Origin of the sequence: Pseudomonas sp. A0308 (assembly GCF_044218815.1) — a bacterium.
In the GTDB taxonomy this organism is placed as follows: domain Bacteria; phylum Pseudomonadota; class Gammaproteobacteria; order Pseudomonadales; family Pseudomonadaceae; genus Aquipseudomonas; species Aquipseudomonas iridis.
Genome location: NZ_CP162581.1, coordinates 3776539 through 4235457 on the forward strand (window position 1 = coordinate 3776539; position 458919 = coordinate 4235457).

421 protein-coding genes, 7 tRNA genes, 3 rRNA genes and 1 riboswitch (2 of these 432 cut by a window edge) are annotated in these 458919 nt (G+C 59.1%); of the genes, 242 read left to right on the plus strand and 189 right to left on the minus strand.

The genetic code is table 11. The features are described 5' to 3' along the window. Nucleotides 1-414, plus strand: the final stretch of a protein-coding gene (locus AB4P92_RS17410) for an SdiA-regulated domain-containing protein (RefSeq protein WP_047304021.1). 504 nt of this gene lie to the left of the window's left edge; the window shows 414 of its 918 coding nt (coding positions 505-918); its start codon lies off the left edge, out of view; it ends in the stop codon at nt 412-414. Nucleotides 415-559: 145 nt separating this feature from the next. Here the strand turns inward: AB4P92_RS17410 and rpiA are convergent, their stop codons facing one another. Then, nucleotides 560-1234, minus strand: coding sequence for a ribose-5-phosphate isomerase RpiA (gene rpiA / locus AB4P92_RS17415; protein WP_042561619.1), 675 nt, complete (start codon nt 1232-1234; stop codon nt 560-562). 148 nt (nt 1235-1382) lie between these two features. On the opposite strand from rpiA, the gene ilvA reads away from it, so the two are divergent. Together ilvA and AB4P92_RS17425 are read left to right on the plus strand one after the other, a co-directional pair. Further along, on the plus strand, nt 1383-2897 hold the full coding sequence (gene ilvA, locus AB4P92_RS17420) for a threonine ammonia-lyase, biosynthetic (protein ID WP_042561618.1): 1515 nt from the start codon (nt 1383-1385) through the stop codon (nt 2895-2897). A 40-nt stretch (nt 2898-2937) separates the two neighbouring features. Continuing rightward, complete coding sequence (locus AB4P92_RS17425) at nt 2938-3351, plus strand: DUF2269 family protein (protein WP_395597924.1); 414 nt, start codon at nt 2938-2940, stop codon at nt 3349-3351. Nucleotides 3352-3472: 121 nt separating this feature from the next. Here the strand turns inward: AB4P92_RS17425 and AB4P92_RS17430 are convergent, their stop codons facing one another. Next, complete coding sequence (locus AB4P92_RS17430) at nt 3473-4129, minus strand: HAD family phosphatase (protein ID WP_210623116.1); 657 nt, start codon at nt 4127-4129, stop codon at nt 3473-3475. Nucleotides 4130-4272: 143 nt separating this feature from the next. Between AB4P92_RS17430 and AB4P92_RS17435 the strand changes: the two genes are divergently transcribed. Both AB4P92_RS17435 and ptsP read left to right on the plus strand, forming a co-directional pair. Next, a complete protein-coding gene (locus AB4P92_RS17435) occupies nt 4273-4752 on the plus strand; it encodes an RNA pyrophosphohydrolase (protein ID WP_003229203.1) in 480 nt (159 codons plus the stop codon). A 22-nt stretch (nt 4753-4774) separates the two neighbouring features. Beyond that, nucleotides 4775-7054: a phosphoenolpyruvate--protein phosphotransferase gene (ptsP, locus tag AB4P92_RS17440; RefSeq protein ID WP_042561615.1), complete on the plus strand. Its 2280-nt coding sequence runs from the start codon at nt 4775-4777 to the stop codon at nt 7052-7054. A gap of 126 nt (nt 7055-7180) precedes the next feature. Here the strand turns inward: ptsP and AB4P92_RS17445 are convergent, their stop codons facing one another. Continuing rightward, complete coding sequence (locus AB4P92_RS17445) at nt 7181-7927, minus strand: NRDE family protein (RefSeq protein WP_115147088.1); 747 nt, start codon at nt 7925-7927, stop codon at nt 7181-7183. Between the two features lie 130 nt (nt 7928-8057). Between AB4P92_RS17445 and AB4P92_RS17450 the strand changes: the two genes are divergently transcribed. The 3 genes from AB4P92_RS17450 to AB4P92_RS17460 all read left to right on the plus strand — a co-directional run bounded on the left by AB4P92_RS17450 (nt 8058) and on the right by AB4P92_RS17460 (nt 10757). Further along, complete coding sequence (locus AB4P92_RS17450) at nt 8058-8840, plus strand: sulfite exporter TauE/SafE family protein (protein WP_042561613.1); 783 nt, start codon at nt 8058-8060, stop codon at nt 8838-8840. Between the two features lie 79 nt (nt 8841-8919). Next, nucleotides 8920-9735: a prolipoprotein diacylglyceryl transferase gene (lgt, locus tag AB4P92_RS17455; RefSeq protein WP_042561612.1), complete on the plus strand. Its 816-nt coding sequence runs from the start codon at nt 8920-8922 to the stop codon at nt 9733-9735. A gap of 50 nt (nt 9736-9785) precedes the next feature. Continuing rightward, nucleotides 9786-10757 carry a thymidylate synthase gene (locus AB4P92_RS17460; RefSeq protein WP_034153704.1) on the plus strand — a complete coding sequence of 324 codons (972 nt, stop codon included), beginning with the start codon at nt 9786-9788 and terminating at the stop codon, nt 10755-10757. 122 nt (nt 10758-10879) lie between these two features. Here the strand turns inward: AB4P92_RS17460 and cadR are convergent, their stop codons facing one another. Further along, entirely contained in the window at nt 10880-11329 is a 450-nt protein-coding gene (gene cadR / locus AB4P92_RS17465) for a Cd(II)/Pb(II)-responsive transcriptional regulator (protein WP_395597925.1), read from the minus strand. A gap of 85 nt (nt 11330-11414) precedes the next feature. Here cadR and AB4P92_RS17470 point away from each other — a divergent pair, with 85 nt between their 5' ends. From AB4P92_RS17470 to AB4P92_RS17500, 7 genes are all read left to right on the plus strand, one after another. Continuing rightward, nucleotides 11415-13670 (plus strand): heavy metal translocating P-type ATPase, encoded by a 2256-nt coding sequence (locus tag AB4P92_RS17470; protein ID WP_395597926.1) that lies wholly within the window; start codon nt 11415-11417, stop codon nt 13668-13670. Nucleotides 13671-13686: 16 nt separating this feature from the next. Continuing rightward, nucleotides 13687-14550, plus strand: coding sequence for a LysR family transcriptional regulator (locus tag AB4P92_RS17475; RefSeq protein WP_064116303.1), 864 nt, complete (start codon nt 13687-13689; stop codon nt 14548-14550). Nucleotides 14551-14806: 256 nt separating this feature from the next. Then, complete coding sequence (locus tag AB4P92_RS17480; RefSeq protein ID WP_042561588.1) at nt 14807-15883, plus strand: putative 2-aminoethylphosphonate ABC transporter ATP-binding protein; 1077 nt, start codon at nt 14807-14809, stop codon at nt 15881-15883. After that, a complete protein-coding gene (locus tag AB4P92_RS17485) occupies nt 15883-17607 on the plus strand; it encodes a putative 2-aminoethylphosphonate ABC transporter permease subunit (RefSeq protein WP_395597927.1) in 1725 nt (574 codons plus the stop codon). The genes AB4P92_RS17480 and AB4P92_RS17485 overlap by 1 nt, the downstream gene beginning before the upstream one ends. A gap of 34 nt (nt 17608-17641) precedes the next feature. Further along, entirely contained in the window at nt 17642-18667 is a 1026-nt protein-coding gene (locus AB4P92_RS17490; RefSeq protein WP_042561586.1) for a putative 2-aminoethylphosphonate ABC transporter substrate-binding protein, read from the plus strand. 214 nt (nt 18668-18881) lie between these two features. Next, entirely contained in the window at nt 18882-20015 is a 1134-nt protein-coding gene (locus tag AB4P92_RS17495) for a TIGR03364 family FAD-dependent oxidoreductase (protein ID WP_395597928.1), read from the plus strand. Continuing rightward, nucleotides 20015-20572, plus strand: coding sequence for a phosphonate degradation HD-domain oxygenase (locus tag AB4P92_RS17500; RefSeq protein ID WP_261735582.1), 558 nt, complete (start codon nt 20015-20017; stop codon nt 20570-20572). Before AB4P92_RS17495 ends, AB4P92_RS17500 begins: the two co-directional genes overlap by 1 nt. A gap of 129 nt (nt 20573-20701) precedes the next feature. On the opposite strand, the gene AB4P92_RS17505 is transcribed toward AB4P92_RS17500, so the two are convergent. Together AB4P92_RS17505 and AB4P92_RS17510 are read right to left on the minus strand one after the other, a co-directional pair. After that, nucleotides 20702-22078, minus strand: a complete 1377-nt coding sequence (locus AB4P92_RS17505; protein WP_273877297.1) for a GTPase/DUF3482 domain-containing protein — start codon at nt 22076-22078, stop codon at nt 20702-20704. Further along, the gene (locus AB4P92_RS17510) at nt 22071-23444 is read right to left on the minus strand and encodes a DUF2868 domain-containing protein (protein WP_395597929.1); all 1374 of its coding nucleotides are present in this window, start codon (nt 23442-23444) and stop codon (nt 22071-22073) included. The genes AB4P92_RS17505 and AB4P92_RS17510 overlap by 8 nt, the downstream gene beginning before the upstream one ends. 85 nt (nt 23445-23529) lie before the next feature. Between AB4P92_RS17510 and AB4P92_RS17515 the strand changes: the two genes are divergently transcribed. Continuing rightward, complete coding sequence (locus AB4P92_RS17515) at nt 23530-24048, plus strand: dihydrofolate reductase (protein WP_395597930.1); 519 nt, start codon at nt 23530-23532, stop codon at nt 24046-24048. A 68-nt stretch (nt 24049-24116) separates the two neighbouring features. On the opposite strand, the gene AB4P92_RS17520 is transcribed toward AB4P92_RS17515, so the two are convergent. Further along, the gene (locus AB4P92_RS17520) at nt 24117-25508 is read right to left on the minus strand and encodes an L-cystine transporter (protein WP_395597931.1); all 1392 of its coding nucleotides are present in this window, start codon (nt 25506-25508) and stop codon (nt 24117-24119) included. A gap of 242 nt (nt 25509-25750) precedes the next feature. Here AB4P92_RS17520 and AB4P92_RS17525 point away from each other — a divergent pair, with 242 nt between their 5' ends. Beyond that, the gene (locus tag AB4P92_RS17525) at nt 25751-26812 is read left to right on the plus strand and encodes a phosphorylcholine phosphatase (protein ID WP_042561579.1); all 1062 of its coding nucleotides are present in this window, start codon (nt 25751-25753) and stop codon (nt 26810-26812) included. Between the two features lie 80 nt (nt 26813-26892). Here AB4P92_RS17525 and ilvD read toward each other — a convergent pair whose 3' ends face one another. The 6 genes from ilvD to AB4P92_RS17555 all read right to left on the minus strand — a co-directional run bounded on the left by ilvD (nt 26893) and on the right by AB4P92_RS17555 (nt 34627). Beyond that, nucleotides 26893-28734 carry a dihydroxy-acid dehydratase gene (gene ilvD / locus AB4P92_RS17530; protein WP_047303988.1) on the minus strand — a complete coding sequence of 614 codons (1842 nt, stop codon included), beginning with the start codon at nt 28732-28734 and terminating at the stop codon, nt 26893-26895. Between the two features lie 257 nt (nt 28735-28991). Next, entirely contained in the window at nt 28992-30224 is a 1233-nt protein-coding gene (locus tag AB4P92_RS17535) for an MFS transporter (protein ID WP_395597932.1), read from the minus strand. Beyond that, nucleotides 30217-31194 (minus strand): diiron oxygenase, encoded by a 978-nt coding sequence (locus AB4P92_RS17540; protein ID WP_395597933.1) that lies wholly within the window; start codon nt 31192-31194, stop codon nt 30217-30219. Before AB4P92_RS17540 ends, AB4P92_RS17535 begins: the two co-directional genes overlap by 8 nt. Next, on the minus strand, nt 31191-32264 hold the full coding sequence (locus tag AB4P92_RS17545) for a SagB family peptide dehydrogenase (RefSeq protein ID WP_395597934.1): 1074 nt from the start codon (nt 32262-32264) through the stop codon (nt 31191-31193). The genes AB4P92_RS17540 and AB4P92_RS17545 overlap by 4 nt, the downstream gene beginning before the upstream one ends. Before the next feature lie 453 nt (nt 32265-32717). After that, nucleotides 32718-33914, minus strand: coding sequence for a class I SAM-dependent rRNA methyltransferase (locus AB4P92_RS17550; protein WP_047303980.1), 1197 nt, complete (start codon nt 33912-33914; stop codon nt 32718-32720). Between the two features lie 173 nt (nt 33915-34087). Then, entirely contained in the window at nt 34088-34627 is a 540-nt protein-coding gene (locus AB4P92_RS17555; protein ID WP_042561573.1) for a type 1 glutamine amidotransferase domain-containing protein, read from the minus strand. Nucleotides 34628-34855: 228 nt separating this feature from the next. Between AB4P92_RS17555 and AB4P92_RS17560 the strand changes: the two genes are divergently transcribed. The 3 genes from AB4P92_RS17560 (at nt 34856) to AB4P92_RS17570 (ending at nt 36887) form a co-directional block, all read left to right on the plus strand. Further along, nucleotides 34856-35668 (plus strand): HDOD domain-containing protein, encoded by an 813-nt coding sequence (locus tag AB4P92_RS17560; protein WP_181818492.1) that lies wholly within the window; start codon nt 34856-34858, stop codon nt 35666-35668. 12 nt (nt 35669-35680) lie between these two features. After that, a complete protein-coding gene (mutM, locus tag AB4P92_RS17565; protein ID WP_261735590.1) occupies nt 35681-36493 on the plus strand; it encodes a bifunctional DNA-formamidopyrimidine glycosylase/DNA-(apurinic or apyrimidinic site) lyase in 813 nt (270 codons plus the stop codon). Between the two features lie 70 nt (nt 36494-36563). Next, on the plus strand, nt 36564-36887 hold the full coding sequence (locus AB4P92_RS17570) for a multidrug transporter (RefSeq protein WP_042561570.1): 324 nt from the start codon (nt 36564-36566) through the stop codon (nt 36885-36887). A gap of 149 nt (nt 36888-37036) precedes the next feature. Here the strand turns inward: AB4P92_RS17570 and AB4P92_RS17575 are convergent, their stop codons facing one another. The 5 genes from AB4P92_RS17575 to AB4P92_RS17595 form a co-directional block, all read right to left on the minus strand. Beyond that, nucleotides 37037-37288, minus strand: a complete 252-nt coding sequence (locus AB4P92_RS17575) for a YfhL family 4Fe-4S dicluster ferredoxin (RefSeq protein ID WP_261735591.1) — start codon at nt 37286-37288, stop codon at nt 37037-37039. A 102-nt stretch (nt 37289-37390) separates the two neighbouring features. Then, nucleotides 37391-37870: a pantetheine-phosphate adenylyltransferase gene (coaD, locus tag AB4P92_RS17580; RefSeq protein ID WP_003229157.1), complete on the minus strand. Its 480-nt coding sequence runs from the start codon at nt 37868-37870 to the stop codon at nt 37391-37393. Nucleotides 37871-37985: 115 nt separating this feature from the next. Next, nucleotides 37986-39581 carry a GMC family oxidoreductase N-terminal domain-containing protein gene (locus tag AB4P92_RS17585; RefSeq protein ID WP_395597935.1) on the minus strand — a complete coding sequence of 532 codons (1596 nt, stop codon included), beginning with the start codon at nt 39579-39581 and terminating at the stop codon, nt 37986-37988. Between the two features lie 91 nt (nt 39582-39672). After that, nucleotides 39673-40218, minus strand: coding sequence for a twin-arginine translocation pathway signal protein (locus tag AB4P92_RS17590; protein WP_395597936.1), 546 nt, complete (start codon nt 40216-40218; stop codon nt 39673-39675). Between the two features lie 32 nt (nt 40219-40250). Next, on the minus strand, nt 40251-41681 hold the full coding sequence (locus AB4P92_RS17595; protein WP_042561567.1) for a coniferyl aldehyde dehydrogenase: 1431 nt from the start codon (nt 41679-41681) through the stop codon (nt 40251-40253). A 147-nt stretch (nt 41682-41828) separates the two neighbouring features. Between AB4P92_RS17595 and AB4P92_RS17600 the strand changes: the two genes are divergently transcribed. Further along, the gene (locus AB4P92_RS17600) at nt 41829-42500 is read left to right on the plus strand and encodes a TetR/AcrR family transcriptional regulator (protein ID WP_395597937.1); all 672 of its coding nucleotides are present in this window, start codon (nt 41829-41831) and stop codon (nt 42498-42500) included. Nucleotides 42501-42530: 30 nt separating this feature from the next. After that, nucleotides 42531-43385, plus strand: coding sequence for a sulfurtransferase (locus AB4P92_RS17605; RefSeq protein WP_395597938.1), 855 nt, complete (start codon nt 42531-42533; stop codon nt 43383-43385). Nucleotides 43386-43445: 60 nt separating this feature from the next. Here AB4P92_RS17605 and AB4P92_RS17610 read toward each other — a convergent pair whose 3' ends face one another. From AB4P92_RS17610 to AB4P92_RS17630, 5 genes are all read right to left on the minus strand, one after another. After that, on the minus strand, nt 43446-44444 hold the full coding sequence (locus AB4P92_RS17610) for a hydrolase (protein ID WP_395599679.1): 999 nt from the start codon (nt 44442-44444) through the stop codon (nt 43446-43448). 263 nt (nt 44445-44707) lie between these two features. Then, nucleotides 44708-45958 (minus strand): pitrilysin family protein, encoded by a 1251-nt coding sequence (locus AB4P92_RS17615; protein ID WP_181818489.1) that lies wholly within the window; start codon nt 45956-45958, stop codon nt 44708-44710. Between the two features lie 146 nt (nt 45959-46104). After that, complete coding sequence (gene rsmD, locus AB4P92_RS17620) at nt 46105-46716, minus strand: 16S rRNA (guanine(966)-N(2))-methyltransferase RsmD (protein ID WP_042561563.1); 612 nt, start codon at nt 46714-46716, stop codon at nt 46105-46107. Continuing rightward, on the minus strand, nt 46716-48206 hold the full coding sequence (locus AB4P92_RS17625) for a pitrilysin family protein (protein ID WP_273877284.1): 1491 nt from the start codon (nt 48204-48206) through the stop codon (nt 46716-46718). Before AB4P92_RS17625 ends, rsmD begins: the two co-directional genes overlap by 1 nt. Next, nucleotides 48199-49554: a pitrilysin family protein gene (locus tag AB4P92_RS17630; RefSeq protein WP_115147105.1), complete on the minus strand. Its 1356-nt coding sequence runs from the start codon at nt 49552-49554 to the stop codon at nt 48199-48201. Before AB4P92_RS17630 ends, AB4P92_RS17625 begins: the two co-directional genes overlap by 8 nt. Nucleotides 49555-49898: 344 nt before the next feature. Here AB4P92_RS17630 and ftsY point away from each other — a divergent pair, with 344 nt between their 5' ends. The 4 genes from ftsY (at nt 49899) to rpoH (ending at nt 54065) form a co-directional block, all read left to right on the plus strand. Further along, nucleotides 49899-51407 (plus strand): signal recognition particle-docking protein FtsY, encoded by a 1509-nt coding sequence (gene ftsY, locus AB4P92_RS17635; RefSeq protein WP_395597939.1) that lies wholly within the window; start codon nt 49899-49901, stop codon nt 51405-51407. Then, the gene (gene ftsE / locus AB4P92_RS17640; protein WP_042561559.1) at nt 51404-52075 is read left to right on the plus strand and encodes a cell division ATP-binding protein FtsE; all 672 of its coding nucleotides are present in this window, start codon (nt 51404-51406) and stop codon (nt 52073-52075) included. The genes ftsY and ftsE overlap by 4 nt, the downstream gene beginning before the upstream one ends. After that, nucleotides 52072-53097: a permease-like cell division protein FtsX gene (ftsX, locus tag AB4P92_RS17645; RefSeq protein ID WP_042561558.1), complete on the plus strand. Its 1026-nt coding sequence runs from the start codon at nt 52072-52074 to the stop codon at nt 53095-53097. Before ftsE ends, ftsX begins: the two co-directional genes overlap by 4 nt. A 113-nt stretch (nt 53098-53210) precedes the next feature. Then, on the plus strand, nt 53211-54065 hold the full coding sequence (gene rpoH, locus AB4P92_RS17650; RefSeq protein ID WP_042561557.1) for an RNA polymerase sigma factor RpoH: 855 nt from the start codon (nt 53211-53213) through the stop codon (nt 54063-54065). A 150-nt stretch (nt 54066-54215) separates the two neighbouring features. Here the strand turns inward: rpoH and mtgA are convergent, their stop codons facing one another. Next, on the minus strand, nt 54216-54938 hold the full coding sequence (mtgA, locus tag AB4P92_RS17655) for a monofunctional biosynthetic peptidoglycan transglycosylase (RefSeq protein WP_042561556.1): 723 nt from the start codon (nt 54936-54938) through the stop codon (nt 54216-54218). A gap of 74 nt (nt 54939-55012) precedes the next feature. Between mtgA and AB4P92_RS17660 the strand changes: the two genes are divergently transcribed. The 4 genes from AB4P92_RS17660 (at nt 55013) to trmB (ending at nt 57254) form a co-directional block, all read left to right on the plus strand. Further along, the gene (locus AB4P92_RS17660; RefSeq protein ID WP_042561555.1) at nt 55013-55384 is read left to right on the plus strand and encodes a DUF423 domain-containing protein; all 372 of its coding nucleotides are present in this window, start codon (nt 55013-55015) and stop codon (nt 55382-55384) included. 80 nt (nt 55385-55464) lie between these two features. After that, nucleotides 55465-55665 (plus strand): sulfur carrier protein ThiS, encoded by a 201-nt coding sequence (gene thiS / locus AB4P92_RS17665; protein ID WP_162184594.1) that lies wholly within the window; start codon nt 55465-55467, stop codon nt 55663-55665. Nucleotides 55666-55725: 60 nt separating this feature from the next. After that, nucleotides 55726-56520 carry a thiazole synthase gene (locus AB4P92_RS17670; protein ID WP_395597940.1) on the plus strand — a complete coding sequence of 265 codons (795 nt, stop codon included), beginning with the start codon at nt 55726-55728 and terminating at the stop codon, nt 56518-56520. Between the two features lie 8 nt (nt 56521-56528). Then, nucleotides 56529-57254, plus strand: a complete 726-nt coding sequence (gene trmB, locus AB4P92_RS17675) for a tRNA (guanosine(46)-N7)-methyltransferase TrmB (protein ID WP_042561553.1) — start codon at nt 56529-56531, stop codon at nt 57252-57254. Between the two features lie 130 nt (nt 57255-57384). Here the strand turns inward: trmB and AB4P92_RS17680 are convergent, their stop codons facing one another. From AB4P92_RS17680 to AB4P92_RS17725, 10 genes are all read right to left on the minus strand, one after another. Then, nucleotides 57385-57708, minus strand: coding sequence for a DUF3392 domain-containing protein (locus tag AB4P92_RS17680; protein WP_150593591.1), 324 nt, complete (start codon nt 57706-57708; stop codon nt 57385-57387). 22 nt (nt 57709-57730) lie between these two features. After that, complete coding sequence (gene hemW, locus AB4P92_RS17685; RefSeq protein WP_042561551.1) at nt 57731-58936, minus strand: radical SAM family heme chaperone HemW; 1206 nt, start codon at nt 58934-58936, stop codon at nt 57731-57733. After that, nucleotides 58933-59529: an RdgB/HAM1 family non-canonical purine NTP pyrophosphatase gene (gene rdgB / locus AB4P92_RS17690; RefSeq protein ID WP_261735601.1), complete on the minus strand. Its 597-nt coding sequence runs from the start codon at nt 59527-59529 to the stop codon at nt 58933-58935. The genes hemW and rdgB overlap by 4 nt, the downstream gene beginning before the upstream one ends. Continuing rightward, nucleotides 59526-59960, minus strand: a complete 435-nt coding sequence (locus tag AB4P92_RS17695) for a DUF4426 domain-containing protein (RefSeq protein WP_042561549.1) — start codon at nt 59958-59960, stop codon at nt 59526-59528. The genes rdgB and AB4P92_RS17695 overlap by 4 nt, the downstream gene beginning before the upstream one ends. Nucleotides 59961-59978: 18 nt before the next feature. Beyond that, nucleotides 59979-60599 carry a methionine biosynthesis protein MetW gene (metW, locus tag AB4P92_RS17700; RefSeq protein ID WP_042561548.1) on the minus strand — a complete coding sequence of 207 codons (621 nt, stop codon included), beginning with the start codon at nt 60597-60599 and terminating at the stop codon, nt 59979-59981. 7 nt (nt 60600-60606) lie between these two features. Further along, the gene (locus AB4P92_RS17705) at nt 60607-61746 is read right to left on the minus strand and encodes a homoserine O-acetyltransferase (protein WP_042561547.1); all 1140 of its coding nucleotides are present in this window, start codon (nt 61744-61746) and stop codon (nt 60607-60609) included. 186 nt (nt 61747-61932) lie between these two features. Then, nucleotides 61933-62226 carry a DUF167 domain-containing protein gene (locus tag AB4P92_RS17710; RefSeq protein ID WP_042561546.1) on the minus strand — a complete coding sequence of 98 codons (294 nt, stop codon included), beginning with the start codon at nt 62224-62226 and terminating at the stop codon, nt 61933-61935. Then, nucleotides 62223-62813 (minus strand): YggT family protein, encoded by a 591-nt coding sequence (locus tag AB4P92_RS17715; protein ID WP_042561545.1) that lies wholly within the window; start codon nt 62811-62813, stop codon nt 62223-62225. The genes AB4P92_RS17710 and AB4P92_RS17715 overlap by 4 nt, the downstream gene beginning before the upstream one ends. A 10-nt stretch (nt 62814-62823) precedes the next feature. Then, nucleotides 62824-63642, minus strand: coding sequence for a pyrroline-5-carboxylate reductase (gene proC, locus AB4P92_RS17720; protein WP_042561544.1), 819 nt, complete (start codon nt 63640-63642; stop codon nt 62824-62826). Nucleotides 63643-63665: 23 nt separating this feature from the next. Next, nucleotides 63666-64352, minus strand: coding sequence for a YggS family pyridoxal phosphate-dependent enzyme (locus tag AB4P92_RS17725; protein WP_395597941.1), 687 nt, complete (start codon nt 64350-64352; stop codon nt 63666-63668). Between the two features lie 56 nt (nt 64353-64408). On the opposite strand from AB4P92_RS17725, the gene AB4P92_RS17730 reads away from it, so the two are divergent. After that, nucleotides 64409-65443: a type IV pilus twitching motility protein PilT gene (locus tag AB4P92_RS17730; RefSeq protein WP_007953348.1), complete on the plus strand. Its 1035-nt coding sequence runs from the start codon at nt 64409-64411 to the stop codon at nt 65441-65443. Nucleotides 65444-65550: 107 nt separating this feature from the next. Here the strand turns inward: AB4P92_RS17730 and AB4P92_RS17735 are convergent, their stop codons facing one another. Then, nucleotides 65551-66168, minus strand: a complete 618-nt coding sequence (locus tag AB4P92_RS17735) for a C40 family peptidase (protein WP_042561542.1) — start codon at nt 66166-66168, stop codon at nt 65551-65553. Nucleotides 66169-66416: 248 nt separating this feature from the next. Between AB4P92_RS17735 and AB4P92_RS17740 the strand changes: the two genes are divergently transcribed. Next, nucleotides 66417-66851, plus strand: a complete 435-nt coding sequence (locus AB4P92_RS17740) for a TM2 domain-containing protein (RefSeq protein ID WP_042561541.1) — start codon at nt 66417-66419, stop codon at nt 66849-66851. A 183-nt stretch (nt 66852-67034) separates the two neighbouring features. Here the strand turns inward: AB4P92_RS17740 and AB4P92_RS17745 are convergent, their stop codons facing one another. The 7 genes from AB4P92_RS17745 to gshB form a co-directional block, all read right to left on the minus strand. After that, complete coding sequence (locus AB4P92_RS17745) at nt 67035-68306, minus strand: dihydroorotase (protein ID WP_395597942.1); 1272 nt, start codon at nt 68304-68306, stop codon at nt 67035-67037. Then, nucleotides 68303-69307, minus strand: coding sequence for an aspartate carbamoyltransferase catalytic subunit (locus AB4P92_RS17750; RefSeq protein WP_007913665.1), 1005 nt, complete (start codon nt 69305-69307; stop codon nt 68303-68305). The genes AB4P92_RS17745 and AB4P92_RS17750 overlap by 4 nt, the downstream gene beginning before the upstream one ends. 27 nt (nt 69308-69334) lie before the next feature. Next, nucleotides 69335-69841 (minus strand): bifunctional pyr operon transcriptional regulator/uracil phosphoribosyltransferase PyrR, encoded by a 507-nt coding sequence (gene pyrR / locus AB4P92_RS17755; protein ID WP_042561538.1) that lies wholly within the window; start codon nt 69839-69841, stop codon nt 69335-69337. An 82-nt stretch (nt 69842-69923) separates the two neighbouring features. Next, nucleotides 69924-70361, minus strand: coding sequence for a Holliday junction resolvase RuvX (ruvX, locus tag AB4P92_RS17760; RefSeq protein ID WP_042561537.1), 438 nt, complete (start codon nt 70359-70361; stop codon nt 69924-69926). Continuing rightward, nucleotides 70361-70933: a YqgE/AlgH family protein gene (locus AB4P92_RS17765; RefSeq protein WP_210623090.1), complete on the minus strand. Its 573-nt coding sequence runs from the start codon at nt 70931-70933 to the stop codon at nt 70361-70363. Before AB4P92_RS17765 ends, ruvX begins: the two co-directional genes overlap by 1 nt. Before the next feature lie 193 nt (nt 70934-71126). Further along, on the minus strand, nt 71127-72026 hold the full coding sequence (locus AB4P92_RS17770) for an energy transducer TonB (protein WP_042561535.1): 900 nt from the start codon (nt 72024-72026) through the stop codon (nt 71127-71129). Nucleotides 72027-72179: 153 nt separating this feature from the next. Further along, nucleotides 72180-73151: a glutathione synthase gene (gene gshB / locus AB4P92_RS17775; RefSeq protein WP_395597943.1), complete on the minus strand. Its 972-nt coding sequence runs from the start codon at nt 73149-73151 to the stop codon at nt 72180-72182. Nucleotides 73152-73376: 225 nt separating this feature from the next. Between gshB and pilG the strand changes: the two genes are divergently transcribed. The 16 genes from pilG to madM all read left to right on the plus strand — a co-directional run bounded on the left by pilG (nt 73377) and on the right by madM (nt 91777). After that, complete coding sequence (pilG, locus tag AB4P92_RS17780; protein WP_042561533.1) at nt 73377-73781, plus strand: twitching motility response regulator PilG; 405 nt, start codon at nt 73377-73379, stop codon at nt 73779-73781. A gap of 60 nt (nt 73782-73841) precedes the next feature. Then, nucleotides 73842-74207, plus strand: a complete 366-nt coding sequence (pilH, locus tag AB4P92_RS17785; RefSeq protein WP_042561532.1) for a twitching motility response regulator PilH — start codon at nt 73842-73844, stop codon at nt 74205-74207. Nucleotides 74208-74217: 10 nt separating this feature from the next. Beyond that, nucleotides 74218-74757 carry a chemotaxis protein CheW gene (locus AB4P92_RS17790; protein ID WP_042561531.1) on the plus strand — a complete coding sequence of 180 codons (540 nt, stop codon included), beginning with the start codon at nt 74218-74220 and terminating at the stop codon, nt 74755-74757. 154 nt (nt 74758-74911) lie between these two features. Next, the gene (locus AB4P92_RS17795; RefSeq protein WP_042561530.1) at nt 74912-76972 is read left to right on the plus strand and encodes a methyl-accepting chemotaxis protein; all 2061 of its coding nucleotides are present in this window, start codon (nt 74912-74914) and stop codon (nt 76970-76972) included. Nucleotides 76973-76983: 11 nt separating this feature from the next. Beyond that, nucleotides 76984-82896: an Hpt domain-containing protein gene (locus AB4P92_RS17800; protein ID WP_395597944.1), complete on the plus strand. Its 5913-nt coding sequence runs from the start codon at nt 76984-76986 to the stop codon at nt 82894-82896. Beyond that, complete coding sequence (locus AB4P92_RS17805; protein ID WP_047303928.1) at nt 82889-83359, plus strand: chemotaxis protein CheW; 471 nt, start codon at nt 82889-82891, stop codon at nt 83357-83359. The genes AB4P92_RS17800 and AB4P92_RS17805 overlap by 8 nt, the downstream gene beginning before the upstream one ends. 532 nt (nt 83360-83891) lie before the next feature. Continuing rightward, nucleotides 83892-84257, plus strand: a complete 366-nt coding sequence (locus AB4P92_RS17810; protein WP_210623085.1) for a DUF6124 family protein — start codon at nt 83892-83894, stop codon at nt 84255-84257. 294 nt (nt 84258-84551) lie between these two features. Next, on the plus strand, nt 84552-86222 hold the full coding sequence (gene mdcA, locus AB4P92_RS17815; RefSeq protein ID WP_042561526.1) for a malonate decarboxylase subunit alpha: 1671 nt from the start codon (nt 84552-84554) through the stop codon (nt 86220-86222). Continuing rightward, entirely contained in the window at nt 86222-87094 is an 873-nt protein-coding gene (locus AB4P92_RS17820; protein ID WP_395597945.1) for a triphosphoribosyl-dephospho-CoA synthase, read from the plus strand. Before mdcA ends, AB4P92_RS17820 begins: the two co-directional genes overlap by 1 nt. Continuing rightward, nucleotides 87094-87393 (plus strand): malonate decarboxylase subunit delta, encoded by a 300-nt coding sequence (locus AB4P92_RS17825; RefSeq protein ID WP_003229075.1) that lies wholly within the window; start codon nt 87094-87096, stop codon nt 87391-87393. The genes AB4P92_RS17820 and AB4P92_RS17825 overlap by 1 nt, the downstream gene beginning before the upstream one ends. Beyond that, nucleotides 87386-88237 (plus strand): biotin-independent malonate decarboxylase subunit beta, encoded by an 852-nt coding sequence (locus tag AB4P92_RS17830; protein ID WP_395597946.1) that lies wholly within the window; start codon nt 87386-87388, stop codon nt 88235-88237. The genes AB4P92_RS17825 and AB4P92_RS17830 overlap by 8 nt, the downstream gene beginning before the upstream one ends. Continuing rightward, the gene (gene mdcE, locus AB4P92_RS17835; protein WP_395597947.1) at nt 88234-89019 is read left to right on the plus strand and encodes a biotin-independent malonate decarboxylase subunit gamma; all 786 of its coding nucleotides are present in this window, start codon (nt 88234-88236) and stop codon (nt 89017-89019) included. Before AB4P92_RS17830 ends, mdcE begins: the two co-directional genes overlap by 4 nt. Further along, the gene (locus AB4P92_RS17840; RefSeq protein WP_261735610.1) at nt 89013-89633 is read left to right on the plus strand and encodes a malonate decarboxylase holo-ACP synthase; all 621 of its coding nucleotides are present in this window, start codon (nt 89013-89015) and stop codon (nt 89631-89633) included. The genes mdcE and AB4P92_RS17840 overlap by 7 nt, the downstream gene beginning before the upstream one ends. Then, nucleotides 89630-90550 carry a malonate decarboxylase subunit epsilon gene (gene mdcH / locus AB4P92_RS17845; RefSeq protein ID WP_395597948.1) on the plus strand — a complete coding sequence of 307 codons (921 nt, stop codon included), beginning with the start codon at nt 89630-89632 and terminating at the stop codon, nt 90548-90550. The genes AB4P92_RS17840 and mdcH overlap by 4 nt, the downstream gene beginning before the upstream one ends. A 64-nt stretch (nt 90551-90614) precedes the next feature. Further along, nucleotides 90615-91007, plus strand: a complete 393-nt coding sequence (gene madL, locus AB4P92_RS17850) for a malonate transporter subunit MadL (RefSeq protein ID WP_042561520.1) — start codon at nt 90615-90617, stop codon at nt 91005-91007. A gap of 5 nt (nt 91008-91012) precedes the next feature. Further along, a complete protein-coding gene (madM, locus tag AB4P92_RS17855) occupies nt 91013-91777 on the plus strand; it encodes a malonate transporter subunit MadM (RefSeq protein ID WP_042562233.1) in 765 nt (254 codons plus the stop codon). A 216-nt stretch (nt 91778-91993) separates the two neighbouring features. On the opposite strand, the gene AB4P92_RS17860 is transcribed toward madM, so the two are convergent. After that, complete coding sequence (locus AB4P92_RS17860) at nt 91994-92914, minus strand: LysR substrate-binding domain-containing protein (RefSeq protein WP_115147122.1); 921 nt, start codon at nt 92912-92914, stop codon at nt 91994-91996. A 214-nt stretch (nt 92915-93128) separates the two neighbouring features. Between AB4P92_RS17860 and AB4P92_RS17865 the strand changes: the two genes are divergently transcribed. Then, nucleotides 93129-93746, plus strand: coding sequence for a hemolysin III family protein (locus AB4P92_RS17865; RefSeq protein ID WP_047303910.1), 618 nt, complete (start codon nt 93129-93131; stop codon nt 93744-93746). Nucleotides 93747-93857: 111 nt separating this feature from the next. Here AB4P92_RS17865 and AB4P92_RS17870 read toward each other — a convergent pair whose 3' ends face one another. Together AB4P92_RS17870 and AB4P92_RS17875 are read right to left on the minus strand one after the other, a co-directional pair. Continuing rightward, on the minus strand, nt 93858-94577 hold the full coding sequence (locus AB4P92_RS17870; RefSeq protein WP_210623078.1) for a 16S rRNA (uracil(1498)-N(3))-methyltransferase: 720 nt from the start codon (nt 94575-94577) through the stop codon (nt 93858-93860). Between the two features lie 144 nt (nt 94578-94721). Further along, nucleotides 94722-96128, minus strand: coding sequence for an adenosylmethionine--8-amino-7-oxononanoate transaminase (locus AB4P92_RS17875; RefSeq protein ID WP_042561516.1), 1407 nt, complete (start codon nt 96126-96128; stop codon nt 94722-94724). A gap of 221 nt (nt 96129-96349) precedes the next feature. On the opposite strand from AB4P92_RS17875, the gene AB4P92_RS17880 reads away from it, so the two are divergent. From AB4P92_RS17880 to AB4P92_RS17890, 3 genes are all read left to right on the plus strand, one after another. Next, nucleotides 96350-98113, plus strand: a complete 1764-nt coding sequence (locus tag AB4P92_RS17880; protein ID WP_395597949.1) for a flavin monoamine oxidase family protein — start codon at nt 96350-96352, stop codon at nt 98111-98113. Between the two features lie 337 nt (nt 98114-98450). Next, nucleotides 98451-99002 carry a cytochrome b gene (locus tag AB4P92_RS17885; protein ID WP_042561514.1) on the plus strand — a complete coding sequence of 184 codons (552 nt, stop codon included), beginning with the start codon at nt 98451-98453 and terminating at the stop codon, nt 99000-99002. A gap of 32 nt (nt 99003-99034) precedes the next feature. After that, nucleotides 99035-99613 carry a YceI family protein gene (locus tag AB4P92_RS17890; protein WP_042561513.1) on the plus strand — a complete coding sequence of 193 codons (579 nt, stop codon included), beginning with the start codon at nt 99035-99037 and terminating at the stop codon, nt 99611-99613. 256 nt (nt 99614-99869) lie between these two features. On the opposite strand, the gene AB4P92_RS17895 is transcribed toward AB4P92_RS17890, so the two are convergent. The 4 genes from AB4P92_RS17895 to ahcY form a co-directional block, all read right to left on the minus strand. After that, a complete protein-coding gene (locus AB4P92_RS17895; RefSeq protein ID WP_395597950.1) occupies nt 99870-101750 on the minus strand; it encodes a DEAD/DEAH box helicase in 1881 nt (626 codons plus the stop codon). Between the two features lie 221 nt (nt 101751-101971). After that, nucleotides 101972-102784 carry an ABC transporter substrate-binding protein gene (locus AB4P92_RS17900; RefSeq protein WP_261735614.1) on the minus strand — a complete coding sequence of 271 codons (813 nt, stop codon included), beginning with the start codon at nt 102782-102784 and terminating at the stop codon, nt 101972-101974. 193 nt (nt 102785-102977) lie between these two features. Further along, nucleotides 102978-103823 carry a methylenetetrahydrofolate reductase [NAD(P)H] gene (gene metF / locus AB4P92_RS17905; protein WP_042561510.1) on the minus strand — a complete coding sequence of 282 codons (846 nt, stop codon included), beginning with the start codon at nt 103821-103823 and terminating at the stop codon, nt 102978-102980. A gap of 191 nt (nt 103824-104014) precedes the next feature. Beyond that, the gene (gene ahcY, locus AB4P92_RS17910) at nt 104015-105424 is read right to left on the minus strand and encodes an adenosylhomocysteinase (RefSeq protein WP_047303898.1); all 1410 of its coding nucleotides are present in this window, start codon (nt 105422-105424) and stop codon (nt 104015-104017) included. 23 nt (nt 105425-105447) lie between these two features. After that, a riboswitch (S-adenosyl-L-homocysteine riboswitch) is annotated at nt 105448-105546 on the minus strand. 189 nt (nt 105547-105735) lie between these two features. On the opposite strand from ahcY, the gene AB4P92_RS17915 reads away from it, so the two are divergent. Continuing rightward, on the plus strand, nt 105736-106140 hold the full coding sequence (locus AB4P92_RS17915; RefSeq protein WP_042561508.1) for an acyl-CoA thioesterase: 405 nt from the start codon (nt 105736-105738) through the stop codon (nt 106138-106140). 172 nt (nt 106141-106312) lie between these two features. Then, the gene (locus AB4P92_RS17920; protein WP_200616871.1) at nt 106313-107194 is read left to right on the plus strand and encodes a formate/nitrite transporter family protein; all 882 of its coding nucleotides are present in this window, start codon (nt 106313-106315) and stop codon (nt 107192-107194) included. Between the two features lie 6 nt (nt 107195-107200). Here the strand turns inward: AB4P92_RS17920 and AB4P92_RS17925 are convergent, their stop codons facing one another. Then, entirely contained in the window at nt 107201-108067 is an 867-nt protein-coding gene (locus AB4P92_RS17925; RefSeq protein ID WP_261735615.1) for a LysR family transcriptional regulator, read from the minus strand. Nucleotides 108068-108179: 112 nt separating this feature from the next. Here AB4P92_RS17925 and AB4P92_RS17930 point away from each other — a divergent pair, with 112 nt between their 5' ends. Together AB4P92_RS17930 and AB4P92_RS17935 are read left to right on the plus strand one after the other, a co-directional pair. Continuing rightward, nucleotides 108180-108593, plus strand: a complete 414-nt coding sequence (locus AB4P92_RS17930) for a VOC family protein (protein WP_042561506.1) — start codon at nt 108180-108182, stop codon at nt 108591-108593. Nucleotides 108594-108650: 57 nt separating this feature from the next. After that, entirely contained in the window at nt 108651-109934 is a 1284-nt protein-coding gene (locus tag AB4P92_RS17935) for an amidase (RefSeq protein ID WP_395597951.1), read from the plus strand. Between the two features lie 52 nt (nt 109935-109986). Here AB4P92_RS17935 and AB4P92_RS17940 read toward each other — a convergent pair whose 3' ends face one another. Both AB4P92_RS17940 and AB4P92_RS17945 read right to left on the minus strand, forming a co-directional pair. Then, nucleotides 109987-111249, minus strand: a complete 1263-nt coding sequence (locus AB4P92_RS17940) for a cation:proton antiporter (RefSeq protein ID WP_395597952.1) — start codon at nt 111247-111249, stop codon at nt 109987-109989. A gap of 290 nt (nt 111250-111539) precedes the next feature. Further along, entirely contained in the window at nt 111540-112709 is a 1170-nt protein-coding gene (locus tag AB4P92_RS17945; RefSeq protein WP_042561503.1) for an MFS transporter, read from the minus strand. Nucleotides 112710-113018: 309 nt separating this feature from the next. Here AB4P92_RS17945 and AB4P92_RS17950 point away from each other — a divergent pair, with 309 nt between their 5' ends. Both AB4P92_RS17950 and AB4P92_RS17955 read left to right on the plus strand, forming a co-directional pair. Then, entirely contained in the window at nt 113019-113852 is an 834-nt protein-coding gene (locus AB4P92_RS17950; RefSeq protein WP_047303890.1) for an EamA family transporter, read from the plus strand. A gap of 39 nt (nt 113853-113891) precedes the next feature. Further along, complete coding sequence (locus tag AB4P92_RS17955) at nt 113892-114275, plus strand: MAPEG family protein (RefSeq protein ID WP_042561501.1); 384 nt, start codon at nt 113892-113894, stop codon at nt 114273-114275. Nucleotides 114276-114370: 95 nt separating this feature from the next. On the opposite strand, the gene AB4P92_RS17960 is transcribed toward AB4P92_RS17955, so the two are convergent. Beyond that, nucleotides 114371-115543 carry a murein transglycosylase A gene (locus AB4P92_RS17960; RefSeq protein ID WP_395597953.1) on the minus strand — a complete coding sequence of 391 codons (1173 nt, stop codon included), beginning with the start codon at nt 115541-115543 and terminating at the stop codon, nt 114371-114373. Nucleotides 115544-115671: 128 nt separating this feature from the next. Between AB4P92_RS17960 and AB4P92_RS17965 the strand changes: the two genes are divergently transcribed. Then, the gene (locus AB4P92_RS17965; RefSeq protein ID WP_273877191.1) at nt 115672-116121 is read left to right on the plus strand and encodes a cytochrome c; all 450 of its coding nucleotides are present in this window, start codon (nt 115672-115674) and stop codon (nt 116119-116121) included. 137 nt (nt 116122-116258) lie between these two features. Here AB4P92_RS17965 and AB4P92_RS17970 read toward each other — a convergent pair whose 3' ends face one another. From AB4P92_RS17970 to AB4P92_RS17985, 4 genes are all read right to left on the minus strand, one after another. Continuing rightward, on the minus strand, nt 116259-116654 hold the full coding sequence (locus AB4P92_RS17970) for a DUF1090 domain-containing protein (protein WP_042561498.1): 396 nt from the start codon (nt 116652-116654) through the stop codon (nt 116259-116261). Nucleotides 116655-116750: 96 nt separating this feature from the next. Beyond that, nucleotides 116751-118418 (minus strand): NAD-dependent DNA ligase LigB, encoded by a 1668-nt coding sequence (gene ligB / locus AB4P92_RS17975; RefSeq protein ID WP_395597954.1) that lies wholly within the window; start codon nt 118416-118418, stop codon nt 116751-116753. Between the two features lie 151 nt (nt 118419-118569). Further along, a complete protein-coding gene (metK, locus tag AB4P92_RS17980) occupies nt 118570-119760 on the minus strand; it encodes a methionine adenosyltransferase (RefSeq protein WP_395597955.1) in 1191 nt (396 codons plus the stop codon). Nucleotides 119761-119778: 18 nt separating this feature from the next. Next, nucleotides 119779-120774, minus strand: a complete 996-nt coding sequence (locus AB4P92_RS17985) for a metalloregulator ArsR/SmtB family transcription factor (RefSeq protein ID WP_042561495.1) — start codon at nt 120772-120774, stop codon at nt 119779-119781. A gap of 259 nt (nt 120775-121033) precedes the next feature. Between AB4P92_RS17985 and tkt the strand changes: the two genes are divergently transcribed. From tkt to fba, 6 genes are all read left to right on the plus strand, one after another. Next, a complete protein-coding gene (gene tkt / locus AB4P92_RS17990) occupies nt 121034-123031 on the plus strand; it encodes a transketolase (RefSeq protein WP_042561494.1) in 1998 nt (665 codons plus the stop codon). Nucleotides 123032-123210: 179 nt separating this feature from the next. Next, the gene (gene epd / locus AB4P92_RS17995) at nt 123211-124263 is read left to right on the plus strand and encodes an erythrose-4-phosphate dehydrogenase (RefSeq protein WP_150593634.1); all 1053 of its coding nucleotides are present in this window, start codon (nt 123211-123213) and stop codon (nt 124261-124263) included. 12 nt (nt 124264-124275) lie between these two features. Continuing rightward, nucleotides 124276-125439, plus strand: coding sequence for a phosphoglycerate kinase (locus AB4P92_RS18000; protein ID WP_395597956.1), 1164 nt, complete (start codon nt 124276-124278; stop codon nt 125437-125439). A gap of 34 nt (nt 125440-125473) precedes the next feature. Continuing rightward, complete coding sequence (locus AB4P92_RS18005) at nt 125474-125695, plus strand: hypothetical protein (RefSeq protein WP_042561491.1); 222 nt, start codon at nt 125474-125476, stop codon at nt 125693-125695. 57 nt (nt 125696-125752) lie between these two features. Continuing rightward, complete coding sequence (locus tag AB4P92_RS18010) at nt 125753-126085, plus strand: MliC family protein (protein WP_008081029.1); 333 nt, start codon at nt 125753-125755, stop codon at nt 126083-126085. 262 nt (nt 126086-126347) lie between these two features. After that, nucleotides 126348-127412, plus strand: coding sequence for a class II fructose-bisphosphate aldolase (gene fba / locus AB4P92_RS18015; RefSeq protein ID WP_007913760.1), 1065 nt, complete (start codon nt 126348-126350; stop codon nt 127410-127412). 127 nt (nt 127413-127539) lie between these two features. Here the strand turns inward: fba and AB4P92_RS18020 are convergent, their stop codons facing one another. From AB4P92_RS18020 to AB4P92_RS18030, 3 genes are all read right to left on the minus strand, one after another. Beyond that, nucleotides 127540-127965, minus strand: coding sequence for a hypothetical protein (locus AB4P92_RS18020; RefSeq protein ID WP_042561490.1), 426 nt, complete (start codon nt 127963-127965; stop codon nt 127540-127542). A 206-nt stretch (nt 127966-128171) separates the two neighbouring features. Beyond that, nucleotides 128172-128534 (minus strand): DUF6124 family protein, encoded by a 363-nt coding sequence (locus tag AB4P92_RS18025; protein ID WP_042561489.1) that lies wholly within the window; start codon nt 128532-128534, stop codon nt 128172-128174. A 455-nt stretch (nt 128535-128989) separates the two neighbouring features. Next, nucleotides 128990-129658, minus strand: coding sequence for a polysaccharide lyase family 7 protein (locus AB4P92_RS18030; RefSeq protein WP_047303876.1), 669 nt, complete (start codon nt 129656-129658; stop codon nt 128990-128992). 320 nt (nt 129659-129978) lie between these two features. Between AB4P92_RS18030 and AB4P92_RS18035 the strand changes: the two genes are divergently transcribed. The 3 genes from AB4P92_RS18035 to AB4P92_RS18045 are packed head-to-tail and all read left to right on the plus strand — an operon-like array spanning nt 129979 to nt 132961. Beyond that, nucleotides 129979-132102 (plus strand): bifunctional diguanylate cyclase/phosphodiesterase, encoded by a 2124-nt coding sequence (locus AB4P92_RS18035; RefSeq protein ID WP_115147139.1) that lies wholly within the window; start codon nt 129979-129981, stop codon nt 132100-132102. Between the two features lie 44 nt (nt 132103-132146). Then, nucleotides 132147-132638 carry a M48 family metallopeptidase gene (locus AB4P92_RS18040; protein WP_042561486.1) on the plus strand — a complete coding sequence of 164 codons (492 nt, stop codon included), beginning with the start codon at nt 132147-132149 and terminating at the stop codon, nt 132636-132638. Between the two features lie 26 nt (nt 132639-132664). After that, on the plus strand, nt 132665-132961 hold the full coding sequence (locus AB4P92_RS18045; RefSeq protein ID WP_027610630.1) for a helix-turn-helix domain-containing protein: 297 nt from the start codon (nt 132665-132667) through the stop codon (nt 132959-132961). Nucleotides 132962-133083: 122 nt separating this feature from the next. On the opposite strand, the gene AB4P92_RS18050 is transcribed toward AB4P92_RS18045, so the two are convergent. Next, nucleotides 133084-133536 carry a GNAT family N-acetyltransferase gene (locus tag AB4P92_RS18050; RefSeq protein WP_042561485.1) on the minus strand — a complete coding sequence of 151 codons (453 nt, stop codon included), beginning with the start codon at nt 133534-133536 and terminating at the stop codon, nt 133084-133086. A gap of 254 nt (nt 133537-133790) precedes the next feature. Here AB4P92_RS18050 and AB4P92_RS18055 point away from each other — a divergent pair, with 254 nt between their 5' ends. Next, the gene (locus tag AB4P92_RS18055; RefSeq protein WP_042561484.1) at nt 133791-134528 is read left to right on the plus strand and encodes an ABC transporter substrate-binding protein; all 738 of its coding nucleotides are present in this window, start codon (nt 133791-133793) and stop codon (nt 134526-134528) included. 148 nt (nt 134529-134676) lie between these two features. Here AB4P92_RS18055 and yccS read toward each other — a convergent pair whose 3' ends face one another. The 9 genes from yccS to betI form a co-directional block, all read right to left on the minus strand. Next, entirely contained in the window at nt 134677-136860 is a 2184-nt protein-coding gene (gene yccS / locus AB4P92_RS18060; protein ID WP_047303870.1) for a YccS family putative transporter, read from the minus strand. Nucleotides 136861-137123: 263 nt separating this feature from the next. Then, nucleotides 137124-138302, minus strand: a complete 1179-nt coding sequence (locus tag AB4P92_RS18065; protein WP_261736684.1) for an NAD(P)/FAD-dependent oxidoreductase — start codon at nt 138300-138302, stop codon at nt 137124-137126. A 142-nt stretch (nt 138303-138444) separates the two neighbouring features. After that, nucleotides 138445-139782, minus strand: a complete 1338-nt coding sequence (gene dbpA / locus AB4P92_RS18070) for an ATP-dependent RNA helicase DbpA (RefSeq protein ID WP_230679722.1) — start codon at nt 139780-139782, stop codon at nt 138445-138447. A 128-nt stretch (nt 139783-139910) separates the two neighbouring features. After that, entirely contained in the window at nt 139911-141338 is a 1428-nt protein-coding gene (gene mdtD, locus AB4P92_RS18075; RefSeq protein WP_042561480.1) for a multidrug transporter subunit MdtD, read from the minus strand. 150 nt (nt 141339-141488) lie between these two features. Then, the gene (locus AB4P92_RS18080; RefSeq protein ID WP_395597957.1) at nt 141489-142826 is read right to left on the minus strand and encodes a TldD/PmbA family protein; all 1338 of its coding nucleotides are present in this window, start codon (nt 142824-142826) and stop codon (nt 141489-141491) included. Continuing rightward, a complete protein-coding gene (locus AB4P92_RS18085; RefSeq protein ID WP_042561478.1) occupies nt 142826-144268 on the minus strand; it encodes a TldD/PmbA family protein in 1443 nt (480 codons plus the stop codon). The genes AB4P92_RS18080 and AB4P92_RS18085 overlap by 1 nt, the downstream gene beginning before the upstream one ends. 279 nt (nt 144269-144547) lie before the next feature. Beyond that, nucleotides 144548-146251, minus strand: a complete 1704-nt coding sequence (gene betA / locus AB4P92_RS18090; protein WP_200617174.1) for a choline dehydrogenase — start codon at nt 146249-146251, stop codon at nt 144548-144550. 137 nt (nt 146252-146388) lie between these two features. Continuing rightward, on the minus strand, nt 146389-147861 hold the full coding sequence (betB, locus tag AB4P92_RS18095) for a betaine-aldehyde dehydrogenase (RefSeq protein WP_042561477.1): 1473 nt from the start codon (nt 147859-147861) through the stop codon (nt 146389-146391). 108 nt (nt 147862-147969) lie between these two features. Continuing rightward, on the minus strand, nt 147970-148563 hold the full coding sequence (gene betI, locus AB4P92_RS18100) for a transcriptional regulator BetI (RefSeq protein ID WP_042561476.1): 594 nt from the start codon (nt 148561-148563) through the stop codon (nt 147970-147972). Nucleotides 148564-148992: 429 nt separating this feature from the next. Between betI and betT the strand changes: the two genes are divergently transcribed. Next, nucleotides 148993-150990, plus strand: a complete 1998-nt coding sequence (betT, locus tag AB4P92_RS18105) for a choline BCCT transporter BetT (RefSeq protein ID WP_042561474.1) — start codon at nt 148993-148995, stop codon at nt 150988-150990. A 183-nt stretch (nt 150991-151173) separates the two neighbouring features. Here the strand turns inward: betT and choV are convergent, their stop codons facing one another. The 4 genes from choV to AB4P92_RS18125 all read right to left on the minus strand — a co-directional run bounded on the left by choV (nt 151174) and on the right by AB4P92_RS18125 (nt 154680). Next, complete coding sequence (gene choV, locus AB4P92_RS18110; RefSeq protein WP_200617175.1) at nt 151174-152352, minus strand: choline ABC transporter ATP-binding protein; 1179 nt, start codon at nt 152350-152352, stop codon at nt 151174-151176. Then, nucleotides 152349-153194, minus strand: coding sequence for a choline ABC transporter permease subunit (gene choW / locus AB4P92_RS18115; protein WP_042561472.1), 846 nt, complete (start codon nt 153192-153194; stop codon nt 152349-152351). Before choW ends, choV begins: the two co-directional genes overlap by 4 nt. Before the next feature lie 66 nt (nt 153195-153260). Further along, nucleotides 153261-154208, minus strand: coding sequence for a choline ABC transporter substrate-binding protein (locus tag AB4P92_RS18120; protein WP_042561471.1), 948 nt, complete (start codon nt 154206-154208; stop codon nt 153261-153263). A 205-nt stretch (nt 154209-154413) separates the two neighbouring features. Further along, nucleotides 154414-154680: a hypothetical protein gene (locus AB4P92_RS18125; RefSeq protein ID WP_147282618.1), complete on the minus strand. Its 267-nt coding sequence runs from the start codon at nt 154678-154680 to the stop codon at nt 154414-154416. Here AB4P92_RS18125 and AB4P92_RS18130 point away from each other — a divergent pair. After that, nucleotides 154643-156019 carry an L-serine ammonia-lyase gene (locus AB4P92_RS18130; RefSeq protein ID WP_115147144.1) on the plus strand — a complete coding sequence of 459 codons (1377 nt, stop codon included), beginning with the start codon at nt 154643-154645 and terminating at the stop codon, nt 156017-156019. The two genes, AB4P92_RS18125 and AB4P92_RS18130, sit on opposite strands and share 38 nt — an antisense overlap. Nucleotides 156020-156585: 566 nt before the next feature. Next, nucleotides 156586-157689, plus strand: a complete 1104-nt coding sequence (locus AB4P92_RS18135; RefSeq protein WP_007949927.1) for a GlxA family transcriptional regulator — start codon at nt 156586-156588, stop codon at nt 157687-157689. Between the two features lie 105 nt (nt 157690-157794). Here the strand turns inward: AB4P92_RS18135 and AB4P92_RS18140 are convergent, their stop codons facing one another. From AB4P92_RS18140 to AB4P92_RS18160, 5 genes are all read right to left on the minus strand, one after another. Next, the gene (locus tag AB4P92_RS18140) at nt 157795-158058 is read right to left on the minus strand and encodes a hypothetical protein (protein WP_395597958.1); all 264 of its coding nucleotides are present in this window, start codon (nt 158056-158058) and stop codon (nt 157795-157797) included. A 385-nt stretch (nt 158059-158443) separates the two neighbouring features. Then, nucleotides 158444-158920, minus strand: coding sequence for a thioesterase family protein (locus AB4P92_RS18145; protein ID WP_395597959.1), 477 nt, complete (start codon nt 158918-158920; stop codon nt 158444-158446). A 215-nt stretch (nt 158921-159135) separates the two neighbouring features. After that, entirely contained in the window at nt 159136-160101 is a 966-nt protein-coding gene (locus tag AB4P92_RS18150) for an L-carnitine dehydrogenase (RefSeq protein WP_395597960.1), read from the minus strand. Nucleotides 160102-160242: 141 nt separating this feature from the next. After that, complete coding sequence (locus AB4P92_RS18155) at nt 160243-161130, minus strand: 3-keto-5-aminohexanoate cleavage protein (RefSeq protein WP_395597961.1); 888 nt, start codon at nt 161128-161130, stop codon at nt 160243-160245. A gap of 75 nt (nt 161131-161205) precedes the next feature. Further along, the gene (locus AB4P92_RS18160) at nt 161206-162150 is read right to left on the minus strand and encodes a choline ABC transporter substrate-binding protein (RefSeq protein WP_395597962.1); all 945 of its coding nucleotides are present in this window, start codon (nt 162148-162150) and stop codon (nt 161206-161208) included. Between the two features lie 192 nt (nt 162151-162342). Here AB4P92_RS18160 and AB4P92_RS18165 point away from each other — a divergent pair, with 192 nt between their 5' ends. After that, nucleotides 162343-163287, plus strand: a complete 945-nt coding sequence (locus tag AB4P92_RS18165; RefSeq protein WP_042561464.1) for a GlxA family transcriptional regulator — start codon at nt 162343-162345, stop codon at nt 163285-163287. 90 nt (nt 163288-163377) lie between these two features. On the opposite strand, the gene AB4P92_RS18170 is transcribed toward AB4P92_RS18165, so the two are convergent. Continuing rightward, nucleotides 163378-163794: a DUF3010 family protein gene (locus tag AB4P92_RS18170; RefSeq protein WP_042561463.1), complete on the minus strand. Its 417-nt coding sequence runs from the start codon at nt 163792-163794 to the stop codon at nt 163378-163380. Nucleotides 163795-163841: 47 nt separating this feature from the next. Then, entirely contained in the window at nt 163842-164243 is a 402-nt protein-coding gene (locus tag AB4P92_RS18175; protein WP_042561462.1) for a lysozyme inhibitor LprI family protein, read from the minus strand. A 234-nt stretch (nt 164244-164477) separates the two neighbouring features. Here AB4P92_RS18175 and AB4P92_RS18180 point away from each other — a divergent pair, with 234 nt between their 5' ends. The 6 genes from AB4P92_RS18180 to AB4P92_RS18205 all read left to right on the plus strand — a co-directional run bounded on the left by AB4P92_RS18180 (nt 164478) and on the right by AB4P92_RS18205 (nt 172272). Continuing rightward, complete coding sequence (locus AB4P92_RS18180) at nt 164478-165455, plus strand: dipeptidase (RefSeq protein ID WP_034153590.1); 978 nt, start codon at nt 164478-164480, stop codon at nt 165453-165455. Between the two features lie 105 nt (nt 165456-165560). Then, entirely contained in the window at nt 165561-166091 is a 531-nt protein-coding gene (locus AB4P92_RS18185; RefSeq protein ID WP_047303843.1) for a DUF5943 domain-containing protein, read from the plus strand. A gap of 15 nt (nt 166092-166106) precedes the next feature. Beyond that, a complete protein-coding gene (dgcA, locus tag AB4P92_RS18190; RefSeq protein WP_395597963.1) occupies nt 166107-168167 on the plus strand; it encodes a dimethylglycine demethylation protein DgcA in 2061 nt (686 codons plus the stop codon). A gap of 155 nt (nt 168168-168322) precedes the next feature. Then, on the plus strand, nt 168323-170272 hold the full coding sequence (gene dgcB / locus AB4P92_RS18195; RefSeq protein ID WP_395597964.1) for a dimethylglycine demethylation protein DgcB: 1950 nt from the start codon (nt 168323-168325) through the stop codon (nt 170270-170272). Further along, nucleotides 170272-171492, plus strand: a complete 1221-nt coding sequence (locus AB4P92_RS18200; protein WP_150598113.1) for an electron transfer flavoprotein subunit alpha/FixB family protein — start codon at nt 170272-170274, stop codon at nt 171490-171492. Before dgcB ends, AB4P92_RS18200 begins: the two co-directional genes overlap by 1 nt. Nucleotides 171493-171501: 9 nt before the next feature. After that, nucleotides 171502-172272 (plus strand): electron transfer flavoprotein subunit beta, encoded by a 771-nt coding sequence (locus AB4P92_RS18205; RefSeq protein WP_395597965.1) that lies wholly within the window; start codon nt 171502-171504, stop codon nt 172270-172272. Between the two features lie 207 nt (nt 172273-172479). Here the strand turns inward: AB4P92_RS18205 and AB4P92_RS18210 are convergent, their stop codons facing one another. The 3 genes from AB4P92_RS18210 to gbcA all read right to left on the minus strand — a co-directional run bounded on the left by AB4P92_RS18210 (nt 172480) and on the right by gbcA (nt 176866). Then, nucleotides 172480-174006 (minus strand): lytic polysaccharide monooxygenase, encoded by a 1527-nt coding sequence (locus tag AB4P92_RS18210; protein WP_395597966.1) that lies wholly within the window; start codon nt 174004-174006, stop codon nt 172480-172482. 81 nt (nt 174007-174087) lie between these two features. Further along, the gene (locus AB4P92_RS18215) at nt 174088-174744 is read right to left on the minus strand and encodes a prepilin-type N-terminal cleavage/methylation domain-containing protein (RefSeq protein ID WP_395597967.1); all 657 of its coding nucleotides are present in this window, start codon (nt 174742-174744) and stop codon (nt 174088-174090) included. A gap of 826 nt (nt 174745-175570) precedes the next feature. After that, a complete protein-coding gene (gene gbcA / locus AB4P92_RS18220) occupies nt 175571-176866 on the minus strand; it encodes a glycine-betaine demethylase subunit GbcA (RefSeq protein WP_042561455.1) in 1296 nt (431 codons plus the stop codon). 296 nt (nt 176867-177162) lie between these two features. Between gbcA and gbcB the strand changes: the two genes are divergently transcribed. Further along, nucleotides 177163-178263, plus strand: a complete 1101-nt coding sequence (gene gbcB / locus AB4P92_RS18225; RefSeq protein WP_042561454.1) for a glycine-betaine demethylase subunit GbcB — start codon at nt 177163-177165, stop codon at nt 178261-178263. Between the two features lie 121 nt (nt 178264-178384). Here gbcB and AB4P92_RS18230 read toward each other — a convergent pair whose 3' ends face one another. Together AB4P92_RS18230 and AB4P92_RS18235 are read right to left on the minus strand one after the other, a co-directional pair. Continuing rightward, a complete protein-coding gene (locus AB4P92_RS18230; RefSeq protein WP_395597968.1) occupies nt 178385-179209 on the minus strand; it encodes an SDR family oxidoreductase in 825 nt (274 codons plus the stop codon). A gap of 191 nt (nt 179210-179400) precedes the next feature. Beyond that, nucleotides 179401-180441, minus strand: coding sequence for a low specificity L-threonine aldolase (locus AB4P92_RS18235; RefSeq protein WP_042561452.1), 1041 nt, complete (start codon nt 180439-180441; stop codon nt 179401-179403). Nucleotides 180442-180568: 127 nt separating this feature from the next. Here AB4P92_RS18235 and AB4P92_RS18240 point away from each other — a divergent pair, with 127 nt between their 5' ends. The 9 genes from AB4P92_RS18240 (at nt 180569) to AB4P92_RS18280 (ending at nt 191487) form a co-directional block, all read left to right on the plus strand. Further along, nucleotides 180569-181279 (plus strand): TraX family protein, encoded by a 711-nt coding sequence (locus AB4P92_RS18240; RefSeq protein ID WP_395597969.1) that lies wholly within the window; start codon nt 180569-180571, stop codon nt 181277-181279. Nucleotides 181280-181553: 274 nt separating this feature from the next. Then, nucleotides 181554-182807 (plus strand): serine hydroxymethyltransferase, encoded by a 1254-nt coding sequence (glyA, locus tag AB4P92_RS18245; RefSeq protein WP_042561450.1) that lies wholly within the window; start codon nt 181554-181556, stop codon nt 182805-182807. A gap of 20 nt (nt 182808-182827) precedes the next feature. Beyond that, nucleotides 182828-184078, plus strand: coding sequence for a sarcosine oxidase subunit beta (locus AB4P92_RS18250; RefSeq protein ID WP_047303829.1), 1251 nt, complete (start codon nt 182828-182830; stop codon nt 184076-184078). A gap of 14 nt (nt 184079-184092) precedes the next feature. Then, nucleotides 184093-184422 carry a sarcosine oxidase subunit delta gene (locus AB4P92_RS18255; RefSeq protein WP_042561448.1) on the plus strand — a complete coding sequence of 110 codons (330 nt, stop codon included), beginning with the start codon at nt 184093-184095 and terminating at the stop codon, nt 184420-184422. Continuing rightward, entirely contained in the window at nt 184419-187436 is a 3018-nt protein-coding gene (locus AB4P92_RS18260) for a sarcosine oxidase subunit alpha (RefSeq protein WP_042561447.1), read from the plus strand. Before AB4P92_RS18255 ends, AB4P92_RS18260 begins: the two co-directional genes overlap by 4 nt. Nucleotides 187437-187580: 144 nt before the next feature. Further along, on the plus strand, nt 187581-188213 hold the full coding sequence (locus AB4P92_RS18265) for a sarcosine oxidase subunit gamma (RefSeq protein WP_042561446.1): 633 nt from the start codon (nt 187581-187583) through the stop codon (nt 188211-188213). A 248-nt stretch (nt 188214-188461) separates the two neighbouring features. Beyond that, the gene (gene purU / locus AB4P92_RS18270) at nt 188462-189319 is read left to right on the plus strand and encodes a formyltetrahydrofolate deformylase (protein WP_042561445.1); all 858 of its coding nucleotides are present in this window, start codon (nt 188462-188464) and stop codon (nt 189317-189319) included. Between the two features lie 201 nt (nt 189320-189520). Beyond that, nucleotides 189521-190720 carry a formaldehyde dehydrogenase, glutathione-independent gene (gene fdhA, locus AB4P92_RS18275; RefSeq protein ID WP_042561444.1) on the plus strand — a complete coding sequence of 400 codons (1200 nt, stop codon included), beginning with the start codon at nt 189521-189523 and terminating at the stop codon, nt 190718-190720. 209 nt (nt 190721-190929) lie between these two features. Next, nucleotides 190930-191487 (plus strand): DUF2780 domain-containing protein, encoded by a 558-nt coding sequence (locus AB4P92_RS18280; RefSeq protein ID WP_395597970.1) that lies wholly within the window; start codon nt 190930-190932, stop codon nt 191485-191487. 1 nt (nt 191488) lies between these two features. Here AB4P92_RS18280 and AB4P92_RS18285 read toward each other — a convergent pair whose 3' ends face one another. Then, a complete protein-coding gene (locus AB4P92_RS18285; protein ID WP_042561442.1) occupies nt 191489-192376 on the minus strand; it encodes an acyltransferase in 888 nt (295 codons plus the stop codon). Nucleotides 192377-192622: 246 nt separating this feature from the next. Here AB4P92_RS18285 and AB4P92_RS18290 point away from each other — a divergent pair, with 246 nt between their 5' ends. The 4 genes from AB4P92_RS18290 (at nt 192623) to creD (ending at nt 196836) form a co-directional block, all read left to right on the plus strand. Then, on the plus strand, nt 192623-193129 hold the full coding sequence (locus AB4P92_RS18290) for an ATP-dependent zinc protease (RefSeq protein WP_042561441.1): 507 nt from the start codon (nt 192623-192625) through the stop codon (nt 193127-193129). Between the two features lie 67 nt (nt 193130-193196). Beyond that, the gene (gene creB / locus AB4P92_RS18295; protein ID WP_200616553.1) at nt 193197-193877 is read left to right on the plus strand and encodes a two-component system response regulator CreB; all 681 of its coding nucleotides are present in this window, start codon (nt 193197-193199) and stop codon (nt 193875-193877) included. Further along, nucleotides 193877-195295 carry a two-component system sensor histidine kinase CreC gene (creC, locus tag AB4P92_RS18300; protein WP_395597971.1) on the plus strand — a complete coding sequence of 473 codons (1419 nt, stop codon included), beginning with the start codon at nt 193877-193879 and terminating at the stop codon, nt 195293-195295. The genes creB and creC overlap by 1 nt, the downstream gene beginning before the upstream one ends. A gap of 170 nt (nt 195296-195465) precedes the next feature. Continuing rightward, nucleotides 195466-196836, plus strand: coding sequence for a cell envelope integrity protein CreD (creD, locus tag AB4P92_RS18305; RefSeq protein WP_395597972.1), 1371 nt, complete (start codon nt 195466-195468; stop codon nt 196834-196836). Between the two features lie 244 nt (nt 196837-197080). On the opposite strand, the gene AB4P92_RS18310 is transcribed toward creD, so the two are convergent. The 8 genes from AB4P92_RS18310 to AB4P92_RS18345 all read right to left on the minus strand — a co-directional run bounded on the left by AB4P92_RS18310 (nt 197081) and on the right by AB4P92_RS18345 (nt 206304). After that, nucleotides 197081-197710 (minus strand): glutathione S-transferase, encoded by a 630-nt coding sequence (locus AB4P92_RS18310; protein WP_395597973.1) that lies wholly within the window; start codon nt 197708-197710, stop codon nt 197081-197083. Between the two features lie 172 nt (nt 197711-197882). Next, nucleotides 197883-198062 (minus strand): hypothetical protein, encoded by a 180-nt coding sequence (locus tag AB4P92_RS18315; RefSeq protein WP_042561436.1) that lies wholly within the window; start codon nt 198060-198062, stop codon nt 197883-197885. Further along, nucleotides 198059-199189: a PepSY-associated TM helix domain-containing protein gene (locus AB4P92_RS18320; RefSeq protein ID WP_395597974.1), complete on the minus strand. Its 1131-nt coding sequence runs from the start codon at nt 199187-199189 to the stop codon at nt 198059-198061. Before AB4P92_RS18320 ends, AB4P92_RS18315 begins: the two co-directional genes overlap by 4 nt. Before the next feature lie 74 nt (nt 199190-199263). Beyond that, complete coding sequence (locus tag AB4P92_RS18325) at nt 199264-201702, minus strand: TonB-dependent siderophore receptor (RefSeq protein WP_395597975.1); 2439 nt, start codon at nt 201700-201702, stop codon at nt 199264-199266. 266 nt (nt 201703-201968) lie between these two features. Then, nucleotides 201969-202943: a FecR domain-containing protein gene (locus tag AB4P92_RS18330; protein ID WP_273877167.1), complete on the minus strand. Its 975-nt coding sequence runs from the start codon at nt 202941-202943 to the stop codon at nt 201969-201971. Further along, nucleotides 202940-203416, minus strand: coding sequence for an RNA polymerase sigma factor (locus AB4P92_RS18335; RefSeq protein ID WP_215729662.1), 477 nt, complete (start codon nt 203414-203416; stop codon nt 202940-202942). Before AB4P92_RS18335 ends, AB4P92_RS18330 begins: the two co-directional genes overlap by 4 nt. A gap of 243 nt (nt 203417-203659) precedes the next feature. After that, complete coding sequence (locus tag AB4P92_RS18340) at nt 203660-204367, minus strand: PolC-type DNA polymerase III (protein WP_047303816.1); 708 nt, start codon at nt 204365-204367, stop codon at nt 203660-203662. After that, nucleotides 204364-206304, minus strand: coding sequence for a putative nucleotidyltransferase substrate binding domain-containing protein (locus tag AB4P92_RS18345; protein ID WP_042561430.1), 1941 nt, complete (start codon nt 206302-206304; stop codon nt 204364-204366). The genes AB4P92_RS18340 and AB4P92_RS18345 overlap by 4 nt, the downstream gene beginning before the upstream one ends. A gap of 253 nt (nt 206305-206557) precedes the next feature. Between AB4P92_RS18345 and AB4P92_RS18350 the strand changes: the two genes are divergently transcribed. Further along, nucleotides 206558-207004 (plus strand): response regulator, encoded by a 447-nt coding sequence (locus AB4P92_RS18350; protein WP_042561429.1) that lies wholly within the window; start codon nt 206558-206560, stop codon nt 207002-207004. A 136-nt stretch (nt 207005-207140) separates the two neighbouring features. Next, nucleotides 207141-207560, plus strand: coding sequence for a hypothetical protein (locus tag AB4P92_RS18355; RefSeq protein ID WP_395597976.1), 420 nt, complete (start codon nt 207141-207143; stop codon nt 207558-207560). A gap of 139 nt (nt 207561-207699) precedes the next feature. Here the strand turns inward: AB4P92_RS18355 and AB4P92_RS18360 are convergent, their stop codons facing one another. Further along, nucleotides 207700-209877: a malate synthase G gene (locus AB4P92_RS18360; RefSeq protein WP_042561427.1), complete on the minus strand. Its 2178-nt coding sequence runs from the start codon at nt 209875-209877 to the stop codon at nt 207700-207702. 521 nt (nt 209878-210398) lie between these two features. Between AB4P92_RS18360 and AB4P92_RS18365 the strand changes: the two genes are divergently transcribed. Continuing rightward, nucleotides 210399-210917 (plus strand): glycine cleavage system protein R, encoded by a 519-nt coding sequence (locus AB4P92_RS18365; RefSeq protein WP_042561426.1) that lies wholly within the window; start codon nt 210399-210401, stop codon nt 210915-210917. 220 nt (nt 210918-211137) lie between these two features. Here AB4P92_RS18365 and rarD read toward each other — a convergent pair whose 3' ends face one another. The 5 genes from rarD to AB4P92_RS18390 all read right to left on the minus strand — a co-directional run bounded on the left by rarD (nt 211138) and on the right by AB4P92_RS18390 (nt 217062). Continuing rightward, on the minus strand, nt 211138-212025 hold the full coding sequence (rarD, locus tag AB4P92_RS18370; RefSeq protein WP_042561425.1) for an EamA family transporter RarD: 888 nt from the start codon (nt 212023-212025) through the stop codon (nt 211138-211140). Between the two features lie 206 nt (nt 212026-212231). After that, a complete protein-coding gene (locus AB4P92_RS18375; RefSeq protein WP_042561424.1) occupies nt 212232-213206 on the minus strand; it encodes a serine/threonine protein kinase in 975 nt (324 codons plus the stop codon). 166 nt (nt 213207-213372) lie between these two features. Continuing rightward, on the minus strand, nt 213373-215274 hold the full coding sequence (locus AB4P92_RS18380; RefSeq protein ID WP_200616544.1) for a PhoX family phosphatase: 1902 nt from the start codon (nt 215272-215274) through the stop codon (nt 213373-213375). A gap of 70 nt (nt 215275-215344) precedes the next feature. Further along, on the minus strand, nt 215345-216109 hold the full coding sequence (locus tag AB4P92_RS18385; protein ID WP_395597977.1) for a TOBE domain-containing protein: 765 nt from the start codon (nt 216107-216109) through the stop codon (nt 215345-215347). Nucleotides 216110-216327: 218 nt separating this feature from the next. Further along, on the minus strand, nt 216328-217062 hold the full coding sequence (locus AB4P92_RS18390; RefSeq protein WP_395597978.1) for a phosphoribosyltransferase family protein: 735 nt from the start codon (nt 217060-217062) through the stop codon (nt 216328-216330). 91 nt (nt 217063-217153) lie between these two features. On the opposite strand from AB4P92_RS18390, the gene bioB reads away from it, so the two are divergent. The 10 genes from bioB to AB4P92_RS18440 all read left to right on the plus strand — a co-directional run bounded on the left by bioB (nt 217154) and on the right by AB4P92_RS18440 (nt 229707). Next, nucleotides 217154-218209: a biotin synthase BioB gene (gene bioB / locus AB4P92_RS18395; RefSeq protein ID WP_395597979.1), complete on the plus strand. Its 1056-nt coding sequence runs from the start codon at nt 217154-217156 to the stop codon at nt 218207-218209. A gap of 159 nt (nt 218210-218368) precedes the next feature. After that, complete coding sequence (gene bioF, locus AB4P92_RS18400) at nt 218369-219547, plus strand: 8-amino-7-oxononanoate synthase (protein WP_395597980.1); 1179 nt, start codon at nt 218369-218371, stop codon at nt 219545-219547. Then, a complete protein-coding gene (locus AB4P92_RS18405) occupies nt 219540-220271 on the plus strand; it encodes an alpha/beta fold hydrolase (protein ID WP_395597981.1) in 732 nt (243 codons plus the stop codon). Before bioF ends, AB4P92_RS18405 begins: the two co-directional genes overlap by 8 nt. Further along, nucleotides 220264-221076: a malonyl-ACP O-methyltransferase BioC gene (bioC, locus tag AB4P92_RS18410; RefSeq protein ID WP_273877164.1), complete on the plus strand. Its 813-nt coding sequence runs from the start codon at nt 220264-220266 to the stop codon at nt 221074-221076. Before AB4P92_RS18405 ends, bioC begins: the two co-directional genes overlap by 8 nt. After that, nucleotides 221073-221753 (plus strand): dethiobiotin synthase, encoded by a 681-nt coding sequence (gene bioD / locus AB4P92_RS18415; RefSeq protein WP_042561416.1) that lies wholly within the window; start codon nt 221073-221075, stop codon nt 221751-221753. Before bioC ends, bioD begins: the two co-directional genes overlap by 4 nt. Before the next feature lie 108 nt (nt 221754-221861). Continuing rightward, complete coding sequence (locus AB4P92_RS18420) at nt 221862-222158, plus strand: hypothetical protein (RefSeq protein ID WP_047303795.1); 297 nt, start codon at nt 221862-221864, stop codon at nt 222156-222158. Between the two features lie 277 nt (nt 222159-222435). Then, a complete protein-coding gene (locus AB4P92_RS18425; protein ID WP_042561414.1) occupies nt 222436-224241 on the plus strand; it encodes a phenylacyl-CoA dehydrogenase in 1806 nt (601 codons plus the stop codon). Between the two features lie 299 nt (nt 224242-224540). Next, the gene (locus AB4P92_RS18430) at nt 224541-225830 is read left to right on the plus strand and encodes a GGDEF domain-containing protein (protein ID WP_042561413.1); all 1290 of its coding nucleotides are present in this window, start codon (nt 224541-224543) and stop codon (nt 225828-225830) included. Nucleotides 225831-225921: 91 nt separating this feature from the next. After that, a complete protein-coding gene (locus AB4P92_RS18435) occupies nt 225922-227718 on the plus strand; it encodes an acyl-CoA dehydrogenase C-terminal domain-containing protein (RefSeq protein ID WP_395597982.1) in 1797 nt (598 codons plus the stop codon). A gap of 210 nt (nt 227719-227928) precedes the next feature. After that, a complete protein-coding gene (locus tag AB4P92_RS18440; RefSeq protein ID WP_042561411.1) occupies nt 227929-229707 on the plus strand; it encodes an acyl-CoA dehydrogenase C-terminal domain-containing protein in 1779 nt (592 codons plus the stop codon). A gap of 228 nt (nt 229708-229935) precedes the next feature. Here AB4P92_RS18440 and AB4P92_RS18445 read toward each other — a convergent pair whose 3' ends face one another. Further along, nucleotides 229936-230865: a LysR substrate-binding domain-containing protein gene (locus AB4P92_RS18445; RefSeq protein ID WP_395597983.1), complete on the minus strand. Its 930-nt coding sequence runs from the start codon at nt 230863-230865 to the stop codon at nt 229936-229938. Nucleotides 230866-231034: 169 nt separating this feature from the next. Here AB4P92_RS18445 and AB4P92_RS18450 point away from each other — a divergent pair, with 169 nt between their 5' ends. Together AB4P92_RS18450 and AB4P92_RS18455 are read left to right on the plus strand one after the other, a co-directional pair. Then, a complete protein-coding gene (locus tag AB4P92_RS18450) occupies nt 231035-232318 on the plus strand; it encodes an aspartate aminotransferase family protein (protein ID WP_395597984.1) in 1284 nt (427 codons plus the stop codon). Nucleotides 232319-232514: 196 nt separating this feature from the next. Further along, a complete protein-coding gene (locus tag AB4P92_RS18455) occupies nt 232515-232673 on the plus strand; it encodes a YqaE/Pmp3 family membrane protein (protein ID WP_003228885.1) in 159 nt (52 codons plus the stop codon). 149 nt (nt 232674-232822) lie between these two features. Here the strand turns inward: AB4P92_RS18455 and AB4P92_RS18460 are convergent, their stop codons facing one another. The 16 genes from AB4P92_RS18460 to rpsU all read right to left on the minus strand — a co-directional run bounded on the left by AB4P92_RS18460 (nt 232823) and on the right by rpsU (nt 254978). Then, on the minus strand, nt 232823-234631 hold the full coding sequence (locus AB4P92_RS18460; RefSeq protein WP_395597985.1) for a prolyl oligopeptidase family serine peptidase: 1809 nt from the start codon (nt 234629-234631) through the stop codon (nt 232823-232825). Further along, complete coding sequence (gene pqqE / locus AB4P92_RS18465) at nt 234597-235757, minus strand: pyrroloquinoline quinone biosynthesis protein PqqE (RefSeq protein ID WP_390896394.1); 1161 nt, start codon at nt 235755-235757, stop codon at nt 234597-234599. Before pqqE ends, AB4P92_RS18460 begins: the two co-directional genes overlap by 35 nt. Continuing rightward, nucleotides 235729-236004: a pyrroloquinoline quinone biosynthesis peptide chaperone PqqD gene (gene pqqD, locus AB4P92_RS18470; protein ID WP_042561406.1), complete on the minus strand. Its 276-nt coding sequence runs from the start codon at nt 236002-236004 to the stop codon at nt 235729-235731. Before pqqD ends, pqqE begins: the two co-directional genes overlap by 29 nt. Next, on the minus strand, nt 236001-236753 hold the full coding sequence (gene pqqC, locus AB4P92_RS18475) for a pyrroloquinoline-quinone synthase PqqC (protein WP_042561405.1): 753 nt from the start codon (nt 236751-236753) through the stop codon (nt 236001-236003). The genes pqqD and pqqC overlap by 4 nt, the downstream gene beginning before the upstream one ends. A gap of 134 nt (nt 236754-236887) precedes the next feature. Then, nucleotides 236888-237799: a pyrroloquinoline quinone biosynthesis protein PqqB gene (gene pqqB, locus AB4P92_RS18480; RefSeq protein ID WP_047303785.1), complete on the minus strand. Its 912-nt coding sequence runs from the start codon at nt 237797-237799 to the stop codon at nt 236888-236890. 81 nt (nt 237800-237880) lie between these two features. After that, nucleotides 237881-237955: a pyrroloquinoline quinone precursor peptide PqqA gene (pqqA, locus tag AB4P92_RS18485; protein ID WP_003422658.1), complete on the minus strand. Its 75-nt coding sequence runs from the start codon at nt 237953-237955 to the stop codon at nt 237881-237883. Between the two features lie 158 nt (nt 237956-238113). Beyond that, nucleotides 238114-240519, minus strand: a complete 2406-nt coding sequence (gene pqqF, locus AB4P92_RS18490; protein ID WP_395597986.1) for a pyrroloquinoline quinone biosynthesis protein PqqF — start codon at nt 240517-240519, stop codon at nt 238114-238116. A gap of 38 nt (nt 240520-240557) precedes the next feature. Next, entirely contained in the window at nt 240558-241352 is a 795-nt protein-coding gene (locus AB4P92_RS18495; protein WP_047303781.1) for a carbon-nitrogen hydrolase family protein, read from the minus strand. 12 nt (nt 241353-241364) lie between these two features. After that, nucleotides 241365-243047, minus strand: a complete 1683-nt coding sequence (locus tag AB4P92_RS18500) for an NAD(P)/FAD-dependent oxidoreductase (protein ID WP_115147181.1) — start codon at nt 243045-243047, stop codon at nt 241365-241367. A 221-nt stretch (nt 243048-243268) separates the two neighbouring features. Next, nucleotides 243269-243730, minus strand: a complete 462-nt coding sequence (locus AB4P92_RS18505) for an Lrp/AsnC family transcriptional regulator (protein ID WP_007910086.1) — start codon at nt 243728-243730, stop codon at nt 243269-243271. A gap of 250 nt (nt 243731-243980) precedes the next feature. Next, a complete protein-coding gene (locus AB4P92_RS18510) occupies nt 243981-245831 on the minus strand; it encodes a reverse transcriptase domain-containing protein (protein ID WP_395597987.1) in 1851 nt (616 codons plus the stop codon). A gap of 125 nt (nt 245832-245956) precedes the next feature. Further along, nucleotides 245957-246032 (minus strand) — tRNA-Ile (locus AB4P92_RS18515). Between the two features lie 494 nt (nt 246033-246526). Continuing rightward, nucleotides 246527-250273, minus strand: a complete 3747-nt coding sequence (locus AB4P92_RS18520) for a bifunctional diguanylate cyclase/phosphodiesterase (RefSeq protein WP_261736653.1) — start codon at nt 250271-250273, stop codon at nt 246527-246529. A 126-nt stretch (nt 250274-250399) separates the two neighbouring features. Beyond that, nucleotides 250400-252247 carry an RNA polymerase sigma factor RpoD gene (rpoD, locus tag AB4P92_RS18525; RefSeq protein ID WP_042561397.1) on the minus strand — a complete coding sequence of 616 codons (1848 nt, stop codon included), beginning with the start codon at nt 252245-252247 and terminating at the stop codon, nt 250400-250402. Between the two features lie 67 nt (nt 252248-252314). Further along, entirely contained in the window at nt 252315-254279 is a 1965-nt protein-coding gene (dnaG, locus tag AB4P92_RS18530) for a DNA primase (protein ID WP_395597988.1), read from the minus strand. A gap of 483 nt (nt 254280-254762) precedes the next feature. After that, entirely contained in the window at nt 254763-254978 is a 216-nt protein-coding gene (gene rpsU, locus AB4P92_RS18535) for a 30S ribosomal protein S21 (RefSeq protein WP_002551877.1), read from the minus strand. A gap of 202 nt (nt 254979-255180) precedes the next feature. On the opposite strand from rpsU, the gene tsaD reads away from it, so the two are divergent. Next, a complete protein-coding gene (gene tsaD, locus AB4P92_RS18540; RefSeq protein WP_042561395.1) occupies nt 255181-256206 on the plus strand; it encodes a tRNA (adenosine(37)-N6)-threonylcarbamoyltransferase complex transferase subunit TsaD in 1026 nt (341 codons plus the stop codon). Nucleotides 256207-256229: 23 nt separating this feature from the next. On the opposite strand, the gene plsY is transcribed toward tsaD, so the two are convergent. Then, nucleotides 256230-256799: a glycerol-3-phosphate 1-O-acyltransferase PlsY gene (plsY, locus tag AB4P92_RS18545; protein ID WP_042561394.1), complete on the minus strand. Its 570-nt coding sequence runs from the start codon at nt 256797-256799 to the stop codon at nt 256230-256232. A 74-nt stretch (nt 256800-256873) separates the two neighbouring features. Here plsY and folB point away from each other — a divergent pair, with 74 nt between their 5' ends. Continuing rightward, nucleotides 256874-257230 carry a dihydroneopterin aldolase gene (folB, locus tag AB4P92_RS18550; RefSeq protein ID WP_042561393.1) on the plus strand — a complete coding sequence of 119 codons (357 nt, stop codon included), beginning with the start codon at nt 256874-256876 and terminating at the stop codon, nt 257228-257230. After that, on the plus strand, nt 257221-257736 hold the full coding sequence (gene folK / locus AB4P92_RS18555) for a 2-amino-4-hydroxy-6-hydroxymethyldihydropteridine diphosphokinase (protein ID WP_042561392.1): 516 nt from the start codon (nt 257221-257223) through the stop codon (nt 257734-257736). The genes folB and folK overlap by 10 nt, the downstream gene beginning before the upstream one ends. A 94-nt stretch (nt 257737-257830) precedes the next feature. On the opposite strand, the gene AB4P92_RS18560 is transcribed toward folK, so the two are convergent. The 11 genes from AB4P92_RS18560 to AB4P92_RS18610 form a co-directional block, all read right to left on the minus strand. Next, on the minus strand, nt 257831-259054 hold the full coding sequence (locus tag AB4P92_RS18560; RefSeq protein WP_395597989.1) for a multifunctional CCA addition/repair protein: 1224 nt from the start codon (nt 259052-259054) through the stop codon (nt 257831-257833). A gap of 63 nt (nt 259055-259117) precedes the next feature. Further along, on the minus strand, nt 259118-260680 hold the full coding sequence (locus AB4P92_RS18565; RefSeq protein ID WP_042561390.1) for a SpoVR family protein: 1563 nt from the start codon (nt 260678-260680) through the stop codon (nt 259118-259120). Further along, nucleotides 260677-261948: a YeaH/YhbH family protein gene (locus tag AB4P92_RS18570; RefSeq protein WP_042561389.1), complete on the minus strand. Its 1272-nt coding sequence runs from the start codon at nt 261946-261948 to the stop codon at nt 260677-260679. Before AB4P92_RS18570 ends, AB4P92_RS18565 begins: the two co-directional genes overlap by 4 nt. Nucleotides 261949-262065: 117 nt before the next feature. Further along, nucleotides 262066-263988, minus strand: coding sequence for a PrkA family serine protein kinase (locus tag AB4P92_RS18575; RefSeq protein WP_042561388.1), 1923 nt, complete (start codon nt 263986-263988; stop codon nt 262066-262068). Between the two features lie 294 nt (nt 263989-264282). Beyond that, nucleotides 264283-264612: a thiosulfate sulfurtransferase GlpE gene (gene glpE / locus AB4P92_RS18580; protein WP_042561387.1), complete on the minus strand. Its 330-nt coding sequence runs from the start codon at nt 264610-264612 to the stop codon at nt 264283-264285. Nucleotides 264613-264645: 33 nt separating this feature from the next. Then, entirely contained in the window at nt 264646-265527 is an 882-nt protein-coding gene (locus AB4P92_RS18585) for a symmetrical bis(5'-nucleosyl)-tetraphosphatase (RefSeq protein WP_115147185.1), read from the minus strand. Next, nucleotides 265527-265907 carry a Co2+/Mg2+ efflux protein ApaG gene (gene apaG, locus AB4P92_RS18590; protein WP_042561385.1) on the minus strand — a complete coding sequence of 127 codons (381 nt, stop codon included), beginning with the start codon at nt 265905-265907 and terminating at the stop codon, nt 265527-265529. The genes AB4P92_RS18585 and apaG overlap by 1 nt, the downstream gene beginning before the upstream one ends. A 113-nt stretch (nt 265908-266020) precedes the next feature. Beyond that, a complete protein-coding gene (gene rsmA, locus AB4P92_RS18595) occupies nt 266021-266839 on the minus strand; it encodes a 16S rRNA (adenine(1518)-N(6)/adenine(1519)-N(6))-dimethyltransferase RsmA (protein WP_115147186.1) in 819 nt (272 codons plus the stop codon). Then, nucleotides 266836-267825 (minus strand): 4-hydroxythreonine-4-phosphate dehydrogenase PdxA, encoded by a 990-nt coding sequence (gene pdxA, locus AB4P92_RS18600; protein WP_395597990.1) that lies wholly within the window; start codon nt 267823-267825, stop codon nt 266836-266838. The genes rsmA and pdxA overlap by 4 nt, the downstream gene beginning before the upstream one ends. Next, entirely contained in the window at nt 267822-269138 is a 1317-nt protein-coding gene (gene surA, locus AB4P92_RS18605; protein ID WP_147282620.1) for a peptidylprolyl isomerase SurA, read from the minus strand. The genes pdxA and surA overlap by 4 nt, the downstream gene beginning before the upstream one ends. Continuing rightward, on the minus strand, nt 269119-271917 hold the full coding sequence (locus AB4P92_RS18610) for an LPS-assembly protein LptD (RefSeq protein ID WP_395597991.1): 2799 nt from the start codon (nt 271915-271917) through the stop codon (nt 269119-269121). The genes surA and AB4P92_RS18610 overlap by 20 nt, the downstream gene beginning before the upstream one ends. A 131-nt stretch (nt 271918-272048) precedes the next feature. Here AB4P92_RS18610 and AB4P92_RS18615 point away from each other — a divergent pair, with 131 nt between their 5' ends. Genes AB4P92_RS18615 through AB4P92_RS18625 form a run of 3 tightly spaced genes read left to right on the plus strand, consistent with a single transcriptional unit; the run spans nt 272049 to nt 274505 of the window. Next, nucleotides 272049-273068 (plus strand): aminoglycoside phosphotransferase family protein, encoded by a 1020-nt coding sequence (locus tag AB4P92_RS18615; RefSeq protein ID WP_042561381.1) that lies wholly within the window; start codon nt 272049-272051, stop codon nt 273066-273068. Then, the gene (murU, locus tag AB4P92_RS18620) at nt 273065-273736 is read left to right on the plus strand and encodes an N-acetylmuramate alpha-1-phosphate uridylyltransferase MurU (RefSeq protein WP_042561380.1); all 672 of its coding nucleotides are present in this window, start codon (nt 273065-273067) and stop codon (nt 273734-273736) included. Before AB4P92_RS18615 ends, murU begins: the two co-directional genes overlap by 4 nt. A 1-nt stretch (nt 273737) precedes the next feature. After that, entirely contained in the window at nt 273738-274505 is a 768-nt protein-coding gene (locus AB4P92_RS18625) for a TerB family tellurite resistance protein (protein ID WP_042561379.1), read from the plus strand. 70 nt (nt 274506-274575) lie between these two features. Here the strand turns inward: AB4P92_RS18625 and AB4P92_RS18630 are convergent, their stop codons facing one another. Then, the gene (locus AB4P92_RS18630) at nt 274576-275565 is read right to left on the minus strand and encodes an alpha/beta hydrolase family protein (protein ID WP_042561378.1); all 990 of its coding nucleotides are present in this window, start codon (nt 275563-275565) and stop codon (nt 274576-274578) included. A gap of 73 nt (nt 275566-275638) precedes the next feature. On the opposite strand from AB4P92_RS18630, the gene AB4P92_RS18635 reads away from it, so the two are divergent. From AB4P92_RS18635 to trpE, 10 genes are all read left to right on the plus strand, one after another. Next, nucleotides 275639-278035, plus strand: a complete 2397-nt coding sequence (locus AB4P92_RS18635; RefSeq protein ID WP_395597992.1) for a PAS domain S-box protein — start codon at nt 275639-275641, stop codon at nt 278033-278035. Between the two features lie 110 nt (nt 278036-278145). Beyond that, nucleotides 278146-278775: a response regulator transcription factor gene (locus AB4P92_RS18640; RefSeq protein ID WP_008147212.1), complete on the plus strand. Its 630-nt coding sequence runs from the start codon at nt 278146-278148 to the stop codon at nt 278773-278775. 331 nt (nt 278776-279106) lie between these two features. After that, entirely contained in the window at nt 279107-280231 is a 1125-nt protein-coding gene (locus AB4P92_RS18645) for an ABC transporter ATP-binding protein (protein ID WP_042561376.1), read from the plus strand. 48 nt (nt 280232-280279) lie between these two features. Continuing rightward, nucleotides 280280-281323: an ABC transporter substrate-binding protein gene (locus tag AB4P92_RS18650; protein WP_042561375.1), complete on the plus strand. Its 1044-nt coding sequence runs from the start codon at nt 280280-280282 to the stop codon at nt 281321-281323. Nucleotides 281324-281517: 194 nt separating this feature from the next. Further along, nucleotides 281518-282765, plus strand: a complete 1248-nt coding sequence (locus AB4P92_RS18655; protein ID WP_042561374.1) for an ABC transporter permease — start codon at nt 281518-281520, stop codon at nt 282763-282765. A gap of 12 nt (nt 282766-282777) precedes the next feature. Continuing rightward, complete coding sequence (locus AB4P92_RS18660; RefSeq protein WP_042561373.1) at nt 282778-283602, plus strand: ABC transporter permease; 825 nt, start codon at nt 282778-282780, stop codon at nt 283600-283602. A gap of 224 nt (nt 283603-283826) precedes the next feature. Further along, entirely contained in the window at nt 283827-284975 is a 1149-nt protein-coding gene (locus tag AB4P92_RS18665; RefSeq protein ID WP_395597993.1) for an iron-containing alcohol dehydrogenase, read from the plus strand. A gap of 114 nt (nt 284976-285089) precedes the next feature. Beyond that, nucleotides 285090-285764 carry a ribulose-phosphate 3-epimerase gene (rpe, locus tag AB4P92_RS18670; protein ID WP_042561371.1) on the plus strand — a complete coding sequence of 225 codons (675 nt, stop codon included), beginning with the start codon at nt 285090-285092 and terminating at the stop codon, nt 285762-285764. Next, nucleotides 285761-286579: a phosphoglycolate phosphatase gene (locus AB4P92_RS18675; RefSeq protein ID WP_395597994.1), complete on the plus strand. Its 819-nt coding sequence runs from the start codon at nt 285761-285763 to the stop codon at nt 286577-286579. Before rpe ends, AB4P92_RS18675 begins: the two co-directional genes overlap by 4 nt. Before the next feature lie 70 nt (nt 286580-286649). Beyond that, nucleotides 286650-288131: an anthranilate synthase component I gene (trpE, locus tag AB4P92_RS18680; RefSeq protein ID WP_115147194.1), complete on the plus strand. Its 1482-nt coding sequence runs from the start codon at nt 286650-286652 to the stop codon at nt 288129-288131. A 169-nt stretch (nt 288132-288300) separates the two neighbouring features. On the opposite strand, the gene estP is transcribed toward trpE, so the two are convergent. Beyond that, nucleotides 288301-290211, minus strand: coding sequence for an esterase EstP (gene estP, locus AB4P92_RS18685; protein ID WP_395597995.1), 1911 nt, complete (start codon nt 290209-290211; stop codon nt 288301-288303). A gap of 406 nt (nt 290212-290617) precedes the next feature. On the opposite strand from estP, the gene AB4P92_RS18690 reads away from it, so the two are divergent. The 4 genes from AB4P92_RS18690 to AB4P92_RS18705 all read left to right on the plus strand — a co-directional run bounded on the left by AB4P92_RS18690 (nt 290618) and on the right by AB4P92_RS18705 (nt 293939). Continuing rightward, a complete protein-coding gene (locus tag AB4P92_RS18690) occupies nt 290618-291211 on the plus strand; it encodes an aminodeoxychorismate/anthranilate synthase component II (protein ID WP_025113531.1) in 594 nt (197 codons plus the stop codon). A gap of 9 nt (nt 291212-291220) precedes the next feature. Continuing rightward, the gene (gene trpD / locus AB4P92_RS18695) at nt 291221-292270 is read left to right on the plus strand and encodes an anthranilate phosphoribosyltransferase (protein WP_395597996.1); all 1050 of its coding nucleotides are present in this window, start codon (nt 291221-291223) and stop codon (nt 292268-292270) included. Continuing rightward, complete coding sequence (gene trpC / locus AB4P92_RS18700; protein ID WP_395597997.1) at nt 292267-293103, plus strand: indole-3-glycerol phosphate synthase TrpC; 837 nt, start codon at nt 292267-292269, stop codon at nt 293101-293103. The genes trpD and trpC overlap by 4 nt, the downstream gene beginning before the upstream one ends. Nucleotides 293104-293237: 134 nt before the next feature. Continuing rightward, complete coding sequence (locus AB4P92_RS18705; protein ID WP_200616512.1) at nt 293238-293939, plus strand: lipoate--protein ligase family protein; 702 nt, start codon at nt 293238-293240, stop codon at nt 293937-293939. 9 nt (nt 293940-293948) lie between these two features. On the opposite strand, the gene crp is transcribed toward AB4P92_RS18705, so the two are convergent. Continuing rightward, on the minus strand, nt 293949-294593 hold the full coding sequence (gene crp / locus AB4P92_RS18710; protein ID WP_007966430.1) for a cAMP-activated global transcriptional regulator CRP: 645 nt from the start codon (nt 294591-294593) through the stop codon (nt 293949-293951). Between the two features lie 236 nt (nt 294594-294829). On the opposite strand from crp, the gene AB4P92_RS18715 reads away from it, so the two are divergent. Together AB4P92_RS18715 and speD are read left to right on the plus strand one after the other, a co-directional pair. Further along, complete coding sequence (locus AB4P92_RS18715) at nt 294830-295252, plus strand: OsmC family protein (protein ID WP_003228794.1); 423 nt, start codon at nt 294830-294832, stop codon at nt 295250-295252. A gap of 237 nt (nt 295253-295489) precedes the next feature. Further along, nucleotides 295490-296284, plus strand: a complete 795-nt coding sequence (gene speD, locus AB4P92_RS18720; RefSeq protein ID WP_042561364.1) for an adenosylmethionine decarboxylase — start codon at nt 295490-295492, stop codon at nt 296282-296284. Nucleotides 296285-296395: 111 nt separating this feature from the next. On the opposite strand, the gene coq7 is transcribed toward speD, so the two are convergent. The 6 genes from coq7 to hemJ all read right to left on the minus strand — a co-directional run bounded on the left by coq7 (nt 296396) and on the right by hemJ (nt 300964). Next, a complete protein-coding gene (coq7, locus tag AB4P92_RS18725) occupies nt 296396-297043 on the minus strand; it encodes a 2-polyprenyl-3-methyl-6-methoxy-1,4-benzoquinone monooxygenase (RefSeq protein ID WP_042561363.1) in 648 nt (215 codons plus the stop codon). A gap of 191 nt (nt 297044-297234) precedes the next feature. Then, entirely contained in the window at nt 297235-297573 is a 339-nt protein-coding gene (locus AB4P92_RS18730; protein WP_003228789.1) for a histidine triad nucleotide-binding protein, read from the minus strand. A gap of 80 nt (nt 297574-297653) precedes the next feature. Next, nucleotides 297654-298442: an SDR family oxidoreductase gene (locus AB4P92_RS18735; RefSeq protein ID WP_042561362.1), complete on the minus strand. Its 789-nt coding sequence runs from the start codon at nt 298440-298442 to the stop codon at nt 297654-297656. A 61-nt stretch (nt 298443-298503) separates the two neighbouring features. Next, entirely contained in the window at nt 298504-299454 is a 951-nt protein-coding gene (locus tag AB4P92_RS18740; protein WP_042562228.1) for a DUF805 domain-containing protein, read from the minus strand. A gap of 79 nt (nt 299455-299533) precedes the next feature. Continuing rightward, the gene (locus AB4P92_RS18745; protein ID WP_395597998.1) at nt 299534-300502 is read right to left on the minus strand and encodes an NAD(P)H-dependent flavin oxidoreductase; all 969 of its coding nucleotides are present in this window, start codon (nt 300500-300502) and stop codon (nt 299534-299536) included. Nucleotides 300503-300535: 33 nt separating this feature from the next. Beyond that, nucleotides 300536-300964, minus strand: coding sequence for a protoporphyrinogen oxidase HemJ (gene hemJ, locus AB4P92_RS18750; RefSeq protein WP_042561360.1), 429 nt, complete (start codon nt 300962-300964; stop codon nt 300536-300538). A gap of 135 nt (nt 300965-301099) precedes the next feature. On the opposite strand from hemJ, the gene argC reads away from it, so the two are divergent. Continuing rightward, a complete protein-coding gene (gene argC, locus AB4P92_RS18755; protein ID WP_042561359.1) occupies nt 301100-302134 on the plus strand; it encodes an N-acetyl-gamma-glutamyl-phosphate reductase in 1035 nt (344 codons plus the stop codon). A 168-nt stretch (nt 302135-302302) separates the two neighbouring features. After that, nucleotides 302303-302653 carry an iron-sulfur cluster insertion protein ErpA gene (erpA, locus tag AB4P92_RS18760; RefSeq protein ID WP_042561358.1) on the plus strand — a complete coding sequence of 117 codons (351 nt, stop codon included), beginning with the start codon at nt 302303-302305 and terminating at the stop codon, nt 302651-302653. Nucleotides 302654-302729: 76 nt separating this feature from the next. Here erpA and AB4P92_RS18765 read toward each other — a convergent pair whose 3' ends face one another. Beyond that, nucleotides 302730-303821, minus strand: coding sequence for an anhydro-N-acetylmuramic acid kinase (locus AB4P92_RS18765; protein ID WP_042561357.1), 1092 nt, complete (start codon nt 303819-303821; stop codon nt 302730-302732). 3 nt (nt 303822-303824) lie between these two features. After that, nucleotides 303825-305249, minus strand: a complete 1425-nt coding sequence (locus AB4P92_RS18770) for a peptidoglycan DD-metalloendopeptidase family protein (RefSeq protein WP_047303743.1) — start codon at nt 305247-305249, stop codon at nt 303825-303827. 212 nt (nt 305250-305461) lie between these two features. Between AB4P92_RS18770 and tyrS the strand changes: the two genes are divergently transcribed. The 56 genes from tyrS to bfr all read left to right on the plus strand — a co-directional run bounded on the left by tyrS (nt 305462) and on the right by bfr (nt 349150). After that, complete coding sequence (gene tyrS / locus AB4P92_RS18775; RefSeq protein ID WP_395597999.1) at nt 305462-306661, plus strand: tyrosine--tRNA ligase; 1200 nt, start codon at nt 305462-305464, stop codon at nt 306659-306661. A gap of 553 nt (nt 306662-307214) precedes the next feature. Continuing rightward, nucleotides 307215-308751 (plus strand): 16S ribosomal RNA (locus tag AB4P92_RS18780). A 123-nt stretch (nt 308752-308874) separates the two neighbouring features. Then, nucleotides 308875-308951 (plus strand) — tRNA-Ile (locus AB4P92_RS18785). Nucleotides 308952-308961: 10 nt separating this feature from the next. After that, nucleotides 308962-309037, plus strand: a tRNA-Ala gene (locus AB4P92_RS18790). A gap of 241 nt (nt 309038-309278) precedes the next feature. Further along, a 23S ribosomal RNA gene (locus AB4P92_RS18795) occupies nt 309279-312172 on the plus strand. A gap of 156 nt (nt 312173-312328) precedes the next feature. Next, nucleotides 312329-312444 (plus strand): 5S ribosomal RNA (gene rrf, locus AB4P92_RS18800). Together the 16S, 23S and 5S rRNA genes with 2 tRNA genes alongside form the textbook arrangement of a ribosomal RNA operon. A 132-nt stretch (nt 312445-312576) precedes the next feature. Beyond that, the gene (gene birA / locus AB4P92_RS18805; protein ID WP_115146449.1) at nt 312577-313530 is read left to right on the plus strand and encodes a bifunctional biotin--[acetyl-CoA-carboxylase] ligase/biotin operon repressor BirA; all 954 of its coding nucleotides are present in this window, start codon (nt 312577-312579) and stop codon (nt 313528-313530) included. Beyond that, the gene (locus AB4P92_RS18810; protein ID WP_261736539.1) at nt 313520-314269 is read left to right on the plus strand and encodes a pantothenate kinase; all 750 of its coding nucleotides are present in this window, start codon (nt 313520-313522) and stop codon (nt 314267-314269) included. The genes birA and AB4P92_RS18810 overlap by 11 nt, the downstream gene beginning before the upstream one ends. 7 nt (nt 314270-314276) lie before the next feature. Next, the gene (locus AB4P92_RS18815; protein WP_261736540.1) at nt 314277-314714 is read left to right on the plus strand and encodes a hypothetical protein; all 438 of its coding nucleotides are present in this window, start codon (nt 314277-314279) and stop codon (nt 314712-314714) included. 144 nt (nt 314715-314858) lie between these two features. Further along, nucleotides 314859-314943: transfer RNA gene (locus tag AB4P92_RS18820), tRNA-Tyr, on the plus strand. Nucleotides 314944-314968: 25 nt separating this feature from the next. After that, nucleotides 314969-315042: transfer RNA gene (locus AB4P92_RS18825), tRNA-Gly, on the plus strand. A gap of 26 nt (nt 315043-315068) precedes the next feature. After that, nucleotides 315069-315144 (plus strand) — tRNA-Thr (locus AB4P92_RS18830). Nucleotides 315145-315228: 84 nt separating this feature from the next. After that, nucleotides 315229-316422: an elongation factor Tu gene (gene tuf, locus AB4P92_RS18835; protein ID WP_042561351.1), complete on the plus strand. Its 1194-nt coding sequence runs from the start codon at nt 315229-315231 to the stop codon at nt 316420-316422. A gap of 53 nt (nt 316423-316475) precedes the next feature. Continuing rightward, nucleotides 316476-316551, plus strand: a tRNA-Trp gene (locus AB4P92_RS18840). 45 nt (nt 316552-316596) lie between these two features. Then, a complete protein-coding gene (gene secE / locus AB4P92_RS18845; protein ID WP_395598000.1) occupies nt 316597-316965 on the plus strand; it encodes a preprotein translocase subunit SecE in 369 nt (122 codons plus the stop codon). A gap of 9 nt (nt 316966-316974) precedes the next feature. Further along, nucleotides 316975-317508, plus strand: coding sequence for a transcription termination/antitermination protein NusG (gene nusG / locus AB4P92_RS18850; RefSeq protein ID WP_007916492.1), 534 nt, complete (start codon nt 316975-316977; stop codon nt 317506-317508). Between the two features lie 117 nt (nt 317509-317625). Next, nucleotides 317626-318057: a 50S ribosomal protein L11 gene (rplK, locus tag AB4P92_RS18855; RefSeq protein WP_042561349.1), complete on the plus strand. Its 432-nt coding sequence runs from the start codon at nt 317626-317628 to the stop codon at nt 318055-318057. Then, nucleotides 318057-318752: a 50S ribosomal protein L1 gene (gene rplA, locus AB4P92_RS18860; RefSeq protein WP_042561348.1), complete on the plus strand. Its 696-nt coding sequence runs from the start codon at nt 318057-318059 to the stop codon at nt 318750-318752. The genes rplK and rplA overlap by 1 nt, the downstream gene beginning before the upstream one ends. A gap of 198 nt (nt 318753-318950) precedes the next feature. Next, the gene (gene rplJ / locus AB4P92_RS18865; protein ID WP_007916479.1) at nt 318951-319451 is read left to right on the plus strand and encodes a 50S ribosomal protein L10; all 501 of its coding nucleotides are present in this window, start codon (nt 318951-318953) and stop codon (nt 319449-319451) included. A 78-nt stretch (nt 319452-319529) separates the two neighbouring features. Continuing rightward, nucleotides 319530-319895 (plus strand): 50S ribosomal protein L7/L12, encoded by a 366-nt coding sequence (rplL, locus tag AB4P92_RS18870; RefSeq protein WP_042561347.1) that lies wholly within the window; start codon nt 319530-319532, stop codon nt 319893-319895. A 220-nt stretch (nt 319896-320115) separates the two neighbouring features. Further along, nucleotides 320116-324189, plus strand: a complete 4074-nt coding sequence (gene rpoB / locus AB4P92_RS18875; RefSeq protein ID WP_042561346.1) for a DNA-directed RNA polymerase subunit beta — start codon at nt 320116-320118, stop codon at nt 324187-324189. Nucleotides 324190-324253: 64 nt separating this feature from the next. Next, the gene (rpoC, locus tag AB4P92_RS18880; protein ID WP_042561345.1) at nt 324254-328453 is read left to right on the plus strand and encodes a DNA-directed RNA polymerase subunit beta'; all 4200 of its coding nucleotides are present in this window, start codon (nt 324254-324256) and stop codon (nt 328451-328453) included. A 216-nt stretch (nt 328454-328669) separates the two neighbouring features. Then, the gene (gene rpsL, locus AB4P92_RS18885) at nt 328670-329041 is read left to right on the plus strand and encodes a 30S ribosomal protein S12 (RefSeq protein ID WP_003186084.1); all 372 of its coding nucleotides are present in this window, start codon (nt 328670-328672) and stop codon (nt 329039-329041) included. Nucleotides 329042-329148: 107 nt separating this feature from the next. Then, the gene (gene rpsG / locus AB4P92_RS18890; protein WP_007916467.1) at nt 329149-329622 is read left to right on the plus strand and encodes a 30S ribosomal protein S7; all 474 of its coding nucleotides are present in this window, start codon (nt 329149-329151) and stop codon (nt 329620-329622) included. A 30-nt stretch (nt 329623-329652) separates the two neighbouring features. After that, on the plus strand, nt 329653-331758 hold the full coding sequence (fusA, locus tag AB4P92_RS18895; RefSeq protein ID WP_047303737.1) for an elongation factor G: 2106 nt from the start codon (nt 329653-329655) through the stop codon (nt 331756-331758). 31 nt (nt 331759-331789) lie between these two features. Next, nucleotides 331790-332983 carry an elongation factor Tu gene (gene tuf, locus AB4P92_RS18900; protein WP_042561343.1) on the plus strand — a complete coding sequence of 398 codons (1194 nt, stop codon included), beginning with the start codon at nt 331790-331792 and terminating at the stop codon, nt 332981-332983. Between the two features lie 154 nt (nt 332984-333137). Continuing rightward, nucleotides 333138-333449, plus strand: a complete 312-nt coding sequence (rpsJ, locus tag AB4P92_RS18905) for a 30S ribosomal protein S10 (protein WP_003186070.1) — start codon at nt 333138-333140, stop codon at nt 333447-333449. Between the two features lie 80 nt (nt 333450-333529). Further along, the gene (gene rplC / locus AB4P92_RS18910; protein ID WP_007253310.1) at nt 333530-334165 is read left to right on the plus strand and encodes a 50S ribosomal protein L3; all 636 of its coding nucleotides are present in this window, start codon (nt 333530-333532) and stop codon (nt 334163-334165) included. A gap of 12 nt (nt 334166-334177) precedes the next feature. Further along, nucleotides 334178-334780 (plus strand): 50S ribosomal protein L4, encoded by a 603-nt coding sequence (gene rplD, locus AB4P92_RS18915; RefSeq protein ID WP_150602056.1) that lies wholly within the window; start codon nt 334178-334180, stop codon nt 334778-334780. Next, nucleotides 334777-335076, plus strand: coding sequence for a 50S ribosomal protein L23 (gene rplW / locus AB4P92_RS18920; RefSeq protein WP_002555488.1), 300 nt, complete (start codon nt 334777-334779; stop codon nt 335074-335076). The genes rplD and rplW overlap by 4 nt, the downstream gene beginning before the upstream one ends. A gap of 14 nt (nt 335077-335090) precedes the next feature. Further along, nucleotides 335091-335915: a 50S ribosomal protein L2 gene (rplB, locus tag AB4P92_RS18925; protein WP_042561342.1), complete on the plus strand. Its 825-nt coding sequence runs from the start codon at nt 335091-335093 to the stop codon at nt 335913-335915. Nucleotides 335916-335931: 16 nt separating this feature from the next. Continuing rightward, nucleotides 335932-336207, plus strand: a complete 276-nt coding sequence (gene rpsS / locus AB4P92_RS18930) for a 30S ribosomal protein S19 (RefSeq protein ID WP_003228731.1) — start codon at nt 335932-335934, stop codon at nt 336205-336207. A gap of 11 nt (nt 336208-336218) precedes the next feature. Continuing rightward, nucleotides 336219-336551, plus strand: coding sequence for a 50S ribosomal protein L22 (gene rplV, locus AB4P92_RS18935; protein WP_003103908.1), 333 nt, complete (start codon nt 336219-336221; stop codon nt 336549-336551). Between the two features lie 13 nt (nt 336552-336564). After that, nucleotides 336565-337251, plus strand: coding sequence for a 30S ribosomal protein S3 (gene rpsC, locus AB4P92_RS18940; protein ID WP_003176422.1), 687 nt, complete (start codon nt 336565-336567; stop codon nt 337249-337251). A gap of 12 nt (nt 337252-337263) precedes the next feature. After that, nucleotides 337264-337677 carry a 50S ribosomal protein L16 gene (rplP, locus tag AB4P92_RS18945; RefSeq protein WP_003232424.1) on the plus strand — a complete coding sequence of 138 codons (414 nt, stop codon included), beginning with the start codon at nt 337264-337266 and terminating at the stop codon, nt 337675-337677. Then, nucleotides 337677-337868, plus strand: a complete 192-nt coding sequence (rpmC, locus tag AB4P92_RS18950; protein ID WP_002555481.1) for a 50S ribosomal protein L29 — start codon at nt 337677-337679, stop codon at nt 337866-337868. Before rplP ends, rpmC begins: the two co-directional genes overlap by 1 nt. Nucleotides 337869-337870: 2 nt before the next feature. Next, on the plus strand, nt 337871-338137 hold the full coding sequence (gene rpsQ, locus AB4P92_RS18955; RefSeq protein ID WP_003194644.1) for a 30S ribosomal protein S17: 267 nt from the start codon (nt 337871-337873) through the stop codon (nt 338135-338137). A gap of 23 nt (nt 338138-338160) precedes the next feature. After that, entirely contained in the window at nt 338161-338529 is a 369-nt protein-coding gene (rplN, locus tag AB4P92_RS18960) for a 50S ribosomal protein L14 (RefSeq protein WP_002555479.1), read from the plus strand. Between the two features lie 11 nt (nt 338530-338540). After that, on the plus strand, nt 338541-338855 hold the full coding sequence (gene rplX, locus AB4P92_RS18965; protein WP_042561341.1) for a 50S ribosomal protein L24: 315 nt from the start codon (nt 338541-338543) through the stop codon (nt 338853-338855). A gap of 20 nt (nt 338856-338875) precedes the next feature. Then, a complete protein-coding gene (gene rplE / locus AB4P92_RS18970) occupies nt 338876-339415 on the plus strand; it encodes a 50S ribosomal protein L5 (RefSeq protein ID WP_003210069.1) in 540 nt (179 codons plus the stop codon). Nucleotides 339416-339428: 13 nt separating this feature from the next. Then, nucleotides 339429-339734, plus strand: coding sequence for a 30S ribosomal protein S14 (rpsN, locus tag AB4P92_RS18975; RefSeq protein ID WP_003228726.1), 306 nt, complete (start codon nt 339429-339431; stop codon nt 339732-339734). A gap of 209 nt (nt 339735-339943) precedes the next feature. Then, nucleotides 339944-340336, plus strand: a complete 393-nt coding sequence (rpsH, locus tag AB4P92_RS18980) for a 30S ribosomal protein S8 (RefSeq protein ID WP_007966178.1) — start codon at nt 339944-339946, stop codon at nt 340334-340336. A gap of 12 nt (nt 340337-340348) precedes the next feature. Beyond that, entirely contained in the window at nt 340349-340882 is a 534-nt protein-coding gene (rplF, locus tag AB4P92_RS18985; protein ID WP_003176412.1) for a 50S ribosomal protein L6, read from the plus strand. A gap of 10 nt (nt 340883-340892) precedes the next feature. Next, a complete protein-coding gene (gene rplR / locus AB4P92_RS18990) occupies nt 340893-341243 on the plus strand; it encodes a 50S ribosomal protein L18 (RefSeq protein ID WP_003186037.1) in 351 nt (116 codons plus the stop codon). 3 nt (nt 341244-341246) lie between these two features. Next, nucleotides 341247-341747, plus strand: coding sequence for a 30S ribosomal protein S5 (rpsE, locus tag AB4P92_RS18995; protein WP_003176409.1), 501 nt, complete (start codon nt 341247-341249; stop codon nt 341745-341747). 2 nt (nt 341748-341749) lie between these two features. Continuing rightward, nucleotides 341750-341926 (plus strand): 50S ribosomal protein L30, encoded by a 177-nt coding sequence (gene rpmD, locus AB4P92_RS19000; RefSeq protein ID WP_003176408.1) that lies wholly within the window; start codon nt 341750-341752, stop codon nt 341924-341926. Between the two features lie 3 nt (nt 341927-341929). Further along, entirely contained in the window at nt 341930-342367 is a 438-nt protein-coding gene (rplO, locus tag AB4P92_RS19005; RefSeq protein ID WP_042561340.1) for a 50S ribosomal protein L15, read from the plus strand. Then, nucleotides 342368-343696 (plus strand): preprotein translocase subunit SecY, encoded by a 1329-nt coding sequence (gene secY, locus AB4P92_RS19010; protein ID WP_042561339.1) that lies wholly within the window; start codon nt 342368-342370, stop codon nt 343694-343696. Between the two features lie 27 nt (nt 343697-343723). Then, nucleotides 343724-343840, plus strand: coding sequence for a 50S ribosomal protein L36 (rpmJ, locus tag AB4P92_RS19015; RefSeq protein WP_002555468.1), 117 nt, complete (start codon nt 343724-343726; stop codon nt 343838-343840). A gap of 129 nt (nt 343841-343969) precedes the next feature. Further along, nucleotides 343970-344326, plus strand: a complete 357-nt coding sequence (gene rpsM, locus AB4P92_RS19020; RefSeq protein ID WP_009045849.1) for a 30S ribosomal protein S13 — start codon at nt 343970-343972, stop codon at nt 344324-344326. 30 nt (nt 344327-344356) lie between these two features. Then, nucleotides 344357-344746, plus strand: a complete 390-nt coding sequence (rpsK, locus tag AB4P92_RS19025) for a 30S ribosomal protein S11 (protein ID WP_002555466.1) — start codon at nt 344357-344359, stop codon at nt 344744-344746. An 18-nt stretch (nt 344747-344764) separates the two neighbouring features. Then, on the plus strand, nt 344765-345385 hold the full coding sequence (gene rpsD, locus AB4P92_RS19030) for a 30S ribosomal protein S4 (RefSeq protein ID WP_003176404.1): 621 nt from the start codon (nt 344765-344767) through the stop codon (nt 345383-345385). Between the two features lie 22 nt (nt 345386-345407). Further along, nucleotides 345408-346409 (plus strand): DNA-directed RNA polymerase subunit alpha, encoded by a 1002-nt coding sequence (locus AB4P92_RS19035; protein WP_003186012.1) that lies wholly within the window; start codon nt 345408-345410, stop codon nt 346407-346409. A 42-nt stretch (nt 346410-346451) separates the two neighbouring features. Beyond that, a complete protein-coding gene (rplQ, locus tag AB4P92_RS19040) occupies nt 346452-346838 on the plus strand; it encodes a 50S ribosomal protein L17 (RefSeq protein ID WP_042561338.1) in 387 nt (128 codons plus the stop codon). A 240-nt stretch (nt 346839-347078) separates the two neighbouring features. Then, complete coding sequence (locus tag AB4P92_RS19045) at nt 347079-348533, plus strand: catalase (protein WP_395598001.1); 1455 nt, start codon at nt 347079-347081, stop codon at nt 348531-348533. 149 nt (nt 348534-348682) lie between these two features. Next, nucleotides 348683-349150 (plus strand): bacterioferritin, encoded by a 468-nt coding sequence (gene bfr, locus AB4P92_RS19050; RefSeq protein ID WP_047303712.1) that lies wholly within the window; start codon nt 348683-348685, stop codon nt 349148-349150. A gap of 64 nt (nt 349151-349214) precedes the next feature. On the opposite strand, the gene uvrA is transcribed toward bfr, so the two are convergent. Then, nucleotides 349215-352049, minus strand: a complete 2835-nt coding sequence (gene uvrA / locus AB4P92_RS19055) for an excinuclease ABC subunit UvrA (protein WP_042561335.1) — start codon at nt 352047-352049, stop codon at nt 349215-349217. A 191-nt stretch (nt 352050-352240) separates the two neighbouring features. Here uvrA and AB4P92_RS19060 point away from each other — a divergent pair, with 191 nt between their 5' ends. The 3 genes from AB4P92_RS19060 to AB4P92_RS19070 all read left to right on the plus strand — a co-directional run bounded on the left by AB4P92_RS19060 (nt 352241) and on the right by AB4P92_RS19070 (nt 355640). Then, the gene (locus AB4P92_RS19060; RefSeq protein WP_395598002.1) at nt 352241-353638 is read left to right on the plus strand and encodes an MFS transporter; all 1398 of its coding nucleotides are present in this window, start codon (nt 352241-352243) and stop codon (nt 353636-353638) included. 9 nt (nt 353639-353647) lie between these two features. Beyond that, a complete protein-coding gene (locus AB4P92_RS19065) occupies nt 353648-354172 on the plus strand; it encodes a single-stranded DNA-binding protein (protein WP_042561333.1) in 525 nt (174 codons plus the stop codon). A gap of 262 nt (nt 354173-354434) precedes the next feature. Next, nucleotides 354435-355640: an acyltransferase gene (locus AB4P92_RS19070; RefSeq protein WP_047303710.1), complete on the plus strand. Its 1206-nt coding sequence runs from the start codon at nt 354435-354437 to the stop codon at nt 355638-355640. A gap of 77 nt (nt 355641-355717) precedes the next feature. Here AB4P92_RS19070 and AB4P92_RS19075 read toward each other — a convergent pair whose 3' ends face one another. The 7 genes from AB4P92_RS19075 to AB4P92_RS19105 all read right to left on the minus strand — a co-directional run bounded on the left by AB4P92_RS19075 (nt 355718) and on the right by AB4P92_RS19105 (nt 360987). Further along, entirely contained in the window at nt 355718-356875 is a 1158-nt protein-coding gene (locus tag AB4P92_RS19075; protein ID WP_395598003.1) for a glutathionylspermidine synthase family protein, read from the minus strand. Nucleotides 356876-356877: 2 nt separating this feature from the next. Then, complete coding sequence (locus AB4P92_RS19080) at nt 356878-357573, minus strand: DUF1190 domain-containing protein (protein WP_042561325.1); 696 nt, start codon at nt 357571-357573, stop codon at nt 356878-356880. Nucleotides 357574-357590: 17 nt separating this feature from the next. After that, complete coding sequence (locus tag AB4P92_RS19085; protein WP_042561324.1) at nt 357591-358016, minus strand: DUF350 domain-containing protein; 426 nt, start codon at nt 358014-358016, stop codon at nt 357591-357593. Nucleotides 358017-358031: 15 nt separating this feature from the next. Next, nucleotides 358032-358682, minus strand: coding sequence for a DUF2491 family protein (locus tag AB4P92_RS19090; protein ID WP_042561323.1), 651 nt, complete (start codon nt 358680-358682; stop codon nt 358032-358034). A 210-nt stretch (nt 358683-358892) separates the two neighbouring features. Then, nucleotides 358893-359591 carry a PspA/IM30 family protein gene (locus tag AB4P92_RS19095; protein WP_042561322.1) on the minus strand — a complete coding sequence of 233 codons (699 nt, stop codon included), beginning with the start codon at nt 359589-359591 and terminating at the stop codon, nt 358893-358895. A gap of 17 nt (nt 359592-359608) precedes the next feature. Then, on the minus strand, nt 359609-360190 hold the full coding sequence (locus AB4P92_RS19100) for a YjfI family protein (protein WP_224787147.1): 582 nt from the start codon (nt 360188-360190) through the stop codon (nt 359609-359611). A gap of 242 nt (nt 360191-360432) precedes the next feature. Continuing rightward, nucleotides 360433-360987 carry a cysteine hydrolase family protein gene (locus AB4P92_RS19105; RefSeq protein WP_042561320.1) on the minus strand — a complete coding sequence of 185 codons (555 nt, stop codon included), beginning with the start codon at nt 360985-360987 and terminating at the stop codon, nt 360433-360435. Between the two features lie 101 nt (nt 360988-361088). On the opposite strand from AB4P92_RS19105, the gene AB4P92_RS19110 reads away from it, so the two are divergent. From AB4P92_RS19110 to AB4P92_RS19120, 3 genes are all read left to right on the plus strand, one after another. Further along, nucleotides 361089-362069 carry a GlxA family transcriptional regulator gene (locus AB4P92_RS19110; protein ID WP_047303697.1) on the plus strand — a complete coding sequence of 327 codons (981 nt, stop codon included), beginning with the start codon at nt 361089-361091 and terminating at the stop codon, nt 362067-362069. A gap of 300 nt (nt 362070-362369) precedes the next feature. Next, on the plus strand, nt 362370-363479 hold the full coding sequence (locus AB4P92_RS19115) for a DUF3182 family protein (protein WP_273877722.1): 1110 nt from the start codon (nt 362370-362372) through the stop codon (nt 363477-363479). Continuing rightward, nucleotides 363469-364227, plus strand: a complete 759-nt coding sequence (locus AB4P92_RS19120) for a S9 family peptidase (RefSeq protein ID WP_042561317.1) — start codon at nt 363469-363471, stop codon at nt 364225-364227. Before AB4P92_RS19115 ends, AB4P92_RS19120 begins: the two co-directional genes overlap by 11 nt. A 110-nt stretch (nt 364228-364337) precedes the next feature. Here AB4P92_RS19120 and AB4P92_RS19125 read toward each other — a convergent pair whose 3' ends face one another. Genes AB4P92_RS19125 through AB4P92_RS19140 form a run of 4 tightly spaced genes read right to left on the minus strand, consistent with a single transcriptional unit; the run spans nt 364338 to nt 368312 of the window. Next, nucleotides 364338-365324 (minus strand): lysylphosphatidylglycerol synthase domain-containing protein, encoded by a 987-nt coding sequence (locus AB4P92_RS19125; protein WP_047303693.1) that lies wholly within the window; start codon nt 365322-365324, stop codon nt 364338-364340. Next, nucleotides 365321-366595 carry a cardiolipin synthase ClsB gene (gene clsB, locus AB4P92_RS19130; RefSeq protein ID WP_395598004.1) on the minus strand — a complete coding sequence of 425 codons (1275 nt, stop codon included), beginning with the start codon at nt 366593-366595 and terminating at the stop codon, nt 365321-365323. The genes AB4P92_RS19125 and clsB overlap by 4 nt, the downstream gene beginning before the upstream one ends. After that, nucleotides 366592-367389 carry an endonuclease/exonuclease/phosphatase family protein gene (locus AB4P92_RS19135; RefSeq protein WP_042561314.1) on the minus strand — a complete coding sequence of 266 codons (798 nt, stop codon included), beginning with the start codon at nt 367387-367389 and terminating at the stop codon, nt 366592-366594. Before AB4P92_RS19135 ends, clsB begins: the two co-directional genes overlap by 4 nt. Beyond that, complete coding sequence (locus AB4P92_RS19140; protein ID WP_261736546.1) at nt 367386-368312, minus strand: DUF72 domain-containing protein; 927 nt, start codon at nt 368310-368312, stop codon at nt 367386-367388. The genes AB4P92_RS19135 and AB4P92_RS19140 overlap by 4 nt, the downstream gene beginning before the upstream one ends. Before the next feature lie 369 nt (nt 368313-368681). Between AB4P92_RS19140 and AB4P92_RS19145 the strand changes: the two genes are divergently transcribed. From AB4P92_RS19145 to AB4P92_RS19155, 3 genes are all read left to right on the plus strand, one after another. Beyond that, nucleotides 368682-370793, plus strand: coding sequence for a mechanosensitive ion channel family protein (locus tag AB4P92_RS19145; protein WP_047303689.1), 2112 nt, complete (start codon nt 368682-368684; stop codon nt 370791-370793). Between the two features lie 320 nt (nt 370794-371113). Further along, nucleotides 371114-371998: a sugar nucleotide-binding protein gene (locus AB4P92_RS19150; protein ID WP_042561311.1), complete on the plus strand. Its 885-nt coding sequence runs from the start codon at nt 371114-371116 to the stop codon at nt 371996-371998. Then, entirely contained in the window at nt 371991-372923 is a 933-nt protein-coding gene (locus tag AB4P92_RS19155) for an NAD-dependent epimerase/dehydratase family protein (RefSeq protein WP_395598005.1), read from the plus strand. Before AB4P92_RS19150 ends, AB4P92_RS19155 begins: the two co-directional genes overlap by 8 nt. Before the next feature lie 254 nt (nt 372924-373177). Here AB4P92_RS19155 and AB4P92_RS19160 read toward each other — a convergent pair whose 3' ends face one another. The 5 genes from AB4P92_RS19160 to AB4P92_RS19180 all read right to left on the minus strand — a co-directional run bounded on the left by AB4P92_RS19160 (nt 373178) and on the right by AB4P92_RS19180 (nt 377340). Further along, nucleotides 373178-373876 (minus strand): OmpW family protein, encoded by a 699-nt coding sequence (locus tag AB4P92_RS19160; protein WP_042561309.1) that lies wholly within the window; start codon nt 373874-373876, stop codon nt 373178-373180. Between the two features lie 223 nt (nt 373877-374099). Further along, nucleotides 374100-374618 (minus strand): DUF3299 domain-containing protein, encoded by a 519-nt coding sequence (locus AB4P92_RS19165; RefSeq protein ID WP_042562226.1) that lies wholly within the window; start codon nt 374616-374618, stop codon nt 374100-374102. A gap of 11 nt (nt 374619-374629) precedes the next feature. Further along, a complete protein-coding gene (locus AB4P92_RS19170; RefSeq protein WP_395598006.1) occupies nt 374630-375895 on the minus strand; it encodes an ABC transporter permease in 1266 nt (421 codons plus the stop codon). A 1-nt stretch (nt 375896) separates the two neighbouring features. Then, nucleotides 375897-376607 carry an ABC transporter ATP-binding protein gene (locus AB4P92_RS19175; RefSeq protein WP_395598007.1) on the minus strand — a complete coding sequence of 237 codons (711 nt, stop codon included), beginning with the start codon at nt 376605-376607 and terminating at the stop codon, nt 375897-375899. A 133-nt stretch (nt 376608-376740) separates the two neighbouring features. Beyond that, a complete protein-coding gene (locus AB4P92_RS19180) occupies nt 376741-377340 on the minus strand; it encodes a DUF2796 domain-containing protein (RefSeq protein WP_395598008.1) in 600 nt (199 codons plus the stop codon). Nucleotides 377341-377475: 135 nt separating this feature from the next. Between AB4P92_RS19180 and AB4P92_RS19185 the strand changes: the two genes are divergently transcribed. Continuing rightward, on the plus strand, nt 377476-377835 hold the full coding sequence (locus AB4P92_RS19185; protein ID WP_200613297.1) for a hypothetical protein: 360 nt from the start codon (nt 377476-377478) through the stop codon (nt 377833-377835). A 120-nt stretch (nt 377836-377955) separates the two neighbouring features. Here the strand turns inward: AB4P92_RS19185 and trxA are convergent, their stop codons facing one another. The 3 genes from trxA to AB4P92_RS19200 all read right to left on the minus strand — a co-directional run bounded on the left by trxA (nt 377956) and on the right by AB4P92_RS19200 (nt 380115). Further along, complete coding sequence (trxA, locus tag AB4P92_RS19190) at nt 377956-378828, minus strand: thioredoxin (protein ID WP_042561302.1); 873 nt, start codon at nt 378826-378828, stop codon at nt 377956-377958. A 169-nt stretch (nt 378829-378997) separates the two neighbouring features. Next, the gene (locus tag AB4P92_RS19195; protein WP_395598009.1) at nt 378998-379654 is read right to left on the minus strand and encodes a class I SAM-dependent methyltransferase; all 657 of its coding nucleotides are present in this window, start codon (nt 379652-379654) and stop codon (nt 378998-379000) included. Continuing rightward, a complete protein-coding gene (locus AB4P92_RS19200) occupies nt 379651-380115 on the minus strand; it encodes a YbaY family lipoprotein (RefSeq protein WP_042562223.1) in 465 nt (154 codons plus the stop codon). The genes AB4P92_RS19195 and AB4P92_RS19200 overlap by 4 nt, the downstream gene beginning before the upstream one ends. Before the next feature lie 128 nt (nt 380116-380243). Here AB4P92_RS19200 and nrdR point away from each other — a divergent pair, with 128 nt between their 5' ends. The 12 genes from nrdR to AB4P92_RS19260 all read left to right on the plus strand — a co-directional run bounded on the left by nrdR (nt 380244) and on the right by AB4P92_RS19260 (nt 388967). Further along, entirely contained in the window at nt 380244-380708 is a 465-nt protein-coding gene (nrdR, locus tag AB4P92_RS19205; RefSeq protein ID WP_007910946.1) for a transcriptional regulator NrdR, read from the plus strand. Further along, nucleotides 380705-381838 (plus strand): bifunctional diaminohydroxyphosphoribosylaminopyrimidine deaminase/5-amino-6-(5-phosphoribosylamino)uracil reductase RibD, encoded by a 1134-nt coding sequence (gene ribD, locus AB4P92_RS19210; protein ID WP_042561300.1) that lies wholly within the window; start codon nt 380705-380707, stop codon nt 381836-381838. Before nrdR ends, ribD begins: the two co-directional genes overlap by 4 nt. A 47-nt stretch (nt 381839-381885) precedes the next feature. Beyond that, the gene (locus AB4P92_RS19215) at nt 381886-382551 is read left to right on the plus strand and encodes a riboflavin synthase (protein WP_042561299.1); all 666 of its coding nucleotides are present in this window, start codon (nt 381886-381888) and stop codon (nt 382549-382551) included. A 16-nt stretch (nt 382552-382567) separates the two neighbouring features. Further along, a complete protein-coding gene (ribBA, locus tag AB4P92_RS19220; RefSeq protein ID WP_042561298.1) occupies nt 382568-383659 on the plus strand; it encodes a bifunctional 3,4-dihydroxy-2-butanone-4-phosphate synthase/GTP cyclohydrolase II in 1092 nt (363 codons plus the stop codon). A gap of 91 nt (nt 383660-383750) precedes the next feature. Further along, nucleotides 383751-384227 carry a 6,7-dimethyl-8-ribityllumazine synthase gene (ribE, locus tag AB4P92_RS19225; RefSeq protein ID WP_003228649.1) on the plus strand — a complete coding sequence of 159 codons (477 nt, stop codon included), beginning with the start codon at nt 383751-383753 and terminating at the stop codon, nt 384225-384227. After that, complete coding sequence (nusB, locus tag AB4P92_RS19230; RefSeq protein ID WP_047303669.1) at nt 384224-384724, plus strand: transcription antitermination factor NusB; 501 nt, start codon at nt 384224-384226, stop codon at nt 384722-384724. Before ribE ends, nusB begins: the two co-directional genes overlap by 4 nt. Before the next feature lie 17 nt (nt 384725-384741). Continuing rightward, nucleotides 384742-385707 carry a thiamine-phosphate kinase gene (thiL, locus tag AB4P92_RS19235; protein WP_273877730.1) on the plus strand — a complete coding sequence of 322 codons (966 nt, stop codon included), beginning with the start codon at nt 384742-384744 and terminating at the stop codon, nt 385705-385707. Continuing rightward, complete coding sequence (locus AB4P92_RS19240; RefSeq protein ID WP_011336134.1) at nt 385704-386207, plus strand: phosphatidylglycerophosphatase A; 504 nt, start codon at nt 385704-385706, stop codon at nt 386205-386207. Before thiL ends, AB4P92_RS19240 begins: the two co-directional genes overlap by 4 nt. A gap of 34 nt (nt 386208-386241) precedes the next feature. Further along, nucleotides 386242-386979 carry a substrate-binding periplasmic protein gene (locus tag AB4P92_RS19245; RefSeq protein ID WP_395598010.1) on the plus strand — a complete coding sequence of 246 codons (738 nt, stop codon included), beginning with the start codon at nt 386242-386244 and terminating at the stop codon, nt 386977-386979. Between the two features lie 154 nt (nt 386980-387133). Beyond that, complete coding sequence (gene ribA, locus AB4P92_RS19250) at nt 387134-387751, plus strand: GTP cyclohydrolase II (RefSeq protein WP_042561294.1); 618 nt, start codon at nt 387134-387136, stop codon at nt 387749-387751. Further along, nucleotides 387748-388167, plus strand: a complete 420-nt coding sequence (locus AB4P92_RS19255) for a hypothetical protein (protein WP_042561293.1) — start codon at nt 387748-387750, stop codon at nt 388165-388167. The genes ribA and AB4P92_RS19255 overlap by 4 nt, the downstream gene beginning before the upstream one ends. Further along, complete coding sequence (locus AB4P92_RS19260) at nt 388167-388967, plus strand: cobalamin-binding protein (RefSeq protein ID WP_395598011.1); 801 nt, start codon at nt 388167-388169, stop codon at nt 388965-388967. Before AB4P92_RS19255 ends, AB4P92_RS19260 begins: the two co-directional genes overlap by 1 nt. A gap of 108 nt (nt 388968-389075) precedes the next feature. Here the strand turns inward: AB4P92_RS19260 and AB4P92_RS19265 are convergent, their stop codons facing one another. The 4 genes from AB4P92_RS19265 to AB4P92_RS19280 all read right to left on the minus strand — a co-directional run bounded on the left by AB4P92_RS19265 (nt 389076) and on the right by AB4P92_RS19280 (nt 394218). Continuing rightward, nucleotides 389076-390962: a TonB-dependent receptor domain-containing protein gene (locus AB4P92_RS19265; protein ID WP_395598012.1), complete on the minus strand. Its 1887-nt coding sequence runs from the start codon at nt 390960-390962 to the stop codon at nt 389076-389078. A 139-nt stretch (nt 390963-391101) separates the two neighbouring features. Next, nucleotides 391102-393000, minus strand: coding sequence for a 1-deoxy-D-xylulose-5-phosphate synthase (gene dxs, locus AB4P92_RS19270; protein WP_042561290.1), 1899 nt, complete (start codon nt 392998-393000; stop codon nt 391102-391104). A gap of 91 nt (nt 393001-393091) precedes the next feature. Further along, entirely contained in the window at nt 393092-393979 is an 888-nt protein-coding gene (gene ispA / locus AB4P92_RS19275) for a (2E,6E)-farnesyl diphosphate synthase (protein WP_261736555.1), read from the minus strand. Further along, the gene (locus AB4P92_RS19280; protein WP_003228627.1) at nt 393976-394218 is read right to left on the minus strand and encodes an exodeoxyribonuclease VII small subunit; all 243 of its coding nucleotides are present in this window, start codon (nt 394216-394218) and stop codon (nt 393976-393978) included. Before AB4P92_RS19280 ends, ispA begins: the two co-directional genes overlap by 4 nt. A 380-nt stretch (nt 394219-394598) precedes the next feature. On the opposite strand from AB4P92_RS19280, the gene AB4P92_RS19285 reads away from it, so the two are divergent. From AB4P92_RS19285 to AB4P92_RS19300, 4 genes are read left to right on the plus strand one after another with little or no spacing between them, the layout of a single operon-like run. Beyond that, nucleotides 394599-395390, plus strand: a complete 792-nt coding sequence (locus tag AB4P92_RS19285; RefSeq protein ID WP_395598013.1) for a YfaP family protein — start codon at nt 394599-394601, stop codon at nt 395388-395390. 47 nt (nt 395391-395437) lie between these two features. Then, complete coding sequence (locus tag AB4P92_RS19290; RefSeq protein ID WP_395598014.1) at nt 395438-397150, plus strand: DUF2138 domain-containing protein; 1713 nt, start codon at nt 395438-395440, stop codon at nt 397148-397150. Further along, the gene (locus AB4P92_RS19295; RefSeq protein ID WP_042561286.1) at nt 397147-397785 is read left to right on the plus strand and encodes a DUF1175 domain-containing protein; all 639 of its coding nucleotides are present in this window, start codon (nt 397147-397149) and stop codon (nt 397783-397785) included. The genes AB4P92_RS19290 and AB4P92_RS19295 overlap by 4 nt, the downstream gene beginning before the upstream one ends. Then, nucleotides 397782-402347: an alpha-2-macroglobulin family protein gene (locus AB4P92_RS19300; protein WP_395598015.1), complete on the plus strand. Its 4566-nt coding sequence runs from the start codon at nt 397782-397784 to the stop codon at nt 402345-402347. The genes AB4P92_RS19295 and AB4P92_RS19300 overlap by 4 nt, the downstream gene beginning before the upstream one ends. Here AB4P92_RS19300 and AB4P92_RS19305 read toward each other — a convergent pair. Then, nucleotides 402340-402645, minus strand: coding sequence for a hypothetical protein (locus AB4P92_RS19305; RefSeq protein ID WP_395599680.1), 306 nt, complete (start codon nt 402643-402645; stop codon nt 402340-402342). The two genes, AB4P92_RS19300 and AB4P92_RS19305, sit on opposite strands and share 8 nt — an antisense overlap. Between AB4P92_RS19305 and AB4P92_RS19310 the strand changes: the two genes are divergently transcribed. Both AB4P92_RS19310 and AB4P92_RS19315 read left to right on the plus strand, forming a co-directional pair. Next, nucleotides 402547-403968, plus strand: coding sequence for a DUF2300 domain-containing protein (locus tag AB4P92_RS19310; protein ID WP_390896392.1), 1422 nt, complete (start codon nt 402547-402549; stop codon nt 403966-403968). The genes AB4P92_RS19305 and AB4P92_RS19310 overlap by 99 nt on opposite strands. A 3-nt stretch (nt 403969-403971) precedes the next feature. Further along, nucleotides 403972-404784 (plus strand): YfaP family protein, encoded by an 813-nt coding sequence (locus AB4P92_RS19315; protein ID WP_047303651.1) that lies wholly within the window; start codon nt 403972-403974, stop codon nt 404782-404784. Between the two features lie 46 nt (nt 404785-404830). Here the strand turns inward: AB4P92_RS19315 and AB4P92_RS19320 are convergent, their stop codons facing one another. The 4 genes from AB4P92_RS19320 to AB4P92_RS19335 all read right to left on the minus strand — a co-directional run bounded on the left by AB4P92_RS19320 (nt 404831) and on the right by AB4P92_RS19335 (nt 408239). Then, on the minus strand, nt 404831-405916 hold the full coding sequence (locus tag AB4P92_RS19320) for a macro domain-containing protein (RefSeq protein WP_200613267.1): 1086 nt from the start codon (nt 405914-405916) through the stop codon (nt 404831-404833). Beyond that, nucleotides 405913-406557, minus strand: a complete 645-nt coding sequence (locus AB4P92_RS19325) for a DUF4433 domain-containing protein (RefSeq protein WP_200613264.1) — start codon at nt 406555-406557, stop codon at nt 405913-405915. The genes AB4P92_RS19320 and AB4P92_RS19325 overlap by 4 nt, the downstream gene beginning before the upstream one ends. Next, nucleotides 406558-407133, minus strand: a complete 576-nt coding sequence (locus tag AB4P92_RS19330; protein WP_200613261.1) for a DarT ssDNA thymidine ADP-ribosyltransferase family protein — start codon at nt 407131-407133, stop codon at nt 406558-406560. A 185-nt stretch (nt 407134-407318) separates the two neighbouring features. Beyond that, a complete protein-coding gene (locus AB4P92_RS19335) occupies nt 407319-408239 on the minus strand; it encodes a restriction endonuclease (protein WP_042561281.1) in 921 nt (306 codons plus the stop codon). 288 nt (nt 408240-408527) lie between these two features. Here AB4P92_RS19335 and AB4P92_RS19340 point away from each other — a divergent pair, with 288 nt between their 5' ends. From AB4P92_RS19340 to AB4P92_RS19365, 6 genes are all read left to right on the plus strand, one after another. Further along, on the plus strand, nt 408528-410066 hold the full coding sequence (locus tag AB4P92_RS19340; protein WP_395598016.1) for an N-6 DNA methylase: 1539 nt from the start codon (nt 408528-408530) through the stop codon (nt 410064-410066). A gap of 5 nt (nt 410067-410071) precedes the next feature. Continuing rightward, nucleotides 410072-411256, plus strand: coding sequence for a restriction endonuclease subunit S (locus AB4P92_RS19345; RefSeq protein WP_395598017.1), 1185 nt, complete (start codon nt 410072-410074; stop codon nt 411254-411256). 144 nt (nt 411257-411400) lie between these two features. Continuing rightward, nucleotides 411401-412090 (plus strand): hypothetical protein, encoded by a 690-nt coding sequence (locus AB4P92_RS19350; protein ID WP_395598018.1) that lies wholly within the window; start codon nt 411401-411403, stop codon nt 412088-412090. Between the two features lies 1 nt (nt 412091). After that, nucleotides 412092-415502: a DEAD/DEAH box helicase family protein gene (locus tag AB4P92_RS19355; RefSeq protein WP_395598019.1), complete on the plus strand. Its 3411-nt coding sequence runs from the start codon at nt 412092-412094 to the stop codon at nt 415500-415502. A 54-nt stretch (nt 415503-415556) separates the two neighbouring features. Further along, nucleotides 415557-416321 carry a YaaW family protein gene (locus tag AB4P92_RS19360; RefSeq protein WP_395598020.1) on the plus strand — a complete coding sequence of 255 codons (765 nt, stop codon included), beginning with the start codon at nt 415557-415559 and terminating at the stop codon, nt 416319-416321. Beyond that, a complete protein-coding gene (locus tag AB4P92_RS19365; RefSeq protein WP_395598021.1) occupies nt 416314-417237 on the plus strand; it encodes a hypothetical protein in 924 nt (307 codons plus the stop codon). Before AB4P92_RS19360 ends, AB4P92_RS19365 begins: the two co-directional genes overlap by 8 nt. A 359-nt stretch (nt 417238-417596) precedes the next feature. Here AB4P92_RS19365 and AB4P92_RS19370 read toward each other — a convergent pair whose 3' ends face one another. From AB4P92_RS19370 to AB4P92_RS19410, 9 genes are all read right to left on the minus strand, one after another. Then, entirely contained in the window at nt 417597-418343 is a 747-nt protein-coding gene (locus AB4P92_RS19370) for a helix-turn-helix transcriptional regulator (protein WP_115146495.1), read from the minus strand. Between the two features lie 222 nt (nt 418344-418565). After that, nucleotides 418566-419093 carry an inorganic diphosphatase gene (gene ppa, locus AB4P92_RS19375; protein WP_003205933.1) on the minus strand — a complete coding sequence of 176 codons (528 nt, stop codon included), beginning with the start codon at nt 419091-419093 and terminating at the stop codon, nt 418566-418568. A 112-nt stretch (nt 419094-419205) separates the two neighbouring features. After that, complete coding sequence (locus AB4P92_RS19380; protein WP_042561273.1) at nt 419206-420018, minus strand: zinc-dependent peptidase; 813 nt, start codon at nt 420016-420018, stop codon at nt 419206-419208. 4 nt (nt 420019-420022) lie between these two features. Next, nucleotides 420023-420673 carry a DedA family protein gene (locus tag AB4P92_RS19385; protein WP_042561272.1) on the minus strand — a complete coding sequence of 217 codons (651 nt, stop codon included), beginning with the start codon at nt 420671-420673 and terminating at the stop codon, nt 420023-420025. Between the two features lie 250 nt (nt 420674-420923). Continuing rightward, the gene (locus AB4P92_RS19390) at nt 420924-421385 is read right to left on the minus strand and encodes an N-acetyltransferase (protein WP_016773002.1); all 462 of its coding nucleotides are present in this window, start codon (nt 421383-421385) and stop codon (nt 420924-420926) included. A gap of 115 nt (nt 421386-421500) precedes the next feature. Further along, nucleotides 421501-422328: an ethanolamine ammonia-lyase subunit EutC gene (eutC, locus tag AB4P92_RS19395; RefSeq protein ID WP_395599681.1), complete on the minus strand. Its 828-nt coding sequence runs from the start codon at nt 422326-422328 to the stop codon at nt 421501-421503. Nucleotides 422329-422330: 2 nt separating this feature from the next. After that, the gene (locus AB4P92_RS19400) at nt 422331-423725 is read right to left on the minus strand and encodes an ethanolamine ammonia-lyase subunit EutB (RefSeq protein ID WP_042561271.1); all 1395 of its coding nucleotides are present in this window, start codon (nt 423723-423725) and stop codon (nt 422331-422333) included. Nucleotides 423726-423777: 52 nt separating this feature from the next. Beyond that, nucleotides 423778-425229, minus strand: a complete 1452-nt coding sequence (gene eat, locus AB4P92_RS19405; RefSeq protein ID WP_042561270.1) for an ethanolamine permease — start codon at nt 425227-425229, stop codon at nt 423778-423780. A 210-nt stretch (nt 425230-425439) separates the two neighbouring features. After that, nucleotides 425440-426960 carry an aldehyde dehydrogenase family protein gene (locus AB4P92_RS19410; protein ID WP_042561269.1) on the minus strand — a complete coding sequence of 507 codons (1521 nt, stop codon included), beginning with the start codon at nt 426958-426960 and terminating at the stop codon, nt 425440-425442. A 301-nt stretch (nt 426961-427261) separates the two neighbouring features. On the opposite strand from AB4P92_RS19410, the gene AB4P92_RS19415 reads away from it, so the two are divergent. From AB4P92_RS19415 to AB4P92_RS19430, 4 genes are all read left to right on the plus strand, one after another. Beyond that, a complete protein-coding gene (locus AB4P92_RS19415; protein ID WP_261736576.1) occupies nt 427262-429166 on the plus strand; it encodes a sigma-54-dependent Fis family transcriptional regulator in 1905 nt (634 codons plus the stop codon). Between the two features lie 157 nt (nt 429167-429323). Beyond that, the gene (mpl, locus tag AB4P92_RS19420) at nt 429324-430673 is read left to right on the plus strand and encodes a UDP-N-acetylmuramate:L-alanyl-gamma-D-glutamyl-meso-diaminopimelate ligase (RefSeq protein WP_395598022.1); all 1350 of its coding nucleotides are present in this window, start codon (nt 429324-429326) and stop codon (nt 430671-430673) included. After that, on the plus strand, nt 430670-431317 hold the full coding sequence (gene ubiX, locus AB4P92_RS19425; RefSeq protein WP_042561267.1) for a flavin prenyltransferase UbiX: 648 nt from the start codon (nt 430670-430672) through the stop codon (nt 431315-431317). The genes mpl and ubiX overlap by 4 nt, the downstream gene beginning before the upstream one ends. Continuing rightward, a complete protein-coding gene (locus AB4P92_RS19430) occupies nt 431310-431594 on the plus strand; it encodes a YceK/YidQ family lipoprotein (RefSeq protein WP_047303614.1) in 285 nt (94 codons plus the stop codon). Before ubiX ends, AB4P92_RS19430 begins: the two co-directional genes overlap by 8 nt. Before the next feature lie 139 nt (nt 431595-431733). Here AB4P92_RS19430 and AB4P92_RS19435 read toward each other — a convergent pair whose 3' ends face one another. From AB4P92_RS19435 to AB4P92_RS19445, 3 genes are all read right to left on the minus strand, one after another. Next, entirely contained in the window at nt 431734-432375 is a 642-nt protein-coding gene (locus AB4P92_RS19435) for an oxidoreductase (RefSeq protein WP_042561265.1), read from the minus strand. 27 nt (nt 432376-432402) lie between these two features. Continuing rightward, nucleotides 432403-434130 carry a C13 family peptidase gene (locus AB4P92_RS19440; RefSeq protein ID WP_047303611.1) on the minus strand — a complete coding sequence of 576 codons (1728 nt, stop codon included), beginning with the start codon at nt 434128-434130 and terminating at the stop codon, nt 432403-432405. A 110-nt stretch (nt 434131-434240) separates the two neighbouring features. Further along, nucleotides 434241-434696, minus strand: coding sequence for a MaoC family dehydratase (locus AB4P92_RS19445; RefSeq protein WP_042561263.1), 456 nt, complete (start codon nt 434694-434696; stop codon nt 434241-434243). 180 nt (nt 434697-434876) lie between these two features. Here AB4P92_RS19445 and AB4P92_RS19450 point away from each other — a divergent pair, with 180 nt between their 5' ends. Genes AB4P92_RS19450 through AB4P92_RS19460 form a run of 3 tightly spaced genes read left to right on the plus strand, consistent with a single transcriptional unit; the run spans nt 434877 to nt 436556 of the window. Beyond that, nucleotides 434877-435239, plus strand: coding sequence for a CidA/LrgA family protein (locus tag AB4P92_RS19450; RefSeq protein ID WP_042561262.1), 363 nt, complete (start codon nt 434877-434879; stop codon nt 435237-435239). Beyond that, a complete protein-coding gene (locus AB4P92_RS19455) occupies nt 435239-435955 on the plus strand; it encodes an LrgB family protein (protein WP_042561261.1) in 717 nt (238 codons plus the stop codon). The genes AB4P92_RS19450 and AB4P92_RS19455 overlap by 1 nt, the downstream gene beginning before the upstream one ends. Nucleotides 435956-435965: 10 nt before the next feature. Next, complete coding sequence (locus tag AB4P92_RS19460; RefSeq protein WP_200613249.1) at nt 435966-436556, plus strand: LON peptidase substrate-binding domain-containing protein; 591 nt, start codon at nt 435966-435968, stop codon at nt 436554-436556. A 9-nt stretch (nt 436557-436565) separates the two neighbouring features. Here AB4P92_RS19460 and AB4P92_RS19465 read toward each other — a convergent pair whose 3' ends face one another. The 3 genes from AB4P92_RS19465 to AB4P92_RS19475 all read right to left on the minus strand — a co-directional run bounded on the left by AB4P92_RS19465 (nt 436566) and on the right by AB4P92_RS19475 (nt 442689). Next, nucleotides 436566-440075: a calcium-binding protein gene (locus AB4P92_RS19465; RefSeq protein WP_395598023.1), complete on the minus strand. Its 3510-nt coding sequence runs from the start codon at nt 440073-440075 to the stop codon at nt 436566-436568. 488 nt (nt 440076-440563) lie between these two features. Continuing rightward, the gene (locus tag AB4P92_RS19470) at nt 440564-441880 is read right to left on the minus strand and encodes a bifunctional DedA family/phosphatase PAP2 family protein (protein WP_200613233.1); all 1317 of its coding nucleotides are present in this window, start codon (nt 441878-441880) and stop codon (nt 440564-440566) included. A 113-nt stretch (nt 441881-441993) separates the two neighbouring features. Continuing rightward, entirely contained in the window at nt 441994-442689 is a 696-nt protein-coding gene (locus AB4P92_RS19475) for a DNA-3-methyladenine glycosylase (RefSeq protein ID WP_395598024.1), read from the minus strand. 177 nt (nt 442690-442866) lie between these two features. Between AB4P92_RS19475 and AB4P92_RS19480 the strand changes: the two genes are divergently transcribed. The 13 genes from AB4P92_RS19480 to AB4P92_RS19540 all read left to right on the plus strand — a co-directional run bounded on the left by AB4P92_RS19480 (nt 442867) and on the right by AB4P92_RS19540 (nt 455435). Continuing rightward, entirely contained in the window at nt 442867-444138 is a 1272-nt protein-coding gene (locus AB4P92_RS19480) for a glutamate-5-semialdehyde dehydrogenase (RefSeq protein ID WP_042561256.1), read from the plus strand. Beyond that, nucleotides 444107-444829 carry a nicotinate-nucleotide adenylyltransferase gene (gene nadD, locus AB4P92_RS19485; protein ID WP_115146500.1) on the plus strand — a complete coding sequence of 241 codons (723 nt, stop codon included), beginning with the start codon at nt 444107-444109 and terminating at the stop codon, nt 444827-444829. Before AB4P92_RS19480 ends, nadD begins: the two co-directional genes overlap by 32 nt. Nucleotides 444830-444901: 72 nt before the next feature. Then, nucleotides 444902-445396, plus strand: coding sequence for a ribosome silencing factor (rsfS, locus tag AB4P92_RS19490; RefSeq protein ID WP_395598025.1), 495 nt, complete (start codon nt 444902-444904; stop codon nt 445394-445396). A gap of 9 nt (nt 445397-445405) precedes the next feature. Beyond that, nucleotides 445406-445873, plus strand: a complete 468-nt coding sequence (rlmH, locus tag AB4P92_RS19495) for a 23S rRNA (pseudouridine(1915)-N(3))-methyltransferase RlmH (protein ID WP_007937439.1) — start codon at nt 445406-445408, stop codon at nt 445871-445873. Between the two features lie 10 nt (nt 445874-445883). Continuing rightward, a complete protein-coding gene (mrdA, locus tag AB4P92_RS19500; RefSeq protein WP_042561253.1) occupies nt 445884-447779 on the plus strand; it encodes a penicillin-binding protein 2 in 1896 nt (631 codons plus the stop codon). 31 nt (nt 447780-447810) lie between these two features. Next, complete coding sequence (rodA, locus tag AB4P92_RS19505) at nt 447811-448914, plus strand: rod shape-determining protein RodA (protein WP_042562213.1); 1104 nt, start codon at nt 447811-447813, stop codon at nt 448912-448914. Nucleotides 448915-448931: 17 nt separating this feature from the next. Further along, nucleotides 448932-449942, plus strand: a complete 1011-nt coding sequence (mltB, locus tag AB4P92_RS19510) for a lytic murein transglycosylase B (RefSeq protein WP_042561252.1) — start codon at nt 448932-448934, stop codon at nt 449940-449942. Beyond that, nucleotides 449942-450952, plus strand: coding sequence for a septal ring lytic transglycosylase RlpA family protein (locus AB4P92_RS19515; protein WP_042561251.1), 1011 nt, complete (start codon nt 449942-449944; stop codon nt 450950-450952). Before mltB ends, AB4P92_RS19515 begins: the two co-directional genes overlap by 1 nt. A 170-nt stretch (nt 450953-451122) precedes the next feature. Continuing rightward, the gene (locus AB4P92_RS19520; protein WP_042561250.1) at nt 451123-452280 is read left to right on the plus strand and encodes a D-alanyl-D-alanine carboxypeptidase family protein; all 1158 of its coding nucleotides are present in this window, start codon (nt 451123-451125) and stop codon (nt 452278-452280) included. An 85-nt stretch (nt 452281-452365) separates the two neighbouring features. After that, the gene (locus tag AB4P92_RS19525) at nt 452366-452641 is read left to right on the plus strand and encodes a DUF493 domain-containing protein (protein WP_042561249.1); all 276 of its coding nucleotides are present in this window, start codon (nt 452366-452368) and stop codon (nt 452639-452641) included. Then, nucleotides 452641-453288 carry a lipoyl(octanoyl) transferase LipB gene (gene lipB / locus AB4P92_RS19530; RefSeq protein WP_042561248.1) on the plus strand — a complete coding sequence of 216 codons (648 nt, stop codon included), beginning with the start codon at nt 452641-452643 and terminating at the stop codon, nt 453286-453288. The genes AB4P92_RS19525 and lipB overlap by 1 nt, the downstream gene beginning before the upstream one ends. A gap of 25 nt (nt 453289-453313) precedes the next feature. Then, the gene (lipA, locus tag AB4P92_RS19535) at nt 453314-454312 is read left to right on the plus strand and encodes a lipoyl synthase (protein ID WP_162184605.1); all 999 of its coding nucleotides are present in this window, start codon (nt 453314-453316) and stop codon (nt 454310-454312) included. Nucleotides 454313-454484: 172 nt separating this feature from the next. Next, nucleotides 454485-455435: an LD-carboxypeptidase gene (locus AB4P92_RS19540; protein WP_042561246.1), complete on the plus strand. Its 951-nt coding sequence runs from the start codon at nt 454485-454487 to the stop codon at nt 455433-455435. Between the two features lie 101 nt (nt 455436-455536). On the opposite strand, the gene AB4P92_RS19545 is transcribed toward AB4P92_RS19540, so the two are convergent. From AB4P92_RS19545 to lptE, 4 genes are all read right to left on the minus strand, one after another. After that, nucleotides 455537-456859: a lytic murein transglycosylase gene (locus AB4P92_RS19545; protein ID WP_042561245.1), complete on the minus strand. Its 1323-nt coding sequence runs from the start codon at nt 456857-456859 to the stop codon at nt 455537-455539. A gap of 61 nt (nt 456860-456920) precedes the next feature. After that, nucleotides 456921-457085 carry an alternative ribosome rescue factor ArfA gene (gene arfA / locus AB4P92_RS19550; protein WP_042561244.1) on the minus strand — a complete coding sequence of 55 codons (165 nt, stop codon included), beginning with the start codon at nt 457083-457085 and terminating at the stop codon, nt 456921-456923. A gap of 159 nt (nt 457086-457244) precedes the next feature. Then, nucleotides 457245-458282: a DNA polymerase III subunit delta gene (gene holA / locus AB4P92_RS19555; RefSeq protein WP_042561243.1), complete on the minus strand. Its 1038-nt coding sequence runs from the start codon at nt 458280-458282 to the stop codon at nt 457245-457247. A gap of 39 nt (nt 458283-458321) precedes the next feature. Beyond that, nucleotides 458322-458919, minus strand: partial view of an LPS assembly lipoprotein LptE gene (gene lptE / locus AB4P92_RS19560; RefSeq protein WP_042561242.1) — the 3' portion only. It continues 8 nt past the right edge of the window; 598 of the gene's 606 nt are visible here — the last part of the coding sequence; its start codon lies off the right edge, out of view; the stop codon is at nt 458322-458324.

Consider the following 458919-nt stretch of genomic DNA (forward strand, 5'->3'; position numbering starts at 1 on the left):
GAAGGTCTGGCGTACGACTCGGTGGGCAAGCGCTTGTTCGTCGCCAAGGAGCGCGACCCGATGCTGATCTACGAAGTGCACGGCTTTCCTCACTTCAATTCAGAAAAGTCCTACGCGGTGCACGTGATCAACAACCCGAAACGCGATGCCGGGATGTTCGTGCGCGATCTGTCGAGCCTGCAATACGACGAGCGCAGCGGCCATTTACTGGCGCTGTCGGATGAGTCGCGGCTGATTCTGGAGCTGGATGTCAACGGTCGCCCGCTCAGCACCATGTCGCTGAACAAGGGCCGGCAAGGCTTGCAGAACACCGTGCCGCAGGCGGAAGGCATTGCGATGGATGATGACGGGACGTTGTATCTGGTGAGTGAGCCGAACTTGTTCTATGTCTTTAAAAAACCAGCACAACCGTAACTAGCGCCATAAAACACTGTGGGAGCTGGCTTGCCAGCGATGGCGACCTTTCAGTCAACAATGATGTTGAAAGTGATGGCCTCATCGCTGGCAAACCAGCTCCCACAGGTTTTTTCGTCTGCCCACAAATGTGGGGTGACAGGGCTTACTCAGCCTTCAGCGTCTTCACGCCTTCACTCGTGCCCAGCAACAGCAAATCCGCCGGACGCGCCGCGAACAAGCCGTTGGTGACCACGCCGACAATCGCGTTGATCTGCGCTTCCAGTTCCACCGGGTTGGTGATCTGCAGGTTGAACACATCCAGGATGATGTTGCCGTTGTCGGTCAACACGCCTTCGCGGTACACCGGGTCGCCGCCCAGCTTCACCAGTTGACGAGCGACGTGGCTGCGGGCCATCGGGATCACTTCGACCGGCAGCGGAAACTCGCCCAGCACCGGCACCAGTTTGCTGGCGTCGGCGATGCAGATGAAGGTCTTGGCCACGGCGGCAACGATCTTCTCGCGGGTCAGGGCAGCGCCGCCGCCCTTGATCAGGTTCAGGTGCGCGTCGCTTTCGTCAGCGCCGTCGACGTAGAACTCCAGGTCGCTGACGGTGTTCAGCTCATACACCGGAATCCCGTGGCCCTTCAGGCGCGCGGCGGTGGCTTCGGAGCTGGCGACTGCGCCATCGAACGCGCCCTTGTGCTTTGCCAGCGCATCAATGAAGCAGTTGGCGGTGGAGCCGGTGCCGACACCGACGATGCTTTTGTCGTCGAGTTTCGGAAGGATGAAGTCGACGGCGGCCTGCGCCACTGCCTGTTTGAGTTGATCCTGGGTCATGCGGGCTCCGGAAGCGGGCAAGGGGAGAACGGAAAGGCCGGCATTATAGCCTCAAGACTGTCTAAAACCTCTGGATTCGTGTGGTCGTGTGCCCAAAAGCCGGGTTAGACTCCGTGGTCCCGCCCAACCCGCTCAGTGATGCTTTCCGATGCTCGAACAGTACGTCAAAAAGATCCTCACCTCGCGCGTTTATGACGTTGCCGTAGAAACCCCGCTGCAGAATGCTCGCCAGCTCTCCGAGCGGCTGGGTAATGACATTTGGCTCAAGCGCGAAGACTTGCAGCCCGTGTTCTCCTTCAAGATTCGCGGCGCCTACAACAAGTTGACCCAGTTGACCGACGAGGAGCGCGCCCGTGGCGTGGTCACCGCGTCGGCGGGCAACCATGCGCAAGGTCTGGCCCTGGCGGCGAAAGTGCTGGGCGTGAAAGCCACCATCGTCATGCCCAAGACCACCCCGGAAATCAAGGTCGAGGGCGTGCGTTCGCGTGGCGGCAAAGTGGTGCTGCACGGTGATTCGTTCCCGGAAGCCCTGGCCTACTCGCTGAAACTGGTCGACGAAAAAGGCTACGTCTACATCCACCCGTACGACGATCCGCATACCATTGCCGGGCAGGGCACCGTGGCGATGGAGATTCTGCGCCAGCACCCGCAACCGCTGGACGCGATTTTCGTCCCGGTCGGCGGCGGCGGGTTGATTGCCGGCATCGCGGCTTACGTGAAATACCTGCGTCCGGACATCAAAGTCATCGGCGTCGAGCCGGACGATTCCAACTGCCTGCAAGCGGCGATGGCTGCCGGTGAGCGCGTCGTGCTGCCGACCGTGGGCATCTTCGCCGACGGCGTGGCGGTGGCCCAGATTGGTCAGCACACCTTCGACATCTGCAAAGACCATGTCGATGAAGTGATCACCGTGAGCACCGACGAAATCTGCGCAGCGATCAAGGATATCTACGACGATACCCGCTCGATCACCGAACCTGCCGGCGCCTTGGGTGTGGCCGGAATCAAGAAGTACGTCGAACAGCGCGGCGTCAGCGGCAAGACCTTCGTCGCCATCGACTCGGGTGCCAACGTCAACTTCGATCGCCTGCGCCACGTCGCCGAGCGTGCCGAACTGGGCGAGGGCCGCGAAGCGATCATCGCCGTGACCATCCCCGAGCAGGCCGGCAGCTTCAAGGCGTTTTGCGAGGCCATCGGCAAGCGCCAGATCACTGAATTCAACTACCGCTACAACACCGGCAGCGAAGCACACATCTTCGTTGGCGTGCAGACGCACCCGGAGAACGACCCGCGCAGTGCATTGCTGGCGAGCCTGACCGAGCAGGGTTTCCCGGTGCTGGACCTGACTGACAACGAACTGGCCAAGTTGCACATCCGCCATATGGTCGGTGGGCGCGCGGCGCACGTGGTTGATGAAGTGGTACTGCGCTTCGAATTCCCGGAACGACCGGGCGCGCTGTTCAACTTTCTCAACAAGCTCGGCGGGCGCTGGAATATCTCGATGTTCCACTACCGCAACCACGGCGCGGCGGACGGCCGTGTGGTCGCCGGCCTGCAAGTACCCCACGATGAACGTCATCTGGTGCCGGCGGCGCTGGCGGAAATCGGTTACCCCTACTGGGACGAAAGCGATAACCCGGCCTATAAGCTGTTTCTTGGCTAAGCGGCTACGCTGATGGGCATGACCCAAGGAAGAGAAATACATGGAAATCCTGACAACCCTGAAAGTCCTTCACGTCGCGGCGACCGTGGTCATACTCGCGGGCGGGCTGGTACTTGCCGCTCTGACCTGGCGTAATCGCAGCGAAGGGCCGGCCAGCACGATGCAGCGTCCGTGGCTGTTTATCTGGTGTTTGATGCTGATCGGTATGCTGAGCATGCCTTTCACCGGCTGGTGGCTGGTGCACCTGATCGGCTGGCCGCTGGGGCAGTTCTGGATTCTGGGGTCCAGCGTGATCTATGCCGTGGCCACGTTCAGTGCGGTCTGGTTGCTGGTGCGGCTTAATCGGCTGTGGACAACCGGGGTAGGCAACCGCAAATTCAACCTGGCGCTGGCCATTGTGAGCGGCGTCGGATTTCTCGCCATTGCGGCGTTGATGGGGGCCAAGCCGGTTTAAGGCTTGAGACCGAGTCGACCCAAATCGCTGGCAAGCCAGCTCCCTCAGGTTTTTGAGGTGTCCACAAAATTTGTGTCCACTGATAGTCCCTGTGGGAGCTGGCTTGCCAGCGATGGCGTCATCAGTCGCGCAGAGTCATTACCGGCCAGCCACGCTTCTGGGCTTCGGCGCGCAAATTCGGATCCGGATCAACCGCTACCGGATTCGCTACTTGCTCCAGCAACGGCAAATCATTCATCGAATCGCTGTAGAAATAACTGTCTTCCAGCGAATACCCGGTCTCTTCCAGCCAACGATTCAGGCGCGTTACCTTGCCTTCACGGAAGCACGGAACGTCGGTGCTGCGCCCGGTGTAGCGGCCATCAATCATTTCGCATTCGGTGGCGATCAGGGTTTCAACACCCAAACGCGCAGCGATCGGCGCGGTGACGAAGCGGTTGGTCGCGGTGATGATCACCAGTTTGTCGCCGGCGTCGCGGTGCTTTTTCAGCAGTTCCAGCGCCTTGGGCAGCATGATCGGCTCGATGCAGTCGCGCATGTAGTCGCGGTGCCATTGATCGAGCACGGCCATGTCGGTGCGGCCGAGGATCTCCAGGCAGAAGTTCAGGTACGCGGCGTTATCCAGTTTGCCGGCCAGGTAATCCTGATAGAACTCGTCGTTGCGCGTCTTGTACGCAATCGGGTCGAGGAAGCCGCGCTCGCACAGATAGTCGCCCCAGGCGTGATCGCTGTCGCCGCCCAGAAGGGTGTTGTCCAAATCGAATAGAGCCAGGCGCATTGCAGTTACCCGCTGATAAGTCTGTAAAAAGGCGACAAGAATACGGTCTTTTCACAAGAGTGCACATAAGGTAGGAAGCTTCGTTGCCGCCTTATGAACCTTTGTGGAACAATGCGGCGACATGCGTTTGCGAGGTTGTGCCCGTGATCGACCCCGATGGTTTCCGCCCCAATGTCGGGATCATTCTGACGAATGACGCCGGCCAGGTGCTATGGGCTCGCCGTATCAATCAAGATGCCTGGCAGTTTCCGCAAGGGGGAATCAACCCTGAGGAGACGCCGGAAGACGCCTTGTACCGCGAGCTGAACGAAGAAGTTGGCCTGGAACGTGAAGATGTTGAAATACTGGCCTGTACTCGAGGCTGGTTGCGCTATCGTTTGCCGCAACGTCTGGTGCGTACCCACAGCCAACCGCTGTGCATCGGCCAGAAACAGAAATGGTTTCTCCTGCGCCTGATCTCCAACGAGCAACGGGTGCGGATGGATTTGACCGGTAAACCGGAGTTCGATGGCTGGCGCTGGGTCAGCTATTGGTATCCGTTGGGCCAGGTGGTGACATTCAAGCGCGAGGTGTATCGCCGCGCCCTCAAAGAGCTTGCCCCGCGCCTTTTAGCGCGCGACTGACGACGGAGTTCGACCCCGAGCCATGCTCAATACGCTGCGCAAGATCGTCCAGGAAGTTAACTCCGCCAAGGATCTCAAGGCGGCGTTGGGGATTATTGTGTTGCGCGTCAAAGAGGCCATGGGCAGCCAGGTCTGCTCGGTCTACCTGCTTGATCCCGAGACCAACCGCTTCGTCCTGATGGCCACCGAGGGCTTGAACAAGCGCTCGATCGGCAAGGTCAGCATGGCACCCAACGAAGGTCTGGTCGGTCTGGTCGGCACGCGTGAAGAACCCCTGAACCTCGAAAACGCCGCGGATCACCCGCGCTATCGCTACTTCGCCGAAACCGGCGAGGAGCGTTATGCCTCGTTCCTCGGAGCACCGATCATTCACCACCGCCGCGTCGTCGGCGTGTTGGTTATCCAGCAGAAAGAGCGTCGCCAGTTCGACGAAGGTGAAGAAGCCTTCCTCGTGACCATGAGCGCGCAGCTCGCAGGCGTTATCGCCCACGCCGAGGCTACGGGGTCGATTCGTGGTCTGGGCCGTCAGGGTAAGGGTATTCAGGAAGCCAAGTTCGTCGGCGTGCCGGGCTCGCCGGGTGCGGCGGTCGGTACCGCGGTGGTCATGCTGCCGCCTGCCGACCTGGACGTGGTGCCGGACAAGACCATCACCGACATCAACGCCGAACTTGGCTTGTTCAAGACCGCCATCGAAGGCGTGCGCGCCGACATGCGCGCTCTGTCCGCCAAACTGGCGACCCAATTGCGCCCGGAAGAGCGCGCGCTGTTCGACGTCTACCTGATGATGCTCGACGATGCCTCGCTGGGCAGCGAAATCACCACTGTGATCAAGACCGGTCAGTGGGCGCAGGGCGCACTGCGCCAAGTGGTCACCGAACACGTCAACCGTTTTGAGCTGATGGACGATGCCTACCTGCGCGAGCGGGCATCGGATGTCAAAGACCTCGGTCGCCGTCTGCTTGCCTACCTGCAGGAAGAGCGTCAGCAGAATCTGGTCTACCCGGAAAAAACCATTCTGGTCAGCGAAGAGCTGACCCCGGCGATGCTCGGCGAAGTGCCGGAAGGCACGCTGGTCGGTCTGGTTTCGGTACTCGGTTCGGGCAACTCCCACGTCGCGATCCTGGCCCGGGCCATGGGCATTCCGACGGTAATGGGTCTGGTCGACCTGCCGTACGCCAAGGTCGACGGTATCGAATTGATCGTCGACGGCACACGCGGCGAGGTCTACACCAACCCCAGCGAAGTGCTGCGCAAGCAGTTCGCCGAGGTGGTGGAAGAAGAGAAACAACTGGCGCTGGGTCTCGACACCCTGCGCGACCTGCCCTGCGTGACCCTCGATGGCCACCGCATGCCGCTGTGGGTCAACACCGGGCTGCTGGCGGACGTGGCGCGGGCGCAGAAGCGCGGCGCCGAAGGTGTCGGTCTGTACCGCACCGAAGTGCCGTTCATGATCAACCAGCGCTTCCCGAGCGAAAAAGAACAACTGGCGATCTACCGTGAGCAGCTCGCCGCGTTCCACCCGCAACCGGTGACCATGCGCAGCCTCGACATCGGCGGTGACAAGTCGCTGTCGTACTTCCCGATCAAGGAAGACAACCCGTTCCTCGGCTGGCGCGGGATCCGCGTCACCCTCGACCACCCGGAAATCTTCCTGGTGCAGACACGCGCAATGCTCAAGGCCAGCGAGGGCCTGAACAACCTGCGCATTCTGCTGCCGATGATCTCCGGCACCCACGAACTCGAAGAAGCCCTGCACCTGATCCACCGGGCCTGGGGCGAAGTGCGCGACGAAGGCACCGACGTGCCGATGCCGCCGATTGGCGTGATGATCGAGATTCCGGCAGCGGTGTATCAGACCAAGGAACTGGCGCGGCAAGTGGACTTCCTGTCGGTCGGCTCCAACGACCTGACCCAGTACCTGCTGGCAGTCGACCGCAACAATCCGCGCGTCGCCGACCTCTACGACTACCTGCACCCGGCCGTGCTGCAAGCCCTGCAAAACGTGGTGCGCGACGCCCATGCCGAAGGCAAGCCGGTCAGTATCTGCGGCGAGATGGCCGGTGATCCGGCAGCGGCGGTGCTGTTGATGGCGATGGGTTTCGACAGCCTGTCGATGAACGCCACCAACTTGCCGAAGGTGAAGTGGATGCTGCGTCAGGTGAACCTGAGCAAGGCCAAGGAGTTGCTGGCCGAGCTGATGACTATCGACAATCCGCAAGTTATCCACAGCTCACTGCAATTGGCGCTGAAGAATCTCGGTTTGTCGAAGATGAATCCGCCGGCGGTCAACAAGGCCCTCTAAAAGGCCAATGGCCTCATCGCTGGCAAGCCAGCTCCCACAGGGATCTTCAGTGAACACGACATCTGTGAGCACCCAAGAAACCTGTGGGAGCTGGCTTGCCAGCGATGGCGTCAGTCCAGACGCCGCCTAAATCAAAATCTCCACCTCGCCCAGATGCCCGCCATACGGCCCAAAACTGCGCTCCACCATCCGCCGCGTCCCATCCGCCTGCACAATCAGCGCTGTACTCGCCCGCGTCCCGTAACTCTGGCTGGCAATAAACACACTCGACAGCAGTGATTCAGTCGCAAGCCCCACGCCGGTATCCGGCAACTCGGCAAACGGCGCCGTCTGCGCATCGCCAAGCAGCTCCAGCAACCGCGCAGGCGTCGGATCCTCCAGCACTGCGCTCAACGCTGCCTTGGCCTTGAGCAACTTCGGCCACGGTGTATCCAGCCCGGCATTGGATAGTCCGTAGACCCCGGACTCCAGCATCACCGGCTCGGACATCCGCGCATTGAAGTGCCACAGTTCATGGTGGTTGCCGAGCAGCAGGTTGAAACCCGCGTAGTCCGGCGAGCGGTCGACCACGTCAGCCAGATAATCCTCCAGCGACTGATCCCCCGTGAGAAACCCGGCCACCAACTCGCCCCGCGATTTACGCGCCGGTGGCTGATGCGGGTCACGAATATTGGTCAATGCGGCGAAGCGCCCATTGGCGCCGATCCCCAGCCAGGAGCCCCCGGCCTCGAGATCACGCCCGGCATGCACATGCGGCGCCTCCGGCCATTGCGCCAGCGGCAGGCTCGGGCGGGCGTAGAACTCGTCACGGTTGGCTGCGACGATCAACGGTTGAGCATGGTCCGGGCGCCAGGCGAAAACGATCAGGCACATAAGGTGGTCCTTGTGTGTTTTTTGCTCACTCTACGCATCCGGCGTCCGCGCATCCATCGCAAGTGGAGCCGAAGGGTGTGCATCCGTTACCATGCCGCTCCGGTTTTGCGGATGCGTCAGGGAGACGGTCATGGAATTTCTGCTTTATCTGGCGTTGGGCGCCTGTGCGGGCGTGTTGGCCGGGCTGTTCGGGGTTGGCGGCGGGATCATCATTGTCCCGGTGCTGGTGTTCAGTTTCACCTTGCAAGGCTTTGATCCGTCGATCCTCACGCATCTGGCGGTCGGTACTTCGCTGGCGACGATCATCTTCACCTCGGTCAATGCCGTGCGTGAGCATCATCGACGAGGCGCGGTGCAGTGGCCTATTTTTGTCTGGATGGCGGTCGGGATCCTGATCGGTGCTGGTTTGGGCGCCCTGACTGCCGAAGCCATTTCCGGTCCGAACCTGCAGAAAATCATTGGCGTGTTTGCCTTGGCGATTGCGGTGCAACTCGCGCTGGACGTCAAACCCAAGGCCAGCCGCACGGTGCCTGGCAAGGCTGCGCTGGCGGCGGCCGGCAGCGTGATAGGTTGGGCCTCGGCGATTTTCGGCGTCGGTGGTGGCTCGCTGACCGTGCCGTTTTTGACCTGGCGCAGCGTACCGATGCAACAAGCGGTCGCCACGTCGTCGGCCTGCGGGCTGCCGATTGCGCTGGTCAGTGCTTTAAGTTTCATGATTTTGGGGTGGCACGATGCGCGGTTGCCGGCCCATAGTCTCGGCTTTATCTATTTGCCGGCGCTGCTGGGCATTGCCCTGACCAGCATGGTCTTCGCGCGTTTTGGCGCGCGGCTGGCCCATCGGTTGTCGGCGAAGTTGCTGAAAAGACTGTTCGCCGCTTTGCTGTTCTGCGTGGGATTAAGCTTTCTGCTTTGATCGCGTGGCAATCCTGGCTTAATCCTGAGGTGGCAGCGTCGCCCGGGAATTCTGCTTTCAACTCTAACGAGGAGTCGCAATGCTGCCTTACCCGCAGATCGACCCGGTGGCCCTGGCCATCGGTCCGCTGAAAATCCACTGGTACGGTCTGATGTACCTGATCGGCATTGGCGGTGCGTGGCTGCTGGCGTCGCGCCGGCTCAACCGCTTCGACCCGACCTGGTCCAAAGAGAAGCTCTCCGATCTGATCTTCTGGCTGTCGATGGGCGTCATTGTTGGCGGACGTCTGGGCTATGTGCTGTTCTACGACCTGAGCGCGTACCTCGCCAACCCGATGCTGATTTTCGAAGTGTGGAAGGGCGGCATGTCGTTCCACGGCGGTTTCATCGGCGTAATGCTTGCGGCCTTGTGGTTCGGCAAGCGCAATGGCAAGTCGTTCTTCCAGCTGATGGACTTCGTCGCGCCGATGGTGCCGATCGGTCTTGGCGCCGGGCGTATCGGCAACTTCATCAACGCCGAACTGTGGGGCAAGGCGACCGACGTGCCGTGGGCCATGGTCTTCCCGCCGTTCAGCGACCCGGCACAATTGCCGCGTCACCCGTCGCAGCTGTATCAGTTCGCGCTCGAAGGCGTGGCGCTGTTCCTGATCCTGTGGCTGTTCTCGCGCAAACCGCGTCCGACCATGGCCGTATCGGGTATGTTCGCGCTGTTCTACGGGATCTTCCGGTTCATCGTCGAGTTCGTCCGCGTACCGGACGCCCAGTTGGGCTATCTGGCCTGGAACTGGCTGACCATGGGCCAGGTGCTGTGCGTACCGATGATCGTCGGCGGGTTGTTCCTGATCTGGCTGGCCTATCGTCGCGCGCCGGCAGCACCACTCGCTCCGACGGCTTAAACTACGAACCCCGGCGCGCGACGCCGGGGCTCAAAGGACACAGGTAATTCATGAAGCAATATCTCGAACTGGTCTCGCACGTCATTCAGAACGGCACCAAGCAGGCCAACCGTACCGGCATCAACACCATCAGTTTTCCGGGGGCGATGCTGCGTTTCGATCTGCAGGAAGGTTTCCCGGCGATCACCACGCGCAAGATGGCCTTCAAATCGGCGATCGGCGAGATGTGCGGGTTTCTGCGTGGCGTGAACAACGCGGCTGAATTCCGCGCGCTGGGCTGCAAGGTCTGGGATCAGAACGCCAACGAAAACGCGCAGTGGCTGGCCAACCCGTTCCGTCAGGGCGACGACGACCTCGGCGAAATCTACGGCGTGCAATGGCGCAAATGGCCCGCTTACAAGCAGATTCCGCTGAGCAACACCGCCGCCATCGAACAAACCTTGAGCAACGGCTACAAGCAAATCGCTCAGGGCGAAGAAGACGGTCAGGCCTATGTGGTCCTGTACAAAGCCATCGATCAGGTGCGCCAGTGCGTCGACACGATCATCAACGATCCGGGCAGTCGCCGCATTCTGTTCCACGGCTGGAACGTTGCTCAGCTTGATGAAATGGCCTTGCCGCCGTGCCATCTGCTGTACCAGTTCCACCCGAATGTCGAGACCAAAGAGATTTCTCTGACCCTCTACATCCGCTCCAACGATCTGGGTCTGGGCACACCGTTCAACCTGACCGAAGGTGCCGCGCTGCTGAGCCTGATCGGTCGCCTGACCGGTTACACGCCACGCTGGTTCACCTATTTCATCGGTGATGCGCACGTCTACGAAAACCACCTGGACATGCTCAACGAACAGCTCAAGCGCGAGCCGTTCGCCATGCCGAAGCTGAAAATCTCGGATCGCGTGCCGGAGTTTGCCAAGACCGGTGTGTATCAGCCTGAATGGCTGGAACTGGTTGAGCCCAGCGATTTCTCGCTGGAAGGCTACGAGCACCACGCGCCAATGACCGCGCCGATGGCGGTCTGAAGGTCTGCCATTAAACCTGTGGGAGCTGGCTTGCCAGCGATTGCGGCGGCACATTTAACATTAATGTGGCTGACAGACCGCTATCGCTGGCAAGCCAGCTCCCACAGGGATATTCGGTGTTTTCAATGGCCGTGACTACGGCCCACGTGGGAATGCTCAACCTCCGTCGCCACAACCCCGCCACTCACTTCCAGTCGCTGCAAAATCCCGCACTGATCCGCCATCGGCCCTTCGCCACAACGTTGGCGCAGGTCGAGCAGTTGCGTCTGTAATGCCAGCAATCCATAAATTCGCGCCTTCACGTGCTGGATGTGTTCGTCGATCAGCGCATTGACGCTTTCGCATTGATCCTGCGGGCTGTCGCGTAACGTCAGCAGGCTGCGGATCTCTTCGAGGGTCATGTCGAGGGTGCGGCAGTTGCGGATGAAGGTCAGGCGTTCGGCGTGGGCCTGGGTATAGACGCGGTAGTTGCCGTCGCTGCGGGCCGGCTCCGGCAGCAGGTTTTCGCGTTCGTAGTAGCGGATGGTTTCCACGGCGCAATCGGTCAGTCTGGCCAGCTCTCCGATCTTCATGACGGCAATCTCCAAAAGGGTGCTTGACCCTATAGTGGCTACAGGGTCTTTACTTGGCAACAGGCACCTTCATGGACGCGACCCGATGAGCGATTCCCAGCACACCCACAAGCCCGGCGACGGGCACGATCACAGTCATAAACTGCAGCCTGTGCATAAACATTCCCATGGCGGCGATTCCTGCTGCGGGTCGAAAACGGCTGCGCCTGCGTTGGTGCAGCTCAGCGAAAAGACCAGTGCCGACGCCCGGCTGAGCAGTTTCCGCATCGAGGCGATGGACTGCCCGACCGAACAGACGCTGATCCAGAACAAGCTCGGCAAACTCGCTGGCGTTGAGCAACTGGAATTCAACCTGATCAACCGCGTGCTCGGCGTGACCCACAATCTGCCGGACACCGCGCCGATCATCGATGCGATCAAATCCATCGGCATGCACGCCGAGCCGCTGGAGGCGGGCGTCGAAGCGCCGGCGCCGGCTCCGGTGAAAAAACACTGGTGGCCGCTGGCTCTTTCGGGCGTTGGCGCATTGGCGGCTGAAGTTATCCACTTCACCAACGCCGCACCCAACTGGGTGGTGGCGATCATCGCGTTGATTTCGATCCTCAGCGGTGGCCTGACCACCTACAAAAAGGGCTGGATCGCCCTGAAGAACTTCAACCTCAACATCAATGCGCTGATGAGCATTGCCGTCACCGGTGCGATTCTTATCGGTCAGTGGCCGGAAGCGGCGATGGTGATGTTCCTGTTCACCGTGGCCGAGTTGATTGAGGCCCGCTCGCTGGATCGTGCGCGTAACGCGATCAGCGGCCTGATGCAGATGACCCCGGAACAGGCGACCGTGCAGCAGGCTGACGGCACCTGGCTCGAGCAGGAAGTGAAGAGCGTCGAACTCGGCGCCCGCGTGCGGGTTAAACCCGGTGAGCGTATTGCGCTGGACGGTGAAGTCGTCAGCGGCAGTTCGACCATCGATCAGGCGCCGATCACTGGCGAAAGTCTGCCGGTGGAGAAAACGATCGGCGACAAAGTCTTCGCTGGCACCATCAACCAGGCAGGTTCGCTGGAATACGCCGTGACCGCTGCGGCAAACAACTCGACCCTGGCGCGGATCATTCACGCCGTCGAGCAAGCCCAAGGCGCTCGCGCACCGACTCAGCGCTTCGTCGATCAATTCTCGAAAATCTACACCCCGGTGGTGTTCGTCTTTGCGCTGGCGGTAGCGATCATTCCGCCATTGTTCATGGGCGCTGTGTGGTTCGACTGGATCTACCGCGCGCTGGTGTTGTTGGTGGTGGCGTGCCCATGTGCATTGGTAATTTCCACCCCGGTGACCATCGTCAGCGGCCTCGCGGCAGCGGCGCGCAAAGGCATTCTGGTCAAGGGTGGCGTGTACCTGGAGGGCGGGTTCAAGCTCGACTATCTGGCGCTGGATAAAACCGGGACGATCACCCACGGCAAACCGGTGCAGACCGATTACCTGTCCCTTGAGCCGACGGCCGATGCCACGGCACCGGCGATTGCCGCCGCACTGGCCGGGCGTTCCGATCACCCGGTGTCGCTGGCCATCGCCAATGCCGCTGTGGATAAAAACTTCGCCGTGCTGAATGTGGATAACTTCGAAGCGCTCGGCGGGCGGGGCGTGAAGGGCGATATCAACGGCCAGACCTATCACTTGGGCAACCATCGTCTGGTCGAAGAGCTGGGCCTGTGCTCGCCGCAATTGGAAGAAAAGCTGTTCGCGCTGGAGAAACAGGGCAAGTCCGTGGTGCTGCTGCTCGACACGTCTGGCCCGCTGGCGCTTTTTGCCGTGGCCGATACCGTTAAAGAGACCAGTCGTGAGGCGATCCGTCAGTTGCATGCATTGGGCGTGAAAACCCTGATGCTGACTGGCGACAACGTCCACACCGCGCAGGCGATTGCGGCGCAGGTTGGCATCGATGAAGCGCGCGGTGATTTGCTGCCGACCGACAAACTGCAAGCCATCGAAGACCTGTACAAGCAGAGTCATCGCGTCGGCATGGTTGGCGACGGTATTAACGACGCCCCGGCGCTGGCTCGCGCCGAGATCGGTTTTGCCATGGCCGCTGCGGGCACCGACACGGCGATCGAGACGGCCGATGTCGCCCTGATGGACGATGATCTGCGCAAGATTCCGGCCTTCATCAGCCTGTCGCGCGATACCGCCAGCATCCTGAAACAGAACATTGCGTTGGCCCTGGTGATCAAGGCTATCTTTCTTGGGGTAACCTTCGCCGGGCTCGCCACCATGTGGATGGCAGTGTTTGCCGACATGGGCGTGAGTCTGTTGGTGGTGTTCAATGGTTTGCGCCTGCTGCGCAAATAAACGATGAGGGATGGTTGTGCTGAGTGCCGAGCTGAAGGCGTTTTACATGGTGGCCCGCTTGGGCAGCATCACGCTGGCGGCGAAAAAACTCGGCCTCAGCCAGCCGACCGTGACCACGCAGATCCGCAATCTGGAAAGCCAGTATTCGGTGGAGCTGTTCTACCGTGGCGGTCGGCGTTTGAGCGTCAGCGACGAAGGCGCGCGGTTGCTGCCGATGGTCAAAACGCTGTTGCAGCAAGAGGCGGACATCGAGTTCTTCCTGCGCAACAGCGGCCAGGTGCAGGGCACACTGCGCATCGCGGCGACCGCGCCGTATTACATCCTCGATCTGGTGAAAACCTTTCGTGAGCGCTTGCCGCAGGTGGAGGTGTCGGTGGAAATCGGCAACTCGCAGCAAGTGCTCGAAGCGCTGGAGGATTACCGCGTGGATATCGCGGCGTCCTCGCAGTTGCTCGATGACGCGCGGCTGATTCGCCGGGTGCTGGGCACTGATCCGCTGGTCTTGGCAGTGCATCGCAATCATCCGTTGGCGGCGCAAGAGCATGTGGCGTTGAGTGCGCTGGCCGGACATACGCTATTGATGCGTGAATCGGGCTCGACCACACGGCGGCTGACCGAAGAGTTGCTGGCCAGTGCCGGGGTGAGTTTCGGGCCATTGCTGGAGATAGGCAGCCGTGAGTCGATTCGCGAGGCGGTGCTGCGCAATATCGGCATCAGCATCATTGCCCGGCAGGAAGTACCGCACGATCCGCAGTTGCGCGTGCTGACCATCGAGAACGCGCCGCAGATTCCTGAGTACCTGTATTGCCTGAAGGAGAGGAAGGGCGCGCGGTTGCCGGCGGCGTTTCTCGGGTTGGCGCAAGAGATGTCCCCGGCCTGAAACCTTGCGTGGGCAGCACCGGCCTCATCGCTGGCAAGCCAGCTCCCACAGGGATTTTCAGTGGAATCAGATTTTGTGAACCACAGAAACACCTGTGGGAGCTGGCTTGCCAGCGATGGCGCCAGGTCAGACAACACAGATTCAGACTCTGAACCAAAATCCCTGAATACCACTATCGGCCGTTTTTGCCTCACTGCCACATGACGGACGCATTACAACCCTAGGATTGGCCTCATCTGCTTGATGAGGTCTGTCCATGAATCCTGCCATTGCAACTGCCCTGACCAACCCCGGTGCGCCGATGAAAGTGCGCAGCGTGCAGAAGCGCTTCGGCGCTTTCACCGCTCTGGATAACGTCTCCCTCGACGTCGCCGCCGGTGAACTGGTGTGTCTGCTCGGCCCCTCGGGCTGCGGCAAGACCACGTTGCTGCGCTGCATCGCCGGTCTGGAGAAGCAGGACAGCGGCGAACTCTATCTCGGTGACCGCGACGTCTCGCACCTCGCCCCGCAAGCTCGCGACTACGGGATTCTGTTCCAGTCCTACGCGCTGTTCCCCAATCTGACTGTCGAGGCGAACATTGCCTACGGCCTCGCCGGCAGTGGTCGCGAGGAAGTACGCCGTCGCGTCGCTCAGATGCTGGAACTGGTCGGCCTCATCGGCAGTGAGAAAAAGTACCCCGGCCAATTGTCCGGCGGTCAGCAACAGCGTGTTGCGCTCGCTCGCGCCTTGGCTCCGGCGCCGTCGTTGCTGCTGCTCGATGAACCGATGTCGGCCCTCGATGCCCGGGTGCGCGAGCATCTGTGCACCGAACTGCGCCAACTGCAACGCAACCTAGGCATCACCACCCTGATGGTCACCCACAATCAGGACGAAGCCATGCTGATGGCGGATCGCATCGCGGTGATGAACAACGGCCGTGTCGAGCAATACGCCACCCCGCAGGAAATCTATAACCGCCCGGCCACGCCGTTTGTGGCCGAGTTTGTCGGTCAGGGCAACTGGCTGCCGTTCCAGCGCAGCAGCGAAAGCCACGCCCAGGTCGGCGGGATGAACCTGCGCCTGAGTGACGGCAGCGTCCAGCGTGCGTCGGGCCGTTTGTTCTGCCGCCCGGAAGCGATCAACGTCAATCCGCTGGTGCATGAGGAGAACCTCTTTCCGGCGAAAGTCCGTGAGATCACCTTCCTCGGCAACCGCTGCCGGATGAGTTTCGAACTCGATCAACTGCCGGGCCACGCACTGCTCGCCGAGCTGGCGCCGGAAGCCATGCCGCGCCTCGGCGCCCAGCAGATCATGGTCGCTTTGCCGCCGCGTAGCTTGCAGGTGTTTGCCTGATGAACAGCAACCTCGCGCTGCCGCTACCGCACAAGCAGGTGCGACAGACCTCCCGAGCCGAGATCGGCGACCGTATCTTTGTCGTCGGCGGCAAACTGCTGTTGCTGGTATTGCTCGGCGTTGCGGTGTTGCTGCCGTTGCTGGCGATCTTCTGGCGTGGTTTCAGCAGCGAGGCCGGGCAGGGCGGTGGCTGGGTCGCGGCGAAGGAATTGGTGACCAGCGAGAATTTCCACTGGCTGCTCGGCAACAGCCTGAAAGTTTCCCTCAGTGTTGCGGCCATCGTCGTACCGCTGGCTTATCTGTTTGCCTACGCACTGCAACGCACATTGATACCGGCGAAGGGCATCTGGCGCGGGATTTCCCTGCTGCCGCTGATGGCGCCGTCGATGCTGCCGGGCATTGCGCTGGTCTATCTGTTCGGCAACCAGGGCATGTTGCGCGGACTGCTCTCGGACAACATTTACGGGTTCTGGGGGATTGTGCTGGGTGAGGTGATCTACACCTTTCCCCATGCGCTGATGATTTTGCTCTCGGCTTTGTCGCTCGCCGATGCGCGTCTGTTCGATGCTGCGTCGAGCATGGGTGCCAGTCCCGCCAAGGCCTTTCGCAGCATCACCTGGCCGGCGACGCGTCAGGCTGTGTTCGCCGCGTTCTGTCTGGTGTTCACCCTGACCATCACCGACTTCGGTGTGCCGGTGGTGGTGGGTGGCGACTATCAGGTGCTGGCGCTGGAAGCTTACAAAGCGGTGGTCGGCCAGCAACAATTCGGTCGCGGCGCGTTGATCGGCATGGTGCTGTTGGTGCCGGCGCTGTTCAGCTTCGGGGTCGATGCCTGGCTGCGTCGACGTCACGGCGACTCCATGAGCGGTCGCGCTCAGGTGTTCAAACCGGCACCGTCGAAACTGCGCGACAGCTGCTATCTGGCGATTGTCGTGTTGATCAGCGCCGCGTGGCTGCTGGTGTTCGGCATGGCGGTGTTCTCCTCCTTGGTGAAGTTCTGGCCGTACAACCTGTCGCTGTCGCTCAATCACTACCAGTTCAACGAGACGGCCGGCGGTGGCTGGCTGGCCTACAGCAACAGCTTGAAGATGGCGTTGGGCACGGCGCTGATCGGCAGCGTGCTGATCTTCACCGGCGCTTATCTGATGGAGAAGACCCGCACTCAGCGCGGCCTCAACCTGGCGTTGCGCATGCTGAGTTTCATTCCGATGGCGGTGCCGGGGCTGGTGCTGGGTCTGGGTTACGTCTTTTTCTTCAACCTCACCGGCAATCCGCTGCACGTGTTGTACGGGACGATGACGCTGCTGATCGTCTGCACCATTGCGCACTATCTGACCACTGCACAAATGACCGCGACCACCGCGCTGCGCCAACTCGACGCCGAGTTCGAAGCCGCCGCGCTGTCGCTCAAGGCGCCGCTGTATCGGCATTACCTGCGCGTGACCGTGCCGATCTGCCTGCCGGCGCTGCTGGACATCGTGCGCTACCTGTTCGTCTCGGCGATGACCACTGTGTCCGCCGCGATCTTCCTCTACAGCCCCGACACCATCCTCGCGGCGGTGGCGGTGCTGAACATGGATGACGCCGGCAACGTGGGCGGCGCGGCGGCGATGTCGACCCTGATTCTGTTCACCTCGGCGGGCGTGTCCTTGCTGCTGGCGTGGGCTTCGCGCGGCTTGTTGCGCCGCTCCCAGGCCTGGCGGCAAACCGCGCCCGGTCACTGATTCACACGTTCAACTCACCTACAGGAAATCGATCATGTTCAAGCCTATGGCCCTGGCCGCTGCTGTGCTCGCTACTTTTAGCCTGAATGCCTTCGCGGCAAAAACCGAGTTGACGGTGTACACCGCCCTCGAAGCCGAACAGTTGAAGACCTACAAAGAAGCCTTCGAAAAAGCCAACCCGGACGTGGAGATCAAGTGGGTGCGCGATTCCACCGGGATCATCACCGCCAAACTGCTGGCCGAAAAGGCCCGTCCGCAGGCTGACGCTGTGTGGGGGCTGGCGGCGTCGAGCCTGGCGATCCTCGATCAGCAAGGCATGCTGCAAAGCTACGCGCCAAAGGATCTGGGCAAGATCGGCGCGAACTATCGCGATGCCGCCAACCCGCCAGCCTGGGTCGGCATGGACGTTTGGGCCGCGACCATCTGCTTCAACACGATCGAAGCCGAAAAGCAGGGTCTGACCAAGCCAGTGAGCTGGCAGGATCTGACCAAACCTGAGTACAAAGGCAAGATCGTCATGCCTAACCCTGCCTCGTCCGGCACGGGTTTCCTCGACGTCAGCGCCTGGCTGCAAACCTTCGGCGAGAAACAGGGCTGGGCCTACATGGACGGTCTGCACCAGAACATCGGCCAGTACGTTCACTCCGGTTCCAAGCCATGCAAACTGGCAGCGGCCGGCGAATTCCCGATCGGCATTTCCTTTGAATACCCGGCGGTTCAGTTGAAACGTCAGGGCGCGCCACTGGACATCATCCTGCCGAAGGAAGGTCTGGGCTGGGAGATCGAAGCGACCGCCGTGATCAAAGGCACCCCGCATGAAGACGCGGCCAGGAAACTCGCCGACTTCTCCGCCAGCGCCGAAGCGATGGACTTGTACAAAGAGAACTTCGCCGTCCTCGCGCAGCCGGGCATCGCCAAGCCGCAGACCGAATTGCCGGCCGACTACGAGCAGCGTCTGATCAAGAACGACTTCGCCTGGGCCTCGAAAAATCGCGACGAAATCCTGACCGAATGGCGCAAGCGCTACGACGGCAAGTCCGAGAAAGTCGCCGCCAAGTAAATCTTCGTAAACTGACAGGGCCCCATCGCTGGCAAGCCAGCTCCCACAGGTTTCAAGGTGTTCTCGCAATCGGTGTTCACCACAAATCCCTGTGGGAGCTGGCAGGCTCATTCCCACATTGGATCTCCAGTGAACACACTTCTGTGAACACCCCAATTCCCTGTGGGAGCTGGCTTGCCAGCGATAGCGGTATTGCATTCAGGACATCATCCCCATGACACAACACAAAGACCTGCTGGTCGTCGGCGCCGGCATCCTTGGTCTCTCACACGCTTACGCCGCCGCCAAACGCGGTCTCAAGGTCGCCGTATTCGAACGCAGCGCCACGCCACTCGGCGCTTCGGTGCGTAACTTCGGCCAGGCACTGGTCACCGGTCAACCCCCCGGCCAAATGCTCGAACTGGCCAAGGCAAGCCGTGACATCTGGGGGGACTGGGCGCAACTCGCCGGGCTGCAAATCAAGCGCAACGGCTCGTACCTGTTCGCCCGCAGCGAAGCCGAAGAGCATCTGCTCGAAGCCTTCTGCGCAAGCCGCGCAGTGGAGCACGGTTACAACGTCGACTTGCTGCGCGGCGCTGCATTGCGCGATCTGTACAACGGCCAGTTCAGCCACCACCGCGCCGCGTTACACGGGATGGACGACCAACAGCTTTACTCGCGCGAAGCCATTCCGGCGCTGATCGACTATCTGCGCCGCGACCTCGGTGTCGAATTTCACTTCTCCACGCTGGTGCGCGATGTCGAGTCCGGACGCCTGCAAAGCACGGCCGGCACGTTCACTGCCAAGCAGATCATCGTCTGCTCCGGCCACGATTATCAGACGTTACTGGCCGAACCGATTGCCGCGCTCGACCCGCAAATCTGTCGCCTGCAAATGCTTCGCGCCCGGCCGCAGATCGATCTTGATCTGCAACACGCATTGCTCACGGGTTTGAGTTGCGTGCACTACGGCGCCTTCGCCGATCTGCCGGAAGCGGCGGCGGTACAAGCGCAGATTCTGCGTGAGCAACCGCACCTGCACGAAAACGGCATCCACCTGCTGATCAGCCCGACGCCGTATGGCGAGTTGATCATCGGCGACTCGCACCATTACGGCAGCGATGCTTCACCGTTCAACGCCGAACAAGTCGACACCTGGATGCTTGAACTGGCCGAACAGACCCTGGGCTGCAAGGTGCAAGTGGTCGAACGCTGGCAGGGCGTCTATGGTTCTCGGGGGCCGGGACCGTTTTCGTTCCTGCGCCCGGCACCGGGCTTGAGTGTGGCGTTGATGCACACCGGCGTCGGCATGAGCGTCGGCCCGGCGATGGCCGAGCGCAACGTGGCGCAGTTGCTGGAGGAAGTTTGATGGCAGGTCATGAGCAAATCGTGGCGAGGGTGTTCGGGTTGTATGAGCGCTTCGGCACCCGTGATTACATCGGCGAACCGGTGTCGCAGATCGAGCACATGTCCCAGGCGGCTGAACTGGCTATCGCCGAGGGCTTCGACGACGAAGTGGTGCTGGCGGCGTTCTTTCATGACATCGGCCATTTGTGTGCCGAGGGCGCGGAGAACATGGGCGGCTATGGCGTAGTCAGCCATGAACGGCTCGGGGCGGATTATTTACGTGAGGCCGGATTCAGCGAACGCATGGCGCGGCTGGTGGAATATCACGTGCAGGCCAAGCGTTACCTGACGTTGCGCGAGCCTGGGTATTTCGAGCGGTTGAGTGAGGCGAGTCGCAGGACGCTGGAATATCAGGGCGGGGTGATGACGGAGGTCGAGGCGGATGAGTTTGCGCGCGATCCTTTGTGCGCGGTCAGTCTGCGCATGCGGCAGTGGGATGAGTTGGCGAAGGAGAGGGCGGTGCCGGTGATGGACCTTGGGGTACTGAAGGAGAAAGCGGCGCGTTTACTGGCTGCTTAAAGCTTTGAACAGAGGGGCTGCCATCGCTGGCAAGCCAGCTCCCACAGGTATTTGTGGTGTTCACAGAACCTGTACTCACTGAAGAACCCTGTGAGAGCTGGCTTGCCAGCGATGGTGCCAGATCAAGCACTACAAATCTGTGGCCAGAGACTCAATCTGCTCCTGCCTTTCCCCCTGATTCAACTTCGCGTGCGGATTGAGCGATGACCACTGCGGATGCGCCCGCGCCTTGCTCAGCGCCTCGGGCAACTTGCCCTCACGCCAGGTCTTGTCCTGCGGTGTGGCCACCTGAACCGCGTCCATCGCTGCATGCCCGCGCTGATCAAGTGCCAGCAGCAATTGCCGCTGTCGCAACGCCAACAACCGCAACACCCCATCGTCCACGGTCAACTCCCGTTGCCCTTTGATCTTGCCGAGCAAACGACTGCCATAACTGCGCGCCGTTTGCAGCGCGCCACCCGCAATCGCACCGGCCAGCGCTGCTGCACCGAGGGTAATCCCGCCGACCAGCAAATCCACGCCTGCCCCCGCCGCCGCGCCCGCTGCGATCCCGCCGCCAACCCGTACACCGAGTTGCTTCAGCGTCTCGGGATTGAACAGGTCATCGCCCCAACGCCCGTCCAGCAATGGCAAATCACTGGCCGCCGCATCCTGCGGGCGAAACGCATACAGTTTGAGCAACGCCTCGACGCACTTCTGTTCGCGTTGACGCACAGCCTTGCGCAATTCGCTGATGGCTTGCTGTTCCTGCTCGGCTTCACTGACTACGCTGCGTCGGCACGCGGCGCAGTCGATCAGCAATTCGGCGATCAGTCGCGCTGCACTTTGCTGACGGGCGAGGCGCTGTGCCTGTTGATCAGCAATCAACCGCTCCAGTTGTGGCCGCGCATTTTCCAGCAGCAGCGCGAGGCTTTCATACAGTCGCCGCTCGCCATCCTCCGGCGGCGCGACGCTGTCGAAACGCACCAGCGCATGCAGACCCAGTCGCGCAAGCGCCTCGCGCCAATCCGGCTCGCGATGGTTGGCACTGCTGACGAAATTGAGTACCGGCAGCAGCGGTTTGCCGCAACTGGCCAGCACTTCCAGCTCATCGCGATATTTGGCCAACACCGGTTCACGAGCGTCGATCACATACAAACCGGCATCCGAGGCGAGCAGTTGTCGCAGCACCTTGGCCTCTTGCTCGAAGCGCTGGCGTGCCTCGCTGCCGTCGAGAAACCGCGCCAGCCGCGCCGGGCCATCAAGGCGTTCGCCAGGGCGTTCCAGACGTTCGAGAAAATCCAGCAGGGCGATGGCGTCTTCCAGCCCCGGCGTGTCATAGAGATCGAGCAACGGCTCGCCGTCCACCGACAGCCGCGCGCCCTCGACATGCCGTGTGGTGCTTGGCCGATGGGAGACTTCGCCGAAGCCGACATCGCGGGTCAGCGTGCGCAGCAGCGACGTCTTGCCGACGTTGGTGTGGCCGACCACTGCCAGTTTCAGCGGGGCTTTGCGGGCGTCAGTCATGTCCAGTCTCCAGCCAGTTCAGCGGCGCGCTGTCGGCAAACTCCAGCTCAAGCTGTTGCAGCGCGATGTGCCAGTCGCCGAGACGTTCGGCATCCAGCGGTGCACCGGGCGGCGGTTGTAGTAGCCACACGCGCGTTTCGCCAGCGCTGCGCGCCAGTTCGGCGATCAGCGCAAGGCTGCCGCGATCCGGCGAGCGCTGTGGGTCGCAGGCGATGGCCAGCCGCGCCGGTGGAAAACGGCTGAGTTGTTCGAGGAGCTTATGCCGCGACTCGCGGCTGTCGAGAATGCCGGCGTTGCTGATATTTTTCGGCAGCGCGGGCGGCCATGGGCGTTGTTCGTCGAGTTCGATCGCGACCAGCAACGCACCTTCGCTGGCGTGTTCGCTGACACCGCTTTCGACGCGATGCATCCGTGCGGGCTCCGGATCGTTGACACCGAGGCGCTCACTGCTCGGCATCAGGCGTTCGCGCAGTTGGGCATAGCCGGGCAGGTTCAGGTCCAGGCGCAGTGCCGCTTTGCCGCTGTTCCAGCGCCAGAAGCACAGCAGCGCCAAAATCAGGCGCGGGAGCACGCCATAGACCACCAGCACGCCGACCAGCCATGTCGCCCAGGCCTGACGGGCACTTTCGATATCGAGAGCACCGTCGCCGCTGGCGCGGATCATGTCCACGGTCGGCACGTTGAACCCCAGCAACGATGGCAGATGACCGAGGGCCTGGGTGATGTGAATGAAGGTATCGGCGCTGAGAATGGTTGTTTCCCAGACGAAGCCGTAACGCCGCGTCGCCATCAGCGTCAGCAGCAGAACCAACGCGCTGAGCATTACCAGCAACCAGAGGCCGTTGACTAGCGCACCGAGCGCCCAGCGATTGAGTTTCTTGCGCTGCAGCATCAACAGCAGGGCAGGTGCCAGTTGCGCGGCTTTAGCGTCGCGGGCGAGTTTTTCGCTCAGCCACAACCACAGTCGCCCGAGGGTGGCGCCGTGTTCGCCGGCAAAAATCAGCCCCAGTGCCCAGCTCAGCAGCAGAATCAGATTCAGCCCGAGCAGGCTGCCCAAGGCCCAGAACACATTGACCGGCGTCTGGCCCAGCGCGGCGAACGCCAGACCGGCGCCACTCAACATCGCGAGTATCATCAGCAACACCAGCGCCAGACGTGCGCCTTGCAGCCAGTGTTTGAGTGCGGTCGTCAGCCCGTCACGCTCAGCCAGCCACAAGGCGCGGCGTTGAATGCGGCTCGGCAGATCGCCGCCGGCCGCGCGGGCCAGGCGATTAGCTTCCAGATCATCCAGAGGGCCTGCATGTTCTTCGCGCAGGCGCACGGTTTCGGTCAGCCAGAGGTTTTGCAGTGGAGTCAGTTCAGTCACGCGCCATTCCGTCGCTCAATTGAGTCGAGAGCATAACCGCTGTGGCGCTTATCCGGGTAAGCGAGGCTCTGGTATCCTCGCCGACATGACTAAATCACTCCCCCTCAGCCTGATCGCAGCCCTCGGTGAAAACCGTGTGATCGGCGTCGACAACAGCATGCCCTGGCACCTGCCGGGCGACTTCAAATACTTCAAGGCCACGACCCTTGGCAAGCCGATCATCATGGGTCGCAAGACCTGGGATTCGCTGGGCCGCCCGCTGCCGGGGCGCTTGAACATCGTGGTCAGCCGTCAGGCCGGTCTGGTGCTAGAAGGTGCGGAGGTTTATCCGTCGCTGGAGGCTGCTGTGGTTCGCGCTGAAGAGTGGGCGAAGGAGCAGGGCGTCGATGAGTTGATGCTGATTGGCGGCGCGCAGTTGTATGCGCAAGGGCTGGCGCAGGCGGATCGTCTGTACCTGACCCGTGTGGCGCTGAGCCCGGAAGGCGATGCGTGGTTTCCGGAGTTTGATTTGAGCCAGTGGACACTGGTGTCGAATGTGCCGAACCCGGCAGAGGGCGATAAGCCGGCGTACAACTTCGAGGTCTGGGAGAAAGAGCAGCTTTGAGCTACAAGCTGCAAGTAAAAGCTGATTGGCTCTTGGCTTGCAGCTTGCAGCTTGCAGCTTGCAGCTAGCTAGCTAGCTGCAAGCTGCGCATGCTCATCGGCATCCAGCAGTTCTTTATCCGTCTGCTGCATCACCTGGCTGGTAATCGCACCGGCGGTGATCGCACCACTCACGTTCAACGCCGTACGCCCCATATCAATCAGCGGCTCAACCGAAATCAGCAGCGCCACCAAAGACACCGGCAAGCCCATCGCCGGCAGCACGATCAACGCTGCGAACGTCGCACCGCCACCCACGCCCGCCACACCGGCCGAACTCAGGGTCACAATCGCTACCAGCGTGGCGATCCACAGCGGATCCAGCGGGTTGATGCCCACGGTCGGTGCAACCATCACCGCCAACATCGCCGGGTACAGACCTGCGCAGCCGTTTTGACCGATAGTCGCACCGAACGAAGCGGCGAAACTGGCGATTGACTGCGGAATACCCAAACGACGGGTCTGCGCCTCGATGCTCAGCGGAATGCTCGCTGCACTGGAACGGCTGGTGAACGCGAACGTCAGCACCGGCCAGATCTTGCGGAAGAAACGCAGCGGGTTGATCCCGGCCGCCGACACCAGCAAGCCATGGACGACAAACATCAGGCCCAGACCGAGGTACGACACCACCACAAAACTGCCGAGCTTGATGATGTCTTGCAGGTTGGAACCGGCGACGACTTTGGTCATCAGCGCGAGCACGCCGTACGGGGTCAGCTTCATCACCAGACGCACCAGACGCATCACCCAGGCTTGCAGGGTGTCGATGGCGTTGATCACTTTTTGACCTTTTTCGACGTCATCCTTGAGCAGTTGCAGTGCGGCAACCCCCAGGAACGCCGCGAAAATCACCACACTGATGATCGAGGTCGGCTTGGCCCGGGCCAGGTCGGCGAACGGATTTTGCGGGATGAACGACAGCAACAGTTGCGGCACATTCAGGTCGGCAACCTTGCCGGCGTAGTCAGTCTGAATGGTTTGCAGGCGAGCCATTTCCTGCGTGCCGGCGACCAGACCTTCGGCGGTGAGGCCGAACAGGTTGGTCAGGCCAATACCGATCAGCGCCGCAATCGCGGTGGTGAACAGCAGCGTGCCGATGGTCAGGAAGCTGATCTTGCCCAACGACGACGCGTTGTGCAGCCGGGCCACGGCGCTGAGGATCGAGGCGAACACCAGCGGGATGACGATCATTTGCAGCAACTGCACGTAGCCGTTACCGACCAGATCGAACCAGCCGATCGAAGCTTTCAGCACCGGGTTGCCGGCACCGTAAATACTGTGCAGCGCCACGCCGAATGCCACGCCGAGAGCCAGCGCGAGCAGGACTTTTTTCGCCAGGCTCCACGAAGTGTGGCGGGTCTGCGCCAGACCGAAGAGCAGGGCGAGGAACACCAGCAGGTTGAGAATCAACGGTAGATTCATGAGAACTCCAGGAAAGTCTTTGCCAACAGCCTTCCGGGGCTGCTGCGAACCGGCAAGCCTAACAGCTTGAAAACTAATGATTTAATACCGAAAACGTATGGTGTCCGTCGTTTTTGGAATAAGCGTGTGTCGCTCACAGCAATGCATTTGGCGCAAACAGGGGCGGGGGCGGTCGCTGACAGACGAGGACTGTCACACGTATTTGTTAGCGTCGATGCTTTTAGATCAGGGAGAAAGCGTCGATGAAGTTCGCACCGAAATTTCTGGCTGTCGCACTGACTTTAGGGATGGGCCTGGCCACTCAGGCCTTCGCTACCGACTTGAAACACTGGCCAGCCGATCAGGCCAAGGCGCTGGACGCGATGATTGCGGCCAACGCCAACAAGGGTAACTACGCGGTGTTCGACATGGACAACACCAGTTACCGCTACGACCTCGAAGAGTCCTTGCTGCCGTTCATGGAAAACAAGGGCCTGATCACCCGCGACAAACTCGACCCCTCCCTGAAACTGATGCCGTTCAAGGACACCGCCGACCACAAGGAAAGTCTGTTCAGTTACTACTATCGTCTCTGCGAAGTCGACGACATGGTCTGCTACCCGTGGGTGGCGCAGGTGTTCTCCGGCTTCACCCTCAAGGAGCTCAAAGGCTATGTCGATGAGCTGATGGCCTCGGGCAAACCGGTGCCGGCCACGTATTACGAAGGCGATGTGGTCAAAAAGCTCGACGTCAATCCGCCGAAGATCTTTACCGGCCAGCAAGAGCTGTACAACAAGCTGATGGAGAACGGCATCGAGGTCTACGTGATGACCGCCGCCTCTGAAGAACTGGTGCGCATGGTCGCGGCGGATCCCAAGTACGGCTACAACGTCAAACCGCAAAATGTCATCGGCGTGAGCCTGCTGCTGAAGAACCGCGAGACCAACGAGCTGACCACTGCACGCAAGCAAATCACGGCGGGCAAATACGACGAGAAGGCCAACCTCGGTCTGGAACTGACCCCGTACCTGTGGACGCCAGCGACCTGGATGGCTGGCAAGCATGCAGCGATCCTGACCTACATCGACGAGTGGAAAAAACCGGTACTGGTCGGCGGCGATACGCCCACCAGCGACGGCTACATGCTGTTCCACGATGTCGACGTGGCCAAGGGCGGTATTCACTTGTGGATCAACCGCAAGGACAAGTACATGACGCAAATCAACGGCATGATGGCCAAGCATGCGGCGGCGCAGGCCAAGGAAGGGTTGCCGGTGACGGCGGACAAGAACTGGGTGATCGTCAAGCCTGAAGAGATTCAATAAAAGCAGCTGTTAGCGGCAAGCGGCAAGCAAGAGCCACATTGCTCTTGCTTGCCGCTTGCAGCTCGCAGCTTTGAGCTTTTTTAGATCCCGTCGAGCATCGCCTTGTTACGCACAGCACCCTTGTCGGCACTGGTCGCCAGCAGGGCGTAAGCCTTCAGGGCGGTGGTGACTTTGCGTGGACGGATTTCCACCGGTTTCCAGCCTTTCTTGTCCTGCTCGACCCGGCGTGCGGCCAGTTCTTCGTCGCTGACCAACAGGTTGATCGAGCGATTTGGAATGTCGATCAGCACCTTGTCGCCATCCTGCACCAGACCGATCGCACCGCCGGCTGCTGCTTCTGGCGAAGCGTGGCCGATGGACAGCCCCGAGGTACCGCCGGAGAAACGGCCGTCGGTGAGCAGGGCGCAAGCTTTGCCCAGGCCTTTGGATTTCAGGTACGAGGTCGGGTAGAGCATTTCCTGCATGCCCGGGCCACCTTTCGGGCCTTCGTAGCGAATGATGACGATGTCGCCTTCTTTCACTTCGTCGGCGAGGATGCCGCGTACGGCGCTGTCCTGGCTTTCGAAGATCTTCGCGTTGCCTTCGAACACGTGGATCGACTCGTCGACGCCAGCGGTTTTCACCACGCAGCCATCGAGCGCGATGTTGCCGTAGAGCACGGCCAGGCCACCTTCTTTCGAATAGGCGTGCTCGAAGCTCCGGATGCAGCCGTTTTCACGGTCGTCATCGAGGCTTTCCCAACGTGTCGACTGGCTGAACGCAGTCTGGGTCGGGATGCCCGCCGGACCCGCCTTGAAGAAGTGATGCACGGCTTCATCGTCAGTCTGGGTGATGTCCCACTTGGCGATGGCTTCTTCCATGCTGCGGCTGTGCACGGTCGGCAGGTCGGTGTGCAGCAGGCCGCCACGGGCCAGCGAACCGAGGATGCTGAAGATGCCGCCGGCACGGTGCACATCTTCCATGTGGTACTTCTGGATGTTCGGCGCGACCTTGCACAGCTGCGGCACGACGCGGGAAAGACGGTCGATGTCGCGCAGGTCGAAATCTATCTCGGCTTCCTGGGCAGCAGCCAGCAAATGCAGGATGGTGTTGGTCGAACCGCCCATGGCGATGTCGAGCATCATCGCGTTCTCGAACGCCTTGAAATTGGCGATGTTACGCGGCAATACCGACTCGTCGTCCTCTGTGTAGTAGCGCTTGCACAGCTCGACGATGGTGCGGCCGGCCTGCAGGAACAGTTGTTCGCGGTCGCTGTGGGTAGCGAGGGTCGAACCGTTGCCCGGCAGTGCAAGACCGAGGGCTTCGGTCAGGCAGTTCATCGAGTTGGCGGTGAACATGCCGGAGCACGAGCCGCAGGTAGGGCAGGCGCTGCGCTCGTATTCAGCGACTTTCTCGTCAGAAGCGCTGGCGTCGGCGGCGATGACCATGGCATCGACGAGGTCGAGGCCGTGGGACGCAAGTTTGGTCTTGCCGGCTTCCATCGGCCCGCCGGAAACGAAGATCACCGGAATGTTCAGGCGCAACGCAGCCATCAACATGCCCGGGGTGATCTTGTCGCAGTTGGAGATGCATACAATGGCGTCGGCGCAGTGGGCGTTGACCATGTACTCGACGGAGTCGGCGATGATTTCGCGGCTCGGCAGCGAATAGAGCATGCCGTCGTGGCCCATGGCGATGCCGTCGTCCACGGCGATGGTGTTGAATTCCTTGGCCACGCCACCGGCGCGTTCGATTTCACGGGCGACCAGCTGGCCCAGATCCTTCAGGTGCACATGGCCCGGTACAAACTGGGTGAACGAGTTGGCAATGGCGATGATCGGCTTTTTGAAGTCGTCATCTTTCATCCCGGTGGCGCGCCACAGTGCGCGGGCGCCGGCCATGTTGCGGCCGTGGGTGGATGTTTTCGAACGGTAATCAGGCATGGAGCACTCCGGGCGGCTAATCAGGTATCAAAAGGGGAGAGAGCTTCTATTGACGTCTGGAACACTCAGAAATGGCCGTGTGTCCGGAAGTTGCCGATGACTTTGCGGGATCGCCGCTTGCCTCAGCCTGAGCTCATAAACCCGCCGGGGGATGAATGGCGATGAATGAAGCGATTCTACACCGCTGGCGTCTGGAGGGAATGGCGCAAAGTGTTGTTGCCGTGCCGACGGTGCCTGTTGCGTGACGACCGGCAGGATTAATCGCTCCCCGGCTGCACGATCGCGTCGGTCTGAGTGTTTCTTGCTCGACGGCTGATACCACCGTTCAATGCCAGCGCCACGCAACTGAGCAGCACGAAACTGTAGCCCAGCGTGGATTGCAGATTGGCAGGACTGAGGCTTATCAGCGCGCTGATCAATCCTGCGCAAATGAAGATGATGGTGCTGCCGGCCGAGGCCGAGGTGCCGGCGTTATCGGGAAAAAGACTCATGGCCCGAGAAGTGGCGGCTGGCCGGGAGATGGTCGTGCCAGCGGTACACATCAGCATCGGGATCAGCACCGCAATCGGGGTCAGCGCATGATGGGCCGCCAGATACAGCGTCAGCAGGCCCGACAGCAGGATCAGACTCAGCCCGATAATGATTTGTCGGCCGGGCGTGATGCGTCGATTCAACACCGAAGCGATGATGCCCCCGGCAATGTAGGCGGCACCGTAAATAAGCAGGATCAGCGCAAAGTCGTACGGCGCCAGTTGCAACTGATCCATGAAAATCAGCGGCGAGATCACGATGAACGAGAAGTGGCAGGCAAAGGCGAACGCTGATATCAGCCAATAGCCGACGAACTCGAAACTTCCCAGCACCCGTCGGTAGGACTGAATGAAACCCAAGCGTTCGCCGTTGCTGGCCGGACGACTGTTGTCCAGAAGCAGCCAGGCTTTGATGAATACCACGGCCGCCAGCGCAATGAAGACCCAGAAACTGCCGCGCCAGCCGAGAGTGGCTTGCAGAAAGGTGCCGGCCAGCGGCGACACCGAAATAAAGACCCCGCTCGCCGTGACCATCAGGATGCGCAGACGATCACGTTCTTTACCCTCGAACAAATCCTGCACCAGCGCCTGTGACAGCACAAAACACCCGCAGCCCACGGCCTGCACTACTCGAAACATCAGAAACAGCGAGTAGTCGCTGGTCATCACGCAACCAAGCGCGCCGAGTATCGATACGATCATGCCTGCGAGCAGCAAGCCCTTGCGCCCGATCACGTCGGACAGTGGCCCGATCGAAACCTGAGCAAACGCGATTCCCACGGCGAACAGACTGATCGACAGCGCAATGTCTGTCGGCGTGTTGCGAAAGTGTGCAGCCAGTGCCGGAAATGAAGGCAGCAGAACATCCAGAGGGAACACGCCGAGCAGCACCATCGCCAGCAACAGGCTGACTGCGCCACGGCGTTGGCTGGCGGTTACCACTGATTGCCCCTTATCCATCGATCAATCCTGCCTTGGCGAAGCGTTGCTGGTTGGTGGGCCACGCAAAAAAACCGGCGCTTTTCAGTGCGTCCAGTGTCGCGGTGGCACCTGAGCGTGCGCGCCGTCGAGTGGCTTGCGGCGCCGTTACGCTGGCGATGATGTCGGTCACGGCGCTGTCGGTGATGCCTGCTCCACGCAGGCTCTGTTGCAACCAGCGCTCGTCGGCTTCGAAGAACATCCCGATGATCTCCAATAGCGATCTGGAGGCGAAGGTTCGCTGGCGATTGTTCAAGGCCAGCCACAGGTAATGGAACACTTCGGCGAAGTAGCGGCTGTGGCGGGCTTCGTCGGCCAGATGATCGCGCAGCATGTCGTTCACGCTGGACACCAGACTGTTGCGACAGACCTCCAGCAGCTCCCGGGCAATGATGGTTTCCGAGACGAAGCCGAGAAGAAACCATGCCAAGGGGCGGTTTTTCTCCGAAGTGCGGGCGATCAGGGCGTTCATGCGCACAATCCGCTTTGGCATCGCCGGACGCCCGATGATCCCGTAGAGCCCGGCGATCTGATCGGCGAGACGATTCGAAAACAGTGCGTGATAGCCCTCGTCGGTATAGAGCTGCAGCGCTGCATGCTTCATGGCTTGAGACACATGAATCGGCAGTTCCCGGTGGATGATGACTTCTACCGCGCGATTGACGATGCGGTGTTCCAGCAGGGTGGTGTAGTCGAGAAAGTGCACCAGATGATTGGCCGTCAGCCGATGCAGCACGTCACGCCCTGCTGCTTGAATGGCGGGATGCGACAGGTAGGGCAGGAAGTCCGGTGGAAACCAGTAACGGCTTTCCAGTTGTTGCTGCACATCGTCTGGCAACTGATAGTCATGAGTGCTGGTGCGGACGGAGGCTCGGTTGTCCCAGTCCCCCAAGGTGAATTTGAGCGCCCAGGAGATTGGCGCTTCGCTCGGATCGGCACTGAGGAGAGTCATGCCTGGGCCTCGCGCAACAGTTCGCGCAGTTCCTGGCACATCGCCTGTCCGTCGCTTTCCCCGCAGCCGACAAAGAACAATGGCTGTTCGGCGCTTCCCCCGAGTTCGAGGTGTGTTTCGACGTGCTCGTCGGCAAACGCGCCGGTCAACCAGGTGTTCAAGCCAAGTGCTGTGGCAACCAGTTGAAAGGTTTGTGAGAGGTGACCGGCCTCCACGAACGCCATGCGATAGGCGCGGGAGTGCCCATACTTCCACCAAAGTCGATCGAATCGCGCCGTGATGAACAATCCCAGCGGCAGGTTGTTGATGAAATGCTGACCGCCGAGCAAATGGCCCAGTGCGGATGACGGCAACGGATTGACTCGACTGATGGAGTGTTCGTCGGGGTGATAGGCATAAATGCCGGGGGCAACGTCGTCGACGTTCTGCACCAGCAGAAAACCTTCGCATGCGTTCAGGCCACCGCCGGAGGGACTGCTGCGGCGTGCGCCCAGGCCTTCGGCGATGCTGTCATCCCGAACAGTGTCGCGCTCGCGCAGGTAACCGAGAGTCAGGTAAAGCAAAGTGCTGACGTTATTGAGCGTCATCGCTGCACCCGTAAAGGAGCGACAGGTTTTTCGCTGGAGCAGTGCGTTAACCAGGCTGTCGTCGCTCAATTCGCCAGGGTCGGGCAAGGCGATGCGCTGTGCCGCTTCGTGTTGCGGACGGCTTTTTGCGGGCGGCGGGGTGGCCAGCACTTCGTTGCAGTGCGCCAGGTATTGCCTGGACCACTCTTGAATATTCTGTGGGGTATGTTCGCAGGGAATGTTTTGCGTGCCGATATGATAAATCTTCGACAGCTCATCCCAACCCCAGTGCGGGTTGTCTGGTTTTGAAACGGTTAGAATGCCCGTGTTTAATAGTTGTGTGTCTATGATGTTGTGTGTGTCGAATAAGTCGGGATTATTTATTAGTTGGGTGAGGCGTGACGCATAGTTCAGGTCGAGTTCATATTGGGTGTGATCTTTGTAGTTCCAGACTATTTGTCCGGGCGAGCGCGGCAATATAAATAAATAAGGGTTGATGTACATGTGGTTCATTCACTCTGGAAAAATTCGAAAGGACGCCGAGGGGCCGGCACTCCGCAGCGTCCAGACTTATTTAACGGACTTTAGGCGCAACCAGAAAAGCCAGGTTTGCGATTTTGTTGGTTTCCAGAGAAATGTTTTTCATGATGTGAACTCCTTGTTCATTGATAAGCGAAGTCACCTCGTGGTGACAACTTCATAATAGTTTGTAATGGATTATTGGCAAGTGGATATTAAGTAGGAATATTCCAGTAATTTTGTCGGAGCGATCTTTAGAAAGAGGTGGACTTTGTAGGGCGAGTTTCAATAATTAAAAGGCGTAAGGAAACGTCCTGCACGTCAGTCGGACGCAAGTGTAGGAAGTCGCAATAACGAAGGTAAAAGTAGGTTGATTGGCCGTCAGATTCAGGCGTAAAGCAAACGGGGAGCCTGGTGGCTCCCCGTCATCCGCATTGATCAGCTGTTAGGCAGCAGGCGGCAGGTGATGCTCTTGATGTAGCGGGTTTCGGCGATCGCCGGGTGGACCGGGTGATCCGGGCCCTGACCGCCGCGCTCCAGCAACTGGATGTTGCGATCCAGGTGGCGGGCGCTGGTCAGCAGGATGTTTTGCAGATCGTCTTCCGGCAGGTGCATCGAGCACGAAGCGCTGACCAGAATGCCGTCCTTGTTGAGCAGGCGCATGGCTTGCTCGTTCAGACGACGGTAAGCACCTTCGCCGTTCTTCATGTCTTTCTTGCGTTTGATGAATGCTGGCGGGTCGGCCACGATCACGTCGAAGCGTTCTTCGCTTGCCTTCAATTCTTTCAAGGCTTCGAAGACATCACCTTCGATGCAGGTCATCTTGTCGGCGAAGCCGTTCAACGCAGCGTTGCGCTCGACTCCATCAAGGGCGAAGGCCGAGGCATCGACGCAGAACACTTCGCTGGCGCCGAATGCGGCAGCCTGCACGCCCCAGCCACCGATGTAGCTATAGAGGTCGAGTACACGCTTGCCTTTGGCATACGGCGCCAGGCGTGCGCGATTCATGCGGTGGTCATAGAACCAACCGGTTTTCTGACCCTGAATGACCGGCGCTTCGAACTTCACGCCGTTCTCTTCCAGTGCGACCCATTCCGGTACCAGACCGAATACGGTTTCGACGTAGCGGTTGAGGCCTTCGGCGTCACGCGCAGCGGAATCGTTCTTGAACAGAATGCCGCTTGGCTTGAGCACTTGGGTCAGTGCGGCGATCACGTCATCTTTATGCGCTTCCATGGTCGCCGAGGCGATCTGGACCACGAGGATGTCGCCGAAACGGTCAACGACCAGACCCGGCAGCAGGTCGGAATCACCGTACACCAGACGATAGAACGGCTTGTCGAACAGGCGATCACGCAGCGACAGCGCTACGTTGAGGCGATGCACCAGCAGGGATTTGTCCAGCACCACCTTGGTGTCGCGCGACAGCAGGCGGGCGCAGATCAGGTTGTTCGGGCTCATCGCCACGATGCCCAGCGGCTTGCCGCCGGCAGCTTCGAGGATCGCCTGATCGCCGGCATTGAAGCCGTGCAGTGGCGTGGCGGCTACATCGATTTCGTTGCTGTAGACCCACAGGTGACCGGCGCGCAGGCGACGGTCGGCGTTGGCTTTGAGGCGCAAGCTAGGCAGGGACATGACGTCGCTCCGGAAAAAAGAGCGGGAGTATAGCGTGTTGAGACTTGTGCCGGGTTTAGCGTGCGATGAAACGCTGGTGACGCTTTCGCGAGCAGACTCGCTCTCACATCGGGCTTGTGGTGATCACAAATCCCCTATGGGAGCGAGATTGCTCGCGCAAGCGGTCTGGAATGCTACGCCGACAGGGCGCCGATCAACTCACGACTGAACGCCGGAATATCATCCGGCTGCCGGCTGCTGATCAAGTGGCCGTCTTTGACCACTTCCTGATCGACCCAGTTGGCGCCGGCATTCACCAGATCATCCTTGAGCGTCTTGTAGCTGGTCATGGTTTTGCCATTCACCAGCCCCGCCGAAATCAACAGCCAGCCGCCATGGCAGATCACCGCAATCGGTTTACCGGCCGAGGTGCCTGTCTTGACCAGGTGCTGGGCATCCTGGTCGATGCGGATGGTGTCCGAATTCTGTACGCCACCGGGTAATACGATCGCGTCATATTGCTCGCTGCTGGCGGCCTGGAAGGTCCGGTCGACCTTGAAGTCATCCGCCGGTTTGTCATGGTTCCAGCCTTTGACCGTGCCTTCTTCGGCCGAAAGAATGTCGACCTGAGCGCCGGCCTGTTCGAGTGCTTGCTTGGGACCTGTCAATTCAACCTGTTCGAAACCATCAGTTACCAAAAAAGCGACGCGCTTGCCGTTGAGTTGAGTAGCCATCGATAAGCTCCTGAGTCTGTGGGAATTTACCGCCTCATGGGACCTGAATGATCCGTTGGGCACTAATGAATCCGAAGCCGGCGCTTGAATGAAAGTTCCTGACAATTGCCCACTGGTGTGTCGTCCTGCGGTTTTTAGAGGGTAGAATCGCCGCCTGTCCCAGAGTGTGTACTTATGTCCCAAGAGCTGACCGCCGAACAGATCCAACAATCCCTGCAAGGCATCAGCGTGCCCGCGCAGCCGCAGATCATGGTGGATCTGCAAATGGAGCAGTACATGCCTGACCCGGACCTGGAGGTGATCGCCAAGCTGATCGCCCAGGATCCTGGCCTCTCCGGCTCGCTGCTGAAAATCGTCAACTCGCCGTATTACGGCTTGAGCAACAAGATCACTTCGATCCAGCGCGCGGTGAACCTGTTGGGCAGTCGTTCGATCATCAACCTGATCAACGCGCAGTCGATCAAGGGCGAGATGAACGATGACACCATCGTCACGCTCAACCGTTTCTGGGATACCGCCCAGGACGTGGCGATGACGTGCCTGACGCTGGCCAAGCGCATTGGCACTCAGGCCGGCGACGAAGCCTACGCCTTGGGCCTGTTCCACGATTGCGGGGTGCCGTTGATGTTGCAGCGCTTCCCCAATTACATGTCGATTCTGGAAAAAGCCTACGCCCAGGCCAGTGCCGAATGCCGGGTGGTGGACACCGAAAACAACGCGTTCAACACCAACCACGCCGTGGTCGGCTACTACACGGCCAAGTCCTGGCGCCTGCCGGAACACGTCAGTGCTGCGATCGCCAATCACCACAATGCGCTGGCGATTTTCAGCGACGAGTCGTCCCGCAACAGTCAATTGAAGAACCTGCTGGCGATCCTCAAGATGGCCGAGCACATCTGCGCGTCCTATCGGGTACTGGGCAACCAGACCGAAGATTTCGAATGGAACGCGGTCGGCCCGTTGGTGCTTGATTATGTCGGCCTGTCGGAATACGACTTCGAATCCCTAAAACAAACGATTCGCGACCTCGGCGCGCATTGATTCGAGGACGCCATGCCTGAATTGCCGGAAGTCGAAACCACCCGCCGGGGCATTGCTCCGCATCTGGAAGGCCAGCGCGTCACCCGTGTGATCGTGCGCGACCGCCGTCTTCGCTGGCCGATCCCCGAAGACCTCGATGTGCGCCTGTCTGGCCAGCGCATCGTGCTGGTCGAGCGGCGGGCCAAGTATCTGCTGATCAATGCAGAAGTCGGCACGTTGATCAGCCATCTGGGCATGTCGGGTAATTTGCGCCTGGTCGAGGTCGGGTTGCCGGCGCTCAAGCATGAGCATGTCGATATCGAGCTGGAATCCGGTTTGGCCCTGCGCTACACCGATCCGAGGCGTTTCGGCGCAATGCTTTGGAGTACCGACCCACTCAATCACGAATTGCTGATTCGTCTCGGGCCGGAGCCGTTGACCGATCTGTTCGACGGTGAACGGTTGTTTAAGCTGTCGCGCGGACGCTCCATGGCGGTCAAGCCGTTCATCATGGACAACGCGGTGGTGGTCGGGGTCGGCAATATCTATGCGACCGAAGCGCTGTTCGCTGCCGGGATTGATCCGCGTCGCGAGGCCGGGGGCATTTCCCGGACGCGTTATCTGAAACTGGCGATCGAGATCAAACGCATCCTTGCCGCCGCCATCGAGCGTGGCGGCACCACGTTGCGTGATTTTATCGGCGGCGACGGGCAACCGGGATATTTCCAGCAGGAGCTGTTTGTCTATGGCCGTGGTGGTGAAAACTGCAAGGTCTGCGGCACCGGGCTGCGCGAAGTGAAGCTTGGCCAGCGCGCCAGTGTTTTCTGCCCGCGCTGTCAGAGCTGAGGCAAACCGTTCGAAAAGATCCTACGGTCTATAGTGAGTTGTCTCACTGCCTAGCCCGAAGGATCGTGCCATGAAATCCCTGCAAGTCCTCTGTGCCGCACTGCTGCTGTGTTCCAGCCTGGCTGTCCAGGCCACGGAAACCGGCAGCGGTGATCCGCGTTACACCATCCAGAACCCACCGGCCTACGCCATGCTTGGCGACTTGCTGATCGCCCGACCTTTGCTGGTGGTGGCGACGGTGATTGGTGCGGGGGCGTTTGTGGTGTCGTTGCCGTTTACCGCGCTGGGTGGCGGAATTGGCGATGCAGGGCAGGCGCTGGTGGTTGATCCGGCGAGGGCAGCGTTTGTGCGGTGTCTGGGGTGTGTCGGGGAGGGGTTTGAGCAGCGCGAGTAAGCTGATCCGGGTTTTGCGGTGTTGCGGGTGGCCTCGTCACGGGCAAGCCCGCTCCCACAAGGTTTTGGTGTTCACACAATTTGTGTTCCACCACAGAACCCTGTGGGAGCGGGCTTGCCGCGATGGCGTCGCCAGCGGCGCTGAAGAACTCAGGCCTTGCCGGTGATCTTGCGGTACTTCTCCATCAACTCTTCTTCAGTCTCCGGATGCGCTTCGTCCAGTGGAATGCAATCCACCGGGCAGACCTGCTGGCACTGCGGTTCGTCGTAGTGGCCGACGCACTGGGTGCACAGATTCGGGTCGATCACGTAGATCTCTTCGCCTTGGGAAATGGCGGCGTTCGGGCACTCGGGTTCGCAGACGTCGCAGTTGATGCAATCGTCGGTGATGATCAGGGACATGCTAACTCCAGCCGGGGCGGTAGGCCCGGGCGCTATAAACCAATGCGCGCAATTGTGCCGCATTGGCGCCCGCAGTGCACGCGGGCGCCGTTTGAACGGTCGTTACTTCTTGAAGCGCAGGGTCAGGGCATCGGCCACGGCCGGGTGAACGAACTTGCTGATATCGCCACCCAGCGCGGCGATTTCCCGCACCAGCGTCGAGGAAATGAACGAATAACGCTCGGACGGGGTAAGAAACAGGCTCTCCACATCCGGCGCCAACTGGCGGTTCATGTTGGCCAGCTGGAACTCGTATTCGAAGTCCGACACTGCGCGCAAACCACGCAGGAAGACATTGGCGTTCTGCTCTTTGGCGAAGTGCGCCAGCAGCGTCGAGAAACCGACCACTTCCACGTTCGGCAGGTGTTTGGTGACCTCACGAGCCAGTTCTACTCGTTGTTCCAGCGGGAACAGCGGGTTCTTCTTGGGGCTGGCGGCGACCGCAATGATCACGTGATCGAACAGGCGCGAGGCGCGTTCGACCAGATCGCCATGGCCCTTGGTAATAGGGTCGAAGGTACCTGGGTACAACACTCGGTTCATCGCGTCGTCCTGGCGGGAGTCCGTTGGGGAGTCGGATGGTATCGCAGCCGTCCCGGTCGGCCAAGTCGCCTGTTGGGTAAGAAAGCACTATAGACGATCGGAATATCCTGCTTTTTCACGGATTTTTCAGCCGATCGGCGAGGGAAGTGGCCAATTGTGCAGTCAGACCGTACACCGACAATTGCGGGTTGGCGCCAATGCTGGTGGGGAATAGCGAGCCGTCATGAATCGACAGATTGCTCAATTGATGATGGCGGCCAAGGCTATCGGTGACCGCGGTTTTCGGATCTTCACCCATCGCGCAGCCGCCCATGACGTGGGCGCTGCCCAGCCGTGTGCGATACAACTCAAGGCTCAAACCATCGATCAGGCTGCGCGCCTCGGCCAGCGTCTTCACGTAACGCGCGTCGGCGTGCATTGGCATCACCGCTTTGGCGCCACCGGCGAACTGGATCTCGGCCATGTTGTGGAAAGCGCGGCGCAAGCCTTCCCAGGCGTAAGGCGAAACCTGATAGTCGAGCACCGGCGAGCCGTCGCCGCGCAACTCGACATTGCCGCCCGGGCTGTCCGGGTGAAAACCGTCGCGCAATAACGCCAGCATCGCGTGGGTGTGTGGGAGATCGGCCATGTGCTGCGCGCTCTCCTGACCAAATCCGCCCAGCAGCGTGGCCGCCAGCGCCGGGTGCAGTGGCGGCACTTCCAGTTTGTAGCCTATCGGCCCGGTGACACCGTTCTTCCATTGGAAGTGGTCGGAGTAGATCGATTGCGGCGCACCGTAAAAAGGGTTGATCACCTCGTCGAAGCGTCCGGCGGACATGTTCACCAAGTGCAGAAACGTGCGTTTGCCCACTCGCTGATGCGGATCCGGCGCGTCGGAGCGCAGCAGCAGGGCCGGACTGTTGATACCACCGCCGGCCAATATGTAATGCCGCGCCTTGACGGTGATTTTGCGTCCGGTCGGCTCGACGCAGCGCTCATCCATGGCCACGCAATGCAGGCCGGTCACTTTGTCGCCGTTGATCAGCAGCTTTTCCGCGCGGGCGAGGTACAGCAGTTCGCCGCCCTTTTCCAGGGTGGCCGGAATGGTCGTGACCATCATCGATTGCTTGGCGTTGGTCGGGCAGCCCATACCGCAGTAGCCGAGGTTCCAGCAGCCGCGCACATTGCGCGGAATCACGTGCCAGCTATAGCCGAGTTGCTCGCAGCCTTTGCGGATCACGTCGTTGTTGGGGTTCGGTGGAACCATCCACGGCGCGACGCCGAGGCGCTGCTCCATTTTTTCGAACCATGGCGCCATGTCGGCAGGGCTGTGGCCCTTGACGTTGTGCTCGGTGGCCCAGTGTTGGAGGGTTGGCTCTGGCGTTCGGAAGCTCGATGTCCAGTTGATCAGCGTCGTGCCGCCGACCGCGCGGCCCTGCAGGATGGTGATCGCGCCGTCCTTGCTCATGCGGCCGATGCCTTCCTGATAGAGGCTGCTGTAGGCCTTGTCCTCAAGCATTTTGAAGTCGGAGCTGGTTTTCAGCGGGCCTTCTTCGATCAGCAGCACTTTATAGCCGGCGGCGCTGAGGATTTCCGCGGTGGTACCGCCACCGGCACCGCTGCCGATGATCGCGACATCGGCCTCAAGGGTCAGATCATCGGCCAGTTGCGCGCCATTGTAGGTTTTCCAGCCTCGGGCGAGGCCTTCGCGGAAGGGGTCGGGTACGGGCATCGATCAGGCTCTCTTTATTATTTTTTGATTCGACTGTGCGGCGACTGACGCTATCGCGGACAAGCCCGCTCCCACAGGTCTCGCGTGATGTTCAGACCGTGGGCGGGCCGGGATAACCGCAGTGCGCCCAGGATTCGCCGCGGTTGTACCAGGCCATCAGCACCATCTGCTGCAAAGAGCTGTGGCCCATGCGCAGCAGACTCAACGAGCTGTTTTCCCAGCGATCAAGAAAGCTGCGCATTGCGTCGGGACTGGCGTTTTCCCAACTGCCCCAGATCCCGGTGAGCGGCCCGCGCGTCACGGTCATGCCCAGCACGTCGAACAACTGTCGAGTGAGTTTGAGCATTTCCGGCGACAGGTGATCGAGGCTGTAATCAAGCGACTTGAGAGTGCCAGTAACTGCGTCCGGCATTTTCTCTGGAGCCGCGGCGCCATCGAGCATCACCGGAATCAGTGCGCGCAGAAACAGCAGGTCGCCGTCGCGTAACGAGACGAAGCCATTGGCTGCGACGCTCGACGAGCAGCCGCTGAGGCTGGCGCCGAGTCCGGCGGTGGCGAGAAATGCCGTGGCGCCGAGGCTGAATTTCAGCAGGCCACGGCGCGACAGTGCAGGTGTATCGGTCAGGCTTGGGTGCATTGTTTTTATTACCCGGCGGCGATGACGAATGTTTAGCGGATGAACAGCTTCTGGATCAGCTTCTGAATCGATTTGCCATAAGGCGGGTAAATCAGTCGGGCCGCATTGAAGCGCTGTTTAATCAGCACCCCTTTGGCTTTGCTGAAGGTCAGGAACCCTTCGTGACCATGGTAATGGCCCATCCCCGACGCGCCGATGCCGCCGAAGGGCATGTCGTCCTGCGCCACATGCAGCAACGTGTCGTTCAGGCACACGCCGCCGGAATGGGTTTCGTGCAGCACGCGGTTCTGTTCGCGTTTGTCGTAGCCAAAATAGTAAAGAGCCAGAGGTCGAGGCCGCTGATTGATGTAAGCGAATGCCTGCTCCAGATCTCGATACGGCACGATCGGCAACAGCGGGCCGAAGATTTCATCCTGCATCACCGTCATTTCGTCGCTGACATTCAACAACACACTGTGCGGCATGCGCCGGCCCTGACCCTGATCGAACAGCGGAATCAGCAGCGCGCCCTTGCTGGTGGCATCACTGACGTAACTGTTGAGTCGGGCCAATTGGCGTTCGTTGATGATCGCGGTGTAGTCCGGGTTGTCGGTGAGGGTCGGATAAAAACCCTGCACGGCCTGGCGATAGGCTTCGACGAAGCCGCCGACCCGATCTTCCGGCACCAGCACGTAATCGGGGGCGACGCAGGTCTGCCCGGCGTTGAGGGTTTTACCGAAGGCGATGCGTTCGGCGGCATCCTTGAGCGGCACATCACGGGAGACGATGGCGGGGGATTTGCCGCCCAGTTCCAGCGTCACGGGCGTGAGGTTTTCTGCTGCGGCGCGCATGACGTGCTTGCCGATGCTGGTGGCGCCGGTGAACAGCAGATGATCGAAGCGCAGACGGGAAAACGCCACTCCGATGTCAGCTTCGCCAAGCACCACACAGACCAGATCTTCGGGGAAGATCCGCGCCAGTAGTTCCTTGAGCAACAGGCCAGTGGCCGGGGTCGATTCACTGAGTTTGAGCATCACCCGGTTGCCCGCCGCCAACGCGCCGACAAGTGGGCCGATGGCCAGATACAGCGGGTAATTCCACGGCACGATGACGCCGATCACGCCCAGCGGCTGGTAAACCACTTTCGCCGAGGCTGGCTGGAAAGCCATGCCGACCTTGCGTCGCGAGTCCTTCATCCAGCCTCTGAGATGGCGACTGGCGTAGTGAATGCCATGCAGGCTCGGCATCAATTCGGCAAGCAGCGTTTCATCGGCGCTGCGATGGCTGAAATCGGCACTGATTGCCTCGATCAAGGCCTGACGCTCGTTGCTGAGCAAATCGCGCAGAGCCTTGAGCCATTGCTGACGCTGGGCAGCAGGTGGCATCGGGTTGGCGGCGTACGCGGCCCTTTGCGCATTGAACTGCCGATCAAGTGCTTGCAGTGGCTCTTGTAGCGTTTGCAGGTAGGCAATATCGGCAGTCATGGTCGGCTCCGGATTTATTATAATGAGGCACTTTTTAGAGTCTATGCTCTAGAAAGTCAAATGACTTCCATGCACAGCAGTGTTTTATCCATTTCCGGTTAGGTCGTAAGATGCTCCTCAACGCACTCTGAATTAAAGCTCAAGCCCATGGCCCCACGAATAAAAACCAGCGAGCGTATCGTGCTGAACAGTCTCGAACTGTTCAATCAACAGGGCGAGCGCAGCATCAGCACCAATCACATCGCCGCCCATATGGAGATTTCTCCGGGCAACCTCTACTACCACTTCCCCAACAAGCAGGCGATCATCGCCGTGTTGTTCAGTGAGTACGAGAGCCTTGTCGACAGCTTCCTGCGCCCGCCGCAGGGGCGCGCCGCGACCGTCGAAGACAAGCGTTTCTATCTCAAGGAGCTGCTCTCGGCGATGTGGCGATATCGCTTTCTGCACCGCGACCTCGAGCATCTGCTCGACAGCGATGCGGAGCTGGCCGCGCGCTATCGGCGTTTTTCCCAGCGCTGCTTGATCCAGGGCGGGGCGATCTACGAAGGTTTTGTTGCCGCCGGGATCCTCGACATGGACCGCGTGCAGATCGAATCCCTGACCCTCAATGCCTGGATCATCCTGACGTCCTGGGTGCGCTTTCTGTGCACCACTCGGGAAAACTCCAATCACCTCAGCGAGCAAGCCATCAAGCGTGGCGTGTACCAGGTGCTGGTACTGGAGGCCGGGTTTGTCACCGCGCAGGCGCGTGAAGAGGTCAATGCGCTGTTCGAGGAGTTTTACGTGCCGCTGGCCCAGGCCCTCGACGACGTGAAGTAAACCGTTTCGTTGAATTCACAGGAGCCCGTTATGCCGATTGCGCAACTGATCAGTCCCAACGCACTGGATGCCCGCAAGGAACAGCCGGGGCTGGTGATTCTCGATTGTCGTTTTGCCCTCGATGACCCGGATTACGGTCAGCGCAGTTATGCCGAGGGGCACATTGCCGGGGCGGGCTTTGCCGATCTGGAGCGCGACCTCAGTGGCAAAGTGGTCAAAGGCGTGACCGGGCGTCATCCTTTGCCCGAGCCGACAGCACTGGTCGAGCGCCTGCAAGCCTGGGGCATCAATGCCGACAGCGACGTGGTTTTGTATGACGACGGCCCCGGTGCCTACGCGGCGCGCGCCTGGTGGTTGCTGGCGTGGCTGGGCAAACGCGACGGCGTGTTCATTCTCGATGGCGGGCTCAAGGCCTGGCATGCGGCGGGTTTGCCGCTGAGTCTGGATGCGCCGACTCTCACGCCTGGTCATTTCAGTGGTCAGCCGGACATGAGCCTGCTGCTAAGTGCCGAGCAATTACAGCAACGCCTCGGTCAACCCGCGTTGACCCTGATCGATGCGCGGGCCCTGCCGCGTTTCAAGGGCGAAGTGGAACCGATTGACCCGATCGCCGGGCACATTCCCGGCGCGCAATGCGCGGCGTTCACCGACAACCTGGGCAGTGATGGGCGATTCCTGCCGGCCGATCAGCTCAAACAGCACTTTGCCGCGAAGCTTGGCGAGCGCTCGCCGTCGGAACTGGTCGCCTATTGCGGCTCAGGCGTGACGGCATGTCACAACCTGTTTGCGATGTGTCTGGCCGGGTATCCATTGGCTTCGCTATATGCCGGGTCCTGGAGTGAGTGGATCAACGAGCCTTCGCGCGGCATTGCCACCGGCGAATAAGCTCAAAAGATCACCGTCTGCGGTGCGGTTTGCCAGAAAGGGATCGACTGCCTTGATCGTTCAACACGCAAGGCGCGCCAGCCACTGCGGGATGCGCCGTTCAAGGTAGTAATCCGGTCGGCGAAGCGTGCCATCGACAAAACCGACGTGGCCACCCTTGGGCTGCAATTCGAACTGCGTGCAGGCAGACAACTCTTCAGCGCTCGGCAAGCTGTGAGGGAAGACGAAAGGATCGTCCGCTGCCTGGATAATTAATGTCGGCGTACGAATCTCACCAAGAAAGTAGCGGCTCGATGCACGGCGGTAGTAATCGTGCGCATCGGTAAATCCGTGCAGCGGCGCCGTCACCCGGCCATCGAAATCCCAGAATGTGCGCATGTTTTCCAGTGAGCCGAGCGCGGCCAGCTCCGCCAGGCTGTCTTCGCGGCCATCGTGCTGAAACTGCCGTTGCTTGTTCTTGATGTAGCCGACCATCTCGCGCATGAAATGCGCCTGATAGATCTTCGAAAAGCCTTGTCCGATACGGTCGGCGCATTGGTCGAGCCGAAACGGTACCGACACCGCCACGGCACCGATTACGCCGCTGGCGCTGCCGGTTTCGCCCAAGTGCTTGAGCAGCACGTTGCCCCCCAGTGAATAGCCGACGGCATACAGCGGCGCCAGTGGTCGCTTGGCGCGCAGGTGCCGAATGGCTTCGGCGAGGTCTTCGCTGGCACCGGAGTGATAGCTGCGCGACAACAGATTCGGCTCGCCCGAACAGCCACGCCAGTTGAGCGCGACACTGGCCCAGCCTTGAGCGCCCAGCACTTTTTGCAGGCCGGCGACATAAGGCGAATTGGACGAACCGGTCAGGCCGTGCAACACCAGCACCAATGGCGCATCGGCGCTGTGCGGGCCGTGCCAGTCGAGGTCGAGGAAGTCACCGTCTGCAAGCCACAAGCGTTCACGTTCGCGGTCCAGGTGGGTGGTTTTGCGCCAGAGCGGTCCCCACAAGGTTTGCAAGTGCGGGTTGCCGAGGCCGAAGGCTGGCGTAAAACGGGGGCTTGATGTTGGGTTCAGTGACGGCACGGCAACTCTCGACAGGTCTTGCGCAAAGCGGCGGGCGTATCAGGCGCTGACGCTTTCAATGAAAGAACCTAACTTGCCACAAAGCCTGTTTCGACGCGACATCACCCTGACGGTTACCAGGCGCCACCGATCAGCAGACCGGTGGCGTTTCACTGTTTCATTTATTGCTTGAGCGTCAGGCACTGCGTTGCTTGACGCTGCTAGTGAGCGGTTTAAAAAAACCGAACCGCTACAGTCGCAGACTGTTTAAAGCGTTACTTCGGTTTTGTTCCGATCGGCAATGCACAAACGACGGTGACATTTTCGCGGGTGAGGTAGGCGTTGGCTGCAACATGAACGTCCTCAGGGGTGATGCTGCGCAACAGCCCGACTTTATCGTCAAGCAACTGCAAAGGCTGACCTGATCCATACAAATAGGAGAGCGCTTCTGCCTGGTGCTCTAGTGAGCTGTTCCAGACTTGAGGCAGCGAACAGGCTTTGTTGACGGCGGAGTCGATCTCTTCAGGAGAGAAAGGGGAACGCTTCACTTCATCCAGAAACTTCCAGAAGTTCTCTTCGGCTTCCTGTGGGTCGCCGTGGATATAAAAAGCAAGGCCGAGAATTGTATTGCCTTGATTGTCTCCAATGAACCTCGGTACAACTCCACCACGCTTTTCCTGGAGTGCGGCCAAACGTGGCAGGGTAACGCCTTCAAGCAAGGAGCCTAATACTTCCAGTTCATAAACCAGCGGTGTATTGAATATGAAGATCATCATGGAATACTCGGGGTGTTGAGTATCCAGGTACTGCGTTATCCGGCGATAGCCGGGCGCTGCCGGAACTTGCACCGCAGATCGAAACGAAGGCTCACCTCGTGGGATATCTGCGAAGTGGCGTTCGACCAAGCGCCGGGCTTCTTCAATTCCAATATCGCCAGTGATTGCCAGCTGTGCGTTGTCGGGGCAGTGCCGACTCCGCCGCAAGTTCCGTATGCGATCGGGAGACAGTCTTTCAAGGTTGGCCGAAACCGCCTGATGGGATCTGTAGTGCCTGCTGCCTGCGTACACCAGGCACTCGATTTCTGGGCTGTACCATATCGGTGATAAGAAGAAGGATTCCTTCTTGTTCCTGTCTCTGGTGATATTCAGAGCATTTTGCAGCGATTCGTCCGGCAGATCGGTTGTCATCAGCTTCGACTGGAGCTTGAGCGCGCTTTCCAAGTGTTCTACCGGTACCAATAGCGAGTCAGTCAGTTGGCCAGAGCCAGGGGAATCGCCGTAACGGAACCGAGTACCTCCGCTTTCTGTAATGAAGGCCTCGTAATCGTTTTTTAGATATCGCAGTGCACGCAGTAGCACGTTGCCCGTCCCGAACTCTTCAGGGCGCTCGTCACCGCGGCTGGCGAAAGTCAGTGTTAGTGCAACTTGAGGTGTTCGGTGATCTTCTCGCACTACAACTTTCAAGCCATTGTCGAGCGTGAACTCATGAAGCGGATTAGGGGTGTATTCGAGGGTGTTTGTATTCATTAAAGTTTCATCCATGATGTTTAGGCGACTAATTTCGCTTGCACAAGATGGATGAAACAGAGGTCTCTCGCTATTGCTGAACTATTGCAACTTAATTAAAAGCCGAGCTGGAGGCTCGGGCAATTAAGTTGTCTGCTCAGGCGTGGTCAAGCGATTGTTTCTGCCAGGCGATGCCACAACGCGTAATACACGCGACCGGATTTCTGCTCGCGATGCAGACGCCAGTTTTGCGGCAGGCCGAGGGTCGAGGGGGCGCTTTCGCTTTCGGTGTAAACCCAGGCGTCATCGGCCAGCCACTGGCGCTCTTCGAGCAATGTGCACACGGTGGGCAGCAGGTTCTGGTTGAACGGTGGGTCGAGGAACACCAGGTCATACGCGGTGGCAGTTTGCGTTTCCAGATAGCGCAGGGCGTCGGCAGTTTGTACCTGACCGTTGGTGCAGCGCAGGGTGCCGAGGTGTTCCTTGAGGCTTGAAACGGCGATATTACTGGCGTCCAGCGCCTGGCCCATGGCGGCGCCACGGGACAGTGCTTCGAGAAACAGCGCGCCGCTGCCGGCGAACGGATCGAATACCTTGGCCCCCTCCACGTAAGGTGCGAGCCAGTTGAACAGGGTCTCACGCACGCGGTCCGGCGTTGGGCGCAGACCCGGCGCATCGGGGAAGCTCAGCTTGCGGCTGCCCCATTCACCACCAATGATGCGCAGTTGATTCACGCCGTTGTGCACGTTGTGAACAGGTTTTTTTGGACGAGTAGCCATTAATGCTCCGGAACCCCGAGCGGTTGCTCGGCAGGTTTATCAGATGGGGCCGGTAACGGCTTTTGCGGCACGGTCGGGCCAGCGGTGACGATGACCATTTTGTCCGTGCTCAAGTGTTTGTTCAGTGCGTTGCGGACCTGCTCTACGGTCAGGCTCTGGGACTGACGCATGAAGTCATCCAGGTAGCTCAACGGCAGATTATAGAAGCCCATGGCGCCGAGTTGGCCAACAATGTCGGCGTTGCTCGCAGTGGACAGCGGGAAGCTGCCGGCCAGTTCGCGTTTGGCGTCGTCGAGTTCTTTCTGGGTCGGGCCGGTTTTCAGGTAGTCGGCGAGCACATCCTGCACCAGTTTCAGAGTGCCTTCGCTCATTTCGGCGCGGGTCTGCAGGTTGATCAGGAACGGGCCGCGAACCTGCATCGGGCTAAACCCGGAATACACGCCGTAGGCCAGCCCACGTTTCTCGCGAACTTCGCTCATCAACCGGGTGCCGAAACCACCGCCGCCGAGTATCTGGTTGCCCATCGACAATGCCGCGTAGTCCGGATCATCACGATCGATGCCCAACTGCGCGATCATCAGGTTGGTCTGCTTCGATGGGAATTCGATGTGACCGACGCTGGCTTGCGGATCCTGTGGCTGGGCAATTTTCGCCATTGCCGGGCCTTTCGGCAGGGCCGCGGACACCTGATTGGCAATCGCCTCGGCGTCAGCGCGGGACAGGTCGCCGACCAGCGCGATCACCACGTTGCCGGCAGCGTAGGCTTTGGCGTGGAATTCACGCAGTTGCGCGAGGGTGATCTTCGGCACGCTCTGCTCGTTGCCGTCGCTCGAATGCGCGTACGGGTGATCGCCATACAGGCGCTTCATCAGCTCCAGGCTGGCAAGTTTACCGGGGTTCTGTTTCTGGTATTCGAATCCGGCGAGCATCTGATTCTTGATGCGCGCGAACGAGTCGGCAGGGAAAGTCGGTTTGCCGACGACTTCCGAGAACAGACTCAATGCCGGTTCGCGCTGGTCAGCGGCGCTCAGACTGCGCAGCGAAGCCAGCGCCATGTCCTTGAAAGCACCATTGCCGAAATCCGCCCCGAGGCCTTCGAAACCTTGGGCGATAGCACCGACGTCTTTGCCGGCCACGCCTTCATTGAGCATCGCGTTGGTCAGCACCGCCAGACCCGGCGCGTTGCCGTCCTGACTGCTGCCGGCGGCGAAGATCAGACGCATGTCGAACATCGGCAGTTCGTGGGCTTCGACGAACAGCACCTTGGCGCCTTCGGCGGTGTTCCAGGTTTGCACGTCGAGTTTGCGGCTTGCCGGGGCCTTGCCGTCGAGTTCGGCCAGCGATTGCAGCTTCTGCGCGGACTTGGCGTTGTCCAGTGCTTCGCTCGCCTTGCTGTCAGCGCCTGGCGACAGATAGAAAGCGGTGGCGCCGATCACGGCGACAGCGATCAGACCAAGCAACAACAGGCGTGGGGTTTTGCGCTCACTCATGAGTCGTCTCCAGTGGCAGTACGTGGGCGACGCTGAGACGTTCGCGGGTGAAATACAGCTTGGCGGCGTTCTGGATGTCTTGCGGGGTGACGCTCTCCAGATCGGCCAGTTCGGTGTCCATCAGTTTCCACGACAGGCCGACGGTCTCAAGCTGACCGATGGCCGTAGCCTGGCTGGTGATCGAGTCACGCTCGTAGACCAGACCGGCAATCACTTGCGCACGCACGCGTTCCAGTTCTTCGGCGGACGGCGCGGTGGTTTTCAACTGCTCCAGCAGCTTCCACAAACCGGCCTCGGCTTGCGCCATGGTCTTTTTCTTCTGCGTGTTGGGCGTGGCCGAGAGGGTGAACAGGCTGTCGCCGCGAGTGTAGGCGTCGTAGCTCGAGGAGCCGCCGGACACCAGCTCTTCGCCGCGCTCCAGTTGGGTGGGAATGCGCCCGCTGTAACCGCCATCGAGCAGCGCCGAAATCAACCGCAGCGCGTTAACCGAACGTTTGTCTTCGGCAGTGGCGATGCTCGGCACGTTGAAACCGAGCATCAAGCTAGGCAGTTGTGTCTGCACATGCAGGGTGATCTTGCGCTCGCCGGGCTCGGCCAGTTCCAGCGGTTGTTTCGCCGGTGGTACGTCGCGTTTGGCGATTGGGCCGAAGTAGCGTTGGGCGAGGGTTTTGACTTCGTCCGGGGTGACGTCGCCGACGACCACCAACGTGGCGTTGTTCGGCACGTACCAGGATTGATACCAGTGGCGCAGTTCTTCAACCTTCATCCGGTCAAGGTCAGCCATCCAGCCGATTGTCGGCGTGTGATAACCGCTGGCCGGGTAAGCCATCGCCTTGTAACGCTCGTAAGCCTTGGACATCGGCTTGTCATCGGTGCGCAGACGGCGCTCTTCCTTGATGACTTCGATTTCCTTGGCGAACTCGTCGGCCGGCAGGCGCAGGTTGGCCATGCGATCGGCTTCCAGTTCGAAGGCCACGCCCAGACGGTCGCGCGCCAGCACCTGGTAATAAGCGGTGAAGTCGTCGCTGGTGAACGCGTTCTCTTCAGCACCGAGGTCGCGCAGGATCAGCGAGGCTTCGCCGGGGCCGACTTTCTCGCTGCCCTTGAACATCATGTGCTCAAGCGCATGAGACAGACCGGTCTGGCCCGGGGTTTCGTAGCTGGAACCGACCTTGTACCAGACCTGCGACACCACCACCGGCGCGCGATGGTCTTCGCGCACGACGACCTTCAGGCCGTTGTCGAGGGTGAATTCGTGGGTCGGTTGCGGGTCGGCCGCCAGGGCCGAAAGGGGCAGGCAGACTGTGCTGAACAGCAGGCCTGCAGCGCGGCGGGCTAGAGCATTCATTCGTTTTTTAACCTGTTGAGCTGCCCGCTTGGTCTTAGCGTCGGCGGGCGAGGAGGTGCTAGGATACTGATCCGTTTTACCGGCGACCACGCCTATCAGGTTTTCAGGCCTGATGCGGCTGTATAGGTTGGCGGCAGAAAGCAGCGGTTTATCGACTAGACTTCGCTTTTTCGCCGATTTTTCCGGTTTAGTCCTTCGTTAATACGAATCTTTGGGGTGCCGCTGGCGCCTCGACAAAATGTTGCGCGTGAACAAGCTGGGTGAAACACAGTCTGTTCTGCATCGAATATTTATTTGCCGGGGCGCCCTTATGGCGCGTCGCTACCGTGAGATAGCCGTCCTCCATGTTTGGTTCCAACGACGACAAGAAGACCCCAGCTGCGGCTGGCGAGAAGAAAAGCCTGTTCGGATGGCTGCGTAAGAAACCGCAGGAACCCGTCGTCGAACAGCCGCCCGCGATTCCTGAACCGGCCCCGGCGCCTGCTCCTTTAATAGAAGAAGAGCCGACGCCGATTGTGCTGCCGAATGCCGAACCGGTGTTGCAACCGGTCGAGCCAGAACCGGAGCCTGCAGCGCCTATGGCCGTTGAGCTGCCGCTGACTCCGGCGGCTGAGCCATGGCTGACCTTGCCAGTGGCGGAAGAGCCGGTGGCGCTGGTTGAAGAGGCTGCGCCGCATATCACCCCGCAGATTCCTGCGCCGGCTGCGTTTGTTCCAGAGGTCGCTCCGGCTCCTGTGGTGGCTGCGCCCGTTGTTTCAGAGCCTGTCCCTGAACCTATCGCTTCCGAGCCTGTTGCTCCGGTGGTTGCAGCTCCTGTTGCTCCAATCGTTCAACAGCCCGAGCCAGCACCTGCCCCCGTGGTTGCTGCTCCAGTCTTGCCGGTCGAAGTGGTTGCCGAAGCCCCGCGCACCGAAGAAACCAAGGCCGGTTTCTTCGCCCGCCTCAAGCAAGGTCTGTCGAAAACCAGTGCCAGCATTGGCGAGGGCATGGCCAGCCTGTTCCTGGGCCGCAAAACCATTGACGACGAGCTGCTGGATGACCTCGAAACCCGTCTGCTGACCGCCGACGTTGGCGTCGAAGCCACCACGCAGATCATCCAGCGCCTGACCCAAAAGGTCGCTCGCAAGGAACTTGCCGACGCCGATGCGTTGTACAAATCCCTGCAGGCCGAACTGGCTGCGATGCTCAAACCGGTCGAGCAGCCGCTGAAAATCGTTTCGCAGAACAAACCGTTCGTGATCCTTGTTGTCGGCGTCAACGGCGCCGGCAAAACCACCACCATCGGCAAACTGGCGAAGAAGCTGCAGCTGGAAGGCAAGAAAGTCATGCTGGCCGCCGGTGACACCTTCCGCGCTGCTGCTGTTGAGCAGTTGCAGGTATGGGGCGAGCGCAACAAGATCCCGGTGATCGCCCAGCACACGGGCGCCGACTCCGCTTCGGTGATCTTCGACGCCGTGCAAGCCGCCAAGGCGCGTGGCATCGACGTGTTGATCGCCGACACCGCCGGCCGTCTGCACACCAAAGACAATCTGATGGAAGAACTGAAAAAGGTTCGCCGTGTGATCGGCAAGCTCGACGCCGACGCACCGCACGAAGTGCTGCTGGTACTCGACGCCGGTACCGGCCAGAACGCCATCAACCAGGCCAAGCAATTCAATCAGACTGTCGAACTGACCGGCCTGGCGCTGACCAAACTCGACGGCACCGCAAAAGGTGGGGTGATCTTTGCCCTGGCCAAGCAGTTCGGTCTGCCGATTCGCTATATCGGCGTCGGCGAAGGCATCGACGATTTGCGTACCTTTGAAGCCGAACCCTTTGTCCAGGCACTCTTTGCCGAGCGGGAGCGTTCATGATTCGTTTCGAACAGGTCGGTAAACGCTACCCGAACGGACACGTCGGCTTGCATGAGCTGAGCTTTCGAGTCCGTCGCGGCGAGTTCTTGTTTGTCACCGGCCACTCCGGTGCCGGTAAATCCACGCTATTGCGCCTGTTGCTGGCAATGGAGCGTCCGACCAGCGGCAAGCTGCTGCTCGCCGGGCAAGACCTGAGCACCATCAGCAATGCGCAGATTCCATTCCTGCGCAGGCAGATTGGTGTGGTGTTCCAGAACCACCAATTGCTGTTCGATCGCACGGTGTTTAACAACGTCGCGTTGCCGTTGCAGATTCTCGGGCTGTCCAAGCCCGAAATCGCCAAGCGCGTCGATTCGGCGCTGGAGCGCGTGGCGCTGTCGGATAAAACCGATCTGTACCCGGGCGACTTGTCCACCGGTCAGCAACAGCGCGTCGGCATCGCCCGCGCCATCGTCCATCGTCCGGCCCTGCTGCTGGCGGACGAACCGACCGGTAACCTCGACCCGCGTCTGGCGGCCGAGATCATGGGTGTGTTCGAAGACATCAACCGCTTGGGTACCAGCGTGCTGATCGCCAGTCACGACCTGGCGCTGATCGCCCGTATGCGTCACCGCATGCTGACCTTGCAGCGTGGCCGATTGATCGGCGACGGGGAGGCCGGGGTATGAGTGCCACTCGCAGTCCGAAGGTTTCCGAGCGCGTGGCCCCGAAAGCCGCCGATCCGCAACCGGCCAAAAAGAAAAAACACGACGATGACGACGGCCCTGACTTCGCCACGCTGTTCCGTGCCTGGGTCGAAAGCCATCGCGCCAGCCTGCTCGACAGCCTGCGTCGTCTCGGCAAGCAGCCGATCGGCAGTTTCTTCACCTGCATGGTGATGGCGGTGGCGCTGAGCCTGCCGATGGGTCTTTCGCTGTTGCTCAATAACGTCGAGCGTCTCGGCGGATCGTGGCAGCGTGCGGCGCAGATCTCGCTGTACCTGCAGCTCGACGCCAGCCCGGAGCAGGGCGAGTCGTTGCGCGAACAGATCAAAGGCATGCCCGGCGTAGCTGATGCTGAATATGTCGGCCGCGATCAGGCGCTGGAAGAGTTTCAACAGCAGTCCGGTTTGGGCGAAGCCCTGCGCGAGCTGCCGGAAAACCCGCTACCGGGCGTGGTGCTGGTGACGCCGAACGAGGTCGACAAGACCACCCTGGAAGCATTAAGACAAAAACTTTCCGAGCTGCCGAAGGTACAACAGGCACAACTTGATCTAGTCTGGGTCGAGCGTCTGGCCGCCATCCTCAAGCTCGGCGATCGTTTTGTCTTCGGTCTGACGGTGCTGCTGGTTTCTGCATTACTTTTGGTGATAGGCAATACCATTCGTCTTCATATTGAAAACCGCCGCACAGAGATAGAAGTGATTAAACTCGTCGGCGGCACTGACAGCTATGTGCGGCGCCCCTTCCTTTATATGGGCGCGTTGTATGGCTTCGGTGCGGGGCTGTTGTCCTGGGGCGTATTGGCGTTCGGCCTGGACTGGCTGAACGATGCGGTGGTTGGATTGGCCGGCTTGTACGGCAGTGATTTCGCGCTGGCCGGAGTGCCAGTTGCCGATGGTCTGTCGCTCTTGCTTGGCGCGGTGCTGTTGGGTTATATCGGTGCATGGATTGCAGTCGCACGTCATCTCAGGGAGCTGGCGCCGAAGTAGAATCTTTTTTGCGCGTGATTGGCCTTACGGTTTTTGGGAACTTGTACCTGAGTTCCCGGTCAATTTTTCGCAGTGCTGAGAAGCACGAGTATGTAAGTCGGAGGTTTTTTCGTATGACCAATTCTTTGCAACCTGCGTACGCGTTGGTTCCAGGCGCAAACCTGGAAGCCTATGTGCACACCGTGAACAGCATTCCATTGCTGACGCCGGAGCAGGAGCGTGAACTGGCCGAGAGTCTCTATTATGAGCAGGATTTGGGGGCGGCTCGGCAGATGGTGCTCGCCCACCTGCGTTTTGTCGTACACATTGCCCGTAGCTATAGCGGCTACGGTCTGGCTCAGGCTGACCTGATCCAGGAAGGTAACGTCGGCCTGATGAAGGCCGTAAAGCGCTTCAACCCGGAAATGGGTGTGCGCCTGGTGTCGTTCGCTGTGCACTGGATCAAGGCGGAAATTCACGAGTTCATCCTGCGCAACTGGCGCATTGTGAAAGTCGCGACCACCAAGGCCCAGCGCAAGCTGTTCTTCAACCTGCGCAGCCAGAAGAAACGTCTGGCGTGGCTGAATAACGAGGAAGTCCACCGTGTGGCGGAAAGCCTCGGTGTCGAACCGCGTGAAGTGCGCGAGATGGAAAGTCGCCTGACCGGCCATGACATGGCTTTCGACCCGGCTGCGGAAGCGGACGACGACAGCGCCTTCCAGTCGCCGGCCAACTATCTGGAAGACCACCGGTACGACCCGGCGCGTCAACTGGAAGATGCCGACTGGAGCGACAACTCCAACAACAACCTGCACGAAGCTTTGGAAGTGCTGGACGAACGCAGCCGCGACATCCTCTACCAGCGCTGGCTGGCAGAAGAGAAAGCCACGCTGCACGACCTGGCGCAGAAGTACAACGTGTCGGCCGAGCGAATTCGTCAGCTCGAAAAGAGCGCGATGAACAAGCTCAAATTGTCGATTGCCGCATAACCGGCGCCCGACAACAAAAAATGCCCCGATCAGCGATGATCGGGGCATTTTTGTTTGAAAATCAAAAGATCGCAGCGTGCCGCAGCTCCTACACGGGACCCGCATTCACCTGTAGGAGCTGCCGAAGGCTGCGATCCTTTGATCTTGAAGTCACTGCGCCCACGGTGCACGCCGCGAATCATTCAGACTCAGCAGATAACTCGTCCCACCCAGCTGACTCATTTGCTGTCGAATCCACCCGGCCCGGCGTGCGACATAAGCCGTCGGATGGCTCGCGCTCCACACCCGCGGGTTGGGCAATACCGCCGCCAGATAACTCGCCTGCTGTCGGGACAACGACTTCGCGCTCACGCCGAAATGATGTCGCGCTGCGGCTTCGGCGCCAAACACGCCGTCATCCCACTCGACACTGTTCAGATACACCTCGAGAATCCGCTGTTTGGGCCACAACACTTCGATCAGCGCAGTAAACCAGGCTTCCAGGCCTTTACGCAGATAGCTGCGCCCGGCCCACAGAAACAGGTTTTTCGACACTTGCTGGCTCAACGTACTGGCGCCGCGAATTGAGCCGCCGAGTTCGTTGTGCGCCAGCGCTGCCTGGATTGCGCTGAAATCAAAGCCCCAATGCTCGGGAAATTTCTGGTCTTCGCCAGCCATGACCGCCACTTTGAGATCGTCGGAAATCTCGTCCCACGGCTTCCAGGTGCGCTGCAGGTCGATCGGCTCGCCGTCGATCCAGGATTCGACCTTGCGCTCGACCATCAGCGCGGTGCCCGGCGGCGGTACGAAGCGAAATACCAGAACCAGCAATACGCTGCCCCCCGCGAACCAGAGCAGGGCCTTCGTGAGACGACGGAAAATTGAACGCAACATAGAGATGGCTTGGCCGAACCCGTGGAGCGGGCCATTATACAGACCCTGCCGATCGAGTCTGACTGGAGTTCCCAATGCTGCGTGGCTTTTTAATGCTGGCCGCTTTTTTTGGTTTCACGGGTGTCGCGCTGGGTGCGTTTGCCGCCCACGGCCTCAAAAGCCGTCTGACACCTGAGTATCTGGCGATTTTCCACACGGGCGTCACCTATCAACTGGTGCATACACTGGCGTTATTCGGTGTGGCATTGCTGGCTACGCAGATTCAGGGGCGACTGGTCACTTGGGCCGGTATCTCGTTCACTGTCGGTATCCTGCTGTTTTCCGGCAGCCTGTACCTGCTGACCACCACCGGCATCAGCAAGCTCGGCATCATCACCCCGTTCGGCGGGTTGGCGTTTCTCGTCGGCTGGGTGTGTCTGGGCCTGGCTGCCTGGCGCTTGCAATGAACCGCTTGACGCTTGGTGCTGACCTTTAGGTCATGATCGGGCTAGAATGCCAGCCCCTAAAAATGATGGCGGCATTGCGCATGCGCATTCAGTTGAACGGTGAATCCCTTGAACTGCCCGACGGTGAAACCGTTGCGGCCCTGCTGACCCGTCTGGATCTGACCGGACGCCGGGTGGCGGTCGAACTCAATCTGGATATCGTCCCGCGCAGCCAGCATGCCGACACCGCGCTAAACGACGGCGATAACGTCGAGGTGGTTCACGCCATCGGCGGCGGCTAATCGCGCGGCCCACAAGGGCACAGAATTCTGCAAGACCCTCACCCCTAAAGAGGATTCCCCATGAGCATCGTTCGTAGCGACAAGCCTTTTGTGCTGGCCGGTCGTACTTACCAGTCGCGTTTGCTGGTCGGTACCGGCAAGTACCGTGACATGGAAGAAACCCGCCAGGCCATCGAAGCCTCGGGTGCCGATATCGTCACCTTCGCCGTGCGCCGCACCAACCTCGGCCAGATCGAAGGCGAACCGAACCTGCTCGACGTATTGTCGCCGGATCGCTACACCTTCCTGCCGAACACCGCCGGTTGCTACGACGCCATCGAAGCCGTGCGCACCTGCCGCCTGGCCCGTGAGCTGCTCGACGGCCACAATCTGGTGAAGCTGGAAGTACTCGCCGACCAGAAAACCCTGTTCCCCAACGTGATCGAAACCCTCAAGGCCGCCGAAACACTGGTCAAGGAAGGTTTTGACGTGATGGTTTACACCAGTGATGACCCGATCATCGCCCGTCAACTGGCGGAAATCGGCTGCATCGCCGTCATGCCGCTGGCCGGTCTGATCGGTTCTGGCCTGGGTATCTGCAATCCATACAACCTGCAGATCATCCTTGAAGAAGCAAAGATTCCGGTATTGGTAGACGCCGGTGTCGGCACCGCCTCCGATGCCACCATCGCCATGGAACTGGGCTGTGACGCAGTGCTGATGAACTCGGCCATTGCCCACGCGGGTCAGCCCGTGATGATGGCCCAAGCCATGCAACACGCGATCGTCGCGGGCCGTCTGGCCTACCTCGCCGGCCGCATGCCGAAAAAACTCTATGCCAGCGCCTCTTCGCCGCTGGATGGTCTGATCAAGTAAGAGCCAAGATGACTGAATCGAACGACACGCCTATCCAGCCGGAAGAGGGCGACGAGCGCCAACACCGCCGCATCAAGAGTTTCGTGATGCGCGCCGGGCGCATGACCGAAGGCCAGCAGAAAGGCCTGGATCAAGGCGCACCGCTGTTCGTGCTGCCATTGGCCGATGAGCCGGTCGATTACGATCAGGTTTTCGGCCGTTCGGCACCGCGCTCGCTGGAAATCGGTTTCGGCATGGGCCATTCGCTGCTGGAAATGGCCGCTGCTGCACCGGATCAGGATTTCATCGGCGTTGAAGTTCACCGTCCGGGTGTCGGCGCGCTGCTCAATGGCGTACTGACGCAGGGCCTGACCAACCTGCGGGTCTACGATTGCGACGCGATCGAAGTGCTCAACCGCTGCATCGCCGACAACAGCCTCGACCGCCTGATGCTGTTCTTCCCGGATCCGTGGCACAAAAGCCGTCACCACAAGCGTCGTATCGTCCAGGCGTCGTTCGCTGAACTGGTGCGCAGCAAGTTGAAGGTCGGCGGCATTCTGCACATGGCTACCGACTGGGAGCCGTACGCCGAATACATGCTGGAAGTCATGAACGTTGCCCCGGGCTATCGCAACCTCGCCGAAGACGGCAAGTGCGTACCGCGCCCGGCCGAACGCCCGATCACCAAGTTCGAACGCCGCGGCGAACGTCTTGGCCACGGCGTGTGGGATCTGAAGTTCGAAAAGCAGTCGTAAGCCTTACGCAGTAACAATGTGGGAGCGAGCCTGCTCGCGAAAGCGCTCTGACCGTCAACGATGAAGTTGAATGTCATGACGCCTTCGCGAGCAGGCTCGCTCCCACATTTGCTTTGTGTATGGCTCGAATTCAGCGGCGGTCGGCGACTACGCCGATCAGCACCAGTACCACCAACAACACTGGCGCCAGGCTGTAGTTGTTGAACTGGCTCAGACCTTTGATCACCCATGGTGTGGCGTAAATCAGCGCTGCGCCGCTGCCGACCATGCACAGCAGCGCCATTAGCGGGACGCGCAGGGCGCCGGCAATGCTGCCCAAGCGTTGCTCGACCCAGCCTTTGAAGTCGGCGCCGAACAGCACCAGCAGGCAGCCCACCAGTGCCAGGGCGATTTCCGAGAGGTTGCTGCGGCTCCAGCGGGAGACGGTGGCGAGCAGGTCGAGTATCAAATCCATGCGTTTTCCCTTAGCACTGAAATCAGTTCAGAAATTGTTGCAGCAAGTCATTGAGGAACAGCTGTCCGCGCTCGGTGGCCGCCAGACGTGACGGTTCGACCTGCAACAGACCGCTTTGTTCTGCGGCTGCCCGGCCTTCGGCGAGGCTTTCCAGCGACAGCCCCGTGCGCTGCGGATACAGGCGCGATTCGACGCCAGCGGTCAGGCGCAAAGCATTCATCAGAAACTCGAACGGCATCTCGTCATTGGTCAGGGCTTTTTCGCCAGCCTGGAAGCTTTTTGCCGGGTTGAGATAGTCCTTCGGCAAACGGGTTTTCCAGGTGCGCACGATGCGCCCGTCCGGATGGCTGAGCTTGCCATGCGCACCCGCGCCGATGCCGATGAAGTCGCCGAAACTCCAGTAATTGAGGTTGTGCCGCGCCGGGCGGCCGGTTTGGGCATAGGCCGACACTTCGTATTGCGCGTAGCCGTGCTCGGCCAGCAGCGCTTGCCCGGCTTCTTGAATGTCCCATAGCGTGTCGTCTTCGGGCAGCACAGGCGGCTGATTCCAGAACACGGTGTTCGGCTCCAGCGTCAGTTGGTACCAGGAGATATGCGTGGGATTCAGTTCGATGGCCTGGCGCAGATCGCTCAGCGCATCGTCCAGCGACTGATCGGGCAGGCCGTGCATCAAGTCGAGATTGAAGTTATCGAACCCGGCCTGCCGCGCCATGCCAGCCGCACGTACCGCTTCGTCGCCGTTATGGATACGGCCGAGGGCCTTGAGTTTTTCCTGCTGGAAACTCTGGATACCGATCGACAGGCGATTGATCCCCAGTTTGCGGTACGCAACGAACTTCTCTTGCTCGAAGGTGCCGGGGTTGGCTTCCAGCGTGATTTCGATGTCGTGAGCAAACGGAATGCGCTGCTCTACGCCCTCCAGCAAGCGCCCAAGCGCCTCGGCACTGAACAGGCTCGGCGTACCGCCACCGAAGAAAATCGAGCTGATTTCGCGACCGTAGACCGCATGCAGATCCTGATCGAGATCGGCCAGCAACGCGTCGACGTACTCCTGCTCCGGCAGCACCGGGCTGGCGGTGTGCGAGTTGAAGTCGCAATACGGGCATTTGCGTACACACCACGGGATGTGGATGTACAACGACAGGGGCGGCAACGTCGGCAATGGCGCCCGTGGCGAAGAAGCGGCGCCGCCGACTATCAGCGACGACGCAGAAGAGTCACGGGTCATTTCAAGCCCAGACGCTGGCGCAGCAGATCCATTGCACGGGCGCGGTGGCTGATCTGGTTCTTGTCGGCAGGCGTCAGCTCGGCGCTGGAGCAATCACGCTCCGGCACCCAGAACAGCGGGTCGTAACCAAAACCGTGTTCGCCGCTGGCCGCCGTCAGCATGCGCCCGTGCCACAGGCCTTCGCAGAGGATCGGCAACGGATCGTCGGCGTGACGCACCAGTGCCAGAACACAAACGAACTGCGCGCCGCGCTCGGCATCAGGAACGTCCTTCAAGGCATCGAGCAGTTTGGCGTTGTTTGCCGCATCGCCCTTGCCGTCGGCATAACGCGCCGAGTAGATGCCCGGTGCACCGCCGAGGAAATCCACAGCCAGACCGGAATCGTCGGCCAGCGCCGGCAGCCCGGAAATGCGCGCGGCATTGCGTGCCTTGAGGATCGCGTTCTCGACGAACGACAGACCGGTTTCTTCCGGCTCCACGTTGCTCCACTCACCGATCGAGCGCAGTTGCACCGACTCGCCGAGCATGGCCTGGAGTTCCTTGAGTTTGCCGGCGTTGTGGCTGGCCAGTACGAGCTGCTTGAGGTTCATCATTCGCCGGGGAAAAGTTCTTGGTTGAAATTGATGGTGTTGATCTTGTCGCCATTCTGCACCTTGATTTCAAAGGTGCGGGTTTCCTGCTGTTCCACCGGGTACTGGGCGATGTAATAGATCGCGCCCTGTTCGGTGACCTGGCGGAAGTTCAGCGGCACGCTTTTGCTGGTCAGGTCTTTGACCGTGCCGGTGACATTGGCGACCAGTGGTTTGCCGTCCTTGATCACCGAGACATTGATCACGCCTTGGTTCTTGCTGCGGATCAGTTCGGCAGCCTTGGCGATGTCAGGCGTCAGAAAGGTGGAATTAAAGGTGTTGTAGTGAACGGTGACATCACCAAACACTTCCTTGCGCTCGCCCTTGATCGCGTCGGCGGCGACCGCCGAAAAGCTCAGACATGCTGCCAACAGCGTGCCAATCAAACGTCTCATGCTCGTTCTCCTCGAATGTCAGACCGCGATTTGGTGATCTGCCAGTACCGGGCTGCTGACGCGGTAGATACCAATCTCACCTAACAGATTAGGCCATAGCTTACTGGCCCACCCGTGACGGTGCTGTTGATCCACGGCAAGCCGATCAATGACCTTCGCGTCACGTTCGCGGCAAAGTTCTTCAAAGTCTTCGAAGGTGCAGAAGTGAATGTTCGGCGTGTTGTACCAGGTGTAGGGCAGAAACTCCGACACCGGCATGCGCCCCTTGCTCGCCAGATACCAGCGGCAGCGCCAGTGGCCGAAATTAGGGAAGGTGATGATGCACTGACGACCGACCCGCAGCATTTCGTCGAGGATCTTGTCCGGGTAGTGCACGGCTTGCAGGGCCTGGGTCATGACGACGATGTCGAAACTGTTGCTGGCAAAGTTGCCGAGGCCCTTGTCCAGATCCTGCTCGATGACGTTGACGCCTTTGGCCACGCACTGGGCAATGTTGTCAGCATCGTTTTCCAGGCCATAACCGGTGACCTGCTTGTTGTCGCGCAGCCAGGTCAGAAGTTCGCCGTCACCGCAACCGAGGTCGAGGACGCGGCTGCCGGCGGGGATCCATTCCTGGATGATTTCCAGATCAGCTCTCATGGCTTTCTCACAACGTGATGCGGTTCATGTAATTGCCGAACGCCTGCAAGTAGCGAGGGATCGGAATCAGGAAGGCGTCGTGGCCCTGCGGTGCGTCGATTTCCAGATAGCTGACGTCTTTGCGCGCCGCCATCAGTGCATCCACCAGCTCACGCGAGCGCGCCGGGGAGAAGCGCCAGTCGGTGGTGAAAGACATCACGCAGAACTTGGCCGTGGCGTTCTCGAAGGTTTTCGCCAGGTTATCGTCGAAGTTCGCCGCCGGATCAAAGTAATCCAGCGCCTTGGTCATCAACAGATAGGTGTTGGCGTCGAAGCGTCCGGAGAACTCTTCGCCCTGATAACGCAGGTAGCTTTCGACCTGGAACTCGACACTGTGGAAGTCGTAGTTGAGCTTCTCGCTCTTCAGGCCACGGCCAAATTTCTCGCCCATCGAATCGTCGGACAGGTAGGTGATATGGCCGACCATGCGCGCCAGCATCAGGCCGCGCTTGGGGATTACACCCGCTTCCTGGAACGAACCACCGTGGAATTCCGGGTCAGTGAGAATCGCCTGGCGCGCCACTTCATTGAACGCGATGTTCTGCGCCGACAGCTTGGGCGCCGAGGCGATGGCCAGGCAGTGACGCACGCGATCCGGATAAGTGATGGTCCATTGCAGCGCCTGCATACCACCGAGGCTACCGCCGATCACCGCGGCCCACTGGCCGATGCCGAGCAGGTCAGCGAGACGCGCCTGGCTGTGCACCCAGTCTTCCACGGTGAGCACCGGGAAGTCGGCACCGAACGGTTTGCCGGTCTCAGGGTTGATGCTGCTCGGGCCGGTGGAGCCGTTGCAGCCGCCCAGATTATTCAGGCTGACCACGAAGAACTTGCTGGTGTCGATCGGTTTGCCGGGGCCGATGCAGCTGTCCCACCAACCGGGTTTGCGGTCGTCGACGCTGTGATAACCGGCGGCGTGATGATGGCCGGACAAGGCGTGGCAGATCAGCACGGCGTTGCTCGCCTGTGCGTTCAGCGTGCCGTAGGTTTCGTAGATCAGGTCATAGGCTGGCAGCGAGCGGCCACAGGCCAGGGCCAGAGGTTCGCTGAAGTGCGCCGTTTGCGGCGTCACCAGACCAACAGAATCGGGGGGAAAGGCAGTTGGCATCGACCCTGCTCTCGTTGAAATGAGGCGTAAGTCTAAAGACCGGGGGGGTTAGCGGCAAGCAACCATCTGGCCCTCATGTGTTCGCTCTGGACCGAGGTGCCGCCATTCGCGAGCAGGCTCGCTCCCACAGGGGATTGCGTTTCAATGTGGGAGCGAGCCTGCTCGCGAATGGGACGACTCGGTGGATCAGGTCGGACGCATTAGATCTGGCAAATCCGGCAACTTCTTCGGCGAGCAAATCTTCACCCGTTTCTGCCGGTTCAACTCGCCACTGAGCAAGCTGACCTGGCTCTTGGACACCCCAAAAGCCTTGGCCAGAAAACCCATCAGATACGCATTGGCCTTGCCCTCGACCGGTGGCGCAGTCAGGCGGATTTTCAGGCGATCACCGTGCAGCCCGCAGAAATCATCGCTACGGGCTGCCGGTTGCAGGTGACACTCCAGAATCAGGTCGTCACCGTCCCAACGAAACCAGCTCACATCAGCAGACGGAGGATTTCCGGCATCATCGTCATCGCCGCCAGATTGTTGATCACCAGCATGTCGATCAGCTTCAGCGCGAGGAAGGCGAAGATCGGCGACAGATCCAGACCACCGAGGTTAGGCAGGAACTTGCGGAACGGCGCCAGGGCCGGCTCGCAGATCTGGTTGACCAGCTCAGCGCCCGGGTTGTGGCTGCCCGGAGCGACCCAGGACAGGATCACGCTGATGATCAGGGCAAAGAAGAAGATCTTCAGGAACAGCGCAGTCACGCCGATCAGCGACCAGATAAGCAGTTGCAGCGGGTTGCCGATGGTGCCGTAAGTCAGCAGCAGGGTCAGCGCCATCAGCGCCAGTTGCACCAGAATCGCCAGCACCAGCGACGACATGTCCAGACCGAACATGCTCGGGATGATCCGGCGCAGTGGCTTGAGCAGCGGCTGAGTCGCTTTGACGATGAACTGGCAGAGCGGGTTGTAGAAGTTCGCCCGCACCAGTTGCAGGACGAAGCGCAGCAGCACGATCAGCAGGTACAGGCTGCCGAGGGTTTGCAGCACGTAAACCGCTGCAGTGTTCAATCCAATCATGTAAGGCTCCTTATTTGCCCAGTTGTTCGGCCATTTCGGCCGAGCGGTGCGCGGCGGCGCCGAGTGCTTTTTCCACCAGAGCTTCGAAGCCCCCGGCCTGGAACGATTTGATCGCGGCTTCGGTGGTACCGGCCGGCGAGGTCACGCGACGACGCAGTTCGGCAGCATCGACGTCACTGGCCGCTGCCATGTGCGCGGCGCCCAGTGCGGTTTGCAGGGTCAGTTGTTCAGCGGTTTCTTTCGGCAGCCCGAGTTTGACGCCGGCGGCGGTCATGGCTTCGATCAGCAGGAAGAAGTACGCAGGGCCGGAGCCGGATACAGCGGTCACTGCATCGAGTTGTTGTTCTTCATTCAGCCACAGTGCGATGCCGACGGCGGACAGCAGTTCTTCGGCTTGCTGGCGTTGTTCGGCAGTCACTTCGCTGGTGGCGTACAGACCACTCACGCCCTGACGCAGTAGCGCCGGGGTGTTGGGCATGCAGCGTACGATCGGCTGCTCGCCTAGCCATGCAGTCATGCTCGCGCAGGTGATGCCCGCCGCGATGGAAACCACCAGTTGATCAGGTTTGAGGCTCGGGCGAATCGCTTCGCAAACGGCTTTCATCGCCTGTGGTTTGACCGCCAGCACGACAACGTCGACGCCTTCGATGGCCTGAGCGTTGTCGGCGAAAGTTTCAATGCCGTGTTCGGCGCTGACCTTGGCGCGGGTTTCTTCGCCCGGGTCGCTGGCGCGGATGTGTGCAGCTTCCAGACCCTTGGCCCGCAGGCCGCCGATCAAACTGGCGGCCATGTTGCCGGCACCGATGAAGGCAATACGTGTGTTGCTCATGTCAGGTCCTTATCTGGAAAATTTCAAGATTGGGAATAGTCGCGTGCGCCAAACAGGGCGGTACCAATCCGCACCCAGGTGGCGCCTTGGGCAATAGCCGACTCAAGGTCATGGCTCATGCCCATGGAAAGTGTGTCGAGCGGCAGATTCAGGCTGGCCTGCAAACGTTGCACGGCAGCAAACGCGGCGTCCTGCTCGGCGCGATCTTCAGTCGGCTCGGGAATCGCCATCAAGCCGCGCAGCTTAAGGCGTGGCAGGGCGCTGATGGCATTCGCCAGCGCCGGCAGGTCGGCCGGGGTGCACCCGGACTTGCTGGCTTCACCGCTGACGTTGACCTGAATGCAGATGTTCAGCGGCGGCAGTTCGGCCGGGCGCTGTTCGGACAGGCGCTGGGCAATTTTCAGACGATCCACGGAGTGCACCCATTCGAAATGCTCGGCAATCGCGCGAGTCTTGTTCGATTGAATGGGGCCGATGAAGTGCCAGATCAAGGGCAGGTCGGCCAGTTCGAGCTGTTTGCTCAGGGCCTCTTGCAGATAGTTCTCGCCAAAGTCCCGCAGACCGGCGGCATGAGCTTCGCGCAGCGCCTCGGCAGGTTTGGTTTTGCTCACGGCCAGCAACTGCACGCTGTTTTCAACGCGTCCGGCAGCAGCGGTGGCGGCCTGGATGCGCGAACTAACCTGAAGGATGTTGTCTGCTATCGTGGACATCAAGAGGCGCCGTGGGTCTGAAGGTTCGCGGCATTCTACTGGAATTGAGGAGCGCTATGGATATCACTGAACTGCTGGCCTTCAGCGCCAAACAGGGCGCTTCCGACCTGCACCTGTCGGCCGGTCTGCCGCCGATGATCCGCGTCGATGGCGATGTGCGGCGGATCAATCTGCCGGCACTGGACCACAAGCAAGTGCACGAATTGATCTACGACATCATGAACGACACCCAGCGGGTCGACTTCGAGAAACATCTGGAAACCGACTTTTCCTTCGAAGTCCCCGGCGTGGCGCGCTTTCGGGTCAATGCCTTCAATCAGAATCGTGGCGCGGGTGCCGTGTTTCGCACCATTCCCTCGAAAGTGCTGAGCATGGAAGACCTCGCCATGGGCGACGTCTTCCGCAAGATCACCGATGCTCCGCGCGGGTTGGTGCTGGTCACCGGGCCGACCGGTTCCGGCAAGTCGACCACGCTGGCGGCGATGATCGACTACCTCAACACCCATCGCCACCATCACATCCTGACCATCGAAGACCCGATCGAGTTTGTTCACGAGTCGCGCAAATGCCTGATCAATCAGCGTGAAGTTCACCGCGATACCCGAAGTTTCGCCACGGCTCTGCGTTCGGCATTGCGAGAAGACCCGGACGTGATTCTGGTGGGCGAGATGCGCGACCTGGAGACCATTCGCCTGGCGCTGACTGCCGCCGAGACCGGGCACCTGGTATTCGGCACGCTGCACACGACGTCTGCCGCGAAAACCATCGACCGTGTGGTGGACGTGTTCCCCGGTGACGAGAAATCCATGGTGCGTTCGATGCTGTCGGAGTCACTGCTGGCAGTGGTCTCGCAGACGTTGATCAAGAAGATCGGCGGCGGGCGTGTGGCGGCGCATGAGATCATGCTGGGAACGTCAGCGATCCGTAACCTGATCCGCGAGGACAAGGTGGCGCAGATGTATTCGGCGATTCAGACCGGTGGGTCGCTGGGGATGCAGACACTGGATATGTGCCTGAAAGATCTGGTGACCAAGGGCTTGATCAGTCGCGAGCATGCGCGGGAGAAGGCGCGTACGCCGGATAACTTTTAAAAGCAAAAGATCGCAGCCTTCGGCAGCTCCTACACAGGTCAGATCATCCACATATCGGGGATGAACTAAAAATCCTGGAGCTGCCGAAGGCTGCGATCTTTCGACCGTTAGCGCTGAACCACGCGCATCTGGCTTTGCTCTTTCGGTAATACACGCTTGGCAACCACGTAATGTTTCTGCCAATACGGCTTGTTCAGCGTATCGATGCTCACCGACTTGCCACGACGTGGCGCGTGGATAAAGCGGTCGTTGCCCATGTAGATGGCAACGTGATTGACCCGACGGCTCTTGAGTTTGAAGAAAATCAGGTCGCCCGGTTTCAAATCCTTGCGGTCGACTTTCTCACCGTGGCCGCTGGCCATGGCATTGGAGGTGCGTGGCAGGTCGAATGTGGCGTCGTTGAACGCGTATTTCACCAGGCCGCTGCAATCAAAGCCTTTACTTGGGCTGCTGCCGCCCCAACGATAAGGAGTACCGAGGACGTTTACGGCGCGGCTCAGGACATTGCTGCTTTCCTTGCTCGCCATCGGCGGTACCAGACTGCTGCGGCTTTTGCTGCTCAGCGTGGTGATTTTGCTTTGTTTGCTTTTGCTCGATGGGGCAGAAGCGTGGGATTTAGGGGTAAAGCCGTTAACGTTAGGAAGACGTTGCTCACGATTGGTGGCGTGGGCGGCCAGTGGCATTAATAGGCAAATAGTTAGCCATGTCTTGAAAAATGGTCGCATTAGGCGTGGCTCTTAAGTGATAGCGCGCAACTTTATAACAGCTTTTTTGTGACTTCCGAGGCCGTTGGTCGATTCAAACGGGAGGCAACGGAACCAAATAAGCGGCAAATTGACGCGATTGTCGGACAGAGGTCCGGTGCTATAAGGCTTTCACGGTAGCGACGGTAACATTTGCCATACGTCGGCTACCTGTAAAAAAGTCACAAAGAATTCAAGAATATTTATCTATCGAGTGCATCGAGGTCTTCATGAACAGCTATCAGCTACCCCGTGTGAAGGAAAAAACCACCCACAGCAAAATCATCGGTTACCTGCTGTGGATCTTCGGATTTACCGGTGCCCACCGCTTTTATTACGGCAAGCCTGTGACCGGGACGATCTGGTTCTTCACCTTCGGTTTGCTGGGAATTGGCTGGCTGATCGACCTGTTTCTGATCCCGGCAATGGATCGCGAAGCAGATCTGCGCTTTGCCGACGGGCCGATCGAGTACAACGTGGCGTGGATTCTGCTGACGTTTCTCGGCGTGCTGGGCGTGCACCGGATGTACCAGGGCAAGTGGATCACCGGCTTGTTGTACCTGCTGACCGGCGGGTTGTTCTTCATTGGCGTGCTGTATGACTTCTGGACACTGAACGATCAGGTCTCGGTGCGCAACGCGCAGAATCGCGGCACTTTTCAATAAGCCATCGCTAGCAGGCGAGCTCCCACAGGTGATTTGTGTCGTGCACAGATCCAATGTGGGAGCCAGCCTGCTGGCGATTGGGGCGACGCTGAGTGAAGATCAAAAGATCGCAGCCTGCGGCAGCTCCTACAATGGAATGCGTTCCAACTTGTAGGAGCTGCCGCAGGCTGCGATCTTTTGCTTTTAGGCTTGGTGGCTGATCCGCCCATCCACCAGCGTATAGCGAACCACACCCGGCAAGCTGTGACCCATGAACGGGCAGTTCTCGCCTCTCGACAGCCAGTGCTCACCGGCCACCGTCGATGCCTTCGGATCGAACAGTACGATATCCGCCGCACCGCCCACCGCCAGTTTGCCCGCCGGCAGTCGCAGTGCCTCGGCCGGGCCGGCGCTCAGGCGAGCCAGCAAGGTCGGCAGATCGAGCAAACCATCCTCAACCAGCGTCATCGCCAGCGGCAGCAGCAGTTCAACGCTGCTGATGCCCGGTTCAGTCGCGCCAAACGGTGCCAGTTTGGCGTCACGCTCATGGGGTTGGTGATGGCTGGAAATAGCCGAGATCACCCCCGACTTCACTGCTTCGCGCAGACCATCGCGGTCAGCGCGGGTGCGCAGCGGTGGCTGCACGTGATAGAGGCTGCTGAAGTCGATCAGCGCTTCGTCGGTCAGAATCAACTGATACAGCGCCACATCCGCCGTCACCTTCAAACCACGGGCCTGAGCCTGAGCGATCAGCGCAACACCGCGAGCACTGGTCAGTTGGCTGAAGTGCGCGCGCACGCCGGTCTGCTCGACCAGCAACAGGTCCCGAGCCAGCGCCACCGTTTCAGCGGTTTCCGGAATCCCCGGCAGGCCGAGGAAACTGGCCACCGCGCCTTCATGGGCCAGGCCACCTTCGGCCAGATCGTGATCCTGCGAGTTGAAGATCACCGTCAGGTCGAATGTCGCCGCGTAATCCAGCGCCCGGCACAGGGTGCGGGTGTTGCGGAAACTCTCCAGTCCGTTGCCGAACGCCACACAACCGGCGTCGCGCAGGGCTACCAGCTCGGCGAGCTGCTCACCGTCCAGACCTTTGCTCAAGGCGCCAATCGGGAACACCTTGGTATTACCGGCCTCGCGGGCGCGGTCGAGGATCAGTTCGGCCACAGCGGAGGTGTCGAGCACCGGTTTGGTTTGCGGCGGGCAGCACAGGCTGGTCACACCGCCGGCCGCTGCGGCGCGGGTTTCGCTGGCGATCGAGCCTTTGCGGCTGTAGCCCGGCTCGCGCAGGGCGACGTTGAGGTCGACCAGGCCCGGAGCGGCCACCAGGCCTGTGGCATCAATGGTTTCCACCGCGCTGAAACCGGCAGGCGCCGCGCCGAGGGCGATGATCTTGCAGGCTTCAATGTGAATGTCGGTGATTTGATCCAGGCCACTGCTTGGATCGATGACGCGTGCGCCGAGAATGCTGAGCTTCACTGGGCGTTCTCCTGCTCGAATTGGCGCTGGGCAGTCTGCCCGCTCATGGCCATGGACAGCACGGCCATACGAATCGCGATGCCGTAGGTGACCTGATTGAGGATCACCGAGTGCGGGCCATCGGCCACCGCCGACTCGATTTCCACCCCACGGTTGATCGGCCCCGGGTGCATGACGATGCAATCGGGTTTGGCCCCGGCCAGGCGCGCGGTGGTCAGGCCGAACAGGCGATAGAACTCGCCTTCGCTCGGCAGCAGGCCGCCGGTCATGCGCTCACGTTGCAGGCGCAGCATGATCACCACGTCGACGTCTTTCAGGCCTTCGGTCATGTCGGTGTAGACCTTGACGCCGTATTGCTCGATGCCGATCGGCAGCAGGGTTTTCGGCGCGATCACGCGGATGTCCGGGCAGCCGAGTGTTTTCAGGGCGAGCATGTTCGAGCGCGCGACCCGCGAGTGCAGGATGTCGCCGACGATGGCCACCGAGAGGTTTTCGAAACCGCCCTTGTGCCGACGGATGGTCAGCATGTCGAGCATGCCTTGTGTCGGGTGCGCGTGACGGCCGTCGCCGCCGTTGATGATCGCCACCTGCGGGCAAACATGTTCGGCGATGAAGTGCGCAGCGCCGGAATCACCGTGGCGCACGACGAACATGTCGGCGGCCATGGCTTCCAGGTTGCGCAGGGTGTCGAGCAGGGTTTCACCTTTGCTTGCCGACGAGGTCGACACGTTCAGGGTGATCACGTCCGCCGACAGCCGCTGGGCGGCGAGTTCGAAGGTGGTGCGGGTGCGGGTGGAGTTTTCGAAGAACACGTTGCACACGGTCTTGCCGCGCAACAATGGGACTTTTTTCACCGCCCGGGCGCCGACTTCAAGGAACGAGTCGGCAGTGTCGAGGATTTCCGTCAGCAACTCGCGGCGCAGACCGTCGAGTGAGAGGAAGTGGCGCAGCTGGCCCTGATCATTGAGCTGCAGCGGGCGCTTGGTATCTAGAGGCGTCATCGCGAGGGGGACTCTCAATAGGGCGGATTAAAGGGTGAAATCTTGCAGTTCGAGCGTCAGCGGCTCGGGACCGGACAGCTTCACGCGCTCGTGAGCGGCCAGCGACAGAGTCGCGCCGACCACGTTCGGGCGGATCGGCAGTTCGCCAGCTTCCAGGTCGAGCAGGCATACCAGCGTCACGCTGGCCGGGCGACCGTAGTCGAACAATTCGTTCATGGCGGCGCGGATGGTGCGCCCGCTCATCAGCACGTCGTCGATCAGCACCAGATGCTGGCCTTCGATCTCGAAGGGCAGGGCAGACGGGCGCACTTGCGGGTGCAGGCCGTTCTGGCTGAAGTCGTCGCGGTAGAAGGAAACATCCAGCGTGCCCAGCGGCGCGTCGCTGCCCAGTTCCTTGAGCAGCGCCTGCGCGACCCAGATGCCGCCGGTACGGATACCGATGTAACGCGGTTCGCTGATGCCGCGTTGAGCAAGGTGCGCCTTGAGGCGGATCGCCATCTGGCTGATCAGATCGGCGGGATTGGGCAGACTCATGGTTGCTCCTTCTTCGACCCGAGCTCCGTCCTGCCGGAGGTGGCTCGAGGTTTTAGCCAAAAGAAAAGCGCCGTAGCGCTTGTCAGGATTCAAATAAAGCAGTGTTTTCATCGAGCCAGCCCTGCAACAGCAGAGCGGCAGCGATGGCGTCCACCGGGTTGTCGCGGTAACTGCCCTTCTGACCGCCACGCGCCAGGCGCTCGCCCTTGGCTTCGAACGTGGTCAGGCGTTCATCGTGGGTATAGAAGGGCAGGTTGTAGCGGCCATTGAGGCGGCGGGCGAATTTCTCTGCGCGCACGCACATGTCGCTGGGGGTGCCGTCCATGTTCAACGGCAGGCCGACGACGACGGCGTCGGGTTTCCATTCCTTTATAAGCGCTTCGACCTGGTTCCAGTCGGGAACACCGTTCTGCGCTTTCAAGGTGCACAGCTCGCGGGCCTGGCCGGTGATCACCTGGCCGACCGCTACGCCGATCTGTTTGGTGCCGTAGTCGAAGCCGAGAATCAGGCGCAGGGCCATCAGGCGTGCCCTGCCTGGCTGGTCAGCAGGTTGAGGTTGATCCCCAAGTGCTTGGCCGCCGCTTCCAGACGCAGTTCGCTGCGGGTGTTGAACAGGATGTCGGCGTCGTACGGGCAGGTCAGCCAGGCGTTGTCGGCCATTTCGGCCTCCAGTTGCCCGGCTTCCCAACCGGCGTAACCCAGCGCGATCAGGCTTTTTTCCGGGCCCATGCCGTCAGCGATGGCGAACAGCACGTCCTGCGAGGTGGACAGTGCCAAGTCGCCCTCAAGCTCGGCGGTGGCCTGGAAGGTCTTGCCCGCCGGGTGCAGGACAAAACCACGATCGGTCTGTACCGGCCCGCCGATGAAGATCGGCACGTGCTGGCAGAGGGCCGGCGGATCGATGTCCGGGCGCAATTGCTCGAGGATGTCAGCCAGATTCAGCTCTTGCGGTCGATTGACCACGATCCCCATGGCGCCATTGGCCGTGTGCTCGACGATGTAGGTCAAGGTATGGGCAAAGTTCGGGTCGGCCATGTGTGGCATGGCGATCAGGAATTGATGCTTGAGGTAGCTGGGGCTGACGTTTTTCATGTGCGCTAGTGTGGCGTTCAAGGGGCGAACTGACAAGCTGAGGATGTCTGGGAAATGCTGCAAAAGCCGTGAGCGATGCTGATCTTTGTGGGAGCGGGCTTGCCCGCGATGGCGTCGGGTCAGTCACGATCAATGCCGCATGTGCCGGCCCCATCGCGGGCAAGCCCGCTCCCACAGGGTTCTACGGTGTTCTTTAATTGCTTGAGAGCTTGTCGCCCCGGGCGAATTTCCAGGTGCGGATGATTTCCAGTCGGTCGATATCCGACAGATCCCCGGTAAACGGTGCAAACGGCGCCGCCAGTCGCACGATGCGCTGCGCGGCCTGATCCAGCAGCGGCTGGCCGGACGATTCCAGCACCAGCACTTCATACAGCGAGCCGTCGCGGTTGATCGACACCATCAGGCGCAAATTGCCGTAGATCTGCTTGCGCCGTGCTTCCTCGGGGTAGTTGAGGTTGCCGATACGTTCGACCTTCTTGCGCCAGTCGTCTTTGTACCAGGCACCCTTGTCGCGCATGGTCGAGGCAGCGCTCAAACGGTGGATTCGTGGGCGCTTGGCGTACAGCTGTTGTTCCTTGGCCAGCTCGGCTTCAAGGCTGGCAATGTCGCTGGACAGCTGCGAGCTGTCGAACGTCGGCGCGTCGACCGATGGTTTGACTTCGGTTTTGGTTTCTTCTTTCTTGGTCGGCGCCTTTTTCGGCGTCGGCGCAACCGTAGTCACGGCAGCCTTGGGCGCGGCTTCCTGCACTTGCGGCTTGGCGGCCGGTGGCGGCGTGACTTTTTTGACCTGATTGTCCTGGAACGGCGCGATCTCGGTGGTCTTCGGCGTCGCCTTCTTGTCCAGCGTGCCGCTGCCTTCCTGATTTTCCTGAGCGAGAAAGTCAGCTTTTTCGGGCTTCTTTTCGCTCTTGAAGGTGGCGAGGGTAATTTCCAGGGTTTTGCTGATCTGTTTCGGCTCGACCATCGTGAAACCGACGCCGAGCAGCAGCGCCAAATGAATCAGCGCGGCGAGGAACAGGGTAAATCCGAGGCGATCGGCCGGGCGCACGCCACGATGGGCGAGTTCAGCGGGCAGATCGGACGGGAGGGTCATGACAGAAAAACCAACATCGCGTTTTTAAAGGCACGGCATGATAACGCAATGTTGGTTTTTAGCTGCAAGTGACTAGCTTCAAGCGACAAGATGCACAGGGGCAGCTGCAAGCTACCAGTTACAAGCTGCAAGTTAGAAGCTTGTCGCTTGGCTTCAGGCTTGTGGCTTGCGGCTAATAGCTTGCAGCTGCTTTTCAATAGCATCCATGAGCATCCCGCCAATGTCGGTGCCGAAAGCGTTGTCGATTTCACGGATGCAGGTCGGGCTGGTGACGTTGATTTCGGTCAGATGCTCGCCGATCACATCGAGGCCAACGAACAGCAGGCCTTTTTCACGCAAGGTCGGGCCGACTTGAGCGGCGATCCAGCGATCCTTGTCGGTCAACGGGCGGGCTTCACCGCGACCGCCAGCAGCCAGGTTGCCACGGGTTTCGCCCTGGGCCGGAATCCGCGCCAGGCAATAATCCACCGGCTCGCCGTCGATCATCAGGATGCGCTTGTCGCCGTCCTTGATCGCCGGCAGATAGGCCTGGCCCATGATCTGCTGGCCGCCCAGGGCGGTCAGGGTTTCCAGAATCACCGACAGGTTCGGATCGCCGGCGCGGTGACGGAAGATCGAAGTGCCGCCCATGCCGTCCAGCGGTTTGAGGATGACGTCGCCGTGTTTCGCGGCAAATTCGCGCAACACATCGGCGCGGCGGCTGACCACGGTTGGCGGAGTGCACTGCGGGAACAGTGTGGCGAACAGCTTTTCGTTGCAGTCGCGCAGGCTCTGCGGCTTGTTGACCACCAGCACGCCGGCGTTTTCGGCCTGTTCAAGCAAGTAGGTGGAGTAGACGAACTCCATGTCGAACGGCGGATCCTTGCGCATCAGGATCACGTCCAGATCGCTCAGCAGGTTGTCCTGCTCGGCGTCCAGTTCGAACCATTTTTCCGGGTTGGCGAAGACTTTCAGCGGCTTCATGCGCGCCCGTGCCTGACCTTCACCTTGATACAGGTCACGCTGTTCCATATAGAACAGTTCCCAGCCGCGCTTCTGCGCGGCCAGCAGCATGGCCAGCGAGCTATCCTTTTTATAGGAGATGCTGGCGATAGGGTCCATGACAATCCCGACGCGAACGCTCATTGGGTTTTCCTCGAAAATTGGCTACCGGATCGGTATGAAAAAAGTGCCGCCAGAGTGGCGCCGGCAGGGTTTTCGGTCAAGGGAAAACCCGTCGATAGATTGCATCTGGAGACTGTGCTAAAAAGGCTGCCATGCAGTGCCGGCCCTTGAACATCAAGGGTTTCCGGCCATTACTGATAGCAAAACGGACAATTTGATTCGCAAAGGCGACGGTAGAGCCCTCTTATGGAACAGCAGTCCAGCGCCTTGAAGGTCATGGTGATCGACGACTCGAAAACGATTCGCCGTACCGCCGAAACCTTGTTGAAGAATGTCGGTTGCGAAGTCATCACGGCAATCGACGGTTTCGACGCTTTGGCGAAGATCGCCGACAACCACCCCGGGATCATTTTCGTCGACATCATGATGCCGCGTCTGGATGGTTATCAGACCTGCGCTTTAATCAAGAACAACAATGCGTTCAAGGCCACGCCGGTGATCATGCTGTCGTCCCGGGACGGGTTGTTCGACAAGGCCAAGGGGCGGATTGTCGGTTCCGATCAATTTTTGACCAAGCCTTTCAGCAAGGAAGAACTGCTCAGCGCGATCCAGGCCCATGTTCCGGGCTTTGCCGCCGTTTTGCCGCAGTAAGAAAAGCACTGAGACGCTCGGCCAGCGGGCCGGGTGTCGACAAGAAAAATGGGGAAGACCATGGCACGTATCCTGATCGTCGATGATTCGCCGACTGAAATGTACAAACTGACCGGCATGCTCGAAAAGCACGGCCATCAAGTGCTCAAGGCCGAAAACGGCGCCGACGGCGTCGCACTGGCCCGTCAGGAAAAACCCGACGCGGTGCTGATGGACATCGTCATGCCCGGCCTCAATGGTTTTCAGGCGACCCGGCAGTTGACCAAAGATCCGGAAACCGGGCATATCCCGGTGATCATCATCACCACCAAGGATCAGGATACCGACAAGGTCTGGGGCACCCGCCAGGGCGCCAAGGATTACCTGACCAAGCCGGTCGACGAAGACACTCTGATCAAAACCCTGAACAACGTGCTGAACGGTTGATCGCGCAGCCATGAGCGAAACACTGACTGCGTTCGAACTGCTCTGGCAGATCGACCAGCGCTGCCGCTTGTTGGCGGCGGACCTGCCGTCGCAACCCGCGCGCCAGGATCGCTGGAGTGGTATCGGGTTTCGCCTCGGCGAACACTGGTATGTCGCGCCGATGGGCGAAGTCAGCGAGGTGCTGCACGAACCGCGCTTCACCCAACTGCCCGGAGTCAAACCGTGGGTCAAGGGTGTGGCCAACCTGCGTGGGCGCTTGCTGCCGATCATGGACCTGTGCGGTTTCTTCGGGCATGAACTGTCACCGCTACGCAAACAGCGGCGGGTATTGGTGGTCGAGCATGAGGATGTGTTTGCCGGGTTGATGGTCGATGAAGTCATCGGCTTGCAGCACTTCGAACAAGACAGTTTTGAACCGCTGTCGATCAGCAAACGCCAGGGCTCGAAGGCCGAGTTCGTCAAAGGCTATTTCCGGCGCGAGCAGAACTGGCGGGTGTTCAGTTTGTTTGCGCTGGCCAGATCCCCGGTGTTCATGAGCGTCGCAATTTAGTCGAAACGCCACCCAACCCTGTGGGAGCGGGCTTGCCCGCGATGGCATCAGATCAGTCGCTATAGATGTCGGATGTGCCGGCCTCATCGCGGGCAAGCCCGCTCCCACAGGGTTTTCGGTGAGCTTCAAATGGCGCGGGAATAGGCGAGGACCGATGACAAAAGCAAAAACAGGCAAGTCAGCAGAGGGATCGCGCAGTCGCTCGCAGATCGTCGTGCTGTTCATTGCATTGATCGTGTTCATCATGCTGTTGTTCGCCAACTTCGCGTACCTCAACACCCAGGCGAATTACGATAAACAGTACATCGGCCATGCCGGTGAGCTGCGCGTGCTCTCGCAACGCATCGCCAAGAACGCCACCGAAGCCGCCGCCGGCAAGGCTGCCGCGTTCAAACTGCTGAGTGACGCCCGCAACGATTTCGCCCAGCGCTGGGGTTATCTGAAAAAAGGCGACCCGGCCACCGGCCTGCCGCCGGCGCCGTCCACCGTGCGCCCGGAAATGCGCGCCGTGCAGCTCGATTGGGAACGCCTGCTGAAAAACACCGACGCCATTCTTTCCAGCGAACAGACCGTGCTGTCGCTGCATCAGGTCGCCGCGACCCTGGCCGAAACCGTGCCGCAGTTGCAGATCGAATACGAAAAAGTCGTCGAAATCCTCCTCCAACGCGGTGCTCCCGCAGCGCAAGTGGCGATGGCCCAGCGTCAGTCGTTGCTGGCTGAACGCATCCTCGGCGCGGTCAACACCGTGCTCGCCGGCGACGAAAATTCGCAACAAGCCGCGGATGCCTTCGGCCGCGATGCCACGCGTTTCGGTCAGGTGCTCAATGGCATGCTCCAGGGCAACCCGGCGCTGAAAATCAGCCAGGTCGAAGACCGCGACGCCCGTGCTCGCCTGAGTGAAATCTCCGAGCTGTTCCAGTTCGTCTCCGGCTCTGTGGATGAAATCCTCGAAACCTCACCGGAGCTGTTCAAGGTCCGTGAGTCGGCCAGCAACATCTTCAGCCTCTCGCAAACCCTGCTCGACGAAGCCTCACACCTGGCCAACGGTTTCGAAAACCTCGCCGGCGGGCGCAGCACCGACACCATCGGCGGCTACGTGCTCGGCTTGCTGGCGCTGGCCTCGATCATCCTCATCGGTCTGGTGATGGTGCGCGAGACCAATCGGCAACTGCGCGAAACGGCGGAAAAGAACGAGCGCAACCAAAACGCGATCATGCGTTTGCTCGATGAAATCGAAGATCTCGCCGATGGCGACCTGACCGTGACCGCTTCGGTGACCGAAGACTTCACCGGCACCATTGCCGACTCGATCAACTATTCCGTCGACCAACTGCGCGATCTGGTGGCGACCATCAACCTCACCGCCGGCCAGGTCGCCGCCGCCGTGCAGGAAACCCAGGCCACTGCCATGCATCTGGCCCAGGCCTCGGAACATCAGGCCCAGCAGATTTCCGAAGCTTCGACGGCGATCAGCGATATGGCCCAGTCCATCGATCAGGTGTCGGCCAACGCTGCCGAATCCTCGGCGGTGGCCGAGCGCTCCGTGGAAATCGCCAACAAGGGCAACGAGGTGGTGCACAACACCATCCACGGCATGGACAACATTCGCGAACAGATTCAGGACACCGCCAAACGCATCAAGCGTCTCGGTGAGTCGTCTCAGGAAATTGGCGACATCGTCAGCCTGATCGACGACATTGCCGACCAGACCAATATCCTCGCCCTCAACGCCGCCATTCAAGCGTCGATGGCCGGGGATGCCGGGCGCGGATTTGCCGTAGTCGCCGACGAAGTGCAGCGCTTGGCCGAGCGTTCATCTGCCGCCACACGCCAGATCGAAACCCTGGTGCGGGCGATTCAGACTGACACCAACGAAGCCGTCATTTCGATGGAACAGACCACCACCGAAGTGGTGCGCGGCGCGCGACTGGCGCAGGATGCCGGTGTGGCACTGGAAGAAATCGAAGGCGTATCCAAGACGCTCGCGGCGCTGATTCAAAGCATCTCCAACGCGGCGCAGCAGCAGACGTCTTCGGCGGGGCAGATTTCCCTGACCATGAACGTGATCCAGCAGATCACGTCGCAGACGTCGTCCGGCTCCACGGCCACTGCCGAAAGCATCGGCAACCTGGCGAAAATGGCCAGTCAGTTGCGCCGTTCGGTGTCCGGTTTCACCTTGCCGGCGGCGTCCGCGTCGGCGACGGATAAAGTGTGATTGGAGCGGTTATGGGTGATCGGCACGATTACGTGGCCCTCGAATGGGTCAAGGGCGAAATTGCCGAAACGCTGAAACAGGCGCATCAGGCGATCGAAGCCGTGCTCGATGATCCGCAGGCCTTTCCCGGGCTCGACGAGTGCCTGAGTTACATCCATCAGGTCCACGGCAGTTTGCAGATGGTCGAGTTCTACGGCGCTGCGTTGCTCGCCGAAGAAATGGAACATCTGGTCGAAGCCCTCCAGCACGAGCGCGTCAGCCATCGCGACGAAGCTCTGCACCTGCTGTTACAAGCCTTGGGGCAATTGCCGATTTACCTTGAGCGTGTGCAAAGCGCCCGTCGCGATCTGCCGCTGGTGGTCTTGCCGTTGATCAATGATTTGCGCAGCGCCCGCGGCGAAAGCCTGCTCTCGGAAACCAGCCTGTTCAGCCCGCAACTGCCGGAACTGGCGCCGCTGAGTGAAGAGGCGCTGGCGCTGCTGGAACCGGCCGAACTGCCGAGCGTACTGCGCAAGTTGCGCCAGACGCTGCAAATGGCGCTGGTCGGGTTGCTGCGCGAACAGGATGATCACACTCACCTCGATTATCTGGCCAAGGTCTTCAGCCGTCTCCAGGCGCTAAGCGGCGATGCGCCGTTGAGTCCGTTGTGGCAAGTTGCATCGGCATTGGTCGAAGGCATGCGTGAGGGTGTGATCGCCAACAGCCCGGCGCTACGCAGCCTGTTCAAGGATGCCGACAAAGAGCTCAAGCGCCTGCTCGAACAAGGCCTGCAAGGGCTCAATCAGCCGCCGCCTGCGGAGCTGCTCAAAAGCCTGTTGTTCTATATCGCTAAAGCCGAAAATCCCACCGGGCAGATGCTGACCATGAAAGATCGCTACTCGCTGGATGATGCTTTGCCCGACAGCGCGATGGTCGACGAAGAGCGCGCGCGCCTGGCCGGTCCCGACCGCGATGCGATGCGCTCGGTGCTCGCGGCACTGTGCGAAGAACTGGTGCGGGTCAAGGAGCGGCTCGACCTGTTCGTGCGCAGCGACCGCCAACATACGTCCGATCTGGAAAGTCTGCTGGCACCACTGCGGCAGATCGCCGATACCCTGGCCGTGCTCGGTTTCGGCCAGCCGCGCAAAGTCATCATCGACCAATTGGCGGTGGTCTTGAGCATCGCCCAAGGCCAGCGTGAACCGAACGACGCGGTTCTGATGGACGTCGCCGGTGCCTTGCTCTACGTCGAAGCGACCCTGGCCGGGATGGTCGGCACTGTCGAGCCGGAGAGCCCGGAAGATTCACGCCTGCCGACCACCGACCTCACGCAGATTCATCAGATCGTGATCAAGGAAGCACGCATCTGCCTGCAACAGGCCAAGGACATGATCGTCGACTACATCGACGCCGATTGGGACCGTCAGCAGCTGCAACCGCTGCCGGCGCTGCTCACTCAGGTGCGTGGGGCGCTGGCGATGATTCCGCTTGCGCGTGCGGCGAGTCTGGTCGAGGCCTGCAACGGATTTATCCGCGAACATCTGTTGCTCGATCCGCATGAACCGGGTTGGGAGCAGTTGGACAACCTGGCCGATGTCATCAGCAGTCTTGAGTACTATCTGGAACGCTTGACCGACGACCCGCTGGCGCCCGGCGAGCAACTGCTGGATATCGCACAGAAGAGTCTCGCCAGCCTCGGTTTCTTTCCCAGCGAGCAGCCCGGCGAGGTCCATGTACCGGTGCTCGACGACGTGCTCAGTCCCAGCGAAGCACTGGTGATGCAGGGCGCGCAGTCGCTGGACGATCCTGAAACTGTACAGTCGCTGGCCGAGGTCCTGGCCAGCCCGGTGTCGGTGCTCAACCCGCCCGCGCGCATCACGCCCGGCAGCCTGATGCCGCCACCGGCGGATGAAGAACCGGTGGATGACGAACTGCGCGAAGTGTTCCTCGAAGAGACCGACGAGGTTCTCGATGTCCTTCACGAATACCTGCCGCGCTGGTCGGCCAATCCGCAGGATCACGCCGCGCTGACCGAACTGCGCCGCGCCTTCCACACCTTGAAGGGCAGCGGTCGCATGGTGCGTGCGCTGATTCTCGGCGAACTGGCGTGGGCCGTGGAAAACCTGCTCAACCGCGTGCTGGAGCAAAGCGTCGAACCCGGCTCGGTGGTCCAGCAACTGCTGACCGATACGGTGTTGTTGCTGCCGGAGCTGATCAACGAATTCGCCACTAATCGCCAGCGTCAGCGCAGCGATGTCGATCAACTCGCCGCGCGTGCCCATGCTTTGGCCAAGGGTGACGAACCACTGGCCGCCGAGGACGTTGATGACGTCGCGGCGCTCGATCCATTGTTGCTGGAGATCTTCCGCAACGAAGCCGAAACCCATCTCGCCAGCCTCAACCGCTTTCTCGATCAGGCCGCTGAACACGTGCCGCTGCAAGCCAGCGACGAATTGCAGCGCGCCTTGCACACGCTCAAGGGCAGCGCGTCGATGGCGGGTGTGTTGCCGATTGCCGAACTGGCCGCGCCGCTCGATCAACTGGCCCGAGAGTTCAAGGCGCATCAACTGCCGCTCGACCTCGATGAAGTGGAATTGCTCCTCGAAGCCGAGGGCCTGTTCCGTGTCGGATTACGTCAGCTCAAGCATGATCCGCTGGCGCCGATTGTCGGCGCGCAGTCACTGATCAAACGCACCGAAGCGCTGCTCGCCGAGCGTCTGGAATCGATCCTCAATGCGCCGAACACCGGCCTTCGGATCAAGCGTGATCCGCAACTGATCAACAACTTTCTTGCGCAAGGCATGGACATCCTGCTCGACGCCGAAAGCCTCTTGCAGCGTTGGCAGCAACACCCCGGCGAACGGCAGGAATTGAGCGCGCTGCTGGATGAACTGACCACCCTCGGCGAAGGCGCGCACCTGGCGGATCTGCTGCCGGTCGATGTGTTGTGCGAAGCCTTGCTCGATCTGTATGGCGCTGTGGAAGAAAGCAGCCTGGCGGTCAGCGACCGGTTCTTCCACGAAGCGCAAAACGCCCACGAAGCGCTGATCAACATGCTCGACGAGCTGGCCGCGGGCCAGGAAGTCACGCCGCAGCCTGCGCGGATTCGTGCGTTGCACGACTTGCTCGATGAAAGTCTCGACCCTTCGTCCATGGGCTTGATCCGCAGCGACGGCAGCCGCACCTTGAGCATCCGCGAACTGGGCGCCGCGACCGCTGAGCTTGCACAATCCACGTCTATCCCAGCGCCGGACGACGAGATCGTCGACATCTTCCTCGAAGAGGCCGTGGACATTCTCGACAGCGCCGGGCAAGCCTTGCAGCGCTGGTTGAACGACCCGGACAACGCCGCGCCGCTGTCCTCGTTGCAGCGCGATTTGCACACCCTCAAGGGCGGTGCGCGGATGGCTGAAGTCGAAGCCATTGGGGATCTGGCCCAAGAGTTGGAAAGCCTTTACGAAGGCTTGGTTGATCGGCGCCACAGCCACAGCGAAGCCCTCGGTCGCTTGCTGCACAAGAGCCATGAGCGTTTGGCGCTGCTGCTGGAACAGCTGCAAGACCATCAGCCGCTGAACCCGGCGCAGGATCTGATTGAGGCGATTCGGCAGTTTCGCCAAGGTTCGTCCGCCAGCGTCGAAACGGCGCAACCTGCCGTCGATTACGAAGGTGCCGGGCACGATCCGGAGTTGCTGGAAATCTTCCTCGAAGAAGGTTTCGACATCATCGAAAACTCCGGCGCCGCGCTACTGCGTTGGCAGGCCGAACCGGGCAATCGCCAGGAAGTGGAAACCCTGCTGCGCGATCTGCACACCCTCAAGGGCGGCGCGCGGATGGTCGAGATCGGCCCGATCGGCGACCTTGCCCATGAGCTGGAATACCTTTACGAAAGTCTCTCCGCCGGCACGTTACAAGCGTCGACCGAGTTGTTCGCATTGGTCCAGCGCGGCCACGACCGACTGGCGCAAATGCTCGATGCCGTGCGCGCCGGGCAACCGTGCCCGCCGGCGGATCGGCTGATCAATGCGATTCAGAATTTCAGTCATCCAGCGGCGCTGGAAACCCCGCCGCCGGTGCCGCTTGCGGTCAAGACCGAGACCGCGCCACCTGCCGTCGACGCCAGCGCTGACATGGTCAAGGTCTCCGCCGAACTGCTCGACGAACTGGTCAACCTGGCCGGGGAAACCTCGATTTTCCGCGGGCGTATCGAACAGCAAGTCAACGACGCGCAGATAGCGCTCAACGAGATGGAAACCACCATCGAGCGCATGCGCGATCAACTGCGTCGCCTCGACACCGAAACCCAGGGACGGATTCTCAGCCGGCAGCAGGTCGATGCCGAGCGTCTTGGCTATGAAGAATTCGATCCGCTGGAAATGGACCGTCATTCGCAGTTGCAGCAATTGTCGCGAGCGCTGTTCGAATCCGCCTCGGACTTGCTCGACCTCAAGGAAACCCTCGACCGACGCAACCACGACGCCGAGAACCTGCTGCAACAACAGGGACGGATCAACACCGAATTGCAGGAAGGCCTGATGCGTACGCGCATGGTGCCTTTCGAACGTCTGTTGCCGCGCCTCAAACGTATCGTCCGTCAGGTGGCTGAAGAGCTGAACAAGGACGTTGCGTTCGTCGTCGGCAATGCCGAAGGCGAGATGGACCGCAACGTCCTCGAGCGCATGGTCGCGCCGTTGGAACACATGCTGCGCAACGCCGTCGACCATGGTCTGGAATCTGCCGAGGTGCGCCAGGCCTGCGGGAAACCGACGCAAGGACAGATCAGCCTCGACCTGTCGCGCGAGGGTGGCGACATCGTTTTCGACATTCGCGACGATGGCGCTGGTGTGCCGCTGGAAGCCGTGCGGCGCAAGGCGATAAAGCGCGGCTTGCTGGCCCCCAACGCCGAGATCAGCGACCGCGATGTGTTGCAGTTCATCCTTCAGCCGGGGTTTTCCACCGCCGAAAAAATTACCCAGATTTCCGGGCGTGGCGTCGGCATGGACGTGGTTCACGAGGAGGTCCGCCAACTGGGCGGCAGCATGAGCATCGACTCGGTGCCGGGGCAGGGCGTGCACTTCCGCATCCGTTTGCCGTTCACGGTGTCCGTCAATCGCGCGTTGATGGTGCAGTGCGCAGAGGATCAATACGCGATTCCGCTGAACACCATTGAAGGCATCGTCCGTGTCTTGCCGAATGACCTGGAAGGACATTTCCGTCTCGACCCGCCGAGCTATCAATACGGCGGCCAACGCTATGAGTTGTGCTATCTGGGCGAACTGCTGAAAACCGCGCCACGGCCGAAACTGCTCGGCCAGAATCTGCCATTGCCGGTGCTGCTGGTGCATTACAACGACCGGCACATTGCGGTGCAGGTTGATGCCATGGCGGGTACTCGCGAGATTGTGGTGAAGAGCCTCGGCGCGCAGTTCGCGGCGGTGCAGGGCGTGTCCGGCGCGACGATTCTCGGTGATGGTCGGGTCGTGTTGATTCTTGATCTGCTCGCGCCGATCCGCGCGATGCAGGCGCGCGTTACGCAGCATCCGACGCGCCCGGAAATCGACAGCGAGTCGCAGAAACCGCTGCTGGTGATGGTGGTCGACGACTCGGTGACGGTGCGCAAGGTCACCAGCCGTTTGCTTGAGCGACACGGCATGAACGTACTGACCGCCAAGGATGGTGTCGACGCCATGCTCCTGCTCGAAGAACACATGCCCGACCTGATGCTGCTCGACATCGAAATGCCGCGCATGGACGGTTTCGAAGTGGCGACCCAGGTACGCAACGACGAGCGCCTGCAACACCTGCCGATCATCATGATCACCTCGCGCACCGGGCAGAAACACCGCGACCGCGCCATGGCCATCGGCGTCAACGACTACCTCGGCAAGCCGTACCAGGAATCGGTGCTGCTCGAAAGCATTGCCCACTGGAGCAAGAAACATGCATGAGCGCCGGCACAACCCGCGCACCAGCCAACTTACCGGGCTGCTGCTGCCGCTGGCGGATCGCAATTTGATCCTGCCGAACGTGGCAGTCGCGGAGCTGATCGACTATCAGGCCAGCGCCTTCGATCTGGATACGCCGCCGTGGTATCTGGGGCGGGTGATGTGGCGCGAGCGGCAGATTCCGCTGTTGAGTTTTGAGTCCGCCTGCGGGCAAAAAATCGTGATTGGCGAGCGGGCGCGAATCGTGATTCTCAATGCGCTGGGCGGGTTGCCGGAGCTCAAGTTCATTGCGCTGCTGGTGCAGGGGATTCCTCGGTCTTACAAACTCGACAGTCAGTTGAGTTACGTTGATGTGCCGTTGTGTGCGCTGGAGCAGGCAGCGGTGCAGGTGGGGGAGCAGGTGGCGAAGGTGCCGGATTTGTTGGGGTTGGAGAGGTTGTTGGTGGAGGCTGGCCTGGTCCATTGATCCAGCATTTGTGGTGCTCTGAATGGCCCTATCGCTGGCAAGCCAGCTCCCACAGTGTCCGAGTTTTATTCGAATCTTGTGAACCACACAAAACCCTGTGGGAGCTGGCTTGCCAGCGATGAGGCCAGTCGGGTGGCCAGATGCCGACAGGCAAATCCGCAATTTCTGTAGTGCAATAAACCCTTTCCGGCACTGATGTTTAAAGACACTCGGTGTTACGCCCGGGAGCCTACAAATCCTTGCGCCGCTGCCTACGCATGCACCAGAATCCGCCGGCTTGTGCGCCCAGGGCTGGCTGCGTAACTTGGATCGGGTCACTGATTCGCAGTGATCGGGTTTAGCAGCCCGGCTCGTCCTTACCTCGGTTGCACAAATCTCATCCAGTCAGGCATTCGCCTGTACTTGATGGTGGCTGTGCGCATGGCGCCTTCGGGTGCGCCGGGTTGGGGTTTGACCGGTCTGCTAACTTGCGCACAGCCGCCACCCTATCGTTTAGCAGCGGGATGGTGCGGCCTCACAGAGGTTCATCCCCATGTTCAAACCAACGCCTAACCCGCCGGTCACAGACCCGGCATCCCCCTACGAATCGCCCGATTCCAAGAAACTCCACGAAGCCGCCGAGCGCGCCCTCGACCATTACCTCGGTCCACCGACCGCCGAGATCATGGCCGCACCCTACAAGCCCAACAAGCTGTACATGACAGACCCCGAAGCTGATACCGAGTCTCTCCTGGCAGATGCCAGCGAAACCCTCGGCTCGGCCACCGTCATGCTGCACAACCATGTCGCGATGGTCGAAGGCACCCACCGCAAAACCCTGCAAGGCATCGCGCAAGTGGTGATGCTGGCGGAGCTGGCGGTTAATCGGGTGCTGGACAGGTTAGTGCCTACGGAGTGACTTAAAAGCTAACCCTCACCCCAGCCCTCTCCCGGAGGGAGACGGGGCCGATCGCAGTGTCTGGCGTTATGCACCGACCTGAAAACCCGGTCGATTATGGATTCGGTAAAGCACAATCAGGTCGGCATAATTCTTGAGCATCCCCCAATCGGTCCCCTCTCCCTCCGAGAGAGGGCTAGGGTGAGGGTGCTCTTGATCATTACGCCAAGCGTAATGATTCACCACCCTGCTTGATTGATGCACCCACCCCACACGCCTAACTTAGCTCCACGACAGCGAACCCGTGGAGTGAGCATGACAACAACAATTTCCCCCGACTCGCGCTGGACGCGGCGGCGCGATGAGAAGCAGCGCCGTCTCGACAAGGTGCGTGGGCTGGCCGACGGTGTGGTGTTGCCCACCGATAAGATCGTCGCGGCGCTTGAGGCGTTGATCCTGCCCGGTGACCGTGTAGTGCTGGAGGGCAATAACCAGAAGCAGGCGGATTTCCTCTCTCGCTCTCTCGCCAAGGCTGATCCCGAGAAGCTCCACGACCTGCACATGATCATGCCCAGCGTCGGCCGCTCCGAGCACCTCGACCTGTTCGAACGCGGTATCGCCCGCAAGCTGGATTTCTCCTTCGCCGGCACCCAGAGCCTGCGCATCAGTCAGCTGCTTGAGGACGGGTTGCTGGAAGTCGGCGCGATCCACACCTACATCGAACTCTACGCACGGCTGGTGGTGGACCTGATTCCCAACGTCGTGCTCTCGGCCGGGTTCATGGCCGACCGTGCCGGCAACATCTATACCGGCCCAAGCACCGAAGACACTCCGGCGCTGATCGAACCGGCGGCGTTCAGTGACGGCATCGTCATCGTCCAGGTCAATCAACTGGTCGACGACGTCAGCGAACTGCCCCGCGTGGACATTCCGGCGTCATGGGTCGATTTTGTGGTGGTGGCCGACAAGCCGTTCTACATCGAGCCGCTGTTCACCCGCGACCCACGCCACATCAAGCCTGTGCACGTGTTGATGGCGATGATGGCGATCCGCGGTATCTACGAAAAACACAACGTGCAGTCGCTCAACCACGGCATCGGTTTCAACACTGCGGCCATCGAACTGATCCTACCGACCTACGGCGAATCCCTCGGCCTCAAGGGCAAGATCTGTCGCAACTGGACGCTCAACCCGCACCCGACGCTGATTCCGGCGATTGAAAGTGGCTGGGTTGAAAGCGTGCATTGCTTCGGCACCGAACTGGGCATGGAAAATTACATCGCGGCCCGGCCAGACGTGTTCTTCACTGGTCGCGACGGCTCGCTGCGTTCCAACCGGATGTTCTGCCAACTGGCCGGGCAGTACGCGGTGGATCTGTTTATCGGCGCGACGTTGCAGGTCGATGGAGACGGCCATTCTTCCACCGTTACCCGTGGCCGACTCGCCGGTTTCGGTGGCGCACCGAACATGGGCCACGACCCGCGTGGCCGCCGCCACGGCACGCCTGCATGGCTCGATATGCGCCACGACGACTCGCAGCAACCGATGCTCGAACGCGGCAAGAAACTCGTGGTGCAAATGGTCGAGACGTTCCAGGAGGGCGGCAAACCGACCTTCGTCGAAACCCTCGATGCGGTGGAAGTGGCGAAGAAGAGCGGCATGCCGCTGGCGCCGATCATGATTTACGGCGACGACGTGACCCACCTGCTGACCGAAGAAGGCATCGCTTACCTCTATAAAGCGCGTTCGCTGGAAGAGCGCCAAGCGATGATCGCAGCCGTTGCGGGCGTCACCGCCATTGGCCTGCGCCACAACCCCAAAGACACCGAACGCATGCGCCGCGAGGGCTTGATCGCCTTGCCCGAAGACCTCGGCATCCGCCGCACCGACGCCACCCGCGAACTGCTGGCGGCGAAGAGCGTGGCCGATCTGGTCGAGTGGTCCGGCGGCCTCTACAACCCGCCCGCCAAGTTCAGGAGCTGGTAATGCACGCATTCAACCTGCAAACGAAACCTCTGAGCCTGGCCGAGCGACTGGCGGATCTGGCGGTCGACGCATTGATCGACGAAGCGGATCTGTCTCCGAAACCGGCACTGGTGGATCGTCGTGGCAACGGCGCGCATACCGATCTGCACCTGGGCCTGATGCACGCTTCGGCGCTGTCGTTGTGGCCAGCGTTCAAGGAGATGGCCGAAGCGGCTGTCGACATTGGCGAAGTCGGTTTGCCGTTGCGCGAAGCGGTTGGCCGGATTGGCCGTGAAGGCGAGCAAGCGATGCTCGCAACCACTCACGGCGTGAATACCCATCGCGGCGCGATCTGGGCGTTGGGCCTGATCGTGACAGCGGCGGCACTGGACGCGAAATCCAGCACGGTCGGTGCAGTTTCCGTCAGGGCCGCACGTCTGGCGCTGCTCGATGATCGCTATGCACCGCGCCCGCTAAGCCATGGCGCGCAAGTCGCACTGCGGTACGGCGCACGCGGTGCTCGCGAAGAAGCGCAACTGGGTTTTCCGTCGGTGCTGCAACGCGGCTTGCCGCAACTCAAAAGTAGTCGCGCCCGTGGTCACGGCGAACAGAACGCCCGGCTCGACGCTTTGCTGGCGATCATGACTGACCTGGCCGACACCTGCGTGCTCTATCGCGCCGGCGAAGCGGGGTTGCAAGCCATGCAGCAAGGCGCGCAAGCGGTGCTGGATGCCGGCGGTAGCGCCAGCCTCACCGGCCGCCGACGACTGCACGAACTGGATCAACAACTCATCGCATTGAATGCCTCGCCCGGTGGCGCCGCCGACTTGCTCGCCGCCACGCTACTGCTCGACCGAATCGAGCGTGACGGCCTCTTTCAGGGAGCGTTTTGATGGAAACCCTATCGTTTGAATTCCCCGCCGGGCAGCCGCCACGCGGTCGCGCGCTGGTCGGTTGTGTTGGCTCGGGCGATCTGGAAGTGCTGATCGAACCGGGACTGGCCGGCAAGTTGACGATCAACGTGCAGACCTCGGTCAACGGCGCGCAGCAGCGCTGGCAGCACTTGTTTGCGCGGATGTTCGACGGCACCACGCCGCCCGCCATGGCCATCGATATCCATGATTTCGGCGCGACGCCGGGTGTGGTGCGGTTGCGTCTGGAGCAAGGTTTCGAGGAGATCGGCCATGACTGACAGCGCAGCGCTTCTGCACAAACACAGCTTCGTTGAACTCGGCGCGCGGCAACGGGCGAAAGCCTTGCTCGATGCCGGCACCTTCCGCGAATTGCTTGACCCGTTCCAGCGCGTCATGTCGCCATGGCTTGAACGCCAGGGCGTGGTGCCGCAGGCCGATGACGGTGTGGTGATCGGCAAGGGCAGCGTCGATGGCCTGCCGGTGGTGATCGCCGCCATCGAAGGCGCGTTTCAGGGCGGCAGCCTCGGCGAAGTCGGCGGGGCGAAGATTGCCGGCGCGCTGGAGCTGGCCGCCGAGGACAACCGCAAAGGCATCCCGACCCGCGCCATATTGCTGCTGGAAACCGGTGGCGTGCGTTTGCAGGAAGCCAATCTCGGCTTGGCGGCGATTGCCGATATTCACGCGGCAATTGTCGATTTGCAGCAGTACCAACCGGTCGTCGGTGTGGTGGCGGGCAGCGTGGGTTGCTTTGGCGGCATGTCGATTGCCGCGGCGCTCTGCAGCTATCTGCTGGTGACCCAGGAAGCACGCCTTGGCCTGAACGGCCCGCAAGTGATCGAGCAGGAAGCCGGGATCGAAGAATACGACTCACGCGACCGGCCATTTATCTGGAGCCTGACCGGTGGCGAGCAGCGTTTCGCCAGTGGGTTGGTGGATCGTTATGTCGCCGATGATGTGGCGCAGATTCGTCAGCAGGTCGGTGAACTGTTGCAGCAAGGATTGCCGACGCAACCGCGCAGTCAGCGTGCCGAGTGGTACCTGCAGCGTCTGGCCAGCCTCGACACTGACAAGCAAATCGAGCCTTCGGTGGTTCGCGATCTGTATCAAGGAGAGCGCTCATGAGTAGCTATTCCGTGCGCGGTTTGAACTGGTTCAACGCGTTGAGCGCTGGCGCCGTAGAGGTCGAAGGGTTGCCGTCATCGTTGAAAGTTGCCGATGGCCAGCTCGGGCGTTTTATCGCCGTGGTCGCTGACCCGCACAATCGTTTTCCCCGTGCTCGAAACGGTGAAGTCGGGCTGTTGGAAGGCTGGGGTTTGGCCAAGGCTGTGGATGACGCGATCACGGCTGACCGCGACAAATCACAGAAACGCCCACTGATCGCCATCGTCGACGTACCAAGCCAGGCCTATGGTCGTCGCGAAGAAGCGCTGGGCATTCATCAGGCTTTGGCCGGTGCTGCGGACAGTTATGCCCGCGCACGTTTGGCCGGGCACCCGGTGATTGGGCTTCTGGTGGGCAAAGCGATGTCCGGGGCGTTTCTTGCCCACGGTTATCAGGCCAACCGTTTGATTGCCCTGCGCGATCCCGGCGTGATGGTGCACGCGATGGGCAAGGCGTCGGCGGCGCGGGTCACGTTGCGCAGTGTCGAAGAACTCGAAGCACTGGCCGCCAGCGTGCCGCCGATGGCTTATGACATCGACAGCTACGCCAGCCTCGGCTTGCTCTGGGAAACCCTGTCGGTGCAGCAGATCGAACAGCCGACAGCCGAGGATCTGGCCCGGGTGACTGAATGCCTGAACCAAGCGATCAACGATGTCAGCAGCAATGATCTGAGCGGTCGTCTCGGTGCGAACAATCGTGAAGCTTCCAGCCGCGTGCGCGAACTGCTGAGGGCGCAGTGGTGAACATGCCTCTGGCCCACGATCTGCTCTGGGGCATGACGCCTGCGCAGTTGCCGGTGGATGCGCCGCAGTGGGCGGTTGAATCGCTCAGGGTCGGGCAACCGGTGGTGGTGCGCCGGGCAATGAGCGCTGATGGTTTTGTTGCCGTTGGCGTGCGCGGTGTTTTGCGCGAGCAGCGGTTGGCGGCGTTCATGGCAGTCGATTCGATTGCCTGTCGGGTCAGTCCGGAAGCGCTTTGTCATGTCGACAGTGATCGCAAACTGCCGGCCCTGCGCGCGCTCGAACAGTTGCGGCCGATGCTCGATGATTGCGGTTGGGTCTGGGGCGTCAGTGGCAGTGCCGGGTTTGAACTGGCCAGTGGTTTTACGGCGGTGCATGAGGGCAGCGATCTCGATCTGATCCTGCGTACGCCGCACCTGTTGGCGCGTAATCAGGCGCGCAAACTGGTAGCGCTTTTCGATCAGGCAGCCTGCCGGGTCGACATGCAATTGCAGACGCCATTCGGCGCGGTGGCCCTGCGCGAATGGGCTGGCCCCTCAGCGCGGGTGCTGCTGAAAAACGCCCATCAGGCGTGTCTGGTGGCAGATCCATGGAATGTGCAGGAGCAGGCAGCGTGAGCAGCCTTTTGGTGTTCCCAGGCCAAGGCGCGCAGCAACCGGGCATGCTCCAGCGGTTGCCTCGGGAAATCTTGGTCGAGGCCAGCGATGTGCTCGGCGAAGACGTGTTGCTGCTCGACTCTGCCGAAGCGTTGCGCACGACGAGGGCGGTTCAGTTGTGTCTGTTGATCGCAGGCACAGCCGCTTCGCGGCAGTTGCTGCAGAACGGACTGACGGCGGATTACGTCGCAGGTTTGTCCATCGGCGCTTACCCGGCAGCGGTGGTGGCGGGTGCCTTGAGCTTCAGCGATGCACTGCATCTGGTCAGCCTGCGCGGTGAGTTGATGCAGCAGGCTTATCCACAGGGCTTTGGCATGACCGCGATTATCGGCTTGCAGTTGTCCACAGTCGAAGCGTTGCTGGTGCAGGTTCACAGCGCCGAAACGCCGGTTTATCTGGCCAACATCAACGCCGATAACCAAGTGGTCATTGCTGGCAGTGACAAGGCGATGCAAGCGGTTGCCGAACTGGCGCGCAGTCGTGGCGCGGGGCTGGCGAAACGTCTGGCGGTCAGCGTGCCGTCGCATTGTCCGCTGCTGGATCAACCGGCTCAGGCCCTCGCTGGAGCCTTCGCCAAAATACAACTGCAACCCCCGCAAATCGCTTACCTGAGTGGCAGCCGGGCGCGCCCGGTGACTAAGGTCGATGCCCTGCGCGACGACCTCGCTTTCAACATGTGCCGCGTAGTGGACTGGCGCGGCACCGTGCAAAGCGCCTACGAGCGCGGCGTGCGGCTACAGATCGAACTGCCGCCCGGTGCGGTGCTGACCGGGCTGGCGCGCCGGGTGTTCGAATCAGGCACTGTCACTGCCTTCGACAGTGCTCGCCTCGACACCTTGCAGGCGCTGTTGCGTGAGGAGGGAAGCCGCCGAACCTAAAACGCCGACTCAAGCTTCGAACAACAAAAACAACATTCGACGATGCACTTTGAGGACTACAACAATGATTATTTACGGTGTGGCGTTTCTCGCCTTTTGTACGCTGGTGGGTATCTGGGTCGGTGAACTGCTCGGCAAGCTGATCGGCGTGCCGGCCAACGTCGGCGGCGTCGGCATTGCGATGCTGCTGTTGATCGGCCTGGGCAGTTATCTGAACAAAACCGGCTGGCTCAAGGGCAAGACTGAACAGGGAGTCGAGTTCTGGAGTGCGATCTACATTCCGATCGTGGTCGCCATGGCGGCGCAGCAAAACGTTTACGGCGCACTGAAGGGCGGGCCGATGGCGATTCTGGCGGGGACGCTGGCTGTGGTGATTGCGTTTGCCATGGTGCCGGTGTTGGTACGCCTTGGTAACAAGGAGTCGACCGCCGTCATTCCACCCAAGACTGTGGGGTGATCGCCATGTACGAATCATTGATGAAAGTCATCACCGGTTACGGCCTGATCAGCGGTTTCCTGATTGTCGGCCTGACCATGTGGGTGTCCTACTGGATGTCCAACACCTTCACCAAGGGCCGGTTGCACGGTTCGGCGATTGCCATTCTGCTCGGGCTGGTGTTGTCCTACGTTGGCGGTGCGCTGACTGGCGGACAGAAAGGCGTGGTGGATATTCCACTGTTGTCCGGTATCGGTTTGCTGGGTGGAGCGATGCTGCGCGATTTCGCCATCGTTGCCACGGCGTTCGGCGTGAGTGTTGAAGAGCTCAAGCGGGCCGGGTTTGTCGGTGTACTGGCGCTGTTTGTCGGGGTGGGCACGTCGTTTGTCGCCGGTGTAGGTGTGGCGATGGCATTCGGTTATACCGATGCGGTGAGCCTGACCACCATCGGCGCGGGGGCGGTGACTTACATTGTCGGCCCGGTGACCGGTGCGGCGATTGGTGCCAGTTCTGAAGTCATGGCGCTGTCGATTGCTGCGGGGTTGATCAAGGCCATTCTGGTGATGGTGATGACGCCGTTCGTAGCGCCCATGATCGGCTTGAACAACCCGCGCAGTGCGGTGATCTTCGGCGGGTTGATGGGCACTTCCAGTGGCGTGGCTGGCGGGCTGGCGGCGACGGATCCGAAACTGGTGCCTTACGGTTGTCTGACGGCGGCGTTCTATACCGCGCTTGGGTGTTTGCTTGGGCCTTCGGTGTTGTTTTTGGTGATGCGGGGGTTGGTGGGTTAACGGCCGCCTGAAAAGCAAACCCTAACCCTCCCGAAACGTCGGACCGCCCGGAGGGAGAGGGGACTGACCGAGGTGGATGTTGAAGGTACATCGACCTGAAATTTCTGTGTCGAACTCCGGTTCTGAAAAGCCCCCGATCTGCTCCCTTTCCCCCTCGCTCCCTTGGGGGAGAGGGCTGGGGTGAGGGGGTAGCTCTTGATCTTGATCTGGTCCCAGTCAAACCCCAGCCTGCCGATTGGCATACATCCGACACTCCGCCAACAACGCGAGCAAATTCGGATCGCGCTCCTTGGCCTTCAAAAACACCACGCCGATGTGCTGCTGCAACCGATACTTTTCCTGCAACGGAATCAGCTTGACCCGGTTCTCGTACACCGCCGCAATCCGCCCCGGCAGCAACGCATAACCTACCCCGGAACTGACCATGCTCAGCAGTGTGAAGATGTCATTCACCTGCATCGCCACCTTCGGCTCGAACCCCGCCTGCCTGAACACCCGATTGCCGTCCTGATGCGTGGCAAAGCCCTGGGTCAAGGTGATGAAGGTTTCATCGCGTACGTCCGCCAGATCAACTTCACTGCGCTGGGCAAATCTTGAATCGGCAGGGGTGGCGAGGAAAATGTCATCGGAGAACAGCGCAATCTGCTCGCAATCCGGGTCGTTGATGCTGTCGTCCAGCGACACCAGAATCGCGTCGACTTCCATGTTTTTCAGCTTGTAGAGCAGGTCGATGTTCGAGCCAAGAATCAGGTCGATGTTGAGTTCGCTGCGGCGGATTTTCAGGCCCATGATCAGTTGCGGCACGGTTTTCACGGTCAGCGAATACAGCGAACCGAGCTTGAAGCGCTCGGCGGAGAACCCGGCGGCCTCGCGGGTCAGGCGTACGCTTTCGACCACATCCTGGATCAGCTTCTGCGCGCGTTCCTCCAGTACATAGGCGCTTTCCAGCGGCGTCAGGTTGCGGCCTTCGTGTTTGAACAGCGGGCAGCGCAGGGCGCTTTCCAGCGAGTGAATCGCGCGGTGCACGCTGACGTTGCTGGTCTGCAACTCGGCAGCGGCACGGGCGAGATTGCCGGTGCGCATGAAAGCGAGGAACACCTCGAGTTTTTTCAGGGTCAACTCTTCGTCGATCAGCATGGCGCGGACTCTTTTTGGTATCGGCCGATTGTGCACGGTAAACGCGGCCCTTTGTAGGAGCTGCCGCAGGCTGCGATCTTTTGCCTTTGAAGATCAAAAGATCGCAGCCTGCGGCAGCTCCTACGCGGATTCATGTTGAACGGAAACATTGCGCTTTTACGCTCAAGGCCCGAGCCTTGCGCACTGCGGTAATGAATTTTGAGGTGAGCAATAGATGTATCACGGAGAACGATTGAACGCCTGGACGCATCTGGTCGGGGCAGTGGCGGCTTTTATCGGTGGTGTGTGGATGCTGGTCATCGCCTGCCTCGATGGCAGTCCATGGAAGATCGTCAGTGTGGCGATTTACGCGTTTACCCTGCTGGTGTTGTACAGCGCATCGACCGTGTACCACAGCGTGCGCGGGCGCAAGAAAGAGATCATGAAGAAGGTCGATCACTTCTCGATCTATCTGCTGATCGCCGGCAGCTACACGCCGTTTTGCCTGGTGACCTTGCGCGGGGTGTGGGGCTGGACACTATTCGGGATTGTCTGGGGGCTGGCGCTGATCGGCATTCTGCAAGAGATCAAACCGCGTTCCGAGGCGCGGATTCTGTCCATCGTGATCTATGCGGTGATGGGCTGGATCGTGCTGGTGGCAGTCAAGCCGTTACTGGCGGCGTTAGGCGCGACGGGTTTCGCGTGGCTGGCGACGGGCGGGGTTTTGTACACCGTGGGGATTATCTTTTTTGCCCTGGATCATCGGCTGCGGCATGCCCACGGGATCTGGCATTTGTTCGTGATTGCCGGGAGTCTGCTGCACTTTGTCGCAATTATGTTTTACGTCCTGTAGGCCGAGGCGCGGCTAATCGCTGGCAAGCCAGCTCCCACAGGTGCGTTGTTGGCCACAACATTTGTGAACAACACTGAACCCTGTGGGAGCTGGCTTGCCAGCGATGGGGTCCTAGAAATCACCCCAAAGTTGCTGGGCCACGGCCAACGCCACAACCGGCGCCGTCTCGGTACGCAACACGCGCGGACCCAGGCGCGCAGCATGAAAACCATTGCCCTTGGCCTGCTCGACCTCGGCCTCGGACAAGCCGCCCTCCGGCCCGATCAGAAACGCCAGTGTCGAAGGTTTGGCATGGCTCACCAGTGGCTCGGCCACCGGGTGCAGCACCAGTTTCAACTCGGCTTCGGTCTGCTTGATCCAGTCCGCGAGCAGTACCGGTGGGTGAATCACCGGGACCCGCGAACGACCACATTGCTCACATGCGCTGATCGCCACCTGACGCCAATGCTGCAAGCGTTTGTCAGCGCGCTCGTCTTTGAGGCGAACTTCACAGCGATCGCTGAAGATCGGCGTGATTTCATTGACGCCCAGTTCGGTGGCTTTCTGGATCGCCCAGTCCATCCGCTCGCCGCGGGACAAGCCCTGGCCGAGATGGATTTGCAGCGGTGATTCGATCTGTCCGGCGAACTGCTCGTCGATCTGCACCACCACGCGTTTCTTGCCGACTTCCAGCAAGGAACCGCGAAACTCATGGCCGGAACCGTCGAACATCTGCACCGCATCGCCCTCGGCCATGCGCAGTACGCGGCTGATGTAATGCGCCTGCGCTTCCGGCAGTTCGTGTTGGCCGGTGCTTAGCGGGGCATCGATAAAGAAGCGGGACAGTCTCATGCGGGGTCTCTGTAAAAAGTGTAAAAATCTGGCGGCCCCATCGCTGGCAAGCCAGCTCCCACAAGGACTTGCGCAGACCCTGTGGGAGCTGGCTTGCCAGCGATGACGGTAGTCCGGTCACCGCTGAAGCTTAAGTGAAATAGATCAACCCGGATCACGGAAACCGGGATGGAAATCCTTCGGCACGGCCACGCTGACGCTGTCACGGGTGGCGATGTCGATGCCTTCGCTGGCGACTTCGGCGAGGAAGTCGATCTGCTCCGGCGTGATCACATACGGCGGCAGGAAGTACACCACGCTGCCGAGTGGACGCAGCAGCGCGCCACGCTCCAGCGCATGCTGGAACACCTTCAGACCGCGGCGATCCTGCCAAGGGTAGGCCTCTTTGGTGGCTTTATCCTTGACCATCTCGATGGCCAGGACCATGCCGGTCTGACGCACTTCGCTGACGTTCGGGTGATCGACCAGGTGCGCCGTCGCCGACGCCATGCGCTGGGCGAGTGCCTTGTTGTTCTCGATCACGTTGTCCTGCTCGAAGATATCCAGCGTCGCCAGCGCCGCCGCACACGCCAGCGGGTTGCCGGTGTAGCTGTGCGAGTGGAGGAAGGCGCGCAGGGTTGGATAGTCGTCGTAGAACGCGCTGTAGACATCGTCGGTGGTCAGGCACGCGGCCAGCGGCAGGTAGCCGCCGGTCAGGGCCTTGGACAGGCAGAGGAAGTCCGGACGAATGCCGGCCTGCTCGCAGGCGAACATCGTCCCGGTGCGGCCAAAGCCGACGGCGATTTCGTCGAGGATCAGGTGCACGCCGTAACGATCGCAGGCCTCGCGCAACAGTTTGAGGTACACCGGGTGGTACATGCGCATGCCGCCGGCGCCCTGAATCAGTGGCTCGACGATCACTGCCGCAACGCTGTCATGGTTCTCGGCCAATGTCTGTTCCATTGCCGCGAACATATTGCGCGAGTGCTCTTCCCAGCTCATCCCTTGCGGACGCCCATAGCAATCCGGGCTCGGCACCTTGATGGTGTCCATCAGCAGGGCTTTGTAGGTTTCGGTGAACAGCGGCACGTCGCCGACCGCCATCGCCGCCATGGTTTCGCCGTGGTAGCTGTTGGTCAGGGTAACGAAGCGTTTTTTGGCGGGCATGCCGCGGTTGAGCCAGTAGTGAAAGCTCATTTTCAGCGCGACTTCGATGCAGGACGAACCGTTATCGGCGTAGAACACCCGGTTCAGGCCTTCCGGCGTCATCTTCACCAGACGTTCGGACAGCTCGATCACCGGTTGATGGCTGAAACCGGCGAGAATCACGTGCTCCAGTTGATCGACCTGATCCTTGATGCGCTGGTTGATTCTCGGGTTGGCGTGGCCGAACACGTTGACCCACCACGAGCTGACTGCGTCGAGGTAGCGCTTGCCTTCGAAATCTTCGAGCCAGACGCCTTCGCCGCGCTTGATCGGGATCAGCGGCAGTTGTTCGTGGTCTTTCATCTGGGTGCAGGGATGCCACAACACCGCGAGATCGCGTTGCATCCACTGATTATTAAGGCCCATTTACAGTCTCCTCGAGGCGGCTCGCGACAGGCGCGGGCAAACAATCGCGCAAGCCTATGCAATGCATCGCGCGGGAACAACCCATTGTGTCGATTGAGCTACTTTGTATGAGCCGATAGACGTCGCTGGCGGCGTTTTGATGGCTAACGTATTCTTCGCGGTTCTTTGGGTCGTCTGATCCGCACAACTGCTTTTTTCTGTGTATTTCCGGAGTTCGCTGAATGTCTGTCGGTTGGCTGCGCGCCTGTGCGCTGGTGATGTTGGGGCTGTTCAGCGTTACGGCGCTGGCCAAGGATAAAACTGCAATCGTGATCGGCGGCGGCCTGTCGGGCCTGACAGCCGCTTACGAACTGCAAAACAAAGGCTGGCAGGTCACGCTGCTCGAAGCCAAACCAAGCCTGGGCGGTCGCTCGGGCATGGCCACCAGCGAGTGGATCGGCAATGACAAAACCCAGCCGGTACTGAACAAGTACGTCTCGACGTTCAAGCTCGGCACCACGCCTGCACCGGAATTCGTGCGCACGCCGGGTTATCTGATCGACGGCGAGTATTTTTCCGCTGCCGACCTGGCGACCAAGCAACCAGCCACCGCCGATGCGCTCAAGCGCTACCAGAAAACCCTCGACGATCTGGCGCGCTCGATCGACGATCCACAGAACCCGGCAGCGACCAACACCCTGCACGCACTGGACCAGATCACCGTGTCGAGCTGGCTCGACAAACAGAATCTGCCAGCCACTGCGCGTCAGTTGATCAACCAGGACATCCGCACCCATTACGACGAGCCTTCGCGTCTGTCGCTGCTGTATTTCGCCCAGCAGAACCGCGTGTACCGCGGTGTCTCCGACCGTGACCTGCGCGCTTCGCGCCTGGTCGGCGGCAGCCAGGTGCTGGCGCAAGCGTTCGTCAAACAGATCAAGACCATCAAGACCAACTCGCCCGTGTCGGCCATCAGCCAGGACAAGGACGGCGTGACCGTCAAGGTTGGCAGCGTCGGTTACCAGGCCGATTACGTCGTGCTGGCTGTGCCGCTGCGTGCATTGAACAAGATTCAGCTGACCCCGGCGCTGGATGCCCAGCGTCTGGGGGCCATCAAGGGCACCAACTACGGTTGGCGCGACCAGATCATGCTGAAGTTCAAGACGCCGGTGTGGGAAAGCAAGTCGCGCATGTCCGGCGAGATCTACAGCAACACAGGTCTAGGCATGTTGTGGATCGAGCCCGCGCTGAAGGGCGGCGCCAACGTGGTGATCAACCTGTCCGGCGACAATGCCCGCGTGATGCAGGCATTTGGCGACAAGCAGATGGTCGATCAGGTGCTGATTCGTCTGCACGCGTTTTATCCACAGGCCCGTGGCTCGTTCACCGGTTATGAGATCCGTCGCTACAGCACCGACCCGTCGATGGGCGGCGCGTACCTGGCTTACGGTCCGGGCCAGATCAGCAAGTTCTGGCGCGTCTGGGAGCGTCCGCTGCAGCGCGTAGCGTTTGCCGGCGAACACACCGACACCTTGTACCCGGGCACTCTGGAAGGTGCGCTGCGCACCGGTCAGCGTGCGGCCAGCCAGGTTGAAGATCTGGCGGCTGGCAAATCATTTGAACCGGCCAAAGTGATCCCGGCCGCAGCAGCGGCGGGCGCGGCAGGTGCCGTAGCAGCGAAGAAGGGCAACTTCTTCAGCAACCTGTTCGGTGGTTCGGATGATGAGAAGAAGCCAGAGCCTGTGAAAGCTCCAGAGCCAGCTCCCGTTGCCCCAGCGCCTGCGCCAACTCCGGCACCTGCGCCAGCTCCGGTGGAAGCGCCGAAGCCAGCGGCGCCGGTAAAAGCCGAGCCTGCGAAAAAAGCCGCGGCCAAGCCAGCAGCGAAGAAACCTGCGGCGAAAACCGAAGCGAAAAAGCCAGCGGCCAAACCGGCGGCGAAAAAGGCTGAACCGGCGAAGAAGCCAGCAGCCAAGCCTGCGGCAACGACCGAGACCAAGGCGCAGTAAAGCCTTGCGGTGATGAAGAAGCGCGGCGCTTATGCCGCGCTTTTTTTTGCCTGTCAGATCGCTTTCGCGAGCAGGCTCGCTCCCACATTCGAGCGGGCTCTTCAGCTGGAATGCAATTCCCTGTGGGAGCGAGCCTGCTCGCGAAGGGGCCTGTTCAGACATACCCATTCCATTGCCTGGCAACAACATCCCGCCACAATTTCTCCTTTAATCTTTCCTTAACACGCCACTTTCAGACTCTTCATCGTATTTCTCGATATTTCAAAGCGAAATTTTCCGCTTTAATTCGATAGATAACTCGCTAGTCTTGGTTCGCAGTTCTCACAGGATTTGGGCAATGCAGCTACGTAACTCTTCTTCGCGCTATGGTTGGGTCAGCATCTTCATGCACTGGGGTGTGGCGCTGGTGGTCTTCGGACTGTTCGCGCTGGGCCTGTGGATGGTGGGGCTGGATTACTACAGCACCTGGCGCAAAGACGCGCCGGATCTGCACAAGAGCATTGGTCTGGTGCTGCTCGGTGTGATGGTGTTGCGGGTGTTGTGGCGTTTTATCAGCCCACCGCCGCCGACGCTGCAAAGCTACAGTCGCATGACCCGTATCGGCGCTAAATTCGGCCACGGGTTTCTGTATCTCGCGCTGTTCGCTGTGATGCTTGCCGGTTACCTGATTTCCACCGCAGACGGTGTCGGTATTCCGGTGTTTGGCCTGTTTGAAGTTCCTGCACTGGTTTCCGGGCTACCGGATCAGGCAGATACCGCTGGGGTGATTCATCTCTGGCTCGCGTGGGCGGTGGTAATTTTTTCCGGTCTCCATGCGTTGGCAGCATTGAAGCACCACTTTATCGATCGTGATGCGACCCTCACTCGAATGCTCGGTCGCAAAGCCTGAAATTCAACCTCGACTCCAAAGGAAAACAAAGCATGTTGAAAAAGACTCTGGCCGCTCTGGCAATCGGTTCTGCCGTTCTGTCCGCCAACGTAATGGCGGCTGATTACGTCGTTGATAAAGAAGGCCAGCACGCCTTCGTCGACTTCAAGATCAGCCACCTGGGCTACAGCTTCATCACCGGTACTTTCAAGGACATCGACGGCAAGTTCAGCTTCGACGCGGCCAAGCCTGAAGACAGCAAGATCGAGTTCAACGTCAACACCGCCAGCGTGTTCACCAATCACGCCGAACGCGACAAACACATCGCCAGCGCAGACTTCCTCAATGCCAGCAAGTTTGGCAAAGCGACTTTCGTCTCCACCAGCGTCAAGTCCACCGGCGCGAACACCGCTGACGTGACTGGCGACCTGACCCTTCTGGGCGTCACCAAGCCAGTGGTTGTCAAAGCCACTTTCCTGGGTGAAGGCAAGGATCCATGGGGCGGCTACCGTGCCGGCTTCGAAGGCACCACCAGCATCAAGCGTTCCGATTTCGGCAAGCAGAAAGATCTGGGTCCTAAGTCCGACGCGGTCGAGCTGTACGTTTCGTTTGAAGGCGTGAAAGCGAAGTAATTTTTCGCCAGCCACACAAAAACGCCCCCGGTTGAAAAGCCGGGGGCGTTTTTTATTGCCTGCCACACACACACATCCCCCTGTGGGAGCGAGCCTGCTCGCGAAGGCGTAGTGTCAGCCAGCATCCATATTGGATGTGCTGACCTCTTCGCGAGCAGGCTCGCTCCCACAGGGGAAGGTGTGTACAGGGTTGGCGTTGCCCATAAAAAATGCCCCGGCTCTTGCGAACCGGGGCATTTTTCATTGCGGCATCAAATCAGCGATTGCGAGTCAGCAAGGCCGGTTTTTCGCCACGTGGGCGGCTTGGCAGTTGATCGAGCTGCTCAGGTGTCGGGAAGCGGTCGGCTTTCGATTCCTTGTGCATGATCTTCGGGCCATTGCTGCGCGGAGCCTGCACGGCTGGCTCGGTACGTGGTTGATCGTCACGGGCCGGACGGCGGTTGCGCGAGGACGAGGAAGAGTCGTCGCGACGACCCGACTGACCGTCACGCGGTGCACCATTGCGTGGACCGCTACGCTTGGCTGGCGGGGTGCCGGTGCTCGAGCCGTTGGTGTTGCGCGGAGCGTTCTGGCGACCCTGCGACTGACCGCCGCGTGGTGCGCCCGAACCTGCGCCTGCGCCCTGGGCCGGTGCGCCTGGACGACGACCGCGACCGCCGGCAGGGGCTGGCTTGGGCACGTAGTCAACGCGGTTACCGAAGTTATCCACGTCGTCGTCGAGGAACTCGTCCGGAGCGCGATCAGCAGCACGTGGCGGCTGGCTCGGACGCTGGTCACGGGCCGGTGTGCCTTCGCGAGGCTTTTGCTGACGGGCAGGACGCTCGCCGCGTTCGCCGGCTGGCTTTTCCTTGCTCTTTTCCTTGCCCTTGTCTTTACGACCGCCGCCACCGCCGCCGCCATTCGGACCGTCGCCACGCGGGCCACGAGGATTGCGCGGGTTGCGCACGTCCGGACGCTCACGCACTTCCGGTTTCTCGGCTTCAATGGTGCTCGAGTCGAAGCCCATCAGGTCGCCGTCGGCGATTTTCTGCTTGGTCATGCGCTCGATGCTTTTCAGCAGTTTTTCTTCGTCCGGTGCGACCAGCGAGATCGCTTCACCCGAACGACCGGCACGGCCAGTACGGCCGATACGGTGCACGTAGTCTTCATCAACGTTCGGCAGTTCGAAGTTGACCACGTGTGGCAACTGGTCGATGTCCAGACCGCGCGCGGCGATGTCGGTGGCAACCAGAATGCGCACTTCGCCAGCCTTGAAATCGGCCAGGGCTTTGGTGCGAGCGTTCTGGCTCTTGTTGCCGTGAATCGCGACAGCCGGCAGACCGTGCTTGTCGAGGTACTCGGCCAGACGGTTGGCGCCGTGCTTGGTACGGGTGAACACCAGCACCTGTTCCCACGCGCCGGCGGTGATCAGGTGCGCCAGCAGCGCACGCTTGTGGCTGGCCGGCAGACGGAATACGCGCTGTTCGATGCGCTCGACCGTGGTGTTCGGCGGCGTGACTTCGATGCGTTCCGGGTTGTGCAGCAGTTTGCCGGCAAGGTCGGTGATGTCTTTGGAGAACGTCGCCGAGAACAGCAGGTTCTGACGCTTGGACGGCAGGCGTGCGAGGACTTTCTTCACGTCGTGCACGAAGCCCATGTCGAGCATGCGGTCGGCTTCGTCGAGGACGAGGATTTCAACGTGGGACAGATCGACGCTGCCCTGGCCGCACAGGTCGAGCAAACGACCCGGGCACGCCACCAGCACGTCAACACCACGGGCCATGGCCTGAACCTGTGGGTTCGTGCCGACGCCGCCGAAGATGCAGGCGCTGACGAATTTCAGGTCACGGGCGTAGATCTTGAAGCTCTCGTGAACCTGGGCCGCGAGTTCGCGGGTCGGGGTCAGGACCAGTACGCGCGGTTGGCGCGGGCCGTGACGCTGGGATTTGTCCGGGTGACCGTTGGGGAACAACCGCTCCAGGATCGGAAGGGCGAAACCGCCGGTTTTACCAGTACCTGTCTGCGCCGCAACCATCAGGTCGCGACCTTGCAACACGGCGGGAATGGCCCGCTGTTGCACCGGAGTAGGCTCGGTATAGCCCGCATCTTCGATGGCACGGACTAAAGCCTCGGAGAGACCGAGGGAAGCAAAGGACATGAGTAATCCTGTTTTAGTTAGGGCTTGGCCCAATGGGAATCTTGCCTGGCGCGAATCACGTTTAAGAGGACGCAATCCCGTCCGGTCCTGCTGCGGTTCCAAAGACACGTCTGGAGTGCTCGCGCTGGCTGAAAGCTGCGCTGTAGCGGGTCGAGAGGCCTGTTAAGGTTCCGGGCGTCCGGGCGTGAGCCTGGCGGGAACGCCGGAGTATAACAGAGCAATCACTGCGCGCTGCTTTCCTGCTGCTCAACGGTTTTGCTGTCCGCCGCCGCTCTACTCAATGGCGCCGTCTGGCCAGGGGCTGCGCCATAGCGTGCGCTCAGCTCGGCGTAGGCCGGTTCGCGCTTGAAGCGCTTGAGTTCGGCGCCGAAGCGCTGGACCAGCAAATCCATCCCGGCATTGCGCCGAACTGCAAGAAATTGGCTCTGGCGGCTAATAACCGTAGGATTTTGGCTGATCAGACCGCGAATATTCAACTCGTCGAGCAAATGCTGGCCGACACGGCGATCAGTGATCAACAAATCGATGCGTCCGCGCACCAGTTTGCCGAAGTTCGCTTCGTGGGTCGGTGCAGGCTCGCGGGTAAACAGGGTCGATTCACTGAAGTCGGGGCTGTACAGATAACCCGGGGAAGTGCCGATGGTCAGGCCTTTGAGCTCGTCGAGCCTGGTGAACGGGTGGGGGCGGTCGTTGGCGTAGAACATCACGAACTCGACATCCGACAGCGGCTCGCTGGGGTAGAGCAGGGTGGCGTCGCGCTCGTCGCTGTGAAAAATATCCAGCGCGCCGTCGGCCTGGCCGGTTTCCAGCATCGACAGGCAGCGTTTCCACGGCAGGAACTGCCATTCGACTTCTATGCCCAGGCGCTTGAACACAATGGCGGTGGTTTCGTAGTCCAGTCCGAGCTTTTTACCGTTCTCTTCATAGACGTAAGGCGCCCATGGCTCGGTGACAATACGCAGCTTCTCGCCCCGAGCGGCGAAGCTTAGGCAAGCAAAAACCAGCACGGCGAATAGTTGCGTGATCAAAGGCATGGCTTGAGATTACGACGAGAAACCATAAAGAGCCAGAAACGGCCTCTACAAGCTCTGCCTCGGGCCTTTAAAAGCAAAAAATCGCAGCCTTTGGCAGCTTCTGCAGAGAGAACTAAATCCCAATGCATGAGCTGCCGCAGGCTGCGATCTTTTGATCTGGCTTGTAGCTTTCAGCTTGAAGCTTGTAGCTGCTTCAACGCGGCAACTTCAGGTTATTCCAGATCGCCAGACTAGGTTCAGCCTGGTTCATGGAATAGAAGTGCAGCCCCGGTGCGCCGCCCTGCAACAGGCGTTCGCACATCTCGCTGACGACTTGCTCACCAAAGCGCTGAATGCTTTGAGTGTCATCGCCATAGGCTTCCAGCTGCTTGCGGATCCAGCGCGGGATTTCCGCACCGCAGGCGTCGGAGAAGCGCGCGAGTTTGCTGTAGTTGGTGATCGGCATGATCCCCGGCACCACCGGAATATCCACGCCCAGCGCCTGCAAACGGTCGACGAAGTAGAAGTAGCTGTCGGCGTTGAAGAAGTACTGAGTGATCGCGCTGTCGGCGCCGGCGCGAGCCTTGCGCACGAAGTTGGCGAGATCGTCTTCGTAATTGCGCGCTTGCGGATGCATCTCCGGGTAAGCGGCGACTTCGATGTGGAAATGGTCGCCGGTTTCTTCACGAATGAATTCAACCAGTTCATTGGCGTGACGCAGCTCACCACTGGTCATGCCCATGCCGGACGGCAAGTCGCCACGCAGGGCAACAATGCGCTTGATGCCGGCAGCCTTGTACTCGTTCAGCAGGCCGCGCAAGTCGCCCTTGCTGTCGCCGACGCACGACAGGTGCGGTGCGGCCGGTACTTTGACTTCGCTTTCCAGCTGCAAAACGGTGTTGAGGGTGCGATCACGCGTCGAACCACCAGCGCCATAGGTGCAGGAAAAGAAGTCAGGGTTGTAAGTGGCCAACTGACGGGCAGTGGCGAGCAGTTTTTCATGCCCAGCATCGGTCTTGGTCGGAAAGAACTCGAAGCTGTAGCGACGGTCTTGGGACATGGAGGAAACCTCCAGCTACAAGCGGCAAGCTTCAAGCTGCAAGAGAAGCGGAGGTGCGCTTGTCTCTTGTGCCTGGAGCCTGCTGCCTGAAACTGTTTTGAAATAGGGGCAGAGCCTCACGCTTTGCACGGCAAGTCCGGCTTTTGACCTCGCTTGCCGCTTGAAGCTTAAGGCTCGCAGCTGCTCTTATCTTAGTAGCGGTAAGCGTGCGGCTTGAACGGGCCTTCGACGGTGACGCCGATGTAGTCAGCCTGTTGCTTGGTCAGTTGAGTGACCACGCCGCCGAAGCCGCGAACCATTTCCAGGGCCACTTCTTCGTCGAGTTTCTTCGGCAGTACTTCAACGGTCAGGCGCTCGGCTTTCTGGGCTGGCGACAGGTCGGCGTACTTCTGGTCGAACAGGAAGATCTGTGCCAGCACCTGGTTGGCGAACGAACCGTCCATGATGCGGCTCGGGTGACCGGTAGCGTTGCCCAGGTTCACCAGACGGCCTTCGGCCAGCAGGATCAGGTAGTCGTCGTTCTGAGCGTCGAAAGCGCCAGCACCGGTACGATGAATCTTGTGTACCTGTGGCTTCACTTCTTCCCATGCCCAGTTCTTGCGCATGAAAGCGGTGTCGATTTCGTTGTCGAAGTGACCGATGTTGCAGACAACGGCGCGCTTCTTCAGGGCTTTGAGCATGTTCGAGTCGCAAACATTGACGTTACCGGTGGTGGTCACGATCAGGTCGATCTTGCCCAGCAGCGCTTTGTCGATGCTCGCTTCGGTACCGTCGTTGATGCCGTCGATGAATGGCGAAACCAGCTCGTAGCCGTCCATGCAAGCCTGCATGGCGCAGATCGGGTCGACTTCGGACACTTTAACGATCATGCCTTCCTGGCGCAGGGACTGGGCGGAGCCCTTGCCCACGTCACCGTAACCGATGACCAGCGCTTGCTTGCCGGACAGCAGGTGGTCGGTGCCGCGCTTGATCGCGTCGTTCAGGCTGTGACGGCAGCCGTACTTGTTGTCGTTCTTGGACTTGGTCACCGAGTCGTTGACGTTGATGGCCGGGATTTTCAGCTCGCCCTTGGCCAGCATGTCCAGCAGACGGTGTACGCCAGTGGTGGTTTCTTCGGTCACGCCGTGAACGCGATCCAGAACCTGTGGGTATTTCTTGTGCAGCAGCTCGGTCAGGTCGCCGCCGTCGTCGAGGATCATGTTGGCGTCCCATGGCTGGCCATCTTTCAGGATGGTCTGCTCCAGGCACCACTCGTACTCTTCTTCAGTTTCGCCTTTCCAGGCGAAAACCGGGATGCCGGCAGCAGCGATAGCGGCAGCAGCCTGATCCTGAGTCGAGAAAATGTTGCAGGACGACCAGCGTACTTCGGCACCCAGGGCAACCAGGGTTTCGATCAGCACGGCAGTCTGAATGGTCATGTGGATGCAGCCGAGAATCTTCGCGCCTTTCAACGGCTGTTCGCCGGAGTACTTGCGACGCAGACCCATCAGAGCCGGCATTTCCGATTCGGCGATGATGGTTTCGCGACGGCCCCAGGCAGCCAGGGACATGTCGGCAACTTTGTAATCGTTAAAATCTGCAGGCGTGATAACAGCGCTCATGAAGAGCCTCCATTCGTAATGTATGCGAATGGGCGCCGTTGTGCGTTTAGTGTCCGGCCTAGGCCAGTCAACGCCCCATCCGAGCCTGACAGGTTGAACCTGCTGCAGCGCCCCTCGGACAGGTGGCGGGAAAACGGTATTAGCCGTTCTGAATCGGTGGCGATTATAGCTTTCTTCGCCCGGCTAGTGGCAAGCGGCAAGCTACAAGCGGCAAGTCACAGCGAATCCGCTTTTACTTGCAGCTTGTAGCTTAAAACTTGAAGCTGGGGCCAGAACCCTTTCGCTCAAATGCCTCGACCTTGGAGCCCCCCATGAATTTCCACACCCGCAAATGGGTAAAACCCGAAGACCTCAACCCTAACGGCACCCTGTTCGGCGGCAGTCTGCTGCGCTGGATCGACGAGGAAGCAGCGATCTACGCCATCGTCCAGTTGGGCAATCAGCGCGTGGTTACCAAGTACATTTCTGAAATCAACTTCGTCAGCGCCTCGCGCCAGGGCGACATCATCGAACTGGGCATCACTGCCACCGAGTTCGGCCGCACCTCGATCACCCTGACCTGCGAAGTACGCAACAAGATCACCCGCAAGAGCATTCTGACTGTCGAGAAGATGGTTTTCGTCAACCTCGGTGAAGACGGCTTGCCGGCACCGCACGGGCGGACCGAGATCAGATATGTGAAAGACCAGTTCAAGGATGACGAGGCCGTCCAATAAGATTGGCGGCGCATTCTTCGCGAGCAGGCTCGATCCCACAGGCACGGCGATCCCTGTGGGAGCGGGCCTGCCCGCGATGGCGATTCTGTTATCGCTGAAGATTCACTGGGTCAGTGAACAGCTGTCAGCGGCGAATGTCGTAGCTAAATCGCCCCCCACCGGTTCCCACGCCATGACCACGCCCACCGACGGCAAGACCCCCGATCTCTCGGCCAAAGAGCAACACGAAGTCGAGAAAAGCCAGCCGCCCCGCGCGGCGGTTCTGCATGAAATCATCCGCTCTCAAGGCGATCAGGAACTTGAACGCAGTATCGCTGCGCTATGGTGGTCGGCGCTCGCTGCAGGGCTGACCATGGGCCTGTCGCTGATGGGCATGGGCCTGCTCACGTCACGCTTGCCCGAGGGCGACGAGTTCAAGGTGATTGCCAGTTTCGGCTACTGCGCAGGTTTCCTCGCGGTGATCCTTGCCCGCCAGCAACTGTTCACCGAAAACACCCTGACCGCCGTGCTGCCGGTCATGACCAAACCGACGCTGCTCAATTTCGGTCGGCTTATCCGCCTCTGGACGGTGGTGCTGGTCGGCAACCTGTGCGGTACGATTCTGGTGGCTTACGTGATGCTGGAGCTGCCGATTTTCGACGCCAAGACCGACCACGCCTTCCTCGAGATCGGCCGCAAGGTGATGGAACACAGCGCCAGCCAGATGTTCGCCAAAGGCATAGTTTCCGGCTGGATGATCGCGACCATGGTCTGGATGATCCCGTCGATGGAGAGCGCGAAGATGTGGATCATTATCCTCATCACCTACTTCATGGCGCTCGGTGACTTCACTCACATCGTCGTCGGTTCGGCGGAGGTGTCCTATCTGGTATTTGCTGGCGAGTTGCCGTGGAGCGATTTCTTGGCGGTGTTTGCGGGGCCGACGCTGGCCGGCAATATCATCGGCGGCAGTTTTATCTTCGCCCTGATCAGCCATGCGCAGATCCGCAGCGAAAGCGGGACGCCGAAACCTGATGGCCCTGAGAAGGATCATGCCGAGTCCAAGACAGATTGAATCCCGTCAGGCTTGTGCCAGTGAAAGCACTTTGGACAAGGCGCCCATCATCTTGGGCCGGTCAGTCTGAACGTGGCTGATCAGCGCAATCTCTCTGTCGTAGCGATCGTAGCCAAGCGGGGTCACAACACACTTGTGGCCCCAGTGTTCGAAGCCGGACCAGTAAGGCACAAGGCTCACGCCCAGGCCTTCAGTCACGAGCATGGCAATGGTCTCCAGTGCATCCAGATCTACCAGCGGCGTCGGCAGCAATCCGTTGTCCGCCAGATAGTGCTCGGCATGCCTTCCGCCCCACGAGTCAGGATCGTAGCGGATATACGGTTGGGTTTTCAGTTGAGCCGGGATGCTGTCCGAGGATTTTTCCTTCGACAGAAAAACCAGAGGTTCCTTGCGAAGCGATACCGCCTGCAGGGCTTTCGGCAATTCGAACGGCGGAACCACCAGGATGGCCGCGTCGATTTCCCCAGAGAGAAGCGACTGATACAACGCGCGCGATGTACCCGGCACGATGACCGGCGTCAGCCCCGGCGCCAGCTCGGTCAGTGCGCGCAATGCGCCGGGAAGCAGACCGGTCAGCACAGTTGAAATAGCGCCTATTCGTAACTGCCCCGTAAGCCCGCCCTCGTCGGCATCTCCCGCCAGCAATGCAATCTCGCGAACGATGCGTTTAGCCCTCGGCAGTAAACCGAGACAGGCCTGGGTCGGCTTGGCTGCGTGCCCAACCCGCGATAGCAGTTCAAAGCCGAGCTGCCGTTCGAGCGCGAGAATTCGCTGACTGATCGCTGCTGCCGTCAAACCTTCCACGCGCGCGGCGTGTGCGATGGAGCCACATTCCACGACCGTAATGAGGCTTTTCAAATAACGCGTATCCATAAAAAATTCTTTCGATAGCGAAAAAATTACATGCTATCTCTTTTGATGAAAACCGCACAGTCTTCAACTCAGCCAGTCATTCTCACTTTCCGGCGACGTTCAGGAGCTACCGATGCAGTCAATTTTTCATCTCGCTATTCACGTCCGCGATTTGCAGATTTCCCGCCAGTTCTATGGTGATCTGCTGGGATGTGAAGAAGGGCGCAGCACCGAGACCTGGGTGGACTTCAATTTTTTCGGGCATCAATTGTCGTTGCATCTGGGCGAGCCGTTTGCGGTAACGAACACCGGGAAAGTAGGTGAGCACAACGTGCCGATGCCCCATCTTGGGGTGATATTGAAGATGTCGGACTGGGTTGCCTTGAAGGACCGTTTGATCGAAGGCCAAGTGAAATTTGTTCTTTCACCCACGATTCGTTTTCCAGGAGAGCCCGGCGAGCAAGCGACCATGTTCTTCCTGGACCCCGCCGGAAACCCTATCGAAATAAAAGGCTTCACTGATTTGCAATCGGTTTATGCAACTTGAAACGTCCAAAAGCGCACCTCCCTCAAGTGCTTTTCGAAGGGCAGTCCAAGGAACGATATGCACAATTTCAATCAAGCTGATGCCACCGCAATTTCTGAAATGGTTCGTGCGGATGTCGTGAGCGCAGAGGCAGTAGCCGAGCACTTTCTTGGCTGTGTCGAAGCGGGGGAGCTCAGCATAAATGCCTTCGTTTCGTTCGATCCGGACGCGGTGCGCAGTCAGGCGTGCCAATTGAAAAACGGTAACGCGAAAGGCCTCTTGGCAGGTGTGCCCGTGGGGATCAAAGACGTCTATGACACTGTCGATCATCCCACCCGTTTTTACTCGCCGATCTATGAGCAAAACCGCCCCTCGCGTGACGCCCATGTCGTTGCGCTGCTGCGCCAGGCCGGGGCAGTCATCATGGGCAAGACCCATACCACCGAATTCGCCTACATGCACACAGGTCCAACCCGCAATCCTCATGATCTTGCCAGAACCCCCGGCAGTTCGAGTGCCGGTTCGGCAGCGGGGATGGCTGCCGGGTTTTTCCCGCTCGCGTTGGGGACTCAGACGGCTGGCTCATTGATCAAACCGGCAGCCTATTGCGGGCTGTATGCCTTCAAGCCTTCGTATGGTCTGGTTTCTCTGGAGGGGGTAAAACCCCTGGCGCCGAGCTTCGACACAGTGGGTTGGTATGGCAGGTCTGTTCGCGATCTGGAGGTGATGGCGCGCGTCTTGATTCCTGGCTTTCCCAAGCCCGCGCATGAACGTCATGCCTGTTCGTTCGGCTTCTGTCGTACGGCGCGTTGGGATCAGGTAGACGAAGACGTGGCCAGATCCCTGGAAGCTGCGGTTCAAGAGCTGCGTTCAGCCGGACATCAGGTGAGCGAGGTGTTGCTGCCTGAGGAGTTTGCGGGGGTATTTGATGACCATCTGCTGATTAACGATTGCGAAGGCGCCCGATCACTGTCCAAAGAACTGCAAATGCATCCGGACAAACTCAGTGAAGAACTGTTAGCCATGATCGAACGCGCCCGTTTGACGACTTGGGAGCAAGAGTCAGCGGCAAAGAAGCGTCTGGCAAAGTTGGCCACCGTTTTGGAGTCGATATTCCAGCCTTTCGACGCCGTCCTGGGGGCGAGCTGTGGCATCGTCGCCCCGTTGGGTCTTGAAGCCACCGGACCTTCCGATTTCAGCAAGTTCTGGATGGCGTTTGGCTTGCCGCAAATCAACCTTCCGCTCGTGCGCAATGCCGGGGCGTTACCCGTTGGCCTGCAAATGATCGGAGGGTTTAGAGACGACAGCAATCTGTTGCGTGCTGCGCAGCAGGTGGATGCTGTGCTGCGGGCTGCCGGCTAATTGAAGAGGCGCCGTCGTGGAGGTGGCTCCACGACGGCGCTCCATTGGTGCGTCAGTGCGCGGAACTCGCAGCGCTGACGTCTTGCTTGCCAGAGACGCCGCGAACAACCCGGCCAATGGTCAGGCCCTGTATCAGAATCGACGACAACACCACGATGTAGGTGATGCTCAGCAGCAGGTCACGCTCCTCGCCCAGTGGCAGCGATAGTGCCAAAGCGACCGAGACCCCACCGCGCAAACCGCCCCAGGTCAGCACCCGGATTGTGCCGCGCGGCACTGTGCGCCAACGCCGCAGCAGCAGGATTGCCGGGGCCACGGTGAGCAGACGCGACAGCAGAATCGCCACCGCCAGCAAGCTCGCCGCCGCCACGTGCAGCCAGTTGAATGGCAGCAGCAACAGCTCCATGCCGATCAGCGCAAACAGCAGCGCGTTGAGCATGTCGTCGAGCAGCTCCCAGAAGCCGTCGAGGTATTTTCGGGTCATGTCGTTCATCGCCAGATTGCGCCCCAGGTTGCCGATGATCAGGCCGGCAACCACCATCGCAATCGGTGCGGAAACGTGCAGTTCGGAGGCCAGCGCCGAACCACCGATGACCAGCGCGAGGGTCAGCATCACTTCGATCTGGTGCTGCTCGATGCTCTTGATCATCAGGTAAACCAGATAACCGATCAGCCCACCGAACACCACGCCGCCAATGGCTTCGTGGGCGAATAGCATGGCGGTGGCACTGACGGTCGGGGTCTCGCCGAGTTGGGCGATGCCCAGCAACACGGTAAACACCACGACAGCGGTGCCGTCGTTGAACAGCGACTCGCCGACGATGGTGGTTTTAAGCGGTTTCGAGGCGTTGGCGGTACGCAACACGCCGAGCACCGCAATCGGGTCGGTCGGGGAAATCAGCGCGCCGAACAACAGGCAGTAGAGGAAGCTCACGTGCCAGCCGAACAGGGCAAAGATGTAATACGCGAGGCTGCCGATCACCGCCGTGGCGATCAATACACCGAAAGTCGCCAGCAAGCCGATGGGCCAGCGATAGCTGCGCAAATCATTCAGGTTTACGTGCAAGGCACCGGCGAACAGCAGGAACGACAGCATCCAGTTCATCAGCAGATCGCCGAAATCGATCTGGCCGATCAGTTGCTGTACGCGTTCTTCCAGGCCCGGATAGCCGAGCACGCTCAAGCCTTGCAGCAGCAGGGAAAACAGCAACGCGGTGACCATCACGCCGATGGTCGGCGGCAGACCGATGAAGCGGAAGTTGACGAAGGTGAGGAGGGTGGTGAGGCAGATGAAAGCGGCGACAAGTTCAAGCATCCGGGGTCCTTTGGATGAGGGGTGGGAAGAAAACGCACCGGTTCGTTGGTGCAGGGGTTTGATGGGCTGGAGGCAACTGAAGACACAGTGGAAATCTGAGCTGAGATCAAGAGCCCCCCTCATCACAGCCCTCTCCCAAAGGGAGAGGGGGGAAGGAAACCGATCTTCAGGCTTTTCAAACTGAGCTCGACTCGCGATTTCAGGTCGGCGTAATTCTACGGAACGGCGCGGTCAGTCCCCTCTCCCTCTGGGAGAGGGTTAGGGTGAGGGCAATGTCTGGCACAACTCGATCAGCCAGACACATTGACCGCAGCAGCCCCGCGACGTTGCAGGTAGATAAACCAAAGCGCCGTCAGCACCGTCAACACACCCACCAGCGCCCCGGTCCACGGCAACTGCGCAAGATCGGCACCGCTCGCCACCACCAACCCGCCAATCCAGGCACCGGCCGCGTTGCCGAGGTTGAAGGCGCTTTGATTCAGGGTCGAGCCGAGGTTCGGCGCTTCATGAGCTTGATCAATAATCAGCAGTTGCAGGATCGGGCACAGCGCGAAAGCGAAAATCCCCCACAGCACCAGCGTGATCGCTGCCGGAATCACCGAGTGACTGGTCTGGGTGAACGCCGCGAGAACCAGCACCACCGCCATTGCCACACCCACCAGCGACGGCAGCAAACGACTGTCGGCCAAACGCCCGCCGAGCATGCTGCCAGCGGTCAGGCCGACGCCGAACAGCAACAGCATCACTGTCACGCCGTGCGGGCTGACGCCGGTGATGTCCTGCAGGATCGGCGCAATGTAAGTGAACACGCTGAACAGGCTGGTCGACGCCAGCACACTCATGCCCAGCGCCAGCAGCACGTTGATCTTGCCCAGCACCTTGAACTCACTGGCGAGGTTGGCCTTGTCCATCGGGATGTGTTTGGGCAACCACAACCATTGCGCGAGTGCGGCGACAACACCGATCACCGACACCGCCCAGAAGGTCGACCGCCAACCGGCGTATTGCCCGAGCGCAGTACCCAGTGGTACGCCGAGCACATTGGCCAGGGTCAGACCGGTGAACATCATTGCAATCGCTTGCGCGCGTTTGTTCGGCGCTACCAAACCGGCTGCGACCACCGAGCCAATACCGAAAAACGCGCCGTGGCACAGCGCCGTGACCACGCGAGCGGCCATGAGCGTGGCGTAATTCGGCGCCAGCGCGCAGAGCACGTTGCCGAGGATGAACATCAGCGTCATGCCCAGCAGCGTGGCTTTGCGCGGCATGTTGGCGGTGCCGATGGCGAGGATCGGCGCACCGAACACCACGCCCAGGGCATAACCGGTAATCAGCAGGCCGGCGTGAGGAATGCTCACCGCGAGATCGCGGGCGACGTCGGGCAGCAGGCCCATGATGACGAATTCAGTGGTGCCGATGCCGAACGCGGCAACAGCGAGTGCAAACAAGGCGAGTGGCATGCGCAAGGTCTCTGTCGGTAGTCTTGACGCTGTGATCAGGCATACGCAGGCCAACGAGCGGTCTCGAAAGAGAGCGGGGCGGGCAGAAATTATTGGAATTAGTCTGTGCGCAACTGAGTGCGGCGTGGTCGCTTGCAGTATAAACAGCTGCTGACACATCGAGAATCAATAATCTGACTATTCGCTTACTGCTGTAGGAGCTGCCGCAGGCTGCGATCTTTTGACTTTGGTTTTTTATAAACAAGATCAAAAGATCGCAGCCTGCGGCAGCTCCTACAGGGGGCGGTGAAAAATAATAAGGAGTAAGACGTGCTGGCGACAGCTTTGGTGTTGGTAGCGGCGCTGCTACATGCGGCGTGGAATACCCTGATCAAGTTCAGTGCCGAACGGCTGCTGGTGGTGGCGTGCATGGACACCGTGGCGCTGCTGGTTGTCGCCATCGCGTTGCCCTTCGTGAACGTGCCGCCCATGGAGATCTGGCCGTGGATTCTCGCGTCGGCAGCGTTCGAACTGCTCTATCGCTATCTGTTGATTCAAGCCTATCGCGTCGGCGATCTCGGGCTGGTCTATCCGTTGATGCGCGGTTTGTCGCCACTGGTGGTGCTGGCACTAACCCTGATCTTTGCCGGTGAAGTGCTCACTACACAGCAGATCTTCGGGATCATGCTGATTCCGTTCGGCATGGCGTGTCTGCTGTGGCAGGGCGGCGGTGGCAAACATTTACCGTGGTCGATGTTGCCGGTGGTAGCGCTGATCGGGCTGTGCATCGGCTGCTACACATACATTGACGGTCAGGCGCTGCGGCGCTGGTCGCATCCGCTGGATTACCTGGTCTGGGTCACGCTGCTCAGCGCCTGGCCGTTTCCGTTGCTGGCGTGGGTCGCCAAACGTCCGGCGTTCATGCAGTTCTGGCGTGAGCAGTGGAAACTGGGGCTGACGGTCGGGTTCTGCGTGTTGTTCAGCTACGCTTTGGTGCTGTGGGCGATGCAGTTGGGCTCGATTGCCGAAGCAGCGGCGTTGCGCGAGATCAGCGTGATTCTGGTGGTGCTGTTCGGAATGCGATACCTCAAAGAACCTTTCGGCAGGTCGCGGCTCTTAGCTTGTGGGCTGGTGCTGATCGGCATACTGGTGATGAAGTTCTGACGGCTCGCGAACTCTATAACTCGAAAAAAGGATGGCGTTATGACGGTGGCTCTTTGGTGTGTGTTGATCGCGATCTTTTTGCCGTACGTGTGCACGATTGTCGCCAAGATCTCGGGCGGTTTTCGGCTCAGTGACAATCATGACCCGCGAGACTTTCTCGACAGCGTTAATGGCGTGGCCCGGCGGGCGCATGCGGCGCAACTCAACAGCTTTGAAGTGATGCCAGCGTTTGCCGCAGCGGTGATCGTTGCGCATCTGGTGGGGACGGCGCAGTTGGTCACCGTGAATGTGCTGGCGGTGCTGTTTATCACCAGTCGCCTGCTGTACATCATCTGCTATCTGGCGGACTGGGCAATTCTGCGGTCGCTGGTGTGGTTTGTGGGGATGGGGTTGATTGCTTCGTTCTTCTTTGTGTCGGTTTAGGTAGAGCAAGGTCAAAAGATCGCAGCCTACGGCAGCTCCTACAGAGGTCGCAGATCCACCCTGTAGGGGTTGCCGCAGGCTGCGATCTTTTGCTTTTAAGGTTTGTCGGCCACCTGCGGTACTTGTGGCAACGGTGCACCTTTGGGCCAGAGCATCCAGATCTGCCCCTGCTGTTTCATGTCGCCAGCCAATTGCCCGGCCGCATCACCGGTGCCCCAGAACAGATCTGCGCGAACCTCACCGGCAATCGCACCGCCCGTGTCCTGCGCCGCCACCGGGCGAACCAGCGCCGTGCCATCCGGGCGCGTCGTCGACAACCACAACAGGCTACCCAAAGGAATCACCTTGCGATCCACCGCCGCGCTGTAGCCGGCAGTCAGTGGCACGTTCAGTGAACCGCGCGGGCCTTCGTTGCTGTCCGGGTTGCGGGTGAAAAACACATAGCTGGGGTTGCTGCCCAGCAGTTCCGGAATGCGCGACGGATTGGCCTTGGCCCAGTTGCTGATCGCGCCCATCGTTACGTCTTCTTTCTTCAGTTCGCCTTGCTCGACCAGCCAACGGCCAATCGGTCGATACGGGTGGCCGTTCTGGTCGGCGTAGGCAATGCGTAGCTGCTTGCCGTCCTGGGTCTGGATCCGCCCGGACCCCTGGATTTGCAAAAATTGCAGGTTCATCGGGTCGGTGAGGTAGGCAACCACTGGCGCGTTCACGCCTTTGCTTTCGATCGTCGCCGCGTCGTCGTAGGGCTTGAGCACCCGGCCTTCAAGTCGACCGCGAAGGCGTTTGCCTTTGAGTTCGGGATAAATGCTGTCGAGCGAGACGATGATCATGTCCTCGGGCACGCCATACACCGGAACGTTCGCCACATCGGTAGGCGTCAGGCTGCCGGGATACACCGGTTCGTAGTAGCCGGTGATCAAGCCGTTGGGATTGTCGTTTTCAGCACGCAGGCCGTAGACATCGAGGTTCTGTTTGAGGAAAGCACGAATCTCGCTGGCGCTTTGCGGCACGTTGGCTGCTGCGGCGCAGGTCGTGCCCCAGACCGCATCAGACTTGAGGCGGTTGCAGGCGCTGCGCCACGAGCCGAAACCGGCGACCAGATCGCTATCGGAGACTGCCGGCAGTGCTTCCCACGTCGCGCTGGAATAAGTGGCCAGCGCATGGGTTTTCGGCTTGTCGCTGTCGCCACCGGTACAACCGGCGAGAATCGCCAGCATTGGAAGCGTGGTGATCAGCGGATGACGCCAGGCCTTGAAAGGGCTGTTCATGGAGTGATTCCTGTGCCGGTCGCCAGAGTGCTCCATGCGCTCCGGCAACCCGTATTTTTAATAGGGCTATTGGTGTTTGTCGGTGACGCGGGGATACTGGCCGCCGATTTCCGTGACCTGAAGCCACCATGACTCTTAAAAGAATTGCTGTTGTATTGCTGGCCTGTCTGACCCTGTCCGCCTGCGGCGGTGTCGATCCGAATTCTCCGCTGGGCCAACGCAAGACGATCTTCAAGCAGATGCTCAAGACCGGCGAAGACCTGGGCGGCATGTTGCGTGGACGCATTCCGTTCGACGGGCCGAAGTTTGCCGAAGGTGCGGTGAAGCTCGATACGTTGTCCCGCGAACCGTGGAAACATTTCCCGCAAGTGCGCGAAGAAGATCACACGAGCGCCAAAGACGATGTCTGGCAAAAACAGGCGCGCTTCCAGGAAATGGCCCGTAACCTTGAAGCCGCCACCGGTGAATTGGTGGTCGCCAGCAAGGTCCAGCCGTACAAGGCCAGCAACCTGGTGCCTGCGGTGCAGAAGGTTGAAGATGCCTGCAGCGCTTGCCATAAAGAGTTTCGCGATCATTGATATCTGTTGGCTGATCTGACGCCATCGCGGGCAAGCCCGCTCCCACAAATTTCTCTGCTGTACATAAAGTCCAGGTTCACTCGAGATTCCTGTGGGAGCGGGCTTGCCCGCGATGGCGGCCTTTAACTCACCACCATTTACTTGTCGATCTGGTCCAGCGCGTCCTGCAGCTCTTTACGCGATTCGGCGAGCTTGTTCTTGCGCTTGTCGATCTTCTCCGGATCACCTTTCTTCATGGCCTTGTCGAGGTCGGCCTGGCGTTGGCTGACTTCATGCTTGGCCTCGAGAACCTTGTTTTCGCGCTCCTTTTTCAGGCCGGCGTCAGTGCAATGTTCGGTGACTTCACGCAGAGCGGTTTCCAGACCTGCCTGCTGATCGGCGTTGCCGCGGGCTTTGGCCTGCTCGATCTGGTTCACGATGCCCTGCTTCTTGGCCGCGCAGCCGGTCAGGCCGGGAGCGTCTTCGGCAGCCATCACGGGAGCGGCCATGACGCCGCAAAGGGTGAGCAGGGCGAGTGGTGCGAAAAATTTCATAAAAGCTCCATGTGCAAAGGCATTCGGGTCGGGAGGCGCTGCGCTGTTGGAGCGCCTCGGCGACCGTTGGGTTCCCGGTGAGCCGGGATTGCATGTTCAGAAACCGTCGATTCCGGCGGCGCGTAAAATTTCACTCAAGGCTAGCACTTGCGCGTCACGGAAGAATGCGTTCAATTGCGCTGCGCGACCGGGGCCGATGCCGACTTCCTTCTGCCATTGTTCGGTATCGCGTTGTGCCAGTGCCTGCCACGAATCGGGGAGTTTTGCCCCGCCCGTTGGCGGCATACCCAGTGCCTTGAGCCATTGTGCGAACGGCCGTTGGCGGGCGCTGCGAAAGCTGTGCATCAGGCGCGCGCTGCTGCGTTCGCCGAAGCCGGCAATGTTAGCAAGCTCTGGCTCGTCGAGGGTCAACCAATCCAGCAGGTGTTTCACGCGGCCTGTTTCGAGAAGTTTCTCCCAAGTACCGCGCCCGACATTCTGCATGGCCAGTCCTTGTTTGCCGCTGAGCCAGGTCAGGCGCGAGAGAAACTGGCTTTCGCAGCCGGGCGTGGGCTGCCAGCAACTCAAGGCATGAAAATCCTTGGCGTTCGGGACATTGATTGCTGCACGCTCGCTGGTGCGCAATACAGCGCTGTCGAGACGCGGAATCGTGAGTCCGGCCAGACTGATTGCCACCTGATCGCCGGGGCGGATATCCAGCGCCTGCCAGCGCTTGAGTGAACTGGCGCTGACCCGTTTGATCTCCCGGTCATCGAGCATGACGGGTATCAGTTCGAGTACGGGCGTGATGCGGCCGGTGCGACCGATCTTGAAATTCACCTTGCGTACTTCGGCCAATGCCTGGGCAAACGGATATTTCCAGGCGATCGCCCAGTAAGGTGCGCGGGCCTGCCAGCGTTCGGCGGGAGGGCGCTGACTCTGGCGCAGAACGATGCCATCAGTGGCAAATGGCAGGGGGGAGCGATACCAGTGCTCGCGCCACTTTTGCGCCTCTGCCAATTGCTGGACGGGATAGCTGTAGGGCACCGTTGTGGCGAAGCCCAGTGCCGCCAGTGTCGATAGCCGCTCAGGCAAATCCGAAGGCCCTTGTGGCCAGTCCCAGATGAATAAGCCGATGCCGGCACCTTGTTCTGTACTCAGGGATTTTCTGCCCATCAAGCCTGCAACGATAGCGCGTGCGTTGACGCTGCCGGCGCGTGCTTGAACATGCTCGTTCAAGCGCCAATAGAGTTCGCCTTGCACCAACACATCCAGCGGTTGCTTCAGGCGTTGAGGAATGGCGTCGATGTTGCGCGCCGATACCGTCCAGTCTTGCCCGTTGACGCCGTCACCGCGACTGATCGCTTGCTGCAAACCGCCTGCGCGATAGATGAGTGTCACGGCGACGCCATCGACTTTGGGTTGTACCCAGACGTCCTTGCGGTCTCTCAGCCATGCCTCCACGGCCTCGGCTTTATGCAGCTTGTCCAGGCCAGTGTGGGCAATAGGGTGCGCAATGGCGCCCGAGGCTGTGCGCAAAGAGTCGGGCGCCATTGGTAATTTGAAACACTCTCGCCATTGGGTTAGGCGCAGGCGCGATTGGTCGTAGAGTTCGTCGCCAATCAAGGCGCGGCCTTCGCGGTGGTAGGCGTCGTCCCATTGGTCGATCTGTTTTTGCAGGGTGGTGATTTCGCGCTGGGCCTGGGTGAGGGCCCAGTTCGGACATTGAGACGCGTAGCCAGTCAGGTATATGAGGTTCAGCAAAACAAACAAAAACAAACGCATCTTGAGCGTCCTTGCTCATGGGGGTTTCTGAAGACTAGTCAGGATTTTTAGCGAGGTCGGTCGGGTGTTTTGCGGGGTGTTGCGGATCTTGAAAGCATAAAAAAACCCCGCACGGCGCAAACCGTGCGGGGCTTTTCATGCAGCCAGAGAATTACAAGCCGGCAGCAGAACGCAGAGCGTCGGCGCGGTCGGTTTTTTCCCAGGTGAATGTGGTGAAGGTGTCTTCGCCAACAGTCTTGGTCTCTGGCGTGCGACCGAAGTGGCCGTAGGCTGCAGTTTCCTGGTACATCGGGTGCAGCAGGTCGAGCATGGTGGTTATCGCGTATGGACGCAGGTCGAACACGTCACGCACCAGTTTGACGATTTTGTCGTCGCTGATCTTGCCGGTGCCGAAGGTGTTCAGCGAGATCGAGGTAGGCTGGGCCACACCGATCGCGTAGGAAACCTGAATCTCGCAACGCTCGGCCAGGCCGGCAGCGACGATGTTTTTAGCCACATAACGGCCAGCGTAGGCAGCCGAACGGTCAACCTTCGATGGATCCTTGCCGGAGAACGCGCCGCCGCCGTGACGGGCCATGCCGCCGTAGCTGTCGACGATGATCTTGCGACCGGTCAGACCGCAGTCGCCAACCGGGCCGCCGATGATGAACTGGCCAGTCGGGTTGATGTGGAACTGGGTATCTTTGGTCAGCAATTCGGCAGGCAGCACGTGCTTGACGATCAGCTCCATCACGCCTTCGCGCAGGTCTTTGTACGATACGTCAGGGTTGTGCTGGGTCGACAGAACTACAGCGTCGATACAGACAACCTTGCCGCCTTCGTAACGGCAGGTCACTTGCGACTTGGCGTCCGGGCGCAGCCAAGGCAGCAGACCCGATTTACGGGCTTCGGCCTGGCGCTGAACAAGCTGGTGCGAGAAGGTGATCGGGGCTGGCATCAAAACGTCGGTTTCGTTGCTGGCGTAGCCGAACATCAGGCCCTGGTCGCCGGCACCCTGATCTTCAGGCTTGGCACGGTCAACACCCTGATTGATGTCTGGGGACTGCTTGCCGATGATGTTCATCACACCGCAAGTTGCGCCGTCGAAGCCGACATCGGAGCTGTTGTAGCCGATGTCCAGAATGACGTTACGCACGATTTCTTCCAGATCGACCCAGGCCGACGTGGTCACTTCACCGGCGATGATTGCAACGCCGGTCTTTACCAGAGTCTCGCACGCCACACGGGCGAACTTGTCTTCAGCAATAATGGCGTCCAGCACCGCATCGGAAATCTGGTCGGCGATTTTGTCCGGGTGCCCTTCGGACACGGACTCGGAGGTGAAGAGGGAGTATTCGCTCATCTCGATTTTTTCCTGAATTTACCGATGGTGAGTGTCGCCAGCCGGTCGCTGAAAGTGGCGGACCTGGATCTGGAAACCATTACGTAAGCCTACATAGAGGCTTTCCCCGGGAACGAGTCCCGCAGCGGTGGCCCAACGGGCCAAATCGTCCTGTTCAAACCCCAACCACAGATCACCGCAGGCCTCCCTGGCCCAACTCTGGTTGTGGCTACATAACTCTGTCACGAGCAGGCTACCGCCCGGTTGCAGCAAGTCGGCCATGTGCTTGAGCGCTTCGGCCGGCGCGGCGAAATGGTGCAACACCATGTTCAACACCACGCAATCGGCCTGAAGGCTGGTGCCGTTCAATGCATCGGCCAATTGCAGGCTGACGTTAGCCAGTTGTTCACGAACGCATACCTGACGCGCCAGTTCGAGCATCGCCGGGCTGTTGTCCAGCGCGGTTACGGTGCTGAAACGACGCGCCAGTTCCGGCAGGAAAGCGCCATCACCGGGGCCGACTTCAATGGCCGTGGCAGCACCATCGAAATTCAGTTTGTCGAGCAGCGCCAGCACGCTTTCGCGGTACTGCGGCAGGCCTGCGATCAAGTCTTGCTGGGCGCGAAATTTCTCAGCTACCCGAGCGAAAAAGTCCTGACTGGCCGCTGCCCGTTGCCCGTGAACCTGAGTGATTCGCGCTTGAACGTCGTCAGGCAGCACCAGGTTGTCGACTTCTTCTAACAATGCGGCGTGCAACTTGCCACCCAGCAATTCGGTGTGGGGCAGGGCGCGGCGATAGAAAATCGCGTTGCCTTCGCGGCGCGTCGCCACCAGATCGGCTTGCGCCAACACTTTAAGGTGATGACTCATGCCGGACTGACCGATGCCGAAAATTTGCGCCAGCTCCAGTACACCGAACGAATCGTTGGCCAGCGCGCGCAATACATTCAGGCGCAGCGGATCGCCGCCGGCCTTGCACAGGGCCGCCAGCTCGTCGCAATCGTCATGGCGAATGGAAGGCACGCGTAAGTTCATAGGGTTGGCAGTCTAGTGACGGCCTCAAAGCACCGCAAGGGCAATATCAAAAAGTTTTGATATTGCTCGATAGATGGCACTTCTCACGAGATGGTTAACTCTACAAACCAATAGCGGAAAGGTTTCACCTGCCTAATCCGCCGCTATCCATTGGAAAAACGCTGCCGGATGACTATCTGTCATTGCCCCGAGGCGCTCCGGTGAGGGAAAATGCCCTCCTTTTTTCCGTTTCAATCTATTCACACCCAGGAGATCAGCGATGCCTAGCCGTCGTGAGCGTGCCAACGCCATTCGTGCCCTCAGCATGGATGCCGTGCAAAAAGCCAACAGCGGCCATCCCGGTGCACCTATGGGTATGGCAGATATCGCCGAAGTGCTTTGGCGCGACTACCTCAAGCACAACCCGAGCAATCCATCCTTCGCCGACCGTGACCGCTTCGTGCTGTCCAACGGCCATGGCTCGATGTTGATCTATTCGCTGCTGCACCTGACCGGTTACGACCTGTCGATCGAAGACCTCAAGCAGTTCCGTCAACTGCACAGCCGCACCCCGGGTCACCCGGAATTCGGCTATACCCCAGGCGTCGAGACCACCACTGGCCCGTTGGGTCAGGGCCTGGCCAACGCCGTGGGTTTCGCGCTGGCGGAAAAAGTCCTGGCGGCGCAGTTCAACCGTCCGAGCCACAACATCGTTGACCACCACACCTACGTGTTCCTGGGTGATGGCTGCATGATGGAAGGCATTTCCCACGAAGTCGCTTCCCTGGCCGGTACGTTGGGTCTGGGCAAGCTGATCGCCTTCTACGATGACAACGGCATCTCCATCGACGGCGAAGTCGAAGGCTGGTTCACCGATGACACGCCGAAGCGTTTCGAAGCCTACAACTGGCAAGTGATCCGCAACGTTGACGGTCACGACCCGGAAGAGATCAAGACCGCCATCGAAACCGCTCGCAAGAGCGCGCAGCCGACGCTGATCTGCTGCAAGACCACCATCGGTTTCGGTTCGCCGAACAAGCAAGGCAAAGAAGACTGCCACGGCGCCCCACTGGGTGACGCGGAAATCGCCTTGACCCGTCAGGCGCTGAACTGGAACCACGGTCCATTCGAAATCCCGGCCGACATCTATGCCGAGTGGGATGCCAAGGAATCCGGCCGCGCTGTAGAAGCCGAGTGGGATCAGCGTTTCGCTGCTTACTCCGCCGCGTTCCCGACCGAAGCCAACGAGCTGATCCGTCGTCTGAGCGGTGAACTGCCAGCAGACTTCTCCGAAAAAGCCTCGGCTTACATCGCTGAAGTCGCTGCCAAAGGCGAAACCATCGCCAGCCGTAAAGCCAGCCAGAACACCCTGAACGCGTTCGGCCCGCTGCTGCCGGAATTGCTCGGCGGTTCGGCTGACCTGGCTGGTTCCAACCTGACCCTGTGGAAAGGTTGCAAGGGCGTCAGCGCTGAAGATGCCAGCGGCAACTACATGTACTACGGCGTGCGCGAGTTCGGCATGACCGCCATCATGAACGGCGTCACCCTGCACGGCGGCCTGGTGCCTTACGGCGCGACCTTCCTGATGTTCATGGAATACGCTCGCAACGCTGTGCGCATGTCGGCGCTGATGAAGAAGCAAGTGATCCACGTCTACACCCACGACTCCATCGGTCTGGGCGAAGACGGCCCGACGCACCAGCCGATCGAGCAACTGACCAGCCTGCGTACTACGCCGAACCTCGACACCTGGCGTCCAGCCGATGCCGTTGAATCGGCCGTGGCCTGGAAAAACGCTCTGGAGCGCAAGGACGGTCCATCGGCGCTGATCTTCTCGCGTCAGAACCTGCAGCACCAAACCCGTGATGCTGGCCAGATCGCCGACATCAGCCGCGGTGGCTACGTGCTGAAGGACTGCGCAGGCGAGCCTGAGCTGATCCTGATTGCGACCGGTTCGGAAGTCGGCCTGGCTGTTCAAGCCTTCGACAAACTGACCGAGCAGGGCCGCAAGGTGCGCGTGGTTTCGATGCCTTGCACCAGCGTGTTCGATGCTCAGGATGCTGGCTACAAGCAAGCCGTCCTGCCGTTGCAGGTCAGCGCGCGTATCGCGATCGAAGCGGCTCACGCCGACTTCTGGTTCAAGTACGTGGGTCTGGAAGGTCGCGTGATCGGCATGACCACTTACGGTGAGTCGGCGCCTGCGCCAGCACTGTTCGAGGAATTCGGTTTCACCCTGGAAAACATCCTCGGTCAGGCTGAAGAGCTGCTGGAAGACTAAGGCACAGCGCGGTGATCTAACGGTCACCGCAGTTCCATGTGGGAGCTGGCTTGCCAGCGATAGCGTCCGTTCAGTCAGCATTTATGTTGATGCGAATGGCCCTATCGCTGGCAAGCCAGCTCCCACAAGGGTTGTGTTGCAACAAACATTACGTCTGCCTGCGTACTATCGAGAACCCCATGCCTCAACCGCGTCCTTACAAAGTTGCACTCAACGGCTACGGCCGGATTGGTCGTTGCGTCTTGCGTGCGTTGTTTGAGCGAGGCGAGAAAGCCGGGTTTGAAATTGTCGCGATCAACGATCTGGCCGACATGGCCAGCATCGAATACCTGACACGCTTCGACTCTACCCACGGCCGGTTCCCCGGCGAAGTGCGGGTCGAGGGCGATTGTCTGCATATTAATGGCAACTGCGTGAAGGTCCTGCGCAGTGCCACCCCCGAAGGCATCGATTGGGCGTCGCTGGACGTCGATCTGGTGCTCGAATGCTCCGGCGCCTACAACACCCGTGAAGACGGCCAGCGTTTCCTGAACGCCGGCGCGCCGCGTGTGTTGTTTTCGCAGCCGATGGCCAGCGAGGCGGATGTCGACGCCACCATCGTTTACGGCGTCAATCAGGACTGCCTGACCGGCGACGAACTGCTGGTGTCCAACGCCTCCTGCACCACCAACTGCGGCGTGCCGCTGTTGCGTCTGCTCGACAAGGCGATCGGCCTTGATTACGTGTCGATCACCACGATTCACTCGGCGATGAACGATCAGCCGGTCATCGACGCCTATCACCACGAAGACCTGCGCCGCACCCGTTCGGCGTTCCAGTCGGTGATCCCGGTGTCCACTGGTCTGGCGCGCGGTATCGAGCGCCTGCTGCCGGAACTTGCCGGCCGAATTCAAGCCAAAGCCGTACGCGTGCCGACGGTCAACGTGTCGTGCCTCGACATCACGATGCAGACCGCCACGGCGACCGACGCCACTGAGGTCAACCGGATCCTGCGTGAAGCCGCCACCAGCGGCCCGCTCAAGGGTCTTTTGGCCTACACCGAATTGCCTCACGCCAGTTGTGATTTCAACCACGACCCACATTCGGCCATCGTCGATGCCAGTCAGACCCGCGTTTCCGGCCCACGGCTGGTGAACATCCTGGCCTGGTTCGACAACGAGTGGGGTTTTGCCAACCGAATGCTGGACGTTGCAGAACACTATCTGCAAACAGCAACTTCAAAAAAACCGTAGGAAGTGCGACCCATGACCGTGTTGAAGATGTCCGACCTCGATCTGCAAGGTAAGCGCGTATTGATCCGCGAAGACCTCAACGTCCCAGTCAAGGACGGTGTTGTCACCAGCGATGCGCGAATCCTGGCTTCGCTGCCGACCATCAAGCTGGCCCTGGAAAAAGGTGCCGCCGTCATGGTGTGCTCGCACCTTGGCCGTCCGACCGAAGGCGAGTTCTCGGTCGAGAACAGTCTCAAGCCAGTCGCTGACTACCTGAGCAAGGCACTCGGCCGTGAAGTGCCGCTGGTAGCCGATTACCTGGGCGGCGTTGACGTCAAGGCCGGCGACATCGTGCTGTTCGAAAACGTGCGCTTCAACAAGGGCGAGAAAAAGAACGCTGACGAACTGGCCCAGCAATACGCCGCCCTGTGCGATGTGTTCGTGATGGACGCGTTCGGCACCGCTCACCGCGCCGAGGGTTCGACCCACGGCGTGGCCAAATTTGCCAAAGTCGCCGCTGCTGGCCCACTGCTGGCCGCCGAGCTGGATGCACTGGGCAAAGCGCTGGGCGCGCCTGCGCAACCAATGGCTGCCATCGTTGCCGGCTCCAAGGTCTCGACCAAACTCGACGTACTGAACAGCCTGAGCCAGATCTGCGATCAACTGATCGTCGGCGGCGGTATCGCCAACACCTTCCTTGCCGCTGCCGGTCATCCGGTAGGCAAGTCGCTGTACGAACCGGATCTGCTCGACACCGCGCGCGCCATCGCCGCCAAGGTCAGCGTGCCGCTGCCCGTTGATGTTGTGGTTGCCAAGGAATTCGCCGAGTCCGCTGAAGCCACCGTCAAGCTCATCGCTGACGTTGCCGCCGACGACATGATTCTGGACATCGGCCCGCAAACCGCAGCCAACTTCGCCGAACTGCTGAAATCGTCGAAAACCATTCTGTGGAACGGCCCGGTCGGCGTGTTCGAGTTCGATCAGTTCGGCAACGGCACCAAAGTGCTGGCTCAGGCCATTGCCGACAGCGATGCGTTCTCGATTGCCGGCGGTGGCGACACCCTGGCGGCCATCGATAAATATGGCGTGGCTGAAAAGATCTCCTACATTTCCACCGGTGGCGGCGCGTTCCTCGAATTCGTCGAAGGCAAAGTGCTGCCAGCCGTTGAAGTCCTGGAAAGCCGGGCCAAGGCCTGAGGCCGCCCGTTTGGCCAGGCAAAGGAGTGTTCACATGGTCAAGTCGTTAGCATTGTTGTTGCTGACCGGTACGCTGGCGGCCTGCGGGAGCAACCCGAAGGCCGAGCCTACGCCTGCGCCAGACGCGGTGCACAAAGGCTGTTATCAGGCCGACTGGCAGGCCGAGACCAACCCGGTGCTGAACAAGCGTTCCGGGCCGGACGGTCTGGACAAATACGAGACGCAAACCCCGGCCAAGGAACATGGTTGTCCTTGACGGGTCTGACTCTTTAATTCAGGACTGGCGGCGTGCGTCGTCAGTCGAGGAACACGGATGAAAGGCTTGATCGCCATTGCGGCGTTGGCATTGTTGGGCGGTTGCGCGCAGTTGAACCTGTTTCAGTCGTCCGCCCCTGCGGATAACTGGACCACCTGGACCTGCGACAGCCAGGCCAAAGTGCTCTGGCGTTACGCCGATGCCGGCCAGAAGGAAGTCGACGTTCGACTGGGCGGCGGTGATCAGGTCTATCGCCTGAAAGAAGAACCGGGCGCCTCGGGCACGCTGTACAGCGACGGCATGCTGGCGTTTCACGTCAAGGGTGAGGAGGGCCTGGTGTATTGGGTCGCCACCAATGACCTGATCGGCCGCGGCTGCAAAGCCGAGTAACACGATTGAATTGATGTACGGAGATCCAAATGTGGGAGCGAGCCTGCTCGCGAAAGCAATCTTATTGCCGATGATGCAGTGTCTGTCAGACCGCTTTCGCGAGCAGGCTCGCTCCCACAGGGGTTCTGTGTTGTTCACAAGATTTTGGTACCACCGAATCACCAGGCCGGGCCTCAACCCCCGATCTGCAATCACTTGAATAGCCGCCGCCGCTCCGGCAGGCTGGCACGATTAACGACCCAAACCGGGAGAGACACACACAATGGCACTTATCAGCATGCGCCAGATGTTGGACCACGCAGCCGAGTTCGGCTACGGCGTTCCAGCTTTCAACGTCAACAACCTTGAGCAGATGCGCGCCATCATGGAAGCCGCTGACAAGACTGACTCCCCGGTGATCGTCCAGGCTTCGGCCGGCGCCCGTAAATACGCCGGCGCGCCATTCCTGCGCCACCTGATCCTGGCCGCGATCGAAGAATTCCCGCACATCCCGGTGTGCATGCACCAGGACCACGGCACCAGCCCTGACGTCTGCCAGCGCTCGATCCAACTGGGCTTCAGCTCGGTGATGATGGACGGTTCCCTTGGCGAAGACGGCAAGACCCCGACCGACTACGACTACAACGTTCGCGTCACTCAGCAGACCGTAGCCATGGCTCACGCCTGCGGCGTTTCGGTAGAAGGCGAGCTGGGCTGCCTGGGTTCTCTGGAAACCGGTATGGCCGGTGAAGAAGACGGCATCGGCGCCGAAGGCGTTCTGGATCACAGCCAAATGCTGACCGACCCGGAAGAAGCCGCTGACTTCGTCAAGCGCACCCAGGTCGACGCATTGGCCATCGCCATCGGCACCAGCCACGGCGCCTACAAGTTCACCAAGCCACCTACCGGCGACGTGCTGGCCATCGACCGCATCAAGGAAATCCACAAACGCATCCCGAACACCCACCTGGTGATGCACGGTTCCTCGTCGGTGCCACAAGAGTGGCTGGCGATCATCAACCAGTACGGCGGCGACATCAAAGAAACCTACGGCGTACCGGTTGAAGAAATCGTCGAAGGCATCAAGTACGGCGTGCGCAAGGTCAACATCGACACCGACCTGCGCCTGGCATCCACAGGCGCCATGCGTCGCCTGATGGCCACCAACCCGAGCGAATTCGACCCACGTAAATTCTTCGGCGCGACCGTGACTGCGATGCGTGATGTATGTATCGCTCGTTATGAAGCGTTCGGCACTGCCGGTAATGCTTCGAAGATCAAGCCGATCTCGCTGGAAGCGATGTATCAGCGTTATCTGAAGGGTGAGTTGAACGCCAAGGTTAACTAAGCCTTAGCGTCAAACCATTGAATCAAGAAACCCGCCGAGAGGCGGGTTTTTTGTGGGGGCGGGTCGCTGTTAAATATCCAGCGAATAATTAAGAAGTAACTAGCGAATAAAATGGGATGATTGCATGTTATGGGTAAAAGTTCACATTAAATTGCGCTGTGCTAGAGATTCCACAAACAGGGTCGCTAACAATAATGCGAGTGTGTGCATTAACGCCGTCCTCCGCCTTAACCCTAATAGTAGCCTGATCAGTTGGGTCTAGAAATTCATATCCGCCTGTAACTTTCTCCCATTTGTAGATCTTGGTGCCGCTAGGCGTCTTTGAGTTACTCGCATCATAAACATACTCTACGTTGACTTTGCCGCTATCAGGTCTCTTGACGTCAAGATGAATGTCTTTTGAGGTTTTAACTAGGACCATTCCCCCTGCGTCCCTGTCATATTCTTGAGTGGTGTTATGGCAGGAGTCGGGCGTGTCAGCGTTGACGCCAGTACTAATGAGGACTAGCGCACTTGCAGCTGCGGCGAAAATAATTGATTTTAAAGGTTTCATAGTTAGATCCTTCTAAATTTAATTTAAGAGGCGTTGTTTTATGTTTCTGTTCATACAAAACGATAGTAGACCTCGGTTTTTTTATTTACACCTGTCAGATCTGACAGGGTTATAGATCTTTTCGCGATAGCGATGGCAGCAAACTATAGAAAATATTTGCTTGTTTGCTTGTTTGCTTGTTTGCTTGTTTGCTTTAAGGCTGGGGGTTACTTGTTAAGTTCAACATGATCCAGTGCCTGATTCACCGCCAGTTCACCGAGCATGACTACCTGCGCAATGCCCAGCGCGGTCTTGCGGTGCGAGGTATCGAGCATCGCCGCGAAGTTGTTGAGCATTTCGCTGGCTGAGCCCAACGTTTCGCTGGCATTGGCCAGCAAGGACTCGGTGTTGTACTTCGGGTTGGCGAGGTACATGGGTTCGGGGTTGTTGGTGCTCGCCATTATGTGGGCGGCGGGATTGAGGTAGTGGTCGAGGGCGCGTTCGGCGGCGTCGTTGAGTTTTTTTGAGTCGGGGGATTCGTACGGGGAGGCCGGGTCGGTGGTCGGCGGGTGTGGCGTTGATTTGGTCATAAGCTGAAAACTCCTGTTGGAGCCGCTTCTCCCTCTCTACTAAAAGAAGGGTGGCAGCTGTGCGCAGGTTAGTAGACCGGGGAGTATTCAGCATTGACCGGCGCGCCGAAGCGCCCTGCACACAGCCACCATCAAGTCAGACAGCAAGAGCTGACTGAAGCGCTATGCACATAACTGAAAAACACCACGGGCTACTAAACCCGATCACTGGAAATCAGTGACGCGAATCAAGTTACCGATGGCCCTCCAGGCGCACAAGCCGGCGGATTCTGGCGTAGTGGTAGGCAACGACGCAAGCTGTTGTAGGCATCCGGACGTAACCGCTGACAGATCTAAACAGCGCCGTTTAAAGGTAGGAGCTGCCGAAGGCTGCGATCTCTTGATCTTGCTTTTGATATTGAAAAGTCAAAGTCAAAAGATCGCAGCCTTCGGCAGCTCCTACAGGAGAACGCGGGTTATTTGTCGTGATCGATATCGAGTTTGCTGAAGGTCACCTGCCCACCCTCGCTGGTGTAGCCGGTGTTGTCCTGCACATACACCCCGGCCTTGAAATACAGCGGCTTGTTACGCCACGTCGCGCTGATCTGTGAATCCCACTGATAACCCGCCGCACTCACGCCCAACGCGCCGCCGGGGCTGAGGTGGATGAGGTAGTTGAATTCGCGGTCCATTTTGACGCCGGTGGCGAGGGTGATGACGCGGCTTTCGTCATCATCGGGGCGCATGCGGACTTTGATTACAAGGTTGCCGGTTTCGGTTTTAGTCTTGTATTGGTACTCGAGCTTGAGCATCGGCTTCTGGCTTTCATAGGCATGAATCTGGCCGATGACGATTTTGCCGGAGCTTGGCACTTTGTTGACCGTGACGGTCGCGCGTAGCAGGTTGTCGGCGTCCGGGTAATACCAATTTCGCAGGGTGCCGTTGCTGTAGGTCTCGCGCAGTTCAGTACGCGGGTAGATGGCGTTTTCGGTTTTTGACCCGGTGACCGGTGACCAGAAGAACAGGGTGCCGGTGTCGGAATGGAAGTATTGATCCTTGAAGCCTTTCACCAGTTTGGAGGTTTCGACGGTATATGGCGGGCTGCCAACGGGAACGCTGAGGTTCCAGGTTGCGAGATCGATCATGTCGGTTCTTCCACTCAAGTTTCGCTGCACGCACGTGCCAGATGCTCTAGCCCGCGCGTTTTGGGGCGGCCTTTATAAGCGTAGAGGGAAAGTTTGTTAACGGCCGTCCGGCGGAAGGTTGACGTCAACATCCTGTCGAAATGCCACCTTTCCCGGTTTCAGGGGGCTTCAAGCGTGACCGTTAGTCGGCTAAACCAGTCATTCGTTAAATGATGGCTTGATGACAGCTACTGCTTTAGTGGATCCAAGACTAGAGTGAACGCTCAGTATGTGTGCGGTTTTTACCGGAACCGACCTGATGTCCCGACAAGAGAAGCAGCATGGAATGCGCGCAACCCCCGCCAAGTGAAGGCAGCTCTGTCCTCTTAATCGTAGATGATTACCCTGAAAACCTGATTAGCATGCGCGCATTGCTGCAGCGTCAGGATTGGCACGTCATGACCGCCGCCTCCGGTTTCGAGGCGCTCAATATTCTGCTCGAACACGACGTCGATCTGGTCCTGCTGGATGTGCAGATGCCGGGCATGGACGGCTTTGAAGTCGCGCGGCTGATGCGTGGCAGTCAGCGCACGCGCCTTACGCCAATCATTTTCCTCACCGCCAACGAGCAATCCCAGGATGCCGTGATCAAGGGCTATGCCAGTGGGGCGGTGGATTACCTGTTTAAACCCTTCGACCCGCAGATCCTCAAGCCCAAGGTGCAAGCGCTGCTGGAGCATCAGCGCAATCGCCGCGCCTTGCAGCAACTGACTCGCGATCTGGAGTTGGCTCGGGCATTTAATGCCTCGGTGCTGGATAACGCTGCCGAAGGCATTCTGGTGCTGGGCGAGGACGGTCTGATCCGCTTTGCCAATCCGGCGATTTCACGGCTGCTCAATGCACCGGTGAAAGAGCTGGAGGGTAAGGAGTTTCTTGATTACCTGCAGAAACCACACATCCCGTTGTGGGCCGATTCCGAATTCAAAAGCAGTTACCAGCGCGGCGAAACCTTGCGGCTGCGCGACGCTTTGCTGCGTACCGCGCCCGGACAGCAAGTGCCGGTGGCGCTGTCCTGCGCGCCGTTACCCGCCGAGCAATATGGGATGGTGGTGACGGTGCTCGACATGTCGGTGGTGCGTCATTTGCACCAGCAGCTTGAATATCAGGCAGTCACTGATCCGCTGACCGGGTTGCTCAATCGTCGTGGCTTTTATCAAACCGTCGAAAACCTGCTACTGCGCGGCGAACGCAGCGACGGCAGTTGGGTGCTGCTTTATCTGGATCTCGACGGCTTTAAACGCGTCAACGATTCCCTCGGGCACGACGCGGGCGACCGCGTGTTGCGCTGGGTCTCTGAACAGTTGAAGGCGTGTTTGCGGCCGTTCGATATTCTTGCGCGCATGGGCGGTGATGAATTTACTGCACTGCTGGATCTGGAGTTTCCCGAGCAGGCGGCGAAGATTGCCGAGAAACTGATCGAACGGGTCTCGATCTGTCAGCAAATCGAAGGTATGGATATTGCCCTCGGCGCCAGTATCGGTATCGCCACTTATCCGGACTGCGGATCGAACCTCGACGGATTGCTACGTGCCTCGGACATCGCCATGTACGAAGCCAAACGCGCCGGGCGTCAGCAATATCGCTTCTATGATCATGAAATGAACGGCCGTGCGCGCTCGCGGTTGATGCTTGAAGAAAGTGTGCGCACGGCCATCGAAAACCGTGATTTCAATCTGGTCTATCAACCGCAGGTGGCGATTGATAGCGGGCAGATCCGTGGTTTCGAGGCACTGCTGCGTTGGCAGCACCCGAGCGTGGGTGATGTGCCGCCGGGGTTGTTCCTGCCGTTGCTGGAGGAGGCGCGGCTGATCAGTCGCCTCGGCAGCTGGATTTATCACCGTGGCGCTGGGCAGCGAAAGGCCTGGGAAACCTTGTTTGCCGAAGACCTGGTGCTCGGCGTCAGTTTGAGCAACACCCAGTTCGGCCTGCCCAATCTGGTCACCGAGTTGCGTCAGGTCATGGAGCGGCACGCCTTGCAGCCACGGCAACTGGAGGTCGAGGTCACCGAGGAGGCCTTGATGCAAAACCCCGACGAAACCCGCAAGCAGCTGCGCTTGCTGCGCAATCTCGGGGTGCGGGTGGCGCTCGACGATTTCGGCTCCGGGCCATGTTCGTTGACGCATTTGCGTGATCTGGAACTGGACACACTCAAGCTCGATCGCCATCTGATCGCTCGATTGCCGGACTCCAAAAAGGATGCGTACCTGGTGAGCACGGTGATCAATCTGTGCAAGCAATACGGTTTGCTGGTGATTGCCGAGGGTGTCGAGACCATCGAGCAATATCAATGGCTGCAAGCCCACGGCTGCGAGTACGTACAGGGCTTTCTCGTGGCGCGTCCGATGATTGCCGAAGACGCCGCAAGCTTTGCCGAGCCTTTCGACTGGAGCGCGTTGCCCGGCTGAATTCGCTACACTGGCACACCTTTTTCGAACCGTGTCGCCCGTCCATGATTGTGTTGAAGTACCTCCAGGCCTATCCCGCGCAACTCCAGGATCAGGTGCGCCAATTGATCGCCGACGGGCGTCTGGGTGAATACCTGGACCAGCGTTATGCGGGGCGCCACGATGTGCAGAGCGACAAGGCGCTGTACACCTACGCGCTGGACCTGAAGCAGGAATACCTGCGCAACGCCCCGGCCATCGACAAAGTGCTGTTCGATAACCGCCTCGACCTGACCCACCGTGCTCTCGGGTTGCACACCACGGTTTCGCGCGTTCAGGGCGGCAAACTCAAGGCCAAGAAAGAGATTCGTATCGCCTCGCTGTTCAAGGACGCTGCGCCGGACTTTCTGAAAATGATCGTCGTGCATGAATTGGCGCATTTCAAAGAGTCGGATCACAACAAGGCGTTTTACAAATTGTGCGAACACATGCTGCCGGGGTATCACCAGGTCGAGTTTGATCTGCGGGTGTATCTGACCTGGCGAGATATGCAATAACAACAGTCGCAACCAGGAAGGTGTGGATGGACGTCAGCAAGACCAAAAGCAGTTTCTATCGACGCTTGTACGTCGCGTACCTGATCGACAGCGGTCTGGCCCCAAGCGTGCCGGCGCTGACCGAAGTGACCGGCATGCCCCGGCGCACGGCGCAGGACACGATCGCCGCACTGGCGGATCTGGATATCATTTGCGAGTTCGAGCAGGAAGAGGGCGCCCGCAACCATGCCGGGCGTTATCGGATTCGTGAGTGGGGGGCGATTGATCGGGGGTGGATCGAGCGCAATCTGCGGCAGATCAAGGCTGTGCTTGAGTATCCCTGAATCCTGAGTGGATTGGGCTGACGCCATCGCTGGCAAGCCAGCCCCCACAGGTTTTCTGGTGTTCACATAGGTTGTGAACGACGCAACACCTTGTGGGAGCTGGCTTGCCAGCGATGGGGCCTTCAGGAACGACGCATCCCGATATGCGGAATGTCGTCCTCCAGATATTCCTCTCCCGCCACCACGAAACCGTACTTGCCGTAATACCCCTGCAAATGCGCCTGCGCCGACAGATAGATCGGCACCTGCGGCCAGTGTTTCTCGGCCTGCTTCAGCGCCTGCTCCATCATTTCGTGCCCCACTCCTTGGCCGCGGGCTTGCGGCGCTGTGATCACGCGGCCAATCACCACGTCGCCACCCTGGGATTGCGGATCGAGCAGGCGCAGATAAGCCTTCAACTGATCATCCTCCCAACCCATCAGGTGATAGGTGTCGCCCTCCAGATCCTGCCCGTCGAGGTCGGGGTAGGCGCATTTCTGTTCAACCACGAACACTTCCGACCGCAGCTTCAACAGTGCGTACAGCTGCTCTTTGCCCAGATCGCTGTGATGTTTGCAGACCCACTCGATTGTCATTTTCCGATTCCTTGAATACGTCGTCCGATACTAAGCGCACCGGTCGCAGATGTCTGTATGGCGTAAGAGTCTGTGACAAAGGTCAAAATGCCATCATTCCTTTCGCGCAGCACGGGCGTCTTTGTGTAATCTGCGGGTGAGCGCTGTGCACAGGCTCCATTGAGCTAATGTTAGTGCCTGGGTTTTGCCGGTAAGGGGCCTTGGGGTTTTGACTGAAAACACGCAGGGCTCCGGCCCGCTAAGGATTTTCAAGCATGCCGCGTTTGCATCGAGCCTTTGCTTTGATCGGATTGCTCTTGCTGGCTCAGACCGCAGCGGCGCAGAAGTTGCGGCTGGTGTTTGATATCTGGCCGCCCTTTACCGATGACACACTGGTCAACGGCGGTCTGGCCACCGACATCGTCACCACCGCGCTGGCCCGGGCGGGCTATGCCAGCGGTTACGAGCAGGTGCCGTGGGCGCGGGCGCTGCTGGGGGTTGGCGAGGGGCGTTACGACGTACTGGTCAACGCCTGGTACAACGAAGACCGGACGAAAATGGGGCAGTTTTCCGGTGAGTATCTGGTCAACCGCATCCGCTTTCTCAAGCGCAAAGACACGCCACTTGAATACAACAATCTGCAGCAACTGCACACGTATCCCATAGCGGTGGTGCGCGGCTACGCCTACTCGCCGCCATTTGATGCCGACACGGCGTTACAGAAAGTCCCTGTGCATAACTTTGCCATGGGCGTGCGCATGCTGGCGGCGGATCGGGTCAAGCTGACGCTGGAGGATGAATATGTCGCGCGGTATTACCTGGCGCGGGAATCATCGAAGGTACGCAGTGCGGTGGAGTTTTTGCCCAAGCCGTTGAGCGAGAACAGCCTGCACATATTGGTGAGTCTTAAGAATCCGCAGCATGCGCAGATTGTCGCGGGGTTTGATCGGGCTATTGCGGCGATGAAGGCGGATGGCAGTTATGACAAGTTGCTTCGACAGCATGGGATGTAGGTTTCTGATCCCTGAGTTGTGTTGTTGCTGAGGGCCTCATCGCTGGCAAGCCAGCTCCCACAGTGGGTCGGGTTGATTCACAAAATTGTGCTTCACCAAAGAACCCTGTGGGAGCTGGCTTGCCAGCGATGGGGTCAGTCGGGCCAACTCAAGCTTCAGAGGTGTCCTTGATCAGATGCGCCGCCAACGTCCGCAGCGGCCCCAACTGTCGGCAGATCAGCGCCAGTTGCGTCTGCACCAGTCGCTGTCCTTCATCGATTTCATCCGGCATCTGCTCCAGCTCATTGGCCAGTGCTTCTTCTTCGTCACTTTGAATCGCAATCGGTTGTTTGCTCGCCAGGCCTTGGGCGATTTCATCGATGCTCGCCGCCAGTTTCACCCCGGCGCCTTCTATCAACTGCTCACGCACATCCGCGGGCAACTGGGTTTCGCGGTGCGCTCCCAGCCCTGACAGATAACTCAGCAAGGTGTGCGACAGCACCAGAAAGCGGAAACCGACATCCGCTTCCTTACGAAAATGACCAGGCTCCATGAGCATGTTCGCCAGCGTCGTCGACAGCGCTGCATCAGCGTTGTGCGCGTTGCGTCGGGCCAGGCGATAGGCGAGGTCGTCACTCTTGCCCGCCGCGTATTGCTGCATGATCTGGCGCAGGTAGATGCTGTTGCAGGTCAGGGTGTTGGCCAGCACTTTGTTCAGGCGCCGACCTTGCCAGTCCGGCAGGAACAGGAGCACCGTCAGACCGGCGATCAGGCTGCCGAGCAAGGTATCGAACAGTCGCGGCAGAAACAGCCCGTAACCGTCGCCGACCTGATTGAAGCAGAACAGCACCATGATGGTGATTGCGGCGGTCGCCAGGGTGTAGCGAGTGGTGCGGTTGGTAAAGAACACGACCCCGGCGGCGATGGCGAAGCACGATTGCACCAGCGGACTTGGGAACAGATCGAACAACGCCCACGCCACGGTCAGGCCGATGGCAGTACCGAGAATCCGCTGGCCGAGTTTACGCCGCGTCGCGCCGTAGTTCGGCTGGCAGACGAACAGCGTGGTGAGGATGATCCAGTAGCCTTGCGACGGGTGAATCAAATGCACCATGCCGTAACCGATGCTCAAGGCCAGCGGCAGACGCAGCGCATGCCGGAACAGCAAAGAGGTCGGTGTCAGCTGTGTGCGCAAGCGAATCCACACATCCTTGAAGTTGCGCGGCGAACGGTCGAGCAGGCTGCTGTCGGTGGCGTCGGCCAAGGCATCGGGGTTGCTCGCATCGCTGAGCAAACGGTCGAGGGTGCCAAGGTTGGCCGCCAGTGCGCGCAGCGAGCGCAGCAGGCCGCGCCATGCCGGGTTGCTCTGGATGCGCAGGTGTTCGAGGGAGGCGTCGAGGTCGCTCAGGGCTTCGGCAAAACTGGCGTCGTAGATGAACGGCTGACGCATCTGGATCGATTCGGCCAGCGCCCGGCAGGCTTTACCCTGCTGGCGCAGCAGGCGCTGGCAGCGGAACAGTACGTCGCTGTGGAAAAATGCATCGGCCAGCGCGTTGTACGGATAGTGCGAAGAGCTGGCGCGTTCGTGGATGTCTTGGGCGAGGAAGTACAGCTTCAGGTAACGGCTGACTTTCGAGCCGGGCCGACCGTTGCCGACCCGGTGCAGGATGATTTCCTTGGCGCTGTTCAGTGCCGCCACCACGCGACCATTCTGCTGCGCCAGTTCCAGGCGTCGGGCCTCGACATCCATCTGCCGGATCGGCTCGAACAGCGAAGACTTCAGCTTCAGGTAAAAACCCAATTCACGGAACAACCGCGCCAGACTCTGTTGCACCGGCTGGTTGGAAAACAGCGCCTGCCACAGCACAGAGAGCAGGCCGTACCACGCGGCGCCAGCCACCAGCAGCATCGGTTCATGCCAGAAATCGAGCACTGCGCCGCCGCGCTGGTCGACGCCGATCATCGTGTACACGGAAAGGATCAGGGTTGCCGAGGCAATCGCCCCATAACGTTCGCCCAGCGCCCCGAGCATGGTCAGGCCGAAACTGGCCAACGCCAGCGCTATCGCAAAAATGATGGGGTAGGGGAAGAGCAGTTCCACCGACAGTGCGGCGATGCTGAAACACACCAGCGTCACGGCGAGTGCGTTGAGGCGACCCTGCCAACTGTCGTCGGTCTCGGCCAGGGCGCTGGCGATAATCCCCAGGAACAACGGGATCAGCAGGCCCATTTCATCCTGATACCAGCACAGCGCCATGCTGCCGGTCAGGGCGATGAACACCCGCACGCTATAACTGAATTTATCCAGCGCCCACAGGCGCCGCAAAGACTGACGAAACGAAGTCGAGGACATGAAGTGCGAAGGCCTTCCGAGGCGATGCCGCTAAATTGAGCCAGTAATGACGCCGACGCAATGGCGCCGATCACATCTGACAGCAAAAAGTGTTCCTTACTGCTTTTATGACGAACTCAAATTCATGGCTGGCATATAACCCTGTGGGAGCTGGCTTGCCAGCGATGGCTGCCTGACAGTCAACAATGATGTTGGATGTGCCGGCCTCATCGCTGGCAAGCCAGCTCCCACAGGGATTGCATTTCACATTTGAAAGACGTGGGTCAAACGTACTGCGCAGCCGCGTAACCCGAGGCCCAGGCCCACTGAAAGTTGAAACCGCCCAAATGCCCGGTGACGTCGAGCACTTCGCCGACAAAATACAGGCCCGGGCTTTTCAGCGATTCCATGGTCTTGGACGACACTTCGCGCGTGTCCACACCACCCAGTGTCACTTCGGCCGTGCGATAACCTTCGGTGCCGGCCGGCACCACTTTCCAGCTGCCCAGCTTCTCGGCGATCTCAGCCAGCTCCGCATGGGTGTACTGCTTCATCGGCTTTGACACGAACCAGTTATCCGCCAGCAGATTGGCCATCTTCTTGGTGAAGATCTCACCGAGCAGCGTTTTCAGCTCGCTGTTCGGACGCTCGGCCACTTGCTGTTGCAGCCAGCTGGCGGCGTCGTGATCCGGCAGCAGGTTGATCTCCACCGTGTCGCCGGATTCCCAGAACGAGGAGATCTGCAAAATCGCCGGGCCGCTGAGGCCGCGGTGAGTGAACAGGATGTTCTCGCGAAAACTCTGATCGTTGCAGCTGACCAGGCAATCCACCGACGTACCGGACAACTCTGTGCACAGTTCCTTGAGCTGATCGGTGATGGTGAACGGCACCAGCCCGGCGCGGGTCGGCAGCAGTTCGTGACCGAACTGTTTGGCGACCTGGTAGCCGAAACCGGTGGCGCCCAACGTCGGGATCGACAGGCCGCCGGTGGCGATCACCAGCGACTGGCACTGGATCTGGCCGAGGGTGGTTTCGAGCAGGTAACCGCTTTCGACTTTTTCGATCGTCTGGATCGAGGTGTCGAGGTGCAGCTCGACGCCGACCTGATCACATTCGGTGAGGAGCATTTCGAGGATGTCGCTGGATTTGTTATCGCAGAACAGCTGACCGAGCTTCTTCTCGTGATACGGCACCGCGTGCTTGCCGACCATGCCGATGAAATCCCACTGGGTGTAGCGCGCCAGTGCGGATTTGCAGAAGTGCGCGTTCTGCGAGAGGAAATTGCTCGGTTCGGTGTACATGTTGGTGAAATTGCAGCGGCCACCGCCCGACATCAGGATTTTCTTGCCGGCCTTGTTCGCATGGTCGAGCAGCAATACCTGACGGCCGCGCCCGGCGGTGGTCAGTGCACACATCAAACCCGCGGCGCCAGCGCCAATGATCACGACTTCGGTAGAGCGCAAAACGGTGTCCTCTGAAAATGTCACCACAAAACCAATTGTGGGAGCGAGCCTGCTCGCGAAAACGGTATGCCATTCAACATTGATGTTGGCTGACAGATTGCCTTCGCGAGCAGGCTCGCTCCCACAGGGGAGTACGTTGTTTTTACAGGATACGCACGCGCAGCGAACGGCCCTTGATCTTGCCGTCGTTGAGGCGCTGCAAGGCTTGCATGGCCACGGTACGTTCCACGGCCACATACGCCTGGAAGTCGAAGATCGCGATTTTGCCGACCTGTGCGCCCGGAATGCCGGCGTCGCCAGTCAATGCGCCAAGAATGTCGCCCGGACGCACTTTGTCTTTACGGCCGGCACCGATGCACAGGGTGGTCATCGGCGGCTGCAGCGGAGCAAGGCCCTGGGACTTGAGGTTGTCTACCTGATCCCAGTTCAGCGGCGACTTTTGCAGTTGCTCGATGGCTTGTGCGCGGTGCGCTTCGCTCGGTGCCACCAGGCTGATGGCAATGCCTTTCTCGCCCGCACGACCGGTACGGCCAACGCGGTGAATGTGGATTTCCGAATCGCGCGCCAGTTCGACGTTGATCACCATGTCCAGCGCATCAATGTCCAGACCACGGGCGGCAACGTCGGTGGCAACCAGTACCGAAGTACTGCGGTTGGCGAACATCGCCAGCACCTGGTCGCGGTCACGTTGTTCCAGATCACCGTGCAGGCCGACGGCGGAGATGCCTTTGGCCGTCAGGTGGTCAACGGTTTCCTGCACTTGCTGCTTGGTGAAGCAGAACGCCACGCAGGATGCCGGACGGAAGTGGTGCAGGACCTTGGTCACCGCGCTCATGCGCTCTTCCGGGGAAATCTCGTAGAAGCGCTGCTCGATCTGGGTGTCATCGTGGAACGCTTCGGCTTTCACCGTTTGCGGATCGCGCATGAACTTCGACGCAAGCTGCTTGATGCCCACCGGGTAGGTTGCCGAGAACAGCAAGGTCTGACGACGCTCAGGGGTCTTGACGATGATGTCTTCGATGGCGTCGTAGAAACCCATGTCGAGCATGCGGTCGGCTTCGTCGAGGATCAGCGTGTTCAGGCCATCGAGTACCAGCGAACCTTTTCGCAAGTGCTGCTGGATGCGTCCCGGGGTGCCGACGATGATGTGCGCGCCGTGTTCCAGCGAAGCAATCTGCGGGCCGAACGACACGCCGCCGCACAGGGTCAGGACCTTGATGTTGTCTTCAGCACGGGCCAGGCGACGGATTTCCTTGGCCACCTGGTCGGCCAACTCGCGCGTCGGGCAGATCACCAGCGCCTGGCAACCGAAGTAGCGCGGGTTGATCGGGTTGAGCAGGCCGATGCCGAACGCAGCGGTCTTGCCGCTGCCGGTCTTGGCCTGGGCAATCAGGTCCATCCCCTTGAGGATCACCGGCAAGCTCTGCGCCTGGATCGGCGTCATCTGCGCATAACCGAGTGATTCGAGGTTAGCCAGCATGGCAGCGGACAGCGGCAGAGTGTTAAAAGCGGTGGCGATGGTGGTCACGGGACGGGCCTGCAAAACAAAATGTCGCGCAGTGTAGCAGCCCCGTGCCACTTTTCTCGAAAGTTCTGGACGAACAGCGCTTAATGTTCGATGTGTTCTTCCGGCCTTTTGGCGCGCCTTCCGTCTTCTTTCGACAGTTGCGAGAAAATCGTCGCGGCGAGCATCGCCATGATCCCGACGGTCACGAAGGTCAACTGGAATGCGCCCAGCACCGTCTCGACACCGTCGTTGCCGACCTCGGCGGTAAACCCGCCCAACAAGGCACCGGCGCAGGCGACCCCCAGACTCAGCGACAACTGCGCGACCACCGACAGCAAACTGTTGCCGCTGCTGGCACTGGCGTCGTCGAGGTCGATCAGGGTCACGGTGTTCATCGCGGTGAATTGCAGCGAGTTGATCGCGCCGAGAACCGCCAGCAGGCACAGCAGCAGCCAGTACGGCGTCTGTTCGCTGACCAGGCCCATGCTGGCCAGCATGATCCCCAGCAGCAGCGTGTTGCCGGTGAGAACGATGCGATAGCCGAGGCGTTCGATCAGCGGTCGCGCGACCCACTTGGCGATCATCGCTGCAGCGGCCAGTGGCAACATGCTCATCCCCGCTTGCGACGGTGAGTAACCCAGCGCCACTTGCAGCAGCAACGGCACCAGAAACGGCAGGGCGCCGCTGCCCAGACGGGCGAACAGGTTGCCGAGAATGCCGACGGCAAACGTGCGGGTCTTGAAGAGCGACGGGGAGAACAACGGGTTTTCGATATGCCCGGCGCGCAGCCAGTACGCGGCCAGACAGGCGAAGCCACCGAACAGCAGCAACATCACGCGCAAGTGCGGCAGATGCAATTCGCCGAGCCCCTCCATGGCGATGGTGATCAGAATCATCGCTGCGCCAAACAACAGGAAACCGAGGCTGTCGAAACGCGTGCGTTCGGTGCCGCGCAGGTCGGGGATGAATTTCCACACCGCGTAGCAGCCGATGACGCCCACCGGAAGGTTGATCAGGAAGATCCAGTGCCACGTCAGGTATTCGACCATCCAGCCGCCCATGGTCGGACCGAGCAGCGGACCGAGTAATCCGGGAATGGTGATGAACCCCATGATCCGCACCAGCTCGGAACGCGGATAAGCGCGCAAGACCACCAGTCGCCCGACCGGCAACATCAATGCACCGCCCAGGCCCTGAATCACCCGGGCGCCGATCAGCATGCTCAGGGTGCTCGACAGTGCACAGAGCAGCGAGCCGATGCTGAACAGCAGGATCGCGCCGAAGAAGATTTTCTTGGTGCCGAAACGGTCGGCGATCCAGCCGGAAGCGGGGATCAGCAGGGCCACGGTGAGCATGTAGGCGATGACCACGCCCTGCATGCGCAAGGGGTCTTCGGCCAGGTCGCGGGCCATGGCCGGCAGGGCGGTGTTGAGGATGGTCCCGTCGAGGGACTGCATGAAGAACGCAATGGCGACGACCCACGGCAACCAGCGTGCGGTGATGGCGTCGAGAGGCGGGCGGTCGGGCATGGGACCTCTTGTCGTTAGGGCTAATGCATACTCAGAGTCGAGTGCAGTCAAGTGGGAGCGAGCCTGCTCGCGAAAGCGGTAGATCATTCAACATCAATGTTGAATGAAATGGCCTCTTCGCGAGCAGGCTCGCTCCCACAGGTTTTGTGTTTACAGGGTGAGCGTAAGTCGGCTCACCAACGCCCCCGGCAGCAATGCTGACGACGTATTGCGCTGGCTATACGTGCTCGCCGACAGCAGCAACTCCCGCTCGGCCGTCAACGCTTCCAGCTGCGAACCCAGCAGGCTGTAAGCGCTGTCGTCGAATCGCATGGTGCTGACCGGCGCCTGAATCTCGCCGTTTTCGACCCAGAATGTCGCGAAGCGCGTCATGCCGGTCATGCGTGCCGCCGGTTGATCCGAGAAGTTCAGGTACCACAGGTTGCTGATGTACAGCCCGGTGCCCAACTGCTTGAGGATTTGCGCTTGTGGCAAATCCCCGGCGGCCATGTTCAGCGCACTGGGTGATTCACCACCGCTGGCACCGTTGGCCGTCAGACCATACTCGGCCGCGCTGCGCGAACCGACCAACTGATCTCCAGCTTTGCCCTCGATGATCAGGCGCAAATCACTGCGCGGATAACCCTCGCCGGAAAACGCCGGACTCAGCGAGTCGCTGACTTTTTCATCCAGTGATACCAGCGGACTGAAAGCCTGATCGCCGACATACAGTTTTTGCAACGGGCTGCTTTTGCTGGCAATCGACTGCGCGGAGAAGCCGCCCCAGCTCAGCATGCCCATGATTTCTTCCAGCGCGGCTGGCGCCAGATAAGCGCGGTATTGTCCTGGCGGCAAGGTGCGCAGTGGGCGACCGAGAAACTCCAGTTGTTCGCGAGCCTGCCGGAAGCGCTTGGCGAAGTCTTCGCTGCTCCAGTCGTGCCCGGCGTAGCTGGCTTTCACCGCTTCACCATTTTCGTGGAACAGGCTGAAGTCGAAATTGAAGCTGTTGGCCTGATGCCAGCCAAACGCGCCTGAGGAACTGGCGAAACCACGGCTGATCGGGCCTGCGGCATAGAAGCCAACCAGATCCAGACCTTCAGCGGCGGCGCAGATTTCGTCGACCACGTGCTCGGTATCCGGCAGCGGATGATCCTGCACTTTACTGCTCTGCCAGCCATTGTGGTTGAGCAGCAGATACGGATCCTGCGGCAGCAGCGGCAGGGTTTCGCGCAGTTGTTGCAGGCCTTCGGCCAGCCGCTGCAAATCGCCTTCCTGATCGCCGGACAGGGTGACTTGCAGGTCGGCGTGGCGACCATCGTTGATCAGTTTCAGGACGATGTTGGCTTGCTGCACCTGCCCGGCCTGGCGCACCTTGGCGTGATTGAAACGCACGAACGCCGAAGATTCAGCGGCGTAGCTGAGGGTGAACTGTTCCGGCTCGCGGACGCTGTCGCGCAGCCAATTGACCATGTCCTTGAAGGCGTCGGACTGACTCTTCGAAATGCTCATCAGGCGTCTCCCCCAAATACATCAACGTTGCTGAATACGCAGGCCGGCGAAGCGTGGCCGACGCGGATCACCTGGTTCGGTTCGCCCTTGCCGCAGTTCGGCGTGCCGAGCACCTTGACGGTGTTGGCATCGCCGACGGCGCGCAGGCTTTTCCAGAAGTGCGCGGAAATCGCCCGATAGTTGGGGTTTTTCACCACGCCTTTGAGTTCGCCGTTTTCGATCAACTGGCCCCATTCACAGCCGAACTGGAATTTGTTGCGCGCATCGTCAATCGACCATGAGCGGTTGGTGCTCATCAGGATGCCGTTTTCGATGCTTTCGATGAGTTTGTTCAGCGGCTGATCGCCCGGCTCGATGTTGAGGTTGGCCATACGATCGATCGGTGGACGGTTCCAGCCGCAGGCGCGGCTGTTGGCGACGCCGTCCATCCCGGCACGGAACTGCGACAGCGCACCGCCGAGTGGGCGCAGCAGCAGGCCATCACGAATCAGGAATTGTTTGCTGGCTTTGGTGCCGTCGTCGTCATGGCCGTAGCTGGCGAGTTCTTCGGGGATGCCCGGATCGAACGTCACGTTGAGCAGTTTCGAGCCGTATTGCAGGCTGCCGAAGTCAGATGCTTTGACGAAGCTGGTACCGGCGTAATTACGTTCATCGCCGAGGATGCGGTCGAGCTCCAGCGGGTGACCGATGGATTCGTGGATTTGCAGCATCATCTGGTCAGGCATCAACAGCAGGTCGCGCGGGCCTTGTGGAGTGTTTGGCGCGAGCAACAGTTGCAGCGCCTGATCGGCGACCAGCGGACCGGCACCGATCAGCCCGCAACGGCTGATCACGTCTGCGCCACCCTGTTGGCCGAAGTTTTCGCGGCCGAGGCTGCGAGTCTGGCTGTCGTTGCCGTCGTAGGCGGTGACGTCGAGGCTTGGGTAGACGAAGCGCTGGGCCTGGCGCAATTCGGCGCCAGCGCTGCTCAGGTAGATCTGTTCGACATGGGTGATGCCAATGCTGACTTCCCAATTCACCAGGCGCTCATCCTTTGGCACCGAGGCGGATTCCGCGCCGAGCAGCTCAAAGCATTCGCTCAGGGACGGGAAGGGTTGTTCGAGATTGGGCGAAAAGTAATCCGCGCGGTCGCTGGAAACCGCTTGATCGCGCAGGTCGAGCAAGGCGTGGGGCTTGAGCCGCCGGGCCTGCTGTTCGGCGCGCTCAAGGGCGGCTTGCAGGCCCCGTTGCGAGAGGTCATTGGTCGCAGCGTAGGCTTCGACGCCGTTGACCCGCACCGTGAGCATCGCACCTTCGTCGCGGCTCAGACTCGGCGGCTCGGCAACGTTCTTGCGCACCGACAGGTATTGGCCGGACTCGCGTACATACCGCAGGGAAAAGAACTCGGCGCCCGTGCGCAAGGCAGCGAAGCGCTGCTTGAGCTGGGGGTGGAAATCGAACATTCGGGAACCTCCTTGTTAGGGGGAAGCGGTAAAGCGACGGCGGGGAGGGGTGAAACGATTGCGCGAGGCCTAGAGTAGGCCTGCGTGGGGGTAGGATCAAGTGAAGAGGGGGTGTAGGAGGTTTTACTGTGCAGCGGGAGAATTTGTGCTGAATGTGAGGGCCCCATCGCTGGCAAGCCAGGCTCCCACAGGTTTTTTGCTGAACACAATAGGTGTGAACGACGCAAAACCCTGTGGGAGCTGGCTTGCCAGCGATTAGCCGTGACGCGGTATCAAGTATTACTGAGCAACAGGCGTGATATCACGCATCGCCTTGCCCTTTACCGGCGCATCGCCCGCTACGTAGTAGTCGGCGGTGCTGCGCGGCAGTGGCTTGCGGCCACGGATCTTGTCGGCGATTTTCTCGGCGATCATGATCGTCGGCGCGTTCAGGTTGCCGGTGGTGATGATCGGCATGATCGACGCATCGACCACCCGCAGACCCTGCATGCCATGCACGCGGCCTTCGCCATCGACCACAGCCATCTCGTCGGTGCCCATCTTGCACGAGCAGGACGGGTGGAACGCGGTTTCGGCGTGTTCGCGGATGAACTTGTCCAGCTGCTCATCGGTTTGCACGTCGATACCCGGGCTGATTTCACGGCCACGGTATTGATCCAGCGCTGGCTGTTGCATGATTTCACGGGTCAGGCGGATGCCGTCACGGAACTCCTGCCAGTCTTGCTCGGTGGCCATGTAGTTGAACAGGATGCTCGGGTGCTGACGCGGATCCTTGGACTTCACCTGGATGCGGCCACGGCTCGGCGAACGCATGGAACCCATGTGCGCCTGGAAACCGTGCTCTTTCACACCGTTGCTGCCGTTGTAGTTAATCGCTACCGGCAGGAAGTGGTACTGGATGTTCGGCCATTCGAATTCCGGACGCGAACGGATGAAGCCGCCGGCCTCGAACTGGTTGCTGGCGCCGATGCCGGTGCCGTTGAACAGCCACTCGGCACCGATGGCCGGCTGGTTGTACCAGAGCAGCGACGGGTACAGCGAAACCGGTTGGGTGCACGCATATTGCAGGTAAAGCTCAAGGTGATCCTGCAGGTTTTCACCGACGCCCGGCAGATCGTGTACGACCGGGATGTCGAGGCTTTCCAGCAGTTTTGCCGGGCCTACGCCGGAACGCTGCAGAACCTGTGGCGAGGCGATGGCGCCGGAGCACAGCAGGACTTCCTTGCGGGCTTTGGCTTCAACGCGCTCTTCAGCGTCGCCAACCAGATAACGCACGCCGATGGCACGCTTGCCTTCGAACAGGATCTTGTCGGTCAGGGCGTGGGTGACGATGGTCAGGGTCGAACGCTTTTTAGCGATATCGAGGTAACCACGGGCGGTGGAAGCACGGCGGCCGTTCGGCGTTACAGTGCGGTCCATCGGGCCGAAGCCTTCCTGCTGATAACCGTTCAAGTCTTCGGTACGCGGGTAACCGGCCTGCACGCCTGCTTCAACCATCGCGTGGAACAGCGGGTTGTTGCCAGCCTTTGGCGTGGTCACGCTGACCGGGCCATCGCCACCGTGGTAATCGTTCGGGCCGATGTCACGGGTTTCCGCTTTGCGGAAATACGGCAGGCAGTTCAGGTAATCCCAATCTTCAAGGCCCGGCAGCTTGGCCCAGTTGTCGTAGTCCATCGCGTTGCCGCGGATGTAGCACATGCCGTTGATCAGCGAAGAGCCGCCGAGGCCTTTGCCGCGACCGCATTCCATCCGGCGACCGTCCATGTGTGGCTCTGGATCGGTTTCGTAAGCCCAGTTGTAGCGACGACCTTGCAGCGGGAACGCCAGTGCGGCCGGCATTTGCGTACGGAAGTCGAGACGATAATCCGGCCCGCCTGCTTCGAGCAGCAGAACGGTGACGCCTTCGTCTTCAGTCAGACGGGTCGCAAGTGTGTTACCTGCAGAGCCGGCCCCTATGATGATGTAGTCGTATTCTGTAGTCATAAATTCTCCTGGGGGAGCTACAAGTCACAAGCTTCAAGCTGCAAGAAAAAGCAGCGAGCTGTGTCTTCGAAATCGGGGGAGGGCGGCAAGCCCAAACTGCTTTTACTTGCAGCTTAAAGCTTGCCGCTTGTGGCTCCTCAGAACACTGAGGCGTAATCGCCCAGTTCGACTTGCACGGACTTGATGCGCGTGAAGTTGTTGAGAGAGCTGATCCCGTTTTCACGGCCAACACCCGACTGCTTGTAACCGCCAACCGGCATTTTTGCGTCGGACTCGCCCCAGGCGTTGATCCAGCAGATACCGGCTTCGAGCTGATGAATCACGCGGTGCGCGCGGTTCAGGTCTTTGGTAACGACACCGGCGGCCAGGCCGAAGTCAGTGTCGTTGGCACGGCGGATCACTTCTTCTTCGGTCTCGTAAGACAGGATCGCCATGACCGGGCCAAAGATTTCTTCACGAACGATGGTCATGTCGTCGGTGCAGTCGGTGAACACGGTCGGCGCCACGAACGCGCCTTTGGCGAATTCGCCGTCGGTCAGACGCTCGCCGCCGCACAGGACGCGGGCACCTTGTTCTTTACCCTTGGCGATGTAGCCCAGCACGCTTTCCATGTGCGCGAAGCTCACCAGCGGACCGAAGTTGGTGTTTTCGTCTTCCGGGTTGCCGATGCGGATGCGCGCAACGCGCTCAACGATCTTGGCTTCGAACGCAGCTTTCAGGTGGCTCGGCACGAACACGCGAGTACCGTTGGTGCAGACCTGACCCGAGCTGTAGAAGTTGGCCATCATCGCGGTGTCGGCGGCGCGATCGAGGTCGGCGTCGTCGAAGATGATCAGCGGCGACTTGCCGCCCAGTTCCATGGTCACGTCTTTCAGCGACGATGCCGAAGCGCTGGCCATGACTTTCTTGCCGGTGTCGGTGCCGCCGGTGAAGGAGATTTTCTCGATGCGCGGGTGCTCGGTCAGCCAGGTGCCGACTTCACGGCCGCTGCCGGTCAGGACGTTGAACACGCCATCCGGAACGCCGGCTGCGGTGTAGATTTCAGCCAGTTTCAGGGTGGTCAGCGAGGTGACTTCGCTTGGCTTGAAGATCATCGCGTTACCGGCGGCCAGCGCTGGAGCGGATTTCCACAGAGCGATCTGGATCGGGTAGTTCCACGCGCCGATACCGGCGACAACGCCCAGCGGCTCGCGACGGGTGTAAACGAATGCGGTGTCACGCAGCGGGATCTGCTCGCCTTCGATGGCGGGTACCAGGCCTGCGTAGTATTCCAGCACGTCAGCGCCGGTAACGATGTCGACGTACTTGGTTTCGGAGAAGGCTTTACCGGTGTCCAGGGTTTCCAGAGCAGCCAGTTCATCGTTGCGCTCGCGCAGGATGTCGACGGCACGACGCAGGATGCGCGAACGCTCCATGGCGGTCATCGCGGCCCAGATTTTCTGGCCCTTTTCGGCGCTGACCACAGCGCGCTCGACGTCTTCCTTGGTCGCACGTTGTACTTGTGCGAGGACTTCACCGGTTGCCGGGTTGATGGCTTCGAAGGTGGCGTCGCTGGAGGCGTCGGAGTAAGCGCCATCGATGTAGAGTTTTTGCAGTTCGAAACGGGCCATAGTGTCCTCGCAAGTGCATAAGTGGTTGGCGTTGGTCACCGGGTGAGCCATGTAGCTGTGGCATCGCTGATCGGTGACAGTTCAGGGGCCGAGCTTTTTTCGAGTGCTCTAGCTCACCTGCTTGGCCAATTGGAAATCCATGTATTCGTAAGCGATCTGTTGCGCCTGCGCTGTGTCGAAAGCGTCTCCCGACAGCGCGCCGCGCAACCACAACCCGTCAATGAGGGCTGCCAGACCGCGGGCGGCGCTGCGCGCATCTTCGAGCGGCAACACACGGCGGAACTGGCAGCACAGGTTGGAATACAAGCGGTGATCGTTGATCCGCTGCAACCTGTGCAAAGACGGCTGGTGCATGCTGGTGGCCCAAAAGGCCAACCAGGTTTTCATTGCCGGGCCATTGACCTGGCTGGCGTCGAAGTTGCCTTCGATGATCACCTGCAGATGCGCCCGTGGGCTGTCATCTGCCAACGCCTGACGACGTGCGGTGACACTCTCGCTGAGGGCGGTCATCAGATACCGCATCGTGGCGGCAATCAGGCCATTCTTGTCCTGAAAATAGTGACTGATGATGCCATTCGAGACACCGGCCAAACGGGCGATCAGCGCAATGCTGGCGTCCCCCATTCCGACCTGATCGACCGCCTGCAAAGTGGCTTCGATCAGTTGTTGGCGGCGGATGGGTTGCATACCGACCTTGGGCATCTTGCACATCTCCTTAGGCCTTCCGACGGGCGAATAACGCTTATCGGATTGAGGGCCAGTCTATTTTGTTTTGATTGAACGTTCAATCAACAAAGAATAAGATCTGCGACAAATCGTCGCTGCCTACAGCTTTTTCCTACGTGTAAGTGGCGATAAAACCGACATCCGAAAATGCTCGAAACCTGTATGGGGCATGGCGCGGTTCGCTATTCGAAGGACGTGTTGAAAGGGCAAGACGCTCAGGGCCAGGTTTCGGATGAACGTCCGTACATCTTCGGCCACGGTAGCGATTCGCAGCGCCATTTCGGCAGGTTCAGGCTTTTTTCGGGGTGTCTTTATATCACCCGCCGGTCGGCTGCCAACTAACCGATTGGTCGGGTTCCGTGTTGCCTTGTGTTCTTCTCTCGCACTGCCTGGAGCATTTGTGCCATGAGTTCTGCCTCGCTAATAAAGACCCCGCCCGAGAAGGTGACGGTCAACGGTTGGGTGTTTTACACCTCTACCGCGCTGATTCTGTTGTTGACCGCCATTCTGATTATCGCCCCGCAAGAGGCCGGCAGGATGTTGGGTGTGGCTCAGGCCTGGTTGTCGCGCAGCTTCGGCTGGTACTACATGGTGGTGATCGCCGCTTACCTGGTGTTTGTGGTGGGCCTGGCGTTTTCTTCCTACGGCAAACTCAAACTGGGCAGCAAGGACGACACCCCTGATTTCAGTTACGGCGCCTGGGCGGGGATGCTGTTCTCGTCGGGTATCGGTATTTCGCTGTTGTACTTCGGCGCCTCCGAACCGCTGGATCACTACTTCAATCCGCCTGAAGGCACTGCCGGCTCCAACATGGCGGCGCGTCAGGCTGTACAGCTGACTTTCCTGCACTGGGGCCTGCACGGCTGGGCGATCTATGCACTGGTCGGTCTGGCCGTGGCGTACTTTGCTTACCGTCATAACCAGCCGCTGGCACTGCGTTCGGCGCTGTATCCGCTGGTAGGCGAGCGTTGGGTCAAAGGCGCGGCCGGTCACGCGGTGGACGGCTTCGGCATGTTCGTGACCCTTTTGGGTCTGGTGACCAACCTGGGGATTGGTTCGCTGCAAGTGTCGTCGGGCCTTGAAAACCTGTTCGGCATGGAACACAGCAACACCAACCTGCTGATCGTGATCATTGTGATGAGCACCGTGGCAACCATCGCGGCGGTGTCGGGTGTGGAAAACGGCATCCGTCGTCTGTCCAACCTGAACATCGTGCTGTTCAGCGGTCTGCTGATTTTCGTGCTGCTGTTCGGCCCGACCTTGCACTTGCTCAATGGCTTCGTGCAGAACATTGGCGACTACCTCAACGGCATCGTGCTGAAAACCTTCGACCTCTACGTGTATGAAGGCAGCGCCGAGAAAACCGAACGCTGGATGGGCCTGTGGACGCTGTTCTACTGGGCGTGGTGGATTTCCTGGGCCCCATTCGTCGGCATGTTCATCGCGCGGATTTCCCGTGGTCGGACCGTGCGTGAACTGGTCGCCGGTGTGCTGCTGATTCCGCTGGGCTTCACGCTGGCCTGGTTGTCGATTTTCGGTAACTCGGCCCTGGATCTGGTGATGAACCATGGGGCGGTTGAGCTCGGCAAGACGGCGCTGGAACAGCCGTCGATGGCGATCTATCAGCTGCTTGAGCATTACCCGGCGTCGAAGATTGTCATTGGTGTGTCGATCTTCGTGGGCTTCGTACTGTTCCTGACCCCGGCCGATTCCGGTGCGGTGATGATGGCCAACCTTTCGTGCAAGGGCGGCAACGTCGACGAAGATGCGCCGCACTGGCTGCGGATTTTCTGGTCGGCAGTTATCACGCTGGTAACCATCGGTCTGCTGTTTGCCGGTAACTTCGAAGCCATGCAAACCATGGTGGTGCTGGCCGGTCTGCCGTTCTCGGTGGTGCTGGTGTTCTTCATGTTCGGCCTGCACAAGGCGATGCGTCAGGACGTGCAGATCGAACAGGAGCAAGCGCAACTGGCCGAGCGTGGTCGTCGTGGTTTCAGTGAGCGTCTGACGCAACTGGATCTGCAGCCGAGCCAATCGGTGGTTCAGCGTTTCATGGACAAGCAAGTCAGCCCGGCGCTGGAAGATGCGGCCGCGCAAATGCGTGCGCAGGGTCTGGAAGTACAGACGCTGCTGGGTAAATCCAAGCGTTGCATGGGCGTGCGCATCGAAATGGAAGAGGGGAACCCTTTCGTTTATGAAGTGAGCCTGGAAGGTTACCTCGCGACGCCGACTGAATCTGTGGACTCTGAAGAGGCGCGCCAGCGCTACTACCGCGCCGAGGTGTACCTGCACAACGGCAGCCAGGATTACGACCTGATGGGCTTCACGCAGGATCAGATCACGCGGGATGTGCTCGATCAGTTTGAAAGCCATCGGCAGCTCCTTGGCCGGGTGTACAGCTAGGTAATGAAGGAGGCGGTGTTTCTGTCTGAAGCACCGCGTTGCCTCCTTTAAAAGATCGCAGCCTTCGGCAGCTCCTACATTGATCGCATCCCCCTTTAGGAGCTGCCGAAGGCTGCGATCTCTTGATCTTCACTCAAACAAAAACGCCGCGATCCTCTCGCGGCGTTTTTGTGTCTGCGGGGCTTACCCCAGGTTCTTGCCCAGCAACGCGTGATACAGCTCGCTGTCGCCCAGGATCCCCACCACATGATTGTTATCGTGCAGCACCAGTTTGTTGCCGGTCTGGTAACGAATCTGCAACGCATCGCGCATGCCGATATTCGAGTCGACCAGCGTCGGCCGGCGCTCCAGTCCTTCCACCGCTTGCCCCGGTACCCAATTCTGCAAGTCGAGGGCCGCGCCGTTCTGCCGCGCGCCTCTGATGGTGTTGCCTTCAGCCAGGTCCAGCCACGAATCGCCGCCCGGATCGAGACACACCGAGCCGTTGATGCGTTTGCACTTGTCCAGCGTGCGCATCAGGCTGCGACCGCACAGCACGTTGAGCGGGTTGGTGTGCGCGACGAAGGTGCGCACATAGTCGTCCGCCGGGTTCAGCACAATCTCTTCCGGCACGCTGTATTGAATGATCCGGCCGTCCTTCATGATCGCGATGCGGCTACCCAGTTTGAGCGCCTCATCGAGGTCGTGGCTCACAAACACGATCGTCTTGTTGAGCTTGCGTTGCAGCTCCAGCAGTTCATCCTGCAAACCCTGGCGGATCAACGGGTCGAGTGCCGAAAACGGTTCGTCCATCAGCAGAATATCGGCATCCATAGCCAGCGCCCGGGCAAGGCCCACACGTTGCTGCATGCCGCCGGAGAGTTCGTCAGGCTTTTTGTTGCGCCATTGGGTCAGGCCCACCAGTTCGAGTTTTTCATCGACCAGTTTCTTGCGTTCCTTTTCCGGGCGTCCCTGCATTTCCAGACCGAAACTGATGTTCTCGCGCACCGTCAGCCAAGGCATCAAGGCGAATTTCTGGAACACCATGGCGATGCGTTTGGTGCGCATCATTTTCAGTTCGGCGGGCGTGCAGGAGGCGATGTCGATCTGGCGGTTTTCATGCTCGACGAACAGCTTGCCGCGGCTCACGGTGTTGAGGCCGTTGATGCAGCGCAGCAGGCTCGACTTGCCGGAGCCCGAGAGGCCCATCAGCACGCAGATTTCGCCTTTGTTGATGTCCAGCGTGGCTTTTTCCACACCAACGATTTGCCCGGTCTTTTTCAGGATCTCGTTGCGGGTCATGCCCTGATCCAGCAGCTTGAGTGCCTCGCGCGGATCTTTGGAGAAGATTACGTCGACGTCTTCGAAGCGAATTATGCTCATGCGTCACCCCCTACTTTGGCGTCGGGTTGTTTGCAGATACGGTCGAGCATGATCGCCAGCAGTACGATCGCCAGGCCTGCTTCGAAGCCCAGGGCGATATCAGCAGTGTTCAGTGCGTTGACCACCGGTTTGCCGAGTCCGTCGGCGCCCACCAGTGCCGCGATCACCACCATCGACAACGACAGCATGATGCATTGAGTGATGCCGGCAGCGATGCTCGGCATGGCGTGAGGCAATTCGATCCGTGAGAGCAATTGGCGACGCGAGCAGCCGAAGGCCTTGCCGGCGTCCATCAGTTCTTGCGGGACATCGCGGATGCCCAAGTAGGTCAGGCGGATGGGCGCCGCGATGGCGAACACCACCGTGGAGATCAGGCCCGGCACCACACCCAGCCCGAAGAGGGTCAGGGTAGGAATGAGGTAAACGAAGGTCGGTACGGTCTGCATCAGATCGAGTACCGGGCGCATCACCGTGTAGAACATCGGCTTGTGCGCGGCGATGATGCCCAGCGGCACACCGATCAGCACGCAGACAAAGGTGGCGAATAACACCTGGGCGAGGGTTTCCATGGTTTCCTGCCAGTACCCCAGATTGAGGATCAGCAGAAACGAAGCGACTACAAAAGCGGTGAGCCCCCATTTGCGCTGGATCAGATGCGCAATCAGGGCGATGAGGCCGATCAAGACCAGCGGGTTGAACCAGGTCAGCGCAAACGTCACGCCGTGGATCATCGTTTCCAGCGTCACGGCAATTGCGTCGAACGTGTTGGCGCCGTGTTGCGTCAACCATTCAACGAATGCCGCGATGTACTGGCCTAAAGGTATTTTCTGATCAATCAGCATGGTAGTGAACGTCCGCATGCAAGGAAATAAACAGCCCGGGCAGGCGAACCTGCCCGGCATAAGCGATTACTGGGCTAACTTGGCTTTCACGGCCTCCAGGCCAGGCTTACCGTCAATGGTGGTCACGCCAGCGAGCCAGGTATCGAGCACCTGTGGATTCTTTTTCAGCCAGGCCTTGGCGGCCGCGTCAGGCTTCATCTTGTCGTCGAGGATGTTGCCCATCAGTTCGCTTTCCATGTCGACGGTGAACTCCAGATTCTTCAGCAACTGACCGACGTTGCTGCATTCCGTGGCGTAACCCTTGCGGGTGTTGGTCGCTACGGTGGCCGCACCGAAATCGGGGCCGAAGAACTCGTCGCCGCCGGTCAGGTATTGAATCTTGAAGCGCTTGTTCATCGGGTGCGGCGCCCAGCCGAGGAACACCACCTCGGTGCCACGGCGCGACGCGCGGTCAACCTGCGAGAGCATGCCCGCTTCAGACGATTCGACGACTTTGAACCCGGCGGTTTTCAGGCCGAAGGCGTCCTTGTCGATCATGCTCTGGATCAGACGGTTGCCGTCGTTGCCAGGCTCGATGCCATAAATCTTGCCGTCGAGTTCTTTCTTGAATTTGGCGATGTCGGCGAAGTCATGCAGACCTTTGTCATACAGGGCTTGCGGCACGGCGAGGGTGTACTTGGCGCCGGTGAGGTTGGTGCGCACGGTTTCCACGGTGCCGGCGTCGCGGTAGGCCTTGATGTCGTTTTCCATGGTCGGCATCCAGTTGCCGAGGAACACGTCCATGTTCTTGCCGTCGGCCAGCGACTTGTAGGTCACGGGTACGGAGATCATGGTGGTCTTGGTCTTGTAGCCGAGGGCGTTGAGGACGACGGAGGTGGTAGCGGTGGTGGCGGTGATGTCGGTCCAGCCAACATCGGAGAAATTTACGGTACTGCACTGTGCCGGTTCTGCAGCTTGCGCCAGTAACGGCAGACTCAGCATGGCGGCCAACAACAACGACGGGGAACCTTTCATGGATGGACTCCTTGGTGTTTTTTTTGGCAGTGTTCCGACTGGACCACCGCACTTATGGGTTGCGGTTGGATGGCGTTCTGGAGACAGCTCTACCACGTCGCCTTGCAATCGAGTCATAACGATCATGTACCAGTGAAAATCTGACGCCTACAGGGGGGGTCGTATCCAGTACAGGGATGGTCGCATCCAGTGTCAGTGACGTCGTTTACAGCTTTTTTCTGCCCTGTCTGGCCATCTGAACTGCATAAAAACGGCGCAAACAGGCGTGAAAACCGGTACGGCGTTCGTGGACATGAGTGCGTCGGTGCCAGACGCCGTGCGAGCCATCAAAAGCCTGATGATGCGGGCATTCCGGCGGATCGCAGCTTGAGCGTAGCAGCTCCGCCAGCGGGCGCTTAACGCCCCGGATCAGCATCTTCAGGAGCTCTGCAGCAATGGCTATCAGCGTTTTCGACCTGTTCAAAATCGGCATCGGCCCTTCCAGTTCCCACACCGTCGGGCCAATGCGCGCGGCGGCCTTGTTCGTTGAGTCGCTGCGTGACAGGCATCAGTTGGAACAGGTGCGGCGCATTGAGGTTCAGCTTTTCGGTTCGCTGTCGGCCACGGGCATCGGTCACGGCAGCGACAACGCGGTGATCATGGGGTTGATGGGTGAGTGGCCGGACGCGATCGATCCGTCGCAGATCGGCCCGCGCATCCAGGCCCTGCGTGAAACCCACACACTCCTTTTGGATGGTCGCTTGTCGGTGCCGTTTGTCTGGGCCCGCGACATGCGCCTGATCGAGGAAAACCTGCCGTTCCATCCCAATGCCATGACCCTGGTTGCCGAAGGCGATCACGGCGAGTTGCATCGCGACACCTACTATTCGGTCGGTGGTGGATTTGTCGTGGATGAGGCGCAGGCGTCCAGCGGCGTGGTCGATCTGGATCGCACCGAGTTGCCTTATGACTTTTCCAGCGCCGTCGAGCTGCTGGAGCTGTGCAAAAAGCACAACCTGCGCGTTGCCGAATTGATGATGGCCAACGAGAAGGTCTGGCGCAGTGAAGAAGAGATTCGCGCCGGGCTGATGAAACTGTGGCGGGCGATGCAGGATTGCGTCGAACAGGGCTTGAAGCACGAGGGCATCCTGCCCGGCGGTTTGAATGTGCGTCGCCGCGCGGCGAAGTTGCACCGTAGCCTGCAGGAGCTGGGCAAGCCGAATGTGATTGGTTCGACACTGAGCGCAATGGAGTGGGTCAACCTGTTCGCCCTCGCCGTGAATGAAGAGAACGCCGCGGGTGGGCGCATGGTCACGGCGCCGACCAACGGCGCGGCGGGGATCATTCCGGCGGTGTTGCACTACTTTATGAAGTTCAGCGAGGCGGTGACTGACGCCAATGTCGTCGATTACCTCCTCGGTGCGGCGGCGGTCGGGATTCTGTGCAAGAAGAATGCGTCGATCTCCGGTGCTGAAGTCGGCTGTCAGGGCGAAGTCGGCTCGGCGTGCGCGATGGCGGCGGCGGGGCTGGCGGAGATTCTTGGCGCCACACCCGAGCAACTGTGCAATGCGGCGGAGATAGGCCTGGAGCACAACCTTGGGCTGACGTGCGATCCGGTAGGTGGTCTGGTGCAAGTGCCGTGCATCGAGCGCAATGCGATTGCGGCGGTGAAAGCAATCAATGCAGCGCAGATGGCGTTGCGTGGCGACGGGCAGCACTTTATCTCGCTGGACCGGGTGATTCGCACCATGCGCGATACCGGCGCCGATATGCATGACAAATATAAAGAAACGTCGCGCGGTGGCTTGGCGGTGAGCGCGGTTGAGTGCTGAGTCAGCTCCACCGAGGTGAATTCTTCGTCGGAACGCCGCCCGGAGACAAGCTCGCTCCCACATTGGAACCTGGCGTTCATACATTTTTGTGTTCACTGGAGATCTACTGTGGGAGCGAGCCTGCTCGCGAAGGGGCCAGACCAGTCAAAACTGCGCGCTAAGTGAACACGGCTAATCAATCACGCCACCTTTTAGCGCGTCGCAATCAGATAAGAGTCTTTCCCAGCTGTTACAGGCAATCGGCACCCCCTACCGTCCGTCACCCGTGCCTTAGGTGACATTCCCCGGCAACCGTGCGCAAGCCAGTTCCCACAAGTGCTACCGATATGCTCACACCCATCGGGGCAGGGCTTTCACTGGCGTCGATGGCACTTCTAAATACCCTTGGTCGGACGTCTCGAATAGACACGTCGCGACGTCGTTTTCAGGAGTTGTTGAACGGCCATTCAATTTTAGGCATGGCAATTGCTCTGTCATAACAAAGCCCGTCTCCCCTGCGAGAACGCCGGCAATAACAAGAGCCTCCGCCTGAGGCCATCACCCGCTTTGTGTGAGGAGATACCGCGATGACGTCGTTCAACTCCGGGGCCCAACCCCAGAACCGTGCGCCTCAATCCATCGGCTTTCTGCTGCTGGACAATTTCACGCTGATTTCTCTGGCCTCCGCAGTTGAACCTCTGCGTATGGCCAATCAATTGTCCGGTCGCGAGCTGTATCGCTGGAGCACCCTCACCGTCGATGGCGGCCAGGTGTGGGCCAGTGACGGTCTGCAAATCACCCCTGACGCCTCCATGCACAAAGCGCCACCGCTGGACACCGTGATCGTCTGCGGTGGCATCGGCATCCAGCGCACCGTTACCCGTGAACACGTCTCATGGCTGCAAAGCCAGGCGCGTCAGTCCAAACGTCTCGGTGCCGTGTGCACCGGCAGTTGGGCCCTGGCCTGCGCCGGCCTGCTCGACGGTTTCGATTGCAGCGTGCATTGGGAATGTCTGGCGGCGATGCAGGAAGCTTTCCCGCGCGTGGCGATGAGCACCCGCTTGTTCACCCTCGACCGTAACCGTTTCACCAGCTCCGGCGGCACCGCGCCGCTGGACATGATGCTGCACCTGATCAGCCGCGATCACGGCCGTGAGCTGTCCGCCGCGATCTCGGAAATGTTCGTCTACGAGCGTATCCGCAACGAGCAGGATCACCAGCGTGTGCCGCTCAAGCACATGCTCGGCACCAACCAGCCGAAACTGCAGGAAATCGTTGCGCTGATGGAAGCCAATCTGGAAGAGCCAATCGACCTTGATGAACTGGCGGTGTACGTCGCCGTGTCGCGTCGGCAGCTCGAGCGCCTGTTCCAGAAATACCTGCACTGTTCGCCGTCGCGCTACTACCTCAAGTTGCGCCTGATTCGCGCCCGGCAATTGCTCAAGCAGACGCCGATGTCGATCATCGAAGTGGCTTCGGTGTGCGGTTTTGTGTCGACGCCGCACTTCTCCAAGTGCTACCGCGAATACTTCGGCATTCCGCCGCGTGACGAGCGCGTAGGGTCCAACACCACCCAGCAAGTGGCGATGCTGCCGCTGCCGCAAGCGATTGTGATGTCGCCGCTGTCGGGTCCGATGTCGGCGTTGAGCCAGGCGCGCAATGAGTCGACGTTTGCCAGTGTAAGGCTGTAGAGCGAGTCATCGTTCTTCGCGAGCAGGCTCGCTCCCACCTTTAACCGAGTTCTTCCATGAGAATTCTGTCGAATGTGGGAGCGAGCCTGCTCGCGAATGGATTTATCAGGCGCTATGGCTTTGCTGGTAGTCCGCCAACGCTGGCAGCAACTGTTTGTCGATGGCCTGACGCACTGCGGGCTGGATGCTGGCGCCACTGGTGTACATGTCCTTGACCATCTTGCGCAGCTCGGATGCCCTTACATTATCCAGCCCACGCACCGCACACTCACAGGCCCGCTCGGCCGTGGAGCCACTTGGCACCTGAAACCCCAATGCCTTGAGCTGTCCCAACAGGTCTTCCTGATCAATCAAGTCGGCGTACATCATGAGGCGAATCCTTCTTCGGCAACGGAGGTCGTGGTTCGATTCTGGTAGGCGGGTGAAGTGACGGCAAGAGCGATTTGTCGCAGTGGCCGCGACGGCTATGAACAGGTCGTTTTCGGCTAACTCGCTGTGCAGGGGAGTCGGCACACTGAACTCAGCTTGCAACACGAAGGTTTGGTCACCCTCGCATCGCAGCTCCTCAACAGTAGCCTCTGCCCCGATCCAGTCACGGCTGGTATCGGGGTTTTTTTTGGCTGTGAATCAGCAAGACCGAGGTGGATTCATCGCGGGCAAGCCAGCTCCCACAGGTTTTGGATCTGGACACCTTTTTGTGACCAACGCCTAACCCTGTGGGAGCGGGCTTGCCCGCGATGAACGATGACGCGGTCTACCGGGCAGGCGGCAGGGCGATGACGCGGCCTATGTAAGTGGGGGTGGGCAGGTCGGTTTGCGCGGCGACGATGGCTTGCAGGTGATTCAGCGTGTCGGGGGTGAACGGTGCCGAGCGTGGGCCGGAGAGATCGACATGGAGCAACATTTGCTCGTTGCCGGCCAGTTCCTGGGGATCGCCGACTTTGTGCAGGCTGTGATAGAGGTGCAGGCGCTTACTGTCGTGGCCGATGATTTGCGTGTGCACTTCGACCTCGGCGTCGAGCTTCACTTCGTGCAGGTAGTTGAGGTGCAGTTCAAGCGTAAACAGCGAGTGGCCGCTGGCTTCGCGGTTGTTGCTGTCCATGCCGAGGCGATCCATCAGGGCGTCGGTGGCGTAGCTGAAAATCAGCAGGTAAAAGGCATCGCGCAGGTGGCCGTTGTAGTCGACCCAGTCGGGGATGATGCGGGTTTGGTAGGTGGTAAGGGTGGGCATGATTGGGTTCCGGGCTGTTGGATGGTCTTCAGGATCAAAAGCTACCCCCTCACCCCAGCCCTCTCCCCCAGGGGGGCAAGGGGGAAAGGGAGCCGATCTTTATGCGATTTAAAACTCGTTTTCGGCTCGGTAATTCAGGTCGGCGTCACTCGCACGAGCACCTCGGACCTCTGGGAGAGGGCTAGGGTGAGGGCAGCAATGTCATGCCAAACGCATCACTCGCTGAAACTCATTCCATGCTTTTCCTTGGTAGTCCTGACCGCCTCCAGTACCGCTAGCAGGCAATCATCACGATAGCGCTCCAATGCCGAAATACTACGTTCGCCAAGCTGCTCGCTGGTGCCATCGACCACGTCATCAATCAACTTGTCAGTCAGTTCCGGGGCCGGCAGATAGGTCCACGGCAACTGCAAGGCCGGGCCGAATTGCGACATGAAGTGGCGCATCCCGGCATCACCACCGGCCAGCGTGTAAGTCAAAAACGTGCCCATGAACGACCAGCGCAGACCCGCGCCAAAGCGGATGGCATCGTCGATCTCGCCCGTTGTGGCGACGCCGTCGTTGACCAGGTGCAGCGCCTCGCGCCACAGCGCTTCAAGCAAACGGTCGGCAATAAACCCCGGTACTTCCTTGCGCACGTGCAGCGGGCGCATGCCGAGGGATTCGTAGACTTTCATAGCCGCTTGCACGGCTTCAGGCGCGGTGTTCTTGCCGCCGACCACTTCCACCAACGGCAGCAGGTAGACCGGATTGAACGGATGGCCGACCACACAGCGTTCCGGGTTGGTCGAGCTCTCGTAAAACTCGCTCGGCAGCAGGCCAGAAGTGCTGGAACCGATTAACGCGTTCGGCTTGGCAGATGCGCTGATTTTGCTGTGCAATTCCAGTTTCAGTTCCAGACGTTCCGGAGCGCTTTCCTGAATGAAATCGGCATCACGCACGCATTCTTCGATGGTCGCGACGAAGCGCAGACGATCCTGCGAAGCGCCCGGCGCCAGGCCGTTTTTCTCCAGCGCCCCCCAGGCATTGGCGACGCGTTTGCGCAGGGCCGTTTCAGCGCCGGGCGCCGGGTCCCATGCCACGACATCGAGGCCATGGGCGAGGGCTCGCGCGACCCAGCCGCTGCCGATGACACCGCTGCCCAGCGCGGCGAAGGTTTTGATTTCGGTGATAAAGCTCATTGGTCATGTCCTAAAGAGTTCGCAGAACCCTGTGGGAGCGGGCTTGCCCGCGATGGCGTCGGCACTACTGAAAAAATCTGTCGGTAGAACAGCCGTCATCGCGGGCAAGCCCGCTCCCACAAGGTCATGGGTAAGTTCGAATTAACCGCGCTGGGTCAGGCCCATTTTCTTGCGACCTTCAGCCGGAGTCAGCACGCGGGCGCCGAGGCGGCTGAGGATTTCGGTGGCGCGTCCGACCAGTTGGCCGTTGGTCGCGAGCACGCCCTTGTCCAGCCACAGATTGTCTTCCAGGCCGACCCGCACGTTGCCGCCGAGCAGCACGGCTTGCGCCGCCATCGGCATCTGCATGCGGCCAATGCCGAACCCGGCCCACACGGCATCCGCCGGCAGGTTGTCGACCATGGCTTTCATGGTGGTGGTGTCGGCCGGCGCGCCCCACGGGATGCCCAGACACAGCTGGAACAACGGGTTGTCGAGCAGACCTTCCTTGATCATCTGCTTGGCGAACCACAGGTGACCGGTGTCGAAGATTTCCAGTTCGGCCTTCACACCCAGCTCGGTGATGCGTTTGGCACCTGCGCGCAGTTGCGCCGGGGTGGAGACGTAAATGGTGTCGCCGTCGCCGAAGTTCAGCGTGCCGCAATCGAGGGTGCAGATTTCCGGCAGCAGTTCTTCGACATGAGCGAGGCGGGTCAGCGGGCCGACCAGATCGGTGTTCGGGCCGAACTCCATCGGGTTCTCGCCAGCGCCGATTTCCAGGTCGCCACCCATGCCGGCCGTGAGGTTGACGATGATGTCGACGTCCGATTCGCGGATCCGCTCCATCAGTTCGCGGTACAGCGCTACGTCACGGCTGAACTTGCCGGTCTGTGGGTCACGGACGTGGCAATGCACCACCGTGGCGCCAGCCTTGGCGGCTTCCACGGCGGCTGCAGCGATCTGTTTCGGGGTGACCGGCACGTGCGGGCTGCGGGCGGTCGTGTCGCCAGCACCGGTGAGTGCGCAGGTGATGATGACGTCGTGGTTCATGGTGCGGTTTCCTTCAGGCGTGATGGGTCTGTCCGCAGCCCTTGTCGGGCTGCGAAGCGGTGATTCAGGGGTGATTTACTTGCTGGTCAGTTGCAGGTTTTCAGCGGCCGGTTTGCCATCGAACGTGGTCACACCTTCCAGCCAGCGCTGCTTGTCTTGCGGGTGATCCTTGAGCCATTGCCGGGCGGACTCGAAGGCGTCCTTGTGATCGAGCAGCGGTTGCATCATCCGGCTCTCGTCTTCGGCGGTGTACGTCAGGTTGGTCAGCAGGCGACCGATGTTCGGGCATTGTTCGGCGTACTTGGGCGACGTGACCGTCCATACGGTGGCCATGCCTTCGTTCGGGCCGAGGGCGTCTTCGCTGCCGGTGAGGTAAGTCATCTGCACGTTGACGTTCATCGGGTGCGGCGCCCAGCCGAAGAACACCACGGCCTCTTTGCGGCGCACGGCGCGATTAACCGCCGCGAGCATGCCGGCTTCGCTTGATTCGACCAGTTGGAATTTGCCGAGGCCGAACTGGTTCTTGGCGATCATTGCCTTAATCTGCGTGTTGGCGCCCGAACCCGGCTCGATGCCGTAAATCTTGCCGCCCAGTTCTTTCTCGAATTTGGCGATGTCGGCGAAGGTTTTCAGGCCCTTGTCAGCCAGGTAAGTCGGCACAGCCAGGGTGGCGCGGGCATCTTTGAGGCTAGGCGCTTCGAGGACCTTGACCTGATTGGCGTCGACGAACGGCGTGATGGTCTGGGTCATCAGCGGGTTCCAGTAGCCGAGGAACAGGTCCAGACGCTGATCGCGGATCCCGGCGAAGATGATTTGCTGGGATGCGCTGGTTTGTTTGGTGTTGTAGCCGAGGCCGTCGAGCAGAACCTGGGTCATGGCACTGGTAGCGATCACGTCGGTCCAGTTGACCACGCCCATGCGTACGTTCTGGCAAGACGCGGGTTCGGCCGCCATGACGCTGGCGCTCAAGAAAGCGGTACCGCTGAGTGCAAGAACACAGCTGCTGATCAGTCGTTTCATGTCGGGTTCCTCGGCAGGTCGTTTATTGTGGTTCCCGGCGTCTGATGCGCCGGTGATGCAAAGTTACGCAGCAATGCGCCCGTGAAAGCGCACTACGGCGACCGGCACTTGCACTGTAGCGACCTGTGCGCTTGAACGCTGACGACAATCGGCGTATCAACGACCCACGCTACCCGCCAACCGAGTGCGCCCATGTCCCAGGATTTCTACTTTTTGCTGATGCCGGGGTTTTCCGCGATCGGCTTTATCTCCGCGATCGAACCTCTACGGGTGGCCAACCGTTTTCGCGGCGAGCTGTACCGCTGGCATGTTCTGAGCGCCGATGGCGGGGCAGTGCTGGCGAGTAATGGCATGTCGGTCAATGCCGACGCAGCGCTTGAACCATTGAAGAAAGGCGCGACGCTGTTGGTGGTCGCCGGATTCGAACCGCTGAAATTCGCCACGCCAACGCTTGAGCACTGGCTGCGCCGCCTGGATAACGAAGGCGTCACCCTTGGCGCCATCGACACCGGCAGCTTCGTCCTGGCCGAGGCGGGCCTGCTTGAGGGCCATCGCCTGACCCTGCATTGGGAAGCCATCGATGCGTTCAAGGAATCTTATCCACAGCTCAGCGTGACGCAGGAGCTGTTCGAGATTGACCGACGGCGCATCACCTCGGCCGGTGGCACCGCTTCCATCGATTTAATGCTCGACCTGATCGCCCAGGCCCACGGCCCGCAACTGGCGATCCAGGTCAGCGAGCAATTTGTGTTAGGCCGCATCCGCCCGCGCAAAGACCACCAGCGCATGGAGGTCGCCACGCGTTATGGCATCAGCAACAAGAAACTGGTGCAGGTGATTGGCGAGATGGAACAACACAGCGAACCGCCGCTGAGCACGCTGCAACTGGCGGAATCGATCAAGGTCACGCGGCGACAACTGGAGCGCTTGTTCCGGCTGCATCTGAACGACACGCCGAGCAATTTCTATCTGCGCTTAAGGTTGGAAAAGGCCCGGCAGTTGTTGCGCCAGACGGATATGAGCGTGCTCGAAGTCAGCATTGCCTGCGGGTTTGAATCACCGTCGTATTTCACTCGCAGCTACCGGGCGAAGTTCGCACGCTGTCCGCGAGAAGACCGCCGTACTGCCCAAGCCTGAAAATCAAAAGATCGCAGCCTTCGGCAGCTCCTACATGAGATCCCCTGTAGGAGCTGCCGAAGGCTGCGATCTTTTGATCTTGCTGTTTGCTTACTTCTTCACCAACGTCGAGCACGCCGCTTTATAAGCCTCATGCTGATACTTGTTCAGCGTCCCCGGCAGCTCGAAATTGTGCTTCTTGGCCTGTGCATTGATCGTCTGCGGCGACAGCAGCGTCACCTCACACCCATCGAGCAACTGAAACACACCCTCGATCTTGAACGTCGTCGGCCCACCGGCAAATTCACCTTTCTTGCTGCGCTTCTTGATCGCAATCCGGTCAATCGAATTCTCCCGCACAAACGACGCGACCTGCGCGGCGAAGCGTTTGACGTTGGCTGCCTCGTCATCGTCTTCGAGGGCGATTTTCTTGGTGGCGAGAGGGATGTGGCTCAGGGTCGAACCGTCGAGAGCGGCCACGGCGATGATCGCTTCGCTGCCTTTGATTTCGATGCCGCAGATGTTCATGGGTGTCCTTTGATTAGCTATAGATGTGCAGCTTACAGATCAGACACTCACTCCTGCCCAATCGACTCCAAAAACTCCGACCGCTCGTCACTCATCCGCGCCACGCAATCGTTCTGCGCGATCTTGAATGCTTTGCTGCCGTCCGTAGCCGGGAAGGCTTCTACCGCGCAATCGGCGTCCCGCGTCTTCAGCCATTGCTGCTGGGCAGTTTTGAGTTTGGCGGTGATGTCAGCCAGTTGCGTCGGGTTCTTGCCGTATGCGGTTTGCATGCGTTCGGTGAGGCTGGCGTAGTTGTCCTTGAGCAGGTCTTCAGCCGCGGTGCGGCTGTAGGCTGAGCACTCCAGGGTCTGCACGTCGTTTTCGACTGCGTCGCACGGGTTGTTGTCGGACTCTTCGGCGGCGTGTACGCCGGTCGCAATCAGTGCCAGGGCCAGGAAGATCGATTTCATTGAGGTCGCCGCTCTCATCCAGTGGTGTATCCAAGATGCGGGGGATTCTGGCTCAAGCTTGCGGGCTTGAACAGGTGGCTGGTCGGGCCGCCTGATGACCCTTTGTCGCGGATTGACGCTTTCGGCAATTCCCCTGTCGTTTTTGCACCCGGTCGCCCCTGCACCGAGGCATATGCTGGCCCCAAAGCGCCGGCAGACGATTCGGCGCATGAATCGCCAATAAGGGGACGCCTGATGAGCCCAGCCGAATTACACGCCGACAGCATCGTTATCGACGGTCTGATCATTGCCAAATGGAACCGCGAGCTGTTCGAAGACATGCGCAAGGGCGGTCTGACGGCGGCCAACTGCACTGTGTCGGTGTGGGAAGGCTTTCAGGCGACCGTCAACAACATCGCTGCCAGCCAGAAGCTGATCCGCGAGAACAGCGATCTGGTGATGCCGGTGCGCACCACCGCCGATATCCGTCGCGCCAAGGAGCAGGGCAAGACCGGCATCCTCTTCGGCTTTCAGAATGCCCATGCGTTTGAAGACCAGATCGGCTATGTCGAGGTGTTCAAGCAGCTCGGCGTCGGCATCGTGCAGATGTGCTACAACACCCAGAACCTGGTCGGCACCGGTTGCTACGAGCGTGATGGCGGGCTGTCGGGGTTCGGTCGCGAGATCGTCGCCGAGATGAACCGCGTTGGTGTCATGTGCGACCTGTCCCACGTCGGTTCCAAGACTTCCGAAGAAGTCATCCTCGAATCGAAAAAACCGGTCTGCTACTCCCACTGCCTGCCGTCGGGGCTCAAGGAGCACCCGCGCAACAAGTCCGATGAAGAACTCAAATTCATTGCCGACCACGGCGGTTTCGTCGGCGTGACCATGTTCGCGCCGTTCCTCGCCAAGGGCATCGATTCGACCATCGACGACTACGCCGAAGCCATCGAATACGTGATGAACATCGTCGGCGAAGACGCCATCGGCATCGGCACCGATTTCACTCAGGGCCACGGCCAGGACTTTTTCGAATACCTGACCCACGACAAAGGCTACGCCCGCCGTCTGACCAGCTTCGGCAAGATCATCAACCCGCTGGGCATCCGCACTGTCGGCGAGTTCCCGAACCTGACTGAAACCCTGCTCAAGCGCGGCCATCCCGAACGTGTGGTGCGCAAGATCATGGGCGAAAACTGGGTCAACGTCTTGAAAGACGTCTGGGGCGAGTAACGCTTTCCAAGACCGCCGCCGAACTGCCCCCTCTCCTGTGGGAGAGGGCTGGGGTGAGGGCTGCGGCCAACACTGAATCTAAAACTTTTCTGGAGTTAAGTTTCCATGGCCAAGATCGCCCCGCAATTGCCTATCGAAGTCGACAGCGAAACCGGTGTCTGGACTTCCGACGCCCTGCCAATGCTGTACGTGCCGCGTCACTTTTTCGTCAATAACCACATGGGCATCGAGGAAGTGCTGGGCGCCGAAGCCTACGCCGAGATCCTCTACAAGGCCGGCTACAAATCTGCCTGGCACTGGTGCGAAAAAGAAGCTGAATGCCACGGCCTGGAGGGCGTTGCGGTGTTCGAGCACTACATGAAGCGCTTGTCGCAGCGCGGTTGGGGGCTGTTCAAGATTCAGGACATCGACCTCGATAAAGGCACCGCCAGCGTCAAGCTCGAGCACTCGGCGTTTGTCTACGTCTACGGCAAGGTCGGGCGCAAGGTCGACTACATGTTCACCGGCTGGTTTGCCGGCGCGATGGATCAGATTCTTGAGGCTCGCGGCAGCAAGATTCGCACGGTTGCCGAGCAAGTGTACGGTGGCTCCGAAGAAGGCCACGAAGACGGCTTGTTCACCGTCAAGCCGTTGTAAGTCGAGGAACCCGTCATGGCTTTCGAAGCAATGTTCCAGCCGATCCAGATCGGCAAACTGACCATCCGCAACCGTGTGCTCAGCACCGCGCACGCCGAGGTCTACGCGACTGACGGCGGCATGACCACCGACCGCTACGTCAAGTATTACGAAGAGAAAGCCAAGGGCGGCATCGGCCTGGCGATTTGCGGCGGTTCGTCCAGTGTGGCCATCGACAGCCCGCAAGGCTGGTGGAAATCGGTGAACCTGGCGGACGACCGGATCATCCCGCACTTCCAGAACCTCGCCGACGCCATGCACAAGCATGGCGCCAAGATCATGATCCAGATTACCCACATGGGCCGCCGCTCGCGTTGGGACGGCGAGCATTGGCCAACCCTGCTGTCGCCGTCGGGCATCCGTGAACCGGTGCACCGCGCGACCTGCAAAACCATCGAGCCGGAAGAGATCTGGCGGGTGATCGGCAACTACGCCACCGCTGCTGGCCGCGCCAAGGCCGGTGGTCTGGACGGCGTTGAGCTGTCCGCCGTGCACCAACACATGATCGACCAGTTCTGGAGTCCGCGCGTCAACAAGCGCACCGATGAATGGGGCGGCAGTTTCGAGAACCGCATGCGTTTCGGTCTGGAAGTGCTCAAGGCTGTGCGCAAGGAAGTCGGCGACGATTTCTGCGTCGGCATCCGCTTGTGCGGCGACGAATTCCACCCGGACGGCTTGTCCCACGAGGACATGAAACAGATCGCCAAGTACTACGACGACACCGGCATGCTCGACTTCATCGGCGTAGTCGGTTCGGGTTGCGACACCCACAACACCCTGGCCAACGTTATCCCCAACATGAGTTATCCACCGGAGCCGTTTCTGCACTTGGCGGCCGGGATCAAAGAGGTGGTGAAAGCGCCGGTTCTGCATGCGCAGAACATCAAGGACCCGAACCAGGCCACCCGGATTCTCGAGGGCGGTTATGTCGATATGGTCGGCATGACCCGAGCGCACATCGCCGACCCGCACCTGATCGCCAAGATCAAGATGGGCCAGATCGACCAGATCAAACAGTGTGTGGGCGCCAACTATTGCATCGACCGTCAATACCAAGGTCTGGACGTGCTGTGCATCCAGAACGCCGCGACGTCCCGTGAATACATGGGCGTGCCGCACATCATCGAAAAATCCACCGGCATCAAGCGCAAAGTCGTGGTCGTCGGTGCCGGCCCGGCCGGGATGGAAGCGGCGCGGGTGTCTGCTGAACGCGGCCACGACGTGACGCTGTTCGAGAAGAAAGAATTCATCGGCGGGCAAATCACTACTGCATCGAAAGCACCGCAGCGCGACCAGATCGCCGGCATTACCCGCTGGTTCCAGTTGGAACTGGCGCGGCTGAAAGTCGACCTGCGTTTGGGCACTGCGGCTGATGCCGCGACGATCATGGATTTGCGTCCGGACGTCGTGGTGCTGGCGGTTGGCGGACATCCGTTTCTTGAGCAGAACGAACACTGGGGCGCGGCCGAAGGGTTGGTAGTCAGCAGTTGGGACGTGCTCGACGGCAAGGTTGCGCCGGGCAAGAACGTGCTGGTCTACGACACCATTTGCGAGTTCACCGGGATGTCGGTTGCCGACTTCCTTGCCGACAAGGGCAGCCAGGTCGAGATCGTCACCGACGACATCAAACCGGGTGTGGCCGTTGGCGGTACGTCGTTCCCGACCTACTACCGCAGCATGTATCCGAAAGAAGTGATCATGACCGGCGACATGATGCTCGAGAAGGTCTACCGCGAGGGCGACAAACTGATCGCGGTGCTGGAGAACGAATACACCGGTGCCAAAGAGGAGCGGGTGGTCGATCAGGTGGTCGTGGAAAACGGCGTGCGTCCGGACGAAGAGCTGTACTACGGGCTCAAGGAAGGATCGCGCAACAAGGGCCAGATCGATATCGATGCGTTGTTTGCGATCAAACCGCAGCCATCGCTGAGTACCACGGGTGAGGGCTACTTGCTGTTCCGCATCGGCGACTGCGTGGCGCAGCGCAACACACACGCCGCGATCTACGACGCACTGCGGTTGTGCAAGGATTTCTGACGGCTTGCACCAAACCCTGTGGGAGCGAGCCTGCTCGCGAATGCAATCTGTCAGTTGACGATGATGTCGATTGACTCACCGCTTTCGCGAGCAGGCTCGCTCCCACAGTAAAGCGGATCGTGTTTCTCCAGGTTGCACTGGTGGGAGCTTCACCTATGTTGAACACCCTTCTTCCAATCCTGTTGTTCGCAGCCCTGGGCCTCGCTGTCCTTGGCGCGTTGCGGCGGGTGGCAATGTGGCGTCGGGGCCGGGCCTCGAAGGTCGATCTGATCGGCGGCCTGCTGGCCATGCCCAAGCGTTACATGGTCGATCTTCACCATGTGGTGGCGCGGGACAAATACATCGCCAACACCCACGTGGCCACGGCCGGCGGCGCGGTGGCGTCGATTGTACTGGCGATTCTGGTGCACGGCTTTGGCCTGCATAACCGCATCCTCGGTTACGCCTTGCTGCTGATGTCGGCGGTGATGTTCGTCGGCGCGATCTTCGTTTACCTGCGCCGGCGCAACCCGCCGGCACGGTTGTCGAAAGGCCCGTGGATGCGCCTGCCGAAAAGCCTGCTGGCCTTCTCGGCGTCATTCTTTCTGGTGACGTTGCCGGTGGCCGGGATACTCCCGGAGAACTTCGGTGGCTGGCTGCTGGCAGTGATTCTCGGCATTGGCGTGCTGTGGGGCGTTTCGGAATTGCTCTTCGGCATGACCTGGGGCGGGCCGATGAAGCACGCCTTCGCTGGCGCGCTGCATCTGGCCTGGCACCGTCGTGCCGAACGTTTCGGCGGCGGTCGTTCCACCGGTTTGAAACCGCTGGACCTCAACGACCCGAGCGCACCGCTGGGCGTGGAAAAACCCAAGGATTTCACCTGGAACCAGTTGCTCGGTTTTGACGCCTGCGTGCAGTGCGGCAAGTGTGAAGCCGCGTGCCCGGCGTTCGCTGCCGGCCAGCCGCTGAACCCGAAAAAACTGATTCAGGACATGGTCGTCGGCCTCGCTGGCGGCACCGATGCCAAGTTCGCTGGCAGCCCGTATCCAGGCAAACCAGTCGGCGAGCATGCAGGCAATCCGCATCAACCGATCGTCAACGGTCTGGTCGATGCCGAGACCCTGTGGTCTTGCACCACTTGCCGCGCCTGCGTCGAGGAATGCCCGATGATGATCGAGCACGTCGACGCTATCGTCGACATGCGCCGCCACCTCACCCTGGAAAAAGGCGCAACACCGAACAAGGGCGCCGAGGTGCTGGAAAACCTCATCGCCACCGACAACCCCGGCGGTTTCGCACCGGGCGGGCGGATGAACTGGGCGGCGGATTTGAACCTGAACCTGCTCAGCGAAAAGAAATCCACCGACGTGCTGTTCTGGGTCGGCGACGGCGCCTTCGACATGCGCAACCAGCGCACCTTGCGCGCCTTCGTCAAAGTGCTGAAGGCAGCGAAGGTCGACTTCGCCGTACTCGGTCTTGAGGAACGCGACAGCGGCGACGTGGCCCGCCGTCTCGGCGACGAAGCGACGTTCCAGCAGCTCGCCAAACGCAATATCCAGACCTTGGCCAAGTACAGCTTCAACCGCATCGTCACCTGTGATCCGCACAGTTTTCATGTGCTGAAAAACGAGTACGGCGCGTTCGACGGCAATTACCTGGTGCAGCACCACAGCACCTACATGGCGGAAATCATTCAGGCCGGCGCGCTCAACCTCGGGCAGCACAAAGGCAACAGCGTGACCTATCACGATCCATGCTATCTCGGCCGCTACAACGGCGAGTACGAAGCGCCGCGTGAAGTGCTGCGTGCGCTCGGTATCGAAGTCAAAGAGATGCAACGTTCGGGCTTCCGTTCGCGCTGCTGCGGCGGCGGTGGCGGCGCGCCGATCACCGACATTCCGGGCAAACAGCGTATCCCCGACATGCGCATGGACGACATCCGCGAAACCGGCGCTGAACTGGTGGCCGTGGGTTGTCCACAGTGCACGGCGATGCTCGAAGGCGTGGTCGAACCGCGTCCACTGATCAAGGACATTGCCGAACTGGTCGCCGATGCGCTGCTCGAAGAAGCCGCGCCAAGCAAGCCGACCACGCCGGCCCAACGTGAACCCGCGGAGGCCCACTGATGAGCGACATTATCCGCCGCGATCCGCGCGCCGAATGGATCGCCCGCAACCGACTGCATCCGCTGCACGCGGCGATGCAACCGGCACAACACAGCTGGATGGGGCCGAACGGCGTCATCCGTAAAAACCTGCACGGCATCGGTTTTATTGGCCCCAACGGCATCAAGCGTATCGACCGCAGCGGCGCGCAACAGGGCGGGGCGACTAAGCGTTCCGCCGCTGTAGAGGTGCAATTGCCGCTGCATCAGGTGCCGGCCCCGGCGTTCTACATCAGCGTGGTGCCGGACATGGTCGGTGGCCGCTTGAGCAGCCACGACCGCGACTTGCTGGGTCTTGCCCATGAGTTGGCCGGCAAGGATGGGGCGGTGCTGGCGGTGGTGTTCGGCGAGCACAAGGAAAGCGCATTTGCCACGGCGGGCGTTGATCGCTTGCTGGTGCTCGATGGCGAAGCGTTCAACGGTTATGCACCGGAACAACGGGTGCAGGGCCTGCGGGCTGTGGATAACCAGTTCAGTCCGCGTCACTGGTTGCTGCCGGACAGTCGCAGCGGTGGCGGTGAACTCGGCCGTCGCTTTGCTGCAGCGTTGGGAGAACGTCCGGCCACACGGGTCTGGCAGGTCAAGGATGAGCAATGCATCGGCCGCGCCGGTGCGGGGCTGCAAGACCTGGCGCGTCCGGTCGCTCGATTGATTCTGGCCTCGGCCGAATGCGCAGAACCGGTCAGCGAAACTCGCCACGAAGCGCTGCCCGTGGAGTTATCCACAAGCGTCGCGCGCAGCTTGTCGCGAATCGAGGATCTGGGCGCGGTGGCGGTGGACCCTGCGGCCATTCCGATGGCCGAGGCCGAGTTCATCTTCTCTGGCGGTAACGGGGTCAAGGACTGGGCGCTGTTCCACCAGACTGCTGCCGCACTGGGTGCCACCGAAGGCGCTTCGCGGGTGGCGGTGGACGACGGCTACATGGCGCGTGATCGTCAGGTCGGCGCGTCCGGTACCTGGGTCACTGCGCGGGTGTATGTGGCGGTGGGGATTTCCGGCGCGATCCAGCATCTGCAAGGCATTGGCGCCTGCGACAAAGTGGTGGCGATCAACCTCGATCCGGGTTGCGACATGATCAAACGTGCCGACCTGTCAGTGATCGGCGAGAGCGCAGAGATTCTTCAAGCCTTGATCGCGGCGGTAGCGGCCTACCGCAACGACGCCAAGCGCGATGCGGCTTAAGGAAACGCTATGAACACGAAAATCATCAGTCTGGTTTCAATCGGCGCCCACCCGACCTCCGGCCGCCCACGCCGGGCGGAGCAGGATGCACGGGCAGTGGAACTGGGTTTGCAACTGGCTGGGGACAACCTGCAAGTGCTGCATGCCGGCGATGTCGCGGAACCCGCATTGCGCGCCTATCTGGGCATGGGTCTGGAGCAGATGCATGTGCTGGAGCAACCGGCGGGCGCGGATGCGCTGCCGGCGCTGACGGCTTATCTGCGGGAGGCCGGTGCTCAAGTAGTGCTGACCGGTAGCCAGGCAGAAACCGGCGAGGGCTCGGGCATGTTGCCGTTTCTGCTGGCGGAAGGGTTGGGTTGGCCACTGGTGGTCGGATTGGCCCAGGTCGAGTCGATCAATGATGGCTCGGCATTGGTGTTGCAAGCGCTACCGCGTGGGCAACGTCGCCGGTTGAAGGTGAAATTACCATTTCTGGCGACTGTGGATAACGCAGCGCCGAAGCCGAGGCAGAGTGCGTATGGGCCGGCGCGGCGTGGGCAGTTGGAGGCTGATGACGTCGAAGTTATCGACGATGAGCTTTTGTCTGCCGCCACGCTGCAACCGGCCAAGCCGCGGCCGAAGCGCTTGAAAGTGATCAAGGCCAAAAGTGGTGCTGACAGGATGAAGGCTGCTACGGCTAAGGCCAGTGGTGGCGGGGGGCAGGTGCTCAAGGGCGTGAGCGCCGAAGACGGCGCCCAGGCGATTCTCAAGCTGCTGATCGAAGAGGGTGTGGTCCGTTAACTCAAGGACATGCCAACCCACGCAGGAGTTGGCTTGCCGACGATAGCGGCACAACAGTCAAAATATAACTGACTGATACACCGCCATCGCCGGCAAGCTGATCTTCATGTGGATAACGCTCCCTACCCGTTGCAGTTCAAGTCCATCGTCCACAGTGGTGTTGCTCGAAATAAGGCGCCATGCGACGTGTACTTGCGCACTGTTGATTCATTCAACTTCATCCCAGGCATCTTTCCACGAAGAGCCTGCCCCTGGGGCATAAGCCCACGCGGCGCCGGCACACCAGGCAGTGACAGGTTCGGGTTTGCACTGATAGTTTTTGCCCGCGTTAGTCACGATATCGCCGGCCCTATACGGGGTGCCTTCTTTGTAGGCCGGGTACTCTCCGCCGTCGCTGGCTGGCGTCACGGTAAATTCGAACTCCGCTTGGTCCGTTTTGCCATTTTTCGGATCGCGAACATTCAAGCGGGCCGTGAACTTGCCTGGCTGTGTGACGGGTAATGCGATGCCGCTGACGGTCGGGCCGTCCTGTGCGCCTGTCATCCCTGGAACGGCCCACTGAAAGAGCAGGGCGCCATTACTTGCCGATGATGACGTGCCGTTGAACGTAAAGGGTTGTCCCGTCTTCAATGTCGCAGGCCCGGTGATGCGCGCGACCGGTGGCGCCGGATTAACAGGGCCTGGATCCTCGCCTGCAATGATCGACATGGCCTGGCTGTAACCTTTTTGAGTGGCATAAGTCGAGTTGCTTGAAGGGTTCTGCACGTTGTAAGTAACGGTCGAACCCTGCAACTCGCCAATTCTGGCGATAGCGGGGTCGACCTGGTCAGCTATTTCCTTGCCCCATCGAGCAGGCGGCAAATTAGCTGCGCTGATTTTATGGATGATATCGACCAGCTCTTTTTTTGCCCCATCGTTACCGAAGATCCGAAAGTGCACAGAATCACCGGGCTTGAGGGCACCCATGTCGCCGTTGATAAAGCTGCCGATATTGTGAGGTTCTTCGGGTACACCTCCACCTTTGAAACTCACGTCCGAACACGAAATGAAAAACTCGCCATTCGGGTCGTTTCGTATCCAGATGCCGACAACCAGCCCATTCCCTGAAAGCCCGTCAGGGATAGTTCTGACTATCTCGAAATATCCTGATGCGCCGGGTAGTCTGGGTGGCGTCAGCCAGTTTGTTTTTGCGACGGTGAAGACTTCTTCCTGGCCCAACTGCACCAGATCGCCCCACTTTAGTTTGTCAGTCGCCGAATCGAAGCCTTGTTTACTGGTAAATGCATAGAACCTGCTGGGTACATGGGGTGCGGTGCCAATGAGTCGCAGGGTCAGTGCCTGCCCGGCTACAACGTCGGTCTTGGTCCAGTAGGGTGTGGGGTAATCCAGGCTGGCCTTTCTGGGGTCATTCGCGGCGCAGATCTGGTCATCTTTGATAATGGCCTTGATCTGATCCAACGATGGATTATCAATCTCCGGGATGTGTGCAACCTCATTCCATTGTTGGGCGGCGAATACTCTTTCGGCAGGGGTATTAAAGAGTTTGGCTGATTCGCGGCAACCTTTATCGACGATGGAGGAACCATCCTCTGATTGCCAGTAGCCTCCGGTAGCCTGGCAGTTCACCGCACGTGATGCCGGGAAATCCAGGGCGCCATGTGCCCAACTCAAGGTCGGCGCCAAACACAAAGCTGCCAGCGTCCATTTGAGAAATCCTTTTGTGTATTTATTCATGCTCTAGTCCACCTTCAATTCAGATAAACAAGTTCCGAACTGCTGGAACGATCAGTGTGCTTGTTCAATTGGCATTATTGGTTAGCGGATCTCCACGGGAGTGATGCAAGTTGCAGAGTTGTTCTGCCCAGGGCCAGACAGAAACATCCACCCTTGATTACAGCCTTGCCCTGTAAAGCTGTGATTGATGACTGAAAGTTGATTGGCTCGAATGGCTTGTCGCCCGCCACCCCGGCCGGCAGTGCCGGCCAGTGGACAAGCAAAGGCCCGGCGCAGGTAGCGGCGCTCCAGCAGGGTTTGCAGAGAGTCGGGGGTGCGATAGGGGCTCAGTGTCAGGCGAATGGAGGTCGAGTAATTGCGCAGCACGGCTTGCCGGGCTTTGGTGTGTTGGCGCAAGTGCCGGGGCATGCCCTTCTCGACTAATGCCTGAAGAGAGGGCGGGTGACCGCTGTCGTTGATAGTTTTTTCAATACGACTGTCGTGGCTGGCTTCTTTGCAGGAGTCAATCGCACGGCGTTTTTCCCGCAACGAACGTTGCAGGTCAAGTCCCCGGTTGCGTTTATCCATCAACGCCGTCAGCGGATAAGCCACTGTCGAAAGCGTGGCCTGTAAGGCCAACGTCAGTAGTAATTCAATCAGCGTAAAACCTTTGGCGCAGTGATGGCTGGGCGTGCCCTGCCACATCACTGGTCTACCTCCTTTTATAACGCCAAGGACTTCTGCATTAACCCAGGCCATTGGATATAACTGCAAAAGTGAGTGTAGATGAACTTTTCGCCCGAGTATTTTTGCGCAATTTCAATCAAGCAGCATGTTACTCACAATCGCTGTGCACACGCTTGTGGATAAGTTGTTCGCGGTTCTCTGTAGGGCACGTGAAACAGGGCCTGTAGCCTGCTGTATGAAAACTGATCAGGCTAACCCACGGTTTTTACGGGTTTTTTTGTGTGGATAAGGCTCCTGCTTATTTTCGATTTGCCCCCAAAGTCTGTTGGCGTTTCTGTGGATAAGATGTTCGCTATTGGCCACAGGCCTTGTATATAAAGGCTTTAAGACATTTGGTCAAATAGTGATCAATGTGCTGCGGAATACCAATTAAAACCCTGAAAGCCTCGGTTTATGACGGTTTGGCGTGGTTTTCCACAGAGCCGGTAAAGTTACCCCCGATCTCTGTTGGCGCTTCTGTGGATAAGGTGTTCGTCATCCTCTGCAAGCCATACAAACCGCTGCATACAGAGATGTGGTCAAAAAACGTTCAATAGTCATCGCAAACCATGCTTTTGCATAAGTCACGGTTTTTCTTCACAAATCAGTGGGTTATTTTTCGAGTCATCCACAGTTGTCCCCATTTGCTGTGGGTGGGTATGTGGATAAGTTGTTTGCGGAAGGCTGGGGGGCTTGGCGGGTATGGTGTGTGGCGTGATTGATCAAAATTCATTCAATTGCAACGGAGCAGAATCCCAGGACGCCATCGCTGGCAGGCTAGCTCCTGAAGGCTTCGGGGGCTCACAACTTATGTGTACACCGCAGAACCCTGTGGGAGCTGGCTTGCCAGTGATGCTTTTTATCCTTGAACGGGCACACCCTTGAGATACGGCGCAGGCTCAGCCCCAAGGTTGCTCAACAACCGCTCGCTGTACCAATCGACGAAATTCACCACACCAAACTCATAGGTCTTCGAGTATGGCCCCGGCTGGTAAGCCGTGGAGTTGATCCCGCGCTGGTTTTCTTCGGCCAGACGCCGATCCTGATCATTGGTCGCATCCCACACCTGGCGCATGCGTTCTACGTCGTAATCGACGCCTTCAACCGCGTCCTTGTGCACGATCCATTTGGTGGTAACCAGGGTTTCCTGGGCGCTGATCGGCCACACGGTGAAGACGATGATGTGATCGCCCATGCAGTGGTTCCACGAGTGCGGCAGGTGCAGGATGCGCATCGAACCGAGATCCGGGTTCTTGATGCGGCCCATCAGTTTGGCGCAGCCCTGTTTGCCGTCGAGGGTCATCGACACGGTGCCCTTGAGCAGCGGCATACGCACGATGCGGTTGCGCAGGCCGAAACTGGCGTGGGCGTACGGGATCTTTTCGGCTTCCCAGGCCGCGGCGGAGGCCGCGACGTGATCCTTGAACGCCTGATCGGCGCGCGGGTCGGTGACGTCGTCCCACTCCAGCAGGGTTTTTAGCAGTTCCGGGTGCGAGGCGTTGCAGTGGTAGCACTCGCGATTGTTTTCCAGCACCAGTTTCCAGTTGGCCTTTTCCACCAGGGTGGTGGTGATTGCCACCTTGGTGTTCTCCATGTCGTACGGTTCCATGTAGTGGTTCAGCGTCGACAGGAAGTCATCGATGGCCGGTGGATTCTCCGCCAGGCTGATAAAGATGTAGCCGCCAGCTGTCTTTACGTTCACCGGTTTGAGGCCGTACTGCTTCATGTCGAAGTCGGCGCCCATTTCGGTACCGGCGAACAGCAGGCGACCGTCCAGCTCATAGGTCCACTGGTGGTAGTGGCAGACCAGTTTGGCGACCTTGCCCTTTTCACTGGTGCACAGGCGCGAGCCACGGTGGCGGCAGACGTTATGGAACGCATGCACCACACCTTCGGCGCCACGGATGACGATGATCGGGTTTTTGCCGACCTGCAGGGTCAGGTAGTTGCCCTTGGTCGGGATTTCGCAGGTCATGCCGGCGATCAACCACTCTTTCTGGAAGATCTCCTGCATGTCGATATCGAACAGCCGTTCGTCGCTGTAGAACGGTTGCGGCAGCGAGAAGGTGCGCTCGCGCTCCTGCAACATTTGGGCGGTGGCCTTGCGTGCGGGTTCCAGCGGATCGCCCAGGCTGATTTTTGCGGTGACGTCCATCGATGTGATCCTCATGGCCATCTGCGTGGCCGGCGAAAGTGGCTAATCAGGTGTGCTGCTAACGGTTGCTACGCAAGGTGTAAAGAATCTGTTTTGGTGTTGGGGCGAGTGTGGGCCCGGCGCAGGGCGGAACCTTATCCATGGGCGACATGGTGCAATCTGTTCCCGACGCGCAACCCCCGGTGGTTGGGGGCTGGTCGCGATAAGTATGCCGATGTCGCGGATAGGTAAACGGGCGGTCTGCGCTATACGCAGAATCGCCACATGAAGGCCGACAGTCGGCCGTGGAGAACAGCATGTCCAACAGCTTCCTGAATCCGGTCACCACCCAGACCTGGGCCAATGGTCGACACATTGTCCGTTGCGTCAAAGTCATCCAGGAAACCTGGGACGTGCGCACCTTCTGCTTCATGGCCGATCAGCCGATCCTGTTCTTCTTCAAGCCCGGGCAGTTCGTCACCCTGGAGCTGGAAATCGAAGGCCAGCCGATCATGCGTTCGTACACCATTTCCAGTTCGCCGTCGGTGCCTTACAGCTTTTCGGTGACGATCAAACGGGTGCCGGGCGGCAAGGTTTCCAACTGGTTGCACGACACGCTGCATGAAGGCCAGGAGCTGGCGGTGCACGGGCCGGTCGGGCTGTTCAATGCCATGGACTATCCGAGTCCGAAAGTCCTGTACCTCAGCGGCGGCGTCGGTATTACGCCGTGCATGTCGATGGCGCGCTGGTTCTACGACACCAACGCCAACGTCGACATGACCTTTGTCCACAGCGCGCGCTCGCCCAAAGACATCATTTACCACCGCGAGCTGGAACACATGGCCTCGCGGATCGACAACTTCAGCCTGCACCTGATCTGTGAGAAGCACGGCTTGGGTGAGCCGTGGGCCGGGTATCGCGGTTACCTCAATCACAAGATGCTCGAATTGATGGTGCCGGACTTCCTCGAGCGCGAAGTGTTCTGCTGCGGGCCGACGCCGTACATGCACGCCGTCAAGCGGCTGCTGGAAGCCGCCGGTTACGACATGTCGCGCTACCACGAAGAATCCTTCGGTGCCACGCCCCCCGAGGCTCGCGCCGATGCTGTCGAACAGGCCGAGCAGGCAGCCGACGCCCCGGAAATCGACGCGGCGGATCTGCATCAGGTGGAATTCACTTCGTCCGGCAAGAGCATTCGTGTGGCACCGGGCGAGACCGTGCATGCGGCGGCGGCCAAGCTCGGCCTGATGATCCCGAAAGCCTGCGGCATGGGGATTTGCGGGACGTGCAAGGTGCTCAAGCTTGGGGGCGAAGTGGAGATGGAGCACAACGGCGGGATTACCGAGGACGACGAGGCGGAAGGATTTATCTTGTCGTGCTGCAGCGTGCCGAAGGGCGACGTGCGCATCGAGTTCTAAAGATTGGCGCAAATCCAATGTGGGAGCGAGCCTGCTCGCGAATGCGATGTGTCATTCAGCATCTGCGTTTTCTGACACGGCCTATTCGCGAGCAGGCTCGCTCCCACAGGGGTTATGGATTTCAATCTACGAAGAGGTCGGGCATCAGGGTTGCGTCGCTGTCCGGCTCGAAGCGATAGTGATTGAATTCGCTTACACCGCTCTCGCGCAAAATCTCCTCATCAATCAGCAATCGCCCCGTGATCTGCCGCTTGCTGCTACTCAAAATCACATACGCCGCATCCGCCATGATCTCGGGCGTGCGCGCATGCTTGAACGACTCTCTGTTGCCCAACTGAAACTCAATCGCTGCCGTGGCAATCATTGTCTGCGGCCACAGTGAGTTGACGCTGATCCCATACCCGGCGAATTCCTCGCTCATGCCCAGTGTCAGCATGCTCATGCCGTATTTGGTCACGGTATACGGACTGTACTGGGCGAACCACTTGGTCGCCAGGTTCAGTGGTGGCGACAGGTTGAGAATGTGCCCGGCGGATTTCTTCAGATAGGGCAGGGCGGCCTGGCTGCACAGCAGCACTGCGCGGGTGTTGATCTGGTGCATCAGGTCGAAACGCTTGAGTTCGATGTGTTGCACGCCGGTCAATTTGATCGCCCCGGCGTTGTTCACCAGCGCATCGATGCTGCCGAAATGTTCGTTGGCCTGCGCTAACGCCTGGCGCACCGCTTCGTCGTCACGCACATCCAGTTGCAACGCCAAGGCTTTGCCGCCCGCCGCTTCGACTTCCGCGGCGACGCTGTGGATGGTGCCGGGCAACTTGGCGTGGGGTTCGGCGCTTTTCGCCGCAATGACAACATTTGCTCCGTCCCTGGCGGCTCGCAGCGCAATCTCACGGCCAATGCCACGGCTGGCGCCGGTGATGAACAGGGTTTTGCCTTGTAACGACATGCCGATGCTCCTGCTTATTGTTATGTGAGCGGAGGGCTCGACAGACAATGTAGACCAAGCGCAGAAAGGCAATCGACGAAGGGGCCGTGTAGGAGTTGCCGCAGGCTGCGATCTTTTGATTCTGTTTTTAGGATCAAGATCAAAAGATCGCAGCCTGCGGCAGCTCCTACAGGTAGAGGGGTTGTGTCAGGTCAGGCGCTCATGACTTCGCGGATGTCGCGCGCCAGTTCGCGTACGCGCTCTTCCTCGGTATCCCACGAGCACATGAAGCGTGCCCCGCCCTTGCCAATGAAGGTGTAGAAGCGCCAGCCGCGTTCGGTCAGCGCGGCGATGGCCGGCTCGGACAGTTGCAGGAAAACGCCGTTGGCCTGGACCGGGAACATCAGCTCGACACCCGGAATGTCGCTGACCAGTTCGGCCAGCAGTTGTGCGCAGTGGTTGGCGTGGCGGGCGTATTTGAGCCAGGCGTCGTTTTCGAGGATGCCCACCCACGGTGCCGACAGAAAGCGCATCTTCGAGGCCAGCTGTCCGGCCTGTTTGCAGCGGTAATCGAAGTCTTCGGCCAGTTTGTGGTTGAAGAACAGGATCGCTTCACCGACGGCCATGCCGTTTTTGGTGCCACCAAAACACAACACATCAACACCGGCCTTCCAGGTCAGATCCGCTGGCGAGCAGCCGAGGAACGCGCAGGCGTTGGAGAAACGCGCACCGTCCATGTGCAGGTTCAGGCCCAGCTCTTTGCAGGTGGCGCTGATGGCGCGGATTTCTTCCGGGGTGTAGACGCTACCGACTTCAGTGGCCTGGGTCAGGGTCACGACACGCGGTTTAGGGTAGTGAATGTCCTGACGCTTGAGCGCGACTTCGCGGATCGAGGCCGGGGTGATCTTGCCGTTTTCAGTGCCGGCGATCAGCAGTTTCGAGCCGTTGGAGAAGAATTCCGGGGCGCCACATTCGTCGGTTTCGACGTGGGCGGTTTCCGAGCAGATCACGCTGTGATAACTCTGGCACAGCGACGACAGGGCCAGCGAGTTGGCGGCGGTGCCGTTGAAGGCGAAGAAGACTTCGCAATCGGTGTCGAACAGCTTGCGGAAATGGTCGGCCGCGCGAGCGGTCCATTCATCGTCGCCGTAAGCGCGTTGGTGGCCGTGGTTGGCCTGTTCCATGGCAGCCCAGGCTTCAGGGCAAATACCGGAATAGTTGTCGCTGGCGAATTGTTGGCTCTTGTCGGTCATGGCCGGCTTCCGTGATCGAAACGCTTGTGGCGCTTCGTTGGTCAATGATGGTGCGCACTTTACCGAAGATCTTCCGGGGAGCACACGAGATGTCGCTGTCAAAACTCTACAAGGACACGGGCCGATTATGCACCTGAGCAATCGCGACGGCGCGCTGGATCTGCTCAAGTGGCTGGCACTGTTGAGCATGTTGCTCGATCACCTGCGATATGTCGGGTTCTCCGTCGATTGGCTGTATGTGCCTGGGCGGTTGGCGTTTCCATGGTTTTGTCTGGCAATGGCGGCGAATCTTGATCGTGCGGGTGCGCGCAAGACCGAGTGGGGGTATCTGGGCTGGTTGCTGTTGTTCAGCCTGGTCAGCGAGATTCCGTATCGGTTGTACATTCCTGATCCCGACACGTTGAACGTCATGCCGACGCTGGCGCTGGGATTGCTGGTGGCGCGGGGCTGGCAGGATAGAGCGCTGGTTCCGCGACTGCTCGGCGTTGGCGCGTTGCTGCTTTCTGCGTTGTTCTCGGAACGGCTGATGTTCGGTTTCTTTGGTGTTTTGCTGCCGCTGGCGACGTTGTGGGTGATTCGTCGCCCGTGGTATTTCGCGGTGTTGCCGGGGCTGGTGTGCCTGGCGGCGAATCAGTGGCGGGTGTTGTTTGAATCTGCGCGGTTCGGCAATGAGTTGGCGATCTTCGGCCTTATCATTTGCCTGATTGCGCCATGGCTGGGAATGTTCCTGTTGCGACATGCCCGGTCACTTTATCCGCCACCCATGCGCCGCTGGGCGTACGCCCTCTATCCGGGCCATTTCCTCCTGCTACTACTTATCCGCCAGATCGCCGCCTAACCCTGTGGGAGCTGGCTTGCCAGCGATAGCGGTGGGTCAGCCTCCATCAATGCCAGATGTGCCACCGCCATCGCTGGCAAGCCAGCTCCCACAGGGTTCTCCAGTGTTTTTGAGATCGAGTCTGGCAAGGGCTTTTCCCGCCATGTCGTAAACGCACCTTTGCGTGGCGTCCGTAGGCATTTGAGCTGTCTGCGCCGGTCATACCATCGCATCAAAGGGCACGCAGGTGCCTGACCGAGACGAATGGCGCACCGCCGCCGCTGGGAGAGACGCGATGTTCAGCAAGCAAGACCAGATCCAGGGTTACGACGATGCACTGCTGGCGGCGATGAATGCCGAGGAGCAACGTCAGGAAGATCACATCGAGCTGATCGCGTCGGAGAACTACACCAGCAAACGCGTGATGCAAGCCCAAGGCAGCGGCCTCACCAACAAATACGCCGAAGGCTATCCGGGCAAGCGCTACTACGGCGGCTGCGAGCATGTGGATAAAGTCGAAGCGCTGGCCATCGAGCGCGCCAAGCAACTGTTCGGCGCCGATTACGCCAACGTCCAGCCGCACTCCGGTTCCTCGGCCAACAGCGCCGTGTACCTGGCGTTGATCCAGCCGGGCGACACCATTCTGGGCATGAGCCTGGCCCACGGTGGTCACTTGACCCACGGCGCCAAAGTGTCTTCCTCGGGCAAGCTCTATAACGCCGTGCAGTACGGGATCAACACCGATACCGGCCTGATCGATTACGACGAGGTCGAGCGTCTGGCCGTTGAGTGCCAGCCGAAAATGATCATCGCCGGCTTCTCGGCTTACTCCAAGACTCTGGATTTCCCGCGCTTCCGCCAGATCGCCGACAAGGTCGGTGCGCTGCTGTTCGTCGACATGGCTCACGTCGCCGGTCTGGTCGCGGCCGGTCTGTACCCGAATCCGCTGCCGTACGCCGACGTGGTCACCACCACCACGCACAAAACCCTGCGCGGCCCGCGTGGTGGCTTGATCCTGGCCAAGTCCAACGAAGAAATTGAAAAGAAACTCAACTCTGCGGTGTTCCCTGGCGCTCAGGGTGGCCCGCTGATGCACGTCATCGCCGGTAAAGCCGTGTGCTTCAAGGAAGCGCTGGAGCCTGGCTTCAAGGCATATCAGCAACAAGTGATCGACAACGCCCAGGCGATGGCGAGCGTATTTATCAAACGTGGCTACGATGTAGTGTCCGGCGGGACTGACAACCATCTGTTCCTGGTCAGCCTGATCCGTCAGGGCCTGACCGGCAAAGACGCCGATGCCGCCCTCGGCCGTGCACACATCACCGTCAACAAGAACGCGGTGCCGAACGATCCGCAGTCGCCGTTCGTGACGTCCGGTCTGCGCATCGGCACCCCGGCCGTCACGACTCGCGGCTTCAAAGTGACGCAGTGCACTGAACTGGCCGGCTGGATCTGCGACATCCTCGATAACCTTGGCGATGCCGATGTTGAGGCGGATGTGGCGAAAAACGTCGCGGCCCTGTGCGCTGACTTCCCGGTTTATCGCTGAGCGTTCTGGAGTACATGACTATGCAACGCTATTCGGGCTTCGGCCTCTTCAAACACTCGCTCAGCCACCACGAAAACTGGCAGAAGATGTGGCGCACGCCGACCCCGAAAAAGGTCTACGACGTGGTCATCGTCGGCGGCGGCGGGCACGGTCTGGCAACTGCTTATTACCTGGCAAAAGAGCACGGCATCACCAACGTCGCCGTGGTCGAGAAAGGCTGGCTGGGCGGCGGTAACACCGCGCGCAACACCACCATCGTGCGTTCCAACTATCTGTGGGACGAGTCGGCGCATCTGTACGAACACGCGATGAAATTGTGGGAAGGCCTGTCGCAGGACTTGAACTACAACGTGATGTTCTCCCAGCGCGGCGTCTACAACCTGTGCCACACCTTGCAGGATATCCGCGATTCCGAACGTCGGGTCAGCGCCAACCGCCTCAACGGCGTCGATGGCGAGTTGCTCAACACTGAGCAAGTCGCCAACGAGATTCCGTACCTCGATTGCTCGAAAAACACCCGCTACCCAGTGCTCGGCGCAACCGTCCAGCGTCGCGGCGGCGTCGCCCGTCACGATGCCGTGGCGTGGGGCTTTGCCCGTGCTGCTGATGCTTTGGGCGTGGACTTGATCCAACAGACCGAAGTCATCGGTTTCCGCAAAGAAAACGGCGTGTGCATCGGCGTTGAAACCAACAAGGGTTTTATCGGCGCCAAGCGCGTCGGCGTGGTGACGGCCGGTAACTCCGGGCACATGGCCAAACTCGCCGGTTTCCGTCTGCCAATCGAATCCCACCCGCTGCAAGCACTGGTGTCCGAGCCGATCAAACCGATTATCGACAGCGTGATCATGTCCAACGCCGTGCACGGTTACATCAGCCAGTCCGACAAGGGCGACCTGGTGATCGGCGCCGGTATCGACGGCTACAACGGTTACGGCCAGCGTGGTTCGTACCCGGTGATCGAGCACACCATTCAGGCCATCGTCGAGATGTTCCCGGTGTTGTCCCGTGTACGCATGAACCGCCAGTGGGGCGGCATCGTCGACACCACGCCGGATGCGTGCCCGATCATTTCGAAAACCCCGGTGCCGAACATGTTCTTCAACTGCGGTTGGGGCACCGGTGGCTTCAAGGCAACACCTGGCTCGGGCAACGTGTTTGCCGCGAGCCTGGCCAAGGGTGAAATGCACCCGTTGGCCGCACCTTTCTCCATCGACCGTTTCCACAACGGTGCGTTGATCGATGAACACGGCGCTGCTGCGGTTGCCCACTAACAGGAGAAATCCCCATGTTGCATATCTTCTGTCCTCACTGCGGCGAGCTGCGCTCCGAAGAGGAATTCCACGCATCCGGTCAGGCGCACATTCCGCGTCCGCTGGACCCTGCAAGCTGCACCGATGCGGAGTGGGGCGACTACATGTTCTTCCGCGATAACCCGCGCGGTCTGCACCACGAGCTGTGGGATCACGTCGCCGGTTGCCGCCAGTACTTCAACGTCACCCGCGACACCGTGACCTACGAGATTCTCGAAACCTACAAGATCGGCACCAAGCCGCAATTCACCGACAAGGCTGATGCTGCGAAAACAGCCACGACGGCGCTGGGAGAGAAGGTATGAGCCAGACCAATCGCCTGTCCAACGGTGGACGGATCGACCGCAACAAAGTGCTGAGCTTCACCTTCAACGGTCAGAGCTACAAAGGCTTCGAGGGTGACTCGCTGGCCTCGGCGCTGATCGCCAACGGCGTCGACATCATCGGCCGCAGCTTCAAGTATTCGCGCCCACGCGGCATCTTTGCTGCCGGTGCCGAAGAGCCGAACGCGGTGCTGCAGATCGGTGCTACCGAAGCCACGCAGATCCCCAACGTGCGCGCCACGCAACAGGCGCTGTATCAAGGTCTGGTCGCGACCAGCACCAACGGCTGGCCGAGCGTCAACAACGACATGATGGGGATTCTCGGCAAGGTCGGCGGCAAGCTGATGCCGCCGGGTTTCTACTACAAAACTTTCATGTACCCGCAATCGTTCTGGATGACTTACGAGAAGTACATTCGTAAGGCTGCAGGTCTTGGCCGCTCGCCGACCGAGAATGATCCGGACACCTACGACTACATGAACCAGCACTGCGACGTGCTGATTGTTGGCGGTGGCCCGGCCGGTCTCGCTGCAGCACTGGCCGCTGCGCGTAGCGGTGCTCGCGTGATCCTCGCCGATGAGCAGGAAGAGTTTGGCGGCAGCCTGCTTGATTCGCGCGAAAGCCTCGACGGCAAGCCTGCGTTGGAGTGGGTTGCCAGCGTCATCACCGAACTGAAAAACACCCCGGACGTGCTGATCCTGCCGCGCGCCACGGTCAACGGTTACCACGACCACAACTTCCTGACCATTCACGAACGCCTCACCGATCACCTCGGCGACCGTGCGCCAATCGGTCAGGTGCGTCAGCGCATCCACCGCGTTCGCGCCAAGCGTGTGGTGCTGGCCACTGGCGCTTGCGAGCGTCCGCTGGTCTACGGCAACAACGATGTGCCGGGCAACATGCTCGCCGGTGCGGTATCGACTTACGTGCGCCGCTACGGTGTGGCGCCGGGCAAGAAACTGGTCCTCAGCACCAACAACGATCACGCCTACCGCGTGGCGCTCGATTGGCTCGACGCCAGCCTGCAAGTGGTGGCCATCGCCGATGCTCGCAGCAATCCGCGTGGCGCACTGGTTGAGGAGGCTCGCGCCAAAGGCATCCGCATCCTCACCGGCAGCGCCGTAATCGAGACCCGAGGCAGCAAGCGCGTCACTGCTGCCCGCGTCGCCGCGATTGATGTCAAAGCGCACGCCGTGACCAGTCCGGGCGAATGGCTCGACTGCGACGTGGTCGCCAGCTCCGGCGGCTACAGCCCGGTGGTTCACCTGGCCTCGCACTTGGGCGGCAAGCCGACCTGGCGTGAAGACATCCTCGGTTTCGTACCGGGCGAAGCACCGCAGAAACGCGTGTGCGTCGGTGGCATCAACGGTGTTTACGGTCTCGGCGATTCGCTGGCTGACGGTTTTGAAGGTGGCGTGCGCGCCGCTGCCGAAGCCGGTTTCCAGACCGTTGAAGGCGTGCTGCCAAAAGCCTTGAGTCGTCACGAAGAGCCGACGCTGGCGCTGTTCCAGGTGCCGCATGAGAAGGGCACCGCACGGGCGCCGAAGCAATTCGTCGACCTGCAAAACGATGTCACCGCCGCCGCCATCGAACTGGCGACTCGCGAAGGTTTCGAATCGGTCGAGCACGTCAAACGCTATACCGCGCTGGGCTTCGGCACCGATCAGGGCAAACTGGGCAACGTCAACGGTCTGGCCATCGCCGCCCGTTCGCTGAACGTGACCATCCCGCAGATGGGCACCACGATGTTCCGCCCGAACTACACGCCAGTGACTTTCGGCGCGATCGCCGGCCGCCACTGCGGGCACATCTTCGAGCCGGTGCGTTATACCGCACTGCACCAATGGCACCTGAAAAACGGCGCCGAGTTCGAAGACGTCGGCCAGTGGAAGCGTCCGTGGTACTTCCCGAAAAACGGCGAAGACCTGCATGCCGCTGTGAAGCGCGAATGCAAAGCCGTGCGCGACAGCGTCGGCCTGCTCGACGCCTCGACGCTGGGCAAGATCGACATTCAAGGCCCGGATGCCCGCGAGTTCCTTAACCGCGTGTACACCAACGCCTGGACCAAACTCGATGTGGGCAAAGCCCGTTACGGTTTGATGTGCAAAGAAGACGGCATGGTCTTCGACGACGGTGTGACGGCTTGCCTGGCGGACAACCATTTCGTCATGACCACCACCACTGGCGGCGCCGCTCGCGTGCTGCAATGGCTGGAGCTGTACCACCAGACCGAATGGCCGGACATGAAGGTGTACTTCACCTCCGTGACCGACCACTGGGCGACCATGACCCTGTCCGGCCCGAACAGCCGCAAGCTGCTCAGCGCTGTCACCGATATCGATTTGAGCAACGAAGCGTTCCCGTTCATGACCTGGAAAGAAGGTCTGGTCGGCGGTGTGCCGGCGCGGGTGTTCCGCATCTCGTTCACCGGTGAGCTGTCGTACGAAGTCAACGTGCAGGCCGACTACGCGATGGGCGTGCTGGAGAAAATCGTCGAGGCGGGCAAACAGTACAACCTGACGCCGTATGGCACCGAAACCATGCACGTCCTGCGCGCCGAGAAGGGTTTCATCATCGTCGGCCAGGACACTGACGGCTCGATGACCCCGGACGACTTGAACATGGGCTGGTGTGTCGGTCGCACCAAACCGTTCTCGTGGATCGGCCAGCGCGGCATGAACCGTGAAGACTGCGTGCGTGATCAGCGCAAGCAGTTGGTCGGCCTGAAGCCGATCGATCCGACCAAATGGCTGCCGGAAGGTGCGCAGTTGGTGTTCAACACTAAACAGACGATCCCGATGACCATGGTCGGCCACGTGACTTCCAGCTATGCGCACAACTCCCTGGGCTATTCGTTTGCGATGGGCGTGGTGAAGGGCGGTTTGAAGCGTCTTGGCGAGCGGGTGTTTGCACCGTTGGCGGACGGCAGCGTGATCGAGGCGGAAATCGTTTCTTCGGTGTTCTTCGATCCGAAGGGTGATCGCCAGAACATTTGATGGTCTCGAGAACTGTGGGCGGGCGGCTATTCGCGAGCAGGCTCGCTCCCACATTCGACCGCGTTCACCTGGGTGAGCGAGCCTGCTCGCGAAAGCGGCAGATCAGCCACCACAGGAACCAACAGAATTCAGCAAAGGTGCTTTATGACCACAGCCAACGTGTACCAACAACGCCCGACCACCGGTGCCCGTGCCGAGTCGTCGCTGCACCATGCCGACCTCGCCAGCCTGGTCGGCAAGGGCCGCAAGAACGCCGGCGTGATCGTGCGTGAGCGCAAACTCCTCGGCCATCTGACCATTCGTGGCGACGGTCATGATCCAGCGTTCGCCGCTGGCGTGCACAAAGCACTGGGCATCGAATTGCCCGGCGCCCTGAGCGTGATCGTCGAGGGCGAAACCAGCCTGCAATGGATGGGCCCGGATGAATGGCTGCTGATCGTGCCAAGCGGTGAGGAGTTCGCCGCTGAACAGAAACTGCGTGAAGCGCTGGGCGATCTGCACATCGCGATCGTCAACGTCAGCGGTGGCCAGCAACTGCTCGAACTGAGCGGGCCGAACGTGCGTCAGGTGCTGATGAAGTCCACCAGCTACGACGTGCATCCGAACAGCTTCCCGGTCGGTAAAGCGGTGGGCACGGTGTTCGCCAAGTCGCAACTGATGATTCGCCATACCGCTGAAGACACCTGGGAGCTGCTGATCCGCCGCAGCTTCTCGGATTACTGGTGGTTGTGGTTGCAGGATGCTTCGGCCGAGTACGGGTTGAGCGTTCAGGCTTGAAGTGAATTGCGTTGAGCGTGCTTGCGTGTAGGGCTGGAGATTTTTTCCCCCTCACCCCAGCCCTCTCCCCAAGGGGGAGAGGGGAAAGGGGGCCGATCTCGGGTGTTTTTGCGATCTGCATTCACTTTCGGAATTTCAGGTCGGCGTAGCTCGAAAGCACAACTCGGTCAGTCCCCTCTCCCTCCGGGAGAGAGCTAGGGTGAGGGGAAAACCTGACACCCCGCACAAAGAACAGGAGTCACCGCACCATGAGCCGCGCCCCAGACACATGGATTCTGACCGCCGACTGCCCAAGCGTCCTCGGCACTGTGGACGCGGTCACGCGTTTTCTGTTCGAGCAGGGTTGCTACGTCACCGAGCACCATTCGTTCGATGACCGGCTCTCCGGCCGCTTCTTCATTCGCGTGGAATTCCGCCAGCCCGACGGCTTCGACGAACAAGCCTTTCGCGCCGGCCTCGCAGAACGGGGTCAGGCGTTTGGCATGATCTTCGAGCTGACTGCGCCGAACTACCGGCCAAAGGTAGTGATCATGGTTTCCAAGGCTGATCACTGCCTCAACGACTTGCTCTACCGCCAGCGCATCGGTCAATTGTCGATGGATGTCGCGGCGGTGGTGTCCAATCATCCGGACCTCAAGCCGCTGGCCGATTGGCACCAGATTCCCTACTACCATTTCCCTCTCGATCCCAACGACAAACCGTCGCAAGAGCGCCAGGTCTGGCAGGTGATCGAAGAGTCTGGCGCCGAGTTGGTCATCCTCGCCCGCTATATGCAGGTGCTGTCGCCAGAGCTGTGTCGCAAGCTCGATGGCAAGGCGATCAACATTCATCACTCGCTGCTGCCGGGTTTCAAGGGCGCCAAACCGTATCACCAGGCTTACAACAAAGGCGTGAAACTGGTCGGCGCGACGGCGCACTACATCAACAACGATCTCGATGAAGGGCCGATCATTGCCCAGGGTGTCGAGGCGGTGGATCACAGCCATTACCCGGAAGATTTGATTGCCAAGGGGCGAGATATCGAAGGCCTGACCTTGGCTCGCGCGGTGGGGTATCACATCGAAAGAAGGGTGTTTCTCAACGCCAATCGAACAGTCGTTCTTTAGATCGCCATCGCTGGCAAGCCAGCTCCCACAGGGATTTGTGTCGGTTACAAAATTTCAATCCAACCCGAATCCTGTGGGAGCTGGCTTGCCAGCGATGAGGCCATTACTGACAACGCAAAACCAACAAGCAATAACCCGAGCACTCAACGCGCTGCCTGCCTGGGCAACGCGGTTCCATAAAAACAACAGCGAGGTGAAAGCATGTCTGGCAATCGTGGTGTGGTGTATCTCGGCGCTGGCAAGGTCGAAGTACAGAAAATCGACTATCCGAAAATGCAGGACCCGCGTGGTCGCAAGATCGAGCACGGGGTCATTCTCAAAGTGGTTTCCACCAACATCTGCGGCTCCGACCAACACATGGTGCGCGGCCGTACCACGGCGCAGACCGGTCTGGTGCTGGGCCACGAGATCACCGGCGAGGTGATCGAAAAAGGCTCCGACGTCGAAAACCTGAAAATCGGTGATCTGGTTTCCGTACCGTTCAACGTGGCTTGCGGGCGCTGCCGTTCCTGCAAAGAGCAACACACCGGCGTCTGCCTGACCGTCAACCCGGCCCGTGCCGGCGGTGCTTACGGTTACGTCGACATGGGTGACTGGACCGGTGGCCAGGCTGAATACGTGCTGGTCCCCTACGCTGACTTCAACCTGCTGAAACTGCCGGATCGCGACAAGGCCATGGAGAAAATCCGCGACCTGACTTGCCTCTCAGACATTCTGCCGACCGGTTATCACGGTGCAGTCACCGCAGGCGTAGGCCCGGGCAGCACGGTTTACATCGCAGGTGCCGGCCCGGTCGGTCTGGCCGCCGCCGCATCGGCACGCCTTCTCGGCGCAGCAGTAGTGATCGTTGGCGACGTCAACACCATCCGCCTGGCCCACGCCAAAGCGCAGGGTTTTGAGATCGTCGACCTGTCGAAAGACACCCCGCTGCACGAACAGATCGCCGCGCTGTTGGGCGAGCCGGAAGTGGATTGCGCGGTGGACTGCGTTGGCTTCGAAGCCCGTGGACACGGTCACGACGGTGTTAAATCCGAAGCCCCGGCCACGGTACTCAACTCGTTGATGGGCGTAGTGCGCGTGGCCGGCAAGATCGGTATCCCGGGCCTTTACGTGACTGAAGATCCGGGTGCCGTCGACGCCGCTGCGAAAATGGGCAGCCTGAGCATTCGTTTCGGCCTGGGCTGGGCCAAATCCCACAGCTTCCACACTGGGCAAACGCCAGTGATGAAGTACAACCGCCAACTGATGCAGGCGATCATGTGGGATCGCATCAACATTGCCGAAGTGGTGGGCGTGCAGGTGATCAGCCTCGATCAGGCGCCGGAAGGGTATGGCGAGTTCGATGCCGGTGTACCGAAGAAGTTTGTGATTGATCCGCACAAGTTGTTCAGTGCCGCGTAAGCGAGCGAGAAAAAAACGGCGACCATTGGTCGCCGTTTTTTTATCCATCACAGCGCCACGCAACCTTCGCTCACGGGATTTCACAGTTTCTCCACACAGGCTCTGCGACAGTGACGCTAGCGGTTCCGGAACATGGCGGCGCATACCCGGTCAAACCGGCAGTTTGATCGTTGAATGAACGGTCTTTACGTCACAAGAGGATGTCTGAAATGAAGATTGCACGCGGTTTTGCCTTGGCCTCATTGATGGCGTTGACCGCAGGCCCCGCGCTTGCCGGTTTCAGCCTCAACGATGTAGCGGGGGCGGTTTCGGGCATGCAGGGCGGTGACAAGGCTGCCGCCGCGGCGCCGACCTCGGAAACCGCCGGTCTGTTGAGCGCGCTTAGCGCTTTGGACGTCACGCCGCAGCAAGCCGTTGGTGGTACCAGTGCGATGCTGGGCCTGGCGAAAAACCAGCTGAGCAGCACTGACTACTCGCAGCTGGCCAAGGAAGTGCCGGGCATCGACAAGCTCTCGGGTGGCAGCGGCAATCTGGCGGCATTGAGCGGCTTGCTCGGTTCGTCGGGCAAATCCGCCGGTCTGGAAAACGCGTTGGGCAACGTCAAGGACACCAATGACCTGAACAACGCGTTCAGCGCGCTGGGCATGGACAGCGGCATGATCGGCCAATTTGCCCCGGTGATCCTGCAATACCTCGGTCAGCAGGGCGTCGGTGGTTCGCTGTTGAGCAGCCTTGGCGGCATCTGGGGCACCGGCACCGGTAGCTGAATCAGCTCCGCTCGCCGCGTAACTCGGTGATGCGTTGATCCTTGAGCGTCCAGAGTTGGTTGACCCAGTTCTGGACCTTCTCGCGAAACACCGGATCGTTGGCGTAATCGCCCTGCCACAGCGCGGGGTCGAGTTCGCGGGTCTGGATGTCGACGATCACTCGCGGCACGCCGCCGCTGATCAAGTCCCAGAATCCCGGAATCTTCTGCTGTGGATAAACCACGGTGACGTCGAGAATCGCGTCCAGCTGTTCACCCATCGCCGCCAGCACGAACGCCACGCCGCCGGCCTTGGGCTTGAGCAATTGGTTGAACGGTGATTGCTGCTGGCTGCTTTTGGCAGCCGTGTAGCGCGTGCCTTCCAGATAATTCACCACCGTCACCGGCTGGCGCTTGAACAGCTCACAGGCGGCTTTGGTGATTTCCAGATCCTTGCCCGCCAGCTCCGGGTTTTTCGCCAGAAACGCCTTGGTGTAGCGCTTCATGAACGGGTAGTCCAGTGCCCACCAGGCCAAACCCAGGAACGGCACCCAGATCAGCTCCTTTTTAAGGAAGAACTTGAAGAACGGCGTGCGTCGGTTGAGGGTCTGGATCAGTGCCGGAATGTCGACCCACGACTGATGGTTGCTGACCACCAGATACGAGGTGTCCCGGCGCAGGTTTTCGCCACCGCGAATGTCCCACTGAGTCGGGATGCACAGGCGGAAAATCAGCTTGTCGATTTCCGCCCAGGTCTCGGCGATCCACATCACCGCCGCCGACGCATGATCGCGCCAGCGGCCGGGCGCAATCAGTTTGAGCAAGGCAAACACCAGCAACGGCCCGATCAGGATCAGGGTGTTGAGCAACAGCAGCAGGGTGACGAAACAGCCGGTGAGCAGGCGGCGCATAAGGAACTCTTTGAAGACGGATGTGCTCGCCATGATAAGCAGCTTCGGGCGACAGGCCAAATCTGCGCTGACGAATGTTTCACCTTTGCACCACTAAGATCAAAGGATCGCAGCCTTCGGCAGCTCCTACCCTGATCACTGTAGGAGCTGCCGAAGGCTGCGATCTTTTGATCTGTCGTTTGCCGAACGAATTCAAAGACAACGGTCTAAAATCCCGTTGCCTAACTCCTCAAGGAAGCCCCTTACGTGAAATCCCTCCTTGCACTGTTTGCCCTTGTCGCTCTGCCGGTCATGGCCGCTGAGCCGACCCTCTACGGGCGCTATGAATACATCGCGTTGCCGGAAATCGGTGGTGAAGTGCTCAAGGCCAAGATGGACACCGGCGCGCTGACTGCCTCGCTGTCGGCCAAGGACATCGAGACTTTCACCCGCGATGGCGACGACTGGGTACGTTTCCGCCTCGCCACCAAAGATGCCAGCAACAAGGTTTATGAACACAAGGTCGCGCGCATCAGCAAGATCAAAAGCCGTTCCGACGAGGACGACGATGAGCGCGAAACCACTGAAGCGGCCAAACGCCCGGTGGTCGATCTGGAGCTGTGCCTGGGTAACGTCAAACGCACCGTGGAGGTCAACCTGACGGATCGCAGCCACTTCAACTATCCGCTGTTGATCGGGGCCAAAGCCTTGCGTGAGTTTGACGCGGCAGTAAACCCGGCGCGTCGTTACACGGCTGACAAGCCTGACTGCTAAGTGGTCTCATTGACGTAACGTCAGGCTTGGGGCAACGTTCGCGCACTCAACCACGGGCTCGGATGCCATGCCTCATATCCTGATTGTCGAAGACGAAGCGGCGATTGCCGACACGCTGATTTTTGCCTTGCAGGGCGAGGGGTTCACCACCACGTGGGTGAGCCTTGGCGAGGCGGCGCTTGAGCATCAACGGCAAACGCCGGCCGATCTGATCATCCTCGACATCGGCCTGCCAGACATCAGCGGTTTCGAAACCTGCAAACAGCTGCGGCGTTTCAGTGAAGTGCCGGTGCTGTTCCTCAGTGCTCGCGATGCCGAGATTGATCGTGTGGTGGGGCTGGAAATCGGCGCTGACGACTACGTGGTCAAGCCGTTCAGTCCACGGGAAGTCGCGGCGCGGGTGAGGGCAATCCTCAAGCGTATGGCGCCGCGTCCCGTCATTGAGGCCTCTTCGACACTGTTTCGCATTGATCCCGAGCGCGTCCAGATCAGCTATCGCGGTCAGACATTGAGCCTCACGCGCCATGAATTCCGCCTGCTGCAATGCCTGCTCGAACAACCGGAGCGGGTGTTCAGTCGCGAACAATTACTCGATGCGCTGGGCGTGGCCGCCGATGCCGGGTACGAGCGCAGCATCGACAGCCACATCAAAAGCGTACGCGCCAAACTGCGCCTCGTCCGCGCTGAAGCCGAGCCAATCCAGACCCATCGTGGCCTCGGTTACAGCTACAGCCCGGGGCATAGCTGATGTCGTTGGGCCTGCGAATTTTTCTGGTGTATGTGCTGTTTGTCGGCCTGACCGGTTATTTCGTGCTCAACACCGTGATGGAAGAAATCCGCCCTGGCGTGCGTCAGTCCACCGAAGAAACGTTGGTCGATACCGCCAACCTGATGGCGGAGATCCTGCGAGACGACTTCAAGGCCGGCACCCTCAGTGAGAATCGCTGGCCGCAATTGCTCCGTGCTTACGGCGAACGCCAGCCGCAAGCGACAATCTGGGGCTTGCCGAAGAATCAGGTCAACCACCGCATCTATGTCACTGACGCCAATGGCATTGTCGTGCTGGACTCCAATGGCGTGGCGGTGGGGCAGGACTATTCGCGCTGGAACGACGTCTACCTGACCCTGCGTGGCGAATACGGCGCCCGTTCCAGCCGCAGCGATGCGGATGACCCGAGTTCTTCGGTGATGCACGTCGGCGCGCCCATTCGTGACAACGGCCGCATTATCGGTGTGGTCACGGTGGCCAAGCCCAACAGCTCTTTGCAGCCGTATGTCGATCGCACCGAGCGGCGCCTGTTGCTTTACGGCGCCGGGTTGATCGGCCTCGGTCTGCTGTTCGGCGCATTGCTGTCGTGGTGGCTGAGTCGCGCGCTGCATCGCTTGACCGGTTACGCTCAGGCCGTCAGCGAAGGGCGGCGGGTGGAAGTGCCGCATTATCGCGGTGGTGAGTTGGAGCAGCTTGCGACAGCGGTGGAGCAGATGCGCACGCAACTGGAGGGCAAGGCCTACGTCGAGCGTTACGTGCACACACTTACCCATGAACTGAAAAGTCCACTGGCGGCGATTCGTGGCGCGGCGGAGTTGTTGCAAGGTGAGATGGCACCGGCGCAGCGCCTGCGGTTTGTCGGCAACATCGACAGCGAAAGTGCACGGATGCAGCAGTTGATCGAGCGCTTGCTGAATCTGGCGCAAGTGGAGCAGCGCCAGGGTCTGGAGGAACGCGTGGCCGTGCCGCTGGCAGTGTTGGTCGATGAGTTGTTGCACGCCCAGGCTGCGCGAATCGAAGGCAAACAGTTGCGCGTTGAACAAGCGGTCGCGGCGGATCTGTTGCTGATCGGCGAGCCATTTCTGCTGCGTCAGGCGTTGGGCAATCTGCTGGAGAATGCGCTGGATTTCACCCCGCGTCAGGGCTTGCTGCGCTTTAGCGCCGAACGGTTGGGGGAGCAGATTGAAGTCCGCTTGTTCAATGAAACCTCACCGATTCCCGACTATGCGTTGCCGCGTTTGACCGAACGCTTCTACTCGCTGCCGCGCCCGGACAGTGGACGCAAGAGCACCGGGCTTGGGCTCAATTTCGTTGAAGAAGTGGTCAAGTTGCATGGTGGCTCGATGAGCATTCGCAATGTCGAGAGTGGGGTTGAAGTGACATTGTGCATGCCTTGATACCGTCAAAAGATCGCAGCCTTCGGCAGCTCCTACATAGGGGGCACGTACACCTGTAGGAGCTGCCGAAGGCTGCGATCTTTTGATCTTTCCACACAATCTCCATATTCCCCCCACATTCCTTCCATACAGCCCCGCCAGACTCTGCCCATCAAAACAGGGAGAGTCCCATGAACAAGAATCTAACCATAAAGCTGGGGGCCATTGGCCTGTTGATCCTGCTGTTGCTGGTGCCGCTGCTGATGATCGACGGCGTTATCGATGATCGCCAGCAACTGCGTGACGGCGTGCTTGAAGACATCGCTCGCAGCTCCAGTTACAGCCAGCAGTTGAGCGGGCCGGTGATGGTGGTGCCGTATCGCAAAGTGGTGCACAACTGGAAGATCAACGACAAGACCAATCAGCGTTATGACGAGCCTGGCGAAGAGCGCGGGCGTTTGTACTTCCTGCCGGAACGCTTCGAACTCGATGGTCAGGTGCAAACCGAACTGCGCGCCCGGGGCATTTACGAAGCGCGGCTGTTCCACGCCGATAACCGTATCAACGGGCACTTCTCCCTGCCGGCGCAATTGGGCATCAAGGAAGACTTCGTCGACTACCAGTTCGATGCACCGTTTCTCGCGGTCGGCATCAGTGACATTCGCGGCATCGAAAACGCTTTGAAACTGGAACTCGACGGTCAGCGCCTGGACTTCGTTCCCGGTACGCAAGTCGGCTGGCTCGGCGAAGGCGTACGGGTGACGCTGCCACTGCTCGACGCCAGCAAAGCCACGGAACTGGCGTTCGGCTTCGACCTGCGTCTGCAAGGTACCGGCTCGCTGCAAGTGCTGCCGGTGGGCAAGAGCAGCAGCGTGAGCCTCACCGCCAACTGGCCGCATCCAAGTTTTGTCGGCAACTTCCTGCCGGCCAAACGTGAAATCAATGACGCCGGGTTCAGCGCTGATTGGCAGACCACGTTCTTCTCCACCAACTTGCAGGACGCCATGAGCCGCTGTGTGAGCAGCAATGATTGCGAGGCCTTCAATGGCCGCAGCTTCGGCGTAAGTTTCATCGATCCGGTGGATCAGTATCTGAAGAGCGACCGTGCGATCAAATATGCGTTGCTGTTTATCGTGCTGACGTTCGCCGGTTTCTTCCTGTTCGAAGTGCTCAAGAGCCTGGCTGTTCACCCGGTGCAGTACGCGTTGGTGGGTGTGGCGCTGGCGTTCTTTTATCTGTTGTTGCTGTCGCTGTCGGAGCACATCGGTTTTGGCCCGGCCTATCTGCTATCGGCCAGCGGTTGTGTGGTGTTGATCGGGTTCTATGTCTGTCATGTGCTGCACAGCGTGCGGCATGGCTTGAGTTTTTCGGCGGGTTTGGCGGCGTTGTATGGCTTGCTCTATGGCTTGTTGAGCGCCGAGGACTATGCGCTGTTGATGGGCTCGCTGCTGCTGTTTGGCTTGCTGGGTGTATTCATGGTGCTGACGCGCAAACTGGATTGGTACGGGATCGGGCAGAAACCGGCCAAACCGCTGGAGTTTGATATTGGAGCGGTGCAATGAGTGGATTGCGAGAGGATCAGCGGGAGGCTGAGGTGTTGGTGATGCTGATTGTTGCGTCACTACCGCCGGAACCGAGGTGGTGCCATCGCTGGCCAGCCAGCTCCCACAAGATTTGTGCTGGATCAGTTCTCTCTGCCACATCCAGCTCCCATAGGTTCTGTGATGAAACAGATATCTCTGTTACACCCAAATCCACTGTGGGAGCTGGCTTGCCAGCGATGAGGCCGGAACAGGCGCCTCGGATTCAGGGCTTGGGCATGGTCGCGATCATGGACGGTCGCTGACTGACTTCAAAGAACCAGCTGGCCAGTTGCGGATTGGCCTCGCGCCAGCCCAGGTCCGGGAAGCGCAGGTCGAGATAACCCAGGGCACAGGCCACGCTGATCGCGGCAATGTCGAAGTGGCTGGTCAGCTCGGCGATGGCGTCGTTCTCCAGCAGATTCAGAGCGCGGCGGATTTTCTCGCGTTGCGCTTCGAGCCATTCATCCCAGTGTTTTTCTGGCGCGCGCAGCACGAGTTCATAACGCACCATGACCGAAGCATCCATGATCCCGTCGGCCATCGAGGCCAGGGTCAGGCGCCGCCAGCGGGCCGAGCCTTCGCGGGGGATCAGCGGGTTGCCGACATGCTGGTGATCGAGGTATTCGAGGATGACGCGGCTGTCATGGATGACGGTGCCGTCGGCCAGGCGCAGGGCCGGAATCTTGCCCAGCGGGTTGTCGGCGTTGAGCGCCGGGTCCGGGCTGACCGGGCTGAGGACGCAGTCTTGCAGCGCAACGCGATCCTGCTGACCGGTCTCATGCAGCAACACCATCACTTTGCGTACGAACGGGGAAAGCGTGTTGTGGAACAGGGTCATGCTGGGGGCGGACATTGGCAGGCCTCGATCAAAATGGTGAAGTGGCAGCATAGCGCGTAACGCCGCCTCCTCAATCCCTGCGCAAAACCAATGTGGGAGCGAGCCTGCTCGCGAAGCCGTCGGTACAGTCAACGTTGATGTTGAATGTCAGAGCGCTTTCGCGAGCAGGCTCGCTCCCACACGTTTTCTAGCTGCGCTGCAACAATCCTTTTATGGCCAGAACCGCCGGCACGCCGAGCCCGACCCAGCTCAACGCATCCCAGATGCCATCCCCCAACAATGCCGCGAACAACCCCGCCGCACTGAGCAACGCAATCACCAGCGGTGTGCTGAACACCTTCCAGAAATTCGACTGACGCGGCTTCATGCAGACGCCTCCGCCGTTTCCAGCACAGGCTTGACCGCCCTGCGCCGAACCACCCACAGGTACACGCCACTGCCGAGCACGATGATCGTCAGCACATCGAGCGTCGCCCAGAGGATTTTCATCGGCATGCCGCCGTAGTCGCCAAAGTGCAGCGGCTGCGACATGCCCATGGCGTCCATGTACCACGGGCGTTCGGCGATGGCGGTGACTTTCAGGGTGGTGGCGTCGATCAGCACCGGCGTCAGCAGGTGCGACGTCAAATGCGTACCGCCCTTCATGAACACCGAGTAATGATGCTCGCTGGAAAAGCGCGTGCCGGGGAAGGCAATGAAATCCGGCTTCATGCCGGGGGCGACTTCGCCGGCAATGTCGAGCAAGCGGGTGGCCGGTGCCAGGTGCGTCAGCGGCGGTGCATCGCGATAAGGTGCGATCAGCGTGGTCAGCGCATCGTTGCGCCAGGCGGCGATGAGCAGATCGGCGCATGCGCTGATCACACCGGTCACGCCGACCACCAGTGCCCAGGTCAGTGTGACGACGCCGATCAGGTTATGCAGGTCGAGCCAGCGCAGGCGCTTGGATTTGTCCTGGCGTACGGTGCCGAACTTCAACCGGCGCATGAACGGCAGGTACAACACCGTCCCCGAAACAATCGCGACGACAAACAGCAAACCCATGAACGCCAGCAGCAGTTTGCCCGGCAGCCCGGCGAACATGTCGACGTGCAGGCGCAGGATGAACAGCATCAAACCGCCGTTGGCCGAAGGGGTTTCCAGCGCTTCGCCGGTGCGCGCGTCAAGCATGAAGGTGTGTGAGGAGTTCGGTTCGGTGCCGGCAGTCTTCGCCATGATCGTCAGCACCGCGTTCGGCTCATCGTCGTCGAAGCCGAAGTACTGCACGACCTCGTCAGGGCGATGTTGTTCGGCAGCCTGCACCAGTTGCGCCAGATTCAGGCGCGGTGTGTCGGCCGGCATCTCGCGCACGTGCGGCGCATCGCCGAGCGCGTGTTCGATCTCGTGATGGAAAATCAACGGCAAACCGGTCAGGGCCAGCATCAGCAAAAACACGGTGCAGATCAGGCTGGTCCAGGTGTGGATGAACGACCAGCGGCGAATTGTTTTACTTTTCATTTCATGACCTTCAAAAACACCAAAGCCGTCCGCGAAGGACGGCCAGGTTACAGGGCCTGTTTCAGCTCAGTCGCTTACCACTTGTAAGTGGCGCTGGCGACGACGCTGCGCGTGTCGCCGTAGTAGCAGTAGAAGCTGTCGCAGGTGGAAATGTATTCCTTGTCGAACAGGTTGGTCGCGTTCAGTGCCAGCGACGCACCTTTGAGGCTGTTGTCCAGACGTCCGAGGTCGTAATGCACGCTCGCGTCGAACACGGTGTAAGCGTCCGCCTTGCCCAGCCAGGTGTTGGCTTTGTCGCCGTAGGTGTTGCCGGTATAACGCACGCCGGCGCCCACGCCGAAACCATCAAGCACGCCGGTGTGCCAGGTGTAGTCGGTCCACAACGAGGCCTGCTGGTTCGGCATCAGTTGCAGGCGATTGCCTTTGTCGGCGCCGTTCTGCACTTCAGACTTGGCCAAGGTGTAGGCGGCGATGACTTTCAGGTTTTCGGTGACGTCGGAGACCGCTTCCAGCTCCAGGCCTTTGACTTTCACTTCGCCGGTCTGGCTGGTGATCGACACGCCGTCGACGAAGGTGTTGACCGAGACGTTCTTTTGGGTGAGGTCATACACAGCGGCGCTGAGCAGGGTCTTGCTGCCCGGCGGCTGGTACTTGATGCCCAGTTCCCATTGCTTGCCTTCGGTGGGCTTGAGCGAACCGGTGGACGTGGCGTCGGCGCCAGTGGTCGGCTGGAAGGATTCGGCATACGACAGGTACGGCACGAAGCCCGAATCGAATACATAGCTGAGCGCCGCGTTGCCGCTGAACGCCTTGTCGCGCTGGGTGTTGGTGGCATCGCCCTTGTTGATGAACTGAGTGCTGGTGTGCACCCAGTCTTCACGCCCGCCCAGGGTCAGGCGCCACTGGTCGAGGGCCATTTGGTCCTGCACGTACAGGCCGGTCTGGTAGGTCTTCTGGTTGTAGTCGTAGAACGCAGTGGAGCGCGCCGGACGCACGATTGGCTGGCCGTAGATCGGGTTGTTGACGTTGATGCTCGGCGCGGTACCGAAGATCGACGTGTAATTGGTGTTGCTGCGCTGGTGATCCAGGCCCAGCAGCAGAGTGTGGCGGATGTCGCCAGTGGCGAAGTCAGCCTGGAAATTGTTGTCCACGGCGAACTGGCTGATGTCCTCATCGACGTTGGTGGTGCCGCGCCCGACATTGCCCTGATCATCAACCGTGTAACCGGCGAATTGCGTGTTGTAGCTGTTGACGGTCACGGTCTGGAACGACAGATCCGACTTGGTATAGCGCAGGTTCTGCTTGAACTGCCACACGTCGTTGAGGCGATGCTCAAAGGCATACCCAAGTGCGTAGTAGGTACGGTCGTAGAAATCGTAGTCAGGATCGCCGAGGTTTTTGTGGTGGGAAATCTTGCCGAACGGCATGTCGATCTTGGTGCCCTGGATTGGGTAGAACTGACTGGTGACGCCGGTATCGTCGCGGGTGAACTGGCTCAACAGAGTGAACTTGGTATCTTCGTCGATGTTCCAGGTCAGGCTCGGCGCAATGTTGTAGCGCTTGTTGTCGACGTGGTCGACCTGCGTACCGCTGTCACGCACCACGCCGCTGATGCCATAGAGAAACTGACCGGCCTCATCGATCTTGCCGGTGCTGGCGAAGTTGATCTGGCGATGGTTGTCGCTGCCGTACTGCAACTGGATTTCGCTGCTGGCGATGTCGCTTGGGCGACGGCTGACCATGTCCAGCAAGCCGCCCGGCGGGGTCTGGCCGTAGACGGACGACGCCGGGCCGCGCAGCAGGGCGAGGCGGTCGAGGTTCCAGGTTTCCTGTTTCGGGTTGGCGTACACACCTTTTGGCAGCGGCAGACCGTCGAGGAACTGGGTCGGCTCGAAGCCGCGTACGCGCAGCCAGTCGGCCCGAGTGTCGCTGCCGTAGCTGCTGGCGGTGATGCCCGGCATGTAGCGCACGGCGTCATCGAGACTGTGCACGCCTCGGTCTTCCATTTGCTGACGGGTCGCTACCGAGATCGAACGTGGCGCTTCGACCAGTGCTGTGTCGGTTTTGCTGCCGGCGGCGGTGCGCGTGGCGGTGTAGCCCTCGACCGGGCTCCAGGCTGTTTCCAGATTCTCTACACCGATGACCGATGTTTCCGGCAGCGCCATCACGCCTTCCGGCACAGCCACCAAGGTGTAAGTGCCGGTGCTGCTTTGTTCCAGTTGCAGGCCGGTGCCACGCAGGGCTGCGCGCAAAGCGCCGGCGGCGTCGTATTGGCCGCTCACGGGCGCCGAAGTCTTGCCCGCCGCCAGCGCCGGGTTCAGCGACAGCGCGAGGCCGCCCTGGCTGGCGATCTGGTTCAGGGTGGTCGACAGCGGCGCTGCCGGCAGGTTGTAGGCGCGAACGCTGGACGCTTGTTCAGCAGCGATCAGTTGGCTGCTGACCAGCGGAGTGCTGAGGGCAATGGCGACCGCCAGCAAACTGGGGCGCAACAAGGTGTCTAGCGAACGGGACATACGGCGGCTCCTGAATGAAAATATTTCTCAATTGCCTGTGTGCCGGATGAAAATCAAAAAGTGATAGGGCTGGATGGAAATAATTTCGATTTACTTGAAGTGGGGCTGCTGATTCTTGTGGCGACCCTTGTTTTTGCGAGCAACTGGCGGCCTCATCGCTGGCAAGCCAGCTCCCACAGGGTTCTGCGGTAAACATTAATTTTGTGTACAGCACTGAAAACTGTGAGAGCTGGCTTGCCAGCGATGGCGGTAGCTCAGGCAACCAATTACTCAGGTTTGGAATCAGCCTTCGCCACGGTGACCCAATACGGTGTGCGCTGCTCGATCTGCACCGGCAGGGTCGGTAACAGCGCGCTCAAGGCTTTATCGGTGTCATGCAACGGGAAGCTGCCGGTAATACGCAAATCGGCCACTTCCGGTGCCACGCCCAAATGCCCGTGGCGATAGCGACCCAGTTCATGGACCAGATCGCTCAGTCGTGCGTTGTCGACCACCAGCATCCCGCGTGTCCAGGCATCGGCGCCGGGAGTGAGGGCGACAATCGAGCCAAGTCCGTCACTGCGCAGCAGCACTTGCTGGCCCTCGCGAAGGATCTGTTCTTCAGGGTTCGATTGCGTATGCGCCGCCACCGCCGATTGCAGCACGCTCAGGCGCGTGCCTTGTTCCTCGCGCTTGACCAGGAACCGTGTGCCGAGCGCGCGCATGCTGCCTTCGCGAGTCTCGACAATGAAAGGTCGCGTATCGCCGTGAGCGGTTTCGATGAGAATTTCGCCTTCCTGCAAAACAATCAGGCGCTGCTTCGCATCGAAGCGCACGTCCACGGCACTGTGGGTATTGAGGTTGAGCAACGTGCCGTCCGCCAACCGCACAGTGCGCTGTTCGCCGGTGGCGGTACGCTGGTCGGCGAGCCAGTAATCGAGCGGCAGATAGCGTTCACCGGCAAACAAGGCCAGACCAACCACCGCGACAACGCTGGCCAGACCACTCCCCAATTTGCGTACGCGGCGGCGAATGCTTTCGCGCGATTGCAGCAGCGCACTGCGGGCCGGCCCTTTGGCGACGCTGAATCGCTGATCGAGCATGCCCAACTGGCGCCAGGCGCGGGCGTGTTCTTCATGGGCCGCATGCCACTTGACGAATTCTTCGCGCTCCAACGGACTGCTGGAATCGAGCGTCAGTTGCCAGGCTATCGCCGCGTCCAGCACATGCGCCGGCACCGGTCTGGAACTGGCCGGACTCATGTTGGCTCACCGTACAGCGCGATGTAGCACTGACGAATGCCTTGAGCGAGATACTGGCGCACGCGCGGCACCGACACACCGAGCTTCTGGGCGATCTCGGCATGGCCGAGGCCATCGAGGCGGTTATAAAGGAACGCAGCGCGGGCCTTGGTCGACAGTTTGCCGAGCAGACGGTCGATGGCCTTGAGGTCTTCGAGGATCAGTTGCTGTTCTTCCACCGACGGTTGTTCGCCTTCGGGAATCAGCATCAGTTCGGTGAGGTAAGCCTGTTCGAGGGCAGCGCGGCGGAAGTAATCGAACAGCAGCCCTTTGGCGATCGCTACCAGGAAGGCCCGGGGCTCGCGCGGTGTCAGCAGTTCATCGCGGCCGAGCAGGCGTACGAAAGTGTCCTGGCTCAAGTCTTCGGCACGCTGCGGACACGCCACATTGCGCCGCAACCACGCCAGCAGCCAACCGCGATGGTCGCGATACATCGCACCGACGAGCTCACTGTGAGGGCTTGGGACTGACGACACCGGACATCACCGATTGGGAAATATTAACTAACGCGAATTGTTCGCGATTGTGGCAGAGGTGGGAATGGTTAGCAATTGGCCACTGGTCGGGTGCTGCCCTGTGTAGGAGCTGCCGAAGGCTGCGATCTTTTGATTTTGCTGTTTATAAGATCAAAAGATCGCAGCCTTCGGCAGCTCCTACAGGGAGAGTGTTGTTTAAAGTCAGAAAGAGGGCGCCTGCTGCCGCCGCTTCCACTGGCTCAAGCGCTGCTGCAAATTCAACGGACTATGAATCTGCTGTCCCCGCGCCCGACTGAACAGTATCAACGCCAACTCCGCCGTCGCCAGTGCATCGGCACTCGCATTGTGCCGCTCGAACACTTCAAGCTTGAACCACTCGATCCACTCATCCAGACCTGCCTCGCGAATGTTCGCCTGTGGGCAGACCAACGGCGCAATGTCGGCGACATCCAGAAACACATGTTGCAGTTTGTACCCCAGATGTTCCTTCAGCGCTCGTCCGAGCATGTGCTGATCGAACGGGGCATGAAACGCCAATACCGGGCTGTCACCGACAAACTCCATGAACTCCACCAGCGTCTCGGCCGGGTCGCTGCCGGCGGCGATCGCGTTCGGCCCCAGGCCATGAATCAACACACTGGCGCCGAGCTTTACTTCCGAGCACTGCAGCGTGCGTTCGAACTGCTGGCTTAAGTCGATCGCGCCGTCTTCGATCACCACGGCGCCAATCGACAACAACCGATCCTTGTTCAGGTTCAGCCCGGTGGTTTCGAGATCGAGCACCACCCAGCGCTGTTCGCGCAGGCTGCAATCGCCCAGTTGATTGATCGACGGCAGGCTTGCCAGACGCTGTTGCAGATCAGCCGGCACCACCGGGCTGGCCGGACGCAGCCACGAAAACAGACTCATAGCTGATACCGCAACGTCAGGCTGCTTTGCAGGCGTTGGGCCTGACGCAGCGATTCACGCAGGATGCGTCGGTCCAGATGATTGAGGCTGTCGGGATCGACCCGGTTGGAATACGGCAGGTTCTCGCGGCTCTGGATCTGATGCTGCTGCATGCGCGTTTGCTGAATGAAGTGATAAGCCTCTTCATATGCCGCGCCGTCGAGTCGCTCGATGACTTCCTTCTCCACCAACTGACGGAAGCGTTCCAACGTATTGTTGGCATCGATGCCATTGGCCAGCGCGAGCAACCGCGCACCATCCACAAACGGCGTCAGGCCCTGGACTTTCAGATCCAGGGTGGCTTTCTCGCCGTTCTTGCGCGCCAGCACAAACTCACGGAAGCGTCCCACTGGCGGGCGATTGCGCAGGGCGTTGTCGGCCATCATGCGCTGGAACAAGCGGTTATCGCCGACCTGATCGAGAATTCCCCGGCGCAATTGCGCACAGCCCTGTTCATCGCCCCACACCACGCGCAGATCGAAATAGATGCTCGACCCCAGCAGGTTTTCCGGCGTCGCCTCGCGGATAAACGCCGCGAACCGTCGCGCCCATTCCGCACGGGACAGGCACAGCTCAGGGTTGCCGGCCATGATGTTGCCCTTGCACAGCGTGAAGCCGCATAGCGCCAGACTCTGGTTGATCTGCTGGGCAATCGGCAGCAGCTTGCCGCGAATCTCCGCGGCATGCGCCGCATCTCGCGCGTCAAAGAGAATGCCGTTGTCCTGATCCGTGTGCAGCGTCTGCTCGCGGCGGCCCTCGCTGCCGAAACACAACCAACTGAACGGCACCCCCGGATCACCTTTTTCGGCGAGGGTCAGTTCGATCACCCGGCACACGGTGTGATCGTTGAGCAGGGTGATGATGTGCGTGATCTGCGTCGAGGACGCACCGTGAGCCAGCATGCGCTCGACCAATTGGCCGATCTCGCCGCGCAGGGTCACCAGTTGTTCGACGCGTTGAGCGCTGCGGATCGTGCGGGCCAGATGCACCAGGTCCACCCGTTGCAGGGAAAACAGATCGCGTTCGGACACCACGCCGCACAGGCGCTGATCCTTGACCAGGCAGACATGGGCGATGTGCCGTTCGGTCATGGCAATCGCGGCATCGAAGGCGCTGTGGTCCGGCGACAGATAGAAGGGCGCGCGGGTCATGTGGCGTTCGATGGCTTCGCTGAAATCGCCGACACCTTCGGCCACCACATGGCGCAAATCGCGCAGGGTGAAAATGCCCAGCGGCGCCTTGTGCTCATCCACCGCAACGATGCTGCCGACCTGTTGCTCGTGCATCAACTTCACCGCTTCACGCAGTGGCGTGTCGGGGCTGCACGTCACCGGATGGCGCATCGCCAACTCGCCGAGACGGGTGTTCAGCGAATATTGGGTGCCGAGATTTTCAACGGCTTTTTGCTGGACTTGCTGATTGACCTGATCGAGCAGGCTGCTGACCCCGCGCAAGGCGAAGTCGCGGAAGACGCTGGAGAGGGCGAACAGTTTGATGAACGCCTGTTTGTTCAGTTGCAGGCAGAAAGTATCTTCACCGGCCAGATGCTCGGTGCGTGTTGCCCGCTCACCCAGCAATGCGGCCAGGGGAAAGCATTCGCCGGTGGTGATTTCGAACGTGGTTTCAGTGCCGCCCTTGGCCGTGTGCGGACGTTCGCCGACCACGCGGCCCTGTTTGACGATATGGAAGTATTCCACCGGGCCGTCGGCAGGCTTGATGATGCTTTCGCCTTGACCGTAAAACCGCAGCTGGCACTGCTCCACCAGATAGGCGAGGTGGGCGTGCTCCATCTGATTGAAGGGCGGGAAACGCTGGAGGAATTGCACAGTGCCCTGAATGTTCTGCAACACCGCGGTTTTCCCTGCCTGGGTGAAGGCGTCCGCTTTACTCATAACCATTACCGCAGTCTTTTTTGAATTGTTGTTGTCGGATCGTTGCAGCCATGGTCGACCCCTGCGGCCGGGGTGCCCATTGGACGTAAGTCTAGGTTGGCGATGACGTTGGGTATATTTGGGAAGTAACCTACAAATTCAGTCGGAAATTCGCCCGCCCAACTATTGGAAAAAAATCCGACGAAGTGCACATTGAAGCTCTGCCTGGCGATGTCTGACGACTGAGCGAGGTGATTGATTTGGAAATGTAGAGAACGCCATGTCCGACCACGATATTTTGAGCGACGCCGAGCGAGAAGCGCTCAGCGCCGTAATGCTCGAACCCGACCTGCCGCCGCAGCGTGTACTGATCGTCGATGACGACAAGGACGCCCGCGAGCTGCTCGCGGAGATTCTGGCGTTGGACGGCATTCGCTGCATGACCGCCGCCAGTGGCGAAACCGCACTGAAGATGCTTGAGGAAAAGCCTTCGATCGGGCTGGTGATCACTGATCTGCGCATGGGCAATGTCGGTGGGCTGGACCTGGTTCGTCAGGTGCGCGAATCGGTGCGGGCGGCGATGCCGATCATCATTGTGTCGGGCGATGCCGATGTGAAAGACGCGATCGCAGCGATGCACTTGAGCGTGGTGGACTTTTTGCTCAAGCCGATTGATACGACGAAGTTGCTGGGGTTGGTCAAGCATGAGTTGGGGATGGCCCAATAGGTACCTTAGTCGGCTTCGGGTACCTGTCAATGTTGACAGTAGAACGCCATGTAATTTACCTGTTTACTTGAGTTGAAAGGCTACGTGAAGCCGAACGCAGCCTACCAGTCTAGAGGGAATTACTATGGTGGCTAATATGGATACTGCGAGCCGTGGTCGTAAGTTTAAGCTCGTTACAGAGGGCAATGCGCAGATCAGGATTTTTCGCAATGGTGAGCTTATTCGCAAGGTAGATGCGGGATACATTGCAGGCGATAGTTTTTATCTGATTGTCAGTGATGAAACATATAAAGAGATCGTTTTTGTCGAGTTTCCAGAGGAAGTTTCAGAAGGAGAGTACACGTTTAATTTTGATGGCTATCAAGACTCGGGACCGCACCCGTCATTTATACGGCATGAGTATGACTCAAAGCGGTTTTATATGTCCGGAGTATGCCATTTGATCGCCAGCAACTCAGGCCGAGAACAGAAGTTTCAAGCGGATGCGACATATGAAGATGGCAGTGATGTTATGCGGGTCGTAATGATAGGCGAGGTTAGTAGGGTTTTTAGCTGATGCATTATGAAAGCCATGTTTTATGCGTTAAGAAACAGGCTGTTTTTGGGTGAGTAGTTTGAAGCTCACTGCGCGAGTTATGTGCAAGGCTCATAAAAAAGGCTCTGTTTTCTCAAACAGAGCCTTTTTTATTTCTTAGTTAAAGGCCGTTTTTAGCCTTGAACTCCCGACGCCGACGGTGCAACACCGGCTCGGTATAGCCATTGGGCTGCTTCGTCCCCTCAATCACTAACTCCACCGCCGCCTGGAAGGCGATGTTGCTGTCGAAGTTCGGTGCCAGCGGACGGTACAGCGAGTCGTTGGCGTTCTGACGATCGACCACCGGCGCCATGCGCTTGAGGCTTTCCATCACTTGAGCTTCGGTGACGATACCGTGGCGCAGCCAGTTGGCGATGTGCTGGCTGGAGATACGCAGCGTCGCACGGTCTTCCATCAGGCCGACGTCATTGATATCCGGCACTTTCGAGCAACCAACGCCTTGGTCGATCCAGCGCACCACGTAGCCGAGAATGCCCTGGGAGTTGTTGTCCAGTTCGTTCTTGATCTGCTCTGGTGTCCAGTTCGGATTGACCGCAAGCGGAATGGTCAGGATGTCGTCCACCGAAGCGCGAGCACGTTTGGCCAATTCGGCCTGACGGGCGAACACGTCGACCTTGTGGTAGTGCAGCGCGTGCAGCGCAGCAGCGGTCGGCGATGGCACCCAAGCGGTGTTGGCACCGGCCAGTGGGTGAGCGATTTTCTGTTCGAGCATCGCTGCCATCAGGTCGGGCATCGCCCACATGCCTTTACCGATTTGTGCACGACCCTGAAGGCCAGTGCTCAGACCGATATCGACGTTCCAGTTCTCGTAGGCGCCGATCCATTTCTCGGCCTTCATGTCGGCCTTGCGCACCATCGGGCCGGCTTCCATGGAGGTGTGGATTTCGTCGCCGGTGCGGTCGAGGAAACCGGTGTTGATGAACACCACGCGTTCGCTGGCCGCCTGGATGCAGGCCTTGAGGTTGACCGTGGTGCGGCGCTCCTCGTCCATGATCCCGACTTTCAGGGTGTTGCGTTTCAGGCCAAGCACGTCTTCGATACGGCCGAACAGTTCGTTGGTGAACGCTGCTTCTTCCGGGCCGTGCATCTTCGGTTTAACGATGTAGACCGAGCCGGTGCGAGTGTTCTTGCGCGAAGTGTTGCCGTTGAGGTTGTGCATCGCCGCCAGGCAAGTCAGCAGACCGTCGAGGATGCCTTCCGGCACTTCGTTGCCGTCTTTGTCGAGGATCGCGTCGATGGTCATCAGATGACCGACGTTGCGCACGAACAACAGCGAGCGGCCATGCAGGGTCACTTCGCCGCCATCGACTGTGGTGTAGCTGCGGTCCGGGTTCATGGTGCGAGTGAAGGTCTGGCCGCCCTTGGCGACTTCTTCCGACAGATCGCCCTTCATCAGGCCGAGCCAGTTGCGGTAGATCACCACTTTGTCGTCGGCATCGACGGCCGCCACGGAGTCTTCGCAGTCCATGATGGTGGTCAGCGCGGCTTCCATCAGCACGTCTTTGATGCCGGCCGCGTCGGTCTGGCCGACAGGGGTGCTGGCGTCGATCTGGATTTCGAAATGCAGACCGTTGTTTTTCAGCAGGATCGCGATTGGCGCGTTGGCGTCGCCCTGGAATCCGATCAGCTGTGCATCGTTACGCAGACCGCTGTTGCTGCCGCCCTTGAGGGTGACCACCAGTTTGCCGTCAGCGATTTTGTAGCCGGTCGAATCGACGTGGGAACCCGCGGCCAGTGGCGCGGCTTCGTCGAGGAAAGCACGGGCGAAGGCGATGACTTTGTCGCCACGCACCTTGTTGTAGCCTTTGCCTTTTTCCGCGCCACCGTCTTCGCTGATCGCGTCGGTGCCGTAGAGGGCGTCGTACAGCGAACCCCAGCGAGCGTTCGAGGCGTTGAGGGCGAAGCGCGCATTCATCACCGGCACAACAAGTTGCGGGCCAGCGGTACGGGCGATTTCGTCATCGACGTTTTGCGTCGTTGCCTGGAAATCAGCCGCTTCTGGCAGCAGATAACCGATTTCTTGCAGGAAGGCTTTATAAGCCACGGCGTCGTGCGCCTGGCCCGCGTGTTCCTGATGCCAGGCGTCAATGCGAGCCTGGAAGTCATCGCGTTTGGCGAGTAGGGCTTTGTTCTTCGGTGCCAGGTCGTGAATGACCTTGTCGGCACCTTCCCAGAATTTGTCGGCGGTGAGGCCGGTACCGGGAATGGCTTCGTTGTTCACGAAGTCGAACAGGACTTTGGCGACCTGCAGGCCACCGACTTGAACGTGTTCAGTCATTGCTTGCCTCACTCTGCTCAGCTATTTCGCTTTTCAGCTCTTCAATTTACCAATGAAGCCTCTGGCCATTTAAACCACAAACCTGCGGACCAGTACATGCCATTGCTGGCGGCTGGGCTGGGACCAATCAACGGCTTGGGGCCTTGCTGACGGGGCTTTCAGGATTGCAAACATGCCTTGGGCAGACATCGATCCAGCGTTATGTAGTGCGCGCTGCGGCATACTACATGATGAGTTGCGCTTGTGAAAATCAGACTAATTACGTCGTTCTGCGACCCCATGACGCATTGCGGTCACGGTGCGGAACAGGATGTTCTCAAAAAACCATTGGATTGTTCCAGTTAAATATGGAAAGTTGTACACGATTTATCTTCGCGTCAGATCGGACGGCGCCCACATGGCCGGCGCATCCCCCTGTGGGAGCGGGCTTGCCCGCGAAGAGAGCAGTCGCTACGACGCACAAGTCCTGCTTGCCTATACTTGCCCTTCCATAACAAAAGTCATGACAAGAGGGCTGCGCCATGGACCATCTCGTACTCACTGTTTTCGCCCCGGACAAACCCGGGCAGGTCGAGCGCATCGCCCAATGCATCGCCGAGCATGGCGGTAACTGGCTGGAAAGTCGTATGTCGCGAATGGCCGGACAGTTCGCCGGGATTCTGCGGGTGGGTGTGCCGGCGGAGGCTTACGACGAATTAGTCGATTCCCTACAAGCACTGTCGACTCATGGCATTCGCGTGCTGATCGCCGAAAGCGGTATCGAGCAATCCTGCACCTGGAAACCGATCGCGATGGAACTGGTGGGCAATGACCGCCCGGGGATTGTGCGCGACATCACCCGCCTGCTGAGCGAGCAGGGCGTCAACCTGGAGCGGCTGGTGACCGAAGTGCGCCCGGCACCGATGAGCAGCGAGCCGCTGTTTCACGCCGAAGCGATTCTGGCGGTGCCGTTGACGTTGTCGCTGGATGTCCTGCAATCGCGCCTGGAAACCCTGGCGGACGACCTGATGGTGGATCTGGTGTTACGCACAGAGGTTTAACGCTTTGGGTTATCCAGTTTAAACGTGCACCTGCCTGTGGATAACCTGTAGAGACTGCTCTCCAGGCCACGTCCACTGTGGCTCTGCGAGAGTTGATCAAAAAACCGCCAGCATTCAGTGACTTGCGCACAAACGGCGGGGATCACGCTGTGGATAACCTTGGGAAGGAACGCTAAGGGCCGCGAGCAACGTGGCCTGTAGCTGTTTGTACGTTTTTTGATCAGCTGCGTCGGCGCAAACTTATCCACGCATCGACGCTGTAAACGGCGAGGCCGGCCCATATAAAGGCAAAAGCGATCAACGTGCTCGACGACATGTGTTCACCGAACAACAGCACCGCTTGCAACAACACCAGCGTGGGCGCGATGTATTGCAGGAAGCCGATCGTGGTGTAGGGCAAATGCCGGGTTGCTGCGTTGAAACACACCAGCGGAATCAATGTCACCGGGCCTGCTGCGACTAGCCACCACGCTTGCGAAGTCGTCCAGAACTCGGGTTGAACACTGGTCGCAGTTTGATTGAACAGCAGCCATGCGATGGCAATCGGCACCAGCATCCAGGTTTCCACCACCAGTCCGGGCAATGCCTTGACCGGCGCCTGTTTGCGGATCAAACCGTAGAAACCGAACGTCAGCGCCAGCACCAGCGATACCCACGGCAGACTGCCGACTTGCCACACCTGCTGCGCCACGCCAATCGCCGCCAGCCCCACGGCGATCCATTGCATGCGCCGCAGTCGTTCGCCAAGAATCACCATCCCCAGCAGCACGTTGATCAGCGGATTGATGTAGTAACCGAGGCTCGCTTCGAGCATGCGCCCGTTGTTGACCGACCACACATAGGTCAGCCAGTTGGCCGCGATCAACGTGCCGCTCAGCGCCAGAATCGCCAGACGTTTCGGGTTGTCGAGCAATTCGCGCAACCAGCCTGGGTGCTTCCAGACCATCAGCAGCAGCGCGCCGAACAGCGCCGACCACAACACCCGATGGATGATGATCTCGACCGCTGGTACTTCAGCGATGGCTTTGAAATAGATCGGGAACAGGCCCCAGATGATGTAGGCACTCAGGCCCAGGATGTACCCGCGGCGCGGGTTGGCAGCTTGCATGCAGAATCCTTGCTTAGGCAGCTAACAAAGGAGGGGATTGTAAGGAGATTTGTCTACGAATGCCGTAGCGCAATGGTCGGGAAATTGTGAACAGCGGACAATTGTGGGAGCGAGCCTGCTCGCGAAGGCGTCGTTTCAGTCAGCATCAGTGTTGAATGTCAGTCCGTATTCGCGAGCAGGCTCGCTCCCACATGGATATTGGTGAATCAGAAGAGTTTCAGCGGTTCTTCATTGAGCGCCGACAACTGCTCACGCAATGCCAACACCTGATCGCCCCAATAACGTTCCGTACCAAACCACGGAAAACTGTGCGGGAACGCCGGGTCATCCCAACGCCGCGCCAACCAGGCGCTGTAATGCATCAGGCGCAACGCGCGCAGCGGTTCGATCAGTGCCAACTCGCGCGGGTCGAAATCGTGAAACTCGTTGTATCCGTCCATCAATTCCGACAATTGCCCCAGGCATTCCTGCCGATCACCGGCAAGCATCATCCAGATGTCCTGCACCGCCGGACCCATGCGGCAGTCGTCGAGGTCGACGATGTGGAACATCTCGTCGCGGCACATCATGTTGCCGGGGTGGCAGTCGCCGTGCATGCGGATGTTCTGATGCGGCGTGTTGGCGTAGACGTCTTCCACACGCTTGAGCAGATCGCGCGCTACCGATTCGTAAGCCGGCAGCAGGCTCTTGGGGATGAAGTTGCCTTCGAGCAGCGTGGTCAGCGAGGCATGGCCGAAGTTCTGCACGGCGAGTGCTTCACGATGTTCGAACGGCTTGGTCGCGCCGACCGCGTGAATGCGCCCGAGCAACTGACCGAGTCGGTACAACTGATCAAGATTGCCCGGCTCCGGCGCACGGCCGCCGCGACGCGGGAACAGGGTGAAGCGGAAACCGGCATGTTCGTGCAGGGTTTCGCCGTTGTGGATCATCGGCGCGACCACCGGGATCTCGACGTCGGCCAGTTCGAAGGTGAACTTGTGTTCTTCGAGGATGGCCTCGTTAGTCCAGCGTTGCGGTCGGTAGAACTTGGCGATCAGCGGTTCGGAGTCTTCGATGCCGACCTGATAGACGCGGTTTTCGTAGCTGTTGAGCGCCAAAATGCGCGCATCGCTCAGGAACCCGATGCTTTCTACGGCATCGAGTACGAGGTCGGGTGTGAGGGTTTCAAACGGATGGGCCATGCTGACTCCTGCGCGCAGCAGGCTGCCGCGTCCGGCCCAGCATGGTAGCGCAGATGGCGGCGGGGGAGTTGGTTGGTGTCTGGTCGGGCCTCTTCGCGAGCAAGCTCGCTCCCACATTTGGGATGCGATCCCCTGTGGGAGCGAGCCTGCTCGCGAAAGCGGTTTATCAGGCGCCGACGACCCCGCCATCCTCACGGGTAATCGCCATCACCGAAGACCGTGGCTTGCCATTCGGCAGATGCTCAGGGAAGGTCGAACCGCCGTTCTCCCCCGGATGCTGAATCCCGACAAACAATGTCTTCTGATCCGGCGAGAAGCTGATCCCGGTGACTTCACAACCAATCGGCCCGACCATGAAGCGGCGAATCTCGCCGGTCTTGGGGTCAGCGCAGAGCATCTGGTTATTGCCCATCCCGGCAAAGTCCCCGGCGTTGCTCGAGTCGCCGTCAGTCAGAATCCACAAGCGTCCGGCCTTGTCGAAACCCAAGCCATCGGGGCTGTTGAACATGTTCTGCGGGGTGATGTTTTTCGAGCCGGCCTTCGGCGTGCCGGCGTGCACGCCCGGGTTTCCGGCGACCACGAACAGATCCCACGCGAAGGTTTTCGACGCATGATCGTCGCGGTCAGTGCGCCAGCGCAGAATCTGCCCGTAGACGTTCTTCTCGCGCGGGTTCGGCCCGCCCACCGGTTGCCCGTCTTCGCCGCGCTTGGCGTTGTTGGTCAGGGTGCAATAAACCTGGCCGTCCTTCGGGCTGACCACGATCCATTCCGGGCGGTCCATGCGCGTGGCGCCGACCACACTGGCGGCGAGGCGGGCGTGGATCAGCACTTCAGCCTGATCGGCAAAGCCGCTGCTGGCATCGATGCCGTTTTTGCCGTGGGTCAGTTCGATCCATTGGCCCTGGCCTTTCGGGTGATCCGGGTTGCTGTCGCCGTTATCGAATTTGGCGACGTAAAGGGTGCCGTGATCGAGAATGTCGCGGTTGGCTTTGGCGTTGCGGTGGTTGATACGGTCGCGGCTGACGAATTTGTAGATGAACTCGCCACGCTCGTCGTCGCCCATGTACACCACGGCGCGACCGTCGTTGGTCTCGGCCAGTGCAGCGTTTTCATGTTTGAAGCGGCCCAGTGCCGTGCGTTTGACCGGGGTCGATTGCGGATCGAACGGGTCGATCTCGACCACCCAGCCGTGACGGTTGAGTTCGTTGGGGTTCTTCGCCATGTCGAAGCGCGGGTCGTGCGGGTGCCAGTTGATTTCGCGGCTGGCGGCCGAGACGCCGTAGCGCTTTTGCGCCGCGTCGAACTGCTGCTGGGCGTTGCTGCTGCCGAAGACGTCGGTGAAGTTCTCTTCGCAGGTCAGGTAAGTGCCCCACGGCGTTTTCCCGTTGGCGCAGTTCTGGAAGGTACCGAGGACCTTTTTGCCGTGTTTGTCGGCGGCGGTTTTCATCAGGTCGTGACCGGCCGCCGGGCCAGCGATGCGCAGCGGCGTGTTGCCATGGATGCGTCGGTTGTAACGCGAGCCCTGAACGAATTGCCACTGGCCGTTCTTGCGCTGCACCTCGATCACCGAAACGCCTTCGCACGCCAGGGCCTTGCGCACGTCTTCGGCCGATTGCGGCATGCCGCCGTGCGGGTAAAGGTAACGGTAGTTGGTGTATTCGTTGTTGATCGCCATCAACGCGCGATTTCTGTCGTCCGGGAAGGCGAACAGGCTCATGCCGTCGTTGTTGTCGCCGAACTGCACTTCCTGTGCGGCCGCGGTGCCATTGCCACTCGGGTCGAACGCCGGGCCATTCTTTTGCAGGGGCTGGCCCCAACTGATCAGTACTGAAGATTTGTAGCCTTTGGGCAGGCTGATGACATCAGTGGTCGCCGCCGGAATGCTTTCGAAGCCCAGCAGACGGCTGTTGCCAGCACTGACGCCAGTGGCCAGCGCGCTGCGGCTCAGGAGGCTACCGCCCAGGAACATCGCTGCGCCACACAGAGCACCGGCGCCGATGAAACCGCGACGGCTGAGGCCGACCATTTTTTCCAGATCAGTCGATTGGTTTTCTTCTAATAGGCTCACATCAGGCTTCCTGCTTGGTTTTGGCAGTCACCTTAATGAGCGTCGATGACGCTTTCGTTGCAGGCCGCGATTAAAGTGACGTGCCGATCAGCACATTGGACGGCGAAAACTGCACATGCACGGGTTGCTCCACTGCCAGCCCACGGCTGCGCAAGTCCTGCGGTTCGGCCAGCGCGCAAAGGGTGTGGCCGTTGGGCAGGGAAATCCGCACTTCGCTGGGGCCGTCGTCGGCGTCGAGAATCGCTTCGATGGTGCCCTCCAGATGATTGTGCCCAGGCGTTGCCGGCTGATCGCTGGCCAGCAATTCGAGCCAGCCGGCCTTGATCAGGGCCACCACTTGCGAACCGGTTTGCAGCTCCAGATGCACAGTGCTGTCGTGGGTGATTTGTGCGTCGAGGCACAAGCCTTCGGCCAGCTCCAGACGAATCAGGTCATTGCGCCCCTGCGCGTTGATCGCCACGACTTTGCCGTGCAACTGGTTGCGAGCGCTGGTGCGTAGCATCAAGCGACCGAGCAGGTCGAGGTCGCTGGCGTCTTCGGCGGCTTCCAGTACCTGCGCTTGCAAGGCTTGCAGCTTTTGATAGAGGCGCAGCACCCGTTGACCTTCGCTGGACAGTTTGGCACCGCCGCCGCCCTTGCCGCCGACGGCACGCTCGACCAGCGGCTTTTGCGACAGGTTGTTCAGCTCATCGATGGCGTCCCACGCCGCTTTGTAGCTCAGCCCTGCGCTTTTCGCTGCACGGGTGATCGAGCCCTGTTCGGCGATATGTTGCAGCAGGGCAATGCGCTGCGGGCGACGGACAATGTGCTGGGAGAGCAGGGAAGGCATGGACATGAATGGGTGCTTTTTTGCTGTGGCGGTGGGAGGTGAAGTTGGCGGCTTGTGGCGCGCGAGTCAAGCCGTGTGCAGAACCTGTCCGTGGGGGGCGCCCAGCTATTCGTCACTGCGCAATATCGATGTAGGAGCTGCGGCCCGCTGCGATTTTTTGATTTTAAAGATCAGGATCAAAAGATCGCAGCGTGCCGCAGCTCCTACAGGGGATTGCGCTGACCTCAGGAGCCGGGTTTTGGCGTGCGCGCCAGGCAATACACGTCGACCCTTGCCGCTCCCGCATTCATTAACAATCGTGCAAGGGCCTGGGTCGTTGCGCCGGTGGTCAAAACATCATCAACCAACGCCAGATGCCGACCTTTTACGTTCGCATCTGACGTCAGGGCAAAGGCATTGCGCAGGTTGCGCTTGCGCGCCTTGGCATCAAGATCCTGCTGGGCGCTGGTGTCCTGAATCCTGTGCACAACATTCTCCTCGCAGGGCAAATCCAGTTGCCGACTCAACCAGCGCGCCAACATCGCTGCCTGGTTGAATCCGCGTTGACGCAGACGTTTAGCGGCCAATGGCACCGGCAACAACGCGTCGGGGCTCGGCAAGTCTTCATCGAAGCGATGTTGCAGGTATTGGCTGAGAACGTCGGCGAGCAGATGACCAAACGGCCATTTCGCGTTGTGTTTAAAGCGGGTAATCAAACTGTCCACCGGGAAATCGTAGCGCCATGGCACGGCGACCTGTTCGTACGCCGGAGGCTCTAGCAGGCACCCGTCGCAGGTCAGGCCGGCCTCGGGCAGCGGCAATGCGCAGGTCTGGCAGTGCTCGCCCAGCCATGGCATCTCGGCTTCGCAAGCGACGCAGATTGGCATTTCTGCTTCTGCTGGCTCATCGCACAACAAGCAGCTCTGTACGTTTTTTAAACAGATGTAAACCTGATCTTTGTCTCGTGGTTGACAGCGCATGACACTTCCTTAAATATGCCGAACATCCGTGTAGCGCCTGTGGGTATTCCGTTCCCGCAGCCGCCAGCCAAGCATAACCAAGGAAATACCCATGAGCGCGAGCACCACTGCCACCCTGCGTCACGACTGGTCATTGGCCGAAGTCAGAGCCCTCTTCGTACAGCCATTCAACGACTTGCTGTTCCAGGCGCAGACGGTGCACCGCGCGCATTTCAACGCCAACCGCGTTCAAGCCTCCACGCTGCTGTCGATCAAGACCGGCGCCTGCCCGGAAGATTGCAAATATTGTCCGCAGTCCGGTCACTACAACACCGGCCTGGAAAAAGAAAAGCTGATGGAAGTGCAGAAAGTCCTCGAAGAGGCTGCCCGCGCCAAAGCCATCGGCTCGACGCGTTTCTGCATGGGGGCGGCGTGGAAGCATCCGTCGGCCAAGGACATGCCCTACGTGTTGAAGATGGTCGAAGGCGTCAAAGCCATGGGCCTGGAAACCTGCATGACTCTCGGTCGTCTCGATCAGGATCAGACCGAAGCGCTGGCCAAGGCCGGGCTCGATTACTACAACCACAACCTCGACACCTCGCCTGAGTTTTACGGCAGCATCATCACCACCCGCACGTACAGCGAGCGCCTGCAAACGCTGGCCTACGTGCGTGAGTCGGGGATGAAGATCTGTTCCGGCGGCATTCTGGGCATGGGCGAGTCGCTGGATGACCGCGCCAATCTGCTGATCCAGTTGGCTAACCTGCCCGAGCATCCGGAGTCGGTACCGATCAACATGCTGGTGAAAGTCGCCGGCACGCCACTGGAAAACGCCGAGGACATCGATCCGTTCGACTTCATCCGCATGCTCGCCGTGGCGCGCATCCTGATGCCGCAATCCCACGTGCGGCTTTCGGCCGGGCGTGAAGCGATGAACGAGCAGATGCAGGCCCTGGCGTTCTTCGCGGGCGCCAACTCGATTTTCTACGGTGACAAGTTGCTGACCACTGCCAACCCGCAAGCGGACAAGGACATGCAACTGTTTGCGCGTCTGGGCATCGCGCCGGAAGCCCGCGAAGAGCACTCCGACGAAGTGCATCAGGCCGCGATCGAACAGGCGTTGGTGGAGCAGAAGAGTACCGAGCAGTTCTACAACGCCGCGGTGTAAAGATTTGCGCGCACTCCTCTGAAGGAATGCAAACCCCTGTGGGAGCGAGCCTGCTCGCGAATGCCGTCGAATATTCAACAGTGATGTCGACTGGACTGACGCTTTCGCGTTCAGGCTTGCTCCCACAGGGGATCTGTCTATTTGAAAATCGAGGCCTGCATGTCTTTCGATCTCGCCGCACGCCTTGCTGCCCGACGTGCCGAAAATCTCTACCGCCAGCGACCGCTGCTGGAAAGCCCGCAAGGGCCTGAGGTGGTGGTCGACGGCCAGCCATTGCTGGCGTTCTGTAACAACGACTATCTGGGCCTGGCCAATCACCCGCAGGTGATCGAAGCCTGGCGCGCCGGTGCCAAGCGTTGGGGTGTGGGCGGCGGGGCGTCGCATCTGGTGATCGGCCACAGCGGCCCGCATCACGCACTGGAAGAAGCACTGGCTGATCTCACCGGTCGGCCGCGTGCGCTGCTGTTTACCACCGGCTACATGGCCAATCTCGGTGCGGTCACCGCGCTGGTCGGGCAGGGCGATACGGTGCTGGAAGACCGGCTCAATCACGCCTCGTTGCTGGATGCGGGGCTGTTGTCCGGCGCGCGCTTCAATCGTTATCTGCATAACGACGCGGTGAGTCTGGCCAAACGACTCGAGAAAGCCACCGGCAACACGTTGGTGGTTACCGATGGCGTGTTCAGCATGGACGGCGATCTTGCCGATCTGCCGGCGCTGGCCCGTGAGGCCAAGTCCAAAGGCGCGTGGCTGATGGTCGACGATGCCCATGGTTTCGGCCCGTTGGGCGCTAATGGCGGCGGTATCGTCGAGCATTTCGGCTTGAGTCAGGACGACGTCCCGGTGCTGGTCGGCACGCTCGGCAAAGCCTTCGGCACGGCGGGCGCGTTCGTCGCTGGCAGCGAAGAGTTGATCGAAAGCCTGATCCAGTTCGCGCGTCCGTACATCTACACCACCAGTCAACCGCCGGCGCTGGCCTGTGCGACGTTGAAAAGTCTCGAGCTGCTGCGCAGTGAACACTGGCGTCGAGAGCATTTGCAGACGCTGATCCGCCAGTTCCGTCGCGGTGCCGAACAGATCGGCCTGGAGTTGATGGACAGCTTTACCCCGATCCAGCCAATCATGATCGGCGATGCCGGCCGCGCGGTGCGCCTGTCGCAGATGTTGCGCGAACGTGGCTTGATGGTCACCGCTATCCGTCCGCCGACCGTGCCCGCTGGCAGTGCACGTCTGCGCGTGACCCTGACCGCCGCCCACAGCGAGGCGCAGGTGCAGCTATTGTTAGATGGACTGGCTGATTGCTTTGCCCAACTGTCGTCGGAGCCAAGCCATGCGTGATCGCCTGATTCTGCTGCCCGGCTGGGGCCTCGGTGTTTCGCCGATGGAGCCTTTGGCCGCTGCGCTCCAAGGACTCGACGAACATCTGCATGTCGAGGTCGAGCCGTTGCCGGAACTCGACTCCTGCGACCTGCAAGACTGGCTCGATGACCTCGATGAGCGCATTCCTCAAGACGTGTGGCTCGGTGGCTGGTCGCTCGGCGGGATGCTCGCATCTGAACTGGCAGCGCGCCGGGGCGACAGGTGTTGCGGCTTGCTGACACTGGCGAGCAATCCTTCCTTTGTTGCTCATGAACAATGGCCGAGTGCGATGCCCGGCGAGACCTTCGATGCGTTTCTTGCCGGTTGCGCTGCTGACCCACGTTTGACCCTCAAACGTTTCTCGCTGCTGTGTGCTCAAGGCGCGCAAGACCCGCGCGGCTTGTCGCGGCTGATGCTCGGTGGCGCACCGAACACTTCGTCGGAGGCACTGATGGCCGGACTGGAATTGCTCGCGCAACTGGATACGCGCGAAGCGTTGCAGGCGTTTCGTGGCCCGCAGTTGCATCTGTTCGCCGGGCAGGACGGATTGGTGCCGGCAGAGGCGGCGGGCGAATTGTTCGCCCTGTTGCCGGATATTGAAATTGGTCTGATCGAACAGGCCAGTCATGCGTTTCTTCTGGAAGACCCCCATGGAGTGGCGGGTGCGATCCAGGCTTTTTTACATGAGTGCGGTGATGACTGATTTGTCCCATGTGGCGCTGCCCGGCGGCTTGCCTGACAAGCGTCAGGTCGCGGCCTCTTTCTCCCGCGCGGCGGCCAGTTACGACAGTGTCGCCGAGTTGCAACGTGATGTCGGTACACAGTTGCTGCAGCGCTTGCCTGCGGATTTCGTGCCGTCGCGCTGGCTGGATCTGGGCTGCGGCACCGGGTATTTCAGTCGTGCATTGGCCGGGCGTTTTGCCCATGGCCAGGGGCTGGCGCTGGACATTGCCGAGGGCATGCTTGATCACGCGCGTCCGTTAGGTGGTGCCGAGCATTTCATCGCCGGTGACGCGGAACGTCTGCCGTTACGCGATTCAACCTGCGATCTGATCTTCTCCAGCCTTGCGGTGCAGTGGTGTGGGAATTTTGATGCGGTGCTCAGTGAAGCTTTCCGTGTGCTGAAACCCGGCGGAATTTTCGCGTTTGCTAGTCTTTGTGTAGGGACATTGTTTGAGTTGCGCGATAGCTGGCGTCAGGTCGATGGTCTGGTGCATGTGAATCGCTTCCGCGAGTTCGCGCGATATGAACAGTTGTGTGCGGCCAGTGGCCTGCGCACGGTGAGTCTGGAGAATCAGGCGCATGTGCTGCATTACCCGGATGTGCGCAGTTTGACCCATGAGCTGAAGGCTCTGGGGGCGCACAATCTGAATCCTGGTCGCCCGGGTGGATTGACCGGGCGGGCGCGGATTCTTGGTCTGGTCGAGGCTTACGAGCAGTTTCGTCAGGCGTCGGGCTTGCCGGCGACTTATCAGGTGGTCTACGCCGTGTTGGAGAAACCCGTATGAGCGCAGCCTATTTCATCACCGGAACTGACACCGACGTTGGCAAGACAACGGTCGCCGCCGGTTTGCTGCATGCGGCGCGTTCGGCAGGGTTGAGCACCGCGGCGGGTAAGCCGGTTGCCTCCGGGTGCGAAGTCACGCCCAAGGGTTTGCGCAACTCGGATGCCTTGGCCTTACTGGCCGAGTGTTCGTTGCCGCTGAGTTATCAACAGGTCAATCCGATAGCGTTCGAGCCGGCTATTGCTCCGCATCTGGCGGCTCGCGAGGCCGGTGTCGCGCTGACGGTGCAATCGCTGCTGACGCCGATGCGCGAGATTCTGGCGATGAATGCCGATTTCACCCTGATAGAGGGCGCGGGTGGCTGGCGGGTGCCGTTGGCGGATCAGGACAATCTCTCGGATTTGGCGATGGCGTTGAAGCTGCCGGTGATTCTGGTGGTGGGGGTGCGGCTGGGTTGCATCAGCCATGCGTTGCTGACAGCCGAGGCGATTGCCCGAGATGGCCTGCAACTGGCGGGGTGGGTGGCGAATATCATCGATCCGAAGACTTCGCGGCTGGAGGAGAATCTGGCGACGCTCGCCGAGCGCATTCCCGCACCGTGTCTTGGGCGAGTGCCCAAGCTCAAGGCGTTGAGCGCCGAAGCGGTGGCTGAGCATTTGCAGTTGGACTTGCTCGACTAAGGTTTTGCCTATGGGCAGGCACTGTGCCATTAGTGTTTTTGACGGGTGTTTTTCTGGCGCCTCTGGTTCAATGGCGACTATTGATCCTTCCCAAGGATGAGACCAGTTATGGAAATCTCCGGTAACACAGCTTTTTATGCGGGTTTGAGCTCGATTCAGACCGGGCAGAATCGCGTCGATCAGGCGGCCAGCCAGATCGCCAACAACACCATTGAGCGTTCGGTCACCAGCCAGTCTTCTGAAGTACAGGTCGATCGCCTGCGTGGCCTGGATCGTGCGCAGCAGTCTGATCTGGCAAGCAACATCGTCGAGATGTCTCAGGGCAAATATCAAGCTGAGCTGGGCGTGAAAGTCGTCAAGGCATCCGATGAAGTGCTCGGTACGATCATCGATACATTCGCCTGATTTTCATAGCTTCCAGCACGCTGAACGCCGCGCATTGTCGCGGCGTTTTTCGTTGTAAGTCCTTCTCGCTCAACTAATCTTCTTTTCATTGTCCATGACTCGATCGAGTCGATGGCGGTTTGCTGTGTCCGGCGTTTGGAAGATATGAAGACGAACGGCAAATGATCGACGCTTGACAAGATTTCGGCGTAAACGTATGTTTCAAACAACTGTTTGACCGTCACAACAAATCAACACGGTCGTTCATTCCCGGTTACATCAGCAGAGGTTTATCGCTATGCCTGACTACAAGGCCCCCTTGCGTGATATTCGCTTCGTTCGTGACGAACTGCTCGGCTACGAGGCGCACTATCAGAGCCTTCCGGCTTGCGCAGACGCAACTCCGGACATGGTTGATGCCATTCTCGAAGAAGGCGCCAAGTTTTGTGAGCAGGTACTGGCGCCGCTGAACCGCGTGGGCGACATCGAAGGTTGCACCTGGAGCGAGTCCGGCGTTAAAACCCCGACTGGCTTCAAAGAGGCTTACAAGCAATTCGTCGAAGGCGGCTGGCCAAGCCTGGCGCACGACGTCGAGCACGGTGGTCAGGGTCTGCCTGAGTCGCTGGGTCTGGCCGTCAGCGAAATGGTTGGCGAAGCCAACTGGTCGTGGGGTATGTATCCAGGCCTGTCGCACGGCGCGATGAACACCATCTCCGAGCACGGCACTCCTGAGCAGCAAAGTGCTTACCTGACCAAACTGGTTTCGGGCGAATGGACCGGCACCATGTGCCTGACCGAGCCGCACTGCGGCACCGATCTGGGCATGCTGCGTACCAAGGCCGAACCTCAGGCTGACGGTTCGTACAAAGTTTCCGGCACCAAGATCTTCATCTCGGCCGGTGAACACGACATGGCCGACAACATCGTCCACATCGTACTGGCCCGCCTGCCGGATGCGCCTGCTGGCACCAAAGGCATCTCCCTGTTCATCGTTCCAAAGTTCATGCCCAATGCTGATGGCACCGTCGGTGCACGCAACGCTGTGACTTGCGGTTCGCTTGAACACAAGATGGGCATCCACGGCAACGCCACTTGCGTGATGAACTTCGACGGCGCCACCGGTTTCCTGATCGGCCCGGCGAACAAAGGTCTGAACTGCATGTTCACCTTTATGAACACCGCTCGTCTGGGGACCGCGCTGCAAGGTCTGGCCCACGCCGAAATCGGTTTCCAGGGTGGCCTGAAATACGCTCGCGATCGTCTGCAAATGCGCTCCCTGACTGGCCCGAAAGCGCCGGAAAAAGCTGCTGACCCGATCATCGTGCACCCTGACGTACGCCGCATGCTGTTGACCATGAAGGCATTCGCCGAAGGCAACCGCGCGATGGTGTACTTCACTGCCAAACAGGTCGACATCGTCAAATACGGCGTGGACGAAGAAGAGAAGAAGAAGGCCGACGCACTGCTGGCCTTCATGACGCCAATCGCCAAAGCGTTCATGACCGAAGTCGGTTTCGAATCCGCCAACCACGGCGTGCAGATCTACGGCGGCCACGGCTTCATCGCCGAGTGGGGCATGGAGCAGAACGTTCGCGACAGCCGCATTTCGATGCTGTACGAAGGCACCACCGGTATCCAGGCACTCGACCTGCTGGGCCGCAAAGTGCTGATGACGCAAGGCGAGGCTCTGAAAAGCTTCACCAAGATCGTCCACAAGTTCTGCCAGACCAACGAAGGCAACGAAGCGGTTCAAGAGTTCGTCACGCCGCTGGCTGCACTGAACAAGGAATGGGGCGAGCTGACCATGAAGGTCGGTATGGCCGCCATGAAAGATCGCGAAGAAGTCGGCGCGGCCTCCGTGGATTACCTGATGTACTCCGGTTATGCCTGCCTGGCCTACTTCTGGGCCGACATGGCGCGTCTGGCTGCCGAGAAACTGGCAGAAGGCACGGGCGACGCGGCGTTCTACACCGCCAAGCTGCAAACTGCGCGCTTCTACTTCCAGCGCATCCTGCCGCGTACCCGTACCCACGTGGCCACCATGCTGTCGGGTGCCAACAACCTGATGGACATGAAAGAAGAAGACTTCGCACTGGGCTACTAAGCCTTAACGCGGTCTGTTGAAAAACCGCTGCTCCCTCGGGGGCAGCGGTTTTTTTATGCGCGAATTTCCTCCGGCCGTGGGTATTTCTGAAAGAAATTCCTTACGTGGCCATCAAGCATGATGGCCATGAAGGAGATTTCATCTCCAAGGGGGCAAAAAACCTTGGTCGACGGCTCAGAAATCAGTGTTTCCGGCCGTTAAAGAGACTGCATGTGATCTGGATCACAATCTGTGTGCTTAACTGGCCACATTGCAGGCACAATGCCATCTCTTTGCCATGACGGGTCGGAGCTTTACCCTTGCCACGTTCTTCCGCTGTACGTTTCAGCCATTTCCTACCTTCCCTGCTGTTGTTGCTTGCGGGGTTGGCGGCTGCGTATGTCAAAGACCTCAGCGTGTTCTTCACTTCCCTGTTCAACGTGTTGCCGACTCTGGTGCTGCTGTTGGGTGGCGCTTACTGCGCGGTTTACCGACGCCAGCGCGAACTGTTTCTGATGCTCACGGTGTACATCGCCTACTTTTTGCTCGACACCCAGACCGACTTTTACCGCGACAACGGCAAAGTGCGCGAAGACGCCGCCGTGGTCTTCCATCTCGTCTGCCTGTTGCTGCCCTTGTTGTTCGGTCTGTTTGCTGCGTGGCAGGAGCGCACGCACCTGTTTCAGGACATGGTGGCGCGGTTCGCCGTGTTGCTCGCCTTCGGCAGCGTGGCGCTGGGGCTTGAGCAAAGTTACCCACAGGCGTTGCTGATGTGGCTTTCGGAAATTCGCTGGCCGGCGCTGCACGGCGCGTGGATGAGCCTGATCCAGTTGTCGTATCCGGTGTTCATCTCGGCATTCCTGCTGCTGGCCTGGCAATACTGGCGCAACCCGCGCCCACTGCATGCGGCGCAACTGGTCGGTTTGCTCGGGGTGTTCTGGATGCTTCCGAAAACCTTCATCCTGCCGTTTACCTTGAACATCATGTGCAGCCAGGTGATGTTGATGATTGCTGCCGCCGTGGCGCACGAGGCTTATCAAATGGCCTTTCGCGACGAACTCACCGGTTTGCCGGGCCGTCGTGCGCTCAATGAACGCATGCAGCGCTTGGGGCGCAACTATGTGCTGGCAATGAGCGACGTTGACCACTTCAAGAAATTCAACGACACCCACGGCCACGATGTCGGTGATCAGGTGCTGCGACTGGTCGCCAGCAAGCTGTCCAAAATCAGCGGAGGCGGTAGGGCATATCGCTATGGCGGTGAGGAATTTGCCCTGGTGTTCGCAGGCAAAACCCTTGAGGAATGCATGCCGCACCTTGAAGTCATTCGCGAGTCGATTGCGTCCTACAGCATCCAGTTGCGCAATCAGGAAAACCGGCCGAACGACGATCAGCAAGGTCGCCAGCGTCGCGCCGGTTCCGGTGCTTCCAGCGTGTCGGTGACGGTGAGTATCGGCGTCGCTGAGCGGGTGGAGCAGCGCAACCCCGAGCAAGTTCTAAAATCCGCGGACGAGGCGCTCTACAGTGCCAAGGGTGCGGGGCGCAACTGCGTGGTCGCGTTCGGCCAGAACCGCCGTGGCGCGGTGCGCATGGACACCGCTGCGGGTTGAGTGATGACGGCGCATTCAGCGTCTGGACAGTGATTGTGGGGCGTGGTGGCCGGCAGTAGTTTCAAGGAAACCTGCTGACGGAGAAGCCATCATGCCCGAGTACAAAGCCCCGCTGCGCGACATGCGTTTTCTGATCGACCACGTCTTCGACTTCCACGCCAACTACGCCGCCCTCGGCGCCCACGACGCCAGCCCGGACATGATCAGCGCGATCCTCGAAGAAGGCGCGAAGTTCTGTGAGAACGTTCTGGCACCGCTCAATCGCAGCGGTGACGAAGAGGGCTGCCATTTCGACAACGGGGTGGTGACAACGCCTACAGGCTTCAAGCAAGCCTTCGCACAATATGTCGAGGGCGGCTGGCATGGTCTGGCGGCAGATCCGGTTTATGGCGGTCAAGGCCTACCAAGCTCCCTGGGGCTGGTGATCAGCGAAATGGTCGGCTCCAGCAACACGTCCTGGGGCATGTACCCGGGTCTGACTCACGGCGCGATGTCGGCAATCCATGCCCACGGCACCACCGATCAGAAAGACACTTACCTGAGTAAACTCACCGCCGGCCAGTGGACCGGCACCATGTGCCTGACCGAAGCCCACTGCGGCACCGATCTGGGCATCATCAAAACCCGCGCCGTGCCTCAGGCGGACGGCAGTTACATGGTCACGGGCAGCAAGATTTTCATCTCTGCCGGTGAGCACGACATGAGCGAAAACATCATCCATCTGGTGTTGGCCAAGCTGCCGGATGCGCCCGCGGGAACAAAGGGCATCTCGTTGTTCATCGTGCCGAAACTCCTCCCGGATGCGTCGGGCGAGGCGGGTGAGCGCAATGGCGTTTCCTGCGGCTCGATCGAACACAAGATGGGCATCAAGGCCTCGGCCACTTGCGTGCTGAACTTCGATAGCGCCAAAGGCTTCTTGATCGGCGAACCGAACAAGGGCCTGAACTGCATGTTCACGATGATGAACCACGCGCGGCTCGGCACTGGAATGCAGGGCTTGTGTCTGGGCGAAGCGAGTTTCCAGGGCGCCATCAAATACGCCAACGACCGCCTGCAGATGCGTTCGCTGACCGGCGCCAAAGCCCCGGACAAACCGGCCGATCCAATCATCGTCCACCCGGACGTGCGGCGCATGCTGCTGACCATGAAAGCCTTCAACGAAGGCAACCGCGCGCTGACTTACTTCACCGCGCAACTGCTCGATGTCGCCCATCTAGGCAGCGATGCCGAGGCGCGTCAGGAAGCCGAAGACCTGCTGGCGTTCCTCACGCCGATCTGCAAAGCGTTCATGACCGACTCCGGGCTGGAAGTGACCAATCTCGGCATGCAGGTTTTTGGCGGTCACGGTTTCATTCGCGAGTGGGGCATGGAGCAGTTGGTGCGCGATTGCCGCATTGCGCCGATCTACGAAGGCACCAACGGCATTCAGGCGCTCGATCTGCTTGGGCGCAAGGTGCTCGGCAGTCAGGGCAAGCTGCTGCGCGGCTTTACCAAAATCGTCCACAAGTTCTGCGCGACTAACGAGGGGCATCCACAACTGGGGAGCTTTGTCACACAGCTCAATGAGCTCAACCAGCAGTGGGGCGATCTGACCATAAAGGTCGCAATGGCGGCGATGAAGAACCCGGACGAGGTCGGCGCTGCGTCAGTGGACTATCTGATGTACAGCGGTTACATCATCCTCGGCTATCTGTGGCTGCGCATGGCGCTGGTGGCGCAAGCGCAACTGGATGCGGGCGAGGGGGAGGTGGATTATCTTCGGGGTAAATTGGCCACTTGCGAGTTTTACTTCAAACGGTTGCTGCCACGCACGGCGGCGCATCGTGCGGCGATTGAGGCGGGGAGTGATTGTTTGATGAAGCTGCCGGCCGAAATGTTTGCGCTTTAAGGTAGATCAAAAGATCGCAGCCTTCGGCAGCTCCACGAGATCGCTTTTTATCTGTGGGAGCTGGCGAAGGCCGCGATCTTTTTCTGATGACTAGAAATAACAAATCAGTCACCGGTTGACCCTATGTGTCGCAAAAGTTGTTGATGTACACTCCGGCTCAACGAGAATACATTCCCACGAATCACCTGTTTAGATCTTGCGAGGTTTGCCATGGCTGACTACAAAGCGCCGCTGCGCGATATGCGCTTCGTCCTCAATGAAGTGTTCGAGGTCGCCAAACTCTGGGCGCAACTGCCGGCGCTGGCCGAGACCGTCGACGCCGAGACTGTTGAAGCGATTCTCGAAGAGGCCGGCAAGGTCACCAGCAAAAGCATCGCGCCGCTGAGCCGTGCCGCTGATGAAGAAGGTTGTCACTGGGCGGACGGTGCCGTCACCACGCCGGCCGGTTTCCCACAGGCTTATCAGACTTACGCCGAGGGCGGTTGGGTTGGCGTTGGTGGCGATCCGCAATACGGCGGCATGGGCATGCCCAAAGCCGTGTCGGCGCAGGTCGAAGAAATGGTCAACTCCGCGAGCCTGTCCTTCGGTCTGTACCCGATGCTGACTGCCGGCGCGTGCCTGTCGATCAACGCCCACGCCAGCGAAGAGCTGAAAGCCGCCTACCTGCCGAACATGTACGCCGGCGTCTGGGCCGGTTCGATGTGCCTGACCGAGCCGCACGCCGGCACCGACCTGGGCATCATCCGCACCAAAGCCGAACCTCAGGCCGACGGATCCTACAAGGTCAGCGGCACCAAGATCTTTATCACCGGTGGTGAACACGATCTCACCGAAAACATCATTCACCTGGTGCTGGCCAAACTGCCGGACGCACCAGCGGGCCCCAAAGGCATCTCGCTGTTCCTCGTGCCCAAGTTCATGGTCAACGCCGATGGCAGCCTGGGCGCGCGCAACCCGGCCAACTGTGGTTCGATCGAACACAAGATGGGCATCCAGGCGTCCGCGACGTGCGTGATGAACTTCGACGAAGCGGTGGGTTATCTGGTCGGTGAGCCGAACAAAGGCCTGGCGGCGATGTTCACCATGATGAACTACGAGCGTCTGGGCGTCGGCATCCAGGGCCTTGCCACTGGCGAGCGCTCCTACCAGAACGCCGTCGAATACGCTCGCGACCGCCTGCAAAGCCGCTCGCCGACGGGCGCGCAAAACAAAGACAAGGTCGCTGACCCGATCATCGTCCATCCGGACGTGCGTCGCATGCTGCTGACCATGAAAGCGTCGAACGAAGGTGGTCGCGCATTCTCCACTTACGTGGCGATGCAACTCGACACCGCCAAGTTCAGCGAAGACGCGACGACGCGCAAGCGTGCGGAAGACCTGGTGGCGTTGCTGACGCCGGTTGCCAAGGCGTTCCTCACCGATCTGGGTCTGGAAACTACCGTACACGGCCAGCAGATTTTCGGCGGCCACGGTTACATCCGCGAGTGGGGCCAGGAGCAACTGGTACGTGACGTGCGCATCACCCAGATTTACGAAGGCACCAACGGCATTCAGGCGCTGGACCTGGTGGGTCGCAAGATCGTCGGCAGTGGCGGCGCGTTCTATCAACTGTTCGCTGACGAAATCCGCCACTTCACTGCGACCGCCAGTGCAGATCTCGGCGAATTCACCAAGCCGCTGAACGACGCCGTCACAACGCTCGACGAGCTGACTTCGTGGGTGCTGGATCGGGCGAAAAGCAATCCGCACGAAATCGGCGCGGCGTCGGTCGAATATCTGCAGGCGTTTGGTTACGTGGCCTACGCCTACATGTGGGCATTGATGGCCAAAGCCGCTTTGGGCAAAGAAGCGCAGGAAGATTTCTATGCCAGCAAACTCGGCACCGCGCGCTTCTACTTCGCCCGTCTGCTGCCGCGCATTCACTCGTTGAGCGCGTCGGTCAAGGCCGGTAGCGAGTCGCTGTACCTGTTGGATGCAGCGCAGTTCTGATACCGATAGCGTCATGTAAGCAATCGCTTACATGACGTGCTGCTGTTCTCCCATATGCGTAGATTGGATCCACGGCTAATCTACATTTCATGGACGTCGCGCAGGAAGCGCAAAGCAACAACACGGACACGTAGGATTCTGCCAGGGTGGCGGAGTGAAATGGATGTCAGGGAAACAGTCTGCAAAGCCCCGCTTCGGCGGGGTTTTCTTTTGCCTGAAGAAAAGTTTTCAGGTCAGGGGATCCAGTGCTGGCGGGCTTTTGCGCGCTTTTTCATCGCGGCCCATGACCTCTTCCAGCAATGTCTGCAGCAGTGCCAGCGAAGCTTGCTGACGTTGCACGTCGCGACACACCAGCCCGACTTTCAACGGCACCCGTGGCTCGCTCAGCGGCTTCCATAGCAGATCTTCATCGTCGTACTCTTTTTGCGAGTGCCCGGGCAGCACCGTCGCCAGTTTGGTGTGCGGCAGACTGTCGAGAATCCCCAGCATATTGTTCAACTCGGCCTGCACTTGCGGGCGACGGCCAAGGCTGGTCAATTGCGCCTGCCAGATCTGGCGGATCTGAAACTCCTCGCCCAGTAACAGCATTGGCAATTCGGCCGCCTGGCGAATCGAAACCTTCTTGAATTCACGCAACGGATGGTCCGCCGGGATGACCAGCGTCAGTTCATCTTCGTACAGCATCACGCCATGCAGCCCTGGCTGACGTGGCGGCAGATAGCTGATGCCGATGTCCAGCGAGCCGTTAAGCAAGCGCCGTTCGATCTCCAGCCCGGTCAATTCATAAATTTGCACCACCAGATGCGGTTGCGCCTTGCGCACTCGCTCAAGCATTTGCGGCACCAGACTGGTGTGTACGGTTTGCAGCACGCCAATCGCCAAGGTGCGCAAAGCCTGGCCCTTGAAGTTGCCGAGCGCTTCGCGTGCGCGTTGCAGCCCGTCGAGCAATGGCAGCGCGTGGTTGTACAACGTGTGCGCGGCGAGGGTCGGCAGCAGGCGTTTACTGCTGCGTTCGAACAGGGTGACGTCGAGATTTTGCTCGAGTTGGCGAATCTGCTGTGACAGCGCGGGTTGGGAGATCGACAGGCGTTCGGCAGCCCGTCCGACATGACCTTCCTCGTAGACCGCGACGAAATAACGCAGTTGTTTGAAATCCATAAGTAATGCTTATCGAAAATGCTGATAAATCGAAATGGCCCGAGGCCGTCAGTGCGCCTAGTCTAACCGCAATCACAAGGCTTACAGGGCCAGAGCGCGCGATGAATAGCTTTTGCTGCGACAGTGTTTGCATAGGCAGTTCAAAAAACCTCGGACGAGGTTTTTTCCAATGAATCTGTTCAATCTGCGGCGCCCTGCGCCAAGCCTCGATGACCTTGTCTTCGATGCCGAGCATTCCGATGCGTATGACAGCCTGAATAGCGATCGCCTGATGCCGAGCGTTGAACGGCCGCAGCAGGTTTTCGTACGGGGACAGGGGTCGTGGCTGTGGGACAGCAACGATCGCGCCTACCTCGACTTCTCCCAGGCCGGCGGCGCCAACAGCCTTGGCCACAGTCCTTCAGCGTTAGTCAAAGCCATCGCCGGTCAGGCCCAGGCGTTGATCAACCCCGGGTTCAATCTGCACAACCGCGGCATGCTCAGCCTCGCCGAACGGCTGTGTGCCAGCACCTCCAGCGATCAGGCGTACCTGCTCAACAGCGGCAGCGAAGCCTGCGAGGCGGCGATCAAACTGGCACGCAAGTGGGGTCAACTGCATCGTGGCGGCGCCTCGCGAATCATTGTGGCGAGGCAGGGCTGTCACGGCCGTAGCCTGGCGACGATCTCGGCGTCAGACAGTTGCAACCTGCACAATCGCTTTGCACCGCTGCTGCCGGGTTTCGATCTGGTGCCCTTCAACGATCTTCCGGCGCTGCATGACGCCGTCGACGCGCAAACCGTGGCGATCCTGCTTGAGCCGATCCAGAGCGATGCCGGGGTTGTCCCTGCGGCCGATCGCTATCTCAAAGGTGTCGAACGCCTGTGCCGCGAACTGGGGATTCTGCTGATCCTCGACGAAGTACAAACCGGCATCGGCCGTTGCGGCACCTTGCTTGCCGAACAGTCCTACGGCGTGCGCGCCGACATTGTCGTGCTCGGCAAAGGCTTGGGCGGTGGCGTGCCATTGGCGGCGCTGCTGGCGCGTGGCAAAGCGTGCTGTTTCGACGCGGGCGAGTTGGGCGGCACGCACCATGGCAATGCACTCATGACCGCGGCAGGGCTGGTGGTGCTCGACAGCGTTCAGGATCGCGCCTTCCTTCAGCAGGTCCGGGACAACGGTCAGCATCTTCGTGAAGGCCTCGCACGGCTGGCGCATCGTTATGAGCATGGCGACCTGCGCGGTCAGGGGCTGTTCTGGGGTTTGACCCTGTCGGATGATTCAGCAGATGCCGTAGTCAAAGCAGCGTTGCATGAAGGCCTGATACTCAACGCCCCACAAGCCGATTGCCTGCGCTTCACCCCGGCACTTACGGTCAGCAAGGCCAACATCGACGAAATGCTCCTGCGCCTGGCCCGGGCCTTCTCCCGAGTGCGCACCGCACAACTGCAATGCCGCAAAGGGATTGCCGTCTGAGCCGAAGCTTCCTACCCGAATTCAAGAACCGTCTCGCGGTATAACGCACGCCCCACGCCTGATTCTTTTGGTGTGGGGCGTTTTTTTTGCGTGCGATAGTGGCGAACAAATGGCGGAAGCACTGAACCCTGACGAGCGGCACGGGTCATTAGCGTGTATGGCTCACGTGAGCCAACCCCCAATCAGGAGCTGACCCATGGATTTCATTCGTATCATCATCGCCATTCTGTTGCCGCCACTGGGTGTGTTTCTGCAGGTCGGATTTGGCGGGGCGTTCTGGTTGAACATTCTGCTGACGTTGTGCGGATACATTCCGGGGATCGTGCACGCGGTTTACATCATCGCCAAGCGCTGAGTTCTGCGGCGCCAGGTAGATCGCTATCGCGAGCGGCCCGCTCCCACATTGGTCTCGGTTGTTCACACATTGCGTGTACACCAGAACACCCGTGGGAGCTGGCTTGCCAGCGATTGGGGCGACACGGATCCGAGTGATGGAGGTGAATTTCAGTCCGCCAATCCCATCACCCGCCGATAAAACGCCCACTCCCGCTCCAACGCATGCGCCTGATTCACCGCTCGACGAAAGCCGTGGCGTTCGTCGGCGTAGTAGTGCGCCTCGACCGGAATGCCGTTCTGCTCCAGCGCCGTGACCATGTCGCGGGTTTGCTGCGGGACGACGACGGCGTCCAGTTCACCCTGAAAGAAAATCACCGGCACGCGGATGTTGCTCGCGTGCAGCAAGGGTGTGCGGGCAGCGTAGCGTTCGGCGTCCTGTTCGGGATCGCCGATCAGCCAGTCCAGATAATCGCCTTCGAACTTATGCGTCGCCCGGGCAAGGGCGACTGGATCGCTGACCCCGTAGAGGCTGGCGCCGGCGCGGAACACTTGATGAAAGGCCAGGGCGCACAGGGTCGTGTAGCCGCCAGCGCTGCCGCCACGAATGAACGCGCGTTCACCGTCGATCAGGCCTTGTCTGGCGAGATAGTCGACCACGGCGCAGGCGTCCTCGACATCGACGTCACCCCAACTCAGATGCAACGCCTGCCGATATTCCCGGCCATACCCGCTGCTGCCGCGATAGTTGAGGTCGGCGACCGCGAAGCCGCGTTGCGTCCAGTACTGGATGCGCGGATCGAGCATCGGGTAGCAGGCTGAGGTCGGGCCGCCATGGATGAACACCACCAGCGGTGGCTTCGTTTCACCGCTCATCGCCGGATAAAAGAACCCGTGAGCCTCGCCCGAACCGCTTGGGTAGCGCAGGGTTTGCGGGCGGCTGATGCGTTCGGCGGCCAGCGGCGCAACGCCGCCGGCCAGCACTGTTACTTTATGGGATGCGCGATCAATGGCGATCACCGCCGAAGGGCTGATCGGCGAGGCTGCGATGCAATAGATGAATCGCTCATCCAGTGCCAGATGCCGGAATCGGCTGTAATCGCCGGTAAGGTCATCGCCATTCAATGCGAGGCGACCGAAACCGCTCTCACTCCAACTGGCCAGATAGCCGTCAGCCAGTGGCAGCCAGGTGCAGCCGCCCATTTGCCACGGCGCTGGAGCGTGATCCGCTTGCACGCTGGGCAATGGCTCGAGTCCATCCACTGATTCGACATGAGGCTGCCAAAAGCCAACCCGGTCGGTCAGACAGTAAAGCTGTCCTTTCGCGTCGAAACGCGGCTGTTGAATCGACTCTTCAGTGGCATCGCCCGCCACGCAGCGGGGCGCTGAAAAACGTTGTCCGGGACGCTCGGCCACCATCAACCGGGTTGACGTCCATGGTTGATGCGGACGGCTCCACTCGATCCACGCCAGCCTTGCGCCATCCGGGCTGATAGTGGGTGCGGCATAAAAGTCCGCACCTTCGGCCAGCAGACGGCGCGTACCATCGGCCAGATCGATTGCGACCAGTCGATGCTGATCGCCATTTTCCTCGACTGCCAAAATCTGCCCGTCGGCAAAATTCACATCGCCATAGCGGCACTCGCCTGATGTCAGCGCCTCGGGCGAGCCATCCAGCGTTTGCCGGTAAAGCTGCTGATCCGCCTCATTAACGAAAACCACACCGTCAGGCGTCAGACAAAACGCTCCACCGCCATATTCGTACACCCGACTGCGTGCGCTGAAACCCGTGGGTGTCAGACATTTCGCCACGCCGTCGCGCCAGTGCCAGATTCGGCACGCGGCATCTTCCGGGCGATATTCGTTCCAGAACAAACCGTTGGCACCGAGTTGCAGTTCGGCAAAATCCATTCCGGCAGCGACAGCTTGGGCGGCGCTGAAAGGCTCAGCCTTTAGCGATGAGGCGTGAGTTTCGTTCATTGCGAAAGGCCAGTTGTTCGATGGTTTGGGTGGCGTGCTCGGCTTCTTCGCGGGCCGCAAGGATCACACCGTGATGTTCGGATTTGCTGCACACCGGGTCTGCATTGCTTGCATCACCGGTCAGCATGAATGCCTGGCAGCGGCAGCCGCCGAAGTCCTTTTCCTTTTCGTCGCAGGAGCGGCACGGCTCTGGCATCCAGTCGTAACCGCGAAAGCGGTTGAAGCCGAACGAGTCGTACCAGATGTGCTGCATGCTGTGGTCGCGCACATTGGGAAATTGTACCGGCATCTGTCGGGCGCCATGACAAGGCAGGGCGGTGCCATCCGGTGTGACTGTCAGAAAAATACTGCCCCAGCCGTTCATGCAGGCTTTCGGGCGTTCTTCATAGTAGTCCGGGGTGACGAAAATCAGCTTGCACGGATGCCCTTCGGCTTCCAGTTTGGCGCGGTATTCGTTGGTGATGCGTTCGGCACGGACCAGTTGCTCTCTGGTCGGCAACAGACCGACACGATTGAGCTGCGCCCAACCGTAGAACTGGCAAGTGGCGAGCTCGACGAAGTCGGCTTCCAGCGCAATGCACAGCTCGATGATGCGGTCGATCTTGTCGATGTTGTGCCGATGAGTGACGAAGTTCAGCACCATCGGATAGCCGTGGGCCTTCACTGCACGGGCCATCTCCAGCTTCTGCGCAAAGGCTTTTTTCGAGCCGGCGAGCAGGTTGTTCACTTGCTCGTCGCTGGCCTGGAAACTGATCTGGATGTGGTCGAGACCGGCCTTCTTGAAGTCGCTGATTTTCTGCTCGGTCAAGCCGATGCCGGAGGTGATCAGGTTGGTGTAAAACCCCAATTTTCGCGCTTCAGCTATCAGCTCGGCGAGGTCTTGGCGCACCAGCGGCTCTCCGCCGGAAAAGCCCAACTGAGCCGCGCCCATCTCGCGTGCTTCGCGGAACACCTTGATCCACTGTTCGGTACTCAGCTCTTTTCCCTGTTCGGCAAAATCCAGTGGATTGGAGCAGTACGGGCATTGCAGCGGGCAGCGATACGTCAGCTCGGCGAGCAGCCACAGCGGCAGGCCGATTTCAGGTTTTGCGGGCAGATCAACCAAGGGTGATCCAGTGTTGCGCACGGGCAACCTCCATGAATTGCTCGATGTCGTCACCGAGTTCGGGCACGCCGGGGAATTGCTCGTCGAGCTTGGCGATGATCGCCGCGACATCCCGTTCACCGTCAATCAAACCACCGATCAGCGCGGCCGTCTCGTTGAGTTTGATCATGCCTTCGGGGTACAGCAGCACATGGCCTTTCTGCGCCGGTTCGTACTGAAAGCGGTAGCCGGGACGCCAGGTCGGGGTCTTGCTGCGATCGAAACTCATAAGGTGATTCCTTTATGCCAGACGCGTTGCTCAGTCACGCTGTGATACGGCGGGCGGTTCAGTTCGTAGGCCATGCTCATGGCGTCGAGCATGCTCCAAAGAATGTCCAGTTTGAACTGGAGAATTTCCAGCATGCGCTCCTGGCCTTCGCGCGTCTTGTAGTGTTCCAGTGTGATCGCCAAACCGTGCTCGACATCGCGCCGTGCCTGGCCGAGGCGGGTGCGGAAGTATTCGTAGCCGGTCGGGTCGATCCATGGGTAGTGCTGCGGCCAACTGTCCAGACGCGACTGATGGATCTGCGGCGCGAACAGTTCGGTCAGTGAGCTGCTGGCGGCTTCCTGCCAACTGGCGCGGCGGGCGAAGTTAACGTAGGCATCGACGGCGAAACGCACGCCAGGCAACACCAGTTCCTGCGAACGCAGTTGATCCGGATCGAGGCCGACCGCCTGGCCGAGCCGCAGCCAGGCTTCGATACCGCCGTCTTCACCGGGAGCGCCGTCATGGTCGAGCAACCGCTGTATCCACTCGCGGCGGATTTCACGATCCGGGCAATTGGCGAGGATCGCGGCGTCTTTCAGGGGGATGTTCACCTGATAGTAGAAGCGGTTGGCGACCCAGCCCTGAATTTGCTCACGTGTGGCGCGGCCTTCGTACATCGCCACATGGTACGGATGGTAGATGTGGTAGTAAGCGCCCTTGGCGCGCAGGGCCGCTTCGAATTCTGTAGGGGACATTGGCGTATCAGTCATGTCTGTTCTCCGGGAACAACCATAGGATTCTGTGGTGTCTGTCAGGACGCGATCGCTGGCAAGCCAGCTCCCACAGATTTTGCGTACGCCACAGAACCTTGTGGGAGCTGGCTTGCCAGCGATGAGGCCATCAGCTACAGCACAATACTCATGCCATCGAACGCCACTTCAACATCACGCCGCGCCAGTTCTGCGCGCTCCGGCGAATCCTCATCGAGAATCGGGTTGGTGTTGTTGATGTGGATAAGCACTTTGCGCTGTTCGGGCAATTGCTCCAGCACTTCGAGCATGCCGCCGGGGCCGTTCTGCGCCAAGTGGCCCATCTCGCGCCCGGTGCGGGTGCCAACGCCACGGCGCTGCATTTCATCGTCATCCCACATCGTGCCATCCACCAGCAGGCAATCGCTGCCGGCCATGATTTCCAGCAGCGGCGCGTCGACCTTGCCTAAGCCTGGGGCGTAAAACAGTTTGCCGCCGGTATTCAGGTCTTCGACGATCAAGCCGATGTTGTCGCCTGGGTGCGGGTCGAAGCGGTGCGGCGAATAGGGTGGCGCGGCGCTGCGCAATGGCAGCGGGGTGAAGCGCAGGTTCGGGCACGCGGCAACGGTGAAGCTCTGGTCGAGCTCAATGCGGTTCCAGTCCAACCCACCGTTCCAGTGGGTGAGCATCTTGAACAGCGGAAATCCTGTGCTGAGGTCTTCATGAACCATGTCCGTGCACCAGACCTGATGCGGGCAGCCTTCGCGCAGACTTAGCAGGCCAGTGGTGTGGTCGATCTGGCTGTCCATCAGGATGATGGCGCTGATGCCGGTATCGCGCAGGGCGCGGCCCGGTTGCATCGGGGCAAAGCTTTGCAACTGCGCGCGGATGTCCGGCGAGGCGTTGCAAAGCACCCAGTTCACGCCGTCATCGGAAATCGCGATCGACGATTGGGTGCGGGCCTTGGCATTCAGGCTGCCGTCGCGAAAACCTGCGCAGTTGACGCAATTGCAATTCCACTGCGGAAATCCGCCACCGGCGGCCGAACCCAGAATCTGGACGAACATGAACGCTCCATCATTTCAACGCTGAAAATAAAACGCCCCGGCGAACCGAGGCGTTGCACTGCAATTCTGTCGAGGCAGAACTCAGCGGCTGGCGAAGTACATGGTGACTTCGAAGCCGATACGCAGGTCGGTGTAAGCAGGTTTTGTCCAGGACATAGGGTTACTCCTCAGGTGGTGGATGGGATAGCGCTGTCCATAGGTATAGTCCACGGCAGCGCAGGGATGTTCCAAATAGTTAGGCGGCTATGTTACTCAAAATTTCAACGTGATTGCCCGTGAATATTCGATAAAGCTCGTTGCAGCCTCGGTAATGATCACTTTGTCGCTTGCCACGGCGCGCCGAGCGGCGAATCGCTGGCGAGGCACAGCCAGCCACCCTCGGCGCGGTTCAGTCGTTGCGCGGCGGCCAGCAATGCTGGGCGTTCCAGGGAATCGATCGCGCTGACCAGTTGCGGCAGATAATCCGACGAGTGGCCGGCAAGTCTGGACTGCCACAGCAGTTCGGCGACATCTTTGGTCGATAGATTTTCGTCGCTGAATTGATCGGCGAGGTTCTGCCGTTGCTGGACGAGGTCAGTCGCATCGATGAGCGAAGGAAGCGCTTCAATAAACTGTTGAATATGGCGGAGCAACTCCACCGGTGCGAACGTCGGCGATTGCACGCCGAACAGCAGCCCGGTCTGTCCGTGCATCTGCCGCACGGCACTGAACACCGCGTAACCCAACTGCAACTCGACCCGCAGGCGTTGGTAGAACGGCGTTTGGCACAACTGCGCGAGCAGGCGCCAAGCGGCTTCATCAGAGACATCGCGACTGGCCGTTGGGCAGAACAGCAACAACGCGTGTTCGCTGGACGCGGTGTCGATGTGGCGCCACAGGTGTTGGCCATTGATCGCCGACGGAGCCGGTATTTGAGTATCGGGTGTGCCAGGGATGCGGCTCAGGGCCAGGCCCATGGCTGATTGGGTTTGCGCACCGAGGCCCAAGGCCAGGCCATCCCAGCGAGAAGTTGTCCACAAGTGCTGGGCATTGTCGGATGTTTCTACAGAGGCCGAACATTGTTCAGGCAATGCCTTGAGCAATTGGCGGATCGGTAGCAACGGCGTTTCCGGCTCACCTTGCGCGGAATCGGCGTCCACTTGCGTCAGGCATTTCAGCGCATGCTCCATGACGATCGGCATTGGTTCTTGCAGACCGGTCAGTTTCAGCAGCCATTGATTGCCGGTTGTGCTGAATGACAATTCCACCCCGGCCTGACGTGCGTCGTCCTGAGTTTCCCGCAGGCTGCGCTGCAGTTGCGCCTGCAGGCCAGCGGTGGCTGCTGCTTCCATCTGCCAGCGCAGATAAATCGCGCCTTGATCACCGTTGTCCGGCAATGCCTGGCTGAAGTGCATCGGCGAGCGCTCGCGACGGCCGCGCGAACGATCCTGCGCGAACGTGCGCAGACCTCGGTGAGCGCTGGTTTGTCCGCGGATCAGTCCGGCGTTGGCGACCGGTTCGTTGGCGCGCAAAAACGGATTGGGAGTCGGCAAACGCCAATGGGCGCTGAAGTTATCCACAGTGCCGATCTCGCCAAGGATATGTTTGAGGGCAGCAACGCCGGTTGCGCTCAGGCCTGTTTCCAATTGTTCGCTGTCGAGCCGCGCCCGTTGCAATGCGCCGCTGACATGCTGCTGACGCGCAAGCATGGCTGCGTATTCTTCACGCAGCGGCGTCCAGTCCTGCTGCGCGAAGAAGCTCAGCCAGCCCCGCACCTGTTCGCCAATGCTGCTCAGCGATTCGGAGGATGTATTGAACGCCAGATGCAGCAAGGCTTGGTCAGCAAACTGATAGAGCGGCGCCGCTTTCAAGCTGTCAGCCAAGCCCTGCTGCTGCAAATACGCAAGCAATCCACCGGGCTTGGCGCTGTTCAACGAGTGGCAAAGAAACGCCAACGCTTGAGCGGATGAATCAGGCAAGGCGTCGAATGCAAACAGCAGATTGCACTGGCGTTCGGCGACCTGTTGATAACTTTTCACCTTTAACGGCGGCGGCGCGGCTTGCGCGATGTTATCCCCAGCCGGCAACGCCGCCGCGAACGTGTCCGCCAACTCGCGCAGCTGCTCGAGGCTTTGCGGCCCAACCAGACTCAAGCTCATTTGCCCGGTGCGATAGAACTGCTGATGAAAGTCTGTCAGAGCCTTTTGAAACTCCGGCTGCTCGACCTGGAGAGTGTCCCGATTGCCGGCATGAAAGCCGCGCAATGGATGATCAGCCGGTAAACCTTCGTACAACGCAAACTGCTGCTGCGCCGTCGGATCTTGTGACCAGGCGACAAATTCCGCCTGTAACACTTCCCGTTCCCGCAATTGATCGTCCGGATTCATACGCGGCTGAGCGAGCATGTCTGACAGACGCTCAAGCCCGGCACTGAATGACTGCCTCGGCAACTCAAAGAAAAAATCGGTAGTGCGCTCGCGAGTGCTGGCATTCACCTGCCCGCCGTGACGCTGCACGTAGGCCATCAGCCCTTCGCTCGCGGGAAAACGCTCAGTGCCGAGAAACAGCAAATGCTCAAGAAAATGCGCCAGTCCCGGCCACGCCAGCGGCACGTCATGACTGCCTGCGGCCACCCGCAGTGCGGCAGCGCTGCGCTTCAGGCCAGGCATATGACGCAGGGTCACGCGCAAGCCGTTGGCCAGGGTTTCAGTGTGGGGGCGGGGGTGAGTCGGCGCAGGCATGGGCACTTCCAGAACAGTGAAGTGCCAATGCTAGCGGATTAGCGCTTGTTGAGCGCGCCGTAAAGTTCAGGCCGACGATCACTGAGATAGTGATTGGCCTTGCGGGAGTCGACCATTAACTGCCGATCCAGCTCGCCGACGATCAACGCTTCGTCCAGGCCGGCCTGAGCAATACGACTGCCGTCCGGCGCGGCGATGCTGCTTTGTCCGCAATAATGGATGTCGCCCTCATGGCCGCAGTAGTTGGCGTAGGCCACGTAGCACTGGTTTTCGAAGGCGCGCGAGCGGACGGTGACATCGGCAACGAAATCGAACGGGATCATGTTCGCCGTCGGCACCAGAATCAGCTCGGCGCCGGCGAGGGCCAGTCGTCGGGCGTTCTCCGGGAATTCGAGGTCGTAGCAGATCAGGAAACCGAGCTTCCAGCCGTTAAGTTCCACCACAGGAACCTCGTCTCCACCGGCGCTGAACATCGACCGGTCAAGATCCCCGAACAGATGGGTCTTGCGGTAATTGCACAGGCGCTCGCCGTGGGAATCGATCAGCTGCACGGCGTTGTAGATCTGACCGTCGGCAGTGCGCTCGGGATAACCGTAGACGATCGCCAGGCCAGCGGTTTTGGCGATCCGGCCGATCTGCTGCGCCCATTCACCGTTGTAGACCTCGGCCAATGTGCTGACCGCCTCGGCGCCAATGTTGTAGCCGGTCATGAACATTTCCGGCAGCACCAACAGGTCGGCGCCTTTGGCCTCCATCGCCAGTTGATGCAGGCGCTGGAGGTTGGCGGCAGGGTCCAGTGGCAGCGGTGGACATTGGTAAAGGGCTACACGCATCAGGAATTCCTCTTACTCGGGCAGGGCGATAGGGCCGATGTCTTTGAACACATCACCCGGGCCTGGGTTCTCTTTATGTGTGGCGCCGCCGAAATGTTTAATGATCCCCCACACCGCGTTGAGCGAAGTCTGCACCGCGCCTTCAACCCACGCAGGCGTCCACGACACATCGTCACCGGCGATGAAAATCCCGCGCTGCTCGGCCGGCATGTCGTCCTGCATGAAGTGCGCGTACATGCGCTGGTTATAGCGATAGTGACCCGGCAGGGCGCCCTTGAACGCGCCGAGAAAGTACGGATCGGCCTCCCACGACACGGTGATCGGATCGCCGATGATGCGCGCGGCAATGTCGACTTTCGGGTAGATCTTCTTCAACGCATTCAGCGCCAGCTCTACACGTTTTTCCACCGGGTGCGGGAGCATTTTCAACGCGTCGCTCATCCACGAGTACGACAGGCAAATCACGCCAGGCTTGTCGTCGCCGTTGTCGAACAGATAGGTGCCACGGGTCAGGCGATCGGTGAGGGTCATGCTCATCAGATCGCGACCGGTTTCAGGGTCCTTGTCCTTCCAGAACGGCCGGTCGACCATCACGAAAGTCTTCGACGACTGCATATAGCGCGTGCGGTCGAGCGCCATCCACATCTTCTGCGAAAACAGCGTTTCGTCGCATTCGATCTGGGTGGTCAGCAGCCAGCTCTGGCAAGTGGTCAGGACGGCGGCGTACTCGCGGGTGTCGCCGTTGTTGTCGGTGACAGCGAAACGACCATCGGCTGCATGGGCGATTTTTTTCACGCCGGAACGCGGGGCGCCCCGGTGCAGGGATTTCAGGCTGGTGCCTTCTGGCCAGTGAACGCAACGTTCCGGCACATGACGCCAAATGCCTTGCGGCACCTGTTCCACACCGCCGACCACCAGGTGCTGGTGATCGTCGCAGTTGGTCATCACCACGCGGAAAATTTCCAGCATCGAGTTAGGGAAGTCCGAGTCCCAGCCACCCGTGCCGAAACCGACCTGACCGAACACTTCGCGATGATGGAACGACAGTTTGGCGAAGGCCTCGGAGGTGGCAACGAAGTCGTAGAACGTGCGGTCGTCCCACAGCGGCACCAGGGTGTTCCACAGTTCTTTGAGGCGCGGCACATCACGGTCGCGGATGGCTTGCTGGATATCGGCGAATTGCGAACCGGCTTCCAGCGCGTCCGCCCAGGCGTCAGCCACTTCCTGGAACAGCGCAGGAAGATCCGCCAGTTTCTGTGCGTAATGGGTTTTGCCTTCCAGGTCGATCACTGTGCTGCCGGACGCCGGTGTCAGCGGGTTCGGGAACGGTTTGGTCTCCAGACCCAGCTTGTCGACGTAGTGGTAGAACGCGGTGGAAGATACCGGGAAACGCATGCCGCCGAGCTCGGCGACAATACCATCAGTGCCGTTGAACGCCTGCGAGCGCAGGCGCCCACCCAGTTTCGACGCCTCGTAAACCACCGGTTTCAGGCCCAGCTTCATCAATTCGTAAGCGGCCACAAGACCTGCGATGCCGGCGCCGACAATCGCCACTTCAGCGCCATGATTTTGCACCGGGATGCTACCGAGTCCGGCCGGGTGTTCGATCCAGTCGTCGAAGGCGAAAGGAAAGTCCGGGCCGAAAATGGTGATGGGCTTTTTACCGTCTGCAGGATGGCGATTGTTCTTGTTCATGGCTGACCTTGCTGGCGACCCGACGCGGAATGCGCGTCTGAGTATAGGAAAAGATGCCAGCCATTCTAGGGAGCGTAGAACACGTTAATAAGACGCAAAGTGTCGTCGTTTTGCCAGTTTCCTGTTCAAAATGACGATCTTAAGCTTCACTCTGTTCCCTGTGGGAGCGAGTTTGCCCGCGACTAGGCCCTATCTGACATCCTGGATCTCAATGCCTGCAGTCAGACTGGCTGACCCCGATCAATCTTGCTGCTCAAGATAATCGACGTCGTGGTCTTCTCAACCCCATCCACACTGCCAATCTGATCCAGCAACTGATCCAGCTGCTCCGGCGAATCCGTGCGCAACCACGCCACATAATCAAATTCGCCACTCACTGCACACAGCTGCTGCACCTGCGCCATCGCACTCAAGCGGCGCAACACCTCTTTGCCGGAGCGCGGCTGAACCTTTATCCCGACATACGCCTGCAAACCGCCATCGACCACCCGCTGCCCCAGGCGTACGCCGTAACCGGTGATCACCTTGGCTTTTTCCAGCCGCGCCAATCGTGACGTCACCGTGGTGCGGGCAATCCCCAACTGCCGGGCGAGCATGGCCACGCTTTCGCGAGCATTGATTTGCAGGGCTGCAATCAACTGGCGGTCGATTTCGTCAAGCACGGGCGGGCGGATGTCGGGCAAGGGGGGCTCCATTGGTGCGGATCGTTGATCAGCGCATGTTACAGGCGATGAAGCTCGCCAAGACTGAAAACACCAAACCATCACCCAAGAAAAAGCCGCGCATTTGCGCGGCTTTCAAATTGGTGGGCCCACACGGACTTGAACCGTGGACCAAAGGAGTAGGATCGCTAACCGGCTCCCAGAGGGATACCAACCAGCTTCCTCCGAACGCAGCGTGCAGGTTTCCAAGCACTGCGCTCTCCAGATGTACTCAAGCTGCTGCCACGTGGAGCAGGGAGAATTGGTTAAGTGATATGCCGTCGTACTTACCACGGTGAATCTTGTGGTGGCACTCATGGCATACGGGGATTTGCTTCCGATTAAGGATCGCCAATACCCGAGTAAAGCCCTTAACTTCTTGCCCCAGTTTCCTAATGTGCTTAACGTGGTGCATAGCTACACGGTCGTCACTTGCGCAGATAACACAAGGTGATCCCAGTTTAGAGCGAGTCCTAAGTCTCAGATTTCGCTCCAGGAAGTTAACGTCAACTGTTCCTGTTTTGAACCTATTGGGAGACGATGCCCATTTCCTGATAAGGGGAAACTCGACTTGTCTTATCACCTCACCGGCTGCATTTTTCACCCTTATCCGGAGGTTAGCTCCGTGGTTAGAGAAAATCTTGCTTCTAGATGACCGATGTTTGGCCGCTAGAGTTTTCGCCGCTGCGTGCTGAAGTATGTATTGGATACGGGACAACATCGCAAACTGATCCACAAAAGAGTAGTAGTTTGCTATACCTCTCCAAACAGCTCCAACCTGCTCTACGATTTGTATGTCGTCGAGTAGTATCCATTTGTTGATCGCAGTAGGTTCGCCTTTGGAATCACAAAATCCTTTGGCATGGAGCTTCTCGACAAGTTCGCGTACTGGTGCGTACATGATCGGAGTCCACCCTGCCACTCTCTTACGGAAAACTGCTCCGTTGCGGATGACTTTCATGATCTTGGGTCTTTCGCTACCTACCCTGAGGTTAGTCCCTAGGAATTTCGCCTTTTCGGTCTTCGCGTGGCGGATGTGCGTTTTCTCCAAGCTGAGTTCAAGACCCGCTGTGGATAGATGCTCACCGATTTCCGCTCGGAGCTTTTCGGCTAGGTGCTTAGGCCCATTGATCCCTACAACCCAGTCATCCGCGTACCTGACGTACTTGACCCTTATGAAGCCGTTATCTGAGATAAGGGTAGGGGACATTTGCAGGGATGCTTTGCTGATCGCTCGAATTTCCGCGATAGCGGCTTCCCGTTCCGTGCCTTCCAGACTTGCAATTTTCCCTTGCAGATAACTTCTGCGGCTGAGCAGCTTCCTATACGCAGGGTTGAGTGCTTTCTTGTCTTCCTTTCCCATCTCATGCTCTTGAATCAGACTTTCGACCTTGCGGTCTAGTTGATGCAAGAATATGTTCGCCAAAATCGGGGATATAATACTCCCTTGTGGCGTACCGATGGTTCCGGAAAAGTAAGCCCCTTTGTCGAAGTAGCCAGCCTTCAGTGACTTCCTAATCAGGTTTACAAACCGTTCATCCTTGATCCGCGTTTCCAGTTGTGTAACCAGTTTCTCGTGGGAGATATTGTCGAAGCAGCCTTTAATGTCTCCTTCGATTACCCAAGTTACTCCTGACCATTGTTCCCGGATCTGCTTCAGTGCAGTGTGACAACTCCTCCCCGATCTAAACCCGTGACTGTTGTCGCTAAACGTAGGTTCGAAGATAGCTTCCAGGATCATTCGCATGACCTCTTGCACGACCTTATCAGTAGGTGGTGCCACCGATAGTTCTCGGGTTTTACCATTAGCCTTCGGGATAAGAACCCTTCTGGCGCCTCTAAATGCGAAACTTTCATCTCTCATTTTGTCGATGATGTTCCGGATCGTTCTGATCGAAAACTCATCTAGGGTCGTTCCATCGTTACCCGCAGTCATATTGCCGGGTTTGCTTTTGATCTTCTCGTAGGCCGCAATGTACAAGTCTTCCTTGAACATGAGGCGGTAGATACGATCATTAACAAAGTTCGGATTGGCGTTAGCCTTCCTGAGTGTTTCTATTCGGGTGAAGCTTTTATTCTGCATCGCGCATACCTCCACCGTCCTAGAAACATTACATCCTAGGCCCCTTCCCTTTCACCGGGGATTAGCCGGTCGTATTCGAGGTGGTCGATAGCTAGTGAACGGACACGTCCCCTCACCGAAAAAGATGGTGGGCCGGGCGGGATTCGAACCCGCACTCAACGGCTTATGAGGCCGCTGCATTAACCGTTATGCTACCGGCCCAATACAAACAGGTACTACGAGCCTTCCGTCACCATGGGAATTGCTTCCTTTAGGTGATCCCGCAGTTAACGCAACAACGTGCTCAGGTGTTAGGTCGCCCTTTCGGTTATCTTTCACACTACTTGTGCTAGCGCTCCTGGTGTGGCATGCAGGGGGCTCATAATCGTCTCCCCGCAACCAGAAGAAGTGGCCTCAATCTCATGCCACCCCGGTGCCGAATTTCCCACGCTTTACCTAGGCTTCAAGCAATACAGCCTTGACCTTGACCTGCCCTACCTGACCTTCTCTATTGGAGGAGAGATTCCTCCGCAGAAGGCCTTTTCACGGCATGCTCTTGTCCCTTACGGGGTTTCCCCTTCCGGTAAGCCGCTGGTTTACCCCTAAATGCCACAAGGGGATGGCTATTAACCACAACGTTGTTGCGCCATCTTACGGCGCACTTATGAGTCCTCTGCTCTAACCAACTGAGCTATAGGCCCTCAGTAGGCCGCGGATTATAGCGACGGTTTCGCCGCTGTGCTATCCGAAAAATCCGATACCGTAATACGCAGAAACGTCGTGGCGAACTCTTCCGGTGGCAGCGGCAGGCTGACGATGTAGCCCTGGATCTGTTCGCAGCCTTCGGCGGCGAGAAATTGTTGTTGCGCCTGGGTTTCCACGCCTTCGGCGATGACGGTGAATTGCATGCTTCGGCCCAAGGCGATGATGGCGCGGACAATCGCCGCATCGTGCGGGTCGTCGGGCAGTCCGCGGACGAATGACTGATCGATTTTGAGGATGTCCAGCGGCAGACGCTTGAGGTAGCTCAGCGAAGAATAACCGGTGCCGAAGTCGTCGATCGCCAGTTGTACACCCAGGTGTTTGAGTTGATGCAGCACTGTCAGTGCTTCTTCAGCCTGACTCATGATGAAGTTTTCGGTAATTTCCAGTTGCAGTAAATCCGGCCTGAGGCCGTTGTCCTTGAGCAGTTGCTCGATGCGCCCAAGCAGATTCGGTTGCCGCAGCTGCGCCCCGGCGAGGTTGACCGACAGTGGCCCGAGGCTGTCGTAGATCTGGTTCCACTCGAACATCTGCCGGCAGGCGGTCTCCAGCACCCAATCGCCGATCTGCAGAATCATCCCGTTCTCTTCGGCCAATGGAATGAAGTGCTCCGGCGGCACTTCGCCAAAGGTTGGATGGCGCCAGCGGATCAAAGCTTCGGCGCCGACGAGGCTGTGGTCGTCGAGGCTGATTTTCGGTTGGTAGTAGAGATGCAACTCCTCACGCTCAATGGCTCGACGCAGTTCGTGCTCCAGCGCCACGCGCTCGATGGCCTGCGCGGTGAGGTCGCGGGTGTAACTCTCGACGCGGTTGCGGCCCTTGGCTTTGGAGCGGTACATCGCCGCATCGGCGTTTTTCACCAGTGTGGCCACGTCGCCACCATCGCGGGGGTACAGGCTGGTGCCGATGCTGGCGCTTATGAAAAACTCGTGTTCGCCGGCCTGAAACGGCGCGCCGAAGCAATTGAGCAGTTTTAGCGCGATATGATCGGCGTCGCTGGCCTGTTGCAGGCCGGGCAACAGAATGATGAATTCGTCGCCGCCTAGGCGTGCGACGGTATCGATGTCGCGCAACTGTTCTTTGAGGCGTACGGCGATGCCCTTGAGCAGCAGGTCGCCGACTGGATGACCGAGGCTGTCATTGATGTGTTTGAAGCGGTCGAGATCGAGGAACAGCACGGCACCCAGACCGCCGTTTTCCTGCTGATTATTGAGTGCCGTGAGCAAACGGCTTTCGAACAACGTGCGGTTCGGCAGGCCGGTGAGTGGGTCGTGGTGAGCCTGATAATCGAGTTTGGCCTGGGCGTGTTTGAGGCTGGAGATGTCGGCAAATACCGCAACAAAATGGGTGATGAGTTTGTCGCGGTTGCGCACTGCGCTGATGGTCAGCCAGCTCGGGTACAACTCGCCATTCTTGCGCCGATTGGAAATCTCGCCCTGCCAGTGACCTTCATCGGTCAACTGGTGCCACATCGCTGCGTAAAACGCGCTGTCGTGCAGGCCCGAGGCGAGCAGGCGCGGTGTATGGCCGAGGGCTTCGCTTTCGCTGTAACCGGTGATTTCGGTGAAGGCCCGGTTGACTGCGCTGATGTGCTGCTGGGTGTCAGTGATCAACACGCCTTCCGCGGTGCTTTCGAAAACAGTTGCAGCCTGTTGCAGTTTCTCCTGCATCAGGTGGCGTTCGGTGATGTCGCGGGCGATGGTCAGCATGCAGTCTTCTTCGCCGATCGGTAGCGGTCGGGCAGACACTTCGCACAGGCGAATCTGCCCATCGCTGCGGCGAATATGGCAGGTGAAATCACGGACGAAGCCATCGCGGTGCAGCAGATCGAGCATCTGTTTACGTTCGTTGAGGTTGACCCAGATCCCCAGGTCCAGGGCCGAACGATCCACCGACATGGCGCTGTTGAACCCGGTGATCCGGCTGAAACCGTCGTTGACTTCCAGCAGCAATCCGTCGCTTTGACGCGACAGCAGCAAGCCATCCGGCGATGCATGAAACGCCTTGGCAAACTTTTCTTCCGACGTTTGCAGTTGCTGTTGGGTTTCCTTGAGCTGAGTGATGTCGCGCACCACCACGACCAGTGCGGGCGTGGTGTCGAGATCAAAGGGTTCGGCGGAAATCAGCCCGGTAAACACCTGGCCATTGTTACGGCGAAAGGGCATTTCCAGGTTGCGAATGCTTCCGGCCTGCAACCGCTGCAACAGCCCCGGTCCGACACCGGGAATGCCCCAGATGTTGAGGTTGGTGGCGGTCTGACCGATGACTTCTTCGGCTTTCAGTCCGATCTGCTCTTCGAAGGCCTCGTTTACTTCCAGCAAGCAACCGTCGGACAACCGCGCGATCACCAGAATGTCCGGGCATTGCTGGAACACCGAAGCAAATTTCTGCTCGGACAGGCGCAAGGCCTCCTCGGTACGTTTGGTCTCGCTGATGTCGATCATCAGCCCGCGCATCACCGGTTCATGGCCGTGTTCGATAAGGCTGACGATGTCGCGTACCCACAGACAGCGACCATCGGCGGTGATCACCCGGTAATCGAGGCTATGATCGCGTCCGGCCAGCACTTCGTGATCGCAGAAGCTCTGGGCGCGGGTCAGGTCGGCCGGGTGAATGATGTTGCGCCAGAACCCCGGAATCAGCCAATGCGATAGCGGATAGCCGAGCAAGTCTTCGGCGTGGGGTGACACATAGCTGTAGGTGAAGTCGCTCATTCGCGCTTCCCAGGCGATGGCCGACAAGCTCTCTACCAAGCCGCGATAGTGATACTCACTGCTGCGCAATTCCTGTTCGAGGTTGATGCGGCGGGCGATCTCCGAACTCAGGCGGCGATTGATGCGGATAACCGTCGCCAGCACGATGATCAGGATCACCAGGCCAGGCAGGCCGTAAACCAGCAGATCCGACCAGAATGTCCGGTGATCAAGCACGTTGCCGACCCAATGCTCTTGAATCGCGCTGATTTCAGCAGGGGACATGTCCGCCAGGACTTTGTCCAGAATGCCCACCAGTATCTTGTTGTCACGGGGTACGCCCATCGCCAGCTGATAGCGATACGGGGTTTCGCCGCTGACGTACAGGCCGTCGAGTTTCAGCTGACGCAGGCTCCAGACACTGGACGCGAGATCACCGACTACAGCGTCGACTTCATCGGTCGCAAGCGCTTGCAAGGCAGAGCTGACATTGGGCATGGCGAGCAGATTCAGGTCGGGATGGTGGGTGCGCAGGAGTTCATGGGGCGCGTAGTTTTCCACCACGGCGATCTTCAGACCGTACAGATCGTCAAGTTTGCGCGGTTGTGCGCCGCCGATGTGGGCGAGGATGACGATGGGGAAGTCGAGGTAAGGACGAGTGAACGACAGATATCCCTGACGCTCCGGTGTCGACATGATCCCGGGCAGCAGATCAATTTTGCCCTGCTTGACCTGCTCAAGCACCACCGTCCAGCTCACGGGTTCGACCGGGGTGAGTTTGATCGCCAGACGCTGGCGTATGACGTCTATGTAGTCAGCTGCCAGGCCCTGATAGCGGGACTGATCGTCACGAAACTCAAAAGGCGGCCACGACGCGTCGACGCCAAGGCGCAAGTCCGGATGAGCCGTCAGCCAGCTACGTTCTTCATCGGTCAGAGTCAGCGCGTCAGCCGTTGCGGTCCAGATCATCAATGACAGCAGAATTAGCACGGACGCCAATCTGGGCATAGCGCTCTCGGTATGGCTCGGGGGTAGTTGTTTCGAGTGTAGACGGGGTATGCGGGGGAGGGGTGGTGCGGAGGATTTAATCTGCTACATAAACAAAACCCCCGGCCTGGGCCGGGGGTTCTGGTATCACTCGTCGAGGAAGGAGCGCAAATGCTCGCTTCGCGTCGGGTGGCGCAGCTTGCGCAACGCCTTGGCTTCGATCTGACGGATCCGCTCGCGGGTCACGTCAAACTGTTTGCCCACTTCTTCGAGCGTATGGTCGGTGTTCATGTCGATACCGAAACGCATGCGCAGTACCTTGGCTTCACGGGCAGTGAGGCCGGACAGCACTTCGCGAGTCGCTTCTTTCAGGCTCTCAACAGTGGCAACATCGATTGGCGACTGCATGGTCGAGTCTTCGATGAAGTCACCCAGATGGGAGTCTTCGTCATCACCGATCGGGGTTTCCATGGAGATCGGCTCTTTAGCGATCTTCAATACCTTGCGGATCTTGTCCTCAGGCATTTCCATGCGTTCGCCCAGCTCTTCCGGGGTCGGTTCGCGACCCATTTCCTGCAACATCTGCCGGGAAATACGGTTGAGCTTGTTGATCGTCTCGATCATGTGCACCGGAATACGGATGGTGCGGGCCTGGTCGGCGATCGAGCGAGTGATCGCCTGACGGATCCACCAGGTGGCATAAGTCGAGAACTTGTAACCACGACGGTATTCGAACTTGTCCACCGCTTTCATCAGACCGATGTTGCCTTCCTGGATCAGATCGAGGAATTGCAGGCCGCGGTTGGTGTACTTCTTGGCGATCGAGATCACCAGACGCAAGTTCGCTTCAACCATCTCTTTCTTCGCGCGGCGGGCCTTGGCCTCACCGATCGACATGCGACGGTTGATGTCCTTGATTTCAGCAATGGTCAAACCGGTTTCGGTTTCCAGCGCGATCAGTTTCTGCTGGCAACGAATGATGTCCGGCTGAACACGGCCGATGGCTTCGGCGTATTTGCTCTTGCCTTTGGCCAGTGCGTCGGACCAGCTTTCGTCGACTTCGTTGCTCGGGAACTGACGCAGGAAATCAGCGCGTGGCATACGTGCATCACGTACGCACAGTTGCATGATCGCGCGCTCTTGCTGACGCAGACGATCCAGGGCACCGCGAACACGCTCGACCAGGGCTTCGAATTGCTTCGGCACCAGTTTGATCGGCATGAACAGCTCGGCCAGTAGCAGCAGTTCGGCAATCGCTGCCTTGTTGCTGCGACCGTGCTTCTTCAGCGCCTTGCGGGTGATTTCCATCTGATCGGACACAGCGCCAAAACGCTGGGCCGCGATGACCGGATCCGGACCGCTTTCGGCTTCTTCTTCGTCATCGGAAGAGTCGGCTTCATCGTCGTCGGTGTCGTCGTCAGCCTTGACGGCTTTCGGATCGACCGGCGGCGGCACTTCTGCCGCAGGCGGCGCAATGCCGTCGTCCGGGTCGATATAACCGCTCAGGACGTCAGAAAGGCGACCACCTTCGGTGGTGACGCGGGTGTACTCGGAGAGAATGTGGTCAACCGTGCCAGGGAAGTGCGCGATTGCGCCCATCACTTCACGGATGCCCTCTTCGATACGCTTGGCGATTTCGATTTCGCCTTCACGAGTCAGAAGCTCAACGGTACCCATTTCACGCATATACATGCGCACAGGGTCAGTCGTGCGACCGATATCGGTCTCCACCGCTGCCAACGCGGCTGCTGCTTCTTCCGCAGCGGCCTCGTCGGTATCGGCGTCGGCCAACATAAGGGCGTCCGCATCCGGAGCACTCTCGTGTACGGGGATCCCCATGTCGTTAATCATGCGGATGATGTCTTCCACCTGCTCAGGATCTGAAATATCCTCGGGCAGGTGGTCGTTGACCTCGGCGTAAGTCAGATACTTCTGCTCACGACCCAGTTTGATCAACTCAATAATACGAGACTGCTGTTGCGCTTTTCCGGACATAACACCCTATCCACTGAAGGTCTTGGCGGGCAAAAAACAAGCCGAGGATTATACCTGAGCTATGACCTCACGCGCCAGTTGAGGTCGGGCTTGATGCGGAAACATTGCGACTTAAAAGGTCGCGCAGTTGATTTTTCTCTTCGATACTCAGTTCGCTTTGACGCGCTTTCCTGAGTAACTGTTCAAGATTTCGCTCGCGTTGGCGGGCTGACAAGCTAGTAATGGTGTCGAAAAACTGTTGTTCAAGGTTATCTCCGTCAATCAGCCATTCCTTTTCTGCCAGTGCCTTGAGCAATCGACCCTGTTCAGTGCCGTGCCATCGCGCGATCAACTGAAATGAGTTTAGCTTGGGATTCTTCTGTACGGCTTCGAGCAGCGCCACAAGCAGCTGGGCGTTGGTCTGATTTTCGTCCGCAATGTGCTCGGCATCTTCGACGCGCTTGGCCAATTGCGGGTGATGAAGCAGTGTGCGCAGGGCGGTCAGGGTCGGCGACTCGACGCCGATTGGCGTTCGTGGCCGCTGCTGGTCGCGATCGCCACCACGCTTGCCGTTTTTATCCCAGGGTTTTTTGTCCCATTTCTTGCCGCCGGCACCGGGTTTTTTCGGCGTCCACTCCTGCTGCGGCGCGTACATGTCCTGCGCCTGCGGCTGATGGTAGTCGCTGTAATCGGGCATTGCGTCGTAATCGAAGCCCGGATCGTAGGCGGGCGGCGCTTCCTGCGGTGCGTTTTGCGCGAGCTGACTGACGGTTTCGCTGCTCAGGCCGGTGATTTCGGTCAAGCGCTGACGCATCAGAATGCGCAGATTTGCACCTGGCACTTTGTCGATCAACGGTGCAGCGAGGGTGGCCATGTGGGCCTTGCCTTCGAGCGAGCGCGGGTCGGACTCTTCGCTCAGTTGCTGGAAGAAATAATCTGCCAGCGGCTGCGCATGCTGATTGATTCGGGCCTTGAAGGCGTCGGTGCCCTCGGCGCGAACTAGGGTGTCCGGGTCTTCGCCTTCGGGCAGAAACAGGAATCGCGCGCGACGTCCATCCTGCAGGCTTGAAAGCGTTGCCTCCAATGCGCGCCACGCGGCATTGCGGCCGGCCTGGTCGCCGTCGAAACAGAACAAGACGTTGGGCACGACGCGGAACAGGCGTTTCATGTGCTCTTCGCTGGTCGCGGTGCCCAGCGTTGCGACGGCATTGCGCAGGCCTTGTTGGGCGAGGGCGATGACGTCCATATAGCCTTCGACGACGATGATTTCGTCAAGGTTGCGGTTGTTCTTGCGCGCTTCATAGAGGCCGAATAGTTCCTGGCCTTTATGGAAAACCGGGGTTTCCGGTGAGTTCAGGTATTTGGGCTTGTCGTCGCCCAGTACGCGACCGCCGAAAGCAATGATTCGACCGCGGCTGTCGCGGATCGGGAACATCACGCGATCGCGGAAGCGGTCATAGCGTTTGCCGGTTTCGGCGTTCTCGATCAGCAGGCCGGCGTCGATCATGGCTTTTTGCTGAAGTGTGTCGCTGCTCAAGTGTTTGAACAGATTGTCCCAGCCCGGCGGAGCAAAGCCTAAACCGAAGTCTCGGGCAATCTCACCTGTCAGGCCGCGACCCTTGAGGTAATCCACGGCGGCTTTGCGCGCTGGGTGGCTCTTGAGTGCCTGCCGATAAAAGTCAGCGGCAGCAGTGAGCAGCGGATACAGCGGCGAATCGGTCGGCTGGCGCGGCTTGTGCGGGCGGCCACTTTCTTCGCGGGGTATTTCCATGCCGGCGGCTTTCGCAAGGTCTTCAACAGCCTGGGGGAAATCCAGGTTGTCGTGATCCATGAGGAAGCCGAGCGCGTTACCGCCGGCACCGCAACCGAAGCAGTAATAGAACTGCTTGTCGGGGCTTACGCTGAACGACGGGGTTTTTTCTTTATGAAACGGGCAGCAGGCGGTGTAGTTCTTGCCAGCCTTCTTCAATTGCACGCGCGAGCTGACCACGTCGACGATGTCGGTGCGGTTCAGCAGGTCGTCAATGAAGCTCTGGGGAATCAGCCCGGCCATGGCGTGCTCGTCGTCTGCGCTGTAATAAGTCCGATGCGAAGGGCGGCCGGACGCGGGTCGTTGTTTGAAGCGCGCAAAATGTGCGGCTCGACCGGTGTCGTCTGCGTTATCGCTGTCGGGAAGTGTATCTGCCGAAAATCCACTGACGTTAGTACCAATCAGCCTTCGACTATTTGAAAGTGTTGCGCTGAATCCGCTGACGGCCGGTTAAAGACCTCGGATAGCTCAATAAAGCGGGCACGCATGCAGGTGCCTTGGGCTGATCGTCGTAAGAGGAATCAGTGGGTGTGCTCGTCAGTAGCCTTGAAAGGCTCGTCAGAAAAGACGTGCACCGCTGGCAAAAGAGCCAGGTCTGACGTTTGAAGCAGATTTGTCTCGGTCGCGTGTGCGGCGTCGACGATGAAGCATCAAGCGATATCCGCAAATGCCAATAGCCCGGCTGAGGGCCGGGCTTGGCAGAAGCTTGCTACGAACGTCTGTGTATTAGTACAGACGAACGGCGCGGCGCTGTTCGCGCTGAACTTTCTTGGCGTGACGCTTAACAGCGGCTGCTGCTTTACGCTTACGCTCAGAAGTTGGCTTCTCGTAAAATTCGCGGCTACGAACTTCAGCCAGTACACCGGCTTTTTCGCAGGAGCGCTTGAAACGACGCAGAGCTACGTCGAAGGGTTCGTTCTCTTTAACTTTGACGGCTGGCATCCAGAGCTACCTTCTTTCATTACCGGGATCAACGTTCTCGTCGCAAAAAATTCGCGGCTGAGGTCGTCGGTTTTTAAGGGTTGCGGATGTTAACCCCTCATCGCCCGGAATGCAAAGCCTCTGATCGAAAACCGCTGGTCGGGGCATCACGCGGGGACTATTATGCGCGCCTTCGAATTCAGCCTAAACAAGGCGCAAACCCATGCTAGTACTGGGATTAGAAACCTCCTGCGACGAAACCGGCGTCGCATTATATGACAGTGAACGGGGTCTGCTCGCCGATGCACTGTTCAGTCAGATTGACCTGCATCGCGCCTATGGCGGTGTGGTGCCGGAGCTGGCCTCGCGTGACCACGTCAAACGCATGCTGCCCTTGATTCGTCAGGTGTTGGCCGAGGCTGACTGTGTGCCGACCGAGATCGACGCGATCGCCTACACCGCGGGTCCTGGCCTGGTCGGGGCGCTGCTGGTTGGTGCTTCCTGCGCCCAGGCACTGGCGTTTGCCTGGGGCATTCCGGCACTCGGTGTGCATCACATGGAAGGTCATTTGCTGGCGCCGATGCTGGAGCCAGAACCGCCACAATTTCCGTTCGTCGCTTTGTTGGTCTCCGGCGGTCATACGCAGTTGGTTCAGGTCGATGGCATCGGTCAATACGCGTTGCTCGGTGAGACGCTCGACGACGCGGCCGGTGAAGCTTTTGACAAGACCGCGAAGATGATGGGCCTCAATTATCCCGGCGGGCCGGAAATCGCCAAGCTGGCGGAGAAGGGCGTCGCAGGACGTTTCACTTTCCCGCGTCCGATGTGTGATCGCCCGGGGCTGGAATTCAGCTTCAGCGGTCTGAAGACCTCGGCGCTCAACACCTGGCAGCAGCGCATCAGCGCCGGGGACGACAACGAGCAAGCCCGTTGCGACATCGCGCTGGCGTTCCAGCAGGCCGTGGTGGAGACTTTGACCATCAAGTGCAAGCGGGCCCTGAAACAGGCGGGCATGAAGCGCCTGGTGATTGCTGGCGGCGTCAGTGCCAACAAGGCCCTCCGTGTGTCGCTAGAGAAAATGCTCGGCGACATGAAGGGCGATGTGTTTTATGCCCGTCCCGAGTTCTGCACCGACAATGGCGCGATGATCGCGTTCGCCGGTTGCCAGCGATTGCAGGCCGGACAGCAGGAAAGTCTGGCGATCAGCGTGCAGGCGCGCTGGCCGATGGAGCAATTGTCGGCACTCTGATGGGCCGCGCTCATGAACGGTATTCAGAAATGCCGTTCGCGCCCGGCAAACAGGTCGCGTAGATTGCCACGGTGGCGCCAGACGATCAGCAGCGTCAATGCGCTCATCGGCAGCAGTGCCTCCGGTTCTTGCCAAGCCAGTAGCGGCAGAGTCAGCGGTGTGGCGATCAGCGCTGCCAGAGAGCTGGTGCGGGTCAGGTAGAACGTCAGCAGCCAGGCACACACCGCCAGCAGCGCAGCAGGCGGATACAGGGCCAGCAGCATGCCGGCAGCGGTGGCGACTCCCTTGCCGCCACGAAAACGGAAATACAGCGGGAACAGGTGACCGATCACGGCGCACACGCCAATCCAGGCCTGATCTTGCAGCGAAAGGCCGATAGCCGCAGCGAGCAGTACCGGCAGCAGGCCTTTGCACAGATCACCCAGCAGGGTCAGGATCGCGAGTTTGCGACCGGCCAGGCGCAGCATGTTGGTCGCGCCGGCATTGCCCGAGCCACTCATTCGCGGGTCCGGATTTCCGGTCAGGCGGCTGAGCAAAATGGCGAAGGACAGAGAGCCGAGCAGGTAGGCGAGAGTCGCCAGTAACCAAAACATGCTTACTATTCCGGGCGAGGACGCCCTGATTCTAACGGCGCATTGCGCCCTTGTCGTGCAGCGGAGAAAAGTGCGTGGACAGAGTGTTTATCGAGGGCCTGGAAGTCGACACCGTGATCGGTGCTTACGACTGGGAGCGCGGCATCCGACAGTGTCTGCGTCTTGATCTGAGCTTCGCCTGGGACAATCGCCCGGCCGCGGCCGGTGATGATCTGACCCTGGCGCTCGACTATGCCAGCGTTTCCACGCGTATCCAGGCGTTTGCCGAACAGGCGCAGTTCCAACTGGTCGAGACCTTTGCCGAGCGTCTGGTCGCGGTACTCATGGACGAATTCAAGATCACCTGGGTCCGCCTGAAGCTGACCAAGCCCGGCGCCGTGCCGGCCGCCAAGGGTGGCGTGGGTGTGGAGATCGAGCGCGGATGTCGCTGACTCAGGTCTATCTCGGGCTCGGTAGCAACATCGAGCGCGAAACCCATTTGCGCGCCGGTCTGGATGCGCTGGCCACTTTTTTGGTGGATATCCGCTGTTCGGCGGTATTCGAAAGCCAGCCTGTGGGGATCAAAAGTGGTCCGTTCTTCAACTTCGTGGTGTCGGCGTTTACCGACCTGCCGTTGATGGAGCTCGATCGTCGCTTGAAATTCATCGAAGCAGATAACGGTCGGTATGCGCCTGACCGTAAGGGGTTGCCGCTGGATATCGACGTGCTGTTGTACGGCGATCTGGTGGGCAATTTCGACGGATTGGTTCTACCGCGCGCCGAAATACTGAAAAACGCCTTCGTGTTGTGGCCACTGTCGCTGATTGCGCCAGATCGCGTGCATCCGGCTGTGGGAAAAAGCTTCGCGACACTGTGGGCCGAGGCGCAGATTGATCAAGTATTGGCGCCGGTGGGGTTCGAGTGGCGGGGCGAGCAGCTCACGCCGCCAAGTCTATAAATCAAAAGATCGCAAGCTCCTACGGGAAATGCGAATTTCCGTGTAGGAGCTGTCGAAGGCTCGGGCCGTGATCGGACGATCTTTTGAGCTGGCTTCAAGCACTCTCTTTGTAAGCCTTCAAGGCCTTGAGCCGTTCGCGCTTAAGCGCCTCGCCCAGTTCAGGGCCCTTGAATCCTTTCTCTAGCAGTGGCTGCACCGCCACGCCACGCGCCACACTGGCCGCGCCCCGCAAATAATCAGCCTGTGGATAACTCCTGTCCTCCAGCCCCTTGCGGCCTCGGGCATCCATCTCGCACGCAGCGATAAACTCTTCGAATCGCTGCGGCCGGCGATAGACATCAAAACTTTGCAGCAGCTCCAGCAACGTTGAGGCCTTCAACTCCAAGGCGCGGTGGCCGTGAGTGTGGTACTGGCCTACCAGCAGCGCCAGTTCCTGACAGTCCTTTGGCGCCTTGAAGCGTTCGTTGACCACTTTGATCAGCTTCAGCCCCTTGTGTTCGTGGGCAATGTGTCGTGGCCATTCCTCTTCTGGCGTCAGGCCTTTGCCGAGGTCGTGCAGCAGGCAGGCCCAGCGTACGGTGAGCGGCTGTTTGTGCCGCGCCGATTGCTCCAGCACGCTAAGCGTGTGGATACCGCTGTCGATTTCCGGGTGATGGATTTCTGGCTGCGGCACACCGAACAGCGCATCGACTTCCGGCATCAGCACTTTCAGTGCGCCGCAATCGCGTAAGACCTGAATGAACACCTGCGGTTGGTCTTCCATCAGTGCCCGGGAGATTTCCTTCCAGCTGCGTTCGGCTGTTAGTGCCTCAAGTTCGCCAGACTTACTGAGCTGACGCATCAGGTCCAGCGTTTCCGGCGCAACGGTGAAACCCAAATCCGCGTAGCGAGCGGCGAAGCGGGCAACACGCAGTACTCGCAGCGGATCTTCGGCGAATGCCGGCGAAACGTGACGCAGGACTCGAGCTTCGAGGTCGCGCTGGCCGTGATAAGGATCGGTCAGATTCTGCTGGTCGTCTTCGGCCATGGCGTTGATCGTCAGATCACGGCGGATCAGGTCTTCTTCAAGCGTGACTTCAGGGCTGGCGTGAAAGGTGAAGCCGCCATAACCCCGACCGCTTTTGCGCTCGGTGCGGGCGAGGGCGTATTCCGCGCCGCTTTTCGGATGAAGAAACACCGGAAAATCCGCGCCGACCGGGCGATAGCCCTGAGCGAGCATTTCTTCGGTGGTGGCGCCCACCACGACCCAGTCGATATCGGTGACCGGTTTGCCCAGCAAGCGATCACGTACCGCACCGCCAACCTTGAAAATCTGCATAAAAAACCTCCGTTAGCCCGACAGGATAACCCTTGCGTCGAACTTTCGGAGGCCAGAACCGAATCAAAGGTGAATGACGGCAAGGTCGAGCCGACCGTAATCCCCTTCGCTGTGTTCACCGCGTGGCGGAACGTGATGGGTTTTCATGATCTGGTCGCCTTGCAGCGTTTCCAGATGAATGTCGAAACCCCACAAGCGATGCAGATGTTTGAGCACCTCTTCGGTGGAGTCGCCCAGCGGTTTGCGGTCGTGTTGCTGATGCCGCAGTGTCAGCGAGCGGTCGCCGCGACGATCAATGCTGTATATCTGCACGTTCGGTTCACGATTGCCGAGGTTGTATTGCGCTGCGAGGGTTTCGCGGATAGTCCGATAGCCCGTTTCGTCATGGATGGCGGGTACCAACAGGTCATCTTTCTGGTCATCATCAAGGATGCTGAACAGTTTCAGATCGCGGATCACTTTCGGTGACAGGTACTGCAGGATGAAGCTTTCGTCCTTGAAGCTGCTCATGGCGAATTTGATGGACGACAGCCAATCCGTCCCGGCGATGTCGGGGAACCAGTGGCGATCTTCCTCGGTGGGCTCTTCGCACATGCGCCGGATGTCGCGGTACATGGCAAAGCCGAGTGCATAAGGGTTGATCCCGCTGTAGTAAGGGCTGTCGAAACCTGGCTGGAACACCACGCTGGTGTGCGACGTCAGGAACTCCATCATGAAACCGTCGGTGACCAGCCCTTCGTCATACAGGTCGTTCATCAGCGTGTAGTGCCAGAACGTCGCCCAACCCTCGTTCATTACCTGAGTCTGGCGTTGTGGATAGAAGTACTGGGCGATCTTGCGCACGATCCGCACGATTTCCCGCTGCCAGGGCTCCAGCAACGGTGCGTGTTTCTCGATGAAGTAGAGGATGTTTTCCTGCGGCTCGGCCGGGAAGCGTGCGTTGTCCTTGTCGCTGTATTTGTCCGCGCCTTTGGGAATGGTGCGCCACAGATCGTTGATCTGTTTCTGCATATGTTCTTCGCGATCTTTCTGCCGACGGCGTTCCTCTTCGGCGGAAATCGGATACGGGCGTTTGTAGCGATCAACCCCGTAGTTCATCAGCGCATGGCAGGAATCGAGCAGGTCTTCCACGGCATCAATGCCATGGCGTTCCTCGCATTGCATGATGTACTGCTTGGCGAACACCAGGTAATCGATGATTGAACTGGCGTCGGTCCAGGTGCGGAACAGGTAATTGCCTTTGAAGAAGCTGTTGTGCCCGTAGCAGGCATGGGCCACGACCAGGGCCTGCATGCAAATGGTATTCTCTTCCATCAGATAGGCGATGCACGGGTCCGAGTTGATCACGATCTCGTACGCCAGCCCCATCTGCCCGCGACTGTAGGATTTTTCGGTGCTGAGGAAGTGTTTGCCGTAGGACCAGTGGTGGTAACCCAGCGGCATCCCGACCGAGGCATACGCATCCATCATCTGCTCTGCGGTAATCACTTCAATCTGGTTGGGGTAGGTATCCAGCGCATAGCCGGCCGCGATGCGGGCGATTTCGCGGTCGTAGGTCTGGATAAGCTCGAACGTCCATTCGGAGCCGGTGGAAATGGGTTGGCGTTTCTGCTCTTTGGCGGTCATGTCACTAACCTGCGCTGGAAGAGTTCACGGAAGACCGGATAGATATCCCCGGCCGAGACCAATTGCTGCTGGGCAAACGTATCGGAAAAGGCTTCGGCGATGCGTTCGTACTCGTACCAGAGGGCTTGGTGTTCGCGTGGGGTGATCTCCACGTAAGTGTAGTACTGCACAAACGGCATAATCTGATTGATCAGAATGTCGCGGCAGATGGGAGAGTCGTCGTTCCAGTTGTCACCGTCGGAAGCTTGCGCGGCGTAGATGTTCCATTCGTTGCTCGGATAACGCTCTGCCATGATCTCCTGCATCAGTTTCAAGGCGCTGGAGACGATGGTGCCGCCGGTTTCCCGGGAATAGAAAAACTCCTCCTCGTCCACTTCCCGGGCGCTGGTGTGATGGCGGATGAACACGACGTCGATCTTGTCGTAGTTGCGCTTCAGGAACAGGTACAGAAGGATGAAGAAGCGCTTGGCGATGTCCTTGGTTGCCTGGGTCATCGACCCTGAAACGTCCATCAGGCAAAACATGACAGCCTTGGAGCTTGGGTTGGGTTGCTTGATCAGCAGGTTATATTTGAGGTCAAAAGTATCGAGGAATGGCACCCGATGGATGCGCGCGCTGAGCTTTTCGATTTCTGCTTCGAGTGTCTGAATATCGCCGAAGTTGTCGGGCTCTTCGCGTTTGATCCGCTCGAGTTCTGCTTTGGCTTCGCGCAGTTTTGCCCGGCTGCTGCCTGACAGGGCGATGCGCCGCGCGTGAGCTGAACGCAGGGTGCGGATGATGTTGATGCGTGAGGGATTGCCTTCGTTACTGATCCCTGCGCGCACGGTCTTGAAGGTGTCAGTGCCGGTCAGGTTGCGTTTGACCAGGTTCGGCAGTTCGAGGTCTTCAAACATGAATTCGAGGAATTCTTCCTGGGTAATCTGGAAGACGAACTCGTCCATGCCCTCGCCGGAATTACCCGCCTTGCCCGGGCCGCGTCCGCCGCCCCCTCCCGGAGGTCGGGCGATGTGTTCGCCGGCCGTGAACTCCTTGTTGCCGGGATGAACCACAGTCTGCTTGCCGCCGCGACCGTGGTGAAGCACCGGCTCGTCGATGTCGCGACCGGGAATGCTGATTTGTTCGCCGTGCTCCATGTCGGTAATGGAGCGACGGCTGACCGCCTCTTCGACAGCCTTTTTGATGTGGTCACGATAACGCCGCAGGAAACGCTGGCGGTTCACCGTGCTCTTGTTCTTGCCATTGAGACGTCGGTCGATCACATAGCTCATAGGCCCCTCCGGGGAGCTTCAAGTCATAAGCTTCAAGCTGCAAGTGAAAGCTCACCCGCTCTCGAGATCGGTTTTTGCTGTTCTCTTGCAGCTTGTCGCCAGAGGCTTGCAGCTGCTTTATTGCGATTTGCGGACCCGTAGGTACCATTCGGAAAGTAGCCGTACCTGTTTGTCGGTGTAGCCGCGTTCGACCATTCGTGTAACAAAGTCATTATGTTTCTGCTGGTCCTCTTTGCTGGCCTTGGCATTGAAGCTGATGACTGGCAGCAGGTCCTCAGTGTTCGAGAACATTTTCTTCTCGATGACCACCCGCAGTTTTTCGTAGCTGAGCCAGGTCGGGTTCTTACCGTTGTTGTTGGCCCGGGCGCGCAACACGAAGTTGACGATCTCGTTGCGGAAATCCTTCGGATTGCTGATGCCGGCAGGTTTTTCGATTTTCTCCAGTTCCTCGTTGAGGGCGACACGGTTGAGGATCTCGCCGGTTTCCGGATCGCGGTATTCCTGATCCTGAATCCAGAAATCTGCATACAGCACGTAGCGGTCGAAGATGTTCTGGCCGTACTCGCTGTAGGACTCCAAGTAAGCGGTTTGAATCTCCTTGCCGATAAATTCGATGTAGCGCGGTGCCAGATACTCCTTCAGGAAGCGAAGATAGCGTTCGCGGGTCTCCGCCTGGAACTGTTCCTGCTCGATTTGCTGTTCCAGCACGTACAGCAGATGCACTGGGTTGGCGGCAATTTCATGCGGATCAAAGTTGAAGACCTTGGACAGGATCTTGAACGCGAAGCGGGTCGACAGACCATTCATGCCCTCGTCGACGCCTGCCGTATCGCGGTATTCCTGAATCGACTTGGCCTTTGGATCGGTGTCCTTGAGGTTTTCGCCGTCGTACACGCGCATCTTCGAATAGATGTTGGAGTTTTCCGGCTCCTTGAGGCGCGACAGCACGGTGAACTGCGCCAGCATCTTCAAAGTGTCGGGCGCGCAATGCGCTTTGGCCAGGGAGCTGTTGAACAGCAGTTTGTCGTAGATTTTTACTTCATCGCTGACCCGCAGGCAGTACGGCACCTTGACGATGTAGATCCGGTCGATGAAGGCTTCGTTGTTCTTGTTGTTGCGGAAGGTGTGCCACTCCGATTCGTTGGAGTGGGCCAGCAGAATCCCGGTGAACGGAATCGCGCCCAAGCCTTCGGTACTGTTGTAGTTGCCTTCCTGAGTGGCAGTCAGCAGTGGGTGCAGCACCTTGATCGGTGCCTTGAACATTTCGACGAATTCCATCAGGCCCTGGTTGGCCCGGCACAGCGCACCGGAGTAGCTGTAGGCGTCGGCGTCGTTCTGTGGGTATTCCTCGAGTTTGCGGATGTCGACCTTACCGACCAGCGCCGAAATGTCCTGGTTGTTTTCATCGCCCGGTTCGGTCTTGGCCACGGCGATCTGGTTGAGGATCGACGGATACAGTTTGACCACGCGGAACTGACTGATGTCGCCGCCGAATTCGGCCAGGCGTTTGGTCGCCCAAGGCGACATGATGGTGTTGAGGTAGCGTTTGGGAATGCCGAAATCTTCCTCGAGGATCGCGCCATCTTCGGTGGCGTTGAACAGACCCAGCGGCGACTCGAATACCGGCGAGCCCTTGATCGCGTAGAAGGGCACTTTTTCGATCAGCTGTTTCAGCTTCTCGGCCAGGGACGATTTACCGCCACCGACGGGGCCGAGCAGATAGAGGATCTGTTTCTTCTCTTCCAGGCCTTGGGCGGCGTGGCGGAAATACGACACTATCTGGTCGATGCATTCTTCCATCCCGTGGAAGTCTTCAAAGGCCGGATAACGACGAATCACCTTGTTGGAGAAGATGCGTGACAGCCTCGAGTTGGTCGAGGTGTCGAGCAGTTCCGGTTCGCCGATGGCCAGCAATAGACGCTCGGCGGCGGAAACGTAGGCGCTACGGTCTTGCTTGCACAGCTCCAGGTACTCTTGCAGCGAGAGTTCTTCCTGGCGTGTGGACTCGAAGCGTTGTTGGAAGTGGCTAAAGATACTCATGACGTCACCTCGCTCGATACGTGGAGCCGACGCCGGATCACTCAGTCGATGCTGGCAAGCAGCCGTGGTGGCCACTTGTTTACCCCCCAGAACACTTTCGCGGTCGACAACCTTGAAAGTCACTCCCGATGACCCGTGCGCCGGTGTACCGGCTCTCCCCTGTTTTGGATGGCCTGGGCTTAAGGATAGTTGGGAATTCGGGAGGTAAAGGCGAGATACGTAATTAGTTGTGGCAGACCGTTCGTCTGTCACGCGCGGGCCCGCGGGAGCCGGGGCCTGCGCGTGACAAAAAAATTATTCGGTGGTGCCTTGCGCGGTTTCCGAAGGGTAGGTCGTACGCCACAGCTCGAAGCCGCCGTCCATGCTATAGACGTCGGAGAAGCCCTGACTGATCAGGTACGCGGCGGCGCTCTGGCTGGAGTTGCCGTGGTAGCAGACCACTACCGTAGGTGCATCAAGGTCGGCGGCACGGATGAAGTCCGAGATGGAAACGTTGTCCAGATGCTTCGAACCGCTGATATGCAGTGCGGCAAAAGTAGCGGGATCGCGGACATCGACCATCACCGCGCCTTGCTCGCGCAGGGCCTGGGCCTGTTCCGGGGAGATGCGTTTGAATTCGCTCATGGCGGGTTCCTGTTGCTCGGCTGATTGCGCAGTCTAACGCGGGGCGCTGACTGGCGAAGTTTCGGGGATAAGTGGTGTGAGCGGGGACAGCGCGCCGCCATGTTCATCGCATTTGCAGGAAAGGCGTTCGCCGCTGTCGACGTTCATCAGGGTCAGACTGCCGCCCCAGACGCAGCCGGTGTCCAGAGCGAAAATACCAGGCTCATGGATATTGCCCTCCAGTGCCGCCCAGTGTCCGAAGATGATCCGCGACCCCCGGGTCTTGCGCTCTTTATGCTGGAACCACGGTTTGTAACCGGGTGGGGCGGTGTCGAGACCTTCCTTGCTCTTGAGATCGAGTTTGCCTTCGGCCGTGCAGAATCGCATGCGGGTGAAATAGTTGGTGATCACACGCAGGCGGGTGACGCCTTTGAGGTCGCTATCCCATTTTGCCGGCTCGTTGCCGTACATGCCGTCGAGGAACGCGGGAAGCAGGTTGTCGTCACGCAGGGCCGTTTCGACTTCATTGGCACACTTCAGGGCGCGGCGCACAGACCATTGTGGCGGGATGCCGGCATGGACCATGGCAACGTCACGGGTCTCGTCGTAGTGCATGAGTTTTTGTTGGCGGACCCACTCAAGCAGTTCGTCACAGTCGGGGGCGTCGAGAATCTCGCGCAGGGTGTCGGACTTCTTCAGGCGTTCGATGTTTTTCGCCGCGGCGAGCAGGTGCAGATCATGGTTGCCGAGGACACAGACCAGCGAGTCGCGCATGCCATATAGAAAACGCAGGGTTTCCAGTGACTGTGGGCCGCGGTTGACCAGATCGCCGACCAGCCAGAGCCGATCATGCGCAGGATCGAACGCCACTTGCCTGAGCAGACATTTGAGCGGTTCGAGACAGCCCTGCAGGTCACCGACCGCGTACGTTGCCATCAGTGCAAGGCTCCGGGCACGGCGAGGCGAAAGGGTTTGATGACGGCATCGAAATGCTTGCCGTCGTCGGCGACCATTTCGTAGGTGCCCTGCATGGTGCCGACCCTGGTCGTCATCACCGTGCCACTGCTGTAGGTATGGCTTTTGCCGACGTCGATCAACGGTTGCTGGCCCACCACACCTGCGCCGCGAACTTCTTCTTTATGCCCGTCACCGTCGGTGATCACCCAGTGCCGCGAAATCAATCGCGCCGGGATCTCGCCGTTGTTTTGCACGGTGATGGTGTAGGCGAAGGCGAAGCGGTCGTGCTCGGGTTGCGATTGGTCTGCCAGATAGTGGGTAACGACGCTGACATCGACCTGGTAACGGGAATCGGACATGCAAGAGGCCTTAAACAAAGCGGAACGCGGGGCGTAGCTGATGGGGATTCAGTCTAGGCAAGTATCGGGCAGTAAACCAGAGTGGCGTCCTGCCCGATAGCGTTCATCGCCGGTCAGTCGGCGGCGGGAGCTTCAGGGACTTGCTCGCTGAGCTTGTCGGCCAGGCGCACGAAGGCCGCCAGGTCGAGTTGTTCCGGGCGCAGGCTGCCATCGACACCGGCGGCTTCGATCTCGGCATTGCTCATCAATTGCTTGAGCGTGTTACGCAGAGTCTTGCGGCGCTGGTTGAAGGCTTCGCGCACGACGCGCTCCAGCAAACGATGATCCTTGGCCGGGTGCGGCAGTACCGCGTGCGGCACCAGACGAACGATGGCCGAATCGACCTTCGGCGGCGGATTGAACGCGCCCGGTCCGACGTTGAACAGGTGTTCTACGCGGCAGTGGTACTGAACCATGATCGACAGACGACCCCAGTCACCACCACCAGGACCTGCGGCCAGACGCTCGACCACTTCCTTCTGCAGCATGAAGTGCATGTCGCGAATGATGCCGGCGTTGTTCAGCAGGTGGAAAATCAGCGGCGTGGAGATGTTGTACGGCAGGTTGCCAACCACACGCAGACTGTTCGGCTCGGCGTTGAGCGTATTGAAGTCGAACTTCAGCGCATCGCCTTGATGCAGGTTGAAATTGCTCTTGCCGGCAAACTGCTGGTTGAGGATCGGGATCAGATCCTTGTCCAGTTCCACCACGTCCAGTTGCCCACCGGAATTCAGCAGGCCGGCGGTCAATGCGCCCTGGCCCGGGCCGATCTCCAGCAGGCGATCTGTAGGCTTGGCGCTGATGGAGCGCAGAATGCGGTCGATTACGCCGGCATCGTGCAGGAAGTTCTGGCCAAAGCGTTTGCGCGCCTTGTGTTGGTATTGCTCGGTCATAAACGGGTCTCGGCCATCTGGTAGGCGGTTTCCAGGGCGACTTGCAGGCTGCCGGTGTCAATCTTGCCGCTGCCGGCCAGATCGAGGGCGGTGCCGTGGTCAACCGAAGTACGGATGATCGGCAAGCCCAGGGTCACGTTGACCGCGGCGCCGAAGCCTTTGTACTTCAGCACGGGCAGGCCCTGGTCGTGGTACATCGCCAGCACTGCATCGCAGTGCTCCAGATATTTGGGGGTAAACAGAGTGTCGGCTGGCAGCGGGCCAAGAAGGTCCATGCCCTCGCCGCGCAGGCGCTCTAATGTAGGTTCGATGATGTCTATTTCTTCATGGCCCAGATGTCCGCCTTCACCGGCGTGCGGGTTGAGCCCGCACACCAGAATGCGAGGCTGGGCAATGCCGAATTTTTCCTGCAGGTCGGCGTGCAGAATCCGCGTGACCCGCTCCAGCCGCTCCGGCGTTATTGCATCGGCAATCTCGCGCAGGGGTAGGTGAGTGGTGACCAGAGCTACGCGCAAACCATGCGTGGCAAGCATCATCACCACCTGGGAGGTATGGGTCAGGTCAGCCAGAAATTCGGTGTGTCCGGAAAACGCGATACCCGACTCGTTGATCACGCCCTTGTGGACGGGCGCGGTGATCATCCCGGCGAAGTCGCCGTTGAGGCAGCCGTTGCCGGCGCGGGTCAGGGTCTCGAGGACGAAAGCGGCATTGGCCTTGTCCAGTTGTCCGGCGGCCACAGGTGCGCTGAGCGGTGTATCCCAGACATAGAGACTGTTAGCCGGTGCCGGAGCATCAGGCCAGTGATTCGGCCCGACTTCCAGCAGATTGACGGCCAGCCCCAGCTGCGCGGCCCGCTCTAGGAGCAGGTCGCGGCTGGTGATGGCAATCAGGGGGTGTGGCTGGACTTGCGAGGCGAGCAGCAGGCACAGGTCGGGACCGATGCCGGCTGGTTCGCCGGGTGTCAGCGCGAAACGCTTGGGTTTCACTGCGCTGCCTGGTCTGCACCAGGGAGTTTGATCTCTACGTACGCTTCGTCACGGATCTGACGCAACCAGGTTTGCAGCTCTTCGTCGTATTTGCGGTTACGCAGTACGGTCATTGCTTGCTGCTCGCGGGCCTGTTCGGTGCTGTCGGTGGCGCGACGGCCAAGGACTTCCAGAACGTGCCAGCCGTATTGGGTCTGGAACGGCTTGGACAGCTGACCTTGTGGGGTATTGGCCATCACTTGACGGAATTCCGGAACCAGTACGTTCGGGTCGATCCAGTTCAGGTCGCCGCCGTTAAGGGCGGAACCCGGGTCTTCGGAGTAGCTCTTAGCCAGTTCAGCGAAATCTTCACCGGCGCTGATGCGCTCATACAACGACTGGACCAGTGCTTTGGTCTTGGCTTCGTCGCGTATCGGGCTTGGCTTGACCAAAATGTGGCGCACATGCACTTCATCGCGCATCTGGCTTTCGCCACCACGCTTGGCCAGCAGCTTCAGGATGATGAAACCACCCGGAGTGCGTGCAGGCTGAGTGATGTCGCCGACAGCCATGCTGCTCAGTTCGCGATCGAACGGAGGTGGCAATTGCGCGGCTTTACGCCAGCCCATGTCGCCGCCTTCCAGTGCGTTGTCGCTGGCAGACTTGGCCACGGCCATCTGACCGAAGTCAGCGCCTTGCTTGAGCTGCTGGTAAACCTCCATGGCCTGACGCGCGGCGTTCTGAATCGCTTCAGAGTTGGCGCTTTCCGGGGTCGGAATCAGGATGTTGGCCAGGTGCAGTTCTTCGGACAGTTGCATCTTGCCCAGATCGGAGGCGAGGAAGTTCTTCACTTCCTGCTCGGACACCTGAATGCGTTCGGCTACACGGCGCTGACGCACACGGCTGATGATCATCTCACGGCGGATCTGGTCACGGGCGTCGTCATAAGACAGTCCGTCGCGAGCCAGAGCAGCGCGGAACTGATCCACGCTCATGTTGTTGCGCTGGGCGATGGTGCCGACAGCCTGGTTCAGTTCTTCGTCGGTGATGCGAATGCCGGAACGTTCGCCAATCTGCAGTTGCAGGTTCTCGACGATCAGGCGCTCGAGCACCTGCTGATCCAGAACGCCCGGCGGCGGCGAGCCGCCACCACGCTTGGCGATGGTCTGCTGAACTTCGTGGACGCGTTGGTCCAGTTGGCTCTGCATGACCACGTCGTTGTCGACGATCGCAACCACTTTATCGATGGACTGTACTGCGGCGTTGGCCGCAGTACCCAGGAACAGCGCGCCCAGCATCAGCGGGCGCAGACAATCAGAAAGCTTGGTCTTCACGTTCACGATAACCTTGGATGCCTTTGTCGAGGAAGCTCTCTACTTTGGCGCCAGTGAGGCCGCCGAGTCCCTTCAGAACAATTTGGAGGAAGACGCCATGGTCGCCTTTTTCGTTTTGCGGAGCTTCCTGACTGAATTCGTCGTAGGAAACCCAGTAACGGTTGATCAGGCGCAATTTCCAGCAGCAGTTGTCGTACTCGAAACCACCGAAGGCTTCCAGGGTACGGTTACGGTTGTAGTCGTACTGCCAGCGGCTGATCGCATTCCACTGTGGAACGATCGGCCAGATGACCGAGAAGTCATGCTGCTGGATTTTGTAGTAGTCCTTCACGTAGCCAGGCTGGCCTGGGGTGCCGTAGTCGCCACCACCCACGGTCCATTTACCGGTGTTCTGGTCGTAACGAACCTGGTCATTGCGATAGCGATAGCCGACGTTGATAACCTTGTTCGGATTATCTTCAGGCTGGTAGTGGAACATCGCGCTGCCCGAGCGCGGGCTGCGGCTGTCCGGATCCCAGTTGTAGTCGGCCGTGGTGCGCCAATCGCGGTTCCAGCGGTATTCGTATTCCAGTGCGTACGGCGATACATCGGATTTTGCGTCGTCACGATCGTTAAATGCGATGCCCGGCAGTTGAACCTTGCGGTCCTTGAAATACAACGCTTGGCCAACGCTGATGCGTTGACGCTCGAAGCCGTCGTCTTCAATCCAGCGGCTGGTCACGCCCAGCGACAGCTTGTTCTCGTCCCCGACACGGTCGGAGCCGGAGAAGCGGTTGTCACGGAACAGCGAGGTGTAATTGAAAGTGTTTTCGCTGGTGTCGAATACTGGAATGTCTTCCTGGTCGACCTCAGGTACATAGAGGTAGAACAGACGCGGTTCCAGCGTCTGGCGGTAGCTCTTGCCAAAGAACGACGTGTTACGGTCGAAGTACAGGCCGCTGTCGATGCTGGCGATTGGTACGCCACGGTTCTGATTGCTGTCGAACGTACCGTTGAGCTTCTGTTGCTCTGGAGTCATCGCCGCGATCTGCGATTTGCCGGTACCGTCCAGATCAAGTTGATACTGGGTGTACTGATACTTGAGAGATGGTTTCAGGAAACCATAAGTCCAGTTCATCGGCAGGCTGACGCCAGGCTTCAGGTTCAGGCGATCGCCGTTGGCGCGAGCCAGACCTGAAACGTTTTTATCCAGACGTGGCGCTGCATTCCCATCTTCGTCGATGAAATTACCAGTTTTCAGATCACGATCAAACCGCACAATCTCGGTCTCGTAATCGAAGTTCAAGCCTTCCGGATGATACGGCAGCTGACCATTGAAGGTGATCTGCGGCAGACGACCATACGGTGTGATGTTCGAAACAGTGGCCAGTTGGTACTGCTGAGCATTCAAGCGTGCGGTGTAATTGTCGCCACGATAGGTGACCGAACCCTGCTGATTCACGAAGTCGCTGGACTTCACGCCAATCTGATCGGTTTCCAGATCCTGGAAGTAATACGGATCGCTGATCTTGGTGTAATCCACCTGGGTGAGCACGCGGGAGTCGAGACCGCCCTTGTGCTGCCAGTTGTACATGTAGCGGGTTTTTTCGTAATCGGTCTGCTTGCTGCGCTCGGTGTCGTCATCATTCAGGTACGCAGCGCCGAACTGGCCTTCACTCGACTTGGTCAGGTAACGGAACTCGCCTTCCACCAACATGCCGCGCTTGCTCATGTAGCGCGGATACAGCGTGGCGTCGTAGTTCGGCGCCAGGTTGAAGTAGTACGGCGTCACCAGTGTGAAGCCGGTATCGGTGCTGGTGCCAATGGTCGGCGGCAGGAAGCCCGACTGGCGACGGTCATCGATCGGGAAGTAGATGTACGGCGTGTACAGAATCGGAATGTCTTTTACGCGCAGCGTCACGTTGGTCGCGGTGCCGAAGCCGGTGGCCGGGTTCAAGGTGATGTTGTTGCCCTTGAGCTGCCAGGCGTTGCTGTTCGGTTCGCACGTGGTGTACGTGCCGTCCTTCAAGCGGATGATCGCGTTCTCTGCACGCTTGGCGTACAGGGCGCTACCGCGAATGCGCGATTTGTGCATCACGTATTCGGCGTTGTCGACCTTGGCTTCACCGGTGTCGAGCTGCACGTCGGCATGGTCGCCGACGATCAGTGCGCCGTTGTCACGGATACGCACATCGCCATTGAGTTCGGCGCGGCTCTCTGCCTGATACAGGCTGGCCTCGTCGGACTCGACCTGCATGCTGCCCTGACGCAGGACGACATCACCGGCCAGCGTACCGACTTGATCATCGGTGTTATAGCGCGAAGCTTTTGCGCCGATAAAGGTCGGAGCATCGCTTTTGCTCGTCTTGTCATTCATGCCAGGACGAGTGGGTTCGATGTAGGCACCGGAGCAGTACGGGCCGGTTTCGGCCAGTTGGGCGGCGGTGAGCCTCTCGCGCGGAACCCAGTCGAGGTGACTGAAGTCTTCGCTACGGGATTTCAACCCACGGCCTTTGGCTTCGGTGACCAGCGTTGGCTTGGCGCCATTGTCGGCAACCGAACCTTTATCGCTCGGGGCATCGCCGGTGGCGCTGACGGCACTGCCGTCATGCACTGGACGTGGTGGCAATGCAGCCGCCGACGTCTTGGGCGCACAGTCCCAACCACCCGTAGCCGATACGGAGCAGTCATACTGCTCGGCGGCAACAACGAATTGACTGGCCAGAGGTTGCATAGCCAGCAGACTGCCGGTTACCAACAATGGAAATTTTTTACGAAACGCGGGGGATTTCAATGCCATCTTATTAGTCCGGGCTTCCTGCGTGCCATCTGCCCGCGGTGGTGGGCCGCACGCCTCTCGATGGTCTGAAAAAGATGCTGGATAATAAAGCATGACCCGCTTGACGGCTAGCGCCGTCGGAGACCCTTGCAATGCCTGACCAAGATGTACGCTTGCAACACCTGAAAGTTTGGCTCGATGAGCAGTTGGCAATCCTGTTTGCAGATCAGGGCTGGGGCGCCGTGCCCCCGGCCACGTTGACCGCGGCCAGTAGCGACGCGAGTTTCCGCCGTTACTTCCGTTGGGAAGGCGAGGGTCGCAGTTTCGTCGTGATGGACGCGCCGCCCCCCCAGGAAAACTGCAAACCGTTCGTGGATATCGCATTTTTGCTGGCGAAATCCGGAATAAATGTGCCAAAAATTTATGCCGAAGACCTCGAACGTGGATTTCTTTTGCTCAATGACCTGGGCAACAAGACCTATCTGGACGTGATCGACAGCGAAAATGCCGACGCATTGTTCAGCGATGCCTTGCAGGCGCTGCTGGCTTTTCAGCAGTTGCCGATGGTCGCGCCGCTGCCGAGTTACGACGTTGCATTGCTGCGCCGCGAGCTGGAACTGTTCCCCGAGTGGTACGTGAAGCGTGAACTGGGCGTCGAACTCGATTCCACCCAACAGCAGCAGTGGCAGCGCATCAGCGACTTGTTGATCGACAGTGCGCTGGCTCAGCCCAAAGTGCTGGTGCACCGCGACTACATGCCGCGCAACCTGATGCTCAGCGAGCCGAACCCCGGCGTGCTGGATTTTCAGGACGCGGTCTATGGCCCGGTCACCTACGACGTGACCTGCCTGTTCAAGGACGCCTTCCTCAGCTGGCCTGAAGAGCGCGTACGCGGCTGGCTGGAAAGCTACTGGCAGCAAGCCTCGGCGCTGAACATACCGGTGCAGCCGGACTTCGAAGACTTCCTGCGCGCCAGCGACCTCATGGGCGTGCAGCGCCATCTGAAAGTCATCGGCATCTTCGCGCGGATTTGCCATCGCGATGGCAAGCCACGCTACCTCGCCGATGTGCCGCGTTTCTTCTCCTATATAGAAGCAGTGATCGCTCGGCGTCCCGAACTGGCAGAACTGCAAGCGCTGTTTACCAGCCTGCGTGGCGGAGCGACGGCATGAAGGCCATGATTCTGGCGGCAGGCAAAGGCGAGCGCATGCGCCCGCTGACCCTGACCACTCCGAAACCGCTGGTGCGTGCCGGCGGTGTTCCGCTGATCGAATACCACCTGCGCGCCCTCGCTGCGGCCGGCTTCAACGAAATCGTGATCAATCACGCCTGGCTCGGTCAGCAGATCGAGGATTATCTGGGCGACGGTTCGCAGTTTGGCTTGAGCATCCAGTACTCGCCGGAAGGTGAGCCGCTGGAGACCGGCGGCGGAATTTTCCGCGCGCTGCCGTTGCTTGGCGACGATGCGTTTCTGGTGGTCAACGGTGATATCTGGACCGATTACGACTTCAGCGTGCTGCATCAACCGATCAACGGTCTGGCGCATCTGGTGCTGGCGGATAACCCGGCGCATCACCCGACCGGCGATTTTTCGTTGGTGGAGGGGCAGGTCATCGACGGCCAACCGAACGCGGCGACGCTGACCTACAGCGGCATCGCGGTGCTGCATCCGCAGTTGTTCGATGGCTGCGCGGACGGGGCTTTCAAACTGGCGCCGCTCCTGCGCAAAGCCATGGCGGACGGTGAGGTGACGGGCGAGCGCCTGAAAGGTCATTGGGTGGATGTCGGTACGCATGAGCGTCTGGCCGAAGCTGAAACCTTGATAGAAGCGAGTCGCTGATATGTTGTGGCCAGGGACTCTGATTGGAGCCGGGGCGGGTTTTGCAATCGCCAGCATTCCGGGGGCCATGCTTGGGGCGTTGTTGGGGCAGGCGCTGGATCGGCGTCTGCACTTGCAGAGCTGGGGGCATTTAAGGGAAAAGCTCGGCGGCCGGCCGATGTTGCGCAACGACGAACTGCTGTTTGTGTTGCTCGGACGTTTGGCCAAGAGCGACGGGCAAGTCAGGGACGGGCATATCCAGCAGGCGCGTAACGAGATGCGCGCGCTGGAAATGAGCGAGCCGGCAATGCGTCGCGCGATCGCTGCGTTCAATCGCGGCAAGTCGGGTGGCGATAATCTGCGCGGGTATCTGCGGCGTCTGAGTGCGCAACCCCATGCTACCGAAGGCGTGTTGCGTGCCTGTTGGCGCATGGTCTGGGCTGACGGCCGGGCCGGCGTCAGTGAGCGCGAGTTGTTGGCGCAGTGGGGCAAGTGGCTGGGCTGGACGCCTCAGCAGGTGCAAGCGCTGGCCAGCGATTACGAACCGGGTAAGCGGCCCATCGTCAGTGCAGCGGTGACTTATCAGCAAGCGATGCGTTTGCTCGGCGTGTCGGCGAGCAGCGAGCCGGCGCAGATCAAACGGGCTTATCGACGACTGCTCAGTCGTCATCATCCGGACAAGATCGCTGGCAGCGGCGCGACCCCTGCGCAGGTGCGTGAGGCGACCGATAGGACTCGGGAACTGCACAGTGCCTATACGTTGATTCGTGAGCGGCGGGATTTTCGTTAGGCATTTTTAAGGTCAAAAGATCGTCCGATCGCGGCCCGAGCCTTCGGACGATCTTTTGCTTTTGCTTTGGTCAGTCCGGAGTCTGCGGATTCAACCAGCCGCGCACCCGACGGAACAACTGTTCCTGCTCGGCCTTGTTATCCGGCAATGCCCTCAGCGCCACCTGGCTGAATGCCGGGGTCTTCAAACGCTTGCTCGCTTGCATACGCTCCAACGCCGCATGGCGATCCAGCGGTTTATCCATATAGAAGATATCCGCCGTCGGCAGCTTCAGCGTTGGCGTCAGTTCCGCCAGTGGCGGTTTGGCCTTGGCCGGTGCCTGCGCGTCGACCATGACGAATTTCTCCACCTGTGCTGTCTGCCGCTCGCTCAGGTAACGCGCTGCCCAATAGGCGCCGGTGCCGTGGCCGAGCACAACGATGCGTCGCGCGCTCTGCTGTTCGGCGTAGGCAATGGCTGCGTCGATCCGCGCGAAGATCCGTTCGGCATCGGCTTTGGACTGTTCTTCAGTCGTCTCGGCCACCACTTGATCGGCGACTTCCGCTTCACCGCCTGCGGCCTGTTCGATGGGTTGCGCCGTGGTGGCATCCTTACTGCCAGTTTCCGGCGCTTTCGGCGCCGCTGCGGCTTCGACTACCCGCGGCGCGACCGCATCGCTTTGCAGATCGGGCAGGGTAATACTCAGGCTGCTCCACTCGGCGTTCGGCAACTTCTGCCGCAAAGGGCCGATTGCCTGAGGCCAGTCAGCGGTCTCGCCGGCGCCCGGGACGATAATCACTGCGCCTTTGGGATCGGCGGTGTTGGCCGGTTTCCACAGGGCCAGGAAGGTCTCGCTGGCCGCCTGCAACTGTTGCTGTTCTTGCGCCGGCACTTTACGTTCAAGTGCTGCGGCTTCTTCCTGACTACGCTCAAGCAGAGGCTGACGTTCGGCCGGTTTTTCTTCAGCGGGTTTTTCCGCTGCGGCGGCCGGGGCCGGATCGGCGGCGTTGACGGAAAACGCACAAGGCAGGATCAGCGACAGGCACAATGCTGGCATTGCCAGGCGGTAAACAGAGGGCATCGGTTATTCCAGGCCAGAAAGTATCCCGGCAGCCTAATGGGTTGGTCAGAATTTGTCAGTTCAAGAGACTTCAATGAAGCGATTTCACTGCCTGTGGGTTATCGGCTGTTTGTGGTTTCCCTTGATGGGCTGGGCGGCGCCTGCGCCACCGGCGCACGTTGCGCAATTGTCGGCGAGTGAGCAGCAATGGCTCGCGCAGCACAACGAATTGCGCGTCGGCCTGGTGTTGCAGGCACCGTACGCGCAATACGACCGACGCTTGCAGCGGTTGTCCGGGGCCAATGTCGAACTGATGAAGTTGCTCGCCCAGGCACTCAATGTTGAGCTGAGCTGGCGCAATTTTCAGGATCTGGCGCAATTGGAAGCGGCGGTGCGCGATGGCGAAGTCGATATCGCCCCGGGGCTGACCCAGACACCCAGTGCGCTGCGCCTGTGGCAGTTTTCCGATCCGTACATGCGCGTGCCGCAACTGGTGGTCAGCGATCAGAAGGCCAGCGGCGGGGTGGATCTGGAAAAACTCGACGGCCAGACCCGCGTCGCCGTGCGCATGCCGAGTACTACTGCCGACTATTTGCGCGGCAACTATCCACACCTGAACCTGCAAGGCGTGCCGCTGGAGCGTCAGGCGTTGCAGCTGTTGTTGAGTCAGCAGGCCTCTTACGCGGTGGTCGATGAAGCGCAGCTCGGTCGGCTGTCAGTGGAACCGGAGTTCGCCGAACTGGTGGTGGTGGGCGACATCGGTCTGCCGCAACTGCTGCGCGTGGCTTCGCGGCGCGATTGGCCGCAGCTGGCCGGTATCGTCCAGAGCGCATTGCGGGCGATCCCGGCCAAGGATCTGGAACGCCTGCACAATCAATGGCTGCAACCCAAGTATCCGAGGCTGTCGGAGTCGCCTGGGTTTTGGCAGAACCTCAGTCTGTTGTTCGCCGTCATGTTGCTCAGTTGCATGGCGATTGTGTTCTGGCAGCGGCGTCAGCAGCGCAGTCTCGAACAGCGTCTGCTCGCCGCACGGGAAGACATTGCCCTGCGCGCAGCCAGCGAAGAAGCCTTGCGGTTGACGCAGTTTTCCATCGATCAAAGCACCGTCGGCATTCTTTGGGTCAACTGGGACAGCCACGTGCGGTACGCCAATCGGGCTGCAGAAAACATGCTCGGTTACCCCTCGGGTGGGCTGATCGAGCGGCCGTTGATCGACTTCGAACCGGGCCTGCACATGGACCGTTGGCTCAACCTGTGGAAACGCGCGCGGGCCAGTGAAGAAGGGCCGCAGAGTTTCGAAACCAGTTGCGTGCGCGCGGATGGCAGTGTTTTGCCGGCGGACGTGTCGCTGAGTTTCTTGCGCTTTCGTGACAGCGAATATCTGGTCGTTTACCTCACCGACGTCACCGACCGTCGTCGTGCACTGGCCGCGTTGCAGGAAAGCGAGGCGCGACTGCAAGGCATCGCCGCCAACGTGCCGGGGCTGGTGTTCCGTCTGGAGCGGGCGCCGGTCACCGGGCAAATCGACTTTGCCTATATATCCGAGGGCAGCGAAAGTCTGGTCGGTTATGCCCCGGCGGCCATCGCTCACCGTGACATGGGCCTGCGCAGCCTGGTGCATCCGGACGACAAGGCCAGTTATCACCAGACCCAGGATCAGGCGCTGGACACCGATAGCGACTGGTCGTGGCAGGGGCGAATCCTCACGCGCCAAGGGGTGCAGCGTTGGGCCGAAATCAAGGCGATCACCCGACAGCTGGAAGATGGCGCTTATGTCTGGGACGGCATTGTCTGGGACATCACCGAGAGCAAGCGCATCGAGCTGGAACTGGCGTCATCGCGCGAGCAACTGCGCGAACTGTCGGCGCACCTTGAAAGCGTGCGCGAGGAAGAGAAGGCGCGGATCGCCCGCGAGGTACACGACGAGTTGGGGCAAATGCTCACGGTGCTGAAACTGGAGACATCGATGTGCGAATTGGCCTACGCGCAACTCGATCCCGGTCTGCACGAGCGGCTGAACAGCATGAAACGCCTGATCGCCCAGTTGTTTCAGCTGGTGCGCGATGTGGCGACCGCGTTGCGGCCGCCGATTCTCGATGCCGGGATTGCCTCGGCAATCGAGTGGCAGGCGCGAAGATTCGAAGCGCGGACGCAGATTCCGTGCCTGGTGCAGGTACCGGACAATCTGCCACCGCTCAGTGATGCCAAGGCGATTGGTTTGTTCCGGATCCTGCAAGAGGCGCTGACCAATGTGATGCGTCATGCCCAGGCGCATACTGTGGAACTCACGCTGGTGCTGGCAGGCGACGAATTGTGTCTGACAGTCAGCGATGATGGCGTAGGATTTGTCGCCGCTGCTGGTCGGCCGACTTCGTTTGGTTTGGTAGGCATACGTGAGCGGGTGCTGATCATGGGCGGGCGGTTTGCGCTTGAAAGTGAGCCGGGGGAGGGCACCAGTCTGATGGTGTGGGTGCCGGTGGATGAAGCCTGATGGTCGAGTGGTGTTGATGCTGGCCTCTTCGCGAGCAGGCTCGCTCCCACGTTGGAATGCATTTCCCTGAGGGAGCGAGCCTGCTCGTGAATTTTGAAGTGGAGAAGAACGTGATCCGAGTACTGGTAGCCGAAGACCACACCATCGTCCGCGAAGGCATCAAGCAATTGATCGGCCTGGCCAAGGATCTGCTGGTGGTGGGGGAGGCGAGCAATGGCGAACAATTGCTCGAAACCCTGCGCCATGTGCCGTGCGAAGTGGTCTTGCTCGACATCTCCATGCCCGGGGTCAACGGACTGGAAGCGATACCGCGAATCCGCGCGCTGAATAATCCGCCAGCAATTCTGGTGCTGTCGATGCACGACGAAGCGCAAATGGCCGCACGTGCGCTGAAGATCGGCGCCGCGGGTTACGCGACCAAGGACAGTGATCCGGCGCTGCTGCTCACTGCCATTCGTAAAGTTGCGGCGGGCGGGCGTTATATCGATCCGGATCTGGCTGACCGCATGGTCTTCGAAGTCGGCCTGACGGATTCGCGGCCGTTGCATTCGCTGTTGTCCGAACGCGAGTTCTCGGTGTTCGAGCGCCTGGCCCAGGGCGCCAACGTCAACGACATCGCCCAGCAACTGGCCCTGAGCAGTAAAACCATCAGCACGCACAAGGCGCGGCTGATGCAGAAGCTCAATATCACTTCACTGGCGGAACTGGTGAAGTACGCGATGGAACACAAACTTCTCTGACCTGAACGCGATCCTCTGTAGGAGCTGCCGAAGGCTGCGATCTTTTGATCTTGATCTTAAAAAACAAGATCAAAAGATCGCAGCCTTCGGCAGCTCCTACCAGGGGGGGTGTGTGGGCATATCTGTTAGCGACAGCCGCTTTTGCTGGTTCTTGCGGCTCGCAGCTTGTCGCTCTTGGCTCGCTTGCCAATGCGCGCCATCCTTGTAGGGCGATCCCTACCCCCAACCTTCCATACGGCTGAGGCGATTCTCTCCTGCGCCCCGATTTGCGTGGCTGCCGCCAGCCACTAGGCTGGATACACAAGCAGTCATCAACAACAAAGGTGTGGGTATGAGCCAGGTCGATACAAGCGCAGGAGCCAGTGATGTGCTGGTCAGCTTTCGTGGAGTGCAGAAGAGCTACGACGGCGAGAACCTGATCGTCAAAGACCTCAACCTGGACATTCGCAAAGGCGAATTCCTCACCCTGCTCGGGCCGTCCGGTTCCGGCAAGACCACCAGCCTGATGATGCTCGCCGGTTTCGAAACCCCGACCGCCGGTGAAATTCTGCTGGCCGGTCGCTCGATCAACAACGTGCCGCCGCACAAGCGCGACATCGGCATGGTGTTCCAGAACTATGCCTTGTTCCCGCACATGACCGTGGCCGAAAACCTCGCGTTCCCGCTGAGCGTGCGCGGGCTGAACAAGAGCGACGTCAGCGACAAGGTGAAAAAAGTCCTGAGCATGGTCCAGCTCGATGCCTTCGCCCAGCGTTATCCGGCGCAGTTGTCCGGCGGCCAGCAGCAACGTGTGGCGCTGGCCCGCGCGTTGGTGTTCGAACCGCAACTGGTGCTGATGGACGAACCCCTCGGCGCCCTCGACAAACAACTGCGTGAACACATGCAGATGGAAATCAAACACCTGCACCAGCGCCTCGGCGTGACCGTGGTCTACGTGACCCACGATCAGGGCGAAGCACTGACCATGTCCGACCGCGTGGCTGTGTTCCATCAGGGCGAAATCCAGCAGATTGCGCCGCCGCGCAGCCTCTACGAAGAACCGAAAAACACCTTCGTCGCCAACTTCATCGGTGAGAACAACCGCCTCAACGGCCGGTTGCTTAGCCAGAACGGCGAGCGCTGCGTGGTCGAGTTGGGTCGTGGCGAGAAGGTCGAGGCGCTGGCGGTAAACGTCGGCCAGACCGGCGAGCCGGTGACCCTGTCGATCCGTCCGGAACGCGTCAGCCTCAACGGTTCGAGTGATCAATGCGTTAACCGCTTCTCAGGGAGGGTGGCGGAATTCATCTATCTGGGCGACCACGTCCGGGTGCGCCTGGAAGTCTGCGGCAAGACCGACTTCTTCGTGAAACAACCGATTGCCGAGCTCGATCCAGGGCTCAGCGTCGGCGACGTGGTTCCGCTTGGCTGGCAGGTCGAGCACGTTCGCGCGCTTGATCCTCTTTTAGAGGCGAACTGATCGCCCCGGCAATACCAACACCAACCCTGCACGTGGAGAGAACAATAAATGTTGAGATCCCTGAAGTTCACCGCCCTTACCCTGGGCCTGATGGGTGCGGCAAGCGCAATGGCTGCTGGCCCGGATTTGACCGTGGTGTCGTTTGGCGGGGCGAACAAGGCTGCGCAAGTCAAAGCCTTCTATGCACCGTGGGAAGCGGCGGGCAACGGCAAGATCGTTGCTGGCGAGTACAACGGTGAAATGGCCAAGGTCAAAGCCATGGTCGACACCAAAAGCGTGTCGTGGGATCTGGTGGAAGTTGAGTCGCCAGAACTGTCCCGTGGCTGCGACGAAGACATGTTCGAGCCACTGGATCCTGCGCTGTTCGGCAAGACCGAAGATTACGTCAAAGGCGCGATCCAGCCGTGCGGCGTAGGTTTCTTCGTATGGTCCACCGTGCTCGCGTACAACGCCGACAAGCTGAAAACCGCGCCAACCAGTTGGGTCGATTTCTGGGACACCAAGAAATTCCCGGGCAAGCGTGGCCTGCGCAAAGGTGCCAAGTACACTCTCGAGTTCGCCTTGATGGCCGACGGCGTGGCGCCGAAAGACGTCTACAAGGAACTGGCCAGCAAGGGCGGTCAGGATCGCGCGTTCAAGAAACTCGATGAGCTGAAGCCAAGCATCCAGTGGTGGGAGGCCGGCGCGCAGCCGCCGCAGTATCTCGCTTCCGGTGACGTGGTCATGAGCTCGGCCTACAACGGTCGGATTGCTGCGGTGCAGAAAGAATCCAACCTGAAAGTGGTGTGGAACGGCGGCATCTACGACTTCGACGCATGGGCCATCCCGAAAGGTCTGGACGCCAAGCGTGCGGAAGCGGCGAAGAAATTCATCGCCTTCTCGGTACAGCCGCAGCAGCAGAAGACCTACTCGGAAAACATCGCCTACGGCCCGGCCAACACTCAAGCCGTGCCGCTGCTTGCCAAGGACGTCCTGAAAGACATGCCGACCACGCCGGAAAACATCGCCAACCAGGTGCAGATCGACGTCAGCTTCTGGGCTGACAACGGCGAGCAACTTGAGCAGCGTTTCAACTCCTGGGCGGCGAAATAAGCAAGGCCTGGTGATGGTGGGCTTGCCTACCCCTGTGGGAGCGAGCCTGCTCGCGAAAGCGGTAGATCGGCCAGCATAGATGTTGAATGTGATGGCCTCTTCGCGAGCAGGCTCGCTCCCACAGGTAGCTGTGTTCCAACACAACAGAGGTGGTTCGCCACCTCTGTAACGATCAAAGATTTGCGGAGTACGTCATGGCCATCGCCGTTCCCCTGAACGAGGGCGCCAGCCCCACCTTGAAGCAGAAGCTCAAGCGCGCCGAGCGGGTCAACCGCTGGAAAGCGCAGGCGCTGATTGCGCCGCTGGTGATTTTCCTGCTGCTGGTGTTTCTGGTGCCGATCGTGGCGCTGCTCTACAAAAGCGTCGGTAACCCGGAAGTGGTCGGCGGCCTGCCGCGCACCGTGGCGGCCATCGCCAGTTGGGACGGCCGTGGCCTACCCGCTGAACCGGTCTATAAAGCGGCGAGTGAAGACCTCGCCGAGGCGCGAAAAAACCAGACCTTGGGCGATTTGTCCAAGCGCTTGAACATGGAGTTGGCTGGCTATCGCAGCCTGCTGACCAAAACTGCCCGGGCGTTGCCATTCGCCAGCGAACCGGCCTCTTATAAAGAAGCGCTTGAAGCCCTCGATGAACGCTGGGGCGATCCGGCCTACTGGCAAGCGGTCAAGCGCAACACCAGTAGCATCACCCCGTATTACTTGCTGGCGTCGGTCGATCACCGTATCGACGACCTCGGCGAAATCGCCCCGGCCACCCCGGACCAGGCGATCTACCTCGACATCTTCGCCCGTACCTTCTGGATGGGCCTGGTCATCACTGTGATTTGCCTGGTGCTGGCGTATCCGTTGGCGTACTTGCTGGCGAACCTGCCGTCGCGTCAGAGCAACCTGCTGATGATTCTGGTGTTGCTGCCATTCTGGACTTCGATTCTGGTGCGAGTGGCGGCGTGGATTGTGTTGCTGCAATCGGGCGGCCTCATCAACAGCGGGCTGATGGCGATGGGCATCATCGATAAGCCGCTGGAACTGGTGTTCAACCGCACCGGCGTGTACATCTCGATGGTGCACATTCTGCTGCCGTTCATGATCCTGCCGATCTACAGCGTGATGAAAGGCATCTCGCCAACCTACATGCGCGCCGCGATTTCCCTTGGCTGCCACCCGTTCGCGAGTTTCTGGCGGGTGTACTTCCCGCAGACCTATGCAGGCGTCGGCGCCGGCTGCCTGTTGGTGTTCATCCTCGCCATCGGCTACTACATCACCCCGGCGCTGCTCGGCAGCCCGAACGATCAAATGGTCAGCTACTTCGTCGCCTTCTACACCAACACCAGCATCAACTGGGGCATGGCCACTGCGCTGGGCGGCTTGTTGCTGCTGGCGACCGTGGTGCTTTATCTGATCTACAGCTGGCTGGTGGGCGCCAGTCGCCTGCGCCTGAGCTAAGGGGAGTTTGAAATGCTGAGTCCTTACATGTCGCCCATCGAACGGGTGTGGTTCTACAGCTTGCGGATCCTCTGCGGCTTGATTCTGCTGTTCCTGATTCTGCCGGTGCTGGTGATCATTCCGCTCTCGTTCAACTCGGGCAGTTTTCTGGTGTACCCGCTGCAGGGTTTCTCGCTGCAGTGGTATCAGGACTTCTTCGCTTCGGCCGAGTGGATGCGCGCCCTGAAGAACAGCATCATCGTCGCCCCGGCCGCGACCGTGCTGGCGATGATCTTCGGTACGCTGGCGGCCATCGGCCTGACCCGTGGCGACTTTCCCGGCAAGGCGCTGGTGATGGCGCTGGTGATTTCGCCGATGGTCGTGCCGGTGGTGATCATCGGCGTGGCGAGTTATTTGTTCTTCGCGCCGCTGGGCCTGGGCAACAGCTTCTTTTCTCTGATCGTGGTGCATGCGGTGCTGGGTGTGCCATTTGTGATCATCACGGTTTCGGCGACGTTGCAGGGGTTTAACCATAACCTGGTGCGTGCCGCCGCGAGCCTTGGCGCTTCGCCGTTGACGGCATTTCGTCGCGTGACCCTGCCGCTGATTGCACCGGGGGTGATTTCCGGCGCGCTGTTTGCTTTTGCGACGTCGTTTGATGAGGTGGTGGTGACGCTGTTTCTCGCGGGGCCCGAGCAGGCTACTTTGCCTCGGCAGATGTTCAGCGGGATTCGCGAGAACCTCAGCCCGACGATTGCCGCTGCAGCCACGTTGCTCATCGCCTTCTCGGTCATCCTGCTGCTGACCCTGGAATGGTTGCGTGGGCGGAGTGAGAAATTGCGTACCGCACAGGTTTAAGGATCCGCGCTATTCCCCCTGTGGGAGCGAGCCTGCTCGCGAAAGCGGTGGGTCAGCTGGCATATCAGCTGAACCAGACACCGTATTCGCGAGCAGGCTCGCTCCCACATTTTGATTTGTGTTGTGTTCAGATGTTTGGGTCATTCACACCCTGAATAGCAGACAACCCCAAATCCCCAGCTAATCTTGTGCCCAGCTCCCACATCTATAAGAGGCTGCGCACGATGAGTCTTTCCCAGTTCAAAATCGCTCACAAACTGATCACCGGCGCCGGAGCCATCGAGCAACTGGCGGCCGAACTCACTCGCCTCGATATCGATAATCCGCTGATCGTCACCGACGCCGCGCTGGTCAAGTCCGGTACCGTCGAGCTGGCGCTGTGCCAATTGGGCGGGCGCGAGTACGAGATTTTCGACCGTGTACTGCCGGACCCGGAAATTGCCATCGTCGAAGATTGCATGCGCGTGTACCGCGAGGGTGGGCATGACGGCTTGATCGGCCTCGGCGGCGGCAGTGCCATCGACATCGCCAAAAGTGTGGCGGCGTATGCCGGTTACCACGGCGCGCTGGAGGATCTGTTCGGCGTCGACCAGGTGCCGCGTAAAGGCCCGCCGCTGATCGCCATCCCCACCACCGCCGGCACGGGCTCGGAAGTGACCAACGTCGCCATTCTTTCGGACAAGGTCGCGCAACTGAAGAAGGGCATCGTCAGCGACTATCTGTTACCGGATGTCGCGCTGGTCAGTCCGCAAATGACCCTGACTTGCCCCCGCAGCGTTACTGCAGCCAGTGGCGTCGATGCGCTGGTGCACGCCATCGAATCCTATCTGTCGGTGAATGCCTCACCGATTACCGACTCCCTCGCCATTGGCGCAATCAAACTGATCGCCAATGCCTTGCCCAAGGCCTACGCCAACGGCGCCAATCTGCAAGCGCGCGAAGACATGGCCACCGCGAGCCTGATGGCCGGCATGGCATTCGGCAATGCCGGGGTCGGTGCGGTGCATGCGTTGGCGTATCCGCTGGGCGGGCGATTCAACATTGCCCACGGCGTCAGTAACGCCTTGTTGCTGCCGTATGTCATGACCTGGAACAAGATGGCCTGCGTCGAGCGCATGCAGGATATTGCCGAAGCCATGGGGGTGAAAACGGCGCATCTGAGCGCCACTGAAGCAGCGGACAAAGCCGTGCAGGCCATGACCGATTTGTGCGCGGCGGTGGAAATTCCCCCGGGGCTGCGCAGTTTCGGTGTGCCGGAAGACGCGATCCCGGCCATGGCCGTGGAAGCCGCAGGCATCGAGCGCCTGATGCGCAACAACCCGCGCAAGCTCAGCGCCGTCGATATCGAGAAGATCTACCGCGCGGCGTACTGATCCGTCGGCGACTAGCGGTCATGGCACAACCCAATCATCGCAGTCACGGTGCGCGCGCGGAAACTTGAGGTATACAATGCGCGCCATCGTGATTTAGCTCAGAAAAGGTGCGTCATGCAGCCCTTCGTAATTGCTCCGTCGATTCTCTCTGCCGACTTCGCCCGCCTCGGCGAAGAAGTAGACAATGTTCTGGCCGCTGGTGCCGACTTCGTCCACTTCGATGTCATGGACAACCACTACGTGCCCAACCTGACTATCGGCCCGATGGTGTGCGCGGCACTGCGCAAGTACGGCGTTACCGCGCCAATCGACGCGCACCTGATGGTCAGCCCGGTGGATCGCATCGTTGGCGACTTCATCGAGGCCGGCGCGACTTACATCACCTTCCACCCGGAAGCCACGCTGCACGTCGATCGCTCGCTGCAGCTGATCCGCGAAGGCGGCTGCAAATCCGGTCTGGTGTTCAACCCGGCGACCCCGCTGGACGTGCTCAAGTACGTGATCGACAAAGTCGACATGGTCTTGCTGATGAGCGTCAACCCGGGTTTCGGCGGGCAGAAGTTCATTCCCGGCACCCTCGACAAACTGCGCGAAGCACGGGCGATCATTGATGCGTCGGGCCGTGACATCCGTCTGGAAATCGATGGCGGCGTCAACGTCAACAACATCCGTGAAATCGCTGCTGCTGGCGCCGACACCTTTGTCGCCGGCTCGGCGATCTTCAACGCGCCGAACTATCAGGAAGTCATCGACAAGATGCGCTCCGAACTGGCGCTGACTCGCCCATGAGCGGTTTTGAGCAGCTGTTCCCGGGCAAACTGCCACGGTTGGTGATGTTCGATCTGGATGGCACGTTGATCGACTCGGTTCCCGACCTGGCGGCAGCGGTGGACACGATGCTGCTCAGCCTTGGCCGCCAGCCGGCGGGCATCGATTCGGTGCGCGAGTGGGTTGGCAACGGCGCGCCGTTATTGGTGCGTCGGGCGCTGGCCGGTGGCATCGATCATTCGGCGGTGGATGACGTCGAGGCCGAACACGCGCTGGAAGTGTTCATGCAAGCCTACGGCGCCAGCCATGAACTGACCGTGGTTTATCCCGGTGTGCGCGACACCCTCAAATGGCTGCAAAAGCAGGGCGTGGCCATGGCGTTGATCACCAACAAACCGGAGCGCTTCGTCGCGCCGTTGCTGGATCAGATGAAGATCGGCCGCTACTTCAAGTGGATCATCGGCGGCGATACCCTGCCGCAGCAGAAACCTGATCCGGCGGCGCTGTTCTTCGTGATGAAAATGGCCAATATCCCGGCCTCGCAATCGCTGTTCGTCGGCGACTCGCGCAGTGATGTGCTGGCGGCGAAGGCGGCGGGGGTCAAGTGTGTGGCGCTCAGCTACGGTTACAACCATGGCCGACCGATTGCCGAGGAATCCCCGGCGCTGGTGATTGACGATCTGCGCAAGCTAATTCCCGGTTGCCTGGATCTGGCCGGTGGGATAACGTTGCCCGACGCTGTTCAACCCCCTTCTGGAAACGCCATCGTGGTGGTCACCCGCAAACTCTGGATGAAAGTCATCAAGGCCCTGGCCCGCTGGCGTTGGCGCGCCTGACTTTTTTCTGGCCGGCCTGCCGGCGCGTTTGCACACCTGACTGATGACACCTCACACCACGAGGCACCCTATGATCCGCGAAGAATTCCTGCGCTTGGCCGCTGACGGCTACAACCGCATCCCGTTGGCCTGCGAAACCCTGGCCGACTTCGACACACCGCTGTCGATCTACCTGAAACTGGCCGACCAGCCCAACTCCTACCTGCTCGAATCGGTGCAGGGCGGCGAGAAATGGGGCCGTTACTCGATCATCGGCCTGCCGTGTCGCACTGTGCTGCGGGTGCACGACCATCACGTCAGCATCACCGTCGATGGCGTCGAGACCGAAAGCCACGACGTCGAAGACCCACTGGCCTTCGTCGAAACCTTCAAGGCCCGCTATAACGTGCCGACCATCGCAGGTCTGCCGCGTTTCAACGGTGGTCTGGTGGGTTATTTCGGTTACGACTGCGTGCGCTATGTCGAAAAACGTCTGGGCAAATGCCCGAACCCGGATCCACTGGGCGTGCCAGACATCCTGCTGATGGTCTCCGATGCGGTCGTCGTGTTCGACAACCTTGCCGGAAAAATGCACGCGATCGTGCTGGCTGACCCGGCGCAGGCCGATGCCTACGAGCAAGGTCAGGCGCGTTTGCAGCAATTGCTTGAGCAACTGCGCCAGCCGATCACGCCACGTCGTGGTCTGGACTTCAGCAAGCAGCAGTCGGCCGACCCGGTGTTCCGCTCCAGTTTCACCCAGGACGATTACGAAAAAGCCGTCGACACCATCAAGGAATACATCCTTGCCGGTGACTGCATGCAGGTCGTGCCGTCGCAGCGTATGTCGATCGACTTCAAGGCTGCACCGATTGACCTGTACCGCGCACTGCGTTGCTTCAACCCGACGCCGTACATGTACTTCTTCAACTTCGGCGACTTCCATGTCGTCGGCAGTTCGCCGGAAGTGTTGGTGCGGGTCGAAGACAACCTGATTACCGTGCGCCCGATTGCCGGTACTCGCCCACGCGGGGCTACTGAAGAAGCGGATCTGGCGCTGGAAGTAGACTTGCTGTCGGATGACAAAGAGATCGCCGAGCACTTGATGTTGATCGATCTGGGTCGTAACGATACGGGGCGCGTCTCGGAAATAGGTTCGGTGAAACTCACCGAAAAAATGGTCATCGAGCGTTATTCCAACGTGATGCACATCGTGTCCAACGTTACCGGTCAGCTGAAGGAAGGCCTGACGGCGATGGATGCGCTACGAGCGATTCTGCCGGCGGGCACCTTGTCCGGTGCGCCGAAGATTCGTGCGATGGAAATCATCGACGAGCTGGAGCCGGTCAAGCGTGGCGTGTATGGCGGCGCGGTCGGTTACTTCGCGTGGAACGGCAACATGGACACCGCGATTGCGATTCGCACCGCCGTGATCAAGAACGGCGAGCTGCACGTGCAGGCCGGTGGCGGCATCGTCGCCGATTCGGTGCCGGCGCTGGAATGGGAAGAAACCCTGAACAAACGCCGCGCGATGTTCCGCGCGGTGGCCCTGGCTGAACAAACCCCGGACGTCTGATTCACGCAATTCCCTGTGGGAGCAAGCCTGCTCGCGAAGAGGGCGTGTCAGGCGCTATAGAGGTTGGCTGATACACCGCTTCGCGAGCAGGCTCGCTACCACATGGGTTTTGTGTTCAGCCATAAAAAAAGCGGCGCCTGTGAGGGCGCCGCTTTTTTGTGCCTGCGATTTAAAAGTCCAGACTCACCCCGACGTTGATCCCTTGCTGGGTAAAGTCATCATCCTTGCGGACGTTGTAGCTGGCACGAAGCGCCAGGTCTTTGGTGAGGTTGTGGCTCACGCCCAGGTTCAAGCGATTGAGGTTGGTCTGCGGGGTGTAGCCTTCCAGGGTGTACTGGTTGCCCGGCAGGCTGTTGAGATTCATCGTCACATCCTGAGCGTCATCGTTGTACTCACGTTCGTGAGCCAATTCGCCGAACACCTGAGTTTGCGAAGTGATCTGGTATTTGCCCTGAATCCCCAGGCCGAGACGCCGGGAGATGCGCGACTGGTCATCGAATGTCAGCGCGGTGGAGTCAGCGCCGTCCTCCGAATAGCCGTCGACCTCGACCTTGGCGAAATCAGCACTCACGAAGGGTGACAGGTGCCATGGGCTGCTCGCCTCTGGCGCGATGTCGTAACCCACGCGTCCGCTGAAAGCCAGGACATAACCGTCGGTGTCGCCTTTCTCGCCGCGCTCGTTCGTCCCCAACTGGAATTTACGCTTGAGGCTGTCGTAATCCAGGTGGCCGGCGGTCACGGCCGCGTCACCCCACCAGCGATTCTGCTGGTACTGGGCGAAAGCGGTGCCCATGTAGGTGTTCAGCTTGTAGTCGGAATCGTGCTCGCCAGCTTCGAGTTTCTGGTTGTAGAACCCGGCCGCCAGGCCAACGCGCCAGGCGTCGTTGAGGCGGTAGCTGCCACCGATGTTCAGGTTGTAGCCATTGCCGTCGGCGCTGGCGCCGCTGTCCTGGCTGTCGAAGTCCTGATGTTGGCCGCCGCCAGCGACAATCGCGCGCCATTGGCCAACGCCTTGCCAGTTTTCCCAGTCGGCCAGCCACTGGTTGCGCAGTTCATCCTGATGCGAGCGCAGGGTGCCTTGCGCCATCTCTGGCAACAGGGTCGCTTCCCACGGTGCAGCCAGCAACGAGTAAGCGTAATCGGCGATCAGGCGCTGGCCGGCTTCGGTGGGGTGAACTGCATCGTTGTAGATGAGCTTGGTCGGGTCTGGCGTCGCACTGTTGATCCCGTACCGGGCATTCTCGGTGCAGCCGCTACCGCTGAAGCAGGTGGCGCTGAGATTCTGGTCGGTGGCCAGACCGAACTGGCCCGGGTTGGCAAACGACTCTTTGAGCAGCACCGGAATGTTCAGCGGAATCACGTTAGCGTTGACGCGCTGCAACTGGCTGACCAGTTCGGTGTTGAACTGACTGCTGAGCTGGGACGTGAACGCTTGCAGGGGAGAGCCATTGAAGGCCGGGGTGAAGCCGATGTCCGGCAGCAGCCATACCATGATGTAACGGGCGCCGGCTTGTTGCAGGGTTTGCGCACTGCTCGCCAGACGATCCGCCGCAGCGCTGGCCTGAGGCAGGCTGGTCACGCGTCCCTGAAGGAAGTCATTGCCGCCCCCCGACAGGTAATACAGCGCATTCGGATCGGCGCGAAAGCCGTTCGACGGCAGGTAACCGGCGCGAGTGCGTTCGCCGGTGGCGGATTGCGTGGTGATCGAATCAAGAATCTGGTCGGTACGATAGCCGCCTACCGCCCAGTTGTTACCGTCGGCCAGGCCTTCGTCCGCGCGTACTGCCGATGACGAGGACGCTGTCTGATCCGGCGAGAACCCCAGTTTGCCGCCGAGGATCTGCGTCGCGTTGAGCGAGCGCAATTCGCCGCTGCCATCCAGATACACCGGGCCGGTTCGGTTGGTATAGCGCTGAGTGGCGCCGTCCGGGCCGCCGCTGTCGCTAAACGTGCCGGCGTCATTGAGGCTGTCGCCGAAAACAATGAAATTCGAATAAGGATTGGGCGCGGCATTCGCTTGGGCGCAGGCTAATGCGAGCAAGCAGCTGGCCATCGGTACAAACAACGTCTGTTTGATCATGAGCAAGTCCGTTTATTTATTGTTGTAGGTGAACAAAACGACAGTACCAAAAACTTCCGGCCTTTTGCCATCGGTCGCGATTCCTCCCCTGGATTTATCCACCAAAGGCCCGGCCATATTGCACGCTCCGCCCAGCTAAGTTACTGTGCCCGAACGTATGAACGAGACCTTCCCCGTGTTGATCACCAGCAAACTTCTGGATCAAGTCATCAAGGCACACGCCCGTTGGCGTTGGCGCGCCTGAATCTTTTCTGCCGGCTCGGCCGGATCTGTATCGCTTTGCCTTCCTTGCTCGTTTGAATTGCCGCTTTGCCGACGCCCCTGTGCGTCCGACATCGTGCAGCGCCCTGCGGGCAAGTCATCTGAAGGCTGTCTTCAAGTCAGAATTCAAGAGGTTCGAAACGCCATGTTGCTGATGATCGACAACTACGACTCCTTTACTTACAACGTTGTGCAATACCTCGGCGAGCTGGGTGCCGAAGTCAAAGTCGTGCGCAACGACGAATTGACCATTGCCGAAATCGAAGCGCTTAACCCCGAGCGCATCGTGGTGTCTCCCGGTCCTTGCACACCGACCGAAGCCGGTATTTCCATCGAGGCTATCAAGCACTTCGCTGGCAAACTGCCGATTCTTGGCGTCTGCCTCGGCCACCAGTCCATCGGCCAGGCCTTTGGCGGCGACGTGGTGCGCGCGCGTCAGGTAATGCACGGTAAGACTAGTCCGGTATTCCACGAGGACAAGGGCGTTTTCGCCGGTCTGAATCATCCGTTGACAGTCACCCGCTACCACTCCCTGATCGTCAAGCACGATACTTTGCCCGATTGCCTGGAACTGACCGCGTGGACGCAACACGATGACGGATCAGTCGACGAAATCATGGGCCTGCGTCACAAGACCCTGAACATTGAGGGCGTACAGTTTCACCCCGAGTCGATCCTGACTGAGCAGGGCCATGAACTGTTTGCCAACTTCCTCAAACAAACCGGCGGCACGCGCTAAGGACTTCCCATGAATATCAAGACAGCCCTGAGCCGTATCGTTGAGCACCTCGACCTCAGCACCGAAGAAATGCGCGATGTGATGCGCGAGATCATGACTGGCCAATGCACCGACGCGCAGATCGGCGCGTTCATGATGGCCATGCGCATGAAGAGCGAAAGCATCGACGAAATCGTCGGCGCCGTGTCGGTCATGCGTGAGCTGGCCGATCAAGTCGAACTGAAAACACTCGACGGCGTGGTCGACGTGGTTGGCACCGGTGGTGACGGCGCCAATATTTTCAACGTATCCACCGCTTCTTCCTTTGTGGTTGCCGCTGCCGGTTGCACCGTAGCCAAGCACGGCAATCGCGCGGTATCGGGCAAGAGCGGCAGCGCCGATTTGCTCGAAGCAGCCGGTATCTATCTCAACCTGACGCCGGTTCAAGTCGCCCGTTGCATCGACAACGTCGGCATCGGTTTCATGTTTGCCCAGACCCATCACAAAGCCATGAAGTACGCCGCCGGCCCGCGCCGCGATCTCGGCCTGCGTACGCTGTTCAACATGCTCGGCCCGCTTACGAATCCGGCCGGCGTGAAGCATCAGGTGGTGGGTGTGTTCAACCCGGCGCTCTGCCGCCCATTGGCTGAAGTTTTGCAGCGTCTGGGCAGCAAGCATGTGCTGGTGGTGCATTCGAAGGACGGTCTGGACGAGTTCAGTCTCGCCGCGCCGACGTTTGTCGCCGAGCTGAAAAACAACGAAATCACCGAATATTGGGTCGAGCCGGAAGATCTGGGCATGAAGAGCCAGAGCCTGCACGGCTTGTCGGTCGACGGCCCGGAAGCGTCGCTGGCGCTGATTCGCGATGCACTGGGCAAGCGCAAAACCGAAAACGGCCAGAAAGCCGCTGAAATGATTGTGCTCAACGCCGGTGCAGCGCTTTACGCCGCTGACATCGCCAGCAGTTTGAAAGAGGGCGTGGAGCTTGCGCACGACGCCCTGCATACCGGCCTCGCTCGGGAGAAACTCGAGGAGTTGGGTGCCTTTACCGCGGTATTCAGAGTGGAGAATGAAGGATGAGTGTACCGACGGTTCTGGAAAACATTCTGGCCCGCAAAGTTCAGGAAGTCGCCGAGCGTAGCGCCCGCGTGAGCCTGAGCGAGCTGGAAAGTCTGGCCAAGGCGGCCGATGCACCACGCGGTTTTGCCCAGGCATTGCTGGCGCAGGCGAAGCAGAAACAACCGGCTGTGATTGCCGAAATCAAGAAGGCTTCGCCGAGCAAAGGCGTGATTCGCGAAGATTTCGTTCCCGCCGACATCGCCAAAAGCTACGAGAAGGGCGGGGCGACCTGTCTGTCGGTGCTGACCGACATCGATTACTTTCAGGGCGCCGACGCCTATCTGCAACAGGCTCGCGCCGCCTGCAAGCTGCCGGTGATCCGCAAGGACTTCATGATCGATCCGTACCAGATCGTCGAAGCCCGTGCACTGGGTGCCGACTGTGTGCTGCTGATCGTCTCCGCGCTGGACGATGTGAAAATGGCCGAACTGGCGGCGGTGGCCAAAGGCGTCGGTCTCGACGTGCTGGTGGAAGTGCACGACGGTGATGAACTGGAGCGCGCGTTGAAAACACTCGACACGCCACTGGTCGGCGTCAACAACCGCAACCTGCATACCTTCGACGTCAGCCTGGAAACCACCCTCGATTTGTTGCCGCGTATTCCGCGCGATCGTCTGGTGATCACCGAGAGCGGCATCCTCAATCGTGCCGATGTCGAGCTGATGGAAATCAGCGACGTTTATGCGTTCCTGGTCGGCGAGGCATTTATGCGTGCGCAAAGCCCGGGCACTGAGCTGCAGCGCCTGTTTTTTCCGGAACGAGGTGGTTCGATCAGCGGTTCGACGCTCGACTGATAACCTTTCAGACCGAGTCGACCCTTTCGCGAGCAGGCTCACTGCCACATTGAAATGCAATCCAGTGTGGGAGCGAGCCTGCTCGCGAAGAGGCGCTTGAAACCCCTGAAGATTCAAATCTGCCGGAGCCCTCCATGTCGCTGCCAATCCCTCTGACCATCGAAGCGGGCCTCCAGGCCGAACAAGACCTGCTCGCCTCAGTCTGCGCCGGCGATTCAGAGTTCGGCCTTCTATTCTGGCAGCCCACTGACCGCGCCCTGGTCATGCCTCGCCGCCTCAATCGTCTACCCGGTTTCGATCACGCCTGCGAAGTCTCCGCCGCAGCCGGCTGGCCAGTACTCCTTCGCGAGACGGGCGGTGAACCTGTCCCGCAATCAGCCTCGACGATTAACATCGCGCTGGTCTACGCACCACCGCGCAGCGAAGGTGATCTGAATCGCATCGAAACGGGCTACCGGCGTCTTTGCGATCCGATTTGTCAGTTGCTGGATGAGTTGGGCGGTACGTCGTCGCTGGGCGAAATTGACGGTGCGTTTTGCGACGGTCGCTTCAACGTCAATCTCGACGGCCGCAAAATGGTCGGCACGGCCCAGCGCTGGCGTCAGAGTCAGGGAGGGCAGCGTCCTGTGGGCTTGGTGCACGGTGCGATGTTGATGGATAACGAGCGCGAATCGATGGTTGCGGCGGTCAATCGCTTCAACGAAGCTTGTGGCCTCGAGCAGCGGGTACGTGCGCAAAGCCACATTGCCCTGCATGAAAAATTCAACGCGCCACAGGCATTGGCGCGTCTTGATGAGCTGTTTCGATTGATGCTGGCGCAGATGTACAGCGCCTGATTTTCGAGCTTACCGCGTACCGAAGACCACCATGGTCTTGCCTTTCACGTCGACCAGGTTGCGTTCCTCAAGATCCTTGAGCACGCGACCGACCATCTCTCGCGAGCAGCCGACAATCCGCCCGATTTCCTGACGCGTCACCTTGATCTGCATGCCGTCGGGATGGGTCATCGCATCCGGCTGTTTGCACAGTTCCAGCAGGCAACGGGCGACACGACCGGTTACGTCAAAGAATGCCAGATCGCCGACCTTGCGCGTGGTGTTGCGCAAACGTTGTGCGATTTGTCCGCTGAGCACGTAAAGAATGTCTGGATCCTGCTGCGACAGCTCGCGGAATTTCACGTAACTGATTTCCGCAATTTCGCATTCAACCTTGGCCCGCACCCAGGCGCTGCGTTGCTGTTCCTGACCAGCCTGTTCGAACAGGCCCAGTTCACCGAAGAAGTCTCCGGCGTTCAGGTAAGCAATGATCATCTCGCGACCGTCGTCGTCTTCGATCAGGATCGTCACCGATCCCTTGATGATGAAGTACAACGTATCCGAACGGTCGCCGGCGCAGATGATGTTGCTCTTGGCGGCATGACGACGACGCTGACAATGCATCAGCAGCTTGTCGAGGTTCTTGATTTTGGGTGTGGGGGTAATAGCAACCATGGTTGTATCCCGAAAAGACTGCACGGTGATGTTTGATTTTTTTAGGAGGCGCTGAAGGCGGTCGCTACACAGCTGGCATAGGCGCCAGCGAATTGGCGCCAGCTTAACAGACACTTCGTCGCAAATTCGAGAAATTACCTACACGGTTGGAGCATTCGTCCTAGGAATGCTGCTCGCTGTCAGGGCAATCCCCTGTGCTAAGCTGGCGACCCTTTTTTTACAGTGGAGTCTGGGCGATGAAGGCACGCATCCAATGGGCTGGCGAAGCCATGTTCCTCGGCGAATCCGGTAGCGGTCATGTCGTGGTCATGGACGGTCCGCCGGACGCCGGTGGCCGTAATCTGGGTGTTCGCCCGATGGAGATGCTCCTGCTGGGTGTCGGCGGTTGCAGCAACTTCGACGTGGTCAGCATTCTGAAAAAGTCCCGTCAGGCCGTTGAAAGCTGTGAAGCCTTCCTCGAAGCCGAGCGTGCGACCGAAGACCCGAAGGTATTCACCAAGATCCACATGCACTTCGTGGTCAAGGGCCGTGGCCTGAAAGAAGCCCAGGTCAAACGCGCCATCGAACTGTCTGCCGAGAAGTATTGCTCGGCTTCGATCATGCTTGGCGCAGCCGGTGTGGCGATCACCCACGATTACGAAATCGTCGAACTGGGTTGAAGCGACATTCAACTATCATAAAAGCAGTGCAGACTCTGGCGATCCCCCGCTGACGTCTGCATAATGCGCCACTTTTTTCAGGGCAGTGATCGGTCAGCCGACGGGTCATCCGCCTGAACAGATAACCAAAATCGCCATCGCGAAGAGGTGTTAACCGTCCTACGCAGGTGCGTTGTTCGCATTTGACGGGCATGCTTGATCACGCGGCTGTGCCGCATACATAGAGAGTTTTTAACGGTGAAAAGCAAACTCAAGCTCCACGGGTTCAATAACCTGACAAAGACCTTGAGCTTCAACATCTATGACATCTGCTACGCGGAAACCCCGCAAGACCAGCAGGCGTACGTCGAGTACATCAATCAAGAGTACAACGCAGAACGTCTGACGCAGATCCTCACGGAAGTTGTAGAAATCATTGGTGCCAACATTCTGAACATTGCGAGTCAGAACTATGAGCCTCAGGGTGCCAGCGTCACGATTCTGATCTCGGAAGAGCCGGTGACCCCGACTGAAAGCCAGATCGAAGAGTCGCCAGGTCCATTGCCCGAAATTATCCTGGCCCACCTCGACAAGAGTCACATCACGGTGCATACCTACCCGGAAATCCATCCGGACGCCGGTATTGCGACTTTCCGTGTAGACATTGATGTGTCGACCTGTGGTGTCATTTCACCGCTTAAAGCGCTCAATTTCCTCATTCACCAGTTCGATTCGGACATCGTGACCGTGGATTACCGTGTGCGCGGCTTCACCCGTGACGTTGAAGGCAACAAGCACTTCATCGACCACGAGATCAACTCGATCCAGAACTACCTTTCCGAAGACACCCGCGACGCGTACCAGATGACCGACGTGAACGTGTATCAGGAAAACCTGTTCCACACCAAAATGTTGCTGAAGAACTTCGAACTGGACAACTACCTGTTCGGCGACGCCACCAGCAGCCTGTCGTCTGAGCAACGTGCCCAAGTGACTGATCGTGTGAAACACGAGATGCTGGAAATCTTTTACGCGCGCAACATGCCAGCGTAAGAGTTTCAGGCACAAAAAAAGGCGACCTTTCGGTCGCCTTTTTCATTCCGTCACAGGATCTTTGTGGCAGCTGGCTTGCCAACGACAAGTCCCTGTCTGACGATTCAAACTTCAGATCCGATAAGTACTCTTGGTCATCACCTTGGCCAACAGACTCATCCCGAACTTCACTGGTGCCGGAAACCGGAAACCACCCGCATCCAGCGCACTCTCGGCATGATGCTCTTCATCAATGCGCATCTGCTCGAGAATCGCCCGAGACTTCTCGTCCTCGACTGGCAGTTGCTCCAGGTGCTCGTTCAAGTGCTTGCATACCTGATGCTCGGTCGCCGCAACAAACCCGAGGCTGACCTTGTCGCTGATCAGACCGGCCACAGCGCCAATCCCGAACGACATGCCATAGAACAGCGGATTGAGCACGCTGGTATGACTGCCCAACTGGTGAATGCGTTGTTCGCACCAGACCAGATGATCGATTTCCTCTTCGGCTGCGTGCTCCATGGCCTTGCGCACCTGTGGCAGCTTGGCGGTCAGCGCCTGTCCCTGATACAGCGCCTGGGCACAGACTTCGCCGGTATGGTTGATGCGCATCAGCCCGGCGACATGGCGGGTGTTTTCGTCGCTCATCTGGGTTTCCGGCTGCAAAATCGCCGGTGACGGACGGTACGGCTGGCCACTGAAGGGCAGCAGGGTACGCATCGCGGCATCGGCCTGCAGCAGAAGACGGTCAATCGGCGAGTAGTGACGTTGGGTAGTCATGCTGACCTCCGGGAAGAATCTCGGCGGCCAGTTTAACCGAATCGGCCGGAGAAGGTTTGCGCTGGGTCATTAGCCATGCGGTCATGCTTTTGTGGGAGCAAGCCTGCTCGCGAAGGTCGGCACATTCAAAGCATCAGCGCCTGACACTCCGCCTTCGCGAGCAAGATCGCTCCCACAGTTTTTGCGTTACATCAGCCCGGAGGCCAGTTCATCTGGCGTTGTCCGAGTACGTGCATATGAATATGGTAGACGGTCTGCCCACCCTTTTCATTGCAGTTCATGACGACCCGGAAGCCCTCTTCACAGCCCAGCTCCAGTGCCAGACGTTGCGCGGTAAACAGGATATGCCCGGCCAGTGCCTTGTCGTCTTCGGTCAGGTCATTGAGGGTGCGCACCGGTTTTTTCGGGATCACCAGAAAATGCACCGGTGCCTGAGGGGCGATGTCGTGGAAGGCCAGAACCTGGTCGTCCTCGTAGATGATCTTGGCCGGGATTTCCCGGTTGATGATCTTGGTGAACAGAGTATCCACTGCTGTTTTCTCCGTTGTTTGGGCTGGTCTGAGTGTACTCATGGGGACTGAACCCGCCCAGTGTTTTGCCGTAGGACAGATCAGCGCGGGCAGTAGGCCTTGTTGACCATGCCGACGATGGTGCGGTTCAGCCAGCGCGAACCCAGTCGCGGTAAAAACGCGAACCAGCGATTGCGCCGTCCCGGAATGATGATCGCGCGATTTTTCTCCAGCGCGCGAACGGTGTAGAGCGCGACTTCTTCAGGGCTCATCAGCATTTTGCTGTCTTTGAGTTTGTCACTGTTCAACTGCGCGGTGCGGAAAAAAGCCGTGCGGGTCGGGCCTGGGCAGAGCACCGAAACCTTGACCGCGCTTTGTTTGAGCTCAACCCGCAATGCTTCGGAGAAGTGCAGCACATACGCCTTGCTGGCGTAATAGGTGCTCATCCACGGGCCAGGATTGAACGCCGCCACGGAGGCAACGTTGAGAATCTGTCCGCCACCCTGCAGCGCCATGCTATTGCCAATCGCATGGCACAGGCGGGTGAGGGCGAGGATGTTTACTTCGATCAGGTCCTGCTCGGTCATCCAGTCCTGAGCCAGGAAAGGGCCGCAAGTACCGATGCCGGCGCAGTTCACCAGCAGGTCGATTTGCCGGTCACCTTCTTCCAGCTCCAGCAGGAAACCGGAGAGGCGCAGCGGTTCGCCCAGATCGCAGGCTCGGAACAGGACCTCGACGCCGAAGCGTTGGGTCAGTTCGATAGCAATACTTTCCAGCTGATCACGCTGTCGTGCCACCAGAATCAGGCTGCGGCCGCGCCGGGCCAGCGCTTCGGCCATGGCCAGACCGATGCCGCTGGAGGCGCCAGTGATCAGAGCGTAACGGGTCATGCAATTCTCCCTCGCAACAGCTCCGCGCCAGCGACGCGGGTGTCACGGCGGGGAGCGCTGTTCATTCTTGCGCAGAGTCTACAGGGGCCTGCGCCGCTTCGGCTGCATCGTCGGTGGAATTCGCTGCGGGCTCGTCCTCGACTTCGACTTCATCGGTGGTCACCGAGCCGCTGTCGTAGCTGCTTTCGAGGCTTGTTTCGTATTCCTGCTGGATGGCCGAAATTCCGCCGAGTATCCCGCCCATGAAAAACAACCCGATAAAGACGATCCACAGTGCACTCAAAACCTTGACTGCTGTGTTGTTGGGCGGAGGTGGTGGCCCGTATCGGTTGGCACCGGTATTGCCCGGCACGACCATGATTACAAAAGGGAAGATGCTGCCCACGAATGGGACCAGGGTCAGCAACCACAGCCAGCCGGACCAGCCGATATCGTGCAGGCGTTGCACGGTGAAGAAAATGCTGATGACGATGAGCGCCAAACCCAGAAAGAGCGCGACGATGCCGCCAATGATCAGTCCGCTGGTGGATTCGGCGCTGACCAGCCCCACGGCAATCAGCGCAAAAATGCTGATGATCGGCAGGCTTACCAACGTCACGACCATCGTCCAGGCCAGAAAGCGCAAGCGACCGATCCGGCCTTCCACACCAAGCGGTTTGAGCGGTGCAAACGCTGCGAAGGTTTCACCTACGCTGGCCCGCGGTGGCGCATAAGGCGAGGAGGGTTCTGCCACGGCAGCGGATTGCTCGCGTACGTCCGAGAGGTTCAGCTCGATGGCTGTTTCGGCTTCGATCCGGGCGTCGATCCCGGTTTTGTTCAATGCTTGCAGGTAGGTCTGCGCATCGCTGTGAGACAGATCGCGCTTGAGTGCCACGGTGCTGCCGTTGAACAGCCGCTCAATGCTGGCCACTTCGCTTTTGAACAGATCTGCGAGATTCAGCTTGGCTGTGGTGATATCGACACCGGGCTGTAGAGCTCCGTCGAAAACGATCTTGTAACGGGGGTCGCTCATGGCCGAGGCATCCTTGTCGCGATAGATTGAAAGGTCGTCAGTGTAAGGCCAGTCCACCAGCGACGGGCCTGATTTTTTCTTAGCGCGGCCAGCGTTGCGGCAACTGCGCGGCACGTTCCTGAGCCTGCCGGTATTCAGTGTCGAGGCGGGCGATCAACTGATCCACGCTGGGCAGATCATTAATCTGCCCAACACCCTGACCGGCAGACCAGACAGTCTTCCAGGCTTTGGCTTCATCGCTGATCGGCTTGAGCTTTTCGCCGAAATTGACTTCGCCTTTGCCTTGCAGCGTCGCCAGGTCGAAACCCGCGGCCTCAAGGCTTTGGCGCATGAAGCTGGCCGGCACCCCCGACACCGCTGGAGTATGAATGATGTCGGCTGCTTTGGCTGTCAGCAGCATCTCTTTGTAAGCGTCAGGCGCATGACTTTCGGTGGTGCCGATAAATCGCGTACCGAAGTAGGCCAAATCCGCACCGAGTAATTGAGCGGCCAGAATCTCGTGGCCATGGTTCAAACATCCCGCAAGCAGTAAGGTCTTGTCGAAGAACTGACGAATCTCGGCGATCAGCGCAAATGGACTCCACGTACCTGCATGACCCCCGGCGCCGGCCGCGACGGCGATCAAACCGTCGACGCCGGCTTCGGCGGCTTTCTCGGCATGGCGGCGAGTGGTGACATCATGGAAGACCAGGCCTCCATAACTGTGCACCGCGTCGACCAACTCCTTCACCGCGCCAAGGCTGGTGATAACGATGGGCACTTTATGTTCGACGCAAATATCCAGATCCGCTTGCAAGCGCGGATTGCTGTTGTGAACGATCAGGTTCACCGCATACGGCGCCGGATTGTCCAGCGTCGCCAGTCCCGCCTCGATCTGTTCCAGCCAGGCTTTGAATCCGCTGCTTTCGCGTTGGTTCAGCGCCGGGAAGCTGCCGACCACGCCATTACGACAGCAGGCCAATACCAGTTGCGGATTGGAAATCAGAAACATCGGCGCCGCCACCACAGGCAGACGCAGACGTTGTTCGAGCAGAGCGGGCAGCGACATTATGAACACCCCAAAGATTTGTACCGGTTGAAGTTAGAACGGCTTGACCACCACCAGAATTACGATAGCAATCAACATCAGAACCGGCACTTCATTGAACCAGCGATAAAAGACATGGCTGCGGGTGTTCTCGCCACGGGCAAAACGTTTTACCTGCGCGCCGCACATGTGGTGGTAGCCGATCAGCAAGACGACAAGGGTCAGCTTGGCGTGAATCCAGCCGCCCATGCTGAAAATGCTCGGGTTGAGGTAGATCAGCCAGCCACCGAAGATCAGCGTGGCGATCATTGCCGGGCCCATGATGCCGCGATAGAGCTTGCGCTCCATGACACTGAAGCGTTCTTTGCTGATCGTGTCTTCACTCTGTGCGTGATAAACGAACAGTCGTGGCAGGTAGAACAGCCCGGCAAACCAGCACACAAGACTGACGATATGAAACGCTTTGATCCACAGATAGAGCATTTTTAGTTATTCCCAGGTTCACGGTAGTCTGGATAGTAGAGGCTTGAGCGTCCGCACGTCACTTTGACGGTTGTCGCAGGCGCGCGCGGCCCCTATTATCGACGGCTTTCCAGTAGGTTCGTAGAGGGCAGGTTTATGGTCAAGGTCGGTATCGTCGGCGGCACGGGTTACACCGGTGTCGAACTGCTGCGTCTGTTGGCACAGCATCCGCAGGCAGAAGTGGCAGTCATCACTTCCCGATCCGAGGCCGGTCTGGCCGTGGCTGATATGTACCCGAACCTGCGCGGTCATTACGACGGCCTGGCCTTCAGCGTGCCGGACATCAAAACCCTCGGCGCTTGCGACGTGGTGTTCTTCGCCACGCCGCACGGTGTCGCTCACGCTCTGGCAGGTGAGCTGCTGGCGGCAGGCACGAAGGTCATTGATCTGTCGGCAGACTTCCGTCTGCAAGACGCTGAGGAGTGGGCCAAGTGGTACGGCCAGCCGCACGGTGCACCAGAGTTGCTGGATGAGGCGGTCTACGGTCTGCCGGAAGTCAATCGTGAGCAAATCAGGAAAGCCCGTTTGATCGCCGTGCCGGGGTGCTATCCGACCGCTACGCAATTGGGTTTTCTGCCGCTGCTTGAAGCCGGTCTGGCCGACACCTCGCGTCTGATTGCCGACTGCAAATCCGGTGTCAGCGGTGCCGGTCGCGGCGCGGCTGTAGGTTCTTTGTACTCCGAGACGTCGGAAAGCATGAAGGCTTATGCGGTGAAAGGTCACCGTCATCTGCCGGAAATTCGCCAGGGTCTGCGTCGTGCAGCGGGCAAGGATGTTGGTCTGACCTTCGTGCCGCACCTGACTCCGATGATCCGTGGTATTCACTCCACGCTGTACGCGACGGTAGTCGATCGCTCGGTTGATCTTCAGGCGCTGTTTGAAAAGCGTTACGCCAACGAGCCGTTCGTTGATGTCATGCCGGCTGGCAGTCATCCGGAAACCCGTAGCGTGCGTGGCGCGAACGTCTGTCGCATCGCAGTTCACCGTCCACAGGATGGCGATCTGGTGGTGGTGTTGTCGGTGATCGACAATCTGGTCAAAGGCGCCTCGGGGCAGGCGGTGCAGAACATGAACATTCTGTTCGGGCTGGATGAGCGTTTCGGGTTGTCTCACGCCGGTATGCTGCCGTAACACTTTAACTCGCACAGCAAAAAGGCCCGTTCAACGGGCCTTTTTGCATTCTGAACAGCTCGTCGGGTTTATTGATATACCGTAACAATAGTTGACCGATTTTCTCGGACAAGCGGATAATGCGCGTCATCACGCATTATGGCGGCGTAACGCCGGGAGATAGTCAGCATGAGCGTCGAATCCTTCACCCCCACGGCTTTGCAATTCACCCAAGGTGCTGCGCACAAGGTGAAGAGCCTGGTCGATGAAGAGGGGAATGATCGCTTGAAGCTGCGCGTATTTGTTACGGGCGGCGGTTGTTCAGGGTTTCAATACGGTTTCACCTTCGATGAAGATGTTGCCGAGGACGACACCATTGTCGAGCGCGAAGGCGTAAGTCTGGTGGTTGATCCGATGAGTTTCCAGTACCTGGCCGGTGCGGAGGTGGACTACCAGGAAGGTCTGGAAGGTTCGCGCTTCGTGATCAAGAACCCGAATGCTTCCACGACGTGTGGTTGCGGCTCGTCGTTTTCGATCTGATCGCACTTCGCTGCAGACAATAAAACGCCGCAGAGCCTTACGGTTCTGCGGCGTTTTTTATTGGCCGGCGATCTACTCAGTTGGGGTAGATCGCGCCGAGTACACGCAGGCCTTTGGCGCCGGTGACGCTCGGGCGGTTGGTGGCGATGCCTTCGAGGCAGCAATGAGCCAGCCAGGCGAAAGCCATGGCTTCTACCCAGTCAGGATCTACACCGTGAGTGGCAGTGCTGGCGACTTTCGTGTTTGGCAGCAACTCGGCAAGACGATTCATCAGTGCCGCGTTGTGCGCGCCGCCACCGCAGACCAACAGTTCGCGGGTATTCGATTGAGCGCTTTTCAGCGACTCAATGATGGTCAGCGCAGTCAGTTCGAGTAACGTTGCCTGTACGTTTTCAGCTGGGTACGCCTGCAGGCTTGCAAGGTGTCGTTCCAGCCAAGGCAGGTTGAACACTTCCCGGCCGGTGCTTTTCGGGCCTTTGGTCACGAAGAACGGATCGCTGAGCAATGCTTTCAGCAGCGCTGGTTCAGCGGTACCGGAGGCAGCCCAATCGCCGTTACGGTCATAATTCTCGCCACGCTGCTGCTGAATCCAAGCGTCCATCAGCACATTCCCAGGCCCGCAGTCGAAACCGGCTACAGGCTTGGTCGGCTCAATCAGACTCAGATTGCTGAAACCGCCGACATTCAAGACCGCCTGATTACCGCTACGCTCTTCGAACAAAGCTTCATGGAAGGCCGGTACCAGAGGCGCACCTTGACCGCCGGCAGCGACATCGCGGCTGCGGAAGTCACTGACCACCGTGATACCCGTCAGCTCTGTCAGCAGGGCAGGGTTACCAATCTGTACGGTAAAACCGCGCGCTGGCTCGTGGCGAATAGTCTGGCCATGGCTGCCGATCGCACGGATAGCTTCAGGTTTGAGCTGTTGCTGGCTGAGGAGGGCATCGATGCCCTGTGCCGCGAGCCTTACCCACTCTTGCTGGGCAATCGCCGAGCGAGCGATCTCGTCGGGGCCGCTTGCGCACAAGCCAAGCAGCTCGGCGCGCAGGGACTCAGGCATGGGAATGTAGTGCGTGGCGATCAGTTTGATCGCCGAGGTTTGCTCGATCAGGGCGATGTCCAGCCCGTCGAGACTGGTTCCGGACATCACCCCGATATAGAGAGCCATGGCTTATCGCTTGCTCGAAGCCAGCATGGTGGCCTTCTCTTGGTCCATACGTGCCATCAGTGGTTTGCTCTGCGCCAGGAAGCGGGCGCGTTCGGCTTTGGCGATTGGATCGGCCATTGGCAGCTTCTGGCCCAGTGGATCGACGTGAACGCCATTGACCTGGAACTCATAGTGCAAGTGCGGGCCGGTCGACAGGCCTGTCGTGCCGATGTAACCGATCACTTGGCCTTGTTTGACACTGCCGCCGGTCTTCACACCTTTGGCGAAGCCTTGCATGTGGCCGTAAAGCGTACGGTAAGTATTGCCGTGTTGAATGATAACAGTGTTGCCGTAGCCTCCGCGGCGGCCGGCCAGCAGCACTTTACCGTCACCGGCAGCCTTGATCGGCGTGCCGCGCGGGGCTGCGTAGTCGACGCCTTTGTGGGCGCGGATCTTGTTCAGGATCGGGTGCTTGCGGCCCATGGAGAACTTGGAGCTGATGCGGGCGAAGTCCACCGGAGTGCGGATGAACGCTTTGCGCATGCTGTTGCCATCGGCGGTGTAGTAGCTGCTATTACCCTGTTTGTTGGTGTAGCGCACAGCGGTGTAGGTCTTGCCGCGGTTAGTGAAGCGCGCTGACAGGATGGGGCCGGTGCCGACAGCCTTGCCGTTAACCACTTTCTGTTCGTAGATCACATCGAATTCATCACCCTGGCGAATGTCCTGAGCGAAGTCGACGTCGTAGCCGAAGACACTGGCCATATCCATGGTCATGCTATGGGAAAGCCCGGCGCGAGCGGCGGATTGCGATAGCGAACTGTTGATTACACCGTGAGCGTAGGCGGTGCGAACGATAGGTTTTGTAGTAACCCGGTTGAAGGCGAAGCCCTTGTCATTCTTGGTCAGGGTGATGGTTTCAACGTCGCTGACTTTGCTGTGCAGGCTTGTCAGTTGACCTTCAGGGGTGAGTTCGAACTCGAGTTTCTGGCCGCGCTTGAGCTGGCTGAACTGTTTGGCTTGTTTGTCGCTGGCCAGAACTTCATGCACGGCGGTTGCAGGCAAACCGACCTTTTCGAACAGGGTCGATAGCGTATCGCCTTTTGCAACAACTACTTCTCGATGCCCAGGGGCATTAGGTTTTTCAGCGATCGGAGCCGGGGCGGGCGCGGCTTCAGCGGTTTGCGGAGTGTTTTCTTCACTGTTTTCGATTTGGGCGAACGGCGAGGCTACAGGCTCATTTGTGGCTTGAGCGGCGTCTGCAGCGTCTTGATCTTGTGTCAGTTGTTCAGCAGGACTTTCCAGTTCAAGGCTCAGGGTTGTCTTTTTGGCTTCTACATCACTGGAGGGAAATACCAGGAGCGCCAGGCTGAGAAGGGCGGCGATTCCACTTGCAGCGAGCAGGTGGGTCTTCGGGTAAAGCGGTGGCGCTTTAGACGGTTCGGTGGTCATAGGTAATTTTGACTTTGAAAAGTAATGAATTGGAAAAGATGAATGACATGATGAAGATGAAATAACTGTATAAAATATAACCAAATCATCTCTGAAGCAAGTCTACAGACATCGCGTCTGTGGATTGGTGTCCGTGCGCCGGGCAAAACTTGTAATTGGTGCGCGATCTTGTATGGTTGGTTCCCTTTGAATCTGAGCCTTGCGGGTCTGTTATGAAGTCGGTTGAAGAGCAGCTAGCGCTGATTAAACGTGGTGCGGAAGAACTGTTGGTCGAGTCCGAGCTGATCGAGAAGCTCAAGCGCGGCCAACCGCTGCGTATCAAGGCTGGTTTTGATCCAACCGCTCCGGATCTGCACTTGGGTCATACCGTGCTTATTAATAAGCTGCGTCAGTTCCAGGAGCTGGGGCATCAGGTGATCTTCCTTATAGGGGACTTCACCGGGATGATCGGTGATCCGAGCGGCAAGAGTGCCACTCGTCCGCCGTTGACTCGTGAGCAGGTCCTGGAAAACGCCGAGACGTATAAAACTCAGGTGTTCAAGATTCTCGATCCGGCGAAAACCGAAGTTGCTTTCAACTCCACCTGGATGGATCAGATGGGTCCGGCGGATTTCATTCGTCTGACTTCGCAGTACACCGTCGCGCGCATGCTTGAGCGCGATGACTTCGACAAGCGTTACACCACCAACCAGCCAATCGCTATTCACGAGTTTCTCTATCCGCTGGTTCAGGGATATGACTCGGTCGCTCTGCGTGCGGACGTCGAGTTGGGCGGTACCGATCAGAAGTTCAACTTGCTGATGGGGCGTGAGTTGCAGCGTGGTTATGGTCAGGAAGCTCAGTGCATTCTGACGATGCCTCTGCTAGAAGGTCTCGATGGCGTGAAGAAGATGTCCAAGTCGTTGGGCAACTACGTCGGCATTCAAGAGGCGCCGGGCGTCATGTACAGCAAGCTCGTATCGATTCCGGATGCGCTGATGTGGCGTTACTTCGAATTGCTCAGCTTCCGCTCGATGGACGAGATCAATGCGTTGCGTGCTGATGTAGAAGCAGGCGCCAATCCGCGTGATGTGAAAATCAAGCTGGCTGAAGAGATCGTTGCTCGCTTCCATGGCGAAGAGGCTGCAGCGAACGCTCACCGCGCGGCGGGTAATCGTATGAAGGATGGCGAGCTCCCGGATGATCTGCCGGAGATCGAGCTGGCTTCTGCTGAAGATATGCCGATTGCCGCCGTCCTTAATAAGGCAGGTCTGGTGAAGAACTCGGCAGCGGCGCGTGATCTTCTGGCGTCCGGCGGTGTGCGTATAGATGGTGAGGTCGTTGATCGCTCCTTTATATATGCAGTGGGTGCGACTCACGTTTGCCAAGCTGGCAAGAAGGCTTTTGCGCGTATCACGCTGAAATCTCAATAAAGTCGAAATTAGCGGTTGACGGCAGATTCCAGACGTCTATAATTCGCCCCACTTCCGGCGCAGTCGAAACGGAAAACTCCTTGAGATTCAATGAGTTAAGTAGGTTTCGAGAGTGGGTCGCTTCAGTTCATCGAAGCCTGGAAGGAGTTGAAAGAGCGGTGATGTTTGGCTCTTTTAACGGTTCGATCTTCTCGGTCGAAAGCGGAGAAAAAGAGGTGTTGACAACAGCGAGTAACGCTGTAGAATTCGCCTCCCGCTAACGAGAGATCGGAAGCGCAAGTGGTTGAAGTTGTTGAAGAATTCTTCGAAAACTTCTGAAAATAATCACTTGACAGCAAATGAGGCTGCTGTAGAATGCGCGCCTCGGTTGAGACGAAAGATCTTAACCAACCGCTCTTTAACAACTGAATCAAGCAATTCGTGTGGGTGCTTGTGGAGTCAGACTGATAGTCAACAAGATTATCAGCATCACAAGTTACTCCGCGAGAAATCAAAGATGTAACCAACGATTGCTGAGCCAAGTTTAGGGTTTCTTAAAAACCCAAAGATGTTTGAACTGAAGAGTTTGATCATGGCTCAGATTGAACGCTGGCGGCAGGCCTAACACATGCAAGTCGAGCGGATGACAGGAGCTTGCTCCTGAATTCAGCGGCGGACGGGTGAGTAATGCCTAGGAATCTGCCTGGTAGTGGGGGACAACGTTTCGAAAGGAACGCTAATACCGCATACGTCCTACGGGAGAAAGCAGGGGACCTTCGGGCCTTGCGCTATCAGATGAGCCTAGGTCGGATTAGCTAGTTGGTGAGGTAATGGCTCACCAAGGCGACGATCCGTAACTGGTCTGAGAGGATGATCAGTCACACTGGAACTGAGACACGGTCCAGACTCCTACGGGAGGCAGCAGTGGGGAATATTGGACAATGGGCGAAAGCCTGATCCAGCCATGCCGCGTGTGTGAAGAAGGTCTTCGGATTGTAAAGCACTTTAAGTTGGGAGGAAGGGCATTAACCTAATACGTTAGTGTTTTGACGTTACCGACAGAATAAGCACCGGCTAACTCTGTGCCAGCAGCCGCGGTAATACAGAGGGTGCAAGCGTTAATCGGAATTACTGGGCGTAAAGCGCGCGTAGGTGGTTTGTTAAGTTGGATGTGAAATCCCCGGGCTCAACCTGGGAACTGCATTCAAAACTGACAAGCTAGAGTATGGTAGAGGGTGGTGGAATTTCCTGTGTAGCGGTGAAATGCGTAGATATAGGAAGGAACACCAGTGGCGAAGGCGACCACCTGGACTGATACTGACACTGAGGTGCGAAAGCGTGGGGAGCAAACAGGATTAGATACCCTGGTAGTCCACGCCGTAAACGATGTCAACTAGCCGTTGGGAGCCTTGAGCTCTTAGTGGCGCAGCTAACGCATTAAGTTGACCGCCTGGGGAGTACGGCCGCAAGGTTAAAACTCAAATGAATTGACGGGGGCCCGCACAAGCGGTGGAGCATGTGGTTTAATTCGAAGCAACGCGAAGAACCTTACCAGGCCTTGACATCCAATGAACTTTCCAGAGATGGATTGGTGCCTTCGGGAACATTGAGACAGGTGCTGCATGGCTGTCGTCAGCTCGTGTCGTGAGATGTTGGGTTAAGTCCCGTAACGAGCGCAACCCTTGTCCTTAGTTACCAGCACGTAATGGTGGGCACTCTAAGGAGACTGCCGGTGACAAACCGGAGGAAGGTGGGGATGACGTCAAGTCATCATGGCCCTTACGGCCTGGGCTACACACGTGCTACAATGGTCGGTACAAAGGGTTGCCAAGCCGCGAGGTGGAGCTAATCCCATAAAACCGATCGTAGTCCGGATCGCAGTCTGCAACTCGACTGCGTGAAGTCGGAATCGCTAGTAATCGTGAATCAGAATGTCACGGTGAATACGTTCCCGGGCCTTGTACACACCGCCCGTCACACCATGGGAGTGGGTTGCACCAGAAGTAGCTAGTCTAACCTTCGGGGGGACGGTTACCACGGTGTGATTCATGACTGGGGTGAAGTCGTAACAAGGTAGCCGTAGGGGAACCTGCGGCTGGATCACCTCCTTAATCGACGACATCAGCTGCTCCATGAGCTCCCACACGAATTGCTTGATTCATTGAAGAAGACGATAGAAGCAGCTTTAAGCTCCAAGCTGATAGCTCTGAGCTAACAGTTACAAGCTCGAAATTGGGTCTGTAGCTCAGTTGGTTAGAGCGCACCCCTGATAAGGGTGAGGTCGGCAGTTCGAATCTGCCCAGACCCACCAATTTTGTTATGGGGCCATAGCTCAGCTGGGAGAGCGCCTGCCTTGCACGCAGGAGGTCAGCGGTTCGATCCCGCTTGGCTCCACCATAAACTGCTTCGAAAGTTTGAGAGTTTAGAAATGAATATTCGCACTGAATATTGATTTCTAGTCTTTTGATTAGATCGTTCTTTAAAAATTTGGGTATGTGATAGAAAGATAGACTGAACGTTACTTTCACTGGTAACGGATCAGGCTAAGGTAAAATTTGTGAGTTACTCTGAATTGAGTATTATCGAATTTTCGGCGAATGTCGTCTTCACAGTATAACCAGATTGCTTGGGGTTATATGGTCAAGTGAAGAAGCGCATACGGTGGATGCCTTGGCAGTCAGAGGCGATGAAAGACGTGGTAGCCTGCGAAAAGCTTCGGGGAGTCGGCAAACAGACTTTGATCCGGAGATGTCTGAATGGGGGAACCCAGCCATCATAAGATGGTTATCTTGTACTGAATACATAGGTGCAAGAGGCGAACCAGGGGAACTGAAACATCTAAGTACCCTGAGGAAAAGAAATCAACCGAGATTCCCTTAGTAGTGGCGAGCGAACGGGGACTAGCCCTTAAGTGGCTTTGAGATTAGCGGAACGCTCTGGAAAGTGCGGCCATAGTGGGTGATAGCCCTGTACGCGAAAATCTCTTAGTCATGAAATCGAGTAGGACGGAGCACGAGAAACTTTGTCTGAATATGGGGGGACCATCCTCCAAGGCTAAATACTACTGACTGACCGATAGTGAACTAGTACCGTGAGGGAAAGGCGAAAAGAACCCCGGAGAGGGGAGTGAAATAGATCCTGAAACCGTATGCGTACAAGCAGTGGGAGCAGACTTTGTTCTGTGACTGCGTACCTTTTGTATAATGGGTCAGCGACTTATTTTCAGTGGCGAGCTTAACCGAATAGGGGAGGCGTAGCGAAAGCGAGTCTTAATAGGGCGTCTAGTCGCTGGGAATAGACCCGAAACCGGGCGATCTATCCATGGGCAGGTTGAAGGTTGGGTAACACTAACTGGAGGACCGAACCGACTACCGTTGAAAAGTTAGCGGATGACCTGTGGATCGGAGTGAAAGGCTAATCAAGCTCGGAGATAGCTGGTTCTCCTCGAAAGCTATTTAGGTAGCGCCTCATGTATCACTGTAGGGGGTAGAGCACTGTTTCGGCTAGGGGGTCATCCCGACTTACCAAACCGATGCAAACTCCGAATACCTACAAGTGCCGAGCATGGGAGACACACGGCGGGTGCTAACGTCCGTCGTGAAAAGGGAAACAACCCAGACCGTCAGCTAAGGTCCCAAAGTTATGGTTAAGTGGGAAACGATGTGGGAAGGCTTAGACAGCTAGGAGGTTGGCTTAGAAGCAGCCACCCTTTAAAGAAAGCGTAATAGCTCACTAGTCGAGTCGGCCTGCGCGGAAGATGTAACGGGGCTCAAACCATACACCGAAGCTACGGGTATCATCTTAGGATGATGCGGTAGAGGAGCGTTCTGTAAGCCTGTGAAGGTGAGTTGAGAAGCTTGCTGGAGGTATCAGAAGTGCGAATGCTGACATGAGTAACGACAATGGGTGTGAAAAACACCCACGCCGAAAGACCAAGGTTTCCTGCGCAACGTTAATCGACGCAGGGTTAGTCGGTCCCTAAGGCGAGGCTGAAAAGCGTAGTCGATGGAAAACAGGTTAATATTCCTGTACTTCTGGTTATTGCGATGGAGGGACGGAGAAGGCTAGGCCAGCTTGGCGTTGGTTGTCCAAGTTTAAGGTGGTAGGCTGGAATCTTAGGTAAATCCGGGATTCTAAGGCCGAGAGCTGATGACGAGTGTTCTTTTAGAACACGAAGTGGTTGATGCCATGCTTCCAAGAAAAGCTTCTAAGCTTCAGGTAACCAGGAACCGTACCCCAAACCGACACAGGTGGTTGGGTAGAGAATACCAAGGCGCTTGAGAGAACTCGGGTGAAGGAACTAGGCAAAATGGCACCGTAACTTCGGGAGAAGGTGCGCCGGTGAGGGTGAAGGACTTGCTCCGTAAGCTCATGCCGGTCGAAGATACCAGGCCGCTGCGACTGTTTATTAAAAACACAGCACTCTGCAAACACGAAAGTGGACGTATAGGGTGTGACGCCTGCCCGGTGCCGGAAGGTTAATTGATGGGGTTAGCTAACGCGAAGCTCTTGATCGAAGCCCCGGTAAACGGCGGCCGTAACTATAACGGTCCTAAGGTAGCGAAATTCCTTGTCGGGTAAGTTCCGACCTGCACGAATGGCGTAACGATGGCGGCGCTGTCTCCACCCGAGACTCAGTGAAATTGAAATCGCTGTGAAGATGCAGTGTATCCGCGGCTAGACGGAAAGACCCCGTGAACCTTTACTATAGCTTTGCACTGGACTTTGAATTTGCTTGTGTAGGATAGGTGGGAGGCTTTGAAGCGTGGACGCCAGTTCGCGTGGAGCCAACCTTGAAATACCACCCTGGCAACTTTGAGGTTCTAACTCAGGTCCGTTATCCGGATCGAGGACAGTGTATGGTGGGTAGTTTGACTGGGGCGGTCTCCTCCTAAAGAGTAACGGAGGAGTACGAAGGTGCGCTCAGACCGGTCGGAAATCGGTCGTAGAGTATAAAGGCAAAAGCGCGCTTGACTGCGAGACAGACACGTCGAGCAGGTACGAAAGTAGGTCTTAGTGATCCGGTGGTTCTGTATGGAAGGGCCATCGCTCAACGGATAAAAGGTACTCCGGGGATAACAGGCTGATACCGCCCAAGAGTTCATATCGACGGCGGTGTTTGGCACCTCGATGTCGGCTCATCACATCCTGGGGCTGAAGCCGGTCCCAAGGGTATGGCTGTTCGCCATTTAAAGTGGTACGCGAGCTGGGTTTAGAACGTCGTGAGACAGTTCGGTCCCTATCTGCCGTGGACGTTTGAGATTTGAGAGGGGCTGCTCCTAGTACGAGAGGACCGGAGTGGACGAACCTCTGGTGTTCCGGTTGTCACGCCAGTGGCATTGCCGGGTAGCTATGTTCGGGAAAGATAACCGCTGAAAGCATCTAAGCGGGAAACTTGCCTCAAGATGAGATCTCACTGGAACCTTGAGTTCCCTGAAGGGCCGTCGAAGACTACGACGTTGATAGGTTGGGTGTGTAAGCGCTGTGAGGCGTTGAGCTAACCAATACTAATTGCCCGTGAGGCTTGACCATATAACACCCAAGCAATTTGACTACTCGAAAGAGCATCAGATTGCGGTGTGTGAAGACGAAACGAACCGAAAGTTCGATGTTCACAAACACCGAAAGCTGTCACATACCCAATTTGCTGAAGCGAGGCCATCTGGCCACGACTCAGTACCCGAATTTCTTGACGACCATAGAGCGTTGGAACCACCTGATCCCATCCCGAACTCAGCAGTGAAACGATGCATCGCCGATGGTAGTGTGGGGTTTCCCCATGTGAGAGTAGGTCATCGTCAAGATTAAATTCCGAAACCCCAATTGCGAAAGCAGTTGGGGTTTTGTTTTGCCCGCAGGAAATGTACCTGCTTGATTTCTATGCAACGGCCCGGGGCATAGCTATCATTCGGGCCTCATTGTGAGGCGAGACTTGCATGCTGACGTTGTTGAATCTTCTGAAGGATGGACGGTTTCATTCTGGTCAGGACCTTGGCGCTGCCTTGGGAATTAGTCGAAGTGCGGTATGGAAGCAGCTTCAGCACCTCGAGGCTGAGCTTGGGCTATCCATCCACAAAGTTCGGGGGCGTGGCTATCAGCTATCTGCTCCGCTGATGTTGCTCGATCCTCTTAAAATGGCAGGAATGAAAGCAGTCTGGCCAATCACGGTCCTGGACACTACCGACTCCACTAATGCTGAGGCGTTGCGCGCCATTGGCTTAGGGCAAGAGGCCCCATTTTTGGTGCTTGCCGAGAGGCAGACCTCCGGGCGTGGGCGCAGGGGGCGCAAGTGGGTTAGCCCGTTTGCCGAAAACCTTTATTTCAGTCTTGTTCTGCGGATTGATGGAGGTATGCGCCAGCTTGAGGGGCTCAGCCTTGTCGTTGGGCTGGCAGTCTTGCAAACCCTACGAAAGCTGGGTGTGACTGGCGCTGGTTTGAAGTGGCCCAATGATGTTCTGGTTGGCAATAAGAAGATTGCCGGCATCCTGTTAGAACTGGTTGGAGATCCGGCGGATGTCTGTCACGTGGTTCTAGGTATAGGCGTTAACGTGAATATGCAGGTTGCAGAAGAGGTTGATCAGCAATGGACGTCCATGCGGCTTGAGACCGGTAAAAGCTGTGATCGCAATATTCTAGTGGCCGAGTTGGGCGAGCAATTGCTGGCATACATACAGCGTCAACAAATAGATGGTTTCTCGGTTCTTCAGGCTGAATGGGAAGAAAATCATTTGTGGCAAGAGCGATCGGTGTCCTTGATTGCTGGTGTCAGTCAAATAGATGGAGTAGTGCTCGGAATTGATAACCAGGGTGCGCTGCGATTAAAGGTGAATGGCGTGGAAAAGGTCTTCAGTGGCGGCGAGCTCAGTCTGAGGTTACGCGATGATTCTTGAGCTCGACTGCGGAAACAGCTTCATAAAGTGGCGAGTGCTAAGTGGTGCTGAGGTTGTGTTGGTCGCGGAGGGAGTGGTTGATTCGGACCTGGCGCTTTGCGAAAGCTTGTGCAAGCTGAGCGGGCTGTCGCTAAGAAGTTGTCGCATGGTGAGTGTTCGTACTGCTGCGGAGACTAGTGCCTTAATTGATATGCTTGAGCGAGACTTCGGTGTTTCAGTTATCTGTGCGAAACCTGCTCGTGAAATGTCAGGTGTTAGAAACGGTTACGAAGATTACGAGCGTCTAGGTCTGGATCGCTGGTTGGCGATGCTGGGTGCTTTCCGTCTGGCTAAAGGTCCATGCCTCGTGTTGGACTTTGGTACGGCAGTGACAGCGGACTTTATCGCGATAGATGGGGATCATCTTGGTGGTTTCATTTGTCCTGGTATGCCGTTGATGCGCAACCAGTTGCGTACCCATACTCGAAAAATTCGCTATGACGATGTCGCTGCTGAGCGTGCGCTGACAAGCCAGGCGCCGGGACGAAGCACTGTTGAGGCTGTAGAGCGCGGATGCTCACTGATGTTGAGGGGGTTCGTGCTTACCCAGTTGGAAATGGCGCGATCCTATTGGGGGGAGGGCTTCACTGTATTTATTACAGGTGGCGACGCAGATCTGGTTGCAGGTGTAGCGCCCGGGGCCAGATTTGTTCCAGATCTTGTATTCGTCGGTTTAGCTGTGGCGTGTCCTTTGTCTTGAGGTATGTATGCGTTGGATGTTCCTGCTGCTTCTTGTTCTCAATATTTTCTATTACGTCTGGCATCAACAGGAAGCGCCATTGCGGGCAAAGGACGTAACGCCGTTGAGTTTGTACAAGGGTTCACAGCAGGATATTCGTCTGCTGAGTGAAGGTGGAAGGGCCCCCAAGGAGAAGTCTGGTCCGCAACGAACTGAAAGTCAGTGCCTTTATGTCGGTGGTTTTGCTCGTCAGGAGATGGTTGCGGTGCTAGGCGAGCGTTTGGCTCAAATGGATATCAAGGCTCAGCCATCGCTTGAGGGGTCTCCTGCAGCGGGTTTCTGGATGCGTATTGCACCTGAAAGCCAGCGTTTGCTGGGGGATGCGCAGTTGCAAAACCTTTCCAACGAATTCAATGAGTTAAAACATAAAATAATGCGGTGTGAGGGGGTTGCACCTGCTGAATAGTTTGAATAGAATGGCGCCCGCTCCGCAGTGAAGACCTTTCAAAGGTTGACGAAGTAGGGCGATGTCAAAGCAGCTAACCTCAGGTTTTTAAATGAGAAATTGCTTGACAAGGGTTTGGCATAGTATACAATGCCGGCCTGATTAGGAGGGGTTCCCGAGCGGCCAAAGGGATCAGACTGTAAATCTGACGTCTACGACTTCGAAGGTTCGAATCCTTCTCCCTCCACCAGATTTTAGCGTGAGCTGCAAGCTCTGCGGGTATAGTTTAGTGGTAGAACCTCAGCCTTCCAAGCTGATGATGCGGGTTCGATTCCCGCTACCCGCTCCAAGTTTGCAGGTTGTGCAAAGTGTTTCGCTCTTGTAGCTCAGTTGGTAGAGCACACCCTTGGTAAGGGTGAGGTCAGCGGTTCAAATCCGCTCAAGAGCTCCATATAACAAGGCAGATATGAAAATATCTGCCTTTGTTTTAATGGCTTTTGTTGTTTGCTTAATTCTTCTGATAGGGGTGATATCGATGGCTAAGGAAAAGTTTGATCGTTCCCTACCGCACGTCAACGTTGGGACCATCGGTCACGTTGACCACGGTAAAACCACTCTGACTGCTGCTCTGACTCGCGTTTGCTCCGAGGTTTTCGGTTCCGCAATCGTTGACTTCGACAAGATCGACAGCGCCCCGGAAGAAAAAGCTCGCGGTATCACCATTAACACCGCGCACGTTGAATACAACTCGCTGATCCGTCACTACGCTCACGTTGACTGCCCAGGTCACGCTGACTATGTGAAGAACATGATCACCGGTGCTGCCCAGATGGACGGCGCAATCCTGGTTTGCTCGGCCGCTGATGGTCCGATGCCACAAACTCGTGAGCACATCCTGCTGTCTCGCCAGGTTGGCGTTCCGTACATCGTGGTTTTCCTGAATAAGGCTGACCTGGTAGACGACGCTGAGTTGCTGGAACTGGTTGAGATGGAAGTTCGCGACCTGCTGTCCACCTATGACTTCCCAGGCGACGACACTCCGATCATCATCGGTTCTGCTCGTATGGCTCTGGAAGGCAAAGACGACAACGAAATGGGCACCACTGCCGTTCGTAAGCTGGTTGAGACTCTGGATACTTATATTCCGGATCCGGTTCGCGTAGTCGACAAGCCGTTCCTGATGCCAATCGAAGACGTATTCTCGATCTCGGGTCGCGGTACTGTTGTGACCGGTCGTATCGAGCGCGGTATCGTTCGCGTTCAGGATCCACTGGAAATCGTTGGTCTGCGTGACACTACTGTCACCACCTGTACCGGTGTTGAAATGTTCCGCAAGCTGCTCGACGAAGGTCGTGCTGGCGAAAACTGCGGCGTGTTGCTGCGCGGCACCAAGCGTGACGACGTAGAGCGTGGCCAGGTTCTGGTTAAGCCAGGTTCGGTTAAGCCACACACCAAGTTTGAAGCGGAAGTTTACGTTCTGAGCAAAGAGGAAGGCGGTCGTCACACTCCGTTCTTCAAAGGCTATCGTCCACAGTTCTACTTCCGGACCACTGACGTGACCGGTAACTGCGAACTGCCGGAAGGCGTTGAAATGGTAATGCCGGGCGACAACATCAAAATGGTTGTCACCCTGATCAAGACCATCGCAATGGAAGACGGTTTGCGTTTCGCCATCCGTGAAGGCGGTCGTACCGTCGGTGCTGGTGTCGTAGCTAAAATCATCGAATAAGCGGTTGTAATGTATTTTTCGGGCCGGCATAATGGTCGGCCTGATTTTGTTTTAGGTCAGTAGCTCAATTGGCAGAGCGACGGTCTCCAAAACCGTAGGTTGGGGGTTCGATTCCCTCCTGACCTGCCAGATTCACTCGGTGTGTCTGGCTTTCTTTTCACAGGATCTTCATAGATGACTCCTAAGGCTGAAGCACAAAGCTCTCGCTTCGATCTGCTCAAGTGGCTTGTAGTAGTCGCTTTGGTAGTTGTAGGCGTTGTTGGCAATCAGTATTACGCTGCTTCGCCGATCCTGTACCGTGTACTGGCTTTGCTTGTCATTGCTGCTGTAGCTGCCTTTGTAGGCCTGCAGACTGCGAAGGGCAGGTCTTTCTTTGTACTGGTTAAGGAAGCTCGTACCGAGATTCGTAAAGTCGTGTGGCCAACTCGCCAAGAAACCACGCAGACCACCCTAATTGTGGTGGCTGTTGTTCTGGTTATGGCGTTGCTGTTGTGGGGGCTTGATTCCCTGCTCGGTTGGCTTGTTTCCTTGATTGTCGGCTAAGGGTGTCCCGTGGCTAAGCGTTGGTACGTTGTGCATGCTTACTCGGGTTACGAGAAGCATGTCATGCGCTCGCTCGTTGAGCGAGTAAAGCTGGCTGGCATGGAAGATGGCTTCGGCGAAATTCTGGTTCCCACTGAAGAAGTGGTTGAAATGCGTAATGGCCAGAAGCGCAAAAGCGAGCGTAAATTCTTTCCAGGCTATGTGCTGGTACAGATGGACATGAACGAGGGTACTTGGCACTTGGTCAAGGATACTCCTCGGGTGATGGGTTTCATCGGCGGTACTGCTGATAAGCCTGCGCCGATTACTGATAAAGAGGCGGAAGCAATTCTGCGTCGTGTTGCTGATGGTAGCGACAAGCCTAAGCCGAAGACTCTCTTCGAGCCAGGTGAAACAGTACGAGTCAACGACGGGCCATTTGCTGATTTCAATGGTGTTGTTGAAGAAGTTAACTACGAAAAGAGCCGGATCCAAGTGGCGGTGCTCATTTTCGGTCGCTCTACTCCGGTAGAGTTGGAGTTCAGTCAGGTCGAAAAGGTCTAGCTGAGCAAGCATCCCAACCCCGCAGCCTTAGGCTGTGGGGTTTTGTCGTCACTGGGATATACGCGCAAGTAACCGGGGAGCCTTTCGAGGCGTTTGAACCCGTAATTGGAGTGCCTCATGGCCAAGAAAATTACCGCTTACATCAAGCTGCAAGTGAAGGCCGCTCAGGCTAACCCAAGCCCACCTGTTGGTCCTGCTCTGGGTCAGCACGGCGTGAACATCATGGAGTTCTGCAAGGCTTTCAACGCCCGTACTCAGGGTATTGAAGCAGGTCTGCCGACTCCAGTGATCATCACTGTCTACAGCGACCGTAGCTTCACTTTCGAAACAAAATCCACCCCTGCTTCGGTTTTGCTGAAGAAGGCGGCCGGTCTGACTAGCGGTTCCGCTCGTCCGAACACCGTTAAGGTTGGCACTGTTACCCGTGCTCAGCTGGAAGAAATCGCGAAAACCAAAAACGCGGATCTGACTGCAGCTGATATGGATGCAGCCGTGCGTACTATCGCCGGTTCTGCTCGTAGCATGGGCCTTAACGTGGAGGGTGTGTAATGGCTAAGCTGACCAAGCGTCAAAAGGCTATCGCCGGCAAAATCGAAGCAGGCAAGGCCTACAATATTGTAGACGCCGCTGCTCTGCTGGCTGAGCTGTCGACTGTCAAGTTCAGCGAGTCGTTCGACGTTGCTGTAAACCTGGGTGTAGACCCGCGTAAATCTGACCAGGTTGTTCGTAGCGCTACTGTGCTGCCACACGGCACTGGCAAGACCGTTCGCGTTGCTGTGTTCACCCAGGGTCCTGCTGCTGAGGCCGCTCTGGCTGCCGGCGCTGACCGTGTAGGTATGGACGACCTGGCTGCCGAAATGAAAGGCGGCGACCTGAACTATGACGTAGTGATCGCATCCCCGGATGCCATGCGCGTTGTAGGTCAGTTGGGTCAGATCCTTGGTCCACGTGGTCTGATGCCTAACCCTAAGGTTGGTACTGTAACTCCAGACGTAGCTACTGCGGTTAAGAACGCAAAAGCTGGTCAGGTTCGTTATCGCACTGACAAAAACGGCATCATTCACACTTCCGTTGGCAAGATGGGCTTCGACGCCGTCAAGCTGAAGGAAAACGTTGAAGCCCTGATCGCTGATCTGAAGCGTATCAAGCCAGCTTCTTCGAAAGGTATCTACGTCAAGCGCGTTACCCTGAGCACCACTATGGGCCCAGGTCTGATCATTGATCAGAGCTCGCTGGACGCGTAAGACAAAAATTGGCGCGGTTATTCGCGCCAGTTGAAAGATTGGGGTCCCTGCCTGGCGGGGGCTATCCAAGACCGTAGGCGACGCAAGTCTTAAACCATAAGCCTACGCAGATGGTGCTCCCGGTTCCTTACCGAATCAGACACCAAAACGACATTCGGTTTCGATCGAGTGAAACGGTAACAAGCAGGAGTTAAACCCGTGGCAATTAATCTCGAAGACAAGAAGGCCATCGTCGCTGAAGTCAACGAGGCTGCCAAAGTCGCTCTGTCCGCTGTCGTGGTTGATGCACGTGGCGTAACAGTAGGCGCAATGACCGGACTCCGTAAAGAGGCTCGTGAAGCTGGCGTTTATGTACGTGTTGTACGTAACACCTTGCTCAAGCGCGCTGTTGCTGACACTGAATACAGTGTTCTCAACGACGTGTTCACCGGCCCGACCTTGATTGCATTCTCCAACGAACATCCTGGCGCTGCTGCCCGTTTGTTCAAGGAATTTGCCAAAGGTCAGGATAAGTTCGAGATCAAGGCAGCTGCGTTCGAGGGCAAGTTCCTCGCGGCTAATCAGATCGACGTGCTGGCAAGCCTGCCGACCCGTGACGAAGCAATTTCTCAGCTGATGAGCGTGATTCAAGGCGCTACCAGCAAATTGGCTCGTACTCTGGCGGCACTTCGCGACCAGAAAGAAGCAGCTGCAGCTTAAGGCTCAGCGTTTCAACTCTCGCGTATTTTTGTTTATTTCGATGGCCTACAGGCTGTCCCCCAATTCAGGAAATAAGTCATGTCTCTGACTAACGAACAAATCATCGACGCAATCGGCGAAAAATCGGTTCTGGAAATCGTTGAGCTGATCAAGGCAATGGAAGAGAAGTTCGGCGTATCCGCTGCCGCTGCTTCTGCTGGTCCAGCTGCCGCTGCCGCTGTTGTTGAAGAGCAAACCGAGTTCAACGTTGTTCTGCTGGAAGCTGGCGAGAAGAAAGTAAACGCCATTAAAGCAGTTCGCGAGCTGACCGGTCTTGGCCTGAAAGAAGCCAAAGAGAAAGTAGACGGCGCTCCTCAGGTTGTTCTGGAAGGCGTTTCGAAAGAAGCTGCTGAAGACGCCAAGAAGAAGCTGGAAGAAGCAGGCGCTAAAGTCGAGCTGAAATAAGCATCGACTTTGCTCCTCCAGCCCGAGCGTCAAGCGACAGGCTGATGGCTGGTGGCTCTTGCCACCGGCCTTTTTCCGTTATTGGCAGCCGACTGGGTCGGTGCTGATAACGTGCTGTAACCACCCGATGTGGTGGAGCAAACCATGGGGTTTGCACGATTTTCTGGCTGCTCCCGTCGGGAGGGGCCAAACAAGCAGGTGACCAAGCTGGGGAACGCTGATGGCTTACTCATATACTGAGAAAAAACGTATCCGCAAGGACTTTAGCAAGTTGCCGGACGTCATGGATGTGCCTTACCTCCTGGCCATCCAGCTGGATTCGTATCGTGAATTCTTGCAAGCGGGAGCGACTAAAGATCAGTTCCGCGACGTGGGCCTGCATGCGGCCTTCAAATCCGTTTTCCCGATCATCAGCTACTCCGGCAATGCTGCGCTGGAGTACGTCGGTTATCGCCTGGGCGAACCGGCATTTGATGTCAAAGAATGCGTATTGCGCGGTGTAACTTTCGCCGTACCTTTGCGGGTAAAAGTGCGCCTGATCATTTTCGACAAAGAATCGTCGAACAAAGCGATCAAGGACATCAAAGAGCAAGAAGTCTACATGGGTGAAATTCCCTTGATGACTGAGAACGGTACCTTCGTAATCAACGGTACCGAGCGTGTAATCGTTTCCCAGCTGCACCGTTCCCCGGGCGTGTTCTTCGACCACGACCGCGGCAAGACGCATAGCTCCGGCAAACTGCTGTACTCCGCGCGTATCATTCCTTACCGCGGTTCGTGGTTGGACTTCGAGTTCGACCCGAAAGACTGCGTATTCGTGCGTATCGACCGTCGTCGCAAGCTGCCGGCATCGGTACTGCTGCGCGCGCTCGGTTATACCACCGAAGAAGTACTGGACGCGTTCTACACCACCAACGTATTCCACCTGAGCGGCGAAACCCTCAGCCTGGAACTGATTGCATCGCGTCTGCGTGGTGAAATTGCCGTTCTGGATATCCAGGATGAAAAAGGCAAGGTCATCGTTGAAGCCGGCCGTCGTATTACTGCGCGCCACATCAACCAGATCGAAAAAGCCGGTATCAAGACGCTGGAAGTGCCTCTGGACTACGTCCTCGGTCGCACCACCGCCAAGGTCATCGTGCATCCAGCCACCGGCGAAATCCTGGCTGAGTGCAACACCGAGCTGAACGTTGAGATCCTCGGCAAAATCGCCAAGGCTCAGGTTGTTCGCATCGAGACCCTGTACACCAACGACATCGACTGCGGTCCGTTCGTTTCTGACACGCTGAAGATCGACTCCACCAGCAACCAATTGGAAGCGCTGGTCGAGATCTATCGCATGATGCGTCCAGGCGAGCCGCCAACCAAAGACGCAGCCGAAACCCTGTTCAACAACCTGTTCTTCAGCCCTGAGCGTTATGACCTGTCTGCGGTCGGCCGGATGAAGTTCAACCGTCGTATCGGTCGTACCGAAATCGAAGGTTCGGGCGTGTTGTGCAAGGAAGACATCGTCGCGGTACTGAAGACTCTGGTCGACATCCGTAACGGTAAAGGCATCGTCGATGACATCGACCACCTGGGTAACCGTCGTGTTCGCTGCGTAGGCGAAATGGCCGAGAACCAGTTCCGCGTTGGCCTGGTACGTGTTGAGCGTGCGGTCAAAGAGCGTCTGTCGATGGCTGAAAGCGAAGGCCTGATGCCGCAAGACCTGATCAACGCCAAGCCAGTGGCTGCGGCGGTGAAAGAGTTCTTCGGTTCCAGCCAGCTGTCTCAGTTCATGGACCAGAACAACCCGCTGTCCGAGATCACCCACAAGCGTCGTGTGTCTGCACTCGGCCCTGGCGGTCTGACTCGTGAGCGCGCAGGCTTTGAGGTTCGTGACGTACACCCGACGCACTACGGTCGTGTTTGCCCGATCGAAACGCCGGAAGGTCCGAACATTGGTCTGATCAACTCCTTGGCCGCTTATGCGCGCACCAACCAGTACGGCTTCCTGGAAAGCCCGTACCGCGTGGTGAAAGACGCATTGGTTACCGACGAGATCGTGTTCCTGTCCGCCATCGAAGAAGCTGATCACGTGATCGCTCAGGCTTCGGCCGCGATGAACGACAAGAAAATGCTGATCGACGAGCTGGTAGCTGTTCGTCACTTGAACGAATTCACCGTCAAGGCGCCTGAAGAAGTCACCTTGATGGACGTTTCGCCGAAGCAGGTAGTTTCGGTTGCAGCGTCGTTGATCCCGTTCCTCGAGCACGATGACGCCAACCGTGCGTTGATGGGTTCGAACATGCAGCGTCAGGCTGTACCAACTCTGCGCGCTGACAAGCCGCTGGTAGGTACCGGCATGGAGCGTAACGTAGCTCGTGACTCCGGCGTTTGCGTCGTGGCTCGCCGTGGCGGCGTGATCGACTCCGTTGATGCCAGCCGTATTGTGGTTCGTGTTGCTGATGACGAAGTTGAAACCGGCGAGGCTGGTGTCGACATCTACAACCTGACCAAGTACACCCGCTCCAACCAGAACACCTGCATCAACCAGCGTCCGCTGGTGCGTAAAGGTGATCGGGTTCAGCGTAGCGACATCATGGCTGATGGTCCGTCCACCGATATGGGTGAGCTGGCACTAGGTCAGAACATGCGCATCGCGTTCATGGCCTGGAACGGTTACAATTTCGAAGACTCCATCTGCCTGTCGGAACGAGTTGTTCAAGAAGATCGCTTCACCACGATCCACATTCAGGAACTGACCTGTGTGGCGCGTGACACCAAGCTTGGGCCAGAAGAAATCACTGCGGACATCCCTAACGTGGGTGAAGCTGCACTGAACAAACTGGACGAAGCCGGTATCGTTTACGTAGGTGCTGAAGTTGGCGCAGGCGACATTCTGGTAGGTAAGGTCACTCCGAAAGGCGAGACCCAACTGACTCCGGAAGAAAAACTGCTGCGTGCAATCTTCGGTGAAAAAGCCAGCGATGTTAAAGACACCTCCCTGCGTGTACCTACCGGTACCAAAGGTACTGTCATCGACGTACAGGTCTTCACCCGTGACGGCGTTGAGCGTGATGCTCGTGCTCTGTCGATCGAGAAGACCCAGCTGGACGAGATCCGCAAGGATCTGAACGAAGAGTTCCGTATCGTTGAAGGCGCGACTTTCGAACGTCTGCGTTCCGCTCTGGTAGGCCACAAGGCTGAAGGCGGCGCAGGTCTGAAGAAAGGCCAGGACATCACCGACGAAGTTCTCGACGGTCTTGAGCATGGTCAGTGGTTCAAACTGCGCATGGCTGAAGATGCTCTGAACGAGCAGCTCGAGAAGGCTCAGGCCTACATCGTTGATCGTCGCCGTCTGCTGGACGACAAGTTCGAAGACAAGAAACGCAAACTGCAGCAGGGCGATGACCTGGCTCCAGGCGTGCTGAAAATCGTCAAGGTTTACCTGGCAATCCGTCGTCGCATCCAGCCGGGCGACAAGATGGCCGGTCGTCACGGTAACAAAGGTGTGGTCTCCGTGATCATGCCGGTTGAAGACATGCCGCACGATGCCAATGGCACCCCGGTCGACGTCGTCCTCAACCCACTGGGCGTACCTTCGCGTATGAACGTTGGTCAGATCCTCGAAACCCACCTGGGCCTCGCGGCCAAAGGTCTGGGCGAGAAGATCAACCGTATGATCGAAGAGCAGCGTAAAGTCGCAGAACTGCGTACTTTCCTGGATGAGATCTACAACCAGATCGGCGGTCGTAACGAAGATCTGGACAGCTTCTCCGATCAGGAAATCCTGGATCTGGCGAAGAACCTGCGTGGCGGTGTTCCAATGGCCACCCCAGTGTTCGACGGCGCCAAGGAAAGCGAAATCAAGGCCATGCTGAAACTGGCAGACCTGCCGGAAAGCGGCCAGATGCAGCTGACTGACGGCCGTACCGGCAACAAGTTCGAGCGTCCAGTTACCGTTGGCTACATGTACATGCTGAAGCTGAACCACTTGGTAGACGACAAGATGCACGCTCGTTCTACCGGTTCGTACAGCCTGGTTACCCAGCAGCCGCTGGGTGGTAAGGCACAGTTCGGTGGTCAGCGTTTCGGGGAGATGGAGGTCTGGGCACTGGAAGCTTACGGTGCCGCTTACACTCTGCAAGAAATGCTCACAGTGAAGTCGGACGATGTGAACGGCCGTACCAAGATGTACAAAAACATCGTGGATGGCGATCACCGTATGGAGCCGGGCATGCCCGAGTCCTTCAACGTGTTGATCAAGGAAATTCGTTCCCTCGGCATCGATATCGATCTGGAAACCGAATAACACGTGACGCGAATCGAGAGCGGGGCAGGATTGCCCGCTCTCTGCTCCGCCAGGAGGAAAGGCCTTGAAAGACCTACTGAATTTGCTGAAAAACCAGGGTCAAGTCGAAGAGTTCGACGCCATCCGTATTGGATTGGCCTCGCCTGAGATGATCCGCTCATGGTCGTTCGGCGAAGTTAAAAAGCCGGAAACCATCAACTACCGTACGTTCAAACCTGAGCGTGACGGTCTGTTCTGCGCCAAGATCTTTGGCCCGGTAAAGGATTACGAGTGCCTGTGCGGTAAGTACAAGCGCTTGAAGCACCGTGGTGTGATCTGCGAGAAGTGCGGCGTTGAAGTTGCACTGGCCAAGGTTCGTCGTGAGCGCATGGCGCACATCGAACTGGCTTCGCCGGTTGCCCACATCTGGTTCCTGAAATCGCTGCCGTCGCGTATCGGTTTGCTGATGGACATGACCCTGCGTGATATCGAGCGCGTTCTCTACTTCGAGAGCTATGTCGTTATCGATCCGGGCATGACTACCCTTGAAAAAGGTCAGCTGCTGAACGACGAGCAATACTTCGAAGCGCTGGAAGAGTTCGGTGACGATTTCGACGCCCGCATGGGTGCCGAGGCTGTCCGCGAACTGCTGCACGCTATCGACCTGGAGCACGAGATTGGCCGTCTGCGTGAAGAAATTCCGCAAACCAACTCCGAAACCAAGATCAAGAAGCTGTCCAAGCGTCTGAAGTTGATGGAAGCCTTCCAGGGTTCCGGCAACCTTCCAGAATGGATGGTGCTGACCGTTCTGCCGGTTCTGCCGCCAGATCTGCGTCCACTGGTCCCGCTGGATGGTGGTCGTTTCGCGACTTCCGACCTCAACGATCTGTATCGTCGAGTGATCAACCGTAACAACCGCCTGAAGCGTCTGCTCGATCTGTCCGCTCCGGACATCATCGTGCGTAACGAAAAGCGTATGTTGCAGGAAGCTGTCGATGCACTGCTCGACAACGGTCGTCGTGGCCGCGCTATCACCGGTTCGAACAAGCGTCCTCTGAAATCCCTGGCTGACATGATCAAGGGTAAGCAAGGTCGTTTCCGTCAGAACTTGCTCGGTAAGCGTGTTGACTACTCCGGTCGTTCGGTAATTACCGTAGGCCCGACCCTGCGTCTGCACCAGTGCGGTCTGCCGAAGAAGATGGCTCTCGAGCTGTTCAAGCCGTTCATTTTCGGCAAGCTTGAAATGCGTGGTCTCGCGACCACCATCAAAGCGGCCAAGAAAATGGTCGAGCGCGAATTGCCAGAGGTTTGGGACGTTCTCGCTGAAGTGATCCGTGAACACCCGGTTCTCCTCAACCGTGCACCGACCCTTCACCGTCTGGGTATCCAGGCGTTTGAACCGGTACTGATCGAAGGTAAGGCTATTCAGCTGCACCCTCTGGTCTGCGCCGCGTACAACGCCGACTTCGACGGCGACCAAATGGCCGTGCACGTACCGCTGACACTGGAAGCTCAGTTGGAAGCGCGTGCGTTGATGATGTCGACCAACAACATTCTGTCGCCAGCCAACGGTGAGCCAATCATCGTTCCGTCGCAGGACGTTGTATTGGGTCTGTATTACATGACTCGCGAAGCGATCAACGCCAAGGGCGAAGGTCGTGTGTTTGCGGATCTGCAGGAAGTTGACCGTGTGTTCCGTGCTGGCGAAGCCGCACTGCACGCCAAGGTTAAAGTACGTATCAACGAAACCGTCAACGACCGTGACGGCAACAGCGTGAGCGGTACCCGTATCGTCGACACTACCGTCGGCCGTGCGCTGCTGTTCCAGGTTGTGCCGAAAGGGTTGTCTTACGACGTCGTCAACTTGCCGATGAAGAAAAAGGCGATCTCCAAGCTGATCAACCAGTGCTACCGCGTGGTTGGTTTGAAAGAGACCGTGATCTTCGCTGACCAGTTGATGTACACCGGTTTCGCTTACTCGACCATCTCCGGCGTTTCCATCGGTGTTAACGACTTCGTTATCCCGGATGAAAAAGCCCGCATCATCGGTGCTGCCACCGACGAAGTGAAAGAGATCGAGAGCCAGTACGCCTCCGGCCTGGTAACCCAGGGCGAGAAGTACAACAAAGTGATCGACCTTTGGTCGAAAGCGAACGATGAAGTCTCCAAGGCGATGATGGCCAACCTCTCGAAAGAGAAAGTCATCGACCGTCATGGCGTCGAAGTCGACCAGGAGTCGTTCAACTCGATGTACATGATGGCTGACTCGGGTGCGCGGGGTTCCGCAGCACAGATTCGTCAGCTGGCCGGTATGCGTGGTCTGATGGCCAAGCCGGACGGTTCCATCATTGAAACGCCGATTACTGCGAACTTCCGTGAAGGTTTGAGCGTACTTCAGTACTTCATCTCCACTCACGGTGCTCGTAAAGGTCTGGCGGATACCGCGTTGAAAACTGCGAACTCCGGTTACCTGACTCGTCGTCTGGTAGACGTGGCGCAGGATCTGGTTGTAACCGAGATCGATTGCGGCACCGAACACGGTCTGTTGATGACTCCGCACATTGAAGGCGGTGACGTTGTAGAGCCGTTGGGTGAGCGCGTATTGGGTCGTGTTATTGCCCGTGACGTATTCAAGCCAGGTACCGAGGACGTTATCGTTCCTGCCGGCACTCTGGTAGACGAGAAGTGGGTCGAGTTCATCGAGCTGAACAGCATCGACGAAGTGATCGTGCGTTCGCCGATCAGCTGCGAAACCCGCTATGGCATTTGTGCCAAGTGCTACGGCCGTGATCTGGCTCGTGGTCACCAGGTGAACATCGGTGAAGCTGTCGGCGTAATCGCTGCCCAGTCCATCGGTGAGCCGGGTACCCAGCTGACGATGCGTACGTTCCACATCGGTGGTGCGGCAAGCCGTACTTCCGCAGCCGACAGCGTTCAGGTGAAGAATGGCGGTACCGTCCGTCTGCACAACCTGAAGCACGTTGAGCGAGTGGATGGTCACTTGGTTGCTGTGTCCCGTTCTGGTGAGCTGGCAATCGCTGATGACTTCGGTCGTGAGCGTGAGCGTTACAAGCTGCCATACGGTGCTGTGATTTCGGTTAAAGAGGGTGACAAGGTCGACGCTGGCGCAATCGTGGCCAAGTGGGATCCGCACACTCACCCAATCGTTACCGAAATGAAAGGTACCGTGACCTACGTGGGCATGGAAGAAGGCATCACGATCAAGCGTCAGACTGACGAATTGACCGGTATGACCAACATTGAAGTACTCGACGCGAAAGATCGTCCAGCTGCCGGCAAAGAAATTCGCCCAGCAGTGAAGATGGTCGACGACAACGGCAAGGATCTGTTGCTGCCAGGCACTGACGTTATCGCTCAGTACTTCCTGCCAGCCAACGCCCTGGTCGGTGTTGCGGATGGTGCGAAGATTGCGATCGGTGATGTTATCGCTCGTATCCCGCAAGAAACTTCGAAAACTCGTGACATCACCGGTGGTCTGCCGCGTGTTGCCGACTTGTTCGAAGCTCGTCGTCCGAAAGAAGCGTCGATTCTGGCTGAAGTCAGCGGCACCATCGCGTTCGGTAAAGAGACCAAAGGCAAGCGTCGTCTGGTTATTACCCCGAACGATGGTACTGATCCGTACGAAGAGCTGATTCCGAAGTGGCGTCACCTGAACGTGTTTGAAGGCGAACAGGTAAACCGCGGCGAAGTTATCTCCGACGGTCCTAGCGATCCGCACGACATCCTGCGTTTGCTGGGTGTGAGCGCGCTGGCCAAGTACATTGTTAACGAGATCCAGGACGTTTACCGTCTGCAAGGCGTGAAGATCAACGACAAGCACATCGAGACCATTCTGCGTCAGATGCTGCGTAAGGTTGAAATCGCTGAATCCGGCGATTCCACTTTCATCAAGGGCGACCAGATGGAATTGACTCACGTACTGGTAGAGAACGAGCGTCTGGGCGCGGAAGACAAATTTGTCTCCAAGTTCACTCGCGTTCTGCTGGGTATCACCAAGGCGTCGTTGTCGACCGAATCGTTCATCTCGGCGGCTTCCTTCCAGGAAACCACCCGCGTACTGACCGAAGCGGCCGTCACCGGCAAGCGCGATTACCTGCGCGGCCTGAAAGAAAACGTAGTCGTGGGTCGTCTGATCCCGGCCGGTACCGGTCTGGCATATCACAGCGAGCGCAAGCGTCGTCGTGAAGCAGACAAGCCGTTGCGCGTAAGCGCCAGTGAAGTGGAAGCTGCACTGACCGAAGCGCTGAACTCGAGCGGTAACTGAGTTCTGCGATATATGAGCGTAAGGCCCTGATCGCACCGTTCATCGAATCGAGACAATTTGTCGAGGTTCGATGAGTGGGGAGGTCGGGGCCTTGCCTTGACTGGGGACAAGATCCTCTTTAGACTCTTGTACCCCTAAATTTGGCGGGAATTCGTTCCTGCCATTTTGCTTTTCTTGCAAGACAATAGCGTCGCAAGACAACAGTGGAGCTAGTAGATGGCAACTATCAACCAGCTGGTACGTCAGCCGCGTAAGCGTATCGTCGAGAAATCCGACGTGCCTGCGCTGCAGAACTGCCCGCAACGTCGTGGCGTATGCACCCGTGTGTATACCACCACGCCGAAAAAACCTAACTCGGCACTGCGTAAAGTATGCCGTGTGCGTCTGACCAACGGTTTCGAGGTTTCCTCGTACATCGGCGGTGAAGGCCACAACCTGCAAGAGCACAGCGTCGTACTGATTCGTGGCGGCCGTGTAAAAGACTTGCCAGGTGTTCGTTACCACACCGTTCGCGGTTCTTTGGATACTTCCGGCGTTAAAGGTCGTAACCAAGGTCGTTCGAAGTACGGTACCAAGCGTCCGAAGTAATCGGCCGTTTTGCAGATTTTTATTTTATTGAGTCGATAAGAGTAAGGTCGGGCACGCATCCTTTGGATCTGTCCCGAGCTAACCTGAAGACCGCTTGAGGGCTTATCATGCCAAGACGTCGCGTAGCAGCAAAGCGTGAGATTCTGGACGATCCGAAATACGGAAGCCAGATCCTCGCCAAATTCATGAACCACGTTATGGAAAGCGGCAAGAAAGCCGTTGCCGAGCGTATCGTTTATGGTGCCCTGGAAACCGTTGCGACCCGTAAGGCTGGCACCGATCCCCTGGAACTCTTCGAAAAAGCACTCGACGCCATCGCTCCGCTGGTCGAAGTGAAGTCGCGCCGCGTTGGTGGTGCTACTTACCAGGTTCCGGTCGAGGTTCGTCCTTCCCGTCGTAACGCTCTGGCAATGCGCTGGTTGGTAGACTTCGCGCGCAAGCGTGGCGAGAAGTCTATGGCTCTGCGTTTGGCTGGCGAGCTGCTGGATGCTGCTGAAGGTAAAGGTGCTGCTGTTAAGAAGCGTGAAGACGTGCACCGTATGGCAGAAGCCAACAAAGCTTTCTCGCACTACCGCTTCTAATTTTAGCTTCACTAATTTTGCGAGGGCTTTATGGCTCGTACTACTCCGATTAGTCGCTACCGTAACATCGGTATCGTCGCTCACGTGGATGCTGGTAAAACCACCACCACCGAGCGCGTCCTTTTTTACACTGGCAAAAGTCACAAAATGGGCGAGGTGCATGACGGCGCCGCGACCACAGACTGGATGGTTCAGGAGCAGGAGCGTGGTATTACCATTACTTCTGCTGCCATTACCGCCTTCTGGAAAGGTTCTGCTAAGCAGTACAAAGACGAGCATCGCTTCAACGTAATCGATACCCCTGGCCACGTTGACTTCACCATTGAAGTTGAACGTTCCCTGCGCGTACTCGACGGCGCTGTCGTTGTGTTCTGCGGTACTTCGGGTGTTGAGCCTCAGTCGGAAACCGTATGGCGTCAGGCCAACAAATACGGTGTTCCACGTCTTGTTTACGTGAACAAGATGGACCGTGCTGGTGCGAACTTCCTGCGCGTGATCGATCAGATCAAAAAGCGTCTGGGTCACACTCCGGTGCCAATCCAGTTGGCTATCGGTTCGGAAGACAACTTCCAGGGTCAGATTGATCTGATCAACATGGAAGCTGTGTACTGGAATGATGCTGATAAAGGTATGGTTCCTGTTCGTAAGCCTGTTCCTGAAGATATGCAGGAATTGGCTGCCGAATGGCGCGACAACATGGTTCAGGCTGCTGCCGAAGCCAACGAAGAGCTGATGAACAAGTACCTGGAAGGCGAAGAGCTGACGATCGAAGAGATCAAAGCTGCTTTGCGTCAGCGTACTATCGCCGGCGAAATCGTTCTGGCCGTTTGCGGTTCTTCCTTCAAGAACAAGGGTGTTCCCCTGGTTCTCGACGCCGTTATCGACTTCCTGCCTGCGCCAACCGATATTCCTGCTATCAAGGGTACTGACCCGGATAACGAGGAAATCGAGCTGGAGCGTCACGCAGACGATGCGGAGCCGTTCTCGGCTCTGGCGTTCAAGATCGCTACCGACCCATTCGTGGGTACTTTGACCTTCGTTCGCGTTTACTCGGGCGTGTTGAACTCCGGCGACGGCGTGATCAACTCGGTTAAAGGCAAGAAAGAGCGCGTGGGTCGTATGGTGCAAATGCACGCAAACGCCCGTGAAGAGATCAAGGAAGTACGCGCTGGTGACATCGCGGCCCTGATCGGCATGAAGGACGTCACCACTGGTGAAACCCTCTGCAATGCTGACAAGCCAATCATCCTGGTTCGTATGGACTTCCCGGAGCCGGTTATTTCGGTTGCCGTAGAGCCTAAGACCAAGGATGACCAGGAAAAAATGGGTATCGCTCTGGGCAAGCTTGCTCAGGAAGACCCTTCTTTCCGCGTCAAGACTGATGAAGAGACTGGTCAAACGATCATCTCCGGCATGGGCGAGCTGCACCTGGACATCCTGGTTGACCGGATGCGCCGTGAGTTCAACGTCGAAGCCAACATCGGCAAGCCTCAGGTTTCCTATCGTGAGCGCATCACGAAGAACTGCGAAATCGAAGGCAAGTTCGTTCGCCAGTCCGGCGGTCGTGGCCAGTTCGGTCACTGCTGGATTCGTTTTGCTCCTGCTGACGAAGGTCAGGAAGGTCTGCAATTCGTGAACGAAGTAGTAGGTGGTGTGGTTCCTAAGGAATACATCCCGGCTATCCAGAAGGGTATCGAAGAGCAGATGAAGAACGGTGTTGTTGCCGGCTATCCGCTGATCGGCCTGAAGGCTACCGTGTTCGATGGTTCTTACCACGACGTCGACTCCAACGAGATGGCGTTTAAAGTGGCTGCTTCCATGGCGACCAAGCAACTGGCCCAGAAGGGTGGTGGTGAGTTGCTCGAGCCGATCATGGCTGTAGAGGTTGTTACGCCTGAAGACTATATGGGTGATGTCATGGGCGACCTTAACCGTCGTCGCGGCATGATTCAGGGTATGGAAGACACGGTCTCCGGCAAAGTAATTCGTGCTGAAGTTCCGCTGGGTGAAATGTTCGGTTATGCGACCGACGTTCGTTCCATGTCCCAGGGTCGCGCAAGCTACTCTATGGAATTCAAAAAATACGATACAGCCCCGTCGCACATCGTCGAGTCTGTTACCAAAAAACAAGGCTGATTCAGCCCCTTTAGGCTAGGAGTTAATTGTCGTGGCTAAAGAAAAATTTGATCGTTCCCTACCGCACGTCAACGTTGGCACCATCGGTCACGTTGACCACGGTAAAACCACTCTGACTGCTGCTCTGACTCGCGTTTGCTCCGAAGTTTTCGGTTCCGCAATCGTTGACTTCGACAAGATCGACAGCGCACCAGAAGAAAAAGCTCGTGGTATCACCATCAACACTGCACACGTTGAATACAACTCGCTGATCCGTCACTACGCTCACGTTGACTGCCCAGGTCACGCTGACTATGTGAAGAACATGATCACCGGTGCTGCTCAGATGGACGGCGCAATCCTGGTTTGCTCGGCCGCTGATGGTCCGATGCCACAAACCCGTGAGCACATCCTGCTGTCCCGTCAGGTTGGCGTTCCGTACATCGTGGTTTTCCTGAACAAGGCTGACCTGGTAGACGACGCTGAGCTGCTGGAACTGGTTGAGATGGAAGTTCGCGACCTGCTGTCCACCTATGACTTCCCAGGCGACGACACTCCGATCATCATCGGTTCGGCTCGTATGGCTCTGGAAGGCAAAGACGACAACGAAATGGGCACCACTGCCGTTCGTAAGCTGGTTGAGACTCTGGATACCTACATTCCGGATCCAGTTCGCGTAATCGACAAGCCGTTCCTGATGCCAATCGAAGACGTATTCTCGATCTCGGGTCGCGGTACTGTTGTGACTGGTCGTATCGAGCGCGGTATCGTTCGCGTTCAGGATCCACTGGAAATCGTTGGTCTGCGTGACACTACCGTCACCACCTGCACCGGTGTTGAAATGTTCCGTAAGCTGCTCGACGAAGGTCGTGCTGGCGAGAACTGCGGCGTGCTGCTGCGCGGCACCAAGCGTGACGACGTAGAGCGTGGTCAGGTTCTGGTTAAGCCAGGTTCGGTTAAGCCGCACACTACCTTCGAAGCTGAAGTGTACGTGTTGAGCAAAGAAGAAGGCGGTCGTCACACTCCTTTCTTCAAAGGCTACCGTCCACAGTTCTACTTCCGGACCACTGACGTGACCGGTAACTGCGAACTGCCGGAAGGCGTTGAAATGGTAATGCCAGGCGACAACATCAAAATGGTTGTCACCCTGATCAAAACCATCGCAATGGAAGACGGTCTGCGTTTCGCTATCCGTGAAGGCGGTCGTACCGTCGGCGCTGGCGTCGTAGCCAAAATCATCGCCTAACTCTTTTGAGTTAAATGATGAGTTGAAAAAAGCCTCCGCTTAGCGGGGGCTTTTTTTATTGGGTTGACACCTATCTGGGGCGTCTATAGAATTGCGCCTCCTTTTAACGGGCGTATTGCGCTCGGTGGGAATAGCAGCCGGAGTCTGAAATCCAATGCAAAATCAGCAAATCCGTATCAGGTTGAAGGCTTTTGACCATCGCCTGATCGACCAATCCACCCAGGAAATCGTGGAAACCGCGAAACGTACTGGTGCTCAAGTGCGTGGTCCAATTCCACTGCCTACCCGTAAAGAGCGGTTCACCGTTCTGGTCTCTCCGCACGTCAACAAAGACGCGCGTGACCAGTACGAGATCCGTACTCATAAGCGCGTTCTGGACATCGTCCAGCCAACGGATAAAACCGTTGATGCGCTTATGAAGCTTGATCTTGCGGCCGGTGTGGAAGTACAGATCAGCCTCGGCTAAGACTCGGTCTTAGTCGTGTAACGCTCTGAAATGGGCGGCCATAGCGGGTGAAAGCCCCGTACACTCATGAGGTTTACAACATGACTATTGGTGTAGTCGGTCGTAAATGCGGTATGACCCGTATTTTCACCGAAGAAGGTGTCTCCATTCCGGTCACGGTCATTGAGATCGAACCGAATCGCGTCACCCAGTTCAAAACTGAAGAGACCGATGGCTATCGTGCAGTGCAAGTCACTGTAGGCGAGCGTCGTGCTTCGCGTGTTACAGCAGCTCAGGCTGGCCACTTCGCTAAGGCGAACGTTGCCGCTGGTCGCACTGTCATGGAGTTCCGTCTTGAAGAGGGCGACTACCAGGCTGGCGATCTGATCAACGCTGAAATCTTCGCCGCTGGTCAACTGGTTGATGTAACCGGTCAGTCCAAGGGTAAAGGCTTCCAGGGTACGATCAAGCGTTGGAATTTCCGCGGGCAAGATAACACCCACGGTAACTCCGTATCCCACCGCGTCCCAGGCTCTATCGGCCAGTGCCAGACTCCTGGTCGTGTATTCAAGGGCAAAAAAATGTCCGGTCATATGGGCGCTGAGCGCGTGACCGTGCAGTCCCTGGAAGTAGTGCGCGTGGACGCTGAACGCAATCTGTTGTTGGTCAAGGGCGCTGTTCCTGGCGCTACTGGCGGCAATCTGGTTGTACGTCCAGCAGCCAAGGCTCGCGGTTAAGGGGAAGCTGACATGCAATTAAATGTAAATGACGCTCAAGCGATCGAAGTTTCCGAACTGACATTTGGCGGCGAATTCAACGAGACGCTGGTTCACCAAGCAGTCGTGGCCTACATGGCCGGCGGCCGTCAAGGTAGCAAGCAGCAAAAGACCCGTTCCGACGTTCGTGGTGGCGGTAAGCGCCCATGGCGTCAGAAAGGTACTGGCCGTGCTCGTGCCGGTACTATCCGTAGCCCAATCTGGCGTGGCGGCGGTACCACTTTCGCAGCTCGTCCACAGGATCACTCCCAGAAGCTGAACAAGAAGATGTATCGCGCAGCAATGCGTTCCATCCTTGCTGAGCTGGTGCGTACTGATCGTCTGATCGTGGTTCAGGATTTCGCTGTTGAAACTCCAAAAACCAAAGATCTGCTGGGCAAGCTGAACAACATGAGCCTGACCGATGTTCTCATCGTGTCGGACGCTGTTGATCAGAACCTGTACCTGGCTGCTCGTAACCTGCCGCACGTAGATGTACGTGACGTTCAAGGTTCCGATCCAGTTAGTCTGATCGCATACGACAAGGTGTTGATCACCGTGTCGGCCGTGAAGAAATTCGAGGAGCTGCTGGGATGAACCAGGAACGCGTATTTAAAGTTCTGCTTGGCCCGCACGTTTCCGAAAAGGCTACGGTTCTGGCTGACAAGAAAGGCCAGTTCGTTTTCAAGGTTGCAACTGACGCAACCAAGCTGGAAATCAAGAAGGCCGTCGAAAGCCTGTTCAGCGTGAAAGTTGAGCGTGTTACTACCCTGAACGTTCTGGGTAAGAGCAAGCGCACGGCTCGCGGTCTGGGCAAGCGCAATGACTGGAAGAAGGCAGTTATCTCCCTTCAGCCAGGCCAAGATCTCGATTTCAGCAGCAGTGCTGAGTAAGGAAGGGGTGCATCATGGCAATCGTTAAATGCAAACCGACTTCCCCTGGCCGCCGTTTTGTGGTCAAGGTGGTCAACCAGGAGCTGCATAAAGGCGCTCCTCACGCACCGCTGCTCGAGAAAAAATCGAAGACTGGTGGTCGTAACAACAATGGCCGTATTACTACCCGTCACATCGGTGGTGGTCATAAGCAGCATTATCGTATGGTCGATTTCCGTCGCAACGACAAAGATGGCATTCCAGCCACTGTTGAGCGTATTGAATACGATCCAAACCGTACTGCTCACATTGCTCTTATGTTGTACGCAGACGGCGAACGCCGTTACATCATCGCCCCTAAAGGCGTGAGTGCTGGCGACCAGCTGATTTCGGGTGCTTTGGCTCCGATCAAGCCAGGCAACCAGTTGCAACTGCGCAGCATTCCAGTTGGTAGCACCGTACACGGCATCGAATTGAAGCCAGGTAAAGGCGCACAGATCGCTCGTTCCGCTGGTGCCTCGGCTCAGCTGATCGCTCGTGAAGGTGTGTACGTTACCCTGCGTCTTCGCTCCGGTGAAATGCGTAAAGTCCTGGCTGAATGCCGTGCGACCCTGGGCGAAGTCTCGAACTCCGAGCACAGCCTGCGTTCGCTGGGTAAAGCTGGTGCCAAACGCTGGCGTGGCGTTCGCCCAACCGTTCGTGGTGTTGCCATGAACCCGGTTGACCACCCACATGGTGGTGGTGAAGGTCGTACCTCTGGTGGTCGTCATCCGGTATCGCCATGGGGCTTCCCGACTAAGGGCGCGAAGACTCGTGGTAATAAGCGTACCGACAAAATGATCGTCCGTCGTCGCAAGTAAATAGAGGGATACGACAGTGCCACGTTCTCTGAAAAAAGGTCCTTTTATTGATCTTCACCTACTGAAGAAGATCGAAGTGGCGGCGGAAAAGAACGATCGCAAACCAATTAAGACTTGGTCGCGTCGTTCGATGATCCTGCCACAAATGGTCGGTCTGACCATCGCAGTACACAACGGTCGTCAACACGTCCCAGTTCTCGTTAACGAAGACATGGTCGGCCACAAACTGGGCGAGTTTGCCGGTACCCGCACTTATCGTGGGCACGTGGCAGACAAGAAAGCCAAGCGTTAAGGGGTTAGGAAATGGAAGTAGCCGCTAAGTTGTCGGGCGCTCGAATCTCCGCCCAGAAAGCCCGCTTGGTCGCCGACCAGATTCGCGGGAAGAAGGTGGGCGAAGCGCTCAACTTGTTGGCTTTCAGCAGTAAGAAAGCCGCCGAGATCATGAAGAAAGTGCTGGAGTCGGCCGTAGCCAACGCCGAGCATAACGAAGGCGCAGACGTTGATGACCTGAAGGTCAGCACCGTTTTCGTCAACGAAGGGCGTTCGCTGAAGCGCATCATGCCACGTGCCAAAGGCCGTGCTGATCGCATCGTCAAGCGGTCTTGCCATATCACTGTCAAGGTTGCTGACAAGTAACGGAGTCGAAGAGATGGGTCAGAAAGTACATCCCATTGGCATTCGCCTGGGAATCGTCAAGGAGCACACCTCCGTCTGGTACGCAGACGGTCGGACTTATGCGGACTATTTGTTCGCTGATCTGAAGGTGCGTGAGTATCTCCAAGACAAACTAAAAAGCGCGTCCGTAAGCCGTATCGATATCCATCGTCCGGCGCAAACTGCACGTATCACCATCCACACTGCTCGTCCAGGTATCGTTATCGGGAAGAAAGGTGAAGATGTTGAGAAACTGCGTCAGGACCTGACCAAGCAAATGGGTGTGCCTGTGCACATCAATATCGAAGAGATCCGCAAGCCGGAGCTCGACGGTATGCTGGTTGCGCAGAGCGTAGCTCAGCAGCTGGAGCGTCGCGTAATGTTCCGTCGCGCTATGAAGCGCGCTGTTCAGAACGCCATGCGCATTGGTGCCAAAGGCATCAAAATCCAAGTGAGCGGTCGTCTCGGCGGTGCTGAAATCGCACGTACTGAATGGTATCGCGAAGGGCGTGTGCCATTGCACACCCTGCGTGCCGACATCGACTATGCCAACTACGAAGCTCACACCACTTACGGTGTGATCGGTGTAAAGGTTTGGATCTTCAAAGGCGAAGTAATTGGTGGTCGCCAAGAAGAACTGAAACCACAAGCACCAGCGCCTCGTAAAAAAGCTGCTAAGTAAGGGGTACGCCAAATGTTGCAACCTAAGCGTACGAAGTTCCGCAAGCAGATGACAGGTCACAACCGTGGCCTGGCTCAGCGCGGTAGCAAAGTCAGCTTCGGCGAGTTCGCGCTGAAGTCTGTAGCTCGTGGTCGTCTCACCGCTCGTCAGATCGAGTCAGCGCGTCGTGCTCTGACCCGTCACGTTAAACGTGGCGGCAAGATCTGGATCCGTGTATTCCCGGACAAGCCGATTTCCAAAAAGCCCCTCGAAGTTCGGATGGGTAAAGGTAAGGGTAACGTGGAATACTGGGTAGCCCAGATTCAGCCAGGCAAAGTCCTGTATGAAATCGAGGGTGTAACTGAAGAGCTGGCGCGTGAGGCTTTTGCCCTGGCTGCTGCAAAGCTGCCGCTCGCCACCGCCTTTGTTAAACGGACGGTGATGTGATGAAAGCGAATGAACTTCGTGAAAAATCCGCACAGCAGCTGAACGAGCAACTGCTCGGCTTGCTGCGCGACCAGTTCAATCTGCGTATGCAGAAAGCAACTGGCCAGTTGGGGCAGTCTCATCTGCTCTCGCAAGTTAAGCGTGACATCGCTCGCGTGAAGACTGTGCTTAACCAGCAGGCAGGTAAGTGATCATGGCTGAAGCCGAAAAAACTGTCCGTACGCTGACTGGCCGTGTTGTCAGCGACAAGATGGACAAAACCATCACCGTTCTGATCGAGCGTCGCGTTAAGCACCCGATCTACGGTAAATATGTTAAGCGTTCGACTAAGCTGCACGCGCACGACGAAACCAATCAGTGCCATATCGGCGACAAAGTCACTATTCGTGAAACTCGTCCGATGGCCAAGACCAAGTCTTGGGCACTGGTTGATGTTCTCGAACGCGCTGTGGAAGTCTAAGGACTAGGGGTCGGAGAAATTATATGATTCAGACTCAATCCATGCTCGATGTGGCCGATAACAGCGGCGCTCGCCGTGTTATGTGCATCAAGGTGCTGGGTGGCTCCCATCGTCGTTACGCTGGTATCGGTGACATCATCAAAGTTACCGTGAAGGAAGCAATTCCTCGCGGTAAGGTGAAAAAAGGCCAAGTGATGACTGCTGTTGTAGTCCGCACTCGTCACGGCGTACGTCGTGCTGATGGCTCCATTATCCGCTTTGATGGCAACGCTGCTGTTCTTCTGAACAACAAGCAAGAGCCGATCGGCACCCGTATCTTTGGGCCAGTGACCCGTGAACTTCGTACTGAGAAGTTCATGAAGATCGTCTCGCTCGCCCCAGAAGTGCTGTAAGGAGATCCGACATGCAAAAGATTCGTCGTGACGACGAGATCATCGTGATCGCCGGCAAAGACAAAGGTAAGCGCGGTAAGGTGCTGAAGGTTCTTGCTGACAACCGTCTGGTTGTTGGTGGTCTGAACCTGGTCAAGCGTCATACCAAGCCTAACCCGATGTCGGGCGTACAAGGCGGTATCGTCGAGAAAGAAGCGCCACTGCACGCTTCTAACGTAGCCATCTTCAATGGCGAAACCAACAAGGCTGACCGCGTTGGTTTCAAAGTAGAAGAAGGTAAGAAAATTCGTGTCTTCAAGTCGACCCAAAAAGCGGTTGATGCTTGAACACTGCTAGGTAGAAGACCATGGCACGACTAAAAGAGATTTACCGGAAGGAAATCGCTCCGAAACTTAAGGAAGAACTTAAGCTTTCGAACGTGATGGAAGTTCCGCGCGTTACCAAAATCACCCTGAACATGGGTCTGGGCGAAGCGATCGGTGACAAAAAAGTCATCGAGCACGCTGTTGCTGACCTGGAAAAGATCACCGGCCAAAAAGTCGTTGTGACCTACGCTCGTAAATCCATCGCTGGCTTTAAAGTCCGCGAAGGATGGCCGATCGGTGTCAAGGTGACTCTGCGCCGTGAGCGTATGTACGAGTTCCTGGATCGTCTGCTGTCGATCTCCCTGCCTCGGGTTCGCGACTTCCGCGGCCTGAATGCCAAGTCCTTCGATGGTCGTGGTAACTACAGCATGGGCGTAAAAGAGCAGATCATTTTCCCGGAAATCGACTACGACAAGATCGATGCTCTCCGCGGTCTGGACATTACCCTGACCACCACTGCCAAGAACGATGATGAAGGCCGCGCTCTGCTGCGTGCTTTCAAATTCCCGTTCCGCAACTGATTGGAGTAGGAAAATGGCCAAGAAGAGCATGAAAAACCGTGAGCTGAAGCGTCAGCTCACTGTTGCCAAGTACGCCACCAAGCGTGCAGCGCTGAAAGCTATCATCGTTGATCTGAACGCAAGTCCAGAAGCACGTTGGGAAGCTACCGTAGCTCTGCAGAAGCAACCACGTGACGCAAGCGCTTCGCGCATGCGTAACCGTTGCCGCCTGACTGGTCGTCCGCACGGCGTATACCGCAAGTTCGGCCTTGGCCGTAACAAGTTGCGTGAAGCTGCAATGCGTGGTGACGTTCCAGGTCTGGTTAAAGCCAGCTGGTAATCGCTGTCAAAGCCTCGATGGTCGGGTCCGCAAGAATCTGACTATCGGTGGCCTTGAATTTGAATCAAGCCCCTTTTGGGGCTTGATTCATTTCTGGGGTGTGTCTAGAATGACCGGCTCGCCTGAGCCCGTGTTTTTCATGCCCGGAAGTTCTCGGCGACAAGTAGTAGCCGCAAGGCTAATTTTTCTGTATTAGGAGCGTCTAGCCCATGAGTATGCAGGACCCGTTAGCGGACATGCTAACTCGAATCCGTAATGCCCAGATGGCTGAAAAGTCTGTCGTAAGCATGCCGTCTTCCACGCTGAAGGTGGCTGTAGCAAAAGTCCTGAAGGACGAAGGTTACATCGCGGATTTTCAGATCACCACCGACGCTAAGCCGTCGTTGTCCATCTCGCTGAAGTACTTCGAAGGCCGTCCGGTTATCGAAGAAGTGAAGCGCGTTAGTCGTCCAGGCCTGCGTCAGTACAAGTCCGTTGAAGATCTGCCGAAAGTTCGTGGCGGTCTTGGCGTGTCTATCGTCTCCACCAACAAAGGTGTGATGACGGATCGTGCTGCGCGCGCTGCCGGTGTCGGCGGCGAAGTTCTTTGCACTGTGTTCTAAGGGGGGATAAGCATGTCTCGCGTCGCTAAGAACCCCGTTAAGCTGCCAGCCGGTGTCGAAGTAAAATTCGCAGGCCAACAGCTTTCGGTGAAGGGTGCCAAGGGCACTCTTGAACTGAACATCCATTCGTCCGTTGAGATTGTTGAAGAAGCTGGTGAGCTGCGTTTCGCTGCTCGCAATGGCGATCAACAAACTCGCGCAATGGCCGGTACCACGCGTGCGTTGGTAAACAACATGGTCCAAGGCGTAAGCCAAGGCTTCGAGCGTAAGCTCCAGCTGGTCGGTGTTGGTTACAAAGCGCAAGCAAAAGGCACGGTTTTGAACCTTGCCCTTGGCTTCTCGCACCCAGTGGATTACGAACTGCCGGAAGGCATCACCGCTGAGACTCCTAGCCAGACCGATATCCTGATCAAGGGCATCGATAAGCAGCTGGTAGGTCAAGTGGCCGCTGAGATCCGCGACTTCCGTCCACCAGAGCCGTACAAAGGCAAAGGTGTGCGCTACGCGGACGAAGTCGTCCGTCGTAAAGAAGCCAAGAAGAAGTAGGGCATAGCAAATGACCGACAAAAAAGTTACTCGACTGCGTCGCGCTCGCAAAGCACGCCTGAAAATGCACGAACTCGAAGTCGTGCGTCTCTGCGTGTTCCGCTCGTCGCAGCACATCTACGCCCAGGTCATCTCGGCCGACGGCAACAAAGTCCTGGCAAGCGCCTCGACTTTGGATAAAGAACTGCGTGATGGTGCCACTGGCAACATCGACGCGGCCACAAAGGTTGGCCAGCTGGTCGCTACGCGTGCTAAGGCCGCTGGCGTCTCGCAAGTGGCTTTCGACCGCTCTGGCTTCAAGTATCACGGCCGCGTTAAAGCGCTGGCTGATGCTGCTCGTGAAGCTGGGCTGGAGTTCTAAGTTATGTCAAATAACGACCAAAAGCGCGACGAAGGCTACATTGAGAAGCTGGTTCAAGTTAACCGCGTAGCCAAAACCGTTAAAGGCGGCCGTATCTTCACTTTCACCGCGTTGACCGTGGTTGGTGATGGTAAAGGGCGTGTTGGCTTCGGCCGTGGCAAGTCACGTGAAGTGCCTGCTGCGATCCAGAAGGCAATGGAAGCTGCTCGCCGCAACATGATTCAAGTTGACCTGAACGGCACCACTCTGCAGTACGCAATGAAGTCCGCTCACGGCGCTTCGAAGGTGTACATGCAGCCTGCTTCTGAAGGTACCGGTATCATCGCTGGTGGCGCTATGCGTGCTGTCCTCGAAGTTGCTGGCGTTCAGAACGTTCTGGCCAAGTGCTACGGCTCGACTAACCCGGTAAACGTGGTTCACGCCACTTTCAAGGGTCTGAAAGCCATGCAATCTCCTGAGTCTATTGCCGCCAAGCGTGGTTTGACCGTCAAGGAGATCTTCTGATCATGGCTACCGTTAAAGTAACGCTGATCAAAAGCATGACCGGCCGCATCCCTAACCACAAATTGTGCGTTAAGGGTCTGGGTCTGCGTCGCATCGGTCACACTGTAGAAGTCCAGGATACTCCCGAGAATCGCGGGATGATCAACAAGGCTTACTACATGCTGCGTGTCGAGGGTTAATCGATGAAACTCAATGATCTGAGTCCAGCGCCGGGTTCCCGTCGTGAAAAGCATCGTCCGGGCCGTGGTATCGGTAGCGGTTTGGGTAAGACTGGTGGCCGCGGCCACAAAGGTCAGACCTCCCGCTCCGGTGGCACCATTGCTCCAGGCTTTGAAGGCGGTCAACAGCCGCTGCATCGTCGCCTGCCGAAGTTCGGTTTCGTTTCCCTGAAGGCTATGGATCGCGCAGAAGTGCGTCTGTCCGAGCTGGCTAAAGTGGAAGGCGACATCGTTACCGTGCAGTCCCTGAAAGATGCCAACGTGATTAACGTCAACGTACAGCGTGTGAAAATCATGCTGTCCGGTGAAGTGACTCGCGCTGTCACTATCGGCAAGGGAATCGGCGCCACCAAGGGTGCGCGTTCGGCTATCGAAGCAGCTGGCGGCAAGTTCGAGGAATAAATGGCTAAGCAAGGTGCTCTCTCTGCGCTCGGCAAAGGCGGTATGTCTGAACTCTGGGCTCGTCTGCGTTTTCTGTTCCTGGCGATTATCGTCTACCGAATAGGCGCACACATCCCGGTTCCAGGTATCAACCCGGACCGACTCGCAGAACTGTTTCGACAGAATGAGGGGACCATTCTTAGCTTGTTCAACATGTTCTCCGGCGGCGCGCTGGAAAGGATGAGCATCTTTGCACTGGGGATCATGCCGTACATTTCGGCATCGATCATCATGCAGCTGATGACAGCCGTCAGCCCGCAGTTGGAACAGTTGAAGAAGGAAGGTGAAGCTGGGCGTCGCAAGATTGCTCAGTACACCCGCTACGGCACTGTCGTTCTCGCTCTCGTTCAGGCTATTGGCATGTCCATTGGTCTGGCGGGGCAGGGCGTATCGTTCACTGGTGACTTTGGCTTCCATTTCGTCGCGGTATCCACTTTTGTGGCTGGTGCGATGTTCATGATGTGGCTGGGTGAGCAGATTACTGAGCGTGGTGTTGGCAACGGTATCTCGATGTTGATTTTCGCAGGTATCGTCGCCGGTCTTCCGAGAGCGATCGGGCAGTCTTTCGAGTCTGCGCGTCAGGGTGACATCAACATTTTTGCCCTTGTTGCGATCGGTTTGCTGGCAGTAGCGATTATCGGTTTTGTGGTGTTCATTGAGCGTGGTCAGCGTCGTATTGCTGTTCACTACGCCAAGCGTCAGCAGGGCCGTAAGGTCTTCGCTGCGCAGACTAGCCACTTGCCGCTGAAGGTGAACATGGCCGGTGTTATTCCGGCTATTTTCGCGAGCAGCATTTTGCTGTTCCCGGCTTCGTTGGGTACCTGGTTCGGTCAGTCTGAAGGTTTGGGCTGGTTGCAGGACATCTCGCAGTCGATCGCTCCTGGTCAGCCGTTGAATATTCTGCTGTTTAGTGCAGGGATTATTTTCTTCTGCTTCTTCTATACGGCGTTGATGTTCAATCCGAAAGACGTAGCGGAAAACCTGAAGAAGTCCGGTGCCTTTATTCCGGGTATCCGTCCGGGCGAGCAGTCGGCGCGCTACATTGATGGCGTTCTGACCCGTTTGACCCTGTTCGGTGCTCTATATATGACGGCCGTATGTCTGTTGCCCCAGTTCCTGGTGGTTGCGGCAAACGTTCCGTTCTACCTTGGCGGGACCTCGTTGCTGATCGTGGTCGTGGTTGTGATGGACTTCATGTCCCAAGTACAATCGCACCTCGTTTCGCACCAGTACGAATCCCTGATGAAGAAAGCCAACCTGAAGGGTTACGGCAGCGGCATGTTGCGCTGAGTACCCATAAGGTTCGAGGAGTTGGTGATGAAAGTTCGTGCATCGGTGAAAAAGCTGTGCCGTAACTGCAAAATTATTCGCCGCGAAGGTGTTGTTCGAGTAATTTGCAGCGCGGAACCGCGTCACAAACAGCGCCAAGGCTGAGTGTGATCCGCTTGAAGCCCGGCAGCTAGTGCGCTGCCGGGTTGATTATTTGTTATTACAGCGATATTATCTCGCGCCCTATTTCTTGGCTTCCGGGGCGTAGGTAGCTGTCAATTGGAGTCCCACTGAATGGCCCGTATTGCAGGCGTTAACATTCCAGATAACAAGCACACTGTTATCTCGCTGACCTACATCTATGGTGTTGGTCGCACTACTGCGCAGAAAATTTGCGCAGAGACTGGGGTAAACCCAGCCGCAAAGATCAAAGATCTGAGCGACGAGCAGATTGAACAGTTGCGTGGCGAAGTGGCGAAGTTCACCACTGAAGGTGACCTGCGTCGCGAAATCAACATGAAAATCAAGCGTTTGATGGACCTCGGTTGCTACCGTGGTCTGCGTCATCGTCGTGGTCTTCCAGTGCGCGGTCAGCGTACCAAGACTAACGCGCGTACCCGTAAAGGTCCGCGTAAGCCGATCCGCAAGTAATCGCCCACGCGAATCGACAGGAAATTAATCATGGCAAAACCTGCTGCTCGTCCTCGTAAAAAAGTTAAAAAGACAGTGGTTGATGGCATCGCCCACATCCATGCTTCTTTTAACAACACAATCGTGACCATCACCGACCGTCAAGGTAACGCGCTTTCTTGGGCTACCTCTGGTGGTTCGGGTTTCCGCGGTTCCCGCAAGTCCACCCCGTTTGCTGCTCAAGTAGCTGCTGAACGTGCTGGTCAAGCTGCGCTGGAATATGGCCTGAAAAACCTCGACGTTAACGTCAAAGGTCCAGGTCCAGGTCGTGAGTCTGCTGTCCGTGCATTGAACGGCTGTGGCTATAAGATCGCCAGCATCACCGACGTGACGCCAATCCCGCACAACGGGTGCCGTCCGCCGAAGAAGCGCCGCGTGTAATCCAGGAGATTGTAAAGAATGGCTCGTTACATTGGTCCAAAATGCAAACTCGCTCGTCGCGAAGGCACCGATCTCTTCCTGAAGAGCGGCGTGCGCGCGATCGAATCGAAGTGCAACATTGAAGCAGCACCTGGTATCCACGGCCAACGCCGCGGTCGCCAGTCCGACTACGGCACCCAACTGCGTGAAAAGCAGAAGGTCCGTCGTATCTACGGCGTTCTCGAGCGTCAGTTCAGCGGCTACTACAAAGAAGCTGCTGGCAAGAAAGGTGCAACCGGTGAAAACCTGCTGCAACTGCTCGAATGCCGTCTGGACAACGTTGTATACCGTATGGGCTTTGGTTCGACTCGTGCCGAATCCCGCCAGCTGGTATCGCACAAGTCGATCAGCGTTAACGGTCAGACCGTAAACGTTCCGTCGTATCAGGTTCGTGCTGGTGACGTGGTTGCAGTTCGCGAGAAAGCAAAAAACCAGCTTCGCATTGTCCAAGCTCTCGATCTGTGTGCCCAACGTGGCCGCGTAGAATGGGTAGAAGTAGACACTGAGAAGAAGTCGGGCGTTTTCAAGAACGTTCCTGCTCGCAGTGATCTGTCCGCCGACATCAACGAAAGCCTGATTGTCGAGCTCTACTCCAAGTAAGGGCTAGAAAATAGGTGCATCCATGCAGATTTCGGTAAATGAGTTCCTGACACCCCGCCATATTGATGTGCAGGTTGTCAGTCCAACCCGCGCCAAGATCACTCTCGAGCCTCTCGAGCGTGGTTTTGGCCACACCCTGGGCAACGCGCTGCGACGCATCCTGTTGTCCTCAATGCCCGGCTGCGCAGTAGTCGAGGCCGAGATTGACGGTGTGCTCCACGAGTACAGCGCCATCGAAGGTGTACAGGAAGACGTAATTGAAATCCTGTTGAACCTTAAAGGTCTGGCCATCAAGCTGCACGGTCGTGACGAAGTTACGCTGACCTTGTCGAAGAAGGGTTCGGGGGTGGTTACCGCTGCCGATATTCAGCTGGATCATGATGTCGAGATCGTTAATCCCGATCACGTAATCGCTAACCTGGCGTCTAACGGCGCCCTGAACATGAAGCTCACTGTAGCTCGTGGTCGTGGTTATGAACCAGCCGACTCGCGTCAGAGCGATGAAGACGAAAGCCGCAGCATCGGTCGCTTGCAGCTTGACTCTTCGTTCAGCCCGGTTCGCCGTATCGCATACGTGGTGGAAAACGCCCGTGTCGAGCAGCGTACTAACCTGGACAAGCTGGTTATTGATCTGGAAACCAACGGTACTCTGGATCCTGAAGAGGCAATTCGCCGCGCTGCAACCATTCTGCAACAGCAGTTGGCTGCGTTCGTCGACCTCAAAGGTGACAGTGAGCCAGTGGTTGTCGAGCAGGAAGACGAGATCGATCCGATCCTGCTTCGCCCGGTTGACGATCTGGAACTGACTGTACGTTCGGCTAACTGCCTTAAGGCGGAAAACATCTACTACATCGGTGACCTGATTCAGCGCACCGAAGTAGAGCTGTTGAAGACTCCGAACCTGGGTAAGAAATCCTTGACTGAAATCAAGGACGTTCTGGCCTCCCGCGGTCTGTCCCTCGGCATGCGCCTCGACAACTGGCCGCCTGCAAGTCTTAAGAAGGACGACAAGGCGACTGCCTGATCGTCGTAATCACCGAACGTAGTGTTTGGTAAGGAATGAACCATGCGTCATCGTAAAAGTGGTCGTCACCTGAGCCGCACCAGCTCGCACCGCAAGGCCATGTTCCAAAACATGGCGGTGTCGCTGTTCGAGCACGAGCTGATCAAAACTACACTGCCGAAAGCTAAAGAACTGCGTCGCGTTGCTGAGCCGCTGATCACTTTGGCCAAGACAGACAGCCTGGCTAACCGCCGTTTGGTTTTCGACCGTACTCGTTCGAAAGCTATCGTTGGTAAGCTCTTCAACGACCTGGGCAAGCGTTACGCTACCCGTGAGGGTGGCTACCTGCGCATCCTCAAGTGCGGCTTCCGCACTGGCGACAACGCGCCTATGGCGTACGTCGAGTTGGTTGATCGTGCTACCGGCGGTGAAGCTGTATCCGCTGAGTAAGACGTCAGTCTGAAACGAAGAACCGGGCCTAGTGCCCGGTTTTTTGTGCCTGTAAGAAAATGATTGATTTGTACAAGCTTGCGGCTCCCCTCTTTTGTCATCATGTGCGGGAAATGATCATTAGTAATTTTCTATCGATGTCTGCGAGGCAATGAATTTGTAGGTGTCACGTTAATGATCAATACTTCCCACCAAGCCGATTAGCCGGCAGTTTGAAGACTGAAAGAGGAAGAAGACCGTATGAGCCAGATGAAAACGCTTACTACCGCCAGTGGCGCTCCAGTCGCTGATAACCAGAATTCTCGCTCTGCCGGCCCGCGCGGCCCGCTTCTGCTCGACGATTTTCACTTGATCGAGAAGCTCGCCCACTTCAACCGTGAAAACATTCCTGAGCGCCGCGTGCATGCCAAGGGCTCGGGTGCTTACGGTACGTTCACTGTTACTGGCGATATCACCCAGTACACCAGCGCCAAGCTGTTCGAGTCTGTGGGCAAGCAAACTCCGACCTTTCTGCGATTCTCTACTGTCGGCGGCGAGCGTGGATCGGCTGATACCGAGCGCGATCCTCGTGGTTTCGCTTTGAAGTTTTATACCGAAGAGGGCAACTGGGACATCGTTGGCAACAACACGCCAGTGTTCTTTATTCGTGATCCCCTGAAGTTTCCAGACTTCATCCACACTCAAAAGCGTATGCCACAAAGCAACCTGAAAAGTGCGCAAATGATGTGGGACTTCTGGTCGCATTCCCCCGAAGCGCTGCACCAGGTCACGATTCTGTTCTCTGATCGCGGTATTCCCGACGGCTACCGTCACATGCATGGCTTCGGCAGTCACACGTACAGCCTGATCAGCGCGCAGGGCGAGCGTCACTGGGTGAAGTGGCACTACAAGACCAAGCAAGGGATCAAAAACCTCACGCCGGCAGATGCTGCGCGTTTGGCGGGCACCGATCCGGATTACGCCCAGCGTGACCTGTTCGAGGCGATCGAGCGCGGTGACTTCCCGAAATGGCGCGTGTGCATCCAGATCATGACCGAGGCTCAAGCTGCGGCGCATTTCGAGAACCCGTTCGATGTCACCAAGACCTGGTCGCAGAAAGAATTCCCGCTGATCGAAGTGGGCGAGCTGGAATTGAACCGCAATCCGCTGAATTACTTTGCCGAAGTCGAGCAAGCCGCATTCGGCCCAAGCAACATGGTTCCAGGCGTCGGTCTCTCGCCTGACCGCATGCTGCAAGGTCGTGTGTTCGCTTACGCTGATGCCCATCGCTACCGTGTCGGCACCAATCACCAGCAATTGCCGGTGAATGCTCCGCGCAGTCCGGTGAATACCTATCAGCGTGATGGCGCGATGGCTTTTGGCAGCAACGGTGGTGCGGCGCCCAACTACGAGCCGAACAGCCACATCGAGTCGCCAAAGCAAGCGCCGCATTATGCTGAACCTGCCCTGAGCTTGAGCGGTGCTGCTGATCGTTACGATCACCGCGAAGACACCGATTACTACAGCCACGCCGGTGCGCTGTTCCGCTTGATGAGTGACGAGCAAAAAGCTCTGTTGGTCAGCAACATTGCCGGGGCAATGAGCGGGGTTTCGCCTGACGTCGTAGACCGCCAGTTGCAGCACTTTTACAAAGCCGATCCGGCGTATGGAGAAGCAATCGCAAAGCTGCTCAACGTACAGCTTAACGAAGTCTAAACGATAAGCAGAACCGCCCTCATTTGGGCGGTTTTTGCGTTATTTAGGCCTCATTTCTCAGAATATCTTCGCTTTTATTGCGTAGAAAGAGTGACCTCCCGGTCCGGTTGGTTCAAACTACAGCCTTTCAAGCAGGGAGATGTAGGGCGATGCAAGGCCACCCAGACGTAATCGATTACCTCAACACGTTGCTGACCGGCGAACTGGCCGCGCGTGACCAATATTTCGTTCATTCGCGGATGTATGAGGACTGGGGGTTCACCAAGCTCTACGAGCGAATCAACCATGAGATGGAAGAAGAGGCTGGTCACGCCGATGCGTTGATGCGCCGGATTCTGATGCTTGAAGGCACACCGCGTATGCGTCCGGATGATCTGGATGTTGGCACCACGGTGCCGGAAATGCTCGAAGCGGATCTGCGCCTTGAGTACAAAGTGCGCGCTGCGCTGTGCAAAGGCATCGAGCTCTGCGAGCAACACAAAGACTACGTCAGTCGTGAGATCCTGCGGATTCAGCTGAACGACACCGAAGAAGATCACACCTACTGGCTGGAAAAGCAGTTGGGCCTGATCAAGCTCATCGGTCTCGAGAACTATCTGCAGTCGCATACTTCCTGATTGCAAAGATATAAAAAAGCCCCTGTCACTGATGAAGTGACAGGGGCTTTTTCATGCCCGGTGTTTAGGCCCGATCACGGATCAGCAACGGCTTGAGGTAGTAACCGGTGTGAGATTGCTTCATCTCGGCCACTTCCTCCGGTGTGCCGGTGGCGATGATCTGTCCACCCTTGGAACCGCCTTCAGGCCCGAGATCAACCAGCCAGTCAGCCGTCTTGATCACGTCCAGGTTGTGTTCGATCACCACCACGGTGTTGCCGTGATCGCGCAGGCGATGCAGCACATCGAGCAATTGCTGGATATCCGCGAAGTGCAGGCCTGTGGTCGGCTCATCGAGGATGTATAGGGTCTTGCCGGTGTCGCGTTTGGATAACTCGCGTGACAGCTTGACCCGCTGCGCTTCACCACCGGACAGCGTGGTCGCAGATTGCCCGAGCTTGATGTACGACAGCCCCACATCCATCAGCGTTTGTAGCTTGCGCGCCAGTGCCGGTACCGCATCGAAGAACACCCGTGCTTCCTCGATGGTCATCTCGAGGGTTTCGTGGATGTTCTTGCCCTTGTACTTGATCTCAAGGGTTTCGCGGTTGTAGCGCTTGCTCTTGCACACGTCACACGGCACATAGATGTCCGGCAGGAAGTGCATTTCCACCTTGATAAGACCGTCGCCCTGGCACGCTTCGCAGCGACCGCCCTTGACGTTGAACGAGAAACGCCCAGGCCCGTAACCACGCGAGCGTGACTCCGGCACGCCGGCGAACAGTTCGCGGATTGGCGTGAACAGCCCGGTGTAAGTCGCCGGGTTGGAGCGCGGCGTACGGCCGATCGGGCTCTGGTCGATATCGACGACTTTGTCGAGATGTTCCAGGCCTTTGATGCTGTCGTGTGCTGCTGCTTCCAGCGTGGTCGCACCGTTGAGTGCCGTGGCGCTCAGCGGGAACAGCGTGTTGTTGATCAGCGTCGATTTGCCCGAACCGGACACACCAGTCACGCACGTCAGCAGGCCGATCGGGATTTCCAGATCGACATTGCGCAAGTTGTTGCCGCGCGCGCCCTTGAGTGACAGGGTCAGCTTCTTGTTGCGTGGCGTGCGCTTGGCTGGCACTGCGATCTTCACCCGGCCCGATAGATACTTGCCGGTTAGCGAGTCCGGGTGCGCCATGACTTCGGCGGGCGTACCTTCGGCGACGATATGGCCGCCATGCACGCCAGCGCCCGGACCGATATCGACCACGTAATCGGCCAAACGGATGGCGTCTTCGTCGTGTTCGACCACGATCACCGTGTTGCCGATATCGCGCAGATGTTTGAGCGTACCGAGCAGTCGGTCGTTATCGCGCTGGTGCAGGCCGATCGACGGTTCGTCGAGGATGTACAACACGCCCACCAGGCCAGCACCGATCTGGCTGGCCAGACGAATCCGCTGGGCTTCACCGCCGGAAAGGGTGTCCGCGCTGCGGTCCAGCGAGAGGTAGTCCAGCCCGACGTTAACCAGGAACTGCAGACGCTCGCGGATTTCCTTGAGGATCTTGTCGGCAATTTCGCCACGACGACCGGTCAGCTTCAGCGTGCCGAAATACTCGCAGGCATCGCCGATTGGCAGGTTGGTCACCGCCGGCAGAGTTTTCTCGCCGACCCAGACGTGCCGCGCCTCGCGACGCAGGCGGGTGCCTCGGCAATCCGGGCAGGACTGGGTACTGAGAAACTTGGCCAGCTCTTCACGCACGCTCGCCGATTCGGTCTCGCGGTAACGTCGCTCCAGGTTCGGCACGATGCCTTCGAACGGGTGCGAACGTTTGACGATATCGCCACGGTCATTGAGGTATTTGAAGTCGACGTTCTGCGAGCCGCTGCCGTGCAGGATGGACTTCTGCTGATCGGCCGGCAGTTCGTTGAATGGCTTCTCCAGACTGAAACCATAGTGCGAGGCCAGCGAGCCGAGCATCTGGAAGTAATAGACGTTACGCCTGTCCCAGCCGCGGATCGCGCCTTCGGCCAGCGTCAGTTCGCCGTTGACCAGTCGCTTGATGTCGAAGAATTGCTTAACGCCCAGGCCATCGCAGGTCGGGCAGGCGCCGGCCGGGTTGTTGAAGGAGAACAGCTTGGGCTCGAGTTCGCTGATCGCATGGCCGCAGATCGGGCAGGCGAAGCGTGCCGAGAAGATCATCTCTTCGCCCGGTTCGTCGTCCATCGGCGCCACGAGGGCAATACCGTCCGCCAGTTTCAGTGCGGTCTCGAAAGACTCGGCCAGACGTTGCTGCAGATCGGCGCGAACCTTGAAGCGGTCGACGATTACATCGATCGAGTGCTTCTTCTGTTTATCCAGTTTCGGCAGCTCGTCGAGCTCGCAGATTCGGCCATTGACCCGGGCGCGGACGAAACCTTGCGCACGAAGTTCTTCAAAAACCGACAGGTGCTCGCCTTTGCGTTCGCGAATCACCGGTGCCAGCAGCATCAGTTTGCTGCCTTCCGGTTGCGCCAGTACCAGGTCGACCATTTGGCTGACGGTCTGCGCTTCCAGCGGAATATCGTGATCCGGGCAGCGCGGCGTACCGACGCGCGCATAGAGCAGGCGCAGGTAGTCGTAGATTTCGGTGATGGTGCCGACCGTGGAGCGCGGGTTGTGGGAGGTCGACTTCTGTTCGATGGAGATTGCCGGCGACAGGCCTTCAATGGTGTCGACGTCAGGTTTTTCCATCATCGACAGGAACTGCCGGGCGTAGGCCGACAGGGATTCGACATAGCGGCGCTGACCTTCGGCGTACAGGGTGTCGAAGGCCAGGGAAGACTTGCCGGATCCAGACAGGCCGGTGATGACGATCAGTTTGTCCCGTGGCAGGGTCAGGTCGATGTTCTTCAGGTTGTGGGTACGGGCCCCACGTATCAGGATCTTGTCCAAAGTGGCCTCGCTCGGCGGGCGTCGAAAACGTAGGAGTATACGGGCAAATACTGGATGGATGCACACTATCAAACCAAGCGTTTTTTGCCTTGTATGAAGAGAGTTTCATCTATGCGTGGCAAAGCGTCGCGATATACCCCGTCTTTCGATGGGACTGGTAGAATCGCCGCCGGTTCACACGAGGTTTTTCCATGCACGATCCCCACAGCGAACGCATGAGTGGCAGCGAGACCCGCGCAGCGAGCGGTCTGGCCCTGGTGTTCGCCTTCCGTATGCTTGGCATGTTCATGGTGTTGCCGGTGCTGGCGACCTACGGCATGGATCTGGCAGGAGCGACCCCGGCCCTGATTGGGTTGGCTATCGGCGCTTACGGCCTGACACAGGCGATTTTCCAGATTCCGTTCGGGTTTATTTCCGACCGCATCGGCCGCCGGCCAGTTATTTATCTGGGGCTGATCGTTTTCGCCCTCGGCAGTGTGCTGGCCTCTCAGGCCGACTCGATCTGGGGCGTGATCGCCGGGCGGATCCTGCAAGGCGCCGGGGCGATTTCCGCTGCGGTCATGGCGTTACTGTCTGACCTGACCCGTGAACAACACCGCACCAAAGCGATGGCAATGATCGGCATGACCATTGGCCTGTCATTCGCCGTGGCCATGGTGGTCGGGCCGCTGCTGACCAGTGCCTTCGGCTTGTCCGGATTGTTTCTCGCCACTGGCGCGATGGCGCTGGTCGGAATCGTGATCGTCATGTTCATGGTGCCCAAGTCCACCGGGCCATTGCAGCATCGGGAGTCGGGCGTGGCGCGGCAGGCGTTGCTGCCGACGCTCAAGCATCCGGATCTGTTGCGCCTGGATCTGGGCATCTTTGTGTTACATGCCATGTTGATGTCGAGCTTCGTCGCGTTGCCCCTGGCACTGGTGGAAAAAGCCGGTTTGCCCAAGGAGCAGCACTGGTGGGTCTACCTGACGGCACTGCTGATTTCGTTCTTCGCCATGATCCCGTTCATCATCTATGGCGAGAAGAAACGCAAAATGAAACGAGTTTTGCTCGGCGCCGTCATGACGCTGATGCTGACTGAGCTATTCTTCTGGCAGTTCGGTGACAGCTTGCGGGCTCTGGTGATTGGCACGGTGGTGTTTTTCACCGCGTTCAATCTGCTGGAGGCTTCATTGCCGTCGCTGATCAGCAAGGTTTCACCGGCGGGCGGGAAGGGCACGGCCATGGGCGTGTATTCCACCAGCCAGTTCCTCGGTTCGGCTCTCGGCGGGATACTCGGTGGCTGGTTGTTTCAGCATGGCGGTCTGTCGGCTGTGTTCCTTGGATGTGCCGGGCTGGCTGCCATATGGCTGGCCTTTGCTGTTACCATGCGCGAACCTCCCTACGTGACGAGCCTGCGCTTGCCGTTGTCGCCCGAGGCGATCCGCGAAGCGGGTCTGGTCGAGCGCCTCAAGGCCCTCGTAGGGGTAACCGATGCAGTGATAGTTGCTGATGAAGCGGCTGTTTACATCAAACTGGACAAAGAATTAGTGGATCGCGACACCCTCGAACGCCTGGTGAACAACCCGGCCGGGGCTGCTTGCGAAGCCTAGGAGAACGTTATGGCCCGTGGGGTTAACAAAGTCATATTGGTCGGCACTTGCGGCCAGGATCCCGAAGTTCGCTACCTGCCTAACGGTAACGCCGTGACCAACCTGAGTCTGGCAACCAGCGAACAGTGGACCGACAAGCAAACCGGTCAGAAGGTCGAGAAGACCGAATGGCACCGTGTTTCGATGTTTGGCAAGGTTGCAGAAATCGCTGGCGAATACCTGCGTAAAGGCTCGCAGGTTTACATCGAAGGCAAGCTGCAGACCCGTGAGTGGGAAAAAGACGGTATCAAGCGTTACACCACCGAAATCGTGGTCGACATGCAAGGCACCATGCAACTGCTTGGCGGCCGTCCACAACAGGGCGAGCAACAAGGCGGCGGCAACAACTATCAGCAGTCCGCTCCAGCGCCACGTCAGCAGGCTCCACGCCCGCAGCAGTCGGCTCCGCAACAGCGTTCGGCCCCGGCTCCACAGCAAGCCGCGCCGCAACCGGCTCCGGATTTCGACAGCTTTGATGACGATATTCCGTTCTGATTCGTGTCCTGAATCGCTCCGGATTTAGCCTCAGAACCCCCGCATCGCGGGGGTTTTGTCGTTTTGGCAGGGCTGAAAGTGGCGGGCGCTCCATGAGATGACTGAACAGTCCCGGCGATTGCGGCAGTAAAGTTTTGTACTGAGCCTTGAAGGCGGGGCCAAGCCGATCCATGATCCGTCCCGGCGACTGGCGATCCAGTCGATTTTCTGCAAGAACAGGTCCCCCGGTGTAGGGGCTGTTCCATAACAACAAGAGAAACCCATGAGCAGTAGCAAGAACAAGGAAATCGAGTACCTGCGCGGCGTGGCGATCCTGATGACGGTTTTGGCTCACATCACTCTGATGTTGCCGTTCCATGCGGGGTTCTTTGGGAATTTGCTGAATGTGTACTCACCCTGGTCAGGGGTGGATCTGTTTTTCTGTATTTCCGGTTACGTGGTCAGCAAGGCCTATCTCGATTACTTCGACAAGAATCGCGAACAGAACCGGTTCGGCGTCGCCGCTACTTCTTTCTGGATCCGTCGCGCTTATCGTCTGCTGCCCACCGCGTGGCTATGGGTGCTGATACCGCTGGCGTTCTCGATCTTCTTCAACCAGTCGAATGCATTCCAGTCGTGGTTCGAGAACCTGCGCAGCTTTACCGCAGTCGCTACATTCTCGGGCAATCTGGCGAACCAGTATGGCGTGCTGCTGGGGCCGAATTCGGTGTACTGGAGCCTGGCGCTGGAAGAGCAGTTCTACTTTATCTTCCCGCTGTTCCTGTTGCTGATCACCTCTACGCGCTGGCGGGTAATCGCCTTGATCGCGCTGATTGCCGTGCAGTTTCCTCTGGATCGCAATGGCTTTGGCGCGCCACCCGCCCCGATGCTTTTCTCGTTCCGGCTGGACGCGATGATGTGGGGCATTCTGTTGTGCCTGTTCACGCGCACGTCCTTGTACAAGCAAATCGAGCCTGTGGCACTGGGTGATAGCGTGTTCAAACGACTGGGCATCACGCTGTTTCTGTTTTACATGCTCGGCGCCATTGCCGGCCAGATGATCTCGATGCCGATCGCTGTCGGGCTGATTGCGCTGAATGCATTGATCCTGGTCTGGCTCTCCAGTTATCAAAAAGGCTACATCTACTGTCCGGCGATTTTGAGCGGGTTCGGACAATGGCTGGGGTCGCGCTCCTATGCGTTGTACGTCATCCACATGTTCGCCTACCACTTGAGTACTGAAATCTGGAGCCGCGTGGCCAGCGAGCGGGGCGTGGTGCTGGGCCCAGAGTTCACGGTGGAAATGGTGCTCACCGCATTGGCGGTCATGGCCGTGTGCAGTGAGTTGAACTACCGCTTCGTCGAGACGCCACTGCGCCGTCGGGGGGCGGAAATCTCGCGCCGCAGAATGGCCGGCATCGGCACCCACGAGGCGCCCAAAGAAAAGCCTCTGGCGGATACGCCGGCTCGCTCTACCGAGCTTTCATAACCGGCGCCAAAAACGAAAAACCCGTAGCGCTTCCACGATACGGGTTTTTGTTGCTGAAAATTTGCGCTTTTAACGGCTCAGTCCAGGATCAGGTGCGGCAAGAACCGGCTCGAATCCTTGGTAATCAGACTGTTGTCCTCACGCACACCAATCCCCGCCGCTTGATCACCAATTACCCAGGAGCCGATCAGCGTGTAGCTGTCGTCAAACTTCGGCAATGGCGCAAACTCCTGCAGGATGAACGGCGCATCGGTGTAAGGCCCGTCTTCTTTGACGATCAGACCGTCCGCGGTTTGCAGCTCGATGTTGGCGCCTTCCCGGGAAAAGTACGGTTTGCGCACCCAGCCCCTGGGTACGGCGCTGGCCGGATTCGGATCGAGATGCGCCGCGAGCAGATTCGGATGGCCCTTGTGCAACTCCCACAGCAACGGCAGCGCGCCTTTGTTTGACAGCATCGCCTTCCACGCAGGCTCGAAAAACTGCGTATCGCACGCGGCAATCGCCGCGCCGAACGGCTCGTGGAAGATGAACTCCCAGGCGTGCAACTTGAACAGGTGCGGGATCCAGCGATCCTGCAGGTCGACGAAACGGCCGTCGGCACTGAGGCCAATGTCCTCGATGTCGATGTGCCGTGATTCGATGCCGACTTTTTCCGCAATCAGGCGCAGGTAGTCCGTGGTGCCCTTGTCTTCAACCGAGTCTTTCATCGAGGCGAAGTAGAACGGCCGCTTGAGCTGCAACTCGGCGAAGGCTTGATGCAGTTTGGTGTCGATGCTGTTGAACTGGTCGGCATGGCTCGGCAGCGTGCCGCGCTCGATGCATTGCTCCAGCCAGCCCCACTGGAACGCCGCCGCTTCGTAGAGGCTGGTTGGCGTGTCGTAGTTGAGCTCCAGCAGTTTCGCCGGACCGTTTCCACTGTAGGAAAAGTCCATGCGTCCGTACAGATGCGGATGACCTTCCAGCCAGGACGTGCGGATCATGTCGTAGTACGCAGGCGGGATGCTCAGTCGATCAAGCAACTCTTCGCTACGCACTACGCGGTCGACCAGGTCCATGCACATCTCGTGCAGTTCGGTGGTCGGGTCTTCCAGATCATTTTCGATCTGCGCGAGCGTGAACTGGTAGTACGCGCTTTCGTCCCAGTAGGGCTCGTCGTCGATGGTGTGGAACATGAAGCCGAGGCTCTCGGCTGTCGGTTTCCAGTCGGGGCGCTCGGCGCAGTGGATCTTTTTCATGGTCAGCTGCTCGAACGACCGGAACTGCTACCCCAGCCACCCCAACCGCTGCGCGCGCTGGACTGGCTGCCGAAGCCGCCACGGGAAGTCGAAGAGGCGACGTTCACCGGTTTGCTTCTGGTGCTCTCGTAGTCCGGTTGGCTGCGCGGTGCCGATTCGATTTTGCGGTACTGCGTCGAAGTGTTGTAGGTCTGGCGTGTATCGCGGTCGCGGTAAACCGTGCGGTTGGAATTGTTGCTCATCGCATTGCCGATCAGCCATCCGGTCAACATGCCATTGCCGCCGCCTCCACCACCGGAGTAGTGCGAAGTGCTCTGGGTCGCGTTGCTGGATGTTGTGTCACCCGCCGGCATCTGCGCGTCGGCGATGGCATCGAGATTTTGCGCGGCTTCACCGGGCTGCGGCACTTTGAAGCCACCGAGTTTCGGCACGAAGCGGCCATCGGAATTTTTCTGACACCAGTCGGCGGCAAAATCCGCATCGCATTTGGCTTTGTCGTCATACGCCGGAGCGATGCGTCGGTGCTCGGTCAGGGCCGCAACGTAAGCATTCGAGCAAACATCAGCGGCGACTTCGGCATCGACGCACTGTTCCACGCTCTGGAAGTTGCGGGGCTGATCGACTGCCGCCGCTTCGCCAGAGATGGCCATGGCCACTGACGCTGCGAGGGACAACTGAACGTATTTACTTCGTTTCATCTAAGGCTTCCTGCCGATCAGTTGGACGGCGTCATGCACGCAGCGTTGAGCATGCCGACGCTAATCGCTACGGCGGCGACGTAGATGCCAGCGGCCATTTCACCGTTGGCGATGCGCTGCGAAGTACCTTTGAGCACCAGGGTCGTGCCAAGGAACGCCAGCAGTTGCACCACTGCGGCGATCACCGCCCAAACCACGAAGTCGACAACGTTGACCGAAAAGGCAATCACGTTGCTGGCGGGAATGGCGAAACCGATGATTGCACCGGCCAGCGCGACGGCAGCGGCCGCGTTGCCGGAACGAATCAGCTCGAACTCTTTGTGCGGAGTGACGCGGGTGTAGACGAATTGAAACAGCATGAACAGCAGCACGGCGCCGATCAGGTAGACGATGAAACCGGTCAACGCGGTCTTGTTAAGGGATACGGCCAGCACTTCCAGCATGGAAAACTTCCTTATTTAAATGGTGCTCAGGTCAGTCGTGTACAACGAGATGCCCAGCGAGGTGCTCAAGCTGACGGTGCCTTCTTCATCCTGTTCGACGGAGAACAGCAACAGTTCGCGGCGATCGGTCAGGCCGGTCTCGCGTGCGTAGAGCATCGAGTGATGGTTGATGGTGTAGCTTTCGTCCACATTGACCACGTGTTCGGTCATCGGCACCAGTTCGGTCTGGCCCTGTTCGGTGCCCCACTCGCGGGTGTATTCGACACCTTCGTGGGTGTAGGTCGGCAGGCCGATCAGGCTGTTGGGGCCGGCCAGGCGCTGCAGCTCGGCATCGCTGTTGACGGTCACGTAAGTGAGGTAGTTGAACAGCGTGACCGATTCGATCTGGTCATCGCCGGTGACGTGGATCTGCACCCAGAAATCCTCGTCGTTCATGTAATAGCGGTGCAGTTTGTTGGACTGGCCGAGATCGACCCAGCCTGCGCTCCAGACCGCCTGATCGAAGGGCACACGCACCGAAGTCGAACCGTCGAGCAGCAACGAAAGGGTCGAATCGAACCTGACACCCTTGCCTTGCGCCATGCCGAGTGGGCCGCCGGCAACGGTTGGCGTTGGCGCAGCGGTCTGCCAGTTGCTGGTGCCCAGCAAATCTTTAAACCATCCCATGGGTACGTTCCTTGAAGCGGGTGGAGGTGTTCGTTGGCAAAAAAACGTCGCTAGTGTACCGGGCTGCGTGGTGAACGAGCAGAAGGATTTGAAGCCGGTAAACCATGTGGGAGCGAGCCTGCTCGCGAATGGTGCGTGTCAGTCAACATGGATGTCGACGGGTACACCGCTTTCGCGAGCAGGCTCGCTCCCACAGGTTTGGCGCAGTTTTTACTGAGCGGATTTCTGCTTCAGGCGCTCGAGGATCGCATTGGCGCTGCCCTCGTTCGGCGTGATACCGGCGTCGCGCAGTTTGCGGTCCAGATCGTTGCCGGTCGCGGCATCAGCCAGTTCGTCCGCAGCGCTCAGTTCGGCAGCACGCTGCTGCTGTTTGGCTTGCAGGCGGTTCAAGGTGCCGACTGCGGTTTCCAGTTTGCCGTTGGCACCGCCGCTGGCGATGGACGCGCTGACCTGGGCTTTCTGCACGCTGTCACGGGCCTTGGCCATGTCCACTTGCTGGCGCAGGCTTTTGATCCGCGATTCGGCCTTGTTGATGTCTTTGCGCATGTTGGCGGCGTAGGTGCCGAACTCGTCGCTTTGTTTCTTCTCGACATCCAGGTCGTTGGTCAGGGTCGAAATCGCTTCGGCCACTTCCAGTGCCAGGTCTTCACGGCCGGCGTTCAGGGCCGAGACAGCCTTGGCTTCCAGATCCTTGATCTTGGCGTCGTACTCGCTCACGCGGTCAGCAGCCAGTTTGTGTTTGGCCATGATGGTGACCAGTTCACGGCGGGCGTTCGACAGCGCGGTATCGGCGTCGCGGATTTCCTGATCGAGGATGCGCAAGGCCTGTTGGTCGACGATGCTTTCGCCGACTTCACTGGCGCCGCCGCGCAGTGCGGTGAACAACTTGCTCCAGATGGACTGAGTCATTGGATATTCCCTGTTGATTACTTGAAGAAGTGTTCGAAGGCTTCGCTCGCGCGCTGCACGTTGTCGACCAGGGTTTTCACCTCGGTGACCACGTTGGTCAGGCTCGAGTCGGCGCTCAGTGCGCCAAACATGTTGTAAACGGTCTGGCCGTTAGGCATCGACTCGATACCGATCGACGACAGCGGAAACATTTCCCGGCTGCGCAATACGGCGTCGTTGAAGGCATGGACGTCAGTGATCGAATCGATGTCCACCAGCACGGTGTCGACGATGATCTGCTGACCGGCCAGGGCGATGTGAATCGGCAGGCCGCCGAAATCGTTCATTTCCAGCTTGATGCTGGGCTCGGAGCTCTGGATCAGAGACAGCGTGATCTCTTGCGAAGCCACCTCGTCCAGTGCCTTGAGGGCGTTGAAGAGGCTATCGATGTTCCAGTTGTTGCCTGCGCTCATGTAATTCTCCGACATGAATGAGCCAGCCAGAATCGGTTGGCGTAGCTGTTGCTCCATCTGCTTGAGCAAGCTTCGGTTTTCGGGAAGCACCCAAGTTTCGTGTTTCACATAACCGGCGGCAGCCAGGCCCGCGCGCATCTGCTTCATGTAGAAACTCGACGGTTTTTTTGCGGACGGTTTCGAGCGCTCTCCCTTTGGGCTTTCTGATGCAATAGTGGAGGAGCGGCTTTTCATGGCAGTGACCCGGTTATGAATGTCTCACGCGTGAGCCACACTACAACCAATTCAAAATGCCATCAATGACTCACGCGTGAGATTTTCATGACAAGCGAAAAAAGGCCCGCAGCGAGGCGGGCCTTGATGATTAGAAAGTATCGCGCTGCAGGGCTTTAGCGATTGGCGGCGAGGAATTCGTCGGTCGACACCACACTGGCGTACGCAAAACCCAGCGCCGACATGAACGCGGCGTGGACGTGCGCCGCCGGTACGGTGAGACCGTTGAACTCCAGATCACGGCTGGCGCAGGCGTCGTGGATCACCGTGACGCTGTAACCCATATCGGCCGCGGCACGGGTGATGCCGTCGACGCACATGTGACTCATGCTGCCGACCACCACCAATTCCTTGATGCCTTTTTCTTCCAGAATCGATTGCAGTTCGGTTTCGCGGAACGAGTTGACGAAATGCTTGAGCACCACGGGTTCATCGGCGCGGTTGAGTACTTTCGGATGCAGCTTCGCGCCGTCGGAACCTGGCGTAAAAAACGGGGCCTCGGGTGAGGTGAATTCGTGGCGGATATGGATCACCGAGTCCCCCGCATCACGGAATGCGGCGATCAGTTGGACGGCGTTGTCGGCAGCGGCGTCGGCACCGACCAGCGGCCACTTGCCTTGGGGGAAGTAGTCGTTCTGGATATCGACTACGATGAGCGCTTGCTTGGCCATGGGTGTGTCCTTGAGGTATTGGCTGAAAGTGGCTTCAGTATTGGCGCTGGCCGGTGATTCGAGGATTGGCCCCACCGACAATAGACAGGGGAAAACTGACAATGGGCGCAGAAAGGGCCGCCGTGGCTGAATTGGGCGTGCTGATTTATCCCGGCGCGCAGATGGCGGCGGTGCATGGTTTGACTGATCTGTTCGCAGTGGCCAACCGGATCGCTGGCGAGCATCAGGCTGCGCAATTGCCGCTGTTGCGCGTCAGTCACTGGCAGGTCGAAGGTGATCAGCCACCAGCGCGGGTTTACGACAGTCTTCCCGGCACCGAAAGCCATTTGCTGGCGGTGCTGATACCGCCCTCGATCGGCGGATTTTCTGCGTCACAAATGCCTGTCGCTCTGGCACCGTGGCTGCGCGAGCAACACGCCCGTGGTGCGACGCTCGGCGGGGTTTGCGTAGGCTCACTGATGCTCGCCGAAAGCGGTCTGCTCGACGGCCGCAGCGCTACCACCCACTGGACCTCGACCAAGGCATTCGCCGAGCGTTATCCGAAGATCAGGCTCAAGGCCGACACGCCGATTGTCGATGACGGCGACCTGATCACCACGGCCGGTTTGATGGCGTGGTCGGAGCTGGGGTTGCGGCTTGTCGATCGTCTGCTCGGACCTGGTATCGCCACCGCCACGGCGCGGTTTCTGGTGGTGGAACACAGCGACAGCGCCAGCGAGTGCGGGAGTAATTTCGCGCCGATCCTCAGTCATGGCGATGCAGCGATTCTCAAGGTGCAGCACTGGTTGCAAGGCACCGGCGCGACGGATGTTTCGCTGGCCGCGATGGCCGAGCGGGCAGGGCTGGAGGAGCGCACGTTTCTACGTCGGTTTCGTGCGGCGACCGGGTTGAAGCCGACCGAGTATTGCCAGCACCTGCGGGTGGGCAAGGCGCGGGAGTTGCTCGAGTTCACCAATGACACGATCGACCATATTGCGTGGACGGTGGGCTATCAGGATCCGGGGGCATTTCGCGCCATTTTCAAGAAGATCACCGGGCTGGCGCCGAGTGAGTATCGGGGGCGTTTTGGTTTAGCTGGTTGATCAGAGACTGTCGTAATCTCTGTGGGGGCGGGCTTGCTGGCGATTCGGTCTTACAGTTGGGCAAGTCGGTGGCTGACCCACCGCTATCGCTGGCAAGCCAGCTCCCGCAGGGTTATCTGTGAAGCGTTGGATCGTGCAATTTGCCGGGGATTAGTGAGTCGTCGTGCAGATTGAAACAGGCGCGGTGCCATTACGCTTGCGCCAAGCAGTTGATTCACCAGCGCTTTCCACGGGGTTACCGTTGGCCTGATCTCTGCACCTTTCCTGTCTACATTCATTAGCCTGCCTGAAGGGGGACGCATGACCCCGACACCCCGCAAGAAAATCGTGGTTGCCCACTCCGTTCGCGCCGAAGCGCCGCAGCACGAGGTGGAAACCAACAAGGCCCTGGCGCGCTGGCTGGCGCAGATTCTCGGTTTAAAATTCGGCGGCGCTTATGACCCCGCGAAACATCGCGGCAGTGACCTGTATCTGTTGCCGACGCAAACTCTTGTTGGCGCCGCCAGCGCCCAGGCACTTGGGGTAAAAGGTCCCGATGACTTGTGGGGCGGCTATGTCGAATACGACTTCATCTGTACCAAAGCCATCAGTCATGGCCTGCGCAGTCATCTGGCCCGAGCGCCGCAAGGCTGGTCGCCGCTGTTCTCTGAACGCGTGCGCAGCGTGGTGCTTGATGGCCTCAGCGTGTTCGCCTTCGAAGATGCGCGGCCTGCCGCCGAGCATTTGTTGTACAGCGGGCCGATCCGTCTGAAGCCAATTCACGCTTGCGCCGGTCGCGGTCAGGAAGTCATCAAAAGCCTCGACGCCTTCGACGAAATTCTCGCCCGACCTGAAGCACACGAGCTGTTCAGCGAAGGCGTAGTGCTGGAGCAAGACCTGAGCGAGGTCATCACCCACAGCGTCGGCCAGTCATTCATTGGCGACAGCGTGCTGAGTTACTGCGGTGATCAATACTTGACCAAAGATGCTCATGGCGAAGACGTCTACGGCGGCTCGAATCTGCTGGTGGTGCAGGGCGGCTATGAGGATTTGCTGGCGCTGGAATTGCCCGATGACGTGCGTTTGGCCATCGAGCAGGCGCAAGTGTTCGACAGCGCCGCCGATGAGGCCTATCCGCGTTTCTACGCCTCGCGCCGCAACTACGACATCGCCCAAGGGTTGGACAGCAGCGGCAAAACCCGCAGCGGCGTACTGGAACAATCCTGGCGCATGGGCGGCGCCAGCAGCGCAGAAGTGGCGGCACTGCAAAGTTTCGTCAACGACCCCGCAATGCGCGCAATCCGCGTATCTTCAGTGGAAACCTATATTGATCAGCCGCTGCCGGCGGACGCCATCGAGGTGTATCGCGGCCCGGCTGAGAACAGCGAATTTCTCCTCAAATACGTAATGGTCAAATCTTATGACGGCTAGAAGCGAAAGCATTCAAATCGACATTGATGATGAACAAATGAGCGGGACGTTTCTCAGTCCTAAATCGAAGGTGCCGGGGGTGTTGTTTGTCCACGGTTGGGGCGGCAGCCAGGAGCGTGATCTTGAACGGGCGAAAGGGATCGCCGGCCTCGGCTGCGTGTGTTTGACCTTCGACTTGCGCGGCCACACTGGCGGCAGCGGAATTTCGCTGAGTCGGGTTACCCGCGAAGATAATCTGCGCGATCTGCTGGCGGCGTACGACCGCTTGCTCTCCCACCCGGCGCTCGACACATCGGCCATCGCCGTGGTGGGCACCAGTTACGGCGGCTACCTCGCGTCGATCCTTACCTCGTTGCGCCCGGTGCGCTGGCTGGCTCTACGGGTGCCGGCGCTGTATCGCGATGAGCAATGGCACACGCCGAAACGCGATCTGGACAAGGCTGACCTGCGCGATTATCGCGGCGCACTGGTTCGCGCCGACAACAACCGTGCACTGCATGCGTGTTCGCAATTCACTGGAGATGTGTTGCTGGTGGAATCGGAAACCGACGATTTCGTGCCGCACGCGACGATCATGAGTTACCGCGCCGCGTGTCAGCAGACGCATTCGCTGACGCACCGGATCATTGATGGCGCGGATCATGCGTTGAGCGAGCCGGTTTCTCAGCAGGCATACACGTCGATTCTGGTGGACTGGATTACCGAGATGGTCGTTGGCGAGCGGTTGAGCATTATTCAGTCTTCATAGACTGTGGCGTTCTTTCCGGCGCCATCGCTGGCAAGCCAGCTCCCACAGGGGGCGCATTTCAAATGTGGGAGCGAGCCTGCTCGCGAAGATTCCGGCAGCTGCAAAAAGAATCAGGACGGTGTTTTCTCGATCCGCAGCGATTTGGCCTTCGCCTCCACAACCAGGTACATCACCAGCGTAATCAGCAGCGGCAACAGGAAGTAAATCGCTCGATACGCCAGCAACCCCGCCACCAGGCTGCCTCGCGAGGCCTCGTGTTGCAGCAGCGCCACGAACACGGCCTCCAGCACCCCGAGCCCCGCCGGAATGTGCGTGATGACCCCGGCAATCGCACTGATCAACAGCACGCCAAGCACTAACGGATAATCCAGTTTGCTCGGCAGCAGTGTGAAGATCACTGCGGCCATCAGCGACCAGTTCAGCGCGCCGAGCAGCAGTTGCAACACTGCCATGCGCAGCGATGGCAAGTTGATTTCCACCCCGCGAATCGACCACTCGCGGCGCTTGGAGAACTGGCACGCCGCGAGATACCCGGCACTGATCAACAGCAACAACACGCCGATCCCCTGCAACGCCGTGCTGCTGATTTTCCAGCCCGGCGGCATGCTCACCAGTCCGCTGCTGAACACCACGCCGGCAATGGTCATGTAGCCGAACCAATTGGTCGCCAGGCTCAGGCCGAGAATCTTGGCGATGTTGCCTTTGCTCACGCCGAGCCTTGAATACAGGCGATAACGCATGGCGATCCCGCCAACCCAGGCGCTGAGGTTTAGGTTGAACGCGTAGCTGATGATGCCCACCGGCAGAATCTGTTTCCAGGTCAGGTCCTGGCGAATGTAAGTGCGGCCGATCAGGTCGAAGCTGGCGTAGGTCAGAAAACTCACGAGGGTGATGCCGGCCGCGATGATCAGCGTGCGCACCTTGAAGTCGGCAAGGGTTTGCAGCACCTCGGCCCATTCGATACGTGTGGCGAACATCGTCAATAGCACGATCAGCGCGAGAAAGAACACCACCGTCAGCGGACGCTTCCATTTGCTCCAGCGCGAGTGGGTTGCTGGCGCCGAATGGCTGGCGGATGACGCGTCGGAATGGCTCATGAGCGATCACCTCGAAATGGCTTGAGCCGGGGTTTGTGCGCGGGCAACCAACCGGCCATGGCCGGAAAGTGCCGCAGGAAGTGGAATACCAGAAAGCCCACGGTCATGTGCCAGATGCGTCCGCGCGGCGACTTGGCGGCATCCATGGCTTTGCAGTGGTTTTGGCTGAGGTCTTCGAGACGCTCGAACAGCATCTGATTGAACGCGCGGTCGCGGATCAATACGTTGGCTTCCAGGTTCAGCGACAGGCTCAGCGGGTCGAGATTGCTCGAGCCGACGGTGCTCCATTCTTCGTCTACCAGCGCGACTTTGCCGTGCAGCGGGCGCTGGCAATATTCGTGAATTTGCACGCCGGCCCTGAGCAGATAGTCATAGGTCATCCGCGCCGCGAGTTTGGCCACCAGCATGTCTGGCTGGCCTTGAAGAATCAGCCGGACATCGACCCCGCGCTGCGCAGCATTACGTATCTCGCGCAGCAAGCGATAGCCGGGGAAAAAGTAGGCGTTTGCGATTACCACGCGATGTTTGGCGCGGCGCAGCACCTGCATGTACACATCTTCGATATCGGTGCTGTGCTGGTCGTTATCGCGGAACACCAGGCGCACCTGGCCGTCGTGATCGGTGAAAGCCATCTCTGCACGGCGCTGGCGGCGACGTTGCCACCAAAACCTGGCCCGGCCCGGGCGACCGCTTTGCAGCAGGGCAAAGTGATGGATGTCGGCCACCGCCGGACCCTGCACCTGCACCGAGTAATCCTGCTTGGCTTCAGGGCCGAAATCGGCGAGGTGATCACCGGAAAAATTGATCCCGCCGATGAACGCAACCAAGCCGTCGACTACAACGATTTTGCGGTGCAAACGACGGAACCAGTTGGTGCGAACTCCGAGGTGTTTGGGGGCCGGGTCGAAGATTTGCAGATGCACGCCGGCATCGCTGAGCGCCGAGAGATAGCCTGTGGTTAACTCGCCGCAACCGAAGCCATCGAGGCTGACGGTGGTGCGCACACCGCGCTTGGCGGCGTCGATCAGAATCTCCTGCAATTCGGCGCCGACCTTATCTTCAAAGACGATGAAGGTCTCCAGCAGGATTTCACTCTTCGCCGCCCGCATTGCGGCAAACACGCGGGGGAAATATTCCTCGCCGTTTTCCAGCAGTTCCACGCGGTTGCCGCCCTGCCAGTGGTACTCGACATCGACTTGACCCGGCTGGCGCACAGGCGGGTTGATGCTTATCGGTTCCACAGCGGATTTTTCCATCGGTGCGCTGCTCATAGTTCGATCTCCACCGATAACGGGGCGTGGTCGGAAAGGTGTGACCAAGGCCGGTTCGCCAGCACTTTTGGCTGGCTGGCCTTGAGGTTGCGTACATAGATGCGGTCGAGACGCAGCGTCGGCAAACGTGCCGGAAAACTGCGCGCCGGTTTGCCGTGATGCTCGGCGAACACTTCACGCAGACCGCAGGGTTTGAGCAGCGCATCAGCTCGCTGGCGCCAGTCGTTGAAGTCGCCAGCGACAATCACCGAAGCATCGTCCGGCAGTTCTGCAAGGCGTTGCATCAGCAAGCCCAGTTGCTCGTTGCGATGGCTCTCGCGCAGGCCCAGATGCACGCAGATCGCATGCACCTCTTTGCCGTCGCCGGGCAGGCGCAGCACGCAATGCAGCAGGCCACGGTTTTCGTGACCGCTGATGGATACGTCGAGATTGTCGTGGCGGATGATCTGGAATTTCGACAGCAGCGCATTGCCGTGATCGCCCTCCGGATACACCGCGTTGCGCCCGTAGGCGAACTGCGGCCAGAGGCTGTCGGCGAGGAATTCGTATTGCGGCATCGCAGGCCAGTTGTCGTAGCGCTGATGATGGTGCTCGTGGGTGCCGTGCACCTCCTGCAGAAACACCACGTCGGCGGCGACGCTGCGCACCGCTTCGCGCAGTTCCGGCAGGATGAAACGCCGGTTGAGCGCGGTGAAGCCCTTGTGGGTGTTGACCGTCAGCACGGTGAAGCTGCGCACGGATGACTCGACCTCGGCCCCTTCGTCGGTGAAACCGACCGGCTCTGAAACACTCATGCCAGCACTCCTTCGCCAGCGGGCTCACCGGGCGTGGTGGCCAAGTCGTGGTCGAGGTCGAAACGCTGTAGCAAGTTGCGCGCATCGTAGGGCGCGCGGACTTTGATGTCGTTGTCGAAATAGCAGAACACTTCACGTGATTTGCGCACTCGAGGTTTCAGGCGCGGGGCGATCAAATGGGCATCTGTCGGTTGTTTCCCGTGATGCCAGGCTTCGATCCGATCCGCCCAACGCTTGAGCGCCGGTGCGCTGTAACCGCTGGCGTAGAGTTCCTCGGCACCGTGCAGGCGCAGGTAGACGAAGTCACTGGTCACGTCTTCGCGATACGGCCATTTACCGCCGGTGTCGGCAATCACCAGTGCGATGTTGTGGCGTTTCAACAGGCGCACGAAGTCGACATCGATGAAGCTGTCATGACGAATTTCGACAGCATGGCGCAACGGTTTTTTGCGCCAGGCTTTCATGCAGGCGTGGCCATGCAGGTGCGAGTCGTGTTGACGGGCGAGGGCGGCGGCAGCTTCGGTGTCGTGGGGTAATAGTGCGAGAAAATGCTCGAAACGTTCGGCGTCGAATCTGAAGTTCGGTGGGAACTGCCAAAGGATCGGCCCCAGCTTTTCCTTGAGCTCCAGCACACCTGACGCGAAGAAATTCGCCAATGGCTTTTCTATCTCGCGCAAGCGGCGGATATGGGTGATGAAACGCGGCGCTTTCACACTGAAGACGAAGTCGTCGGGCGTTTCGGCGTACCACTGGGCATAGCGTTCGGGTCGTTGCAGGGCGTAGAACGATCCATTGATCTCTATGCTGTTGACCGCTCGCGAGGCGAACTGCAATTCGCGCTTCTGCGCCAGTCCATCGGGGTAGAAATCCCCGCGCCACGGGGCGTAGCGCCAGCCTGAAATACCGATGTGAATCGTTGCCATGCCGCCCTCCCGTTGAAAGTCCTCGTACAGCCTCTGTCTGTTCATGACTGCTGGCTGTTCGGGAAAGTTTCGGCGGTGTTACGGACGGTGCATTTGTGGAAATGCCATTAATTACCTGCGGGAGCAAAGATCAAAAGCCTCCCCCTCACCCCAACCCTCTCCCCCAGAGGGGGCGAGGGGGAAAGGGAGCTGATCGGGGAATGTTCCAAAGCTGAGTTCGACTGAAGACTCGCAAGTCGGCGTACCTCCAGCATTCAACTCGCTCATTTCCCTCTCCCTCGGGAGAGGGCCAGGGTGAGGGGGCTCTTGAACTTGCCAGCCAATTGCCGATCAGTTCCTTACAGGTTCAGCCAACGGGAGATCGGAGTTTTGATGAAGTTCAGGATCGCCATTCTGCTGGGAGCATTGTTGTTTCTCGGTGCCAGCGAGCTCGAAGCCGCGACACTGCCGGGGTTGCCGGCCGCGACTGAGGAGCCGGCCAAGCCCGAACCGATTGTGCAGGGCGGGTTGCTCGGTGCCATCAGTACGAGCATCGACGACGTACAAGAAAAACTCGACCTCAACGAAGATCTGGTGGATGCCTGGCGCCTGCGCGCCGACCGTGCCGCGAATGAGGTCGACAAACTGGTCAATCACCCCTCGAACCGCTCTGGCTGGAGCGTCGCCGGGGACTTCCTGACGCTGTCCGGGGTGTGGCTCGGCACATTCGCCCTGTTGACCGTGCTCGGCAGCCTGTTGGCTAAACGTCTGCGCGAAGGTCGCTGGTTTCGCACGCACCCGCGCTGCCAGGATCTGCTCGGCTATCTGTTGCCCTACACGTTGCCGGCGCTGATCTGCCTGCCGTTGACGCTGTACGTCAGCCATTTCCTGCAAGCGTCGGCAGGACGTGCCCTGGCGCTGTGTTTTGCTTATGCGACCAGCAGCGGCATCTTTTCCACGTCAATGCTGTTGTGCGTGGTGGTGATGTTCAATGTCGGGCACAAACGCCCGGCGGCAAAAATCATCCGCGATTACTGTCCGCGACCCCTGTTCCTGATCGGCTTTCTCGCTGCGCTCAGCGATGCGTTGACCAGCCCGCAAATCGCCCGGCAATTGGGCGGCAACATCACCAGCAGTATTGCAGTGTTCACCGGATTGATCGCTTCGATCATCTTCGGTTTATTGGTGATTCGCCTGCGCCGCCCGGTGGCGCATCTGATCCGCAACCGTTCGCTGAGCCAGCGTCTGAAACAGCCGTCATTGCAGGAGTCGCTGCGGATTTTTTCCGGGTTGTGGTATTGGCCGATTGTGCTGATGGTGCTGGTGTCGGCGGTCAATCTGATCGGCATCGGCGAGGACAATCAAAAGGCCCTGCGCTGCGCATTGTTCACCACGGTGCTGCTGATCGGGACGGTGTTTTTGAGCACCATCCTGCAGCACCTGTTCAAGTCGCGAAAGGCCGAGACGATCAAGCACAGCAGTGCTTACAAAGAGCGTTTCCTGAGCCTTTTGCATGCGTTGCTGCGGATCGTCATCGCCATTGCCTTCATCGATATCCTCGGGCGGATCTGGGGCGTGTCGTTACTTGATTTCGCCCAGAGCAGCACGGTCGGCCGGGCGATCAGCAATGCCTTGAGCAGCATTGGCCTGATCTTCCTGGTGACGTGGCTGCTGTGGGTGGTGCTCGACACGGCGATTCAAGAAGCGCTGAAACCGCCGGTCAGCAAGCGCGGGGCGCGCCAGCCCAGCACCCGGGTAAAAACCATCCTGCCGCTGTTGCGCAATGCGATCAAAATCATCCTCGTGGTGATTTGCGCGATCACGACCATGGCCAATCTGGGTATCAACGTTGCTCCACTGCTGGCCGGTGCCGGGGTGGTCGGTCTGGCCATCGGTTTCGGCTCGCAGCAGTTGGTGCAGGACGTGATCACCGGGTTGTTCATCATCATCGAAGATACCCTGTCGATCGGCGACTGGGTGGTGCTCGACTCCGGGCATGCCGGCACGGTTGAAGGGCTGACGATCCGCACGTTGCGCCTGCGCGACGGCAAGGGTTTTGTGCACTCGGTGCCGTTCGGGCAAATCAAGGCTGTGACCAATCAATCGCGGCAGTTTGCGTTCGCGTTCTTTTCGGTGCAGTTCACCTATGACACGGATGTCGAAAAGGCCATCGAGTTGATTCGCGAGACCGGCGATTCGATCCGCGAAGACCCTTTCCTCAAATACAACCTGCAAGGGCCACTGGATGTGTTTGGCGTGGACAAGATGGATCTCAACGGCGTAGTGCTCACGGCGCAATTTCGCACGGTGTCCGGCGGGCAATATGCGGTGAGCAGGGCGTTCAATCAGCGTTTGAAGAAGCTTGTGGATAACAGCCCATCGGTGCACTTCGCGCAGACTTATCCACAGCAGGTTGTATTGCCGCAGCGGCAAGGAGAGTTAGCGCAGGAGACGCCACCGGAGCAGTCGCCGGTAGTTTTGCCACACCCGTCTCGCAGCTGACCTCAGGATTTCACTAAGGCTGCTGGCCTCATCGCTGGCAAGCCAGCTCCCACAGGATTTGTGAGCACCTCCAACCCGTTGTTGCCTCAACACAAACTCTGAGCTACCCGACAGGATTTGGAGGCACCGCGAAACCTGTGGGGCTGGTTTGCCAGCGATAGGGCCAGTCGCGTTGGGATAAATCCCGGGGATCTACACTTTACGGGTGACGGTTGCGCACTAAACCCGCAAAATGCAACGATTCCGGCAATTATCGACGACGGTGCCGCTGGCATCGTCGCCAAAGCCATCGTTCCAATCAGACTGGGCCTGCTGACTTTATGCGAATGCGCCTTATGTTACTGGGCGGCGGAAATGCCCTTGGGCAGGCGCTGATTCGCCTCGGTGCGGAAGAAGACATCGGCTTCCTCGCCCCCCGCCCGCCAGAAGACGGCTGGGATGCCGCGAGCCTGACGCAACTGCTTGACGACACTCGTCCGGATGCGTTGATCAACCTCGCCTACTATTTCGACTGGTTCCAGGCCGAAACGGTCAGCGAAAGCCGCATGGCCGGGCAGGAACGCGCCATCGAGCGTCTGGCCGAACTGTGCCAGCACCACAATATCGTCCTTGTGCAACCGTCCAGTTATCGGGTGTTCGACGGCTCGCGTGCCACCGCGTACAGCGAAAAAGACGAACCGGTGCCGCTGGGCCTGCGCGGTCAGGCGTTGTGGCGGATCGAGCAAAGCGTTCGCGCCACCTGCCCGCAGCATGTGTTGCTGCGTTTCGGCTGGCTGCTCGATGACAGCGCGCAAGGCACGCTCGGGCGTTTCCTTGCCCGCGCCGAACTGCCGGAAGAGTTGCTCATGGCCGATGATCGCCGAGGCAATCCGACTCCGGTCGACGATGCCGCACGGGTGATCATCTCGGTGCTCAAGCAACTCGATTGCGCGGCGCCGCTGTGGGGCACTTATCACTACGCCGGGCATGAGGCGACCACACCGCTGGCGCTGGGTCAGGCGATTCTGACCGAGGCCCGCAGCCTCCACGCGCTGGCCATCGAAGCGCCGACCGCCCAGGCTCACGCCGCACGGCCGGACGCTGCCGAGGAACCGCAACACGCGGTGCTCGCCTGCAAGAAAATTCTGCACACCTTCGGGATCAAGCCGCGCGCCTGGCGTGCCGCGCTCCCGGGCTTACTGGATAGGTTTTATCGCCATGGCTGAAGGCACTGTTTTAATCACCGGCGGCGCGGGGTTCATTGGCTCGCACCTGACTGACGCATTGCTCGCCAAGGGGCATTCGGTGCGGATACTGGATGACCTGTCGACCGGTAAACGCAGCAACCTGCCGCTGGACAATCCTCGGCTGGAACTGATTGTTGGCGATGTCGCCGATGCGGCGTTGGTTGCCCAGGCGATGCAGGGCTGCAGCGCGGTCGCGCATTTGGCGGCGGTGGCCTCGGTGCAGGCGTCGGTGGATGACCCGGTGAAGACTCACCAGAGCAATTTCATCGGCACCTTGAATGTCTGCGAAGCCATGCGCCTGGCCGGGGTCAAGCGGGTGTTATACGCCTCCAGCGCAGCGGTGTACGGCAACAACGGTGAGGGCGAGTCTATTGATGAAGACACGCCAAAAGCCCCGTTGACGCCCTACGCGTCGGACAAACTGGCCGGCGAGCACTACTTCGATTTCTACCGCCGCCAGCATGGTCTTGAACCAGCGATTTTCCGCTTCTTCAATATCTTCGGCCCACGCCAGGATCCATCCTCGCCGTACTCTGGGGTCATCAGCATCTTCAGCGAACGCGCGCAGAACGGCTTGCCGATCACCGTGTTCGGCGATGGCGAGCAGACGCGCGACTTCCTCTATGTCGAGGATCTGGTCGACATTCTGGTGCAGGCAATCGAAAAGCCTGTTGTCGAAATCGGCGCGGTGAACGTCGGCTGGAATCAGGCGATGAGCCTCAAGCAGATGCTTGAAGCGCTGCAAGCGGTAGTGGGCGAGTTGCCTCCCGTCAGCTACGGCCCGGCGCGCTCGGGCGACATCCGTCATTCGCGGGCGAACAATCGGCGGTTGCTCGAGCGATTCAAACTACCGCCACAGACGCCGATGAATGTTGGTTTGGCGCGGTTGTTGGGGCGCGCCTGAAAAGCCCCTCACCCTAACCCTCTCCCAGAGGGAGAGGGCTAGGGTGAGGGGGCTGGATCTAGCTAACTCCACAAATCTCCCAGGCATGAAAAAGGCGCCCTTCAACAGGCGCCTTTTTCACGGCCGGGATTTGTCTCAATCCCTGTGGCAAGGGAATTTTATTCCCCGATCGACTGCACATCAGTCGCCTGCAGTTTCAACCTGCTCACCACCAAGCCTCATTCACCACCACGTGAACGTTCTGTACATCCGGCTTAGAACTTATAGCCCAAACCGACCATGTAGATGAACGGATCCACATCCACATTCACCCGTGCCCGAGTGCCCGGTGCAACGGCGTTGTTCTCAACGGTCGCGCGGGTGTCGATATCGATGTAACGCACTTGGGCGTTGAGCATGATGTTGTCGGTGATCATGTAATCCGCGCCGACCTGCCACGCCAGACCCCAGGAGTTTTTCGCCTTGAAGTTGCTGAAGCCGTTGGCGCTGGCTTCACTGCCGACGTGTTCGTCGTAGATCCAGGTGTAGTTGATGCCGCCGCCGACATACGGCTGGAAAGCCGACTTCGAATCGAGCGGGTAGTAGACGACGCTGAGGGTCGGTGGCAGGTGTTTCAGCGTGCCGAGTTTGCCGTTGGCTGCTGGCAGGGCAGTGCCTTTGAGCTTCACGTCATGTTCGAACGGCGTGGCTGCAAGCAACTCGATACCGACGTGGTTGGTGAGCATGTAAGCGAAGTTCAAACCCAGTTGAGTGTCGCTGCTCATGGTCGCCTTGCCGCCCAGATTGGCGCCGCTCAACGGACCCTGATCGACCTTGACGCTGGAGCTGTCGGCCTTCGGGTTGACGGTGATTGCACCGGCACGGATCAGGATGTCGCCGGCTTCGTGGGCGTGGGCGAGCGGGGCTGCGAGCGCGAGGGCAACCAGCGAAGCGCTGAGCAAGGACTTGTTCATGGGGGCTCCAAAAGGACATTAAAATTTTCTGATGTCCTATTGTAAGAAGCCGTCTGATCCGGTCTTTTGACTCAGCTCAATGAAACAGTGAAGGGGCGGGTTTTTGTGGGATTTTGAAGGGCCTCTTCGCAAGCAGGCTCGCTCCCACCTTGGAATGTAATCTCCTGTGGGAGCGAGCCTGCTCGCGAAAACGATGGGTCAATCAGCACAAAATTACCGGCATTCACTCCGGCAGCTCATACACATAAATCTTGTCTGCCTCCATCTGATACCCGGCATCCGCCAGTTCACTGCTGGACGCCTTGACCTGCATCGGCCCCTCGATCCAGTAAGGCTGATACAGCTCATCGAGCTTCACCCCGAGTTCGCTTTTCACATGCACGATCTGGTTCGACGGTGGTGGCGGCACGTGGATGCAGGCGCCGAAATACGGCACCAGCAAAAAGTCCGTGGTGCGCCCCTCTTCATTGACTTCCAGCGGCACGATATAACCCGGCAGGCGAATGTTCTGGCCGTCGAGGCTTTGCACCACCGGTGCATTCGGCAAGTCCTGTTTGGCTGCTGGTGCCGACTCAGCCGACAACGCATCGCTCATCTTCGACAGGTCGTGCAGAGGCGTCATGTTCGGCACTTCCGGCGCGGCGTCCGGCGGGATCATTTCCGACCAGGTCAGGTCTTTTGGCGCGGCTGCCCACACAGGCAGGGCGACCAGCAATAACAGCGCGAGCAGTGCGCGGGGCATGGTGAACATCCTCATAAACGGATCGACAGGCCATCGGCCAAAGATTGGCGATAGGCGCGCCAGGCCGGCACGCTGCCCATCAGCAGCGCGGCCGCCAGAATGCCACCGAGCAGCGTCCATTCATACTCGCTCGGCCACGCGAGCGGCAGGAACAAACCGTAATTGGCCTGCACGTAACCCTGCGCAGCAGCAATGCCGATGTACAACAACGCGAGTCCGGCGATCACTCCGGTCAACGCCAGGGCAAAGGCTTCCAGCACCAGCAGACTTGCAATGTGCCACGGTCGCGCACCCACCGAACGCAGGATCGCCATCTCGCGGCGTCGCTCGTTGAGGCTGGTGAGAATCGCCGTAAGCATGCCGATCAACCCGGTCAGCACCACGAACAGCGAGACCACGAACAGCGCTTTTTCGGCGGTGCTCATCAGGCTCCACAGTTCCTGCAAGGCCACGCCCGGCAGGATCGCCAGCATCGGTTCGCCACGGAATTCATTGATCTCGCGTTGCAGGGCGAAGGTGGAAATCTTGCTGTTGAGGCCCAGCATGAACGCGGTGATCGCTTGCGGCGTCAGGTCCATGTTTCGCGCCTGATCCGCGCTGACCCGCCCGTTGCCACGGGCCGGCACGCCGTTGTGCCAGTCGATGTGAATCGCCTCCATGCCGCCAAGGCTGATGTGCAGCGTGCGATCCACCGGCGTACCGGTGCGCTTGAGAATGCCGACCACGGTGAACGGTTTGTCGTCGTGTTTGACCAGGCTGATCGCGGCCACGCCATGGGCCAGCACCAGTTTGTCGCCGAGCTTGTAATGCAGCGCGTCGGCCACTTCGGCGCCGAGCACCACTTCAAATGGATCGGTGGCAAAGGCGCGACCGTCGGCCAGCGCCAGATGCTGCTGGCGGCCGTATTGGTAATGCTCGAAATAGGCTTCGGTGGTGCCCATCACGCGGTAGCCGCGGTGGGAGTCGCCCAGCGACATCGGGATCGCCCACTTCACTTTCGGGTTGTTGGCGAAGTGTTCGAAGCTGTCCCAACGGATGTTGTTGGTGGCATTGCCGATGCGAAACACCGAGTACAGCAGCAGGTTCACCGAACCGGAACGGGCGCCGACAATCAGGTCGGTGCCACTGATGGTGCTGGCGAAACTGGCTTTGGCTTCGGTGCGCACACGCTCGACGGCGAGCAGCAGGCAGACCGACAGGGCGATGGCGAATGCAGTGAGCAACGCGGTGAAGCGGCGGTTGGCCAGGCTGGCCATGGCCAGACGAAACAGATACATCTCAGACCTCGGCAGACGTGGCGGCGCGATTGAGCTCGGCCAGGGACAGATGACGGTCGAACAGCGGCGCCAGACTCTGGTCGTGGCTGACGAACAGCAGGCTTGAACCAGCTTCGTGGCATTCGGCGAACAACAGGCGAATGAAATTTTCCCGGGCGTCGTAGTCCAGCGCCGAGGTCGGTTCGTCGGCGATCACCAGTTCTGGCTGACCGATCAACGCACGGGCGGCGGCGACCCGTTGTTGCTGACCAATGGACAGCGAGTCGGCGCGGCGACTGAGGATGCTTTCGTCCTTCAGGCCCAAATGCGCGAGCAGGGTGGCGGCGGCTTGATCGACACTGCCGTGACGCTGTTTCGCCCGTTCAGCGCGCAATTTCGAGAAGTGGCAGGGCAACTCGACGTTCTCGCGCACCGAGAGAAACGGCAGCAGGTTGAACTGCTGGAATATGTAGCCGGTGTGGTCGACACGGAATGTGTCGCGGGCACCGGCCGAGAGTTCGGTCAGCTCCTGGCCCAGCAGACGAATGCTGCCGCGATCAGGTTTCTGCACGCCGCCAAGCAAGCCGAGCAGGGTCGTCTTGCCGCTGCCGCTGGGGCCTTTGAGGAACAGGGTTTCACCCGCTTCCAGCCGAAACGCCGGGATGTCCAGCAGCAGTGGGTGACCGGGCCAACTGAAGCCCAGGTCGGACAGTTCGATGAGTGCTTGGGTCATGACACCAATTTCATGGTTGAACACGGAACCCCGTAGGAGCTGCCGAAGGCTGCGATCTTTTGATCTTGCTTCAAAAGCCCAGGATCAAAAGATCGCAGCCTTCGGCAGCTCCTACAGGGGATTTTCGGTGTTTTTAGAATTTCAGCGAGGCAGCCTTCGCCGTCACTTCCGTACCTTGCTGGCCGCTTGCGCTGATCAGTTGTACCTGAATTTTCTGAGTCGCCGGGAAGGTGCTGAAGATATTCGCCAGATCCAGCGTTTTCAGTGCGCCCGGAGTCGCGCAGCTGAACTGATAGTGCGCGTGGATTTCGCTGTGGTCGTGGTGATGCTCGTGGCTGTCCTTGCCCGCTTCATCGTCGTCATGGTCGTCAGCATCCGGCTTGTCACCGAACAGTGGGCTTTCCAGTTCCTGACTGACCACTTTGCAACCGGCAGCGGCTGGCAGGTTAAACAGGGCCAATGGCTTTTCAAGCTGCGCACGGGCGGCGGCAACCTTGGCCTTGTCGGCGTCCGTGGTGGCGGCATGTTCGAAGCCCACCAGATTCATCGCCGGGCTTTCCAGCTCAAGTTCCAGCGTCTGGCCATCCAGTGCCGCGTTGAGACGGCCAACGCCATGTTCATGCGCGCCGAGGCTGCCGTGTTCATGGTCGTGATCGTGGTCATGCTCATTGGCAGCATGGGCGATGGCCAGCGGCAACAGGGCAAACGGCAAAGCGAGCAGCAGACGGCGCATGACGGTCTCCGAACAGTAAAATGAAAAGTTTGTTATGTAATCTTATAACGAAAGTGCGCAGAGTTTGCCCGTGCGCTTGGCGTTACACAAGTCCCGTGGGAGCATGCAGGTCAGAAATGTGCGGGAGCGAACTCAATGTTGCGGATACGCGGAACCGTCGGCGATGTGCCGGTGGATTTGACGGTGGAACTGGATGACAGCGATTGGGCCAGGCTCGGTTCGGCCTTGAATGCGCAGGCGCCGATTGCTCAACCTGAAGGCATTGCGACGATGCCAGCGGCGAAACCGCTGAACCAGGACGATGCCTTGTGGCAGCTCGCCAAGGATCTGTTGCGCAAGGCCGGGCAACTCAGCGGGCCGGACCTGCTGGAACAGCTCGAAGGGCTGACCGGCAGCGCGGTATCAGGCAAGCGTCTGCTGGTGCGACTGCGACACAGTGCGGATGTGAAGGTGATGAGCGGCGGGGATACGCCGCTTTACAGCTGGGTAGAGTAGGCCGCAAAAGCAAAAGATCGCAGCCTGCGGCAACTCCTACAGGTTCAGCGTCCATCCGCAAAAAGGGTGGCAACTGCGATCCCCCTGTAGGCGCTGCGGCACGCTGCGATCTTTTGATCTTCAGTAAAGCGCAGCAAACATCTTGCGACGGTAAACAGTCACCAGCGGATGCTCGTTGCCCAACAACTCGAAAACCTGCAACAACGTCTTGTGCGGCAACCCCTCGCCATAGCTGCGATTGCGGATAAACAACTTGAGCAAGGCATCCAACGCCGCTTCATATTGCTGACGCGCCAGTTGCTGGATCGACAGTTGATACACCGCTTCGTCGTCCTGCGGATCTTTCGCCAAACGTGCTTTCAGGTCGGCGGCGTCCGGCAGATCGCGGGCAAGGCCGAGGAACTTGATCTGGGCCTTGGCCCCGGCCAGTGCGGCTTTGTGCTCATCGCTCTTGACCGCGTCGAGCACGGTTTGCGCTTCGTCCAGTTCACCACGTTCAGTCAGGCAACGTGCATAGAGAATCAGCGCCTTGGCGTTGGTGTTGTCCTCATTAAGCATCACCACCAGCGCCGCTTCGGCATCTGCGTAGCGACCGTCATCGAACAGCGCCTGAGCCTGTTCGAACGGATCTGCTGCGGCTGGCGGCGGCATCTGCACATGCGGTTCGAGCAAGGCGCGCACGGCGGATTCCGGTTGCGCGCCGGCAAAACCGTCCACCGGTTGACCGTCCTTGAACAGCACCACGGTCGGCAGGCTGCGAATGCCGAAACGGGCGACGATGTCTTGCTCGATATCGCAATTGACCTTGGCCAGCAGCAGCTCGCCCTGATAGCTCTCGGCAATGCCTTGCAGCATCGGCATCAACGCCTTGCACGGCGCACACCACTCGGCCCAGAAATCCACCAGCACCGGTTTGTTGAAAGAAGCCTCGATCACCGACTGGTCGAAATCGGCAGTCGTGGCGTCGAAGATGTACGGCGTTTGCTGACTCATGGGGAATCTCGTAGAAGCGTGGATGGGGCAACTATACGGCTTGGTGGGGTGTGGCCGGAAGCGGGGTGGGTTTTGAGATATGTGTCGCCTGCAAGGACGCTTTCGCGAGCAGGCTCGCTCCCACCCTGGAATGCATTCCCCTGTGGGAGCGAGCCTGCTCGCGAAGCTTTTAGTCACGCCGCGCATGGTAAAGGCTGACATGCCGAAATTCTTCCGGCTCAGCCAGATCCGGCAAAGTCATCGCCTCCAGCATCTCAATGCGTTGATACAACGGATGGCGAAAATCCCGGACCCGCGAATCCGCCACCAATGCCTCGCGGCCACGGCTGAGAAACGCATCCAGCAACGGCAGATTCGCCCGGTCGTACAACACATCCGCGACCAGGATCAGATCAAAGCGATCCGCCTCGGCAAAGAAGTTCGTCGAATAACTCATTTGCACATCATTGAGCGCGGCATTCGCCCGACAGGCGGCAATCGCCAGCGGATCGAGATCACAGGCCACCACTTCCAGCGCGCCGGCCTTCACCGCCGCAATCCCGGCGATGCCGGAACCGGCGCCGAAATCCAGCACGCGCTTGCCGCGCACCCATTCGGGAAACTCAGCCAGATAGCGCGCCACCGCCAGACCGCTGGCCCAGCAAAAGCTCCAGTACGGCGGCTCATGAAGGATTCGCTGGGTTTCTTCCTGGCGGAATTCGCGCGCCATGTTGTCGCCGTCGATCAGCCAGAGCTGTAAATCAGTCCCGGGCAACGCGCAGGCCTTGAGTCTGGCGTCGCCGAGCAATTCACCCAATGCCTGTTGCAGGTCGAGCGGTGCATTCATGGTGCTTTGACGAACTGCAACTGGCCCAACGCCTGCGTGGTCGGCTGGGTGATGGTTTGCGACGGTAGATGCAGGATCAGTTGGCCGGACTGACTCGCCCGGCCACGCAGCTCAACCCGCGCCCCCGCCGGAAAGGCCTCGGGATTGAAACGCACGTGGAATGGCAGGATCTGGTTGTTGCCGATCAGGCTGGAACTGGCGAGCAGTTGTTGCGGGCGATCCTTTGCATCGATCACCAGCAGCGCCAGTTCGACTTCGGCACCGGCCGGCACACCTTGCAGGGTGCCGCTCAGTTCGCGTTGATGGGCTGGCAGCGGGCCGAGGGCGGCGGCCTGATTGGCTTTTTTCTGCGCCTGCTGCGGCGCCGGGCCTGGTGTGGGCGGTTGAGGCTTGGGCGCATCGCTGCCACAGGCCACCAGCAGGCTGAAAAGACTGAGCAAAACGAGCGGACGTAAAGGCATTGGCAGCTCCGGCAAAATGAAATCCATGGATCAAACGATCATGCCCGTCTGTATACCGCAAACCCTATGTCTTGTCTTGCCACCGGGATGCGCTACCATGGCCCTCCCTTTTTTTGTTGCCAGCCACCATGCACTGTCCCTTCTGCGGTGCCAACGACACCAAGGTCATCGACTCGCGTCTGGTCGCCGAGGGCGAACAGGTGCGCCGCCGGCGTGAATGCCTGGCCTGCGGCGAACGTTTCACGACATTCGAGACGGCCGAACTGGTGTTGCCGCGCCTGATCAAAACCGATGGCAGCCGCCAACCGTTCGACGAAGAAAAACTGCGCGCGGGCATGCAACGCGCTCTGGAGAAACGTCCGGTGAGCGTCGAGCGCCTCGAATCCTCTCTGGTCCACATCAAGCACAAGCTGCGCGCCACCGGCGAGCGCGAGGTCAAATCCCTCGTGGTCGGCGAACTGGTCATGGCCGAGCTGCAAAAGCTTGATGAAGTCGCCTACATCCGTTTCGCTTCGGTGTACAAGCGCTTCCAGGACCTCAACGAGTTCCGCGAAGAAATCGACCGCCTCGCCCGCGAACCGGTGAAAGAATGACCACCGTCGCCGAGCAGGCCATCCTCGACGCCCATTTCATGGCGCGTGCGCTGGAACTGGCGCGCAAAGGTCACTACACCACGCACCCCAATCCGCGGGTTGGCTGCGTGATCGTGAAGGACGGGCAGATTGTCGGCGAAGGCTGGCACGAGCGCGCCGGCGAACCTCACGCCGAAGTCCACGCCTTGCGCGCCGCCGGTGAGCTGGCACGCGGCGCTACGGCATACGTCACCCTCGAGCCTTGCAGCCACCATGGGCGCACGCCGCCGTGCGCCGATGCGCTGGTCATTGCCGGTGTCGGCCGAGTGGTTGCGGCAATGCGTGATCCGAATCCGCAAGTGGCCGGGCGCGGTTTGCAGCGTCTGGCCGATGCCGGCATTGCGACTGAAAGCGGCGTGCTGGAAGCCGAAGCGCGCAGGCTCAATCACGGATTTTTGAAGCGCATGGAGCACGGCTTGCCGTTCGTGCGAGTCAAGTTGGCCATGAGTCTGGACGGTCGCACGGCGATGGAAAGCGGCGAGAGCCAGTGGATCACCGGCCCGTCCGCGCGTTCGGCGGTGCAGCGTTTGCGTGCTCAGGCGGCCGTGGTGCTGACCGGCGCCGATACCGTGCTGGCCGATGGCGCGCGCTTGACGGTTCGCGCCGACGAACTGGGTCTGGATGCCGAACAAACCGCATTGGCCATGAGCCGCCCGCCGCTGCGGGTTTTGATCGACGGGCGTCTGCGGGTGCCGCTTGATGCACCGTTCTTCAAGGCTGGCCCGGCGCTGGTCGCGACCTGCATGGCCGTCGAAGAGCAATACGCCAACGGCCCGGAATGTTTGATCGTGCCGGGTGATGACGGTCAGGTCGACCTGCATCAATTGCTGGTCGAGTTGGCCAACCGTGACGTCAACGAGGTGCTGGTCGAGGCCGGTCCGCGTTTGGCGGGGGCGTTTGCCCAGCTCGGTCTGGTCGATGAGTTCGTGATCTTTATAGCCGGCAAGTTCCTTGGCTCCACGGCGCGTCCATTGCTGGACTGGCCGCTGGCCTATATGAAGGATGCGCCGGAGCTGAAAATCACTGAAATTCGTGCGGTGGGCGATGACTGGCGAGTCACTGCCATCCCTGTCCTTACGGCGAGCGTATAATTCCCGGCCATCGCGTTAGCGCTGGCTTCGTTCTCAAGGAGAACCCCATGTTTACCGGCATCATCGAATCCATCGGCAGCATCCGTGCAATGACCCCAAAGGGCGGCGATGTACGGGTGCATGTTGAAACCGGCAAGCTCGACCTGAGCGACGTCAAACTCGGCGACAGCATCGCGGTCAACGGCGTCTGCCTGACGGCTGTCGAGCTGCCGGGCAACGGCTTTGCCGCCGACGTCAGCCGCGAAACGCTGGACTGCACCGCCATGAATGACCTGAAAAGCGGCAGCCCGGTCAATCTGGAAAAAGCCCTGACCCCGACCACTCGTCTCGGTGGTCACCTGGTCAGCGGTCACGTCGACGGTGTCGGCGAAATCGTCTCCCGCGCCGATAATGCCCGCGCCGTGGAGTTTCGCATCCGCGCACCGAAAGAACTGGCCAAGTACATCGCCCATAAAGGCTCGATCACCGTCGACGGCACCAGCCTGACCGTGAACGCAGTCGATGGCGCCGAGTTCATGCTCACGATCATTCCGCATACCCTGAGCGAAACCATCATGGCTTCCTACAAGCCGGGTCGTCGGGTGAACCTGGAGGTCGACTTGCTGGCGCGTTATCTGGAGCGCCTGCTGTTGGGCGACAAAGCCGCAGAGCCGAGCGCTGGTGGCACGATTACCGAAAGTTTTCTGGCCGCCAACGGCTACCTCAATTCCTGACTGAAGGGGGTGCCTTGTGGCGCTCAATAGCATCGAAGAACTGGTTGAAGACATCCGCCAAGGCAAGATGGTCATCCTCATGGATGACGAAGACCGTGAGAACGAAGGCGACCTGATCATGGCCGCCGAGTGCTGCAAGGCCGAACACATCAACTTCATGGCCAAGCACGCCCGTGGCCTGATCTGCATGCCGATGAGCCGCGAGCGCTGCGAACTGTTGAAGCTGCCGCTGATGGCGCCACGCAACGGCTCCGGGTTCGGCACCAAGTTCACCGTGTCGATCGAAGCGGCCGAAGGCGTGACCACCGGCATCTCCGCCGCTGACCGTGCACGCACCGTGCAGGCTGCCGCCGCGAAAGACGCCAAGGCTGAAGACATCGTCAGCCCCGGCCACATCTTCCCGCTGATGGCTCAGGCTGGCGGCACCCTGGCGCGCGCCGGCCACACTGAAGCTGCTTGCGATCTGGCGCGCATGGCCGGTTTCGAGCCAAGCGGCGTGATCTGCGAAGTGATGAACGACGACGGCACCATGTCCCGTCGCACTGAGCTGGAAGCGTTCGCCGCTGAACACAACATCAAGATCGGCACCATTGCCGACCTGATTCACTACCGGATGATCCACGAACGTACCGTTCAGCGGATTGCCGAGCAGCCACTGGACAGCGAACTGGGCCAATTCAACCTGGTGACCTATCGTGATTCGGTAGAAGGTGACGTACACATGGCCCTCACGCTGGGCACTGTTTGCGCTGAAGAGCCAACCCTGGTTCGCGTGCACAACATGGACCCGCTGCGCGATCTGTTGATGGTCAAGCAGCCTGGTCGCTGGAGCCTGCGCGCCGCCATGGCTGCCGTTTCCGAGGCCGGCAGCGGCGTGGTGCTGTTGCTGGGTCACCCACTGGATGGCGACGTGTTGCTGGCGCATATTCGTGAAACCGGCGATCAGGTGCCGGCGAAAAAACCGACCACTTACAGCATCGTCGGTGCCGGTTCGCAGATCCTGCGTGACCTCGGTGTACGCAAAATGCGCCTGATGTCGGCACCCATGAAATTTAATGCGATATCCGGTTTCGATCTGGAAGTTGTAGAATACGTGCCCTCCGAATAATGACCGGTTGTTTCCGGCCCTGAATTCGCGGCAAATAAATCACTGAGGGACGCGTAGCAGACGCGTCCCGGCTCTTTAAGAGAACTGACGAATGACCCTGAAGACCATCGAAGGTACCTTCATCGCCCCTAAAGGCCGCTACGCTTTGGTAGTGGGCCGTTTCAACAGCTTCGTTGTTGAAAGCCTGGTCAGCGGTGCAGTTGATGCCCTGGTTCGCCACGGCGTGAGCGAAAGCGACATCACCATCATCCGCGCTCCTGGCGCCTTCGAAATCCCGTTGGTTGCGCAGAAAGTCGCTCAGAAAGGCGAGTTCGCAGCAATCATCGCCCTCGGCGCGGTCATTCGTGGCGGTACTCCGCACTTCGAATACGTGGCAGGCGAGTGCACCAAGGGCCTGGCCCAGGTGTCCATGGAGTTCGGCGTTCCGGTTGCGTTCGGCGTCCTGACCGTTGATTCCATCGAGCAAGCCATCGAACGTTCCGGCACCAAGGCCGGTAACAAAGGTGCTGAAGCTGCCCTGTCCGCACTGGAAATGGTCAGCCTGCTGGCACAGTTGGAGGCCAAGTGATTAGCGACGAAAGCGATCGTTTCAACCCGCGCGACCCTCGTCCAGCGGACGCCGGCAAGCCTTCGAAAAGCGAAAAGCGCCGCGCTGCCCGTCAGTTGGCGACTCAGGCTTTGTACCAGCGGCTTCTGGCCGGCACTTCGCTGAACGAAATCGAAGCGCAGTTTCGCGTCGACAACGATTTTACCTTTGCCGATGCCAGCTACTTCCACGACATCCTGCACGGTGTTCCGGCCAACCAGACCGAGATCGACACTGCGTTGGCGCCGTGCCTGGACCTGACCATCGAAGAGCTGGACCCGGTTGAGCTGTGCGTGCTGCGCCTGTCCACCTGGGAGCTGCTCAAGCGCGTCGACGTGCCGTACCGTGTGGTGATCAACGAAGGCATCGAACTGGCGAAAGTCTACGGTTCGACCGACGGCCACAAGTTCGTCAACGGTGTGCTCGACAAGCTGGCCCCGCGTCTGCGTGAAGCTGAAGTGAAGGCGTTCAAGCGCTGATACGCGCTTGATATCCAATGGGCGAGTTTGAGCTGATCCGCAATTTCTTCGCCGCCGCCCCTTGTGCGCAGGGCGGCGAGGGCGTTGCTCTCGGGATCGGCGACGACTGCGCCTTGCTGGCGGTTCCCCCCGGGGAACAGCTGGCAATCTCCACCGATACGCTAGTGGCCGGCGTGCATTTTGCCGATCCTTGCGATCCGTATCTGCTCGGTCAGCGCTCGCTGGCCGTTGCGGTCAGCGATCTGGCCGCCATGGGCGCTACGCCCATTGCCTTTACCCTTGCCCTGACTGTGCCGACGGTGACCGCCGATTGGCTGCAAGCCTATGCCCGCGGTTTGAACCGCATGGCGCAGAGCTGCGGCGTGGCCCTGGTCGGTGGCGACACCACGCGCGGGCCGTTGAGCCTGACCGTCACGGTGTTCGGCCGCGTCCCCACCGGACTGGCCTTGACCCGCAGTGGCGCGCAGCCAGGTGATTTGCTGTGTGTCGGCGGTGAACTGGGCAATGCCGCTGGTGCATTGCCGCTGGTGTTGGGCCAGCGCGACGCCGCGCCGGACATCGCCCGGCCGCTGCTCGATCACTACTGGTCGCCGCAACCGCAACTCGCGCTCGGTCAGGCGCTGCGCGGCAAAGCCACGTCGGCGCTGGATATCTCCGACGGTTTGCTCGCCGATTGCGGGCACATCGCGTTGGCGTCGAAGGTGCGACTTCAAATTGAACGTGAGCGTGTACCGCTGTCGGATGCACTAGTGGCGTTTCTTGGTCAGCGCGGTGCCGAGCGTGCAGCGCTGAGCGGTGGCGATGATTACGTGCTGGCCTTTACGTTACCGTCCGTCGAGTTGCCGGCACTGTTGGCCGATGGTTGGCCGATCCATGTTATCGGTCAAGTGGCAGAGGGGCAGGGCGTGGCGCTACTGGACCGCGAAGGGCACGACATCACCCCGCAAATCCGGGGCTATCAACATTTTCAGGAGTCACCGTGACAGATCACCCGAAACAGGTCCCGGCCGAATTCGTTCCGCCTTCTGTCTGGCGCAATCCCTGGCATTTTCTCGCCTTTGGCTTCGGTTCGGGCACCTTGCCCAAAGCACCGGGCACGTGGGGTTCGCTCGTTGCGCTACCCTTTATCCCGTTGTGGCAGATGTTGCCTGACTGGGGGTACTGGCTGATGCTCGGCATCACCATGCTGTTCGGCTTCTGGCTGTGCGGCAAGGTGGCCGACGATCTGCGCGTGCACGACCACGAAGGCATCGTCTGGGACGAAATGGTCGGGATGTGGATTACCCTGTGGCTGGTGCCGGAAGGCTGGTACTGGTTACTCGCGGGTTTCCTGGTGTTCCGCTTCTTCGACATTCTCAAGCCGTGGCCGATCCGCTGGATCGACCGGCATGTTCATGGCGGTGTCGGCATCATGCTCGACGACGTGCTGGCTGGCGTGTTCGCCTGGCTGGCGATGCAAGGGCTGGTGTGGGTATTTGCCTGATTCGAGGGTTGTCAGGTTAGAGAGGGTACTAAGGATGTCTCGGCGCTGGTTGGCAGGAGTGGTTTTGGCGGTGCTGGGCACTGTCGCCAGTGCGCAGGAAGCCGCGCCGATGCCCTCGGTGATTCATCTGGCCAGCGAAGTCTGGGAAGACTACACCGCTGCCGATGGCCATGGTCTTGCCTGGGATGTGATGCGTAAGGTGTTCGAGCCGGTCGGGGTAAAACTCGATATTCGCAGCGAACCCTACACGCGATCTGTAGGGCTGGCGCAGCGTGCAGAAGTCGATGCTTGCGTGGGCTCCTATCACGAAGAGTTCAGTGATCTGCTCTATCCGCGCTGGAATTTCGATATCGATCACATCTATGCGCTGGGCCTTGCCAGCAACCCGGCGCCAACGCTGGAAACGTTGGGCAGCTATCGACTGGCCTGGGTGCGCGGCTACGATTACCAGAACTACCTGCCCAATGTGCAGAGCTTTAACGAAGTCATCCGACGCACCGGAATCCTGTCGATGCTGACCCACAACCGTGCCGACTATTACATCGACGCGCTGACTGAAATCAATTACGTGGTCGGTCGGGCGAGGGATCCGTCGCAATTTCGCACGACCCATGTTGCCGAGTTGCCGCTGTACCTGTGCTTCGCCAACACCCCCAAGGCGCGCACGTTGATGGCACTGTTTGACAAACGTATGGAGCAATTGGTGAAAAGCGGCGAGCTGAAACCGATTTTCGAGAAGTGGAAGCAGCCGTATCCGTTCGAGCAGCCGTGACGCGGATCGGTCGGTTCGAAACTGAACCCTGTGGGGGAAGTCATCAAACTTTTTGATCGTTATGCCCGATAATTCAGCCTAAGCGTCTGTAGGAACCTGCTGTTACAATGCCGCCCAGCGAATCTTCAGACTTTTTTAGATCAGGAGCACACCGGTGCCTGTCGTTTTTGTTGCCGCTTCCAAGCTGCCAACGCCTTTTGCGCAATTCACCATGCACGGTTTTCTCGACGAAGCCACCGGCCGCGAGCATGTCGTACTGAGCTTGGGTGATTTCACCGACGGTGCCCCGGTACTCGGCCGATTGCATTCTGAATGCCTGACCGGTGATGCCCTGTTCAGCCAGCGCTGCGACTGCGGTTCGCAACTGGAAGGCGCGCTCAAGGCCATCGCTCGCGAAGGTCGTGGTGTATTGCTCTACCTGCGTCAGGAAGGTCGCGGCATCGGTCTGTTGAACAAGATCCGCGCCTACGAATTGCAGGATGGCGGCGCCGATACCGTTGAAGCCAACGAACGTCTGGGCTTTGCCGCCGACCAGCGCGACTACGCCATGTGCCTGCCGATGCTCGAACATTTGGGCGTGAAGGCCCTGCGTCTGATGACCAACAACCCGCGCAAGGTCAAAGCCCTGACCGACATGGGCATCGTCGTCGCCGAGCGCGTGCCGCTGCACACCGGCCACAACCCGCACAACAAACTGTATCTGGCGACCAAGGCCAGCAAGCTCGACCACATGATGGGCAATGAGCATCAGGGTGAGGTAGACAGGGCGTGACTCGCGGTCAGGTAAAGCGTCGCCTCAGCGTCGACTGGTGGAAATACCTGGCGTTAGCGCTGGTGCCGTTGTTCGTGCTGAATGCCGTGTTTGGTCAGGGCGAGGCGATTCTGCCGGTGCTGGCGATGCCGCTGTTCATTGCCGGTGTCGCTTCGATGTTCGTCAGCCTGAAGTATTTTGGCCGCTACAAACATGCGCTGATCGCTACGCAAAAAGCCCTCGATACAGCGGATGAGCCGGCAGCCTGGATCGCCCTCGCGGCAAGCCGCCGAGCGGCATTTCTCGCGGCCGCATTGCCTGCGTGGATCGGTGCACTGGCGGTATTTGTCGGCCTTGAAGCCATACCACTGATGTTGCTGGCACTGTCCACCGTCGTGCTGTTTTACCTCTACCGTATCCCGCGTCAACTCGGCTGATGCGCCGTCTCTGGCTGGCGGTTCTGCTGCTGGCCATCAATGGCCCTGTATTCGCCGCTCTGCGTGTGGTCAGCCTCGCGCCGTCTCTCTCTGAAATCGTCGTTGAACTGAATTCCGCCGATCTGCTGGTCGGCGTGCTGGATGCGGGCGAGCGGCCTGCTGCGATTGCGAATCTTCCCTCGGTGGGCCGCTATGGCCAACTCGACATGGAGCGTTTGCTCAGTCTCAAACCTGATCTGTTGTTGCTCTGGCCTGGTAGTGTCGGGCCGGCGCAGCGCGATCAGCTCAAGCGGCTGAAGATCCCGACTTACGTCGCTGAATCGCACAGCCTTGAACAGCTTTCTGCGCAGATCGAAGCCATCGCCGGGCAACTGGGCCGGCCCGAGCGTGGGGTGAAACTGGCGACGGATCTTCGCCAGAAACTCGACCACCTGCGCCAGCGTTATCACCGGGACACGCCGCTTAAGGTGTTCTATCAGGTGTGGGACAAGCCGCTGTATACCGTTGGCGGGGGGCAGATCATCAGCGATGCGCTTGAGGTGTGCGGCGCGCGCAATGTGTTCGGCGACTTGAGCCTGCCGGCGCCGCAAGTCAGCATTGAGGCAGTATTGCAGCGAGATCCCGAGGTGATTCTGGCCAGTGATCAGGTGCAGCTGGATGCGTGGAAGGCATGGCCGCAGGTGGCTGCTGTAAAGCAGGGGGCATTGCTGCGGGTAACCGACAAAGGTCTGGAACGCCCGAGTGGCCAGATGATCGACGCCACCGGCAAGCTCTGCCACCTCATCCAGCCTGACAATTAATCCCTGTAGGAGCTGCCGCAAGGTGCGATCTTTTGATGTTGTTTTAGAAGATCAAAAGATCGCAGCCTGCGGCAGCTCCTACAGGGAGCATCAGCAAATTCAGAGGTTTCAGCGCAGTTCAGGCGTCCAGGTCACCCCGAACATCCAGGCCCGGCCTTCCTCGCGATAACCGTACTGGTTGCCGTCATAGCTGTAGTTCGCCCGGCTGTAACCCTTATCGAGCAGGTTATCCACCTTCAGATCCAGTTTGATCTCCCGGTTCAGCGCCCAACTGCTGCGCAGACCGAACAACGCGTAACCACCTAGTGTTTGATTGTTGGTCAGGTCGTCATAGCTGCTGCTCACCGTCTGCCAACTGGCACCGACGCTCAGTCGATCAAACTGCCGATCCACATCCCAACTCAACGTCCGCCGTGCTCGTCGTGCCAACGTATGGCCGGTATCACGGTCGCGCGGGTCGATGATCGCCACGCCAAGGTTGCTCTGCCAGCCAAACAATTCCTGCTTCAGCGCCGCTTCAAAGCCGTTGATCCGTGCTGAAGCCACGTTTTCCGGGCGTGAGTTGCTGCCGAAGATGATCGCGTCTTCAAGATCCGTGCGGTACAGCGACGCTTCCAGACGACTGCTTTCACTCAACTGGCTGCGCCATTGCAGCTCGTAGCTTTTCGAGGTTTCCGGTTTCAGGTTTGGGTTGCTGAAATCCGGGTAGTACAGGTCGTTGAAGGTCGGTGCACGAAAGCCTTCGCTGTAGCTGAGCAGCAGATCGTTGTCCGGATTGAGCGGTAGGGTGAATGTGCCGCTCCAGGTGTTCTGACCGCCGAACTGCTGGTTGTCGTCGTGACGCAAACCGAGTTCAGTGGAGAAACTGTCAGCCTGATAACGGTGCTGGATGAACGCGGCGCGGTTCCAGCGGCTGTCCTCGTCGAACGCGGTGCTGCTATTGATCCGGTCTTCGTACCAGTCGCCGCCGAGGATCAGGCTGTTGCGTGCATCCAGGGTCAAGTCGTTCTGCCAGTTCACCGAATCGCGGTAAGTGTTGAACACCGTGCGCTCGTCGCTAAGCTTATCCAGTGTCTTTTCGCGGTTCTCGGTGTGGCCGAATTCAATGCGGGTTTTCCAGATATCGTTGACCCGGGCATCGACGTAACTGCTGACGCTACTAACGTTGAAATCGCTGTAGGGCTGTTGCTGGACCGATTCGAACGTGGTCATGTCGAAGCGTCCGAACGGATTGTCGAACTCGCTTTTGCCACGGTTATCCAGCAGGTTGGCGCCGACTTCTATGTCATCAGTCAGCGCATGGCTGAGGCTCAGGCTCACTGACTTGTTGCGGTAGGCATCGTGATCGCCGTCGCTTGGGTATGACTCATGAGTACGGTCGATCCCGGCGGTTTCATCCAGGCTGGCGCCAAGGTTGAAGCGGGTTTTGTCGTCGCCACCGGACAGGCCGAGGCTGCGCTCCCAGGTTTGATGGCTGCCGAAGCCGACATGCATGCGTGGTTGCACGCCTTGCTCAGCCCCGCGACGGGTAAAAATCTGAATTACCCCGCCAATCGCATCGCTGCCGTAAATCACCGAGCGCGAACCGCGCAGCACTTCCACGCGTTCGATCTGCTCGATGTTCAGGTGTTGCAGATTGCTGTCACCGGAAGTGGAACTGCCGATGCGCTGGCCGTCGACCAGCACCAGGCTTTGCGCCGACTGCGTGCCACGGATATAGACCCCGGGCAAGCTGCCGCGCCCACCGGCCTGCGCCACTTGCACGCCCGGCACGCGACGCAGCAGGTCTGACACATCGCTCGGTTGCAGGCGATCAATGTCTTCGCGGGTGAACACAGTGTTGGCGGCGCTGCTGTCATTGCGCGCTTCGACCTGACGGTTGGCGCTGATCAAAACGTCCGGCAGCTTCAGCGCTTGATCCCGCTCGAAGGTGTCGGCGACAGCGCTGGCGGATGGCAGCAGGAAAAAGGGCAGGGCGAGGCGCGAGAGTTTCATGGCAATCCATCGGGAGTATCGGGTATACACAAATCAAATGTGGGAGCGAGCCTGCTCGCGAATGCGGTGTATCAGTCAGAAATGATTTGACTGACAGTCCGCTTTCGCGAGCAGGCTCGCTCCCACAAGGGTATTGCGTTTACTTGTTAAGCAATTCCAGACGCTCACGAATCGACGCTTCGATCCCCGCTTCATCCAGCCCGCACTCGGCCAGCATCTGCGCAGGCTTTGCATGCTCGACGTAAACATCGGGCAAGCCCAGATGCAGCATCGACTTGAGGATATTCTCGCGGGCGAGAAATTCGCTGACTGCGCCACCGGCGCCGCCCATGATCGCGTTCTCTTCGATGGTCACCAGCAACTCGTGGCTGCCGGCAATCTCGCGCACCAAAGCTTCGTCCAGTGGTTTGACGAAGCGCATGTCGACCACTGTCGCATCCAGCTTCTCGGCGACTTTCAGCGCCTCGGCCAGTTGCACGCCGAACACCAGCAGGGCGACTTTGCTGCCCTGACGACGGACGATGCCTTTGCCGATTTCGATCGGTTCGAGATCTTTCTCGATAGCCGCATTCGGGCCATTGCCGCGCGGGTAACGCACTGCCGCCGGGCCGTTGTACAGGTGACCGGTGGTGAGCATCTGGCGCAGTTCGTTTTCATCGCTCGGGGTCATGATGACCATGCCCGGGATGCAGCGCAGGTAGGACAGGTCGAAGCTGCCGGCATGGGTCGGGCCGTCTTCGCCGACCAGACCTGCGCGGTCGATGGCAAATAGCACGTCGAGGTTTTGCACCGCCACATCGTGAACGAGTTGGTCGTAACCGCGCTGGAGGAACGTCGAGTAGATCGCCACGACCGGTTTTGCGCCTTCGCAGGCCATGCCGGCGGCGAACGTCACCGCGTGTTGCTCGGCAATCGCCACGTCGAAATAACGCAGCGGGAAGCGCTCGCTGAATGCCACCAGATCCGAGCCTTCCTTCATCGCCGGGGTAATCCCGACCAGACGCGGATCAGCCGCGGCCATGTCGCACAGCCATTCCCCGAACACTGCCGAATACTTCGGCCCGCCGGTTTTCTTCGGCGCAGTGGCCGGCGCGTCGACAGGCTCGAGCTTGGTGATGGCGTGGTAACCGATCGGGTCGACTTCCGCCGGGGCGAAGCCTTTGCCTTTCTTGGTGACGATGTGCAGGAATTGCGGGCCCTTCAGGTCACGCATGTTGCGCAGCGTAGCGATCAGGGTCGGCAGATCGTGGCCGTCGATCGGGCCAATGTAGTTCCAGCCCAGCTCTTCGAACAGGGTGCCTGGGACCAACATGCCTTTCGCGTATTCTTCGGTGCGACGTGCGATTTCCCAGGCGCCGGGCAGGCGCGACAGCACTTTTTTACTGCCTTCACGCATGCTCGCGTAAGTGCGGCTGGAAAGAATCTTCGCCAGATAATTCGACAGGCCACCGACGTTGCGCGAGATCGACATGTCGTTGTCGTTGAGGATCACCAGCATGTTGGCGTTGACTTCCGGCGCATGGTTCAGCGCCTCGAAGGCCATACCGGCGGTCAATGCGCCGTCGCCGATCACGGCAATCGCCTTGCGATCACTGTTCTGCAGGCGGGCGGCAATCGCCATGCCCAGCGCTGCGCTGATCGACGTGCTGGAGTGGCCGACGCCAAAGGTGTCGTACTCGCTCTCGGCGCGACGCGGGAAAGCGGCGATGCCGTCCTTCTGGCGCAGCGATTCCATGCGCTCACGGCGACCGGTGAGGATCTTGTGCGGATAAGCCTGATGACCAACGTCCCACACCAGCCGGTCGTCCGGGGTGTCGAAGACGTAATGCAACGCGATGGTCAGCTCGATGACGCCCAGGCCGGCACCGAAATGCCCACCGGTCTGGCCGACCGTGTAGAGCAATTCCAGGCGCAACTCATCAGCCAGGGTTTCCAGCTCGGCTTCGGCTAACCGGCGCAGGCCGTCCGGCGTATTCGCACGGTCGAGCAGGGGCGTGGTCGGGCGCTTGCGGGGAATCTCATGAAACGTCGTGGGCATCAGGCGAATCGTTATAGGTATAAAAGATGCGGCAGTTTACCTGATGCATCGCCCACTGCCCACGCGTTGATCTTTTTTGGCCGATTCGCCGTCAGCTGCGGCGCTCGACGATATACCGGGCCAGCTCGCGCAACGGCTCGGCTGCCGCGTCAAACGGTCGCAGGGCGTGGAGAGCCTGATCGCGCAGCTCCAGCGCGTAAGCCTTGGCCGCGTCCAGGCCGAGCAGCGCCGGGTAGGTCGGCTTGTCCCGGGCGATATCGGCGCCTTGGCGTTTACCGAGGGTGGCGGTATCGCTTTCGACGTCGAGGATATCGTCCTGCACCTGGAAGGCGAGGCCGATGGCTTGTGCGTAAGTCTGCAAGGATTGCAGTTCATCCGGCTTGGCGCGGCCGCTGGCCAGGGCACCGAGTTTGACACTGACTTCGATCAGCGCACCGGTCTTGTGTCGGTGCATCAGTTCAAGGGCTTGCTGATCGAGCTTGAGACCGACCGAACCGAGGTCGATGGCTTGACCGCCGACCATGCCGGCCGGGCCTGCGGCCAGTGCGAGCGCACTGACCATCTGCAAACGGATATCGGCGCTCAGGTCGCTCAGGCGCGGATCGAGCAAGGCGCTGAACGCCAGACTCTGCAAGCCGTCACCGGCGAGAATCGCGCAAGCCTCATCGAATTTCTTGTGAGTGGTGGGCTGGCCGCGACGCAGGTCGTCGTCGTCCATCGCCGGCAAATCGTCGTGCACCAGCGAATAGGCGTGGATCAGCTCCACCGCGCAGGCCGCACCGTTAGCCTGCTCAGCCTCGCCACCGATGGCTTCGCACGCGGCGTAAGCCAACAGCGGACGCACGCGTTTGCCGCCGTTCATCACGCTGTAGCGCATGGCCTCATAGAGGCGCGCCAGTTCTGGCAACGGGGCGTTGAACAGGCTTTCCAGTGCCGCGTTGACCCGGGCCTGGCTGGTCGCCGAATACGCTGCAATCATTCTGGCTGTTCCGCGTCGAAGGGTTCCTCGGCGAGTTCGCCATCGCGCTCCAGCAGCACTTGCACCTTCTGCTCAGCCTGAGCCAGCGCTGCCTGGCAGTCACGGGTCAGCCCGATGCCCTGCTCGAAAGCGGTCAGCGAGTCTTCCAGCGACAATTCACCGTTCTCCAGACGCTCGACCAATGTTTGCAGGTCGGCGAGGGACTGTTCGAAATCCAGTGCAGCTTTTTTGCGGGCCATGGCGGCAGTTTCCGGTTGACGTTAAACCGGCGCGACACTAGCAGATAGGGGGGGTATGGGCAAATGAGCGGGCTATCTGCGCCCCGTATTTCTGTGGCGAGGGAGCAGGGGGATATAGGGGGATTCCAGGAGGGTGACGGTGTATTCGGCTCATTCTGTGAGCCGAATAATTCCGCTATTCGGCTCACGCACAACAAATACGCGTAATTCCTACAGCGATAGCACCTGTATCCGATTGTTAAAAAAACGCCGAATGGATAATCTTCGCGCCTTCTACGACCCGATAGTCACGGGTCTTTCAGACGAAACGCAGTTTCAGAGGCTGTGAAGTACCGAGGATCGGGTGCAAGGTTTCGTTCAGGCATGGCAGGAGGCATTACATGCGTTCATTCATTTTGCTGTTGATCGGGATGGTTTGCGCACCCGCGCTGCTGGCCGCACCGAGTGCCGAGCTGTCGGAACCGGTGGGTGGCTGGCGTTATCACGGCTTGCTCGATCGCACGGAAAACCCGCAAGTCGCCTATCCGACGCCACCGATCGATCGTGGCATCCAGCGCAATCGCACGATGATCCAGGGCCAGCTCAAGGCCATCGGTCATATGCGCCCGCCGCACAGCCTCGCCGTCAATGGCAATCCGCTGAATCTGTACACCGACGATCAGGGCCGTTTCGCCCGGCCATATGCCTTTGGCGCCGGTTCCAACAGCGTCGAGGTGATCAGCGCCGAGGGCCAGTCGCTCAAGCGCGTGCAATTTTATGAAGCAAATAATTTGCGCACGTCGGCGCGAATTCGTCTTGTCTTGGGATGGGACGATCCAAAGGCTGAGCTGGATCTGCACATTGTCACGCCCGATGGCCAGCATGCGTTCTGGGCGCGGCCGGCATTGAGCAACGGCGGCGGCCTCGACCCCGACGGCGTCGATGGCCCCGGCCCTGAGATGTTCACCATGACCGCGCCGCTGCACGGCACCTATCTGGTTTACGTCAACTATTGGGGCAATTTCGGCAACGGCGGCTATAACTTCGAGGAGACCAGCAATCAGAACGAGGTGATTACCTCGCAAATCACGCTGGTGCTCAATGAAAACACCGTCGACGAAAAACGCGAGACGTTCATCGTGCCCCTGCGGGCGATTGGTGATCTGCTGCTGGTCAAGACTTTCAACTATTAAGTATCCCGCCATGGATGAAATCGTGAGCGTTGGGAATGAGCGTGAAGATGAGCGATAACACTGTTACCCCGGCTGTCGAAACACCTGCTGGCAAACCTTCCCGACGCTGGCCGTTGCTGTTGGCCGGGCTGTGCCTGGTGGCTGGCGTAGCAGGCGGTTTTGGCTGGCTGCTGCTCAAACCCAAGGCGCCGCCGGTGGAGCTTGCCGGTGACAAGCTTGGCCTGAGCCGCCCGGATGCATTGCTGGAAACCCGCTCGCTGAGCCAGTTGCCCAAAGACCTGCTGACGGTGCCGTTCCTCAAGGCCACGCTCACCGAAGATTTCGTCTTCTATTACGAAGCCCACGCCGATCGCCTCGGCTTGATCGGTAGTCTGCGCCGAATCATTTACGAGCATGATCTGAAGTTGCAGGACAGCTTGATCGAACAGCTTTTCGATCAGCCAGCTGATGTCGCGCTGTGGCGCGGTGCCGATGGTCGCTTGAAGGACTTTCTGCTGGTGATGGATCGCGGTGGTTTGGCCAAGCTGCTAGAGCCGCTGGCGAAAGTCGCGCTGGATGACACCCAGCTCAGCGTTTTCGGCAATCTCAAGGTTGGCAGTGACGAGGTGCCGCTGTACCAGTTGAGCTACAACGCCAGCAAATCGCTGCTGTTCGCTTCGCGCGGCGACAAACTGGTGGTGCTGTCGAATCCGGCCAAGTACTACGACCCTGAAAGCGGCGTGTCCGAGGAATCCGGCCACGTCTCGCCGCAAGCGTTGGCGGCATTGCTCAACGGCGAAAAGCTGTTCCCCGAAGCCTTTGGCCTGCCTGCTAAAACCCCGGAAACCAGACAGCGACTCTCGGTAAATTCCAGCGTCCTCGCCATGGGCTACCAGCGCTTCATTCCGAACTTCGCCGGCCTGCGTTTCGACATGGACGACAAGGGCTGGCACAGCTACCTCGCCATGGACGAGCTGGAAAACCAGCCGGATTTCGATTTCAAACCGGTCTGGCAAGCCATGCCACTGGGCGCCAGTGCCTGCGTAACGTTGCCGGTAGCTGCCGAACCGCAAAAGCCGTTGCTGGTAAAACTCGGCGCCGAAGACGCCGTTGCACAGACGCTCACCGAACACGTGGCGGGCGCCGCGGGCTTGTGCTGGTACGCCGATTCGCGTTTGTACACGCCATTGCTGGTGGCCAGTCTGAAGGACGAGGACAGCAGCAAGCTCGACGGCGATCTCGGCAAACTGTTCGGGTCGATGGTCGGCGCCTTCGAGTCCAACGTCGAAGAAAAAGTATTCCCTGTAGTGGAGAAACAGGAAGGCCAGAGCCACGTCTGGCAGCGTCAAGTCAGCTCCAGCTTCGGTCCATACGCGGCCAGGGACGCAGAGAATCCGGATGCAATCAGCGGCAAGGCTTTCATGAAGGTCAGCCTCGCCCGTCACGGCTCGACGCTGCTGTTTTCCCTCGACGACAAACTGGTCGACAAAGCCCTCGGTACCCTCGACAAACGCTTCCCGCCGATGGCCGATGTGCTGCCCAAAGACGTGCTGATGCCGATCTATTTCGGCCCGGATTCGATGGCGCAGCTGATGCAGCAGGAAACCCTCGACAGCCTGCCGCAAGACATGGAACCGGTGTTCTACAACGCCGCGCAAACCTATCTGATCCCAAAACTTCGCACTCTCGGCGGCTACGGCAAATATGCCCTGACCTTGCCTGAAGGCAGCGAGCCGGATGGTCACTGGCAGTGGCTGCCGCTGGAGTGGAAAGCGCTGTGACGGCACTGATCCGCAGCCTCGGCTTACTCGCGCTGTTACTCAGCGCCGGCGCCCGTGCCATCGAAACGCCTGCGCTCGATCCTGCACAATCCCAGGTGTTTCGCGCCTGGTTCGTGCGCATCGCCCAGGAGCAACTGAGCCAGGGCCCGAGCCCGCGCTGGTATCAACAGGATTGCGCCGGGCTGGTGCGCTTCGCTGCCAACGAAGCGCTGAAAGTCCACGACGATAAATGGCTGCGCAGCAATGGCCTGTCCAATCGTTACCTGCCGCCGGAACTGTCGCTGAGCGACGATCAGCGCAAGCTCGCCCAGCAATGGCAGCAGGGCGGCGGCAAGATCGGGCCGTACGTCAACGCAATCAAACTGATTCAGTTCAACAGTCATCTGGTCAGCCGCGACGTGTCGCAGGCGCGTCCCGGTGACCTGATGTTTTTCGATCAGGGCGACGACCAGCACCTGATGATCTGGATGGGCCGCTACATCGCCTATCACACCGGCACCACCACCCCGACTGACAACGGCATGCGTTCGGCAAGCCTGCAGCAACTCATGACATGGAAGGACACCCGATGGATACCCGACGCAGCCAACCCCAACTTCATCGGCGTCTATCGACTGAACTTTCTCTCCCAATGACCGGTGCCCGCATGTTGCGTTTACTGCCTCTGCTGTTGACATTAGTCCTGCCATTTTCGGCAGTGAACGCCGAAGACACCGTCGAACCGAGCGGCTACACACCGGTGTCCGGCGAAAGTTTTTTCCTGCTGGCTGACAGCAGTTTCGCTGCCGACGAGCAGGCCATGGTTCGCCTCGAAGCGCCGGGCCGCGACTATCGGCGTTTCCGCATGGAGCCTTACGGCGGCGCCGATATTCGCGTGTATCGCATCGACAAGCCGCTGGACTTCCTCAAGCGCCAGAAAAACCTGCACCGCGTGGTCAGCGACGGCCAGTTCAAGGGCGAAGGCTTGTCCAACACCCTCGCGTATCTGTGGGACAACTGGTACCGCAAATCCCGGCGGGTGATGCAGCGTGCGTTCTCCTATGAATCGCGCAAACAGGTCACCGAGGAAGTGCCGGAACTGAAGATGGGCAACGCCATCGTCGCGCCGACACCGTATGACGCGCAGCCGCAATTCGCGCTGATTCCGGGCTTGCCGGTGGTCAGCCAGTTCCGTTATCCGCTGTGGCAGGCCAAGCCGATTCAGCCACCGGCCGGAGTCAATCTGGCCGGGTCTTCCAGCGACTTTGTCAGCGTCGCGCCGGGTAACGTTTACATCCCGCTGGGTCAGTTGAAACCGGGTCTTTATCTGGTCGAAGCGCTGATTGGTAAGTACCGCGCGACCACCATGGTCTTCGTTTCCAACACCGTGGCAGTGAGCAAGATTGCCGGTGATGAATTGCTGGTCTGGGCCGCTCGCAAACACGAAGGCAGTTCGGTGCCGAAGGTCAATGTGCTGTGGACCGACGGCCTCGGCGTGATGAGCAGTGGCGCCACTGATGCCGATGGTTTGCTGCGCCTGAAACACGTCAGCCCCGAGCGTTCTTTCGTCATCGGCGAGGACGAGGAGGGCGGTGTATTCGTTTCGGAAAACTTCTACTACGACAGCGAAATCTACGACACCAAACTCTATGCCTTCACCGACCGACCGCTGTATCGCCCAGGTGATTGGGTGTCGCTGAAAATCGTCGGTCGCGAGTTCAAGAATGCGCGGGATTCGGTGTTGCCGGGTGCCGCAGACGTCAATGTCAGCGTGCTCGACGCCACTGGCACCGAGCTGCAACGCCTTGATCTGAAACTCGATTCGAAGGCCGGCACTCAGGGTCGTTTCCAGTTGCCGGATAACGCGGTGGCGGGCGGGTACGAGATTCGCTTCAACTATAAGGATCAGGCTTACAGCAGCGCCTTCCGTGTGGCTGAGTACATCAAGCCACACTTCGAGATTTCGCTGAATCTGGCCAAGCAGGATTACCGCACCGGCGAGCCGGTCAAGGGCAGTCTGGTGCTGTTGTACCCGGACGGCAAACCAGTGGCGAACGCCAAACTGACCCTGAGCCTGCGCGCGCAGCAACTGTCGATGGTCGACAACGAACTGCAATACCTCGGGCAATTCCCGGTGGAGCTGACCAGCACCGAACTGACCACCGACAGCAAAGGCAACGCCACCCTCGACCTGCCGGCCGCCGACAAACCGAGCCGCTACATGCTCACCGTGTTCGCCAGCGATGGCGCGGCGTATCGGGTCAAGACCACCAAGGAAATCCTCATTGACCGTGGCGCCGCGGGTTTCCGCTTGAGTGCGCCTCAGCGTTTCAGTGCAGTCGGCGACAAGGTCGCGTTCAGCTACGCCAACGAGGGCGGCACCGAGCAGAGCAAAGCGGTCACGCCGAGCACTTACGGCTGGGTGCGCCTGGAAGACCAGAGCACCGGCGAAGGCAAACTCGCGGCGACTGACAAAGGCTTCAGTCTGGCCTTCGAACGTCCGGGCACTTACAACCTGACGCTCAAGGATCAACACGGTCGCGTCCTCGGCGCCACCGCTCATGCGGTCACCGGTGACGGCGTCAAAGCTGTGCCGGGCACCGTTGAAATCGTCCTCGACAAACCTGAGTACAAGGCCGGCGACGAAGCGTTGGCACTGATCACCTTCCCTGAGCCGGTCAATGATGCACTGCTGTCGCTGGAGCGCGACAAGGTCGAAGCCACCGCGCTGCTGGCCAAGGGCGGCGACTGGTTGAAATTGGAAAAACTCAGCGACACCCAATACCGCGCACGCATTCCGGTGAAGGATAACTTCGCGCCGAACCTGACCTTCTCCGTGCTGTACACCAAGGGCGGTCAGTACAGTTTCCAGAATGCCGGGATCAAAGTGATCGCGCCGCAAATCGACGTGGCGATCAGCACCGACAAACAGGTGTATCTGCCGGGTGACACGGTGACCGTCGACCTGACTACGCAGTTCGCCGGTAAAGCAGTTCCGGCGCATCTGACGGTGAGTGTTGTCGACGAAATGGTTTACGCGTTGCAGCCGGAAGTCGCGCCGACCATCGACCAGTTCTTCTACCATCCACGGCGCAACAACGTGCGCACCAGCGCCAGCCTGTCGTTCATCAGTTACGACGTCGCGCTGCCGGGCAGTCCCGGTGCGCCGGGCAAAGCCAACCGCAGTGAACGTGGCGTAAAAGTGCTGGAGCGGCCGCGTCGTGAAGACGTCGATACCGCTGCGTGGCAACCGGAATTGCTGACCGGTGCCGACGGCAAAACCCGCTTCACCTTCAAGATGCCCGACTCGCTGACCCGCTGGCGCATCACCGCTCGCGCCATCGCCGATGACGGTCAGGTCGGTCAGAAGAAGCAGTTTGTCCGCTCGGAAAAACCGCTGTACCTGAAGTGGAGCGGGCCGAGCAAATTCCGTAAGGGTGATCAGCCGCAACTCGGTATTTTCGCGTTCAGCCAAGCCGAGAAACCGGTCAAGGCTGAGCTGGTCACCCACTACGCCGGCACCGAACAACGCCTGCCGGTGACCCTGAACAACGGCATCAACTACCTGCCGCTGCCGGCGTTCGCATTGGCTTCCGGCGAGTGGACGGCGGAGTTGGTGCAGGACGGCAAAACCGCTGATTCTCTGGCCGTGCGCTTGAGCGCAACCGGTGACGGCTGGCAAGTGACGCAGACGCAAAGCCTCGACGTGGTCAGCGGCGATACACCACTGAGCCTGCCGGCGGACGCCACCGATATTCGCCTACGGCTGGATGACAGCCCGCAAGCGCTGTTCCGTTCGGCGCTGGATGATCTCCTCAGCTACCCGTACGGCGGGGTCGAGCAGACCGCCAGTCGCTTGTTGCCGCTGAGCATTGCCTATCCTTCGCTGGCATCGAGCCCACAGATCCGCGATCGCTTGCGTCTGATCATGCAGAACAGCCGTCTGCGGTTGGTGCAAATGGCCGGGCCGTCGGCGAGCTTCACCTGGTGGGGCTACGACGGTGAGCCGGATGCGTTCCTCACCGCTTACGCCTACTTCGCCGACTGGAATGCCAGCCAGGTACTGGATCTGACGCTGCCGCCGGAGCATTGGCAGCGCGTGTTGGAGGTTTACGCCAAACAGGCGCCGAACACGCCGTTGCTGCAACGGGCGTTGATTCTGTCGTTCGCCAAGCAGATGCATTTGCCAGTGAACACGCTGCTGACGGGGTTGATGGAGGATCTGGCGAAGGCGGGTGAAGGCAATGCCGAAACCCTGATCGACGATGGCGTAGACAGCCTGGTGATGAGCGATCCGGATTCGGCGCTCGGTCTGGCGGCGGCGCGAGTGTTGACCGCATCGCTGGCCACACAGGCGAAAGTCGCGTTGCCTGACGCATTCAATCGTCAGGTGGGCGCTGCGCAACAGCGTCTGTCGGTCAGTTCGCAGCCGTTTGTCGAAGCGCTGAATCTGTCGCTACAACCGTTCGATCAGGCTCGCGCGCAAGCCTTGCTGCAACGCTTGTTGCCGCAGCAATCGACGCTCGAGCGCGCACTGGCGCTGACCTGGCTGCAACGCAGCATCGCCCAGGCTTCGCCGACCATTGCGCTGACGCCGGGTGAGGGGTGGAAGAAAAGCTACGGTGCCAGTGGCGAGATGTTCTGGACGTGGCAGGGTGCGACGCCGGTGCCGAGCGTGTTGACGGTTTCTGGTAGTCAGGAGCGTCCGCTGCGCGCGGCGCTAAGTTTCCAGACTCAACAGCCAGCCATCGATCCAATGGCCGTGACCATCACCCGGCGTCTGTCGCGACTGGTGCCGGGCGATGAAGCGTTCACCTTCAAACTGGAGCCGGTCGGCACTAAGCCGTTGTCCAGCGACAGTCTGTACCTGGACGAAGTGATCCTCACCAGCAAGGCACCGAAACCGCTGCGCTACGGCATGCTCGAAGTGCCGTTGCCACCGGGCGCCGATGTCGAGCGCACAACGTGGGGCATCAAGTTGCAGGGCAAGGACGGCACTGAGCCGACCGCGCTGGAGAAAGCGCGTTTCGAGCCGGGGCAGTTGGCTTATGCCGTGCCGGTGGATGCGCTGAGCGGCGAATTGCGCCTGCGCCATCTGGTGCGTTTCTCGCAGAAGGGCCAGTTCAATTTACCGCCGGTGCGTTTCACCCAGGTCTACGCGCCGCAACATCAGGCTCAGGAAGCGAAAGCCGCCCTCGGTCAGGTCACGGTCAACTGACATGAAGCGGCCGCTGCTGTGGCTGATGTTGTGTGTGATTCCCGCGCTGGCAACGGCGCAGGATGAGTCTTTGCGCGTGGCCTACAAGGGTGAATTGTTGTCGTTGAGCCAGACGCAACTGATCGCTCGCGAGCCGTTGCCGCCTTCGCTGGATGCGCCGCTGGGCAGTCTGTGGAAGCTGTTTGTTTATGTGTGGCTGGTGGATACCGGCGCTCGCGAGCCCGCTTATGAATGTCGCGGACAGTCGAAGGAAGAAGTTTATTGCTGCAGCGCTGGCGGCAAGATTGAACGTGATCAGGCGTTGGTGAAGTCGTGTGGGTTGTATTTTGAGCCTGCGCGGTTGGGGATTTCTTCTTCCGATTGGCGGGCGTATTGGCAGACGCGGCAGGCACCGTCGTGGTTGCTGGATCTGCCATTGGTGCAACCAGCCACGCGAGTTTCTGTGGCTGATTTGTTGAAGGTGTTGTCTTCGCTGCCAGCTCAAGACCAGATGCGCCGCGTGTTGCTTGATGTCGTTCTGACTGCGGCAGATGGCAACGTCGTTGGTGAATTAGGCGGGCGCTTGCGGGTGAAAACCTGGAGCTGGCTTGGCGATCAGGACCCACAATCGCGACAGGGCGGATTTGCCGGTTGGACGGTGGATGGCTCGCCGGTTTGGGCGGGAGGGCGTGGCACCAGTCAAATGGTTCTACGAAATTACGGTCAGGCATTGGCGGCGGTGTTGCCAACGGTCTGGCCAGCAGAGACGGGCCGTTGTGTCGAAGTCGGTCTGTTCTCGCGCTATCCGGTGTTACGTGTTTTGGCTGGCGATCGGGCGGTGACTTCCGGACCGTTGCAGGGCGATTACCGCGTCGAATTCGCTAACGGCAATGCGCTGGATATCCATAGTGACGGCGAACTGTTTCTGCTCAACAACAAACTCGTCGCCAGGCTTGATCGCGAAGAATACGTCGCCCGGGTGCTGGATCGCGAAGCCAAACCCGAACCCGCCGAAGCCGCCAAAGCGCTGGCCGTGGCGATCCGCACCTACCTGCTGCAAAACGCTGCGCGTAGCGGCGATTGCCTGAGCATCGATGACAGCAGCACCCGCCAACGCGTCGCCCCGCGCCCGGCCTCGGCGGAGTCTCGCAGTATCGCCGCATGGACCGCGGATGTGGTGCTGGCCGGCAGTATTGTCACCTATCACTCAGACCAACCCGGCCCGGACAAACTCGCTTGGCAACAAGCCGTCGAGCAGGCCAATGCTGGTCAGCGCTACGACGCGATTCTGCTCCACGCCTATCCGCGCGCCAGCCTCAGCCGTTGGGACAACCCGGTCGCCTCCTGCGAAGCACTGCCCGCCGCCCAAGACTGGCTGCAAAAGCAACGACGCGGCTGGCGCCCGAAGCTGGAAAGCGAAACCGGCTACAACGAAGTCAGCACGTTCGCCGTGTGCAAACTGGCTTTTGGCAGACCCTTCGTCGACCGCGAGCGCCAACGAATCTATGTGCGCGGCGTACTCACCCTGCAGGATCGCCTCGACCTCACCCACGAATATCTGCACCTGGCTTTTGAAGCACATCCCAACGGCCAGGATGAAACCTACATTGAAGGGCTCGCCCGTCACCTCTTGCTGGAATAGACCATGACACTCCGTTATCCACAGGTCTTGCTGCTGCTCTGCACGTTGACCGCGCTGTCGCCGGCCATTGCCGCCGACAGCGTCAAACTCGACACCCCGGTCGGCGGCTGGCGCAGCGGCGCGCCGCAAGGCGAGGGCGAAAGCTTCCGCCAGACCGTCAACTACCCAGCCTCCTCGGTGAACACCCCGATCGGCCAAGCCAACACCGCACGCATCAGCGGCGAAATCAAAGCCACACCGAAGAGCACAGAGCCCGGCCGCCTCATCGTCAACGGCGTCAGCATGCCGCTGAAAATCGACGACGCCGGCCGCTTCGACCGCCCATTCTCCTTCCCCAACGGCAGCAACAGCGTCGAAGTCCGCAGCCCTGACGGCAAACAACGCCACCGCACCCAGTTCCTCAACACCAGCGGCGGCGCCACCCCAGCCAAACTGCGCGTCCTGCTCGCGTGGGACAGCGACGGCACCGACCTCGACCTGCATCTCGTCACCCCCGACGGCGGCCACATCTGGTACGGCAATCGCACCGCCCCCAACGGCGGCGCCCTCGACGTCGACGTCACCACCGGCTACGGCCCGGAAATCTTCGCCATGCCGGCGCCGATCAAGGGGCAGTATCTGGTGTATGTGAATTACTACGGCGGCGGGTATCGCGCAGATGACGAAGGTGGGGATGAAGCCGTGCAGGCGCTGACGACGGCGCAGGTGACGGTGATTACCGAAGAAGGCACGCCGAGCGAGAAGATGGAGACTTTTTTGATCCCGATGCGGACGGCGGGGGAGTTGACGTTGGTTAAGGCGTTTAGTTATCCGTGAGCGATAAATTGGGCAGCAAGTTGCTGCCCAATTATCCTGTCATCACTCAGGCCGCCAATTCAGGTCGGAAACTGCTGGAGGTCAGACGCTTTAGCGCAATATCAAGAGCCTGATCATCGAACAGTTTGCTCTTGCGAGCAGCAGCACCAGCGCCACCGTCCCAATGCTTCAACGCCTCACGCACTGCAGGAACGGTCGCAGACACGCCTTCCTGGCTTAGCAGCCAATCGACTGTCGCCAACAACTCCATACCGAATGGCGATTCAAAACCGTCAATCAACTCGGCAGTGCGTTCTAAAGCCTGGGAGTATTCCTTGGCCTCAGTCTTCAGATACGTCTGCAAAAAGGCTTTGCGCTCTTGATCAAACCAGATCACATCGCTAATGCCGGCGTCACTGATGCGTTTGTCACAGTGCAGATAACTGCCATCGAGGTTGTCGAGCAGATGTTCCAGCCGGTTGGCGTACGGCCCATATTTGTGCGCGACAAACTTCAGATTCAGAGGATTCTCGGTATCCGGCAACTGCTCGATAGCACGCTCGAGAAACCAAGCCAACTTCTGTATCTCCAGCAGACTGCACTCCATACCTAAAACCCAATAGCGACGAACCAGTTCGGCGATAAGCGCGCGGGCTGGCGTGAGTTTTTCTACGCCCGAACGTTTGGCTACGTTCAGATACTGGTTCGAGGGCTCGAATACCAACACATCGGCGTCCAGGTCCCCCAACACTTCGACAATCTGCTCACGGACTTCAGGCCACTTCAAACCGCCGTTACCAGCACCCAGAGGCGGGACGGCGACAGATTTCACGTCGTTCTCAAGCAAAAACCGACGCAGATCATGCAAGCCTTCCGTTATCCACGCCATTTGCGACGGAGAACGCCAATGGCGTTTGGTTGGGAAGTTCACGATCCAGCGAGGGCCATCGAGTTCATTGGTGGCCGTCACATGCATCTTGCCGGTTTCTACTTCCTTCGCCTTACACGCTGCTGCATAGAGACGGTAATTTTGCGCAAAGCGTTCTTTAAACATCAATGCGATGCCCTTGCCCATCACGCCCACGGTATTCACCGTGTTGACGAGGGCTTCGGTTTTGGCTTCCAGCAGGTTGCCTTGGGTGAATCTGATCATTGGAAATACCATTTGGGGCGCGCATGAACCGGCAACGTCAGGCCTCTGGCGGCAACGTCTGCTTCTATACGTACTTTCATTGCATCGGTGTGGCACATGATGCCCAGTAGCCCCGTAATCGGTAGGTGATGGTGGATCAGCGCCTCAGCCTGATAACGCTCCATTTTGCGAGGATCATCAGGATCGCGCTTGAAGTCGCGCCGTTGAAGGATAGACCAATCGATCTGGTCGAGATTCGCCAGATCGCTGTAGTAGTTTGTCCAACTCGGGTAAGCATGTGCGTTTGTAAAGACAAACGGTAGGCCGAGCTCTTCAACGCGATAGAGGCTTGAGACCAGAATCACGATCTCGTCATTGCTGCGTTGCTGAACACTCCAGCCAGAGTGAATGTTCTGCATCATCACTGAGAAGGGCGTGAAGTAGAAGGGCACGTAATCGGCCAAAACGCCTTCCGGTGCGATAGGCACCTGACGGGAACGGCGCTTATCGATCAAGTCGACGTTACCGATATTCACGTACTGAGGTGCCTGTGCTTCCGAGTTTGCGCAATGCAGACCGTTGTCCAGAATCCAGGGCAGGTTATCGCGGTGCACGATACGCCAAATCAGAGCTTTCTCTGGATTCAGGCTGGTGTAGTTCATTTATAAGAACATTCCGGGATTCACGCTGATGGGAGTCGCAAGCTTTGCCACGCGCATTTTAGCCTCACAAAGCGAGCTGACTTCATCGTTGGGTGCATAAATCCTGGAAAAGTTTTTGGGGTTTACCATTTCGGGAGATAGGCATTCGGCCATGCAAACGCTTTTGCATTCTGGGTTCTGATAGTCCCGAGTACTCATCAGCTCCCAATTAATTGCTTCAAAACCTGCGTTGTAATCGAGCAGTTGGATCGCATCATCAGCGAGTGGGTGACGGGGAATAATTTTCCAGTCGTTTTGTTTGGCAAATGATCGAAAGACGGAGATGAGGACGAACTTTTCTTTGGGCCGGCTGAGCTGTACACGTCCATCAAAAGGATTCGCAGCAAACCAGTGGAACGGAACATAGCGATCAAGATTGAGCGCTTTGCGCTTCCTGAGGATTTCACTGTCTGCGACGTCGGTGAAATTTTCCAGACTGGCGCGAGGCTTTAGGCCTTCCTGAAAGATCCCATCCAAATTCTCAACGGAGGTGAGGTGGTAAACGAAGTATTTTTCCCTGATGTTTGCGTCCGACATAGTGGTCTCCTTGACCTACACATCAACCTAAACTGAATTCAGTCCCGGCCTTGCCCCGCGCTGATGTAACCCTCGATCCGTGGGGGTTGGTACAACAATCGCCGTGATTCTAGTTTGCTATCACTTTTGACCACAAGCCCAATATGGAAATTGGTTAGCAGGGTCATACAGCAACACGCCTGAACTCACTCTTCGTCAAAATAATCGCGATCAAGCGTCGGCAACCGCAACAAACGCGATGTCACGCCCACCTCATGATCCATCATCAGATGCACCAGCCGCATGCCGTCTACCAACACAATGCCGTCCACCGATTTGGCGAAGTCGACAGCGTGCGCTGTAAAGCCAGAGGTGGTAATGAACACGCCACGCTTGGCTTTTTGCCCTGCGAGCGCCCCATAGAACGCCTGCAGTTCAGGGCGGCCAACCGTGTTCTGCCAGCGCTTGGCCTGAACGTAAACCTTCTCCAGCCCCAATTTATCGAGCGAGATAATGCCGTCGATGCCGGCATCACCGGAACCGCCGACACGTTGCAGATCATTGCGACTGGCGCCGTAACCCAGTCGATGAAGCACATCCAGCACAATCACTTCGAAACGGTTGGGGCTGACTTGCAGCAAGTTATCCAAAAGGTCGGCCGCCGTCGCATCGCGCAGTTCCTTTAGCGCTCGCTCCAGTCGGTCATCGGGGCTTTCGGTGGCAGAGGCTAGATCTGGCTCCACATTTGGTTGGTCATCCAGTGGCTCGGCATCAGGCGCGACTTTCAGCTTCACATTCATGTAGCCGATTGCCAAATGCTCCACATCCTTGGCGGACAGTGGAAATGCATGCTCCTTGGCATACTGCACGCCTGCATCGGTCAACTTCCAATAACCGCGTTTGGCACTACTGGAAAGACCGGCACGCTTGAGACGATCGTGCGCCCAGCCTGATCGGTTTTTGTAAGTGGCCTGACCACTCGCGATCAGATCCTCACGCTGCGCTTCTGTTAATTGCAGCATTTTGGCTGCCGCCTCGTGGGCGTCCCGAGCAATTGCACCGTCGGGTTTTGTGGCAAGAAACCGCAGGATCGGCTCGATGAACTGATCGTAGGTTGGAACAGACATGGGCGCATCCCTGTGCTGATGGGTGTTTTTGAACTGACCGACGGGCGAGTATAAATTAACGCTCGCTGAGGATGCCTCCGCGAGTCAGCGCTGTTGCCGTGAAAACGTAAGCCGCTGTGTCCCAGCACACTCACACATTGAATGGCTGACCGAAAAGGGTTTTGTCCTACAGAACATCCCTGCGCAATAAATTCCTCCGTCTGGCATACGCAAGCTTTGCCTAGGCGCTATCATCCCTCACTTTTTTGCGCCTGCTGATCGGGCGCGTGAGCTATGGAGCAACACACGGTGATTACCGGCGAACTCAAAAGCAAAATCGACGTTATCTGGGCCGCTTTCTGGTCGGGCGGTATCTCCAACCCGATGGAGGTTATGGAGCAGCTGACCTATTTGTTGTTCCTGCGTCGTCTGGATGAGTTGCACACCCTGGAAGAGAACAAGTCCAATCGTCTGAAACAGCCGATGGAGCGCCGCATCTTCCCTGAAGGCCTCGACGCGCGGGGCTGCAATTACAACGATTACCGTTGGTCGCACTTCAAGAACCTGGCCCCGGCGGACATGTTTGAAGTCATTGCCGATCACGTGTTCCCGTTCCTGAAAACCATCGGCAGCGATGACTCCACCTACAGTCATCACATGCGCGATGCGCGCTTCACTATTCCGACGCCGGGGCTGCTGGCGAAAGTGGTGGATTTGCTCGACGACATCCCGATGGATGATCGCGACACCAAGGGCGACGTCTACGAATACATGCTCGGCAAAATCGCCAGCGCCGGGCAGAACGGTCAGTTCCGCACGCCACGACACATCATTCAGTTGATGGTTGAACTGACGGCGCCGCAGCCGAACGACGTGATCTGTGATCCGGCCAGTGGTACTTGCGGTTTTTTGGTCGCCGCGGGTGAATATCTGCGTGAGAAGAATCCTAGCCTGTTGCTGGATGCTGCACAGCGTGAGCACTTTCACCATGGCATGTTCCACGGTTTTGATTTCGACAACACCATGTTGCGGATTGGCAGCATGAACATGATGTTGCACGGGGTGGAAAATCCGGATATTCGCTATCGCGATTCTCTGGCGGAAAATACGGCAGGGGAAGCTGAGCATTACAGTCTGATTCTTGCTAACCCGCCGTTTGCCGGAAGTTTGGATTACGAAAGCACGGCGAAAGACCTGCAGAAAATAGTTAAAACTAAGAAGACCGAATTGTTGTTTTTGGCGTTGTTTTTGCGTCTGCTTAAGCCGGGTGGTCGTGCGGCTGTGATTGTTCCTGATGGTGTGATGTTCGGGTCCAGTAAGGCGCATAAAGAGTTGCGTCGGATGATTATTGAAGATCATAAATTGGATGGTGTCGTAAAACTTCCAAGTGGTGTGTTTAGACCCTATGCTGGTGTCGCTACTTCAATTTTACTCTTTACTAAAACTAATTCTGGTGGCACTGACAGCGTTTGGTTTTATGATCTGCAAGCCGATGGTATGAGTTTGGATGATAAACGCATTCCACTGTTGTGTGAGGAGAAGATAGGAGTTGTCCCTGTTGTGGCGCTCGTCGAGGAGGATCACGTAAACAACAATCTTCCTGATGTGTTGAGTCGTTGGAAAGCTCGCAAAGGGACAGAGACTGGACGTCCTCGGACTGCACAGAGTTTTTGTGTTGAAAAATCCGAAATAGTTGCTCAAGGCTATGATCTGAGTTTGAGTCGCTATAAGGAAATAGTGCATGATGTAGTAGAGTACCGATCACCCAAAGAGATATTGTTGAGTTTGGAGGCGTTAGAGGAGGAAATAAGGTTGGGTGTGCAGGGGTTGCGAGGGTTAATAGATTGAATTTTGTGTCTGAGGTATTACTGCTTAGCCAAGTTTCTGAGTTAAATCCTAAAGTGTCTAGGATTTTTGAATGCGATGAGTTGGTTTCTTTTGTTTCTATGTCTGCGGTTACTGTAGATGGTGAAACTTCGGAAGGTGAAGACCGGCTCTACTCCGAGGTAAGTCGAGGATACACGGCATTTAAAAGTGGAGACCTGTTGGTTGCGAAAATTACTCCATGCTTCGAAAATGGGAAAATTGCTCAGGCAACGCTGAGCAGGAGCTATGGATTTGGTTCCACGGAGTTTCATGTAATACGACCAAATTCTGAGCGGCTGGATTCGAGATATCTTTTTCATTTCTTACGCCAGAAAAGTATACGACTTGATGGTGCTCTTAAAATGACGGGCAGCGCTGGTCATCGTCGTGTACCCGCAAGCTTCTTTTCTGGATTAAAAATATTAGTTCCTCCGATAGTGGAGCAAAGGCGTATTTCTTCAATTTTAGATAAAGTAAGGTCTTTGATTTCTAAGCGCTACTTATGTTTAAGGTTGTTAGATTTACTGTGTTTGAGTTTTATGGAGGAAGTCTTTAGCGAGGCGGAAGAAAAAGACTCTTGGATGGATGTAGTGGTAGGTGATGTTTCTGAAGTGCAGGGAGGGCTTCAGGTTACCAGTGCCAGAAAATCCAACTCTAAAGAGGCTCCTTACCTTCGTGTTGCCAATGTTTATCGTGGGTTTCTTGATCTTGGTGAGGTCAAGAAAATTCGTGTAACAGATGCGGAGTTAACTAGAACTTTGCTTGAAACGGGTGATGTCTTAATTGTTGAGGGGCATGGTAATCCTGAGGAAGTCGGTCGTTGTGCTCTGTGGGATGGTACAGTAGATGGGTGTACGCACCAAAATCATTTAATTCGTGCCCGGTTTGATGTGCAGAAAGTTCTGCCGCGGTTCGCTTGCGACTACTTGAATTCGTCGCGTGGGCGACGTCATTTGTTTAGAGCGGGTAAAACTACCTCGGGCTTAAATACTATTAGCGTTTCTGATGTTCGCAGCGCTCCTTTATTAATTCCACCGTTAGCTATTCAGCAACAGTATTTAAATCGAACAGAAATAATTGATGCGATACGGCTTCAGAATAGAGAGCACCTCGCTGAACTTGAAGTGCTCTTTACCTCCCTCCAACACCGAGCCTTCCGAGGCGAACTCTAACCCATGCGCGGCTCCCTGCTCCCAGTCTGGTCCCGAACCTGGCGCGAGCTCTGGAGCCCCTTGGCGCGGCACGGATCGGCGCCGGCCGATCTATTCTGCGAGTTGTACCGGGCGTTGATGCCTGCCTTAAAAACGCCCCCATCCATGGCCGCTCTGGCCGAGATCATCGACGATCCACCTCAGAGCGTTCGAGCCTTCCGGCAGATCAGCGCCGATGACCTGATCGACGAATCATCCCTGCTCAGCTTCCTGCAAACCGCCTACGAAGTGCTCGACGAACTGGCCGGCGACGCACTGGCCAATGCGTATTTCAATCGCCTCGCCAACTTCATCGACACCTACAACCTCAACTATGAACTACGCCGCCCCTGTCGGTTGTATCCGACAGTCCCCGGCCTGTTCGCCAATCTGGTTCAAGGCCTGCGCAACAGCAACGCCGAGCATCCGCACCTGCATACCCTGCAAAGGGATTTCGACGAAGCCTTCCGCGACCTGCACGACAGGGGCGGTGAAGGGCGGATCAAAACCTGCCTGCAGAAACAGATCAATCTGCTGGAAGCCCTCGGTCGCAATAATCCGCAGGTCAATGAATACGCACTGTCGAGCATCTGCGACCAACTCCCGCACTGGCCCCACGCCAAGGTTCGCCAAGCGCTGAAAAGCCTCTATGGTTTCACCTGCGACTATCCCGGTATTCGCCATGGCGGTAAGCCCGGTAGCGTGGAAGGCAATATAGAGATGCGCGATATGCTGGCACTTTGTATCCTACTCACCGGATTCACTCCCTACCTGACCGATCGGCTGGACGTTGCCGCCATATTTCAAGGACGTTGATATGAGTAACTTTGCCTTCTTGCGCGCTGAATGGCCCGGGCTGCATGCCGAGGCGTTGAAGGCTGAAGCCAATGTGCTGGCGGATCCGCGCACGTCCTGCTTCTACGCCCGGCGCACGCTGGAGTTGTTGGTGGCGTGGTTGTTCCAGGCCGATCGCAGCCTGAAGCTGCCGTACAAAAGCGACCTGTCGGCGTTCCTGTTTGAGCCAACGTTCAAGACCCTGACCGGGCCGATGCTCCACGCCAAAATGGAAGTCATCCGCAAGCGGGGTAACGATGCCGTGCACAGCGCCCGGCAAGTGCGCGAGCAAGACGCCAAAGCAGTGCTCAGCGAACTGTTTCATGTGGCCTATTGGTTGGGGCGGCATTACGCACGCAGCGCGGCGGGCAAACCCGATGGCGCGCTAAAGTTCGACGCGGCGTTGTTGCCCAAGCCGCCGCAAATCGCCGCCACGCAAACTCAGGCGCAACTGCAAAAGCTTGAACGCGAACTCGCTCAACGAGACGCCGCGCTGGCGCAAGCACAGAAGAAAAACGCCGCGCTGGATCAAGAACTGGTCCAGCTACGTGCTGATGTGGCCGCTGCCAAAGCCGCCAACGCCAGTCAGCCGGATAACCACGATTACAACGAAGCACAAACCCGTGACCTGTTTATCGATCAGTTGCTGCACGAGGCAGGTTGGCCACTGAATGCTGCCCGTGATCGCGAGTTTGAAGTCGCGGGCATGCCAAATAGCAAAGAACAAGGTTTTGTCGATTACGTGCTGTGGGGCGACGACGGCAAACCGCTGGCGTTGATAGAAGCCAAGCGCACGCAGCACGATGCCCGCAAGGGCCAGCAGCAGGCCAAGTTGTACGCCGATTGCCTGGAGGCGATGTTCGGCCAGCGCCCGCTGATCTATTTCACCAATGGCTACGAACACTGGCTGTGGGATGACTTGCTTTACCCGCCGCGCCTCATTCAGGGCTTCCACAAGAAGGCCGAATTGGCGTTGCTGATTCAACGTCGCAGCAGCCGCAAGAAATTGGGCGAGGCGACGATTGATCCGCTCATTGTCGAACGGCACTACCAGCAACGGGCCATTCGCCGTATCGGTGAAACCTTCGAGCAGGATCACCAGCGCAAAGCGTTGGTGGTCATGGCGACCGGGGCCGGCAAGACCCGGACAGTCATCGCTTTGAGCGATTTGCTGATGCGCTGTAATTGGGCCAAACGCATTCTGTTTCTGGCCGATCGCGTGGCCTTGGTCAATCAGGCTGCGAATGCGTTCAAGAAGTTTTTGCCTAATGCGGCGCCAGTCAATCTGGTGACCGAGAAGAACACCGAGGGCCGCGTCTACGTCTCGACCTACCCAACGATGATGGGTCTGATCGATGAGAAGCAGGAAGGGCAGCGGCGCTTTGGTGTCGGTCATTTCGATCTGATCATCATCGATGAGGCGCACCGTTCGGTATATCAAAAATACGGCGCGATCTTTTCCTACTTCGATGCGTTGCTGGTTGGCCTGACGGCGACGCCTAAAGACGAAATCGATCGGAACACATACAGCCTGTTCAACCTTGAAAGCGGCGTACCGACCGATGCCTACACTTTGGATGATGCGATTGCCGAGGGTTATCTGGTCAAACCGCGTGGGGTTTCGGTGCCGCTGAAATTCCAGCGCGAAGGGATCAGTTACGACGCACTCTCTGAAGAAGAGAAAGACCAGTGGGATGAACTCGAATGGGGGGAAGAGCAAGTAGTCCCGGACGAGGTCAGCGCTGATGCGGTCAACCGCTGGTTGTTCAATACCGACACGGTCGACAAGGTGCTGCAGACCTTGATGGAGCGCGGCCACAAAGTGGCGGGCGGCGATCGGCTGGGCAAGACGATTATTTTCGCCAAGAACAACGCACATGCGGAGTTCATCGCCGAGCGGTTCGACGCGAGCTATCCGGACAAGAAGGGTGCTTTCGCTCGGGTGGTGACTTACAAAACCGATTACGCACAAACGTTGATCGATGACTTCTCGATCAAGGACAAAGCTCCGCACATCGCCATTTCCGTGGACATGCTCGACACCGGCATCGATGTGCCGGAAGTGGTCAATCTGGTGTTCTTCAAAATTGTTCGCTCCAAAGCCAAGTTTTGGCAAATGGTGGGACGTGGAACGCGTTTGTGCGAAGACCTCTTCGGGCCAGACCAGGACAAAGAGGACTTCTTCATCTTTGATTTCTGCCAGAACCTGGAATATTTCAACCAGAACCCTGAGCCAACTGAGGGCACTTTGAGCGAGCCACTGGGGCAGCGTTTGTTCAAAGCGCGTTTGCAGATGTTGGCGGCGTTGGATCGACGCCGAAACAGTGTTGATGCCAGAGAGTCTTGTGGCACCTATTCGGTCATCTATAGCGACGACGAACTTCGAGATGACATTGCCCGTGGGTTACACGAGCGAGTCAGTGCCATGACGCTGGATAACTTTGTGGTTCGACCAAAGCGTTACTGGGTTGAGCGGTTCTCCGCTGCCGGTATCTGGAAAGACCTCGGTGACACCCAACTGCAAGAGCTTGCTGAACATCTGTCCGGGCTACCCACCCAGTTGGCGGAAGAGGATGAGGAGGCCAAGCGTTTCGACCTTTTGCTGCTCAGACTGCAGCTATGTGTTCTCAATGCTGAGCCAGGTTTCGCCAGCTTGAGCGAAAAGGTTCGGGAGCTGGCTGAGGCACTGTTGGGCCAAAGCAACATCCCGGCGATTGCTGAGCATTTGCTGATAGTAGAGGCCGTAGCGAGTCAGGAATGGTGGGAAGACGTAACGGTGTCGATGCTGGAGCAGGCGCGTCGCAAACTACGCAGTTTGATCAAATTGCTGGAAAAGGGACGGGGTGTTCGCGTCTATACCGATTTTGAAGACGAGTTAGGGCAAATCGACGAAGTGATTATGCCTTCGATGGTGAACCCGGCAAGTTTTGAGCGTTTTCGTGACAAGGCCCGTGCGTTCCTGCGGGCGCATCAGGATCATTTGTCACTGCAGAAGCTGCGACGTAATCAGCCGCTGACTGCGCTGGATCTTGAAGCGCTTGAGCAGATGCTGGTTGAAAGTGGGGCGGGTGTTGGGGAGATCAGTCGAGCGCGTGAACAAGCTAAAGGCTTGGGTCTGTTCATTCGCTCCTTGGTTGGGTTGGATCGTGACGCAGCAACTGATGCGTTGTCGGGTTTTTTGGCAGGAAGAGCACTGAATGCCAGCCAGATCGAGTTCAGCAATTTGGTGATACAGCACCTCACGGAACATGGGGCGATGGATGCGAATCTGCTCTATAAATCGCCGTTCACCGATATTACACCTAAAGGGCCAGATGACTTGTTCGACTCAAAACAGGTGGATGAGTTGTTTGCGGCGCTTCAAAAGATCGAGGCTGGTGCCCGCGTAGCTTAAGGCTCATCACTGAATTTATAGACATGGATTAAAAGGATTAAAAGGAGCTGCACGATGACTTCAATTTCAACCAAAGACGTGATGGCAAAAGCTTCGAATGAGGATCTGAAACCTCTGGTCGAATACATTCTTAAAGCCAGTACTACGGAAAGCTTGTCTGGGAAAGAACTCTACAAAGTGCATAACCCCAATCATCAACGCTATCCCGGTCTGATACTCGATGAGATCCGTTTGTTCGGAGGCAATAGTTTCGTCAACCTCTTTCGCAGTGAGGGGCCGGACTACCATGAGGTTGTGAAGGATGTAGCCAGCAAATTTGGCGTAAAAGAAATCGACTCCTTCAGTCTGGTTCAGCTCGAGGAAGAACTGATTCAGAAGATTTTGCGCGACGCATTGAAAAAAGCTGAGGGGCAAGAACGTGCGGACATGGAGGCTATTCTTAAAGAGGCCGGTCTCGGTAAAGGCGATCTGGGGGCTTTGTTGTCCGGAGCATCTCTCCTGACTTTGTTAGGGGCCAAAGCAGCAGGTGTGGTCACTTACCAATTGTCGGCAATCATTGCCAGTGCCATGGCGAAGCAGCTTTTGGGTTATGGCATCAAGTTCGCCGCCGGCGGTGCAGCTAGTGTTGTTCTTGGACGTGGGGTAGCAGTGCTGATGGGGCCTATTGGCTGGATTCTCACTGGTGTATGGACTGCAATTGATTTGGCGGGGCCCGCATTCCGCGTAACCGTACCTTGCGTCCTGCATATTGCGATGCTCAGACAAAAAATGATGTGCGCTCAGATGAGCTCGGCATTTGAGGGCGCTTTCGATGATTGATTTGAGCGTTGTATTCAAAGTGCCTGAGTGGCTCGCGGCTGGACTTCAGTCTGGTGAGCTTGAGCGTGTCGGCGGTGTGATCCGGGATAAGGTCACGAAAAAGGTCGTTGCCTGGTTGAGAGAGGGTGATTCCGTCAGTACTGAGCCGCCATCAGAAGTGCTTGATGGACAGCTGTCGAAGTTGATGATGCAAGGCCAAGTGTTGATGGGACTTCAAGTCGCCAACCTGGTTGTGAGTGCTGTCGGCTTTGCCATGATCTATCGGAAGCTTCAGGGCATTGAACGGCAGCTGTCTGTGATTGGTGATGCTGTTAACGATGTGAAGGCGAAACAGGAATGGCTTGAAGATAAAGATTGGATGGCCAAATTTGCACCTGTGAAGGCGGCGATGAGTACGCTGGCCGATTTGCAGCATTACGTTTCGCCGAAGCTGGTTCACGATAAGTTATTTACCGCTGAAACTCAGTGTTCTGTCGCGCAAAATTACTTTCATGACGTGATTCGCAAGCTCACTTCGGATAACAAAGAGTATCTACGTGCCTTTGAGCTATCGATGAGCTATCGCTCATGGTTGGCCTCAGGACAGGGGCGAATTCAGGCGCTTTCGGAACTAGGGGAGCAAAAAGCTGCACTTACTGTTGCTCAGAATCTCACCGCTGATCACGCTGAGTTTGGGAAGACCCTTACAGCGATTTTGAGTGATCCATTGCGACGTTTCGTCCCCGGAAACTACGACCAGCAAGCGAGCGCCAGTTTGGTTGGCTTAGCCAATCAGGCAACACAGGTGCATCAAGTGCTGAAGGGGAATGTGCTGCAGCTTGATTTCATGCACGAGAACAAACTGCTGCCGTCTGATTTGCCATCGGCTGAAGCGTTGGATCAGCAAGGAATGTTGATCTACCTCGCTAATCGTTGAGGGACACTTTCCAGCAGGCATTAAAAAGCCGGCTTGTGGCCGGCTTCTCGGGGACTGGCTTGGCCTATTTTTGGTAAGCCTTGCCAGCCTTCAAAACGTACACCCGGATCTGCGTCCGGCTGTGGGACTTGGTCAGACGTTGGTCTGCCGCGTCGGGCGTCATCTGAGCCGCGGGAGCGGGGCGATGCGCAAATGTGGGGCGCAGGATACTGAGTTTTGCTTTGGATTCCCAGTGTGAAGTGCGGGTTAGAGCGACTGCAGCGGTACAAATCAGGATTTTGTACTGTTTTTTAGGGCCTCTTCGCGGGCTAGCCCGCTCCCACAGGGTTCTGTGTGAATCCTGGATCAGACAAACCAATTCAGAGAAATGGCACCACCGGCCGCCGTTTGCTCAGCGTCGACCACCAGAACACCCAACCCAATATATGGATCCGCTGCTCTTCGATTTGTGCGGGGCGGAAGACTTCGTCGGGATATTCAGCGCTGTTGTGGCTGCGCAGGCGCAGGCCGTTGCCGGGCATGCGATGCAGGTATTTGATGCGTAGCATGCCGTCGTGTTCGATGGCGTAGATTTCGCCGTCGACGACTTGGGTGAGGCCGCGGTCGATGGCGACGATGGAGCCGTCATCGATGCGGTCGGCCATGCTGTTGCCGATCATGTGTGCGCAGATAGCGTCGCCTGGGCGGATTTCCAGTTGATCGAGGTGCGCGCGTAGCAGGCGGATGGACAGGTCCGGGTCCTGGATGACGTGGGTTTTTCCAGAGCCGTTGGTCTGCGGTGTTTCTTTGAAGAACGCCAGATCGATGTCGTTGGGGTCGATGACGTTGTAGACGCCACGGATGGTCTGGGCGTCGAAGGTGTCGCCGTTGCTCGCGGGCGGGGTCAGGCTTGGTATCTCTTTGGTGCCTTCGCCGGTTTTCAGCCATTCGCTGTTGACGGACAACAGGCGTGAGACTTCTTCCATGCGATACGCCGGGACGCCCCGGGTGTACCAGTTGTGGACATTTTGGGCTTCCGTGCCCCAGAACTTTGCGAAACCCGTGGTGGAGATGTTCGCTTTTTCCAGGAGTGCCTTGAATCTTGGACCGCTAGTGTTCTTTCTCATAAACACGGAGTCTACGGCCGTGCTAGAGGGGTTTGAATAAACTTGGCGTTCAAAAACGGGCTGAATTTTGCGACTGGATGTAAGACGTTCTTGTGGGAAATTAAACAAGTTAAAACCGTGTCGCGCAGAGTTTAAACAGTCCGTTTAAGGGGGATGTTCTCGCACATAAAAAACCCCGGATCGACCGGGGTTTTATCCAAGCATCACGCAGGTTGCATGGACTCAGCCTTTGTAGGCAGCAACCGACTTGGTGATCGCTTCGCGGGCGGCGTCTGCACCGGCCCAGCCTTCGATCTTGACCCATTTGCCTTTTTCGAGATCTTTGTAGTTCGCAAAGAAGTGCTCGATCTGCTGGATCAGCAGCGGTGGCAGGTCGGTGTATTCCTTCACGTCGACGTACAGCTGGGACAGCTTGTCGTGTGGCACTGCGATAACTTTGGCATCGCCGCCGCCGTCGTCAGTCATGTTCAGGATACCAACCGGGCGAGCGCGGATTACCGAGCCTGGCGCAACCGGGTAAGGGGTCACAACCAGCACATCGAGGGGATCACCGTCGTCAGCCAGGGTGTTCGGGATGTAACCGTAGTTGGCCGGGTAGAACATTGGGGTGGCCATGAAACGGTCAACGAACAGGCAATCGCTGTCTTTGTCGATTTCGTATTTGATCGGCGCGTGGTTGGCCGGGATCTCGATCGCGACGTAGATGTCGTTCGGCAGGTCTTTGCCAGCCGGAATCTTGCTGTAGCTCATTGGGCGTTGCCCCCGTAGTTGACCAAAAACACTTGGCCGGATTGACCAAAAAGTGGCGGCGATTATAGGCATATTCTGCCGTCGACGCCATGAACCTAAAGTCGTGCAGAACTTAGTCGTGCGCCTGATAGACCGGGTCGCTGGCCTGAAGTTGCCGCAACCTGCCCAACGGGTCCTGCCGATAGAAAAGCTGCAGTTGCGCGTAGACCTGCGGATAAGCCTCGTGCAGCAGATCCGGGGCGCTGAAGAAGTATTCGCTGGTGACGGCGAAGAACTCGGCCGGGTTCTCGGCGGCGTAAGGATCGATGGCGGTTTCTGCGTCGGGATTGTCGTCGAGCTGGCGGTTGAGATCGTCGTAAGCCGTCTGCATCACATCGGCCCAGTCGCTGACGCGCATGTCGGTGTGCAGCGGCGGCAGGCCGTTGGCGTCACCGTTAAGCATGTCGAGTTTGTGCGCCAGTTCGTGAATCACCAGGTTGTAGCCCTCCCAGCCACCACTGGCCATCACGCCCGGCCAGGCGAGGATGATCGGCCCCTGCTGCCAGGCTTCACCACTGTGTTCGCCATCCCATTCGTGCTCGACGCCACTGGCATCGCGGTGACGCTGTGGGCTGAGGAAGTCGTCGGGATAGAGGACGATTTCGTGAAAACCCTGATACCAGTTCAGATCGCCCAGATGCAAAAGCGGCAATTGCGCCTGGGCGGCGAGCAGCAGGCGTTGCTCCTGATGCAATTCGACGCCGGGCAGGGCGCTCAGGTGTTTGTCTTCGAGAAACAGCACACAGGCTTCGCGCAGCCACTGATCTTCTGCGGGCGTGATGCCATCAAGAAAGCTCAGGTGATGGCGTACCTGTTGCCACATCTCGTCGGCAATCGGGTGCCTGGCCAGAATGCGCCGGCGGCGCCAGGCGCTCAGCGACCACATCGGCTTAGTGCGATTGGACTTTGGTGCCGCCGAATCGGCTGCGCACCACGCCGATGATCATCGGAATCAGCGACAGCAGAATGATGGCGACCACCAGCAACGACAGGTTTTTCTTGATGAACGGTACGTTGCCGAAGAAGTAACCCAGGGTCACCAGTCCGCCCACCCAGAGGATGGTGCCCAACACGCTGAAACCGAAGAAACGCGGGTACGGCATCCGTGCTACGCCGGCGACGAACGGTGCGAAAGTCCGGATGATTGGCAGGAAGCGCGCCAGGGTCACGGTTTTGCCGCCGTGCTTGTCATAGAAATCGTGGGTCTTTTGCAGATAGTCACGGCGGAAGATTTTCGAGTTCGGATTGCTGAACAGCTTTTCGCCAGCCGTTCGCCCGATGACGTAGTTGGTGCTGTCGCCCAGGATCGCAGCGAGCATCAGCAGACCGCCCAACAGCACTGGGTCCATGCCGCCGCCAGCCGCAACAGCGCCGGCAATGAACAGCAGCGAATCGCCAGGCAGGAACGGCATCACCACCAGACCGGTTTCACAGAAAATCACCAGAAACAGGATGGCGTAGATCCACGGCCCGTAGTTGTTCACCAGCAAGTCGAGGTAAACGTCGAGATGCAGGATAAGGTCGAGCGGGTTGAAATCCATGGGGGCACCTGTATGGCGGCCCTACTCAGTGGGCCTGTGCGGATGACTTCGTGTAAGCCTACAGCGGGATGTAGTTTTTCTTACAAGCCGGGAAGATCGGGATTATACGGTTTGAATGATGACGCGCGTGTTGGTTTTGTAGCGCGGGATGTCGAGGTGTGAGGAATTGTCAGAGATACGGAGTTGTGGGGGCGTGAGTTTTTGTGGCGAGGGAGCTCCCCTGGCCACAAATAGACTCGTCAAACTAGCGTTATAGCTCGTCGCTGATCGGCAGTACGTAGTTCTTGAACTCTGTGTCTTCCTTGAAGCCAATCGATTCGTAGGTTTTCTGCGCCACTTCGTTGTTGGCACTGGTGGAGACGCGCATGCGCACGGCCTGGGTTTCCTTGGCCATTTTCTTCGCGGTACGGATCAGGTTGTCGGCGACCAGTTGGCGCCGAGCGTCTTCGGCGACGTAGATGTCGTTGAGGATCCACACGCGTTTGAGCGACAGCGAGGAGAAGCTTGGATACAGCTGACAGAAGCCCATCAGCTTTTTGTCGTCATCATCGGCCAGAGCCAGATAGATCACCGACTCTTTGCGGCGCAGGCGTTTTTCGAGAAACGCGCGGGAGGAATCCGGGTAAGGCAGGGAGCCGTAGAACTCGCGATATTTGACGAACAACGGAGTCAACAAATCCAGATGTTCGAGGGTCGCTTGAATAATCCGCATGATAGGTCTCGTCTTCAAGTGGCTGTCTTCAACTGCTCTGACGGCGATGGGAAACCCTGGCGGCCGTGCGTCGATCCTGCCTTAAACCAGCGCAGAAACGCAATGCGGAAACGGTTCAGGCTGGGGGCGGATCGAGTAGGAAGTTTCCTTTCATGTCCGCTCCTGCGTCCGACTCCAGCGTCTGAACCTGTGCTTCGTCCTTCAGGTTGACACCCGACAGCTGTCGCCGACAGGCTTCGCGCATCAGGTACAGCAAGCGATGCGCCGCCATGCCGTAGCTCAAGCCTTCAAGCCGTACGTTGGAAATGCAATTGCGATAGGCGTCGGTCAATCCGATTTTTGGATTGTAGGTGAAATACAAACCGAGGCTGTCCGGCGAGCTGAGGCCAGGGCGTTCACCGATCAGCATGACGACCATTTTTGCGCCGAGCAGTTGACCGATCTCGTCGCCGACGGCAACGCGACCCTGTTCTACCAGAACGAGGGGCGCAATCGACCAGCCGTCGCCGCCCATTTGCTCTTCCAGCCGGAGCAGAAACGGCAGCGTATGCCGATGCACCGCCAGCGCCGATAGACCGTCAGCCACGACAATCGCCAGATCGACGCCGCCCGGATGGGCCGCTGCGTAATCGCGCAAGGCCTGCGCTGACTCGTCGCTGAGCTTGCGTCCCAGATCCGGACGTTGCAGGTAGCTGTTGCGGTCCACCGCTGCGCTGTGCAAAAGCAGGCTTTCGCGCCCACGCTCACTCAGTTGTGCACTGAGTCCGGCATGATCGAACGGCAGATGCACCGCATCCCGCGCCTGAGCGTGGGCGTACTGGAAATCCAGTTGCGCGCTGGTTGGCAGGCTGGTGCCGGTGCGGCCGAGGGCGATTCGCGCCGGTGTCAGGCGACGCAGTTCCAGCCATGGGTTTTGTGGGTCGACAGGCGGTTTATCCATCAGGCTCATCCCAGTTGCGCCAAGGCCTGGCGGAAGGCCGGCGGCAGGTTGTTGCCGAAGCGGACCTTACCGTCCGCCTGGGTGAAGATGCCCATGTTCGCCAGCCACTGTTCAAATTCCGGGGCTGGTTTCAGGCCCAGAGTCTGGCGCGCGTAGAGCGCGTCGTGGAACGAGGTGGTCTGGTAGTTGAGCATGATGTCGTCGGAGCCGGGGATGCCCATGATGAAGTTGATCCCCGCCACACCGAGCAGGGTCAGCAGGGTGTCCATGTCGTCCTGATCGGCTTCGGCGTGGTTGGTGTAGCAGATGTCGCAACCCATCGGCACGCCGAGCAATTTGCCGCAGAAGTGATCTTCGAGGCCGGCGCGAATGATCTGTTTGCCGTTGTAGAGGTATTCCGGGCCGATAAATCCTACGACGGTGTTCACCAAAAACGGCTTGAAATGTCGCGCCACGGCGTAGGCTCTTGTCTCGCAGGTCTGTTGATCGACGCCGTGGTGAGCGTTGGCCGACAAGGCGCTACCTTGCCCTGTTTCGAAATACATCAGGTTTTGCCCGAGGGTGCCGCGGTTCAGGCTTAATCCGGCGTCGTAGCCTTCCTGCAATACATTCAGGTTGATGCCGAAACTGGCATTGGCCGCCTCGGTGCCTGCGATCGACTGGAATACCAGATCCAACGGCACGCCACGGTTGATCGCCTCGATGGAGGTCGTGACGTGGGTCAGCACGCAGGCCTGGGTCGGGATGTCGTAGCGCTGGATGATCGCGTCGAGCATTTCCAGCATCGCGCAGATCGAGGCGATGCTGTCGGTGGCCGGGTTGATGCCGATCATCGCGTCGCCGTTGCCGTACAGCAGGCCGTCGAGAATGCTCGCGGCGATGCCGGAGGGCTCATCGGTGGGGTGATTCGGTTGCAGGCGGGTCGACAGGCGCCCGTGCAGACCGAGAGTGCCGCGAAACTTTGTGACCACGCGGATCTTCTGCGCCACCAGCACCAGATCCTGCACGCGCATGATCTTCGACACGGCGGCGACCATTTCCGGAGTCAGGCCAGGGGCAAGGGCTCGCAGACTGGTTTCGTCAGCGGCGTCGCTGAGCAGCCAGTCGCGAAAACCACCGACGGTGAGGTGGCTGACCACGGCGAAGGCCGGTTTGTCATGAGTGTCGATGATCAGCCGAGTGACTTCATCGGCTTCGTAGGGAATCAGTGCTTCCTGTAGGAAATGTGTCAGCGGAATGTCGGCCAGCGCCATTTGCGCGGCCACGCGCTCGCCGTCGTTGAGAGCGGCAACACCCGCGAGAAAGTCCCCGGAACGCGCCGGGCTGGCCTTGGCCATGACGTCCTTGAGGCTGTCGAAGCGGTAGGTCTGGGCGCCAACCGTGTGAGCGAAACTCGCCATACAGAATTCTCCGTGACGGCGCAGGTCTGTCCTGCGCCGTGGTTTTCGGCAGTCAGTGCAGGGCTTTTTCAGCGTTCTGAATCGCCGCGAATTCTTCTTCCGGCGTACCTGCTACCAAGTGATGTCGACTGTAGAAAGCAAAGTAAGCAATTAACACTCCATAGATGATAGCGGCGCCGATCACGACCCGTGGGTCGACCAGGAACCCCGCGATGACGGCGATGCAAGCCAGCACCAGCGCCACGCCGGAGGTGAAAATGCCGCCAGGCGTGCGGTACGGCCGATCCATTTTGGGGCGGCGGATGCGCAGCGTGATGTGCGCCGCCATCATCAGTACGTAGGAAATGGTCGCGCCGAACACCGCTACCAGAATCAGCAGGTCGCCCTGGCCGGTCAGTGACAGACCAAAACCGATGATCCCTGGAATGATCAGCGCCAGCACTGGCGCCTTGCTTTTGTTGGTCTGGGAGAGTTTTCGTGGCAGGTAGCCTGCGCGCGACAAGGCGAAAATCTGCCGCGAGTAGGCATAGATGATCGAGAAGAAACTGGCGATCAACCCGGCCAGGCCCACGAGATTGACGAAACCGCCCATCCAGGTCGAGCCGCCATAGGCTTTGCTCAGCGCTTCAACCAGCGGGTTGCCCGACGTCAGCAGAGAATTGGCACCCGCACCACCAGGCCCGACGATCAGGATCAGCAGGGCAAAGGCCAGCAGCACCAGCATGGCGCCGATGAGCCCGCGTGGCAGGTCACGTTTAGGGTTTTTGGTTTCTTCGGCGGCCAACGGCACGCCCTCAACGGCGAGGAAAAACCAGATCGCGTAAGGAATCGCCGCCCAGACGCCGACATAGCCGAACGGCAGGAAAGGGCTGGCGCCGGCAGCACTGGTCACCGGGATGTCGAGCAGGTTGGCGACGTCGAAGTGCGGCACCATCGCCACCAGAAAAACGCCGAGCGCCAGCGCTGCGACGGCAGTGATGACGAACATCAGCTTCAATGCTTCGCCGACCCCGAAGATGTGGATGGCGATAAAAATGATGTAAAACGCCAGATAAATCATCCAGCCGCCGATGCCGAACAGCGACTCGCAATAGGCGCCGATGAACACGGCAATTGCGGCGGGTGCGATGGCGTATTCGATGAGGATCGCGGTACCGGTCAGGAAGCCGCCCCACGGGCCGAACGCGCTGCGGGCAAAGCCGTAGCCGCCACCGGCGGTGGGAATCATCGAGGACAGTTCGGCCAGGGAAAAACACATGCACAGATACATGGTGGCCATCAGCAGCGTCGCGAGGAACATCCCGCCCCAACCGCCCTGCGCCAAGCCGAAGTTCCAGCCTGCATAGTCGCCTGAGATCACATACGCGACGCCAAGCCCCACCAGCAGAACCCAGCCGGCGGCGCCTTTTTTCAATTCGCGTTGTTGGAAGTAGTCCGAGCCGACTTTTTCAAAGTCGACGGATGAGCCGGTCGCCGGAGCGCCAGCGGGGGATTCGATAGGCATAGGGTTCACCATTTTTATTGTTTTATTGGCCCAGTTGCAGAGCCAGGGACCATGGGTTGAATCGCACATCGCTTTCGCGAGCAGGCTCGCTCCCACACTGGATGTGTGTCGGGTCGAGCATTGCGGGGCACGCAATTCCCTGTGAGAGCGAGTCTGCTCGCGAAAGCGGTCGAAAGGGCGAGCCAGGAATACCTGCCTCGCCCTGATGCTTTAGAAGAAGCCCAGCGGATTGATGTCGTAGCTCACCAGCAGGTTCTTGGTCTGCTGATAGTGATCGAGCATCATTTTGTGGGTTTCACGACCAACGCCGGACTTCTTGTAGCCGCCGAACGCGGCGTGCGCCGGGTACAGGTGATAGCAGTTGGTCCAGACGCGACCGGCCTTGATAGCCCGGCCCATGCGGTAGGCGCGGTTGATGTCGCGGGTCCACAGGCCGGCGCCGAGGCCGAACTCGGTGTCGTTGGCGATGGCCAGGGCTTCGGCTTCGTCCTTGAACGTGGTGATGCTCACCACCGGGCCGAAGATTTCTTCCTGGAACACGCGCATCTTGTTGGTGCCTTTGAGCAAGGTCGGCTGGATGTAATAGCCGGTCGACAGATTGCCCTCGAGTTTTTCCACTTTGCCGCCGGTCAGCAGCTCCGCGCCTTCGCCCTTGGCGATTTCCAGGTAGGACAGGATCTTGTCGAATTGCTGCTCGGACGCCTGGGCGCCAACCATGGTGTCGGTGTCCAACGGGTCGCCACGTTTGATTTGCAGAACTTTCTTCATCACGACGGCCATGAACTCGTCGTAGATCGATTCCTGAACCAGTGCGCGAGACGGGCAGGTGCAGACTTCGCCCTGGTTGAAGAACGCCAGCACCAGACCTTCGGCAGCTTTCTCGATGAAGGTCGGCTCGGCCTGCATGATGTCTTCGAAGAAGATGTTCGGCGATTTGCCGCCCAGTTCCACGGTGGACGGAATGATGTTTTCAGCAGCGCATTTCATGATGTGCGAGCCAACCGGCGTCGAGCCGGTAAAGGCAATCTTGGCGATGCGTTTGCTGGTCGCCAGCGCTTCGCCGGCTTCTTTGCCGAAGCCCTGCACAACGTTCAGCACGCCCGGCGGCAGCAGGTCGCCGATCAGTTCGACCAGCACGGAAATACCCAGCGGCGTTTGCTCGGCAGGCTTGAGCACCACGCAGTTTCCCGCCGCCAGCGCTGGCGCGAGTTTCCAGGCGGCCATCAGGATCGGGAAGTTCCACGGGATGATCTGGCCGACCACACCCAGTGGTTCATGGATGTGATAAGCCACGGTGTTGCCGTCGATTTCGGCTGCGCTGCCCTCCTGGGCGCGGATGCAACCGGCGTAGTAGCGGAAGTGGTCGGCAGCCAGCGGGATATCGGCGTTTAGGGTTTCGCGGATGGCTTTGCCGTTGTCCCAGGTTTCGGTGATCGCCAGCAGTTCGAGGTTCTGTTCGATACGGTCGGCGATTTTCAGCAGGACCAGCGAACGCGCCTGCACCGAGGTTGCACCCCAGGCGTCAGCGGCGGCGTGGGCGGCATCCAGTGCCTTGTCGATGTCTTCGGCAGTGGAGCGGGGGAATTCGGCAATCGGTTGGCCATTGACTGGCGAAGTGTTGGTGAAGTACTGACCTTTGACAGGCGCGACGAACTCGCCGCCGATGTAGTTACCGTACTTGCTCTTGAACGAGACTTTGGCGCCTTCAGTACCGGGGTGAGCGTAACGCATGATGATGTTCTCCTTGGCTTTGTACTTATTAGAGAAACGCGCAAGTGCGCTTGCTATAAGCGTAGAGCAAAGGTCGGGCCACCGCCGTGCGGGTCATGTAAATCAAGGCGTTGCGTGGTTTCTGTCGGACGGGCGGATCGCAGCTGTGACGGTTTCGGTACAGGCTGAGTGACAGTTTGTACCGCTTTTGGCACAGCTGGTGACCGGGCAGTCTTGCCAGCATTGCAAACGCTGGTTGGCTGGAGGATGCTGGGCGTCACCTCAGCATTGGGCCGTCGAGCTTCGGGGAGAACAATAAGAAATGCACAATAATCATTTGAGTCGCCATGCCCAACAGGTGCTCACCGTTACCCAGGGCAAACCGCACCTGCACGGGCCCGGAGCCGATCCGTCGATAGCCCGGTCGTGGCTGCGCTGTGTTGAGGACTATCACCTCGACCCAGCGCTGAGCATGGCGCCTACCGTGCTCGAACATGGGCGCGTTCTTGAAAGCCGCGAGCGCCTGCAACAGGTGTTGCAGATTGCCGGCAATGAGATGAGCAGCCTGCATCAGCAACTCTCCGGTGCCGGACACGCGGTGCTGCTGACCGATGCCCGTGGGGTGATCCTCAACTGCGTTACCGCGCCGGCCGAACGCAAGATTTTCGAGCGTGCCGGCCTCTGGCTCGGCGCCGACTGGAGCGAAGCCTGTGAAGGTACCAATGGCATCGGCACTTGCCTGGTCGAACGCCAGGCGCTGACCATTCATCAGGATGAACATTTCCGCGGGCGCCACACCGGCCTGACCTGCTCGGCGAGCCCGGTGTTCGATCCGCACGGCGAATTGCTGGCGGTACTTGATGTGTCCTCGGCACGTCACGACGTCTCGCGGCAGAGCCAGTTCCACACCATGGCGCTGGTCAACCTGTCGGCGAAGATGATCGAGAGCTGCTACTTCCTGCGCTGTTTCGATAATCAATGGTTGCTGCGCTTTCATTTACAGGCCGAGTCCGTCGGGCTGTTCAGCGAAGGGTTGCTGGCATTTGATGGAGAAGGGCGGATCAGTGCAGTCAACCAGAGCGCGCTGAACCTGCTGGGGCACATCCGCGGTGGATTGCTCGGTAAACCCGTCGAGGCGTTTTTCGATTGTTCGCTGGATGAATTGCTCGGTCGTGCGAGTGCCAACGCCAGCGCGAGTTGGCCGTTACGCACCCGTGACGGGCGAAATCTGTTTGCGGTGTTACGCGGCGAGTCGCGCAAAACGACGCCGATCATGCCCGCGTCGGTCGTGGCGCAGGCTCCGCGCCTGTCGGGGATTTGTCTCGGTGACGCGGCGTTGCAGGCGGACTTTCGCAAAGCCCTGCGGGTTTTCGAGCGTGATGTGCCGCTGTTGATCAATGGTGAAACGGGCTCCGGCAAAGAGGCTTTCGCCAAGGCTGTGCATCAGGCCAGTCAGCGCGCGAGCAAAGCCTTCGTTGCCCTCAATTGCGCGGCGATTCCTGAAAGCCTGATCGAAAGTGAGCTGTTCGGCTATCGCGGAGGCAGTTTTACCGGCGCGCGCAAGGACGGCATGCGCGGCAAACTTCAGCAGGCCGATGGCGGCACATTGTTCCTTGATGAAATCGGCGACATGCCGTTGGCCTTGCAGACCCGTCTCTTGCGAGTGCTTGAGGACCGGCAAGTGGTGCCGATCGGCGGCGAGCCGGAAGCTGTCAACGTGCGGATCATCAGTGCGACTCACCGCAATCTTCTGGAGCGAGTCGAGAACGGCAGTTTTCGCGAGGATCTGTATTACCGGCTCAACGGCCTGGAAGTGGCGTTGCCGGCGTTGCGTGAGCGCAGTGATAAATCGCAGCTACTGGATTTTCTGCTGGCCGAAGAGGCGGGCGGCGACGTGTTGGTGATTGATGAGCCGGCGCGTCAGGCGTTGTTGGCGTTCAACTGGCCGGGGAATGTGCGGCAGTTGCGCAACGTCCTGCGCACGCTGGCGGCATTGTGTGATGAGGGGCGGATCGGGCTGGAGGATTTGCCGGTGATGATTCGCCAGGCACGGCCACAGGTGTTGGAGGTTTGCTCATCCGAACATCCGCTGGAGGATGCCGAGCGGTTGGCGTTGCTGAATGCCCTGGAACAGCAACGCTGGCATATGACGCAGACGGCGCAGCAGCTTGGGGTCAGTCGCAATACCCTCTATAGAAAGCTGCGTAAACACGGGATTGCCCGCTAAACCGCGCCGCACCGTTCGCGAGCAGGCTCGCTCCCACAGGGTTAGCGCCAACCTTGTGGGAGCGAGCCTGCTCGCGAAGGCGTCGGCAAAGGCGAAACACAAGGTGCGATTTCCCCCTCCCTACGCTAACCTGCGGCCATGTTTTACGAGGTCGACTATGCACATTCATATTCTGGGTATCTGCGGGACTTTCATGGGCTCGATGGCGGTTCTGGCCAAAGAGCTGGGCCATCACGTGACCGGCTCCGACGCCAACGTCTATCCGCCGATGAGCACGCAGCTCGAGGCCCAAGGCATTCAGCTGACGCAGGGCTACGATCCGGCTCAGCTCGATCCGGCACCGGATCTGGTGGTGATCGGTAACGCCATGTCGCGCGGTAATCCGGCGGTGGAATATGTGCTGAACAAAGGCCTGCCGTACGTCTCTGGCCCGCAGTGGCTGGCTGATCACGTGCTGCAAGGTCGCTGGGTGCTGGCCGTTGCCGGCACCCACGGCAAAACCACCACCAGCAGCATGCTCGCGTGGGTGCTGGAGCACGCCGGCATGAGCCCGGGTTTCCTGATCGGGGGCGTGCCGCAGAACTTCTCGGTGTCCGCACGTTTGGGCGGTACGCCGTTTTTCGTGATCGAGGCCGACGAGTACGACAGCGCTTTCTTCGACAAGCGTTCGAAGTTCGTGCACTACCGCCCGCGCACCGCGATCCTCAACAATCTTGAGTTCGATCACGCAGACATCTTCCCCGATTTGCCGGCCATCGAACGGCAATTCCACCATTTGGTGCGCACCATCCCGAGCGAAGGCCTGGTGATCCATCCGACCACCGAGCCTGCCTTGCAGCGGGTAATCGAGATGGGCTGCTGGACCCCGGTGCAAACCACCGGTGCTGGCGGTCAGTGGCAGGTCAAATTGCTCAGCGAAGACGGCTCGGCCTTTGAAGTGATGTTCGAAGGTGTGTCCCAGGGCACGGTCGAGTGGGAATTGACTGGCCAGCACAACGTCGCCAACGCCCTGGCTGCGCTGGCGGCTGCGCGTCATGTGGGGGTGGTGCCGTCGATGGGCATCGCCGGGTTGAGCGCGTTCAAGAACGTCAAACGCCGGATGGAAAAAGTCGCGGAAGTGCGCGGCATCACCATCTACGACGATTTCGCCCATCACCCGACGGCGATCGCCACCACGCTTGATGGCCTGCGCAAGCGCATCGGTGATGCACCGTTGATTGCGATCATCGAGCCACGCTCCAACTCGATGAAACTCGGCGCGCACCGTGACGGTTTGCCGGACAGCGTTAACAATGCCGATCAGGTGATCTGGTACGCCCCGGCCAACCTTGGCTGGGATCTGGCCGCCACCGCTGCGCTGTGCAAGGTGCCGTCGATTGTCAGCGGTACGCTGGAAGGCATCATCGAACGCGTGAAAAGCCAGGCTCAGCCCGGCACTCACGTGGTGATCATGAGCAACGGCGGCTTCGGCGGCCTGCACGGCAAACTCGCCGAGGCGCTGCAATGAACACTTTTGCGCAGAACGGCGGCCCGGAGCGCATCACGCTGGCGATGACCGGTGCATCGGGCGCGCAGTACGGTTTGCGCCTGCTCGATTGTCTGGTGCGGGAAGATCGCGAGGTGCACTTCCTGATCTCCAAAGCCGCGCAACTGGTGATGGCCACCGAAACCGACGTCTCGCTGCCGCCCAAGCCGCAAATGATGCAGGCGTTCCTGACCGAATACACCGGGGCCGCCGCCGGGCAGATCCGCGTGTACGGCAAGGAAGACTGGATGTCGCCGGTGGCCTCGGGCTCTGGCGCGCCAGCGGCGATGGTGGTTGTGCCGTGCTCGACCGGGACGCTGTCGGCCATCGCGACGGGTGCCTGCAACAACCTGATCGAACGCGCAGCCGACGTCACCTTGAAGGAACGTCGCCAGTTGATTCTGGTGCCGCGCGAGGCGCCGTATTCAAGCATTCATCTGGAGCACATGCTCAAACTGTCGAACATGGGCGTGACGATTCTGCCGGCCTCACCCGGTTTCTATCATCAGCCGCAGACTATCGATGACCTGATCGATTTCGTCGTCGCGCGTATTCTCAATCTGCTGGGCATCCCGCAGGACATGCTGCCGCGTTGGGGTGAGCATCATTTGAGCAGCGATGAATAAGCTGCTGGTGATTGTGCTGGCGCTGCAACTGGCCGGGTGCGCCACAGTGCGCACGCTGGACGCGGCCAAACCGGGCGCGCCGGTGGTGTATTCCGGTACGCGGCTGGATTTGTATGCGTTGAATGGCGGGTGTTGTGCGATGGATCGATTCGGTGCCGAGGCGCCGAGTTATCCGGGTGTGGACCTGCCGGCGAGTGCTTTGCTGGATACGCTGCTGTTGCCGTTGTCGCTACTCACCGTGATAGGCGTGGGTTTTCAGGCGACTGGCGGGTTGTAAAGGTCAAAAGATCGCAGCCTTCGGCAGCTCCTACAGGATGAAATTAAGATCCATGCAGGAGCTGCCGAAGGCTGCGATCTTTTGATCCCGGGAGTGCTGCGCACTCCATCGCCAGCCTGCTGGCGATAGCGATTTCAGATTATTTGCCCAGTTTCCTCAGTTCATCCGATTCGATCACCCGAACCCCATCCTGCTCCTCCAGCGCCAGCCGCCACATTGCCCGGGCCAGTTGGCACGCTTCGATTCCCCGGTATTTACCCGGAATCAATTTCGAAAATGGCGCAGCCAACTGCTCGCCCAGGCGTGGTTCGGAACGTTCGCCCAGCAACAGCGACGGCCGGCAAATGGTCAGTTGCGGCCAGTCTTGCGCGCGCAGTGCCTGCTCCATTTCACCTTTGACCCGGTTGTAGAAAACCGACGATTTCGGATCGGCGCCGATGGCGCTGATCACGATCAGATGCCGCGCACCCATCTCCCGCGCGCGCTTGGCAAACGCCACCACCATGTCCAGATCGACTGCGCGAAACGCCGCTTCGGAGCCGGCCTGCTTGATGGTGGTGCCGAGGCAGCAATAGGCGATGTCGACGCGACCGCTGAGCTGCGGCAGAAAGGCCTGTGGGTCGCCGACCGGGTTTTCCAGGTGCGGATGCTCGGCCAGTGGCCGACGGGAGGGGGCGAGGACGCGAGAAATCGTTGGCTCGTTGAGCAAACGGTCGAGTAGATGTTCACCGGTCAAACCGGTGGCTCCGGCAAGCAATACGTGCTGAGGCGTCAAGTACATAGTGTCTCTCCCTTGATACTGTTCAGCTTAGTTGCTCTTTATCGCTCCGTCGTTCAACGCAGCACTTTGCAAAGCTTTTCGCGCTTGCTGTTTACGCAGTTGCTGCCAGTGCGACAGCACGGTTTTCGGTGCCCAGATCTGCGGCTCCGAGGCTTCGAAATTGTCCGCCAGTTCACGCTCGGCGACGGTGGCCCTGGCCAGTTTGAAGGCTTGCTCCAGATCGTCGGTCTGGTTCAATGCCTGGGCGAACAGCGCATCGCCGAAGTAGGTGAAGTTGGCTTCTTCGGAGCAACCGAAGGACACGCGATCAGCGCGCGAGGCGGTCATGATCAGCGTGCGTTCGTCTTTGAGCGCCGGGATGAAACCGCCGGAGTAACACGCGGAAATCACGATGATCTTGTCGCGGTTTTTCAGCGGCGCGAGCACGGCGGCGAGTTCGTCGGCGGGCAGGTCGGCCAGTTCCATGCGCGGCTGGTCGAGCACCAGCTCATGTTCGGCGGTGCCGTGGCTGGTCAGGTAGATGAACAGCAAATCTTCCGGACCACTGCGTTCGGCCAGGGTCAGTGCAGCGCGGCGCAGGTTCTCTCGAGTGGCCATCGGTCGGTCGCCGAGGTGGTCGCGGTGGTTGACCAGACGAATCTGGCCGTGCGCGCCGAAACGCGTATTGAGCATGTTGGCGACGTAGTCGGATTCGCGCAGGAACACGCTCTGCTTGCCGTCGCCGCCGAGGGTCAGGGTGTACAACTCGACCGCAGGCGTCGAGGGCGGAATCGCCGCCAATGCCTCATCAAGCAAACGGCCCTGAGCGAGCAAGCCGAGTTCGAGGGTGTCGGGCAGCAATTTGCCGTCGGCATCACGCACACGCTGACCGTTGATCCAGGTGCCGCTCATGACACTGCCGTCGGTGAGCACCAGCGTGCCGCGCCCCGAATAACTGTCGTTGTCGAATCCGCCGATATAAAAGCTGCCATCAGACAGGTTCAAGCGACCCTGACCGCTGAAGCGCCAGTCGCTGAACGAGCCGATGTAATGGCTACCGTCGGCGCCGATCAATTCGCCCTTGCCGGTCAGCGCGCCTTCCTTGAACTGGCCCAGCCAGACATCGCCGTCGGCGTTTTCGTAGCGGCCCTTGCCGTGCAGTTGGTTGTTCTTGAAGCCACCGACATAGATGTCGCCGTCAGCGCTGTTGAACGTACCGTTGCCTTCAAGCTGACCGTTGACGAAATGGCCGGTGAACGAGTTACCGCTGGAATCACCGCGCTGGCCTTCGCCATTGGGTTTGCCGTGGGCGAACTGGCCTTGATAAGAGCTGCCGTCATCCATTTCGAGACGGCCGAGCCCGGAATATTGATCCGCCTTGAATTCGCCACGGTAGGTCATGGCGTTTTCTTTCAACGTGCCTTCGCCGTCCCGCCGGCCCTGTTTGAAGCCGCCGGTGTAACTGCTGGCATTGGTGGTCAGGCTGCCCTGACCGTCGAACAAACCTTGCTGGAACTGGCCGCGATAGATCTCGCCATTACTGCCATGCCATTCGCCCTGCCCATGCCACTGCCCCTTGTCGAACTGCCCGGCGTACCAGCTGCCGTTGGGGTAGTCGACACGTCCCTGACCTTGCAGCAAGCCATCGACCAACTCGCCGCGATAGCGTCCGCCGTCCGGCAGGCGCGCATCCGGGGGCAACAGCGATTCGCCGTCGCCGCAAGCGGCAAGCAACAGGGTCAAGGCAAGGGGTGCAAGACAAGCGAGTGAGCGCATAGCGGGATCCGGGCAATTAGGCGACCGAGTATGCCGCAGCTATGTGACCTTATACAGCCGCTCAGGGGAAGCAGATGCGAAACAGCGTGCGCCGCTTCGCATCCCGGCGCTTAAACGAAGCAGAGCGACAGCGGTTCGGCGATGTAGGCCGGTTTGTCCGAGCCTTCTATCTCAAGTGTCGCGGTGGCTTTGAGCAGCCACTGGCCAGGTTTCTTCTCGGTCACTTCAACCATGTCGACCTTGAGTCGGACTTTCGAATTGACCTTCACGGGCTGGATGAAACGCACACTGTCCAGACCGTAGTTGACGACCATCTTCACGCCTTCGGGCAGGATCAGGATGTCTTCCATCAGTTTGGGCATTAGTGACAACGACAGGAAACCGTGGGCAATGGTGCTGCCAAAAGGCGTTTGCGCGGCTTTGACCGGGTCGACGTGAATGAACTGAAAATCACCGGTGGCTTCGGCGAACAGGTTGATGCGTTCCTGATCGATGGTGAGCCATTCGGAACGTCCGAGTTCCTTGCCGACATAATCTTTGAGCTCTGCAACTGGAACATAGGGCATTGAGACTCTCCTTGGGTTCATCTGTTTTATAGTTTTTCAGGTGGGGGATTTGACCGCCCTGCGAACCACTGTAGATCATCATGGCAATTTGCTCAGGTCAACCGACCATGCTTTTGGCGAATGCCGATCCATAGCGCGGGCATGCTTATAATGCCGGGCGCTTTTTGTCGGAGATGTCAGATGTTGTTACGTGGCCTGACCCTGCTGGTGCTGTTCCAATTGCTCGGCACGGCACTCAATCATTTGCTCTTGCCGGTGCTGCCGGGGCCGATCATCGGTCTGCTGCTGTTGCTGGTATTCCTGATTATTCGCGGTGAAGTCGGCGAGCCGTTGAATCTGGCGGCCGGCAGCCTGTTGCGTTATCTGCCGTTATTGCTGGTGCCGCCCGCAGTCGGTGTGATGGTGTACGCCACGGCGATTGCCGCCGATTTCTGGGCGATTGTCGGTGCGCTGGTGGTGTCGCTGATTCTCTCGATGGCCTTCGCCGGTGTGCTGATGCAACGCTTGGCCAAGCGCCACGCGCAGCCGTCGGAGGAGTCCTGATGCTCTTTGATTGGCACGGCGCCTGGGCGTCGGTGATTCACCATCCGCTGTTCGGCATCGGCATCACCCTTGGTGCCTATCAACTGGTGCTGGCGGCGTTCGAGAAAACGCGCTGGATCTTTTTGCAGCCGGTGCTGGTCTCCATGCTGTTGGTGATCGGTGTACTGGTCGGCTGCGGCCTGACGTACGCCGAGTACCGCAAGAGCACCGAGATCCTCAGCATTCTGCTCGGCCCGGCGACGGTAGCGCTGGCAGTGCCGCTGTATCTCAATCTGCGGCGCATTCGCCAATTGTTCTGGCCGATTTTTACTACGCTAGTGATAGGTGGAGTGGTCGCCACGGGCATGGGCGTCTTGCTGGGGTGGTGGTTCGGTGCTGATCACATGATCCTGATGACCATGGCGCCGAAGTCGGTGACCTCGCCGATTGCGATGCTGGTGGCCGAGCAGATCGGTGGCGTGGCGGCGCTGGCGGCGGTGTTCGTGCTGATCACCGGGGTCATCGGTGCGATCTTCGGCCCGGCGCTGTTGACCCGCCTCGGCGTGCACAGCCCCGAAGCACGCGGCATGGCGCTGGGCATGACCGCGCATGCCGTCGGCACGGCGGTGGCGATGCAGGAGAGTGATGAGACCGGCGCCTTCGCGGCGTTGGCAATGAGTCTGATGGGCGTGGCCACGGCGGTGTTCCTGCCGTTGGCGGTGTCGATGGTGGTGTAAGGAAATGTCTATGAGTCTGGCGCTTTTCCCGTTGAACACAGTGCTGTTTCCCGGCTGCAACCTCGACCTGCAGATATTCGAGGCGCGCTACCTGGACATGATTGGCCGCTGCATGAAACAGGGTGGCGGCTTTGGCGTGGTGTGCATTCTCGATGGCCTTGAAGTCGGTATCGCTCCCGCGGGTTACGCGCTGGTGGGGTGTGAAGCGCGGATCACCGATTTCCAGCAGCAGGAAAACGGCTTGCTGGGCATTCGCGTACAAGGCGGGCGGCGTTTCCATGTGTTGCGCACCGAAGTGCAGCGCGACCAGTTGATCCTCGCCGACGTCGAGTGGCTGGACGATGAACCCGAGCAACCCTTGCAGGACGAAGACGCCGATCTGGTGGCGCTGCTCAAGGCGCTGGCCGAGCACCCGATGGTCGAGGCGTTGAACATGGGCACCGAGGCGCACGGCCAGCAGTCATTGGCCAATCAGCTGGCCTACCTGCTGCCATTCGCCGAAGAAGACAAGATTGACCTGCTGCAACTCGACGATCCGCAGCAGCGACTGGATGCTATCCAGGCGCTGCTCGATGAACTGCAAGGTGAGTTGTTCGCGTGATGGTCGTTTTTATTTGCCTGGGACGCGCGGCAAGCTGATCGATTCAAGGTCGATGCTGAGGTCTTCGGCGGCGATGCGGTAACCCGGCGGGTTGTCGACGCTCCAGTAATCGTGCGTGGCGTTGTACAACACGCTCGCGCCGACAGCCTTGTCGGTGAAGATATTGCGAACCCTGACCACCCCCGCCAGCTGCTGGCGTTTGCGGTGTGCCCCGAGGTCTTCACTTAACGCTTTGACGCTGCTGTAAGCCTGCGCATTGACTTCGTGCAGTTGCAGCATTTCGAACACAAGGTTGATTTCATAGACATTGCCGCTGGAGGTGACTACATGAACCGACTCGACCGGAACATCAGCGGCTTCGATGTTGGGTAGCGTAATGATGACGGTTCCCACATGCAGAGTCGTGCCCTCCAGGCGTATCTCGTTGCCCGTGATCGTTTCCTTCATGTTTGCGGTGTGAATCGTCCAGCTCGAGGCATTCGCGGTTTTCGCCTCGGCACCTGGTGTTGCCAGGCTGATCATCGCGTTGCTGGCAGGGAAGACTTCGTACTCGGCACTCTGACCTTGCAGTGCGTAAATGCCTTGAGGTGTGTCTGCCTTGATCTCGATCCTGGCGTTATGCGCCGGGAGCAAGCTCTGCTCGGTGATCCTCGGCGCGTGGAAGAAATAGTGCCCATGGCGCAGTTTCAGGCAGTCGCGAGCATTTTTCCCCTGCAGGCCTGCGCGTTTTACGTCCTGCGCATACTCCAGCCTTGGCGCAACCAACCGGCAGGATTTGCCATCACGGAAGACCAGCACGACCTCATTGGCCATGTGCAAGCCATTGGTGAGAATGCCACTGCCGCTATTGAATGTGGCGGCGTGTCGCTCGCTGATGACACCGACGAAGTTGATTACCCGGTTGGGAATGAACAGGCTCAGGTTGATGTTGCTGTAAATGAGTGACGAATAGCCCGACACCCCATGGCGGACATCAATGTTGTAGTTGATGTACGTGTCGCCCACGTCCGCATGGTTACAGTCGAGATAAACGTTGGTAGCCGTCTTCTGGGCGGCAGTTGCGTCGAAGACGATCTTGCCATCGCCCTGGGGGACGAAATATTGCCTGGGGCTGGTGTTGGCGATCTGCACTTTTCCGCCATTGAGGATGCCCAGGGCGGGTGGTTGCCGGCCCGCTACAGTCAGCGCCACCTGCACGTCATGGTCGTCGGCGTCATTGAGCGAGGCGGACAGGACCGGGAGCAGTTCATAACCGTCGCGGGTCTTGAACAGCAGTTGCTGATGGTTGATCAAGCGCTGGCTGTCCAGTTCCCGGTAAACGTTTTCGACGGTCAGGACGTGCTCGGGCAGCTCGCCATCTTCGCCGCGCAAGGAACGCACCACCAGTGACGTGCCGATGATCTGCCAGCGCTGAATGGTCGCCAGCGGCCAGTCTAGTTCGATCAGGCTCGACTGCCCGGCATCCTCGATAATGGTTACCTCCGCGCTGCTGGCGGTGATGAAGTAACGATCCCTGCCGGCGCCGCCGTTCACGCGGCAGTGCGTACCACGGATGAGGATGGTGTCGTCGCCTGCGGCGGCGTCCACTGTATCCATGCCGTTGGCGCTAATCCGATTGGCAACGTCACTGCCGGTAACCCGACTCGCGCCTGCGGTCAATGTCGAGACGTTCTCGATGCCAGTAGTCTGGGCAACCTTGATCAAGGTGTCCGTCGCCCCGGCGCCGCGCAAGCTGACTTCGCCGCTGTGCAGATTGACCTCGTAACCTTGCTGACGAGTATCCGTGGCAGGACGCCTGGAAGTGAAGGAGAGCAGGTCGGAGCCTTCGCCCCCGTCAAGATTGCTGATGGCTGCCGGTGGCAATTCCCGGTCCAGTTCGGCGTGGGTCACCTCGTAGTGGAATTCGTCGGCCTTGTCGCCGCCAACGAGGTTTTTTGCGTCTGCGCGATAGATGAAGAAATTCGATTTGGCCTTCACGCCGGTGATCGTGTCCTCGCCATCCCCCAGGCGCCACAGGATGCCCTTGTCGTCTCCCAGGGTGCCCGTCACCACGCCGCCAAGATTCTGCGGCAGACCATCGCGGGCATCGATGACATCGGCGGTTTCCTGCACCACCGGTTCATGGCTGATCTTGAACGGTTGTTCACCCGCGCCCGCATTCCATTGGTGCTTCCAGAGTTTCACCGGTTGCAGGCTGACGCTGTAACTGCCGTTGATGACCTGCTCGACGTAGTCGCGGTAGGCGCCGTCGAGCAACTCTCTGGCGGAGCGCTCGACCTGCCGACTGTGGTCGCTCTGGGTCTTGGCAGCCTTGTAGCGATCCAGCACGTCCTGGTCGAGCTCCTTGCGCACGCTGGCGAACCAGCCGGAGCGCAGCCGTTCGTGCGCGCTCAATTCGATGTAGTCGTCGATATCGTCAACGATCCGCGCAGCGCGGTAGATCTCCGCACCCAGCACCAGCACACCCGCCGCCAGAATGCCCACGGGACCTGCGATGTTGCCGAAGCCGGCCAGCGCCGCGAGGCCGAGGATAATACTGACCCCGGCACTGGCCGCGCTCAGCGCGCCGCCGACGTAGTGATCCTGGGCTTCCTTGCCCTGGGCCGCCGCCGCAGCGTTGAATGATTTCACCGCGCCGATCACATCGAAGGGCAGGGTGATGGCGCTGGCGAACAAGCCGGCACCGCGGCCCAGTACCTTGCCCGCCGACGTCGTGGAGAAACGCTGGAAAACCACTCCGTTGCTCTTGAGCATCGCTTCGCCGGTCTTGCTCAGGCCACGCTCGATGATCAGTGAGCCAAGCTCCGTGCCAACAGCTCCGGCGTTGAACGCGGCTTCGCCCCAGTCGCCGGTCTTGATCGCGTCCGCGATCCCGGCCATGCCGCTGTAGATTCCGTAAGCCTGCAGGCCGACCCCCGCGCCATTGAAAATGGAGCTTCTGGTTTTGCTGACCCATGTGGGCCAATGGCTAGTGTCGTCGACGCGCTGAATATCGATTTTCTGCGCGGCATTGACCAGTCTGCCGAAGCGCTCCATCGGGCTGCCAGGCGCCAGCGGCTCGGCGGCGCTGAACACTGGCGGCGCACCGATGGAGCGTTTGCACGCAAGTTCGAAGAAGAAGCTGGCAGTGGTGTTGTCCGCCTGCGCGACAGATTTGATCCGGGCCTCGACGGTGTCCGGGTTGAAGCCCAGTGCGTCGAGAAACGCCTGGTCGGGTGTCTTGAGGTTCGTGTTGTCTGCGCTGATCGCATGCCCGGCGATTGTGGCGCCCATGGCCTGAAGCTCGACACGGGTGATGGCGAACTCACCGATGCGCAAGGCGCCCAAGCGTTTGTCGAGCGATCTGAGTGTGCGCGAAGAGGGTTTTTCGGCGCCATCGGCTGGCGATTCATGAATGCCCGGCGGCGTTGCGCTCAGGCCCGTCGCAGGCTTTTGCAGATCGCTCGGCGCGTGGGTCGGTGTGACGTGAATGACTGGCTCAGGTGTTATCGGCCTGGCGGCGTCTATAGGTGTTGGCACAATTCAATCCTTTGAATGGTTGCTGTGAAGTGGCGGCTAAGTGCCGGCGTGTTGCACTCGGTAAACTCCCTGTTACACCCAAAACAATTTCTTCGACGCATGCGACCTGGTCGCCCGGTGCGCGGGTTTATGGGCGCATGAAATCCTTGTCGATCATTTAATTGTTTGAAACGCAAAGTCTGGTCGCAGGCACATGAAGTGTTGTCGAGATGTCATTGAACGACATTGATTGTTCATGATGCTTTTGAGCGATAACTCAGGAAGTTCGCGCACCAATCTAATTGAATAGTGAAATTGTGAAAGTGCCGAAGTTGAATTTGCCCCATTGATATGTAACGCGGTTTTTATACGCAAGTTAATGCGCCGCCAAGTGCGTGAATGAATAGTTGCCGACAGGCAGACAACAACGCTCTCCGGGGCTGGCCAGGAGAGCGAAGAATGACGCTGAGACGAAATTATGTCCGATGGCGCCGAAGGGCTCGGCGCTGTCAGTAGGCGTATCGCACCAGGGTATGGGGCAGATGGCGCAAAGCAAAAAAGCTGAACAACGCCACCAGCGCCGGCAGAACCAGCCACCAGACTTTGAATGGCATGGCGTTCAACGGGGTTTTGCGCTGACTCAACCACAACGCCGCCGCGCACACGCACGAGGCCAGCATGGCGCCAGCCAGTATGTCGGTCGGCCAATGCGCGCCCAGATACACCCGCGACAGGGCAATCGACAGCGCGGGTATGCAGGCGATCAGCAACCAGGTCAGGCGCAGGCGTGGCGGTTGCCCGCGCCCGGCCAGCACGCCGAGGGTCAGGAACAGCGCGAACGCGCCCGATGAATGGCCGCTGGGCATGCTGAAGCTGGTAATAGGGTCGGTCAGCACTTCCGGGCGTACACGGGCGAAAAACTGTTTGGTCGCGGTGTTCGCCAGTGCGGTGACGAGCAGGGTGCCGCCAGCGAAAATGGCGTGGCGCCACTGTCGGCACAGCAGCAAAAGGCCAGTCAGCAGGGCGCTGAACATCAGCATGTTGCGGAACTCACCGATCAAGGTGAAGGTGACCGCGATTTCATCCAGCACCGGTTGGCGATGTTCCTGCACCAGCGTCATCACGCCCTGATCGAGTGCCGTCAGGTACGGAAAGCCGATGAACAGGCCAACCAGAATCAACAGGCTCATGCTGCTGATCCAGACCGTTGCGCGGCGATGGCGGCGCAGGCTGCTGTTGACACTGAGGCCGACCATCGCCGCGATGCTGCCTGCGACGATCCCCGCTTCCAGCCAGAAACCTTCGGGCAATGGCAGACGGAATGCGGCGCCCGTGGCCCAGCCCGGCAGCAGATAGGCCAGTGTCCAGCCGGCCGTGGCCAGCAAACTGACGGCGGCGAAGCGGGGGAAGGGCATGTCGCACATGCCGGCGACCATCGGAAGCATCGGTCGCAGCGGCCCGATGAAGCGCCCGACCAGCAGGCTGGCGATGCCGTAACGTTGGAAATAGCTTTCGGCACCGCTCATCCATTCAGGATGATGGCGCAGCCCCGGCAGTCTGCGGATGTTCTGGTGGAAATGCCGACCGACGAAGTACGAGACCACATCGCCGAGAATCCCGCCAAGAAAACCCAGCAACAGGGTTTCGCTCAACGACAGTGCGCCGCTGCCGGCCAGCACCGCTACGGCAAACAGCAACACCGTGCCGGGCACGATTAAACCGGCAATTGCCAGGCATTCGACAAAAGCCACAATGAACACCGCGACGGCCAGCCACTGTGGGTTGGCCGCCAGCCACCCGGTCACGCTATCGAGCCATGGGCCCATACCAAAAACTCCATTTCATTGATTGCCCCCTGTAGGAGTTGCCGCAGGCTGCGATCTTTTGATCTTCAAAGCGAAAGATCGCAGCCTGCGGCAACTCCTACAGGGGTTTTTATTTACAGCAGGAAATAGTCCCGACCTTCGACCTGACCCCGGCGCAGCGGGTTCCGCGTACACCATTGCGCGTAGGCGGCGTCGACGAAGCGGTACATCAGGTGTTCGTCACGGCCAGGGGGAATACCCAGGCGCGTAGTCTGAATGATGTGCGCGGGCGCCGGTCCGATATCTTCTACCAGCAACCGCTCATGATCAAAACGCCTGGCGTCCCACATCGGCACCTTCAAACCCAGCGCCTTGCACAATAAGGTCTGCCCGGCGCAGAGCTTCTGCGATGGCCGCGGCCGACCTTGCGCATCAGGATTGTTCAACAGCATCTGCGCCAGACTCGCCGGGCCGCTGATTTCATCGACCCACGGATAAGCCGATTTGATCAGTACGGCATTGCCCGGCCCCTGCGCGCTGAAGTTCAGCGAATCGCCGCCACGTGCGTAATACATATAGATGTGGCCACCATCCAGAAACAAAGCCTTACGCTTTTCTGTATAGCCGAGTGACGCATGGCTGCCTTTTTCCGCGCAGTAATAGGCCTCGGTTTCGATGATTCGCGCACTCAGCCACAGATCACCGACCCGATGGCGGATGACTTTGCCGAGCAGATCCCGCGCCAGTGTCTGAGCGTCACGGTCGAAAAAACTGTCCGCAAGCCCTTGTGGCAGGCGTTCGGCTTGGCTGGCAACGGTCAGGTCGGACATGGCAGGCAACGTTTATCCAGGCTGAAGAGGTCGCGATAATAACAATTTCAGTCTTAATTCCCGCTGAACGTTGGCAATTTGTAGTCCATTTCGACCATCCGCCCGTCACCGCTGTTAGTCCCGGGACGCGACAGCTATAATCTGCCGCTTTCCTCTTTGCCAAGACCCCAGCAGACCATGACTGAGTCCGTTCTTGACTATATGACCCGATTGGGTCGCGCCGCCCGCGAAGCTTCCCGGGTCATCGGCCGTGCCAGCACCGCGCAGAAAAACCGCGCCTTGCAGGCTGCGGCCAATGCACTGGATGCGGCTCGCGCCGAGCTTGCGGCAGCCAATGAACAGGATCTGGCCGCCGGTCGCGCCAGTGGTCTGGAACCGGCATTGCTGGAACGTCTGGAGCTGACCCCGGCGCGCATCGACGGCATGATTGTCGGCCTGCGTCAGGTGGCTGCGCTGCCGGATCCGGTCGGTGCGATCCGTGACATGAGCTTTCGCCCGTCGGGGATTCAGGTCGGCAAGATGCGCGTGCCGCTGGGTGTGATCGGGATCATCTACGAATCCCGGCCCAACGTGACCATCGATGCCGCCAGCCTGTGCCTGAAGTCCGGCAACGCGACTATCCTGCGTGGTGGCTCCGAGGCGATTCATTCCAATCGTGCGATTGCTGCGTGTATCCAGCGCGGTCTGGCCGAAGCCGAACTGCCCGCCGCCGTCGTGCAAGTGGTCGAAACCACTGATCGCGCCGCCGTTGGCGCGATGATCACCATGCCCGAGTACGTCGATGTGATCGTACCGCGCGGTGGTCGTGGCCTGATCGAGCGCATCAGCCGCGATGCCCGCGTGCCGGTGATCAAACATCTGGACGGCATCTGCCACGTTTACGTCAGTGCCCACGCCGATCTGCCCAAAGCCCAGCGCATCGCGTTCAATGCCAAGACTTACCGTTATGGCATTTGCGGGGCGATGGAGACCTTGCTGGTCGATCAATCGGTTGCCAAGGATTTCCTGCCGTCGATGGCAGCGCAGTTCCGCGAAAAAGGCGTCGAGTTGCGTGGCTGTGAGCGCACCCGGGCGATCATCGACGCCGTGGCGGCCAGTGAAGACGACTGGAATACCGAGTATCTGGCGCCGATCCTGTCGATCCGCGTCGTTGATGGGCTGGACCAGGCGATCGAACACATCAACCATTACGGCTCGCACCACACCGACTCGATCGTCAGCGAAAACCTCGCTGACACCCGGCGGTTTGTGGCTGAAGTCGACTCGGCGTCGGTGATGATCAACACCCCGACCTGCTTCGCCGATGGATTTGAATACGGATTGGGTGCCGAGATCGGCATTTCTACTGATAAGCTGCACGCCCGCGGCCCGGTGGGCCTCGAAGGACTGACCTGCGAGAAGTACATCGTGGTCGGTGATGGCCAGTTGCGCGGCCAGGCGACGGTCTGACTTGACCGACCTCGACCTGACAACGCCGCCGCCCGGCAACGAACCCCGCCCTCTGCGCATTGGCGTACTGGGTGGTACGTTCGATCCGGTGCACATCGGCCATTTGCGCGGTGGGCTGGAAGTCGCCGAAGCGCTGGGGCTGGATGAGTTGCGTTTGATGCCGAGCGCGCGCCCGCCGCATCGCGGCACGCCGCAGGTGTCGGCGCAGGACCGGTTGGCGATGGTCGAGTGCGCGGTGGCCGGAGTGCCGCCGCTGGTGGTGGATGCCTGCGAATTGCAGCGGGACAAACCGTCCTACACCATTGATACCCTGGAGTTGATGCGTGCCGAAATGGCCGCCGAGACCCAGGTTTTTCTGCTTTTGGGCTGGGACGCATTTTGCGGCCTGCCCACTTGGCATCGCTGGGAAGAGTTGCTCCAGCATTGCCACATCCTGGTGCTACAGCGCCCGGACGCCGACAGCGAACCGCCGGATGCCTTGCGCAACCTGCTGGCAGCGCGTTCGGTGAGCGACCCGCTGGCCCTGAAAGGGCCGAGCGGACAGATTGCATTCGTCTGGCAGACACCGCTCGCGGTCTCTGCCACCCAGATCCGTCAACTGCTGGCCAGCGGTAAGTCGGTACGTTTCCTGGTGCCCGACGCGGTCCTGGCCTACATCGATGCGCACGGTCTATACCGTGCGTCGAACTGAACAAGGCGTGCTTAACTGATACGAATCCACGTGTCGCCAAGCCGCCGAATATATGAGCAAAACGAGTTTTATATGACTGACAAAGATCTACATAAAGTAAAACGTAAAGGCACATTCAAAAGCGCTCCGTTGCCGGAAGTGGCCAACACCAACGAGCCGCTCAAAGGCGACGAACTGGTCAAGCTTGCTGTTGCCGCTCTTGAAGACGTCAAGGCGCAAGACATCCAGATCATTGATGTTCGCGACAAGCAGAGCATCACTGACTACATGATCATCGCCACCGGTACTTCCAATCGCCAGATCAACGCGATGCTGGACAAGGTTCGCGAAGAAGTCAAAAAGCAGGGCGCCAAGCCGCTGGGCGAAGAAGGCAAGGGCGACAGCGACTGGGTGCTGCTCGACCTCGACCTGGTGATCGTGCACATGATGACCGCCTCGGCGCGTCAGTTCTACGACCTGGAGCGCCTGTGGGCCGGTGCCGAGCAAAGCCGTGCGGCAGACGCCAAGCACCACAGCCCGGAAAACACCCACGAGCATTTCACCAAGCTCAACAAAGACCAGCTGTAAGGGATTGCTGTGCGACTGCGACTGATCGCCGTCGGTTCACGCATGCCCAAGTGGGTGGAAGAAGGCTGGCATGAATATGCCAAGCGTCTTCCGTCCGAGCTGGCGCTGGAACTGGTGGAAATACCGCTCAATACCCGTGGCAAGAATGCCGACGTGGCCCGTTTCATCCGCCAGGAAGGCGAAGCCATGCTGGCCAAGGTCGGGCCGAACGAGCGGGTTGTCACGCTGGAAGTCCACGGCAAACCCTGGAGCACCGAGCAGCTTGCGGTCGAACTCGACCGTTGGCGGCTGGATTCGCGCACGGTCAACTTCATGGTTGGCGGCCCCGAGGGGCTGGCGCCGGAAGTCTGCGCCCGCGCTGATCAGCGCTGGTCGTTGTCGCCGCTGACCTTGCCGCATCCGCTGGTGCGGATCCTCATCGGCGAACAGCTGTACCGTGCCTGGACCGTGCTGTCCGGTCACCCTTACCACAAGTAATCCTGCCCTCATGTCTCAGCCGATCCGCATCAAGGACCACGAAAAGGACGCACGCCTGGTGCGTAGCCGCGTCGTGTTCGGGGCCATTGCAGTCGTGCTGTTGATCTGCGTGTTGATTGCACGGCTGTATTACTTGCAGGTGATCCAGTACGAGTACCACTCGACGCTTTCGGAAAACAACCGAGTTCACGTGCAGCCGATTCCGCCGACCCGTGGGCTGATTTTCGACCGCAACGGCGTGGTGGTGGCGGACAACCGGCCGAGCTTCAGCCTGAGCATGACCCGCGAGCGCTCCGGCGACTGGCAGCAAGTGCTCGACGTGATCGTCGAAGTGCTGGAACTGACGCCAGAAGACCGGGTGATCTTTGAGAAGCGCATGCGCCAGGGGCGTCGGCCGTTCGAGCCGGTGCCGATCCTGTTCGAACTCAGCGAAGAACAGATCGCCCGCATCGCGGTGAACCAGTTCCGTCTGCCGGGCGTGGAAGTCGTTGCGCAACTGGTCCGTCACTATCCGCAGGGCGCGCATTTTGCGCACTCGGTGGGTTACATGGGGCGGATCAACGAGAAAGAGCTCAAAAGCCTCGATCCGGTCAACTACAGCGGCACCCACCACATCGGCAAGACGGGCATCGAGCGTTTCTACGAGCCTGAGCTGCACGGGCAGGTGGGTTACGAAGAAGTCGAGACCAACGCTCGCGGCCGCGTTCTGCGCGTGCTCAAGCGTACCGATCCGATTCCCGGCAAGGACATCGTCCTGAGTCTGGACATCAAATTGCAGGAAGCCGCCGAAGCCGCACTGGGTGGTCGTCGTGGTGCGGTGGTTGCACTCGATCCGAAAACCGGCGAAGTGCTGGCGATGGTCAGTCAGCCGAGCTTCGACCCGAATCTGTTCGTCACCGGCATCAGCTTCAAGGCGTACGCCGAGCTGCGCGATTCCATCGACCGGCCACTGTTCAACCGCGTACTGCGCGGTCTGTATCCGCCGGGTTCGACGATCAAGCCAGCCGTGGCGATCGCCGGCCTCGATTCGGGTGTGGTGACCGCGTCGAGCCGGGTGTTCGACCCGGGCTACTACATGCTGCCCAACTACGATCACAAATACCGTAACTGGAACCGCACGGGTGACGGCTTCGTCGACCTCGACATGGCGATCATGCGCTCCAATGACACCTACTTCTATGACCTGGCCCACAAGCTCGGTATTGATCGGTTGTCGGCCTACATGAACAAGTTCGGCATTGGTCAGAAGGTTTCGCTGGACATGTTCGAAGAATCACCCGGCCTGATGCCTTCCCGCGAGTGGAAGCGCGCGACCCGCAAACAGGCGTGGTTCCCGGGCGAAACGCTGATTCTGGGGATCGGCCAGGGCTACATGCAATCGACCCCGCTGCAGTTGGCTCAGGCCACGGCACTGGTGGCGAACAAAGGCGTGTGGAACCGGCCGCACCTGGCCAAATCACTCGATGGGGTGAAGCCGGTGGACGAAAATCCGATACCGGACATTATCCTGCGCGATCCGTCCGACTGGGCCAAGGTCAACCACGGCATGCAGCAAGTGATGCACGGCGCCCGGGGTACCGCGCGTAAAGCGGCCATTGGCGCGCAATACCGTATCGCCGGCAAGTCGGGTACGGCCCAGGTCGTGGCGATCAAGCAGGGCGAGAAGTACGACCGCTCCAAGGTTCAGGAGCGCCATCGTGACCACGCCTTGTTCGTCGGTTTCGCTCCGGCCGATGACCCGAAAATTGTTGTTTCGGTAATGGTCGAGAACGGTGAGTCCGGTTCCGGCGTCGCCGCGCCCGTGGTACGTCAGATCATGGACGCCTGGCTTCTGGGTCAGGACGGACGTTTGAAGGCCGAATACGCCAGCCCAATCAGTTCGGAGGCTACGGCCCGTGATGAATAACTTTGATCGCATGCTCTCCAGTGAGGATGTGATGCGCCGCCGCGCGACGCTGCTGCAAAGACTGCATATCGATGGGCCGCTGCTGATCCTGTTGTTGATTCTCGCTGCCGGCAGCCTGTTCGTGCTGTATTCGGCCAGCGGCAAGAGCTGGGATCTGCTGGGCAAACAGGCCACTTCGTTCGGTATCGGTCTGGTGTCGATGATCGTCATTGCCCAGTTCGAACCGCGTTTCATGGCGCGCTGGGTGCCGCTGGGCTACGTGATCGGCGTGCTGCTGCTGTTGGTGGTCGACATCATGGGTCACAACGCCATGGGCGCCACACGCTGGATCAACATTCCCGGTGTGATTCGTTTCCAGCCTTCGGAATTCATGAAAATCCTGATGCCGGCGACCATCGCCTGGTATCTGTCCAAGCGGACATTGCCCCCCCAACTCAAGCATGTCGGCATCAGCCTGATGCTGATTGGCGTGCCGTTTGCGCTGATCGTCCGCCAACCGGACCTCGGCACTTCGCTGCTGATTCTGGCCGGCGGGGCATTCGTGCTGTTCATGGGCGGCTTGCGCTGGCGCTGGATCGTCAGCGTACTGGCTGCGGCCATTCCGGTGTCGGTCGCGATGTGGTTCTTCGTGATGCACGACTACCAGAAGCAGCGCGTGCTGACGTTCCTCGACCCGGAAAGCGATCCGCTCGGCACTGGCTGGAACATTATTCAGTCGAAAGCTGCTATCGGTTCCGGAGGCGTATTCGGCAAGGGCTGGCTGCTCGGCACCCAGTCGCACCTGGACTTCCTCCCGGAAAGCCACACCGACTTCATCATTGCCGTGCTCGGCGAAGAGTTCGGCCTGGTGGGCATCTGCGCGCTGTTGCTGATTTATTTGCTGTTGATTGGCCGGGGGCTGGTCATCACCGCTCAGGCGCAGACGCTGTTCGGTAAATTGCTCGCCGGCGCGTTGACCATGACGTTTTTTGTTTATGTTTTCGTCAACATCGGTATGGTCAGTGGCCTGTTGCCGGTTGTAGGGGTTCCGTTGCCGTTCATTAGCTACGGAGGAACTTCGCTGGTGACACTGCTGTCAGCGTTTGGGGTTTTGATGTCGATCCATACCCATCGCAAGTGGATCGCACAGGTTTGAATAAGGTGAAGAGTTCAATGCAAGTAATGCGTGGCTGGGCGACTCGATGCGCGCCATGGGTTGGCCTGGTAGGCCTCCTTGGCAGCGTGCAGGAAGCGCTGGCCGGCGAATATGAAGGCTCACCCCAGGTGGCCGAATTCGTCGGTGAAATGACCCGCGACTACGGTTTCGCCGGTGAGCAACTGATGGGTGTTTTTCGCGAGGCTCAGCGTAAACAGGCGATTCTCGACGCCATCTCCCGACCTGCCGAGCGGGTCAAGCAGTGGAAGGAATACCGCCCGATGTTCATCACTGACGCGCGTATTGCGCGAGGTGTGGACTTCTGGCGTCAGCACGAGGCCACGCTGGCCCGTGCCGAGCAGGAATACGGCGTGCCGGCACAAGTCATCGTGTCGATCATCGGCGTTGAGACCTTTTTCGGACGTAATACCGGCAATTACCGGGTGATCGATGCCTTGTCGACGCTCGGTTTCGACTATCCTCCCCGTGCCGAATTTTTCCGCAAGGAGCTGCGCGAGTTTCTGCTGTTGGCGCGCGAAGAGCAGGTCGATCCATTGACGCTCAAGGGTTCATACGCCGGGGCGATGGGCCTGCCGCAGTTCATGCCGAGCAGCTTTCGCGCCTATGCAGTGGATTTCGACGGTGACGGCCACATCAATATCTGGAACAACCCGGATGATGCGATCGGCAGTGTCGCCAGTTATTTCAAGCGTCACGGCTGGGTCGCCGGCGAACCGGTGGTCAGCCGCGCCGATGTCCGTGGCGAGCAGGCCGATGAAGGCCTGACCACTGGCATCGAGCCGACAAAGACCGTCGCGGAGTTGCGGGCGCTGGGCTGGTCAAGTCATGATGCGCTGCGCGATGATATGCCGGTTACTGCATTTCGCCTTGAAGGCGAGAACGGCCCTGAATACTGGATGGGTCTGAAGAATTTCTACGCGATCACGCGTTATAACCGCAGCGTGATGTACGCCATGGCCGTACATCAACTGTCTGAACAGCTGGTACAAGCACGGGGCGTCAAGTAATGCGGGCATTGCCTAACAATAAACCCCTGAAGCTGGTGGCATTTGCTGCGTTGGCGGTACTGGTCGCCAGTTGTTCGACCAGCCGTACCCCGACTCAGAAGGCGCCCACAACCGCCGTGCGCAAGCAGCCGGTTCTTGATATCAACCGTGCCCACAAAGATGGCGCGCCGTGGTGGGATGTCGATGTTTCGCGTATCCCCGATGCCACGCCAACCCTGCATACCGGTGCGTACAAGGCCAACCCGTACACTGTGCTGGGCAAGACCTACTTCCCGATACAGGAATCCAAAAGCTACGTCGCTTCGGGCACGGCGTCCTGGTACGGCACCAAGTTTCACGGGCAGAACACCGCCAATGGCGAGGTCTATGACCTGTACGGCATGAGTGCCGCCCACAAGACGTTGCCACTGCCAAGTTACGTTCGGGTGACCAACCTGGACAACAACCGCACAGTGATTCTGCGGGTCAACGATCGCGGGCCGTTCTATTCCGACCGGATCATCGACTTGTCCTACGCGGCGGCAAAAAAACTCGGTTATGCCGAAACCGGCACTGCGCGGGTCAAGGTCGAGGGCATCGACCCGCAGCAATGGTGGGCCGCCAAGGGCCGTCCGGCGCCGTTGATGCTCAATGAGCCGCAGGTTGCGCAGAACAGCGCCCCGGTAATCACGGCCTCGGCCGGTACCGTCGAGCAATGGACGCCACCGCCGCAGCAACACGCCGCGGCCGTTGTGCCAGTGCAGATTGATGCAAAAAAAAACGCTTCTGCAACAGCATCTGGCCAGTATCTGCAGGTGGGCGCCTTCGCCAACCCGGACGCTGCAGAGCTGCTGAGGTCGAAGCTCAGCGGGATGGTGAGCGCTCCGGTGTTCATCAGCTCGATCGTGCGCAATCAGCAGACTCTGCACCGGGTACGCCTGGGGCCGATCGGCTCGCCGGGTGAAATCACCCAGGTGCAGAACAGCGTGCGCCTGGCTAACCTTGGTTCGCCAAGTGTGGTCACCGAGTAACACGTAGAACTTGATTGACGGTTCACCTGCGGTATTGGGGGGTGAACCAGGTTGTTGGCTCGTCGAAGAACAAAAGCCCGGCAAGGGTGACTGGAGTGAGCAACTGAATACGCGATGACTCGTCAGAAAGTCATCTGATTAAATTTTGCATTAGCGATTTCGAGAGACGGATGAACATCACCACCTTTGCCAAACGCCTTTTCCTGCTAGTCCCGCTGCTCCTCTCACCCGCCGCGTTCGCGGTCGAGATGATGCCTTCGCCACCACAACTGGCCGCCAAGTCCTATGTGCTCATGGATGCCAGCAGCGGCAACGTGCTGGTTGAAAACAATGGCGACCAGCGTCTGCCACCGGCCAGCCTGACCAAGCTGATGACCGCGTACATCGCGACCCTGGAAATCCGTCGTGGCCAGATCGGTGAAAACGATCCGGTGACCGTCAGCGAAAACGCCTGGCGTACCGGCGGTTCGCGGATGTTCATCAAGGTCGGTTCGCAAGTCACTGTCAGCGACCTGCTGCACGGCATCATCATCCAGTCCGGTAACGACGCCAGCGTGGCACTGTCCGAGCACATCGCCGGTAGCGAAGACGCCTTCGCCGACGTGATGAACAAGACGGCCACCGAGCTGGGCCTGACCAACTCCCACTTCATGAACCCGACCGGTCTGCCAAACCCTGACCATTACTCGTCGGCTCATGACATGGCGATTCTGGCTCGCGCGATCATCCACGAAGACCCTGCTCACTACGCGATCTACTCGCAGAAAGAGTTCTTCTGGAATGGCATCAAACAACCTAACCGCAACCTTTTGCTGTGGCGCGACAAGACCGTTGACGGTCTGAAAACCGGTCACACCGACGAAGCCGGTTATTGCATGGTGTCTTCGGCTGTCCGTGATGGCCAGCGCCTGATCGCCGTGGTGTTCGGCACCAATAGCGATGTGGCTCGTGCTGCTGAAACCCAGAAGCTCTTGACCTACGGCTTCCGCTTCTTCGAAACCCAGACCTTCTATCAGAAGGGCACCGAACTGGCTCAGGCCCCGGTGTGGAAAGGCACCACCAGCCAGGTCAAGGCCGGCCTGGCGCAAGACCTGACCATGACCCTGCCAAAAGGCCAGCTGAAGAAGCTCGCTGCCAGCATGACCATGAACCCGCAACTGACCGCGCCAATCGCCAAGGGCGACGTAATCGGTAAAGTCGAAGTCAAACTGGAAGACAAGGTCGTGCACAGCGCTGACCTGATCGCTCTGGATGGCGTCGAGGAGGGTGGTATCTTCCGCCGCATGTGGGATAGCATCCGTCTATTCTTCTACGGCTTGTTCAACTGATTTGTGTTGACCTGCATGGCCCCGCCCCGATCCGGTGCGGGGCCATGTGCGTTACCACGGCTTGCACTATAGAGGCCGTTACGCCATGACCGATACCGAAGTAAAGGCGCCAAAGATCGAATTCCCTGCCAACGATTACCCGGTTAAGGTGATCAGCGACACGGGTGTCGGCAACAAAGACAAGATCATCGAAATCGTCAAGAAGCACGCGACCATCAACGATGATCGTATTGACGAGCGTTCTAGCAGCAACGGCAAATACACCACGATTCAGTTGCACATCGTCGCCACCGGTCAAGACCAGCTGTACGATATCAACAGCGAACTGCGGGCGACCGGTTTCGTGCACATGGTGCTGTGATGCCGGGCACGCTGGGCTTTCGCGACCTCGGCCAGATGGCTTACGAGCCGGTCTGGCATGCCATGCAACGCTTTACCAACGAACGCGGCAGCGATGCCGCCGACGAAATCTGGCTCGTCGAGCACCCTCCGGTGTTCACGCAGGGTCAGGCCGGCAAGGCCGAGCACTTGCTTGTGCCGGGTGAAATTCCGGTCGTGCAGGTCGATCGCGGCGGGCAGGTGACTTACCATGGCCCCGGCCAATTGGTGGCTTATCTGTTGCTGGATGTACGCAAGCTGGGTTTTGGCGTGCGTGATCTGGTCAGTCGCATGGAGCTATGCCTGATCGAACTTCTGGCCAGTTACGGTGTGACCGCAACGGCCAAGCCAGACGCTCCCGGCGTGTATGTAGATGGAGCGAAAATCGCTTCTCTGGGTTTGCGCATTCGCCATGGTTGTTCCTTTCATGGACTGGCCCTGAACGTGGATATGAACCTGGAACCGTTTCGACGGATTAATCCCTGCGGCTACGCCGGGCTGGCGATGACCCAGCTGAGCGATCACGCAGGATCGATTGAATTTGCCGAGGTAAGTGCCCGGCTGCGCGCGCAGCTCGTCAAACACCTCGACTATGCTGAGCAGACGACCCTGACGGGCGGAATCGACTGATATGACTACTGATGCAGTGCAAACCATGATCCCGACGCTCGACGTGACCGAGCGCCCGGCCCCGCGTCCCAAGGTTGAAGCCGGCGTCAAGCTGCGCGGTGCCGAGAAGGTTGCACGCATCCCGGTAAAGATCATTCCGACCACCGAGCTGCCGAAGAAACCCGACTGGATTCGTGTGCGCATCCCGGTTTCGCCGGAAGTCGACCGCATCAAGAGCCTGCTGCGCAAACACAAGCTGCACAGCGTTTGCGAAGAAGCGTCCTGCCCGAACCTGGGCGAGTGCTTCTCCGGCGGCACCGCAACCTTCATGATCATGGGCGACATTTGCACCCGTCGTTGCCCGTTCTGCGACGTGGGCCACGGTCGTCCGAAGCCACTGGACGTCAACGAGCCGCAAAGCCTGGCCATCGCCATCGCCGACCTCAAGCTCAAGTATGTGGTGATCACCTCGGTTGACCGCGACGACCTGCGTGACGGTGGTGCCCAGCACTTTGCCGACTGCATCCGTGAAATCCGCAAGTTGTCGCCGAACGTGCAGCTGGAGACCCTGGTTCCGGACTACCGTGGCCGCATGGACGTCGCCCTGGAAATCACCGCCGCCGAGCCGCCGGATGTCTTCAACCACAACCTGGAAACCGTGCCGCGTCTTTACAAGGCTGCGCGTCCGGGTTCGGATTACCAGTGGTCGCTGACCCTGCTGCAACGTTTCAAACAGATGATGCCGCACATTCCGACCAAATCCGGTCTGATGCTGGGTCTGGGCGAGACTGACGAAGAAGTCATCGAAGTCATGAAGCGCATGCGCGAACACGACATCGACATGCTGACTCTCGGCCAGTACCTGCAACCGTCGCGCAGCCACTTGCCGGTGCAGCGTTTCGTGCACCCGGACACCTTCGCCTGGTTCGCCGAGGAAGGTTACAAGATGGGCTTCAAGAACGTTGCGTCCGGGCCGTTGGTGCGTTCCTCGTACCATGCCGATGAGCAGGCGAAGCTGGTCAAGGCTGAGCTGATGGGTTCTTGATCCGGCGCTGAATGAAAAAATGCCCGCCGAGGCTTTAACGCCCGGCGGGCATTTTTTTGCCTGTCTTACATTCAATGCTGATTTTTCCTGCAACCTGCGGCGTGGCCGAGCCTCTTCTGTTTACCGCCGTTCCTGACTACTGTGTTTGCATGACTCACAGGGAGATCCAAGGATGACCGTTCGACCAACCCACACACTTTGCCCGCACAAAGCCGTGCCCGCGTTGCCCTCAGAAGGGCTGATCGGCGTCATTGCACCAGCCGGCCCGGGTGTATTGGACACCGATAAGGCGGTGCAATGGATGCGCGCGCGGGGTTATGGGCTTAAGGTGTTCCCCGGCGTTTATGAAAAGGATGGCTATCTGGCCGGCAGCGACGACGTGCGCTTGCGCGATCTTCATGCGGCGTTCGCGGATCCCGAAGTCGATGCAATTATTTGCCTGCGTGGCGGCTACGGCACGCCACGGCTGCTTGACCGGATCGATTACGACCTGCTGAGCCGCCATGCCAAGCCATTCGTTGGCTACAGCGACATCACCGCGCTGCACCTGGCCATCAGCCGATACGCTGGCTTCGTGACCTTTCACGGGCCGCTGCTCAACGCTGACCTGTTGGGCGACAAGGAGCCGCCAACCGTCACTTCGTTCTTCGCCATGCTGCGCGGGCAAATGAAGGCGGGGAGTGTGCTAAGCCATCCGGTGGCGTATCCGTTGACTACGGTCGAACCCGGCATCGCGCACGGGCGCTTGCTCGGCGGTAATCTGGCGATGATCGCCGCCACCTTGGGCACGCCTTACGAAATCGATGTGGAGGGGGTGATTCTGCTCATCGAGGATATTAACGAGCCGCTGTATCGGATCGACCGACTGCTGACGCAGATGCGTCTGGCCGGCAAACTGGCCAAATTGCGCGGAGTTCTGGTTGGGGATGTGGCAGGGGTGGATGTCGCGGCATTGAACCGCCTGCTCAAGCAGACGTTCGAGCCTTTGCGGATTCCGGTGCTGTCAGGTTGGCGTAGCGGACATTGCGATCCGAACCTGACGCTGCCGATGGGCGCGCTGGTGCGGCTGGATGCGGGGAAGAAGGAGTTGATGCTGGAGCAGGATGTGGTCACCCGCCGATAATTGCGGGTGATGCAAAAAGATCGCAGCCTGCGGCAGCTCCTGCACGGGATTAACGTAAACCCTGTAGGAGCTGCCGTAGGCTGCGATCTTTTGATTTTGCTTTATTGGTTACGCAGGCTTTCCAGCAGCTTATGCGTTGGATACCCATCCGCCGGCCAGCCAAACGACTGCTGTGCACTGCGAATCGCCTTACGTGTATTGGCGCCGATGATCCCGTCTGCCGTGCCGGCATCGTAGTTGCGTGCACTCAGCAAGGTCTGCAACTCGATTCGCTCGGTGCGGCTCAGCGGCAGATCATCTTTAGGCCAAGAGCCATTGATCAAGCCAGCGCCGCCGAAGCGCTCGGACAGCAGGCTCACCGCCAGCGCGTACGACGAAGAATTGTTGTACTTGAGGATCGCCCGGAAGTTGTCGAGGACCAGGAACGCCGGGCCACGATAACCGGCCGGCAGCAGCAGGGCGGCGGACAATTGTTCGGTTCCGGCGGGCGCCTGAGCCCCATTGGGCAGCATCACGCCGAGCTGACGCCATTCGGCCACGCTTTTGCGCAGGGTGCCATCTGCCAGCGTGTAGTCGAAGTTGCCGGGCAATTGCACTTCAAAGCCCCACGGCTGGCCCCGCTGCCAGCCGGAGCTTTGCAGATAGTGCGCGGTCGAGGCCAGCGCGTCGGCTGGACTGCCCCAGATGTCGCGGCGCCCGTCACCGTCGAAATCAACCGCATGGGTGTTGTAGGTGGTCGGGATGAACTGCGTCTGGCCCATGGCACCAGCCCAGGAACCGAGCATCTTCTCCGGCGTGATATCGCCCTGTTGCAGAATCTGCAGGGCGGCGATCAGTTGCGCGTGGGCAAAGCCTGGGCGACGACCTTCGTAGGCGAGGGTGGCCAGCGAGTTGATCACCGATTTGCTGCCCTGGAACTGCCCGAAGTTGCTTTCCATGCCCCACACCGATACCAACGCCTGCCGGTCAACGCCATAACGCTGCTCGATGCTTTGCAGGATATCGGCGTACTGAATGATTAGCGCCTGGCCCTTGCGCACGCGCAGCGGCGACAGTGCTCCGTCGAGGTATTCCCACACCGGGCGGGAGAACTCCGGCTGACTGCGGTCGGCGCGAATCACGCTGGCGTCGAAACTGATATTGGCGAATGCACGATCGAACAGCTCGGCGCGAATCCCGGCTGCCAAGGCATCCTTGCGGAAACCTGCCTGCCATTCGGCAAAGGTCTGGGTCGGCTGAAGATCAAGTGGGTCGGCGGACGGCACTACCGGCGGAATAATCGCTGGGGCCGTGGCGACAGGGGCGGCTTGAAGAGGTTGCGCATCGGCGGCGGTAGGTTTTTCCGCACAGGCGACAAGCAGTATGAAGCTGGAGGCAGCGATCAATTGGCGAACAGGCCAACGACGGGAAAGACTAAAGGGCATGCACAGTTCCAGAGGATACGAATCAGGTGCAGACCTTAACATGACCGGGGGGTGCTGCGCTTTAAGCTGCCAGAAAGTAAGAAGCCTCCCAGCTATTAGACTGGAAGGCTTCGCGGCGGTAGCTGCCTTTACCCTTGGTTGGTTGTTCCTGGCGGCTGCGGAACAGGGGTTGGGCGATGATGGATTTGGCCTTGTTCGGGCGATGTTTCGATGGCTTTTTGCTCATGAAGGTTCTCTTGATCGAGTGGGTTTTGCGCAGGGAATAATCTGCCGATGTCGGGCGTCTGTCTATAGGGCAAATGCAGGTGCTGTTTGTAGGAAAACAAACTCAAAAGATCGAAGCGTGCCGCAATTCCTACAGATAGAAGGCTGCGATCTTTTGACCTTATTCTGCGGGCAATGACAAGCGCTGGCCTGCCATCAACAACGCCAAACGACTGAGGCTCATCCAGGGCGACCCGGGCGCCTGGCCTTTGATTTGCGCATCAATACGCTGAGCTTCGAGCAACAACTGCGCCCAGCGTTGCGCCGAGTAACGTTGCAGGGCTTTGCTCATCAAGGGCTTGCGCTTGTCCCAGACCGGCGGTTTCGCCGAGCTGAAGCATTTGTCCAGCGGTGTGCCCTGGCTGTACTGCAGCGAGATATTGGCCAGCAGGCGCAACTCCCTCGCCAGTGCCCAGAGGATCACTGGAGGTTCGACCCCCTCACCACGCAACCCTTCGAGCATGCGCAGGGCGTGGGCCGGTTCACCGTTAAGGACCGCGTCGGTCAAGCCAAACACGTCGAATCGTGCACTGTCCGCCACAGCGGCCTGTACGGTTTCGACAGTAATCTGCCCACCTTCGGCCATCAGCTTGAGCTTCTCGATTTCCTGCGCGGCGGCGAGCAGGTTGCCCTCCACACGTGCAGCAATCAGTTCGACTGCATCCTGGCTGGCCGACAACCCCGCCTGCGACAGACGCTGACGAATCCAGCCCGGTAGCTGATTGGCATCCACTGGCCAGATCTGGATGAACTGCGTCTGCTGACCTTCAACCAGCGCCTTGCCCCACTTGGTCTTCTGCGCGCTGCCATCAAGCTTGGGCAGGCTGATCAGCAGCACCGTGTCTTCGGCTGGACGTGAGCAGTACTCGATGAATGCGGCAGCCCCCTTGTCACCGGGTTTACCCGATGGCAAACGCAGTTCCAGCAGACGCTTTTCAGCAAACAACGACATGCTGGCACCGGCCTGCAGCAACGTGCCCCAATCGAAATTGGCGTCCGCGGCGAATACCTGGCGTTCGTCGAAACCTTGCTGGCGGGCAGCACTGCGAATGGCGTCGGCGGCTTCCTGACACAGCAGCGGGTCATCACCGCTGATGATATAGACGGGCGCGAGGGCGCCTTGCAGGTGTTTGCCGAGTTGCGCGGGAGCGAGCTTCATAAGAGAGGTCGAACGGGGCGCCTGAGCGCCCCGAACTTCTTACTGCTGCGGAATTTCGAGCGGCGACTGACGCGGGGTTTCCGCCTCAATCTTTTGCGCCGCTTCCAGCGCATCGGCTTCTGCCTTGGCGCGGTCATTGGCGGCCTGCTGCAGTTGCTGCAGTTGACCCGGGGTCAGCTGTTGCAGACGCAGCATCATGCGCTGAACCAGATCGCGACGGATATCGCGACGGGCGTCGTTGGCTTCCTGATCGGAGCCGACGAGGTTGTTGCCGTCGTGGATGAACACTTTCTGCACTTCAAGCTTGTCGCTGAGCAGAGACAGGTTTTTTTCACCGCGGATGTCGTAGCTCAGGACAGTGCTGAGCTGATACTCGCCCGTGCGACCGGCACCTGCATAGCTGAGGATACGCTGGCTTTCCTGTTCGTCAGCCAAGTACAGCTTGTACGGCGCACCGCTGTAAACCTTGACGCCGCTGGACTCCAGTACCTGACGCATTTGAGTGACGGTCTCGCCGTAGGCGTTACGGGCACTCAGGTCGAGTTCCTTGATCGTCAGTTCGTTGCTGCCAGTGCCACGCAGCTGGAAACCGCAGGCGCTCAGCAGAACAGCGAGGCCCATCACCAGCAGATTGCGT

Bases quoted from the DNA above. Each gene is read 5' to 3' on its own strand.
- rpiA (WP_042561619.1), bottom strand. From the start codon at position 1,234: ATGACCCAGGATCAACTCAAACAGGCAGTGGCGCAGGCCGCCGTCGAC.
- ilvA (WP_042561618.1), top strand. From the start codon at position 1,383: ATGCTCGAACAGTACGTCAAAAAGATCCTCACCTCGCGCGTTTATGAC.
- AB4P92_RS17425 (WP_395597924.1), top strand. From the start codon at position 2,938: ATGGAAATCCTGACAACCCTGAAAGTCCTTCACGTCGCGGCGACCGTG.
- AB4P92_RS17430 (WP_210623116.1), bottom strand. From the start codon at position 4,129: ATGCGCCTGGCTCTATTCGATTTGGACAACACCCTTCTGGGCGGCGAC.
- ptsP (WP_042561615.1), top strand. From the start codon at position 4,775: ATGCTCAATACGCTGCGCAAGATCGTCCAGGAAGTTAACTCCGCCAAG.
- AB4P92_RS17445 (WP_115147088.1), bottom strand. From the start codon at position 7,927: ATGTGCCTGATCGTTTTCGCCTGGCGCCCGGACCATGCTCAACCGTTG.
- AB4P92_RS17450 (WP_042561613.1), top strand. From the start codon at position 8,058: ATGGAATTTCTGCTTTATCTGGCGTTGGGCGCCTGTGCGGGCGTGTTG.
- lgt (WP_042561612.1), top strand. From the start codon at position 8,920: ATGCTGCCTTACCCGCAGATCGACCCGGTGGCCCTGGCCATCGGTCCG.
- AB4P92_RS17460 (WP_034153704.1), top strand. From the start codon at position 9,786: ATGAAGCAATATCTCGAACTGGTCTCGCACGTCATTCAGAACGGCACC.
- cadR (WP_395597925.1), bottom strand. From the start codon at position 11,329: ATGAAGATCGGAGAGCTGGCCAGACTGACCGATTGCGCCGTGGAAACC.
- AB4P92_RS17470 (WP_395597926.1), top strand. From the start codon at position 11,415: ATGAGCGATTCCCAGCACACCCACAAGCCCGGCGACGGGCACGATCAC.
- AB4P92_RS17480 (WP_042561588.1), top strand. From the start codon at position 14,807: ATGAATCCTGCCATTGCAACTGCCCTGACCAACCCCGGTGCGCCGATG.
- AB4P92_RS17485 (WP_395597927.1), top strand. From the start codon at position 15,883: ATGAACAGCAACCTCGCGCTGCCGCTACCGCACAAGCAGGTGCGACAG.
- AB4P92_RS17490 (WP_042561586.1), top strand. From the start codon at position 17,642: ATGTTCAAGCCTATGGCCCTGGCCGCTGCTGTGCTCGCTACTTTTAGC.
- AB4P92_RS17495 (WP_395597928.1), top strand. From the start codon at position 18,882: ATGACACAACACAAAGACCTGCTGGTCGTCGGCGCCGGCATCCTTGGT.
- AB4P92_RS17500 (WP_261735582.1), top strand. From the start codon at position 20,015: ATGGCAGGTCATGAGCAAATCGTGGCGAGGGTGTTCGGGTTGTATGAG.
- AB4P92_RS17505 (WP_273877297.1), bottom strand. From the start codon at position 22,078: ATGACTGACGCCCGCAAAGCCCCGCTGAAACTGGCAGTGGTCGGCCAC.
- AB4P92_RS17515 (WP_395597930.1), top strand. From the start codon at position 23,530: ATGACTAAATCACTCCCCCTCAGCCTGATCGCAGCCCTCGGTGAAAAC.
- AB4P92_RS17520 (WP_395597931.1), bottom strand. From the start codon at position 25,508: ATGAATCTACCGTTGATTCTCAACCTGCTGGTGTTCCTCGCCCTGCTC.
- AB4P92_RS17525 (WP_042561579.1), top strand. From the start codon at position 25,751: ATGAAGTTCGCACCGAAATTTCTGGCTGTCGCACTGACTTTAGGGATG.
- ilvD (WP_047303988.1), bottom strand. From the start codon at position 28,734: ATGCCTGATTACCGTTCGAAAACATCCACCCACGGCCGCAACATGGCC.
- AB4P92_RS17535 (WP_395597932.1), bottom strand. From the start codon at position 30,224: ATGGATAAGGGGCAATCAGTGGTAACCGCCAGCCAACGCCGTGGCGCA.
- AB4P92_RS17540 (WP_395597933.1), bottom strand. From the start codon at position 31,194: ATGACTCTCCTCAGTGCCGATCCGAGCGAAGCGCCAATCTCCTGGGCG.
- AB4P92_RS17545 (WP_395597934.1), bottom strand. From the start codon at position 32,264: ATGTACATCAACCCTTATTTATTTATATTGCCGCGCTCGCCCGGACAA.
- AB4P92_RS17550 (WP_047303980.1), bottom strand. From the start codon at position 33,914: ATGTCCCTGCCTAGCTTGCGCCTCAAAGCCAACGCCGACCGTCGCCTG.
- AB4P92_RS17555 (WP_042561573.1), bottom strand. From the start codon at position 34,627: ATGGCTACTCAACTCAACGGCAAGCGCGTCGCTTTTTTGGTAACTGAT.
- mutM (WP_261735590.1), top strand. From the start codon at position 35,681: ATGCCTGAATTGCCGGAAGTCGAAACCACCCGCCGGGGCATTGCTCCG.
- AB4P92_RS17570 (WP_042561570.1), top strand. From the start codon at position 36,564: ATGAAATCCCTGCAAGTCCTCTGTGCCGCACTGCTGCTGTGTTCCAGC.
- AB4P92_RS17575 (WP_261735591.1), bottom strand. From the start codon at position 37,288: ATGTCCCTGATCATCACCGACGATTGCATCAACTGCGACGTCTGCGAA.
- coaD (WP_003229157.1), bottom strand. From the start codon at position 37,870: ATGAACCGAGTGTTGTACCCAGGTACCTTCGACCCTATTACCAAGGGC.
- AB4P92_RS17585 (WP_395597935.1), bottom strand. From the start codon at position 39,581: ATGCCCGTACCCGACCCCTTCCGCGAAGGCCTCGCCCGAGGCTGGAAA.
- AB4P92_RS17590 (WP_395597936.1), bottom strand. From the start codon at position 40,218: ATGCACCCAAGCCTGACCGATACACCTGCACTGTCGCGCCGTGGCCTG.
- AB4P92_RS17595 (WP_042561567.1), bottom strand. From the start codon at position 41,681: ATGACTGCCGATATTGCCTACCTGCAAACGCTACAAGAGCCACTGCAA.
- AB4P92_RS17600 (WP_395597937.1), top strand. From the start codon at position 41,829: ATGGCCCCACGAATAAAAACCAGCGAGCGTATCGTGCTGAACAGTCTC.
- AB4P92_RS17605 (WP_395597938.1), top strand. From the start codon at position 42,531: ATGCCGATTGCGCAACTGATCAGTCCCAACGCACTGGATGCCCGCAAG.
- AB4P92_RS17615 (WP_181818489.1), bottom strand. From the start codon at position 45,958: ATGAATACAAACACCCTCGAATACACCCCTAATCCGCTTCATGAGTTC.
- rsmD (WP_042561563.1), bottom strand. From the start codon at position 46,716: ATGGCTACTCGTCCAAAAAAACCTGTTCACAACGTGCACAACGGCGTG.
- AB4P92_RS17625 (WP_273877284.1), bottom strand. From the start codon at position 48,206: ATGAGTGAGCGCAAAACCCCACGCCTGTTGTTGCTTGGTCTGATCGCT.
- AB4P92_RS17630 (WP_115147105.1), bottom strand. From the start codon at position 49,554: ATGAATGCTCTAGCCCGCCGCGCTGCAGGCCTGCTGTTCAGCACAGTC.
- ftsY (WP_395597939.1), top strand. From the start codon at position 49,899: ATGTTTGGTTCCAACGACGACAAGAAGACCCCAGCTGCGGCTGGCGAG.
- ftsE (WP_042561559.1), top strand. From the start codon at position 51,404: ATGATTCGTTTCGAACAGGTCGGTAAACGCTACCCGAACGGACACGTC.
- ftsX (WP_042561558.1), top strand. From the start codon at position 52,072: ATGAGTGCCACTCGCAGTCCGAAGGTTTCCGAGCGCGTGGCCCCGAAA.
- rpoH (WP_042561557.1), top strand. From the start codon at position 53,211: ATGACCAATTCTTTGCAACCTGCGTACGCGTTGGTTCCAGGCGCAAAC.
- mtgA (WP_042561556.1), bottom strand. From the start codon at position 54,938: ATGTTGCGTTCAATTTTCCGTCGTCTCACGAAGGCCCTGCTCTGGTTC.
- AB4P92_RS17660 (WP_042561555.1), top strand. From the start codon at position 55,013: ATGCTGCGTGGCTTTTTAATGCTGGCCGCTTTTTTTGGTTTCACGGGT.
- thiS (WP_162184594.1), top strand. From the start codon at position 55,465: ATGCGCATTCAGTTGAACGGTGAATCCCTTGAACTGCCCGACGGTGAA.
- AB4P92_RS17670 (WP_395597940.1), top strand. From the start codon at position 55,726: ATGAGCATCGTTCGTAGCGACAAGCCTTTTGTGCTGGCCGGTCGTACT.
- trmB (WP_042561553.1), top strand. From the start codon at position 56,529: ATGACTGAATCGAACGACACGCCTATCCAGCCGGAAGAGGGCGACGAG.
- AB4P92_RS17680 (WP_150593591.1), bottom strand. From the start codon at position 57,708: ATGGATTTGATACTCGACCTGCTCGCCACCGTCTCCCGCTGGAGCCGC.
- hemW (WP_042561551.1), bottom strand. From the start codon at position 58,936: ATGACCCGTGACTCTTCTGCGTCGTCGCTGATAGTCGGCGGCGCCGCT.
- rdgB (WP_261735601.1), bottom strand. From the start codon at position 59,529: ATGATGAACCTCAAGCAGCTCGTACTGGCCAGCCACAACGCCGGCAAA.
- AB4P92_RS17695 (WP_042561549.1), bottom strand. From the start codon at position 59,960: ATGAGACGTTTGATTGGCACGCTGTTGGCAGCATGTCTGAGCTTTTCG.
- metW (WP_042561548.1), bottom strand. From the start codon at position 60,599: ATGAGAGCTGATCTGGAAATCATCCAGGAATGGATCCCCGCCGGCAGC.
- AB4P92_RS17705 (WP_042561547.1), bottom strand. From the start codon at position 61,746: ATGCCAACTGCCTTTCCCCCCGATTCTGTTGGTCTGGTGACGCCGCAA.
- AB4P92_RS17715 (WP_042561545.1), bottom strand. From the start codon at position 62,813: ATGATTGGATTGAACACTGCAGCGGTTTACGTGCTGCAAACCCTCGGC.
- proC (WP_042561544.1), bottom strand. From the start codon at position 63,642: ATGAGCAACACACGTATTGCCTTCATCGGTGCCGGCAACATGGCCGCC.
- AB4P92_RS17725 (WP_395597941.1), bottom strand. From the start codon at position 64,352: ATGTCCACGATAGCAGACAACATCCTTCAGGTTAGTTCGCGCATCCAG.
- AB4P92_RS17730 (WP_007953348.1), top strand. From the start codon at position 64,409: ATGGATATCACTGAACTGCTGGCCTTCAGCGCCAAACAGGGCGCTTCC.
- AB4P92_RS17735 (WP_042561542.1), bottom strand. From the start codon at position 66,168: ATGCGACCATTTTTCAAGACATGGCTAACTATTTGCCTATTAATGCCA.
- AB4P92_RS17740 (WP_042561541.1), top strand. From the start codon at position 66,417: ATGAACAGCTATCAGCTACCCCGTGTGAAGGAAAAAACCACCCACAGC.
- AB4P92_RS17750 (WP_007913665.1), bottom strand. From the start codon at position 69,307: ATGACGCCTCTAGATACCAAGCGCCCGCTGCAGCTCAATGATCAGGGC.
- pyrR (WP_042561538.1), bottom strand. From the start codon at position 69,841: ATGAGTCTGCCCAATCCCGCCGATCTGATCAGCCAGATGGCGATCCGC.
- ruvX (WP_042561537.1), bottom strand. From the start codon at position 70,361: ATGGCCCTGCGCCTGATTCTCGGCTTCGACTACGGCACCAAACAGATC.
- AB4P92_RS17765 (WP_210623090.1), bottom strand. From the start codon at position 70,933: ATGAAAAACGTCAGCCCCAGCTACCTCAAGCATCAATTCCTGATCGCC.
- AB4P92_RS17770 (WP_042561535.1), bottom strand. From the start codon at position 72,026: ATGACCCTCCCGTCCGATCTGCCCGCTGAACTCGCCCATCGTGGCGTG.
- gshB (WP_395597943.1), bottom strand. From the start codon at position 73,151: ATGAGCGTTCGCGTCGGGATTGTCATGGACCCTATCGCCAGCATCTCC.
- pilG (WP_042561533.1), top strand. From the start codon at position 73,377: ATGGAACAGCAGTCCAGCGCCTTGAAGGTCATGGTGATCGACGACTCG.
- pilH (WP_042561532.1), top strand. From the start codon at position 73,842: ATGGCACGTATCCTGATCGTCGATGATTCGCCGACTGAAATGTACAAA.
- AB4P92_RS17790 (WP_042561531.1), top strand. From the start codon at position 74,218: ATGAGCGAAACACTGACTGCGTTCGAACTGCTCTGGCAGATCGACCAG.
- AB4P92_RS17795 (WP_042561530.1), top strand. From the start codon at position 74,912: ATGACAAAAGCAAAAACAGGCAAGTCAGCAGAGGGATCGCGCAGTCGC.
- AB4P92_RS17800 (WP_395597944.1), top strand. From the start codon at position 76,984: ATGGGTGATCGGCACGATTACGTGGCCCTCGAATGGGTCAAGGGCGAA.
- AB4P92_RS17805 (WP_047303928.1), top strand. From the start codon at position 82,889: ATGCATGAGCGCCGGCACAACCCGCGCACCAGCCAACTTACCGGGCTG.
- AB4P92_RS17810 (WP_210623085.1), top strand. From the start codon at position 83,892: ATGTTCAAACCAACGCCTAACCCGCCGGTCACAGACCCGGCATCCCCC.
- mdcA (WP_042561526.1), top strand. From the start codon at position 84,552: ATGACAACAACAATTTCCCCCGACTCGCGCTGGACGCGGCGGCGCGAT.
- AB4P92_RS17820 (WP_395597945.1), top strand. From the start codon at position 86,222: ATGCACGCATTCAACCTGCAAACGAAACCTCTGAGCCTGGCCGAGCGA.
- AB4P92_RS17825 (WP_003229075.1), top strand. From the start codon at position 87,094: ATGGAAACCCTATCGTTTGAATTCCCCGCCGGGCAGCCGCCACGCGGT.
- AB4P92_RS17830 (WP_395597946.1), top strand. From the start codon at position 87,386: ATGACTGACAGCGCAGCGCTTCTGCACAAACACAGCTTCGTTGAACTC.
- mdcE (WP_395597947.1), top strand. From the start codon at position 88,234: ATGAGTAGCTATTCCGTGCGCGGTTTGAACTGGTTCAACGCGTTGAGC.
- madL (WP_042561520.1), top strand. From the start codon at position 90,615: ATGATTATTTACGGTGTGGCGTTTCTCGCCTTTTGTACGCTGGTGGGT.
- madM (WP_042562233.1), top strand. From the start codon at position 91,013: ATGTACGAATCATTGATGAAAGTCATCACCGGTTACGGCCTGATCAGC.
- AB4P92_RS17860 (WP_115147122.1), bottom strand. From the start codon at position 92,914: ATGCTGATCGACGAAGAGTTGACCCTGAAAAAACTCGAGGTGTTCCTC.
- AB4P92_RS17865 (WP_047303910.1), top strand. From the start codon at position 93,129: ATGTATCACGGAGAACGATTGAACGCCTGGACGCATCTGGTCGGGGCA.
- AB4P92_RS17870 (WP_210623078.1), bottom strand. From the start codon at position 94,577: ATGAGACTGTCCCGCTTCTTTATCGATGCCCCGCTAAGCACCGGCCAA.
- AB4P92_RS17875 (WP_042561516.1), bottom strand. From the start codon at position 96,128: ATGGGCCTTAATAATCAGTGGATGCAACGCGATCTCGCGGTGTTGTGG.
- AB4P92_RS17880 (WP_395597949.1), top strand. From the start codon at position 96,350: ATGTCTGTCGGTTGGCTGCGCGCCTGTGCGCTGGTGATGTTGGGGCTG.
- AB4P92_RS17885 (WP_042561514.1), top strand. From the start codon at position 98,451: ATGCAGCTACGTAACTCTTCTTCGCGCTATGGTTGGGTCAGCATCTTC.
- AB4P92_RS17890 (WP_042561513.1), top strand. From the start codon at position 99,035: ATGTTGAAAAAGACTCTGGCCGCTCTGGCAATCGGTTCTGCCGTTCTG.
- AB4P92_RS17895 (WP_395597950.1), bottom strand. From the start codon at position 101,750: ATGTCCTTTGCTTCCCTCGGTCTCTCCGAGGCTTTAGTCCGTGCCATC.
- AB4P92_RS17900 (WP_261735614.1), bottom strand. From the start codon at position 102,784: ATGCCTTTGATCACGCAACTATTCGCCGTGCTGGTTTTTGCTTGCCTA.
- metF (WP_042561510.1), bottom strand. From the start codon at position 103,823: ATGTCCCAAGACCGTCGCTACAGCTTCGAGTTCTTTCCGACCAAGACC.
- ahcY (WP_047303898.1), bottom strand. From the start codon at position 105,424: ATGAGCGCTGTTATCACGCCTGCAGATTTTAACGATTACAAAGTTGCC.
- AB4P92_RS17915 (WP_042561508.1), top strand. From the start codon at position 105,736: ATGAATTTCCACACCCGCAAATGGGTAAAACCCGAAGACCTCAACCCT.
- AB4P92_RS17920 (WP_200616871.1), top strand. From the start codon at position 106,313: ATGACCACGCCCACCGACGGCAAGACCCCCGATCTCTCGGCCAAAGAG.
- AB4P92_RS17925 (WP_261735615.1), bottom strand. From the start codon at position 108,067: ATGGATACGCGTTATTTGAAAAGCCTCATTACGGTCGTGGAATGTGGC.
- AB4P92_RS17930 (WP_042561506.1), top strand. From the start codon at position 108,180: ATGCAGTCAATTTTTCATCTCGCTATTCACGTCCGCGATTTGCAGATT.
- AB4P92_RS17935 (WP_395597951.1), top strand. From the start codon at position 108,651: ATGCACAATTTCAATCAAGCTGATGCCACCGCAATTTCTGAAATGGTT.
- AB4P92_RS17940 (WP_395597952.1), bottom strand. From the start codon at position 111,249: ATGCTTGAACTTGTCGCCGCTTTCATCTGCCTCACCACCCTCCTCACC.
- AB4P92_RS17945 (WP_042561503.1), bottom strand. From the start codon at position 112,709: ATGCCACTCGCCTTGTTTGCACTCGCTGTTGCCGCGTTCGGCATCGGC.
- AB4P92_RS17955 (WP_042561501.1), top strand. From the start codon at position 113,892: ATGACGGTGGCTCTTTGGTGTGTGTTGATCGCGATCTTTTTGCCGTAC.
- AB4P92_RS17960 (WP_395597953.1), bottom strand. From the start codon at position 115,543: ATGAACAGCCCTTTCAAGGCCTGGCGTCATCCGCTGATCACCACGCTT.
- AB4P92_RS17965 (WP_273877191.1), top strand. From the start codon at position 115,672: ATGACTCTTAAAAGAATTGCTGTTGTATTGCTGGCCTGTCTGACCCTG.
- AB4P92_RS17970 (WP_042561498.1), bottom strand. From the start codon at position 116,654: ATGAAATTTTTCGCACCACTCGCCCTGCTCACCCTTTGCGGCGTCATG.
- ligB (WP_395597954.1), bottom strand. From the start codon at position 118,418: ATGCGTTTGTTTTTGTTTGTTTTGCTGAACCTCATATACCTGACTGGC.
- metK (WP_395597955.1), bottom strand. From the start codon at position 119,760: ATGAGCGAATACTCCCTCTTCACCTCCGAGTCCGTGTCCGAAGGGCAC.
- AB4P92_RS17985 (WP_042561495.1), bottom strand. From the start codon at position 120,774: ATGAACTTACGCGTGCCTTCCATTCGCCATGACGATTGCGACGAGCTG.
- tkt (WP_042561494.1), top strand. From the start codon at position 121,034: ATGCCTAGCCGTCGTGAGCGTGCCAACGCCATTCGTGCCCTCAGCATG.
- epd (WP_150593634.1), top strand. From the start codon at position 123,211: ATGCCTCAACCGCGTCCTTACAAAGTTGCACTCAACGGCTACGGCCGG.
- AB4P92_RS18000 (WP_395597956.1), top strand. From the start codon at position 124,276: ATGACCGTGTTGAAGATGTCCGACCTCGATCTGCAAGGTAAGCGCGTA.
- AB4P92_RS18005 (WP_042561491.1), top strand. From the start codon at position 125,474: ATGGTCAAGTCGTTAGCATTGTTGTTGCTGACCGGTACGCTGGCGGCC.
- AB4P92_RS18010 (WP_008081029.1), top strand. From the start codon at position 125,753: ATGAAAGGCTTGATCGCCATTGCGGCGTTGGCATTGTTGGGCGGTTGC.
- fba (WP_007913760.1), top strand. From the start codon at position 126,348: ATGGCACTTATCAGCATGCGCCAGATGTTGGACCACGCAGCCGAGTTC.
- AB4P92_RS18020 (WP_042561490.1), bottom strand. From the start codon at position 127,965: ATGAAACCTTTAAAATCAATTATTTTCGCCGCAGCTGCAAGTGCGCTA.
- AB4P92_RS18025 (WP_042561489.1), bottom strand. From the start codon at position 128,534: ATGACCAAATCAACGCCACACCCGCCGACCACCGACCCGGCCTCCCCG.
- AB4P92_RS18030 (WP_047303876.1), bottom strand. From the start codon at position 129,658: ATGATCGATCTCGCAACCTGGAACCTCAGCGTTCCCGTTGGCAGCCCG.
- AB4P92_RS18035 (WP_115147139.1), top strand. From the start codon at position 129,979: ATGGAATGCGCGCAACCCCCGCCAAGTGAAGGCAGCTCTGTCCTCTTA.
- AB4P92_RS18040 (WP_042561486.1), top strand. From the start codon at position 132,147: ATGATTGTGTTGAAGTACCTCCAGGCCTATCCCGCGCAACTCCAGGAT.
- AB4P92_RS18045 (WP_027610630.1), top strand. From the start codon at position 132,665: ATGGACGTCAGCAAGACCAAAAGCAGTTTCTATCGACGCTTGTACGTC.
- AB4P92_RS18050 (WP_042561485.1), bottom strand. From the start codon at position 133,536: ATGACAATCGAGTGGGTCTGCAAACATCACAGCGATCTGGGCAAAGAG.
- AB4P92_RS18055 (WP_042561484.1), top strand. From the start codon at position 133,791: ATGCCGCGTTTGCATCGAGCCTTTGCTTTGATCGGATTGCTCTTGCTG.
- yccS (WP_047303870.1), bottom strand. From the start codon at position 136,860: ATGTCCTCGACTTCGTTTCGTCAGTCTTTGCGGCGCCTGTGGGCGCTG.
- dbpA (WP_230679722.1), bottom strand. From the start codon at position 139,782: ATGCTGGCTAACCTCGAATCACTCGGTTATGCGCAGATGACGCCGATC.
- mdtD (WP_042561480.1), bottom strand. From the start codon at position 141,338: ATGCCCGACCGCCCGCCTCTCGACGCCATCACCGCACGCTGGTTGCCG.
- AB4P92_RS18080 (WP_395597957.1), bottom strand. From the start codon at position 142,826: ATGAGCATTTCGAAGAGTCAGTCCGACGCCTTCAAGGACATGGTCAAT.
- AB4P92_RS18085 (WP_042561478.1), bottom strand. From the start codon at position 144,268: ATGTTCGATTTCCACCCCCAGCTCAAGCAGCGCTTCGCTGCCTTGCGC.
- betA (WP_200617174.1), bottom strand. From the start codon at position 146,251: ATGACTACAGAATACGACTACATCATCATAGGGGCCGGCTCTGCAGGT.
- betB (WP_042561477.1), bottom strand. From the start codon at position 147,861: ATGGCCCGTTTCGAACTGCAAAAACTCTACATCGATGGCGCTTACTCC.
- betI (WP_042561476.1), bottom strand. From the start codon at position 148,563: ATGCCCAAGGTCGGTATGCAACCCATCCGCCGCCAACAACTGATCGAA.
- betT (WP_042561474.1), top strand. From the start codon at position 148,993: ATGAGTTCTGCCTCGCTAATAAAGACCCCGCCCGAGAAGGTGACGGTC.
- choV (WP_200617175.1), bottom strand. From the start codon at position 152,352: ATGAGCATAATTCGCTTCGAAGACGTCGACGTAATCTTCTCCAAAGAT.
- choW (WP_042561472.1), bottom strand. From the start codon at position 153,194: ATGCTGATTGATCAGAAAATACCTTTAGGCCAGTACATCGCGGCATTC.
- AB4P92_RS18120 (WP_042561471.1), bottom strand. From the start codon at position 154,208: ATGAAAGGTTCCCCGTCGTTGTTGTTGGCCGCCATGCTGAGTCTGCCG.
- AB4P92_RS18130 (WP_115147144.1), top strand. From the start codon at position 154,643: ATGGCTATCAGCGTTTTCGACCTGTTCAAAATCGGCATCGGCCCTTCC.
- AB4P92_RS18125 (WP_147282618.1), bottom strand. From the start codon at position 154,680: ATGCCGATTTTGAACAGGTCGAAAACGCTGATAGCCATTGCTGCAGAG.
- AB4P92_RS18135 (WP_007949927.1), top strand. From the start codon at position 156,586: ATGACGTCGTTCAACTCCGGGGCCCAACCCCAGAACCGTGCGCCTCAA.
- AB4P92_RS18140 (WP_395597958.1), bottom strand. From the start codon at position 158,058: ATGATGTACGCCGACTTGATTGATCAGGAAGACCTGTTGGGACAGCTC.
- AB4P92_RS18145 (WP_395597959.1), bottom strand. From the start codon at position 158,920: ATGCCCACCCTTACCACCTACCAAACCCGCATCATCCCCGACTGGGTC.
- AB4P92_RS18150 (WP_395597960.1), bottom strand. From the start codon at position 160,101: ATGAGCTTTATCACCGAAATCAAAACCTTCGCCGCGCTGGGCAGCGGT.
- AB4P92_RS18155 (WP_395597961.1), bottom strand. From the start codon at position 161,130: ATGAACCACGACGTCATCATCACCTGCGCACTCACCGGTGCTGGCGAC.
- AB4P92_RS18160 (WP_395597962.1), bottom strand. From the start codon at position 162,150: ATGAAACGACTGATCAGCAGCTGTGTTCTTGCACTCAGCGGTACCGCT.
- AB4P92_RS18165 (WP_042561464.1), top strand. From the start codon at position 162,343: ATGTCCCAGGATTTCTACTTTTTGCTGATGCCGGGGTTTTCCGCGATC.
- AB4P92_RS18170 (WP_042561463.1), bottom strand. From the start codon at position 163,794: ATGAACATCTGCGGCATCGAAATCAAAGGCAGCGAAGCGATCATCGCC.
- AB4P92_RS18175 (WP_042561462.1), bottom strand. From the start codon at position 164,243: ATGAAATCGATCTTCCTGGCCCTGGCACTGATTGCGACCGGCGTACAC.
- AB4P92_RS18180 (WP_034153590.1), top strand. From the start codon at position 164,478: ATGAGCCCAGCCGAATTACACGCCGACAGCATCGTTATCGACGGTCTG.
- AB4P92_RS18185 (WP_047303843.1), top strand. From the start codon at position 165,561: ATGGCCAAGATCGCCCCGCAATTGCCTATCGAAGTCGACAGCGAAACC.
- dgcA (WP_395597963.1), top strand. From the start codon at position 166,107: ATGGCTTTCGAAGCAATGTTCCAGCCGATCCAGATCGGCAAACTGACC.
- dgcB (WP_395597964.1), top strand. From the start codon at position 168,323: ATGTTGAACACCCTTCTTCCAATCCTGTTGTTCGCAGCCCTGGGCCTC.
- AB4P92_RS18200 (WP_150598113.1), top strand. From the start codon at position 170,272: ATGAGCGACATTATCCGCCGCGATCCGCGCGCCGAATGGATCGCCCGC.
- AB4P92_RS18205 (WP_395597965.1), top strand. From the start codon at position 171,502: ATGAACACGAAAATCATCAGTCTGGTTTCAATCGGCGCCCACCCGACC.
- AB4P92_RS18210 (WP_395597966.1), bottom strand. From the start codon at position 174,006: ATGAATAAATACACAAAAGGATTTCTCAAATGGACGCTGGCAGCTTTG.
- AB4P92_RS18215 (WP_395597967.1), bottom strand. From the start codon at position 174,744: ATGGCCTGGGTTAATGCAGAAGTCCTTGGCGTTATAAAAGGAGGTAGA.
- gbcA (WP_042561455.1), bottom strand. From the start codon at position 176,866: ATGGACGTCACCGCAAAAATCAGCCTGGGCGATCCGCTGGAACCCGCA.
- gbcB (WP_042561454.1), top strand. From the start codon at position 177,163: ATGTCCAACAGCTTCCTGAATCCGGTCACCACCCAGACCTGGGCCAAT.
- AB4P92_RS18230 (WP_395597968.1), bottom strand. From the start codon at position 179,209: ATGTCGTTACAAGGCAAAACCCTGTTCATCACCGGCGCCAGCCGTGGC.
- AB4P92_RS18235 (WP_042561452.1), bottom strand. From the start codon at position 180,441: ATGACCGACAAGAGCCAACAATTCGCCAGCGACAACTATTCCGGTATT.
- AB4P92_RS18240 (WP_395597969.1), top strand. From the start codon at position 180,569: ATGCACCTGAGCAATCGCGACGGCGCGCTGGATCTGCTCAAGTGGCTG.
- glyA (WP_042561450.1), top strand. From the start codon at position 181,554: ATGTTCAGCAAGCAAGACCAGATCCAGGGTTACGACGATGCACTGCTG.
- AB4P92_RS18250 (WP_047303829.1), top strand. From the start codon at position 182,828: ATGCAACGCTATTCGGGCTTCGGCCTCTTCAAACACTCGCTCAGCCAC.
- AB4P92_RS18255 (WP_042561448.1), top strand. From the start codon at position 184,093: ATGTTGCATATCTTCTGTCCTCACTGCGGCGAGCTGCGCTCCGAAGAG.
- AB4P92_RS18260 (WP_042561447.1), top strand. From the start codon at position 184,419: ATGAGCCAGACCAATCGCCTGTCCAACGGTGGACGGATCGACCGCAAC.
- AB4P92_RS18265 (WP_042561446.1), top strand. From the start codon at position 187,581: ATGACCACAGCCAACGTGTACCAACAACGCCCGACCACCGGTGCCCGT.
- purU (WP_042561445.1), top strand. From the start codon at position 188,462: ATGAGCCGCGCCCCAGACACATGGATTCTGACCGCCGACTGCCCAAGC.
- fdhA (WP_042561444.1), top strand. From the start codon at position 189,521: ATGTCTGGCAATCGTGGTGTGGTGTATCTCGGCGCTGGCAAGGTCGAA.
- AB4P92_RS18280 (WP_395597970.1), top strand. From the start codon at position 190,930: ATGAAGATTGCACGCGGTTTTGCCTTGGCCTCATTGATGGCGTTGACC.
- AB4P92_RS18285 (WP_042561442.1), bottom strand. From the start codon at position 192,376: ATGCGCCGCCTGCTCACCGGCTGTTTCGTCACCCTGCTGCTGTTGCTC.
- creB (WP_200616553.1), top strand. From the start codon at position 193,197: ATGCCTCATATCCTGATTGTCGAAGACGAAGCGGCGATTGCCGACACG.
- creC (WP_395597971.1), top strand. From the start codon at position 193,877: ATGTCGTTGGGCCTGCGAATTTTTCTGGTGTATGTGCTGTTTGTCGGC.
- creD (WP_395597972.1), top strand. From the start codon at position 195,466: ATGAACAAGAATCTAACCATAAAGCTGGGGGCCATTGGCCTGTTGATC.
- AB4P92_RS18310 (WP_395597973.1), bottom strand. From the start codon at position 197,710: ATGTCCGCCCCCAGCATGACCCTGTTCCACAACACGCTTTCCCCGTTC.
- AB4P92_RS18315 (WP_042561436.1), bottom strand. From the start codon at position 198,062: ATGAAGCCGCGTCAGTCGAATTTCTGGAAGGTGTTCAGCACACCGCTG.
- AB4P92_RS18320 (WP_395597974.1), bottom strand. From the start codon at position 199,189: ATGAAAAGTAAAACAATTCGCCGCTGGTCGTTCATCCACACCTGGACC.
- AB4P92_RS18325 (WP_395597975.1), bottom strand. From the start codon at position 201,702: ATGTCCCGTTCGCTAGACACCTTGTTGCGCCCCAGTTTGCTGGCGGTC.
- AB4P92_RS18330 (WP_273877167.1), bottom strand. From the start codon at position 202,943: ATGAGTCCGGCCAGTTCCAGACCGGTGCCGGCGCATGTGCTGGACGCG.
- AB4P92_RS18335 (WP_215729662.1), bottom strand. From the start codon at position 203,416: ATGTATCGCGACCATCGCGGTTGGCTGCTGGCGTGGTTGCGGCGCAAT.
- AB4P92_RS18340 (WP_047303816.1), bottom strand. From the start codon at position 204,367: ATGAGTCTGTTTTCGTGGCTGCGTCCGGCCAGCCCGGTGGTGCCGGCT.
- AB4P92_RS18345 (WP_042561430.1), bottom strand. From the start codon at position 206,304: ATGGTTATGAGTAAAGCGGACGCCTTCACCCAGGCAGGGAAAACCGCG.
- AB4P92_RS18350 (WP_042561429.1), top strand. From the start codon at position 206,558: ATGTCCGACCACGATATTTTGAGCGACGCCGAGCGAGAAGCGCTCAGC.
- AB4P92_RS18355 (WP_395597976.1), top strand. From the start codon at position 207,141: ATGGATACTGCGAGCCGTGGTCGTAAGTTTAAGCTCGTTACAGAGGGC.
- AB4P92_RS18360 (WP_042561427.1), bottom strand. From the start codon at position 209,877: ATGACTGAACACGTTCAAGTCGGTGGCCTGCAGGTCGCCAAAGTCCTG.
- AB4P92_RS18365 (WP_042561426.1), top strand. From the start codon at position 210,399: ATGGACCATCTCGTACTCACTGTTTTCGCCCCGGACAAACCCGGGCAG.
- rarD (WP_042561425.1), bottom strand. From the start codon at position 212,025: ATGCAAGCTGCCAACCCGCGCCGCGGGTACATCCTGGGCCTGAGTGCC.
- AB4P92_RS18375 (WP_042561424.1), bottom strand. From the start codon at position 213,206: ATGGCCCATCCGTTTGAAACCCTCACACCCGACCTCGTACTCGATGCC.
- AB4P92_RS18385 (WP_395597977.1), bottom strand. From the start codon at position 216,109: ATGTCCATGCCTTCCCTGCTCTCCCAGCACATTGTCCGTCGCCCGCAG.
- AB4P92_RS18390 (WP_395597978.1), bottom strand. From the start codon at position 217,062: ATGCGCTGTCAACCACGAGACAAAGATCAGGTTTACATCTGTTTAAAA.
- bioB (WP_395597979.1), top strand. From the start codon at position 217,154: ATGAGCGCGAGCACCACTGCCACCCTGCGTCACGACTGGTCATTGGCC.
- bioF (WP_395597980.1), top strand. From the start codon at position 218,369: ATGTCTTTCGATCTCGCCGCACGCCTTGCTGCCCGACGTGCCGAAAAT.
- AB4P92_RS18405 (WP_395597981.1), top strand. From the start codon at position 219,540: ATGCGTGATCGCCTGATTCTGCTGCCCGGCTGGGGCCTCGGTGTTTCG.
- bioC (WP_273877164.1), top strand. From the start codon at position 220,264: ATGACTGATTTGTCCCATGTGGCGCTGCCCGGCGGCTTGCCTGACAAG.
- bioD (WP_042561416.1), top strand. From the start codon at position 221,073: ATGAGCGCAGCCTATTTCATCACCGGAACTGACACCGACGTTGGCAAG.
- AB4P92_RS18420 (WP_047303795.1), top strand. From the start codon at position 221,862: ATGGAAATCTCCGGTAACACAGCTTTTTATGCGGGTTTGAGCTCGATT.
- AB4P92_RS18425 (WP_042561414.1), top strand. From the start codon at position 222,436: ATGCCTGACTACAAGGCCCCCTTGCGTGATATTCGCTTCGTTCGTGAC.
- AB4P92_RS18435 (WP_395597982.1), top strand. From the start codon at position 225,922: ATGCCCGAGTACAAAGCCCCGCTGCGCGACATGCGTTTTCTGATCGAC.
- AB4P92_RS18440 (WP_042561411.1), top strand. From the start codon at position 227,929: ATGGCTGACTACAAAGCGCCGCTGCGCGATATGCGCTTCGTCCTCAAT.
- AB4P92_RS18445 (WP_395597983.1), bottom strand. From the start codon at position 230,865: ATGGATTTCAAACAACTGCGTTATTTCGTCGCGGTCTACGAGGAAGGT.
- AB4P92_RS18450 (WP_395597984.1), top strand. From the start codon at position 231,035: ATGAATCTGTTCAATCTGCGGCGCCCTGCGCCAAGCCTCGATGACCTT.
- AB4P92_RS18455 (WP_003228885.1), top strand. From the start codon at position 232,515: ATGGATTTCATTCGTATCATCATCGCCATTCTGTTGCCGCCACTGGGT.
- AB4P92_RS18460 (WP_395597985.1), bottom strand. From the start codon at position 234,631: ATGAACGAAACTCACGCCTCATCGCTAAAGGCTGAGCCTTTCAGCGCC.
- pqqD (WP_042561406.1), bottom strand. From the start codon at position 236,004: ATGAGTTTCGATCGCAGCAAGACCCCGACCTGGCGTCCCGGCTACCGC.
- pqqC (WP_042561405.1), bottom strand. From the start codon at position 236,753: ATGACTGATACGCCAATGTCCCCTACAGAATTCGAAGCGGCCCTGCGC.
- pqqB (WP_047303785.1), bottom strand. From the start codon at position 237,799: ATGTTCGTCCAGATTCTGGGTTCGGCCGCCGGTGGCGGATTTCCGCAG.
- pqqF (WP_395597986.1), bottom strand. From the start codon at position 240,519: ATGCCTGCGCCGACTCACCCCCGCCCCCACACTGAAACCCTGGCCAAC.
- AB4P92_RS18495 (WP_047303781.1), bottom strand. From the start codon at position 241,352: ATGCGTGTAGCCCTTTACCAATGTCCACCGCTGCCACTGGACCCTGCC.
- AB4P92_RS18500 (WP_115147181.1), bottom strand. From the start codon at position 243,047: ATGAACAAGAACAATCGCCATCCTGCAGACGGTAAAAAGCCCATCACC.
- AB4P92_RS18510 (WP_395597987.1), bottom strand. From the start codon at position 245,831: ATGCAGAATAAAAGCTTCACCCGAATAGAAACACTCAGGAAGGCTAAC.
- AB4P92_RS18520 (WP_261736653.1), bottom strand. From the start codon at position 250,273: ATGCCCAGATTGGCGTCCGTGCTAATTCTGCTGTCATTGATGATCTGG.
- rpoD (WP_042561397.1), bottom strand. From the start codon at position 252,247: ATGTCCGGAAAAGCGCAACAGCAGTCTCGTATTATTGAGTTGATCAAA.
- dnaG (WP_395597988.1), bottom strand. From the start codon at position 254,279: ATGGCCGGGCTGATTCCCCAGAGCTTCATTGACGACCTGCTGAACCGC.
- rpsU (WP_002551877.1), bottom strand. From the start codon at position 254,978: ATGCCAGCCGTCAAAGTTAAAGAGAACGAACCCTTCGACGTAGCTCTG.
- tsaD (WP_042561395.1), top strand. From the start codon at position 255,181: ATGCTAGTACTGGGATTAGAAACCTCCTGCGACGAAACCGGCGTCGCA.
- plsY (WP_042561394.1), bottom strand. From the start codon at position 256,799: ATGTTTTGGTTACTGGCGACTCTCGCCTACCTGCTCGGCTCTCTGTCC.
- folK (WP_042561392.1), top strand. From the start codon at position 257,221: ATGTCGCTGACTCAGGTCTATCTCGGGCTCGGTAGCAACATCGAGCGC.
- AB4P92_RS18560 (WP_395597989.1), bottom strand. From the start codon at position 259,054: ATGCAGATTTTCAAGGTTGGCGGTGCGGTACGTGATCGCTTGCTGGGC.
- AB4P92_RS18565 (WP_042561390.1), bottom strand. From the start codon at position 260,680: ATGACCGCCAAAGAGCAGAAACGCCAACCCATTTCCACCGGCTCCGAA.
- AB4P92_RS18570 (WP_042561389.1), bottom strand. From the start codon at position 261,948: ATGAGCTATGTGATCGACCGACGTCTCAATGGCAAGAACAAGAGCACG.
- AB4P92_RS18575 (WP_042561388.1), bottom strand. From the start codon at position 263,988: ATGAGTATCTTTAGCCACTTCCAACAACGCTTCGAGTCCACACGCCAG.
- glpE (WP_042561387.1), bottom strand. From the start codon at position 264,612: ATGAGCGAATTCAAACGCATCTCCCCGGAACAGGCCCAGGCCCTGCGC.
- AB4P92_RS18585 (WP_115147185.1), bottom strand. From the start codon at position 265,527: ATGGCAACGTACGCGGTCGGTGACCTGCAGGGCTGTCTCGAACCGCTC.
- apaG (WP_042561385.1), bottom strand. From the start codon at position 265,907: ATGTCCGATTCCCGTTACCAGGTCGATGTCAGCGTCGTTACCCACTAT.
- rsmA (WP_115147186.1), bottom strand. From the start codon at position 266,839: ATGACCGAGCAATACCAACACAAGGCGCGCAAACGCTTTGGCCAGAAC.
- AB4P92_RS18610 (WP_395597991.1), bottom strand. From the start codon at position 271,917: ATGGCATTGAAATCCCCCGCGTTTCGTAAAAAATTTCCATTGTTGGTA.
- AB4P92_RS18615 (WP_042561381.1), top strand. From the start codon at position 272,049: ATGCCTGACCAAGATGTACGCTTGCAACACCTGAAAGTTTGGCTCGAT.
- murU (WP_042561380.1), top strand. From the start codon at position 273,065: ATGAAGGCCATGATTCTGGCGGCAGGCAAAGGCGAGCGCATGCGCCCG.
- AB4P92_RS18625 (WP_042561379.1), top strand. From the start codon at position 273,738: ATGTTGTGGCCAGGGACTCTGATTGGAGCCGGGGCGGGTTTTGCAATC.
- AB4P92_RS18630 (WP_042561378.1), bottom strand. From the start codon at position 275,565: ATGCCCTCTGTTTACCGCCTGGCAATGCCAGCATTGTGCCTGTCGCTG.
- AB4P92_RS18635 (WP_395597992.1), top strand. From the start codon at position 275,639: ATGAAGCGATTTCACTGCCTGTGGGTTATCGGCTGTTTGTGGTTTCCC.
- AB4P92_RS18645 (WP_042561376.1), top strand. From the start codon at position 279,107: ATGAGCCAGGTCGATACAAGCGCAGGAGCCAGTGATGTGCTGGTCAGC.
- AB4P92_RS18650 (WP_042561375.1), top strand. From the start codon at position 280,280: ATGTTGAGATCCCTGAAGTTCACCGCCCTTACCCTGGGCCTGATGGGT.
- AB4P92_RS18655 (WP_042561374.1), top strand. From the start codon at position 281,518: ATGGCCATCGCCGTTCCCCTGAACGAGGGCGCCAGCCCCACCTTGAAG.
- AB4P92_RS18660 (WP_042561373.1), top strand. From the start codon at position 282,778: ATGCTGAGTCCTTACATGTCGCCCATCGAACGGGTGTGGTTCTACAGC.
- AB4P92_RS18665 (WP_395597993.1), top strand. From the start codon at position 283,827: ATGAGTCTTTCCCAGTTCAAAATCGCTCACAAACTGATCACCGGCGCC.
- rpe (WP_042561371.1), top strand. From the start codon at position 285,090: ATGCAGCCCTTCGTAATTGCTCCGTCGATTCTCTCTGCCGACTTCGCC.
- AB4P92_RS18675 (WP_395597994.1), top strand. From the start codon at position 285,761: ATGAGCGGTTTTGAGCAGCTGTTCCCGGGCAAACTGCCACGGTTGGTG.
- trpE (WP_115147194.1), top strand. From the start codon at position 286,650: ATGATCCGCGAAGAATTCCTGCGCTTGGCCGCTGACGGCTACAACCGC.
- estP (WP_395597995.1), bottom strand. From the start codon at position 290,211: ATGATCAAACAGACGTTGTTTGTACCGATGGCCAGCTGCTTGCTCGCA.
- AB4P92_RS18690 (WP_025113531.1), top strand. From the start codon at position 290,618: ATGTTGCTGATGATCGACAACTACGACTCCTTTACTTACAACGTTGTG.
- trpD (WP_395597996.1), top strand. From the start codon at position 291,221: ATGAATATCAAGACAGCCCTGAGCCGTATCGTTGAGCACCTCGACCTC.
- trpC (WP_395597997.1), top strand. From the start codon at position 292,267: ATGAGTGTACCGACGGTTCTGGAAAACATTCTGGCCCGCAAAGTTCAG.
- AB4P92_RS18705 (WP_200616512.1), top strand. From the start codon at position 293,238: ATGTCGCTGCCAATCCCTCTGACCATCGAAGCGGGCCTCCAGGCCGAA.
- crp (WP_007966430.1), bottom strand. From the start codon at position 294,593: ATGGTTGCTATTACCCCCACACCCAAAATCAAGAACCTCGACAAGCTG.
- AB4P92_RS18715 (WP_003228794.1), top strand. From the start codon at position 294,830: ATGAAGGCACGCATCCAATGGGCTGGCGAAGCCATGTTCCTCGGCGAA.
- coq7 (WP_042561363.1), bottom strand. From the start codon at position 297,043: ATGACTACCCAACGTCACTACTCGCCGATTGACCGTCTTCTGCTGCAG.
- AB4P92_RS18735 (WP_042561362.1), bottom strand. From the start codon at position 298,442: ATGACCCGTTACGCTCTGATCACTGGCGCCTCCAGCGGCATCGGTCTG.
- AB4P92_RS18740 (WP_042562228.1), bottom strand. From the start codon at position 299,454: ATGAGCGACCCCCGTTACAAGATCGTTTTCGACGGAGCTCTACAGCCC.
- AB4P92_RS18745 (WP_395597998.1), bottom strand. From the start codon at position 300,502: ATGTCGCTGCCCGCTCTGCTCGAACAACGTCTGCGTCTGCCTGTGGTG.
- hemJ (WP_042561360.1), bottom strand. From the start codon at position 300,964: ATGCTCTATCTGTGGATCAAAGCGTTTCATATCGTCAGTCTTGTGTGC.
- argC (WP_042561359.1), top strand. From the start codon at position 301,100: ATGGTCAAGGTCGGTATCGTCGGCGGCACGGGTTACACCGGTGTCGAA.
- erpA (WP_042561358.1), top strand. From the start codon at position 302,303: ATGAGCGTCGAATCCTTCACCCCCACGGCTTTGCAATTCACCCAAGGT.
- AB4P92_RS18765 (WP_042561357.1), bottom strand. From the start codon at position 303,821: ATGGCTCTCTATATCGGGGTGATGTCCGGAACCAGTCTCGACGGGCTG.
- AB4P92_RS18770 (WP_047303743.1), bottom strand. From the start codon at position 305,249: ATGACCACCGAACCGTCTAAAGCGCCACCGCTTTACCCGAAGACCCAC.
- tyrS (WP_395597999.1), top strand. From the start codon at position 305,462: ATGAAGTCGGTTGAAGAGCAGCTAGCGCTGATTAAACGTGGTGCGGAA.
- birA (WP_115146449.1), top strand. From the start codon at position 312,577: ATGCTGACGTTGTTGAATCTTCTGAAGGATGGACGGTTTCATTCTGGT.
- AB4P92_RS18810 (WP_261736539.1), top strand. From the start codon at position 313,520: ATGATTCTTGAGCTCGACTGCGGAAACAGCTTCATAAAGTGGCGAGTG.
- AB4P92_RS18815 (WP_261736540.1), top strand. From the start codon at position 314,277: ATGCGTTGGATGTTCCTGCTGCTTCTTGTTCTCAATATTTTCTATTAC.
- tuf (WP_042561351.1), top strand. From the start codon at position 315,229: ATGGCTAAGGAAAAGTTTGATCGTTCCCTACCGCACGTCAACGTTGGG.
- secE (WP_395598000.1), top strand. From the start codon at position 316,597: ATGACTCCTAAGGCTGAAGCACAAAGCTCTCGCTTCGATCTGCTCAAG.
- rplK (WP_042561349.1), top strand. From the start codon at position 317,626: ATGGCCAAGAAAATTACCGCTTACATCAAGCTGCAAGTGAAGGCCGCT.
- rplA (WP_042561348.1), top strand. From the start codon at position 318,057: ATGGCTAAGCTGACCAAGCGTCAAAAGGCTATCGCCGGCAAAATCGAA.
- rplL (WP_042561347.1), top strand. From the start codon at position 319,530: ATGTCTCTGACTAACGAACAAATCATCGACGCAATCGGCGAAAAATCG.
- rpoB (WP_042561346.1), top strand. From the start codon at position 320,116: ATGGCTTACTCATATACTGAGAAAAAACGTATCCGCAAGGACTTTAGC.
- rpsL (WP_003186084.1), top strand. From the start codon at position 328,670: ATGGCAACTATCAACCAGCTGGTACGTCAGCCGCGTAAGCGTATCGTC.
- rpsG (WP_007916467.1), top strand. From the start codon at position 329,149: ATGCCAAGACGTCGCGTAGCAGCAAAGCGTGAGATTCTGGACGATCCG.
- fusA (WP_047303737.1), top strand. From the start codon at position 329,653: ATGGCTCGTACTACTCCGATTAGTCGCTACCGTAACATCGGTATCGTC.
- rpsJ (WP_003186070.1), top strand. From the start codon at position 333,138: ATGCAAAATCAGCAAATCCGTATCAGGTTGAAGGCTTTTGACCATCGC.
- rplC (WP_007253310.1), top strand. From the start codon at position 333,530: ATGACTATTGGTGTAGTCGGTCGTAAATGCGGTATGACCCGTATTTTC.
- rplD (WP_150602056.1), top strand. From the start codon at position 334,178: ATGCAATTAAATGTAAATGACGCTCAAGCGATCGAAGTTTCCGAACTG.
- rplW (WP_002555488.1), top strand. From the start codon at position 334,777: ATGAACCAGGAACGCGTATTTAAAGTTCTGCTTGGCCCGCACGTTTCC.
- rplB (WP_042561342.1), top strand. From the start codon at position 335,091: ATGGCAATCGTTAAATGCAAACCGACTTCCCCTGGCCGCCGTTTTGTG.
- rplV (WP_003103908.1), top strand. From the start codon at position 336,219: ATGGAAGTAGCCGCTAAGTTGTCGGGCGCTCGAATCTCCGCCCAGAAA.
- rpsC (WP_003176422.1), top strand. From the start codon at position 336,565: ATGGGTCAGAAAGTACATCCCATTGGCATTCGCCTGGGAATCGTCAAG.
- rplP (WP_003232424.1), top strand. From the start codon at position 337,264: ATGTTGCAACCTAAGCGTACGAAGTTCCGCAAGCAGATGACAGGTCAC.
- rpmC (WP_002555481.1), top strand. From the start codon at position 337,677: ATGAAAGCGAATGAACTTCGTGAAAAATCCGCACAGCAGCTGAACGAG.
- rpsQ (WP_003194644.1), top strand. From the start codon at position 337,871: ATGGCTGAAGCCGAAAAAACTGTCCGTACGCTGACTGGCCGTGTTGTC.
- rplN (WP_002555479.1), top strand. From the start codon at position 338,161: ATGATTCAGACTCAATCCATGCTCGATGTGGCCGATAACAGCGGCGCT.
- rplX (WP_042561341.1), top strand. From the start codon at position 338,541: ATGCAAAAGATTCGTCGTGACGACGAGATCATCGTGATCGCCGGCAAA.
- rplE (WP_003210069.1), top strand. From the start codon at position 338,876: ATGGCACGACTAAAAGAGATTTACCGGAAGGAAATCGCTCCGAAACTT.
- rpsN (WP_003228726.1), top strand. From the start codon at position 339,429: ATGGCCAAGAAGAGCATGAAAAACCGTGAGCTGAAGCGTCAGCTCACT.
- rpsH (WP_007966178.1), top strand. From the start codon at position 339,944: ATGAGTATGCAGGACCCGTTAGCGGACATGCTAACTCGAATCCGTAAT.
- rplF (WP_003176412.1), top strand. From the start codon at position 340,349: ATGTCTCGCGTCGCTAAGAACCCCGTTAAGCTGCCAGCCGGTGTCGAA.
- rplR (WP_003186037.1), top strand. From the start codon at position 340,893: ATGACCGACAAAAAAGTTACTCGACTGCGTCGCGCTCGCAAAGCACGC.
- rpsE (WP_003176409.1), top strand. From the start codon at position 341,247: ATGTCAAATAACGACCAAAAGCGCGACGAAGGCTACATTGAGAAGCTG.
- rpmD (WP_003176408.1), top strand. From the start codon at position 341,750: ATGGCTACCGTTAAAGTAACGCTGATCAAAAGCATGACCGGCCGCATC.
- rplO (WP_042561340.1), top strand. From the start codon at position 341,930: ATGAAACTCAATGATCTGAGTCCAGCGCCGGGTTCCCGTCGTGAAAAG.
- secY (WP_042561339.1), top strand. From the start codon at position 342,368: ATGGCTAAGCAAGGTGCTCTCTCTGCGCTCGGCAAAGGCGGTATGTCT.
- rpmJ (WP_002555468.1), top strand. From the start codon at position 343,724: ATGAAAGTTCGTGCATCGGTGAAAAAGCTGTGCCGTAACTGCAAAATT.
- rpsM (WP_009045849.1), top strand. From the start codon at position 343,970: ATGGCCCGTATTGCAGGCGTTAACATTCCAGATAACAAGCACACTGTT.
- rpsK (WP_002555466.1), top strand. From the start codon at position 344,357: ATGGCAAAACCTGCTGCTCGTCCTCGTAAAAAAGTTAAAAAGACAGTG.
- rpsD (WP_003176404.1), top strand. From the start codon at position 344,765: ATGGCTCGTTACATTGGTCCAAAATGCAAACTCGCTCGTCGCGAAGGC.
- AB4P92_RS19035 (WP_003186012.1), top strand. From the start codon at position 345,408: ATGCAGATTTCGGTAAATGAGTTCCTGACACCCCGCCATATTGATGTG.
- rplQ (WP_042561338.1), top strand. From the start codon at position 346,452: ATGCGTCATCGTAAAAGTGGTCGTCACCTGAGCCGCACCAGCTCGCAC.
- AB4P92_RS19045 (WP_395598001.1), top strand. From the start codon at position 347,079: ATGAGCCAGATGAAAACGCTTACTACCGCCAGTGGCGCTCCAGTCGCT.
- bfr (WP_047303712.1), top strand. From the start codon at position 348,683: ATGCAAGGCCACCCAGACGTAATCGATTACCTCAACACGTTGCTGACC.
- AB4P92_RS19060 (WP_395598002.1), top strand. From the start codon at position 352,241: ATGCACGATCCCCACAGCGAACGCATGAGTGGCAGCGAGACCCGCGCA.
- AB4P92_RS19065 (WP_042561333.1), top strand. From the start codon at position 353,648: ATGGCCCGTGGGGTTAACAAAGTCATATTGGTCGGCACTTGCGGCCAG.
- AB4P92_RS19070 (WP_047303710.1), top strand. From the start codon at position 354,435: ATGAGCAGTAGCAAGAACAAGGAAATCGAGTACCTGCGCGGCGTGGCG.
- AB4P92_RS19075 (WP_395598003.1), bottom strand. From the start codon at position 356,875: ATGAAAAAGATCCACTGCGCCGAGCGCCCCGACTGGAAACCGACAGCC.
- AB4P92_RS19080 (WP_042561325.1), bottom strand. From the start codon at position 357,573: ATGAAACGAAGTAAATACGTTCAGTTGTCCCTCGCAGCGTCAGTGGCC.
- AB4P92_RS19085 (WP_042561324.1), bottom strand. From the start codon at position 358,016: ATGCTGGAAGTGCTGGCCGTATCCCTTAACAAGACCGCGTTGACCGGT.
- AB4P92_RS19090 (WP_042561323.1), bottom strand. From the start codon at position 358,682: ATGGGATGGTTTAAAGATTTGCTGGGCACCAGCAACTGGCAGACCGCT.
- AB4P92_RS19095 (WP_042561322.1), bottom strand. From the start codon at position 359,591: ATGACTCAGTCCATCTGGAGCAAGTTGTTCACCGCACTGCGCGGCGGC.
- AB4P92_RS19100 (WP_224787147.1), bottom strand. From the start codon at position 360,190: ATGAAGCAGATGCGCGCGGGCCTGGCTGCCGCCGGTTATGTGAAACAC.
- AB4P92_RS19105 (WP_042561320.1), bottom strand. From the start codon at position 360,987: ATGGCCAAGCAAGCGCTCATCGTAGTCGATATCCAGAACGACTACTTC.
- AB4P92_RS19110 (WP_047303697.1), top strand. From the start codon at position 361,089: ATGGGCGCAGAAAGGGCCGCCGTGGCTGAATTGGGCGTGCTGATTTAT.
- AB4P92_RS19115 (WP_273877722.1), top strand. From the start codon at position 362,370: ATGACCCCGACACCCCGCAAGAAAATCGTGGTTGCCCACTCCGTTCGC.
- AB4P92_RS19120 (WP_042561317.1), top strand. From the start codon at position 363,469: ATGACGGCTAGAAGCGAAAGCATTCAAATCGACATTGATGATGAACAA.
- AB4P92_RS19125 (WP_047303693.1), bottom strand. From the start codon at position 365,324: ATGAGCCATTCCGACGCGTCATCCGCCAGCCATTCGGCGCCAGCAACC.
- clsB (WP_395598004.1), bottom strand. From the start codon at position 366,595: ATGAGCAGCGCACCGATGGAAAAATCCGCTGTGGAACCGATAAGCATC.
- AB4P92_RS19135 (WP_042561314.1), bottom strand. From the start codon at position 367,389: ATGAGTGTTTCAGAGCCGGTCGGTTTCACCGACGAAGGGGCCGAGGTC.
- AB4P92_RS19140 (WP_261736546.1), bottom strand. From the start codon at position 368,312: ATGGCAACGATTCACATCGGTATTTCAGGCTGGCGCTACGCCCCGTGG.
- AB4P92_RS19150 (WP_042561311.1), top strand. From the start codon at position 371,114: ATGCGAATGCGCCTTATGTTACTGGGCGGCGGAAATGCCCTTGGGCAG.
- AB4P92_RS19155 (WP_395598005.1), top strand. From the start codon at position 371,991: ATGGCTGAAGGCACTGTTTTAATCACCGGCGGCGCGGGGTTCATTGGC.
- AB4P92_RS19160 (WP_042561309.1), bottom strand. From the start codon at position 373,876: ATGAACAAGTCCTTGCTCAGCGCTTCGCTGGTTGCCCTCGCGCTCGCA.
- AB4P92_RS19165 (WP_042562226.1), bottom strand. From the start codon at position 374,618: ATGCCCCGCGCACTGCTCGCGCTGTTATTGCTGGTCGCCCTGCCTGTG.
- AB4P92_RS19170 (WP_395598006.1), bottom strand. From the start codon at position 375,895: ATGTATCTGTTTCGTCTGGCCATGGCCAGCCTGGCCAACCGCCGCTTC.
- AB4P92_RS19175 (WP_395598007.1), bottom strand. From the start codon at position 376,607: ATGACCCAAGCACTCATCGAACTGTCCGACCTGGGCTTCAGTTGGCCC.
- AB4P92_RS19180 (WP_395598008.1), bottom strand. From the start codon at position 377,340: ATGCGCCGTCTGCTGCTCGCTTTGCCGTTTGCCCTGTTGCCGCTGGCC.
- AB4P92_RS19185 (WP_200613297.1), top strand. From the start codon at position 377,476: ATGTTGCGGATACGCGGAACCGTCGGCGATGTGCCGGTGGATTTGACG.
- trxA (WP_042561302.1), bottom strand. From the start codon at position 378,828: ATGAGTCAGCAAACGCCGTACATCTTCGACGCCACGACTGCCGATTTC.
- AB4P92_RS19195 (WP_395598009.1), bottom strand. From the start codon at position 379,654: ATGAATGCACCGCTCGACCTGCAACAGGCATTGGGTGAATTGCTCGGC.
- AB4P92_RS19200 (WP_042562223.1), bottom strand. From the start codon at position 380,115: ATGCCTTTACGTCCGCTCGTTTTGCTCAGTCTTTTCAGCCTGCTGGTG.
- nrdR (WP_007910946.1), top strand. From the start codon at position 380,244: ATGCACTGTCCCTTCTGCGGTGCCAACGACACCAAGGTCATCGACTCG.
- ribD (WP_042561300.1), top strand. From the start codon at position 380,705: ATGACCACCGTCGCCGAGCAGGCCATCCTCGACGCCCATTTCATGGCG.
- AB4P92_RS19215 (WP_042561299.1), top strand. From the start codon at position 381,886: ATGTTTACCGGCATCATCGAATCCATCGGCAGCATCCGTGCAATGACC.
- ribE (WP_003228649.1), top strand. From the start codon at position 383,751: ATGACCCTGAAGACCATCGAAGGTACCTTCATCGCCCCTAAAGGCCGC.
- thiL (WP_273877730.1), top strand. From the start codon at position 384,742: ATGGGCGAGTTTGAGCTGATCCGCAATTTCTTCGCCGCCGCCCCTTGT.
- AB4P92_RS19245 (WP_395598010.1), top strand. From the start codon at position 386,242: ATGTCTCGGCGCTGGTTGGCAGGAGTGGTTTTGGCGGTGCTGGGCACT.
- AB4P92_RS19260 (WP_395598011.1), top strand. From the start codon at position 388,167: ATGCGCCGTCTCTGGCTGGCGGTTCTGCTGCTGGCCATCAATGGCCCT.
- AB4P92_RS19265 (WP_395598012.1), bottom strand. From the start codon at position 390,962: ATGAAACTCTCGCGCCTCGCCCTGCCCTTTTTCCTGCTGCCATCCGCC.
- dxs (WP_042561290.1), bottom strand. From the start codon at position 393,000: ATGCCCACGACGTTTCATGAGATTCCCCGCAAGCGCCCGACCACGCCC.
- ispA (WP_261736555.1), bottom strand. From the start codon at position 393,979: ATGATTGCAGCGTATTCGGCGACCAGCCAGGCCCGGGTCAACGCGGCA.
- AB4P92_RS19280 (WP_003228627.1), bottom strand. From the start codon at position 394,218: ATGGCCCGCAAAAAAGCTGCACTGGATTTCGAACAGTCCCTCGCCGAC.
- AB4P92_RS19285 (WP_395598013.1), top strand. From the start codon at position 394,599: ATGCGTTCATTCATTTTGCTGTTGATCGGGATGGTTTGCGCACCCGCG.
- AB4P92_RS19290 (WP_395598014.1), top strand. From the start codon at position 395,438: ATGAGCGATAACACTGTTACCCCGGCTGTCGAAACACCTGCTGGCAAA.
- AB4P92_RS19300 (WP_395598015.1), top strand. From the start codon at position 397,782: ATGACCGGTGCCCGCATGTTGCGTTTACTGCCTCTGCTGTTGACATTA.
- AB4P92_RS19315 (WP_047303651.1), top strand. From the start codon at position 403,972: ATGACACTCCGTTATCCACAGGTCTTGCTGCTGCTCTGCACGTTGACC.
- AB4P92_RS19320 (WP_200613267.1), bottom strand. From the start codon at position 405,916: ATGATCAGATTCACCCAAGGCAACCTGCTGGAAGCCAAAACCGAAGCC.
- AB4P92_RS19325 (WP_200613264.1), bottom strand. From the start codon at position 406,557: ATGAACTACACCAGCCTGAATCCAGAGAAAGCTCTGATTTGGCGTATC.
- AB4P92_RS19330 (WP_200613261.1), bottom strand. From the start codon at position 407,133: ATGTCGGACGCAAACATCAGGGAAAAATACTTCGTTTACCACCTCACC.
- AB4P92_RS19335 (WP_042561281.1), bottom strand. From the start codon at position 408,239: ATGTCTGTTCCAACCTACGATCAGTTCATCGAGCCGATCCTGCGGTTT.
- AB4P92_RS19350 (WP_395598018.1), top strand. From the start codon at position 411,401: ATGGCCGCTCTGGCCGAGATCATCGACGATCCACCTCAGAGCGTTCGA.
- AB4P92_RS19355 (WP_395598019.1), top strand. From the start codon at position 412,092: ATGAGTAACTTTGCCTTCTTGCGCGCTGAATGGCCCGGGCTGCATGCC.
- AB4P92_RS19360 (WP_395598020.1), top strand. From the start codon at position 415,557: ATGACTTCAATTTCAACCAAAGACGTGATGGCAAAAGCTTCGAATGAG.
- AB4P92_RS19365 (WP_395598021.1), top strand. From the start codon at position 416,314: ATGATTGATTTGAGCGTTGTATTCAAAGTGCCTGAGTGGCTCGCGGCT.
- AB4P92_RS19370 (WP_115146495.1), bottom strand. From the start codon at position 418,343: ATGAGAAAGAACACTAGCGGTCCAAGATTCAAGGCACTCCTGGAAAAA.
- ppa (WP_003205933.1), bottom strand. From the start codon at position 419,093: ATGAGCTACAGCAAGATTCCGGCTGGCAAAGACCTGCCGAACGACATC.
- AB4P92_RS19380 (WP_042561273.1), bottom strand. From the start codon at position 420,018: ATGTGGTCGCTGAGCGCCTGGCGCCGCCGGCGCATTCTGGCCAGGCAC.
- AB4P92_RS19385 (WP_042561272.1), bottom strand. From the start codon at position 420,673: ATGGATTTCAACCCGCTCGACCTTATCCTGCATCTCGACGTTTACCTC.
- AB4P92_RS19390 (WP_016773002.1), bottom strand. From the start codon at position 421,385: ATGCGGATTATTCAAGCGACCCTCGAACATCTGGATTTGTTGACTCCG.
- AB4P92_RS19400 (WP_042561271.1), bottom strand. From the start codon at position 423,725: ATGGCGAGTTTCGCTCACACGGTTGGCGCCCAGACCTACCGCTTCGAC.
- eat (WP_042561270.1), bottom strand. From the start codon at position 425,229: ATGCCTATCGAATCCCCCGCTGGCGCTCCGGCGACCGGCTCATCCGTC.
- AB4P92_RS19410 (WP_042561269.1), bottom strand. From the start codon at position 426,960: ATGCGTTACGCTCACCCCGGTACTGAAGGCGCCAAAGTCTCGTTCAAG.
- AB4P92_RS19415 (WP_261736576.1), top strand. From the start codon at position 427,262: ATGCACAATAATCATTTGAGTCGCCATGCCCAACAGGTGCTCACCGTT.
- mpl (WP_395598022.1), top strand. From the start codon at position 429,324: ATGCACATTCATATTCTGGGTATCTGCGGGACTTTCATGGGCTCGATG.
- ubiX (WP_042561267.1), top strand. From the start codon at position 430,670: ATGAACACTTTTGCGCAGAACGGCGGCCCGGAGCGCATCACGCTGGCG.
- AB4P92_RS19430 (WP_047303614.1), top strand. From the start codon at position 431,310: ATGAATAAGCTGCTGGTGATTGTGCTGGCGCTGCAACTGGCCGGGTGC.
- AB4P92_RS19435 (WP_042561265.1), bottom strand. From the start codon at position 432,375: ATGTACTTGACGCCTCAGCACGTATTGCTTGCCGGAGCCACCGGTTTG.
- AB4P92_RS19440 (WP_047303611.1), bottom strand. From the start codon at position 434,130: ATGCGCTCACTCGCTTGTCTTGCACCCCTTGCCTTGACCCTGTTGCTT.
- AB4P92_RS19445 (WP_042561263.1), bottom strand. From the start codon at position 434,696: ATGCCCTATGTTCCAGTTGCAGAGCTCAAAGATTATGTCGGCAAGGAA.
- AB4P92_RS19450 (WP_042561262.1), top strand. From the start codon at position 434,877: ATGTTGTTACGTGGCCTGACCCTGCTGGTGCTGTTCCAATTGCTCGGC.
- AB4P92_RS19455 (WP_042561261.1), top strand. From the start codon at position 435,239: ATGCTCTTTGATTGGCACGGCGCCTGGGCGTCGGTGATTCACCATCCG.
- AB4P92_RS19460 (WP_200613249.1), top strand. From the start codon at position 435,966: ATGAGTCTGGCGCTTTTCCCGTTGAACACAGTGCTGTTTCCCGGCTGC.
- AB4P92_RS19470 (WP_200613233.1), bottom strand. From the start codon at position 441,880: ATGGGCCCATGGCTCGATAGCGTGACCGGGTGGCTGGCGGCCAACCCA.
- AB4P92_RS19475 (WP_395598024.1), bottom strand. From the start codon at position 442,689: ATGTCCGACCTGACCGTTGCCAGCCAAGCCGAACGCCTGCCACAAGGG.
- AB4P92_RS19480 (WP_042561256.1), top strand. From the start codon at position 442,867: ATGACTGAGTCCGTTCTTGACTATATGACCCGATTGGGTCGCGCCGCC.
- nadD (WP_115146500.1), top strand. From the start codon at position 444,107: ATGGCCAGTTGCGCGGCCAGGCGACGGTCTGACTTGACCGACCTCGAC.
- rsfS (WP_395598025.1), top strand. From the start codon at position 444,902: ATGACTGACAAAGATCTACATAAAGTAAAACGTAAAGGCACATTCAAA.
- mrdA (WP_042561253.1), top strand. From the start codon at position 445,884: ATGTCTCAGCCGATCCGCATCAAGGACCACGAAAAGGACGCACGCCTG.
- rodA (WP_042562213.1), top strand. From the start codon at position 447,811: ATGCGCCGCCGCGCGACGCTGCTGCAAAGACTGCATATCGATGGGCCG.
- mltB (WP_042561252.1), top strand. From the start codon at position 448,932: ATGCAAGTAATGCGTGGCTGGGCGACTCGATGCGCGCCATGGGTTGGC.
- AB4P92_RS19515 (WP_042561251.1), top strand. From the start codon at position 449,942: ATGCGGGCATTGCCTAACAATAAACCCCTGAAGCTGGTGGCATTTGCT.
- AB4P92_RS19520 (WP_042561250.1), top strand. From the start codon at position 451,123: ATGAACATCACCACCTTTGCCAAACGCCTTTTCCTGCTAGTCCCGCTG.
- AB4P92_RS19525 (WP_042561249.1), top strand. From the start codon at position 452,366: ATGACCGATACCGAAGTAAAGGCGCCAAAGATCGAATTCCCTGCCAAC.
- lipB (WP_042561248.1), top strand. From the start codon at position 452,641: ATGCCGGGCACGCTGGGCTTTCGCGACCTCGGCCAGATGGCTTACGAG.
- lipA (WP_162184605.1), top strand. From the start codon at position 453,314: ATGATCCCGACGCTCGACGTGACCGAGCGCCCGGCCCCGCGTCCCAAG.
- AB4P92_RS19540 (WP_042561246.1), top strand. From the start codon at position 454,485: ATGACCGTTCGACCAACCCACACACTTTGCCCGCACAAAGCCGTGCCC.
- AB4P92_RS19545 (WP_042561245.1), bottom strand. From the start codon at position 456,859: ATGCCCTTTAGTCTTTCCCGTCGTTGGCCTGTTCGCCAATTGATCGCT.
- arfA (WP_042561244.1), bottom strand. From the start codon at position 457,085: ATGAGCAAAAAGCCATCGAAACATCGCCCGAACAAGGCCAAATCCATC.
- holA (WP_042561243.1), bottom strand. From the start codon at position 458,282: ATGAAGCTCGCTCCCGCGCAACTCGGCAAACACCTGCAAGGCGCCCTC.